Source organism: Nocardioides carbamazepini (assembly GCF_024614185.1).
In the GTDB taxonomy this organism is placed as follows: domain Bacteria; phylum Actinomycetota; class Actinomycetes; order Propionibacteriales; family Nocardioidaceae; genus Nocardioides; species Nocardioides carbamazepini.
In genome coordinates this window covers 400,488-856,821 of sequence record NZ_JAHTLF010000018.1, presented here as the reverse complement: position 1 = coordinate 856,821, position 456,334 = coordinate 400,488, and the positions used below count along the sequence as shown (strand labels likewise).

General features: G+C 71.5%; 447 protein-coding genes, 2 tRNA genes and 2 pseudogenes (2 of these 451 only partly in view). 307 read left to right on the top strand and 144 right to left on the bottom strand.

Annotated elements, in window-relative coordinates; all coding sequences use genetic code 11:
• Positions 1-552, top strand: the 3' portion of a protein-coding gene (locus KVF89_RS22905) for an ImmA/IrrE family metallo-endopeptidase (protein ID WP_257428869.1). It extends 549 nt beyond the left edge of the window; 552 of the gene's 1,101 nt are visible here — the last part of the coding sequence; the start codon falls outside the window, past its left edge; the stop codon is at positions 550-552.
• A gap of 125 nt (positions 553-677) precedes the next feature.
• On the opposite strand, the gene KVF89_RS22900 is transcribed toward KVF89_RS22905, so the two are convergent.
• Together KVF89_RS22900 and KVF89_RS22895 are read right to left on the bottom strand one after the other, a co-directional pair.
• Complete coding sequence (locus KVF89_RS22900) at positions 678-1,727, bottom strand: PDDEXK nuclease domain-containing protein (RefSeq protein WP_257428868.1); 1,050 nt, start codon at positions 1,725-1,727, stop codon at positions 678-680.
• A gap of 993 nt (positions 1,728-2,720) precedes the next feature.
• A complete protein-coding gene (locus KVF89_RS22895; protein ID WP_257428867.1) occupies positions 2,721-3,638 on the bottom strand; it encodes an HNH endonuclease in 918 nt (305 codons plus the stop codon).
• A 110-nt stretch (positions 3,639-3,748) separates the two neighbouring features.
• On the opposite strand from KVF89_RS22895, the gene KVF89_RS22890 reads away from it, so the two are divergent.
• From KVF89_RS22890 to KVF89_RS22880, 3 genes are all read left to right on the top strand, one after another.
• Positions 3,749-4,162 carry a hypothetical protein gene (locus KVF89_RS22890; protein ID WP_257428866.1) on the top strand — a complete coding sequence of 138 codons (414 nt, stop codon included), beginning with the start codon at positions 3,749-3,751 and terminating at the stop codon, positions 4,160-4,162.
• Positions 4,163-4,334: 172 nt separating this feature from the next.
• Positions 4,335-5,963, top strand: a complete 1,629-nt coding sequence (locus tag KVF89_RS22885) for an alpha/beta hydrolase (protein ID WP_257428865.1) — start codon at positions 4,335-4,337, stop codon at positions 5,961-5,963.
• Positions 5,964-6,086: 123 nt separating this feature from the next.
• The gene (locus KVF89_RS22880; protein ID WP_257428864.1) at positions 6,087-7,067 is read left to right on the top strand and encodes a hypothetical protein; all 981 of its coding nucleotides are present in this window, start codon (positions 6,087-6,089) and stop codon (positions 7,065-7,067) included.
• Here the strand turns inward: KVF89_RS22880 and KVF89_RS22875 are convergent.
• Genes KVF89_RS22875 through KVF89_RS22865 form a run of 3 tightly spaced genes read right to left on the bottom strand, consistent with a single transcriptional unit; the run spans position 7,048 to position 9,287 of the window.
• A complete protein-coding gene (locus KVF89_RS22875) occupies positions 7,048-7,824 on the bottom strand; it encodes an MBL fold metallo-hydrolase (protein ID WP_257428863.1) in 777 nt (258 codons plus the stop codon). The genes KVF89_RS22880 and KVF89_RS22875 overlap by 20 nt on opposite strands.
• A 12-nt stretch (positions 7,825-7,836) precedes the next feature.
• Positions 7,837-8,568, bottom strand: coding sequence for a sterol desaturase family protein (locus KVF89_RS22870; protein ID WP_257428862.1), 732 nt, complete (start codon positions 8,566-8,568; stop codon positions 7,837-7,839).
• Positions 8,565-9,287 carry a FadR/GntR family transcriptional regulator gene (locus tag KVF89_RS22865; RefSeq protein ID WP_257428861.1) on the bottom strand — a complete coding sequence of 241 codons (723 nt, stop codon included), beginning with the start codon at positions 9,285-9,287 and terminating at the stop codon, positions 8,565-8,567. Before KVF89_RS22865 ends, KVF89_RS22870 begins: the two co-directional genes overlap by 4 nt.
• A gap of 346 nt (positions 9,288-9,633) precedes the next feature.
• On the opposite strand from KVF89_RS22865, the gene KVF89_RS22860 reads away from it, so the two are divergent.
• The 3 genes from KVF89_RS22860 (at position 9,634) to KVF89_RS22850 (ending at position 12,021) form a co-directional block, all read left to right on the top strand.
• Complete coding sequence (locus KVF89_RS22860; protein ID WP_257428860.1) at positions 9,634-10,428, top strand: SURF1 family protein; 795 nt, start codon at positions 9,634-9,636, stop codon at positions 10,426-10,428.
• Positions 10,425-10,760 (top strand): DUF3817 domain-containing protein, encoded by a 336-nt coding sequence (locus KVF89_RS22855; protein WP_257428859.1) that lies wholly within the window; start codon positions 10,425-10,427, stop codon positions 10,758-10,760. Before KVF89_RS22860 ends, KVF89_RS22855 begins: the two co-directional genes overlap by 4 nt.
• A gap of 70 nt (positions 10,761-10,830) precedes the next feature.
• Complete coding sequence (locus KVF89_RS22850; protein WP_257428858.1) at positions 10,831-12,021, top strand: MFS transporter; 1,191 nt, start codon at positions 10,831-10,833, stop codon at positions 12,019-12,021.
• Positions 12,022-12,024: 3 nt separating this feature from the next.
• Here KVF89_RS22850 and KVF89_RS30180 read toward each other — a convergent pair whose 3' ends face one another.
• Complete coding sequence (locus KVF89_RS30180; RefSeq protein WP_273475408.1) at positions 12,025-12,354, bottom strand: hypothetical protein; 330 nt, start codon at positions 12,352-12,354, stop codon at positions 12,025-12,027.
• Positions 12,355-12,529: 175 nt separating this feature from the next.
• On the opposite strand from KVF89_RS30180, the gene KVF89_RS22840 reads away from it, so the two are divergent.
• Together KVF89_RS22840 and KVF89_RS22835 are read left to right on the top strand one after the other, a co-directional pair.
• Positions 12,530-13,039 carry a peptidylprolyl isomerase gene (locus tag KVF89_RS22840; protein WP_257428857.1) on the top strand — a complete coding sequence of 170 codons (510 nt, stop codon included), beginning with the start codon at positions 12,530-12,532 and terminating at the stop codon, positions 13,037-13,039.
• A gap of 10 nt (positions 13,040-13,049) precedes the next feature.
• Complete coding sequence (locus KVF89_RS22835; protein ID WP_257428856.1) at positions 13,050-13,970, top strand: rhomboid family intramembrane serine protease; 921 nt, start codon at positions 13,050-13,052, stop codon at positions 13,968-13,970.
• 187 nt (positions 13,971-14,157) lie between these two features.
• Here KVF89_RS22835 and KVF89_RS22830 read toward each other — a convergent pair whose 3' ends face one another.
• Positions 14,158-14,664 (bottom strand): cell division protein CrgA, encoded by a 507-nt coding sequence (locus KVF89_RS22830; protein WP_257428855.1) that lies wholly within the window; start codon positions 14,662-14,664, stop codon positions 14,158-14,160.
• A 77-nt stretch (positions 14,665-14,741) separates the two neighbouring features.
• Between KVF89_RS22830 and KVF89_RS22825 the strand changes: the two genes are divergently transcribed.
• Entirely contained in the window at positions 14,742-15,548 is an 807-nt protein-coding gene (locus tag KVF89_RS22825) for a DUF881 domain-containing protein (RefSeq protein ID WP_257428854.1), read from the top strand.
• A 182-nt stretch (positions 15,549-15,730) separates the two neighbouring features.
• On the opposite strand, the gene pknB is transcribed toward KVF89_RS22825, so the two are convergent.
• From pknB to KVF89_RS22790, 7 genes are read right to left on the bottom strand one after another with little or no spacing between them, the layout of a single operon-like run.
• The gene (pknB, locus tag KVF89_RS22820) at positions 15,731-17,647 is read right to left on the bottom strand and encodes a Stk1 family PASTA domain-containing Ser/Thr kinase (protein ID WP_257428853.1); all 1,917 of its coding nucleotides are present in this window, start codon (positions 17,645-17,647) and stop codon (positions 15,731-15,733) included.
• The gene (locus KVF89_RS22815) at positions 17,644-19,227 is read right to left on the bottom strand and encodes a serine/threonine-protein kinase (protein WP_257428852.1); all 1,584 of its coding nucleotides are present in this window, start codon (positions 19,225-19,227) and stop codon (positions 17,644-17,646) included. The genes pknB and KVF89_RS22815 overlap by 4 nt, the downstream gene beginning before the upstream one ends.
• Positions 19,228-19,234: 7 nt before the next feature.
• Positions 19,235-20,776: a peptidoglycan D,D-transpeptidase FtsI family protein gene (locus KVF89_RS22810; RefSeq protein WP_257428851.1), complete on the bottom strand. Its 1,542-nt coding sequence runs from the start codon at positions 20,774-20,776 to the stop codon at positions 19,235-19,237.
• An 8-nt stretch (positions 20,777-20,784) separates the two neighbouring features.
• Positions 20,785-22,179, bottom strand: coding sequence for an FtsW/RodA/SpoVE family cell cycle protein (locus KVF89_RS22805; RefSeq protein ID WP_257428850.1), 1,395 nt, complete (start codon positions 22,177-22,179; stop codon positions 20,785-20,787).
• A 17-nt stretch (positions 22,180-22,196) separates the two neighbouring features.
• The gene (locus KVF89_RS22800; protein WP_257428849.1) at positions 22,197-23,711 is read right to left on the bottom strand and encodes a PP2C family protein-serine/threonine phosphatase; all 1,515 of its coding nucleotides are present in this window, start codon (positions 23,709-23,711) and stop codon (positions 22,197-22,199) included.
• Entirely contained in the window at positions 23,712-24,176 is a 465-nt protein-coding gene (locus KVF89_RS22795; protein ID WP_257428848.1) for an FHA domain-containing protein FhaB/FipA, read from the bottom strand.
• Complete coding sequence (locus tag KVF89_RS22790; RefSeq protein WP_257428847.1) at positions 24,169-24,909, bottom strand: FHA domain-containing protein; 741 nt, start codon at positions 24,907-24,909, stop codon at positions 24,169-24,171. The genes KVF89_RS22795 and KVF89_RS22790 overlap by 8 nt, the downstream gene beginning before the upstream one ends.
• Before the next feature lie 191 nt (positions 24,910-25,100).
• Between KVF89_RS22790 and KVF89_RS22785 the strand changes: the two genes are divergently transcribed.
• A tRNA-Leu gene (locus KVF89_RS22785) sits at positions 25,101-25,184 on the top strand.
• Between the two features lie 137 nt (positions 25,185-25,321).
• On the top strand, positions 25,322-26,737 hold the full coding sequence (locus tag KVF89_RS22780) for a tyrosine-type recombinase/integrase (protein WP_257428846.1): 1,416 nt from the start codon (positions 25,322-25,324) through the stop codon (positions 26,735-26,737).
• Between the two features lie 31 nt (positions 26,738-26,768).
• Here KVF89_RS22780 and KVF89_RS22775 read toward each other — a convergent pair whose 3' ends face one another.
• The 4 genes from KVF89_RS22775 to KVF89_RS22760 all read right to left on the bottom strand — a co-directional run bounded on the left by KVF89_RS22775 (position 26,769) and on the right by KVF89_RS22760 (position 29,016).
• A complete protein-coding gene (locus KVF89_RS22775) occupies positions 26,769-27,443 on the bottom strand; it encodes an RES family NAD+ phosphorylase (protein ID WP_257428845.1) in 675 nt (224 codons plus the stop codon).
• Positions 27,444-27,446: 3 nt separating this feature from the next.
• Positions 27,447-27,764, bottom strand: a complete 318-nt coding sequence (locus KVF89_RS22770) for a hypothetical protein (RefSeq protein ID WP_257428844.1) — start codon at positions 27,762-27,764, stop codon at positions 27,447-27,449.
• A 288-nt stretch (positions 27,765-28,052) separates the two neighbouring features.
• Positions 28,053-28,547: a hypothetical protein gene (locus tag KVF89_RS22765; RefSeq protein WP_257428843.1), complete on the bottom strand. Its 495-nt coding sequence runs from the start codon at positions 28,545-28,547 to the stop codon at positions 28,053-28,055.
• The gene (locus KVF89_RS22760) at positions 28,453-29,016 is read right to left on the bottom strand and encodes a hypothetical protein (RefSeq protein ID WP_257428842.1); all 564 of its coding nucleotides are present in this window, start codon (positions 29,014-29,016) and stop codon (positions 28,453-28,455) included. Before KVF89_RS22760 ends, KVF89_RS22765 begins: the two co-directional genes overlap by 95 nt.
• A gap of 175 nt (positions 29,017-29,191) precedes the next feature.
• Here KVF89_RS22760 and KVF89_RS22755 point away from each other — a divergent pair, with 175 nt between their 5' ends.
• From KVF89_RS22755 to KVF89_RS22560, 40 genes are all read left to right on the top strand, one after another.
• Entirely contained in the window at positions 29,192-29,464 is a 273-nt protein-coding gene (locus tag KVF89_RS22755; protein WP_257428841.1) for a helix-turn-helix domain-containing protein, read from the top strand.
• Complete coding sequence (locus tag KVF89_RS22750) at positions 29,464-29,715, top strand: hypothetical protein (RefSeq protein WP_257428840.1); 252 nt, start codon at positions 29,464-29,466, stop codon at positions 29,713-29,715. The genes KVF89_RS22755 and KVF89_RS22750 overlap by 1 nt, the downstream gene beginning before the upstream one ends.
• On the top strand, positions 29,712-30,437 hold the full coding sequence (locus tag KVF89_RS22745; protein ID WP_257428839.1) for a hypothetical protein: 726 nt from the start codon (positions 29,712-29,714) through the stop codon (positions 30,435-30,437). Before KVF89_RS22750 ends, KVF89_RS22745 begins: the two co-directional genes overlap by 4 nt.
• Before the next feature lie 93 nt (positions 30,438-30,530).
• Positions 30,531-30,728, top strand: a complete 198-nt coding sequence (locus KVF89_RS22740; protein ID WP_257428838.1) for a hypothetical protein — start codon at positions 30,531-30,533, stop codon at positions 30,726-30,728.
• Positions 30,725-30,988 carry a hypothetical protein gene (locus KVF89_RS22735; protein ID WP_257428837.1) on the top strand — a complete coding sequence of 88 codons (264 nt, stop codon included), beginning with the start codon at positions 30,725-30,727 and terminating at the stop codon, positions 30,986-30,988. The genes KVF89_RS22740 and KVF89_RS22735 overlap by 4 nt, the downstream gene beginning before the upstream one ends.
• Positions 30,985-31,194: a hypothetical protein gene (locus tag KVF89_RS22730; RefSeq protein WP_257428836.1), complete on the top strand. Its 210-nt coding sequence runs from the start codon at positions 30,985-30,987 to the stop codon at positions 31,192-31,194. The genes KVF89_RS22735 and KVF89_RS22730 overlap by 4 nt, the downstream gene beginning before the upstream one ends.
• Entirely contained in the window at positions 31,191-31,517 is a 327-nt protein-coding gene (locus tag KVF89_RS22725) for a hypothetical protein (RefSeq protein ID WP_257428835.1), read from the top strand. Before KVF89_RS22730 ends, KVF89_RS22725 begins: the two co-directional genes overlap by 4 nt.
• Positions 31,517-31,879: a hypothetical protein gene (locus tag KVF89_RS22720; protein ID WP_257428834.1), complete on the top strand. Its 363-nt coding sequence runs from the start codon at positions 31,517-31,519 to the stop codon at positions 31,877-31,879. The genes KVF89_RS22725 and KVF89_RS22720 overlap by 1 nt, the downstream gene beginning before the upstream one ends.
• Positions 31,876-32,229, top strand: a complete 354-nt coding sequence (locus KVF89_RS22715; RefSeq protein WP_257428833.1) for a hypothetical protein — start codon at positions 31,876-31,878, stop codon at positions 32,227-32,229. The genes KVF89_RS22720 and KVF89_RS22715 overlap by 4 nt, the downstream gene beginning before the upstream one ends.
• Positions 32,222-33,643 carry a ParB/RepB/Spo0J family partition protein gene (locus tag KVF89_RS22710; protein ID WP_257428832.1) on the top strand — a complete coding sequence of 474 codons (1,422 nt, stop codon included), beginning with the start codon at positions 32,222-32,224 and terminating at the stop codon, positions 33,641-33,643. The genes KVF89_RS22715 and KVF89_RS22710 overlap by 8 nt, the downstream gene beginning before the upstream one ends.
• Entirely contained in the window at positions 33,640-33,957 is a 318-nt protein-coding gene (locus KVF89_RS22705) for a hypothetical protein (RefSeq protein ID WP_257428831.1), read from the top strand. The genes KVF89_RS22710 and KVF89_RS22705 overlap by 4 nt, the downstream gene beginning before the upstream one ends.
• A complete protein-coding gene (locus tag KVF89_RS22700) occupies positions 33,954-34,349 on the top strand; it encodes a YfdP family phage-associated protein (RefSeq protein WP_257428830.1) in 396 nt (131 codons plus the stop codon). The genes KVF89_RS22705 and KVF89_RS22700 overlap by 4 nt, the downstream gene beginning before the upstream one ends.
• A 53-nt stretch (positions 34,350-34,402) precedes the next feature.
• Entirely contained in the window at positions 34,403-35,272 is an 870-nt protein-coding gene (locus tag KVF89_RS22695) for a DUF2303 family protein (protein WP_257428829.1), read from the top strand.
• A gap of 124 nt (positions 35,273-35,396) precedes the next feature.
• Complete coding sequence (locus KVF89_RS22690) at positions 35,397-35,960, top strand: hypothetical protein (protein ID WP_257428828.1); 564 nt, start codon at positions 35,397-35,399, stop codon at positions 35,958-35,960.
• Positions 35,957-36,307 carry a hypothetical protein gene (locus KVF89_RS22685; protein WP_257428827.1) on the top strand — a complete coding sequence of 117 codons (351 nt, stop codon included), beginning with the start codon at positions 35,957-35,959 and terminating at the stop codon, positions 36,305-36,307. The genes KVF89_RS22690 and KVF89_RS22685 overlap by 4 nt, the downstream gene beginning before the upstream one ends.
• 97 nt (positions 36,308-36,404) lie before the next feature.
• Positions 36,405-36,923: a hypothetical protein gene (locus tag KVF89_RS22680; protein ID WP_257428826.1), complete on the top strand. Its 519-nt coding sequence runs from the start codon at positions 36,405-36,407 to the stop codon at positions 36,921-36,923.
• A 5-nt stretch (positions 36,924-36,928) separates the two neighbouring features.
• On the top strand, positions 36,929-38,695 hold the full coding sequence (locus KVF89_RS22675; protein ID WP_257428825.1) for a DNA cytosine methyltransferase: 1,767 nt from the start codon (positions 36,929-36,931) through the stop codon (positions 38,693-38,695).
• Positions 38,692-39,546, top strand: coding sequence for a DNA adenine methylase (locus tag KVF89_RS22670; RefSeq protein WP_273475409.1), 855 nt, complete (start codon positions 38,692-38,694; stop codon positions 39,544-39,546). The genes KVF89_RS22675 and KVF89_RS22670 overlap by 4 nt, the downstream gene beginning before the upstream one ends.
• Positions 39,543-39,974, top strand: coding sequence for an ASCH domain-containing protein (locus tag KVF89_RS22665; RefSeq protein ID WP_257428824.1), 432 nt, complete (start codon positions 39,543-39,545; stop codon positions 39,972-39,974). Before KVF89_RS22670 ends, KVF89_RS22665 begins: the two co-directional genes overlap by 4 nt.
• A complete protein-coding gene (locus KVF89_RS22660; protein ID WP_257428823.1) occupies positions 39,971-40,294 on the top strand; it encodes a hypothetical protein in 324 nt (107 codons plus the stop codon). Before KVF89_RS22665 ends, KVF89_RS22660 begins: the two co-directional genes overlap by 4 nt.
• Positions 40,294-41,076, top strand: coding sequence for a hypothetical protein (locus KVF89_RS22655; RefSeq protein ID WP_257428822.1), 783 nt, complete (start codon positions 40,294-40,296; stop codon positions 41,074-41,076). Before KVF89_RS22660 ends, KVF89_RS22655 begins: the two co-directional genes overlap by 1 nt.
• The gene (locus KVF89_RS22650; RefSeq protein WP_257428821.1) at positions 41,076-41,714 is read left to right on the top strand and encodes a hypothetical protein; all 639 of its coding nucleotides are present in this window, start codon (positions 41,076-41,078) and stop codon (positions 41,712-41,714) included. Before KVF89_RS22655 ends, KVF89_RS22650 begins: the two co-directional genes overlap by 1 nt.
• Entirely contained in the window at positions 41,711-41,914 is a 204-nt protein-coding gene (locus KVF89_RS22645; RefSeq protein ID WP_257428820.1) for a hypothetical protein, read from the top strand. Before KVF89_RS22650 ends, KVF89_RS22645 begins: the two co-directional genes overlap by 4 nt.
• Complete coding sequence (locus KVF89_RS22640; protein ID WP_257428819.1) at positions 41,914-42,417, top strand: hypothetical protein; 504 nt, start codon at positions 41,914-41,916, stop codon at positions 42,415-42,417. The genes KVF89_RS22645 and KVF89_RS22640 overlap by 1 nt, the downstream gene beginning before the upstream one ends.
• The gene (locus tag KVF89_RS22635; RefSeq protein ID WP_257428818.1) at positions 42,414-43,670 is read left to right on the top strand and encodes an AAA family ATPase; all 1,257 of its coding nucleotides are present in this window, start codon (positions 42,414-42,416) and stop codon (positions 43,668-43,670) included. The genes KVF89_RS22640 and KVF89_RS22635 overlap by 4 nt, the downstream gene beginning before the upstream one ends.
• Positions 43,667-43,912 carry a hypothetical protein gene (locus KVF89_RS22630; protein ID WP_257428817.1) on the top strand — a complete coding sequence of 82 codons (246 nt, stop codon included), beginning with the start codon at positions 43,667-43,669 and terminating at the stop codon, positions 43,910-43,912. The genes KVF89_RS22635 and KVF89_RS22630 overlap by 4 nt, the downstream gene beginning before the upstream one ends.
• Complete coding sequence (locus KVF89_RS22625; protein WP_257428816.1) at positions 43,909-44,487, top strand: hypothetical protein; 579 nt, start codon at positions 43,909-43,911, stop codon at positions 44,485-44,487. The genes KVF89_RS22630 and KVF89_RS22625 overlap by 4 nt, the downstream gene beginning before the upstream one ends.
• Positions 44,487-44,747 (top strand): hypothetical protein, encoded by a 261-nt coding sequence (locus KVF89_RS22620; protein ID WP_257428815.1) that lies wholly within the window; start codon positions 44,487-44,489, stop codon positions 44,745-44,747. Before KVF89_RS22625 ends, KVF89_RS22620 begins: the two co-directional genes overlap by 1 nt.
• Positions 44,731-45,030 carry a hypothetical protein gene (locus tag KVF89_RS22615; protein ID WP_257428814.1) on the top strand — a complete coding sequence of 100 codons (300 nt, stop codon included), beginning with the start codon at positions 44,731-44,733 and terminating at the stop codon, positions 45,028-45,030. The genes KVF89_RS22620 and KVF89_RS22615 overlap by 17 nt, the downstream gene beginning before the upstream one ends.
• Positions 45,027-45,434 carry a hypothetical protein gene (locus KVF89_RS22610; protein ID WP_257428813.1) on the top strand — a complete coding sequence of 136 codons (408 nt, stop codon included), beginning with the start codon at positions 45,027-45,029 and terminating at the stop codon, positions 45,432-45,434. The genes KVF89_RS22615 and KVF89_RS22610 overlap by 4 nt, the downstream gene beginning before the upstream one ends.
• Positions 45,431-45,877 (top strand): hypothetical protein, encoded by a 447-nt coding sequence (locus KVF89_RS22605; RefSeq protein ID WP_257428812.1) that lies wholly within the window; start codon positions 45,431-45,433, stop codon positions 45,875-45,877. Before KVF89_RS22610 ends, KVF89_RS22605 begins: the two co-directional genes overlap by 4 nt.
• Positions 45,874-46,458 (top strand): hypothetical protein, encoded by a 585-nt coding sequence (locus KVF89_RS22600; RefSeq protein WP_257428811.1) that lies wholly within the window; start codon positions 45,874-45,876, stop codon positions 46,456-46,458. Before KVF89_RS22605 ends, KVF89_RS22600 begins: the two co-directional genes overlap by 4 nt.
• Positions 46,451-46,825, top strand: coding sequence for a hypothetical protein (locus KVF89_RS22595; RefSeq protein WP_257428810.1), 375 nt, complete (start codon positions 46,451-46,453; stop codon positions 46,823-46,825). The genes KVF89_RS22600 and KVF89_RS22595 overlap by 8 nt, the downstream gene beginning before the upstream one ends.
• A complete protein-coding gene (locus KVF89_RS22590) occupies positions 46,822-47,319 on the top strand; it encodes a DUF4326 domain-containing protein (RefSeq protein ID WP_257428809.1) in 498 nt (165 codons plus the stop codon). Before KVF89_RS22595 ends, KVF89_RS22590 begins: the two co-directional genes overlap by 4 nt.
• A gap of 3 nt (positions 47,320-47,322) precedes the next feature.
• Complete coding sequence (locus tag KVF89_RS22585; RefSeq protein ID WP_257428808.1) at positions 47,323-47,667, top strand: DUF7352 domain-containing protein; 345 nt, start codon at positions 47,323-47,325, stop codon at positions 47,665-47,667.
• Positions 47,664-47,876 carry a hypothetical protein gene (locus KVF89_RS22580; RefSeq protein WP_257428807.1) on the top strand — a complete coding sequence of 71 codons (213 nt, stop codon included), beginning with the start codon at positions 47,664-47,666 and terminating at the stop codon, positions 47,874-47,876. Before KVF89_RS22585 ends, KVF89_RS22580 begins: the two co-directional genes overlap by 4 nt.
• Positions 47,869-49,080 carry a hypothetical protein gene (locus tag KVF89_RS22575; RefSeq protein WP_257428806.1) on the top strand — a complete coding sequence of 404 codons (1,212 nt, stop codon included), beginning with the start codon at positions 47,869-47,871 and terminating at the stop codon, positions 49,078-49,080. The genes KVF89_RS22580 and KVF89_RS22575 overlap by 8 nt, the downstream gene beginning before the upstream one ends.
• Positions 49,073-49,429: a hypothetical protein gene (locus KVF89_RS22570; protein WP_257428805.1), complete on the top strand. Its 357-nt coding sequence runs from the start codon at positions 49,073-49,075 to the stop codon at positions 49,427-49,429. The genes KVF89_RS22575 and KVF89_RS22570 overlap by 8 nt, the downstream gene beginning before the upstream one ends.
• On the top strand, positions 49,422-49,691 hold the full coding sequence (locus KVF89_RS22565) for a hypothetical protein (protein WP_257428804.1): 270 nt from the start codon (positions 49,422-49,424) through the stop codon (positions 49,689-49,691). The genes KVF89_RS22570 and KVF89_RS22565 overlap by 8 nt, the downstream gene beginning before the upstream one ends.
• Positions 49,691-49,993 carry a hypothetical protein gene (locus tag KVF89_RS22560; RefSeq protein ID WP_257428803.1) on the top strand — a complete coding sequence of 101 codons (303 nt, stop codon included), beginning with the start codon at positions 49,691-49,693 and terminating at the stop codon, positions 49,991-49,993. Before KVF89_RS22565 ends, KVF89_RS22560 begins: the two co-directional genes overlap by 1 nt.
• A gap of 31 nt (positions 49,994-50,024) precedes the next feature.
• Here the strand turns inward: KVF89_RS22560 and KVF89_RS22555 are convergent, their stop codons facing one another.
• Positions 50,025-50,759, bottom strand: a complete 735-nt coding sequence (locus KVF89_RS22555) for an HNH endonuclease (RefSeq protein ID WP_257428802.1) — start codon at positions 50,757-50,759, stop codon at positions 50,025-50,027.
• Between KVF89_RS22555 and KVF89_RS22550 the strand changes: the two genes are divergently transcribed.
• From KVF89_RS22550 to KVF89_RS22525, 6 genes are read left to right on the top strand one after another with little or no spacing between them, the layout of a single operon-like run.
• Positions 50,758-51,804: a DUF5131 family protein gene (locus KVF89_RS22550; RefSeq protein ID WP_257428801.1), complete on the top strand. Its 1,047-nt coding sequence runs from the start codon at positions 50,758-50,760 to the stop codon at positions 51,802-51,804. The genes KVF89_RS22555 and KVF89_RS22550 overlap by 2 nt on opposite strands.
• On the top strand, positions 51,797-52,039 hold the full coding sequence (locus KVF89_RS22545; protein WP_257428800.1) for a hypothetical protein: 243 nt from the start codon (positions 51,797-51,799) through the stop codon (positions 52,037-52,039). The genes KVF89_RS22550 and KVF89_RS22545 overlap by 8 nt, the downstream gene beginning before the upstream one ends.
• On the top strand, positions 52,032-52,268 hold the full coding sequence (locus KVF89_RS22540) for a hypothetical protein (RefSeq protein WP_257428799.1): 237 nt from the start codon (positions 52,032-52,034) through the stop codon (positions 52,266-52,268). The genes KVF89_RS22545 and KVF89_RS22540 overlap by 8 nt, the downstream gene beginning before the upstream one ends.
• Positions 52,265-52,582 carry a hypothetical protein gene (locus tag KVF89_RS22535; protein ID WP_257428798.1) on the top strand — a complete coding sequence of 106 codons (318 nt, stop codon included), beginning with the start codon at positions 52,265-52,267 and terminating at the stop codon, positions 52,580-52,582. Before KVF89_RS22540 ends, KVF89_RS22535 begins: the two co-directional genes overlap by 4 nt.
• Positions 52,579-53,841: a hypothetical protein gene (locus KVF89_RS22530; protein WP_257428797.1), complete on the top strand. Its 1,263-nt coding sequence runs from the start codon at positions 52,579-52,581 to the stop codon at positions 53,839-53,841. Before KVF89_RS22535 ends, KVF89_RS22530 begins: the two co-directional genes overlap by 4 nt.
• Positions 53,838-54,185 (top strand): DUF6221 family protein, encoded by a 348-nt coding sequence (locus KVF89_RS22525; RefSeq protein ID WP_257428796.1) that lies wholly within the window; start codon positions 53,838-53,840, stop codon positions 54,183-54,185. Before KVF89_RS22530 ends, KVF89_RS22525 begins: the two co-directional genes overlap by 4 nt.
• Here the strand turns inward: KVF89_RS22525 and KVF89_RS22520 are convergent.
• Complete coding sequence (locus KVF89_RS22520; RefSeq protein ID WP_257428795.1) at positions 54,175-55,458, bottom strand: hypothetical protein; 1,284 nt, start codon at positions 55,456-55,458, stop codon at positions 54,175-54,177. The two genes, KVF89_RS22525 and KVF89_RS22520, sit on opposite strands and share 11 nt — an antisense overlap.
• Positions 55,459-55,629: 171 nt before the next feature.
• Here KVF89_RS22520 and KVF89_RS22515 point away from each other — a divergent pair, with 171 nt between their 5' ends.
• The 18 genes from KVF89_RS22515 to KVF89_RS22430 all read left to right on the top strand — a co-directional run bounded on the left by KVF89_RS22515 (position 55,630) and on the right by KVF89_RS22430 (position 67,798).
• Complete coding sequence (locus tag KVF89_RS22515) at positions 55,630-55,995, top strand: hypothetical protein (protein WP_257428794.1); 366 nt, start codon at positions 55,630-55,632, stop codon at positions 55,993-55,995.
• Positions 55,992-56,657, top strand: coding sequence for an AAA family ATPase (locus tag KVF89_RS22510; RefSeq protein WP_257428793.1), 666 nt, complete (start codon positions 55,992-55,994; stop codon positions 56,655-56,657). The genes KVF89_RS22515 and KVF89_RS22510 overlap by 4 nt, the downstream gene beginning before the upstream one ends.
• A gap of 136 nt (positions 56,658-56,793) precedes the next feature.
• Positions 56,794-57,225 carry a hypothetical protein gene (locus KVF89_RS22505; protein ID WP_257428792.1) on the top strand — a complete coding sequence of 144 codons (432 nt, stop codon included), beginning with the start codon at positions 56,794-56,796 and terminating at the stop codon, positions 57,223-57,225.
• Positions 57,226-57,259: 34 nt separating this feature from the next.
• Positions 57,260-58,702 (top strand): terminase large subunit domain-containing protein, encoded by a 1,443-nt coding sequence (locus KVF89_RS22500; RefSeq protein WP_257428791.1) that lies wholly within the window; start codon positions 57,260-57,262, stop codon positions 58,700-58,702.
• Positions 58,703-60,181, top strand: a complete 1,479-nt coding sequence (locus KVF89_RS22495; RefSeq protein WP_257428790.1) for a phage portal protein — start codon at positions 58,703-58,705, stop codon at positions 60,179-60,181.
• Positions 60,159-61,535 carry a VG15 protein gene (locus KVF89_RS22490; protein ID WP_257428789.1) on the top strand — a complete coding sequence of 459 codons (1,377 nt, stop codon included), beginning with the start codon at positions 60,159-60,161 and terminating at the stop codon, positions 61,533-61,535. The genes KVF89_RS22495 and KVF89_RS22490 overlap by 23 nt, the downstream gene beginning before the upstream one ends.
• Before the next feature lie 155 nt (positions 61,536-61,690).
• A complete protein-coding gene (locus KVF89_RS22485; protein WP_257428788.1) occupies positions 61,691-62,368 on the top strand; it encodes a hypothetical protein in 678 nt (225 codons plus the stop codon).
• Between the two features lie 23 nt (positions 62,369-62,391).
• Positions 62,392-63,288: a phage major capsid protein gene (locus KVF89_RS22480; RefSeq protein ID WP_257428787.1), complete on the top strand. Its 897-nt coding sequence runs from the start codon at positions 62,392-62,394 to the stop codon at positions 63,286-63,288.
• Positions 63,288-63,635, top strand: a complete 348-nt coding sequence (locus KVF89_RS22475) for a hypothetical protein (RefSeq protein WP_257428786.1) — start codon at positions 63,288-63,290, stop codon at positions 63,633-63,635. The genes KVF89_RS22480 and KVF89_RS22475 overlap by 1 nt, the downstream gene beginning before the upstream one ends.
• Before the next feature lie 23 nt (positions 63,636-63,658).
• Positions 63,659-64,174, top strand: coding sequence for a hypothetical protein (locus KVF89_RS22470; protein ID WP_257428785.1), 516 nt, complete (start codon positions 63,659-63,661; stop codon positions 64,172-64,174).
• Entirely contained in the window at positions 64,171-64,617 is a 447-nt protein-coding gene (locus tag KVF89_RS22465) for a DUF6093 family protein (protein WP_257428784.1), read from the top strand. The genes KVF89_RS22470 and KVF89_RS22465 overlap by 4 nt, the downstream gene beginning before the upstream one ends.
• A 30-nt stretch (positions 64,618-64,647) precedes the next feature.
• On the top strand, positions 64,648-65,007 hold the full coding sequence (locus KVF89_RS22460; protein ID WP_257428783.1) for a hypothetical protein: 360 nt from the start codon (positions 64,648-64,650) through the stop codon (positions 65,005-65,007).
• Entirely contained in the window at positions 65,007-65,396 is a 390-nt protein-coding gene (locus KVF89_RS22455; RefSeq protein WP_257428782.1) for a hypothetical protein, read from the top strand. Before KVF89_RS22460 ends, KVF89_RS22455 begins: the two co-directional genes overlap by 1 nt.
• 80 nt (positions 65,397-65,476) lie before the next feature.
• Positions 65,477-65,923 (top strand): hypothetical protein, encoded by a 447-nt coding sequence (locus KVF89_RS22450; protein ID WP_257428781.1) that lies wholly within the window; start codon positions 65,477-65,479, stop codon positions 65,921-65,923.
• A complete protein-coding gene (locus KVF89_RS22445; protein ID WP_257428780.1) occupies positions 65,923-66,459 on the top strand; it encodes a phage tail tube protein in 537 nt (178 codons plus the stop codon). The genes KVF89_RS22450 and KVF89_RS22445 overlap by 1 nt, the downstream gene beginning before the upstream one ends.
• Before the next feature lie 106 nt (positions 66,460-66,565).
• Entirely contained in the window at positions 66,566-66,820 is a 255-nt protein-coding gene (locus tag KVF89_RS22440) for a hypothetical protein (RefSeq protein WP_257428779.1), read from the top strand.
• Positions 66,813-67,418, top strand: coding sequence for a hypothetical protein (locus KVF89_RS22435; protein ID WP_257428778.1), 606 nt, complete (start codon positions 66,813-66,815; stop codon positions 67,416-67,418). Before KVF89_RS22440 ends, KVF89_RS22435 begins: the two co-directional genes overlap by 8 nt.
• Positions 67,419-67,486: 68 nt before the next feature.
• Positions 67,487-67,798 carry a hypothetical protein gene (locus KVF89_RS22430; protein WP_257428777.1) on the top strand — a complete coding sequence of 104 codons (312 nt, stop codon included), beginning with the start codon at positions 67,487-67,489 and terminating at the stop codon, positions 67,796-67,798.
• Here the strand turns inward: KVF89_RS22430 and KVF89_RS22425 are convergent.
• The gene (locus KVF89_RS22425; RefSeq protein ID WP_257428776.1) at positions 67,795-68,256 is read right to left on the bottom strand and encodes a hypothetical protein; all 462 of its coding nucleotides are present in this window, start codon (positions 68,254-68,256) and stop codon (positions 67,795-67,797) included. The genes KVF89_RS22430 and KVF89_RS22425 overlap by 4 nt on opposite strands.
• A gap of 77 nt (positions 68,257-68,333) precedes the next feature.
• On the opposite strand from KVF89_RS22425, the gene KVF89_RS22420 reads away from it, so the two are divergent.
• The 8 genes from KVF89_RS22420 (at position 68,334) to KVF89_RS22385 (ending at position 77,175) form a co-directional block, all read left to right on the top strand.
• Positions 68,334-71,723 (top strand): hypothetical protein, encoded by a 3,390-nt coding sequence (locus tag KVF89_RS22420; RefSeq protein ID WP_257428775.1) that lies wholly within the window; start codon positions 68,334-68,336, stop codon positions 71,721-71,723.
• A gap of 1 nt (position 71,724) precedes the next feature.
• Positions 71,725-71,973: a hypothetical protein gene (locus tag KVF89_RS22415; RefSeq protein ID WP_257428774.1), complete on the top strand. Its 249-nt coding sequence runs from the start codon at positions 71,725-71,727 to the stop codon at positions 71,971-71,973.
• The gene (locus KVF89_RS22410; protein ID WP_257428773.1) at positions 71,970-73,730 is read left to right on the top strand and encodes a hypothetical protein; all 1,761 of its coding nucleotides are present in this window, start codon (positions 71,970-71,972) and stop codon (positions 73,728-73,730) included. Before KVF89_RS22415 ends, KVF89_RS22410 begins: the two co-directional genes overlap by 4 nt.
• Positions 73,727-75,235 (top strand): hypothetical protein, encoded by a 1,509-nt coding sequence (locus KVF89_RS22405; RefSeq protein WP_257428772.1) that lies wholly within the window; start codon positions 73,727-73,729, stop codon positions 75,233-75,235. Before KVF89_RS22410 ends, KVF89_RS22405 begins: the two co-directional genes overlap by 4 nt.
• A gap of 110 nt (positions 75,236-75,345) precedes the next feature.
• Entirely contained in the window at positions 75,346-75,708 is a 363-nt protein-coding gene (locus KVF89_RS22400) for a DUF2746 domain-containing protein (RefSeq protein WP_257428771.1), read from the top strand.
• Positions 75,705-76,343 carry a peptidoglycan recognition protein family protein gene (locus tag KVF89_RS22395; RefSeq protein WP_257428770.1) on the top strand — a complete coding sequence of 213 codons (639 nt, stop codon included), beginning with the start codon at positions 75,705-75,707 and terminating at the stop codon, positions 76,341-76,343. Before KVF89_RS22400 ends, KVF89_RS22395 begins: the two co-directional genes overlap by 4 nt.
• A complete protein-coding gene (locus KVF89_RS22390; protein WP_257428769.1) occupies positions 76,340-77,017 on the top strand; it encodes a hypothetical protein in 678 nt (225 codons plus the stop codon). The genes KVF89_RS22395 and KVF89_RS22390 overlap by 4 nt, the downstream gene beginning before the upstream one ends.
• Positions 77,014-77,175 carry a hypothetical protein gene (locus KVF89_RS22385; RefSeq protein ID WP_257428768.1) on the top strand — a complete coding sequence of 54 codons (162 nt, stop codon included), beginning with the start codon at positions 77,014-77,016 and terminating at the stop codon, positions 77,173-77,175. The genes KVF89_RS22390 and KVF89_RS22385 overlap by 4 nt, the downstream gene beginning before the upstream one ends.
• A 105-nt stretch (positions 77,176-77,280) precedes the next feature.
• On the opposite strand, the gene KVF89_RS22380 is transcribed toward KVF89_RS22385, so the two are convergent.
• The 5 genes from KVF89_RS22380 to KVF89_RS22360 form a co-directional block, all read right to left on the bottom strand.
• Entirely contained in the window at positions 77,281-77,892 is a 612-nt protein-coding gene (locus tag KVF89_RS22380) for a hypothetical protein (RefSeq protein ID WP_257428767.1), read from the bottom strand.
• 74 nt (positions 77,893-77,966) lie between these two features.
• Entirely contained in the window at positions 77,967-78,320 is a 354-nt protein-coding gene (locus tag KVF89_RS22375) for a hypothetical protein (RefSeq protein ID WP_257428766.1), read from the bottom strand.
• A gap of 1 nt (position 78,321) precedes the next feature.
• Positions 78,322-78,624: a hypothetical protein gene (locus KVF89_RS22370; RefSeq protein WP_257428765.1), complete on the bottom strand. Its 303-nt coding sequence runs from the start codon at positions 78,622-78,624 to the stop codon at positions 78,322-78,324.
• A gap of 160 nt (positions 78,625-78,784) precedes the next feature.
• Positions 78,785-78,985, bottom strand: a complete 201-nt coding sequence (locus KVF89_RS22365; protein ID WP_257428764.1) for a hypothetical protein — start codon at positions 78,983-78,985, stop codon at positions 78,785-78,787.
• A gap of 46 nt (positions 78,986-79,031) precedes the next feature.
• Positions 79,032-79,538 carry a hypothetical protein gene (locus tag KVF89_RS22360; RefSeq protein ID WP_257428763.1) on the bottom strand — a complete coding sequence of 169 codons (507 nt, stop codon included), beginning with the start codon at positions 79,536-79,538 and terminating at the stop codon, positions 79,032-79,034.
• A 44-nt stretch (positions 79,539-79,582) separates the two neighbouring features.
• Here KVF89_RS22360 and KVF89_RS22355 point away from each other — a divergent pair, with 44 nt between their 5' ends.
• The gene (locus tag KVF89_RS22355; RefSeq protein ID WP_257428762.1) at positions 79,583-79,750 is read left to right on the top strand and encodes a hypothetical protein; all 168 of its coding nucleotides are present in this window, start codon (positions 79,583-79,585) and stop codon (positions 79,748-79,750) included.
• Here KVF89_RS22355 and KVF89_RS22350 read toward each other — a convergent pair.
• Positions 79,747-80,013, bottom strand: a complete 267-nt coding sequence (locus KVF89_RS22350) for a DUF3263 domain-containing protein (RefSeq protein ID WP_257429177.1) — start codon at positions 80,011-80,013, stop codon at positions 79,747-79,749. The genes KVF89_RS22355 and KVF89_RS22350 overlap by 4 nt on opposite strands.
• Positions 80,013-80,456, bottom strand: a complete 444-nt coding sequence (locus KVF89_RS22345) for a hypothetical protein (RefSeq protein WP_257428761.1) — start codon at positions 80,454-80,456, stop codon at positions 80,013-80,015. The genes KVF89_RS22350 and KVF89_RS22345 overlap by 1 nt, the downstream gene beginning before the upstream one ends.
• Positions 80,457-80,833: 377 nt before the next feature.
• On the opposite strand from KVF89_RS22345, the gene KVF89_RS22340 reads away from it, so the two are divergent.
• From KVF89_RS22340 to KVF89_RS22330, 3 genes are all read left to right on the top strand, one after another.
• Entirely contained in the window at positions 80,834-81,292 is a 459-nt protein-coding gene (locus KVF89_RS22340) for a hypothetical protein (RefSeq protein WP_257428760.1), read from the top strand.
• An 86-nt stretch (positions 81,293-81,378) separates the two neighbouring features.
• A complete protein-coding gene (locus tag KVF89_RS22335) occupies positions 81,379-82,050 on the top strand; it encodes a DUF6766 family protein (RefSeq protein ID WP_257428759.1) in 672 nt (223 codons plus the stop codon).
• 7 nt (positions 82,051-82,057) lie between these two features.
• Complete coding sequence (locus KVF89_RS22330) at positions 82,058-83,542, top strand: FAD-dependent oxidoreductase (protein WP_257428758.1); 1,485 nt, start codon at positions 82,058-82,060, stop codon at positions 83,540-83,542.
• 25 nt (positions 83,543-83,567) lie between these two features.
• Here KVF89_RS22330 and nadE read toward each other — a convergent pair whose 3' ends face one another.
• Both nadE and KVF89_RS22320 read right to left on the bottom strand, forming a co-directional pair.
• On the bottom strand, positions 83,568-84,356 hold the full coding sequence (gene nadE / locus KVF89_RS22325; RefSeq protein WP_257428757.1) for an NAD(+) synthase: 789 nt from the start codon (positions 84,354-84,356) through the stop codon (positions 83,568-83,570).
• Between the two features lie 159 nt (positions 84,357-84,515).
• A complete protein-coding gene (locus KVF89_RS22320; RefSeq protein ID WP_257428756.1) occupies positions 84,516-86,366 on the bottom strand; it encodes a helix-turn-helix transcriptional regulator in 1,851 nt (616 codons plus the stop codon).
• Between the two features lie 211 nt (positions 86,367-86,577).
• Here KVF89_RS22320 and KVF89_RS22315 point away from each other — a divergent pair, with 211 nt between their 5' ends.
• Complete coding sequence (locus KVF89_RS22315; protein ID WP_257428755.1) at positions 86,578-87,915, top strand: MFS transporter; 1,338 nt, start codon at positions 86,578-86,580, stop codon at positions 87,913-87,915.
• A gap of 143 nt (positions 87,916-88,058) precedes the next feature.
• Positions 88,059-94,064: a CLIPPER-2 domain-containing protein gene (locus tag KVF89_RS22310; RefSeq protein ID WP_257428754.1), complete on the top strand. Its 6,006-nt coding sequence runs from the start codon at positions 88,059-88,061 to the stop codon at positions 94,062-94,064.
• 132 nt (positions 94,065-94,196) lie between these two features.
• Here the strand turns inward: KVF89_RS22310 and KVF89_RS22305 are convergent, their stop codons facing one another.
• The 8 genes from KVF89_RS22305 to KVF89_RS22270 form a co-directional block, all read right to left on the bottom strand.
• Positions 94,197-94,865, bottom strand: a complete 669-nt coding sequence (locus tag KVF89_RS22305) for a FadR/GntR family transcriptional regulator (RefSeq protein WP_257428753.1) — start codon at positions 94,863-94,865, stop codon at positions 94,197-94,199.
• Positions 94,866-94,950: 85 nt separating this feature from the next.
• A complete protein-coding gene (locus KVF89_RS22300) occupies positions 94,951-96,180 on the bottom strand; it encodes a PrsW family intramembrane metalloprotease (protein ID WP_257428752.1) in 1,230 nt (409 codons plus the stop codon).
• On the bottom strand, positions 96,177-96,830 hold the full coding sequence (locus tag KVF89_RS22295) for a hypothetical protein (protein ID WP_257428751.1): 654 nt from the start codon (positions 96,828-96,830) through the stop codon (positions 96,177-96,179). Before KVF89_RS22295 ends, KVF89_RS22300 begins: the two co-directional genes overlap by 4 nt.
• Positions 96,831-96,882: 52 nt before the next feature.
• Positions 96,883-97,530, bottom strand: a complete 648-nt coding sequence (locus KVF89_RS22290; RefSeq protein ID WP_257428750.1) for a PAS and ANTAR domain-containing protein — start codon at positions 97,528-97,530, stop codon at positions 96,883-96,885.
• Between the two features lie 7 nt (positions 97,531-97,537).
• The gene (locus KVF89_RS22285) at positions 97,538-98,293 is read right to left on the bottom strand and encodes an ANTAR domain-containing protein (RefSeq protein ID WP_257428749.1); all 756 of its coding nucleotides are present in this window, start codon (positions 98,291-98,293) and stop codon (positions 97,538-97,540) included.
• 13 nt (positions 98,294-98,306) lie between these two features.
• On the bottom strand, positions 98,307-99,002 hold the full coding sequence (locus tag KVF89_RS30480; RefSeq protein ID WP_257428748.1) for an ANTAR domain-containing protein: 696 nt from the start codon (positions 99,000-99,002) through the stop codon (positions 98,307-98,309).
• Positions 99,003-99,173: 171 nt separating this feature from the next.
• Positions 99,174-99,860 (bottom strand): hypothetical protein, encoded by a 687-nt coding sequence (locus KVF89_RS22275; protein ID WP_257428747.1) that lies wholly within the window; start codon positions 99,858-99,860, stop codon positions 99,174-99,176.
• A 4-nt stretch (positions 99,861-99,864) separates the two neighbouring features.
• Entirely contained in the window at positions 99,865-102,024 is a 2,160-nt protein-coding gene (locus tag KVF89_RS22270) for an MMPL family transporter (RefSeq protein ID WP_257428746.1), read from the bottom strand.
• 136 nt (positions 102,025-102,160) lie between these two features.
• Between KVF89_RS22270 and KVF89_RS22265 the strand changes: the two genes are divergently transcribed.
• Both KVF89_RS22265 and KVF89_RS22260 read left to right on the top strand, forming a co-directional pair.
• Positions 102,161-103,348 (top strand): sensor histidine kinase, encoded by a 1,188-nt coding sequence (locus KVF89_RS22265; protein WP_257428745.1) that lies wholly within the window; start codon positions 102,161-102,163, stop codon positions 103,346-103,348.
• Positions 103,303-103,953 carry a response regulator gene (locus KVF89_RS22260; protein WP_257428744.1) on the top strand — a complete coding sequence of 217 codons (651 nt, stop codon included), beginning with the start codon at positions 103,303-103,305 and terminating at the stop codon, positions 103,951-103,953. Before KVF89_RS22265 ends, KVF89_RS22260 begins: the two co-directional genes overlap by 46 nt.
• Positions 103,954-103,982: 29 nt before the next feature.
• Here KVF89_RS22260 and KVF89_RS22255 read toward each other — a convergent pair whose 3' ends face one another.
• The 6 genes from KVF89_RS22255 to KVF89_RS22230 form a co-directional block, all read right to left on the bottom strand.
• Positions 103,983-104,933 carry a 3-hydroxyacyl-CoA dehydrogenase gene (locus KVF89_RS22255; protein WP_257428743.1) on the bottom strand — a complete coding sequence of 317 codons (951 nt, stop codon included), beginning with the start codon at positions 104,931-104,933 and terminating at the stop codon, positions 103,983-103,985.
• On the bottom strand, positions 104,930-106,180 hold the full coding sequence (locus tag KVF89_RS22250; protein ID WP_257428742.1) for an iron-containing alcohol dehydrogenase: 1,251 nt from the start codon (positions 106,178-106,180) through the stop codon (positions 104,930-104,932). The genes KVF89_RS22255 and KVF89_RS22250 overlap by 4 nt, the downstream gene beginning before the upstream one ends.
• A complete protein-coding gene (locus tag KVF89_RS22245; RefSeq protein WP_257428741.1) occupies positions 106,177-107,673 on the bottom strand; it encodes an NAD-dependent succinate-semialdehyde dehydrogenase in 1,497 nt (498 codons plus the stop codon). The genes KVF89_RS22250 and KVF89_RS22245 overlap by 4 nt, the downstream gene beginning before the upstream one ends.
• Positions 107,674-107,749: 76 nt before the next feature.
• On the bottom strand, positions 107,750-108,535 hold the full coding sequence (locus KVF89_RS22240) for an SDR family NAD(P)-dependent oxidoreductase (protein ID WP_257428740.1): 786 nt from the start codon (positions 108,533-108,535) through the stop codon (positions 107,750-107,752).
• The gene (locus tag KVF89_RS22235; RefSeq protein ID WP_257428739.1) at positions 108,532-110,184 is read right to left on the bottom strand and encodes a flavin-containing monooxygenase; all 1,653 of its coding nucleotides are present in this window, start codon (positions 110,182-110,184) and stop codon (positions 108,532-108,534) included. Before KVF89_RS22235 ends, KVF89_RS22240 begins: the two co-directional genes overlap by 4 nt.
• A gap of 36 nt (positions 110,185-110,220) precedes the next feature.
• A complete protein-coding gene (locus tag KVF89_RS22230; protein ID WP_257428738.1) occupies positions 110,221-111,141 on the bottom strand; it encodes an alpha/beta hydrolase in 921 nt (306 codons plus the stop codon).
• A 246-nt stretch (positions 111,142-111,387) separates the two neighbouring features.
• On the opposite strand from KVF89_RS22230, the gene KVF89_RS22225 reads away from it, so the two are divergent.
• From KVF89_RS22225 to KVF89_RS22210, 4 genes are all read left to right on the top strand, one after another.
• Positions 111,388-112,521 carry a substrate-binding domain-containing protein gene (locus tag KVF89_RS22225; RefSeq protein WP_257428737.1) on the top strand — a complete coding sequence of 378 codons (1,134 nt, stop codon included), beginning with the start codon at positions 111,388-111,390 and terminating at the stop codon, positions 112,519-112,521.
• Positions 112,522-112,606: 85 nt separating this feature from the next.
• Positions 112,607-113,335 (top strand): SDR family NAD(P)-dependent oxidoreductase, encoded by a 729-nt coding sequence (locus KVF89_RS22220; RefSeq protein ID WP_257428736.1) that lies wholly within the window; start codon positions 112,607-112,609, stop codon positions 113,333-113,335.
• Between the two features lie 29 nt (positions 113,336-113,364).
• Entirely contained in the window at positions 113,365-115,884 is a 2,520-nt protein-coding gene (locus tag KVF89_RS22215; RefSeq protein WP_257428735.1) for an ATP-binding cassette domain-containing protein, read from the top strand.
• A 2-nt stretch (positions 115,885-115,886) separates the two neighbouring features.
• Positions 115,887-116,900, top strand: a complete 1,014-nt coding sequence (locus KVF89_RS22210; protein ID WP_257428734.1) for an ABC transporter permease — start codon at positions 115,887-115,889, stop codon at positions 116,898-116,900.
• An 11-nt stretch (positions 116,901-116,911) separates the two neighbouring features.
• Here the strand turns inward: KVF89_RS22210 and KVF89_RS30475 are convergent, their stop codons facing one another.
• Complete coding sequence (locus KVF89_RS30475) at positions 116,912-118,681, bottom strand: sigma-54-dependent Fis family transcriptional regulator (RefSeq protein WP_257428733.1); 1,770 nt, start codon at positions 118,679-118,681, stop codon at positions 116,912-116,914.
• Positions 118,682-118,839: 158 nt separating this feature from the next.
• On the opposite strand from KVF89_RS30475, the gene KVF89_RS22200 reads away from it, so the two are divergent.
• The gene (locus tag KVF89_RS22200) at positions 118,840-119,523 is read left to right on the top strand and encodes a GntR family transcriptional regulator (protein ID WP_257428732.1); all 684 of its coding nucleotides are present in this window, start codon (positions 118,840-118,842) and stop codon (positions 119,521-119,523) included.
• A gap of 12 nt (positions 119,524-119,535) precedes the next feature.
• Here the strand turns inward: KVF89_RS22200 and KVF89_RS30165 are convergent, their stop codons facing one another.
• The gene (locus KVF89_RS30165) at positions 119,536-120,198 is read right to left on the bottom strand and encodes a TetR/AcrR family transcriptional regulator (RefSeq protein WP_273475410.1); all 663 of its coding nucleotides are present in this window, start codon (positions 120,196-120,198) and stop codon (positions 119,536-119,538) included.
• Between the two features lie 130 nt (positions 120,199-120,328).
• On the opposite strand from KVF89_RS30165, the gene KVF89_RS22190 reads away from it, so the two are divergent.
• The 6 genes from KVF89_RS22190 (at position 120,329) to KVF89_RS22165 (ending at position 125,309) form a co-directional block, all read left to right on the top strand.
• On the top strand, positions 120,329-121,735 hold the full coding sequence (locus KVF89_RS22190; protein WP_257428731.1) for an APC family permease: 1,407 nt from the start codon (positions 120,329-120,331) through the stop codon (positions 121,733-121,735).
• On the top strand, positions 121,732-123,333 hold the full coding sequence (locus KVF89_RS22185; protein ID WP_257428730.1) for a N,N-dimethylformamidase beta subunit family domain-containing protein: 1,602 nt from the start codon (positions 121,732-121,734) through the stop codon (positions 123,331-123,333). The genes KVF89_RS22190 and KVF89_RS22185 overlap by 4 nt, the downstream gene beginning before the upstream one ends.
• The gene (locus tag KVF89_RS22180) at positions 123,330-123,692 is read left to right on the top strand and encodes a cupin domain-containing protein (RefSeq protein WP_257428729.1); all 363 of its coding nucleotides are present in this window, start codon (positions 123,330-123,332) and stop codon (positions 123,690-123,692) included. Before KVF89_RS22185 ends, KVF89_RS22180 begins: the two co-directional genes overlap by 4 nt.
• Before the next feature lie 19 nt (positions 123,693-123,711).
• The gene (locus KVF89_RS22175; protein WP_257428728.1) at positions 123,712-124,329 is read left to right on the top strand and encodes a nitroreductase family protein; all 618 of its coding nucleotides are present in this window, start codon (positions 123,712-123,714) and stop codon (positions 124,327-124,329) included.
• A gap of 75 nt (positions 124,330-124,404) precedes the next feature.
• Positions 124,405-124,833: a hypothetical protein gene (locus KVF89_RS22170; RefSeq protein WP_257428727.1), complete on the top strand. Its 429-nt coding sequence runs from the start codon at positions 124,405-124,407 to the stop codon at positions 124,831-124,833.
• The gene (locus tag KVF89_RS22165) at positions 124,830-125,309 is read left to right on the top strand and encodes a glutathione peroxidase (RefSeq protein ID WP_257428726.1); all 480 of its coding nucleotides are present in this window, start codon (positions 124,830-124,832) and stop codon (positions 125,307-125,309) included. Before KVF89_RS22170 ends, KVF89_RS22165 begins: the two co-directional genes overlap by 4 nt.
• A 111-nt stretch (positions 125,310-125,420) precedes the next feature.
• Here the strand turns inward: KVF89_RS22165 and KVF89_RS22160 are convergent, their stop codons facing one another.
• The 3 genes from KVF89_RS22160 to KVF89_RS22150 form a co-directional block, all read right to left on the bottom strand.
• Positions 125,421-127,715: an MMPL family transporter gene (locus tag KVF89_RS22160; protein WP_257428725.1), complete on the bottom strand. Its 2,295-nt coding sequence runs from the start codon at positions 127,713-127,715 to the stop codon at positions 125,421-125,423.
• A gap of 99 nt (positions 127,716-127,814) precedes the next feature.
• Positions 127,815-128,405 carry a TetR/AcrR family transcriptional regulator gene (locus tag KVF89_RS22155; protein WP_257428724.1) on the bottom strand — a complete coding sequence of 197 codons (591 nt, stop codon included), beginning with the start codon at positions 128,403-128,405 and terminating at the stop codon, positions 127,815-127,817.
• Between the two features lie 51 nt (positions 128,406-128,456).
• Entirely contained in the window at positions 128,457-129,176 is a 720-nt protein-coding gene (locus tag KVF89_RS22150) for an NAD(P)-dependent oxidoreductase (protein ID WP_257428723.1), read from the bottom strand.
• Positions 129,177-129,219: 43 nt separating this feature from the next.
• Between KVF89_RS22150 and KVF89_RS22145 the strand changes: the two genes are divergently transcribed.
• The 3 genes from KVF89_RS22145 to KVF89_RS22135 are packed head-to-tail and all read left to right on the top strand — an operon-like array spanning position 129,220 to position 132,025.
• Positions 129,220-129,885 (top strand): TetR/AcrR family transcriptional regulator, encoded by a 666-nt coding sequence (locus tag KVF89_RS22145; protein WP_257428721.1) that lies wholly within the window; start codon positions 129,220-129,222, stop codon positions 129,883-129,885.
• Positions 129,886-129,939: 54 nt separating this feature from the next.
• Positions 129,940-130,437, top strand: coding sequence for an NfeD C-terminal domain-containing protein (locus KVF89_RS22140; RefSeq protein WP_257428719.1), 498 nt, complete (start codon positions 129,940-129,942; stop codon positions 130,435-130,437).
• A 58-nt stretch (positions 130,438-130,495) separates the two neighbouring features.
• Positions 130,496-132,025, top strand: a complete 1,530-nt coding sequence (locus KVF89_RS22135) for a flotillin family protein (protein ID WP_257428717.1) — start codon at positions 130,496-130,498, stop codon at positions 132,023-132,025.
• A gap of 219 nt (positions 132,026-132,244) precedes the next feature.
• Here the strand turns inward: KVF89_RS22135 and KVF89_RS22130 are convergent, their stop codons facing one another.
• Together KVF89_RS22130 and KVF89_RS22125 are read right to left on the bottom strand one after the other, a co-directional pair.
• Positions 132,245-133,000 carry a response regulator transcription factor gene (locus KVF89_RS22130; RefSeq protein ID WP_257428714.1) on the bottom strand — a complete coding sequence of 252 codons (756 nt, stop codon included), beginning with the start codon at positions 132,998-133,000 and terminating at the stop codon, positions 132,245-132,247.
• The gene (locus KVF89_RS22125) at positions 132,997-134,241 is read right to left on the bottom strand and encodes a sensor histidine kinase (protein ID WP_257428713.1); all 1,245 of its coding nucleotides are present in this window, start codon (positions 134,239-134,241) and stop codon (positions 132,997-132,999) included. The genes KVF89_RS22130 and KVF89_RS22125 overlap by 4 nt, the downstream gene beginning before the upstream one ends.
• A gap of 182 nt (positions 134,242-134,423) precedes the next feature.
• Here KVF89_RS22125 and KVF89_RS22120 point away from each other — a divergent pair, with 182 nt between their 5' ends.
• The gene (locus KVF89_RS22120; RefSeq protein ID WP_257428705.1) at positions 134,424-134,756 is read left to right on the top strand and encodes a hypothetical protein; all 333 of its coding nucleotides are present in this window, start codon (positions 134,424-134,426) and stop codon (positions 134,754-134,756) included.
• On the top strand, positions 134,743-136,074 hold the full coding sequence (locus tag KVF89_RS22115) for a cytochrome P450 (protein WP_257428703.1): 1,332 nt from the start codon (positions 134,743-134,745) through the stop codon (positions 136,072-136,074). Before KVF89_RS22120 ends, KVF89_RS22115 begins: the two co-directional genes overlap by 14 nt.
• Positions 136,075-136,078: 4 nt before the next feature.
• On the opposite strand, the gene KVF89_RS22110 is transcribed toward KVF89_RS22115, so the two are convergent.
• Both KVF89_RS22110 and KVF89_RS22105 read right to left on the bottom strand, forming a co-directional pair.
• Positions 136,079-136,468 (bottom strand): type II toxin-antitoxin system VapC family toxin, encoded by a 390-nt coding sequence (locus KVF89_RS22110; RefSeq protein WP_257428701.1) that lies wholly within the window; start codon positions 136,466-136,468, stop codon positions 136,079-136,081.
• Complete coding sequence (locus tag KVF89_RS22105) at positions 136,465-136,713, bottom strand: type II toxin-antitoxin system VapB family antitoxin (RefSeq protein ID WP_257428700.1); 249 nt, start codon at positions 136,711-136,713, stop codon at positions 136,465-136,467. The genes KVF89_RS22110 and KVF89_RS22105 overlap by 4 nt, the downstream gene beginning before the upstream one ends.
• 187 nt (positions 136,714-136,900) lie before the next feature.
• Here KVF89_RS22105 and KVF89_RS30160 point away from each other — a divergent pair, with 187 nt between their 5' ends.
• From KVF89_RS30160 to KVF89_RS22065, 7 genes are all read left to right on the top strand, one after another.
• Positions 136,901-138,400, top strand: a complete 1,500-nt coding sequence (locus tag KVF89_RS30160; protein ID WP_273475411.1) for a fatty acid desaturase — start codon at positions 136,901-136,903, stop codon at positions 138,398-138,400.
• Positions 138,401-138,404: 4 nt separating this feature from the next.
• Positions 138,405-138,599 (top strand): ferredoxin, encoded by a 195-nt coding sequence (locus KVF89_RS22090; RefSeq protein WP_257428698.1) that lies wholly within the window; start codon positions 138,405-138,407, stop codon positions 138,597-138,599.
• A gap of 71 nt (positions 138,600-138,670) precedes the next feature.
• On the top strand, positions 138,671-139,234 hold the full coding sequence (locus KVF89_RS22085; protein ID WP_257428696.1) for a TetR/AcrR family transcriptional regulator: 564 nt from the start codon (positions 138,671-138,673) through the stop codon (positions 139,232-139,234).
• 61 nt (positions 139,235-139,295) lie between these two features.
• Positions 139,296-140,537 (top strand): M15 family metallopeptidase, encoded by a 1,242-nt coding sequence (locus tag KVF89_RS22080; protein ID WP_257428694.1) that lies wholly within the window; start codon positions 139,296-139,298, stop codon positions 140,535-140,537.
• 255 nt (positions 140,538-140,792) lie between these two features.
• On the top strand, positions 140,793-141,956 hold the full coding sequence (locus KVF89_RS22075) for a CaiB/BaiF CoA transferase family protein (RefSeq protein WP_257428692.1): 1,164 nt from the start codon (positions 140,793-140,795) through the stop codon (positions 141,954-141,956).
• Between the two features lie 262 nt (positions 141,957-142,218).
• A complete protein-coding gene (locus KVF89_RS22070) occupies positions 142,219-143,679 on the top strand; it encodes a DEAD/DEAH box helicase (protein ID WP_257428690.1) in 1,461 nt (486 codons plus the stop codon).
• Between the two features lie 153 nt (positions 143,680-143,832).
• Positions 143,833-144,852, top strand: a complete 1,020-nt coding sequence (locus KVF89_RS22065; RefSeq protein ID WP_257428689.1) for an alpha/beta hydrolase — start codon at positions 143,833-143,835, stop codon at positions 144,850-144,852.
• Here KVF89_RS22065 and KVF89_RS22060 read toward each other — a convergent pair.
• Positions 144,844-145,596, bottom strand: a complete 753-nt coding sequence (locus tag KVF89_RS22060) for a MerR family transcriptional regulator (protein ID WP_257428687.1) — start codon at positions 145,594-145,596, stop codon at positions 144,844-144,846. The two genes, KVF89_RS22065 and KVF89_RS22060, sit on opposite strands and share 9 nt — an antisense overlap.
• A gap of 113 nt (positions 145,597-145,709) precedes the next feature.
• On the opposite strand from KVF89_RS22060, the gene KVF89_RS22055 reads away from it, so the two are divergent.
• The 3 genes from KVF89_RS22055 (at position 145,710) to KVF89_RS22045 (ending at position 150,570) form a co-directional block, all read left to right on the top strand.
• Positions 145,710-146,921: an acetyl-CoA C-acetyltransferase gene (locus KVF89_RS22055; protein ID WP_257428685.1), complete on the top strand. Its 1,212-nt coding sequence runs from the start codon at positions 145,710-145,712 to the stop codon at positions 146,919-146,921.
• 139 nt (positions 146,922-147,060) lie between these two features.
• Positions 147,061-149,250, top strand: coding sequence for a 3-hydroxyacyl-CoA dehydrogenase NAD-binding domain-containing protein (locus KVF89_RS22050; protein ID WP_257428683.1), 2,190 nt, complete (start codon positions 147,061-147,063; stop codon positions 149,248-149,250).
• Between the two features lie 96 nt (positions 149,251-149,346).
• A complete protein-coding gene (locus KVF89_RS22045) occupies positions 149,347-150,570 on the top strand; it encodes an LCP family protein (RefSeq protein ID WP_257428681.1) in 1,224 nt (407 codons plus the stop codon).
• 27 nt (positions 150,571-150,597) lie between these two features.
• Here KVF89_RS22045 and KVF89_RS22040 read toward each other — a convergent pair whose 3' ends face one another.
• From KVF89_RS22040 to KVF89_RS22030, 3 genes are read right to left on the bottom strand one after another with little or no spacing between them, the layout of a single operon-like run.
• Positions 150,598-151,761: a M20 metallopeptidase family protein gene (locus KVF89_RS22040; RefSeq protein WP_257428679.1), complete on the bottom strand. Its 1,164-nt coding sequence runs from the start codon at positions 151,759-151,761 to the stop codon at positions 150,598-150,600.
• Entirely contained in the window at positions 151,754-152,914 is a 1,161-nt protein-coding gene (locus tag KVF89_RS22035) for an amidohydrolase family protein (RefSeq protein WP_257428677.1), read from the bottom strand. Before KVF89_RS22035 ends, KVF89_RS22040 begins: the two co-directional genes overlap by 8 nt.
• Positions 152,904-154,196, bottom strand: a complete 1,293-nt coding sequence (locus KVF89_RS22030) for a glutamine synthetase family protein (RefSeq protein ID WP_257428676.1) — start codon at positions 154,194-154,196, stop codon at positions 152,904-152,906. Before KVF89_RS22030 ends, KVF89_RS22035 begins: the two co-directional genes overlap by 11 nt.
• Before the next feature lie 249 nt (positions 154,197-154,445).
• Here KVF89_RS22030 and mftD point away from each other — a divergent pair, with 249 nt between their 5' ends.
• The 8 genes from mftD to KVF89_RS21990 all read left to right on the top strand — a co-directional run bounded on the left by mftD (position 154,446) and on the right by KVF89_RS21990 (position 163,228).
• The gene (gene mftD / locus KVF89_RS22025; protein WP_257428674.1) at positions 154,446-155,627 is read left to right on the top strand and encodes a pre-mycofactocin synthase MftD; all 1,182 of its coding nucleotides are present in this window, start codon (positions 154,446-154,448) and stop codon (positions 155,625-155,627) included.
• Positions 155,628-155,659: 32 nt separating this feature from the next.
• Complete coding sequence (locus KVF89_RS22020; RefSeq protein WP_257428672.1) at positions 155,660-157,138, top strand: GMC family oxidoreductase; 1,479 nt, start codon at positions 155,660-155,662, stop codon at positions 157,136-157,138.
• Positions 157,122-158,471 carry an aspartate aminotransferase family protein gene (locus tag KVF89_RS22015; RefSeq protein ID WP_257428670.1) on the top strand — a complete coding sequence of 450 codons (1,350 nt, stop codon included), beginning with the start codon at positions 157,122-157,124 and terminating at the stop codon, positions 158,469-158,471. The genes KVF89_RS22020 and KVF89_RS22015 overlap by 17 nt, the downstream gene beginning before the upstream one ends.
• Before the next feature lie 118 nt (positions 158,472-158,589).
• Positions 158,590-159,798, top strand: a complete 1,209-nt coding sequence (locus KVF89_RS22010) for an ABC transporter substrate-binding protein (RefSeq protein WP_257428669.1) — start codon at positions 158,590-158,592, stop codon at positions 159,796-159,798.
• Positions 159,795-160,544, top strand: coding sequence for an ABC transporter ATP-binding protein (locus tag KVF89_RS22005; protein ID WP_257428668.1), 750 nt, complete (start codon positions 159,795-159,797; stop codon positions 160,542-160,544). Before KVF89_RS22010 ends, KVF89_RS22005 begins: the two co-directional genes overlap by 4 nt.
• A 1-nt stretch (position 160,545) precedes the next feature.
• Positions 160,546-161,280 carry an ABC transporter ATP-binding protein gene (locus KVF89_RS22000; protein ID WP_257428667.1) on the top strand — a complete coding sequence of 245 codons (735 nt, stop codon included), beginning with the start codon at positions 160,546-160,548 and terminating at the stop codon, positions 161,278-161,280.
• A complete protein-coding gene (locus KVF89_RS21995; RefSeq protein ID WP_257428665.1) occupies positions 161,277-162,152 on the top strand; it encodes a branched-chain amino acid ABC transporter permease in 876 nt (291 codons plus the stop codon). Before KVF89_RS22000 ends, KVF89_RS21995 begins: the two co-directional genes overlap by 4 nt.
• The gene (locus tag KVF89_RS21990; protein WP_257428664.1) at positions 162,149-163,228 is read left to right on the top strand and encodes a branched-chain amino acid ABC transporter permease; all 1,080 of its coding nucleotides are present in this window, start codon (positions 162,149-162,151) and stop codon (positions 163,226-163,228) included. Before KVF89_RS21995 ends, KVF89_RS21990 begins: the two co-directional genes overlap by 4 nt.
• A gap of 79 nt (positions 163,229-163,307) precedes the next feature.
• Here KVF89_RS21990 and KVF89_RS21985 read toward each other — a convergent pair whose 3' ends face one another.
• Both KVF89_RS21985 and pruA read right to left on the bottom strand, forming a co-directional pair.
• The gene (locus tag KVF89_RS21985) at positions 163,308-164,159 is read right to left on the bottom strand and encodes a MurR/RpiR family transcriptional regulator (protein ID WP_257428662.1); all 852 of its coding nucleotides are present in this window, start codon (positions 164,157-164,159) and stop codon (positions 163,308-163,310) included.
• A gap of 43 nt (positions 164,160-164,202) precedes the next feature.
• Entirely contained in the window at positions 164,203-165,858 is a 1,656-nt protein-coding gene (pruA, locus tag KVF89_RS21980; protein WP_257428660.1) for an L-glutamate gamma-semialdehyde dehydrogenase, read from the bottom strand.
• 94 nt (positions 165,859-165,952) lie between these two features.
• On the opposite strand from pruA, the gene rocD reads away from it, so the two are divergent.
• From rocD to KVF89_RS21870, 22 genes are all read left to right on the top strand, one after another.
• Positions 165,953-167,224 (top strand): ornithine--oxo-acid transaminase, encoded by a 1,272-nt coding sequence (gene rocD / locus KVF89_RS21975; RefSeq protein WP_257428658.1) that lies wholly within the window; start codon positions 165,953-165,955, stop codon positions 167,222-167,224.
• Entirely contained in the window at positions 167,221-168,495 is a 1,275-nt protein-coding gene (locus tag KVF89_RS21970; protein WP_257428657.1) for a Glu/Leu/Phe/Val family dehydrogenase, read from the top strand. The genes rocD and KVF89_RS21970 overlap by 4 nt, the downstream gene beginning before the upstream one ends.
• A gap of 114 nt (positions 168,496-168,609) precedes the next feature.
• A complete protein-coding gene (locus tag KVF89_RS21965; RefSeq protein WP_257428656.1) occupies positions 168,610-169,386 on the top strand; it encodes an SDR family NAD(P)-dependent oxidoreductase in 777 nt (258 codons plus the stop codon).
• A complete protein-coding gene (locus KVF89_RS21960; RefSeq protein WP_257428655.1) occupies positions 169,383-170,453 on the top strand; it encodes a phosphotransferase family protein in 1,071 nt (356 codons plus the stop codon). Before KVF89_RS21965 ends, KVF89_RS21960 begins: the two co-directional genes overlap by 4 nt.
• Complete coding sequence (locus tag KVF89_RS21955) at positions 170,453-171,133, top strand: histidine phosphatase family protein (protein ID WP_257428653.1); 681 nt, start codon at positions 170,453-170,455, stop codon at positions 171,131-171,133. Before KVF89_RS21960 ends, KVF89_RS21955 begins: the two co-directional genes overlap by 1 nt.
• Positions 171,134-171,170: 37 nt before the next feature.
• Positions 171,171-171,467, top strand: coding sequence for a ribbon-helix-helix protein, CopG family (locus KVF89_RS21950; protein WP_257428651.1), 297 nt, complete (start codon positions 171,171-171,173; stop codon positions 171,465-171,467).
• Positions 171,464-171,844, top strand: a complete 381-nt coding sequence (locus KVF89_RS21945; protein ID WP_257428648.1) for a type II toxin-antitoxin system VapC family toxin — start codon at positions 171,464-171,466, stop codon at positions 171,842-171,844. Before KVF89_RS21950 ends, KVF89_RS21945 begins: the two co-directional genes overlap by 4 nt.
• A gap of 191 nt (positions 171,845-172,035) precedes the next feature.
• Positions 172,036-172,314 carry an AbrB/MazE/SpoVT family DNA-binding domain-containing protein gene (locus KVF89_RS21940; protein WP_257428646.1) on the top strand — a complete coding sequence of 93 codons (279 nt, stop codon included), beginning with the start codon at positions 172,036-172,038 and terminating at the stop codon, positions 172,312-172,314.
• Positions 172,298-172,699 carry a PIN domain-containing protein gene (locus KVF89_RS21935; protein WP_257428644.1) on the top strand — a complete coding sequence of 134 codons (402 nt, stop codon included), beginning with the start codon at positions 172,298-172,300 and terminating at the stop codon, positions 172,697-172,699. Before KVF89_RS21940 ends, KVF89_RS21935 begins: the two co-directional genes overlap by 17 nt.
• A gap of 40 nt (positions 172,700-172,739) precedes the next feature.
• On the top strand, positions 172,740-173,474 hold the full coding sequence (locus tag KVF89_RS21930) for a calcium-binding protein (RefSeq protein ID WP_257428642.1): 735 nt from the start codon (positions 172,740-172,742) through the stop codon (positions 173,472-173,474).
• Positions 173,475-173,616: 142 nt separating this feature from the next.
• Positions 173,617-174,222 (top strand): PadR family transcriptional regulator, encoded by a 606-nt coding sequence (locus KVF89_RS21925; protein ID WP_257428640.1) that lies wholly within the window; start codon positions 173,617-173,619, stop codon positions 174,220-174,222.
• Positions 174,219-174,347, top strand: coding sequence for a hypothetical protein (locus tag KVF89_RS21920; RefSeq protein ID WP_257428638.1), 129 nt, complete (start codon positions 174,219-174,221; stop codon positions 174,345-174,347). The genes KVF89_RS21925 and KVF89_RS21920 overlap by 4 nt, the downstream gene beginning before the upstream one ends.
• A complete protein-coding gene (locus tag KVF89_RS21915) occupies positions 174,344-175,063 on the top strand; it encodes an ABC transporter ATP-binding protein (RefSeq protein WP_257428636.1) in 720 nt (239 codons plus the stop codon). Before KVF89_RS21920 ends, KVF89_RS21915 begins: the two co-directional genes overlap by 4 nt.
• Positions 175,060-177,684: an FtsX-like permease family protein gene (locus KVF89_RS21910; RefSeq protein ID WP_257428635.1), complete on the top strand. Its 2,625-nt coding sequence runs from the start codon at positions 175,060-175,062 to the stop codon at positions 177,682-177,684. Before KVF89_RS21915 ends, KVF89_RS21910 begins: the two co-directional genes overlap by 4 nt.
• 111 nt (positions 177,685-177,795) lie before the next feature.
• On the top strand, positions 177,796-178,416 hold the full coding sequence (locus KVF89_RS21905; protein ID WP_257428634.1) for a TetR/AcrR family transcriptional regulator: 621 nt from the start codon (positions 177,796-177,798) through the stop codon (positions 178,414-178,416).
• Positions 178,413-179,225, top strand: coding sequence for a TIGR03084 family metal-binding protein (locus KVF89_RS21900; RefSeq protein ID WP_257428633.1), 813 nt, complete (start codon positions 178,413-178,415; stop codon positions 179,223-179,225). Before KVF89_RS21905 ends, KVF89_RS21900 begins: the two co-directional genes overlap by 4 nt.
• Entirely contained in the window at positions 179,222-180,952 is a 1,731-nt protein-coding gene (locus tag KVF89_RS21895) for an acyclic terpene utilization AtuA family protein (protein ID WP_257428631.1), read from the top strand. Before KVF89_RS21900 ends, KVF89_RS21895 begins: the two co-directional genes overlap by 4 nt.
• 112 nt (positions 180,953-181,064) lie before the next feature.
• Positions 181,065-182,213 (top strand): acyl-CoA dehydrogenase family protein, encoded by a 1,149-nt coding sequence (locus KVF89_RS21890; RefSeq protein ID WP_257428630.1) that lies wholly within the window; start codon positions 181,065-181,067, stop codon positions 182,211-182,213.
• Positions 182,210-182,707, top strand: a complete 498-nt coding sequence (locus tag KVF89_RS21885) for an SRPBCC family protein (RefSeq protein WP_257428629.1) — start codon at positions 182,210-182,212, stop codon at positions 182,705-182,707. The genes KVF89_RS21890 and KVF89_RS21885 overlap by 4 nt, the downstream gene beginning before the upstream one ends.
• Positions 182,704-184,317 carry an acyl-CoA carboxylase subunit beta gene (locus tag KVF89_RS21880; protein WP_257428627.1) on the top strand — a complete coding sequence of 538 codons (1,614 nt, stop codon included), beginning with the start codon at positions 182,704-182,706 and terminating at the stop codon, positions 184,315-184,317. Before KVF89_RS21885 ends, KVF89_RS21880 begins: the two co-directional genes overlap by 4 nt.
• A 130-nt stretch (positions 184,318-184,447) precedes the next feature.
• On the top strand, positions 184,448-186,451 hold the full coding sequence (locus tag KVF89_RS21875; protein ID WP_257428625.1) for an acetyl/propionyl/methylcrotonyl-CoA carboxylase subunit alpha: 2,004 nt from the start codon (positions 184,448-184,450) through the stop codon (positions 186,449-186,451).
• Positions 186,448-187,617, top strand: coding sequence for an acyl-CoA dehydrogenase family protein (locus tag KVF89_RS21870; RefSeq protein WP_257428624.1), 1,170 nt, complete (start codon positions 186,448-186,450; stop codon positions 187,615-187,617). The genes KVF89_RS21875 and KVF89_RS21870 overlap by 4 nt, the downstream gene beginning before the upstream one ends.
• An 88-nt stretch (positions 187,618-187,705) precedes the next feature.
• Here the strand turns inward: KVF89_RS21870 and KVF89_RS21865 are convergent, their stop codons facing one another.
• Both KVF89_RS21865 and KVF89_RS21860 read right to left on the bottom strand, forming a co-directional pair.
• Positions 187,706-189,226 carry a class I adenylate-forming enzyme family protein gene (locus tag KVF89_RS21865; protein WP_257428623.1) on the bottom strand — a complete coding sequence of 507 codons (1,521 nt, stop codon included), beginning with the start codon at positions 189,224-189,226 and terminating at the stop codon, positions 187,706-187,708.
• The gene (locus KVF89_RS21860) at positions 189,223-190,449 is read right to left on the bottom strand and encodes an alpha-hydroxy acid oxidase (protein ID WP_257429173.1); all 1,227 of its coding nucleotides are present in this window, start codon (positions 190,447-190,449) and stop codon (positions 189,223-189,225) included. The genes KVF89_RS21865 and KVF89_RS21860 overlap by 4 nt, the downstream gene beginning before the upstream one ends.
• A 212-nt stretch (positions 190,450-190,661) precedes the next feature.
• Between KVF89_RS21860 and KVF89_RS21855 the strand changes: the two genes are divergently transcribed.
• From KVF89_RS21855 to KVF89_RS21765, 19 genes are all read left to right on the top strand, one after another.
• Complete coding sequence (locus tag KVF89_RS21855; protein WP_257428622.1) at positions 190,662-193,454, top strand: family 78 glycoside hydrolase catalytic domain; 2,793 nt, start codon at positions 190,662-190,664, stop codon at positions 193,452-193,454.
• Positions 193,451-194,431 (top strand): ABC transporter permease, encoded by a 981-nt coding sequence (locus KVF89_RS21850; protein ID WP_257428621.1) that lies wholly within the window; start codon positions 193,451-193,453, stop codon positions 194,429-194,431. The genes KVF89_RS21855 and KVF89_RS21850 overlap by 4 nt, the downstream gene beginning before the upstream one ends.
• Positions 194,428-195,321 carry an ABC transporter permease gene (locus tag KVF89_RS21845; protein ID WP_257428619.1) on the top strand — a complete coding sequence of 298 codons (894 nt, stop codon included), beginning with the start codon at positions 194,428-194,430 and terminating at the stop codon, positions 195,319-195,321. Before KVF89_RS21850 ends, KVF89_RS21845 begins: the two co-directional genes overlap by 4 nt.
• The gene (locus tag KVF89_RS21840) at positions 195,318-196,361 is read left to right on the top strand and encodes an ABC transporter ATP-binding protein (RefSeq protein ID WP_257428617.1); all 1,044 of its coding nucleotides are present in this window, start codon (positions 195,318-195,320) and stop codon (positions 196,359-196,361) included. Before KVF89_RS21845 ends, KVF89_RS21840 begins: the two co-directional genes overlap by 4 nt.
• On the top strand, positions 196,358-197,311 hold the full coding sequence (locus KVF89_RS21835) for an ABC transporter ATP-binding protein (RefSeq protein ID WP_257428616.1): 954 nt from the start codon (positions 196,358-196,360) through the stop codon (positions 197,309-197,311). Before KVF89_RS21840 ends, KVF89_RS21835 begins: the two co-directional genes overlap by 4 nt.
• A 60-nt stretch (positions 197,312-197,371) precedes the next feature.
• The gene (locus KVF89_RS21830; RefSeq protein WP_257428614.1) at positions 197,372-198,958 is read left to right on the top strand and encodes an ABC transporter substrate-binding protein; all 1,587 of its coding nucleotides are present in this window, start codon (positions 197,372-197,374) and stop codon (positions 198,956-198,958) included.
• Between the two features lie 39 nt (positions 198,959-198,997).
• Complete coding sequence (locus KVF89_RS21825; RefSeq protein WP_257428613.1) at positions 198,998-199,810, top strand: SDR family NAD(P)-dependent oxidoreductase; 813 nt, start codon at positions 198,998-199,000, stop codon at positions 199,808-199,810.
• Positions 199,811-199,842: 32 nt separating this feature from the next.
• Positions 199,843-200,772 carry a C-terminal binding protein gene (locus KVF89_RS21820; RefSeq protein ID WP_257428608.1) on the top strand — a complete coding sequence of 310 codons (930 nt, stop codon included), beginning with the start codon at positions 199,843-199,845 and terminating at the stop codon, positions 200,770-200,772.
• On the top strand, positions 200,769-201,701 hold the full coding sequence (locus tag KVF89_RS21815) for a zinc-dependent alcohol dehydrogenase (RefSeq protein ID WP_257428606.1): 933 nt from the start codon (positions 200,769-200,771) through the stop codon (positions 201,699-201,701). Before KVF89_RS21820 ends, KVF89_RS21815 begins: the two co-directional genes overlap by 4 nt.
• A 28-nt stretch (positions 201,702-201,729) precedes the next feature.
• The gene (locus tag KVF89_RS21810) at positions 201,730-202,512 is read left to right on the top strand and encodes an MBL fold metallo-hydrolase (protein WP_257428604.1); all 783 of its coding nucleotides are present in this window, start codon (positions 201,730-201,732) and stop codon (positions 202,510-202,512) included.
• 67 nt (positions 202,513-202,579) lie between these two features.
• Complete coding sequence (locus KVF89_RS21805) at positions 202,580-203,329, top strand: IclR family transcriptional regulator (protein WP_257428603.1); 750 nt, start codon at positions 202,580-202,582, stop codon at positions 203,327-203,329.
• A gap of 90 nt (positions 203,330-203,419) precedes the next feature.
• The gene (locus KVF89_RS21800; protein WP_257428601.1) at positions 203,420-204,277 is read left to right on the top strand and encodes a fumarylacetoacetate hydrolase family protein; all 858 of its coding nucleotides are present in this window, start codon (positions 203,420-203,422) and stop codon (positions 204,275-204,277) included.
• A gap of 70 nt (positions 204,278-204,347) precedes the next feature.
• Positions 204,348-204,830, top strand: a complete 483-nt coding sequence (locus KVF89_RS21795) for a hypothetical protein (RefSeq protein WP_257428599.1) — start codon at positions 204,348-204,350, stop codon at positions 204,828-204,830.
• Positions 204,827-205,831 carry an NAD-dependent epimerase/dehydratase family protein gene (locus KVF89_RS21790; RefSeq protein ID WP_257428597.1) on the top strand — a complete coding sequence of 335 codons (1,005 nt, stop codon included), beginning with the start codon at positions 204,827-204,829 and terminating at the stop codon, positions 205,829-205,831. Before KVF89_RS21795 ends, KVF89_RS21790 begins: the two co-directional genes overlap by 4 nt.
• Before the next feature lie 37 nt (positions 205,832-205,868).
• Positions 205,869-206,789, top strand: coding sequence for an AEC family transporter (locus KVF89_RS21785; protein WP_257428596.1), 921 nt, complete (start codon positions 205,869-205,871; stop codon positions 206,787-206,789).
• A gap of 43 nt (positions 206,790-206,832) precedes the next feature.
• Positions 206,833-207,960: a YihY/virulence factor BrkB family protein gene (locus KVF89_RS21780; protein ID WP_257428595.1), complete on the top strand. Its 1,128-nt coding sequence runs from the start codon at positions 206,833-206,835 to the stop codon at positions 207,958-207,960.
• A gap of 150 nt (positions 207,961-208,110) precedes the next feature.
• Positions 208,111-209,100, top strand: a complete 990-nt coding sequence (locus KVF89_RS21775) for a type IV toxin-antitoxin system AbiEi family antitoxin domain-containing protein (protein ID WP_257428593.1) — start codon at positions 208,111-208,113, stop codon at positions 209,098-209,100.
• A 127-nt stretch (positions 209,101-209,227) separates the two neighbouring features.
• Complete coding sequence (locus KVF89_RS21770; RefSeq protein WP_257428592.1) at positions 209,228-210,343, top strand: S-(hydroxymethyl)mycothiol dehydrogenase; 1,116 nt, start codon at positions 209,228-209,230, stop codon at positions 210,341-210,343.
• A gap of 110 nt (positions 210,344-210,453) precedes the next feature.
• Positions 210,454-211,059 carry an MBL fold metallo-hydrolase gene (locus tag KVF89_RS21765; protein WP_257428590.1) on the top strand — a complete coding sequence of 202 codons (606 nt, stop codon included), beginning with the start codon at positions 210,454-210,456 and terminating at the stop codon, positions 211,057-211,059.
• A 15-nt stretch (positions 211,060-211,074) separates the two neighbouring features.
• Here the strand turns inward: KVF89_RS21765 and KVF89_RS21760 are convergent, their stop codons facing one another.
• The 9 genes from KVF89_RS21760 to KVF89_RS21720 all read right to left on the bottom strand — a co-directional run bounded on the left by KVF89_RS21760 (position 211,075) and on the right by KVF89_RS21720 (position 221,239).
• Positions 211,075-211,830: a tyrosine-protein phosphatase gene (locus KVF89_RS21760; protein WP_257428588.1), complete on the bottom strand. Its 756-nt coding sequence runs from the start codon at positions 211,828-211,830 to the stop codon at positions 211,075-211,077.
• 89 nt (positions 211,831-211,919) lie between these two features.
• Complete coding sequence (locus KVF89_RS21755) at positions 211,920-212,729, bottom strand: DUF1295 domain-containing protein (protein ID WP_257428586.1); 810 nt, start codon at positions 212,727-212,729, stop codon at positions 211,920-211,922.
• The gene (locus KVF89_RS21750; RefSeq protein WP_257428581.1) at positions 212,726-215,971 is read right to left on the bottom strand and encodes an FAD-dependent oxidoreductase; all 3,246 of its coding nucleotides are present in this window, start codon (positions 215,969-215,971) and stop codon (positions 212,726-212,728) included. Before KVF89_RS21750 ends, KVF89_RS21755 begins: the two co-directional genes overlap by 4 nt.
• On the bottom strand, positions 215,971-216,708 hold the full coding sequence (locus tag KVF89_RS21745) for an anti-sigma factor (protein WP_257428578.1): 738 nt from the start codon (positions 216,706-216,708) through the stop codon (positions 215,971-215,973). Before KVF89_RS21745 ends, KVF89_RS21750 begins: the two co-directional genes overlap by 1 nt.
• Positions 216,709-216,769: 61 nt before the next feature.
• A complete protein-coding gene (sigK, locus tag KVF89_RS21740; RefSeq protein WP_257428576.1) occupies positions 216,770-217,378 on the bottom strand; it encodes an ECF RNA polymerase sigma factor SigK in 609 nt (202 codons plus the stop codon).
• 51 nt (positions 217,379-217,429) lie between these two features.
• Positions 217,430-218,116, bottom strand: coding sequence for a fasciclin domain-containing protein (locus KVF89_RS21735; protein ID WP_257428575.1), 687 nt, complete (start codon positions 218,114-218,116; stop codon positions 217,430-217,432).
• Positions 218,117-218,196: 80 nt separating this feature from the next.
• The gene (locus tag KVF89_RS21730; protein WP_257428573.1) at positions 218,197-219,699 is read right to left on the bottom strand and encodes a molybdopterin-dependent oxidoreductase; all 1,503 of its coding nucleotides are present in this window, start codon (positions 219,697-219,699) and stop codon (positions 218,197-218,199) included.
• A 60-nt stretch (positions 219,700-219,759) separates the two neighbouring features.
• Positions 219,760-220,755, bottom strand: a complete 996-nt coding sequence (locus KVF89_RS21725) for a succinylglutamate desuccinylase/aspartoacylase family protein (RefSeq protein ID WP_257428572.1) — start codon at positions 220,753-220,755, stop codon at positions 219,760-219,762.
• A complete protein-coding gene (locus KVF89_RS21720) occupies positions 220,742-221,239 on the bottom strand; it encodes an ATP-dependent zinc protease family protein (RefSeq protein ID WP_257428571.1) in 498 nt (165 codons plus the stop codon). The genes KVF89_RS21725 and KVF89_RS21720 overlap by 14 nt, the downstream gene beginning before the upstream one ends.
• Positions 221,240-221,262: 23 nt before the next feature.
• Here KVF89_RS21720 and KVF89_RS21715 point away from each other — a divergent pair, with 23 nt between their 5' ends.
• Positions 221,263-222,453 carry a RimK family alpha-L-glutamate ligase gene (locus KVF89_RS21715; protein ID WP_257428570.1) on the top strand — a complete coding sequence of 397 codons (1,191 nt, stop codon included), beginning with the start codon at positions 221,263-221,265 and terminating at the stop codon, positions 222,451-222,453.
• A gap of 326 nt (positions 222,454-222,779) precedes the next feature.
• Positions 222,780-223,541, top strand: a complete 762-nt coding sequence (locus KVF89_RS21710) for an enoyl-CoA hydratase-related protein (RefSeq protein WP_306809807.1) — start codon at positions 222,780-222,782, stop codon at positions 223,539-223,541.
• Between the two features lie 4 nt (positions 223,542-223,545).
• On the opposite strand, the gene KVF89_RS21705 is transcribed toward KVF89_RS21710, so the two are convergent.
• Positions 223,546-224,124 (bottom strand): hypothetical protein, encoded by a 579-nt coding sequence (locus KVF89_RS21705; protein WP_257428567.1) that lies wholly within the window; start codon positions 224,122-224,124, stop codon positions 223,546-223,548.
• A gap of 152 nt (positions 224,125-224,276) precedes the next feature.
• On the opposite strand from KVF89_RS21705, the gene KVF89_RS21700 reads away from it, so the two are divergent.
• A complete protein-coding gene (locus tag KVF89_RS21700; RefSeq protein WP_257428565.1) occupies positions 224,277-224,924 on the top strand; it encodes a hypothetical protein in 648 nt (215 codons plus the stop codon).
• Positions 224,925-224,943: 19 nt separating this feature from the next.
• On the opposite strand, the gene KVF89_RS21695 is transcribed toward KVF89_RS21700, so the two are convergent.
• The 4 genes from KVF89_RS21695 to KVF89_RS21680 all read right to left on the bottom strand — a co-directional run bounded on the left by KVF89_RS21695 (position 224,944) and on the right by KVF89_RS21680 (position 230,185).
• Positions 224,944-225,594: a hypothetical protein gene (locus tag KVF89_RS21695; RefSeq protein WP_257428564.1), complete on the bottom strand. Its 651-nt coding sequence runs from the start codon at positions 225,592-225,594 to the stop codon at positions 224,944-224,946.
• Complete coding sequence (locus KVF89_RS21690) at positions 225,587-226,150, bottom strand: SigE family RNA polymerase sigma factor (protein ID WP_257428563.1); 564 nt, start codon at positions 226,148-226,150, stop codon at positions 225,587-225,589. Before KVF89_RS21690 ends, KVF89_RS21695 begins: the two co-directional genes overlap by 8 nt.
• 100 nt (positions 226,151-226,250) lie before the next feature.
• Positions 226,251-228,182: an oxidoreductase gene (locus KVF89_RS21685; protein WP_257428562.1), complete on the bottom strand. Its 1,932-nt coding sequence runs from the start codon at positions 228,180-228,182 to the stop codon at positions 226,251-226,253.
• Between the two features lie 32 nt (positions 228,183-228,214).
• Positions 228,215-230,185, bottom strand: a complete 1,971-nt coding sequence (locus KVF89_RS21680) for an RNA polymerase sigma factor (protein WP_257428561.1) — start codon at positions 230,183-230,185, stop codon at positions 228,215-228,217.
• 198 nt (positions 230,186-230,383) lie between these two features.
• Here KVF89_RS21680 and KVF89_RS21675 point away from each other — a divergent pair, with 198 nt between their 5' ends.
• Positions 230,384-232,918 (top strand): LuxR C-terminal-related transcriptional regulator, encoded by a 2,535-nt coding sequence (locus tag KVF89_RS21675; protein WP_257428559.1) that lies wholly within the window; start codon positions 230,384-230,386, stop codon positions 232,916-232,918.
• A 33-nt stretch (positions 232,919-232,951) separates the two neighbouring features.
• Complete coding sequence (locus KVF89_RS21670; protein WP_257428558.1) at positions 232,952-233,833, top strand: TIGR03619 family F420-dependent LLM class oxidoreductase; 882 nt, start codon at positions 232,952-232,954, stop codon at positions 233,831-233,833.
• Positions 233,834-233,852: 19 nt separating this feature from the next.
• Here KVF89_RS21670 and KVF89_RS21665 read toward each other — a convergent pair whose 3' ends face one another.
• The gene (locus tag KVF89_RS21665) at positions 233,853-234,482 is read right to left on the bottom strand and encodes a TetR/AcrR family transcriptional regulator (protein WP_257428556.1); all 630 of its coding nucleotides are present in this window, start codon (positions 234,480-234,482) and stop codon (positions 233,853-233,855) included.
• A gap of 173 nt (positions 234,483-234,655) precedes the next feature.
• Between KVF89_RS21665 and KVF89_RS21660 the strand changes: the two genes are divergently transcribed.
• The 3 genes from KVF89_RS21660 (at position 234,656) to KVF89_RS21645 (ending at position 238,778) form a co-directional block, all read left to right on the top strand.
• Positions 234,656-236,890, top strand: a complete 2,235-nt coding sequence (locus tag KVF89_RS21660) for a HelD family protein (RefSeq protein ID WP_257428554.1) — start codon at positions 234,656-234,658, stop codon at positions 236,888-236,890.
• Positions 236,891-237,114: 224 nt separating this feature from the next.
• The gene (locus tag KVF89_RS30155) at positions 237,115-238,578 is read left to right on the top strand and encodes a fatty acid desaturase (protein ID WP_273475575.1); all 1,464 of its coding nucleotides are present in this window, start codon (positions 237,115-237,117) and stop codon (positions 238,576-238,578) included.
• Positions 238,575-238,778 carry a ferredoxin gene (locus KVF89_RS21645; protein ID WP_257428553.1) on the top strand — a complete coding sequence of 68 codons (204 nt, stop codon included), beginning with the start codon at positions 238,575-238,577 and terminating at the stop codon, positions 238,776-238,778. Before KVF89_RS30155 ends, KVF89_RS21645 begins: the two co-directional genes overlap by 4 nt.
• A gap of 103 nt (positions 238,779-238,881) precedes the next feature.
• Here KVF89_RS21645 and KVF89_RS21640 read toward each other — a convergent pair whose 3' ends face one another.
• Entirely contained in the window at positions 238,882-240,117 is a 1,236-nt protein-coding gene (locus KVF89_RS21640; RefSeq protein ID WP_257428551.1) for a PucR family transcriptional regulator, read from the bottom strand.
• A 323-nt stretch (positions 240,118-240,440) separates the two neighbouring features.
• Between KVF89_RS21640 and KVF89_RS21635 the strand changes: the two genes are divergently transcribed.
• The 12 genes from KVF89_RS21635 (at position 240,441) to KVF89_RS21580 (ending at position 253,270) form a co-directional block, all read left to right on the top strand.
• Positions 240,441-242,198 carry a GMC family oxidoreductase gene (locus KVF89_RS21635; RefSeq protein ID WP_257428550.1) on the top strand — a complete coding sequence of 586 codons (1,758 nt, stop codon included), beginning with the start codon at positions 240,441-240,443 and terminating at the stop codon, positions 242,196-242,198.
• Positions 242,195-243,055, top strand: coding sequence for an MlaE family ABC transporter permease (locus tag KVF89_RS21630; RefSeq protein WP_257428548.1), 861 nt, complete (start codon positions 242,195-242,197; stop codon positions 243,053-243,055). Before KVF89_RS21635 ends, KVF89_RS21630 begins: the two co-directional genes overlap by 4 nt.
• 7 nt (positions 243,056-243,062) lie before the next feature.
• Complete coding sequence (locus tag KVF89_RS21625) at positions 243,063-243,905, top strand: MlaE family ABC transporter permease (protein WP_257428547.1); 843 nt, start codon at positions 243,063-243,065, stop codon at positions 243,903-243,905.
• Positions 243,906-243,913: 8 nt separating this feature from the next.
• Positions 243,914-245,173, top strand: a complete 1,260-nt coding sequence (locus tag KVF89_RS21620; RefSeq protein WP_257428546.1) for an MCE family protein — start codon at positions 243,914-243,916, stop codon at positions 245,171-245,173.
• Positions 245,170-246,234 (top strand): MCE family protein, encoded by a 1,065-nt coding sequence (locus KVF89_RS21615; RefSeq protein WP_257428545.1) that lies wholly within the window; start codon positions 245,170-245,172, stop codon positions 246,232-246,234. Before KVF89_RS21620 ends, KVF89_RS21615 begins: the two co-directional genes overlap by 4 nt.
• A gap of 70 nt (positions 246,235-246,304) precedes the next feature.
• Positions 246,305-247,297, top strand: a complete 993-nt coding sequence (locus KVF89_RS21610; protein ID WP_257428543.1) for an MCE family protein — start codon at positions 246,305-246,307, stop codon at positions 247,295-247,297.
• On the top strand, positions 247,294-248,427 hold the full coding sequence (locus tag KVF89_RS21605; RefSeq protein ID WP_257428542.1) for an MCE family protein: 1,134 nt from the start codon (positions 247,294-247,296) through the stop codon (positions 248,425-248,427). The genes KVF89_RS21610 and KVF89_RS21605 overlap by 4 nt, the downstream gene beginning before the upstream one ends.
• Positions 248,424-249,638: an MCE family protein gene (locus KVF89_RS21600; RefSeq protein WP_257428541.1), complete on the top strand. Its 1,215-nt coding sequence runs from the start codon at positions 248,424-248,426 to the stop codon at positions 249,636-249,638. The genes KVF89_RS21605 and KVF89_RS21600 overlap by 4 nt, the downstream gene beginning before the upstream one ends.
• Positions 249,638-250,993: an MCE family protein gene (locus tag KVF89_RS21595; protein WP_257428539.1), complete on the top strand. Its 1,356-nt coding sequence runs from the start codon at positions 249,638-249,640 to the stop codon at positions 250,991-250,993. Before KVF89_RS21600 ends, KVF89_RS21595 begins: the two co-directional genes overlap by 1 nt.
• Positions 250,990-251,496, top strand: a complete 507-nt coding sequence (locus KVF89_RS21590) for an Rv1363c family protein (RefSeq protein ID WP_257428538.1) — start codon at positions 250,990-250,992, stop codon at positions 251,494-251,496. The genes KVF89_RS21595 and KVF89_RS21590 overlap by 4 nt, the downstream gene beginning before the upstream one ends.
• Positions 251,493-251,999 (top strand): Rv1363c family protein, encoded by a 507-nt coding sequence (locus KVF89_RS21585; protein ID WP_257428537.1) that lies wholly within the window; start codon positions 251,493-251,495, stop codon positions 251,997-251,999. The genes KVF89_RS21590 and KVF89_RS21585 overlap by 4 nt, the downstream gene beginning before the upstream one ends.
• A gap of 17 nt (positions 252,000-252,016) precedes the next feature.
• A complete protein-coding gene (locus KVF89_RS21580; protein WP_257428535.1) occupies positions 252,017-253,270 on the top strand; it encodes a PucR family transcriptional regulator in 1,254 nt (417 codons plus the stop codon).
• On the opposite strand, the gene KVF89_RS21575 is transcribed toward KVF89_RS21580, so the two are convergent.
• A complete protein-coding gene (locus KVF89_RS21575) occupies positions 253,245-254,741 on the bottom strand; it encodes an aldehyde dehydrogenase family protein (RefSeq protein WP_257428534.1) in 1,497 nt (498 codons plus the stop codon). The genes KVF89_RS21580 and KVF89_RS21575 overlap by 26 nt on opposite strands.
• A gap of 119 nt (positions 254,742-254,860) precedes the next feature.
• Between KVF89_RS21575 and KVF89_RS21570 the strand changes: the two genes are divergently transcribed.
• The gene (locus tag KVF89_RS21570) at positions 254,861-256,852 is read left to right on the top strand and encodes a fatty acid desaturase (protein WP_257428532.1); all 1,992 of its coding nucleotides are present in this window, start codon (positions 254,861-254,863) and stop codon (positions 256,850-256,852) included.
• Here the strand turns inward: KVF89_RS21570 and KVF89_RS21565 are convergent.
• A complete protein-coding gene (locus KVF89_RS21565) occupies positions 256,797-257,420 on the bottom strand; it encodes a GNAT family N-acetyltransferase (protein ID WP_257428531.1) in 624 nt (207 codons plus the stop codon). The two genes, KVF89_RS21570 and KVF89_RS21565, sit on opposite strands and share 56 nt — an antisense overlap.
• An 81-nt stretch (positions 257,421-257,501) precedes the next feature.
• On the opposite strand from KVF89_RS21565, the gene KVF89_RS21560 reads away from it, so the two are divergent.
• Together KVF89_RS21560 and KVF89_RS21555 are read left to right on the top strand one after the other, a co-directional pair.
• On the top strand, positions 257,502-258,098 hold the full coding sequence (locus KVF89_RS21560; protein ID WP_257428530.1) for an ArsR/SmtB family transcription factor: 597 nt from the start codon (positions 257,502-257,504) through the stop codon (positions 258,096-258,098).
• A 1-nt stretch (position 258,099) separates the two neighbouring features.
• Positions 258,100-259,581, top strand: coding sequence for an MFS transporter (locus tag KVF89_RS21555; protein WP_257428529.1), 1,482 nt, complete (start codon positions 258,100-258,102; stop codon positions 259,579-259,581).
• Here the strand turns inward: KVF89_RS21555 and KVF89_RS21550 are convergent.
• From KVF89_RS21550 to KVF89_RS21540, 3 genes are read right to left on the bottom strand one after another with little or no spacing between them, the layout of a single operon-like run.
• On the bottom strand, positions 259,527-260,462 hold the full coding sequence (locus tag KVF89_RS21550) for a carbohydrate kinase family protein (protein WP_257428527.1): 936 nt from the start codon (positions 260,460-260,462) through the stop codon (positions 259,527-259,529). The two genes, KVF89_RS21555 and KVF89_RS21550, sit on opposite strands and share 55 nt — an antisense overlap.
• Positions 260,459-261,118 (bottom strand): class II aldolase/adducin family protein, encoded by a 660-nt coding sequence (locus tag KVF89_RS21545; protein WP_257428525.1) that lies wholly within the window; start codon positions 261,116-261,118, stop codon positions 260,459-260,461. Before KVF89_RS21545 ends, KVF89_RS21550 begins: the two co-directional genes overlap by 4 nt.
• Positions 261,115-261,789, bottom strand: a complete 675-nt coding sequence (locus tag KVF89_RS21540) for a TetR/AcrR family transcriptional regulator (protein ID WP_257428524.1) — start codon at positions 261,787-261,789, stop codon at positions 261,115-261,117. The genes KVF89_RS21545 and KVF89_RS21540 overlap by 4 nt, the downstream gene beginning before the upstream one ends.
• Before the next feature lie 56 nt (positions 261,790-261,845).
• On the opposite strand from KVF89_RS21540, the gene KVF89_RS21535 reads away from it, so the two are divergent.
• The gene (locus KVF89_RS21535; RefSeq protein ID WP_273475574.1) at positions 261,846-263,372 is read left to right on the top strand and encodes a flavin monoamine oxidase family protein; all 1,527 of its coding nucleotides are present in this window, start codon (positions 261,846-261,848) and stop codon (positions 263,370-263,372) included.
• A gap of 35 nt (positions 263,373-263,407) precedes the next feature.
• Here KVF89_RS21535 and KVF89_RS21530 read toward each other — a convergent pair whose 3' ends face one another.
• Positions 263,408-264,652, bottom strand: a complete 1,245-nt coding sequence (locus KVF89_RS21530; protein WP_257428523.1) for an MFS transporter — start codon at positions 264,650-264,652, stop codon at positions 263,408-263,410.
• 83 nt (positions 264,653-264,735) lie between these two features.
• Between KVF89_RS21530 and KVF89_RS21525 the strand changes: the two genes are divergently transcribed.
• Genes KVF89_RS21525 through KVF89_RS21515 form a run of 3 tightly spaced genes read left to right on the top strand, consistent with a single transcriptional unit; the run spans position 264,736 to position 266,335 of the window.
• A complete protein-coding gene (locus tag KVF89_RS21525; protein ID WP_257428521.1) occupies positions 264,736-265,236 on the top strand; it encodes a hypothetical protein in 501 nt (166 codons plus the stop codon).
• Positions 265,237-265,268: 32 nt separating this feature from the next.
• On the top strand, positions 265,269-265,790 hold the full coding sequence (locus KVF89_RS21520; RefSeq protein WP_257428519.1) for a hypothetical protein: 522 nt from the start codon (positions 265,269-265,271) through the stop codon (positions 265,788-265,790).
• A gap of 38 nt (positions 265,791-265,828) precedes the next feature.
• Positions 265,829-266,335, top strand: a complete 507-nt coding sequence (locus KVF89_RS21515) for a MarR family winged helix-turn-helix transcriptional regulator (protein WP_257428517.1) — start codon at positions 265,829-265,831, stop codon at positions 266,333-266,335.
• Positions 266,336-266,370: 35 nt separating this feature from the next.
• Here KVF89_RS21515 and KVF89_RS21510 read toward each other — a convergent pair whose 3' ends face one another.
• Together KVF89_RS21510 and KVF89_RS21505 are read right to left on the bottom strand one after the other, a co-directional pair.
• Positions 266,371-266,631, bottom strand: coding sequence for a LuxR C-terminal-related transcriptional regulator (locus KVF89_RS21510; protein ID WP_257428516.1), 261 nt, complete (start codon positions 266,629-266,631; stop codon positions 266,371-266,373).
• Between the two features lie 2 nt (positions 266,632-266,633).
• On the bottom strand, positions 266,634-267,032 hold the full coding sequence (locus KVF89_RS21505) for a hypothetical protein (protein WP_257428515.1): 399 nt from the start codon (positions 267,030-267,032) through the stop codon (positions 266,634-266,636).
• Between the two features lie 177 nt (positions 267,033-267,209).
• On the opposite strand from KVF89_RS21505, the gene KVF89_RS21500 reads away from it, so the two are divergent.
• Complete coding sequence (locus KVF89_RS21500) at positions 267,210-267,776, top strand: RNA polymerase sigma factor (RefSeq protein WP_257428514.1); 567 nt, start codon at positions 267,210-267,212, stop codon at positions 267,774-267,776.
• Positions 267,773-268,255, top strand: coding sequence for a hypothetical protein (locus KVF89_RS21495; protein WP_257428512.1), 483 nt, complete (start codon positions 267,773-267,775; stop codon positions 268,253-268,255). Before KVF89_RS21500 ends, KVF89_RS21495 begins: the two co-directional genes overlap by 4 nt.
• Positions 268,256-268,417: 162 nt before the next feature.
• On the opposite strand, the gene KVF89_RS21490 is transcribed toward KVF89_RS21495, so the two are convergent.
• Positions 268,418-269,755, bottom strand: coding sequence for an HNH endonuclease signature motif containing protein (locus tag KVF89_RS21490; RefSeq protein WP_257428511.1), 1,338 nt, complete (start codon positions 269,753-269,755; stop codon positions 268,418-268,420).
• A 234-nt stretch (positions 269,756-269,989) separates the two neighbouring features.
• Positions 269,990-271,381 carry a S8 family peptidase gene (locus KVF89_RS21485; RefSeq protein WP_257428509.1) on the bottom strand — a complete coding sequence of 464 codons (1,392 nt, stop codon included), beginning with the start codon at positions 271,379-271,381 and terminating at the stop codon, positions 269,990-269,992.
• A 98-nt stretch (positions 271,382-271,479) separates the two neighbouring features.
• Between KVF89_RS21485 and KVF89_RS21480 the strand changes: the two genes are divergently transcribed.
• The 7 genes from KVF89_RS21480 to KVF89_RS21450 all read left to right on the top strand — a co-directional run bounded on the left by KVF89_RS21480 (position 271,480) and on the right by KVF89_RS21450 (position 279,532).
• A complete protein-coding gene (locus KVF89_RS21480; protein ID WP_257428508.1) occupies positions 271,480-274,026 on the top strand; it encodes a CHAT domain-containing protein in 2,547 nt (848 codons plus the stop codon).
• Between the two features lie 145 nt (positions 274,027-274,171).
• Positions 274,172-276,097: an anthranilate synthase family protein gene (locus KVF89_RS21475; protein ID WP_257428507.1), complete on the top strand. Its 1,926-nt coding sequence runs from the start codon at positions 274,172-274,174 to the stop codon at positions 276,095-276,097.
• A gap of 123 nt (positions 276,098-276,220) precedes the next feature.
• Positions 276,221-276,463 (top strand): ribbon-helix-helix domain-containing protein, encoded by a 243-nt coding sequence (locus KVF89_RS21470; protein WP_257428505.1) that lies wholly within the window; start codon positions 276,221-276,223, stop codon positions 276,461-276,463.
• Positions 276,448-276,828 (top strand): PIN domain-containing protein, encoded by a 381-nt coding sequence (locus KVF89_RS21465; protein ID WP_257428504.1) that lies wholly within the window; start codon positions 276,448-276,450, stop codon positions 276,826-276,828. The genes KVF89_RS21470 and KVF89_RS21465 overlap by 16 nt, the downstream gene beginning before the upstream one ends.
• A complete protein-coding gene (locus KVF89_RS21460) occupies positions 276,829-277,401 on the top strand; it encodes a transglutaminase-like domain-containing protein (protein ID WP_257428502.1) in 573 nt (190 codons plus the stop codon).
• A 294-nt stretch (positions 277,402-277,695) separates the two neighbouring features.
• Entirely contained in the window at positions 277,696-278,271 is a 576-nt protein-coding gene (locus KVF89_RS21455; protein WP_257428500.1) for an anthranilate synthase component II, read from the top strand.
• Positions 278,272-278,281: 10 nt separating this feature from the next.
• Positions 278,282-279,532 (top strand): anthranilate synthase component I family protein, encoded by a 1,251-nt coding sequence (locus tag KVF89_RS21450; protein ID WP_257428498.1) that lies wholly within the window; start codon positions 278,282-278,284, stop codon positions 279,530-279,532.
• Between the two features lie 40 nt (positions 279,533-279,572).
• Here KVF89_RS21450 and KVF89_RS21445 read toward each other — a convergent pair whose 3' ends face one another.
• The 5 genes from KVF89_RS21445 to KVF89_RS21425 form a co-directional block, all read right to left on the bottom strand.
• On the bottom strand, positions 279,573-280,142 hold the full coding sequence (locus tag KVF89_RS21445; protein WP_257428497.1) for a hypothetical protein: 570 nt from the start codon (positions 280,140-280,142) through the stop codon (positions 279,573-279,575).
• Complete coding sequence (locus tag KVF89_RS21440; protein WP_257428495.1) at positions 280,135-281,577, bottom strand: sensor histidine kinase; 1,443 nt, start codon at positions 281,575-281,577, stop codon at positions 280,135-280,137. The genes KVF89_RS21445 and KVF89_RS21440 overlap by 8 nt, the downstream gene beginning before the upstream one ends.
• Positions 281,578-281,593: 16 nt before the next feature.
• Positions 281,594-282,307: a response regulator transcription factor gene (locus tag KVF89_RS21435; RefSeq protein ID WP_257428494.1), complete on the bottom strand. Its 714-nt coding sequence runs from the start codon at positions 282,305-282,307 to the stop codon at positions 281,594-281,596.
• Between the two features lie 7 nt (positions 282,308-282,314).
• Complete coding sequence (locus KVF89_RS21430) at positions 282,315-282,797, bottom strand: NUDIX hydrolase (RefSeq protein ID WP_257428492.1); 483 nt, start codon at positions 282,795-282,797, stop codon at positions 282,315-282,317.
• 65 nt (positions 282,798-282,862) lie between these two features.
• On the bottom strand, positions 282,863-283,399 hold the full coding sequence (locus KVF89_RS21425; RefSeq protein WP_257428491.1) for a hypothetical protein: 537 nt from the start codon (positions 283,397-283,399) through the stop codon (positions 282,863-282,865).
• A gap of 197 nt (positions 283,400-283,596) precedes the next feature.
• Between KVF89_RS21425 and KVF89_RS21420 the strand changes: the two genes are divergently transcribed.
• Positions 283,597-283,839, top strand: a complete 243-nt coding sequence (locus KVF89_RS21420; RefSeq protein ID WP_257428490.1) for a hypothetical protein — start codon at positions 283,597-283,599, stop codon at positions 283,837-283,839.
• Positions 283,824-285,962 (top strand): ATP-binding protein, encoded by a 2,139-nt coding sequence (locus KVF89_RS21415; protein WP_257428488.1) that lies wholly within the window; start codon positions 283,824-283,826, stop codon positions 285,960-285,962. Before KVF89_RS21420 ends, KVF89_RS21415 begins: the two co-directional genes overlap by 16 nt.
• Here the strand turns inward: KVF89_RS21415 and KVF89_RS21410 are convergent.
• Entirely contained in the window at positions 285,953-286,909 is a 957-nt protein-coding gene (locus tag KVF89_RS21410) for a fructosamine kinase family protein (RefSeq protein ID WP_257428487.1), read from the bottom strand. The two genes, KVF89_RS21415 and KVF89_RS21410, sit on opposite strands and share 10 nt — an antisense overlap.
• A 30-nt stretch (positions 286,910-286,939) precedes the next feature.
• On the bottom strand, positions 286,940-287,350 hold the full coding sequence (locus tag KVF89_RS21405; RefSeq protein ID WP_257428485.1) for a phage holin family protein: 411 nt from the start codon (positions 287,348-287,350) through the stop codon (positions 286,940-286,942).
• A 102-nt stretch (positions 287,351-287,452) separates the two neighbouring features.
• Between KVF89_RS21405 and nhaA the strand changes: the two genes are divergently transcribed.
• Positions 287,453-288,820, top strand: a complete 1,368-nt coding sequence (gene nhaA / locus KVF89_RS21400) for a Na+/H+ antiporter NhaA (protein ID WP_257428483.1) — start codon at positions 287,453-287,455, stop codon at positions 288,818-288,820.
• Between the two features lie 3 nt (positions 288,821-288,823).
• Entirely contained in the window at positions 288,824-289,243 is a 420-nt protein-coding gene (locus KVF89_RS21395; protein WP_257428482.1) for a hypothetical protein, read from the top strand.
• On the opposite strand, the gene KVF89_RS21390 is transcribed toward KVF89_RS21395, so the two are convergent.
• The 4 genes from KVF89_RS21390 to KVF89_RS21375 all read right to left on the bottom strand — a co-directional run bounded on the left by KVF89_RS21390 (position 289,194) and on the right by KVF89_RS21375 (position 294,021).
• Positions 289,194-289,613 (bottom strand): pyridoxamine 5'-phosphate oxidase family protein, encoded by a 420-nt coding sequence (locus KVF89_RS21390; RefSeq protein ID WP_257428481.1) that lies wholly within the window; start codon positions 289,611-289,613, stop codon positions 289,194-289,196. The two genes, KVF89_RS21395 and KVF89_RS21390, sit on opposite strands and share 50 nt — an antisense overlap.
• Before the next feature lie 228 nt (positions 289,614-289,841).
• Positions 289,842-291,830 (bottom strand): acetate--CoA ligase, encoded by a 1,989-nt coding sequence (gene acs, locus KVF89_RS21385; protein WP_257428480.1) that lies wholly within the window; start codon positions 291,828-291,830, stop codon positions 289,842-289,844.
• A 200-nt stretch (positions 291,831-292,030) separates the two neighbouring features.
• A complete protein-coding gene (locus KVF89_RS21380) occupies positions 292,031-293,635 on the bottom strand; it encodes a monocarboxylic acid transporter (protein WP_257428479.1) in 1,605 nt (534 codons plus the stop codon).
• Positions 293,635-294,021 carry a DUF485 domain-containing protein gene (locus tag KVF89_RS21375; RefSeq protein WP_257428477.1) on the bottom strand — a complete coding sequence of 129 codons (387 nt, stop codon included), beginning with the start codon at positions 294,019-294,021 and terminating at the stop codon, positions 293,635-293,637. Before KVF89_RS21375 ends, KVF89_RS21380 begins: the two co-directional genes overlap by 1 nt.
• Before the next feature lie 328 nt (positions 294,022-294,349).
• On the opposite strand from KVF89_RS21375, the gene KVF89_RS21370 reads away from it, so the two are divergent.
• From KVF89_RS21370 to KVF89_RS21350, 5 genes are read left to right on the top strand one after another with little or no spacing between them, the layout of a single operon-like run.
• Positions 294,350-295,816: a pyridoxal phosphate-dependent decarboxylase family protein gene (locus KVF89_RS21370; protein WP_273475502.1), complete on the top strand. Its 1,467-nt coding sequence runs from the start codon at positions 294,350-294,352 to the stop codon at positions 295,814-295,816.
• Entirely contained in the window at positions 295,813-297,108 is a 1,296-nt protein-coding gene (locus KVF89_RS21365; protein ID WP_257428475.1) for a lysine N(6)-hydroxylase/L-ornithine N(5)-oxygenase family protein, read from the top strand. Before KVF89_RS21370 ends, KVF89_RS21365 begins: the two co-directional genes overlap by 4 nt.
• A complete protein-coding gene (locus tag KVF89_RS21360; RefSeq protein WP_257428473.1) occupies positions 297,108-299,468 on the top strand; it encodes a GNAT family N-acetyltransferase in 2,361 nt (786 codons plus the stop codon). Before KVF89_RS21365 ends, KVF89_RS21360 begins: the two co-directional genes overlap by 1 nt.
• On the top strand, positions 299,465-301,456 hold the full coding sequence (locus KVF89_RS21355; RefSeq protein WP_257428471.1) for a penicillin acylase family protein: 1,992 nt from the start codon (positions 299,465-299,467) through the stop codon (positions 301,454-301,456). The genes KVF89_RS21360 and KVF89_RS21355 overlap by 4 nt, the downstream gene beginning before the upstream one ends.
• Positions 301,453-302,004 carry a GNAT family N-acetyltransferase gene (locus KVF89_RS21350; protein WP_257428469.1) on the top strand — a complete coding sequence of 184 codons (552 nt, stop codon included), beginning with the start codon at positions 301,453-301,455 and terminating at the stop codon, positions 302,002-302,004. The genes KVF89_RS21355 and KVF89_RS21350 overlap by 4 nt, the downstream gene beginning before the upstream one ends.
• Here the strand turns inward: KVF89_RS21350 and KVF89_RS21345 are convergent.
• Positions 301,993-302,541, bottom strand: coding sequence for a Uma2 family endonuclease (locus KVF89_RS21345; protein ID WP_257428467.1), 549 nt, complete (start codon positions 302,539-302,541; stop codon positions 301,993-301,995). The two genes, KVF89_RS21350 and KVF89_RS21345, sit on opposite strands and share 12 nt — an antisense overlap.
• A 262-nt stretch (positions 302,542-302,803) precedes the next feature.
• On the opposite strand from KVF89_RS21345, the gene KVF89_RS21340 reads away from it, so the two are divergent.
• Positions 302,804-304,309, top strand: a complete 1,506-nt coding sequence (locus KVF89_RS21340) for an MFS transporter (RefSeq protein ID WP_257428459.1) — start codon at positions 302,804-302,806, stop codon at positions 304,307-304,309.
• Between the two features lie 150 nt (positions 304,310-304,459).
• Here KVF89_RS21340 and gdhA read toward each other — a convergent pair whose 3' ends face one another.
• Positions 304,460-305,833 (bottom strand): NADP-specific glutamate dehydrogenase, encoded by a 1,374-nt coding sequence (gene gdhA, locus KVF89_RS21335; RefSeq protein WP_257429168.1) that lies wholly within the window; start codon positions 305,831-305,833, stop codon positions 304,460-304,462.
• Positions 305,834-306,011: 178 nt separating this feature from the next.
• On the opposite strand from gdhA, the gene KVF89_RS21330 reads away from it, so the two are divergent.
• The 3 genes from KVF89_RS21330 to KVF89_RS21320 all read left to right on the top strand — a co-directional run bounded on the left by KVF89_RS21330 (position 306,012) and on the right by KVF89_RS21320 (position 312,072).
• Positions 306,012-308,177 (top strand): molybdopterin oxidoreductase family protein, encoded by a 2,166-nt coding sequence (locus KVF89_RS21330; RefSeq protein WP_372497952.1) that lies wholly within the window; start codon positions 306,012-306,014, stop codon positions 308,175-308,177.
• 278 nt (positions 308,178-308,455) lie between these two features.
• Positions 308,456-310,189, top strand: a complete 1,734-nt coding sequence (locus KVF89_RS21325) for an ATP-binding protein (RefSeq protein WP_257428452.1) — start codon at positions 308,456-308,458, stop codon at positions 310,187-310,189.
• A 143-nt stretch (positions 310,190-310,332) separates the two neighbouring features.
• The gene (locus KVF89_RS21320; protein WP_257428450.1) at positions 310,333-312,072 is read left to right on the top strand and encodes an ELWxxDGT repeat protein; all 1,740 of its coding nucleotides are present in this window, start codon (positions 310,333-310,335) and stop codon (positions 312,070-312,072) included.
• A gap of 17 nt (positions 312,073-312,089) precedes the next feature.
• Here the strand turns inward: KVF89_RS21320 and KVF89_RS21315 are convergent, their stop codons facing one another.
• A complete protein-coding gene (locus KVF89_RS21315; RefSeq protein WP_257428448.1) occupies positions 312,090-313,418 on the bottom strand; it encodes an MFS transporter in 1,329 nt (442 codons plus the stop codon).
• Between the two features lie 339 nt (positions 313,419-313,757).
• Between KVF89_RS21315 and KVF89_RS21310 the strand changes: the two genes are divergently transcribed.
• A complete protein-coding gene (locus tag KVF89_RS21310; RefSeq protein ID WP_257428446.1) occupies positions 313,758-314,156 on the top strand; it encodes a hypothetical protein in 399 nt (132 codons plus the stop codon).
• A 244-nt stretch (positions 314,157-314,400) separates the two neighbouring features.
• Here KVF89_RS21310 and KVF89_RS21305 read toward each other — a convergent pair whose 3' ends face one another.
• A complete protein-coding gene (locus tag KVF89_RS21305) occupies positions 314,401-315,894 on the bottom strand; it encodes a hypothetical protein (RefSeq protein WP_257428444.1) in 1,494 nt (497 codons plus the stop codon).
• A 151-nt stretch (positions 315,895-316,045) separates the two neighbouring features.
• On the opposite strand from KVF89_RS21305, the gene KVF89_RS21300 reads away from it, so the two are divergent.
• Genes KVF89_RS21300 through KVF89_RS21280 form a run of 4 tightly spaced genes read left to right on the top strand, consistent with a single transcriptional unit; the run spans position 316,046 to position 322,155 of the window.
• Complete coding sequence (locus KVF89_RS21300; protein WP_257428442.1) at positions 316,046-317,533, top strand: FAD-dependent oxidoreductase; 1,488 nt, start codon at positions 316,046-316,048, stop codon at positions 317,531-317,533.
• 1 nt (position 317,534) lies between these two features.
• Positions 317,535-320,342, top strand: coding sequence for a nitrite reductase large subunit NirB (gene nirB / locus KVF89_RS21295; protein ID WP_306809805.1), 2,808 nt, complete (start codon positions 317,535-317,537; stop codon positions 320,340-320,342).
• Positions 320,339-321,463, top strand: coding sequence for a uroporphyrinogen-III synthase (locus KVF89_RS21285; protein ID WP_257428441.1), 1,125 nt, complete (start codon positions 320,339-320,341; stop codon positions 321,461-321,463). Before nirB ends, KVF89_RS21285 begins: the two co-directional genes overlap by 4 nt.
• Positions 321,460-322,155 carry a sirohydrochlorin chelatase gene (locus KVF89_RS21280; RefSeq protein WP_257428439.1) on the top strand — a complete coding sequence of 232 codons (696 nt, stop codon included), beginning with the start codon at positions 321,460-321,462 and terminating at the stop codon, positions 322,153-322,155. The genes KVF89_RS21285 and KVF89_RS21280 overlap by 4 nt, the downstream gene beginning before the upstream one ends.
• Before the next feature lie 16 nt (positions 322,156-322,171).
• On the opposite strand, the gene KVF89_RS21275 is transcribed toward KVF89_RS21280, so the two are convergent.
• Both KVF89_RS21275 and KVF89_RS21270 read right to left on the bottom strand, forming a co-directional pair.
• On the bottom strand, positions 322,172-323,986 hold the full coding sequence (locus KVF89_RS21275; RefSeq protein ID WP_257428437.1) for a DUF3352 domain-containing protein: 1,815 nt from the start codon (positions 323,984-323,986) through the stop codon (positions 322,172-322,174).
• A gap of 126 nt (positions 323,987-324,112) precedes the next feature.
• Complete coding sequence (locus KVF89_RS21270; protein ID WP_257428436.1) at positions 324,113-324,607, bottom strand: flavin reductase family protein; 495 nt, start codon at positions 324,605-324,607, stop codon at positions 324,113-324,115.
• Between the two features lie 105 nt (positions 324,608-324,712).
• Between KVF89_RS21270 and KVF89_RS21265 the strand changes: the two genes are divergently transcribed.
• A complete protein-coding gene (locus KVF89_RS21265) occupies positions 324,713-325,351 on the top strand; it encodes a TetR/AcrR family transcriptional regulator (protein WP_257428435.1) in 639 nt (212 codons plus the stop codon).
• Positions 325,352-325,358: 7 nt separating this feature from the next.
• On the opposite strand, the gene KVF89_RS21260 is transcribed toward KVF89_RS21265, so the two are convergent.
• Positions 325,359-326,162: a FadR/GntR family transcriptional regulator gene (locus tag KVF89_RS21260; RefSeq protein ID WP_257428434.1), complete on the bottom strand. Its 804-nt coding sequence runs from the start codon at positions 326,160-326,162 to the stop codon at positions 325,359-325,361.
• Positions 326,163-326,294: 132 nt separating this feature from the next.
• Here KVF89_RS21260 and KVF89_RS21255 point away from each other — a divergent pair, with 132 nt between their 5' ends.
• Genes KVF89_RS21255 through KVF89_RS21245 form a run of 3 tightly spaced genes read left to right on the top strand, consistent with a single transcriptional unit; the run spans position 326,295 to position 329,379 of the window.
• Positions 326,295-327,029, top strand: coding sequence for an enoyl-CoA hydratase/isomerase family protein (locus KVF89_RS21255; protein WP_257428427.1), 735 nt, complete (start codon positions 326,295-326,297; stop codon positions 327,027-327,029).
• Between the two features lie 9 nt (positions 327,030-327,038).
• On the top strand, positions 327,039-328,580 hold the full coding sequence (locus KVF89_RS21250; RefSeq protein WP_257428421.1) for an AMP-binding protein: 1,542 nt from the start codon (positions 327,039-327,041) through the stop codon (positions 328,578-328,580).
• Positions 328,581-328,584: 4 nt separating this feature from the next.
• On the top strand, positions 328,585-329,379 hold the full coding sequence (locus KVF89_RS21245; RefSeq protein WP_257428418.1) for an SDR family NAD(P)-dependent oxidoreductase: 795 nt from the start codon (positions 328,585-328,587) through the stop codon (positions 329,377-329,379).
• A 109-nt stretch (positions 329,380-329,488) separates the two neighbouring features.
• On the opposite strand, the gene KVF89_RS21240 is transcribed toward KVF89_RS21245, so the two are convergent.
• From KVF89_RS21240 to KVF89_RS21215, 6 genes are all read right to left on the bottom strand, one after another.
• Entirely contained in the window at positions 329,489-330,814 is a 1,326-nt protein-coding gene (locus tag KVF89_RS21240; RefSeq protein WP_257428416.1) for a type II toxin-antitoxin system HipA family toxin, read from the bottom strand.
• Positions 330,814-331,221 (bottom strand): helix-turn-helix transcriptional regulator, encoded by a 408-nt coding sequence (locus KVF89_RS21235; RefSeq protein WP_257428414.1) that lies wholly within the window; start codon positions 331,219-331,221, stop codon positions 330,814-330,816. The genes KVF89_RS21240 and KVF89_RS21235 overlap by 1 nt, the downstream gene beginning before the upstream one ends.
• 264 nt (positions 331,222-331,485) lie before the next feature.
• The gene (locus KVF89_RS21230; protein ID WP_257428412.1) at positions 331,486-332,421 is read right to left on the bottom strand and encodes an acyl-CoA dehydrogenase family protein; all 936 of its coding nucleotides are present in this window, start codon (positions 332,419-332,421) and stop codon (positions 331,486-331,488) included.
• A complete protein-coding gene (locus tag KVF89_RS21225) occupies positions 332,414-333,577 on the bottom strand; it encodes an acyl-CoA dehydrogenase family protein (protein WP_257428410.1) in 1,164 nt (387 codons plus the stop codon). Before KVF89_RS21225 ends, KVF89_RS21230 begins: the two co-directional genes overlap by 8 nt.
• A complete protein-coding gene (locus KVF89_RS21220; RefSeq protein ID WP_257428409.1) occupies positions 333,574-334,662 on the bottom strand; it encodes an acyl-CoA dehydrogenase family protein in 1,089 nt (362 codons plus the stop codon). The genes KVF89_RS21225 and KVF89_RS21220 overlap by 4 nt, the downstream gene beginning before the upstream one ends.
• A gap of 1 nt (position 334,663) precedes the next feature.
• Complete coding sequence (locus KVF89_RS21215) at positions 334,664-335,848, bottom strand: acyl-CoA dehydrogenase family protein (RefSeq protein ID WP_257428407.1); 1,185 nt, start codon at positions 335,846-335,848, stop codon at positions 334,664-334,666.
• Between the two features lie 169 nt (positions 335,849-336,017).
• On the opposite strand from KVF89_RS21215, the gene KVF89_RS21210 reads away from it, so the two are divergent.
• Positions 336,018-337,076: an LLM class flavin-dependent oxidoreductase gene (locus KVF89_RS21210; protein WP_257428404.1), complete on the top strand. Its 1,059-nt coding sequence runs from the start codon at positions 336,018-336,020 to the stop codon at positions 337,074-337,076.
• 117 nt (positions 337,077-337,193) lie between these two features.
• Here KVF89_RS21210 and KVF89_RS21205 read toward each other — a convergent pair whose 3' ends face one another.
• From KVF89_RS21205 to KVF89_RS21195, 3 genes are read right to left on the bottom strand one after another with little or no spacing between them, the layout of a single operon-like run.
• Positions 337,194-338,354 (bottom strand): CaiB/BaiF CoA transferase family protein, encoded by a 1,161-nt coding sequence (locus KVF89_RS21205; protein ID WP_257428403.1) that lies wholly within the window; start codon positions 338,352-338,354, stop codon positions 337,194-337,196.
• The gene (locus KVF89_RS21200) at positions 338,354-338,860 is read right to left on the bottom strand and encodes a MaoC family dehydratase (RefSeq protein ID WP_257428402.1); all 507 of its coding nucleotides are present in this window, start codon (positions 338,858-338,860) and stop codon (positions 338,354-338,356) included. Before KVF89_RS21200 ends, KVF89_RS21205 begins: the two co-directional genes overlap by 1 nt.
• Complete coding sequence (locus KVF89_RS21195) at positions 338,857-340,125, bottom strand: acetyl-CoA hydrolase/transferase family protein (protein ID WP_257428401.1); 1,269 nt, start codon at positions 340,123-340,125, stop codon at positions 338,857-338,859. Before KVF89_RS21195 ends, KVF89_RS21200 begins: the two co-directional genes overlap by 4 nt.
• Positions 340,126-340,171: 46 nt before the next feature.
• Here KVF89_RS21195 and KVF89_RS21190 point away from each other — a divergent pair, with 46 nt between their 5' ends.
• Together KVF89_RS21190 and KVF89_RS21185 are read left to right on the top strand one after the other, a co-directional pair.
• Complete coding sequence (locus tag KVF89_RS21190; RefSeq protein WP_257428399.1) at positions 340,172-341,338, top strand: acyl-CoA dehydrogenase family protein; 1,167 nt, start codon at positions 340,172-340,174, stop codon at positions 341,336-341,338.
• An 18-nt stretch (positions 341,339-341,356) separates the two neighbouring features.
• Positions 341,357-342,298, top strand: a complete 942-nt coding sequence (locus KVF89_RS21185; protein ID WP_257428397.1) for a hydroxymethylglutaryl-CoA lyase — start codon at positions 341,357-341,359, stop codon at positions 342,296-342,298.
• Between the two features lie 14 nt (positions 342,299-342,312).
• Here KVF89_RS21185 and KVF89_RS21180 read toward each other — a convergent pair whose 3' ends face one another.
• The 3 genes from KVF89_RS21180 to KVF89_RS21170 all read right to left on the bottom strand — a co-directional run bounded on the left by KVF89_RS21180 (position 342,313) and on the right by KVF89_RS21170 (position 346,648).
• On the bottom strand, positions 342,313-343,545 hold the full coding sequence (locus tag KVF89_RS21180) for an MFS transporter (protein WP_257428396.1): 1,233 nt from the start codon (positions 343,543-343,545) through the stop codon (positions 342,313-342,315).
• Positions 343,546-343,657: 112 nt separating this feature from the next.
• Positions 343,658-344,725, bottom strand: coding sequence for an extracellular solute-binding protein (locus KVF89_RS21175; RefSeq protein ID WP_257428394.1), 1,068 nt, complete (start codon positions 344,723-344,725; stop codon positions 343,658-343,660).
• 162 nt (positions 344,726-344,887) lie between these two features.
• Entirely contained in the window at positions 344,888-346,648 is a 1,761-nt protein-coding gene (locus tag KVF89_RS21170) for an ABC transporter permease (protein ID WP_257428392.1), read from the bottom strand.
• Positions 346,649-346,772: 124 nt separating this feature from the next.
• On the opposite strand from KVF89_RS21170, the gene KVF89_RS21165 reads away from it, so the two are divergent.
• Together KVF89_RS21165 and KVF89_RS21160 are read left to right on the top strand one after the other, a co-directional pair.
• The gene (locus KVF89_RS21165) at positions 346,773-347,588 is read left to right on the top strand and encodes an alpha/beta fold hydrolase (RefSeq protein ID WP_257428391.1); all 816 of its coding nucleotides are present in this window, start codon (positions 346,773-346,775) and stop codon (positions 347,586-347,588) included.
• Positions 347,589-347,617: 29 nt separating this feature from the next.
• Positions 347,618-348,748 (top strand): ABC transporter ATP-binding protein, encoded by a 1,131-nt coding sequence (locus KVF89_RS21160; RefSeq protein ID WP_257428389.1) that lies wholly within the window; start codon positions 347,618-347,620, stop codon positions 348,746-348,748.
• A gap of 85 nt (positions 348,749-348,833) precedes the next feature.
• Here KVF89_RS21160 and KVF89_RS21155 read toward each other — a convergent pair whose 3' ends face one another.
• The 4 genes from KVF89_RS21155 to KVF89_RS21140 form a co-directional block, all read right to left on the bottom strand.
• The gene (locus tag KVF89_RS21155; protein WP_257428388.1) at positions 348,834-349,259 is read right to left on the bottom strand and encodes a MaoC/PaaZ C-terminal domain-containing protein; all 426 of its coding nucleotides are present in this window, start codon (positions 349,257-349,259) and stop codon (positions 348,834-348,836) included.
• 12 nt (positions 349,260-349,271) lie between these two features.
• Positions 349,272-349,769 carry an FAS1-like dehydratase domain-containing protein gene (locus tag KVF89_RS21150; protein ID WP_257428384.1) on the bottom strand — a complete coding sequence of 166 codons (498 nt, stop codon included), beginning with the start codon at positions 349,767-349,769 and terminating at the stop codon, positions 349,272-349,274.
• Entirely contained in the window at positions 349,766-350,836 is a 1,071-nt protein-coding gene (locus KVF89_RS21145) for an ABC transporter substrate-binding protein (RefSeq protein ID WP_257428383.1), read from the bottom strand. Before KVF89_RS21145 ends, KVF89_RS21150 begins: the two co-directional genes overlap by 4 nt.
• Positions 350,837-350,947: 111 nt before the next feature.
• Complete coding sequence (locus tag KVF89_RS21140; RefSeq protein ID WP_257428381.1) at positions 350,948-351,769, bottom strand: enoyl-CoA hydratase/isomerase family protein; 822 nt, start codon at positions 351,767-351,769, stop codon at positions 350,948-350,950.
• Between the two features lie 69 nt (positions 351,770-351,838).
• Here KVF89_RS21140 and KVF89_RS21135 point away from each other — a divergent pair, with 69 nt between their 5' ends.
• On the top strand, positions 351,839-352,837 hold the full coding sequence (locus tag KVF89_RS21135) for an NAD(P)H-dependent flavin oxidoreductase (RefSeq protein WP_257428379.1): 999 nt from the start codon (positions 351,839-351,841) through the stop codon (positions 352,835-352,837).
• Positions 352,834-353,625 (top strand): enoyl-CoA hydratase/isomerase family protein, encoded by a 792-nt coding sequence (locus KVF89_RS21130; RefSeq protein ID WP_257428377.1) that lies wholly within the window; start codon positions 352,834-352,836, stop codon positions 353,623-353,625. Before KVF89_RS21135 ends, KVF89_RS21130 begins: the two co-directional genes overlap by 4 nt.
• Here KVF89_RS21130 and KVF89_RS21125 read toward each other — a convergent pair.
• The 5 genes from KVF89_RS21125 to KVF89_RS21105 form a co-directional block, all read right to left on the bottom strand.
• A complete protein-coding gene (locus KVF89_RS21125) occupies positions 353,528-355,030 on the bottom strand; it encodes a sodium/solute symporter (protein WP_257428376.1) in 1,503 nt (500 codons plus the stop codon). The genes KVF89_RS21130 and KVF89_RS21125 overlap by 98 nt on opposite strands.
• Positions 355,027-355,416 carry a hypothetical protein gene (locus KVF89_RS21120; protein ID WP_257428375.1) on the bottom strand — a complete coding sequence of 130 codons (390 nt, stop codon included), beginning with the start codon at positions 355,414-355,416 and terminating at the stop codon, positions 355,027-355,029. The genes KVF89_RS21125 and KVF89_RS21120 overlap by 4 nt, the downstream gene beginning before the upstream one ends.
• Positions 355,417-355,426: 10 nt before the next feature.
• Positions 355,427-356,155 carry a LytR/AlgR family response regulator transcription factor gene (locus tag KVF89_RS21115; protein ID WP_257428374.1) on the bottom strand — a complete coding sequence of 243 codons (729 nt, stop codon included), beginning with the start codon at positions 356,153-356,155 and terminating at the stop codon, positions 355,427-355,429.
• Positions 356,152-357,273, bottom strand: a complete 1,122-nt coding sequence (locus tag KVF89_RS21110; protein ID WP_257428373.1) for a sensor histidine kinase — start codon at positions 357,271-357,273, stop codon at positions 356,152-356,154. Before KVF89_RS21110 ends, KVF89_RS21115 begins: the two co-directional genes overlap by 4 nt.
• A 138-nt stretch (positions 357,274-357,411) precedes the next feature.
• Complete coding sequence (locus KVF89_RS21105; RefSeq protein ID WP_257428371.1) at positions 357,412-358,326, bottom strand: class I SAM-dependent methyltransferase; 915 nt, start codon at positions 358,324-358,326, stop codon at positions 357,412-357,414.
• Positions 358,327-358,492: 166 nt separating this feature from the next.
• Between KVF89_RS21105 and KVF89_RS21100 the strand changes: the two genes are divergently transcribed.
• Positions 358,493-359,221 (top strand): oxidoreductase, encoded by a 729-nt coding sequence (locus KVF89_RS21100; RefSeq protein WP_257428370.1) that lies wholly within the window; start codon positions 358,493-358,495, stop codon positions 359,219-359,221.
• A 383-nt stretch (positions 359,222-359,604) separates the two neighbouring features.
• Here KVF89_RS21100 and KVF89_RS21095 read toward each other — a convergent pair whose 3' ends face one another.
• Positions 359,605-360,423, bottom strand: a complete 819-nt coding sequence (locus KVF89_RS21095; RefSeq protein ID WP_372497951.1) for an HAD family hydrolase — start codon at positions 360,421-360,423, stop codon at positions 359,605-359,607.
• Between the two features lie 68 nt (positions 360,424-360,491).
• Between KVF89_RS21095 and ssd the strand changes: the two genes are divergently transcribed.
• From ssd to KVF89_RS21060, 7 genes are all read left to right on the top strand, one after another.
• Entirely contained in the window at positions 360,492-361,649 is a 1,158-nt protein-coding gene (gene ssd / locus KVF89_RS21090) for a septum site-determining protein Ssd (RefSeq protein WP_257428367.1), read from the top strand.
• Entirely contained in the window at positions 361,646-362,824 is a 1,179-nt protein-coding gene (locus KVF89_RS21085) for a TadA family conjugal transfer-associated ATPase (protein ID WP_257428366.1), read from the top strand. Before ssd ends, KVF89_RS21085 begins: the two co-directional genes overlap by 4 nt.
• Complete coding sequence (locus KVF89_RS21080) at positions 362,824-363,624, top strand: type II secretion system F family protein (RefSeq protein WP_257428365.1); 801 nt, start codon at positions 362,824-362,826, stop codon at positions 363,622-363,624. The genes KVF89_RS21085 and KVF89_RS21080 overlap by 1 nt, the downstream gene beginning before the upstream one ends.
• Positions 363,617-364,363, top strand: coding sequence for a type II secretion system F family protein (locus KVF89_RS21075; RefSeq protein WP_257428363.1), 747 nt, complete (start codon positions 363,617-363,619; stop codon positions 364,361-364,363). The genes KVF89_RS21080 and KVF89_RS21075 overlap by 8 nt, the downstream gene beginning before the upstream one ends.
• A 196-nt stretch (positions 364,364-364,559) precedes the next feature.
• Positions 364,560-364,763 carry a DUF4244 domain-containing protein gene (locus KVF89_RS21070; RefSeq protein ID WP_257428360.1) on the top strand — a complete coding sequence of 68 codons (204 nt, stop codon included), beginning with the start codon at positions 364,560-364,562 and terminating at the stop codon, positions 364,761-364,763.
• A 61-nt stretch (positions 364,764-364,824) separates the two neighbouring features.
• The gene (locus tag KVF89_RS21065) at positions 364,825-365,166 is read left to right on the top strand and encodes a TadE family type IV pilus minor pilin (protein ID WP_257428359.1); all 342 of its coding nucleotides are present in this window, start codon (positions 364,825-364,827) and stop codon (positions 365,164-365,166) included.
• Positions 365,163-365,564, top strand: coding sequence for an Rv3654c family TadE-like protein (locus tag KVF89_RS21060; RefSeq protein ID WP_257428357.1), 402 nt, complete (start codon positions 365,163-365,165; stop codon positions 365,562-365,564). The genes KVF89_RS21065 and KVF89_RS21060 overlap by 4 nt, the downstream gene beginning before the upstream one ends.
• Positions 365,565-365,582: 18 nt before the next feature.
• On the opposite strand, the gene KVF89_RS21055 is transcribed toward KVF89_RS21060, so the two are convergent.
• On the bottom strand, positions 365,583-365,900 hold the full coding sequence (locus KVF89_RS21055; RefSeq protein WP_257428353.1) for a hypothetical protein: 318 nt from the start codon (positions 365,898-365,900) through the stop codon (positions 365,583-365,585).
• Between the two features lie 10 nt (positions 365,901-365,910).
• Complete coding sequence (gene sftH / locus KVF89_RS21050) at positions 365,911-368,289, bottom strand: DEAD/DEAH box helicase (protein WP_257428351.1); 2,379 nt, start codon at positions 368,287-368,289, stop codon at positions 365,911-365,913.
• Between the two features lie 134 nt (positions 368,290-368,423).
• On the opposite strand from sftH, the gene KVF89_RS21045 reads away from it, so the two are divergent.
• The 5 genes from KVF89_RS21045 (at position 368,424) to KVF89_RS21025 (ending at position 375,208) form a co-directional block, all read left to right on the top strand.
• Positions 368,424-368,756 (top strand): STAS domain-containing protein, encoded by a 333-nt coding sequence (locus KVF89_RS21045; RefSeq protein ID WP_257428349.1) that lies wholly within the window; start codon positions 368,424-368,426, stop codon positions 368,754-368,756.
• Between the two features lie 334 nt (positions 368,757-369,090).
• The gene (locus tag KVF89_RS21040; RefSeq protein WP_257428347.1) at positions 369,091-371,391 is read left to right on the top strand and encodes a sodium-translocating pyrophosphatase; all 2,301 of its coding nucleotides are present in this window, start codon (positions 369,091-369,093) and stop codon (positions 371,389-371,391) included.
• Positions 371,392-371,393: 2 nt separating this feature from the next.
• Positions 371,394-372,158 (top strand): M14 family zinc carboxypeptidase, encoded by a 765-nt coding sequence (locus KVF89_RS21035; RefSeq protein WP_257428344.1) that lies wholly within the window; start codon positions 371,394-371,396, stop codon positions 372,156-372,158.
• A 122-nt stretch (positions 372,159-372,280) separates the two neighbouring features.
• The gene (locus tag KVF89_RS21030) at positions 372,281-373,735 is read left to right on the top strand and encodes a Vgb family protein (protein ID WP_257428342.1); all 1,455 of its coding nucleotides are present in this window, start codon (positions 372,281-372,283) and stop codon (positions 373,733-373,735) included.
• Between the two features lie 99 nt (positions 373,736-373,834).
• Entirely contained in the window at positions 373,835-375,208 is a 1,374-nt protein-coding gene (locus KVF89_RS21025) for an Ig-like domain-containing protein (RefSeq protein WP_257428341.1), read from the top strand.
• 91 nt (positions 375,209-375,299) lie between these two features.
• Here the strand turns inward: KVF89_RS21025 and KVF89_RS21020 are convergent, their stop codons facing one another.
• Both KVF89_RS21020 and KVF89_RS21015 read right to left on the bottom strand, forming a co-directional pair.
• Positions 375,300-375,995 (bottom strand): hypothetical protein, encoded by a 696-nt coding sequence (locus tag KVF89_RS21020; RefSeq protein ID WP_257428339.1) that lies wholly within the window; start codon positions 375,993-375,995, stop codon positions 375,300-375,302.
• 986 nt (positions 375,996-376,981) lie between these two features.
• Positions 376,982-377,347: a YciI family protein gene (locus KVF89_RS21015; RefSeq protein WP_257428337.1), complete on the bottom strand. Its 366-nt coding sequence runs from the start codon at positions 377,345-377,347 to the stop codon at positions 376,982-376,984.
• Positions 377,348-377,546: 199 nt separating this feature from the next.
• Between KVF89_RS21015 and KVF89_RS21010 the strand changes: the two genes are divergently transcribed.
• From KVF89_RS21010 to KVF89_RS20975, 8 genes are all read left to right on the top strand, one after another.
• On the top strand, positions 377,547-377,999 hold the full coding sequence (locus KVF89_RS21010; protein ID WP_257428336.1) for a DUF6069 family protein: 453 nt from the start codon (positions 377,547-377,549) through the stop codon (positions 377,997-377,999).
• Between the two features lie 75 nt (positions 378,000-378,074).
• Positions 378,075-379,316 (top strand): NHL repeat-containing protein, encoded by a 1,242-nt coding sequence (locus tag KVF89_RS21005; RefSeq protein ID WP_257428334.1) that lies wholly within the window; start codon positions 378,075-378,077, stop codon positions 379,314-379,316.
• A gap of 56 nt (positions 379,317-379,372) precedes the next feature.
• Positions 379,373-380,881 carry a DUF7059 domain-containing protein gene (locus KVF89_RS21000; protein ID WP_257428332.1) on the top strand — a complete coding sequence of 503 codons (1,509 nt, stop codon included), beginning with the start codon at positions 379,373-379,375 and terminating at the stop codon, positions 380,879-380,881.
• A 24-nt stretch (positions 380,882-380,905) separates the two neighbouring features.
• Positions 380,906-382,000 carry a DUF2510 domain-containing protein gene (locus KVF89_RS20995; RefSeq protein WP_257428330.1) on the top strand — a complete coding sequence of 365 codons (1,095 nt, stop codon included), beginning with the start codon at positions 380,906-380,908 and terminating at the stop codon, positions 381,998-382,000.
• A 110-nt stretch (positions 382,001-382,110) separates the two neighbouring features.
• A complete protein-coding gene (gene topA, locus KVF89_RS20990; RefSeq protein ID WP_257428328.1) occupies positions 382,111-384,855 on the top strand; it encodes a type I DNA topoisomerase in 2,745 nt (914 codons plus the stop codon).
• 37 nt (positions 384,856-384,892) lie between these two features.
• On the top strand, positions 384,893-385,567 hold the full coding sequence (tmk, locus tag KVF89_RS20985; RefSeq protein WP_257428326.1) for a dTMP kinase: 675 nt from the start codon (positions 384,893-384,895) through the stop codon (positions 385,565-385,567).
• Positions 385,564-386,715: a DNA polymerase III subunit delta' gene (locus tag KVF89_RS20980; RefSeq protein WP_257428324.1), complete on the top strand. Its 1,152-nt coding sequence runs from the start codon at positions 385,564-385,566 to the stop codon at positions 386,713-386,715. Before tmk ends, KVF89_RS20980 begins: the two co-directional genes overlap by 4 nt.
• Positions 386,716-386,754: 39 nt before the next feature.
• The gene (locus tag KVF89_RS20975; RefSeq protein WP_257428322.1) at positions 386,755-388,311 is read left to right on the top strand and encodes an alpha/beta hydrolase; all 1,557 of its coding nucleotides are present in this window, start codon (positions 386,755-386,757) and stop codon (positions 388,309-388,311) included.
• 30 nt (positions 388,312-388,341) lie between these two features.
• On the opposite strand, the gene KVF89_RS20970 is transcribed toward KVF89_RS20975, so the two are convergent.
• The gene (locus KVF89_RS20970) at positions 388,342-389,259 is read right to left on the bottom strand and encodes a LysR family transcriptional regulator (protein WP_257428320.1); all 918 of its coding nucleotides are present in this window, start codon (positions 389,257-389,259) and stop codon (positions 388,342-388,344) included.
• 140 nt (positions 389,260-389,399) lie between these two features.
• Between KVF89_RS20970 and KVF89_RS20965 the strand changes: the two genes are divergently transcribed.
• The 3 genes from KVF89_RS20965 to KVF89_RS20955 all read left to right on the top strand — a co-directional run bounded on the left by KVF89_RS20965 (position 389,400) and on the right by KVF89_RS20955 (position 391,454).
• Complete coding sequence (locus KVF89_RS20965) at positions 389,400-389,561, top strand: hypothetical protein (protein WP_257428318.1); 162 nt, start codon at positions 389,400-389,402, stop codon at positions 389,559-389,561.
• Positions 389,562-389,653: 92 nt separating this feature from the next.
• Positions 389,654-389,726 (top strand) — tRNA-Thr (locus KVF89_RS20960).
• A 732-nt stretch (positions 389,727-390,458) separates the two neighbouring features.
• A complete protein-coding gene (locus KVF89_RS20955; protein ID WP_257428317.1) occupies positions 390,459-391,454 on the top strand; it encodes a TIR domain-containing protein in 996 nt (331 codons plus the stop codon).
• On the opposite strand, the gene KVF89_RS20950 is transcribed toward KVF89_RS20955, so the two are convergent.
• Complete coding sequence (locus tag KVF89_RS20950; RefSeq protein WP_257428316.1) at positions 391,451-391,768, bottom strand: hypothetical protein; 318 nt, start codon at positions 391,766-391,768, stop codon at positions 391,451-391,453. The two genes, KVF89_RS20955 and KVF89_RS20950, sit on opposite strands and share 4 nt — an antisense overlap.
• A gap of 347 nt (positions 391,769-392,115) precedes the next feature.
• Here KVF89_RS20950 and KVF89_RS20945 point away from each other — a divergent pair, with 347 nt between their 5' ends.
• From KVF89_RS20945 to KVF89_RS20875, 15 genes and pseudogenes are all read left to right on the top strand, one after another.
• Positions 392,116-392,499, top strand: a complete 384-nt coding sequence (locus tag KVF89_RS20945; RefSeq protein WP_257428315.1) for a hypothetical protein — start codon at positions 392,116-392,118, stop codon at positions 392,497-392,499.
• Between the two features lie 801 nt (positions 392,500-393,300).
• Positions 393,301-394,521 (top strand): MFS transporter, encoded by a 1,221-nt coding sequence (locus KVF89_RS20940; RefSeq protein ID WP_257428313.1) that lies wholly within the window; start codon positions 393,301-393,303, stop codon positions 394,519-394,521.
• A 146-nt stretch (positions 394,522-394,667) separates the two neighbouring features.
• Positions 394,668-397,226: a PEP/pyruvate-binding domain-containing protein gene (locus KVF89_RS20935; protein WP_257428312.1), complete on the top strand. Its 2,559-nt coding sequence runs from the start codon at positions 394,668-394,670 to the stop codon at positions 397,224-397,226.
• On the top strand, positions 397,223-397,918 hold the full coding sequence (locus KVF89_RS20930) for a gamma-glutamyl-gamma-aminobutyrate hydrolase family protein (protein WP_257428311.1): 696 nt from the start codon (positions 397,223-397,225) through the stop codon (positions 397,916-397,918). Before KVF89_RS20935 ends, KVF89_RS20930 begins: the two co-directional genes overlap by 4 nt.
• Positions 397,906-398,673 (top strand): NTP transferase domain-containing protein, encoded by a 768-nt coding sequence (locus tag KVF89_RS20925; RefSeq protein ID WP_257428310.1) that lies wholly within the window; start codon positions 397,906-397,908, stop codon positions 398,671-398,673. Before KVF89_RS20930 ends, KVF89_RS20925 begins: the two co-directional genes overlap by 13 nt.
• The gene (locus KVF89_RS20920) at positions 398,670-400,202 is read left to right on the top strand and encodes an alpha-amylase family glycosyl hydrolase (RefSeq protein ID WP_257428308.1); all 1,533 of its coding nucleotides are present in this window, start codon (positions 398,670-398,672) and stop codon (positions 400,200-400,202) included. The genes KVF89_RS20925 and KVF89_RS20920 overlap by 4 nt, the downstream gene beginning before the upstream one ends.
• On the top strand, positions 400,199-400,942 hold the full coding sequence (locus KVF89_RS20915) for a hypothetical protein (protein ID WP_257428307.1): 744 nt from the start codon (positions 400,199-400,201) through the stop codon (positions 400,940-400,942). The genes KVF89_RS20920 and KVF89_RS20915 overlap by 4 nt, the downstream gene beginning before the upstream one ends.
• On the top strand, positions 400,939-402,147 hold the full coding sequence (locus KVF89_RS20910) for an ATP-grasp domain-containing protein (RefSeq protein WP_257428305.1): 1,209 nt from the start codon (positions 400,939-400,941) through the stop codon (positions 402,145-402,147). Before KVF89_RS20915 ends, KVF89_RS20910 begins: the two co-directional genes overlap by 4 nt.
• A 20-nt stretch (positions 402,148-402,167) precedes the next feature.
• Positions 402,168-403,703 carry a condensation domain-containing protein gene (locus tag KVF89_RS20905; protein ID WP_257428303.1) on the top strand — a complete coding sequence of 512 codons (1,536 nt, stop codon included), beginning with the start codon at positions 402,168-402,170 and terminating at the stop codon, positions 403,701-403,703.
• Positions 403,700-405,244, top strand: coding sequence for an amino acid adenylation domain-containing protein (locus KVF89_RS20900; protein ID WP_257428301.1), 1,545 nt, complete (start codon positions 403,700-403,702; stop codon positions 405,242-405,244). Before KVF89_RS20905 ends, KVF89_RS20900 begins: the two co-directional genes overlap by 4 nt.
• 656 nt (positions 405,245-405,900) lie before the next feature.
• Positions 405,901-407,175, top strand: a pseudogene (locus KVF89_RS20895) (IS3 family transposase).
• 162 nt (positions 407,176-407,337) lie between these two features.
• Positions 407,338-408,975, top strand: a complete 1,638-nt coding sequence (locus tag KVF89_RS20890) for a hypothetical protein (RefSeq protein WP_257428300.1) — start codon at positions 407,338-407,340, stop codon at positions 408,973-408,975.
• A gap of 350 nt (positions 408,976-409,325) precedes the next feature.
• Positions 409,326-409,871, top strand: a pseudogene (locus KVF89_RS20885) (ISL3 family transposase); the annotation flags it as partial.
• Positions 409,872-410,010: 139 nt separating this feature from the next.
• A complete protein-coding gene (locus KVF89_RS20880; protein ID WP_257428299.1) occupies positions 410,011-412,074 on the top strand; it encodes a metallophosphoesterase family protein in 2,064 nt (687 codons plus the stop codon).
• An 84-nt stretch (positions 412,075-412,158) separates the two neighbouring features.
• A complete protein-coding gene (locus tag KVF89_RS20875) occupies positions 412,159-413,058 on the top strand; it encodes a LysR family transcriptional regulator (RefSeq protein ID WP_257428298.1) in 900 nt (299 codons plus the stop codon).
• Positions 413,059-413,138: 80 nt separating this feature from the next.
• On the opposite strand, the gene KVF89_RS20870 is transcribed toward KVF89_RS20875, so the two are convergent.
• The gene (locus KVF89_RS20870) at positions 413,139-413,852 is read right to left on the bottom strand and encodes a GntR family transcriptional regulator (RefSeq protein ID WP_257428296.1); all 714 of its coding nucleotides are present in this window, start codon (positions 413,850-413,852) and stop codon (positions 413,139-413,141) included.
• 142 nt (positions 413,853-413,994) lie between these two features.
• On the opposite strand from KVF89_RS20870, the gene KVF89_RS20865 reads away from it, so the two are divergent.
• The 22 genes from KVF89_RS20865 (at position 413,995) to KVF89_RS20760 (ending at position 434,331) form a co-directional block, all read left to right on the top strand.
• Positions 413,995-415,278: an aromatic ring-hydroxylating oxygenase subunit alpha gene (locus tag KVF89_RS20865; protein ID WP_257428295.1), complete on the top strand. Its 1,284-nt coding sequence runs from the start codon at positions 413,995-413,997 to the stop codon at positions 415,276-415,278.
• 8 nt (positions 415,279-415,286) lie between these two features.
• Positions 415,287-415,847 carry an aromatic-ring-hydroxylating dioxygenase subunit beta gene (locus KVF89_RS20860; protein ID WP_257428293.1) on the top strand — a complete coding sequence of 187 codons (561 nt, stop codon included), beginning with the start codon at positions 415,287-415,289 and terminating at the stop codon, positions 415,845-415,847.
• 27 nt (positions 415,848-415,874) lie between these two features.
• Positions 415,875-416,735: an alpha/beta fold hydrolase gene (locus KVF89_RS20855; RefSeq protein ID WP_257428291.1), complete on the top strand. Its 861-nt coding sequence runs from the start codon at positions 415,875-415,877 to the stop codon at positions 416,733-416,735.
• Positions 416,732-417,121, top strand: a complete 390-nt coding sequence (locus KVF89_RS20850) for a bifunctional 3-phenylpropionate/cinnamic acid dioxygenase ferredoxin subunit (RefSeq protein ID WP_273475448.1) — start codon at positions 416,732-416,734, stop codon at positions 417,119-417,121. The genes KVF89_RS20855 and KVF89_RS20850 overlap by 4 nt, the downstream gene beginning before the upstream one ends.
• An 11-nt stretch (positions 417,122-417,132) precedes the next feature.
• The gene (locus KVF89_RS20845; protein ID WP_257428290.1) at positions 417,133-418,338 is read left to right on the top strand and encodes an NAD(P)/FAD-dependent oxidoreductase; all 1,206 of its coding nucleotides are present in this window, start codon (positions 417,133-417,135) and stop codon (positions 418,336-418,338) included.
• Positions 418,335-419,144, top strand: coding sequence for an SDR family NAD(P)-dependent oxidoreductase (locus KVF89_RS20840; RefSeq protein WP_257428288.1), 810 nt, complete (start codon positions 418,335-418,337; stop codon positions 419,142-419,144). The genes KVF89_RS20845 and KVF89_RS20840 overlap by 4 nt, the downstream gene beginning before the upstream one ends.
• 209 nt (positions 419,145-419,353) lie before the next feature.
• Entirely contained in the window at positions 419,354-420,343 is a 990-nt protein-coding gene (locus KVF89_RS20835; RefSeq protein ID WP_257428287.1) for an ABC transporter substrate-binding protein, read from the top strand.
• Positions 420,344-420,348: 5 nt separating this feature from the next.
• Positions 420,349-421,167, top strand: coding sequence for an ABC transporter permease (locus KVF89_RS20830; RefSeq protein ID WP_257428285.1), 819 nt, complete (start codon positions 420,349-420,351; stop codon positions 421,165-421,167).
• Between the two features lie 29 nt (positions 421,168-421,196).
• Positions 421,197-421,964: an ABC transporter permease gene (locus tag KVF89_RS20825; RefSeq protein WP_257428283.1), complete on the top strand. Its 768-nt coding sequence runs from the start codon at positions 421,197-421,199 to the stop codon at positions 421,962-421,964.
• Positions 421,965-422,015: 51 nt separating this feature from the next.
• Complete coding sequence (locus tag KVF89_RS20820) at positions 422,016-422,861, top strand: ABC transporter ATP-binding protein (protein ID WP_257428281.1); 846 nt, start codon at positions 422,016-422,018, stop codon at positions 422,859-422,861.
• 2 nt (positions 422,862-422,863) lie between these two features.
• Complete coding sequence (locus KVF89_RS20815) at positions 422,864-423,805, top strand: 3-carboxyethylcatechol 2,3-dioxygenase (protein ID WP_257428279.1); 942 nt, start codon at positions 422,864-422,866, stop codon at positions 423,803-423,805.
• Between the two features lie 74 nt (positions 423,806-423,879).
• Positions 423,880-424,185, top strand: coding sequence for a YidH family protein (locus tag KVF89_RS20810; protein WP_257428276.1), 306 nt, complete (start codon positions 423,880-423,882; stop codon positions 424,183-424,185).
• Complete coding sequence (locus KVF89_RS20805; RefSeq protein ID WP_257428275.1) at positions 424,186-424,479, top strand: DUF202 domain-containing protein; 294 nt, start codon at positions 424,186-424,188, stop codon at positions 424,477-424,479. It begins immediately after the preceding gene.
• 221 nt (positions 424,480-424,700) lie between these two features.
• Positions 424,701-426,311, top strand: coding sequence for an ABC transporter substrate-binding protein (locus KVF89_RS20800; protein ID WP_257428272.1), 1,611 nt, complete (start codon positions 424,701-424,703; stop codon positions 426,309-426,311).
• Positions 426,312-426,461: 150 nt separating this feature from the next.
• The gene (locus KVF89_RS20795) at positions 426,462-427,484 is read left to right on the top strand and encodes an ABC transporter permease (RefSeq protein WP_257428270.1); all 1,023 of its coding nucleotides are present in this window, start codon (positions 426,462-426,464) and stop codon (positions 427,482-427,484) included.
• Positions 427,481-428,326, top strand: a complete 846-nt coding sequence (locus tag KVF89_RS20790) for an ABC transporter permease (RefSeq protein WP_257428268.1) — start codon at positions 427,481-427,483, stop codon at positions 428,324-428,326. The genes KVF89_RS20795 and KVF89_RS20790 overlap by 4 nt, the downstream gene beginning before the upstream one ends.
• Entirely contained in the window at positions 428,323-429,102 is a 780-nt protein-coding gene (locus KVF89_RS20785) for an ABC transporter ATP-binding protein (RefSeq protein ID WP_257428267.1), read from the top strand. The genes KVF89_RS20790 and KVF89_RS20785 overlap by 4 nt, the downstream gene beginning before the upstream one ends.
• Positions 429,095-429,916, top strand: a complete 822-nt coding sequence (locus KVF89_RS20780; protein WP_257428266.1) for an ABC transporter ATP-binding protein — start codon at positions 429,095-429,097, stop codon at positions 429,914-429,916. The genes KVF89_RS20785 and KVF89_RS20780 overlap by 8 nt, the downstream gene beginning before the upstream one ends.
• Complete coding sequence (locus KVF89_RS20775) at positions 429,916-430,950, top strand: LLM class flavin-dependent oxidoreductase (protein ID WP_257429163.1); 1,035 nt, start codon at positions 429,916-429,918, stop codon at positions 430,948-430,950. Before KVF89_RS20780 ends, KVF89_RS20775 begins: the two co-directional genes overlap by 1 nt.
• On the top strand, positions 430,947-432,140 hold the full coding sequence (locus KVF89_RS20770) for a M24 family metallopeptidase (protein WP_257428265.1): 1,194 nt from the start codon (positions 430,947-430,949) through the stop codon (positions 432,138-432,140). Before KVF89_RS20775 ends, KVF89_RS20770 begins: the two co-directional genes overlap by 4 nt.
• On the top strand, positions 432,137-433,366 hold the full coding sequence (locus KVF89_RS20765) for a threonine synthase (RefSeq protein WP_257428264.1): 1,230 nt from the start codon (positions 432,137-432,139) through the stop codon (positions 433,364-433,366). The genes KVF89_RS20770 and KVF89_RS20765 overlap by 4 nt, the downstream gene beginning before the upstream one ends.
• Positions 433,366-434,331 carry an LLM class flavin-dependent oxidoreductase gene (locus KVF89_RS20760; RefSeq protein WP_257428263.1) on the top strand — a complete coding sequence of 322 codons (966 nt, stop codon included), beginning with the start codon at positions 433,366-433,368 and terminating at the stop codon, positions 434,329-434,331. The genes KVF89_RS20765 and KVF89_RS20760 overlap by 1 nt, the downstream gene beginning before the upstream one ends.
• A 10-nt stretch (positions 434,332-434,341) precedes the next feature.
• On the opposite strand, the gene KVF89_RS20755 is transcribed toward KVF89_RS20760, so the two are convergent.
• Both KVF89_RS20755 and KVF89_RS20750 read right to left on the bottom strand, forming a co-directional pair.
• On the bottom strand, positions 434,342-435,619 hold the full coding sequence (locus KVF89_RS20755) for a PucR family transcriptional regulator (RefSeq protein ID WP_257428261.1): 1,278 nt from the start codon (positions 435,617-435,619) through the stop codon (positions 434,342-434,344).
• Between the two features lie 40 nt (positions 435,620-435,659).
• Complete coding sequence (locus KVF89_RS20750) at positions 435,660-436,847, bottom strand: PucR family transcriptional regulator (RefSeq protein WP_257428259.1); 1,188 nt, start codon at positions 436,845-436,847, stop codon at positions 435,660-435,662.
• Positions 436,848-436,984: 137 nt separating this feature from the next.
• Between KVF89_RS20750 and KVF89_RS20745 the strand changes: the two genes are divergently transcribed.
• The 9 genes from KVF89_RS20745 (at position 436,985) to KVF89_RS20705 (ending at position 446,095) form a co-directional block, all read left to right on the top strand.
• Complete coding sequence (locus KVF89_RS20745) at positions 436,985-438,028, top strand: ABC transporter substrate-binding protein (protein WP_257428257.1); 1,044 nt, start codon at positions 436,985-436,987, stop codon at positions 438,026-438,028.
• Between the two features lie 98 nt (positions 438,029-438,126).
• The gene (locus KVF89_RS20740) at positions 438,127-438,909 is read left to right on the top strand and encodes an ABC transporter permease (RefSeq protein ID WP_257428256.1); all 783 of its coding nucleotides are present in this window, start codon (positions 438,127-438,129) and stop codon (positions 438,907-438,909) included.
• On the top strand, positions 438,906-439,679 hold the full coding sequence (locus KVF89_RS20735; RefSeq protein ID WP_257428254.1) for an ABC transporter permease: 774 nt from the start codon (positions 438,906-438,908) through the stop codon (positions 439,677-439,679). Before KVF89_RS20740 ends, KVF89_RS20735 begins: the two co-directional genes overlap by 4 nt.
• Positions 439,680-439,703: 24 nt before the next feature.
• Entirely contained in the window at positions 439,704-440,528 is an 825-nt protein-coding gene (locus tag KVF89_RS20730) for an ABC transporter ATP-binding protein (RefSeq protein WP_257428253.1), read from the top strand.
• Positions 440,529-440,633: 105 nt separating this feature from the next.
• Positions 440,634-441,974, top strand: a complete 1,341-nt coding sequence (locus KVF89_RS20725) for an amidohydrolase family protein (RefSeq protein WP_257428251.1) — start codon at positions 440,634-440,636, stop codon at positions 441,972-441,974.
• A gap of 68 nt (positions 441,975-442,042) precedes the next feature.
• The gene (locus tag KVF89_RS20720) at positions 442,043-443,671 is read left to right on the top strand and encodes a long-chain fatty acid--CoA ligase (protein ID WP_257428249.1); all 1,629 of its coding nucleotides are present in this window, start codon (positions 442,043-442,045) and stop codon (positions 443,669-443,671) included.
• A 210-nt stretch (positions 443,672-443,881) separates the two neighbouring features.
• Positions 443,882-444,004 carry a hypothetical protein gene (locus KVF89_RS20715; RefSeq protein WP_257428248.1) on the top strand — a complete coding sequence of 41 codons (123 nt, stop codon included), beginning with the start codon at positions 443,882-443,884 and terminating at the stop codon, positions 444,002-444,004.
• Positions 444,001-444,870 carry an alpha/beta hydrolase gene (locus KVF89_RS20710; RefSeq protein WP_257428247.1) on the top strand — a complete coding sequence of 290 codons (870 nt, stop codon included), beginning with the start codon at positions 444,001-444,003 and terminating at the stop codon, positions 444,868-444,870. Before KVF89_RS20715 ends, KVF89_RS20710 begins: the two co-directional genes overlap by 4 nt.
• Positions 444,863-446,095, top strand: a complete 1,233-nt coding sequence (locus KVF89_RS20705; protein ID WP_257428246.1) for a CynX/NimT family MFS transporter — start codon at positions 444,863-444,865, stop codon at positions 446,093-446,095. Before KVF89_RS20710 ends, KVF89_RS20705 begins: the two co-directional genes overlap by 8 nt.
• 109 nt (positions 446,096-446,204) lie before the next feature.
• Here KVF89_RS20705 and KVF89_RS20700 read toward each other — a convergent pair whose 3' ends face one another.
• Positions 446,205-446,420 carry a KTSC domain-containing protein gene (locus KVF89_RS20700; protein ID WP_257428244.1) on the bottom strand — a complete coding sequence of 72 codons (216 nt, stop codon included), beginning with the start codon at positions 446,418-446,420 and terminating at the stop codon, positions 446,205-446,207.
• A gap of 47 nt (positions 446,421-446,467) precedes the next feature.
• Positions 446,468-446,926, bottom strand: coding sequence for a universal stress protein (locus KVF89_RS20695; protein WP_257428242.1), 459 nt, complete (start codon positions 446,924-446,926; stop codon positions 446,468-446,470).
• 47 nt (positions 446,927-446,973) lie between these two features.
• Here KVF89_RS20695 and proC point away from each other — a divergent pair, with 47 nt between their 5' ends.
• Entirely contained in the window at positions 446,974-447,816 is an 843-nt protein-coding gene (gene proC, locus KVF89_RS20690) for a pyrroline-5-carboxylate reductase (RefSeq protein ID WP_257428240.1), read from the top strand.
• A gap of 87 nt (positions 447,817-447,903) precedes the next feature.
• Here the strand turns inward: proC and KVF89_RS20685 are convergent, their stop codons facing one another.
• Both KVF89_RS20685 and KVF89_RS20680 read right to left on the bottom strand, forming a co-directional pair.
• Positions 447,904-448,092 (bottom strand): hypothetical protein, encoded by a 189-nt coding sequence (locus KVF89_RS20685; protein ID WP_257428239.1) that lies wholly within the window; start codon positions 448,090-448,092, stop codon positions 447,904-447,906.
• A gap of 176 nt (positions 448,093-448,268) precedes the next feature.
• Positions 448,269-449,291, bottom strand: a complete 1,023-nt coding sequence (locus KVF89_RS20680; RefSeq protein WP_257428235.1) for a YeiH family protein — start codon at positions 449,289-449,291, stop codon at positions 448,269-448,271.
• A gap of 71 nt (positions 449,292-449,362) precedes the next feature.
• Here KVF89_RS20680 and KVF89_RS20675 point away from each other — a divergent pair, with 71 nt between their 5' ends.
• Positions 449,363-450,265: a LysR family transcriptional regulator gene (locus tag KVF89_RS20675; protein WP_257428233.1), complete on the top strand. Its 903-nt coding sequence runs from the start codon at positions 449,363-449,365 to the stop codon at positions 450,263-450,265.
• Positions 450,266-450,271: 6 nt separating this feature from the next.
• On the opposite strand, the gene KVF89_RS20670 is transcribed toward KVF89_RS20675, so the two are convergent.
• Positions 450,272-451,957, bottom strand: coding sequence for a SulP family inorganic anion transporter (locus KVF89_RS20670; RefSeq protein ID WP_257428232.1), 1,686 nt, complete (start codon positions 451,955-451,957; stop codon positions 450,272-450,274).
• On the bottom strand, positions 451,954-452,289 hold the full coding sequence (locus KVF89_RS20665; RefSeq protein WP_257428231.1) for an ArsR/SmtB family transcription factor: 336 nt from the start codon (positions 452,287-452,289) through the stop codon (positions 451,954-451,956). Before KVF89_RS20665 ends, KVF89_RS20670 begins: the two co-directional genes overlap by 4 nt.
• A 103-nt stretch (positions 452,290-452,392) precedes the next feature.
• On the opposite strand from KVF89_RS20665, the gene KVF89_RS20660 reads away from it, so the two are divergent.
• Entirely contained in the window at positions 452,393-452,653 is a 261-nt protein-coding gene (locus tag KVF89_RS20660; RefSeq protein WP_257428230.1) for a hypothetical protein, read from the top strand.
• A 69-nt stretch (positions 452,654-452,722) separates the two neighbouring features.
• Here the strand turns inward: KVF89_RS20660 and KVF89_RS20655 are convergent, their stop codons facing one another.
• Together KVF89_RS20655 and KVF89_RS20650 are read right to left on the bottom strand one after the other, a co-directional pair.
• Positions 452,723-453,586, bottom strand: a complete 864-nt coding sequence (locus KVF89_RS20655) for a collagen-like protein (RefSeq protein ID WP_257428228.1) — start codon at positions 453,584-453,586, stop codon at positions 452,723-452,725.
• Positions 453,587-453,684: 98 nt separating this feature from the next.
• Positions 453,685-454,314, bottom strand: coding sequence for a TetR/AcrR family transcriptional regulator (locus KVF89_RS20650; RefSeq protein ID WP_257428226.1), 630 nt, complete (start codon positions 454,312-454,314; stop codon positions 453,685-453,687).
• A 98-nt stretch (positions 454,315-454,412) separates the two neighbouring features.
• Between KVF89_RS20650 and KVF89_RS20645 the strand changes: the two genes are divergently transcribed.
• Positions 454,413-455,678 carry an MFS transporter gene (locus KVF89_RS20645; protein WP_257428224.1) on the top strand — a complete coding sequence of 422 codons (1,266 nt, stop codon included), beginning with the start codon at positions 454,413-454,415 and terminating at the stop codon, positions 455,676-455,678.
• Positions 455,675-456,334: the 5' portion of a hypothetical protein gene (locus KVF89_RS20640; protein ID WP_257428223.1), read on the top strand. The gene runs 66 nt beyond the window's last position; the window shows 660 of its 726 coding nt (coding positions 1-660); it begins with the start codon at positions 455,675-455,677; its stop codon lies off the right edge, out of view. Before KVF89_RS20645 ends, KVF89_RS20640 begins: the two co-directional genes overlap by 4 nt.

Here is a 456,334-nt window from a genome sequence, read left to right as displayed (position 1 = left end):
AAGGTCGATGCGTTCTCGACCGACGCCGGCCATCGGCCGCTGGTGTTCCTCAATCCCGGCAGCGATGACCGTGCACGCAGCCGGTTCGACGCCGCGCACGAGCTCGGACACCTCGTCCTTCATCCCGACACTGAGCCGGGGTCGAAGATCGTCGAAAACCAAGCCCACGCCTTTGCCGCCGAGTTCCTCATGCCGGCGGCCGAGATCGGCCCGCTACTGCCTCGCCGCATCGACTGGCCCACGTTCCACGAACTCAAGAGGGACTGGGGCGTAAGTCTGCGGGCCCTCGTGTTCAGGGCCCACGCCCTCGGCAAGTTGTCGCAGGCGTCCTACCGGCGCGCGAACCAACAACTGTCGATGTGGGGGCTTCCTGAGCCTGGCGAACTCGGTCGTGCCGAGTCGCCACGGCTGCTCGGGAAGGCCACTGACCTGCTCGCAGCGCACGACATCGACCTGGACAGCATCCTCACTGCGCGACGCATTGTCGCCGATGTGACCGCCGACATCCTCGCTGCAGGAACCGATGACAAACCCAGGGTCACCTTCGACTAGCGTTTGTCTCCGAACCCTTCCCGCGTCAATCTGGGTGAAAGGACGCGGCAGCTCTCTGGTGGTGTCAGCGGACGGGCTTGGCGCCGCGGCTCGATCGATCATGTCCAGGCGCAGACCTGCGGTGATCAGTCGTCGTCCGACGGTTCGAGCGATGCCGGCAGACCCCGGCGCGCGAGGCGCTCCTGCGCGTCGCGGACGATCTCGCTGAGCTTCGCCTCCAACTCGGCCTTGGGCAGAACGGTCCAGTACCCGGCGACAGCAATGCCGTCCTTGTGCATCTCCAGGAGCTCGACCTGCTCGCGGCTGACCTCCGTGCACAGGATCAGGCCGAGCGGAGCCTCTTCGCCGGCTTGACGTTCGTGACGATCGAGCCACTTGAGGTAGAGGTCCATCTGTCCCTTGTAGCTCGGCTTGAACCTCCCGATCTTCAGCTCGACGGCCATCAGGCGGCGGAGGGGCCGGCTGAAGAACAGGAGGTCCAGGTAGAAGTCATCGTCGCCGATGGTCATCCGCTTCTGGCTGGCGATGAAAGCGAAACCTTGGCCGACCTCGAGCAGGAATGCTTGGACGTCGCGGAGAATCGCGGCCTCCAGATCCTTCTCCAGGTAGCTGTCGTTGAGGCCGAGGGTGTCGAGGATCAGCGGGTCGCGGAAGGTGTCGCGTGGGACTGCCGAGCCCTCGGGGATCTGCGAGTTGGCGATCTCGCGGCGCTCGAACGCCTTGCGGCTGATCGCCGTCCTCAGCTCGCGAACGCTGAGGTGCTTGGACGCGGCCTCGTCGGCGTAGAAGGCCCGGGCCTCGTCTGAGCTGAGCGCGAGGATCTCACGGAGGTGCGACCAGCTCAATTGCTGGGCGAGGGCAGCGACCTCGTCATGGTCTGGGAACGCTCGCGCGAGCGCGACCATGCGGACGACGCTGATGCGATCGAAGCCTCGTCCGAACCGAGCCTTCAATTGGTGCGACAGTGTCGCAACAATCTGCTGGCCGTACTCGGCGCGGCTGTTGCGGAGGGTGTTGACGAGGATCGCACGCCCCACGAGCCAGTAGGTCATGGTGAGGGCGGCGTTGACCCGCATGGCCGCCGTATGCCGCCCTTCCTCGACGATCTGGACCAGATAGTCGAGCAGACCAGCCTCGTCGTCCGGTATGTCGTCTGTCGGAATGAGTTCGGTCATGACGCTCCTCCGGTCGGGCGATTGGTGCGACAGCGGGGCACCAATCTGCCTGGAGCCCCCGACACGGGGTTCACTCCGGTTGCCGTGAGTCACGCCAGGCGTCGTACGACTGGCCGATCTTCTCGGCCAGCAGCCGGTTGCGGTCCAGGGTGGCGTGCTGGTAGATCGCCATCGCCGCCTGGGACGCGTGGCCGGCGCGGCTTGGAGCTCCGCCGCGGTGGCGCCGTGCTGGCCAGCCATCGTCAGGGCCGTGTGGCGTAGGTGGTGGATCGTGAGGTCGGGGCGGCCGGTCTTCTCCCGGGCCGGGCGGTAACGGTCCATCAGGTACCGGGCGCTCATGTGGTCGGCGCGATCGCCGGGGAAGAAGAGTTGAACCCATGCGGGTTTGGGATCAGTTCATGTCAGGCAGTGGTCCGTCAGCAGCAGTCGAGTACGGCGAGTCCCTCGTCACGCTAGTCCCTTCGACGCGATCCCTCCGGCATGCCGCAGTCGACGCGACCGTTCGCCCACGGGCAATCCGTGAGCTGCGACGGATCAGGCGTGACGCATTCGGGCATCGGACTCCCCACGATGTCTTGCTGACCTGAGCATGTGTTGGTCAGGAACCAGCTGTAGCGACCATCCCCCGACTCCCACGTGACCTGTGCCAGTCCCGGCGGAAATCCGGGCGCTACGACGTCACAGTGGAACGAGCTGCCGATCTTCCCGGAGACGTGCGCGGGACAGGTGACCTGGGTACGCCTGACTCCGAGCTTCGCGTCGACCTGCGCTTCGAGGTCGGCCTCGATGAAAGAGAGGTCGACGAGCGGGGACGTGGCTGTCGCGGAGGGAGTGCTTTTGGCCGCAGGTCCGCCCGCGGGTGGCGCGCAAGCGACTAGCACCCCGCACAGGACGATAAGACTGAAGCCACGTCGGGCACCCATGCGTGCAGCATCCCCGAAGCGACCAGACTTGGCGCGAGCGTTCTGGGTCGTGGAAGGCATCGCGCCGGTCTCAACTTGCGTCGAGGAACGCCTGGTAGCGCCCGTCGAGCAGCTCCCGATCGGGACGCTCCGTACGCCGCGTGGGCAGCACCATGAGCGGCTTGCCGTGGAACTCCTGGATGCCGTGGCGGAGCATCGGGCCGTCGACCTCGTGCAGGACCTCGGCGTTGATCCGGACCTCGTAGTCGGGGGTGATGCCGAGGATCTGGCGGTCGTAGGCGGCGTGGTGCATCTTGCAGAGGGTGAGGCCGTTGGTGACGACGGGGCGTCCGCCGGCGCCGTCCTCGTGGATGTGGGCGGCGTCGAGGAGGTCGCTGTGCCGGAAGGAGCAGACGGCGCAGGAGGTGCGGTAGGCGCGCAGGACGGCGGCGCGGAACGGGCGCTGATGGAGGCGTCGTTTGGTGAGCTGCTGGCGGTACGACGGATCGAGTTCGAGCTCGACGGCTGGCCAAGTGACATCGGTCTGGGGGACGGCGTCGATGTCGACGACGAACTGCAGGTCCGCTGCCTCCTCACCGACCAGGTAGATCGGGTAGAGCGCGCTGTACCCACCGCCCTGGATGCCGAGCCACCAGATCAGCGGCAGCCGCTCAAGCATGGCCTCGCGGAGCGCGCGGTTCTCGAAGTGGTTCGGGTCGCTGCCGCGCATCTTGTAGCGGTAGAAGCCGTCGGTCCCGACAGCGTCGTCGTACGGGCGATTGCTGCCCTCCGGCCGATAGACCGTGCGAACCGAGAGCGCTGCGGTGAGCTGTCCCGGCTTCCAGATCCCCTGCTGGGTGGGCATCAGCCGGATGGTCTCCCCGGCGAGCGAGAGACCGCTGGTGTCGGCCTGAGTGAAGGTCTCCTTCCCGGCCGCCCGCTGGCGGTCGAGCCACGCGAAGGCGGCATGCCGGATCGCTAGCTCGCGCAGTCGCTGGTCCGGGGCCACGGCCGGATCATCTCAGGATCGGCGCGGAGGGGCTGCGCTTTGCCGCGGAATCCCTGTCACGGCCCACAAACCCCTCGGCGCCGACGGTGTGTAGCCAGTACCGTGCCCGGATGTTCAAGCGACGCCGACCGTCTCCACCGCGGGAAGACCCGTCGGTGGCGGTGGTGGAGCAGATCCTCACTACGGCGGCAGCACGATCCGAGAGCCGGGTGCCGACGCTCGACGGCCGGTTCCAGGCTGATCGCGCCGTGTGGCTCTGTGCCTGCGTCACGGACTTCGATGCACCGACGTGGCTGATCGTCGACGTCGATCACGGTGGCATCGGGTGGTGCAGGGTGCCGGACGGCTTCGACGTCTCGACCTTCGTGAGAGCACCGCTCGTCACCGGCGACCACCTGCATCCGGAGCAGGTGCTGCACTGGCTGGAGGACCGGGATGACCGTTTCTGGCCGGGCGACCGCACAGCCGATGATCGGGAGATCCAGGTCTTGGGACAGAAGATTCGCGGCCTCCAGGCAGGTTGATCGACCCCGCATCGGGTACGGCGGCGCACGGACTCTTGCGGCCGAGCCCGGACGTCACCGGAGAATCTCCTGCGCGTCGGGGTGGACGTGAGGCCGGAGAAGAGGCAGTGTCGGAGCGTGCTCCGGTTCTGCCGGGCACATCTCGGAAGACCCTCACTCGGAAGGTTGTGAAGTGAAGAGAGCACTGACGATCGTGGCGTCGGTAGTAACGGCAGCAGCTGTGCTGGTGCCAGGGGGGAGCAGCAGCGCCGCGCCGCAGGCTCCGCAGGTCACGCAGGCCAAGCCCGCGTCGTACACACCGCCGGCGCCTGTGTGGGGCGCCTGCACCAACCAGCGTCTGATCGACGCGGGTGCGCAGTGCGCGATGCTCGAGGTTCCCCTCGACTACGACAAGCCCAAGGGCAAGAAGATCCAGATCGCCGTCAGCCGGGTGCTGCACACCAACCCGGACTACAAGGGCATGATCGCGGGCAACCCGGGCGGTCCCGGTGGGTCCGGTCTCGGCATGGCCCGCCTCGGCGCGGCGATCCCGAACGGTGTCGGCGCCAAGTACGACTGGTACGGCTTCGACCCGCGCGGTGTCGGCAGCAGCCAGCCGTCGCTGAGCTGCAACCCGAACTACCCGGGTGCGGGCTACGACCGGCCCAACTACGTGCCGACGAAGAAGAAGGACCTCAAGTGGTGGCAGCGGGTGACCAAGAAGTACGCCAAGGCGTGCTCGAAGTCCGATGCGAAGCGCCTCCTCAAGCACACGCACACCACGGACGTCGCCCAGGACCTCGAGAGCCTGCGCAAGGCCGTCGGTGCGCCGAAGCTGAACTACTACGGGTTCTCCTACGGCACCTACCTCGGCCAGGTCTACGCGACGATGTTCCCGAAGAAGGTCGGCCGGTTCGTGTGGGACGGCGTGCTCAACGCCGACAAGGCCTTCTACGAGGCCAACGTCGACCAGAACATCCAGTTCGACAAGAACATCCGCACCTACTTCAAGTGGCTCGCCCAGAACGACGCCGTCTACGGTCTCGGCACCAGCGGCAAGGCGATCCGCAAGGGCTACTACAAGCTGCTCAAGCAGCTCGACAAGCAGCCCGCCGCGGACGGCAGGCTCGGACCCGACGAGCTCGGTGACGTGCTGCTCAGTGCCGGCTACTACGTCTACGACTGGAACACCATCGGCCTGGCGTACGCGAAGTTCGTCAAGACCGGCGACGGTGCGGACCTGATCGCGATGTACGCCGAGCCCGGCGACGACAACAGCTTCGCCGTCTACAACGCCGTGCAGTGCACCGACGCGATGTGGCCGGACTGGAAGCAGACCGAGGCCGACGCCTGGCGCGTGCACAAGAAGCACCCGTTCCTGACGTGGGGCAACACCTGGTACAACGCGCCCTGCCTCAACTGGCCGGTCAAGTCCCAGGAGGCGTTCGACGTCAGCGGCAAGAAGGTGAAGTCGCCGATCCTGATGATCGCCGAGACCAAGGACGCCGCCACGGTGTTCTCCGGTGCGGTGGCGACGCGGAAGGCGTTCCCGAGCTCGTTCCTCATCGAGGGCAAGGGCGGTACGACGCACTCCGGCTCGCTGTCCGGCATCGCCTGCACCGACGACCTGGTCGCGAGCTATCTCGACACCGGCGTGCTTCCGCAGCGCAGCAAGAAGAAGCGCAGCGACCTCAAGTGCGACCCGGTCCCGCCGCCGGCGGCGAGCGCCTCGGCTCGGGGCACCGGCCCGCTGACGGTCGACGACCGGATGCCGGCCGACCTGCGAAAGCTGCTCCTCGAGGCGCAGTCGTCGGGTCGCTGATCCACCAGGAGAGGAATCACGAGTCACCCGGGTGATCCCACCCACGAGCGGGCGTCGGCGTCATCGCCGGCGCCCGCTCCCATCTGCGGACGCCCTCGCCGGGGGCATGGCAAGATTCGGCGCGTGAGCGGCATGGGGCGTATCGGTGGGATGGTGGCTGCCGTCATCGTCCTCACCGGACTCGCCGGCTGCAGCGGCGATCCCGACCCGGTCAAGCAGCAGGTGCCGGAGCCCGAGGTCGCCGTCGCCGAGTACGACGCCTCCAAGGAGCCCTCCGCCGCGGTGCTGGCCCTCGTGCCCGCCACGGCGACGACGCTCCAGGTCACCGACTTCGACCAGCTCCGCCTCGTGCTCGGCTTCGCGACGCTCGACGGGGCCACGCCCGCCCCGGAGCGGGACCGGTTCTGGCGGCGGACCCGGCGGACCGCCGCCCTCTCCGAGGGCCTGCTGCGCCCGGCCGACCAGCGGCTGCGCAACCAGTTCGGCATCAGCCAGGACGACGTCGCCTGGGAGGCCAGCTGGTCCGGCGGGACCGATGGCGCCGACGGGGGCTGGGTCCTCGCCTTCCACGACGACATGGCGATGGCCGCGGTCCACCGCGCGGTCGAGGCCGGCGTCGGCCCGCTCGCGGGCGCGGTCGTCGACGACGCCCGCCACCTGGTCACCGCGACCGCACCTCCCGCCGCGGCGGACTCGTGGGGCGCCGACCCCGCGCTGGTCGCGCTTACCGGGAGCGAGGCCGTGTCGACGTACGTCGAGCGCGGGTGCACGCCCTTCGCCACCGTCTTCGGCGCCGGCATGGAGGAGCAGCTCGCCGCGGCCCCGGCCGCGGCGCTGCACGGCCTCGACGAGCTCGACGCCTGGTCGGTGGCGCTGGGCACCGAGCTGGTGACGGTGCAGCTCGGTGAGGCGCGCAGCGACGCGTTCGACCGGGTCCGGCTGGCCGAGGTGATGCCGCCGACCGATCCCGAGTTCGGGCTGGTGATGAGTCGCGGCGTCGCGGACCCGTCGAGCGGGCGGCTGGGCTACACCCTGGCGGACCCGCCGGCCGCGGCCCGGATGGTCCGCGAGCGGCGGCTTCCGTTCACGGTCTGCCCGAGCTGAGCTCGTCGTACTGCGCCTGGTCGTGGGCGCAGATCACGGTGACCTCGCCGCCGCGGGCCAGCTCCTGGAGCCGCTCGAGGTTGGCCACGCGCTGCCGGTTGTCGACGGCCATCAGCCGTTGGAAGGCGGCGAGCGAGGCCGGGCAGGTCGGCGGGTCCTGCAGCTGCCCGCCGTGGAAGAAGGCGTCGCCGGCGTGGAGCAGCCAGCGCCCGTCGTCCCGGCGTACGGCGACCCCGGCGTGGCCGCGGGTGTGGCCGTGCAGCGGGACGATCACGACGTCGTCGCCGAGCGCCGTGACCGAGGCGAACCCGAACCAGTCGTCACCGCCCTCCTGGTGCAGCGACCACCGCGCCTCGTGCGCCCACTGGCCCGGCACGTAGCGGGCCTTCTCGCGCAGCGACGGCCGGGTGGCCGCGGCGTGCTCGGTGGCGTGCACGTGCACCCGGGCGTTCGGGAAGTCGCCGATGCCGCCGGCGTGGTCGAGGTCGAGGTGGGTGAGCAGGATGTCGGTGACCTCGGCCGGGTCGTGGCCGCGGGCCTTGACCTGCGCCAGGGCGGTCTCGCCCGGGTCGAGGTCGGGGCGCACGGTGGTGAGGAACGGGCGGCCGAGCCGCCTGCGGTCGGCGAGGTCGCCGGTGCCGAAGCCGGTGTCGACCAGCGCGAGACCGTCCGCGCGCTCGAGGAGCAGCACGTGGGCGACCATGGTGGGAGCGAGCGGCGGCCGCATGGTCGCGCAGTTCAGGTGGTGGATCCGCACGGCGTCAGCGTGTCACAGCGCGAGGTCGTGGAGCCGCTGAACGGTCGGGGACGTCGGCACCGTGCTCGGGTCCGGGGCGGTGCCGAACAGCCGGTCCGCCGTCCCCGCGGTGGTGACGGTGAACCAGTAGTGCTCGCTCTTGTAGTGGTGCAGGCGGTGGTTGCGCCAGACCTTGCGGTACCACGCGGACCTCGGCCGGTAGTCGCTGTGCAGCAGGTAGTGGGTCCACTCGTAGCCGGACTTGATCGCGTAGATCGCCGTCAGCAGCGTGAACATCGCCGTCGTCGTGGGCGTGACCAGCCACGCCAGCAGGGTCCACGCCGGCGCGAGCCACAGCTGGGCCTGCCACGGGATGAAGACGAGCGGGATCGCGCGCGGGTCGGCGTGGTGGGCGCGGTGCTTGCGCGCCAGCAGCGGGTCGAGGGTGACCGGCCCGAGCCGACGGGGCCTCCAGTGCAGGATGAACACGTGGACGACCCACTCCACGACCGGCAGGACCGCCACCAGGCCGAGCGGGACGGCCAGCTCCCACCAGGAGCCGCGGCCGGCGAGCACGCGACCGGTGATCGCCGCGACCAGGCAGGTGCCGAGCAGCCAGGGGCTCGGGTGCCGCCAGAACTCGGCGAACACCGCGCCCATCGTGAGCTGGGTACGACGCCCGGCGGCCCGGTCGCCGACGTACTTGTCGAGGCGTGCCTCGTCGTCCGCCAGCCGGCGCTGCGCGTGCGCTTCGCGGGGGCTCACCGGTCGGCCTCCATCGCGGCGAAGGCACCGAGCAGGGTGTCGGCCGTCGGCGTGAGCACCCGCGCCGCGGCCGCCCGGGCGGTCGGCCCGTCACCCGCCCGGATCGCGGCGGTGAGCAGCCGGTAGGGCTCGACCTGGCCGACCTCGTCGGCGAGGAGGGTCGCCAGCGCGGGCAGCGCCGGCTCGTAGGCGGAGCGCAGGCTGTTGTACATCAGCCGGAACACCATCGAGTCGGCCCCGTCGACGAGCAGGTCCCAGTAGTCGAGGGCGAGCACCTGCCAGGCCGTGGCGTCGGTGGTGGTGGTCATGGCGTCTGTGACGGCGTCCAGGCCGGCGGCGAGCGCCGGCCCGCCCCGCTCGGCCGCCAGGGCGGCGATGCCGGGGCCGACCTCGGCCCGGGCCTCGATCACGCTGCGGCCGATCGCGGTGTCGAGGGCGCCCCCGCGGACGAGCAGCCGCGGCAGCAGGTCCAGCCCGGCCGCACGGCGGAAGTCGCGGACCAGGGTGGCGCCGCCGTGGCGGACCTCCACCAGCCCGGTCTGGGCGATGCGCTGCAGCGCCTCGCGCACCGCGGGCCGGGAGATGCCGAGCACCTCCGCCAGCCGGCGCTCGCTCGGCAGCGGCTCGCCGGCCGCGAGCTCGCCGTCGACGACGTCGTCGAGGAGCTGGTCGAAGACCTGGTCGGAGACGGAGCGACGGGTCACGGGACGCAGGGCCATGGGCGTCACCGTAGGCCGAGGCAGTCAACTGGTCAAGTGGTCATACCAGTCGTGCTGACAGGAGTCCTTCGCTGCCGAGCTGCCTGTGGGATGTACAGCCCGGCAGCGAAGGTGGTGCGGAGAGTCCCGCCCCCTGCAGGTCGCCCTCCCCCCAGCAGCGACCCGGACCGGCCGCCGTCGTGTTGGGGACCCGTGGCGACCGGTACACAGGAGACGCGCTCGGGCCGGCTTCCTTACGCGGTCGACCGAGGAGTTTGCCGAACCGGCGCAGAGGGCGCCCGGACAGGTACGGCGAAAGTGCCGGCCCGCGCCGGGCCGTCGAGGCGTCGCCTCGTAGGCTGCAGGTGTGGTCCGGTGGTGGAGCGTGCGGTTGTGGGGTGCCCACCTGCTCGGCCTCCTCTGCGTCGGGATCGCCGTCGGCATGGGCGGGTGGCAGTACGACGCCTACCAGGCCCGCCGCGCCGCCGAGCGGGTCGACCTCACCCAGGCCGACCCGGTGCCGATCGGCGACGTGATCGGTCCCGACGACCCGTTCCCGACCGCCGGACTCGGCCGCCCGGTCGACGTCCGCGGCACCTTCCTGCCCGAGGGCACCGTCCTGGTGTCCGGCCGCGCCAGTGCGGCCGGAGCCGACGGCGGCTGGCTGGTCACGCCGATCACGGTCGGTGACGCAGCCGCTCCCGCCGTACCGGTGGTCCGGGGGTGGGTCCCCGAGGGCACCGACCTGGCCACCCTGCCCGCACCGCCGGCCGGCGAGGTCGACCTCCGCGGCTGGCTGCAGCCGCCGGAGGGCAGCGGCCAGGTCGACGACGACCCGAGCGACGACGTCCTCCCGGAGCTGCGGATCGCCGACCTCGTGCAGCGCGTCGACCAGGATCTCTACGGCGCCTACGTCATCGCGGAGGAGCCGCTCGCCGGCGACGCGGCCGCCGGCCTCGACGGCGCGACCCTCGACCAGCTCCCGGAGGCCAGCCGGTTCACCGGGCTGCGCAACCTCCTGTACGCCATCGAGTGGTGGGTCTTCGCGGCGTTCGCGGCCTTCCTGTGGTTCCGCTACGTGCGCGACGCCACGGCCGAGCGGGCCGTCGAGGAGGCCGACGCCGAGGACGCCGAGGACGTCGTCGTACCCTCGGAGCCGTGACCAAGCTCTTCACCGTCTACCGCGCGCTCGCGCTCGTGGTCGGCGTACTCCTGCTCGTCGGCACGGTCGGCTCGGTGCTGAAGTACCTGCTCGAGGACGGCACCACGCTGCAGCAGCTCGGTGACGACCTCACCCCGATCTGGCTGATCCACGGCTGGATCTACATCATCTACGTCGTCGTCGCCTTCCTCCTCACCCAGAAGGCGCGCTGGACGATCCCCCAGCTGCTGCTGATGCTGGTGGCCGGCCTGATCCCCGGCCTGATCTTCTGGGTCGAGCGCCGGGTGGCCCAGCGGCTGCGCGAGGACAACCCGGAGCTCGCCGCTCCCTGATCGGGGTCAGCCGACGGTGAGGTCGGATTCCCGCCAGCATCCCTGATCCGGCCTTCCTACGGTCGTCGTCATGACGACCGAGACACTCGACGAGGCGGGCCCGAACGGCGGGCTCGTCGCCTTCCTCGCCCTGGCCGCGGCCCTGGGCACCTCCACCACCTACCTGCTGCAGCCGGCGGTCGCGGACGTGGCGGAGGCGCTGCGCACGGACCTCGGCACGATCGGGCTGGCCTTCGCCGGGGGACCTGTGGGCTACCTGGTCGGGCTCGTCGTCCTGGTCCCGCTCGTGGACCGGCACCCGCCGAGCCGGCTGCTCGCCGCCGCGTTCGCGGCGCTCGCGGGCACACTGCTCCTGACCGCGGTGGCGGGCGACGTGCTGCTGCTGGGCGTCGCGCTCTGCGTGACCGGAGCGTTCTCGGCCGTCGGCGCCGGACTCAGCTCCCTCGCGGGCCGGATGGCACCGGTGCGCCGCCGGGCGACCGTCCTCGGCACCGTCACCGCCGGCATCGCGGGAGGCATCCTCGCCGGCCGGATCGTCGGTGGCTGGCTCTCCGAGCAGCTCGGCTGGCGGATGATGCTCGGGCTGGTGGCCCTGACCTGCGTGCTCGTGGCGGTCTGCTGCCTGCGCCTGCTCCCGACGCGACCCGCGACGACCGAGGGCGGACTCCTCGCCGGCCTGCGTGCCCTGCCCGGGCTGTTCGTGCGGTACGGCGAGCTGCGGGTCGCCTCCGGTCGCGGTGCGCTGTGGTTCTTCGCCTTCTGCGCCCTGTGGGCCGGGCTCGCGGTCGCACTGTCCGCGCCGCCGTACTCGTACTCGGCGGAGCGGATCGGCCTCTACGCCCTCGCCGGCCTGTCCGGGCTCGCCGCCACCCGGCTCGCCGGCGTATGGACCGACCGGGTCGGTCCGCGGCGGGTGATCCTGCTCGGGCTCGCGCCGGCAGGTCTCGCCGCCGCCGCGTCCGCCGTCGCCCTGGACAGCCCGCTGCTCGTCATCGCCTGCCTGGCGACCGTCGACGTGGGGCTGTTCGCGGCCCAGGTCGCGAACCAGAGCACCGTCCTCGCCATCGACCCGGGCGCACCGGCGCGGTTCAACAGTGCCTACATGGCCGTGTACTTCGTCGGGGGGAGCCTCGGCACCGCCTGCGGTGCGCTCGTTGCGGAGTGGTACGGCTGGCCGCCGGTCGCGGCACTCGTCACCGCGGCGATCGGTCTGGCCGCGGTGCTGAGCCTTGCCGGTCGCCCGGTCCCGGCCGGGGTCTGAGCCCTACTTCTGCGGCTCCTCCGGGAGCGGGTCGGTCAGCGGGTCGGGTGTCGGGGGCGGCGGGACCTGGTCCGCCGGCGGCGCCGGCATGTCGGCGGGCTCGTCGATCGGCTCGGGCGCGTTGTCGACCAGCAGCTCGTCGGGCGCCGGCGCGGGGGGCGCGGGCGGGGCCGGGGGCTCGGGTGAGTCCGGCGGCAGCGGCGGGGTCGGCGGGTTCGGTGCGGACTGCCACAGCGAGGCCTCGTCGGCGCCACCGGCCTGCAGCCTCTTGGCCACCGCCGACACGAGCGCTCCCAGCGCCCCGAGGACCACCAGCTTCTTCAGCTTTCCCATTCCCGAGCCTCCTTCGCCGTGCGGCGATCCGTCAGCCCGGGCGGGCCGACGGGTCCATCCCACCACGTTGCCCCCGGTAGGTACACCCGCCGGGCCTGTGGTTCGTGCGCGCCTCGTCAGTAGGATCGAGTTCGTTCCGCACCACATCCCCATCAGCTGGAGACGAGGCACTTCCATGGCAGAGCCGCAGGCCGTCCTGAAGACCAACAAGGGCGACATCACGCTCAACCTGTTCCCGAACCACGCGCCGGAGACGGTCGCCAACTTCACCGGCCTCGCCACGGGCGAGAAGGCCTACGACGCCGGCAACGGTGGGACTGGCCCGTTCTACGACGGCCTCACCTTCCACCGGGTCATCCCCGGCTTCATGATCCAGGGCGGCTGCCCGCTCGGCACCGGCACCGGCGGCCCCGGCTACACCTTCAAGGACGAGCCGCACCCCGAGCTGACCTTCGACAAGCCCTACCTGCTCGCCATGGCGAACGCCGGCCCGGGCACCAACGGCTCGCAGTTCTTCATCACCGTCGGGGCGACCACGTGGCTGAACTTCAAGCACACGATCTTCGGCGAGGTCGCCGACCAGGCGGGCCGTGACGTCGTCGACGCCATCGCGGCCGTGCAGACCGGCCGCAACGACGCGCCGGCCGAGCCGGTCGTGATCGAGTCCGTCGAGATCGTCGGCTGACCCTTCCCCCATGAGCACCCCTCCGGTCGGAGTGCCGACCTGCTACCGGCACTCCGACCGTGAGACCTGGATCCGCTGCCAGCGCTGCGAGCGCCCGATCTGCCCCGACTGCATGCGCGACGCGGCCGTCGGCTTCCAGTGCCCCGACTGCATCGCCGAGGGCAACCGTTCCGTGCGGCAGGCGAAGACGGCGTACGGCGGCCGGATCACGGGCAATCCCGGCGTCGTCTCCATCGCGCTGATCGGCATCAACGTCGTCGTCTGGGTCGCGATCATGGCGTCCGGCCGCTACGGCAGCCGGCTCTACGAGCTGTTCGCGCTCGCGGCCCGGGGGGCCTGCCGCGAGAGCAACGGCGGGTGGTACCCGTTCGTGGACAAGGCGTCGTGTCAGTCCGGCACCACCGCCCACTGGGCCGCCGGCGTCAGCGACGGCGCCCCCTGGCAGCTGCTCACCTCGATGTTCACGCATGTCGGGCCGCTGCACCTCGGCTTCAACATGCTCGCCCTGTGGGTGCTGGGCCCACAGCTGGAGTCCCTCTTCGGCCGCGGCCGCTACCTGGCCCTCTACCTGCTCTCCGGCCTCGCCGGATCCGTCGCCGTCTACTGGCTCTCCGGCGAGCAGACCACCACCGTGGGCGCCTCCGGCGCCGTCTTCGGCCTGATGGGCGCGCTCGTCGTGGTCGGCCTCAAGGTCGGCGGCAACGTGCAGAGCCTGCTGATGTGGATCGGCCTCAACGTCGTCCTCACATTCTCCCTCCCGAACGTCTCCTGGCAGGGTCACTTCGGCGGCCTGGTCGGTGGGGCCGCCATCGCCGCGGTGCTCGTCTTCGCCCCCAAGGAGCGGCGTACGGCGCTCCAGGTGGCCGGCCTCACGGCGATCGGCGCCGCGCTCGTCGTCGCCACGGTGCTGCGCACCGTCGTGCTCAGCTGAGCCGGTTATCCCCAGGGTTCTCCACCGCTGTGGACGAATCACACCGGTGTGTTTTGCCGGGGCGGCCGGGTGAGTTACACCGCGGTAGTTCTCCCCAGCTGTGGACAAGCCTGGGGAAAACGAGCGCCGCGCCGGGGACCACGGTGGGTCCGCCGGCGCGGCGTCGTACGGAAGGTCTCGGTGAGGCCTACTCCCAGCGGGTGGCGAAGGCGAAGCCGACGGCCATGAACGCGATGCCGACGAAGAGGTTCTTCTGGCCCAGGTCGCTCATGATCGGGATGGTCTTGGGGTCGTCGCCGGTGAGGAAGATGTAGAAGATGCAGATCCAGATCAGGCCGATGATGAAGCAGGCCAGCATCCCGACCACGACGCCACGGCCGCGGCCGAGTGGGGTCTTGGGGTGGGCGGAGATCATCAGGCCGAGGAAGAACGCGATGAACCCGATCAGGTAGTTCTTCCCCTCGAGATCCGCGAGGAACGATGGGCCGCCGGGCTGGCGGACCTTGCCGTCGGAGCCGATGCTGCCGAAGCCGTCGGTCGGCCGGACGCCGAAGTAGTAGTACAGGATCCAGGCGATGCCGCCGAGGACGAGCACCAGGGCGAGGGCGAACCGGATGCTCATGACGGGGCCACGATCCGGGTCGCCGAAGACTTCGCGCTCCTTGCGCTTCGACAGGCGGGACGACTTCGCCACGGGTGGCTCCTCGGTCGGTTTCAGGGGTCGAGCGCGCCCGGTGGGGGCGTTCGACAGTGGTGGTGGACACTGTCAGTATGACGGGTACCCATGCCGGAGGTACGACAGGCCGCCGACCCGAGGCGGCCCGGCGCTCACTCGCCTGGCGGGTGGGCACCCCTGCCGTCGTCCTCCTCAGCGGTGCGCTGCTCGCGGTCTCGGCCACCAACAGCGAGGGTTCCGACCTCCGCCCGGGCCGCTACACCGACCTGTCCGGACTGGTCGAGGGCGAGGCCGCGGACTACCGGAAGGTGGAGGCCCGCTACCAGAACCTCTCCGACCAGGTCGACCGGCTGACCGGTGCGGTCAGTGACCGCGGGGTCCGCGACGCACGACGTGAGATCGCGAAGCTGCGCGACCCCGCGGGGATGACGCCGCGCACCGGGCCGGGACTGCAGATCACGCTGTCCGACGCGCCCGAGGAGCTGCTCGACGAGGCGGTCGAGCGCAACAAGGGCCTCGACCCCGAGCAGCGGCTCAACCTCAACCGGTTCGTGGTGCACCAGCAGGACATCCAGGCGGTCGTCAACGCGCTGTGGATGGGCGGCGCGAGCGCCGTGACCATCGCGGGCCAGCGGGTCATCTCGACCACCGGGATCCGCTGCAAGGGTCCGGTCGTCCAGCTCCAGGGCGAGCCGTTCCCCCAGCCGTACGTCATCGAGGCGGTCGGTGACCCGAGCGAGCTGTACGGCTCGGTCGCCGCCGACCCGATCGTCGCCGGCTACCGCAAGGACGCCGACAACCCGCTCATCGAGATGGGCTGGTCGCTCGACTTCGAGGACCGGATCGAGGCGCCGGCGTACGACGGTGTGGTCGACCTGCAGTACGCCCGGCCGCTGGGCTGAGGAGCGGACGCCGTGAGGCGTCGGCAAGGAAGGTCGCCCGTCACCGGAGTGAGCTGTTGGGGTTGACTCGTCACATCTGACCCGTTGAACCGTCACTTCCGTCCATCGCCGGTGGCAACTGGATCCCGAAGTGACGACTCGACCGGTCAGATCCGCCGACTCAACGGGTCAGATGTGACGACTCAACGAACCGGGCTGCTCGACGAGCTCGGACGGACCCTCCCCAGCGGGTTGAGCGGGTCGGTGCCGTTGGCGACCTCCTGGCCGTCGCTGACCCCGTCGCCGTCGGTGTCGGGGTTGGTCGGGTCGGTGCCCCGGGCGGCCTCGTCGTCGTCAGGCAGCCCGTCGCCGTCGGTGTCGGTGGGCGGCGGTGCCGGCTCGTAGACCGAGACGAAGATGACGACGTTCGAGCCCGCGGCGAGGGTGCCCTCGGCAGGGATCTGCTCGGTGACCCGGCCCTTCTTCTGGCTGGCGTCGTCCGCCGGTGCGTTGCGGACCACGGGCACGAACCCGGCCTCCTTGATCGCCCGCTCCGCGTCGGCCTGCTTCATGCCGACCACGCTCGGGACGGTCTCGGGGCCGTCGGACACGCACAGCTCGACCGTGGCTTCCTTGTCGACCATGGTGTTGCCGGGCGGGTTCTGCTCGACGACGGTGCCCTTCTCGTCGTCGGTGTCGCACTCCCGCTCGGTGATGCTGCGCCGGGTGATCCCGGCCCCGACCAGGGTGTCGATCGCCTCCTTGCGCTTGAGCTCGACGACCGACGGCAGGGAGAACTGGCCCGGGCCGAGCGAGACGACCAGGTTGACCTTCGACTCCGGGGACACGTAGTCGTCCCCGTCGGGATCCTGGTCGACGACCTCGCCGGCGGGGATCTCGTCGTCGTTGCGCACGCTGACGGTGCCGACCTCGAGGCCGGCGTCGCCGATCGCGTTGCGGGCGTCGTCCTCGCTCATCCGGATCACGCTGGGCACCCGCACCGGGGCTGGCGTGTTGTCGAAGAGCCGGGGCCACACGATGTAGGCCGTCGCGATGATCGCCGCGATGAGCAGGCCGAGCACCACCCACAGCCCGACCCGGCTGCGCCGGCCGTCGTCGCGACTCGGCGGCAGCGGCGGGCGTACGGCGGTCCCGGCGTGGTCGGCGTGCTCGGCCGGCGCCGGCGGGCGTGGGGTGACCACGGACGTCTCGCTGGTCACGGGCAGCACGGCCTGGACCGGCCGCCCGGCGAGGTAGCGCTCGATGTCCGCGCGCATCTGCGCGGCCGACTGGTAGCGGTCCTCGACCCGCTTGGCCAGCGCCTTCATCACGATGGCGTCGACCTCGGGCGTGAGGTCGTCCTCGTGCCGCGACGGGGGTACGGCGGGCTCGCGGACGTGCTGGTAGGCGACCGCCACGGGGGAGTCGCCGACGAACGGCGGCCTGCCGGTGAGCAGCTCGTAGAGCAGGCAGCCGGCGGAGTAGACGTCGGAGCGGGAGTCGACGGTCTCGCCGCGGGCCTGCTCCGGGGAGAGGTACTGGGCGGTGCCGACCACGGCCGCGGTCTGGGTCATCGACGACTGGGCGTCGCTCATCGCGCGGGCGATGCCGAAGTCCATCACCTTCACGTCGCCCGACGGCGTGAGCATGACGTTGCCGGGCTTGATGTCGCGGTGGATGATCCCGGCGCGGTGGCTGTAGTCGAGTGCCGACAGCACGCCGCTGGTGATCTCCAGGGCCCGCTCGGGCAGGATCTTGCGGCCCTGGCGCAGGATGTCGCGCAGGGTCTGCCCGGCGACGTACTCCATCACGATGTAGGGGACGACCTCGGTGCTGCCGTCGAGATGGGTGGTGCGCTCCTCGCCGGTGTCGTAGACGGCGACGATCGCCGGGTGGTTGAGCGACGCGGACGACTGGGCCTCGCGGCGGAAGCGGGCCTGGAAGGTGGTGTCGCTGGCCAGGTCGCTGCGCAGCCGCTTGACCGCGACGACCCGGCCGAGCCGGGTGTCGGTGCCCTTGCGGACCTCGGCCATGCCGCCGCGGCCGAGGAGCTCGGCGAGCTCGTAGCGCCCGCCCACGACGGGGCGGGTCGCGCCGGGATCGTGTGGAGGAGTGGTCACTGGGCACCCCCGGTGAGGTCGGTGGGAGCGGTGGGCAGGGTGATCGGGTCGGTCGGTGTCGTCGGCTCGGTCGGCTCGGTGGTCGGCTCCTCGGGCTCGGGGCCCCAGAAGTAGACGACGATCGCGTCGCCGACGTTGAGCGTGCCGTTGCGGGAGAACTTCGACACGGTCTCCTCGTCGCAGCCGTCGTTGTTGGGCCGAGGGTCCTGCTCCCAGGTGACCTTGAGGCCGTCCGCCTTCAGGTCGGCGACGGCGTCGCGGTAGTTGCTGAAGCAGGTGTACTGCTCCTGGTCGACCTCGACCGTCTCCGGCGCCTCCGTGGTGGGCTCCGTCTCTGGCTCGGTGGTCGGCTCGGTGTCCTCCGTGGACTCCGTGGTGGTCTCGGTCGTCGGTGTCGACCGGGTGGTCCCGGTCTCGACCGGGTCGTCGTCGCCGTCGCCGCCGAGCAGCAGGATCGCCGCGACCACGGCGATCGCGACGACCAGGAGGACGGCGATCGCGATCGGCCAGGGCGAGGTGCGCCCGTCGTCCCCGTCGTCCCCGTTGTCGCCGCCGTCACGGCGGCCGTCGCCGGCGTACGCCGAGGGGCTGTCCAGGCGCCGCATCGGCTCGGCGGCCGCGGTGCTGGAGGTGGCCGGGCCGGGCGTGGGGACCGGCACGGGCGGCACCACGCCGGTCAGCACCCGGGTCTGGCCGTCGTCGGCACCGTCCGGCTCGTCCGCGGCGGTGGCCGCGGCGACCTCGGGCGAGCGCAGCGCCTCGGCGAAGGCGGCGCCGTCGGCGTACCGCTCGGCGGGGTCCTTCGCGAGCGCGCGCCGGACCACCGCGGCCAGCGGCCCGGGGACGCTCGGCGGCAGCTGCGGCACCGGCTGCTGGAGGTGGGCGAGCGCGGTCGCGATCGGCGTCTCGGCCTCGAACGGGCGGCGCCCGGCCAGGCACTCGAAGGCGACGACGCCCAGGGAGTAGACGTCGGAGGCGGGGGTCGACGGGTTGCCGCGGGCCTGCTCTGGGCTGAGGTACTGCGGCGTGCCCATCACCGAGCCGGTGCGGGTGAGCGCGACCGAGTCGAGCGCCCGGGCGATGCCGAAGTCGGTGATCTTGACCGTGCGGTCGGAGGTGACGAGCAGGTTGGCGGGCTTGACGTCGCGGTGCACGATGCCGGCCCGGTGCGCGACGGCCAGGGCGTCGGCGGCCTGGGCCATCAGGTCCTGCACGACGCCGGTGTCGAGGGTGCGCCCGCTGACGCGGGCGTTGGAGAGGAGGGTGGACAGTGGCTGGCCGTCGACCAGCTCCATCACCAGGTAGGGCGGCAGGTCACCGGCGTCGTCGTGGCCGGCGCCGTAGTCGTAGACACCGGCGATCCCGGGGTGGTGCAGGGCGGCGGCGCTGCGCGCCTCGCCCTCGAAGCGGCTGCGGAACATCGGGTCGTCGGCGTACTCGGGCTTGAGGACCTTGACCGCGACGGGCCGGTTCAGCCGGGTGTCGGTCCCGCGCCACACCACCCCCATGCCGCCGGTGGCGATCATGGAGTCGAGGCGATAGCGACCGGCCCGGTCGGCGTACCTGCTCTGCTCGGTCACTTCGGCATCACTTCTTCAGCACCGCTTCCATCACTGCCTTCGCGATCGGACCACCGAGCTGGCCGCCCGCGATCTCGCTGCACGCCCGGTCGGGCGCCTCTTCGATCATGACTGCCACCGCCACCTCGGCGTCCTGGGCGGGCGCGAACGAGACGAACCAGGCGTACGGCGGCTTGCCGCCCGCGTTGCACACGGTGTCGCCGCGCTGCGCGGTGCCGGTCTTGCCGGCCACGCTCACGCCGGGGATCGCGGCGGGCGAGGCGGTGCCGTCGGTGACGGTGGAGACGAGCAGCTCGGTGAGCTCGCCGGCGGTCTCGGCCGACACGGCGCTCTCGTTGAGAACCTCCGGCTCGGTCGTGCGCAGCACGTTGAACCCGGCCGTCTGCACCTTGTCGACGAGATAGGGCCGCATCAGCTTGCCCTGGTTGGCGATCGCGGCGGTGACCATCGCCATCTGCAGCGGCGTCGACTGGACGGTGTTCTGGCCGATGCCGGTCTGCGCCGTCTCGGCGAGGCTGAGCTCGCGGGTGCCGCCGCCTCCGTCGTCTTGGTCCTCGGGGACGTCGACGCCGGTCGGGTAGACCGACTGGACCTGGCCCTGCAGGTCGAGCAGGGAGGTGCTGTTGAAGCCGAACGCCTCGGCCTGCTCGCGCATCTTCTCCGGGCCGACGTCGACCGCGAGGCGCGCGAAGGTCGTGTTGCACGACCACTCCATCGCCGTCGCGAAGGTGACCTTCGCGGGGCTGCACTGGCCGCGCCCGTCGTTGCCGATCTGGTGGGACGTGCCGGGCGGCTGGTAGCTCGCGCCGGCGGGGACGTCGTCGCCCGAGTGGTACTTCCCGGACTCGATGGCCGCTGCCGCCGTCACCAGCTTGAAGGTCGAGCCGGGGAACAGCCGGGTCCGCAGCGCCCGGTTGAGCAGCGGCTCCCGCTCGTCGGCGTCGAGTGCCTGGTAGGCCTCGGACGCCGCCGCGGAGTCGTGGGTGGCCAGCTCGTTGGGGTCGTACGACGGATAGGACGCCATCGCGAGGATCCGGCCGGTCTTCGGCTGGATGGCCACGACCGAGCCCTCGCCCTGGGGGCCGAGGGTGTCGCGCAGGCCCTCGAACGCGGCCTTCTGCGCGTCGGGGTCCACGGTGAGCACGACATTGCCGCCCTGGGCGGTGTCGCCCTTGAGCAGGTCGACGAGCCGGGTGACGAACAGCTGCGGGTCCTCACCGGTGAGCACGGCGTTCTGGCTGCGCTCGATGCCGGTCTGGCTGCCGAGCTGGAGGTAGCCGGTGATCGGCGCGAACATCCGGGCGCCGGACTCCGGGTAGACGCGGAGGTACTTGTAGCGGTCGTCGGACTTCTTGCTCTCCGCGACCGGCTTGTCGCCGACCAGGATCTGGCCGCGCTCGCGGCTGTAGGACGCCTCCGCGACGCGGGCGTTGCGCGGGTCGGTGTTGTAGTCGTCGGACTTCCAGAACTGCACGTAGGTCACGTTCGCCATCAGGGCGAGGAACAGGAACATGCAGAAGATCGAGACGGCGCGGATCGGCTTGTTCATCGCTCAGCTCACCGCCACTCCGGCATGACCTTGACGACCTGGGTGGCCTGGTCGTCGGGATCCGCGGCGTCGTCGGCCGCGAGGTCGGGCAACGGTCGCCGGGCCTGGTCGGAGATGCGCAGCAAGATGGCGATGATCACCCAGTTCGCGACGAGGGAGGAGCCACCGTAGGAGAGGAACGGTGTGGTGAGGCCGGTGAGCGGGATCAGCCGGGTGACCCCGCCGATGACGACGAAGACCTGGAGCGCGAAGACCGCGGCGAGGCCGGTCGCGACCAGCTTGCCGAAGCCGTCGCGGGAGATCAGCGCCGCGCGCAGCGCCCGCTCGACGACCAGGCCGTAGAGCAGCAGCACCGCCATCACGGCGGTCAGGCCGAGCTCCTCGCCGATCGCGGCGAGGATGAAGTCGGACTCGACGTACGGCACCCGCTGGGGCATGCCCTCGCCCAGACCGCGGCCGACCAGGCCGCCCCAGGCGAAGCCGTAGAGCGCCTGGACCAGCTGGTAGCCGCTGCTGTCGGCGTCGGCGAACGGGTCGAGCCAGATGTCCACGCGACTCTGCACGTGACTGAAGATCCGGAACGCGACCGCCGCGCCGCCGAAGAACAGCAGGGCGCCGACGACCAGCCAGCCCGGGCGCTCGGTCGCGACGTAGAGCATGACCAGGAAGAGGCCGAAGAACAGCAGGCTTGAGCCGAGGTCACGCTGCAGCACCAGGATGCCGAGGCTGACGACCCACATCATCAGGATCGGCCCGAGGTCGCGGCCGCGCGGCAGGTCGACGAACACCACCCGCCGGCCGGCCAGGGCCAGCGCGTCACGGTGCACGACGAGATAGCCGGCGAAGGTGATGACGAGCAGCATCTTCGCGATCTCGCCGGGCTGGAAGCTGAACGGGCCGAGCGAGATCCAGATCCGGGCGCCGTTGATCTGCGTCCCGAGGCCCGGGATCATCGGCAGGATCAGCAGCGCGATCGCCGTCAGTCCCGAGGTGTAGGTGAACCGGGCGAGCAGCCGGTGGTCGGGCAGCACGATCAGCGTCCCGACGAAGAGCACGACGCCCAGCGTCATCCAGGTCAGCTGCTGGCTGGCCAGGCCGGTGTCCTTGGCCAGGTCGATCCGGTGGATGATCGCCAGGCCCAGGCCGTTGAGAGCAGCCACGACCGGCAGCAGCACCGGGTCGGCGTACGGCGCGACGATGCGGACCGCGACGTGGGCCGCGACGACGAGGAGGGTCAGCCAGCCGCCGTACCCGATCAGGTTCGTGGGCACCTCGCCGTCGACGCCCAGGCCGACGGCGGCGTAGGCGCCGATGCCGACGATCAGGGCGAGGACGAGCAGGAAGAGCTCCGCGCCCCGCCGGCGGCGGTGCACGAATCCCATCAGCGCGGAGTTGGTGGCCATGGCTGGTCGTCCGCCCCTCAGGTGCCGCTCGGGGCGGTCACGGTCGGGGTGGGGGCCGTCGACGGGGCGAACGGCGAGGCGGAGTCGTCGGTGGTGGGCTCGGTGGTGGGTGCGGTGGTCGGGTCCGTCGGCGTGGTGGGCGTCGTGTCGTCCTCGGACTGGCGGCCGTTGGCGCCGATCCGGGTGATCGCGTCGCGGGCCCGCTCGACGGTGCTGTAGATCATCGCGCCGTCGCGCACCTCCTCCTGGGTGGACTCCTGGAGGTCCGCGACCGCGAGGTCGGAGACCTCGTAGACGTGGGAGAGACCGGGTACGTCGACGCCGCGGTAGATGACCACGAAGCCGTCCTGCTCGCCGACGTAGTACTTCTGCTGGCTCCACCAGTACCCCGTGCCGACCGCGATCCAGGCGATGCCGAGCACGATCGCGGCCGCCAGCAGGCGGCGGGCCCAGGCGAAGCGCGGCGGTGGCTGGGGGGCGTAGCGCAGCGCCTCGGGATCGAGGATCGGGTCCTCGGGGATGGCGTGGCCGACGCCCGCCGGGATCTCGGCGGTGACCGGCTCGAGCTCGCCCGTGTCGCCCGAGCGGTGCGCGCGGAACAGGTGGCGGGTCCGGCGCCGGCTCAGGTCGGCCGCCGCGCCCACGACCATCGGGTCGGCCGGCGTGCGCCCGGCCGGCTCGCCGACGTCGACGACATCGGCGACCACGCAGGTCACGTTGTCGGAGCTGCCGGCGTCGAGGCTCGCCCGGACCAGCTCGATCGAGGTGAACTCCGGCGTGCCGTCGACCAGCAGCGTGGTGATCCGGTCGTCCTCGAGTACGCCGCACGCGCCGTCGCTGCACAGGAACAGCCGGTCGCCGGGGGCCAGCTCCAGGGCGAACAGGTCCGGCTCGACGTCGTGCAGGCCGTCGAGCGCCTTGAGGATCAGGTTGCGGTGCGGGTGGACCCGCGCCTCGGCCGCGGTGATCCGGCCCTCGTCGATCAGGCTCTGCACGAAGGTGTGGTCGTTGGTCAGCTGCGACAGCTCGCCGTCGCGCAGGAGGTAGGCCCGCGAGTCGCCGACATGGCCCACCGCCAGCCGCTGCCCGTCGAACAGCGCGACCGTGGCCGTCGTACTGGTGCCGTTGAGAGCGGGGTCGTGGTCGACCTGGGTCCCGATCGACACGTGCGCCTGGTGGAGGCCGTCGTTGACCCGGTCGATCACGTCCGTCGGGCCCGGCGGCTCGTCGAGCCGGCGGAGCTCGCTGATCGCCGTACCGGAGGCGATGTCGCCGCGCGCCGCGCCGCCCACGCCGTCGCACACGGCGAGCAGCCAGGGGCCGGAGTAGCCGGAGTCCTGGTTGTCCTTGCGCACCCGGCCCACGTCGGAGACGGCGTACCCGTCGAGCCGCAGCTGTGGTGCCCGCAGGCGCACGTCGACCGTGTCGGGCTGGGGGTCGGGCGGGGGCTCGGCCTGCGGGTCGATCGGCGGATCGATCTGTGGGTCGATCGGGTCGGGCGGCGGCGGTGGCGTGCTGGGGGCGTCGGTCATCTACTTCCTCAGCTCCACGATCGTCTTCCCGACGCGGATCTGCGAGCCGAGGCCGACCGGCACCGGCTGGGTGAGCCGCTGGCTGCCGAGGTAGGTGCCGTTGGTGGAGCCGAGGTCCTCGACGTACCACTGCCCGCCGGACTCGACGATCCGCGCGTGCCTCGTGGAGACGTAGTCGTCGTCGAGACGGATGGCGGCGTCGTTGCCCCGGCCGATGAGGACCGGCGCCTGCGAGAGGTCGGCCACGATGCCGGTGTTGACGCCCTGGACCACCTCGACCCGGGTGGGCTGGCCGCGACGGGGACTCGACGGCTTCGGTGCGCGCGGCTGCTTGCCGGGGGCGGCCGGTGCCGGTACGCGGGCGCCGAACATGTCGGAGCGGATCACCGAGATCGCGGAGAGCACGAAGATCCACAGGATCGCGAGATAGGCGATCCGGACGAGGAACAGGGTCAGCTCAGACATCCCCCACCACCTGACTTGTCTCCTGGAGCAGTCGGAGGACGAGGGACGTGTGGCCGATCTGCACCCGGGAGCCGTCGCGCAGAGCCGCCCGCGCGACCTTCTGCCCGTCGACACGGATGCCGTTGGTCGATCCCATGTCGTGCACCTCGACGTGGACGGGACCCGCTCCCGTCGTACCGGGCTGGGTGGTGATGAGGAACTCGGCGTGCCGCCGGCTCACTCCGGGGTCGTTGATCCGCAGGTCGGCCTCGCTGCCGCGGCCCACGACCAGCCCGGGCGCCTGCAGCGGGTGCTCGGTGCCGTTGACCTCGAGCACCGCCCGCGTGCGCTGGCTGCTGCCGCGCCGGCTCTGCCCGGTCACCTCCGCCTCGGCGTGGCTGCGGACCCGGAACCGACCGGTCCCCAGGTCGTCCGCCGACTCGAACACGATCCGGATCGGGCCGGGGAAGACGTACGACTGCAGCTCCGCGTGCTCGGTCAGCTGGGTGGTCAGCTCGGTCGCCAGCGCCGTGTCGTACGGCGCCAGCCGCTCCAGGTCGCCGTCGGACAGCTCGACCACGAAGCTGTTGGGCACCAGCCGCCGCTGCCGGGACAGCACCTGCGCCTGGTTGTCGAGCTCGCGCTGCAGCGCGGCCGCGACCTCCACCGGCTGGACGGCACTGCGGAAGGTGCGCGCGAACACGCCGGAGATCGCCTGCTCGAGGCGCTGCTCGAACCGCTGCAGTCCTCCCACGTCGCTGCCCTCCTTCCGCATGCCTCACTGGCCGGACCCCTGCCCGACGATCCCCACGATCGTATCGGTGGCGCCCTGCCCCACCCGGGACCTTCGCTCCCCGCTCGCCTGCCTCCCGGCGAGGCGGCTCACCGCCGCACCCCCCGTTTTGGGCGAGCGCCGAGGGCTGGGATAACCTTGGCGGGCTTCACGCGCGAGTGGCGGAATAGGCAGACGCGCACGGTTCAGGTCCGTGTGTCCGAAAGGACGTGGGGGTTCAACTCCCCCCTCGCGCACAGTGAAGGATTCGGCCCCTGATCAGCGGAAACGCAGATCAGGGGCCGAAGCCATTTCGGCCCGTGTCCACACGTGTCCACATCTGGATCCGTCGGACCCCTGCGACACCATCCCGTGAGCAGGAAGGGACAGCACGATGCCGACACCCAGGAAGCGCACACTCAAGGGCGGGAAGACCTCCTGGCAGGTCCGGTTCTACCTCGGTACCAACCTGAAGACCGGCAAGCCGAAGCAGACCTCCGAGAGCTTCCCCACCGAGCGTGAGGCCGAGCGATTCTCGAACTGGGTCTCCGCCATCGGCCCGCAGGCCGCGCTCGACAAGCTGTACGACGGCGAGGAGGTCGTCGTCGTACCCACCCTCGACGAGATCGCCGCCGACCACATCCGCCTCCTCACCGGCATCGAGGACGGCACCAGGCTCGGCTACGAGCGACTCTGGAAGCGGTCCTTCGGCCACCTGATCGGCCAGACCCGCGCCGACCAGCTCTCCGCTGACGTCGTACGCCAGGCCGTGAACGACCTCGCCGCTGGCAAGGGCGCCACCGGCGAGCAGTACTCCACGAAGAGCCTCGAGAACCAGCGTGGTCTGCTCGCCGGCGTCGTCGACCGCTGCATCGAGCTCGGCCACCTCACCCGCAACCCGGCCAAGGGCGTCCGGCTGCCCGAGGGTCGCCGTGTGGCCGTCGACGCTGAGGACGACGAGGACGACGGCGAGATGGTCTGCTTGACCCACGAGGAGTGGGACGTCCTCTACGACAGCATCGCGGTCCACTACCAGCCGTTCCTCCGGTTCCTCGCCGGCACCGGCTGCCGGTGGGGCGAGGCCGTCGTCCTGCGTCGCCGAGACCTCGACCTCGGCGCCCGCACAGTGAAGATCCGCCGGGCCCTGAAATGGTCCAGCGACGGCAACCGTGTGATCGGCCCACCGAAGACCAAGAAGGGCAAGCGGACCATCGCGCTCCCGGCCGAGGTCGTCGAAGATCTCCGCCCCCTCCTCGACGGCAAGGCCGCCAGCGACCTCGTGTTCACGGCGCCGCGGGGCGGGATGATCGCGCACCGAACGTTCTGGTCGAAGAACTGGCGCCCGGCGATCTGGCGGGCCCAGCACTGCTCAAAGCACACCGACCCGGCCTGCCGCTGCGGAACCGGCGAGCCGCATCGCTGCAAGGTCCACGACGTCGTGCCGCCCCCGTGCGGGTGCGCCGGCACCCTCGTCCAGACGCCACGGATCCACGACGTCCGCCACACTCACGCCTCCTGGCTGCTCGCCAACGGCACGCCGATCCACGTCGTCCAGGCGCGCCTCGGCCACGAGTCCATCCAGACGACCGTCGACACCTACTCCCACCTGCTGCCCGACGCCCAGCTGCTCGCGGCCGAGGCCGCCTCGCTGGCGTTCGCGAGACAGCAGGGGAGTGGCATCTGGCTCTCCCGGGTCGAGTCGCTCCCAGACGAGGTGCTGCGGCAGCTCGCCGCAGCGCTGACGGTCGAGGCCGAGAAGCGTGGCGTCGACCTCGGCCCGCTGGCGATCCCCGCGGCAGGTGCTGCCTAGCGCACTCGGCGCGCAGCCGCTGTGCGACCCATCAGAAGATGCGAAGGTCCCACATGTTCGCGACCGACTCCAGCGCCGCATCGTTGAGCTGGAGGCCGCGCTCGTCTTTGATCTCGACCTGGGTGCCTTCGAAGATGGCCCAGCACTCCCATTGTGACGAAATCCGGCTCATGTACCGGATTCCCGAGTACGTGGACGTGCCGTCGGGCTCCGTGGCAGTGAAGGCGTAGTCGGCGATGGCACGGCTCAGGCGTCGGTCCTGGTTGCAGACGTCGCTGATGTCGATGCCAGCCTTGTAGCCGAGGGCGACCAACTCTGGCGCGAGAACATCGCTGAGGTGGGCGTGTGTGGTGGGGTGTTCAACGTCGAGGAAGGGGAGGGGGTCGACCAGCGCCAGTTCCCCCATGACCCGCTGCAGCCGCCAATCTTGAGGGACCCCGCCCACGACCATGAAGCCCGGGTCGTTCTCTTTCAGCAACTCACGGATGACGGGCGTCGGGCGGAACCGGGAGAGCGTCTCGGCGTAGCAGGCATCCGGCGACGTGCCGGCGTAGAGCACGCCGCCGCCGACCACGTCGAACCGGTTGCCGGCCCTCGGTAGTGCCGCGTCTACGGGATTGATGGTGGAGAACCGACAGAGCCCGCCCCGACGAGCGATCCTCAGGACCGTGTCGGGCGGTGTGGCGGTAGCGGGCTCTGCCGGCATAGGTCAGCCTCCTGCGAGGAAGGCGCGGGCTGCGGCCAGCGTCTCCCGGTTCAGTCCGTCACGTAGTGCCTCCGCGGGGGAGAGGTCGTCCAGTTGCGGATTGCTGCCCATGAACCAGGCGCGGATCGTCGAGTCCGCTTCCTGTCCTTCGAGCATCTGGATGACCTGGTACGTAATCCTGAGTGGCAGGAGAGCCGCCTCTCCTGCGTCTTGGCCGCTCTTCCAGCGGGAGATGGTTGAGACGTTTCTAGTCACGATGAACGCGACAAGCTTGGCGCCCAACTTGGTGGTGAGGGCCTCGACGAGGTCCGTCTGACTCACGATGATGGACTGCCGGTGAGCCGTAGTCCTTGCCTGGCCTGTCGATGCGGTGCGAGTCACATCAAAGGTCCTTCCAAATAGGTCGACCGACGCCAGATTTTGTCCTTGCTCTTGCTGCTCTTCCGAGAGATGTTGCGGTGGTGGGTGGGGCGCCGATGCGACAGGGTGTGGGTACATCACGTGCAAACCTACACGCGAATCTCGTGCATTTCACGTGAATTTGCTGTTCGTCACGTGCTAGGTGGTTCCGTTGCCCACCATGAGGCCTGACCAAACCACGGTCCCCAGCTAGCTCGCACGGGCGCTGGCCCGGCGCACGAGGTCCCGTGCGTCGGGCTCCAAGGCGCTGCCGACGTACCACCGGACGCGCGCCTCGGGTAGCTTCAGGAGCGCTGCGGCGGTGTGCCAGTTCTCGGCCAGGCCGAACGCCCAGATCAGAGTGGTGATGGGCATCGCCCGACGTGCTGCCTCACGGTCGACCCAGCGCTCCCGGCGGATGTCGGTGTGTCCGGCCTCGTCGCCGTCGTCGGCATGCACGAGCTCGTGCCAGAGGTGCCATCGCTCCTCGTCGAGATCCAGGCCGGTGCGTACGACGACCGCCCGGTCGTGGTGGTAGTAGCGGGCCGCCTCGGCGATACGGTCACGGACCAGGATGAGGTCGGCGCGGGCCGCGAGCGCGATCCAGGGGCTAGGGACCAGGCTCCTCGAGCTGCTCCACCCGCTCGGACAGTTCTCGGAGGCCAGCCTCCAGAGCTGCGAACCGGGCGTCGCTGCCAGCTGCAACCGCGTCCACGCGTTCGACGAGACTCTGCTGGCCGACGTCCACTCGCTCTGCAAGGTGACGTTGTCCGGTAACCAGCTGGTCGAGGGCGGCGGACATGGACGTGATCGCCCGCAACACCTCGGCATCCTGTTTCCCACCCTCGACCTGCTCACTGACCGACGAACTGACGTACTGCTGGTGAGCCTGCACCGAACCTCCGACGAATCCTTCTGTCGCGGTCGGATCAAGTTGCAGTGTGAGGACCTTCCACGCAGTCCCTGCGGGCCACTGGAAGCCCTTGTCGACCTTGTCGAGGGTGCTCTTTGGCCGGACGCTCGTCCAGGTGCCGTCCTCGATCGCCTTGATGATCGGCTTCGACGGCCCTCCCCGCCGAGCAACCACGTCCTGGGAGTCGCCGCTCTGGTGGCGCCAGCGCTTGAAGACGTCACAGAAGAAGCGGAAGTCGTACTGCGCGGGGGTACTGGGCATGAGGCAACGCTCCCAAAAATCTTTGGCAAACCTTGGCCCATCTTGGCAAACCACAAACATGCAAGTCACGGGCGGTTTCTAGTCACAGCTGTGTAGTTCCGCAGGTCAGAAGAAGTTTGCAGCAGATGTAGCGAAGTTGTAGCGAAAGTTTGCCGCACCTTGTACGTTCCTCTGCATGGCAACGACCTACCAGCAGCAGCGAGACCGGCGGACACCTCCCCACGTCGCCTTGGCTGACCTGCGGTTCGTGAGCGGCAAGACCCTCGACGAGGTCTGCGTCGCCGCATCCGAGGTCCTCGACAAGCCGCTGACCCGAGGAGCGCTGTCCGCGATCGAGAACGGCCTCCGCGGCCCCTCGGCCCGCGTCCTCGCGGCTCTCGAGGTGGCGTACGGCCTGAGGACCGGCGCGCTGGTCACCAACTACGAGCCACGGACACGGGTGGCGTGATGGCCGACAACTCCGCAGCTGTGACGGGCGAGATCGACGAGGTCGAGACGATCTACCAGACCGCCGCCCGGTTCCGGTGCAGCCCGCGCAAGGTCGCCGACGTCGCCAAGGCGAACAACATCGGGATGAACCTCAAGGGTCGCGCGGGCTGGCGGTTCACCGCAGCCGACCGCGCGCGCCTCCAGCTCGCGATGCGGCCGGCCCCGCCCGAGCCGGTCCAGCGGCGACGGAAGCGCAGGCGGTCGGCGTGAGCGCCCCGGCTCCCGCTCTCCGGATCCTCGCCGCGGTCGCTGGCGGCGCGATGTTGGTCGGCCGCCCCCGTGGGGTCGTGCACGTCTACTCCGGCGCGCTGACCCGCTCCGGGCGCGCTGTGCCCGCGGCTGCCCGGCCGGTGTGCGGCGTCCGTACCCGACGGCTCCGGGTGCTGGTCACCCCCGAGACCCGTGACCGGCTCGTCGGTCACGCCACGGTCACCCCGGCCGGCGACCTGGCGGGCAGGAACCGCCGGTTCTGCCGGACGTGTGTCGCCGTGCTCCCGGCCCGTCTGGGGGGCGGGTCGGGAGCACTGGTGACCCGGGACGACTGGGTGGCGGCGTACAGCGACCTCACCGTCGTCGACTTCGGTCTCGCGACGGCGTGGGCCCGGACTGTCGAGGAGACCCATCAGCTCTCGACCGTCCTGAGCCAGGTCCACGGCCCCAAGCCGGCCAGGCCGGCCAAGTACCGGACGCCCGCCGAGGAGGAGCTGGTCGCGGCGTACGACGCCGTAAACGTCCGCCGGCGGCACCTGACCGTGGCGGCGATGACCGACGACGAACGCGCCGCGGTTCAGGCCGTGCGGGACACCGAGATGTTCAACCGCCGCCTCACCGAGCGGCAGCGCCGCAAGGCGATCGCGGTCGAGAACGCCCAGGAACGCGCCCGCTCCGGCGGCTACATCACGCCCCGCGACCGGGAGCTCCTCGGCGCCTGATCCCAGACACCCCTGAACAAGCAGCGGCGTCCCCGACCCGAACGCCTGGAAGCCACCGGTCGGAGACGCCACCAACACGAAGGAGTATCCCAGATGGCACACGGAATCACCCTCAAGCTGCGGGCGATCCAGCCCGCGGCGCCGACGTCGCTGAGTACCCGGATCGTCGGTGTGCCGCCGTTCCACAGCGTCCTCGGCACCACGCTGACCGGCCCGTCCCGGGACCGGTCCCTGCCGGGCAAGGCCCGCCGCCTGGCCCGGAAGGCTGCGAACGCTGGCGGTGCTCGGTGAGCGACATCCTGATGAGTCTGCTCGCCCTCGCCTGGGCGGCGCGCTATCTGATCGCGGTCGTCGTCTTCCTCGCCCTGGTCGCCCGGTTGGTCGACCTGGCCCGCCAGCGCGACCGAGCGCGGAAGGCGGCCAACGCGCTGATCATTCGCAACGCGGAGCTCGCTGCCGAGACCACCCGGCTGCGTGCCGAGGTTCACGCCGTGCAGCGTCGCTACGAGGGCAGGGCCCCGATGCTCCGTGGGCCGGTGGTGAACCGATGAGCCGCGTCGACCAGATGACCTGCCGTCTCGCCGCTTCCCGGCTGTCGCAGGCCACCAACCCCCGCCACAGGCAGGCCGCGGTGAACGACCGGTTCGCGCGGTTCGCCGCCGAGGTCGCGCAGGAGGCCGGCGTCGACGTCCTCAACGACATCGTCAAGACGGTCCGCCAGCACGCCGACCTGACCCGAGGGCGGGCGGCGTCATGAGCGCGTTCGACCTGCTCCGCGAGGCGGAGCCGCTGCTCGCCCGGATCGAGGCGATCGCCGCGACGAGGAACATCAACGCCAGCGCGAGCGACCGGGGTCTCGGGATCCACTTCGTCGACCGGTTCGACGCGAAGCGCGTCGCCCGCCACCTCGGCGGGATGTCGTCCTCGCACTACGACAGCGCCAACGGCGACGGCTTCACCACCTACGAGGGCCCTGCCTGGCCGACCGAGGACGCCACCGGTGACCCGTTCAACGTGTGCCTCTACGGGCCGCGGGACTCCGACCGGGCCCGCGCCATGGCCGAGACGGCGGTGTCGTGATGGCCGATCCTGTCGTCACCAGCTGCATCCGAAACGTCCGGGCCGCGGCGCTCGTGCTCGACCATGCCGAGAAGGCGGGCCTGCCCGACCCGATGAGCGTCGCGGTCGGGCGGGAGTACGACAACGAGATCTCCCGCAAGTCCCCGCGGATCCGTCTGCAGTTCAAGACAGCCGACGAGCTCCAGGCATGGGCCCAGCACCTCGACGTCGAGGTCACGTCGGTGTCGACCATCGCGTCCGGCTTCACGGGGAGGATCGCGTCGGTCTGGCACCACGACGCCGTCGCGGAGTGGCTGGACGTCCCCCTCGCGCTGTCCGCGGTCACCGAGCACCCGATCCGAGCGCTGGAGGCTGTCCGGTGAGCCTCGCTGTCATCGAGTGCCCGCCGAGCGACGCGACCCGGGCGGCGATCAACGAGGGATGGACCCGCTACGAGCAGGCCACGAAGTCCGAGGGCCGCAGCGACGAGTGGGACAACCGGGTCATCCTCACCGCGATCAAGGCGTTCGTCCGCCAGGGCCGCCCGTTCTCCGCGAATGACTTCCGCGACCTGCTTCCCGAGGTCCGCAAGTGCCTGATCTCGCGGCGGCTGATCGAGGCGCAGCGCGCCGGCTGGATCCGCCGCGTCGGGTTCACCCCCTCAACCCTCAAGTCCACGAAGAACGCGCTCGTGCGCGTCTACGCCCCCATCCCTGGAGCCCTCGATGACTGAGCGTCTCGCCACCGTCCCGATCGAGAAGATCCGGATCCACCCCGACAACCCCCGCATAGGTGCCGCTGCTGACGACGAGATGGTCGAGTCGCTCCGCACCCTCGGCCTGATCGACCGGCTGCTCCTCGTCCCCGACCCCGACAACGCGGACGACCCCGAGCACGGGCTCCTGATCGACGGCCACCGTCGCCTTGACGGCTGCCAGCGCGCCGGAATGACCCAGGTCGACGTCCGGTTCCGTGACGACCTGATCACCCAGGCCCAGCAGATCGAGGTCATGGCCATCACCGGCCTGCAGAAGAAGAACCTCTCGCCGGTCGAGGAGGCCCGGGCCTACGAGCAGCTCCAGCTCATCGGGTACGACGAGGCCGCGATCGCGCAGTCCCTCGGCTTCTCCCGCGCACGGGTGAAGCAGCGGATGCGGCTCACCGGGCTGTCGCAGAAGGCCCAGCACACCGTCCACCTCGGCCAGGCCACCCTCGGCGACGTCGAAGCGTTCACCGAGTTCGCCGACGACCCCGCCGCGCTGGCCCAGCTCGAGGAGCACATCGGGACCGACGACTACCGGATGAAGGTCAACCAGCTCCGCGCCAGGCGCGAGCGGATCGCGAAGTACGCCGCGATCGTCACCGCCTTCGAGGAGCAGGGCTACAAGCCGGTCAAGTCGCTGCTCGACAACGCCAACCTCGACGCCTGGCAGTGGCGGGGCACGCCCCTCTCCATCCCCGAGGGACACGACGGCTGCCTCGGCTACGTCGACTACGGCCCGGACTCGTACGCCGAGCCCCGTCTGATGTGCGAGGACCCGGCCCGCCACCGCGAGAGCGCCGACGTCGACCCTGCCGCCGAGGCTGCCGCCCAGGCCGAGCGGGAGGCCCAGGCCGCCGCCCACGCGCAGCGCCAGGAGGCCCTCGACGCGGCCCGGGCCGCGCGCCGCGACTGGCTGTTCGACCACTACGTCTCCCTGTTCCCGGTCAAGGGCAACGACAAGCTCATCGCCGCCATCCGCGCGAGCCTGCCGAGCTCGGAGACGTCGTGGCGGCTCTCGGCCCGCGAGGTCCTCACGGCGCTGGAGGTCGATCTCCCCGAGGACGTCCCGAGCCGTGGCGAGTACGCCCTCGTGGCGCCTGCGCTGGCTGAGGCCGCGACCCGTACGCCCGCGAAGGTCCTGCGCGGCTTCGCTCGCCTCACCGCCTCGGTCACGGCCGACCAGGTCGACGAGGAGCCGTCGGAGTTCGACGAGCCCGAGGCGCTCGCCGCCCAGCTCGCCATCTGGGCCTGGCTGAGCGAGGCCGGCTACCCGATGTCCACCGTCGACACCGAACTCCGCGACACGGCCCAGCAGCTCCTCAACGCCGCCAACGAGACCGACGAGGACACCTGCGATGACGAGGCCAGCGAGGTCAAGACGTGACGGGCACGACGCTGCTGCCCCGGACCTGCAACCGCGACGACTGCGACGCCCAGATCGTGCTCGCCCGTCGCGCCGACACCGGCCGCTGGGTGCCCTACGAGGCCGAGACCCGCGACGGCGACGCCAAGGCCGGCTGCCACGTCCTCATCGGCAACCAGGCATGGAGGCCCGGCGACCTGGCCGAGCACTGGCGCGTCCGGTTCCAACTCGGCTCGCTCGAGAAGGCCCGCGCCAGCGTCAACGAGTACCCGCACCACCGTCCGCACCTCCACCTCACCACCGCCAGTAGCACCGAAGGAGACACCCACCCGTGAGCACCCCACACATGCGCCCCGCGCTCGACGTCATGGCCGAGCTGCGCGCCGGCCGCCTCCACAACGAGATGACGGAGGGCCTGCACAGGCTGATCACCGAGGCCCTCCAGTCCGGCCGCAAGGGGACTCTCGTCCTCAAGCTCACCGTCGAGCCGAAGAAGGTCGGCGACTACGAGACCCCGCGCGTCGAGATCTCCGACCAGGTCGTCGTCACACCTCCGCGGCGAGTGTCCAACCCGTCGACCTTCTACGTCACCGAGGACGGCGCCCCCGTCCGCACCGACCCGAACCAGCAGGCGTTCAAGGGCGTCCGCGCCGTGCCCGACGGCGCGGAGGCCTCCGACGCCGGCGGGCTCCGCGACGGCCGCTCCGCCGCGGCCAACGACCGCTGATCCCGATCCCGACCCCCACACCCAACCGTTCAACAAGAGGAGCACCACCACCGATGAGCATCGACACCAACCCCGCCACCGGGAACATCGACGCCGCGATCGCCGCCGGCATCTCGATCAGCAAGCCCCAGCCGCTCGACGACGACGGACGGTTCTTCGCCCAGGCCGTCCCCGCTGGCGCGAAGGTCGAGGTCCACGACCTCAACGAGCTCCGCCAGCAGCTCGCCGACCACCCGCCCCGCAAGCGCGGCACCGTCAAGGTCCACGACGCCGACGCCTTCATCCGCTACATCGCCAAGCACGGCCTCGACGCGACGGAGGTCTGGGCCAACCAGTCCGCCCGCCAGCTCATCGGCGTCATCAACGCCCACGCCGCGTCCGACACCAGCCTCGACGAGGGCATCGCCGGTCACGGCGACCACCGCGTCGAGCTCGAGTTGATCTCCTCGCCGGAGTGGAACACCTGGCTGGGCCTCGACACGAAGTACCTCAACCAGGTCGCCTTCGCCGAGCATCTGGAGGACCACGCGATCGACGTCATCCCCGCCCTCGGTGCCGATGCCGCGACCATGTTGGAGATCGCGCAGAGCTTCCACGCATCCTCGACGGGCGCGTTCGGTCGCACCGAGCGGCTCGACAACGGCTCCATCAACCTGCTCTGGGAGGAGACGGTCCAGGCCCGGGCCGGGCAGTCCGGCGAGATCACGATCCCGAGCAACTTCACGATCGCGATCCCCCCGTTCGTCGGCGCCGAGCTGGTCGAGATCACCGCGCGGTTCCGCTACCGGATCCGCGAGGGCAACCTCGCTCTGTCGTACGCGCTCCTCAACGCGGACCTGATCCAGCGCACGGCCTTCCTCGAGATGGTCGACGCCGTCACCGACGCCATCGAGCCCCCGGTGTTCCTGGGTCGGCCGGCGTGATCCTTCGCCTTCTGATCCGCTGGGTGCGCGCCGCTCTGTCGGCGCGCGCCCAGCGGCGGTGCGGCTGCCACCCCTGGTTCCACGACCTCGGCGTCCACGCGCCCGGCCGTTGCGGGGCGAACCCGTGAGCGCCGCGGCGTCGTGGCACGCCGGGTCGTGGATGCAGACCTTCACCGGCCGCCGGTTCTACCCGCTCGCCCCGGACCCGGACGAGGTTGACATCGTCGACATCGCCCACGCCCTGTCGCTGATCTGCCGCTACGGCGGCCACGCGACCCGGTTCTACTCGGTCGCCGAGCACTGTGTCCTCCTCTCCCACGCCGTCGCGCCGGAGCACGCCCTGTGGGCGCTGATGCACGACTCGGCCGAGGCGTACGTCGGGGACATGGTCCGACCGCTGAAGCAGCAGATGCCGGCGTACAAGGACATTGAGGACGCGGTCCTCTGGACCATCGCCCAGCGGTTCGACCTCCCGGCTGACCCGCTCCATGCCGACCTGATCCCGGCCACGGTCCACGCCGCTGACAACCGGATCCTGCTCGACGAGCGGGCCGCGGTCCTCGCCCCGACCGACGACCACTGGGGCGGCGTCGAGGACCTGGAACCGCTCGGCGTGCGGGTCATCGGCTGGCAGCCCTCCGCGGCCGAGGTCCTGTTCCGGGACCGTTTCGCGGAGCTCACCCAGTGAGCGCGCCACGCGCGAAGCGGCGCATCCCGGTCGCGAAGCCCGGCGAGTCGTACGCCACCCAGGTCGCGGTCGTCGCCGACCGCACCGTCGCCGCCGACGTCCAGCACGCGCGCACCGCTACCCACGACGCCCTGATCGCCGCGGTCGGCCCGGCCCGGCGTTCGGGGGTGTGGTGGAGCGAGCACCCCGCGGCCTCCGGGGTCGCGGCCTACAAGCAGATCCGCGAAGGCATGGAGCATCCCGACGACGCACAGATCTTCGAGTGGCTGAACGCCAGCCCTCGCAGCCTCCTGGTCGTCGCCTGGTGCATCGGTGCCGTCCCGCCCGGGCTGGCGATCGCGCCATGAACCTCCTCGTCCTCGCCTTCCTCGCGCTGCTCCTCATCGGCGCCGTCGGCATCGCCTACGCCATCGACCCCCACCGTTCTCGAAGGGACCACGACTCGTGACCACCGCCATCCAGCGGAACGCCTACCGGATCTGCCCGGTCTGCATCCACTACGGCCGGCGCCGCGCCGCCGCCCTCGAAGCCGCGATCGCGTTCCGTGCCCTGATCCGCGGGGTGTCTCCCGGGGTGGTCGCCCACGAGTACCTGTCCAGGGTCCACGCCCGCCACGTTGCCGGCGGGACTCTCTCGACCCGCAAGTTCACCGGCACCATCGAGCACGAGGACGGCTCGAAGACCCTCCACGTCCAGAGGCACTGCAACGGATGCGGGGAGTCCGTCGGCGACGTCACGGAGGCGGAGCTCGACGCCGCGGTCTGCGGTGCCCCGCTCCCAGACGTCCGGCTCGAATGCGGGTGCATCGACGTACCGATGGCCGCCTACCAGATGCTGCGGCCCGAGGAGATCGACAAGGGCTTCGGGCTCCCGACCGGCCGGCCCCTGAGCCCCGGTGTCCAAGCGCGCGTCGCCGCCGGCCTGACCCGCTACGCCGCCAACCTCGACAGGTCCACCGAATGACGCCGGTGATTGCGCAGTCTCCGTTCCAGACCGCCGAGTGGTCGGCGCTGGACGCCCTGTGGCTGGACTACCTCGGCATCACCCCGATCGACCCGACCATTGCGGGCTATCAGGTCACGATCCTCGACCTGTTCTGCGGCGCCGGCGGATCGAGCTCGGGCGCGCACTCCATCCCTGGGGTGAAGGTCACCATGGCGGCCAACCACTGGCCCCTGGCGGTCGAGACGCACAACACCAACCATCCCGAGACCGACCACGACTGCGCCGACCTGTCCCAGGTCGACCCGCGCCGCTACCCGAAGACCGACGGTCTGTGGGCGTCACCGGAGTGCACCAACCACTCCCCGGCCAAGGGCCGCAAGACCCACGACGAGGCATCCGAACGGTCCCGGGCAACCATGTGGGACGTGTGCCGGTTCGCCGAGCACCACGCGTACAAGTTCGTCATCGTCGAGAACGTCGTCGACGTCGTGAAGTGGGTCGGCTACCGCGGCTGGATCACCACGATGACCGACCTCGGATACGACCACAAGGTCGTCTACCTCAACTCGATGCACGCCAACCAGGCCGGCCTCCCCGCACCGCAGTCCCGCGACCGCGTGTACGTCGTGTTCTGGCGCCGCGGCGACCGGCGCCCCGACTTCGAGAAGTGGACCAGCCCCCGCGCGGTCTGCTCGATGCACGGCCGGATCCGCGCCACCCAGGACTGGAAGAAGCCGACCCCCTGGGGCCGGTACCGCGCGCAGTACGTCTACCGCTGCCCCGGCACCGAGTGCGACCACCAGGTCGTTGACCCGATGTGGCTGCCCGCGTCCTACGCCATCGACTGGTCGCTTCCAGGGACCCGCATCGGTGACCGCAAGCGGCCCCTGGCCGAGAAGACCCGCCGCCGGATCGAGGCCGGCATCCGCAAGCACTGGTCCCCCATCCATCTCGAGGCGGCGGGGAACACCTACGACGCCGCGACCCGAGGAGGGACGTACTGGCGCGCGTGGCCAGTCAGTGACCCGCTGACCACCCAGCACACCACGAACTCGAAGGGCGTTGCCTACCTGCCCGAGATGCTGGAGCCGCTGGTTATGCGCCCCTACACGCCCCGCGGGGGCGACGACTCCGGACAGATGAGCACGCCGGTCGGGGAAGAGCTCCGCACGCTGACCGCTTCGTCCACACCCGGCCTGTTGGTGCCCGCTGGCGGGACCTGGAACGACGACGCGACGCCGGTCGACCAGGTCATGCGGACCCGCACCACCCGGGAGACCGAGGCGCTGGTGATCCCGATGCGGAACCACAACACCACCAAGCCGGCCAGCGACCCGCTCGACACCGTGGCCGCCAATGGCAACCACCACGGTCTCCTGGTTCCCTACTACGGCTCGGCCAAGAGCGCGGCTCCCGCCACCGATCCGATGGGCACGCTGACGACGGTCGACCGGTACGCCATGGTCACCCGGCACAACGGCGAGGGCGGCTGGTCCTCCACGGGGGTCGACGAGGTCCTCCGCACCATCACCGCGGGCGGGCGCGGCGGGACGAACCAGTCCTTGACCGAGTGGCAGGGCGAGCTCCCCGACATCGACGACTGCCTGTTCCGGATGCTCGAGCCCCACGAGATCAAGGTCGGCATGGCCTTCTCCCGGTCCTACGTCCTCCTCGGCAAGAAGAGCGACCAGGTCAAGCTCGCCGGCAACGCAGTCACCCCGCCCGCCGCTCGTGACCTCGTCGGGATGATGGTCGAGGCGCTCACCGGAGAGCTGGTGCTCGCCGCATGAGCACCGTCTTCGCCTACTACGGCTCCAAGAACTCGATCGCCGAGCAGATCGTTGACCTGATGCCGGCGCACCGTGGCTACGTCGAGCCGTTCGCCGGCTCGCTGGCCGTGCTCCGCGCGAAGGCCCCGGCGGCGTTCGAGTGCGTCAACGATCTCGACGGCGATGTGATGACGTTCTGGCGGGTGCTGCGCGATCGGGTCGAGGATCTCGAGCGGCTCGCCGCCCTGACGCCGCACAGCCGTGCTGAGTACGGCGCGTCCTGGCCGATCGACACCGACGATGACCTCGTCCGCGCGTGGCGGGTCTGGATCAAGCTGTCCCAGGGCCGCGGGGGTCAGCTGCGGTCGACCGGCTGGCGCTACCACGAGGTCACTCGCGGGCGTGGGTCCGGGATGCCGACGACGCTGGCTGGCTACGTCGGTCGGTTCGCCGCCGCGGCGGAGCGGCTGCGGAACGTGTCCCTGGAGTGTCTGCCGGCGCTCGAGCTGATCGGCCGCTACGGCCGTGACCCCGAGACGCTGGTGTACGTCGACCCGCCCTACTTCGGCGACACCCGTTGCCGGACGGGCTACCAGTTCGAGATGCACCGCGGGGAGCAGCACCGTGAGCTCGCTGCAGCACTGAGGTCCTGCACGGCGATGGTGATGCTCTCCGGCTACGCCCACCCGCTGTACGACGACGAGCTCTACGCCGACTGGCACCGCCACGAGATCGCCGCCTACACCGGCCAGTCCAACTCCGGCGCCGGCCACCGCACCGAAGTCCTGTGGTCGAACGTCGCGCTCGGTGACCCCCACCTGTTCACCGCGCCCGCCACCACATCCACCACGACTACGGAGGGGGAAGCGTGAAGGCGATCAGCATCCGCCAGCCCTGGGCCGGCGCCATCGCGCTCGGCTGGAAGCCCATCGAGAACCGCCCGCGGATGCTCTCGCACCGCGGCCAAGTCCTGATCCACGCCGGGAAGCGGCTCGCCGACGACTACGACGGTGCCGTCGCGACCATCCGGGCCGCGGGGTACGACGTCCCTGACCTCCGTGCGCCGGGCCTGTCGGCGGCGTGGGGCATGGGCGGCATCGTGGGCGTCGCGGACCTGCACGCCGCTCACCGGGGCTGTGACGGCTCCTGCGCGCCGGGCTGGGCCCAGCGCGGGCAGATCCACCACATGGTCCGCGACGCCCGTCCCCTGGGGCGTCTGGTGCCCGCTCCGGGCCGGCTCTTCATGTGGACCCCCGACGACGACGTCCTCGACGCCGTGAGGGAGGTGTGGCCCCGATGACGACGTCCGTGCTGCCGCTCGCGAGCCCGACCGCGGCCCGCCGCGCGCGGCTGCTGCAGCTCTACGCCCTCCACCAGAAGGTCGAGGCCGAGATCCGACGCGAGGAAGCGGTCCTCGCCAAGGTCGCGCGCAAGGCGCCGCTGCTTCGGCGTTCTCGCTACGACCAGCCGCCGTGCGCGACCGAGCAGGGCTATCAGTGGCACCGGTACCGCAAGCACGACCTGACCGGCGACCCCTGCGGCTGCCAGGCCGCCCACCGGCAGCACAACCGCCGCGAGTACGCCCGCCAGAGGGACGCCGCGCTGGGAGGTGCCGCCTGATGGACTTCATCCAGGTCCAGACCAACTACTACCTCGAGGCCCAGCTCGTCGCCGCCGGCGAGAAGGCCGAGGTGCTGTTCCTGCGCGCGAAGGCGTACTGCGCGGACGTCGAGAACGACGGGTTCGTCCCGGAGGGGATGCTGCCGCGGCTGACGCCGTCGCAGCCGACCCAGCGGGCCAACGCGTTGGTGCGGGAGAACCTCTGGGCCAACGTAGAGGGCGGGCGCCGGTTCGTCGTCTGGGACCAGTTGACGAAGGCCGAGCTGGAGGAGCGGCGGTCGGGCGCTGCCGAGCGTCAACGCCGGTCCCGGGCCACCCGCCGGAAGGTCACACCCGATGTCACACGTGACACCCCCCGTGACTCACGCGCAAGTCACAGAACAGAGGTAGAGGAAGAGGTAGAACCTGCTGCTGCGGCAGCAGGGACCGAGCTGCCGCCGCCGCTCGAGATCCTCCGATCCGCCCTCGAAGCCCGCAAGCTCGTCGTCCGCTGGGACGGCCTGACCGCCGACCAGATCACCGAGATCGAGCAGCTCATCACCGAGCACGGAGACAGCCCTCTCGTCGCCCAAGCGCTCCGCGACTTCCAGCCCAACAAGCCGATCCGGTTCGCCCAGGGCTGGCTCAGCGGCTGGCGCAACCTCCGCAAGCCCGGCGACCTCGCCGCCGTACCCGACGAGCCCTGCCCGAAGCCGGGCCACGCGTACGCCGGCGGCACCACCCGCCGCTGCACCGCCTGCGTCGCCGAGGCCCACACCGACCCGAAGGAAGGACACTCCTGATGGAGACCACCACCCGCCAGCCGATCTGTGCACTCGACCTCGAGACCGACGGCCTGCATCCGGGCCGCCGCATCTGGGAGTACGCCGCCATCCGCCGCGACTACGACGAGATCGGCGGATGGACCGAGACCACCACCCACGCGTTCGTCGCACTCGACCTGCGCAACTCGGACCCCTTCGGGCTGAAGGTCGGCGCGTACTGGGACCGCCACCCGATGGGCCGTAAGATCTCGGGCGCCCCGGCGGTCCCCGGGCCCGGTGTGCAGTCCAAGCACGAGGCCGCCGGCGAGCTCATGAGGCTGACTTTCGGTGCCGCGATCGTCGGGGTGAATCCGGCCTTCGACACCAGCACTCTGTCCGGGCTGCTCCGCGCCGAGGGCTACATCGAGGCGTGGGACCACCATCTGGTTGACCTTCCACCGATGGCGGTCGGCTGGCTCAATGCCCGCCACGCTGCCGGCATCCACTGCGATCCCCGTCTGCCTGCCCGGCCGCCGTGGAAGTCCGACGGTCTCTCCTACATGTGCGGAGTCAACCCGCCGACCGACGGGCGGCACACCGCTCTCGGAGACGCCCGGTGGGCCCTCGACTGGTACGACGTCCTCGTCGACCACCCGCGCGCCGAGGCTGCCCGGTGAGCCCCGACCAGCTCCGCAAGTTCGCGGACGCCCTGGAGCAGCTCTCCGAGATCCGCCGCACCTGCGGCGTCGTCCCCGGCCAGAGCTACGACCGACCCGCCATCCACCTCGTCGACCAGGACGACTCGTGGGAACTGCTGTGGGTCGAGGCCGACGACCCGGAGGACAGCCACTACACCGCCGAGCCGGTGAGGCACTGATGTCCCTCCGCCGAACCGCCCTCGTCCGCCGTACCGAGCTGCGTCGTACGCCGCTGCAGCGGAAGACCCCGATGCGCCGCGCGGCCAAGGCCCTCCGCGCCCAGGTCGCCAAGGGCCGCAAGGACACCGGCCCCACACGGGAGCAGCGCGTCGTCGTGTTCGACAGGGCGTTGGGGTGCTGCGAGATCTGCGCCACGCCGGTGATCTGCCACGAGCTCGACCGCTGGCTGCCGATCCAGTCCTACTCGATCCACCACCGCGCTGCGCGGGGTATGGGCGGCCGCAAGGTCGAGTGGATCAACTCCCCGGCCAACCTGCTGCTGCTCTGCGGCACCGGTACGACGGGCTGTCACGGCCACGTCGAGTCCAGCAGGGCCGAGGCGTACCGCAACGGCTGGTTGGTCCGGGCCAGCGCTGACCCGGCCGAGGTCCCCGTGCTGCTCGCGGGCAGTGACCGGTACCTCCTCACCGACGACGGCGACCGGATCGAGGTCGCAGCATGAGGCCCGTACTCCTCGCCGACACGGCAAGCCCGCTGGCGAACCCCGCGTTCGGTCGCGCCGCCGCGGCGCTCGCGGTCTTCGAGGGCGCCACGAAGCTCCACGAGCGCGTCACCGGTCTGGTCAACGGCCGGCTCCTCTACACCGTCGCGGTCGAGGAGGGCGAGACGATGTACCCCGACGTCCACGCCTGGCTCCTCGGCGTCCTCCCGGCCGCGAAGCAGCGGGCCCTGATCGTCACCTCCGCCCAGCGCCGCGGCCGGAGGAGCATGGACAGCGGCGACACCGTGGACCGCGACGAGCTCCAGCTGATGTTCAACGACGAACGCACCCGCCACCTGACCATCGACGGCCACAGGGTCCGCGTCCAGCTCCAGGAGCCCGACCGCAGCAGCAACGCCAGCAGCTCCGAGGCGTCCCTGATGCGGCCGGCGAAGATCATGTTCGGCGCGTGGACCCACGCCGGCCAGCAGGCCGTGGTCGAGCACCTCCGCGGCATGCACGCCGCCCGGGTCGCCGCCCGGACACCGCGGCTGCGGATGGTCAACAACTGGGGTGGCTGGACCTCCCGTGATGACCTCCCGCCGCGGTCCCTGGCGTCGGTCGCGCTGCCGACCGAGCAGAAGGACCGGATCGTCGCCGACCTGCGCCGCTTCCTGGCCGCCGAGGGCCGGTACAACCACCTCGCCGTGCCGTGGCACCGCGGCTACATGTTCCACGGCCCGCCAGGCACCGGGAAGACGTCACTGGTCAAGGCCCTCGCGTCCGAGTTCGGCCTGGACCTCTGGTACGTCGGCCTGTCCGACCTCAAGGCCGAGTCCAGCCTCATGGGGCTGCTGGCCGAGGTCACCCCGCGATCACTGCTGCTCCTCGAGGACATCGACACCATCGAGATCAGCCACGAACGCGACACCACCCAGGGCTCGATCTCGATGTCGTCGCTCCTCAACGCCCTCGACGGCGTCGCGACCCCGCACGGCCTGGTCACGGTGATGACGACCAACCACTTCGACAAGCTCGACCCCGCCCTGACCCGGCCCGGGCGGATGGACGTCGTCGAGCAGCTCGACCCTCTCACCGGCGCCACGTTCGCCGCGCTGTTCGAGCACTACTACGGGCAGCCGCTGCCCTTCGAGGTCGAGACCGACGGGCTCACGGCCGCGGTCGTCGCGGAGGTGTTCAAGCAGCACCTCGACGACCCCGCTGCCGCTCTCGATGCTCTCGAGTCGCCGGCGCTGCGTGGGGGCGTCCGATGAAGGAGGAGATCCGCTCGTTCACGGGGGTCCGGTGCCCGGAGCCGTGCGGGAAGGTGCGCTACCTGACCCGCCGAGCTGCGAAGCTCGCTCGCCGGCGGCAGGTGACCAACGCCCGGGCCCGTGGGTCGCACCTGACGGTCTACCGGTGCCACGTCGAGCGTCAGTTCTTCCACCTCGGCACCCTGCCCCCGCAGGTGATCGCCGGCGAGCAGTCCCGTGACGTCCTCCGGAGGCGGTCGTGACCGTAACCTACCTCCCCCCGATGACCGGTGGAGGCGCGCGACCGGGTGACGCGCTGCTGATGGAGGCCGTCGCGTCCGGCCCGGCGTACGCCCGGTCCCGGGCCGCGTCGCGGTGGCACCTGGTCCGCTCCGCGATCGACCGGATCTGGCAGCACGGCGACGGGGAGCTCGTCCGATCTTTGCACTACTGGTGCGGCACATTCGTGTCCGGCCGGAAGGCTCTGACGACCGACACCCCACCCCCTGACGAGCCGGTGTGCGGGACCTGCTTCGGCCGTCGCGAGGGCGCCGACCCCGACCGGCCCGATCTGTTGTTCTCCCCGCGGATCCAGCCCCCGAAGAAGTGCCCCGGCTCCCAACGCCGCTGGTACACCGAGACCGCCTGGAACCGCGGTGTCTGCCTGGCCTGCGGTGACGCGGTGAAGCTCCGAGCGTTCGGCGGCGTCTACAACTCCAACTGGGGCGCCCAGAACCACCCGCCCGGCCCCGGCCTGGTCGCGGGCTGCGAGTTCCACGGCTGGCGCGACCTCGTCCTCCACAACGGTCGGGTCGTGTGCCGATGCGGGGCCCTGTGATGCGCCCGGCACCCGGCGCCATCCCCGGGCCGGAGACGCGCGGCGAGTGCAGCGCATGGCTCTCCCACCGCCGCGACGCCGCGATCGAGGACGTCCGATTCCTCGTCTCCACCGGCAACCCGCTCGACGTCGCCCTCGAGCGCGTCGGGGTCGGCCAGGCCGCCTGGGAGTCCTGGCAGGTCGACCTCGCCCCCATCACCGTCCACCCGATCCACCACCAGCTCACCCGAGGAAGGACCACCGATGACCACGCAGCCTGACCACGTTGACGCGACGTTCTACGCCATCATCACGCCGTCCTGGTCCCGCCACCGGCGCGACGACCGCGGCCGGCCACTGCTCGAGGGCGCGTCCGTCGACCGGATCACCAAGGGCCGTCCCAGCACGGTCCGCGGCGACGCGGTCGTCACTCGCCTCACCCTGCGGATCGACTCGACCGCGCTGCTCCCCCTGCAGCCCCAGGCCGTCGTGCACATCCACGCCGACGACGTCCAGGTCATCGAGGTCACCGCCGACGAGCCAACCGAAGGAGACCAGCCGTGACGGACATCAGCATCACAGGGACGTCGATCACTCCGCCGAACAGTGACCCGATGTGGTCCGACCTGTTTGAGCTCGTCTACCACCGGGTGTCGTACAAGCCCGGCTATCGGCTGCTGCTCAAGCCCGACCAGCAGGTCCCTCGTGGCCGCTGGTACTTCCAGGTCGAGTCCGCCCGCATCGACGCCGTCACCGGCCAGCCGGGCACCGGCCGCGGCGGGAAGGCCTACCTGAGCCCAGAGGCTTGCCTCTCCGAGCTCGTCCAGACTGCCTTCGGGCTGTTCAAGGCGTACGAGGAGCACGAGGCCAGAGAGTTCTTCCGCTACGACGGCGAGCAGGTCTTCGGCCCGCACTTCGACGTCGCCGCGCTCCGCGAGATCGCCCACCGGACCGAGGTGCGGTCATGAGCACCACCAGCGTCATCCCCGTCAACCGCACCGTCAACGTCGAGAAGTCGATCGTTGTCATCGAGTGCGCCAACTGCTCGATCGACTTCGGCATCGGCGCCGTGTTCCAGCGCCGCCGCCGCGACGACCACGAGACGTTCTACTGCCCGAACGGGCACGGCAACCACTACCCGGGCCCGTCGGACGCGGAGAAGGAACGCGAGCGCCTGGCGGGCGAGCTCGACGCCGCCCGGTCTCTCGCAGCACGTGAGTCCCGCCGCCGTGCGGACGCCGAGAACACCGCCCGTCGGAAGGACTACGAGGCCCGGGCCGCGAAGGGGCAGTTGACGAAGACGAAGAAGCGGGTCGCGGCCGGCGTCTGTCCGTGCTGCAACCGGTCGTTCCAGAACCTCGCCAAGCACATGGCCGGCCAGCACCCGTCGTACGCCGGTGGCGACCAGTGACCGCCTCGCGTGGGTACGGCTCGGTCGGCGCCGCCCGCAAGCGCGTCCACGACGTCCCCGGGCTCGTCAGTCGTGTCCGCCAGCTCGAGGAGGACCTGGCGGCGTCCGAGGCAGAGCGGGAGGACCTCGACACCGGCGCGGGGACGCTGCTCGGGGAGAACGTCGAGCTCGGCCAGCAGCTCAAGGAGGTGTCGGCCGAGCTGACCGCGGTGCTTCGGGAGGTCCGGTCGGCGGCGGTGTACATGATCGACCGTCGGACGCACTGGGCGACCCGCAGCGACGACCTGTCCGCGATCCCCCGCGCGGTCGCCTACCAGCACATCGCCGGGCATCTGATCCGGATCCTCGAAGCGCACCCGCGCGGGTACCCGCCTGCACCGGATCCGGAACCGGCCCTGGTCGCGACGACGGTGTCGTGTCCGGACTGCGCGGTCGACGCCGCGGCGGCTGTGCCAGACGAGGACTGGGCGCCGGTCCAGGTCCAGCTCGAGGCGCTGCGGCACTGCCAGACCGACAAGGGCCGCCGGGCCATCGCCGCCCGGATCCGCCGGATCGTCGGAGGGATGGTGCGCCGTGGCTGAGTTGGACGAGGTCGAGCAACTGCGGCGCTGGAAGGCCGAAGCAACGACCCTGTTCGACGGGATGCAGGACCTTGGCCGCGCGCTCGGGATCCCCCTCGGCGTGCTCATCACCGGACCGAAGGCGGTCGAGGCGGCCGGAGCCTTGCGCGCTCGCGCTGAGGCCGCCGAGTCCGCGCTCGCGGCCGTGCGGGCGCTGGCGGACCTGTGGGACCAGAAGGCCGACGAGAACGAGCGGCATCGCGAGTACACCGACCACAAGGGCGACCGACGCACCCTCAAGCGGCTCGCCCGGCACCAGCGGATGTTCGCCCACGCCCTCCGCGCCGTCCTGCCCGCTCCCACGTCCCCCGAGAGGAGCGAGCCGTGAGCGCCCCGAAGCGGATCCAGCGTCAGCGCACGAAGGGCTGGCGGATGCCCGAGGGGGCGGTGTACGTCGGCCGGGGCTCGAAGTGGGGCAATCCCTTCGCGCTCCGGTCGCCGAGCGGACTCGCTCGCGTCCCTGCCGTCGACCACCCCGGTCAGCCCTGGGAGTACGAGGGCCGGATCAGCGCCAACGGCATGCGCCACGACTACTTCCATCCCGACGGCCGGGTTATCCGCTGTGACGTCCGGTGGATGACGGCCGCGGAGTCTGTCGAGTGCTATCGCGCGCTGCTGCACGGTGACGGCCGCTGGCCGCTCGACTTCCGACACAACGGCGGCCACTACCCGCACATCGGGGATGTCCATGAGCTCGCCGGCAAGGACCTCGCCTGCTGGTGCCCGCTCGACCAGCCCTGTCACGCCGACGTGCTGCTGGAGATCGCCAACGCCCCCACGTCCCCCGGCGGCTCGGCCGCCACCACCGAGAAGGAGAACTGAGCCATGCCTGAGACCGAGACCGCGCGCCAGGTGCTGCGTTGGGAGATTCCCGTGGACGGCCAGTGGCACGTCCCGCCGTTCGTCGGATCCATCGTCCAGGTCGCCGCCCGAGAGGCCGGTGTCGTCGAGATCTGGACGTCGCCCGACGTCGGAGTCAGCCACACCAGCGACGGGACCGGACGTGTGCTGTCCGAGCGGATCACAACCCGCCCCGGGCAGCTGAATGAGCGGGAGTTCCGCGTCTTCGGAACGGGCCATCCCGTCGAGGGCCTGTACCACGGCACCGCGCTCGTAGGGCCGTTCGCGTGGCACCTGTTCAGCCGTCACGCAGAGGTGGTGTCGCGATGACCGGCCCGCACGCCGCCCCGAGCAAGAGCGTCCCGATCGACGTCACCGCCCGCGACACCGCCAACGGCGACAGCAAGACCCAGACCATCCGCGACGACTACTGCCTCGTCGCCGCCGGCACCGCCGAGGTCACCAGCATCCAGGTCTACGCGAAGGACGACGGGACCTCGACGCACGTCGTCACCGTGAAGGGGGTGCGCCGTGGGTGACCTGCACGCCGCCCTGGCCGCGCTGGTCGAGAAGTGGAAGACCGAGGCCGCGCACCCGAACGGGCAGCCGCTGCTCTGCCAGGTCTACGGCAACCTCGCCCGCGAAGCCGAGGTGTTGTTGGCCGAGCACGAGCCCACGCCGTCCGACCAGGCGCTGCGGGACCTGCGGGCGGGCGTGGAGGCGCTGGCCGACGAGTGGCAGGCCGTACACGATCGATGGTCCGGAGTCAGCGACGGACCGCGTGTCGGGATCTTCAACGTCCATGCACGGAAGGTCCGCGCCCTACTGGACTCCTCTGCCCCCGCCACGGCGAGCGAGGGCGCCGAGATCGACGCTCTGAGATTCGCTGTCGCATGGTGGGCCGCCCAGTGGAAGAAGGCCCGGGAAGCCCTCGCGAGCGTCGCCGACCGTCTCGACGAGCACACCTATGACGAGATCGCGACGGTGCTTGACGACGAGCCGAGCGACCACCTCGGCGAGGCTTACGAGGCAGCCTCCACGGCGAGCGAGGGTGTGGAAGGTGCTACGGAACTCGCCCGAAACTCCGGGGCGAGCGAGACGTTCGCGGACGAGTTGGATGACCACATCACCGAGTCCATGGCCGATCCCCAGTACCGAGCCGCGCACCTCGCATCGTGCGACGTTGAGGACTGCCGGTGGTGCCGGGACGCGACCACGGCGAGCGAGGGCGCGACGGAGGGCGAGATCTGCCTATGGGCTAACCAGATCTGCGAGCAGCCCAACCATCACGGCTGCCTCACGTACTGCCCGGTTGCCACGGACGCCGCCGGGGTCACGTCGTCGGACGGGGACCGGGGACTGAGCGAGGAGGAGCGCCACAGGGTCATCCGTCACATGCCCGCGATGACACCGGGCCACGTCCTAGTCGACCTGCTGGCCGACGTCGCGCACGTCCGGAACGCCGCAGTCGACGAGGCCGTTGCTGCTGGCCCGCAGATCGTCGGAGCCACCCGCACCCAGCCCGAGAGCACCGAGCGCGTCGAGTGGGGCGTGCGGAACTCGCTGGGCCGCGTCATCAGCAACCCCGACTGGCGGCAGCCCGCTGACGTGCACCACTGGAACGCGGAGGGCGAGTGGGTTCGTCCCGACGTCGTCCTTCGCCGCACCGTCACGACCTACGCGCCCGTCGTGGGTCCGTGGGAGCCGATCGAGGACGCGGCGGGCGGTGACGACCATGGCTGAGCAGGACGACCGGGACACGCTGGCCGAGGTGATCGCAGGCGAGGACAAGCCGTGTCGAAAGGCCCTCGCCTCCCATCCCGGCGGATGCGTCGGCGAATACGGCTGGTGCCTCTGCCGCAAAACCGCCGACGCCATCCTCACCTCCGACTGGCTCGCTCAGCACGACCGGACGGTGCGGGCCGAGGAGCTGCGGAAAGCGGCCGACGAGATGAAGGGGACCATCGCCGACCTCCGAGCCACCGGGGGCGCCGAACTGTCCTACGTCAACTGCACGCTGATCGACGTCCGGATGCTCCGTGAGCGCGCTGACCGGATCGAGAGCGAGACCAAGGAGGCCGACCGTGGCTGACCGCATGTTCCCTCGTCTCCGCCGCTGGTCGCGGCGGTCGTCCCGTCGTCGCTTCGCCTGCTCGCCCCGCCGGCAGGTTGTGATCGAGCTCGATGCCACCTCGTTCGTGGCCGGCATGTCCCGGGCCGCTCTGGCCGTGAGGGAGTTCCAGTCGGTCGCTCGCTACCGGCGGCGTATCCAGCTGGAGCGGTCGTTCGGTCTCGACTTCGTGCGCGGCGAGGCCCAGCGAGTCCGTGCCGAACTGGGGCTGGAGGATCGCTGATGGCACTCCACGGACTGATCCAGGTCAACGGCTACGAGGTCGGCCGCTGGGCTGCTCAGCGGATCGTCACCGGCCCCGACGGCATGAACACCTACCAGTGCGGCGTCGTCTGGACCCCCGAGGGCGAACAGCGGCTGTACACCGCGTCGAACAACCCGCACACCCAGCGCGCGGAGTTCACCGTCACCCACGACTACCGAGACGGCTCGGTCGCGCTGGCCGCCAAGGTCCTCGCGACCGCGCTCGAGGTGCACCCCGCCGAGGACCAGCACCGGACTGAGCAGGAGGCCGACTGTGGCTGAGTGTCCCGGCCGCGCGTGGTCTCCGGCGGTCTCAGGCCGCGCCGAGCAGATCGACGATCGCGCCGTCGTGCACCAGGACGGCGGAGACCAGATCAAGTCCGTCCGGGGTGAGGCGGTCGATCCAGGGCCACGGATCTCGATCTCGCTTCGAGCTGTTGCACGACCGGCACGCGGGTACGACGTTGCCCGGGACACTCTGGCCGCCCGAGGCGACTGGGATGACGTGATCGAGAGTTGTGGCGGCCCGGCCGCAGCCGTACGCGCACAGCCCCTGCGTGGCCTCGTACAGAAGCTCTCTGGTCTCTGTCCCCACGGGTCGAACCCCGCGCCGGCGCGCTGCACTGCGCCCCCGACGACCGCGGCCGGCGGTGGCCGCGTAGCGTTCCCGCGCTTCGGCGTTTGTGTGCTCTCGGCACAGCCCACCTTGGACTGCGTCGCTCGGCAGCCAGGCCGTGCAGCCGCGGCACCACGCAAGCCCTCGCTGCGCGGCTTTCTGGCGCTCAGGTTTGCCGGGCCTCCCGTCGTCGCGCGCGCTGTGGCGGAAGCAGGTCGACCTCAGTCCGTCACTCCGCGACCGGTCGCGGGTGAACTGGGCCTCGCGCCGCCATTCCTTGCACTTCGTGCACCACTTCTGGCCGAGCTGCCGGCGGGCGACGTACTCCGCCAGATCAACACCGATTCGCCGAGCCGCCGTGGCGGTCGCACCTGCTTTCGAGCCCACCACCGCATTGTCGCGGTCGCCCCCGACACAAGGACCGATGGACATGGCTGACCGAACGAGCATCGAGTGGACCCGCGGCGACGACGGAACCCCGGGTGCTACCTGGAATCCGATCACGGGCTGCACGGAGGTCTCGCCCGGCTGCGACCACTGCTACGCGAAGACGTTGGCCGAGCGGTTCCGTGGCACCCCGGGGCACTACTACGAGAAGGGCTTCGACGTCGTGCTGCGCCCCGACAAGCTAGACCTGCCTCTGCGGTGGCGGAAGCCGCGCCGGGTCTTCGTCAACTCCATGTCGGACCTCTTCCACGACGAGATCCCCGACGAGTACATCCACCAGGTGTTCGACGTCATGGAACAGGCGAAGCGCCACACCTTCCAGGTGCTCACCAAGCGACCCGGTCGGATGCGCTCGTTCGTCCGGGGGCGGATGGATCGGAAGCGGGCGTACGCCGACAAGTTCGCCGGCTGCCCGACCGAGGCCATGCGCACCAGCCCGGCCGCTCAGTGGGCCCGCCAGCGCGCCGAGAACCCGCCCGCGAACATCTGGCTCGGCGTCAGCGTGGAGAACCAGCGGTGGGCCGACATCCGGATCCCTGCGCTGCTCGCCACCCCGGCGGCGGTCCGGTTCCTCTCGATGGAGCCGCTGCTCGGGCCGGTCAGCCTGATCCAGTCCCGCGGGTTGCCGGTGAGCCTCGGGACCGTCCCCGCCGATCGTCTGGCCACGATCTCGGGCGGCGAGTTCTTGCGTGACCGTGGCACCGAGGCGATCCCCGTGCGAACCCTCGGCGTCGACTGGGTGATCGTGGGCGGCGAGTCGGGGCGCGGTGCCCGGCCGATGCACCCGGACTGGGTCCGCTCCCTACGCGACCAGTGCACGTCCGCCGGCGTCCCGTTCTTGCTGAAGCAGTGGGGCGAGCACGTCACTGTCGGCCAGATGACCGCGGCGGCGTACGCCGACTGGGAGATCAAGAACGGTGGCGGCTACCCGGAGGAGACCGTGGTCCGGCTCGGGAAGAAGGCGGCGGGCCGCGAGCTCGACGGCCGCACCTGGGACGAGTTCCCCGAGGTGGTGGGTTCCGGTGGCTGAGCGTCCTCCCGAGCCGTACGCCGTCTCTCAGCTCGTCGAGCAGTACGTCTCGACCGAGCTGGCCGACGCCGCGCAGTACTCCAACCGGACCCCGCTCGACGAGTCGGGCATCTGGTCCCTCCACGCGCTGGCTGCCGAGGTCTACGCACTCGGGTGGCGCGAAGGGGCGCTCGTGGCCGATGACCGCGAGTCCCGGGCGGCTCGGCGGCACAGGGAGGCGGATCTCGATGGCTGAGTGCCCTCACCCGGCGAAGCATCGGCACGTCAGCAAGGCCGCCGCACTGGCCGCGCTCACCTCGCTCGAGAAGGCCCGCGGGATCGACCTGACGATCCGCGCGTACCCGTGTGGCGATCACTGGCACCTCGGCCACCCGAGCAAGCCCAAGAAGGTCGCCCTCCGGCAGGCGCTCGCGGTCGGGTCCGCGACGTCAGCCCGTGCACGCCGACGCAGGAGACGCCGATGAGACGCCTGATGGTCGTGTTCGTCGCCGTCGTGGTCGTCACCGGGGTCTGCGTGGTCCGGGTCGGCCGCTGGCTCCTCCTCCAGGACCTCCATGACGACACCTGCGCTGGCGGCGACTGCGGCCACTGCTGGGCGGCCACGACCGAGGACGCAGGCGACTCCGTCCATGTCGTGCCGCTCCGCGACCACATCGACCACCCGCTCAGCGAGGACTGCGTTTGCGGTCCGCGACCAGAGGCCGTGTTCCGTCCCGACGGGTCGAACGGCTGGCTCTACACCCACCACTCCCTCGACGGACGAGAGGCAACCGAGTGACCACGACCGCCAAGACCAGCGACCCGATCGTGAAGGTCGCACGCGACCTCACCGAGATCGAGCACTGCCACGACGAGCTCCGTGCCCAGGCGATCGCGGCCGGCGACGACCCGAACATGCCGGGCGGCGCCGCGATGGTCGCTCTCGGCCCGGTCGCGGACATCGAGGCTTGGAACCACCTCAGCGCCGCCGCCGAGGACTACGGCCGTCCCTACGTCTCGCTCGACGACGAGGAGGACGACGAGCAGCGCTGGCCGCCGCAGCAGCTCATCGGCTACTGGGCCGGAGAGCTCCGCCGCCTCCGTGGTGAGGACTACGCCGGACTGGTCCGGACGTTCGCGTCGGACCTCAACTACGTCCGCGGCTCGCTCGCGTGGGCCGCCGAGCACGACACCGCCCGGTGGCCTCGGTTCGCCGGCGACGTACGCCGTGCCCGGCTCACGATCGAGAACATCGTCTCGGCCGGCCGCCGCGCTGACCGGTCCCGCATCGTCTGCGACCGCGACCACTGCGAGAAGACCCCGCAGCCGCGGCTGGTCCGGGTCTACAGCCCCCGCTACGTCGTCGGCTGGACCTGCGCCACCTGCTCGACCCACACGCCGGCCGAGTACCGGTGCGAGGACCGCAACCACCCCGCCCCGGCCTCGGCTCAGCCCTGCACGCGGATGGTCGGCCCCCGCAAGGACCGGCACCTCTGCGGCAGCCGCACCCGGGTCGTCACGCCTGAGCCGACCGTGTGCCTCAACGTCCGCTGCCGCTCGTTCACGGCCCCGGTCGAGGTGCTGGCCAGCGACCCGGCCCGCGACGGCTGGAAGTGCCCCTCCTGCAAGCACCGGTACACGGACACCGAGCTGCAGCGTGCACACGCGAAGATGCTGTGGCGCCCCGAGGCTGACCGGCTCGTCCGGCTCCAGGAAGCCGTCGCCACGTTGAAGTCCCAGGGCCGGGGCGAGCGGACCATCCGCCGCTGGCTCGCACCGCGGCTCGAGCTGGTCGACCGCTGCACCGAGTGCGCCGCGATCCACGACCACCGCGAGCACCCGGCCTGCCCCGTCCTCCTGCCGCCCGAGGAGGACGGCGGAGAGCCGGTCGTCTGCGGCGGAGAGCTCGCGGAGCGCTGGCACGGCGACGCCGAGGCCGTGGTCGAGGGCTGGTGCGACATCGCGACCCACACGACCTGGCTGTGGTGGCCCGACCTCTGGCGCCTCCACCTCACCACCCGCACCACCCCACGCGAGAGAGGCATGATGGCGTCATGAGCACGATGGACGAGCTGGTGGCGTTCTGCCTGGCGCGGATCAGCGAGGACGAGGAGGCCGCCCGCTCACATCGGGCGTGGGACCGGACGACCCGGGAGTGGGTGTCGGTAGACGACATCCCCGAGTGGCCCACCATCGCGGGCCGCGTCCTGGCGGAGTGCGAGACCAAGCGCGGCCTGATCGAGTGGGCCCAGGGCATCGAGGATCTCTGCGCACTCGGTGACCCCGCCGCGCCGCCGCAGCCGCACGGCGAGCAGGTGATCCGGATCCTCGCCGAGACGTGGGCCGACCACGACGACTACAACCCGACGTGGGCGAACGACGGACTGCCGCCTAGTCCGTAGTGCCTCCATCGCCTGCGAGCATCGCTGCGGCGTCGACATCGATGTGCTGCACCGGAACCTTGAGGACGCCGTCGAAGACCTCATGGACCTCAGCCACCGTAAGCCTCCACCGTGCGGTCACGCTCTCGACGGCCTCGGCAGCGGGCAGGATCACGAGTACGACCTCGTCATCTCCCGAAGTTCGCGTCTGCGCTGGCCTGAGGTCGTTGAGCGTGAGCACCAGCTGCGCCGGCGTCGCGCACTCGATCTCGGCGACACCGGTACCTGCGAGGCGCGGCATCATGCTGTCGTTCTGGCTGAACGGGTACAGCAAGTCGCCGAGCGTCTCGGTCCCCCATGCCTTGGGTCGGCCCGGGAGGAGGTCGAACGGGTCACTGGGATCCAGAGGGCTGAGCCATTCGATTGCCGTGACGGGGGCGTCGAACTCGATCTCGAGGCGGATGTCTCGAAGGAATGTCTTGGCCCGGTTGACCACGCGTATCTGGATCCCATCCAGCATGTGAGCGGCCATGGTCCTCGGCCCGGAAAGCGGGTCCTCCCACACAGCCGTGCGCCAGGCTTCAAGTTCGGCTATGAACGTCGCGCGAGACCTGCGGTCCATACTGCCGAGGATGCTCGGCGCCTTGCGAGCCATCGCGCCACCCTGCCAGTCGATAGCGTCCAAGAACGGCTGCGTCTCGATGGCGTACGACATCACCTTCCCGATGACCTCCACGCCCACATCGACCGTCGCGTGGCCCATGGTCGACCGGCTGATCATCTGGCGGATCTCGTCGCCGGTCGCACGACGGGTGTCGCCGTCGCCACGAACGTAGATGCCGCCGTCGACCAAGCCGACGGGGCCGTCGGCCAGGCAAGTCAATACCGCGCCGGTAGGTGGATCGACGATGACCACGATGACGTCACGCCCGTCGGGAAGCGGGATCCGCTCAAAGTCCCATCCGGGTCCGTCAGCGCCCGCGAACTTCCGTACCTCATTCGCAAGGTCCATGGCCTCAAACGCACCCACACCGGCGGCGTCGCCGTCACCCACCCCCAGAACCATGAGCGCGTGTCCGTCGAATCGCTTCGCCGCCTTGGCCTTGTCGCGGTTCGCAGCGCCGAGGATGAACTTCGCGACCTTCGCGCGACCCTCCTTCGTCGTCAGGTCGACGTCTGACTTCACCTCGAGGAAGTACCGTTCGACCCGGTCATCGGACGATCGAACGTAGTCGAGCAGCGCGAGCCGACCGAGCTCGCCCTTCGGCAGGCGGGACAGGTCGAAGTCAGACACCGGGTGATTCCAGCACACCTCCGTGCGAGTCGTCCGCGGGTTCGCGAACGCGCTCGCGCTATGCTTCTGGCACCAGTTCCGGCTGCTGCCGCATACCCGGACACCGATCAACCTAGACCCACTCAGCCGCTCGCTGAGGGGGTCTTCGTCGTTCCGGGGAGGCCGATCGCCGTGTCCAAGCCCCGCTCCCACCAGCTGGACATCTACGGCGTCTGGCTCCACCACGCGCGCGACGACAAGGCCTGGCAGAAGCTGCAACGCCGGATCGACAGTCTGCCCGACATCGAGGCCGGCGCGCTCGGCTTCACTAGCCGCGACATCGGAGACGACGGCTCGATCAACCTCTCGGTCTTCGTCGACCGCGAGCGGCTCAACGACAATCCCGTCGGGCTGACCGAGATCCTCGCGCACGAGGCGACCCGCGCCGCCGGCATGCTGCTCGACCACATCGGGCAGGAGTACGACGGTCTCTCGGAGGCACTGGCCTACCTCGTCGGCTTCATCGCTGCCTGGCTGCACGAGGGATGCCGAGCGTGAGCCAGCACCACCACCGACTCAGCGGCAGCACCCGACAGAAGCGCAACGCCAAGATCCTCAAGGCGTCCGACATCTGCGGGCTCTGCGGCCAGCCGGGCTCGGACGCCGTCGACCACAAGGTCCCGATCACACGTGGCGGGACCGAACACCCCAGCAACCTCCAGCCCGTGCACCACGACGTCGCCCCGTTCTGCAACCGCAGGAAGGGCGACCTGCTGCCGGCCGAGTACGACCGCAAGGTGATGCTGGTCGTCGGACCACCCGGTGCTGGGAAGACCACGCTCGCGCACACCATCGCCGATGCCGAGGGACTCGAGGTGTACGACCTCGACGACGAGCAGTGGGCCGGGTCTGATGCCCTGTTCCGTGCCGCACTCGTCCAGCTCCGTGAGCAGCCCAAGGCTCGGGCTGTGGTCATCCGCACCGGCGCCACGCTGAGGGCCAGGCAGGGCGCAGCCACAGCGTGCGGGGCGACCGAGCTGGTCGTGGTCGACACCGCGCTTGACGAGTGCATCCGCCGCATCAAGCAACGCGGACGCACCACACCACCCATCCGGATCCAGATCAACGGCGCCCGACAGTGGTGGGCCAAGTACGAGCCCGGCGAGGTCAAACTCTCCTTCGCCTCGCTGCGGCTCCAACGGTCCGGCTCGCTCGCCTAACGTCACCAGACGCATACTGGGGGGAGGTCCCCCCGCCCCCGGCCGGATCCTCCACTGGGGGCGCTACGCCCGATCTATCCCTGAGCTTTTTTTCGCGCGGCGTACAGCACCAGGCGCATATTCAAGGGAGGCGACCGTGGTCAATCGCAACCCTCCCGCACCCCGCAAGACCACCACTCGCAAGACGGCCACCCGCAAGGCCGCCGCGCGGAAGACCGCGACCACACGGAAGGCGAGCAGCCGGAAGCCGACCACCCTGCGGGCGGTGGGCAAGGACGAGGTCGTACCGGCCAACGCCACCGAGAAGGCGCGCCCGCTGACGCTCGACGAGGCGATCGAGGGCGGGATCTACATCGAGATCCTCCTCGCGCAGCGCCGCCAGATCGCGAAGGACATCCCGAACGAGAAGGGCCCGGCGAAGGCCGCGCTGCACCGGCAGCTCGCGCTGATCTCGAAGGAGATCCAGGAGCTCAAGGCGGCGGCCGAGGAGGAGGCGGCCGAGAATGGCAACGGCGGCCCCACCCCCGACGAAGAGTTCGACCCGGACGAGTTCAGCACGACTGGCTGACACCGCCCGGCACGTCATCGTCCCGACCGGGGCCGTGAGCACTGGGTGGCCCTCGGTCCGCGACAAGTGCGTCGACCTGGGCATCGAGTTCCAGGCGTGGCAGTCCGACGCCGGCAAGGTGATCCTCGCCAAGCGTGCGGATGGGAAGTACGCGGCCACGATCGGTGGGGTCGTGATCTCGATCCCGCGGCAGGTCGGGAAGACGTTCCTGATGGGCGCGATCATCTTCGCGCTGTGTCTGCTCAACCCGGGCATGACGGTCATCTGGACCGCGCACCGCTCCCGCACGGCCGAAGAGACGTTCAAGTCGATGCGGTCGATGTCGCGGCGCAAGAAGATCCGGCCGCACATGCTCAAGCCGGTCCTCGGCTCGGGCGAGGAAGAGATCCGGTTCCGCAACGGCTCCCGGATCCTGTTCGGCGCACGTGAGCGCGGGTTCGGCCTCGGCTTCGCGAAGGTCGACGTCATCGTGTTCGACGAGGCGCAGCGACTCACCGACCGCGCGATCGACGACATGATCCCGACCGCGAACCAGTCGCAGCTCTCGACCGGCGCGCTGATCTTCTACACCGGCACCCCGCCGCGACCCGAGGACGCCGGCGAGGTGTTCACCCGCAAGCGCCAAGACGCGCTGTCCGGCGAGGACGAGGACACCGTCTACATCGAGTTCTCCGCCGATGACGATGCCGATCCGAACGACTGGGAGCAGGTCTCCAAGGCCAACCCGTCGTACCCGGACTTCACGCCGCAGGAGTCGATCCTGCGGATGCGGAAGAACCTCGGCGAGGAGTCGTTCCTGCGCGAGGGACTCGGGATCTGGAACGTCCTCGGCCAGACCTCGGTCATCGACACCATCACCTGGCACGAGGACCGGGACCCAGCGTCGATGGCGATCGAGCGGCTGTCGCTGGGGATCCAGGTCTCTCCGGACCGCTCGGTCACCACCGTCGGGCTGGCCGGCCAGCGTGCCGACGGTCGGTGGCACGTCGAGGTCGACGAGCAGCGCAACGGCGTGGACTGGGCCATCGAGTGGGTGGTCGATCGGTGCGCGAAGAACAACATCCGTGCCGTCGTGGTCGATGGGCAGTCCCAAGCCGCGACCCTGGTCGACGCGCTCAAGGCCCACAAGGTCGCGGTGACCGTGATCGGCACCCGAGAGGTAGCGGCCTCGGCCGGCACGCTGGTCGACAAGGCAGTCGGCATCCCCGCTGGCGTGGACGCTGACGGCAATCCCGTCGAGGCCGAACCTCCCACGCTGCGACATCTCGACCAGCCGCTGCTGAACGCCTCGAACGGCGCGGCCGGCAAGCACAGCGTCATGGGCGGCAAGGCGTGGGTGTGGGCGGCGAAGCATCCCGGTCTCGACATCACGCCCACCCAAGCCGTCTCGCTCGCCCTGTGGGGCGCCATGAACTCCAACGTGAAGAAGCCGACGCGCAAGCGGACCGGCACGGGACGAAGGGTGGTGACCGGGTAGATGGCTCAGTCCAAGACGGTCGCGGTCCCCGACCTCGAACACGGCGAGCAGAACACGCTCGACCAGCTGGTCATGCAGTGGCGCTCCAAGCGGCAGCGGAACAACCTGCGTACCGGGTTCTACGACATGGCGAACGCCACCCGTCACCTCATGTCCTCCACCGCTCCGCCGTCGGTGAAGAAGAAGTCGTTCGTGCTCGGCTGGTCGACCATGGCGGTCGACAAGCTCGCCCGCCGCTGCAACCTCGATGGCGTCTACGACCGTGCCGGCCGCGACCTGGACTCGCTGGGCATGCACGAGATCTGGAAGACCAACCGCCTCGGGTCCGAGGTCTCCCAGGCTGGTGTCTCCGGCCTGATTCACTCGGTCTCCTGGCTGGTCACCACTCTCGGCGACATCGAGGCCGGCGAGCCGAAGGCACTCATCAACGCCCGCTCCGCCCTGACCGGGACCGGGGTCTGGGACGGCCGCCGGCGGGCCCTGTCGTCGTTCCTGTCGATCAACGAGCTCGACGACAAGGGCGAGCCGACCGACATGACGATGTACCTGCCCAACCTCAACGTGTTCATGACCAAGACCCCCACCGGGTGGACGGTCACGCGGCGCGACCACAAGTACGGCGTCCCGGTCGACCCGATGCGCTACAAGCCGCGCATCGACCGACCTTTCGGGTCCTCACGGATCACCCGGGCCGCGATGTCGTTCCAGGGACAGGCGCTCGGCGCCATGATCCGCGGCGATGTCAACGGCGAGGCCTACTCGCTGCCGCGCTATGTCCTGCTCGGTGCCGGCGAGGACGCTTTCCGCAACGCCGACGGCACGATCAAGCCGACCTGGCAGGCCGCCTGGGACGCGATCTGGGCAATCGGTGACGACGAGGAGGTCGACGACCCGAAGCTGGCACGTGCGGACGTGAAGCAGTTCCACGGCCAGTCCCCGGAGCCGCAGAACGCGCACCTGCGGATGCTCGCGCAGATGTTCTCCGGCGAGACCGGGATCCCGCTCGGTGAGCTCGGCATCCTCGGCGACTCGAACCCGACCAGCTACGACGCGCTGCTGGCCTCGCGCGACGACATCATCGCCACTGCCGAGGCAACCATGGACGACTGGGGACCTGACGTGTCGTCGGCCGTCACTCGCGCGCTGGCGATGTACAACGACGAAGACCTGCCCGCCGACCTCGACGTGCAGTGCCGGTGGCGACCGGCTCAGCACGTCTCGCGAGCGGCCGCGGCCGACGCCGGGGCAAAGATCCTCGCTCAGGTGCCGTGGCTCACCGAGTCCCAATCCGACGTCGCACTCGAGCTGCTCGGCCTGCGGCCCGACCAGATCAACCGCGCCAACAACGACCGACGCCGCGCGGCCGGGCGCGACCTGCTGAACCGCCTGCGCGAGCGCCAGCAGACCGGCACGGGCGGCGTGGGTGTCGTGGGCGGCCAGACGGGTCGGCCGGCCGATGGCAACGACAACCCCGCCTGAGGCCGTCCGGTCCGAGCTGCAGGGACTCACCGGCGAGGCGGCCGCCCTGGTCGCCGCCGCGGCTGCCGAGCAGGCCGCAGCCAGCCCCGAGGCCGTGCGTGGGGCGCTGTTCGAGGCCGCCGACGTCATCGCCGAGACCTATAGGCAGGCCGCGGCCGAGCTCGCGGCCGCCTGGTACGACGAGCTTCGCGACGCCGCCGACCTGACCGCTGATCTGGCCGGCGCGTTCATCGCCGAGCCGGTCGCCGTGGTCGACCTCGACAAGCTCCACACCTCGGTCGCGGTCGCCACGACCTCGCTGTACGAGCTGATCCAGGCCGACATCGACCGCAAGGCGGCCGAGTACGAGCAGCAGATCGCCGACTCGATCGCGGTGTCGGTGTCCAAGCTGCAGGCCGAGCTGCAGAAGGAGATCGCGGGCGGGTTCCGCGACACCATCACCGAGAACACCGTCCGTGACGATGCTGCGGTCGGCTGGCGGCGTCACACCCGCCCGAGTGACTCGTATGCCGACGGGTGTCGATGGTGCCGCCTCCTGGCCGACAAGGGCGCGATCTACTCCAAGGTCACCGCGCGGTTCGCAGCGCACAAGGAGTGCCACTGCCTCGCGTCCCCGGTCTTCGACGGGGACGACGGCCCAATGGCGTCGGTGATGCAGTACGTCGCCTCGAAGCGGAAGCGCACCAAGGACGAGAACAAGACGCTGCGCGACTACCTCGACAAGAAGTACGGGCCCGAAGAGCGCGACGACAGGCCGGCTGCCACCGAAGGTGGAGGCCGCGGCGGGCAGCCGCCCGTCAACCAACCTGCTTCGCCAGGGGCCGCCGACGGACCACCGGACCGCAGCGACCAGCAGGCGTGGGACGCCTACTGGGAGCGCCGCAAGGCCGTGCTGCCGGCGTCGTACAACGCCGCCGACATGCTCCCGCCGCTCGAGGTCGAGTTCGCCGAGCGGATGCATCGCCTGGATGAGCAGATCGAGTGGATCTCCCAGGCCAACTCCAACGACCGGCTCGACCCGGCGACGGGCAAGCTGCTGCCGGTCCACGACTTCCGTTGGCAGCGGTTCGCTACGGATGACGAGCCGGCCGGCACCGAGTGGGAGCACAAGGGCCTCGAGCCGAGCACCCCGGTCGATCCCGTGCACATAGCCCGTCAGATCACGAAGGCCACCCGGAAGGGCAAGACCCGCGTCGTCGTCGACGTCGGCGACCGAACGCTGCCGGACGGGACCGTCGAGGAGCTGCGCAGCTACAACCTGCGACCCGAGAGGCCTTCGGCGACAGCGGTGTGGGTGATGTCCCAGGGCGAGCTGCACGAGGTCGAGCTGCTCACTGCGCCGGCCGAAATGTAGAGGAGCCGAGGCAACGCTCCCCACGGCGAGCAGGGGTACGCCTCGACTCCGCTTCCACGGTAACACGCACACCACCTCAGACCACCCCATCGCGGGGGTAAGCGCCCACGGCAGCGCTCAATGCCGGGCATCACCTGACGAGGCACGGAGCACTGATGACCAACCAGCCGATCCCCAACCCGATCCGCAAGCCGATCCGTCTGTCCTTCGAGCACAGCCGTTGGCTGGCCGACACCTTCGCCCGCAACCGGGCCACCTTCGCTGGCTTCTCCATGGAGGCCGCGGGCGAGGGCGGCGACGGAGGCAGCGGTGCCGGTGTAGGCGACGGCGACGGGGGCCAGGGCGGGGACCAGGGCCAGACACTGACCCAGGCCGATGTCGACGCGGCGGTCGAGAAGATCGCCGCCAAGATTCGCGCCGAGGAGCGTCGCAAGGTGACCGAGAAGTTCGCCGACTACGACGACCTCCGCGCCAAGGCTGAGGGCGCCAAGACGCTCGAGGATCGCATCGCCGACCTCGAGTCCAAGGGCGCCCAGTCCGAGCTGCGTGCCGTGCGGGCCGAGATCGCCAGCGAGTTCGGCATCAGCACCAAGCGCGGCAAGGCGACCCAGCAGCACCCCGACGGGGAGCCGTCGGACGCCGATCTGTTCCTGACGGCCACCACCGCCGACGCCATTCGCCAGCAGGCCGAGCGCCTGGCCGGACGTGACTCGGCGCGCAAGAAGAACGGCAACCACTCGCCCCGCGAGGGCCAGCACACCACCAACAACGTCGGCGACGGCGAGATGCGCGAGTTCGCTCGCGGCCTCTTCGCCCGAGCCAACGCTGACTGAACACTCCCGAAAGGAGTCGCGACATGACGTCGCTCGCAACCGGATCCCTCTCGATCCCCAAGCAGAAGCTCGAGCCGTGGCTGGGCAAGATCCAGTACGGCTCCACCGTGGCGGCCCTGTCCGCGGTGACCCCGCAGACGTTCGGCGAGGGCGAGTTCTTCACCTTCAACATCGGCGAGGCCGAGTACGTCGGTGAGGGCGCCCAGAAGGGCGCCTCGACCGTCACCCCGACGGTCAAGACCGTCAAGCCCTTCAAGTTCCACAAGACCCTCCGGTTCAACGAGGAGGTCCTGTGGGCCGACGAGGACCGGCAGCTCGAGGTCGTCGACGAGATCCTCGACCTCATCCAGCCGTCGCTGTCCCGGGCGCTCGACTTCGGTGTGATCCACGAGATCAACCCGACCGGCGGCGCCAAGGTCACCGCGATGAACGGCGGCCTGTGCGACAGCCCCAACTCGGTGGAGTACGTCGCCACCGACAAGCCCTACGTCAGCCTCGACGCGGCCGACGCACTCGTCATGGCCGACGGGTTCGTCCCCCGCGACGTCGCCCTCGACCCGCTGTACGCCGCCAAGTTCGCGTCCGCTCGCGGCACGAACTCCGAGCAGAAGCTCTACCCCGCCCTCAAGCTCGACACCGCGGTGTCCGAGGTCGAGGGCCACCGTGCGTCGGTGTCCAACACCGTCGGCGCCGTCGGCGTCGCCGCGGTTGCGAGCAACATCCTCGGCGTCGTCGGCGACTTCTCCTCGGTCCGCTGGGGCGTGCAGAAGGCCCTCGGCCTGGAGGTCATCAAGTACGGCGACCCGGACGGCGGCGGCGACCTCAAGCGCAACAACCAGATCGCCGTCCGCGCGGAGGTCGTCTACGGCTGGGGCATCGCGGAGCTGGCGGCCTTCGCCGTCGTGCTGGACGCCGCCTGATGCCCCGTCTGCGCAGCGTGCGCACCGGCGCGGTCGTCTCCTGCTCCGAGGAGACGGCCGCCCGGCTGGGCAGCGAGTGGCAGCCGTTCGACGGGACCATCCCGGCGGACGACGACAAGGGCTACGCGGGCATGACCGCGAACGAGCTCAAGGCCGAGATCGCGACGCGGAACGCCGGCCGCGGACCCGACGCCCAGCTGGTCAACAAGGGCAACAAGGCCGCGCTGGTCGCGGTCCTCGAGCAGGACGACCACGACGCCGACGCCGGCGGCACCGCCGCCGACGACGACGAGGACCCCGACAACGAGGGCTCGCCGGGCACGGGCGCCGAGCCCGACGAGGACTGACCTCCCAGGAAGGCGGTGCGGTCATGGCCGTGACCCCAGACGACATCGCGGTCGCCCTTGGCCGCACCGCCCCCGAGGAGGGCTCGCCGGAGTACAAGCAGTGGGAGCTGTGGATCTCCAACGCCCTGCTCCTCATCACCGCGCGCCTGGTCGGCATCGGCCCCGGCCAGGTCCCCACGATCGACGACCTCGACCAGGCCAAGCTCGACTACGTCGTACGCGAGGCCGTCGTCGCGCACATCCAGCACCCCGACGACGCCACCCAGGTCACCACCGCCGTCGATGACGCGTCTGCGTCACGCACGTACCGCTCGGGCAAGGGCCGCGTCACCATCCTCGACGAGTGGTGGGCGCTGCTGGCTCCCAAGCAACGTGGCCGGGCGTTCTCGATCCGTCCCTCGAGCTGCACTGTGCAGCACGCCGAGACCTGCACCGCCAACACCTACGTCAACGGCACCGGTGACGTCGTCTACGGCGGCGCCTACTGCTCGTGCGGAGCCGACATCGCCGGCCACCCGATCTACGGAGTCACCCCGTGACCCTCGAAGACGACATCGCCCGCGCACTCCCCGGGATGCGCCGCGAGGCCGAGTCGCTCATGACGTTGACCCTCGCCGCCTACTCCCCGGCGGGGTTCACCCTCGACGCCGACGGCTACAAGGTCCCGGCGTTCACGCCCGAGGGCTCGACCTTCGGGAAGGTCCAGGGCGGCGCCCGGGCCGGCGCCGACACCGCGACCCGCTACATCAAGATCGGCGACGTCGAGCGGCCGGTGATCGAGGCCGGGCTGCACATCCCGATCAGCGCGAAGGTCCCCGTCGCTGGCGAGCAGCGCGGGCTCCTCGACGGGGCCTGGGAGTACGAGATCACCGCCGTGGGCCGGCTCGACGACCCCGCGCTCCTCGGCCGCCGCTACATGGTCGTCGCGGTGCCCGCCAAGTCCTTCGCCACCGCCCGACGTCTCGACGTTGTCCAGCTCTAGCCACACCCAGCCAGGTCAAGGGAGGTCGTCGTGCGCGTCAAGGTCCGTCACCACATCGACCGCCTCGCCCAGCGGCAGGAGTCGGCCGCGGTCGACTTCACCCCCAAGGCCAGCCGCGCCGTGCGGCAGTCCACCCAGTTCGGCCGCGACCTCGCCCGAGCACTGGCCCGCGAGAAGGCCGGCCCCCACGGTGAGCACTACTGGAAGCGCGTCAACGCCGAGATGACCGGCATCCTCGAAGGCGAGTTCGGCCCCGACGGCACCCCGAAGAGCAACTTCGTCGGCGTCGGGTTCCGCCACGGCCGCAACACCGACCTCCCCAAGGCCGCCGACAAAGTCGGCCCCGACCTGACCGCCCGGGTCCGCAAGATCCTCGCCGAGAGCCTGTGATGGCGACCCTCGCCGAGCACCAGGCCGCCATCGTCGCCCTCCTCGACACCGCGGTCGCGCCCAAGCACGCCTACGCACCCGACGACGTCCCCGCGACCCGGCCGGCCGAGTACGTCGAGGTCCTGGTCTCGGAGATCTTCACCGCCCCCGACGAGCTGCTGCTCGACGCCACCACCAGCGTGCGGCGCTACCGGGTCACCGTCTGGTGGTTCTCCCAGCACGCGGTCTCCAACGCCCAGCGGCTGCGCGAGGAGTGCTTCGAGGCGCTGCGGTTCGCGCGCCTCACCGTTGCCGGCGAGACCTACCCGCCGACCCAGTACGAGGGCGACGAGGACGAGGTCTCGCCCGTCGAGGGCTACTTCGTCGGTTCGGCGTCCTTCACCTACTGACCCAGCCACCACCACTCGCCCGCCGCCGGATCACCACGCGGCGCGGCGGCTCCGTCATCCCACCCAGCAAGGGAGCACCCATGCCCGCGTCCACGCCTGAGTACATCCGCGTCCGCCAGATCGAGACCGGCCACCAGCTGTCCGTCCCCAAGTCCCACGCTGAGGCGACCGGTGGCTACGAGGTCCTCGACAAGCCCGCCATCGACTCCGCCGGCCGCCCCCTGCCGCCGAAGTACTTCACCACCCTCGACCCTGCCGCCGACGGCAAGCCGGACGGGTACGCCGCGCAGACGGTCAAGGCCCTCAAGGCCGAGATCGCGCAGCGCAACGACAGCCGCGACGCCGAGCACCAGCTCTCCGTCACCGGCAACAAGGCCGCGCTGGTCGCCGTCCTTGAAGCCGACGACGCCGAGCAGGCCGAGGCGCTGGTCGCCGACGGCGCCACCACGACTCCCGCCGCACCCGCGGCGGACTCCCAGCCGCTCACCGACGGCCAGCAGGCCGACACCCCGAAGGAGAACGCCTGATGGCTCTCGCGATCAAGCCCGCGCTGCAGCGCAGCTTCGGCAACGACGGCTGGGGCTTCGCCGTCGCCGTCGCCAACATCCAGGTCCCCAAGCTCACCGAGCTCGACGCCCTGACCAACTTCAACCTCTCCTGCAGCCTCTTCGGAGAGCAAGGCGACCCCACCGCCAACCAGGAGAAGGTCACGCTCCCGCGGATCCTGTGCGAGACGCAGCAGTACGAGGTCAACGGCACCGTCACCTTCGCCATGCCCGACCTCATCGTGTCCTTCTCCCCGCAGGCCGCCGCAGCCTCGGACGGCAAGAAGGCGTGGGAGACCATGGTCGACCAGCTCAACGGGTTCCTGTGGCGCCGCCAGAACGTCGCTGCCCGCGATGAGCTCGATGTCGGCCAGTTCGTCGACATCATCCCCGTCCAGCTCGGCGTGAAGGTCCCCGGCAAGACCTCCACTGGTGCCGACGGCGTCTACTCCTTCACCCAGGGCGCCTCCATCACCGGTGCGCCCGCGTGGAACGTCGAGATCGTCGCCGGCCCCTGACCCGGCGCCCCTGATCGGCCCGCCGCCGTCCCTGGCTGGGAGGCGGCGGCGGGTCCACCACCCCTCCATCCCAGCCGTCCCAGCCCACCCAGCCAAGGAGAGAGTCATGACCCACGTCCAGATCCAGATCGGTGGCGGCCGAGAGCCGCGTCTGCTCGTCGACAACACCGACATCACCAAGCACGTCCTCGCGGACAGCGTCTCCGTCGATGTCGGCGATGCGACCGGTCGGCCGTCGCGAGTGCATCTGACCCTGCTCGCGAACGTCCTCGACCTCGACATCGAGGACGCCGAGGTCGACGCACAGATGGTCGAAGTCGAGCAGCCGCGGCGCCTCTGCGAGGAGCGCACCGATGGCTGACACCTACGAGCGCCCCACCGTCAGCGTCCCGCTGTTCCAGGGCGGCGACCTCCAGCGCATCGAGGAGCTGCGTGCCGAGCTCATGCAGGCAGCCTCGTCCGCGGTCGTCGGGCCCCGGCTGCTCTCGGAGACCACCCCCGAGATCTCCGGCGACCTCCAGACCAAGGCCGAGGCCCACGACGCCTTCGTCAACGAAGCCACCGAGCGCGCCCGCAAGGTCACCATCCAGGCCCTACGCCGCGGCGACAAGCGCGAGCTCCAGGACGCCCACCCACCGCGCATGATCACCAAGACCGTGACCGGCGACGACGGCACCACCCGCGACATCGAGGTCCCCCACGAGGACGACCACCACGGCTTCAACTTCGAGACCATCGCCGACGAGCTGGTCCTGGCCTCGATCCGCAGCGCCTTCGATGACGACGATGCCGCGGAGGCGTTCAGCGACGACCTGTCCGACCCGCACTTCAACGCGATCCTCGCCGCCGCGGTCCGGCTCAACTGGGAGGCCGACGCCACCATCCCAAAAGCCGAAGCGTCCTTGCTCGTCGAGCGGATTATCGCCGCGATCTCGACATCGCCCGACGACTCGGACTGACCCTCCACCAGTTCGACGCGCTCGACGACCTCGAACGCGACCTGTGGATCGCGGACTGGCTCCGCGAGATGGAGAAGTGCCCCCAGTGCCACAACCCGCGTGAGGAGTGCGCCGACCCGACGCGCGGCTGGTTCCCCCAGCGCACCGTCTGCAACGCCTCGATGGCCCTCGCCGCCGCGAACGCCCGCTACGACGAGCTCCACAAGGACGCGCCCTACCACAACGGCACGTTCAAGCACTGGGCCAAGGAACGCGGCCCGAACCACCCGTTCCACTACCGCGACGGCGTCACCACCTGGGTCACCCAGCACGACCTCACGCCCGACGACAACTGGCTCGACGACCCCGTCGAGATCAACGCCCAGACGCTCCAGCGCTAGCGCACGAGGTCCACAAGCTTCCTGGTCTCGACAATGCTGGCCTTGGCGTCAGCGAAAGGACGGTCGGCCTCAACGCATGGTCCAGCTTCGTCGGGCTGGCCGTCATCACGCAATGAGAACCACTGTCCCCTGAGTTCGCACTCGGCCAGGGCTTCGTGAAAGCTCTCCAGTTCGGTGACAACGTCGATCACACCTCGCAGCACGTCTGCCGAGCATCCGAGGTCATTCTCGATGGTCGCCGCGATCGCTTCGGCGTATCGCAGAACCTGACTCGCCTCGGTTTGCTCGGCAGCCGCCTCGGCATCATCAAGTAGCGCCGTCGTCGAAGTCCGGCAGTCGGCCGTTTCGACGTGGCTCGGCTCTGGCTTCGGCGCCTCGGCTGACTTCTCCGCGCCGCCGCAACCGCCCATCACGGCAGCAAGCAGCCCCACTGCGAGCGCGCGCACGAGGTTCACCATGCCCGCAGCGTAGGTCCTTCCGCTCCCCGCCGCGGCCACTTTGCCGCGCTCCATTCACAAGACCCTGGGAGGTGCGCGTGGGCACTCGCCGTGAGCGCGTCGTCGTCAGCCTGGATGACGACTTCTCCAGTCCGATGAGGCGGTGCGCCGGTGCGACGGCGACGCTCAACCACGAGTTGGACCGGTTGTCAGGCCAGGCGGTCATGTCGTCGCGGTTCGCGCGCACGGTCGAGCGCGATATGGACGGGGTCTCGAAGAGCACCCGTCGCGCGAGCGCGGACATCAACCAGCTCTCCGGTCGCCTCTCACTGCTCGCGCGGTTCGTGGCCGTCTTCGGGCCGGCCGCGTCCCCGATCGGTGCCGTGGCGGCCGCGGGCGTCGCCGGGCTCGTCACACAGTTCGGCCTGGCGACGGTCGGGGCGCTGTCCCTGGTTGTCGCGGCGCAGGGCGTGGGTGACGCGCTCAAGGCGGTCGAGGCGGCCCGGCTGGAGCCGACCGCCGAGAACCTGGCGAAGGCCGAGCAGGCGATGGCGAAGCTCGCCCCCGAGGCGCGCGACTTCGTTGCCCGCTTCCAGGAGCTCCGCCCCGTCCTTGGCGACCTGCAGAAGGCCGCGGCCCGCGGCTGGTTCCCCGGACTGACCGACGCCCTCGCCTCGCTCGAGAAGGCGGCGCCACGGATCGAGCGGATCCTTGAGGCCGTCTCGAAGGCCGGCGGTGACGCGGTCGCGGAAGGTGCCGCCTCGCTCGCTGGCGAGCGCTGGCGCGACTTCTTCGAGTACATCGAGACCGAAGCCCCCGAAGCTGTCACCGACCTGTCCACCGCGCTCGGCTCGCTGACCCACGGGCTCGCCGAGCTCCTCATGGTCAGCGACCCCGGCAACGACGGGCTCCGGAAGTGGCTCGTCGACACCGCCGGCGCCTTCGACGACTGGGCCACCAACCTCGACGACGCCGATGTCGAGGGCTTCTTCGACTACGTGAGTGAGACCGGCCCCAAGTTGGCAGCGGCCACCGGTGCCATCGCGAACGGCATCCTCCAGATCGCAGAGGCCGCCGCCCCGCTCGGCGGGCCAGTCCTAGACTCCATCGCAGCCCTGGCGGACGCAATCGCGGCGATCGCCGACTCCCCGCTCGGCACCCCGATCATGACCGCCGTCACCGCGGTCTCGGCCCTCTCGCTCGCTTCCCGCGGTCTCGATGCGGCCCTCAAGGGCGCGAACATCCAGTTGGCCGCCATGGGCGCGCAGAGCCCCCGGACGGCCGCCGCGCTGGGCATGGTGCACAAGGCTGCGCTCGCGCTGATCGGGATCCAGCTCGGCACCCAGATCATCGACGGCGTCCGAGAGTCGGCCAGCGACGCGGCGCCCGACGTCGAGAAGCTCGCGGGTTCGCTGGAGCGCCTGGATAGCGCAGCCCTCAAGAAGGAGCTAGGCGGCAGCCTCAAGGAACTGCTGGGGGCATCGAACCAAGGCGGCCTCAGGGGCCTGTCCGAGGATCTCGCCGGCGCGGCCGAAAATGCCTCCCTGCTCGGCGTGAACATCGGCGACGTCGCCGGCATCTTCGTGCCCCAGCTCAAGCACATGGGCGACGAGGCCGAGCGGACCAAGGAGGCCGCCGCGGCGCTGGACCAGGCACTGGTCGAGATGGTCACCACCGTTGGCGGCCAGGAGGCGAAGCGCGCGTTCGACGACATGACGAAGGCCGAGGACCTGTCCGCTTCGGCGAAGCAGGACCTGCTCAAGCTCCTACCCGGCTACACCGAGGCACTCAAGGCCACCGGCGCCGCCGCGGGTCAGGCCGCGACCTCGGCCGACACTCTGGCCGCGAGCCAGGATCTGATCCAGGCGAAGCTGCTGGCGAGCCGTGATGCGGCCCGGGAGTCGGCGAAGTCGTTCCTGGACTTCTCGGACTCGATCGCCGGTGACAAGTTCTCGCTGTCGGGCTGGCTCGACGCGTTCGAGGCACAGGTCCGCGCGCTCGCGAACTTCCGCGACAACATCCAGACCCTGCGCGATAAGGGCCTGAACGAGTCGATCATCGACGAGCTGATCGACCAGGGGCCCGCGGCCGCGCAGGCTGTCGAGGGACTGGCGAACGCCGGCGAGGGCGCGATCAAGCGCCTGAACGGGGCGTTCGGCGACGGCCGGGGCGAGATCCGCGGCATGGGCAAGGACGCCAAGAAGGCCGAGGAGGATCTGCAGAACCTCGGCAACGCGAACGCGTCCCCGAAGATCGACGCTGACCCGACCGCGTTCGACAACAAGCGCCGCGCGGTCGACGGTGATCTGGACCGGCTGGACAAGAAGAAGACCAAGCCGTCGATCGACCTTGCCGACGGCCCTTTCCAGCGCGCTCGCCAGCACGCAGCGAACCAGCTCAACGACCTCACGAAGCCGCGGACGGTCACGGTCACGGCCAAGCTCGACGCGGCCGGCGCCTTCGCCCGGTTGCGGGCGATGTTCGGCGCGGCGGCTGCCTCGGGATCGGCCAACGCGGCCGAGAAGGGCATCAACCCCGCTGACGGCGGCACTATCCCCCGGGGCGGTGGCCGGCCGGTCCGTGCCGCGGTGGGCTCGACCGTGCCCGACGACGGTGGCGGGTACCGGGACTACCTGCTGTACATGCTGGCGCCGCTGGAGGAGGTCATCTCCAACCGCCGGGGCCAGGCAGATCAGTTCCGGCCGGAGCTCAAGGACATCAACGCGGGCCTGTCGCGCGCGGAGGTCGTCGAGCGGATGCTGATGCGGGGCCTGTCGTCGCCGCGCACTGCGGCGGGTGGCGGCACGGCGGGCAAGCAGATCGTCTCGACGCTGGCCGGCTCCAGTGGCCCGCGCAAGGGCGACAACGTCCTCGGGTACTTCCCCGCGTTGGGGAAGTCGGTCAAGGAGTGGGCTTCCGAACTAGAGAAGTCGAAGTCGAAGATCGAGGACGAGATCAGTGCCCGGGAATCTCTGGCCGACTCGCTCGGTGAGGTGATCAAGGGCCGGCTCACCTCGGACCTGTTCGGGGCCACGGACCCCTGGTCGGCGGGCAGCAGCTTCGAGGACGTCATGGCAACGCTGCTCGGCGACACCGCGGCGGCGAAGGGTCAGACGGCCGACATTCAGGAACTGCGGGACAAGGGCCTCAGCGAGGACGCCCTCGCGGCCCTGCTGGCCGAGGCCGACAACGAGACCATCGCCGCCTGGTCGGACCTCAGCGCGGACCAGCTCGACCAGTACGAGCGGGCGTTCCAGGACCGCGCGCTGGCGGTGGCTGCGGCGCAGACGGCTGGCATGAACGCCGCGTTCGGCGCGCAGTTCGCAGGCACCAACGCACGTCTCGACCAGGTCAAAGCCGAGCTCGCGCAGGCCAACCGGCTACTTGCAGCAGCGCCGGACGCGACGGGCAAGTCCGCAGGTGACCAGTTCGGCAAGAAGACCAACAGGGGCGCTGGCAACGGCTCCCGCAACGGAAGGCGGGGCTGACGTGTCCGAAGCATCTCCCGAGCAGGGGCCCGTGGTCGCGCTTCTCGTGGCTCGCCGCGCGGTACTGACCGGCGGCCCGAACTCGATCGGCGTGCAGGAGGCGCGGGTCACCGAGCTGCGCGCCGGCCTGGACGAGGCGGTCGCGTTCCTCGCCGCGTGTCGCGCCGAGGTCGTCGAGATCGACGCCGCGATCGCGGTGCTGTCCCCACCCGTACCTGATCCGCCGATCGATCCGGAGGTCACACCGTGACGACTGCTGACGTTTCCTGGGGTGCGCTGGACTTCATGGACCCGGAGGCCGCGCCGCCTGCCGAGGGCTTCCTGATCCACGCGATGGCCGATGAGACCGGCCTGGGGAACCCGAAGGCGATCACCCAGGTCATCAAGTCACTGCTGACCGACGGGTCGCTGGCGGTCCTGGAGGGTTGGGACAACCGGGAGATCAAGATCCATCTGCGGTTCTCGCCGGGAACAGCTGCGGTCGCTGGTCCGGCGTTGGCTGCGGCCGAGGCTGCGCTGTTCGCACAGGTGCTGGCCGAGGCGAAGGCGCCGCTGGTGTACACGCCGCCCGCCGAGGATGCGCCGGTGTGCGTGTTCGACGTGGTGGCCGCCGAGCTGGAGCGGGACTACTCGGGTCCGTGGGACCTCGACGAGGAGATGCGGGCCTTCCGCTACTACCTGCTCACGCTGGTGTGCCTGCCGTTCGTGCGTGGCCTGGAGACGACGGTGGCTCCGGCGCTTCCGGTTCCGCCGGTGACGCCGACCACGGTCTCGATCGACGCGTGCACCTCGCTGACCGGCTGGACCGCCGGATACACCACCGACCAGCAGACGTGGCCGGGCACTCCGGTGCTCGCCGAGTCGGGCCAGGCCGTCCAGTTCCAGCACAGCTCTGCCCTGTCATTCGTCCAACGCAACGGTGCCGTGGCGATGGGCGCCACGCCCTATCTCGTGGTCGACGCGACCGGCGAGGCGAAGCTCACACCTGACTCCTGGGTGGGCGGACCGGAGTACATCAGCGTCCGGATCGACGGGGTTCCCATTCAGCCGGTCGCCACGAGCGGAACGCTCTGCTATTTCCGGCCGCCCCCGTCCTTCACCACCCTGCACGTCCGAGGCGGGATTCTCGGCGTCCTTGGGACCCGCGTGACGGTCCGGCAGATCTCGCGGACCGACACCATCCCCGGATCAGGCACCAACCGCCAGCTCTCGCGCACGGTCACGGTCGCCGGGTCGGCGCCCACGACGGCTGCGATCCGGCTCTTCGATGCCACCCCCGCCGCGTTGGGGACCGACATCCTCGTGTTCTCCTCGCGCAACCTGGCATGGAAGAACGCCCTGCGGCCCTACCGCATCACGTCGGCGGCCGTGACCGGGGACGCGACCATGGTCTCCGGGGCACGCAACACGCTGTCCACCCCGATGATCTGCCGCTTCGCCGCGTCGCTGCTCACCGAGGGCACCTACGCGCTCATGGCGAAGATGCTGGTGAGCACCGCCGGGTCGTTCGGCTGGTCGGCGCGGATGGTGTCCAGCAGCGGCGGCCTCACGGTCGGATCCTCGGTCACCGTCGCCGGGTCGGTCACCGTGCCGACCACGGGCGGAGTCTCCAGGGTCCTCAACCTCGGCGCGCTCCCGCTGCCGGTCATCCGGGCCGAAGCCGACCAGATGGTCGAGCTGACCTTGACCGGCACTCCCAACATGACCCTCGACGAGGGCTGGCTCCACGGCCTCCACGACGGTGCGCTGACCTGGCTCCAGGACTCCGACTCGATGACCTGGCTCGAGATCCGATCCCCCGAGCTCGGCGCGGCACGCCCCTCGGTCTACGGCGGCACGGGAGCCAAGGGCACCGGCGGCGTCTGCGTGGACTGGAAGTGCCAGTCCTTCGGCGCGCACCGCTTCGAGCCCGGCCCGATGGCGATCAACACCGTCACCACCAGCTCGCTCGCCTCCCAGTCCGAGATCGAGTTCTACGAGCGCGGCTTCGGCCACATGGCGGCATGACCAGGCGCACCGTCACCCGTCCCGAGGTCCGGGTCGGGGGCTTCTGGCTGTCCACGATCGTCCCCCAGGGCTGGGGCGCGCTCGAGCACAAGACCCGCACCAACGGGTCGTGGGAGGCGTCGTGGGTGATCCCGCCGAACCCGTTCGTCCGCAACTGGCGCCACCCCGCACTGGTGTACGGCGCCCTGGTGGAGATCATGCTCGGCCCGATCGTGATCTGGTCCGGCACTCTCGAGGAGCCCGACTGGGACGAGGGCCGCTTCATCGCCATCGGCGCCTCTCGTGACGCAGAGACCGCGATGTCGCTCGACGGGTCCGGCAACAGCAGCACGACACCGAACACGGTCATCGACGCGGCGATCGCCCGTGGCGTGCTGTCGTGGACGCGGGGCGTCTCCTTCGGCACCACCCCGATCGGGGACGCCGATAGCGGACTGGTCACGGTGCGGTCCGTGCTCGATGTGTGGGCACAGAAGAACAGCTCGCGGTGGCTGGTCAACGAGCAGCGTCAACTGACCATCGCGCCCACCGACGAGTCCGACCCGAAGTGGTACGTCGCCCCCGGCTCCGGCGTCCTGGGCTCCGCGTCCGAGGACCGCGTCGACCGGGTCTTCGTGCGCTTCACCAACGTCGCCACCGGCGCCCAGGACATCGCCTCCTACCCGGCCAGCACCCCGACCGGCGGCATTGAGGCCCCCAAGGATCTAGTCACCGGCCGGGCGCCCATGACCCTGGCCGCCGCACAGGCAGAGGCTGCGTCGATCTGGAACGAGCAGCAGGGCCGCTCTGGCTGGACCAACGGCCTCACCCTCACCCGCGGCCAGGTGACCACCAAGGGCGGCGGGATCGCCGACCTCGCGCTCATCAAGGCCGGGGACGCGATCCGCCTGCTCGGCGTCCCCGATGCCCGCGGCGTCGCACACAACACGACCATCGTCATCGGGGACACCGACTACGACTGGACCGACGACGAGATCCAGATCAACCCGGTCGGGCTCGCCGCACGCGATCCCGAGTCGGCGCTGGAGCGGGTCAACAACCTTGCCGTGGACGCGATGGCTGCAGCGACCTCAGGCGGTTCCAGCGAGATCGCCGGCTACGCCTCGTCCTCTCCGGTCAACGGCGGCAACATCGTCCTCGGCATCAACTCGGGCGACATCGAGATCGCGAAGTGGATGGTCCCCGCCCCGCCGGCCGGCGCAGTCCGCGCCTACATCAACGCCAGCGTCAACGCCCGCTGCCAGTACGGAAACCAGGCCGTCGGCTACAAGCTGTGGTGGTCCGGCAACGGCGGCGCGGTCTGGGTCGAGATCGCGACGTCCTACGTGCACAACCACAACGACGCCATCCAAGCCCTCGGTACCAGCCTCTCCGCCTTCGTTGACTTCCCGCCGGGCCTGACTGCGAACCAGATCCAGTTCCGGCTCCTCGCCGCGACCGGAGGCGGTGCCGGTGTCACCAACTTCGGGATGGTCAACATGAACGCCGTCTTCTTCACCCGGTAGGCGCACTCCCCACCGTCTCTGGTCGTCGCCGACCTCCCGCCGCGACAGACCTCTCCCCGCCATGCCGTCACGCCCTGGCGGCGGACGCCCACCTCACCGAGAGGCACTCGATGACCGACACCACCCAGGCCGCTCTCATCGGAGCCGGTGCCGTGTGTGGGGCCCTGCTCGCCATCCTCGGCCTCGCCGGGGCGATGTGGAAGATCGCCCTGCCCTGGCTACGCGAGCAGATCGTTAAGCCTGTCCAACAGACCCGCGAGCACGTCGCCAACAGCCACCAGACCAACCTCCGCGCCGACATCGACGCCCTCGCCGCGCAGGTCGCCGAGGTCCGCCTCACCGGCGACGACACCTCGCGTGCCGTCGCCCGCATCGGCGGCCAGCTCGACGCCCACCTCACCAGTGCCGCCACCACCGACGCGACCGTGCACGCCCGGCTCGTGGCGCTGGAGACCCGACAGGAGAAGCCATGACCGTCATCCCCTACGCCCAGTGGAGCAGTCGGCCCCGCGGCGCGACCCGAGCCAGCCACCCGATCGGCGCGACCAAGGGCGTCACCCTGCACTGGGAGGGCCCGCACATGGGCGTCTTCCCACACGGCCGATGCGTCGACAAGGTGCGGTCGATCCAGGCGTTCCACCGCGACACCCGAGGCTGGGCGGACATCGCCTACAACGCGATCGTCTGCCCCCACGGCGTCATCTACGAGGGACGCGGCCCCGGGGTGAAGTCGGCCGCCAACGGCAACACCGCGGCCAACGACGACTGGTACGCCGTGTGCTACCTCGGCGGCGAGCGAGACGGGGTCAGCGACGCCGGAAAGGGCGGCATGATCGCCGCCGTCGGCTGGCTCCGGCGCGCTGGCGGCGCTGGCCAGCTCGTCAACGGCCACCGCGACCACAAGGCGACCTCCTGCCCCGGCGAGGACATCTACGACTGGCTCACCAGCCACGACTGGAACCCCGAGCCGGCCCGGAAGAAGCAGCGGCCCAAGCGGATCCGGAAGATGATCGCCAAGGGCCGAGCCCAGCTCGCCGAGGCCGGCCCGGCGCAGGCCGAGCGGATCAAGGCCGCGCTGCGCGAGCTGCGGAAGATCAACAAGCGATGACCCTCGTCCTGTGGGCCGGGAACATCGCCGGCGAGAACATCGACCTGGCCGACGCCCTCGCCGGCGCGCACGCCGGCATCGCGACCGAGGCGTACCACCTGACCAAGAGCCCGGCCGGGTACCGCCTCGTCCGCGCCACCGACGGCCTCACCGCCAAGCAGGCACGCAAGCTCGGCGCCGAGGCGCACGACGTCGCCGCCCTGGTCCGCGACGACGTCCGCGTCCGCCGCGTGCGGGTGAAGAAGATGACGAAGCCGTGGTGGGGGCCGTTCACGAAGAAGCGCCGTCAGGCCCGCCGCTACCTGATCCTCGTCCTCGAGGTCGAGCAGGACGACGGCACGTGGGAGCGGTGGCCGGTGCTCGCGGTCCACTTCGAGCCCGGCGGACCCTCGGGCGGGATCCTCACCCGGGGCCGCAACAAGGGCGCCTGGCGCGCGTCCGCGCGCTGGTCTCGCCGCTGGCTGCGCCGGCGCCGCCGCGCCGTCCTCGCCGGCGACGTCAACGGCAACGCCGCCGCCGCCCGCAAGCACATCGCACCCAAGGGCGCCCACGTCGCCATGGCGTCCAACGTCGACGGCGTCATCACGACGGGCGCCTCGATCACCATCCGCCGCCAGCCCGCCCCGAAGGGGATGCACGGCTGGTTCACCGCCACCATCAAGGAGACCCGATGAGCACGAAGATCCTCACCCCTACCGTCCGCCGCTGGATCTACGGCATCGCCGTCGCAGCCGCCGCGGTCCTCACGTTCTACGGCGTGATCCCCATCGAGGCCGCACCACTGTGGCTGGCTCTGGTCATGGCGCTGCTCAACGTCCCCAGCGACGACTGACGTCACCACCCCCGGCGTACCGTCGGAATCGTCCTTCATGGGGGACGATCCTTCCTTTCCGGTGGAAGCAGCCCGCCCGTCTCTTCGGAGACGGGCGGGCTTTCGTCATGTCCGGAAGGCTGCGAGCCACGCGGGGTCGCGAGAGGCGCGATACCTGACCTTGACCACGGCGTGGTACGTCCGCCCCAGCATCGCGGCGGCCTGCTCGACAGTGAGATCGTCGCGGCGCGCGATCTCGACCTCGGCGCCAGTCCATCGTTGCGCGTGCCGGCGCGCAGTGCCTGCGGTGCGCTCCTGTGCCGCGGCCGTCCGCTCGGTCAGCGCAGCGTCCATGCACGCCACGCAGGTGCTGACGCGCTGCCGGTCCCGGCCGAGGACCCGGTACTCCTCACGCCAGCGCAGCTGTCCACACTCAGTGCAGGTGCGGGCGATCAGCCACTCGTCGCGCTCGGGGCGCGGGCGCATCACCAGACCGAGCTTCTCGCGTCGCCCCTGCACGCTGTCGACCGAGCGATCCAGACGCTCAGCGATCTGAGGGGCGCTCAGTCGCCGGTCGAGCACCAGCGCGTCCTCCTCGGCCGACCACGCTCGCACCCGCCGTGGATGCAGACGGTCCCTGACCTCACGCAGCGCGTCGAGGTCGTAGAGCCCGACCCGATTCCCCCCGCCGCCCTCGTACCGCACGGGATCCGGCCACTCGTCCGGCTCCCGGACCATCCACCTGTCGATCGCGGTCCGGCTGCACCCCAGCGCAACACAGGCCTCAGCGCGGGTCACAAGCCGCCGCGCGCTCACTGCTTCCCGAGTGCCTTCCGGATCGTCATCCGATTGACTCGCGTCTGCTTGACGATCGACGCTTCCGAATCGCCCTCTTGGTCGGCCATCAGGATCGCCCCTGTCAGCGCGGCCATCGCTGCTCGCTCAGCCTCCCGTGCGGTCCGCCAGGCGTCGGCAGCGTCCTCCAGCGTGAGATCCCCGAGCGCGAGGGACGTCGCGCCTGCCACGGCGGCGTCCCTTCGTTCGTCGTCCTCATCGGAGTAGCGGCAGGTGATCGCGTCGATGACCCCGGCAAGGTCGTCCTTCTGATCGCCGGTCAGGGTGTCGGCGAAGTCGCCGAGCCAGGCATCCAGCTCGTGGCGCTGCATCTCAGAACCCCGTCGCGCAGGCGAGAGTGAGCGCGGCGTCGCGCTGCTCGGTCGTGATGAGGTCACGGTGCTTGGCGACGTCGAGGAGGTTCGACGCCGAGCCGTGACGGGTGTCGATGAGGGTGGCGGCGTCGTTGATGGCCTCGACGGTGGCGATCCATGCCTCGGCGTCGGTGATCAGGCGGGCGGCGAGCTCGGGCTTGTCGTCGCGCGCCGACCACTTCTCGATGCGGGCGGTGCCCTTGGCGATCCAGGCGGCCTTGATGTCGGTGGCCCAGGTGATCTGCTTCTCGGTGCCGTTCATGTATAGAACTGTACAGATCCGTATATCCCTATACAAGACCAGGAAGGTAAAGACTACGGCCATGGACACCTTGCTCGTCGCCACCCACCTCGTCGCAGCGGCCGGCGGGCTGCTCATCGGCTGGTCGATGCGAGGACGCCGCTCGTAGGGACAGCTGCGGCTACTGGCCGTCGTCGTACGCCGACGGCCACTGCTTGCGCACCGTCACCTCGCTCACACCGGCCTGGAGCCGGCTGTGCGCTCGCGAGGCCAGGGTCTCCATCGCCCGCACGACAGCGGCGGGAGGTTCGTCCGGCTGGCCGACCAGGTAGCCGAAGAGTACGTTCACCGCGGTGGCCTCGGCCGGTGTCATTCGCGCCATCCAGGGAGCCTAGGCGCAGCTCCTCGCACCCCGCAGTGGAACGCCGTCACCGGGCTGCGGGCGGCCGGGCCGGTACGCCGGCGAGCTCGCCGCGGGTGGCCCAGAACAAGATGGCCGCCTCACCGTGCTCGACACCTGGGACGTAGGCGACCAGTGCGATCGGGGTGTACGGAGCGTCCATGGCCAGCTGGAGCACCAGCCCGGGGCAGTACGACGACAGGTGAGGGGGACGCACCCAGACGTGGCGGCTCTCGGCCGTGACGGGCAGCCCGTGGCCATTGGGCCCCGGCGGGTCGAACCGCGGAGTCCCTCGGATGTCTTCGGCCGCGACGATCTCGGTCACCGCGGCGGCCGGTACGCCGGTCGACGGCGTCGTGGCGTCGCGGAGTCGGTGCACGAGTGCCCACCAGGAGCCCTGGTCGTCGCTGAGCCAGTCGAGGAGCAGGCCGGGCGTCTCCAGGCCCGGCGTGTAGGTCGGCCGGACCCAGACATACCGCGACCGGAACCCGCCGCGGGGGCCCGGGGCGAAGCGGTAGAGGCGGCGTCCTGACACGGCATCAGATTAGAACAAGTGTTCGAACACCGTAAGGTGGCCCGGTGATCATCCACGCCGGCCGCCGCCCCCGCACGCCCCACGACCACACCGGCGACCGGGAGATCGTCGAGTGGCCCGTCGAGACCGACGACTACGAGGCGGGCATGGTCGAGGTGCGGGCAGCGGTACCCGAGGGCTGGGTGCTGCTGAGCGTGCGGGTCGATCGCTAGCCGAGCTTGAAGCCCAGGCGCCGCGCCGACCGTTGCCGCTGCCGCTGGGCCCGCAGGCGCCTGAGCCGCCGCACCAGCAGCGCGTCGGCAGCGAGCGCCTCGGGCCGGTCGATCAGCACGTTGAGCACCTGGTAGTAGCGGGTCGCGCTCATGTCGAACTGCTCCCGCACGGCGCTCTCCTTGGCACCGGCGTACTTCCACCACTGCCGCTCGAACTCGAGCATCGCCCGGTCCCGTTCCGACAGCTCGCCGGCCCCCGACATCAGGCAGCCCGCCACGGCGTGACGGCAAGCGGGCCGCCCGGCATGAATGCTCGCCCGCGGTCGTCGAGGTAGACGTGCAGGTGGACAGTGAGATGCGACAGGGGCGTGAAGTGAGGATCACCGGGCTCCGCGGTCGGGTCGACCGCCGCACACGGAAGGTAGGCGCCGAGGATCGCCCGAGCCCAGCCACTGAGGTCGTCGTCAAGCATGGTCGCCGGCTCGCCATCCACGCGCGCCAGGAACGACAGGTGGAGGCCGCTCGCATAGCTCCGACCTGGCCCCAGGTCGACGCCAGGGTCACGCGACGCGGCGATGGAGATCTCTCGCCGGTGGTCGCCAGTCAGCGACGGTGCGCCCCACCTCTTGGGCTGGTGGACGGGCTTCTCGAAGTGGGCCCGGATCTCGTTGACGATCCGGCGGGAGGGAGTCAGCGTCTGAGGCATGCCGGGACGTTAGGTCGGGGGTCCGACACGAGCATGGACGGTGTCCACATAGAGGGGCCCAGAGAGTGCATACTGGGACACGCGATAGCGAAGAACGCGCAGGTCAGAGGCGGTTTTCGCTGATCAGGCGCCGAGCCCGAAAGGGGTTCAACTCCCCCCTCGCGCACGTGTGCAAGTGTGACAGGCCCCGGATCCAAGGATCCGGGGCCTCGTCCATTTCGGTGCCTCCTCCGTCCTGATCCCCGTCGGCCGCTGCCGGTTGCGGAGCGACCAGCGGGGTACCTCGGGGCATCTCAGTTTCCGCCCGACGCGGGCCGAGCCTTCGGTCTGGCAAGCCGGACCGCTCGACCTGTCGTCCCTGAACGGACCAGGCACCGATGATCGACGCGACCCGCACCTTCGCCGGCGACCGGCGGCTCACTTGCACCGGATCGAGGCGACGACCGGCACTCACCGCAGTCCCGGCGCTCGCCCTGACGCTGCTGGCTGCCGGTTGCGGATCGACGGACAGCGCCGCAGCCGAGCGCGCGGCCCACTTCTACGACGCGCTCGCGGCAGGCGACGGCACCACGGCCTGCGCCGACCTCGCACCCGAGGCCCGCAGCTCGCTCGAGCAGCAGGACGGCGTGCCCTGTGCCCAGGCGATCCTCGACCAGGAGCTGGCGGCGCCCTCGGGCAGGGCGGTCACCCGGACGTACGGCGCGATGGCCCAGGTCGACCATCCGGGGGAGACGATGTTCCTCTCCCGCTTCAAGGAGGGCTGGCGGGTGACCGCCGTCGGATGCGCGCCGGCCCACGGCGACCGGCCCCACGAGTGCCTGGTCGAGGTGGGTTGAGATGCGCGCGATGTTCGTCTGCTATCTCGCCGTCATCGTGGTGGGCCTCGCGTACTTCCTCGTCATCGGTCTGGGGAGGTGGTGACGTGCGTCGGCTCACGCCGCACCTCCTCGGCCTGTTCTTCGGTGTGATCTTCGTGCTCGCGCTGGTCGGCCAGGCCTTCGCCGGTTGGCAGGCGCTCAACGCCGAGCAGGCCGCCGACGGTCTGGGAACGCTCTCGCTCGGTCGCTACCTGACGTCCTCGGACTTCGCCGTCGACGTCGCGGAGAACTGGCAGAGCGAGTACCTCCAGTTCCTGCTCTACATCACGGCGACCACGTGGCTGCTCCAGCGCGGGTCCCCGGAGTCCAAGGGCCTCGGCGAGGCCGGACTCGAGTCCGACGAGGAGCAGCGGGTCGGTCGCTTCGCCGGCGAGGACTCGCCGCGGTGGGCAGCGGCCGGAGGCTGGCGCACCACCGTCTTCTCGTGGTCGCTCACGCTGGTCATGGGTGCGATCTTCCTCGGGTCCTGGCTCGCGCAGTCGATCGCCGGGCAGGTGGCTCACAACGAGGACCGGCTGGCCGCGCTGCAGGATCCGCTCAGCTGGAAGGACTATGTGCTGGGCGCCGACTTCTGGTCGCGAACCCTGCAGAACTGGCAGTCCGAGTTCCTCGCCGTCGGATCCATGGCGGTCCTGGCGATCTACCTGCGTCAGCGCGGATCCCCCGAGAGCAAGCCGGTCGGGGCGTCGCACGACGCGACCGGTGTCGAGGGCTGATGCCGTGATGTCCGCAGACGAGCAGGGGTCGACCGGCTCGATGTACTGGGACGGCACCGCCGCCCCCACCCGACCCCACGTGGACGGCGGCGTCAGCGACGTCGTCGTGGTCGGCGGAGGCATCTCCGGCCTGTGCACGGCGCTGTTGCTGGCCAGGGCGGGCCGGCAGGTGGTCCTCCTCGAAGCGGCCCGGGTCGGCGCCCTCGCCTCGGGCCGCAACACCGGGAAGGTGTCGCTGCTGCAGGGCACGAAGCTGTCGAGGCTGCTGAACCACCACCCCCAGGCCGTTGCGGCTGCCTACGTCGAGGGCAACCGGGAGGGCGTCGCCTGGCTTGCCCGGTTCTGCGAGGACCACGGCGTCACGCACGAGCGTCGCGACGCCGTGACCTTCGCCGCGACCGCGGACGAGGTCGGACGGGCCGAGTCCGAGCGGCGCGCCGCTCTCGAGCTGGGGGTGCCGGTGACGTGGCGCGAGAGCCTCGACGTGCCGTTCGAGGTGCACGGTGCCGTGGTCCTGGCCGACCAGCTGCAGCTGGATCCGGCGGCGCTGGTCGCGGCTCTCGCCGCCGAGCTGGAGCGGCACGGCGGCCGCATCGCCGAGGACAGCCGGGTGGTCGATGTCTCGTGGGGTCGCGACCCGGAGGTGCGCACGGCGGACGGGCGCGCCTTCGGCAGCCGTCATCTGGTGCTGGCGACGGGCACGCCGATCCTCGACCGCGGGCTCTACTTCGCGAAGCTAGAGCCGCGCCGCTCGTACCTGCTCGCCTACCGGGGGGCCGATGAGCTGCCGGGGATGATGCTGAGCGCCGGCAGCACGACGTACTCGTTGCGGGACGCACCCGGTGGGACGCTCCTCGTGGGCGGCGCCGGGCACGTCGTCGGTCGCGGTGGCTCCGAGCTCGCGAGACTCGACGAGCTCCGGTCGTGGGCGGAGACGACCTTCCCGGGCATCGTCGAGACCCACGCCTGGTCCGCTCAGGACTACGCCTCCCACGACGGCATCCCGTACGTCGGTGGGTTCCCGCGCGGCTGCGGCCGGGTGCAGGTGGCGACCGGCTACGACAAGTGGGGGCTGTCCAACGGGGTCGGCGCCGCGCTGCGGATCGCCGGGCGCATCCTCGGCTCGCGTCCGTCCTGGGCCCGTCCGCTCGAACGGCGGATCACGCGTCCCGCGGCCGCCGCGTCCGTCGTACGCCGCAACGTGGAGACCGGTGCCGTCGCGACCGCCGCCCTGGCGCGGGCCGTCGCGCATCCCGTGTCGCCGGCCGAGGAGTCCGACCGCGGCGACGTCGGGAGGGTGGGCTGTGATCCGCGCCCGGTCGGCGTCGCCGACGGGCGTGCCGTCCGGGCCGTCTGCACGCACCTCGGCGGGACGCTGCGGTGGAACGACGTCGAGGGCTCGTGGGACTGCCCGTTGCACGGCTCCCGGTTCACCGAGGACGGCGAGGTGATCGAGGGTCCGGCCGTCAACCCGCTGTCTCCGGCGGGCTGACCTCGGCCTCGGGCGTGGCCGTGGATCAGGGTCCGGGCGGGAGCCGTCGCTTGTGGGCGGTCCTGCGGTAGGCGCTCTCGATGACGCCTCGCGCCTGCTCGCTGACCTCCCGGCCCACCAGGTAGGCGTCGATCTCGGCGTACGTCACGCCGTGCGCGACCTCGTCGGGGAGCGCCGGCCGCAGCTCCTCCAGGTCGGCGGTCGGCACCTTGTCGACCAGGTGCGACGGCGCGCCGAGTGCGCGCCCGATGTCGCGCACCCTCGACTTGGTGAGGCCGAGCAACGGACCTACGTCGAACGCGCCGTCGCCGTACTTGGTGAAGAAGCCCATCACCGCCTCCGCCGCGTGATCCGTGCCCACCACCAGGGCGCCGAGCCGCCCGGCGACGGCGTACTGCGCGACCATCCGCTGTCGGGCCTTGATGTTGCCCTTGACGAAGTCCGCGACCTCCGGGGGCGCATCGTCGGAGCCGGTCGCCCGGTGGAGCGCGTCGACGGCGGGCTTGATGTCGACCGTGATCGTCTCCGTCGGCTCGATGAACGCGAGGGCGGCCGCCGCGTCGGCCTCGTCGCCCTGGACGCCGTAGGGCAGCCGCATCGCGGTGAACGCTCGGCCGGTGCGCGCGCAGGCGACGCTTGCCAGTCGTCCGGCCACGGTGGAGTCGACGCCGCCGCTGACGCCCAGGACGAGTCCCGACGCGCCGGACTGTTCGAGGTAGCCGGCCAGGAAGCCGATCCGGCGTTCGGCGTCGGCCGACGCCTCGAACACCGCGGCGACTCCGAGCGCGGCCCGGATCGAGTCCTGGCTGGTCACTGGGTGCCTCCCACGCTCTCCACCTCTCGCCCAGGGCGGTACGACGTCGGTGGGCCCGGAGATCCGTCGACCTCCCGGACCCGGCGTCCCTCCTCCCTACCCGCGTCCGATCGCCGGATACCCGCCTCCTCCGCGACTCCGACGTGCACCCGGCCGCGCTCAGAACCTCGCTGGGGTGACCGGATCGTCGGCGAGCAGGCCGAGCAGCCGGGCCTTGAGCACGACTTCCTCGCGGGAGCGGGCGTCGAGCTTGCGGCGCAGGCTGGCCAGGTGGGTGCGGGTGGTGTTGACCGACACGAAGTTGGCCTTCGCGATGTCGGGGAGGGACAGGCCGGAGGCGAGGTCGACCAGGAGGTCCCGCTCCCGTCTCGTCACGGTGACCAGGTCCACCGACTTCGGGTAGATCTCGGTGATCCCGCGCCGGTCGAGGACGTCCAGCAGCTCGGCGAGGGCGGGTACGTCCGTGACCAGGTCGTCCAGGATCGACCGGGGGACGGTGGCCAGGGCGCGGTACGCGCCCTGCTCGAGCACCCGCGCGGCCGCCCGGCGCGCGGCGGTCACCGCGCCCGGCCGGTCGTCGTTCGCGGACCGGGCAGCCGTGATCAGCACCAGGGCCTCGGTCCTCGCGCGGGGACTGGTGCTCTCGTCCTGGACGACGGTCTCCGCGACGGTCAGCGCGGCAGCCGGATCCCGGGCGAGCAGGAGGACGCGGGCCCGGAGCACGCGGGCCGCGCCGGCGACGTCCGGTGCGCCGGTGAGCTCGGTCAGGGCCTGGTTCGCCTGTCCCATCGCGAGGTGGACCTCGGCCCGGAGCAGCGGGACCAGGGCCGCCGCCAGTCCGGTGCGGGACAGCGCCTCGCGCTGGGTCGCGAGGGTGTCGGCGAGGCAGCGCCGTGCCTGCGCGGTGTCGCCGCTGGTCAGCGCGTGGCGGACGTGGATCCAGAGGAGGATCGACCACTGCTCGCCCCGCTGGGTGGGATGGGGTGTCGCGGCGAGGTGGAGGTCGGCCTGGGGGTCGAGGCCGTCGACCGCCACGATCGCCCGCACCGCGGGGAGGTTCGACTCCACGAACCGGTCGACCCACAGGTCCGGTCGCCGACCGGCCGCCTCGGCCTCCTTCCGCCAACCCGCGCCGGCCGCGTGGTCACCGCGGAAGGCGTCCATCAGCGCGAGCTTGCCGGCGGTGCCGCGCGCGACGAACCCGTAGGGGTCGCGGGCGCGGTGGGTCCAGGCGTTGAGGAAGTAGGTGCGCGCGGTCGCCAGGTCACCGGCCAGCTGGGCGGTGATCCCGGCCTGCAGGTACCAGTAGGGCAGGATCCGGCCCTTGTCGCCGTACCAGGGGTACACACACGCCTCCGCGAGCGGGGTGGCCGCCCGGACGATCGCCATCGCGTCGTCGAAGCGCCCGAGCCGCCGTCGGGTGACCAGCGGCAGAAGGGCCTGGCGCAGCCGGACGTCGCCGTCGCGGGTGAACTCGGCCTCGGCCTCCTCTGCCGTGCGGGGCAGCCGGACCCGGGTGGTGCCGATGGGCAGGCGCCCGATGTCCTCGAACCGGAACGCCAGGCCGGGCAGGGACGAGGCGAGTTCCACAGGGAGCTCGGCCGTGACCTCGAACATCGTTGCGGCGTAAGGACCGTGGGCCAGGTCGACGCCCCACCGGTCGATGATCCGGCCCAGCCGGGTCGGGTCGCCGAGCGTCCGGGCGGCCGTGAGACCGCAGTCCAGCCGCCCCGAGTCGAGGCGGAGGTCGGACTGCCGCTCGAGCAGAGCGGTGACCCGGTCCGGCCGCTCGCGGCGTAGGACGTCTCGCATGCTCGTGCCCCGGACGGGCGAGGCGAGCGTCACGACCGAGTCGTCGGCCGCGAGCAGGAGGTGCCCGTCGTCGATGGCCCGCAGGGCCGCGGCCGTCGTGTCCGGGCCGCCGAGGTCGTCGAGCTCGGCGATCTCGGTCGGTCCGAGCACCGCGACGATCTCGATCACGTCGCGGACCGGGGGATCGGCGTCCAGCACGGGTGCTCCTTGGGTGCCGGTCCCCGTCCATTCCCGTCGTGCGGGCGACCGGGACCTGAGCCGCCCCAGACCGCGTCAAGGCTATCTCCCGGAGGTCCCCGGCGTGCCCGATTCCGGTCCGCGGGCAGTCTCTCGAACCTCGTGCGCGATGACCGATCGGGCGCTAGCGTGCGGCAGCGACCCTGTCGCGTCCGTCTGGGGCAGGAGATCCGTGGACACCGAGCAGCGCCTGAGTCGCACCACCGTCGCGGCCCTCTGCATCACCGAGTTCTGCGCCCTCGGGGCGCTCGTCATCCCGCTCGTGGTCGGGTTGAGCCTCCTGGTGCGCGGGGTCGACTCCGGGATCTCGCTCGAGGCCCGGTTGAGCTGGGTCGAGACGGCCGGAGCGCTGACGGCGATGTCGCTCAACCCGGTCTGGGGCTGGCTGAGCGACCGGACCGTGCGCCGGCGCGGCAACCGCACCCCGTGGATCGTCGGCGGCACGGTCCTCGGCTGCGCGGCGGTGGTGACGGCGACCTATATGACCACCCTGCCGGCGCTGGTCCTGGTGTGGGCATGCGCGCAGATGTCCTACAGCGCGGCCTTCGCGGCCCTCTACGGGACGCTCTCCGACGTGGTGCACCCGGCCGATCGGGCCCGGGTGTCCGGCTGGTTCGCCGCGGCCGCGACGGGTGCGATCAGCTTCGGGGGCCTCGTGGGCTACGCGCTGCTCACCGGGCACCTCGGCGTCGCCCTGAGCGAGCCGCGGGTCGCGTTCGTGCTGCTCGCCCTCGTCGCTGTCCCGGTGGCGCTCGTCGCGTGCCGGCACCTGCGGACCCTCACGCCGCGGCCGCGCCCCGTCGAGCCCGTCGAGCCCGCGTCCGCCCGGGCCACGGCCGGCACCGGGGTGCGCGGCGTGGTCCGGTCCCTGGCGGGCGCCGGGGCGCCGTACTGGTGGCTGTGGCTGCAGCGGCTGTTCGCGCAGGCCTCCTACAGCTGCCTGACCGTGTACGGCGTCTTCTTCCTCATCCGGCGTGCGGGACAGGAGGCCCACGACGCCGCGTCCATGGTCGCCCTGGTGACGGCGATCGGCGCCGCGCTCGGCATGACCATGGCGGTCGGCGGCTCCCGGGCCCTGGCCCGCCGGGTCGGCTACCGCCCGGTCATGGCCGGCGGCATCCTGCTCCTGCTCGGCGCCAACGTGCTGCTCGCCCTGTCGACCAGCACGACCGCCTTCGTGGTCGCCCTCCTGTGCGCCGGCACCGGCCTCGGGACGTACGTCGCCCTCGACCTCGCTGTGGCGCTGACCGTGCTCCCGGCGACCGCGAGCGGGCGCTTCCTCGGCTACTTCAACATCGCCCGGACCCTGCCGCAGTCGATGGTCCCGGCGCTCGGGCCGATCTTCCTGGCGCTCGGGACCGGCGACCTGCTCGGCGCCGACCGGTCACGCAACTACTTCGCGTTCTTCGCCTTCGGCAGCGCGCTCTCCCTGGTCGCGCTGGCGCTCCTCGCGCGGCTGACGGTGCCGGACCATCGCGCCGAGGACAGGGCGCGGGCGAGCGTCGCCTGACGGGGTGAGATGCGGGATGAGGTTGTCGCCTCATCCGTGTCCCGGGGCGCGCTGGGTCGATTCTCTACCTGCGACGAGCACGACCGTCTGGGGGGACGCCGGCTCGCCACGCCGTCATGCCCCCAGGTGGAAGGTCTCATGCCATGAACAGGTTGCTGCCCGGACGCGGGTCGACGGAGCGTGCCCTCGCGCGTCCCCGCGTACCGCTCGTCGTGACGATGGTGATCGCCCTCGTCACGGCAGGTCTCGGTCTCCTGTGGCCCTCGTCGGCGTCGGCCGCGGGGTCGGGCGTGCTCGACATCGTGATCACGCCGGTCGACCTCAGCAACGGCGCGACCATCACCGACATCGAGGACGGCACGCACGACAACAAGGTCACCTATCGGGTGCAGTACTCCTGCACGACCGCCGCGTGCGACGGCACCCAGGTGCAGTTCTCGACGCCGCCGGTCGACCCGCACGGGCTGCTGCCGGCGGGCCAGTTCATCTTGATGTACGGCTCCTGGGTGCAGCCCGGGGCCGGTGGCACCATCGGCGGCACCGACGCGACCGGCAAGGTCGTCGACCTCGGCAACCTGGCCGCCGGCACGTCGGGCACGTTCTCGGTGACCTACGGCTACCAGGCCTCGCGCAACCGGGAGATCCCGAACGGCTCGTTCTACCCCGAGGGCACCTCGGTGCCGATGTCCGCGACGATCAGCTCCGACTCCGCGACCGGCCCCAAGACCTCGAACAGTGCCGTCACCTGGCACATCGGCACCCCGGCCGGGCCGACCTCCGGCCTGGGCACCTCGAACCCGACCTTCGACACCGACGTCCAGGAGTCGTACCGGATCGCCGTCAACCCCGGCAACATGCGCACCAACCCCGGTGCGAACGTCGCTGGTGACGCGTCGTTGATCGCCACGGGCAACTACAAGATCGTCTACACGGTCCCGGCCGAGGCCGTGATCGACGAGGCCAGCGACGACGGTGTCATCGACAACGTCAACCACACGGTGACCTGGACCAAGGGCTCGGTGGCGAGTCCGTCGTACGGCGCCCGCGGTGGCTGGGGCCTCGCTGCGCTCAGCGGCTTCAACAGCGGCGGTGCGGCGACCAACAACGGCCTGGTCGGCCCGGCCGACGCGGCCACCTGGGGCCCGCGGACCGTCAAGGTCACCTTCCCGGGCAGCAACTTCCCCGAGGCGGACCCGACCGGCTGCAACTTCGTCAAGGACGTGACGTCGAGCCTCGCGGTGACGGTCAACTACCTCGACAGCGCCCGCACGCAGAAGACGCTCAACCGCGACCTGACCACCAAGGTCGCCTGCACCAACCCGTTCGGCGGGATCCTGACGGCCAAGACCGTCTCCAACGGCGTCACCACCAATGAGGGTGACGGCGACCTGGGCGGCGGCATCCTCGCCGTCAACACCCCCGCTCCGGGTGAGGCCGACGCCGGCAACTGCGAATGGCGGGTCTCGGCCGGCAACGTCGGCAACGTCGACGCCACCGTCGTGATCGACGAGCCGAACCTCGACCAGGACCACATCAAGGTGCAGCGGATCATCGCCTACCAGTACGCCGGCGCCCCCGCCGGCTGGGAGGCCACCGTCGACTGGGTCGACAACACCGGAGCCACCGGCACCGCCCAGCTGGGCAACGCCGCCTTCGTCGACGCGCAGCCGGGCCGCTGGTTCGTCAGCGCGCGCACCACCGCGCCGCTCCCGGCCGGCCGGATCCTGCCCAGCGACAACACCGCGACCACCATGCAGATGGGCTACCGCTTCAAGGTCGACGACGGGGCCATCCCGCTGACGGGCGAGGAGCGGACCAACACCGCGAACGTCTCGATGTCCTACCCGGCCGACGCCGACGGTGATGGCAGCCCGGACGACTACACCGACCTCCAGGGCCAGCCCCTGCCGACGCGTCAGGTCGAGCAGGCGCGCTCGCGCACGGTCCGCTACACCCAGCCGCTGGCCACGGTGACCCCGGGCTTCGTCGGCACCCCCGTCGTCGACGGCGGGGGCAACCCGATGCCGGGCACCGAGGTGACCTTCTCGATGCGCGCACTGACCTCGAACGTCTGGCCCGGTACGTCGGTCCAGCCGCAGCTGGTCTTCCTCGCTCCGGTCGGCTGGGAGGTCGTCCCCGGGAGCGCGTCGTTCACCGGTGCGGGCACCGGCGTGACCGCGACCGCCCCGGCGGGCGTCACCTACGCCTACCGCACCGTCACCATCGGCGGCGAGCAGCGCTCGGTCGCGGTCGCGACCTACCCGAGCGCGGTCGCGCTGAGCTCGGCGACCAACGACTACTGGCCGACGCTGTCGGTCAAGGCGAGGCCGACCCTGGCGGCGGTGCCCGGTGTGCAGCCGATCGGTGCGGTGTGGGCCGGCGACCAGAGCGGCACCTGGCGCGACGCGACCGGCCAGGGCTTCGTGTCCGGGCCGAACCAGTTCCGGGTGACCGCGCTGGCCGCCGACGCCGGTGACGTCGACGCGGACGGGGACACCACCGAGGAGTACGCGGCCCAGACCACCGCATTCAATCTCGCCGTCGGCGCCTCCGACGGACTGAGCGTCGTCAAGGAGCTCTGCGTCCCGGACGACAGTGCAGCCGACGGCTGCGCGTGGGTCGCCGACCCGACGCAGGTCCACGAGATCCCGGTCGCCGAGTCGAGCGTGAAGTACCGGATCACACTGCGCAACGCGGGCAACACGACGCTCCACGACGTCGTCGGGTACGACGTCCTCCCGTACGTCGGCGACACCGGCCTGCTGGCGAACCCGCCGGCCCGCGGCTCGCAGTTCGACCTGCTCGTCGACTCGGTCGAGTCGAGCTCCGCGAACCTGTTGCTCAGCTACTCGGCCTCGACCAACCCGGCGCGCCCGGAGGTCAACCCGGGTGCGGCGGGCACGGTGAACGACTGGGGTGCCGGTGCCGCGGGCAAGAAGGCGATCCGGATGGCCGTCGACGGCGACCTGGCCGCGGGGGCGACGGCCGAGGTGGTCCTGGTGGCCGCCGTGGCACCGGGCTCGCCGACCAACAAGACCGCCTGCAACACGGTCGCGGCGGACTCGAACGAGACCCTGCCCGCCGAGCCGCTCGCGGTGTGCGTCATCCGCGCGGCCGGGGAGCCGGGTCTCACGCTCGACAAGACCGCAGCCATCACGACGGACAACGGAACACCGGGCGTGGCCGACGAGGGTGACGTGATCACGTACACCTTCACGACCGACAACACGGGCAACGTCCCGCTCGCCGACGTCTCGATCGACGACCCCAAGGCCGGTCTGTCGGCGATCATGCCGGCGAGCGTGGCCACGGTGGCCCCGGGCGACGACGCCGAGTTCACCGCGACGTACACGGTGACGCAGACGGACGTCGACAACGGCACGGCGATCACGAACACCGCCACCGCCGAGGCCACCGACCCGAACGACGGGGATGTCGTGTCGCCGCCGGACTCGACGTCGACGAACGTCGCCGCGGCGACGCCGAGCCTGCTGACCGACAAGGAGGCCGAGCTCGACGACGCCAACGGCAACGGTGTCGCGGACGAGGGCGAGACCATCGCGTACACGTTCACGGTGCGCAACGACGGCAACGTGACGGTCACCGGCGTCTCGGTCGACGATCCGATGGTGTCGGGCATCGTGCCGGCGTCGGTGACGCTCGCGCCGGGTGGCTCCCAGACGTTCACCGCGGACGACTACGTGGTGACGCAGACCGACATCGACAACGGTGGCCCGATCGTGAACCGTGCCTCGGCATCGGGGACCGGTCCCGACGGTGGGGACGTGACCTCGCCGGAGGACACCACGTCGACCGACACCGTCGAGCCCGACCCGGGTCTGGCCGTGGAGAAGTCCGCGCAGCTGACGACCGACGAGGGGACGGCAGGCGCGGCGGACGAGGGCGACGTGATCACCTACTCGTTCGAGGTCACCAACACGGGCAACGTGACGATGACGAACGTCGCGATCGACGACGTCCTCCCGGGCCTCTCGCCGACCAGCCCGCTGCAGGTGGCGACGCTGGCGCCCGGTGCGGACACGACGTTCACGGCGACCTACACGGTGACGCAGGCCGACGTGGACGCCGGTACGCCGGTGCACAACTCGGCCGTCGCCGAGGGCAGGGCCCCCGACGGCGCGACGACGACCTCGGTCCCGGACACGACCGACACCGCCGTCGTGGCGGCCGACCCCGGCCTGGCGATCGACAAGACCGCCATGCTGGGCGACGCCAACGCCAACGGCACCGCCGACAAGGGCGAGGTCATCGCCTACACGTTCACGGTGACCAACTCCGGCAACGTGACGCTGAGTGGCGTGAAGGTCACCGACCTGCTGGCCGGCCTCACGGCCGTCAGCCCGGTGAGCGTCGCGACGCTCGCCCCGGGTGCGGACGCGGTGTTCACCGCGTCGTACACGACGACCCAGGCCGACGTGGACCGTGGCGGCTCGATCGACAACTCCGCCACGGCGGCGGGGAACGCCCCGAACGACGACCCGGTGACCTCGGACCCCGACACGACCGGCACCAACCTGGTGCCGGGCGCGCCCGGGATCGTGCTGGACAAGAAGTCGGTGCTCGACGACACCAACGGCAACGGCAAGGCCGACGTGGGCGAGGAGATCGCCTACACGTTCGAGGTGGAGAACACCGGGAACGTGACGGCCTCGAACGTCGTCGTGACCGACCCCGAGGTCTCCGACATCACGCCTGCCAGCGCGACCATCGCCCCGGGCGACACGGTGACGTTCGCCGCCGACCCGTACGTGGTGACGCAGGGCGACGTCGACGACGGGGTGGTGCGCAACGTGGCGTCTTCGGCGGCGACGGTGCCGGGCGGTGCGACCGTGACCAGCGAGGACGTGGACGAGGTCGACACCGTCGAGGCGCACCCGGACCTGGCGGTCGTGAAGTCGGCGGCGATCACGCTCGACGCGGCCACGGCCGGCAAGGCGGACGTGGACGACGTGGTCACCTACACCTTCACGGTGACCAACAACGGCGGCGCGACGGCGTTGGACGTGTCGGTGAGCGACGCGCTGCCGGGTCTGTCGCCGGTGTCGCCGGCGACGGTGGCGTCCATCGCGCCGGGCGCGTCGGTCGACTTCACGGCGACGTACACGGCCAAGCGGTCCGACGTCGAGCGCGGCTCGATCGAGAACACCGCGGCGGTCACCGGGCGGGGGCCGGTCCGTGGCGGGGTGACGCCTCCGGCGGTGACCCTGCCGTCCAACGAGGTCACGACCGCGACCGGTGGGCTGGGTGCGCCGAGCATCACCACGGTCGCCTCGGACAAGAAGGTCGCGATGAGTGTCGGCAAGGGTGGTGTGCCGGAGCCGGCGCGGCTGCACGACATGGTCACGATCAGTGGCCTGGTCGTCGGTGGCGACACCGTGGGCACCGCGACGTTGTACGGGCCGGTCGCGAAGGTGTCGGACGCGATGTGTGTGCCGGGCAAGGCGGTCGCGTCGGTGAGCTTCGCCCCGGTGAACGGGACCGTGCGGACGCCGTCGGTGAAGGTCTCGGAGCCGGGCTACTACACCTGGGTCGTCTCTACGTCCGCGGACCGGCGCAACGATGCGGCGTCGCATGGGTGTGGCCTGGCCTCGGAGACGACGCTGGTGCACCGGGCCGAGGTCGGCAAGGTGAAGATCGAGACCGGGTACGCCGGCACCGAGGGCGCGACGGCCCGCAAGGTCCGTCCGAGCAAGGTGTCGATCCCCGGGATCGGGATGAAGGCCAAGCTCACCACCGTGGGCGTCCGCAAGGGCTCGATGGTGATCCCGCAGGACGTCGCGCGAGGCGGCTGGCTGCAGGGCTCCGCGGCGCCGGGCGAGGTCATCGGATCCAGCGTGATCGCCGGCCACGTGTCGGACCGCGCGGACCGGCCGGGTGCGTTCGGGAAGCTGCACAAGGCGAGGAAGGGTCAGGTGATCAAGGTCCGCGCCGCGAACGGCACGGTCCACAGGTACCGGATCGCGAGTGTCCACACCCAGCTGCGCAAGAAGGGCTTCGCGGGCGCGGAGGTCTCCACGACCGGGGAGCACCAGCTGACCCTGGTGACCTGCACCGGCAAGGTGACCTATGCCAACGGTCGCTATCACTACACGAAGAACCTCGTGGTGATCGCGACGCCGATCGGCTGACCCCAGCGGCGATACCCCACCGATGGCGGTCGGCGACGGAGACGTCGCTGGCCGCCGTCGGCTGGCTTGGCGATCAGAGTCGACGCCAGGGACCGCTGGACGGGCGCGTGGAGGAGCCGGCCCGAGGCAGGGTCAGGACAGACTGAGCTTCAGGGACTTGAGGTCGTCGCGGCTGAGCGCGCGGGCCCGCTCCGGATCACGGGCGACGATCGCCTCCAGAACCTGCGCATGGGCGCCGTGGTCCTCGTCGCTGCCGAACTCGTGGTGGATGCGGAGCATCTCCACCATCGCCTGACGCTGCCGCGGAGTGAAGTCGTCGAACAGCCCGACGAGGATCTCGTTGTGCGAGGCACTGAGGATGCTGCGGTGGAACGCGAGGTCAGCGTCCACGAGCTCCTCGATCGTCGACCGGGCCCCCGCCCGATGCTCCAGGGCGCTGCGCATCCGCCGGATGTCCGACGGCGTACGTCGCTCCGCCGCCAGCGCCGCGGCCTCGCTCTCGATGGAGATCCGGGCCTCGAGCACAGTCGTGATGTCGACCCGGCGCAGCACGAGGTCCCAGTCCTCGTCGACGTCGAGCGAGACCACGAAGACGCCGGCGCCCTGGCGCGTCTGCAGCACGCCGAGGCCCGCCAGCTGCCGGATGGCCTCGCGCACGGTCGACCGGCCGACGCCGAGCTGAGGCCCCAGGGTGGTCTCGGCGGGAAGCTTGGCGCCCAGCGCCCACTCGCCCGAGCGGATGCGCTCGAGCAGGGCCTCGGCGACCTGGTCGGCCAGGGAGTGTCGGCGGACGGGTGGCACGAAGAACAACCTTACTCCTCTACTTGTCTGAGGAGTCTGAGTGTCGGGTCAGGTGTGTGTCCGGCTGACCCGCCCGCGTCCGGGCTCAGCCGCCGGGCTGGGGCTCGGCGAGGCCGCGGAGGCGGGCGACCTCGGCCCGCGACCGGTCCACCGCCTCCGCTCCCGCGCCGTCCGCGCCGTCCGGGTCGTTCGTCGCCCGCGCCAGGTCGTGGGTGAGGTCGAGGATCGCGTGGCGTAGGTGCTTGCGGGCCCGTCGGGTGTGGTGTTGAGGGCCGGCCCTGCGGTAGGCCTTGGCCGACTTCCTGTCGACCACGCTCTCCACCTCCTCGGCGGTGACCACGCCGGCGACCACCTCGGGGGCGAGGATGTCGCGGACGAACTGGTGCTCGCGGGGGGCGGCCGCGCGGAAGGCGGCCCGGAGGATCACCATCGCGAGGAGGATGGACCCGAGCATGACGCCGATCATCTGGAGCCCGTTGCCGTTGCCGAGCCCGCCGGCGTCGTCCCAGGTGAAGTGCAGGAACATCCCGGCGAGGACGAGGGCGAGCCCGCGTCCGACCCGACGCTCCTGCGCGACGGTGCCGAGCAGATAGATCGCGCCGCTGCAGACGAGGGCGCTGAAGAGCGGGTGGGACACGAAGCTGACGGCGATCCGGGTGAAGGAGATCTGGACGGCGTTGCCCACCGGGTCGGTGCCGAACGCAGTGGCCGTGCTGTTGGCGGCGTAGAGGAAGTCCTCGAACGCGGCGAACCCGAGCCCGACGAAGGCGCCGATGATCAAGCCGTCGTTGGCGGTGCGCACCAGGCGTGGCGCCAGTCCCATGATGAGGACGAAGCCGCAGAGCTTGGCCGCCTCCTCGGTGAACGGCGCCGTGAAGCCGGCGGCCCAGTCGGCGGTCCAGGCCTGCCCGAAGAGCTTGGCGTAGATGCTGAGCATGGCGGTGTTGACGGTCATGGCGAACGCGAACGTGGCAGGGACCGCACCCCAGATCAGGGCCGCGACCACGAGACCACGGGGTTGCCGCTCCCAGCGGTCGATGTGGTGGAACCACAGCGCCCAGGCGGCGCCGCACAGGCCGCACAGGACGGCGCCGGTCGCGAACGCCTCGGCGTAGAAGCCGACCTTGGGCCCGAAGAAGGACCAGACCTGGAAGACGCCGATGCCGGTCAGCGCCAGGTAGACCCAGAAGCAGAGGTTCTGCGGCTGGAAGAAGGTGAACCGCTCCCCCCAACCCGAGAGCTCCAGCGCCTCGGCCCGACGACGCTCGGCCTCGACCATCGGATCGGCCGCGGGATCGGTCGCCCGGCCGGTCATGATTCGCTCCCCTCGGAGGCGGTGCCGGAGCCGGTGCTCGGATCGACGGCATGGATGCTGGTGATCATGGCGTGGACCCGCTCCGCGGCTGCCTTCAGCTGCACCGGCGGGCCGTAGGCGGTGACCTTGATGCCGGTGCCGTCGATCACGAAGGCGGCGATCAAGCCGTCGCCGCGGACGCTGCTGTAGGACTGGAGGACGCCGACCTCGCCCGACATCGTCGAGACCGTGCTCGCCTTCCCGTCGACGCGGAAGCTCGGGTCGTCGGTCGCGCTGGTGACCTTCTGGATCTGGGCGAGCAACTCGGTGGGAGTGCCGTCGAAGGAGTCCGGCGCCACGGTGAGGACCACGCCGCCGCCGGTCAGGGCCGCCCCTCCGCTCCGGCCAGCCGGCTCACCGTGCGGCGCACGGAAGCCGCTCTGCACGTTCCAGCCGGTGGCCGGAGTGAAGACGATGCGTTCCGACAGCGCCAGCTGGTCGCCCGCCGCGACGGGGTCGTCCCAGTTGATGGCCTTGTCGATGCGCGGCACCACCACCGTCGCCACGAGGAAGATCGCGAGGACGGAGAACGCGTAGGGGAATCCCCGCCTGTCGAGCCCGAGGAAGCGGTGCTCCACCGGCACCCGGAACCTGCGTGAACCGGCCTCCATCGAGCACGACCCCTCTCGACGTGGGCCCGGATGCCCCTCGCCGCGGACCACTCTAGGCGTCGGTCGTCGTCGCGACGTCGTGAAGCAGATGGTCGACCGTCTGGCGCAGGCTGCTGTCGGTGAGCTGGCCGTTCCGGCTGACCTCGGTGATGTGCTCCGCGATCTCTCGGACCTTGACGTTCTTGTTGCGCGACCACCAGCGCAGCATCGCGAAGGCCTGGTCCGGGTCCAGGCCGTAGGCGAGCATCAGGCTGCCCTTGGCCTGCTCGATCGTCGCCCGGTGCTCCGCGGAGGCCGCGACCGCCTCCCGCGCCTCCTTGCTCGTGGCCTGGGCGAAGTCATGGGTCAGGTCGACGTAGTAGCCGTCGAGCTGCTTGACGGGTACGCCGTCCGCCCCGGCGTCGTCCTCGCACACGCCGCCCTCGCACACCAGCACCACCCGGCGCTCCACCCCGTCCGCCGCGTTCAGCCGGTAGCAGACGCTGAACGGCTTGCCCGTGAGCGTCGCCTGCAACAGCACGTTCGCGACCCGGGCCCGGTCCTCCGGGTGCTTGCACTCCAAGACGTAGTCCGTCGTGGGGGCACCGTCGTCCGGTTCGAGGCCGTGGATGCGGTAGACCTCGTCGTCCCAGGTCCATGCCTGCCTCGTCACGTCGTAGACGAACCGCCCGACCCGCGGCGTCCCCTGACTCCTGGTCACTGTCTCCTCATTCCCTCTCGGCGCTGTCGTCGCCCTCGGCACGCTTCTCGATCGCGTCCCGGGCCGGCACGCCGGCCTGGGCGGACGAGAGGATGTCGCGAGCAACCTCGGTGATCGACAGTCCGGACACGCGCTCCAGCTCCCTGAGGCGCAGGTAGGCCGCCGACATGTCCAGGTTCTCCTGCACGGCCAGGACACCCTTGGCCTGCTCGATCACAGCCCGCATCTCGAGCGCGGCCCGCACCAACCGCCGCGCGGCCGTCGGCGTGATGGGCTCGGAGTTCACGATGAACAACGCCAGCATGTCCGCGAACACCTGGGTCTCGGCCTGGACCGTGTCGACATCGTCGGGCTGCGCGGTCCAGAACAGGTTGAGGCCGCCCAAGGCGGTGCCCCGCCACCGCAGGGGCGCCGCGAGCACGTACTCGTACTCGGTGGTGGCCATCAGCATCCCGATGGTCGGCCACCGCTGTGCCACCTCGGTGCGGGTGAAGCCGAGCGGGCCCTGGCTCTCCAGGCACGCCACGCACGGCCCCTCACCCGAGAACGCCTGGTAGGTCTCGAGGGCGACGGCGGAGTGCGACGTCGCCGACAGCAGCTCGAGCTCGCCGGCGTCGGTGAGCACCAGCAGGCCGCCGGCGTCGGCGTCGGCCACGGCGACCGCCTCGCTGGTCGTCCGGACCAGCATCCCCGGCAGGTCGTAGTCCTGCAGCAGAGCCGCCGAGAACTCCGCGAGGTTGGTCAGGAAGTCGGATCCAGTCATGACAGCGCACCGATCAATGGGGGGTGAAGGTCAACCGGCGTTCGACGACGGCCGCCGCGATCTCGGACAAGGTGGCCTGCTGGCCGTAGGCATGGGCACGGAGCACCGCCAGCGCATCGTCGGGACTGATGTGCAGCTGGGCGACGACCATCCCGGTCGCTTGATGAACCTGCGCCCGCGACGCCCAAGGACCGGAGTTGAACGAGGCCGTGTCGCCGGCCTCGCCGATGAGCGCCGCACCGACCACGTTCGCGAGGAACTGGAGCTGGTCCCGGCCCAGCGTCAACCGCCGGTGGTCACTCCGGTCGTCGTACAGCGTGATCACACCGAGCACCTCGCGCTCCGGATGCATCGGCACCGCGTGGATCGTGGCGGCGTCGACGACGTCCTGGGACGCCTCGACGAAGATCGACCATCGCGACGAGCTCGAGCCGGGAACCGCGCACACCTCGATCTGACCGGACCGGGCCGCGCTGTGTCCGGGACCCTCGCCCAGCACGTCCTGGAGATCCTCCAGTCTGCGGGCCACCTCGCTCGTCGTGCACAAGGTCACCCGGTTCGCCCTCGCATAGTCGACCGTCAGGGCTGCCGCACCGGCACCGGCGAGGTCCCGGTACGCGGCACACATCCGGGCGCTCAGCGGCTGGCCCGGGTCCCGGGTGGCCACCGACTCGGTCAACCGGTGGAGCAGATCGCCGAAGTGCGCCACGCCCCGCCTCCTGCCCGACTCTGCCGTCGCCGCACGACCATCCTAGATCCGTTCGGCACGGTTGCGTCCGCCCGATGCTGGGGCGACCCGGACGGCTGTCGTGCCCGCGTCGGGCGCCGCCGGCCGGGGACGGGGGCCTGCTCTGCCGTGCCGGCCGTCGGTGATCCGGCGTCAGGGCAGTAGGGTGCGCCCCTGCCACGTCCCGTGCTCCGACAGCGGCCGGAACCGCATGAACGCCGACTCGTGGTGGAAGTCGCGTCGCCGCTGCTCGGCCATGGCCACCGTGTGCGACGGCGCCTCGACGACGTCGTCCCGGCGGCCGTGGACCATCGAGGTCATCTCCCGGACGCTGGTCCAGATCGAGAACGTCGAGAAGGTGCGGGGCGGGCGCATCGCGGCGGTGGAGAACACGGCGGCCGGGTGCCCGGCGACGAGGCGCTCGACCGGCCGTCCCCAGTGCAGGAAGCGGGGCAGCTCGGGCAGGCGGAGCCGGGCGAGCGTCACGGCGACGACCGGCTCGTCCTGGTCCCAGTCGCCCGCGCGACGGGGCAGCGGGGCGAGAGCGGCCACCTCGCCGTACCGCCGCAGGTACTGCAGTCGCACGTGCCAGCCGGCGGCGAGGCGACGCCCGAACGGGTCGGTGCCGAGGTAGCGGTCGAGGGCGGACGCGTCGTCCCAGGCCGCGAACACGGCGAGCCGCCGCAGCTGGAGCCGTTCGGGCGACACGATCGGGGACCCGAGCCGCATCATCGCCAGGCACTCGGCGTGCCGCAGCCCCGGGACGTCGTCCGGGGGCCGCAGCAGCGCACGCGCCGTCACCGTCGCGGGCAGCTCCGCGAGGTGGAAGGAGTGCAGCACCGGGTCATTGAACCAGGGCCGGCGCCGGTGCCGGGGCGGTGGCGCCCGTCGGGAGCGCGGTCCGCCGCGGCCAGGCGCGCTCGCCGAGCAGGATCAGCACGGCCGGCAGGATGACCAGCCGGATCACCGTGGCGTCGATGAGGATCGCGGCGGCGAGGCCGACGCCCATCATCTTCATCTCCATCATCGACAGGGTGGCGAAGATGGCGAACACGGAGACCATGACCGCGGCGGCGCTGGTGATCACGCCGGCGGTGTCGGCGATGCCGCGGTGGACGGCATCGCGGGCGGGCAGCCCGCGGTCGATGAGCTCGCGGATCCGGCTGAGCACGAACACGTGATAGTCCATCGACAGGCCGACCAGGACGACGAGGACGAAGATCGGGATCCACTCGATCACGAAGCCGGGACTGGTGAAGTCGAGCAGGCCCTCGCCGACGCCGTGCTGGAAGACGACTGACAGCAGGCCGAAGGCGACGCCGACCGAGGCCAGGTTGAGCACCGTCGAGACGATGCCCAGCAGGACGCTGCGGAACGCGAGCATCATCATCACCATGGTCAGCAGCAGCACGAACCCCAGCAGCAGCGGCATCCGCTCGGTGCGCAGGTCGAGGCGGTCGAGCGACTCGGCGGCACCGCCGCCGACGGCCCACGAGCTGTCGGCGCCGAGGCCGTCGAGGGCGGCGGGGGCGAGGTCGGCGCGGAGCCGTTCGATCGCCTCGGTGGCGCGGTCGTCGGACTCCTCGTAGGGCAGCGGGAGGTCCACGACCGACGTACCGCCGTCCGCGGAGGTGCGCACCTCGGCGCCCTCGGCCGCGAAGTCGTCGCCGGCACCGGCCGCGGCGGCGAGCTCCTCGAGAGCGGATCGGGCCGCGGCGGGCTCGGCGCCGGTGACGACGACCTGCGCGGCGGTGCCCTCGGCCGGGAACGCCTTCGTGATCGATCGGAGTGTCTGCACGGCCGGGATGTCGGCGGGCAGCGTCTCGATGCCGGCCTGGTGCGTCTTCATCCCGAACGCGGGTACGGCGAGCGCGATGATGCCGATCGACGAGACGACGAGCGCGACGACGGGGTGCCGGACCACAGGCCCGAGGATGCGGCCGCTGATCGTGCCGGTGCGGACCCGGCGCGTCAGGCGCCACAGCAGCGGCAGCCGCGGCCGGTCGACCCAGCGGCCGAGCTTGACCAGGAGCGCCGGCAGCACCGTGAGCGAGCCCAGCACGGCGACCGCGACGACGAGGATGGCGCCGGTGGCCAGCGAGTTGAAGGTGACGTCGGAGAGCACGAACAGGCCCGCGAGCGCGGCGATCACGGCACCACCGGACACCAGGATCGCGTGACCCGAGGTCTCCGCGGCGATGGCGACGGCGTCGAGCGTCGAGCGTCCGGCGGCTCGCTCCTGGCGTTCCCGCTTGAGGTAGAACAGCGAGTAGTCGACACCGACCGCCATGCCGATCAGCACGACCATGCTGAGCACGGTCGACTCGGCCGGCACCAGCCAGGAGATCGGCGCACTGATGCCGATCGTCGCCGCGACGCTCGTGGCGGCGAGCAGCACCGGCAGGCCGGCGGCGATCAGCGCGCCGAACGCCAGCAGCATCAGGATCAGCGTGATGGGGAGGCTGATGAACTCCGCGGAGCGCAGGTCCTCGCCGACCCGTTCGCCGATCGCCTCGTCGATGGTGACGTCACCGGCCTGGGCGATCACCAGGTCCGGGTGGGCGTCCTGGACGGCGGTGGTCACGTCGAGCAGCGGCGCGGCGTCGACGTCGTCGGCGGTCAGCTCGACGGGGACGAGCAGGGCCGTCCCGTCCGCGCTGGGGACGGCGTCGCCGACCCCGGCCACACCTGGCACCGTCCGCATCCGCTCGGCGATCTCGGCCGCCGCGGCGCTGCCCTCCGCGCCGTCGAGGGCGCCGGAGCGGGCACGCACCAGCACGCTCTCCGACGGGGGCTGATCGAGCCCGGCCTGCTCGATCAGCGCGCCGGCGCGCCCGGACTCGCCGATGCGGTAGTCGGCGTCCTCGACCTCGTTGGTGGGGATGGTCGCGGCGAGGCCGACGGCGAGGACCACGAACGCCAGCCAGGCGCCGATCGCGCGCCACGGGTGGGTGGCGCTCCAACGGGCGGCCCGGGTGGGCAGCGCGCTCAGGGAGAGGGACATGAGGGCTCCTGGGAGGTGAGAGGGAGGATGGATCCAGCCTCTCGACGCACGCGCCCACGGTCAGGGGTGGAGCGTCCCGTCCGGTTGTGGTGTCTGCACCACTGTCCGGGCAGATGCGTTCGGGGAGACTGGTGCGGTGACCAGCAGTTCCGACGACGTCCGTCCCGACGTCAGCCCCGACGGTGCGGGGCGGTCCGGTCGCTGGGCGGTGACCGGGTACGCCGCCCTCCAGGTGCTCCTGTTCGTCCCGATCGTGCTGACCTTCGTGCTGGTCGTGGTCAGCTCGGTGCTGGTCGTGGTGTGGGTCGGGATCCTGCTGCTGGCGGGCCTCCTGCCCGCGATGCGCGGACTGGCCGGACTGCACCGCTCGATGGCCGGCCGGGTCCTCGGCGCCCCCGTGCCGGCGCCGTACCTGCCCTCCACCGGCGGGCCGCTCGCGGCCCTCCGCACCCGCGCCGCCGACCCGATGACCTGGCGGGACCTGCTGTGGATGCTGTGGGCGATGACCTTCGGGTTCGTGGTCTCGCTGCTCGCGGTCGTGCTGTTCCTCGGGGTCGTGACGCTGCCGATCTGGTGGTACGGCGTCGTCCCGCTCCTCCGGGGGCGTGCCGCCGTCGACCGGGCGATCCTCACCATCGGGCGCACCGAGCGGCTGGAGCAGCGGGTCGAGGCGCTGACGGCGTCGCGGGCCGTCGTCGTCGACCACTCCGCCGCGGAGCTGCGCCGGATCGAGCGGGACCTCCACGACGGTCCGCAGGCCCGGCTGGCCGCGGTCTCCCTCAGCCTGGGCCTGGCCGACGACCTCTTCGACTCCGACCCGGAGGCGGCGCGGCGGCTGATCCACGAGGCCCGCGGCACGTCGTCCACGGCACTCGGCGAGCTGCGGGACGTGGTGCGGGGCATCCATCCCCCGGTGCTCGCCGACCGCGGCCTGGCCGGTGCGGTGTCGGCGCTGGCGCTGGACATGGCGGTCCCGGTCGAGCTCGGCCTCGACGTACCGCACCGGTTGCCGGCGCCGGTGGAGTCGGCGGTCTACTTCGCGGTCGCCGAGTGTCTGGCCAACACCGCGAAGCACGCGGGCGCCGCTCATTCCTGGATCAGCCTGCAGCACGACGGGACGGTGCTCCGGGGGCGGGTCGGGGACGACGGCCGCGGCGGCGCCGACCTGCGGAAGGGGACCGGTCTCCCCGGGATCGCCGCCCGTCTGGCAGCCTTCGACGGAAACCTGTCGGTGTCGAGCCCGCCCGGCGGGCCGACCGTCGTGACCTGGGAGGTCCCGTGCGCCCCCTCCGTGTCGTCCTCGCCGAGGACCATGCGCTCCTGAGAGCGGGACTCACCCAGCTCCTGGAGGCGAAGGGCTTCACGGTGATCGCCGCGGTCGAGAACCTCACCGAGCTCGAGCGGGCGCTCGACGACCCGACGGCCGAGGCGGCCGTGGTCGACGTACGGATGCCGCCGTCGTTCACCGACGAGGGACTGCGGGCCGCGATCTCGGTCCGCGCCCGCCGGCCCGGCTTCCCGGTCCTGGTGCTGTCGCAGTACGTCGAGCAGCTCTACGCCCGCGAGCTCCTCGCAAGCGGCGAGGGGGCGGTCGGCTACCTCCTCAAGGACCGGGTCTCCGACGTCGCCGAGTTCGTCGACGCGCTGCTCCGGGTCGCCGACGGCGGCACCGTCCTGGACCCGTCGGTCGTGGCCGCGGTCCTCGACCGACGGCGCGACACCCCGGTCGACCGGCTGACCGAACGGGAGCGTGAGGTGCTCGCGCTGATGGCCGAGGGCCGGGCCAACGCCGGCATCGCCCAGGCCCTCGTCGTCACCGAGAAGGCCGTCGCCAAGCACATCAACAGCATCTTCGCGAAGCTCGACCTGCCCACCGACACCGACGACCACCGCCGGGTCCGCGCCGTGCTGGAGTGGCTGCGCTTCTGAGCCGCCGAGCCGGGCCACCCGTCCTACGGTCAGGCGGTCGCGATCTCGTCGGCCTGCGGGCGGCGCTCGTCGGAGCGCGCTCGCTCGATGAGCTGATCGTCGCGCCAGGCCACGCGGCCGTCCCACTCCTCGAGAGGCAGCAGCGCGCGCCGCTGGGCCGCCACCGTGGCCACGAGATCCGGTGTCCACGGGTCATGCTGGCCGCGCTCGCGGCCCATCCGCTCGTAGGCCGGGCCCATCTTCTCGGCGTGGGCCGCGATCCCGCCCCGGGTGTTGAGGTCGACGGTCTCGAAGGGCCCGATCACGCTCCAGCGCCGCCCCAGTCCCAAGGTCACCACGGCATCGAGGTCGTCGACGTCCACCACGCCGTCCCGGACGAGGCAGTAGGCCTCGCGCAGCAGGGCGCCCTGCAGGCGGTTGAAGACGAAGCCGTCGACCTCGCGGTGCAGGGCGATCGGGTGCAGCCCGGCGCCGGCGTAGAGGGCAGCGGCCCGCTCGGTGATCGATCGGCGCGTCGCCGTGCTCGGCACCAGCTCGATCACCGGCAGCAGGTACGGCGGATTGGCCGGGTGGGCGACGAGGATCCGGTGCGCGGCCGGGTTGCCCTCGGCGAGCAGGCTGGCGCGCAACGCCGAGCTGGAGCTCGCGAGGGGGACGTCCGCCCCGGTGAGATCGGCGAGGCGCGCGTAGAGCGGCTGCTTCACGTCCAGGCGTTCGGGGGCGCACTCCTGGACCAGTGCGACGTCCGCGACGGCGACCTCGAGATCGCCCACGAAGGCGACCCGGGATCCGACGAGGTCGGCCTCCTCGTCGAGCAGCCCGCCCGCGTGGAGCCTGTCGAGCCGGTCGCGGAGCTCGCTCGCCGCCCGGCGACACGAGTCCGGGTAGGGATCCCAGCAGCGCACCTGGTGCCCCGCCCGGGCGAAGACGACGGCCATCGCCACCCCGATGGAGCCCGCTCCGGCGATGCCGATCGTCACGTCCACCAGCTCCGGTCGCCCGCGATGGCGTGCTCCAGGATGCGGACGACGTCGTCCCGGTCCATCTCACGGGGGTTGTTGGCGGTGAGCCGCGTGGCGAGCACGGCCTGGTCGGCGACGTGGTCGACATGCTCGGGGCGCAGGCCGAGGGCGGCGAGGTCGGACGGGCACCCGATCGTCGCGAGCAACGACTCGATCCCCTCGACGGCGGCGTGCGCGGTCGCCTCGGTGGAGGCCCCGGGCGCGGCCACGCCGATGAGGTCGGCGATCTCGGCGAGCTCCTCGGTCCGGGTCGGCAGGTTGAACCGCAGGACGTACGGGAGGAGGGCCCCGACGCCGATGCCGTGGGCCGTACGGGTCAGGGCGCCGATCGGCGACTGGATGGCGTGCGCGGCCGCCGTCCCCGCCGTGTTGATCGCCAGACCTGCCGAGAACGCCGCCAGCATGGTGTCCGAGCGGGCCGCGAGGTCGTTGGGATCCGCCGCCATCCGCGGGAACGCCTCGCCCACCAGGCGCAGGCCCTGGCGCGCCCAGGTGTCGGCGAGGAGGTTCTTCCCGACGTACAGGTGGGCCTCGATGTCGGCGCTCGTCGGGTTCTTGGCCCGCGCCGTGAACGCCTCGACGAGATGGGTCAGCGCGTCGGCGGCGGTGGCCGTCGTCAGCGACGGCGGACAGGTGAGGGTGAGCTCCGGGTCGATGATCGTCGCCGCGGCCTCGAGCCAGGGGCTCGCGATCCCCACCTTCATCCCGAGCGCGTCGTCGTAGACGACCGAGATGCAGGTCGCCTCCGCACCAGTCCCACCGGTGGTCGGCAGGGTGATGAGGGGGAGTCCGGCGGCAGGGACGACGTTCTCGCCGTAGAGCGCGGCGACCTCGCCGCCGTGCGCCAGCAGGATGGCGGCGACCTTCGCGAAGTCGAGGACGCTGCCGCCACCGACCGCGACGACGACATCGAACTCGTCGGCGTCGTGTGCGCGCGCGACCGCCTCCAGGTCCTGCCGGGGCAGGTCCGGCTCGACCCGGGCATAGGTGGTGACCTTCGTGCCCGCGTCCTCGACCCCGGCCACCAGCTCGCGGTAGACGGGGTCCGCGGCCATCCGCTCGTCGGTGCAGAAGAGCGCGCGCGAGCCGAAGGCCGGGATCAGCCGGGCCAGGTGATGGCGCTGCCCGGGGCCGAACAGGACCGTGGCCGGCTGCCGGAGCAGGCCCAGGCGCAGGTCGTTCGTGGTCCGTCGCGGGGTGCTCACCGCAGGCCGTCCTTGGCCTCGTCGACCGTGATGGCGAGGTACTTGGGCTCCAGGAACTCGTAGATGCCGTCGGGTCCGCCCTCGCGGCCCAGCCCGGACGCCTTGACCCCGCCGAACGGCGCGACCGGGTCGGCCATGATGCCGCGGTTGATGCCGACCATCCCGAACTCCAGGCGCTCAGCCACGGTCACCGCGCGGTCGAGGTCCCGGGTGAAGACATAGGCCGCCAGCCCGTAGCTCGTGTCGTTGGCGAAGTCGAGCGCCTCCTGCACGCCGCGGACCCGGTAGAGCGCGGCCAGCGGGGCGAACAGCTCCTCGGTGCACAGCTCGTGGTCGCGGCTGTCGAGTGTCATCACGGTCGGCTCGTAGAAGTACCCGTCGCCGTCGGCCGGGCGGCCCCCGGTCAGCACGTGGGCGCCGATCCCACGGAACCGTTCGACGAGATCGACGACCCGGTCGCGCTGGCGGCTGCTGATGATGGGACCGACCTCGGTGTCCTCGTCGAAGCCGTTGCCCACACGCAGGTCCCGGGCGCGCGCCACGAACTTCTCGGTGAACTCGTCGGCCACCGCGTCGTCGAGGATGATCCGGTTCGCCGCCACACAGGCCTGCCCGGCATTGCGGAACTTGCAGATCACGGCGTGCTCGACGGCCAGGTCGACGTCGGCGTCGTCGAGGACGACGAACGGGCCGTCGCCGCCCAGCTCCATCGAGGCGTTCACGACGTTGGGCGCGGCCTTCTGCAGGAGGAGGCTGCCGACGCCGGTGGAGCCCGTGAAGCTGATCTTGCGGAGCCGGCGGTCGGTGAGCGCTGTCTCCGAGACGGTCGCCGAGCGCGACGTGTGCAGCAGGTTGACGACCCCGGCGGGGAAGCCAGCGTCCACCAGGGTCTGGGTGAACAGGGCGCCGGTCAGCGGGGTCTCCTGTGCCGTCTTCATCACCACGGTGCACCCGGCGGCGAGCGCGGCGCCGGCCTTGCGGGCCGACATGAGCAGGGGGAAGTTCCACGGGGTGATCAGGAGGCAGGGCCCCACCGGCTGATGGGTCGTGACGACCCGGTAGCCGCCGTGCGAGCCGTGGGCCCAGCTGCCGTGCAGATGGGCGATCTGCTCGGCGTACCAGAGGAAGAAGCCCGCCGAGAGGTCGAACTCGGCGCGCGACTCGCTCAGCGGCTTCCCGCTCTCGGCCGTCATCACCCGGGCGAACTGCTCGCGGCGCTCGCGCAGCAGCGCGTGGGCGCGGTGGAAGAGGTCCGCCCGGACGCGCGGAGCCCAGCGACCCCACTCCTGCTGGGCACCGACGGCGGCGGCGAGCGCCGCCCGCGTCTCGGCGGCTCCGGCGTCGGACATCCGGGCGATCGGCTGGCCGGTGGCGGGGTCGACCACCTCGAACGACGGGCCCGGATCGACCCACCTGCCGTCGATGTGGAGCTCGGTCGGGATGCCGGCGGCCGCCGTCAGCCCGCCGGGAGCGACGGTCTCAGCTGTGGTCATGGTGCTTCCTTCCTGAGGCGGGATTGCCCGCTGGGTGCGTGGGGTGCGTGGGGTCCGGGGTGCGTGGGTCCGGCGGTCAGCGCGCGGTGTAGCCGCCGTCGATGGGCAGGGCGACGCCCGTGACCCACGACGCCTCGTCCGAGGCGAGGTAGAGGACGCCGTACGCGACCTCCTCCGGCCGGCCGAGCCGGCGCAGCGACTGGTGGGTCGTGTTGACGGCCTCGTAGGCGGCGATGCCCCCGGGGTAGTCGGCGGCGATGCCCTCGACCAGCGGCGTCAGCACGGTGCTGGGGTGCACGCTGTTGACCCGGATGCCGTGCCTGCCGTACGTCGCGGCGTCCTGCCGGGTCTGCATCGTCACGGCACCCTTGGCCACGTGGTAGGCCGAGAACTCGTCGTTGCCGAGCAGTCCGTAGATCGAGGAGAAGTTCACGATGCTGCCACCGCCCTGCTCGATCATGTAGGGCACCGCGTGCTTGGTCCCCCACAGGACGCCCTTGACGTCGATGGCGAAGAGCGCGTCCCACTCGGCCTCGGTGATCTCGTGGGTCGGCTTGTCGGGGCCGATGACCCCCGCGCAGTTGACCAGGATGTCGATCCGGCCGTGCTCGGCGACGACGTCGGACCAGACCGCGGCGACAGCGGCCTCGTCGCTGACATCGAGGAGGCGGAAGTCGGCCCTGCCGCCGGCGGCGCGGATCGCGTCGGCCGCCGCCGCGCCCTCCGGTGCGTCGATGTCGGTCAGGACCACGGCCGCGCCCTCGCGGGCGAGCAACTCGGCACTCGCGCGGCCCATGCCCATCGCGGCGCCGGTCACGATGGCGACCTTCCCGGCGACCCTTCCGGCCGTCAGGGTGCTCACGCCGGCACCACCGCCGGGGTCCCCGCGGCGACCCGGTCGTTGACGAAGGACGCGTAGCCGTCGAGCTCGGCCTGGCGGCAGTAGTCCTGGTAGACCTGCCCACCACCCATGTAGACCTGGAAAGCGCGGCCCTTGCCCGGCACGTTGTGACCGAGGAACCAGGCACCGGCCTTCTCGCCCTCCGAGCACATGACCGTCGCCTCGCCGGCCCGGTTGGTCTCGTCGAGCCACCACTGCTCGGAGGCCGCCGTGGCCTCGAGCCGCGGGATGTCGTTCTCCCGCGCCCACACGAGGAGCCGCTGCAGCCACTGCGCGCCGAGCTGGATCGGGACCGGCAGGTTGGAGTACGGCGTCTGCGGGCCGAGGGACATGAAGAAGTTCGGGAAGCCGTGGACCGAGATCCCCAGGTTGCTGCGCAGGCCATCCCGGTCCCACTTGTCGCGCAGCACCAGCCCGTCGCGGCCGACGATGTCGATCTTCGTCAAGGTGCCGGTCATCGCGTCGAACCCGGTCGCGAAGACGATGACATCGAGCTCGTACTCGGTCTCGCCGACCCGGATGCCGCTCTCGGTGATCGCGGAGATCGGCGTCGACTTCACGTCGACGAGGTGCACGTTCGCGCGGTTGAACGTGTCGTAGTAGTGGTGGCCGGTCGGGACGCGCTTGCCGTTGAACGAGTAGTCCTTCGGACAGAGCAGGTCGGCGACCGCGGGGTCCTTGACGATCTCGCGGATCTTGGAGCGGATGAACTCCGAGGCCAGCTCGCTGGACTCGTGGTTGGTCGCGAGGTCGTTGAAGCACTCGTTGGCGAAGTGGAACCCGCCCTCCTTCCACTTGCTCTCGAAGACCGCGCGGCGCTCCTCCGGCGTCGCCTCGAGGGCGCTCCTCTCGGCGTACTCCATCGCGACGCCGAAGGGGTGGGCGGCGGCCTGCTCGAAGATCTCGTCGTAGTGGTCGCGCACGTGCTGCATCCACTCGGCGCCGACCTTCTCGTTGTTGGTCTCCACCACGTAGTTGGGCGTGCGCTGGAAGACGTAGAACTCCTCGGCCTGCTGGGCGATCACCGGCACCGCCTGGATGCCGGACGCGCCGAGGCCGATGATGCCGACCCGCTTCCCGCGCAGGTCCACACCGTCGCGTGGCCAGGCCGCGGTGTGGTGCCTCTCGCCCGCGAAGGTGTCGATCCCCGGGATGTCGGGGTAGATCGGCTGGGAGAGCACGCCCATGCCGCTCACGAGGTAGCGCGCGCTCTGCCGGCTCCCGTCCTCGAAGTGCACGACCCACCGGTTGCCGGCCTCGTCGTACTCCGCGCGGGTCACCCGCATGCCGAGCTCGATGTCCTTGCGCAGGTCGAGACGGTCGGCCATGAAGTTGAGGTAGCCGAGCACCTCCTCGCCGCAGGGATAGCGCTCGGTCCAGGTCCACTCCTCGCGGACCTCCTTCGAGAAGGAGAACGAGTAGTAGTGGAACTCGCTGTCGGTGCGGACACCTGGGTAGTTGTTGATCCACCAGGTGCCGCCGATGCCGTCGGTCGCCTCGACGACGTGGGTCGAGAGGCCCGCCTCGCGGAGGTGGTGGAGCAGCGCGAGGCCGGAGAAGCCGGCGCCGATGACGAGGGCGTCGTGGTCGACGGGGAGATCGGTGCTCATGGGTGTGGTCCCTTCGGTTCGGGTGGTGGTCGTCGGTCAGGCAGGGAGGCCGCGGCGGTACCAGTCGGCGATCGCGGAGATCTCCTGGTCCGCGCGCTCCGTGCGGCCGGCCAGGAAGGGGAAGACGTGCTGCTGGCCCTCGCCGACGGACAGGGTCACGTCGACGTCGTGCTTGCGGGCGAGCTCGTGCAGGCGGACGCTGTCGTCCAGGAGCGACTCGACCGAGCCCGCGCAGATGTAGAGCCGGGGGAATCCGGTGAGGTCGGCGTACAGCGGGTTCGCGAACGGGTCCGTGGGGTGGCAGGCGCCCGCGATGTACCGGTCGATGTTGGCCTGCAGGCCCTCCCGGGTGATGAGGAAGTCCGTCGCGTCGTTGGTGTCCAGCGTGGCGCCCGTGTTCTCCATGTTCAGCCAGGGCGACATCGTGATCACCTGACGGGGCAGCGGCTCGCCCGCCTGCCGCAGGCGCAGGGTGGTGGCGATGGCGAGGTTGGCGCCGGCCGAGTCGCCGACGAGGGAGACGCGAGCCGGGTCGCGACCCTCGGCCCGCCACGCCGCGAGCACGGCGAGGGCGTCCTCGATGGCCGCCGGGTAGGGGTGCTCGGGCGCCAGACGGAAGTCCGCCACGAAGACCGGAGCACCGCAGGACCGGGCGAGGTGGCCGCCGAGCTTGCGATGCGAGGCGGAGGAGCCGAGAGCGAAGCCGCCGCCGTGCAGCAGGAGCATCACCTCGCCGGCGCTGCTCGCGGCGGCGGTACTCGGCTCGGCCCAGATCCCCGGGACTCCGCCCACCTCGGTGTGGCGGTAGGTGACCTCCTCCGGCTCGGCGGTGGCGCGCTGCCAGTCGTCGAACATGATCCGCAGCAGCTGCAGCGACATGTCGGGGTGGGCCTGCATCTCGTCCGCCCACTGGGCGTAGATCTCGCCGAGAAGGTCTTGCGGCACCGGTTGCGTCATCGCTGACGTCTCCTTCCGAGGGATGGCTGCCCCTCGACCGGGGCGCCCTGATGGGCGCCGGGAGGGGGTGGCGGTCGGCCACGTCCTCACCTTGAACGGCCCGATCCGGGGATGCGAGGGCTGTCGCAGATTGCGACAGTCCGGTCGCAGAGTGACGCGGCTCACTGCCCTCGCGACACCGAAGACTCCCGGTTCAAGGAGGTGCTGTGACGGACGGCACCCACAGACAGGGCGGACTGATCACAGATGCAGGTGAGCAAGAAGGGCGTTCTCGCACTGGCAGCGACGGCAGCGCTGGCGACGGCGTGCTCGAACGGGGCGCCGTCGGGCGACGCATCAGCGAAGGAGGCGGTCGACGGTCAGGAGGTCGGCATCGTCGGCACCCAGGACCAGATCCAGGACATCGACGCGTTCTGCGGCGAGGACGACGTCACGGTCGCGCTCGCCGACGGCTTCGGTGGCAACTCGTGGCGCAAGATCACCCGCGCCGTGTTCGAGGCCGAGGCCGCGAAGTGCGACAACATCACCGACGTCCTCTACACCGACGCGCAGGGCGACACGCAGAAGGCGATCGCCGACATCAACTCACTCGTCGCGCAGGGCGCCGACGTCATCGTGACCTTCGTCGACGGAGGTGAGGCGCTGCTGCCCACGATCAAGAAGGCCACGGCGGCGGGCGTCAAGGTCGTCCCCTTCGTCGGCTCGCCCGGCGGCGAGCCGGGCAAGGACTACGTCGACTTCGTCTCCGAGGACATCACCACCTACGGCGAGAACCTGGCGACGTGGACGATCGAGAAGATGGGCGGCAAGGGCAACCTCGTCATGCTCGGCGGGCTGCCGGGCAACTCCTACTCCCAGGGTGTGTACGACGGCGTCGTGCGCGCCGTCGAGGCCCACCCCGATGTCACCCTGCTCAACACCGACGGCCCGGTGAGCACCGACTGGGAGCCCGGCAAGACACAGCAGGTGGTCGCCGGCCTGCTGACCAAGTACGACTCGATCGACGGCATCGTGGCCGACTACGGCGGTGGCTCGGTCGGCGGCATCCGGGCCTTCCTCGCGGCGGGGCAGCCCTTGCCGGTGTGGTCGGCCAACGACTCCAACGAGTTCGCGTGCCTCTGGTACGAGCACGCCAAGGCCCAGCCCACCTTCCAGATCGCGACCGAGTCGTCGCGCAACTGGGTGGTCAAGGTCGCGCTCCACAAGGGCCTCGCGGCGCTGAACGGGATCCTCAACGAGGAGCCGTCGACGTACAACCTCGAGATCATCGAGGACTCGACCGACCCGGCCAAGGCGCCCACCTGCGAGGACTCCCTGCCGCCCGACGCCATCCTCTCCTCCGGCCTGACGGTCGAGGAGCTCCAGGCGCTCTTCGACTAGAGCGACCTCCCCACCCCATCCATCCACCGTCGGCCCGTCGGCAGCACCGCCCCGGGCCGGCGGGTCCAGCACCCCAGGAGCACCCATGTCCCGACTCACAGGCAAGGTCGCCATCGTCACCGGCGCAGGGCGCGGCATCGGCCGGTCCATCGCCGAGGTCTTCGCCCGCGAGGGCGCGACCGTCGTCGCCACCAGCCGCGGCAGCGACGCCGACCAGCTCGGCGGACGCCGTGGCATCGAGTACCACCAGCTCGACGTCTCGAAGGACCAGGACTGGCAGCGCGTCGTCGGTGGCGTGCTCGAGCGCCACGGCCGGGTCGACGTACTGGCCAACAACGCCGGCATCATCGCCTACCAGCCCGTGCACGAGCTCACGGTCGAGGACTGGGAGCGGGTCGTCGCCATCAACCAGACCGGCACCTGGCTGGGCATGCGCGCCGTGCTCCCGACGATGATGGGCCAGGGCAGCGGCTCGATCATCAACGTCTCCTCGATCTGGGGATCCGCGGCCGTCGCAGGGGGCCACGCGTACCACGCCACCAAGGGCGCGGTCCGCAACATGTCGAAGAACGCCGCGATCACCTACGCCAAGGACGGCATCCGGGTGAACTCGCTGCACCCCGGCTTCATCAACACGCCGCTGACCGACGCCCAGGACCCGGACGTCAACGACTACGTCGTCGGGCAGACGCCGATGGGACGCGCCGGCAAGCCCGAGGAGATCGCGCAGGGCGCGGTCTTCCTGGCCAGCGACGACTCGAGCTTCATGACGGGCGCGGAGCTCGTCATCGACGGCGGGTACCTGGCCCAGTGAGCGCGCCGAGCACGGAGGGAGGCACCGCCATGACGGTGCGTGAGGAGCCCGCCCCGAGCCCGCGGACGACGCCGGCCCCGGTGTCCCATGCCCTCGAGCTGCGCGGCATCGGCAAGCGCTTCGGCGTCGTCACCGCCCTGGCCGACGTCGACCTCACCGTCGCGTGCGGCGAGGTGCATGCGCTGGTGGGTGAGAACGGTGCGGGCAAGTCGACCCTGATGGCCATCGCCTCGGGGGCGCTGGCCGCCGACCAGGGCCGGATCGTGATCCTCGGTGAGGAGCTCGCCGACGCCTCTCCCGACCGGGCCCGCGAGCTCGGCCTGGCCATCGTCCGCCAGCATCCCGCGCTCCTGCCGGACCTGACCGTCGCCGAGAACATGGTCCTGGGAGTCGGCTTCGCCGCGTCCGGCGTCCGCGGCGCGGTGTCCTGGAGCCGGGAGCAGCTGGCGCCGTGGGGCATGGAGATCGACCCGCGGGCGCGGGTCCGGGACCTGCCGATCGAGCAGTGGTTCGTCATCGAGATCGCGAAGGCACTGGCCCTGCGGCCGAAGGTGCTGGTGCTCGACGAGCCGACCGAGCACCTCAGCCTGGACGAGGTGCGGCTGCTCTTCCGCCGGCTGCGCGAGATCGTCGCGGACGGGACCGCGGTCGTCTACATCTCCCACCGGATACCGGAGGTCAAGGAGATCGCGGACCGGATCACGGTGCTGCGCGACGGGCGTACCCGCGGCGTGTACGACGCGGCGACGGTCTCGGAGGACCAGGTCGTCGAGCTGGTCGTGGGCCGGGCCCTGGAGACGGTCTTCCCGCCGAAGGGGTCCGTCGTCGGCACGGTCGGCTCGCGCGAACAGCTCGTCGTGGAGGGGCTGTCGGGCGAGCGGTTCCACGACGTGTCCTTCTCCGTCCGGGCGGGGGAGGTCGTCGGGCTGGCGGGCGTGCAGGGCAACGGGCAGGCAGAGCTGCTGCGCGCCATCGCGGGGCTCGAGCCGAGCCGCGGAACCGTGTTCGTCGACGGGCGGCCCGTCTCCCGCGGCAGCACGGCCGTGGCCCGTCGGGCAGGGGTCGTGCACGTGCCCGCCGACCGGCACGAGGAAGGCCTCTTCCTGCCCCTGTCGGTCGCGGACAACGTGGTCGCCGCGACGCTCGGGCGGGTCAGCACAGCAGGCCTGGTGCGCGACCGCGCCGTCGACGCCCGGGCCGAGGAGCAGCGGGCGGCGCTCGGGATCAAGACCCCCTCGGTGGGCACCCCGGTCGCCTCGCTGTCCGGCGGCAACCAGCAGAAGGTCGTGATGGCGCGCACCGTCCTGGCGGACCCCGACGTGCTGCTCGCCGAGGAGCCGACGCAGGGGGTCGACGCCGGTGCCCGCGTCGACATCTACGGCATCCTCCGCTCGATCGCGGACACGGGCGCTGCCGTGGTGGTGCTCTCCTCCGACGGTGTCGAGCTCGAGGGGCTCTGCGACCGCGTGCTCATCGTGTCCCGGGGCCACGTGGTCAAGGAGCTCACCGGCGCGGAGGTCACCGAGGAGGCGATCGCGCACGCCGCGCTGACGGCCACGACGGTGCGCGCACGCGCGGAGAGCGCGCCCGACCGCCGATCGGGCTGGAGACGGCTGGCCGGGGGCGACCACGCTCCGGCGGCGGTCCTCGTCGGCGTGATGGCCCTCCTCGGCCTCGTCGTCGGCGCCCAGAACGCGTCGTACTTCTCGTCGTTCAACGTCTACAACCTGCTCTTCATGGCGGCCCCGCTCGTTCTCGTCGGAGCCGCACAGCATCTCGTGGTGCTGACGGGAGGCATCGACCTGTCGGTCGGTCCGCAGATGGGACTGCTCGTGGTCGTCGGCTCGTTCTGGGTCGTCGACGGCGGCAACCCGGCGGTCGGCCTGCTGCTCATGGCGTTGACCGGGCTCGGGATCGGGCTGGTGAACGGCGTCCTCGTGGCCGTCCTCGGCATCGACGCGGTTGTCGCGACGCTGGCCGTCTTCATGGCGCTCCAGGGCCTGTACCTGACCTTGCGGGAGGTGCCCGGCGGCATCGTCGCGGAGGGCCTCTCCACCCAGGTGATGGCGCGGATCGGGCCGTTGCCGGTGGCGATCCTCGGGGCGGCCGTCGCCGCGCTCGCCCTCGAGGTGGCACTACGGCGCACCCGGTGGGGGCTGGCTCTGCGCGCGACCGGATCGCGCCGAGAGGCAGCCGAGAACATCGGCGTCCGGACCGTGCGTGTGCAGCTCGGGGCGTACGTCCTCGCCGGTGCGCTGACCTTCGCCGCCTCGGTGCTGCTGATGGCGCAGATCGGGATCGGCGACGGGCGGCCCGGAGTGGGCTACACGCTCTCGTCGATCACCGTCGTCGTGCTGGCCGGCGCCAGCGTGTTCGGTGGTCGCGGCTCGTTCGTCGGGGTGCTCGCCGCGGGGCTGCTGGTGCAGCAGCTCCTGTCGGCCTCGCCCTTCCTGCAGCTCCCCCAGGCCTGGAGCTACCTGCTTCCCGGTCTGGTCATCCTCGCCGCGGCCGTGCTCTTCGGCCGCCTCCAGCACGCCCGAAAGGCCTGAGCATGGACACCACGACCTCGACGGTGCGGGAGCTGGGTCGCCGGCTCCTCACCGCCGGCCCGGCCACCATCGTCATCGCCACGGCGCTGCTGTTCGGGCTCTCGCCGCTCGTCGCCCCGGGCAGTCTCGGCTCGGCGCCGCTGCTCAGCATGCTGCCCTTCGCGGCGGTGCTGGCCATCGCCGCGGCCGGGCAGACGCTGGTCGTGCAGCAGCGCGGCCTCGACCTGTCCGTGCCGGGCATGCTGGCGCTCGGCGCGGTGCTGTGCACCGCCCTCCCCCAGCAGCACGGGTGGCCGCTGGCCCTTGCGGTGGTCGCAGGCGTGCTCGGCCCGGCCGCGGCGGGACTCGTCACCGGGGTCCTGGTCACCAGGTTCGGTGTGATCCCGCTGATCGCGACCCTCGGCCTCAACGCGGTGCTCCTGGGCGTGGTCTTCGCCGTCGCGGACGGTACGCCGGCCGGGGCCGCGCCCGCCCTCAACCAGTTCGCGCTCGAGCGCACGCTCGGCGTACCGAACACGGTGCTCGTCGCCGTGGTGATCGTCGGAGTCGTCGGCCTGGTCGTCGGACGCTCGACCAGCGGACGGCGACTCACGGCCGTCGGGGTGAGCCCCCGTGCCGCCGAGGTCATCGGCATCCGGGTCGGGCGCTACCAGCTGCTCGCCTACGTGAGCGCCGGAGCCTGCTACGGCGTCGCCGGGGTCCTGCTGGCCGGCTACACGAAGACCCCGCCCCTGTTCCTGGGCGACTCCTACCTGCTGCCGACCGTCGCCGCGGTCGTCCTCGGCGGGACGGCGCTGACCGGTGGCGTGGCCAGCGTGGTCGCCTCCGGCGTCGCCGCCCTGTTCCTCACCCAGCTCGGTCAGCTGCTGCGCGCGCTCGGCTGGTCGGACTCGCGCCAGCTGATCGCGCAGGCCGCCGTGCTGCTGGTCGTCGTACTGGCCCGGGTGGTCGTGCCGCTGGCCGTGGAGGTCTGGCGCCGCCGCGCGGTCGACCGCGCGGTCGCGGTGCCGGCCTGACGCCTCGCCGGTCAGCCGATCAGGCGGTAGGTCTTCATCTTGCGGTAGACCGTCGCCCGGGACACGCCGAGGATCTCGGCGGCACGGGCGCGGTTGCCGCCGGCCTCCTGCAGCGCCTGCCGGATCGCGCGGACCTCGACCTGCTCGATCAGGCTGAGGCCCGGGGTGCTCTCCCGCAGGGCGCCCGGCAGGTCGGAGATGCCGACCGGCCCGGTCTTGCCGGACCGCGCGAGCCGGGAGACCAGCAGCCGCAGCTCGGTGAGGTTGCCGCTCCACTGGTGGCCCCGGAGCAGGTTGAGCGCCTCCGGCCGGAGCACCATCCCCGCGCCGGGTGCCAGCACCCGTGCGAACGAGTTCCACAGCTCCGGCAGGTCGGCGGCACGCTCGCGCAGGGGCGGCACCCAGACGACGCGGCCGCCGCCGAGGCGCACGGCGAGGGTCTCCGCCTCGGTCTGGTCGCTGGCCGAGACCGTGACGACCACCGGCGGCGCCGCGCTCGCATGGGCCAGCAGCGAGCGCAGCCCGGCCAGGGCGGCCGGATCGAGCGTCTCGGCGCCGTGGACGACCAGCCGCCGCGAGCCGGTGAGGTGCTGTGCGACGCCGGCCAGCCAGGCCTGCACGCCGATGACGTGGCTCTCCGCCGCGTCGAGCACGACGTCCGGCGAGCCGTCCGCGGAGCCGGCCACGCTCCAGGCCCGCCCCGTCGCGATCGACATCTTGCCGGCCCCGGGTTCTCCCGCGATGACGAGCGGGCCGTCCTCCTCGCGAGCGCGGGCCACCTGCTGCAGCACGGACAGCCACTCGGGGGTCCGGCCGACCAGGCCGAGCCCGGGGAGGGGCGCCGGCGGCGTCCTGCCGGCGTTGCTGTTGCTGCCGGTGCTCGTGCTCGTCCGGGGAGCGGAGGTGAGGACCACCGCCACGTGGTTGTCCTCCGCGAGGGTGGTGAGCTCCAGCTGCAGGCTGTTCGTGGTCACCAGCGTGGGCGCGCCCTGGGGGGCACCCGCCTCGCGACAGGCCTCCTGGATCTCCTGGAGCTGGGCGGGGCTGAGCTTGCTGGCGAGGGCGTTCTGGATCACGAGGCCGTTGTGGCCGACGGCGACGACCGGCTCGGAGTAGCGACGCACGGCCTGGATGAAGCCCTCGAGCGCCTGGCGGGACGCCGGGGTCTCGACGTCCAGGATGTGCTGGCGCAGCCGGTCGACGATCGTCTGGAGCAGCGGCCGGAGCAGCGCGGTGCCGGGGCTGATCTCGGACGACAGGGTCACAGAGCCGAGCGTCGAACCGGTGATCGGGTGCAGGAGAGGAGCGCCGGTGCACACCGCGCGCTGGTAGAAGTCGGCGAAGTGCTCGGCACCACGGACCTGCACGAGGGCGCGGGTGGCGAGCGCCGTACCCACGCCGTTGGTGCCCACGGACTCCTCGGACAGAACCGACCCACGGAAGGTGCCCACCTTGTCGAAGTGCGCGCTCGCGGCCCGGTCGCCGACCCAGCGCTCGAGGATGCGGCCGTTGGCGTCGGACAGCAGCAGGCCCAGGCCGGTGCCGTCGAGAGTGTCCGCGAACCGCTGCAGCGGGCTGCGCATCATCTCGAGCAGGTGCGCGTCGAGCAGCTCCTCGCCGACGTGCGGGACGTCGCGCACGTTGGAGGGAACGCCCAGCGCGTCGCGGGAGCGCCGCCACGAGTCGACCAGGGCCGGCGCCGGAGCGGCGGTCGCCGGCGTCTCGTTGAGCACCGCGTCCTTCGCAGCCGCCAGTGCGTCGGGTGCGGACCGGTCCGGCACGACAGCCTCCTCCTCGCCATGTCCAGGCGTCCGGCCGCCCGGTCCTGAGCGGGCGGCAACGGCCCGAGATGGACAGCCGTGACGACCGTCACCATAATCGTCATACCGTCATACGATCAAGGGGCCTGCGGTTGCGGGCCGTCACAGGGGAGAAGGCGATGATCACGGTTCCGGCCGCGCCGGTACGTCAGGAGGTCGTCCGCGCCGTGCGCCAGGACATCCTCCAGCTCGAGCTCGCGCCGGGCCAGCGGCTGGCCGAGCCGATGATGTGCGAGCGCTACGGCGTCTCGCGGACCGTGGTCCGCGAGGCCCTGCGCCAGCTGGAGTCGGAGGGCCTGATCACGCTGCTGCCCAACCGCGGCGCCATCGTGACCGTCCTCAGCCGGTGCGACATCATCGCGATGTACGAGGTGCGCGCCTGCCTGGAGGGTCTGATGGGGGAGCGCTTCGCCGCCCGCGCGAGCGATGACCAGGCCGCCGGACTCGTCGCCCATCTCGAGCGGATGGAGCGCGAGTTCGTCCCGGGCGACCTCGCCACCCGCATCGCGCTCAAGGACGAGTTCTACGAGCGGATGCTCTCGGGAGCGGACAACGACGTCCTGCGCGAGAACGTCGAGCGGATCCACCTGAGGATCGGCATGTTCCGGCACTTCGCCTTCACCGACGACGAGCGAGTGTGTCTCTCGCTCGCGGAGCTGCGCCGGATCGTCGACGCCGCCGCCGTCCGCCGCGATCCGTCCGGCGCCCGGGAGGCCTGCTCGGCCCACATCACGCGCGCCGGCGAGCTGGCCGTGGCCGAGTACGAGAGGCGGAGGGCGCCCGCACGAGCCGTGGACCGCTGAGCCAGGGACGGCTCAGTCGTCGAGGGCGGCCAGCGCCTCCGGCCACGGTGTGCCGGCGGCGTCGAGCAGGCGGTCCGCCTGCCGGCGGATCGACGGGATGCGACTCGGGCGCGCGAGCACCATCCGCAGGGCGACGACCGCGACGTCGTCCGGCATGGACCGGTCCCTCTGGTCGCCGGACCAGCGCACGGCCTGGTTGATGGTCGCGTCGAGCATCTCGATGACCACCTCGACCCGGGTCGCGACGAACTCGCCGTCGGCGACACCCTTCTCGATGACGGCACGGGACCGCGCCATCGCGGCGTCGTACGCCATGCGCCACTGCCGGAACTCGGGCTCGTCGATGAGCGCGCTGAGGTAGAGCCCGCGCAGGTCGTAGGCGCTGGTCATCTCGACCAGGATCTCGCGCCGCACCGAGTGGTAGAACTCGACCGACGGAGGAGCCCCGTCGGGCAGCTCGCGCACTCCCTGGAGGCCGGGGGACCGCGCGTAGTCGTACTCGTACAGGGTGCGGGCGATGTCGTGCTTGGTCGCGAAGTGGTGGAACAGCGACGGCTGCCGCACGCCGACGGCGTCGGCGATCTCGCGTGTCGAGGTGCCGTGGAAGCCCTTGGTCGCGAACAGGCGCGCCGCCTCGCGCAGGATCTGCTCGGGCGTCACCTTGGACCGCGCCATGCCTGCCCTCCTCCGAGCTCGGGTGAGCGAAGTCTATCGATCGATAGGCAAGCCCTGTACAAGCCGCCGTAGGGAACCTACAGTGATGCCTCAGCCTATCGATCGATAGACAAAGTCCGGAGGAGAGCCGATGTCCCTGACCGAACCGCCGCCGCCGCCGCCGACGACGACGACCGGGGCGCTGCGCAGCGATGCGGTCGGTGCCCGCCATCTCGTCTTCTTCGTCGTCTCCGCGGCCGCGCCGCTGACGGTCATGGCGGGCTTCGCGCCGTTGGCCTTCCTGGTGGGCGGCCAGACGGCGCCGGTCGGCTACCTCGCGGCGGGCCTGGTGTACGCGCTCTTCGCGGTCGGCTTCTGTGCGATGTCGCGCCACGTCAGCAACGCCGGTGCGTTCTACGCCTACGTGACCCGCGGTCTGGGCGGCGCGGTCGGCGCCGGCTCGGCGCTGGTCGCGTACGTCGCCTACACCCTGGGTGAGATCGGGTTCTGCGCCGCGGCCGGGCTGTTCGCGTCCATCACCCTCGACGACCTCGCCGGCATCGACGTCTCCTGGGGTGCCTGTGCCGTCGTGCTCGGCCTCATCGTCTCGGTGGTGGCCTACTGCCGGGTCGACGTGGGCGCTCGCGTGCTGGCCGTGCTGCTTGCCGGTGAGCTCGGGCTGCTCCTCGCTCTCGCCGTCGCGGTGCTCGCAAAGGGGGCACCGGAGGGCCTGACGCTCGGTGGCTTCGACCCGTCGGGGTGGGATGCCAGCGTCCTCGGGTCGCTCTTCGTGATCACCTTCGTGGTCTACATCGGCTTCGAGCAGACCGCGGTCTATGCCGAGGAGGCGCGCGACCCACGCCGGACGGTGCCGCGAGCGACCTATGTCGCGGTCGCCCTGCTCGCCCTCACCTACACGGTCGTCTCGTGGGTCCTGCTCATGGCGATCGGCCCCAGCGCGCTGGCGACAGCGCTGGCGGGCGATCCCTCGCAGCTCGTCTTCGCGCTCAACCAGGCGTACCTGGGCGGCTTCATGACCGACGTGATGCAGGTCCTCATCGTCACCAGCTTCGTGGCCGGCGTGCTGGCGCTCCACAACGCCGGAGCGCGCTACCTCTTCGCGCTCGGCCGGGACCGGCTGCTCCCCGCCTCCCTCGGGACCACCGGTGCCAACAGCAGCCCCTCGCGGGCGGTCGTGGTCCAGTCGGTTCTCGTCGTCGTCGCACTCGTGGGCTTCGGCCTCTCCGACCTCGACCCCTATACGCAGGTCGTGATCTGGACCAACACCCCCACGCTCGTGGGCGTGCTGTTCCTGCAGATCCTCACCTCGCTCGCCGTGATCCGCTTCTTCGCCCGCAACCGCACCGAGGAGGGCGTGTGGCAGCGGTTGGTCGCCCCCGCCCTGGCGACGCTCGCCCTCGGCGTCGTGCTCTACCTCGTCTGCTCGAAGATGGGCCTCCTCACCGGCCTCGGCGGCTGGGAGAACCTCCTCATCAACCTGCCGCTGGTAGCGGCGTTCGTCGCGGGCACGGTCCGCGGAGCGGTGGCCGCCCGATGAGCGCCGCGCGCTACGCATGGTCGATTCCCGGCTTCCCGGTCGAGCGTCCCGGCGCCGACCCGACGACGCCGGAGATCTGGTGCTACGCCGACCGCTACAGCTATCAGCCCGGCGAGGAGGTCGCGCTCAGCGTCCACACCACCGCGCCGTCGTACGACGTCCGCGTGGTGCGCGACGGAGCCGAACCGGTCGAGGTGTGGTCGGCCGGCGGCCTGCCCGGCGTCGCGCATCCGACGCCCGATGACGCCTACGCCGTGGGCTGCGGCTGGCCGGTCGCCGTACGGATCCCGGTCGACCCGGACTGGCCGAGTGGCTTCTACCTCGTCGTCGTCGGCACCGAGGTGGACGGGCGCCGCCACGAGCGGGAGGGCTTCTTCGTCGTCCGCGCGCCCGAGCCGCGCGCTGCGATGGCCCTGGTGCTCACCACCGGCACGCTGACGGCCTACAACGACTGGGGCGGGGCCAACCACTACCGCGGTCTCGGCGACGACCCGTACGCCGACGTCCCCGCGCCGGTGCTGTCCACTCAGCGCCCGATCGCGCGGGGCATGCTCCGGCTGCCCGGCGGCGCTCCCCGCAACGCCAACCCGACCACGCCCGGACCCGGCTACCGACCGCGGCACCCGACGTACGAGTGGGCGATCACGCACGGCTACAGCAGGCACCACAGCGACGCGTTCTGGGCGACGTACGAGCGGCCGTTCGTGGTGTGGGCCGAGCGCAACGGCTACGAGCTCGACTACCTCACGCAGCACGACCTGCACGCCGACCCCGGTGCGCTCGACGGCTACCGCTGCGCGGTCCTCGTCGGCCACGACGAGTACTGGTCGTGGGAGATGCGCGACGTGGTCGACCGCTTCGTCGACGGCGGTGGCACGGTCGCGCGCTTCGCCGGCAACTACGTCTGGCAGATCCGCCTGGACGACGACGGCCGGCTCCAGGCCTGCTACAAGGACCCGCACCTCGACCCGATGATGGCCACCGACCCGACCCGGGTCACCACCGCCTGGGACGCGCCGTTCATCGGCCGTCCCGGCGCGGAGACGATGGGACTCACCGGTCTCGGCGGCGCCTACGCCCGCTACGGCGCGACCACGCCGCGCAGCAGCGGCGGGTACACGGTCTACCGGCCCGAACACTGGGCGCTCGCCGGCACCGACCTCTACTACGGCGACGTCTTCGGCGGTGCGCCGATCTGCGTCGCGGCGTTCGAGGTCGACGGCGTCGACTACACCTTCCGGCACGGCGTCCCCTACGCCACCGGGTCCGACGGCGCGCCCGAGGACCTGAGCATCGTCGCGATGGTGCCCGCCGTCCTCGGAGAGACCGACCGCTGGGACGGCGAGGTCCCGATCGGCGCACCTCTCGCCGAGCTGCAGGAGCTCGTCGGCGCGGTCTGGGGGGACGAGGTCCCCGAGCGCTTCGCGAGCGGGTACGGCGCCGGCATGGTCGCCACCTTCCGCCGCGGCGCGGGTGAGTTCTTCAACGCCGGCAGCACCGAGTGGGTCAGCGGGCTGATCCAGGCCGACCCCTTCACCGAGCAGATCACCCACAACGTGCTGCGCCGCTTCGGCGCGGGCCAGGAGGACCCCGCATGAGCGCCAAGACCCTCGCCGACGTCCGGACCATCGCGGTGGGATCCGGCACCCCGGTCGTCCCGGAGTGGGCGCCCGGCACCGCCTCCGCCGGGTGGCGCGAGACCGAATGGCGCTCGTTCGGCGCCGCCGACGACGCGCCGTACGGCGGTGCCTGGACCGGCGAGCCGGGCTCGCTGCTGCTCGAGGACTATCCCTACGACGAGGTCTGCGTGATGCTGACCGGCGTCGTCGCCCTGGTCGACGCCACCGGCGCCCGCCGGGAGTTCCGTGCCGGCGAGGCGTTCTTCGTCCCGAAAGGCTTCTCGGGCACCTGGGAGACGGTCGAGCCGTCGACGAAGGTGTTCGTCGCGCTTCCGTAGCACCCGCGATACTCGACCCATGAATCCGGTCGACATCGCCGAGCCGCTGCAATCCCGCTGGAGTCCCAGCGTCTTCGACGCCGAGCACGTGCTGACCGACGCCGAGGTCAGCCGGCTGCTCGAGGCGGCGCAGTGGGCGCCGAGCTCGGGCAACCGGCAGCCCTGGCGCTATGTCGTCGCTCCGCGCGGGAGCGCGCAGCACCGGGTGCTCGTGCCGCACTTGAGCAGGGGCAACTCCGGCTGGGTGCCCCGGGCCTCGGTGGTCTTCCTCTCGGTGGTCCAGCTGGGCCAGGACGGGGTCGAGCTCAGCGATGTGCTCATCCCGACCCACGATGTCGGCCAGGCCTCCGCCCATCTGACGCTGCAGGCCCAGGCGATGGGTCTCGCCGCCCACCAGTTCGGTGGCTTCGACCATGACGCCGTCGCCACCGGCCTCGGGATCCCCGGCACCGCGCGGGTCCTCGCCGGCATCGCCGTCGGCCGGCGCGGCGATCCGGCGGAGGTGCCCGAGCGCGACGCCGAGCGCGACCACCGCGAGCGCCACCGGCGACCGCTCGCCGAGACGGCGTACGCCGCTTGGGGTGTCGCCTGGCCGGGTCTCGAGGCCTCCGGACCGACGGTCGCGGAGCGACGGTGATGACCTCGGAGGTCATGGCCCTCTGACCGCTGTCGGGGCGAGGGTTCTGACATCGAACCCCACCGAGGAGGAAGCATGACCACCACCGCCCACCGCCCCGCCGCACCCACTGCCGCCCGCCCCGCGGCCCTCGCGTCCCGTCGCCTCTGGTTCGGGGCCGACGCGGTGGTCACCGGCGGCAACGCCGTCGCCTATCTCGCCGTCGCCGGACCGCTGGCCGACCTGCTCGGCGGCGGCGCCGGCACCTGGCGGGGCATCGGCGCCTTCCTGCTGGCCTACGCCGCCGGCGTCGCGCTGTACGCCCGGTCCCCGCGCTCGACCCGCACCGGTTGGGCGATCGTCGCGACCAACGCCGTCTGGGTGATCGCCTCGGTGGACGTGGCCGTCACCGGAGCGTTCGACCTCGACCCGATCGGCCGGTGCTGGGTCGTCGCCCAGGCCCTGGTCGTGGCCGCCTTCGTCCTCCTGCAGGCCCGGGTGCTGCGTGCCAGACTGCTGGCATGACGTCCCTCCACGATTTCAAGGCCACCGCGATCGACGGCCAGGAGGTCGACCTGTCGTCGTACGACGGCACGGTCGTCCTCGTCGTCAACACGGCCTCGAAGTGCGGCCTGACGCCGCAGTACCAGGGCCTGCAGGAGCTCTACGACACCTACGGCGAGCGCGGCTTCACCGTCCTCGGCTTCCCGTGCGACCAGTTCGCCCACCAGGAGCCCGGCACGGACGACGAGATCGCCACCTTCTGCGAGCGCAACTACGGCGTCTCGTTCCCGATGTTCGCGAAGGTGGACGTCAACGGCAAGGAGGCGCACCCGCTCTACCAGTGGCTGAAGAAGGAGCAGGGCGGGCTGATCGGCGGCGCCATCAAGTGGAACTTCACGAAGTTCCTCCTCGGCCGCGACGGCAGCGTGCTCGACCGCTACGCCCCCACCACGGAGCCCGCGAAGATCTCCGACGACATCGAGAAGGCGCTCGGCTGATTCCCTGGAAGCCGCAACCGCCGACTGCCGCCGCTCCCGAAAAGCCACCGACCCGGCGCGTCCAAACGCGCCGGGTCGGTGGCTCTGAGGTGTTCAGATGCGACGGGTCGGTCAGACGCCGGCCAGCTGCTTGTCCTCATCGAGGTCGCGGCCGACGTGGACCGGGGCGGAGTCGCGCTCGAGGGACTCACCCTCGATGTCGACGTTCGGCAGGATCCGGTCGAGCCAGGCGGGCAGCCACCAGGCCTTGTCGCCGAGCAGGTAGAGCACCGACGGGATCAGCACCATCCGGACGATGAAGGCGTCGAAGACGATCGATACCGCCAGCGCGAAGCCCATCGACTTGATGATGGCGTCGTCCTCGAGGATGAAGCCGGAGAACACCGCGATCATGATGGACGCCGCCGCTACCACGACCCGGGCGCTGTTGCGGAAGCCGTCGACGACGGCCTCGTGCATGGGGAGGCCGTGGACGTGTGCCTCCCGCATCCGGGTCACCAGGAACACCTGGTAGTCCATCGCCAGACCGAACACCACGCCGATCAGGAAGATCGGCATGAAGCTCACGATCGGCTGGCCCTCGAAGATCCCGAACGCGCCCTCCTGGAAGATCGCGACCGTCGCGCCCAGCGTCGCGAGCACCGAGAGCAGGAAGCCCACGGTGGCGGTCAGCGGCACCAGGATCGAGCGGAACACCAGCACCAGCAGGATGAACGCCAGGCCGATGACCACGGCGAGGTAGATCGGCAGGGCGCCGTTGAGCCGGTCCGAGACGTCGGTCGTGATCGCGGTCAGACCGGTGACGCCGACGACGGTGTCGGTCCCGTCCTCGATCGCGCCCTGGCCGTCGCGCAGCGCCTCGAGCAGGTCGAGGGTCTCGGGCTCGTCCGGGCCGGAGGACGGCACGATCTGGATCATGGCGCCGGTGCCGGTCCCCGCCGGGGCGCCGTCCTCGCCCAGCGGGGCGTTGGTGGCGACCAGGTCGGCACTTGCGACATCGTCCTGCCCCGCGGCCCACGCGACGACCTCGTCGAAGGCGGCCTGCCGGCCGTCGTCGTTCGCGATGTCGCGACCGTCGACCACCACCAGCAGCGGGCCCTCCCGGCCGGGGCCGAAGGCCTCGGTCATCAGGTCCGACGCCTGGCGCTGCGTGGTGTCGGTCGGCGCGGTGCTGTCGGTCGGGAACGCGAGGTACATCTGCGTGATCGGCGCGGCCAGCGCACCGAGCAGGACGACGACGCCCAGTACCCAGGCGACCGGCGCCTTGGCGAGCATCTGCGCCCAGCGCACGCCGTTGTTGTGGATCCGGCCGTGCTCGTCGCGCTTCGGGTTGTACTTGCGCACCCGCCCGGCGAAGGACTTCGACTTGGTCAGGCCGAGCAGCGCGGGCAGCAGGGTCAGGGCGACCAGCACCGCGATCAACACGGTCGCGGCGGCGGCGAGTCCCATCGCGGTCAGGAACGGGATCTGGACGACGGCCAGGGCGGAGAGGGCGATGAGCACCGTCAGGCCGGCGAAGACGACCGCGGAGCCCGCCGTACCGACAGCGATGCCGGCAGCATGGGCGCGGTCGTCGGTGTGGTGCAGCTCGGTTCGGTAGCGGGCGAGGATGAACAAGGTGTAGTCGATGCCGACCGCGAGGCCGATCATGGTTGCGAGCATCGGAGTGCTGGAGCCGATGTCCATCACGGCGGTCATCGCGGTGATGCCGACCATGCCGAGACCGACGCCGAAGACCGCGTTGAGCAACGGCATGCCGGCCGCCATCAGCGAGCCGAAGGTGAGCACGAGGACGATCAGCGCGATGCCGAGGCCGAGCAGCTCGGCGGTGCCGCCGGGCGGTGCCATGACCGCCATGCCGGGACCGTTGGCCTCGGCGACCAGACCGGTCTCCTCTGCCGTGTCGGTCAGCAGCTCCTCGAGCTGGTCGACCGAGGTGACCTTCAGGTCGGCGGGGGAGTCGACGTCCCACTCGAACGTCATGGTGCCGATCCGGCCGTCGTCGGAGAGCGTCGAGAACGCGGCGGGAGTGCCTTCGGGGGCCGCGGCCGGGGCGACCAGGCCGGGGTTCTCGGCGCCGGCCTGCGGCAGCGTCGGCACCTGGTCGATCAGCTGCTGGATCGCGGTCTGATAGCGCGGCTCGGACAGGATGTGCCCCTCCGGCGCGGCGACCACGATGTTGACCGAGGCGTCGTCGAAGGCGTCTCCGGACTCCGGGAACAGCTCCTGCTGGATGTCCGCCGCCTTCTCGGACGGGATGCCCGGGATGGAGAAGGCGTCGGTCATCGGCTTGGAGAAGGCGGCGGCGAGGCTGCCGACGATGACGGCGAGCAGCAGCCATCCGGCGATGAAGAACGGCCACCGCCGGTAGGCGGTCGAGCCGATGCGATAGAGCAGGCGGGCCATGTCAGGTCTCCTGGTGAGCTGGACTGCGACCGGGGTCTCCGGCGCAGGTCGGGGTGAGGGAAGGGTGCTGCTGGTGGGGCGAGGAGGTGGGGCGATGGGTCAGGCGAGGGCGCTGCGGGCGTCGGCGACCGTCGCGTCGAAGTGCTCGGAGAAGGTGCGGTCCGGATCCTCGGCGGTCCGGTCGAGGGCGTTGTCGAAGAAGGTGAGCAGCAGCTTCAGCAGCAGCCGGGACTGCAGCGACGGGAAGTCGTCCCCCTCGCGCTGGCGCACGCATTCGGCGAAACCGGTCGCGGCCTCCTCGAGGCGGGTGTGGACCAGGGCCAGCAGCCGGGGGTCGGTGACCACGGCGTCGCGGAGCAACGAGATCAGGTGCTCGTCGGTCCGGTCGCGGACCGCCTCGTGGGCGAGCTCGATCAGGTCGTCGAAGAGCCGGCCGGTCGGGCCGCCCGCGACGAAGGCGTCGACCTTCGCCTGGTCCACCTCGATGCCGGGTCCGAGGACGACATCGGCCTTGCCGTCGAAGTAGTTGAACACGGTCCGGCGCGACACGTCGGCCGCGACGGCGAGGTCGTCGATCGTCCAGCCGTCGAAGCCCTTCTCGAGAGTCAGCTGCAGCCCGCACTCCTGGAGCCGGAGCGCGGTCTGGACGCGCTTCGCCTCACGGCGGTTGGGACTGCACAAGTCGGGCATGGAGTGCATCTTTGCACTACATGCGCGCCTGGTGCAACTTTGTGACCACCGTCACGCGGCCCGGTGACGGAGTGCGGACGCCGCCCGGCAGCCGACGATCGCCGGTGCCTCGTGGACCAGCTCGTCGTCGTCGAGCGCCGTGACCATGAACAGCGCGAAGTCGGTACGACGGGTCAGGTTGCTCTCCAGCAGCGGATCGCCGACGTGCCGGGCCCACACCGGCAGGCCCTCGGACGGGCCCTCCTCCAGGTCGCTCCCGCGGACCAGGGTCCAGCGGGTCGCGCTGGCGAAGATCCGCCGGGCCGCCTCGAGCTGGTCGTCGATGTCGGCGAACCGGATCAGTCGCGCGGCGAGGGTGAGCGTGCGCACCATCGCCCGGAACCGCCGGGTGTAGTGGTCTCCGCTGTCACGAGGGACGTGCCAGCCGCAGGAGAACACCAGGCGGGCGCCCGGCTCGGCGTGGTCGAGCACCGCCTGCGCGGTGCCGCTGGCGTAGCCGTGCATGCCGAACGGCACCAGGATCGCGAGGACGCCGTCGCAGCCGGCGACGGCCCGGGCGATCACATCTCGGTCGTCGGTCGGTCCCGCGACGATCGTGATCCGGTCGGCCAGGTCGGCGAGCTTGCCGACGCTCTTCTCGCGGCAGACCGCGACGACGTCGTACCCCTGGTCGAGGCAGTGGTGGATCAGGTGGCGTCCGAGCTTGCCGGAGCCGCCGACGATGCACACGCGGCGCGGCCGGGTGCTGTCCGGAGAATCAACCTTACGCATGTAAGGAGAGTAGTGCTCGTCCTTACGGTTGTAAAGTGCCGCCATGGCCGGCGCGCGCATCCCCCTCACGCCCGAGCGCATCGTCGGGGCGGCGGTCGCGGTCGCGGACCGCAGCGGCATCGGCGCGGTGAGCATGCGCAACGTGGGCAAGGAGCTCGGCGTCGAGGCGATGTCGCTCTACCACCACATCGCCAACAAGGAGGCCCTGCTCGACGCGCTCGTCGACTGGGTCTTCGACGGCATCGACCTGCCCGAGACCGACGAGGCCTGGCGCCCGGCCCTGCGCCGTCGCTCGCTCTCGGCGCGGACCCGCCTGGCGGCCCATCCGTGGGGCGTCGGCCTGATCGAGTCCCGGCGGACGCCGGGAGCGGCCCTGCTCCGGCACCTCGACACCGTCCTCGGCGCGCTGCGCCGCGGCGGCTTCTCGGTCGCCGACGCCGCGCACGCCTTCTCGGTCGTCGACGCCTACGTCTACGGCTTCGTGATCACCGAGGTGAACCTGCCGTTCGAGACGCCGGGCGAGGTCGAGGACGTGGCCTCCGGCATCGCGGAGGCGATGCCCGACGGCGCGTACCCCCACCTCGCCGAGCTGATCACCGAGCACGCCCTGCGGCCCGACTACGACTACCGAGCGGAGTTCACCTTCGGGCTCGACCTGATCCTCGACGGCCTGGCCCGCTTGGTCGAGGGCGGCGGCTCGGCGGTTTGACGGGGGGCTCGCCGGATACGATCCGGAGTCCGTCCCCGCGTCCCCGGAGCCCACGTGACCGTCTTCCTCGTCCTCGGCATCGCCGGGCTCGTCCTGCTCGCGGTGTCCCTGCTCGCCGGGGACCTCCTCGACGGCGCGTTCGACGCGCTCGAGGCCGACTGGATCTCCTCGGCCGTGATCGGCGGCTTCGTGTCCGCCTTCGGGTTCGGCGGCGCGGCCTCCGACGGTGCCGGCCTGCCCCTCCCCGCCTCGCTCGCCATCGGCGCCGGCTGTGGCCTGGTGGTCGGCTGGTTCGCGTGGTGGCTGACCCGGGTGCTCAAGGACAGCCCCAGCGACGGCACGGTGTCGATCAGCGACAGCGTCGGCCTGGTCGCCAAGGTCGTGACCGACATCCCCGGCGAGGGGTACGGCGTCGTGCGGGTCGTCGTCGGCGGCCACCCGATGCGCCTCAACGCCTCCGCCCACCAGCCCATCGAGGCCGGCACCGAGGTCAACGTGACCGGCGTGCTCTCCCCGACCGCGGTGAGCGTCACCGAGATCTGGCAGCCGTGAGCCACGGCGCCCCCACCTCCCTCCCTCCCCACGCCCCTGAAGAACGGAAGTCATCGCTGTGAACACCGACGTCCTGGTGCCGATCGCCGGCATCGTGGTCCTGCTGGTCCTCCTCGTGCTGCTGGTCACCAGCCGCTACAAGGTGGCCGGCCCCAACCAGGCGTTCATCGTCACCGGGCGCAAGGGCAAGGCGGTGATCAACCCCGAGACCGGGGAGCTCACCACCGATCTGTCCGGCCAGAAGGTCGTGCTCGGCGGCGGCGTCTTCGTCATCCCGTTCGTCCAGAAGCTCGCCACGATGGACCTCTCCAGCCGCCGGATCTCGGTGCAGATCCGCGGTGCTGTCTCCGGTCAGGGCATCAAGCTCAACCTCGACGGCGTCGCGATCGTCAAGGTCGGCGGCAACGCCGACCAGATCCGGCTCGGCGCGCAGCGCTTCCTCAGCCAGCAGGGCGACATCGAGACCTTCACCCAGGAGGTGCTCGCCGGCGCGCTGCGCTCGATCGTCGGCGGCCTGACCGTCGAGCAGATCATCCGCGACCGGGCCGCGTTCGCGCAGCGGGTCGCCGACGAGTCGGAGTCCTCGCTGACCGGCCAGGGCCTGATCCTGGACGCCTTCCAGATCCAAGACGTCACCGACGACGGCACCTACCTCGCCGACCTCGGCCGGCCCGAGGCCGCCCGCATCCAGCAGGCCGCCGCGATCGCCGAGGCCAACGCCCGCCAGGCGGCCGAGCAGGCGCAGATCGCCGCGGAGCAGGAGATCGCCATCGCCCACCGCACGCTCGCGCTCAAGCAGGCCGAGATCAAGGCCGAGACCGACGCGGCCTCGGCCCAGGCCGCCGCGTCGGGCCCGCTGGCCCAGGCCGAGCGCGACCAGGCGATCTTCGCCGAGCAGGAGAAGGTCGCCGTCCAGCAGGCGGCGCTGACCGAGCGCCAGCTCGAGACCCAGGTCCGTAAGCCGGCCGACGCCGAGCGCTACCGCGTCGAGCAGGAGGCCGAGGCCCGGCGTACCTCGGAGATCGCGGCGGCCGACGCCCGCAAGGCCGCCACCATCGCGGCCGCGCAGGCCAAGGCGGAGGAGACCAAGCTCAGCGGTGAGGCCGAGAAGGCGCGGCGTGCCGCGCTCGCCGAGGCCGATGCGATCGAGGGTCTCAAGCGCGGTGAGGCCGAGAAGGGCCGCCGTCTGGCCGAGGCCGACGCCACCCGGGCCGAGGGTGAGGCGCAGGCCGCGGCGACCCTCGCGATCGGTCAGGCCGAGGCGGAGGCGATGGACAAGCGGGCCGAGGCGTTCGCCCACTACAACGACGCCGCGGTGCTCCAGATGCTGATCGAGGTGCTCCCGCAGATCGCGAAGGAGGTCGCCTCGCCGATCGCCGCGATCGACCAGCTCACGGTGCTCTCCACCGACGGTGCCGGCGCGCTGCCCAGGCAGGTCACCGAGAACGTCACGCAGACCCTGCAGATGCTGAAGACCTCGACCGGCCTCGACCTCGAGGCCCTGATCAAGAAGTCGGTCGGCGGGGCCGTCGGGGCCGTCGGGGCCACCGAGGTGCCGCCCGCCGTGGACGGTCCCGACACTCCCTGACCCGGCGCAGTCTGAATCTGAGATCACGCCGACCCGGCTCAGATTGAATCAGGGAGGACGCCGACCCGGCTCAGATTGAATCAGGGAGGACGCCGACCCGGCTCAGATTGAATCAGGAACTGCCCCGACCCGGCGCAGATTGAGCTCGCGAGAGTTCAATCTGCGCCGGGTCGATGTGCGTCTGCGTTCAATCTGCGCCGGGTCGGCGGGGATCTGGGCTCAGTTCGCGCCGGGGCGGTGGGGCGCGGCCAGCCCGTGCTCGTAGGCGTACACGATCGCGGCCGGCCGGTCGCGCAGGCCGAGCTTGGTGAAGATCCGGCCGACGTGGCTCTTGACCGTGAGCTCGGAGATGACCAGCTCGGCGGCGATCTCGCCGTTGCTGCGGCCCAGGGCGATCGCGCGGAGCACCTCGCGCTCGCGGGCGGTGAGCGGGTCGACGGCGCCGGGGACCGCCGCCACCGGGGCAGGGGCGAAGGTCCGGAACCGGTCGAGGACGCGGCCGGTGACCGCGGGATCGAGCCAGCTGCCGCCCTCGGCGACGGTGCGGACCGCGCGGATCAGGTCGTCAGCCGAGGAGTCCTTGAGCAGGAAGCCCGACGCGCCGGCCCGCAGGGCGCCGGACAGCATCTCGTCGTCGTCGAAGGTGGTGAGCACCAGCACCGGCGGCCCGTCCGCCTCCACCACCGCCCGGGTCGCGGTGATGCCGTCGACGGTCCGCATCCGCAGGTCCATCACGACCACGTCGACGCCGTCCTCGCCCAGGGCGTCGAGGGTGGCAGGCACCTCGCCGCCGTCGGTGCACTCGGCGACGATCTCGAAGCCGTCGCGCCTGCGCAGGATCCGGCGCAGGCCGGAGCGGACCAGGTCCTGGTCGTCGACGAGCACGACCTTCAACGCGGGCTCGCTCTGACCCGGGTCCTTGCGAAGCTGTTCGGAGGAGCGCAGCGGAGGAGTAGCACCTCGTGGGGTGGTCATGCTGTCTCCGCCTTCCACAGCGTGTGCCCGCAGGGCAGCTCGAAGCCGGACCGCGCCGGTCCGCCCAGTCGTACGTCGACCACCCAGTCGCCGCCCGTCGGGCCGGCGTCGAGCCGCGCACCGAGCTGGGCCGCCCGGGCCTGCATCCCGGCGAGGCCGGAGCCGAGCTCGTCGGGGCGGGGCCGCCCGGCGGGCAGGGGATTGGTGACCCGGAGCCGGGCGCGGGCCCCGGTCACGGAGAACCGCACCCGGACCTGCGCGTCGGCGCCGGCGTGCTTGACCACGTTGGTCAGGGACTCCTGCGCGATCCGGTAGAGGCCGAGCCCGGCGGCGGCCGGCAGGGCGGCGGGATCCCCCTGCTCGTCGTACTCGACGGCCAGCCCGGCTCCGGCCATCTGCCGCACCAGCGCGGCGATGTCGCTGCCGGTGGGCAGGGCGTGGCGCTCGGCGGTGCCGTCGGCCATCGCGCTCACCGCGCGGCGGATGTCGCCCATGGCGCGGCGGCCGACCTGCTCGGCGTCGGCGAGCGCGGCGTCGACCTCGGCGACCGCCTCCGCGGTCTCCTCCGGGCCGGACGCCTCACGTACGTCGCGCAGCGCGCGTCGGGCACCGGTGACCTGGAGCAGGGAGATGCTCAGTGAGTGCGCGACGAGGTCGTGGATCTCGCGGGCGATCCGCTCCCGCTCCGCCGTCGTCGCCCGGTCCCAGGCCTGCTCCCGGGCGCGTCGCTCCGCGATCAGGGCCCGCATCTGCCACAGCAGCATGGCGCCGATGACGAAGCCCAGCAGCAGCTCGAAGGTGTAGAGCGGCGCGCCGGCGAGGCCGGGGCCGACGGCGGCCGCGACGACCACCGCCTGCCCGATGGCAGCGACCGCGAGCCCCTCGCGCAGCCCGTCGCGCGCGGTGATCTCGGCCGTGGCCAGGGCCAGCAGCACGGGGGCGAGGTCGAGCACGCCTTCGGGGGGACGGGACAGCAGCAGCACGGCGGCGAGCACGCTGCCGGAGATGTCGACCCACCACGGCAGCCAGCGGTTGGTGGTGAACTGGACGAGCGGCGTGACCATGACCAGCGGCACGCAGATCAGCAGCGGGTCGAGCGGCCAGAGCGCGTCGCGCAGCACGAGAGCGACGAGCACGGAGGCCACCTGGCCCAGGTGGGAGGCCAGGGGGACCCACCAGGGGTAGAGGATCTGGTGCCGGTCGAGGTTGGCCTCGATCCCGGCGCGCAACCAGCGCAGCATGACAACAGCGTAGGGAGCCCGGCGTGCCCGGTCATCCCGCCGCGGGAGGTCCGCGCCCTCCTCCCCTGGTAGGACGCGCAGAGCCTGCCGTCGGCTGATGTCCGCGCCCGCCGCGCCGCCTACGGTCGACCCATCCCCTCCGAACGCCATCCATCCCGACGACAGAGAGGTCGGTGAGGACGATGACCTGGACCGAGACCCACCGCCGCTGGCAGGCCCTGCGGGCCGTCGAGCAGGAGCTCTGGGCGGCCGACCGGCCCGAGCTCCCCTGGACCGACGAGCTCGCCGACATCTTCGGCGACCGGGACGGCCTGCGCGCCGCCCTGCGCTACCGCTGGCGACTCGCCGTCAGCACCCAGCTCGACACCCATCTGCCGGAACGGGTGCTCGAGGAGCAGCGCCGCCGGCTGGCCGACCGCGGCCGCGGAGTGCTCCGGGTGCTGGACGAGGCGCCGGTCGAAGGCCTGGACAAGGGGCCCGCCGAGGGGTTGGGTACGACGCATGCGGTCGCCTGACGTCGCACGCTCCGCCGACCTGCCGCGCTCCTTCGCCGCGTGGGTCCTGGCGCACGGTCTCCAGCGCGCGCTCATCCAGCGCGGCGCCCGCAAGGGGGACCTGATCAGCCGGATGGTGATGGACCCGGCCCTGCGCGTGGACCCGTTCCCGGCGTACGAGGAGCTGCGGGCACGGGGGCCGATCGGCGCCAACGACCTGATCTCGGCGAGTGTCGACCATGCGGTGTGCAACGAGGTGCTCCGCAGCGACGCCTTCGGCACGGCCGGTGGCCAGGGCGAGCTGCCGAAGCCGCTGCGCTGGCTGCACCACAAGGTGCTCGATCCCGACACCCTGGGCCCGGTCGACCCGCCGTCGATGCTGGCGGTCGACCCGCCGCTGCACACCCGCTATCGCAAGCAGGTCGCCCGCGCCTTCACCGCCCGCAAGGTCGGGCGGATGGGCGATCGCGTCGGTGCTGTGGCCGGCGATCTGCTCGCCGAGCTGGCCGGGGCCGAGGAATTCGACCTCATCGAGCGCTACGCCTCCCAGCTGCCGGTCACCGTGATCGCCGACCTCCTCGGCGTACCGGAGCAGGACCGCGACCGGCTCCTCGCGCTCGGCAACGAGGCCGCGGTGACCCTCGACCCCGGCCTCTCCTGGCGGCAGTTCCGTCGCGCGGAGGTCGCGCTGCGCGAGATGCACACGTGGTTCCGTGGCCACGTCGAGCGGATCGCCGCCGACCCGGGCGACGACCTGATCAGCCAGCTCACCCTCCTCGACGGGGAGGACCGGCTCGACCCGGTCGAGCTGCACCAGGTCGGCCTGCTCGTGCTGGCCGCCGGCTTCGAGACCACCGTCAACCTGATCGGCAACGCGGTCGCGATGCTCGACGGGCATTCCGACCAGCTGCGCTGGCTGCAGGAGAACCCGGACGGCTGGGGCAACGCGGTCGACGAGGTGCTGCGGCACCAGTCGCCGGTGCAGCTCACCTTGCGGATCGCGCTGCGCGAGACCGAGGTCGCGGGCAAGAGGTTCGCGCCGGGACACGGGATCCTGCTCTACCTCGGCGGCGCCAACCGCGACCCCGCGGTCTTCGCCGATCCCGGCACCTTCGACGTCACCCGCACGAACGCCGACCAGCACCTCGCGTTCTCCGCCGGCGTGCACTTCTGCCTCGGTGCCAGCCTGGCCCGGCTCGAGACCGCGGTCGCGCTGCGGGCGCTCTACGAGCGCTATCCCGACCTCCACGTCGCCGGCCGGCCGGAGCGGCGCGGAACCCGGGTGCTGCGAGGGTTCGAGCGACTGCCGGTGCGCACCTCGGCGGCCGTCACGGCGTGAGGGGTCACACTGCCGCGGTGAGGTCGGTCTGCGCGAAGTCGTTGCCCTTGAAGAGCAGGGGAACGGCAAGGGTCTTGGCCAGCGCGTAGGAGAAGCAGTCGCCGAAGTTGAGCGCGGCGGGATGCCGGCCCTTCCCGAACCGCTCCCATGCGGTGTGGGCCGCCCACCCGAGCTCGGCGTCGACCGGACGAACATCGATCTCTGCCCGGGCGACCAGTTGTCGCAGGTCCTGCACCGCATCGGCACCCTGTCGCGCATGCAGTACCAGGGCAGCCTCCGTCAGCGTCGCCGCTGACACGACGACCGGACCGCGCGACAGGATCGCGCTGAACCGCTCCAACTCCGGCTCGCCCAGGACGACCGCCACGAGGGCGGAGGTGTCGACGGCGATCACACGGGGAGCCCGTGCTCGTCGTACCCCACGATCTCCTCGGCGCTGAGATCGCTCCGGTTGGCCCGCCGCCGACCTCGCTCGCCGATCGCGATCAGGTCGGCATAGACGACGTCCACACGAGGAGCCGAGCGTGCCAAGCGGTCCTTCAGTGCGGCCTTGAGCGCCTCGGTGATCGACGTGCCCATGCGAGCCGCGAGCTCGCGCGCGAGCCGGTCGGTCTCGGGATCCTTGATGTTGAGGGCCATGTAGGAAGAATATCAGGAACCTTTCTTCCTGGCAGTCTTCCCACAGGGATACCTCCTGCCCGCGGTCAGGGACGGCGCCCGTCGCTTGACCGGACGCACTTTACAAGTGCACCCCTCTTGTCAAACGGCTTTACAAGTCCTACCTTCTTGTCAAGCGGCAGTGCTGCCGAGCGCAAGGAGGCAAGAGATGACCGGATCGACCGTCGGTGCGACCGTTCCCGAGGGATCCACCGAGCAGTGGAGGGACAAGAAGCGGTACCTGTGGCTGCTCGGCCTGATGGTGCCCGGACTCGGCATCGCGGCGGTGGTCGCCTGGCTCTACACCGACTGGGTGTGGCTGCTGCTGGCCGGACCGATCCTCGTCAACGTCCTCATCCCGCTGCTCGACCTCGCCTTCGGCCTGGACCCGTCGAACCCGCCGGACGACATGATGGAGCAGCTCGAGAACGACCGGTACTACCGCTGGGTCGTCTACCTGTACATCCCGCTGCAGTTCCTCATCCTCCTCGCGGGCTTCGCGCTGATCGCCGGCACCAACCCGATCGCCTGGTTCACCGACCTGGTCGGGGCGACCAGCTGGGTCAGCGACAACCTCGGCTCCGCGCTCGTGCGCGACGTCTCGATGACCTGGTACGAGAAGGTCTTCCTCGCCGTGTCCATCGCCGGCGTCCAGGGCATCGCCATCAACACCGCCCACGAGCTCGGTCACAAGAAGGAGGAGGTCGAGCGCTGGCTGTCGAAGATCGCGCTCGCGCCGACCTTCTACGGCCACTTCTACATCGAGCACAACCGTGGCCACCACGTCCGCGTCGCCACCCCCGAGGACCCCGCGTCCAGCCGTCTCGGCGAGTCCTTCTGGGAGTTCTGGCCGCGCACGGTCAGCGGCTCGCTGAAGTCCGGCTGGGAGGTCGAGGCCAAGCGCTACCGCCGCAAGGGGACGCACCCCTTCCACATCGGCAACGACGTGCTCAACGCCTGGCTGATGTCCGCGGTCCTCTACGGCGCGATGTTCGCGCTGTACGGCTGGAGCATCGCGCCGTACGCCCTCATCACGATCGTGTTCGGCTTCTCGCTGCTGGAGATCATCAACTACCTCGAGCACTACGGCATGAAGCGCCAGAAGGTGGGCGAGAAGCAGCGCTACGAGCGGGTCCTGCCGATGCACAGCTGGAACAGCAACAACATCGTCACCAACATCTTCCTCTACCACCTGCAGCGCCACAGCGACCACCACGCCAACCCCACGCGGCGCTACCAGACGTTGCGCGACTTCAAGGAGTCCCCGGCCCTGCCGACCGGGTACGCCGGCATGCTGACGCTCGCGCTCTTCCCGCCGCTGTGGCGCAGGGTGATGGACCATCGGGTGGTCGAGCACCTCGACGGCGACGTCACCCTGGCGAACATCAAGCCGGGCAAGGAGGCGAAGTACCTGCGCAGGTTCCCGCCGCCGGCCGTGCACGACGTGCACAAGGAGGACCTGTTCGCGCAGAGGTTCGTCGGCGAGGTGCTGGCCGCGAAGTGCCCCGGCTGCTCCTATGTCTACGAGGTCGCCGTGGGCGACGAGCACGAGGGCTTCGCCGCCGGCACCGCCTGGGCCGAGATCCCCGACGAGTGGTGCTGCCCCGACTGCGGTGTCCGCGAGAAGATCGACTTCGTCCCCTTCGACCCCGAGAAGATCGGAGCCTAGTGCCGTGAAGATCTCCGTCGACATCGACAAGTGTGAGGGCCTCGGCATGTGCGAGGCCATGGCCAACGACTACTTCGAGGTGGACGAGGACGAGGACAAGGTCGCCATCCTCGACGACACCCCGCCGGAGAGCGACCGGGCCCACGTGTACGCCGCCGTGCAGGCCTGCCCGGTGCTCGCGCTCACCCTCGACGGGTGACGCGGACGCCGATGTCCCTCCTCGCGGATCGGACGCGGGCGCTGGCGGAGCGGGTGGCTACCCTGACCGGCGTGGCCACCCCGACCCTCCGCGACCGTCTGCTGGAGGCAGCCGTCGAGCTCACCACCACGTCGGGGTGGGCGAAGGTGACGATGGCGCGGCTCGCCGACGAGGTCGGCGTGAGCCGGCAGACGGTCTACAACGAGATCGGCACCAAGAACGACCTCGCCGAGGCGATGGTGCTGCGCGAGCTGGACCGCTTCCTCGCGGGCGTGACCCGCTCCTTCGACGAGAACCCCGACGACCTGATCTCGGCGATCCGCGACTCGGCGCGCCGCGTGCTCAAGTACGCCGAGGACAACGCGCTCCTGCACGCGGTGGTGTCCGCGACCCACGGCGCCGACACGGAGCTGCTGCCCCTGCTGACCACCCACGCGGAGTACCTCCTCGAGGGCGCCAAGCTGGTCGTCGCCGACCGCGTCGCGGCGTACGACGTCAAGCTGGCTCCCGAGCGCCTGGACGCGAGCATCGACATGGTGGTGCGGCTGGTGCTGAGCCACGTCATGCAGCCTTCCGCCGCGCCGGCCCGCACCGCCGACGACATCGCCTGGATCGCCGAACACGTCCTCGGCTGAACTCGACGTACTACCCTCGCCTCGGGAGGACTGCCGGGTGGACCGGCGGAGGGAAGGGACCATGGGGTTGGTGCGACGCGCCCTGGGGGCCCGGCCGACGGTCGGGCTCGCGGCCGGTGCTGCCCTCCTCGCGCTCACCGCGTGCGGCTCTCCCGAGAAGGTCGCCGAGAAGGACGACAGGGCCGACCCGAGCGAGGCCGCGGCCAGCACGTCCGGCGCCCCCACCGCCGCCGTCGCCGACCCAGAGCACGCGGTCGAGCCGCCGGGCGCCTTCGACGGCAAGCAGTACGGCGACGACCTGCTCCTCGTCGCGGAGGACACCATCGCGCCGGAGGATCTCGCCACCATCACCGGCGTCACGGTGCGGGGCAAGCCGGGCGTGGCGGCGTACACCCAGCTCTCCTACGGCCAGTTCTCCATGGAGAACAAGCTCTTCAACATCGCCGCCGTCGACCCGGGCGAGTTCCGCCGGTTCACCGGCCCCGACGCGGCCCCCTTCCAGCCGCAGTGGGACCGCGTGGCCGGCGGCGAGATCGCCGTCGCCGACCGGCTGCAGAAGGACCTGCCGATCGACGGCAACGGCTACCTCGACGTCGAGGAGCGGAAGATCCACGTCGGCTCGTGGTCGCCCGGCGGCGTCGACGGCATCGACGCGGTCGTCAACAGCAAGTGGGGTGAGGAGCTCGGGCTGCCCGAGGACAACGCGGTGCTGATCAACACCGGCCTCTCCTCGCCGCAGGTGGTGCGGGACAAGATCGAGAAGGCGTTCGGCGCGACCCGCTTCTCGATCAACGCCCTCGACATCGTGGCCCAGAGCGGCATCGATCCCGGCACCTACCAGCAGGCCATCCCGGTCGGCGCGTTCAGCGACGCCGTCGGCGTCTTCCGCTACACGCCCATCGGCGGCGGCCGGATCGCTCCTGACCCGGCCTGGGTCAGTACTCACATCGTGACCGAGGCCGTGCCGATCCTCGGGAGGGTCACCTGCAACAAGTACATGATGCCGCAGCTCAAGGCGGCCCTCGGCGAGATCCAGACGAGCGGTCTCGGCTCCAAGATCGACCCCGGGCAGTACGCCGGCTGCTACTACCCGCGCTTCATCGCCGGCTCCACGCAGCTGTCCAACCACTCCTTCGGCCTGGCGCTCGACCTCAACGTCCCCGGCAACCAGCGCGGCACGGTCGGCCAGATGGACCGCGTCGTGGTCGCGATCTTCAAGAAGTGGGGCTTCGCCTGGGGCGGCGACTGGGCCTACACCGACCCGATGCACTTCGAGCTGGCCCGCATCGTCAATCCGGGCTGAGTCGGATGGCGCGAGCGTGTCGCTCGTTCCTCGCGCCACGCTGCCGCGCGCGCAGTCGACTTCCGTAGGTGGTGCGTTCGCATGGCGGCAAGACGTCGGCGCGGCGGAAAGCGCCGGTCTCCTCGGCTCCGGTCGCTCCTTCGTCGCTCCCTGCGCCTCCTCGCCCGGCATTCCCGCCGCAGCCTCGGCATCGCTCGTACTGGACGGTAGTGACCGTGACACCACTGCTGTCACTCTCCGTGCCATGATGCGCGCATGACGTTCGCGCTGGGTCAGGGAACCGGTCCGCTCCAGGGCCTCAAGGTCGTCGAGATCGCCGGCATCGGGCCGAGCCCGCACGCCTGCATGATCCTGGCCGACCTCGGTGCCGACGTGATCCGGATCGAGCGCCCCGGCGGACAGATGCTCACCGGCGGCTCGCACGACCTGCTCAACCGCGGGCGTCCGAGCGTCGCGCTCAACCTCAAGGACCCCGAGGCGGTCGCCACCGTGCTCGACCTGGTCGAGCAGGCCGACGTACTCGTCGAGGGCATGCGGCCCGGCGTGGCCGAGCGGCTCGGCTTCGGTCCGGAGGAGTGCCACGCCCGCAACCCGCGCCTGGTCTACGGCCGGATGACCGGCTGGGGCCAGGACGGCCCGTGGTCGCAGGCGGCCGGGCACGACATGAACTACATCGCCATCACCGGGACCCTCCACGGCCTGGGCCAGGTCAAGGACAAGCCCCAGTTCCCGACCAACCTGGTCGGCGACTTCGGCGGCGGGTCGACGTACCTCGTCATCGGCATCCTCGCGGCGGTCTTCGAGGCGAAGGCGTCCGGGAAGGGCCAGGTCGTCGACGCCGCGATCGTCGACGGTACGGCGAACCTCAACGCGATGACGTCGGCCTTCCTCGCCGGCGGCGGGTTCAAGGAGGAGCGGGCGGCCAACCTGCTCGACGGCGGCGCGCCGTACTACGACATCTATGAGACCGCCGACGGCGAGCACATGTCGGTGGGTGCGCTGGAGCCGCAGTTCTACGAGCTGTTCGTCGAGCTGCTGGGCATCAAGGACACCGCGCCGGACCGCTGGGACGTCGCGAAGACCGACGAGCTGCGCGACCTGATCACCGCCACCTTCAAGCAGAAGACCCGCGACGAGTGGTGCGCGATCTTCGACGGCACCGACGCCTGCGTCGCGCCGGTCCTGCGGATGAGCGAGGCCCCGGACCACCCGCACATCAAGGGCCGCGAGATCTTCGTCGAGCACGAGGGCCTCGTCCAGCCGCAGCCCGCCCCGCGCTTCTCCCGCACGAAGGCCACGCTCTCGCACCCGCCGGCCTCCGGTGCCGGCGCGCACACCCGCGCGGCGCTCGCGGCCTGGGGCGTCAAGGACGTCGACGGCCTGGTCGAGCGCGGTGCGGCGGTGCAGCTCGAGGAGTGAGCGCGGCGGACGACGTGTCCCATCCCACGTCGCCGCCCGGCCCGTCGATTCACCCCGGAGCAGCCGCAGCCCCTAGGCTGACACCACAGGTCCGGCCAGTCTTGCCCCGGATCCCGGCGCACCGCACCGCACCATCTTCGTGGCCGCGCCCCTCACCCGAGGCACCGCTTCACCGCCCGTCACCCGACGGGCAGCATGGCGAGACGCCCACCTGAGGGGATCGCGCCGCCCTGCGCGCAGCGGTCTCCGGAGAGATACACCCGTGCCAAGTAACAGCTCCGCGACGTTCGCCGCTCTCGGCGTGCCCACCGCCCTGCTCGACGTGCTGACGGCTGACCAGATCACCGTCCCCACGCCGATCCAGGCCGCCACCCTGCCGGACTCGCTGAAGGGCCGCGACGTCCTCGGCCGCGGCCGCACCGGCTCCGGCAAGACCTACGCCTTCGGCCTGCCGCTGGTGACCCGGCTCAGCGCCGACGGTACGCCGCGGCGCCCGGCCCCCAAGCGCCCGCGCGCCCTCGTCCTGGCGCCCACCCGCGAGCTCGCCTCCCAGATCGCGGCCACGATCGCCCCGCTCGCCAAGGCCGTCGGGCTGCGCACCACCACCGTCTTCGGCGGCGTCGGCCAGGGGCCGCAGGTCAACGCGCTGCGTGACGGCGTCGACATCCTGATCGCCTGCCCCGGCCGGCTCGAGGACCTGATCGGCCAGCGCCACTGCAGCCTCGCCGACGTCCAGGTCACCGTGCTCGACGAGGCCGACCACATGGCGGACCTCGGCTTCCTGCCCGCCGTACGACGCCTCCTCGACCAGACGCCGAAGGGCGGCCAGCGGATGCTGTTCTCCGCGACGCTCGACAACGCGATCGACGTCCTGGTGAAGCGCTACCTGCGCGACCCGGCCGTGCACGAGGCCGACTCGGCCCAGTCGCCGGTCGCGAAGATGGATCACCACGTGCTCCACGTCGAGCGCGAGCAGCGGCTGCCCGTCCTGCTCGACCTGGTCAGCGCCCCCGGCCGGACCGTGGTCTTCACCCGCACCAAGCACGGCGCCAAGGCGCTGGCCCGCCAGCTCAACAAGTTCGGCGTGCCCGCCGTCGACCTGCACGGCAACCTGAGCCAGGGCGCGCGCACCCGCAACATGGACGCCTTCCACAGCGGCACGGCGACCACCCTGGTCGCGACCGACATCGCCGCCCGCGGCATCCACGTCGACGACGTCTCCCTGGTCGTCCACGCCGACCCGCCGGCCGAGCACAAGGCCTACCTGCACCGCTCCGGTCGTACGGCGCGCGCCGGTGCCGCCGGCACCGTGATCACCCTGATGACGAGCGAGCAGCGTGGCGACGTCCGTGCGCTGACCCGCGCCGCCGGCATCACGCCGACCACCACCCGGATCCAGGGCCCCGAGCACCCGGTGCTGCAGGACCTCGCCCCGGGCGAGCGGAGCCGGCCCGGCGGCATCGACCTCACTCCCGCCGCGGCCCAAGGCGGCGGCAACGGCGGTGGCGGCGGTCGTCGGCGTCCGGCGGGCAACAAGCCCGCGGCCAAGACCGGCGCCAAGAAGCCTGGTCAGGGCTCGGGCCGGCGCGGTGCGCGGTCCGGCTCGGCGAAGTCGGGCGGCGCCCCGGCCTCCGGCGGCGGCAACCGCAGCCGGTCGCGCTCGCGCGGAGCCGGCTCGGGCGGCGGCCACAGCGCGGCGGACTTCAGCTCCGGCCGACGCTGAGCCGAACGCGTGTAACTACCTGCTACTGCCGCTACCGCACTGGTCTACGGGTGCGGTAGCGGCAACAACAGATAGTTACAGCCGCCGACCCCGCCCCGGCCGAGCCCGATCTCGGGCACAATGCACCCGGGGCGCGACGGTCGAGGAGTCGGGATGCGGCGATGGCTGGCCGGCAGTGCTGCGTTCGCGGCCGTCGCGATGACCGCCCGGCGGTGCCGATCGATCCTCGCCGCGGCGCCGGGAATGCGCCCGTGGAACGCGTTCGTGCTGTTCTCCATCGGCAGCGGTCGGGAGCTGTCCTTGCTCCGCAGGCTCTACCCGACCACGGCAGAGCCGGCGCCCGGTGCCGAGGTCGAGGCGCGAGACCTCGACGGCGTGCCGGTCTTCGTCCACCGCCCGTCCCGCCTGTCCCGCCCGGCGCCTGGGCTCCGGGCCGCGCTGCTGTGGCTCCACGGCGGCGGCCTGGTGGCGGGTACGGCGATCGCGGACCATGCCCTGTGCGGGCGGCTGGCCGTGGAGCTGGACCTCGTGGTGGTCAGCGTCGACTACCGGCTGGCGCCGGAGCACCCGTTCCCGGCGGCGCTCGACGACTGTCACGCCGCCCTCCGGTTCCTGCATGCCGCGTCCGGCGAGCTGGGGGTCGATCCCGCCCGGATCGCGGTCGGCGGGGCGAGCGCGGGGGGTGGCCTGGCGGCCACGCTGGCGCAGCTGGCCGCCGATCGCGGTGAGGTGCCTGTCGCCTTCCAGCTGCTCGTGTACCCGATGCTCGACGACCGCACGACGTTGCGGCGCCCGGCGCGCGGCGTCGGGCGGCTGGGCTGGACGCCTCGTTCCAACCGGTTCGCGTGGCAGGCCTATCTCGGCCGGCCACCGCGGTCCTCCGACGCACCGGCGTACGCCGCCGCTGCCCGGCGCGAGGACCTCCGCGGCCTGCCGCCGGCCTGGATCGGTGTGGGCGCGCTCGACCTGTTCCGCGACGAGGCCGTCGCCTACGGGCGCCGGCTGGCCGAGGCCGGCGTACCGGTCGACGTCCACGTGGAGCCACGGATGTTCCACGGTGCCGACCTGGCGTTCCCGGACGAGCCGAGCATGCGGCGCTTCCGGGCGCGGCTGGACACGGCCCTGGCGGGGCAGCTGGCGGCCGGGCCGGTGGCCGACCTCGGGTCAGCGTGAGCGACGCGGCGAGCGCGCGGCGCGGGCGACCGCGGACTCGTAGGCCGTCACCAGGCCGCCGACGGACAGCGGCTTGAGTCGCTCCATGATCTCGCGGAAGTGGCCGGAGGTGGTCGCATCGTCGTACAGCGGCGCGAGCTGGTCGTTAATCACCTCGTAGAGCTCCTTGGCCATCTGCTCGCCGTGCTCCTGGTAGACCGCGGCCGCGGCGACGGCGACCTCGCGGGGGAAGCCGAGCTCGAGGAGGCGCACGCCGATCGAGAGCTGGTTGCTGGCGACGAGGTACGCCGCGCCGCGGATGCGCAGCACGCCGAGCGCCTGCAGGGTGGCGATGTCCTCGGCCGTGAGCGCTCGACCGGCCTTCCTCTCCAGCTGGGCGCGGTCCATCTCGACGGGCAGGTCGGACTGCCAGGGCGCGAGCATGGTGCGGGCGAGGGCGATGTCCTCGGGGGTGGCGTCCTCCGGGATGCCGGCGACGTACCGCTCGATGGCGGACAGCGTGAACCCGTGACTCTGCAGCTCGAGCACGAGCTCGATCCGGGCGATGTGGACCGCCGAGTAGTAGCCGGACCGGCCGCGCCGGATCGGCGGCGGGACCAGCCCGCGTGAGGTGTAGAACCGCACGGTCCGCACCGTCAGGCCGACCCGGGCGGTGAGCTCCTCGAGGGTGAGCAGATCGGGTGTGGGGTCCCCGCCGGATGCGTCGTGGGTCACACCGTCCGCCGGCCCCTCGCTCTTGACCATGACAGTAATAGTGTCACAATCGACCCAGGAACACCCTTCCGTGCGGCGCGCCCGTCGATCGCCGTACGTCCACGCCGAACCAGGCACGACACCTCACCTGAACTAGGACGGTCATGGCAGAAGCATTCGTGTACGACCACCTCCGCACGCCGCGCGGCCGGGGCAAGGCCAACGGCTCTCTCCACGAGGTGAAGCCCGTCGACCTCACCGTCGGACTGCTCGACGCGGTGCAGGAGCGCAACCCCGGTCTCGACACCCACCGCATCGACGACGTGGTCCTCGGCGTCGTCTCGCCGATCGGTGACCAGGGTGGCGACATCGCCAAGACCGCGGCCATCGCCGCCGGCCTGCCGGACACCGTCGCCGGTGTCCAGCTCAACCGCTTCTGCGCGTCGGGCCTCGAGGCCGTCAACCAGGCCGCCGGCCGGGTCCGCGGCGGTTTCGAGGACCTGATCGTCGCCGGTGGCGTCGAGTCGATGAGCCGCGTGTCGATGGGCTCCGACGGTGGCGCCTGGGCGTCCGACCCGGCCACCGCCTTCAAGGCGGGCTTCGTGCCGCAGGGCATCGGCGCCGACCTGATCGCCACCCTCGAGGGCTGGAACCGCGAGGACGTCGACGCGTACGCCGCCGAGTCGCACCACCGGGCCGCCAAGGCCCAGGCCAACGGCTACTTCGACGGGGCGATCGTCCCGGTCAAGGACATCAGCGGCCTGACCATCCTCGACCGTGACGAGACCGTCCGTCCCGACACCTCCGTCGAGGGCCTCGCCGGCCTCAGGCCGTCGTTCGCCCAGCTCGGCGCGGACGCCGGCTTCGACGACGTGGCGCTGGAGAAGTACCACTGGGTCGAGCGGATCAACCACGTCCACCACGCCGGCAACTCGTCGGGCATCGTCGACGGCGCCGCGCTGACCCTGATCGGCAACGAGCAGGTCGGCAAGGACCTCGGTCTCACCCCGCGTGCCCGGATCCTCGCGACCGCTGTCTCCGGTGCCGACCCGATCATCATGCTGACCGGCCCGGCTCCGGCCGCCCGCAAGGCGCTGGCCAAGGCCGGCCTCGAGGTCGGCGACATCGACCTGTTCGAGATCAACGAGGCGTTCGCCGCCGTGGCGATGCGGTTCATGCGCGACATGGGCATCAGCCACGACATCACCAACGTCAACGGCGGCGCGATCGCCATGGGCCACCCGCTCGGCGCCACCGGGGCGATGATCCTCGGCACCCTGATCGACGAGCTCGAGCGGCGCGACCTGCGCCGGGGTCTCGCCACGCTCTGCGTCGGCGGCGGCATGGGCATCGCCACCATCGTCGAGCGCGTCTGATCGAAGGGCCGAGCGTGTCGCAGACGGCGTTCGCCGCCCGGGACCTCGCAAGCTCGGCCCCACGGGCTTCACGCCGTGCGCCACGCTGCCGGCCTGACGCCGCCCCCGACACTCATCTCCAGAACCTCAAGGAACGACATTGAGCACCGAAACTGCCACCGCGGTTCGCTACGAGCGCGACGCCGACGGCATCGTCACCCTCACCCTCGACGACCCCAACCAGAGCGCGAACACGATGAACGAGCTCTACCGCGAGTCCATGGCGGCCGCGGTCGAGCGCCTGTACGCCGAGCAGGACGACATCACCGGCGTGGTGATCGCCTCCGCGAAGAAGACCTTCTTCGCCGGCGGCGACCTCAAGCTGATGGTCCGGACCACCAAGGAGAACGCCGGGGACGTCTTCGCGCAGTGCGAGAGCATCAAGGCGTCGCTGCGTCGCCTCGAGCTCTTCCCGAAGCCGGTCGTGGCCGCGATCAACGGCGCCGCGCTCGGCGGTGGCTACGAGATCACCCTCGCCACCCAGCACCGGATCCTCGTCAACGACTCGAAGGTCAAGGTCGGCCTGCCCGAGGCGACCCTCGGCCTGCTCCCCGGCGGCGGTGGCGTCACCCGCGCCGTGCGCAAGTGGGGCCTGCAGACGGCGCTGATGGACGTGCTGCTCCAGGGCACCCAGTTCAACCCGGAGACCGCGCTCGAGAAGGGCGTCGTCGACGAGCTCGTCGCGACCCGCGAGGAGCTGGTCCCGGCCGCGAAGGCGTGGATCAAGGCGAACCCCGAGGCCGCGCTGTCGCCGTGGGACGCCCCGGGCTACAAGATGCCCGGCGGCACGCCGAGGTCGCCCGCGCTCGCCGGCTTCCTCCCGGCCTTCCCCGCGCTGCTGCGCAAGCAGCTCAAGGGCGCCGACTACCCGGCCCCGCGTGCCATCCTCTCGGCCGCGGTCGAGGGCGCGCAGGTCGACTTCGACACCGCCTCGCGGATCGAGTCGCGCTACCTGGCCAACCTGGTGGTCAACCAGGGCTCGAAGAACATGATCCAGGCCTTCTTCTTCGACCTCCAGGCGATCAACTCCGGCTCGTTGCGCCCGCAGGGCATCGAGCCCTACAAGGCCGCCAAGGTCGGCGTCCTCGGTGCCGGCATGATGGGCGCGGGCATCGCGTACGTCTGCGCCCGCGCGGGCATGGAGGTCGTCCTCAAGGACGTCGCGATCGAGAACGCCGAGAAGGGCAAGGCCTACAGCCAGACCATCAACGAGAAGGCGATCTCGCGGGGCAGGCTGACCGAGGAGAAGTCGGCCGAGCTGCTCGCGCGGATCACGCCGACCGCCGACCCGGCGGACCTCGCCGGCTGTGACCTGGTCATCGAGGCCGTCTTCGAGGACCCGGCGCTCAAGGCCAAGGTGTTCGCCGAGATCCTGCCGCACGTCAACCCCGACGCGCTGCTGTGCTCCAACACCTCGACCCTGCCGATCACCGGCCTGGCCGAGGGCATCGAGGACGCCGCGAAGCGGCCGAGCTTCATCGGCCTGCACTTCTTCAGCCCGGTCGACAAGATGCCGCTGGTCGAGATCATCGCCGGCAAGGAGACCTCCGACGAGGCGCTCGCCAAGGCCTACGACGTCGTCCTGCAGATCCGCAAGACCCCGATCGTCGTCAACGACAGCCGCGGCTTCTACACCTCGCGGGTGATCGGCTACATGGTCAACGAGGGCATGGCGATGCTCGCGGAGGGCGTGGCGCCGTACTCCATCGAGCGGGCCACCACCTCGGCCGGCTACCCCGCGCCGGTGCTCCAGCTCTCCGACGAGCTCAACCTCGAGCTGATGGCCAAGATCGCCAAGGCGACCGCCGAGGCCAACCCCGAGCTGCCGGTCCACCCGGGCCAGGTCGTGGTGGGCAAGATGCTCGAGGCGGGGCGGGCGGGCCGCCTGCGCGGTGCCGGCTTCTACGACTACGAGGACGGCAAGCGCGGCTCCATCTGGGCCGGTCTCGCCGACCTCTTCCCGGTCGCGGAGGAGCAGCCGCCGATCGAGGACGTCCGCGACCGGATGCTCTTCGCCGAGGCGCTCGAGACCGCGAAGACCTTCGAGGAGGGCGTCATCACCTCGGCGGCCGCCGCGAACATCGGCTCGATCATGGGCATCGGCTTCCCGCCCAACACCGGTGGCGCCGCCCAGTTCATGACTGGCTACGAGAACAAGGCCACGGGCGAGGTCGGCCTGAACGCCTTCCTCGCGCGCGCCGACGAGCTGGCCGCGAAGTACGGCGACCGCTTCCAGGCCACCCCGTGGCTGCGGGAGCTCGCCGCCTCGGGCCAGGGCTTCCCTGCCTGATCGCGCCGACCCGGCGCAACTGAACGCCCTGAGCACGCCGACCCGTCGCGTTTGAACGCGACGGGTCGGCGTGGGTGTGCCTGTAGGTTTCCCGGCATGGGTGGTCGGCGACGGGTGGCGCGGCCCCGGCGGACGGTGCTCGGGGTCATCGTGGCGAGCCTGACGGCGCTGGGCCTGCTCACCGGCCTCGGCGTGGTGCTCGCCTACAACAACTGGAACGACAATCTCGAGCACCCGACGATCATCGGCAAGCACCGGCCGGACAAGAAGACCGAGGCGCTCAACATCTTGGTGATGGGCACCGACAGCCGCGATTGCGAGGGCTGCAAGATCGACGGCGAGGCCGGCGGCGGCCTGTCCGACACGACGATCCTGTTCCACCTCTCGGCGAACCGCGAGTTCGCCTACGGCATCTCGATCCCGCGCGACACGGCGGTGATGCGCCCGGCCTGCTACCGGTCCGACGAGAGCGAGATCCCTGCCGCCACGACGTACGACAAGTGGAACGTCGCCTACCAGGTCGGCGGCCCCGGCTGCACCCGCCAGCAGCTCGAGCAGCTCACCGGGATCCACGTCGACAACTTCGTCGTCGTCGACTTCAACCAGTTCAAGGACATGGTCGACGCCCTGGACGGCGTCGAGATCTGTGTCCCCGAGGAGATCGACGACACCACCGGCAACATCCACCTGGAGGCGGGGACCCGGGAGGTCGACGGCGCCGAGGCGCTGGACTACGCCCGGGTGCGCTACGGCATCAGCGGCGGCATCGACCCCTACCGGACCCGGCGCCAGCAGGCGCTCATCGGCGCGATGATCGACAAGGCGCTCACCGGCGGGATGCTGGCCCGGCCGGACCGGCTCGCGAGCTTCATCAGCGCCGCGACCACCGACCTCCAGACCAACTTCAAGAGTGTCGCCGCGATGGCCAAGGTCGCCGCCAGCGCCCAGGGCATCGACGCCGCTGACATCACGTTCATCACCACGCCGTGGACCCTCGACACCGACAAGGTCAGCGGCGGTGTCGAGTGGCTGCCCTCGGTCGAGCGGCTGTGGCAGCTGGTGATCGCCGACCAGCCGCTCACCAAGGAGTTCCTCGCCGACTCGCTCAGTGCCGGCGACGAGCCGGGCGGCACGGCAGAGCCGTCGGGCGCGGCCTCGGGCTCCCCGTCCGGATCCTCCTCCGGATCACCGTCCGGATCGCCGGCGGATCAGACGTCCGGGTCGTCGACGCCGTCCGGCTCGCCCGGCGGGACGCCGACCCCCGGCCCCTCGGGCGGCCTGTCGGACGACGACCGCGCCGCGGCCGGTCTCTGCTCCTAGGACCCACCCGAGGGGATCGCGCGGACCTCAGCTCTCCGCGAGGCCGCCGGTGACCAGGGCGGCGCCACCGAGGTAGCCGGCGAGCAGCGCCCGCGCCACGGCGCGTAGGTCGGTGTCGGTCGGCAGGAAGGTCGCCGTGTGCAGCGAGCTGTCGGTCTCGCTGCCGACGAACATCATGGTCGCCGGCATCCGCTCGGAGAAGAACGAGAAGTCGTCGGCGCCGAGTGAGCGCAGATCCGTCGAGACCGGCATCCCCTGGCCGGTCAGCTGGGCGGCGACGACCTCGACCAGGCGCGGGTCGTTCTCGAGGACGGGCTCGCCGACGGTGATCCGGACCTCGGCCTCGCAGTCGTGCGCGCGGGCGATGTTCTCGGACACCGAGATGATCCGCTCGTGCAGCAGGGCGCGGGTCTCCGAGGCGAGCGCCCGGATGGTGCCGGTCGCCCGGGCCACGTCCGGTACGACGTTCGCGGCCTGGCCGGCCTGGAACGACGAGACGCCGACGACGGCCGAGCGCATCGGGTCGACCGAGCGGCTGACCACGCTCTGCAGCGCGACCACGGTCTCGGCGAGGGCGAGCAGGGGGTCGTCGGCCAGGTGCGGGTACGCCGCGTGCCCGGACTCGCCGCGCACGACGATCTCGAACTCGTCGGATGAGGCGTTGACGCCGCCCGGCACGCACGCGACGACGCCGGCCGGCAGCGCCGGCTGGATGTGCGCGCCGATCATGATGGCGCACTCCTCGGCATCGAGGACGCCGTGCTCGGCGATGTCCTTGGCCCCGGACGGGTAGGTCTCCTCCCGCGGCTGGAGCACGACGAGCAGCGGCACCGGGGCGCCGACGTCGTGGACCGCCCGGGCGACCGCGACGAGCGCGGCCAGGTGGACGTCGTGCCCGCAGGCGTGCATGACGCCGGGGTTCTGCGAGGTCCACGCGACGCCGGTCGCCTCGGTGATCGGCAGCGCGTCCATCTCCCCGCGGACGCCGACGCACGGCCCGGGACCGCCGATCCGGACCACGGCGCCGGTCTCGGCGACCTTGACCGCGGTCGACGTGCCCGGCAGCGCCTGGAGCACGAGGTCGCGGGTGAGGGACTCGTCGCCGGAGAGGTCCGGCTGCTGGTGCAGGGCGCGGCGCAGCACGGCGGCCGCGTCGAGGTGGCCGTCGAGGACGGCCCAGATGTCAGCCACGTCGGCCTCCGTAGACGCGCTCGGCGTTGTCGCGGCCGACCAGGGTGGCGACCCGGACCGCGTCCGCGACGGACCACTCGCCGCCGGTGACCCAGCGGGAGAGCACCTCGGTCATGCCACGGCGCCAGAGCACGGCGCCGAGCAGGTGCAGCTCGGAGGGACCCCAGGCGTCGGAGGAGTAGAGCACCTTGCCGAACGGCGCGAGCTCGAGCGACTCGGCCACCACGGTGGGGGAGGCGGCGCCCGTGTAGTTCACCGCGAGACCGACGTCGAGGTAGACGTGCGGGAAGGCCTGGGCCAGGAAGCCCGCCTGGCGCTGGAACGGGTAGCAGTGCAGCAGCAGGACGTCGCTGCCCGACGACTCGACCAGCCGTAGCCAGTCGGCGAGCAGCAGCGGGTCGCAGCGGCGCAGGTCGAGGTCGGGGTCGCCGAAGCCGGCGTGGAGCTGGAGCGGCAGGCCGGTGTCGATGCCGTGCCAGAGCAGCATCCGCAGCAGCACCGGATGGTCGACCCGGGGGACGACGGACTCGTCCTCCAGCGCGGCGAGCCAGTGGGATGCCGCCTCGCGGACCTCCGCCGACGACGGGCGGACCGGGTCGAACTCGAAGCCGTGCCGGTAGGCGATCACCGACTTGAGCCCGATCGCCCCGGCCGCGACCTCGGCGAGCGCGGCCAGGAACCGCTCCTCGAGCCCGGCGGCGTCACCGTCGCGCGCCACCGACTCCAGGACCGTCTCCAGGCGCACGATCTCCTCGACCGCGGCGCCGGGGACCCGGGCACCGAAGTCGTCGAGGTCGAGGAGTGCGTCGCCGCGGAAGCCGGTGTCGATCAGCCAGCGGTCGACACCGGCCGCGCCGAGCAGTCGCCGGTCGACCTCGTCGGTGGCGAGCGCCGCGCGGGCGGCGACGTACTCCTCGATCGGGGCGTGCGGATCGAGGCCGAGCAGCGGCGCGCAGTGGCGGCGTACGGCGAACGCGACCTGGGTGTCGAAGGGCGAGGTGCCGGCGGCGGTCGGCCGGTCGGACTCGGTCAGCAGGTCGCCGAGCTCGGCCAGGCCGACGGGGCCGGCGAGCGCGGAGTGCACGTGGTGGTCGACCAGGCGCAGCGTGCCGATCGCCTCGGCGAGCGCCGTGGTGGAGGGATCAGTAGACATCGGCGAACCTCGCGCAGCGCTCGACGTCGGACAGGTCGGCCACGGCGGCGAGCTCGGCGCGCTTGACCGAGAGGTGGGTGTCGAGCAGGGCCGGGTCGAACCAGCCCGTGACGACCGGGTCGGCGGCCAGGTCGTCGAGGGCGGCCGGGAGGTCCTTGGGCAGCAGCGGGACGCCGGACAGCTCGTCCTCGGTGACCGTCTCGGGCCAGATGGTCGGGTCGGGCAGCTCGTCGGTGATCCCGGCCAGGCCGGCCCGGAGGAGCACGCCGAGGGTGAGCCAGGGGTTGGCGGTGGCGTCGGCTGCGCGGAACTCGAGGTTGTACTGGCGTGCGGGGTCGCCGCCGCCGGCGGTGCTGGTCGGGCAGATGCGCAGCAGTGCCTCGCGGTTGCGCTCGGCGAGGAAGACGCCGCCGGCGCTCCAGCGATGCGGGGTGAGCCGGAGGTAGGACACCGGGCTGGGGGCGGTGAAGGCGAGCAGCGCCTGGGCGTGGGCGAGGATGCCCGCGGCGAAGCGCCGGCCGACCTCGCTCAGCGCCGCCGGGGCGGCCGGGTCGTAGAGCGCGGGCGCGCCGTCGGCGGTCTGCAGCGAGAGGTGGACGTGGACCCCGTTGCCGCTGCCGTCGGGGTGGGTGAGTGGCGCGAAGGTGACGCTGCGGCCGTGCCGGCGCGCCAGGTCGCGGACCAGCTCCTTGACCAGCACGGCGCGGTCGGCGGCGACCAGCCCGGGCGCGGGCTCGAGGGTCACCTCGAACTGGTCGGCGCCGTACTCGGGAAGCCAGTTCTCGGGCTGCAGGCCGGTGGCGGCGAGCAGCGCGACCAGCTCGGAGCCGAAGGGCTCGATGCTGCGGTGCCGGGCGAAGGAGAAGGGCGCGGTCGCGGGCAGCCCGTCGACCATGAACTCGTGCTCGAACGAGGCCGTGACCTCGAGCCCGGTGGCGGCGCGCAGGTCGTCGAGCGCGCGGCGGGCGAACGTCCGCGGGCAGCACGCCCACGGGGACCCGTCGGACTCGGTCTGGTCGGCGAGCACCAGTGACACGGCGGGGTCGTCGCCGCGGGCGGGGATCTCGATCCGGGTGGCGGCGTCGGGCATCAGCTTGAGGTCGCCGGTCGAGCCGAAGACGTTGGGGGCGATCGCGCCGAAGGCGGTGATGGCCAGGTCCACGGGGACCCACCCGACGCCGCGCTGGAGGGCGGAGTCCGCGGCGGCCGCGGGTACCGAGCGTCCGCGCAGCTGGCCGGCGAGGTCGCTGGTCGCGACGAAGAGCGTCTGGTCGGGGGTCATCGTCCACCTTCTCGGTCGGGAGCAGGCACGTCCGCGCACCGGCTAGCACGATTGGTACACGGATTACAGGATGAGGTCAAGAGATCGATTCTGCAATACAGGTTACGGATCAGTGCTGCTCTCGATCATCTCATCCGGGCCCGGCCGGACTGGCATGGCCGTTACAGAAAGTTCTTCCAAGGGTATTGCCGTAAGAAAAGTTTCAGCCTACGGTGATCCGGGTCTCACCATCGTCGAAGGAGTTCCCCGATGAGCAAGCGCATCCGCTTCCGCAACCTGGCTGAGGCCGAGCGACTGGCCAAACGGCGCCTGCCGCGGGCGGTCTGGCTGGCCGTCAAGGCCGGCAACGAGCAGGGCTGGACGTTGGACGAGAACATCAAGGCGTTCAGCGAGCTCGGCTTCTCGCCCACCGTCTTCGACCGGCCGACGAACATCGACACCCGTACGTCGCTGCTCGGCCTCGACATCGAGTTCCCCGTCGTCATCTCCCCGGTGGGCGCCCAGGCGATCCACCCCGACGGCGAGATCGGCGTGGCCCGGGCCGCCGCCCGGGCCGGCACGGCGGTCGGGCTCAGCTCCTGGGCCTCGGACCCGGTGGCCGAGGTCGCCCGCGCCAACCACAAGACGATCTTCCAGCTCTACTGGGTCGGCACCAAGGCCGAGATCGAGGCCCGGGTCGAGGCGGCCCGTGCCGCCGGCGCGAAGGCGCTCATCGTCACCCTCGACTGGTCGCACACGCCGCGCCGCGACTGGGGCGTGCCGCCCGCGCCGCCGAGCGACATGAAGCTGCGGACGATGGCCGAGCTCGCGCCGGAGGCGCTCTCGCGCCCGCTCTGGTTCGGCAGCTACCTGCGCCGCGGCCGGATCCCCGACCTCAAGGTCCCCAACCTCTTCGAGCTCGACGGCTCGACGCCCTACTTCGGCGCCGCGTGGGCGCGCTTCGAGGAGACGCCCGCCCCGACCTGGGAGGACGTCAAGTGGCTGCGCGAGCTGTGGGGCGGCCCGTTCATGGTGAAGGGCATCAACACGGTCAAGGACGCCAAGCTCTGCGTCGACCTGGGTGCCGACGCCATCGGGATCTCCAACCACGGCGGCAACAACATCGATGGCAGCCCCTCGCCGCTGCGCTACCTGCCGAGCATCGTCGACGCGGTCGGCGACCAGGTCGAGGTCACCCTCGACGGTGGCATCCGCCGTGGCTCGGACGTCGTCAAGGCGCTCGCGCTCGGTGCCCGCGCGGTGTTCGTGGGCCGGGCCTTCCTCTACGGCCTCGCGGTCGACGGGGAGGACGGCGTCCACGAGGTCCTGCAGATCCTGCGCAGCGGGATCCGCGAGACCATGTTCGGTATCGGGCGCAGCTCGATCTCGGAGCTGAGCCGCGAGGACCTGATGGTGCTCAACCCGCACTTCTTCGTCCCGCCGGCGAGCTGACCCGCCCGGCGACCACGGAACGGAGAGAGCAGATGGCACGCATCATCATCGTCGGAGCCGGCAGCGCCGGCTGCGTCGCCGCCGCCCGGCTGAGCGAGGAGCACGAGGTCGTGCTGCTCGAGGCCGGGCCCGACTGGCAGGGCACCGCGACCGGCACCCGGCTCGCCTCCGCGAACTGGATGGACGCCATGGTCTCGCCCGAGGCCTTCGACGCCGGTCTCGTGGCCACCCGCCTCGCCGGAGACGCGCCGCGGCAGTACCACCGCGGTCGCGGCGTCGGCGGCTCCTCGGCGGTCAACGCGATGCTGGCCCTGCCCGGGCTGCCGCGCGACTACGACCGCTGGGCCGAGCACTACGGTCTCGACGACTGGTCCTGGGACGCCGTCGCGCCGACCTTCGAGCGGCTCGCCCGCGACCTGGTCGCCACCCCGGCCGAGGACCACACGCCGATGGACCGCGCGCTCGTCGACGCCGCCGGCGTGCTGGGCCTGGCCACCGGCGTCGACACGCTGACCCCCGGCGACGGCGGCGGCACGCTCTGGCGCAACGCCGACGCGCTCGGGCGCCGGTCGAGCGCCGAGGTCTACCTGCGGCCCGCGCTCGAGCGCGGCACCGTCGAGCTGCGCACCGAGGCGCGGGTCGACCGGCTGCTGCGTGAGGGGGACGCCGTCGTCGGCGTCGTCCTGCTCGACGGCACCCAGCTGCGCGCCGACCAGGTGGTGCTCGCCGCCGGGGCCATCGAGACCCCAGCGATCCTGCTCCGCAGCGGCTGCGACCGGCCCGGCGTCGGCAAGGGCCTCCAGGACCACCCGGCCGCCTCGATCCTGCTCGCACTGCGCCCGGGGGCACGTGAGGTACGCGCCGGCCAGCCGTGCATCAACGCGGTGGTCCGCACGTCGTCCAGCATCGAGACCGGCGACATCCACGTGCTGCCGATGCAGGGGGCGCTGTCGGAGTCGACGCCCGCCCACCACGCCGTGGTGATGGCCGCCGTCATGACGGTGACGTCCACCGGCGAGGTGCGGCTCGACCCCGACGACCCGACCGGGCCACCGGTCATCGCCGAGCGGATGCTCACCACCGACCGCGACCGCCGCGTCATGCGCGAGGCCGTCGATGTCGCCCTCCGGCTGCTGGAGACCGCACCCTTCCGGGAGATCGTCGAGGACGCGTTCATCGACGCCGTCGGCACCCCGCTGTCGGCGCTCGACGACCCCGCGACGTACGACGCCTGGCTCACCTCGTCGATCGGTGACTACTTCCATGCGGTCGGCACCGCCCGGATGGGCCGTGCCGACGACCCCGGCGCGGTCGTCGACCAGCGCGGCCGGGTGCACGGCCTCGACCACGTCCGGGTGCTCGACTGCTCGGTCATCCCCGAGGTCCCCGCCGCCAACACCCACCTGCCGGTGGTGATGGTGGCCGAGCGGCTCAGCGCCGCGCTGCTCGCCGACCTCGTCCCGACCCCCTCCGACTCCGAAGGAGCCCCCGACCGTGTCCACTCTGTCTGAGCCCACCAGCACCGACCAGGCCGCCGGCCAGCCGGCCGACCAGCCGGCCGACCAGGCAGCGACCTGGCGGCGCTCCGAGGCGGTCGTGCCGCGGGGTGTCTCCTCGGGCCACCGCGTCGGCTGGAAGCAGGTCTTCGTCCGCACGCAGGGCGCCTACATCTGGGACCAGGAGGGCCGGCAGTACGTCGACTACCTCAACGCCTGGGGCCCGATCGTGCTCGGCCACAGCGACCGCCGCGTCAACGAGGCCGTCCTCGCCGCGGCCAACACCTGCGACCTGACCGGCGTCGGTCCGCAGGCCGGCGAGGCCGAGCTCGCCGAGCGGATCTGCGCGGTCATGCCCTCGGCCGACAAGGTCGCCTTCTGCACCTCCGGCACCGACGCGACCATGCACGCCGTCCACGTGGCCCGGGCCGCGACTGGCCGGCTCAAGATCCTCAAGTTCCACGGCTCGTACCACGGCTGGAACGACCACGTCGCCGTCGGCAGCTCGCGCAAGGACCTCACCGACAGCTCGGCGCTCAACACCCCCAACGGTGGCGGCCTCCACCCCGCCGTGGTCGCCGACGTCGTGGTCGTCGAGTGGAACGACGTGGCCGGCCTGCGCACCGCCTTCGACCAGTACGGCGACCAGCTGGCCGCCGCGTTCACCGAGGGCTACGTGCACAGCTTCGGCTGCGTGCCGGCCGCGCCCGGCTTCCTGGAGCTGCTCCGCGAGCTCTGCACGGCGAACGGCGTCGTCATGGTGATGGACGAGGTCAAGACCGGCTTCCGCGCGGCGATCGGCGGCTACCAGTCGGTCTGCGGCGTCACTCCCGACCTCACCGCCTTCGGCAAGGCGGTGGCCAACGGCTACTCGCTCGCCGGCCTGGCCGGGATCGACGCGCTGATGGGCCACCTCGGCGCCTACAGCAAGACCGAGGCGACGATCGACGGCACCTACAACGCGTCGCCGTACGCGCTCGCCGCAGCCAACAAGACGATGCAGATCATGGAGAGCGACGACATCTTCACCACGCTCTATGCGCGCGGTGAGCAGATGCGGGCCGGCATCGCCGACGCCATCGCCGAGACGGGCGCCCCGGCGACCGTGACCGGCCTCGGCTCCGAATGGTGCGTGTACTTCCGGCCCGAGCTCCCCACCAACTTCCGCGAGGCGATGCAGTCCGACGGCGAGATGTACGGGCGCTACCACGCCGCACTGCTCGCCCAGGGCGTCCTCGAGCCGGCGTTCCCGACCGGGGACCGCCGGCTCAACGCGGCCACCACCGAGGCCGACGTCGCCACCACGGTCGAGTGCGTCCGGGTCGCACTGTCGGCCGCCGTCTCCTAGCGGCCACCCGCCCGGGCGGCGTCCCGCCCCTTCCACCACCACTCCGACCCACCTCCTCACACCCTAGGTAGGACCCATGCTTGGTTTCGCGCGCCCATTTTCAGGCCGTCAGGCCCTGGTGGCGGCTGCTGCTGTCGCCCCTCTCGTCCTCGCCACCGCCTGCTCCGGCGGCTCCGACGCCGCGGGCGACGACGACCAGCTCGTCGTCGGCTTCGCCCTCAGCCAGAGCGGCAACATGGCGCCGTTCGACGTCGAGCCCGGCAACGCCGCACTGCTCCGGATCAAGGAGATCAACGACGACGGCGGGATCGACGGCACGTCGATCAAGGTCATCAGCAAGGACGTCCGCTCCAACCCCGACACCGTCGGCACGGCGGCCACCGAGCTGATCGCCGAGGGGATCGACCTGCTCGTCACCCCCTGCGACTTCGACCTCAGCGCTCCCGGCGCCTCGGTCGCCCAGGCATCCGAGATCCCGTCGGTCTCCATCTGCGCGGGCGACCCGAAGATGGCCGACACCACGACCCTCGGCGACTACGTCTTCTCCGCCAACGCCGGCAGCGACGTCGAAGGCTCCTCGGGCGCGGCCTGGGCCTACGAGAAGGGCTGGCGCACGGCGTACGTGCTGCAGGACGAGAGCATCGAGTACACCAAGTCGGCCGGCCGCTACTTCACCGCGAAGTTCGAGGACCTCGGCGGCGAGATCGTCGGCGACGACGCCTTCCCCGGTGGCGACAACGTCAACATCAGCAGCCAGGCCAGCCGGCTCAAGGGCCTGGCCACCCAGCCCGACTTCGTCTACGTCGCCAGCTGGAACCCCGGTGGCGCCACGGCGATCCGCCAGCTCCGCGAGGCCGGCGTGACCGTCCCGATCGTCGGCCCGGCCGCGCTCGACGGCCAGGTGCTGCTCGACGTCGTCGGCGAGAAGGCCAGCGACATCTACTACACCGGGTTCGCCTGCTACGTGTACTGCACCGGCGCCGACTCCGCCGAGCTCGACGCGTTCGTCGAGGACTACCAGGCGGAGTACGACGCCGCGCCGGCCTCGAGCTACGCGCTGCTCGGCTACAACATGGTCTCCGCGCTCGCGGACGCCGCCGGCAAGGCGAAGTCCTTCTCGGGCGGTGACCTCAAGGCGGCCCTCGAGGGCGACGGCTCGGTGACGACGCCGATCGGCGACGTGGCCTACTTCTCGAAGACCTGCCACAAGATCATCGACATGCCGATGACCGTGGTCCAGGTCGCCGACGGTGCGATGACCTTCGCCGGACAGCAGCGCGTCGACTCCATCCCGGACGTCGGCGACGGCAACTCCTGCGCGTCATGACCGCCGCCGCCCAGCTCCCCCGTCGGTCATCCGTGCTGCGGATGGCCGACGGCGGGATCCACTTCGACGGCGTCAAGGCCGTCGACGGCGTCTCCATCGAGGTGCGCAGCGGTGAGGTGCTCGGCCTGATCGGGCCGAACGGCTCGGGCAAGACCAGCACGCTCAACCTGCTCAGCGGCATGCTGCGCGCGACGTCCGGGACGATCTGGCTCGACGACGTCGACCTGACCCGGCACTCGATGCGGCGACGCGCCCGCCGCGGCGTCGTACGGACCTTCCAGAGCGGGCGGGTCTTCGGTCGGCTCACGGTCCGCGAGAACGTCGAGGCAGCGGCGCTCGGCGCCGGGTTGCGGCGCCGCGAGGCGCGTGAGCTCACCGAGGAGATCCTCGACGAGCTCGCGCTCGACGGCGTCGCCGACGACCGGGCCGAGCGGCTCACCGCGGGCCGGGTCCGCACCACGGCGATCGCCCGGGCGCTCGCCGCCCGGCCGCGGTTCCTGCTCCTCGACGAGCCGGCCGCGGGCCAGAACGAGACCGAGGCGGTCGAGCTCATCACCGCGATCCGCGGGTTCGCGCAGCGGCGCGAGTGCGGCGTCCTGCTCGTCGAGCACGACATGTCGGTGGTGATGGGCACCTGCGACCGGCTGCACGTCCTCGACAGCGGCCGAACGGTCATCGAGGGCGAGCCCGCCGCCGTCCGCTCCGATCCCCAGGTCATCGAGATCTACTTCGGAAAGCGACACTGACATGGTCCTGCGCATCGAGGACGTCCACCTGCAGTACGGCTCCTCCGTCCGAGCCGTCCAAGGCTGTTCGCTGGAGGTGGGTGAGGGCGAGCTGGTCTCGCTCATCGGCCAGAACGGCGCCGGCAAGAGCACCCTGGTCAAGGCGGTCATGGGCGAGGTGCCCGTGGCGTCCGGCTCGATCACCGTCGACGGGACGTCGGTGGCGAGCAAGTCGTACTCGACGATCCGGGCCGGTGTCTCGCACGTCCCCGAGAGCCGTGGCATCTTCGCCAGCCTCACCGTGGGGGAGAACCTCCGGCTCGGCGCGGTCACCCGCAAGGACAAGGCGCAGGTCGCGGCCGACATCGAGCGCGAGCTCGAGCGGTTCCCCATCCTGCGCACCTACTGGAGCCGCGGGGCCAGCCTGCTCTCCGGCGGTGAGCAGCAGCAGCTCGCGATCGCGCGGGCACTCCTGCTCAACCCGCGCATCCTCCTGCTCGACGAGCCGACCCTGGGCCTGGCGCCCATCGTCGTCGACCTGATCTTCGACGTCGTGGTCGCGCTGCGCGAGCAGGGCATGACGATCCTGCTCGTCGAGCAGAACGCCGTCCGCTCGCTCGAGGTCTCCGACCGCTCCTACGTGCTCCAGGCTCCCGGTCGCGTCCTGGGCAGCGGCACCGCGAGCGAGCTCGGCCGCATGCCGGCCGTCGTCGAGTACCTCGGCTTCTCTCCTGCTGAAGTGGGTGATCCCCGATGATCCTCGAGTTCCTCATCAACGCGGTCGGGCTCGGCGCGCTCTACGCCCTGCTGACGATCGGCGTCGCGCTGCTGTTCGGCGTGCTCGGCCTGATGAACTTCGCCTACGGGGAGCTCATCCTCGCCGGCGCGTTCGCGATGTACCTGTTCCGCGACCAGCCCTGGCCCTTCGCCCTGCTGATGGCGATCGTCTTCGCCGTCGTGGTGGCGCTGATCAGCGAGCGACTCGCCTTCCACCCGCTGCGCAACGCCGACCCGGTGACGCTGATGATCGCGTCGTTCGCGGTCAGCCTGGCGCTGCAGAGCCTGGCCCGGATGACGGTGCTGCCGCGCACGCGCGGCGTGCCGCCCGAGCGCTTCCTGTCGCACCGGGTCACCATCCTGGGCGCCGACGTCAGCGTGCTCGACCTCGTCACCCTCGTCCTGTGCGGCGTGATGCTGCTCGTGGTCGCCTGGCTGATGGGCCGGACCAGCCTGGGCATCCAGCTGCGCGCCGCGGCCGAGGACTTCCGGATGGCCGCGAGCCTCGGCGTCAAGGCCAACCTGGTGATCCCCGCCGCCTTCGTCATCGTCGGCGTGCTCTCGGCGATCGGTGGTGCCGTGCTCGTGGCCCGGCAGGGCTCGGTCGGCGCCGACATGGGCCTGCAGCCGATGCTGATCGGCGTCGTCGGCGCGGTGCTCGGCGGGATGAGCAGCCTCAAGGGCGCCGCGCTCGGCGGCTTCCTGCTCGGCGCGGCGACCGCGCTCCTCGAGTCGCTGCTGCCGACCGACCTCATCGCGTTCCGCGACGCCTTCTTGTTCTCGGCGCTCATCGCGGTCCTCGTCGTCCGGCCCCAGGGCCTCCTCTCCGGCGCGAAGGTGCGTGTCTCATGAAGAGTCGGAACCGGATCCTCGACACGGTGCAGACGCCCGCGCTCCTCGTCGGCCTCGTCCTGCTCGTCGCGCTCGCCGGCGCCACGGGCGACGTCACGACCGCTCGGGTGGCGACGCTCGCGCTGGTCTCGGTGGTCTTCGTCGTCGGCCTGTCGGTCTTCTCCGGCAACTCCGGCGTGATGTCGTTCGGGCACGTCATGTTCATGGCGGCCGGGGCGTACACGACGGCGTACCTGACCATCCCGGTGCCGCTGAAGAAGACGCTCTTCGCGGACCTGCCCGGCTGGCTGTCGTGGCTGGCCGAGGTGCACAGCAGCTTCCCGGTCGCGCTCCTCGCCGGCGGCCTCGTCGCCGCCGTCGTGGGCCTGGTGACCGCGCCCGTCGTGGCCCGGCTCAGCGGACTGCAGTCGGGCATCGCGACGCTGGCGATGCTGCTCATCACCTACAACGTCCTCAACAGCTGGACCGAGGTCACCCGCGGCTCGTCGAGCATGATCGGCATCCCCCGCGGTACGACGACCTGGTGGGCCTTCGGCGTCGCCGCGGCCGCGGTCGTCGTGGCGTGGCTCTACCGCTGCTCGCGCGGGGGCCTGCAGCTGCGCGCCTCCCGCGAGGACTTCTGGGCCGCCCAGGCCTCCGGCATCGCCGTGGGTCGGCACCGGGCGACCGCCTGGGTGCTCAGCGCCCTCGTGTGCGGCCTGGCCGGTGCGCTCTACGCCGGCTACCTCACGTCGTTCAACGTCAACGGCTTCTTCCTGACCGCGACCTTCTCGTTCGTCGTGATGATCGTGCTCGGCGGCTACCTCTCGCTGAGCGGCGCCGTGGTCGGCGCCCTGGCGGTGAGTGCGCTGCAGGAGGTGCTGCGGCGGTTCCAGGACGGCCGGTTCACCGGCGGCAACGAGCTGCCGGCCGGCGTGGCCGACCTGATCGTGGCGGCCGTGCTGCTGGTGGTGTTGGTCAAGGCGCCCTACGGCCTGATGGGTGTGCGGGAGCTGCGGTTGCCGCGGAGGCGTCGTGGCGGCGGCGCGGAGCGCCGTTCCGAGGCGCCGGCGAAGGAGCCGGTCGGCGCCGCCTGACCCACCCCGCCGCGGCAGACGGGTCCGAGCGCCCCGGCGCTCGGACCCTTCCGTCGTGTGTTGCCGTGTGCTGCCGGGGCTACTCCGGCGACTCCTCCAGGAGCTCGAGGCGCTTCACGCCGGCCTCGCCGACCGCGGTGGCGACGGCCGCGACGATGCTCTCGGTCAGCGCCATCGAGGCGACCAGCGAGTCGAACGGCGAGGCCGACTCGACCCGCGTCGGCAGGACCACGCGGGCGGTCTTGGCGATCGGTGAGAGCCAGTTGTCCGTCATCAGGCAGACCGTCGCCCCCCGGCCGGCCATCCGCTCGGCGAAGACCAGGTTCTGCTCGGTGTAGCGGCGGTAGTCGTAGATCACGAAGACCGTGCTGGCCGAGGCGTCCGCGATCGTCGTGCGCCGGTCGAGGTCGTCGTTGCTGACGTGGTGGACACCGGAGCGCAGCAGCCGCAGGTGGGCGACGAGGTACTCCGAGACCGAGCCGCTGAACCGGCCGCCGGCGACCCGGACCTCGCGGCCGGGGTCGCACAGCAGCTTGACCAGCTTGGCGAACTCCGACTCCGGCAGCTCGTCGTACGACGCGGACAGCATCGCCGCGAACGCCTGGTGGGTCTCGGTCAGCACGCCCTCCTCGGACGGGCCGACCTTCTCCGGGTACTGCTTGAGCGGCGAGCCGAGCTCGCCGTTGAGCTCGTGGACCAGGGCCCGCTGGAAGGCGGGGAAGCCGGGGAAGCCCAACCGGGTCACGAAGCGCACCACCGTCGGGGGGCTGACCGAGGCCGCTGTCGCGAGGTCGACGACCGTCGTGAGGCCGGCGGTGGGGTACTGCGCGAGCAGCGCCCGCCCGACCTTGCGCTCGCTGTTGCTGAGCTCGTCGAGGGTCGCCATGAGCAGCTTGCGCACCGACGCGTGGCCGCCGGGGATGTCCGTCACTGTCCGAACCTATCAACGCAGCCGCCGCTGCCCGGCCGGTTCATCACCAGACCCGGTCGGTCAGGTCGACCTCGCGCGGGTCCTGCATGTGCGGGTAGACGTGGTCGACGGCGGGGACGAAGGTCTCCTTGATCGAGCGCGGGCTGGTCCAGCGCAGCAGGTTGGTCGCGGCGCCGGCCTTGTCGTTGGTGCCCGACGCGCGGCCGCCCCCGAAGGGCTGCTGGCCGACGACGGCGCCGGTGGGCTTGTCGTTGACGTAGAAGTTGCCGGCCGCGAAGCGCAGCCGCTCCGAGAGTTGGTGCACGACGGTCCGGTCGGTCGCGAACACCGCGCCCGTGAGCGCGTACGGCGACGTCGCGTCGACCTGCTCGACGATCGCGTCGAGCGCGCCGGGCAGGCTGTCGTCGTACACGTGCACGGCGAGGATCGGGCCGAAGTACTCCGTGCTGAACGCGGGGTGCTCGGGGTCGTCGACGCGCAGCACCGTGGGCCGGACGAACCAGCCCTTGGCGTCGTCGTACGTGCCGCCGGCGACGACCTCGACCTTCGGGTCGGCCTGCGCCTCGTCGAGGACCGCGCGGTGCCGGGCGAACGCGCGCTCGTCGATGACCGCGCCGAGGAAGTTGCGGTGATCGCGGACGTCGCCCATCGGCAGCGCGTCGACGGTCTCGGCCAGCTCCTCGCGGATGCGCTCCCACACGCTGGAGGGGACGTACGCGCGTGAGGCGGCCGAGCACTTCTGACCCTGGTACTCGAAGGCACCACGCACCAGCGCGGTGCGCAGCGCGACGGGCTCGGCGCAGGGGGCGGCGAGCACGAAGTCCTTGCCGCCGGTCTCGCCGACCAGCCGCGGGTACGACGCGTAGGTGTCCAGGCGCTGCGCCGTCGCGCGCCACAGGTGCCGGAAGGTCGCGGTCGAGCCGGTGAAGTGGATGCCGGCGAGGTCGGGTTGGTCGAGCACGACGTCGCTGACGGCGAGACCGTCGCCGGTGACCATGTTGATCACGCCCGGCGGGAGACCGGCCGCGCGCAGCAGCTCCATGGTGAGCGACGCGGCGAGCTGCTGGGTGGGGGACGGCTTCCAGACGACGGTGTTGCCCATCAGCGCGGGCGCGGTCGGCAGGTTGGCGGCGATGGCGGTGAAGTTGAACGGGGTGATCGCGTAGACGAAGCCCTCCAGCGGGCGGTGGTCCGTGCGGTTCCACGTGCCGGCGCTGTTGGCCACGGGCTGCTCGGCGAGGACCTCGCGACCGAAGTGGGCGTTGAACCGCCAGAAGTCGATCAGCTCGCATGCCGCGTCGATCTCGGCCTGGTACGACGTCTTCGACTGTCCGAGCATCGTGGCGGCCACCAGCCGGGCCCGCCACGGGCCGGCGAGGAGGTCGGCGGCCCGCAGGAAGACGGCGGCCCGCTCGTCGTACGGCAGGTCGCGCCAGGCCGGTGCCGCGGCGCGCGCGGCGGCGACCGCCGCCCGGGCGTCGTCCGCGGTCGCGTTGCGCAGGGTGCCGAGCCGCAGCCGGTGGTCGTGCGGTGCGCGGACGTCGGTCTCCGTGCCGGTGCCGGTCACGGGCCGGCCGCCGATCACGTGCGGCAGCGCCGCCGGCCGGTTGGCCAGCTCGGCGAGCGCGCTGTTGAGCGCTGCCCGTTCGGGACTCCCCGGCGCGTAGTCGAGCACGGGCTCGTTGACTGGTGCGGGCACGCGGGAGATCGAGTCCAAGGGGTTCCTCCTGAAAGTAACAGAGATTTCAGAATAGCCCCTTGCGAACCAAAGTGGAATGAATCATTCTAGGTGTATGACGCCGACCATCGCTGTGTCCAGCACCCCCGGGCCGACGCCGCAGGAGGGCGCCGGCCGGGGTTCCACCGAGTCCCACATCGCGCTCACCGAGGCGCACGCCGCGCACAACTACCATCCGCTCCCCGTCGTCCTCGCCTCCGGCCAGGGCGCCTGGGTGACCGACGTGGAGGGCAACCGCTACCTCGACTGCCTCGCCGGCTACTCCGCGCTCAACTTCGGCCACGGGCACCCGCGTCTCGTCGCGCGCGCCACCGAGCAGCTCCAGCGGCTCACCCTGACCAGCCGGGCGTTCTTCAACGACCAGCTCGGGCCGTTCGCGCAGGCGCTCGCCGAGCTCACCGACAAGGACATGGTGCTGCCGATGAACTCCGGGGCGGAGGCCGTCGAGACCGCGATCAAGGTCAGCCGGAAGTGGGGCTACCAGGTCAAGGGCGTCGCGCCGGGCACGGCGAAGATCATCACGATGCACGGCAACTTCCACGGCCGGACCACGACGATCGTCAGCTTCTCCGACGACGACGAGGCGACCGCGGACTACGGCCCCTTCACGCCCGGATTCGTCGGCGTCCCCTATGGCGACATCGACGCCGTCGCCGCGGCGATCGACGACTCGACCGTGGCCGTGCTCTTCGAGCCGATCCAGGGCGAGGGCGGGGTTGTCGTACCGGCGGAGGGCTTCCTGCCGGCGCTGCGCGCGCTCTGCACCGAGCGCAACGTGCTCATGGTCGCCGACGAGATCCAGTCCGGCCTCGCCCGGACCGGTCGCACGTTCGCGTGCGACCACGACGGCGTCGTCCCCGACGTCTACGTGCTCGGCAAGGCGCTCGGCGGCGGGCTCCTCCCCGTCTCCGCCATCGCCGCGGACCACGCGGTGCTCGACGTCGTCCGGCCCGGCACCCACGGCTCGACCTTCGGTGGCAACCCGCTCGCCGCGGCCGTCGGCCACGAGGTCGTCCAGCTGCTCGCGACGGGTGAGTTCCAGGAGCGCGCCCGGGTGCTCGGTGAGCGCCTCGAGGCGGGTCTGCTCGAGCTGATCGGGACCGGCCTGGTCGCCGTACGGGTGCGGGGGCTGTGGGCCGGCGTCGACGTCGACCCGAGCCTGCTCACCGGCCGCCAGGTCTGCGAGGGCCTCATGCGGCACGGCATCCTGGCCAAGGACACCCACGGCTCGACCGTCCGGTTCGCGCCCCCGCTGGTCGCCAGCGAGTCCGACATCGACCTGCTCGTCGCCACCCTGCGCACGGTGCTGGAGGAAGCGCGCCGATGACCGCCACCCTCGCGGTTCCGGTCCAGGACCGGAACCCGCTCGTCGCCGCGCGCAGCCAGCTCGCCGACGCCATCGCGCTGCTCGACTACGGCCCCGGCATGCTCGACATGCTCGGCACCCCGCGCCGCGAGATGACCGTGTCGGTCCCGTTGCGCCGCGACGACGGAAGTGTCGAGGTGCTCATCGGCCACCGCGTGCAGCACAACCTGTCCCGCGGCCCGGCGAAGGGCGGCGTCCGGTTCAGCCCCGACGTCAGCCTGGACGAGGTCCGCGCGCTCGCGATGTGGATGACCTGGAAGTGCGCCCTCGTGAACATCCCGTACGGCGGCGCTAAGGGCGGTGTCGCGTTCGACCCGCGGGCCTACTCCCGCGGCGAGATCCAGCGGGTGACCCGGCGCTACACCAGCGAGATCATGCCGATCCTGGGGCCGGTGACCGACATCCCCGCCCCCGACATCGGCACCGACGAGCAGGTGATGGCGTGGATGATGGACACCTACTCCGTCAACCGCGGCCACACTGTCCTCGGCGTCGTCACCGGCAAGCCGGTCGCCCTCGGCGGCTCCCTCGGCCGAGCGAGCGCCACCTCGCGCGGGGTCGTCCACGTCGCGCTGGCGGCGCTCGGCCACCGCGGCATCGCCGTCCGCGGCGCCCGGGCCGCGGTCCAGGGCTTCGGCAAGGTCGGCCGCGACGCGGCCCGCCTGCTCGCCGAAGCCGGCGTGCGGGTGGTCGCCGTGAGCGACCAGTACGGCGCGATCCACGACTCCGCCGGGCTCGACGTACCGGCGCTGACGGCGCACGTCGACAGCACCGGCAGCGTCGTCGGCTTCGCCGCCTCCGAGCCGATGGACGCTGGTGAGGACCTCCTCCACCTCGACGTCGACCTGCTCGTCCCGGCCGCCGTCGAGGCGGTCATCAACGCCGACAACGCCCACCGGGTGCGGGCGTCCGTCATCGCCGAGGGCGCCAACGGTCCCACCACCCCCGCGGCCGACGCCGTGCTCGCCGACGCCGGCGTGCTCGTCGTACCGGATATCCTGGCCAACGCCGGCGGCGTGATCGTGTCCTACTTCGAGTGGGTCCAGGCCAACCAGGCCTACTGGTGGAGCGAGGACGACGTGAACGCCCGCCTCGCCCAGCGGATGCAGGTCGCCTGGGACCGAGTGGTCGCGTACGCCGCGCGGCGTGACATCTCGCTGCGCCGGGCCGCGACCACGCTCGCGGTCGAGACGGTCGCGAACGCACACCTCGCCCGCGGGCTCTACCCGTGAGCGGAGCGGGTGCCGGGGCCGAAGCCGAGGAGCTCCCCCGGCCGCACCGGGCCGGCGGCCGCGGCGGGTGAGCCACGCACCGCGGTGGGTGCGCCACGCACTAATGTCGGCCGGGTGACCGACCAGCACCAGCAGACCAGGGTCCTGATCACCGGCGCCGGCTCCGGGCTCGGAGACGCCCTCGCCCGGGCCTGGGAGCAGCGGGGCGCCGACGTGCTCCGCACCGACCGCGCACCGGCCGACGGGATCCTGCCGCTCGACATCACCAGCGACGCCGACTGGGCCGCGGCCCGCGACCACGTCGAGCGGACCTGGGGTGGGCTGGACGTGCTCGTCAACAACGCCGGCATCGCCGGCGGCGGGCGGCTCGACGTGTCCGGGATCGACGAGTGGCAGCGGCTGGTCGACATCAACCTGCTCGGCGCGGTGCGCGGCACGGCGACGTTCACGCCCGTGTTCAAGCGGCAGGGGAGCGGCCGGATCGTCAACATCGCCTCGCTCGCCGGTCTCGTGCACCCCGCGGGGATGGGTGGCTACAACGCCACCAAGGCCGCGGTCGTCGCGCTCACCGAGACGACCGGACACGAGCTGGCGGCACACGGCGTGACCGCGCACGTCGTGTGCCCGTCGTACTTCCGCACCAACCTGATGGCCGCCGTCGAGGGACGCGACGCCGCGCTGCAGACGGTCATGACGAAGCTGGTCGAGGACGCGCCGCTGGGGCCCGACGAGATCGCGGCGGCGGTGCTCGACGGGATCGACGCCGGGACCGAGCTGATCGTGCCCGACGAGGCCGCGCGGGCGGCGTACCAGCTCAAGCTGGCCGACCGGGCGTCGTACGACGCCGTGATGCGCGCGCAGGCCCGCAAGCTGGACGCGGTGGCCGAGTGACCGGGGCGAGTGACGAGTCACGCCCGGTCCGCGAGGAGGACGCCTTCGACGTCGCCGCCGTCGAGACCTGGCTGGGCCGTGGCCCGATCGCCGAGGTGCGCCAGTTCCCCGGCGGGGCGTCCAACCTGACCTACCTGCTGCGCATGCAGGACGGGCCCGACCTGATCCTGCGGCGCCCGCCCGTCGGCACCAAGGCGAAGGGCGCCCACGACATGGGCCGCGAGTACCGGATCCAGGACGCCCTCGAGCCGGTCTTCCCGCAGGTGCCGGCGATGGCGGCGTACTGCACGGCGCAGGACAGCCCGATCGGCAGCGAGCTCTACGTGATGGAGCGGCTCGACGGGTTGATCCCGCGCCGCGAGTTCGGCTTCCCCGTCTCGCCGGAGCAGGCCGACGCGCTCTGCGCCGCCGCCGTCGACCTGCTGGTCGCCCTGCACGCGATCGACGTGGCCACCGTCCCGGGCCTGGCGACGCTCGACAAGGGCGCCGGGTACGTCGCGCGCCAGGTCGGCGGGTGGACCGCCCGGCTCGACAACGCCCGCACCGACGACACCGGTGACTGGTCCGACATCACCGGCTGGCTCGACGAGCACCAGCCGGTCGACGTCGGGCAGCGGATGATCCACAACGACTTCCGCTTCGACAACATGGTGCTCGACCCTGCGGACCCGACCCGGATCATCGGCCTCCTCGACTGGGAGCTCGCCACGGTCGGTGACCCGCTGATGGACCTGGGCTGCACGCTGGCCTACTGGGTCGAGGCCGACGACGACGAGTTCTTCCTCCTCTTCCGGCGCCAGCCCACGACCGCGCCGGGCATGTGGACCCGCCGCCAGGTGGTCGACGCCTACTGCGCCCGCACCGGCATCGCGCTGAGTGCCGCGCAGTGGAGCTTCTACGAGGTCTTCGGCCTGTTCCGGCTCGCGGTCATCGCCCAGCAGATCTGGTACCGCTACTTCCACGGCCAGACCAGCAACGAGGCGTACGCCTCGTTCGGTCCGGCCGTCGGCTACCTCGAGACGCGCTGCCGCCGGGTGATCGCCGCCGCGTCCGGGGGAGCGGCCTGATGGGCGTCCTGCTGCTGGTCCGCCACGGCCAGGCGTCCTTCGGCTCGGACGACTACGACGTGCTCTCCGACAATGGCTGGGAGCAGGGCCGGGTGCTCGGCCGCTGGCTCGCCAAGGAGGGTCCCGAGCCGGTCTCCGTCGTGCACGGCGGCATGCGCCGGCACCGCGAGACCTGGGAGGCGGTCGCCGAGGGCGCCGGCTGGACCGGCCTCCCGGGCTCCCCGCGGGCCGAGGTGGACGAGGACTGGGCGGAGTTCGACCACCTCGCCGTGCTCGCGCGCTTCGCCGAGGCGACCGGGGCGGCTGTCGACCACACCGCCGACCGGCGCGCCTTCCAGGAGCAGTTCGAGATCTCCACCGCCCACTGGGCCGCGGCCGGGCCCGACGGCGGCTACCCGGAGCCCTACGACGCCTTCGTCGGCCGGGCCCGCGCCGCCCTCGACGCCGCGGCCGCCCGGCCGGGCCCGACGCTCGTCGTCACGTCCGGTGGTGTCATCGCGGCGCTGGCCGCCCTGCTCGTCGTACCGGACACCGTGGCCGTCGGTCCCGTGTGGGCTCGGTTCAACACCGTCATCGCGAACACCTCGGTGACCCGGGTCATCGTGGGCGCGACCGGCGCCCGGCTGCTGACCTTCAACGAGCACCCGCACCTGCCGCGGACGCTGGTCACCTATCGCTGAGCCGATTGAGCAGGGCGGAGCGATGTAAGGTTACATCATGAGCCACCGCACGCAGATCACCCTGGAGGACGAGCAGTACGCCCGGCTCCGGAAGGAGGCGGCGCGCACCGGCCTGGGGCTCGCGGAGCTGGTCCGTCGAGCGATCGACGAGGTCTACGGCTCGAACACCGTCGCCGACCGGCTGCATCGCCTGGAGATCTCGTTCGGTGCCTGGGCACGGGTCGACCTCGCGCTCGGCGAGGCCGCGGACGACATCGGACCGCTCGACGGGCTGGACGGCGCCGACTACGTGGAGCGGTTGCGACCGGGCCTCGCGGCACGGTTGGCGCGATGACGGTCGTGCTCGACACGTCCGTCCTGATCGATCACCTGAGGGGGCGTGCGGAAGCACAGCAGGCCATGGCGGACGCCGTGCGTCGAGGTGAGGTACTCGCCGCGAGCGTCCTGTGCCGGACCGAGATCCTGGCCGGCATGAGGTCCACCGAGGAGGAGGCCACCCACGCCCTGCTGGCAGGTCTGGACTGGATCCCGGTCACGATCGACATCGCCGACCGTGCGGGGGCCTGGGCGCGACGGTTCCTGCGCTCCCATCCGGGCATCGACCCGGTGGACTACGTCATCGCGGCGACCACGGCGACCGTCGGCGGCCGGCTGTGGACGTGCAATGTCAAGCACTTCCCGATGTTCGCCGACCTCACGGCACCGTACTGATCCGACTAGGCCGTCATCGCGACCGTCCTCGGATCGGTCGGGGCGGCGGTGCTGCTCCCGGTGGCCGCGGTCGAGTGCCGCCGCGGCGAGCGGCTCGGCCGGGGACGCGGTCAGCTCTCCCTCGGGAGCGCCCGAGCGGCGCATGCCTCGCCGCGCCGGAGAGATGGCGCTGCCGATGGTATTCTCATGCCATGATCTCTGCCATCAGGACCACCATCGACGGTGCCGGGCGCATCGTCGTGCCCAAGGCGATCCGTGACGCCATGGGCCTGACCGGTGGCACCCGGGTCGACCTGTCCTTCGTCGACGGACGGATCGAGATCGAGCTGCCGCGCGCCGAGGTCGACATCGAGTTCCCTGAGGGCGGGCCGCCCCGGATCGTCTACAAGAACCTCCCCCCCGACGCGCCGCCGCTCACCGACGAGATGATCCGCGAGACCCTGGAGGCCGTGCGTGAGCGCCGCCTGTGACACCAGCCTCCTGGTCCCCACGCTCAACCCGCGCCATCCCGATCACGCCGCCGCCCTCGAGGTGTGGCCGCTCCTGACCGCCGTCCCGGCTCACGTGCTGCTCGAGACCTACAGTGTGCTGACCCGGGTCCAGGACCCCTACTGCATGTCGGGGAAGGATGTGGCCCGCGCGCTCGAGGGCGTGGGTCTGGCGGTGATCGGCCTGCCCGAGTCGCGCCAGGTCGAGTTGGTCGCCACCTTGGCCGCCGCGGACGTCGACGGCGGCGCGGTCTACGACGGTCTGGTCGGATCGACCGCCCTGCATCACGACGTCGAGCTGATCACCCGCGACCGTCGGGCCCGGTCGACGTACGACGCGCTGGGGGTGCGCTACCGGCTGATGTGAGCGTCGGTGGCATCCTGCCCTGGTGCGACGGGGTGCGGGGATGCGGAGAGCTCGGGTCGCGGCCACCGCCGTGCTGCTGGTGACCGGCGGTGGGTTGGCCGGAGCGGCGCCCTCACCGGCGCAGGCACCGGTCCCGACCTGCGCCGGCAAGCGGGCCACGATCGTCGACCCGTCCAAGGGCGACGACCGGATCGTCGGCACCCGCAAGCGGGACGTGATCGTGGCGGGGAGGGGCAAGGGCCGCGACGTGGTCCTCGGACTCGACGGCAACGACCTGATCTGCGGCGACGCGCGGACCCGGGTGATCGGCGGCAAGGGCGACGACACGATCTACGGCGCGGGGAGCGCCGACGGCGGCAAGGGCGCGGACCGGTTCCACGGCGTGGGCACCGCCCGCGGCGGCAAGGGCGCCGACCGGTACTGGGCGCCGCTGGGGGCGGGCTCGTTCGACGGCGGTCCGGGCTACGACCAGGTGACCTTCTACGAGGGGTACGTCCCCGGCACGACCTCCGGCGTCTACGTCAACCTCGCCACGGGCCAGGCCAGCGCCGAGACCGAGGTCGGGGGACTGCGGCTCCGGACCGCGCTCGCCGGCGTCGAGGAGGTCCGGGGCACGCCCGACGACGACCTGATCCTCGGCGACGCCTTCGACAACGTGCTGCGCGGCGGCGCCGGCAAGGACGTCCTCAACGGTCGAGGCGGGTACGACACCGTGATCGGCGGCCGGGGCACGGACTCGTGCACCGGGGAGATCCGCCAGGGCTGCGAGCGGTAGGGGGTCAGCCCTCCCGTCTCCCGGCCCGTCTCCCGTCTCCCTGGCTGACGCGGGCGCGGGCGCGGCCTCGGTTCGTGGGCAGGACCATACCGGGTATATAGTTCCTATACCCGGTATGTAGTCACCTCGAGGAGTCCTCCCCATGTCCGTCAAGCACGCGCTGTTGGCGCTGCTGGAGCAGCAGCCGATGTACGGCTACCAGCTGCGCGCCGAGTTCGAGCGGCGCACCGGCACCGCCTGGCCGCTGAACGTCGGGCAGGTCTACACGACCCTGACGCGCCTGGAGCGCGACGGACTCGCTGTCGCCGACGGTGAGGACGACGAGGGCCATGTTGTCTACCGGATCACCGACGGCGGCCGCGACGAGGTCGCGACCTGGTTCACCACGCCGGTCGCCCGCACCCAGCCGCCCCGCGACGAGCTCGCCATCAAGCTCGCCCTGGCGGTCACGGTCCCCGGCGTCGACGTCGGCACCGTCATCCAGCAGCAGCGCAGCGCGACGATGGCGTCGCTCCAGGACTACACCCGGCTCAAGCGCCGTGCGGCCGAGGCCGCCGACCGTGCCGAGCGGGCGGACCTCGCCTGGAGCCTGGTCCTGGACTCGCTGGTGTTCGGCGCCGAGGCCGAGATCCGGTGGCTCGACCACTGCGAGGCCCGGCTGCGGCGGGCCGCGGTCGAGCAGGGCCGCGAGGGCGCCCGCCCGGTCGAGGACGTCCCGGTTCCCCGTCCCGCGCGAGGCAGCAGATGAACGCCCGCGACGAGGACCAGGTCCGCCGCCTCGACCGCGCCGAGCGGCGGTGGCTCGCCGACGCGCGGGCCCGCCTGGAGCGCATCCGTGACGACCGACGCCTCTCCCCGAAGGAAGACCGATGAACCCCGTCCTGCAGCTCGCCGACGTCACCCGGGTGCACGGCACCGGAGCGGGAGAGGTCCACGCGCTGCGCGGGATCTCCTTCGCCGCCCACGCCGGCGAGCTGGTCGCGGTGATGGGCCCGTCCGGGTCCGGCAAGTCCACCCTGCTGACCATCGCCGGCGGCCTCGACCAGCCGACCGCCGGCGCGGTCCGGGTCGAGGGCACCGACCTGGTCGGCCTCGGCCAGCAGGAGCGCGCCCGGATGCGACGTACCTCGATCGGCTATGTCTTCCAGGGCTTCAACCTGATCCCGGCGCTGACCGCGGCCGAGAACGTCGCCCTGCCGCGCGAGCTCGACGGGGTGCCGGTCCGGACCGCCCGCGAGGAGGCGCTGCGGGCGCTGGAGGAGGTCGGCATCGCCGACCTGGCCGAGCGCTTCCCCGACGACATGTCGGGCGGCCAGCAGCAGCGGGTCGCGATCGCCCGGGCCGTGGTGGGCGAGCGGCGGCTGATCCTGGCCGACGAGCCGACCGGCGCCCTCGACACCGAGACCGGCGAGGGGATCCTCGAGCTGCTGCGGGCCCGGTGCGACGCGGGCGCCGCCGGGGTGCTGGTCACCCACGAGGCCCGCCACGCGGCGTGGGCGGACCGGGTCGTCTTCCTCCGCGACGGGGTCGTGGTTGACGAGACCGGCACCGACCGGGTCGAGGGCCTGACCGAGCGGGCCGACGCATGAGGGGTCCCACCCCCAGCGGCGCGCGTCTCGCCGGCTGGCGGATCGCGCTGCGCCTGGCCCGCCGCGAGGCGCTGCGCCGCCGCGCGCAGACCGCCCTGATGCTGGTCCTCGTCTGCCTGCCCGTCCTGGCCGTCGCCGCGGCCGCCGTCGTGTGGCGCACCGCGGACGTCTCCGGCGCCGAGGGCGTCGAGCGCCGGATGGGTACGGCGGCCGCCCTGGTCTACGGCAGCGGCACGACCGAGGTGCTGCAGTCGTTCGACCCCGACGGCGCGACCTCCTGGGTCGGCGAGGAGGAGCACGTCGCGACGGTGACCGAGGTCCGGCAGGTGCTGGGCGCCGATCGACCGCTCCTCCCGATCGCCCGGGAGTACCTCTCGTACGTCACCGACCGCGGCGTCGGTGACGTCGTCGTCACGCAGACCGACCTCGCCGCCCCCTTGGCCCGCGGCCTGTTCCGGCTCGAGGGCGGCCGGCTGCCGCGCACCACCGGCGAGGTCGTCGTCAACCCCGCCCTGGCCCGCCGCGGACCCGGACTCGGCGACACCCTCACCGCGCTGCGCCGTACCTCCGACGGCGAGACCCGCACCGAGCTGCGGATCGTGGGGATCGTCGAGAGCGCCACGACCCGCGACGAGGCCGTCGCGGGTGTGCTCCCGGGAGCGGTCGGCACCCCCGACGCCCCGCCGCAGTGGCTGGTCGGCGGCGACCCGGTGAGCTGGGACGACGTCCGCGCGCTCAACGCCGTCGGCCTGCTCGCCGCCTCCCGGCAGGTGCTCTCCGACCCGCCGCCCGCCTCGGCACTGCCGCCGGAGGTGGTGAGCGACGAGCCGGTCGACGAGACCGCGATGACCGCGCTGGTGCTGGTCGCGACCATGGTGCTGCTCGAGGTGGTGCTGCTCGCCGGGCCGGCCTTCGCCGTCCGGGCCCGGGCCCAGGCCCGCACCCTGGCCCTCGTCGCCGCCGCAGGCGGCACCCCGGCCCAGGCCCGGCGTACCGTGCTCGCCTCGGGGGTCGTGGTGGGCCTGCTCGGTGGCGCGCTCGGCACGGTGCTCGGCATCGGGGTCGGTGCGCTGCTGGTCCCGGTGGCCCAGCGCCTCCAGGGCACCTGGTTCGGGCCGTTCGAGGTGCCGTGGACGGTGCTGCTCGGGGTCGCGGGCTTCGGCCTCGCGGCCGCCGTGCTCGCCGCCGTGGTCCCGGCGTACTCCGCGTCCCGCAATGACGTCGTCGCCGTGCTCGCCGGACGGCGCGGGGAGGGCCGGACGTCGCGGCGCTCGCCCGTGCTGGGACTCGTCCTCATCGGCGCGGGCGTGGTGTCGGGCCTGGTCGGCTCCCGGGCGAGCGGTGCCTCGCCCGCGCTGGTCGGCGCGTCGGCCCTGCTGTCCGTCGTCGGCATGATCCTGCTCGTCGCGACCTCCGTGACGGCCGTGGGGAGGGCGGCCCGCCGGTTCCCGCTGGCCCTGCGCTTCGCCGCCCGCGACGCGGCCCGGCACCGCACCCGGACGGTCCCCGCCGTGGCGGCCGTCGGCGCGACCGTGGCCGGCGTGGTCGCCCTCGGCATCGCCCTCAGCAGCCAGCAGGCGGCCGACGAGCGGGACTACGACCCGCAGCTCGCCCACGGGTACGCCGCCACGCCGGTCGGCGGCGACGCCGACCCCGAGACGGTCCGCGGCGTGCTCGCCCAGCGCGTTCCGGGTGCCGAGATCGACGAGATCGCCGGTGTCCGCGGCGCCGGGGAGGGGACCTGGACGGACCTCTCGCTCGAGCTGGACGGCGAGCCGCTCGTGCTGCCGACCTTCGGCAGCCTCGGCTCCTCCTTCCTCGTCGGCACCTCCGTGCCTGCGGCCGTCGGCCTCGCGCCGGCCGAGCAGGCGGCGGCCGAGGAGGCGCTCGCCGCGGGGCGCCTGGTCGTGCTGGGCCGGTCCGCGGACCTCCCCGGCGGCCGGCTGCGTGCCGTCGTCCAGGTGACCGACGACGCCACCCAGGAGGTCCTGGACGAGCGCTTCCGTGACGTGGACGTCACCTCGGTGCGTTCGCCTGTAGCGCTCCCGGCGGCGGCCGGCATCGTGCCCCCGACGCTCGCCGACGAGCTCGGCCTGACGACCGCCACGACCGCATTGGTCGTCGCGCCGACCATCAGTGAGGCGGCCCAGGAGGATCTCGCGGAGGCGCTGGCGACCGTGGCGGGCGCGGGCGAGCTCTACGTCGAGCGCGGCTTCGTGCCCGACTCGGCGGTGCGGATCCTGCAGTGGGTGCTCGCCGTCCTCGGCGGGGTGATGATGCTCGGCGGCACGCTGACCGCCACCTTCCTCGCGCTCTCCGATGCCCGCCCCGACCTCGCCACCATGGCCGCGGTCGGTGCCCGGCCGCGGACCCGCCGCCGGGTCGCGGCGGCGTACGCCCTCGTCGTGGGGCTGGTCGGTGCCCTGCTCGGCGCGCCGATCGGGTTCGTCCCGGGCCTCGCGGTGAGCCGGCCGCTCTCCCGCGACGGCGACGGCGCGACCCTGCTCGCCGTACCGTGGCCGCTGGTCGCGGTCGTGGTGGTCGGGCTGCCGCTGCTCACCGCCGCCGCGGTCGGGCTGTGCGCACGGGGCCGGCTGCCGCTGGTGGCGCGGATCGACTGACCGCGTCGGGTGGGTGAGGGTGATCCCTGGGTCACTCTCACCTCGAGCTGCGCTCCTCCCACATTTAAAGTCAGGCTTGACTGTTTGTTTGTCCGGCGGCATGCTGGCGCCATGAGCACCCCTGCCGCCACCCGGGTCCCCCAGGAGGAGCGCACCCGGGTGATGCGGCAGCGGCTGATGGAGGCGACCGTCGAGCTGCTGGTGGAGAAGGGCTTCGGCGGGACGACGACCACGCTGGTCTCGGAGCGGGCCGGGGTGAGTCGCGGCGCGCAGCTGCACCACTTCCCGACCAAGAACGACCTCGTCGTCGCGGCGGTCGCGCACCTGACCGCGATCCGCGGCTCCGACCTGGAGGCGGCGGTGGCGAAGCTGCCCCGGGGCCAGGGCCGGACCGAGGCGGTCGTGCAGATGCTGGGCGAGCACTTCGCGTCGACGGTGTTCACCGCGGCGCTCGAGCTCTGGGTCGCCGCCCGCACCGACGACACGCTGCACCAGGCCGTCGCGCCGCTGGAGCAGCGCGTCGGTCGCGAGACGCACCGGCTCACGGTCGAGCTGCTCGGCATCGACGAGTCGCAGCCCGGTGCGCGCGAGCTGGTGCAGGCCACGCTCGACCTGGTGCGTGGCCTGGGTCTCGCCAACACGCTCGGCGACGACGCCCGTCGACGTCGCCGGATCCTCACCGAGTGGGCGCGCACGCTCGACGCCGCCCTGCACCCCAAGGAGAACCCGTGAGCCCCGTGAACCCCGTGAATAGGGTCCTCGACGACCTGCTCGTCGACCTCGCGACGGAGAGCCACCTGCTCCGCACGGCCGTCGCGACAGCCGACGCGTGGAGCCGGGCGACGCCGGCCCAGGGGTGGACGGTGGCCACGCAGGTCGCCCATCTGGTGTGGACCGACGAGGTGGCGACGATCGCCGCGGGTGCCGGGACCGAGAAGGGCAAGGCGGCGTGGGACGCCGTCGTACTGAAGGCGATCGAGAACCCGACCGGCTTCGTCGACGCCAGCGCGCACGAGCTAGCCGCCCTTCCTCCCGCCGAGCTGCTGGGCCGCTGGGACCTCGCCCGCGCGGGACTCGTCACGGCCCTGTGGGCCCAGCCCGCCGGCACCAGGATGCCGTGGTTCGGCCCCCCGATGTCGCCGACGTCGATGGCGACGGCCCGGTTCATGGAGACGTGGGCCCACGGGCTGGACGTCTACGAGACGATCGGCGCCGTGCCGGAGCCGACCGACCGGGTCCGGCACGTCGCCCACATCGGCGTCCGCACCCGCGACTTCGCCTACGCCAACAACGGCCTCGAAGCCCCCGCCGAGGAGTTCCGGGTCGAGCTGACCGGGCCCAGCGGTGCCGTCTGGACCTGGGGTCCCGAGGACGCCGCGCAGCGCGTCACGGGTGAGGCCTACGACTTCTGCCGGCTGGTCACCCAGCGCATCCACCGCGACGACACCAGCCTCAAGGCGGTCGGCGACGACGCCGAGAGGTGGCTGACCATCGCCCAGGCGTTCGCCGGTCCCGCCGGCGGCGGGAGGGACCCCCGATGACGGCACCGCTCAGGGTCGCCAACTGCAGCGGCTTCTACGGCGACCGCCTCTCCGCGCTGCGCGAGCAGCTCGAGGGCGGTGACATCGACGTCATCACCGGCGACTACCTCGCCGAGCTCACCATGCTCATCCTCGGCATGGACACCCTGCGCGACGCCGACCTCGGCTACGCGCGGACGTTCCTCAAGCAGTTGGAAGGCACCCTCGGCCTCGCGCTCGACAAGGGTGTCAAGATCGTCAGCAACGCCGGCGGGCTCAACCCCGCCGCGCTGGCCGCCAAGATCGAGGCGCTCGGCACCGGCGCCAAGGTCGCGTACGTCGAGGGCGACGACCTACGAGCGGCGAACCCCCCGATCGAAGGCATCAGTGACGGCGCCCTGACCGCCAACGCCTACCTCGGCGCGTTCGGCATCGCCTCGGCCCTCGCCAGGGGCGCCGACGTCGTCGTCACCGGCCGGGTCACCGACGCCAGCGTCGTCGTGGGCCCCGCGATCGCGCACCACGGCTGGACTCCGACCGACTACGACGCCCTGGCCGGTGCCGTCGTCGCGGGCCACGTCATCGAGTGCGGCACCCAGGCCACGGGCGGCAACTTCTCCGGGTTCCGGGAGCTGTTCCGCGCCGGGGCTCCGATGGACAAGCCGCTCGGCTTCCCGATCGCCGAGGTCGCCGCCGACGGCAGCAGCGTGATCACCAAGCACGCCGGCACCGGTGGCGCGGTCACCGTCGACACCGTCACCGCGCAGCTCCTCTACGAGATCCAGACGACGCGCTACCTCAACCCCGACGTGACCACCCGGCTCGACTCGATCCGCCTGCACCAGCAGGGCCCGGACCGTGTGGAGATCAGCGGTGTCACCGGCACCGCGCCGGCCGAGCAGCTGAAGGTCGCGGTCAACACGCTCGGCGGCTACCGCAACCAGGTCGAGTTCGTGCTCACCGGACTCGACATCGACGCCAAGGCCGAGTGGCTGCGCAGCCAGCTCGACCCGCAGCTCACCGCGGCCGACGTCACCTGGACCCAGACCCCCGCACGCACCGGCGATGCCGACACCGAGGAGGGCGCCTCGGTCATCCTGCGCTGCATCGGCAAGGACCCCGAGGCGGGCCCGCTCGGCAAGCCGTTCACCGGCCCCGCGGTCGAGCTCGCCCTGGCGTCGTACCCCGGGTTCACGATGACCAGCCCGCCCCAGAAGCCCAGCCCGTTCGGCGTCTACACGCCCGCGTACGTCGACCGCGGGACCGTCGAGCACACGGTCGTCCACCACGACGGGACCCGCGAGGTGATCGCCGACCCGACCGTGTTCGCCGACCCGGCCGAGCTCGACCCGACGCTCGGCACGCGCCCGTCGCCGTACCCCGCTCCGACGGACACGATCACCCGCCGGATGCCGCTGGGCACCTTCGTGCACGCGCGCTCCGGCGACAAGGGCGGCAACGCCAACCTCGGGCTGTGGGTGAAGCACGACGGCTCGCCGAAGTACGAGGCGCGCGTGCAGTGGCTGGCGAAGATCGTCAAGGACCGCAAGATCCGCGAGCTGGTGCCCGAGGCCAAGGACCTCGACATCGACGTCTACGTGCTGCCCAACCTCGGCGCGGTCAACGTCGTCATCCACGGCCTGCTCGGCGACGGCGTCGCCGCGTCCACCCGGTTCGACCCCCAGGCCAAGGGCCTCGGCGAGTGGGTCCGCAGCCGGATCGTCCACATCCAGGAGGACTTGGTATGAGCGACCCCTGGTGTGCCGAGAGCCTGCGGTTTGGTCCCAAACCGCAGGTTTCGGGGCCGATTTCCTGCGGTTTGGGACCAAACCGCAGCACCACCGCGCCGGAGGACAGCCGATGAGATGGAGCGAGGAGCGCCTGGCGCTCAAGGAGTCGGCGACGGAGTTCGCGCGGCGCGAGATCATGCCCAGCCTGCAGGAGTGGGAGGACGCCGGCGAGCTGCCGCGCAGCCTCACCGAGGCGGCGGCGAAGGCGGGCCTGCTCGCGGTCGGCTACCCGGAGTCCACAGGCGGCGAGGGCGGTGACCTGCTCGACGCGTGCGCGCTGCAGGAGGGGCTGATGGAGGCGGGTGCGTCCGGTGGGCTGATGGCCTCGCTGTTCACGCACGGCATCTCGGTGCCGCACATGGTGGAGAACGGCTCGCCGTACCTCATCGACCGCTACGTCCGCCCCACCCTGGCCGGCGAGAAGATCGGCAGCCTCGCCATCACCGAGCCCGGCGGCGGCTCCGACGTCGCGGGCATCACCACCCGGGCGGTGCGCGACGGCGACCACTACGTCATCAACGGCGCCAAGACGTTCATCACCTCCGCGGTCCGCGGCGACTATGTCGTCACCGCCTGCCGCACCGGCGAGTCTGCATCACCTGGGCATGCCGGCATCTCGCTGATCGTCGTCGACAAGGGGACGCCGGGCTTCACCGTCCAGCGCTCGCTGAAGAAGATGGGCTGGCACTGCTCCGACACCGCCGAGCTGTCGTACGTCGACGCGCGCGTCCCGGTGGAGAACCTGGTCGGGCAGGAGAACCAGGGCTTCTACTACATCGCCCAGCAGTTCGTGGTGGAGCGGATCTTCCTCGCGCTGATGGGCTACGGCCACGCCAAGCGCTGCCTCGACCTGGCCGCGGCCTACACCCGCGACCGCGAGACCTTCGGCAAGCCGCTCAACAAGAACCAGGTCGTGCGCGCCCAGCTGGTCGAGATGCACCGCCAGGTCGAGGTCGCGCGCACCTACACGCTCGACGTCGCTGCGCGCCACGTCGCCGGCGAGAACGTCGTCGCCGAGGCCTGCCTGGCCAAGCAGACCGCCGTCGACACCGCCGTCGCGGTCTCCGACATCGCGGTCCAGCTGCACGGCGGCGCCGGCTACATGCACGGCACCGAGGTCGAGCGGCACTACCGCGACGCCCGGCTGCTGCCGATCGGCGGCGGTGCCACCGAGGTGCTCACCGACCTCGCCGCCAAGTTGTTGGGATATGCCGGATGAGCCTGCTGAAGCCGCTGGGCGGCGAGGTCACCGTGCACATGAGGGCGCCGGTCGAGGACGTCTGGGCACTGGTCAGCGATGTGACCCGGATCGGCGAGTTCTCGCCCGAGACGTTCGAGGCCGCGTGGACCCACGGCGCCACCGGCCCCGTGGTCGGCGCGCGGTTCAAGGGACACGTCAAGCGCAACGGCGTGGGACCGACCTACTGGACGCCGTGCACGGTCACGAAGGCCGACGAGCCCGGCAGCAACGGGGAGGGCGTGTTCGAGTTCGCCGTCGGTCTCGACGGCAACGCCCTCAACACCTGGGGCTATCGGATGCAGCCCGAGAACGGCGGCACCAGCGTCACCGAGTACTTCCGGCTCACGCCGGCCTGGTTCATGCGCGGCTACTGGCTCGTGCTGGGCCGGTTGCGCGGCAAGACCAACGAGCGCGGCATGCGCACGACCCTGGAGAGGATGAAGTCGGTGCTTGAGGGAGGGAACGAGGCATGACCACGAGCCAGACCGAGACCGAGTCACCGGAGCAGACCCGGCGTACGGCGATGGAGGCCAAGCTCGCCGACCTGCATGCCGAGCAGGCCAAGGCGGTGGAGGCCGGCGGCAAGTACATCGCCCGCCACCGGGAGCGCGGCAAGCTGACCGCCCGCGAGCGGATCGACCTGCTCGTCGACGAGGGCTCGGCCTTCCTCGAGCTGATGCCGCTGGCCGGCTGGGGCAGCGACTTCGCGGTCGGCGCCTCGCTGGTCACGGGGATCGGCGTGGTCGAGGGCGTGGAGTGCATGATCGTCGCCAACGACCCGACGGTGAAGGGCGGCGCGCTCAACCCGTGGTCGTTGAAGAAGTCCTTCCGGGCCGGTGAGATCGCGGAGAAGAACCTGCTCCCGATGATCAACCTCACCGAGTCCGGCGGGGCCGATCTCCCCACGCAGAAGGAGATCTTCATCCCCGGCGGCCGCGGCTTCCGCGATCTCACCCGGGCCAGCGCCCGCAAGCAGCCGACCATCTCGGTCGTGTTCGGCAACTCGACCGCGGGCGGCGCGTACGTCCCCGGCATGAGTGACTACGTGATCATGGTCAAGGAGCAGGCCAAGGTCTTCCTGGCCGGCCCGCCGCTGGTGAAGATGGCGACCGGTGAGGAGTCCGACGACGAGACCCTCGGCGGCGCCGAGATGCACTCGCGGGTCTCCGGCTCCTCCGACTTCCTCGCCCTCGACGAGTACGACGCGATCCGGCTCGCCCGTCGTACCGTCGCCCGGCTCAACTGGCGCAAGGCCGGGGCGGTCCCGACCGCCACGTTCGCCGAGCCCGACCTCGACCCCGAGGACCTGCTCGACCTGATCCCCACCGACCTCAAGGAGCCCTTCGACCCGCGCGAGGCGATCCTGCGGATCGTCGACGGCACGGGTCCGGGCAACCCCGGTGGTGCAGCCGCTTTCGACGAGTTCAAGCCCTTGTATGGGACGGCGCTCTGTGTCGGCTGGGCCCAGCTCCACGGCCACCCGATCGGCATCCTCGCCAACGCGCGCGGCGTGCTGATGAGCGAGGAGGCGCAGAAGGCGGCCCAGTTCATCCAGCTGGCCAACCAGAAGGACACCCCGCTGCTCTTCCTGCACAACACGACCGGCTACATGGTCGGCGCGGAGTACGAGCAGGGCGGCATCATCAAGCACGGCGCGATGATGATCAACGCGGTCTCCAACTCGAAGGTGCCGCACCTGACGGTGATCATGGGCGCGTCCTACGGCGCCGGCAACTACGGCATGAACGGCCGCGCCTACGACCCGCGCTTCCTCTTCACCTGGCCCTCCGCGAAGTCGTCGGTGATGGGCCCGGCCCAGCTCGCCGGCGTGCTCGAGATCGTGGCGCGCGAGTCCGCGGAGAAGAAGGGCCAGCCCTTCGACGCCGAGGGCTTCGTCGCCGTCAAGCAGATGGTCGAGGAGCAGATCGAGGAGCAGTCGCTGCCGTACGTGCTGTCCGGGATGGTCTACGACGACGGCGTCATCGACCCGCGCGACACCCGGACGGTGCTGGGCATCTGCCTGTCAGTGATCGACAACCAGCCGATCGAGGGCGCCATGAACTTCGGCGTCTTCCGGATGTGAGGCGCTGCGCGCATGAAGGCATCGAGCGGCTTCGCCGCACACCTTGGCTGCTCCGACCAACCGGGCTCGCTTCGCTCGCGGTTGGTCGGGCAAACACTCGCAAGCTCGCGTTTGCAGAGGGGCTGAACTCATGACCATCACCCGACTCCTGGTCGCCAACCGCGGCGAGATCGCCCGCCGGGTCTTCCGCACCTGCCGTGACCTCGGCATCGAGACCGTGGCCGTGCACTCGGACGCCGACGCGGGGATGCCGTTCGTGCGCGACGCGGACGCCGCCGTACGCCTGCCGGGGAACACGCCGGCCGAGACCTATCTGCGCGGCGACCTCGTCATCGAGGCCGCGCGGAAGGCAGGCGCCGACGCGATCCACCCGGGCTACGGCTTCCTCTCCGAGAACGCCGACTTCGCCCGGCAGGTCATCGAGGCCGGACTGACCTGGGTCGGTCCGGCGCCCGAGTCGATCACCGCGATGGGCGACAAGGTCCGCTCCAAGGAGCTCATGCACGCCGCGGGCGTGCCGGTCCTCGGCCAGCTGGAGCCGGCCGCCGTCACCTCCTTCGAGCTGCCGGTCATCGTCAAGGCCTCCGCGGGTGGTGGTGGCCGCGGCATGCGGATCGTGCGCGACGTCGCCCAGATCGAGGCCGAGGTCGCCATCGCGTCGGCCGAGGCGGCATCCGCCTTCGGCGACGGCACCGTCTTCGTCGAGACGTACGTCGAGGACGGGCGCCACATCGAGGTCCAGGTGCTCGGCACCCCCGACGGCACCGTCGTGCTGGGGGAGCGGGACTGCTCGGTCCAGCGCCGGCACCAGAAGGTGATCGAGGAAGCCCCGGCGCCCGGCCTGCCGGACGCGACCCGCAAGGCCCTGCACGAGGCGGCGCGAGCCGCGGCGGAGGCGATCGACTATCGCGGCGCGGGCACGGTCGAGTTCCTCTACTCCCCGAGCTCGGACCGCTTCTACTTCCTGGAGATGAACACCCGCCTCCAGGTCGAGCACCCGGTCACCGAGGCGGTGTACGGCGTCGACCTGGTCGCGTTGCAGATCGCGGTGGCCGAGGGCCACGCACCGGTCGTCGCCGTCGGTGAGCCGAACGGCCACGCCGTCGAGGTGCGGCTGTACGCCGAGGACCCGGCGCACGACTACCAGCCGCAGAGCGGGCGGATCGCCCGGTTCGAGGTGCCGGGGGTGGTCTCCACGTTCGCCGGGCCGTCGTCGTACGGGATCCGGCTCGACTCGGGTGTCGGCTCCGGCGACGAGATCGGCACGTTCTACGACGCGATGATCGCGAAGGTGATCGTGCACGCGCCGACCCGGGAGCAGGCGCTGAGGCAGCTCGCCGGCGCGCTCGCGAGGGCGGAGCTGCACGGGCTGGTCACCAACCGCGACCTGCTGGTCAACCTGCTCCGCGACCCGGTGTTCGCGGGCGCCACGATGAGCACGACCTGGCTCGACACGGCCGACCTGGCGGCGCTCGCGGGCGCTCCGGGTGGCGAGGGCACGGTGGAGATCTCCGCCTTCGCGGCGGCGGTCGCCCTGGCCGAGGCCGCGCGGCTCGCTCGTCCCGTGCAGAGCCGGATCCCCGCCGGGTGGCGCAATGTCGTCTCGGCGCCGCAGGTGACGACCTTCCTGCGCGGCGTCTCGGGCGACGACGAGATCGCCGTGCGCTGGTACGGCGGCCGCTCGTTCCGCTCCGCCGACCTTGAGTGCGTGGTCGTCACGGATGCGAGCGCCGACCATGCGACGATCCAGGTCGACGGCGTGGCCCGCACGTTCACCGTGTTCACCGATCCCGCCGACCCCGACCGGGTGGACGTCGAGTCCGCGCTCGGCCACGTGGCGCTGCGCCGCAAGCCGCGCTTCGTCGATCCCTCCTCCCAGGTCGCGGAGGGCTCGCTGCTGGCGCCGATGCCGGGCAGCGTGATCGCGGTCCGCGCGGCGCTCGGGGACGTCGTACGGGAGGGCCAGCCCATCCTCGTGATGGAGGCCATGAAGATGCAGCACACCATCGCGGCGCCCTACACGGGCACCGTCACCGAGCTGTCGGCGAGCGCCGGTCAGCAGGTCGAGGCGGGCGCCGTGCTCGCCGTCGTGGAGCCGGCCGAGGCCGCCTCGGAGGAGGAGAGCGCAGGATGACCCAGACGATGTTCACCGAGCCGGAGGAGCGCGTCGCGCTGCGCGAGGCGGTCAAGAAGCTGGCCGGCAAGTACGGCCGCGAGTACGTCGAGAAGCAGGCCCGCGAGGGCGGCAAGATGACCGACATGTGGCTGGAGATGGGCCGCAACGGCTTCCTGGGCGTCAACATCGCCGAGCAGTACGGCGGTGGGGGCGGCGGCATGGCCGACCTGGCCGCGGTCCTCGAGGAGTCGGCCGCGGCCGGCGCGCCGCTGCTGATGATGGTGGTCTCGCCCGCGATCTGCGGCTCGATCATCACCCGTTGCGGCACCGAGGAGCAGAAGGAGCGCTGGCTCCCGAAGATCGCGGACGGCACGCACCTGATGGCCTTCGGCATCACCGAGGCCGACGCCGGGTCCAACTCCCACCAGATCACCACGACCGCCACCCGCGACGGCGACCAGTGGGTGATCTCCGGGCAGAAGACCTTCATCTCCGGCGTCGACGAGGCGCAGTCGGTGCTCATCGTCTCGCGCACCGAGGACGCCAAGACCGGCAAGCTCAAGCCGGCCCTCTTTGTCGTACCGACGGACGCTCCGGGGTTCACCAAGCAGCCGATCCCGATGTCGTGGCAGGCGCCCGAGAAGCAGTTCACCCTCTTCCTCGACGACGTGCGGGTCCCCGCGGACGCGCTGGTGGGCGACGAGGACGGCGGCCTCTGGCAGCTCTTCGCCGGCCTCAACCCCGAGCGGATCATGGGTGGCGCGTTCTCCTGCGGGATCGCGCGCTACGCGCTGGAGAAGGCGGTCGACTACGCCAAGGAGCGCTCGGTCTGGAAGGACCAGCCGATCGGCGCCCACCAGGGCATCGCCCACCCCCTGGCCAAGGTGAAGATCGAGCTGGAGCAGGCCCGCCTGCTCTGGCAGAAGGCCGCCGCGCTCTACGACGCCGGCGACGACTTCACCGCCGGCGAGTACGCCAACATGGCCAAGTACGCCGGCGGCGAGGTCGCCTGCAACGCCACCGACGTCGCCGTCCACACCCACGGTGGCAACGGCCTGACCCAGGAGTACGGCCTCGGCAACATGCTCGTCGCCGCGCGGCTGGGTCGGATCGCGCCCGTCAGCCGGGAGATGATCCTCAACTTCGTGGCGATGCACTCGTTGGGGCTGCCGAAGTCGTACTGAGTCCCCGTCGTACCGGACAAATCGGTCGTGAACCAGGCGATTTCACGACCGTTTTGTCCGGTACGACGCTCACCCAGCGATGGCAGGGTCAGGCGCGCAGGTCGTCGCGGCGGATCTTCCCCGTGGCGGTCTTGGGCAGCTCGGCGACCAGGTGCACCTCGCGCGGTGCCTTGTACGCCGCCAGCCGGGTGCGGGTGTGCGCGATCAGCTCGCGGGGGGTGGCGGTGCGGCCGGCGGCGAGGACGACGTGGGCGACCACGGCCTCGCCGCGGTAGTCGTCGGGGCGGCCGACGACGGCGGCCTCGTGGACGGCGGGGTGCTCGTAGAGGACGTCCTCGACCTCGCGCGGCCAGACCTTGTAGCCGGAGACGTTGATCTGGTCCTTGAGCCGGTCGACCAGATAGATCCAGCCGTCGGCGTCGGCGACCACGACGTCACCGGTGTGCAGCCGGCCCTCCGGCATCGTCCGTGCGGTCGCCTCGGGGTTGCGCCAGTAGCCGGGCACCACCTGGCTGCCGCTCAGCACCAGCTCTCCCGGCTCATCGGGCGCTGCCGGCGAGCCCGCGTCGGTGACCACCTCGATGCCGACGCCGGGGAGGGCGCGGCCGATCGCGACGGCGCCGGAGAGCGGGTCGACGGGGGCGGCGACGCCGAGGGGGACGGCGACGACGGCCGAGGTGGACTCGGTCATGCCGTAGACGTTGTGGATCGCGATCCCGAAGCGGTCGCGGAAGCGGTCGAGCGAGGCCTGGGGCACGGGGGCGCCGCCGGTGTAGACGGCGCGCAGCGACGCGAGGTGGCCGCGGCCGGCCCACGCCACCTGCTCGATCGCGTGGAACGCGGTGATCGAGGCGATGGTGAACGTCGCCCCCTCGGCCTCGATGGTGGTCACCGCGTCGGCCGGGTCGAAGCGTCCCGACAGGGCGAGGGTCGCGCCGCCGACCAGGGCGAGGGCGGCCGAGGCGACGGCGCCGGTGATGTGGAAGAGCGGGGCGGCGGCGTACACGACGTCGTCCGGGGTCAGCTCGATCCAGGCGCCGAACCTCTCGACGGTGGCGAGCACGTTGGCGTGGGTGTTCATCGCGCCCTTGGGCGGGCCCGTCGTACCGGACGTGTAGGTCAGCATCGCCAGGTCGTCGGGACCCACCGGGTGCTCCGGTACGACGGCGCCCGCGTGCGCCGCGACGACGTCGGTCAGCTCGGGGTCGTCGTCGGCCACACCGAGCCACCAACCCACGGCGGTGCTCGCCGCGGCCGATCGCAGTGCCTCGACGTCGGAGGCGGCCGTGATCACGCCGACCGCGCCGGAGTCGGCGAGCAGGTGGTGCAGCTCGCGGTCGCGGTACATCGGGTTGGCGAGCACGCCGACCGCCCCGAGCCGCCACAGCGCCAGTAGCGCCAACGGGAACGCCGGCACGTTCTGCAGGTGCAGCGCGACCCGGTCTCCCGGGCCCACGCCCCGCCCCGCCAGGGCGGCGGCGAGGGCGCCGGCGTCGGCGTCGAGCTCCGCGGCGCTCCAGCGCCGACCGCGGTGGCTCAGGGCCACGTGGTCCGGCGCCGCGAGCACCCGCGCCCGCCAGGCCGAGGCCAGCGAGGTCGGTGCGCTCACTGCAGGTTCCGCGGCAGCGTCACGTGCCGCGGCGAGAGCTCCGCGACCGAGCGCGCGCCGAGCAGTCGCATGGTGCGCGCCAGCTGGGTCTCCAGGATCGAGATGCTGCGCTCGACGCCCGGCAGCCCGCCGGCCATCAGGCCGTAGAGGTAGGCCCGGCCGATGAGCACGAAGTCGGCGCCGAGCGCGAGCGCGGCGGCGATGTCCTGGCCGTGCATGACGCCGGTGTCGAGGATGATCTCGGCGTCGGTGCCCAGGGCGGCGCGGGTCGCGGGCAGCAGGGTCAGGGGGACGGGCGCGCGGTCGAGCTGGCGGCCGCCGTGGTTGGAGAGGATCACGGCGTCGGCACCGGCGTCGACGGCGCGGCGCGCGTCCTCGACGGTCTGGATGCCCTTGACGACGAGCTTGCCGGGCCAGCGCTCGCGCAGCCAGGCGAGGTCGTCGAACGAGACCGACGGGTCGAACATCGCGTCGAGCAGCTCGGCGATCGTGCCCGACCAGCTGTTGAGCGAGGCGAACGTCAGCGGCGGCGTCGTCAGCAGGTCGACCCACCAGCGCGGCCGCGGGATCGCGTCCAGGACCGTGCGCGGCGTGAGGGTGGGCGGGATCGTCATGCCGTTGCGGACGTCGCGCAGCCGCGCGCCGGCGACCGGGACGTCGACGGTGACGACGAGCGTGTCGTAGCCGGCGGCCGCGGCCCGGTCGACCAGGCCGATGGAGCGCTCCCGGTCGGTCCACATGTAGAGCTGGAACCAGCGCCGGGCGCCGGGAGCGGCGGCGGCGACGTCCTCCAGCGAGGTCGTGGCCATCGTCGAGAGCGTGTAGGGGATGCCGGCCCGCTGGGCGGCGACCGCGCCGGCGATCTCGCCCTCGGTGTGCATCAGCCGGGTGAAGCCCGTGGGTGCGATGCCGAAGGGCAGCCGGCTGGTCGCGCCGAGGATCTCGACCGACGTGTCGAGCGTGCTCACGTCGCGAAGGATCTCGGGGTGGAACGTCAGCTCGCGGAAGGTGGCGCGGGCGCGCTCGAGCGAGAGCTCCGCGTCGGCGGCACCGTCGGTGTAGTCGAACGCCGCCCGGGGCGTACGCCGCCGCGCCATCGCGCGCAGCTCCTCGATGGTGTGCGCCTGGGCGAGCCGGTGGTGGCGTCCGAAGGCGGGACGGCGGAACCGGATGAGCGGGGCCAGGTCGCCCCAGCGGGGGAACCGGCGCGGCGTACGCGGCATCTCCACCTGTTCACATCCTTGAACTTTGGTTCGCATACTTGACATGTGATGGACGATACACGAGGCTGGGGCCATCCGCCGAGCACGTCCGTTGCCGGACGACGGTGGACATCGCGAGGGATCCGACGCCCGGTGCCACCGCCCCCCGGCGGGCACCGCGGCCTGCCCCGACACGCCCGTCGCGTGCCCGCCCGAGAGGAAGTGAGAGTGTCGTGAAGCAGGTCCCCGTCGAGGAGCCGACCGCCCTCGTCCCGCTGGCCGTCCCGGCCGGCGGCGTGGCCGCCGGGCTTCCCGCCCGCGACGACCACCGCCTGCGTGCCGGCTTCCGCCGGCACGCGCTCGGGCTGCCCGTGCGCGCCACCACGCTGACCTGGGAGTCCGGCGCCGCGGTGGCGCCCGGCACCGGCTTCGTGGTCGAGGCGACGCTCGGCGGTGAGCAGGTCTGGAGGACCGCGACCGACCGTCCGGTCGCGGTCCTCCCGGCCGACGTCGCCGGGACCGCCCGTCGTCTGGCGTGGCAGGTGCGCAGCGCGGACGGCGCGTGGACCAGCGAGACCGCGACCGTGGAGTTCGGGCTCGCCGACACCGCGGCGTGGCAGGCGCCGTGGATCGCCGCGCCGGCCCATCCCTTCGCCCGGGAGACCGACGACCCCGCGCCGTACCTGCGCCGCGAGGTCGAGCTCGCCGAGGTCCCCGAGACCGCGCGGCTCTACGTCACCGCGCTCGGCATCTACCGGATCTGGGTCAACGGCACCGAGGTCACCGCCGACGACCTGCTCCGCCCCGGCTGGACCGAGTACGGCGTCCGCGTGCACCACCAGACCTTCGCCGTCGAGGCGCACCTGCGCGCGGGCAGCAACGTCATCGCGGTCGCGCTCGCCAAGGGCTGGTACGCCGGTCGTCTCGGCCTGCTCCGCTACCCCGGCCTCTACGGCGAGCGCCCCGCGCTGCGCCTGCAGCTCGAGGCCACCAGCGCCACCGGCGAGCGGACCCTGCTGCTCGGCACGTCGGAGGAGTGGCGCGCCGGCACCGGCGCCGTCCGCGCCACCGACATGCTGCGCGGTGAGATCCTCGACCTGCGCCGCGAGCCGCGCGGCTGGACCGAGCCCGGGTACGACGACAGCGGCTGGACGTCCGCCGAGACCGTCGCGCCCGACCCGCTCCCCGAGATCACCCCCCAGCCGCACGACACGGTCAGCGTCCTCGAGGTCCGCACCGGCGCGATGGTGCGCGAGCACGGGCGCGGCCCCGTCGTCTTCGACTTCGGCCAGAACCTGGTCGGCTGGACCCGGATCACCTCACGGTTGCTGCCGCGCACGGAGGTCGTCGTCCGGCACGGCGAGATGCTCACGCCCGAGGACCTCGTCTACCGCGACAACCTGCGTGGGGCGTTCCAGGAGGACCGCTTCGCCGGTGACGGCGAGGACCGACAGACACTGGAGACCCGGTTCACCGTCCACGGCTTCCGCTACGCCGAGGTCTGGGGCCTGCCCAGCGACAACCCCTACGGCAACTACGAGCTGCCCGCCGACGTCGAGGTCGAGGCGGTCGCGCTCACCGCGCTGCCCGAGAAGGTCGGCCGGTTCGAGAGCGGCAACGAGCTGCTCGACTCCTTCGCCTCCGCGGTCGAGTGGACCGTGCGCGACAACTTCATCGAGGTCCCGACCGACTGCCCCCAGCGCGACGAGCGCCTCGGCTGGCTCGGCGACGCCGGCGTGATCTCCCCGACCGCGCGCTACTTCCTCGACGTGGCCGCATTCCTGGGCAAGTTCGTCCAGGACATCGCCGACACCCAGGGCCCCGACGGCGAGATCTGGTCCTACGTCCCGCCGGTGCCCCCGGGCACCCTCCGTCCGGGCGCGCCGGGCTGGGCCGACGGCTTCGTGCGGATGGCGCACGTCCTCGCCGACACCTACGGCGACCTGACCACCGTCGACCGGATCTTCCCCGCGCTGGAGCGCTTCTGCGCCCACGTCGACCGGGAGAACCCCGACGGCCTGCGGGTCAACGCCGTCGGCGCCGACTTCGCCGACTGGCTCTCGCTGCCCGAGAAGGACGGCGAGCCGCTGCACCCGGGCTACGCCTGGACCGGCGCCCGCTCGACCGCACCCCGCCCCGTGGTCGGCACCGCACACACCTACCGTTCGCTGCGCCAGCTCGCCGACCTCGCGCGCTGGACCGGCCGCGACACCGAGGCACGCCGTCTCGACGAGCGCGCCGAGGAGGTGCGCGCGGCGTACCGCAAGGCCTTCGTGGGCGACGGCCTGGAGATCGCCGACGCGACCCAGACCGTCTACGCCCAGGCCATCGGCTTCGGCATCTTCGAGGACGACGACGCCACGGTGGCCGCCGAGCGGCTCGCCGCGATGGTCCGCAGCCGCGGCTACGTCACCACCGGCATCCACGGCGTCCAGCACGTCATGCCCGCCCTGATGCGGCACGGTCACGCCGACCTCGCGTACGACGTGCTGCTGCGCGAGGAGATGCCCGGCTGGCTCTACATGGCAGCGCGCGGCGCGACCACCGTGTGGGAGAAGTGGGACGGGCTGCGTCCCGACGCCACCCTCTCGACCGCGCAGATGAACTCCTTCAACCACTGCGCCCTGGGCGCGGTCGGTGCCTCCCTCTTCGAGGAGATCGCCGGCATCGGCGTCGGCGGCGCGCTCCGCGCGGGCCGGATCGACGTGCGCCCGGTCTACTCCGAGCGGCTCGGCTGGGCCGGTGCCGTGCACGACAGCGCGCTCGGCCGGGTCGGCAGCCGCTGGGTGCACCACGGCGACCGGGTCGAGCAGGAGGTCGTGGTCCCGGCCGGCGCCACGGCCGCGTTCACGGCGCCCGACGACTGGCAGCTCGACGTACTGGACGTACGAAACTCACGCCTGGCTGCTGATACTTCGTCGGTCCAGCGTGAGATTCGCCGGTCGACCGGCGAAACTCCCGCGGCCGCCCTCACCCAGCTCACCCCCGGCACCCACCACCTCGTGCTCTCCCGGAGGCGTCAGTGAACCGCGCCCGCCTGCTCCGGATCGGCCTCAAGGTGCTGCGGCTCGCCGCGGTGCTGCTGGTCGTCTCGTCGCTCTGCTTCTTCAGTCTCTCGCTGCTCCCGGGCGACCCCGCCCGGCTGATGCTCGGCGACACCGCCACCGACGAGGCCGTCGCGACCCTGCGCTCGCAGCTCGGTCTCGACCTGCCCACGATGGAGCGCTTCGGCCACTGGCTGGGCGGCGTCCTGCAGGGCGACCTCGGTGAGTCGTACCGCACCGGTCAGTCGGTGACCCAGGTTCTCGCCGAGCGCGCCCCGGTCACCGTCGAGCTGATCGTGCTCAGCCAGGTCATCGCACTCGGCCTCGCCGTCCCGGCCGCGATCGTGGCCGCCCACCGTCGCCGCACCGGCACGGACCGGGCACTGAGCCTGTGGGTGTTCACCGCGCTGTCCACGCCGGACTTCGTCGTCGGCGTGGTGCTGATCTGGATCCTCTCGGTGCACCTGGGCTGGTTCCCGGCCAACGGCTACGCGCCGTGGTCCGACGGCGTCGGGCCGCACCTGTCGTCGCTGATCATGCCCGCGATCGCCCTCGCCGGCACGTCCTTCGCCCTCTACCAGCGGGTGCTGCGCGCCGACCTGGTCGAGACGCTGCGCCAGGACTACATCGAGGTCGCGCGGGCCAAGGGGCTCTCGCTGACCCGGATCACGTTCCGGCACGCGCTGCGCCCCAGCCTGCTGGGCCTCAGCACCCAGATCGGCGTCACGGTGGGCATGCTGATCGGCTCGACCGTCGTCGTGGAGTCGCTCTTCGGCCTGCCCGGCATCGGCGACGAGCTCGCCGGCGCCGTCACCGCCCGCGACTACGTCGAGGTGCAGGGCCTGGTGCTCGTCATCGCGACCTGCTTCGTGCTGGTCAACGCGCTGGTCGACGTCCTCTATCCCGTGATCGATCCGCGGCTGGCCTCGTCGCGCCGTGCCCGAGGAGGTGCCCGATGACCGCCACCGCACCCGTGCCGGCCCCGGTGCCGACGCCCGAGCCCCGGCCGGCCCGCCGCCGGTCCCGCCGCGGCGGCCGCTGGACGATCGCCGAGCGGCTCTCGGCCGGCTGGCTGGTCCTGCTCGTCGGCGGCATGCTCCTGCTGCCGGCACTGCGCGGGATCGACCCGCTCGACATCGGCGCCGAGAGCCGGTTCGCCAAGCCCGGCGCCGAGCACTGGCTGGGCGCCGACAACCTCGGCCGCGACCTGCTCGCCCGAGCGCTCGACGGTGCCCAGGTCTCCGTGCTGATCGGTGTCGGCTCGGTACTCATCGCCGCCCTGATCGGCGTACCACTGGGCATGTTGTCGGCCTACTACGGCGGACCGGTCGCCGCGGTGGTCTCGTTCGTGGTCGACGTGATCCTCGCCTTCCCGGGCCTGGTGCTGGCCCTGGGCCTGGCCTCCTTCCTCGGCGCGAGTGTCACCAACGTGATGATCGCGATCACCGTGCCGATGTTCCCGGTGTTCGTCCGGCTGGCCCGTGCCCAGACGCTGGCGCTGCTGGAGACGGAGTACCTCGAGGCCAGCGAGGTGATCGGTACGCCGGTCCTCTCGATCATGCGCCGCGACGTGCTGCCCAACATCGCCGAGGCGATCCTCGCGTTCGGCTTCGTCAGCATCGGCCGCGCGATCCTCATCGAGGGCAGCCTGAGCTTCCTCGGCATCGGCGTCCCGCGCACCCAGCCCACGTGGGGCGGAATGATCAACGAGGGCCGCATCTACATGACCACCGACCCGCTGCTGATCCTCGTTCCGGGCGCCTTCCTGCTGCTGACGATCCTCAGCCTCAACCTCATCTCCGACCGCTTCCTGGTCGACGGTGACCCCGTGACGGGAGCGCGCGCATGAGCGCCGCGGTGCCGACACCGGCGGTGCTCCCCGAGCCGGGCGAGCCGCTGCTCCGGGTCCGCGACCTGGTCGTCGAGTTCCGCACCGCCAACGGACCGCTCCGGGCCGTCGACGGCGTCAGCCTGGACGTGGCCCGCGGTCAGCGGGTCGGCATCGTCGGCGAGTCGGGCTCGGGCAAGTCCGTCCTGTCCCGCACGGCGATGGGTCTGCTCGGCCGCAAGGATGCCCGGATCAGCGGCGAGATCACCTTCCGTGGCCGCGACCTGCTCGCCATGAGCGACAAGCAGCGCCGCGAGCTGTGGGGCCGGGAGATCGCCATGGTCTTCCAGGACCCGCTGAGCTCGCTGCACCCGATCACGCCCATCGGCCAGCAGATCGTCGAGACCCTGCGCCGCGACCCGGCGCTGGACAAGGCCAAGGCGCGCGCCCGGGCGCTCGAGCTGCTCGACCTGGTCGGCATCCCCCAGGCCGAGCGGCGCTTCCGCTCCCGGGCGCACGAGCTCTCCGGTGGCATGAGGCAGCGGGTGATGATCGCGATCGCGGTCGCCAACAGCCCGTCGCTGCTCTTCGCGGACGAGCCGACCACCGCGCTCGACGTGACGGTCCAGGCCCGCATCCTCGAGCTCTTCGACGAGCTGTGCCGCGAGCTCTCGATCGGCCTGGTCATGGTGAGCCACGACCTGGGCGTCGTCGCCCGCCACACCGACGCCGTCTCGGTCATGTACGCCGGCCGGATCGCCGAGCAGGGCCGGGTGGACGACGTGCTGCGCTCGCCGCGGATGCGCTACACCAGCGCGCTGCTCGCGGCCATCCCGCGGATCGAGCCGGGCCGCCGGGCCCTCCCGCGGCCGATCGGCGGCCTGCCGCCCGACCTGGTGAACCCGCCGGCGGGCTGTCGGTTCGCGCCGCGCTGCGCCCACGCGGTCGCCGCCTGTACTGACCAGGTCCCCGTGCTGGAGCCCTCGGCCGACGTACCGGACCATGCCTTCGCGTGCTGGAACCCCACGGAGCACCCTGACCGGACGGAGGTCGCGCGATGACCACGACCACCTCGCCCGTGCTCGAGGTCCAAGGCGGCGGGGTCACCTTCCGCGATGCCGACCGCAACGAGTTCCGCGCGATCGACGCCGTCGACCTGCAGCTGCGCCGGGGCGAGATCCTCGGCCTGGTGGGCGAGTCGGGCTGCGGGAAGTCCACCACCGCGCGGGTCCTGATGGGCCTGCAGCGGCTGACGAGCGGTCGGGTCCTGCTCGACGGCGCCCCCGTCGCCGGCGGGCGTCGTTCGCTCGCGCCCCGGGTGCAGGCGATCTTCCAGAACCCCGCCGGCTCGTTCAACCCGCGCCGCTCGCTGCTCGACTCGGTCGCCGAGCCGCTGCGGGTGTGGAAGCAGGGCAACGCGACCGAGCGCCGCGAGCGCGCTCTCGAAGAGCTTGCCCGCGTGGGCATCTCCCCCCAGATGGCGCAGCGCCGTCCCTCGGAGGTCTCCGGCGGCCAGTGCCAGCGCGCCGCCATCGCCCGCGCCACGGTACTGCGGCCGGAGGTGCTCATCTGCGACGAGCCGGTCTCGGCGCTCGACGTGTCGATCCAGGCCCAGATCCTCGAGCTGCTCGCCGAGCTGCGTGAGGAGCAGGGGCTGGCGATGCTCTTCATCTCCCACGACCTCTCGGTGGTCGCGACGCTCTGCGACCGCACCGCTGTGATGTACGCCGGCACGGTGGTCGAGCAGGGGGACACCCCTGACGTCACCGACCGGCCGCGGCACCCGTACACCGCGATCCTCCACGACTCGGTCCCGACGCTGGCCCCGTCCGCCTCGGCGGCGACCGGCCTGCGGATGCGGCCCGCGACCGGCACGGTCGACGGCCGCGCCGAGCCCGGCTGCCGGTTCGCCGCCCTGTGCCCCCTGGTGCAGGACGACTGCCGCGCGGCCCGACCCGACCTGCAGCCAGGAGCTCACACCGCCGCCTGCCTGCACCCGCTCGGTGCCTGATCCCACCGGCACCCAGCACCCCCAACGCACGCCGACGTGCGTCGATCACAAGGAGAAGAGATGACCACATTCGGATCTGGCGGGCTCGGACGCCTCCGGACCGCGATGGCTGCCTCGGTAGCGGGCGTCCTGTTGTTCGCAGGCTGCTCCGGCGGCGGCTCGAGCTCCGACTCCGGTGACCCCCAGTCCGGCGGCACCCTCAAGGTCGGCATGAGCTCGGAGGTGACCACGCTCGATCCCGCCAAGGGCTCGGCCAACGCGATGGCGCTCACCGGCTACGCCATCTACGACACGCTGATGAAGGTGGAGAAGCTCGGCGACGAGCCGCAGCCGAACATCGCGGAGTCGATGGAGCCCAACGCCGACTTCACCGAGTGGACGATGAAGCTCCCCACCGGCCTGAAGTTCAGCGACGGCACACCGTTCGACGCGGCCGCGGTGAAGTTCAACATGGACCGCCACCTCGACCCGAAGACCGCGTCGACGGCGGCCTCGCTGCTGTCGTCGGTGGAGTCCGTCGAGGCCCCGGACGCGACCACTGTCGTGTTCCACCTCGAGCAGGCCTACGCGGGCCTGCCCTACGCCCTGTCGTACGACGGCAGCGGCACCGCCGGCTACATCGCCTCGCCGACCGCGTTGCAGGAGTTCGGCGACGACTACACCAGCCACGCCGCGGGCGTGGGCCCGTACAAGCTCGAGTCGTGGGGCCCGGGCAAGGACACGGTGCTGGTCCGCAATCCCGAGTACTGGGGCGAGGACGAGCCGTACCTGGACAAGGTGCAGATCCGCCTGATCGAGGACGAGCAGGCCCGCTTCCAGGCCCTGCAGGCCGGTGACATCGACTATGCGCCGACGATCAACCCGACGATCATGCTGCAGGCCAAGAACGATGCCTCGGTCAACTTCGTCCAGGGTGTCGGCAGCGACCAGGACTCGATCGTCCTCAACACCACCAAAGCCCCCTTCGACGACATCCGGGTCCGCCGGGCCGTCTCGATGGCGCTCGACCGCGACGAGATCGTCGAGCTGACCAAGGAGGGCATGGCCGAGCCGGCCGTCAACCTGTTCCCGGAGTCCGACCCGTTCCACGACGATCACGAGGTCCCGGGCTTCGACCTGGACGAGGCGAAGAAGCTGGTCGAGGAGTACGAGGCGGAGACCGGCAAGGACCTCTCCTTCAACTACATGTGCCGCCCGACGGTCAACACCACCGACGTCATCGAGCGCCAGCTCACCGAGGCCGGTTTCGACGTGACGGTCGACGTGCAGGAGAGCACGACCGCGGTCTCCAACTTCATCGCGGGCAAGTACGACGCCGCCTGCTGGACGATGGCGGGATTCCTGACCCCCGACCTGCTGCCGTACCGGTTCTTCCACTCCACCGGCGACCTCAACAGCGCCGGCTTCGCGAACGCCGAGTTCGACAAGCTGGCCGACGACGCGCGCCTGACGTCCGACCCGGCGGAGCGCAAGGAGCTGTGGGGCCAGGCCGACGGCATCCTCACCGAGGAGCTGCCGTGGGTGTGGACGACCAGCCAGCCGATCGGCTTCGTGTCCTCCAAGAAGGTCCACAGCGCGGACCTCGACGACCCGAGCCGCCTGCGGTACTACGTGCCGACGGTCAACAACGTCTGGCTGTCGAAGTAGCCGGCTGACCGGCAGCCGATCCGGAGGAAGGGAACGATCATGGAGAACACAGCACAGCGACCGAGGGTCGCCGTCGTGACGGGCGCCGCGTCCGGCATCGGCCGGGCCACCGCCGAGCTGTTCGCCGCCCGGGGCTTCACCGTGGCCGCGCTCGACATCGCCGAGGACCGGCTGCGCCGGGCGGCGGCCGAGGCCCCTTCCTCCGGGTCCGCGAGGATCCATCCGGTGCCGGTCGATGTCGCCGACCGGGACCGGGTGGGTGCCGCCGTCGACGAGGTGGCGGCAGCTCACGGCGGCATCGACGTCGTCGTCAACTGCGCCGCCAGCTTCCTCGCCCGCGGTCTCGACGTCACCCCGGACGAGTGGGACGCAGTCCTGCGCGTCAACGTCCGCGGCATCAGCAACGTCGTCCAGGCGGCACACCCGCACCTCGCCCGCTCCACCGGTGCGGCGATCGTCAACACGTCCAGCGTCTCCGCGCACGTCGCCCAGCCCCAGCGCTGGACCTACAACACCACCAAGAGCGCCATCGTCGGCCTCACCCGGTGCATGGCCATGGACCTGGCCGCCGACGGGATCCGGGTCAACTCGGTCTCGCCCGGGTGGATCTGGACCCCCGAGGTCGCCGCCGCGGCCGCCGACGGCGGCCGTGAGCGCTGGGAGCCCGTCTGGGGCCGCTTCCACCTGCTCCGCCGGCTCGGCGAGGCGGCCGAGGTCGCCGCCGCGATCGGCTTCCTGTGCTCGCCCGAGGCCAGCTTCATCACCGGCGTCGACCTTCCCGTCGACGGCGGCTATCTCGCCATGGGCCCCGAGGGGCTCGGCGACACCTCCAGCTTCGCCGGCTCGGCCTGAGCTTCGGCGTCCGACACGACAAGAGAGTTCCCATGCGAAGAATCGTCATCACCGACACCAACCTGGGCGACGGGTCCCACGAGCGCGCCGAGCTCGGCGACGGGTACGACGTGACGCTCGCCGGCGTGCTCACCGAGGACGAGGTGATCGCGGCCGCCCAGGACGCCGAGGGGATCCTCGTGCAGTGGGCGCCGATGACCGAGCGCGTCTTCGCCGCGCTGCCGGGGCTGCGGGCCGTGGTGCGCTACGGCATCGGCCTCGACAACATCGACCTCGACGCCGCGGCCCGCCACGGGGTCCCGGTCAGCAACGTGGACGACTACTGCATCGCCGAGGTCGCGGACCATGCGGCGGCCTCGATCTACGCCCACAGCCGCCGGCTCACCGTGGCCGCCCGCAGGGTCGCCGAGGCCGGCTGGGGCACGGCGGGCATCGCCGCGCCGCTGCCGCCGGCCCAGGATCCGGTCGGCATCGCCGGATTCGGCCGGATCGGCCGGGCGGTCGCCGACCGCGTCGCCGCGCTCGGCTTCCCGGTGCATGTGTGGGACCCGTTCGCCACCGACCTCCCGGCGTCCGTCACCCGGCACGCGACGCTCGGGGAGCTCGCCGAGGCGGTCCACCACCTGACGCTGCACATGCCGTCCACGGCGGAGACCGCCGGCTGCGTCGACGCGGCGGTGCTCGCCGCGCTCGGCGAGGGTGGGCACCTCGTCAACACCGCCCGCGGCGCGCTGGTCGACGAGGACGCCCTGCTCGCCGCGCTCGATGCGGGGACGCTCGGCTTCGCCTCGCTCGACGTGCTCTCCAGCGAGCCGCCGGCCGGGGTCGCCGCGCAGGTCGCCGCGCACCCCCGGGTGCTGGTCAACCCGCACATCGCCTACCTGTCGACCGAGTCGCTGCCCCAGCTGCGGATCCGGGCCGCGGTCAAGCTCGCCGCCCTGCTCGAGGACGCCGCGCGATGAAGGCGCTCGTGTTCACCGGTCCCGGCGTCGTGGAGCTCCAGGACGTTCCCGAGCCGGTCGCGGGCGAGGGCGAGGTGGAGATCCGGGTCGTCGCGTCCGGCATCTGCGGCAGCGAGCTGCACGGCATCGCCCACACCGAGTTCCGCAAGCCGCCGCTGGTGATGGGGCACGAGTTCTCCGGCACGACGCCGGACGGCCGCCGGGTCACGGTCAACCCGCTGCTCAGCTGCGGCACCTGCGCCGCCTGCGCCCGCGGGGACGAGCAGCTGTGCGAGACCCGCGCCATCATCGGCATCGACGTCCCCGGCGCCTTCGCCGAGCGGGTCGTCGTCCCGGCGCGCGCCGTCCGCGAGCTGCCCGACGGGCTCTCCTTCGCCGAGGCGGCCCTGGTCGAGCCGCTCGCCAACGCCGTGCACGCGGTGCGGCTGGCCGGGCTCGGCCCGGACAGCCGGGTCGCCGTCCTCGGCGCCGGCACGATCGGGCTGACCTGCCTGCTGGTCGCCCTCCAGCACACCGCCGACGTCACTGTCACCGACCTGGCACCCGACCGGCTCGCCCTCGCGGCGGCCCTCGGCGCCGCGCACACCGCCACCGCGCTGGAGGGCCACTACGACGCGATCATCGACGCCGTCGGCGCCGAGGCGACGCACCGGGCGTCGGTCGACTCCCTGCGTCCCGGCGGGACCGCGGTGTGGATCGGGCTGCTCAGCGCGAGCGCCGGCTTCGACGGCCAGGAGATCGTCCGCGCCGAGAAGCGCGTGGTCGGCTCATACTGCTACACGCCGCGCGACTTCGACGAGGCGCTCGACCTGGCGACCCGGGTTCGCCTGGACTGGGCCACGCTGTTCCCCCTCACCGAGGGAGCGGCGGTGTTCTCGAGCCTCATGTCGGGCGTCACCGAGACGACCAAAGCACTGTTGATGCCGTGATCGACGAGGCAGGGGAGAAGGAGGAGCGATGACGTTCGGAGTGCGGGTGCTTCCGCTGGGGACCGGTGAGGTGCCCGGCCCGGAGGTCTACTGGATGTCGGACTGGGACCAGTGGTACGAGCTGGCCTTCCAGGCCTTCCTCATCGAGGGGGACGGCATCCGGGCACTGGTCGGCACCGGTCCGGCGCGGGACCTGACCCCCATGAACGAGGGCTGGGCCTCGTTCCTCGGCGAGCGTGCGGCCTTCCGCCGCGAGCCCGGGCAGTGGCTGCCCGATCAGCTCGACGCGCTCGGCGTCCCGCTCGACAGCATCACCCACGTGCTGCTGACGCCGCTGCAGCTCTACACGACGGCCAACGTGCTGGCCTTCGAGCAGGCGCAGGTCTGTCTGACCCGGCGCGGCTGGACGCACTTCCACACCAGCCACCGGCATCCGCACGACGACCGGGACACCTCGCTCACGCCGGACGTCGTCGCCCAGCTCACCGGCCCGGCCTGGGAGCGGGTGCGGCTGCTGGACGACGAGGACGAGATCGCCCCGGGCCTGCGCACCTGGTGGACCGGCTCGCACCACCGGGCCTCGATGGCGGTGGAGGTCGACACACCGGCCGGCGTCGTCACCATCACCGATGCCTACTTCACCGAGCGCAACCTGCGCGATGACCACCCGATCGGCATCTGCGAGAACATCTACGAGGCGCTCGCGGCGCACGACCGGGTGCGTCGTACCGCCGACATCGCCCTCACCCTGTACGACGCCGGGCAGCTCGCGCGCTTCCCGGACCGGGTCGTCGCGCCGGTGCCGCGATGAACCACCCCGCTCGACCCTCCGCTGCCCCGCTTCGCTCGTCGACGGCCCATCGACCGGGGATCCCGGCATGAGCGCGCCGGTCAAGTCCGCGGACCGGGTGCTGCTCATCTTCGAGCTGCTCACCGAGCACCCCGACGGGCTCACCCTGGCCGAGGTGCAGCAGCGGATGGGGCTGCCCAAGAGCAGCGCACACGGTCTGCTGCACACGATGGTGATGCGCGGCTTCCTCGACCTCGACCCGGCCACGAAGCGGTTCCGGATCGGGATAAGGCTGTGGCAGGCGGGGCGCGGCTACCTCAGCGCCGCGTCGATCGAGAACCTCGCCCTTCCCTACATGGCCACGGTCCGCGACGCGCTCAACGAGACCGTGCAGCTCGCCGTCCTCGACGGCGCCGACAACGTCTACGTCGCCAAGGTCGATCCCGATCACCAGCTGCGGCTGGCATCGCACGTCGGTGCCCGGCTCCCGGCGTACGCCACCGGCATAGGGAAGGCGCTGCTGAGCACCCTGGACGACGAGGAGATCCTGCGCCGCGTCGGCGACGAGCCCTTCACCCGCTACACGAGCACCACCCTGCCCGGCCCCGAGGCGCTCATCGCCGAGATCCGCGAGATCCGCGCGCAGGGCTACGCCGAGGACCACGCCGAGTACACGCCCGGGGTCTTCTGCGTCGCCGTGCCGCTGGCCCGCACGGCCGAGCACCAGCCGGCGATCAGCGTGTCCATCCCCGACGTCCGCAAGACCGACGAGCTGATCGCGCAGGCGATCAGCTCGCTCCGGGACGCCGCCGCGGCCATCGCGGCGCGGATCGCCTGAGCAGCGCCGCCCGGCGTCTCCTCCCACGACCCCTCCACGACCCCTCCACGACCCCTCCACGACCCCTCCACGACAAGGAGCAGTTCCCCCATGGAGTTCTTCAGGTACGGCGCCCCCGGGACCGAGCAGCCGGCGGTCCGTGACGACGCCGGGACGACGTACGACCTGCGTGGCCTGACCGCCGACATCGACGGCGCCTTCCTCGCCGCCGACGGCATCGCCCGGACCCGCGCGGCCCTCACCGCCGGGGAGCTCCCTGCGCTGGCCCTCGCCGACGGCGTGCGCATCGGCGCCCCGATCGCCCGCCCCCAGGCGGTCAGCTGCATCGGCATGAACTACGCCGCCCACGCCGCGGAGTCGGGCGCGGAGCCGCCGGCCGTGCCGGTGCTGTTCTACAAGCACCCTGGCACCGTCATCGGTCCCGACGACGACGTGCTGCTGCCCGTAGGCTCGACCCGCAGCGACTGGGAGGTCGAGCTCGGCGTCGTCGTCAAGGACACCCCGCGCCACCTCTCCGACGACGCCGACCCGCTGGCGTACGTCGCCGGCTACGTCACCGCCAACGACCTGTCCGAGCGGGCCAGCCAGCTCGAGCACTCCGGCGGTCAGTGGTCGAAGGGCAAGTCGGCCGAGACCTTCTGTCCCGTCGGCCCGGTGCTGCGCCCGGCCGACGAGATCGACCCCCAGGCGCTGCGCCTGCGCTCGTGGGTCAACGGTGAGCCGCGCCAGGACTCGTCCACCGCCGACATGGTGTTCACCGTCGCCGAGATCATCCGGCACCTGAGTCGCCACGTGTACCTCGCGCCCGGCGACCTGGTCCTCACCGGCACCCCCGAGGGCGTCGCGCTGTCGGGCCGGTTCCCCTACCTCGCCGAGGGCGACGTGATGGACCTGGAGATCGAGGGACTGGGCCACCAGCGTCAGCACGTCGGCCAGACCCTGGGGTGACCCGGGCCGACCGCCGCCGCCGAGCCGCTGCTGCCCGTCTGCTCCGGGGCGCAGCGGGTACGCCCTGTGGATGGACGACGAGGTACTCCACGGCTACCTGCAGCATCACTGGGCCGGCTCCACGGCGGGGGTGTCGCTGTTCCACCGCGTCGCCCGGACCCACGGCATCCCGACCGTCGCCGCCGCGGTCGGGCAGCTGGCCGACGAGGTGGCCCAGGAGCGGGAGACGATGCGCCGGATCATGCACGACCTCGGCACCCGACCGAGCACGCTCGGGACGGTCGCGGCGAAGGTCGGCGCCGAGCTGGGGCGGCTCAAGCCCAACGGCCGGATCCTCACCCGTGCGCCCCTGACCGATCTGGTCGAGATCGAGGCGCTGCGGATCGCGGTGTTCGGCAAACGCAGCGGCTGGGAGGTGCTGCGCTCCCTCGCCGGCGACGACCCACGGCTCGACCCGGCACTCCTCGACGACCTGGTCAGCCGCTCCGAGCGCCAGCTGGAGACGCTGGCGCAGCTGCATCTGGCCACCGCCCGCCGACGGATCGTGGCATGAGGGTCGTCGTCACCGGAGCATCCGGCAACATCGGCAGCGCGACCCTCCGCGAGCTGACGGCCGGTGGCCGGCACGAGGCGGTGGCCGTCGCCCGGCGCCGACCGGAGCTGTCCGACCGGGCCGTCGCCGAGGCCTCGGTGACGTGGCGCCCCGCCGATGTCGGCACCGACGACCTCGACCCGCTGCTCGACGGCGCGGACGCGGTGATCCACCTCGCGTGGCGCTTCCAGCCGACCCACCGCCCCGAGAAGACCTGGCGGACCAACGTGGTGGGGACCCGCCGCCTCCTGGCCGCCGTACGACGACAGCGGGTCCCCGTCCTGGTGTGCGCCTCGTCCGTGGCGGCCTACTCCCCGGCAGCGCACGACGATCCCGTCGACGAGGGCTGGGAGACCGACGGATCGTCGTCGGCGGCCTACTGTCGCGAGAAGGCGTACAACGAGCGCGTGCTCGATGCGTTCGAGGCGGCCGGCGACGGCACCCGGGTCGTCCGGGTCCGGCCGGCCTTCGTGTTCCAACGCTCGGCGGCGAGCGAGCAGCGGCGGATCTTCGGCGGCCCCCTGCTGCGTCCGCGGATGCTGGACCGCCGGTTGATCCCCGCGCTGCCGGTGCCGCGCGGCCTGCGGCTGCAGGCCGTGCACGCCGAGGACGTGGCTCGGGCGCTCGTGGCGGCGGTCGAGCGTCCGGTGTCCGGGGCCTTCAACCTGGCGGCCGACGGCCTGCTGCGCCGCGCGGAGCTCGGTGAGATCGTCGGGGCCCCGACCGTCGAGGTCCCGCCGCGGCTGGTCAGCGGAGCGCTCGACCTCGGCTGGCTCGCCCACCTGGTCGGCGTCCCGGGCTCGCTCGCGGATGCGCTGCTCGCCGTACCCGTCCTCGCGGCGGACCGGGCTCGGGCCGAGCTCGACTGGCAGCCGCGGCACACGGCCGCCGACGCGGTCGACGCCTTCCTCTCGGGTGCCGCGCAGTCGGCCGGCTCCGGGATGCCACCGCTGCACCCCTGACCGCCCGCGCCCCGGCCGGGGGTGATGGGATCGACCCGTGACGGGGGTGCTGGAGGGGTTCGCGACCATCGCGATCGTCATCGCCCTCGGTGCCCTGCTGGCCGACCGGGGGATCGTCGACGCCCACGGTCAGCGCAGCCTGTCGCTGGCCTCCTTCTACCTCGCCAGCCCGGCCCTGCTGGTCACCGTGCTCGAGGACACCGACCCGTCGCGGGTGCTGTCCGGGCCGCTGGTCGCGACCGCCGCGGGGGTGGTCGTCAGCGCCGGGACCATGGCCGTGGTCGCGCGGATCCGCCGCCTCGACGCCGGGACGTCGGTGGTGGCCGCCCTGTGCTCGGCGTACGTCAACGCGGGCAACCTCGGCATCCCGATCGCGGCGTACGCGCTGGGTGACGCGGCGCTCGTCGTACCGGCGCTGCTGATGCAGCTCCTCGTGCTCCAGCCGCTGGCGCTGACGGTGCTCGACGTGGTGACCAGCCCGGAGCGGCCGTCGGTCCTCAAGATGCTGCTGCGGCCGGTCACCAACCCGCTCACGATCGCCTCCTTCGCCGGCCTGCTCCTCGCCGCGACCGATGTCGAGCTGCCGCAGACGGTGCATGCGCCGCTGGAGCTGGTCGGCGGGATGGCGGTGCCCGCGATGCTCATCGCGTACGGCGTCGCGCTGCGCCTCGGCCCGCTGCCGGGGCGCGGGGTGACGCCCCGGGCGCTCGCCACGGTGACCTCGCTGAAGATGGTGGTCCAGCCGGTGACGGCGTACGTCGTCGGGCGGTTCGGCGTCGGCCTGGAGGGGACGGAGCTGTTCGCGGTCACCCTGCTCTCGGCGCTGCCGACGGCGCAGAACGTGTTCGTCGTGGCGATGCGCTACGAGCGCGGCGTCCTGCTGGCCCGCGACGCCATCTTCGTCTCCACGATCGCCTCCGCCCCGGTGGCCGTCGTGATCTCGGCCCTGCTCGCCTGACCACCTCCCGGGAGCCGGCGGGGCGATGCCGTAGGTTCTGGCCGTGGGTGTCGTCGGCAACATCGATCGCGGGCAGCGGAAGAGATCCGTCTTCGGCTTCCCGCTCGCGGTCGTGTACAAGTTCTTCGACGACCAGGGCAACTACCTCGCGGCGATCCTGACGTTCTACGCCTTCCTCTCGATCTTCCCGCTCCTGCTGCTCGCGACCTCGATCCTCGGCTTCTTCCTCGACGGCAACCCACGGCTGCAGGAGCAGGTGCTCGACTCGGCGCTCGGCCAGTTCCCGATCATCGGCGACCAGCTCGGCCGGCCGGCCGGCATCAAGGGCTCGACCGGCGGCATCATCGTCGGCTCCCTGACCGCGCTGTACGGCGCGCTCGGGCTCGGCCTGGCGCTGCAGAACGTGCAGTCCGCGGCGTGGGCGGTGCCGCGCAACAGCCGCCCGCACCCGGTGATGACCCGGGTCAACAGCCTCTTCCTGCTCTTCGTCGCGGGCACCTTCATCTTCACGATCTCGATCGGCTCGGCCATCCTCACCGAGACCGACCTGGTCGGCTCCCTCTCGCGGCACGGCTGGTTCCACTGGATGGTGCGGCTGCTGACCGTGGCGATCCTCGGCTCGGCGATGACCGTGCTGCTGCGGGTGGCCGCCGCCCGCGCGATCCGGGACCGGGGCATCCGGGCGGCGCCGGGCGGGTTCACGGTCGCGGTGCTGTGGCAGTTCCTGCAGTACATCGGCACCGCCTACGTCACCAACGTGATCGCCAGCGCCGACCGCAACGGCATGGCCACCTTCGGGGTCGTCCTCGGCCTGATGGGCCTGCTCTACATCGGCGCGATCATGGGCGTGCTCGGCATCGAGGTCAACGTCGTCCTCGCCCGCAAGCTGTGGCCGCGCGCCCTCCTCACGCCGTTCACGGACTCCGTCGACCTCACCGAGGCGGACCGCCGCGCGTACGCCATGTATGCCCAGATGCAGCGGCACAAGGGCTTCGAGACCGTCGCCGTCCGCTTCGACGGCCGCGACGGCGACTCCCACGAGATCGTCCTCGACCCGCGCACCGAGCAGATCCTCAAGCAGCACATCCCCGGCCGCCCGCCGCGGCCGGAGGCGGCCGACGAGCCGACCCAGCCGGTGAAGCTCCGCGACTCCCTGCCGCCCTCGGTCTGAGCACTCGGACCGGGTCCGACCGGGTCGGATCGCGTCAGGCCGCCTGACGCGATCGGCACCGGTGTCGGAAGGGGCCCCTGTTCCAGGCTCCGCTCCACAGGGCGTGGATCGTCAGGTGTGAGCGCGCCGGGCTCGGGAGATGACCGGGCCATGGACGAGATCGATGAGCTGCTCGACCGCCAAGATGGCGTGATCGCCCGCCGGCAGGTGCTGGCGGCCGGCTGGACGCAGACCCGGATCGCGCGGATGCTGCGCCGTCGGGAGTGGGTCCCGGTCCACCCGGGCGTGTACGTGAGCCACACCGGACCACTGACCTGGCAGCAGCGCGCCTGGGCGGCCGTGCTCGCGTGCTGGCCCGCCGCCCTGGGCGGCTGGTCGGCCGTCCGAGCTCACGAGGGGCCGGGCCGGCGGATCCCGCCCGACGATGCGCCGATCGAGGTGGTGGTCCGCCACGGACGTCACCCCGTGCGGCTGCCGGGCGTGCGCGTACGTCGGTCCCGGCGCTTCGACGAGGCCGCACAGCTGCACGCGAGTCCACCCCGCCAGCGGTACGACGACGCCATCATCGATCTCGCGGACCGGGCTCGCGACGAGGTGCGCGCGGTCGCGGTGCTGGCGGACGCCTGCGGCGGACGGCGTACGACGGCGGACCGGTTGCTGCGTCGCGCGACGGAGATGTCCCGCCTGGCCAGGCGGGACCTGATCGTCGCGGTGCTGGCCGATGTCGCCGAGGGCACCTGCTCGGTGCTCGAGCACGCGTATCTCACCCGAGTCGAGCGTCCGCACGGACTGCCGCCAGGTCTTCGCCAGGTCGCTGACGTCGGGGCGGATGGGAGGCGGGTGCTCCGCGATGTCGTCCACGGGGGCACTCGCCCGCGCTGGCGCCAGGTGGTCGAGCTCGACGGGCGGATGTTCCACGACTCGTCGACGGCGCGGGATCGTGATCTCGAGCGGGACCTCGACGCGGCGTTGGGTGGCGCCGACACGGTGCGCCTCGGCTACGGCCAGGTCGTCGGCCGGCCGTGTGCCACGGCCGGGAAGCTGGCCCGTCTCTTCGCGCTGCGCGGCTGGCAGGGCGCGCCGCGGACCTGTCCCGACTGCGCCGCGCCTGAACGGGTCGGATCGCGTCAGGCTCCTTGACGTGATCCGACCCGCTGACCTGGCGCCCGCGTCACCCCAACGCCGGGCCAACCCGGGGCACGACATGATGAGACTGTCGTCCGCGCCGAGGCGGACCGTGGATCTCCGAGAGCAGGGAGCAGTTCAGATGACGCAGCAGGTCAAGGCCGTGGTGGCGCGGGTCAAGGGTGCGCCGGTGGAGGTCGTGACGATCAATGTGCCGGACCCGGGGCCGGGTGAGGCGGTGGTGAAGGTCCTCTCGTGCGGGGTGTGCCACACCGATCTGCACTACCGCGAGGGTGGGATCAACGACGAGTTCCCGTTCTTGTTGGGCCACGAGGCCTCCGGTGTGGTGGAGGCGGTCGGTGCGGATGTCACGTCGGTCGCGGTGGGTGATTTCGTGGTGTTGAACTGGCGGGCGGTGTGTGGTGAGTGCCGGGCCTGCCGGCGTGGTGATCTGCAGTACTGCTTCAACACCCACAACGCGAAGCAGAGGATGACCCTGGCAGAGGGGCCGGATGCGGGGACCGAGCTCTCGCCCGCGTTGGGGATCGGTGCGTTCGCGGAGAAGACCCTGGTCGCGGCCGGTCAGTGCACCAAGGTCGACGCCTCGGCCCGTCCGGCTGCGGTGGGTCTGTTGGGGTGTGGGGTGATGGCCGGCATCGGGGCCGCGATCAACACCGGTGGCATCACCCGGGGCAGGTCGATCGCGGTGATCGGGTGTGGTGGGGTCGGGGTGGCCGCGATCGCGGGTGCCGCGTTGGCGGGCGCGTCGCCGGTCATCGCGGTCGACATCGACGCGAAGAAGCTCGCCAAGGCGCGTGAGATGGGCGCGACCCACACCGTCGACTCCAGCCAGTGCGATCCGGTGGCGGAGATCAAGCGGATCTGTGGCGAGGTCTACGAGGGTGCTGAGGGTGCCGATGTGGTGGTCGAGGCGGTGGGTCGTCCCGAGACGTGGAAGCAGGCGTTCTACGCCCGTGACCTGGCCGGCACCGTGGTCCTGGTCGGTGTCCCGACCCCGGACATGAAGGTCCCGGACCTGCCGTTGATCGACGTGTTCGGACGTGGTGGTGCGTTGAAGTCCAGCTGGTACGGCGACTGCCTGCCCAGCCGGGACTTCCCGATGCTGGTCGACCTCTACCAGCAGGGGCGTCTGGACCTGGACGCGTTCGTGACCGAGGAGATCGGTATCGACGACATCGAGGCCGCGTTCGCGAAGATGCACCACGGTGACGTGCTCCGCTCGGTCGTGATCCTGTGACCGCTGGCTCACCGGCTGGATCACCGGCTGGATCACCGGCTGGGTCACCGGCTGGATCGTCGGCTGGGTCACCGGCTGGATCGTCGGCTGGATCGTCGGCTGGGTCGTCGGTGCGGGTCGATCACGCGGTCACGTCGGGCACGTTCTCGTTGGACGGGGAGACGTTCGAGGTCGACAACAACGTGTGGGTTGTCGGTGACGACACCGAGTGCGTGGTGATCGATGCGCCCCACTCGGTCGAGGACATCCTCGCGGTGGTCGCCGGGCGACGAGTGAAGGCGATCATCTGCACCCACGCCCACGACGACCACGTCCGCGTGGCGCCGCAACTGCGGGAGAAGGTCGTCGCGCCGATCCTGCTGCACCCCCACGACAAGCCGCTGTGGGAGCTCACCCACACCGACCACCTGTGGGACGTCGACCTGTCCGACGGGCAGGTCATCGAGGTCGCCGGCACCTCACTGCGGGTGATCCACACCCCGGGCCACGCCCCGGGAGCGGTGTGTCTGTACGCCCCCGAGCTGGGGTGCGTGTTCACCGGCGACACCCTGTTCCACGGCGGTCCGGGAGCGACCGGGCGCTCCTACAGCGACCGGCCCACCCTCGAGGCATCGATCCGGGCCCGGCTGTTCGACCTGCCCGCCGACACCGTGGTCCACACCGGCCACGGCGACGACACCACCATCGCCGCGGAGCGCGACCTGCTCGGCGCCTAGCTTCGCTGCCTGCCGTCAGTCGCGCAGCAGCCTGCGCAGGCGGGCCAGGGTCTCCTCGTCGAGGCCCAGCCCGTCGCGCAGGTACGCCGACCGGTCGCCGTACCGCTCCTCGACGGTCGCCCAGGCTGCGTCGAGGTACTCCACGTCGACCACGAGCGTCGGCTCGTAGGCGGCGACGGCCTCGGGCCCGGCGTGGCGGGCGATCTCCGCCTCCACCCGGGCCCGGCTCGCGGCGCTGCGTGCGTTGGTGAGCAGGTAGTCGCTCTCGATCGTCGGGTCGTCGACGCCGGCGAGGTGGAGCAGCAGGGCGGCGACCCAGCCGGTGCGGTCCTTGCCGGCCGAGCAGTGGAACAGCTGGCGTCCACCGGTGGCGAGCTGGCGGAGCACGGCGCCGAAGGCGGCCCGGGAGTGTGGCTCGGTGACGAAGGTCCGGTACACCTCGTCCATCAGCTCGACCGCCTCCTGCCTCGAGGTGAGACCGGCCATCCGTTCCAGCGGGATGCCGATCGCGTCGAAGTGCAGGCCCGCGACGCCGGGGATCTCCGGGTCCGGATGCAGCGCGATCTCCGCCGGCGAGCGCAGGTCGATGATCGCGCGCAGGCCGAGGTCGGTGAGGGCGGCCAGGTCGACCTCGGTCAGGCGCAGGTCGTTGGAGCGGTAGAACACGCCGGTACGGAGGCTGCCGCCGTCGCGCGTCGCGTACCCGGTCCCGGCGACGTCGCGGAAGTTGTCGGCCGACGCCAGCCGGAGGTACTCCTGTTCATCGGTCACGGAACGACCCTAGATGAGTGACTCCAAGGGGCCGCACGCCGCTCGCACGCCTCCTTGGAGTCACTCATCGGAGTCACTCATCCAAGGCCTCATCCGTGGCGAGGCGGCCGCGGGACGAACCGCGAGGTGCGGGCGGCGTACTCCGGGTAGCCGGGCCGCCGCATCATCGTCTGCTCCAGCAGCCGGGCGCCCGTCGCCTCGCTGAGGAACCAGGTCATCGCGGCGGGCGCGACGACCGTGGCCAGGCCCGTGACCCAGCCGGACGCGAGGCCGCCGGCGAGCCACAGGCCCCACCACACGCAGGCGTCGCCGAAGTAGTTCGGATGCCGGGTCCACGCCCACAGCCCGGTGTCGAGGACCTGGGGGCGCCGGTCGCGGGGCAGGGAGCGGTACGCCGCCAGCTGGGCGTCGCCGACCGCCTCGAAGAACAGCCCGACCGCCCACACGACCGCGCCCAGCACCACGACCGGCCACCAGCGCACCTCCCGCACGATGCCGACCGAGACCGGCAGCGCGATGACCGGGACGAGCGCGCCCTGCAGTGCGAAGACCTTGCGGACGGCCCGCGCCATCCCCACCTCGGCCAGGGTGCCGCCGAGCAGCTTCTCGTAGCGCGGGTCCTCACCACGGTGCTGGGCCGTCCGCCGCCCGATGTGCCACGCCAGGCGGCCGCCCCAGAGCACGACCAGCCCGACCAGCAGCCAGGTCCGCGGGCCCGAGCCCGCTTCCCCGACCGCCGCTCCCGCCCCACACACGAGCGCCGCTCCGGCGAATGCCGCCCCCCAGGCGACATCCACGACGGCCACACGGCCCTGCTGCCGCGCGACCAGCGCGGTCACCGCCATCACCACCGCGGCGACGACGACGGACAGCGCGATGCTGACCAGGACGTCGGTCATCGCGACTCCCGTCGGGTGAGGGTCAGCTGGTGGTCGTCGAGGTACCCGGCGGCGAACCCGGCCCGGCAGTACTCCAGGTAGAAGTGCCACATCCGCAGGAAGGTCTCGTCGAAGCCCAGCTCCGTCACCCGCGCGTGGGCCGCGGTGAACGCCTCGTCCCACAGTCGCAGCGTGGTCGCGTAGTGCGCCCCGATCGCGAGGTCGTCGCTGATCCGCAGCGTCGTGTGCTGCCGGGTCGCCTCGTCGATCGCCCGCACCGACGGCAGCGCGCCGCCCGGGAAGACGTACTTCGTGATGAAGGTGTGCGTCGAGCGCGTGGCGAGCATCCGGTCGTGCGGCAGCGTGATCGCCTGCAGCGCCACCCTCCCGCCCGGAGCGAGGACATGGTCGAGCGTGCGGAAGTACGCCGGCCAGAACTCCCGGCCGACCGCCTCGATCATCTCCACCGACACGACGGCGTCGTACGCCGCGGGCGGCTCGTCGAGCAGCGCGCGGTAGTCGCACAGGTCGACCGCGACCCGGTCGGCGTGCCCGGCGGCCGCGATCCGCTCGCGGGCGAGCTCCTGCTGCTCGACCGACAGCGTGATCGATCGGACCGTGGCGCCCCGCGCGGCGGCGCGGATCGCGAGCTCGCCCCAGCCGGTCCCGATCTCCAGCAGCCGGCTGCCCGGGCCGACACCGGCCCGGTCGAGCAGCCGGTCGATCTTGCGGTGCTGTGCCGCGACGAGGTCGTCGGGGCCCGCCGTCGCCGGGTCGGAGAAGAGCGCGCTGGAGTAGGACAGGGTCGGGTCGAGGAACGCCGCGAACAGGTCGTTCGACAGGTCGTAGTGGTGCGCGACGTTGGCCCGCGTCTGTTCGCGGGTGCCGCGCTGGCTGTGCGGGATCCGGGTCACCACGAGCGAGCGCAGCCGCTGCAGGGGCTGCGGCACGAGCGTGGTCAGCTCGCGCGCCAGCACGGTGAGGAAGTCGCCGAGCACGCCGTCGCCGGGCCGGCCCTCCTCGGCCCAGGCGCCGCTCAGGTAGGCCTCGCCGAACCCGATCAGCTGGTCCCGGCCGATCCGGGCGAACAGCTCGTCGGGCCGCCGGACGACGACCGCGGGTCCGCCGCGCCCGAGCAGCTCCTCGGACCCGTCGGGGTGGCGGAGCCGCACGGTGACGTCGAGCCGGGCGACCGCGGTCCGGAACAGCCGCTCGGCGACACGGGCGGCGATGCCGCCGGTGCGGAGGCGGTCGGTGTCGGCGGTGGGCCGGGGCTGGACCGGGAGCCGTCGCGCCCACAGCGCGACGCCGTGCGCCCGGATCAGCCCCGCGCCACGCAGTCCGGCCAGGGGCAGCCGCGGTGGCGTGCAGGGGGTGCCGGTCAGGCTCGCGTCGAACCGGGCGCCGTCGTCGGTGACCAGGCGGACCCCCAGTCGCAGCCGTCCGGTCCCGGGGTCCGGTGGGGGAGCGAGCACCTCGTAGCGACCGTCGGTGGCGTGGAAGGGCGACACGTACATCGCCTTGTCGACCACGGACCGGCCGTCCGGCGTGGTCCGCCCCGGGTCGAGGAGGTAGGCGTGCCGGTCGCCGTAGGTGTTGTGCACCTCGACGACCGTCGCGTCGGGTGCGCCCGCGCCGGTCCGGTCGGCCCAGCACCAGTGCACCGAGATCGGGTTGAAGCAGTGCCCGAACGCTCGCGGCTGGGCGGCCATCAGGGCGCGGCCGTCGCGCAGGTCGAGGCCGTGGGTGGCGAGGAAGCGGTCGAGTCCGTCCCGCACGGTCCGGGTGTCGCCGGCGAAGTGGTCGCGCCCCTCGAACCGGCCGGGGACACCGTCGACCGTGCCGTCCCCGGCGATCCGGTCGAGGTCGACGACGCTCAGGTGCGAGCGGTGGGTGAATGCGTTGCGCAGCGGCTCGCGGCGGCGGTGGGTGAGGGTGGTGGCGTACATGGTGGCGTCCGTGGTGGCTGTCGCCACGGGGGCGCCGAGCCCCAGTCGCTCGACCGCCCGCCGGCCGGAGCGGGCGCCGTCCTCGTGGAACCCCCAGCCGTGGTAGGCCCCGGCGAAGACGACGCGGTCGGTGTCGATCTCCGGCAGCCGGGCCTGGGCGGCGACCGATGCGGGTGTGTAGAGCGGATGCGCGTAGGTACGGCGCACCAGCACCGTCGCCGGGTCCACGACGTCCTCGCCGCCCAGGGTCACCAGGTAGTGGGTCGCGGTGGGCAGCCGCTGCAGGCGGGTCAGGTCGTAGGTGACCTGCACCCGCTCCCGCGCGACGCGGGGACGGCGGAAGTTCCACGACGCCCAGGCATCGCGCGAGCGCGGCAGCAGCCGGGTGTCGGTGTGCAGCAGCGCCGTGTTGGTGGAGTACCGGATCGCGTCGAGCACCTCCTTCTGCTCCCGGGTAGGGGCGGCGAGCATGCCGAGGGCCTGGTCGGGGTGCGTGGCGACCACGACGGCGTCGTACTCCTCCCGTCCGGAGGGCGTGGTCACGTCCACGCCGTCGTCGGTCTCCTCGATCGCGAGCACCGGCGTCCCCGTGTGGATCCGCCCACCGGTGGCCTCCACGGCCGCGGCGATCGCGGCCACATAGGTGGCTGAGCCGCCGGTCACCGTGCGCCACGGCGGCGAGCCGAGGACGGCGAGCATGCCGTGGTGCCGGAGGAAGGCGAAGAGGTAGGCGGCCGGGTAGTCCAGCGCCGTGTCGGGGTCGCACGACCACACGGCCGCGACGAGCGGCTCCATGAAGTGCCGGCGGAAGTACGGCGAGAAGCCGTGCCGGTCGAGGAAGGCGGCCAGCGTCGTGAGGTCGTCGCCGGTGGACCCGTCGAGCAGCCGACGCGCGGCCCGGTGGAAGCGCGGGATCTCCGTCAGCATCCGCAGGTACGCCGGGTTGCGGTGGTTGCCCGCGCCGGCCGGGAACAGCCCGCGCCGCCCGAGGGCGCCGGCCCACTCCAGGCCGGTCACCTCGTCGCACGCCGACATCGACATCTCCGACTCCTGCGTCGGGATGCGCAGCTCGTCGAGGATCCCGGTCAGCACCGGGTAGGTGCGCCGGTTGTGGACGATGAACCCGCTGTCGATCCGCAGGACCCGGCCGGTCGGGTCGGTCACGGTGTGCGTGTCGGCGTGCCCGCCCAGCCGGATGTCGGCCTCGAGCAGGGTGACCTGGGTGTCGCCGGAGCGCGCGGCGAGGTAGGCCGCGGTGAGTCCGGCGACGCCGGAGCCCACCACGGCGAGGCGCCATGGGGTGGGAGGGGTCATCACGAGTCCAGGGGGAAGAGCGCGATCGGGTCGCTGGTCGGCTGCGGTGAGCCGCCGTCGGGCTCGACGGTGATGCCGACACCGGTCGCCTCGGACGCGTCGCCGTCGAGGACGTACGTCGTGTCCGGGTCGTCGGGCATCAGCCCGGCCGGCACCATCACGCCGGCGGGCGTCTGCAGCCACAGCTCGTAGGCCTTGCCGTCGGGTGCGCTCGCCATGTCGGTCGTCCGGATCAGCGCCCTGCCCTCGCTGCGCGAGATGACGATGGTGGCGGTCGACCCGTCCGGGAACGACTTCTCGACGGTGCTGGCGTCGGCGGCGGCCAGGATCCGCTCGGCCGCGGTCAGCTGCGGCGGCGCATCGTCGCCGTCCCACGGCTGCAACCAGGCGACCCCGACACCGAGCAGGAGCACGACGGCGGCGGCGACGGCGAGCAGGAGCGGCGTACGCCGGCGCAGGGCCGCGACCGTCCCGCCGGTCGGCTGCGGCGGCAGCGGGCGGATCCGCGCGATCCCGGCGAGCACCTGGTCCCGGACGGCGGCCGGCGGCTCGACGAGGTCACCGGTGCCGAGCACGGCGGCGGCCTCGCGGAGGCTGTCGACCTCGTCGCGGCACTCGGCGCACTGGGCCAGGTGGGCCTCGAACCGCACCCGCTCGAGGTCGTCGAGCGCGTCCACGGCGTACGCACCCGAGAGCGCGTGCACGTCCCACCCGTGGGTCTGGTCGTGGTCGCTCATCGGGGCCCCCGGGAAGCTGTTCGGCGGAGCGCAGCGGGGGAGAGGAGCTTCTTGGGGTGATTCATCGTCCCACTCCGATCGTGTCGCGCAGGCGGATCAGGCCGTCGCGGATCCTGGTCTTCGCTGTCCCGACCGGCAGGTCGAGGAGGGTGGCCACCTCGGTGTGGCTGTAGCCGCCGAAGTAGGCGAGCTCGATCGCCTCGCGCTGCACGTCGGTGAGCTGGCCGAGGGCGGTCCGGACCCGGCGCGCCTCGAGCGACGCGTGGGCGGCCTCGACCGTCGTGTCGTGCTCGACCGACCGATGGGTCTGCTCGTAGGTCACGTCGCGCCGGGTCGCGGCCTCGGCGCTGCGGACCCGGTCGACCGCCTTGCGGTGGCTGATGGTCATCAGCCAGGCCAGGGCGCTGCCGCGGGCGGCGTCGTACCTGCTCGCCTGGCGCCAGACCTCGAGGAACACCTCCTGGGTGACCTCCTCGGCCTGGGCCGGGTCACGCACCACGCGCAGCACCAGGCCGTGGACCCGCGCCGCCGTGGCGTCGTACAGGGTGGCGAAGGCGGCGGTGTCTCCGCGCGCGGCCCGCTGCAGGAGCGGACCGAGGTCGGTGCCGTGACCGCCGGCCGGCGCCCCCTCGTGGGAGACGCCGGCCGAGTCGCCGGGGACCGGATCCATGATGGGTGATCCTTCCGGGTCAGGTGTGGCCTGGATAGAGCTCGGGCCGGGTCACTTGACCCCGGTCAGCACCTGGTCGATGACGTAGACGGTCGCGTTGGCGGTCGGGATGTTGCCGCACAGGACCTTGGCGGTGACGGTCCCGTCGGTGACGGTCATGCCGCTCTCGGCGTCGCCCTCGATGGTCAGCTGGTCACCCGCCAGGGTCTCCTGGTCGCCGCCCACGCTGTCGGGGCCCTCCTGGGAGCCGACCACGTGGTGGGCGAGCACCTTGTAGAGCGCGCTGTCCTGGCCCATCTCCTTGCCGTCGGCGACCATGCCGTTGAGCTGGTCCTCGGGGATGGCGGCGAAGGCGTCGTTGTACGGCGCGAACACGGTCAGTGCCGCCGCGCCGTTGAGCGTGTCGGCGAGGCCGTCGATGCTGGTGACCGCGGTGACCAGGGTGCTGAGCAGCGGGTTGTTGCTGGCGGCCGTGGCGACCGGGTCCTTGACCATGCCGTCGAAGGAGCCGGCGCCCGAGGTCGGGATGGCGGAGCAGCCGGGGCCGAAGGTCTCCGCACCCGCTCCCTCGGCCGTCGGGTCGGCGCTCTCCTCGCCGCTGTCGGTCTGCGCCGAGTCGTCGGAGCCGGTGGCGTCCTCCGCCGGGTCGTCCTCGCTGCTGCACGCGGCGAAGGTGGCGGTCATGGCGAGGACGGCGACGCCGGCGCCGGTGGCCCGGCGAAACTTCTGGAGCTTCATGGTGGTGCCTTCCGTAGGAGGGTTCGTGCAGGTGATTCGGAGCCGGGGGCGGACCGGATGGGTCCCTCCTCGGATGTGACTCAGGAGACGCGGACGAGCAGCTCGTGCAGCCCGCTCGCGCCGTTCGGGAACGGCTCCGCCCGGACGGCGGTCTGCGGCTCGCCGTTGCCCGCGACCGCGCGCACGGCGATCCGGTGCGAGCCCGGCTCCGCGAGCCAGCGGTGGAACCACTGGCGCCAGTAGTCGTCGCCACCGTCCGGGCCCAGCTGTGCGTCGACCCAGGCCCCGCCGTCGACCCGGACCTGCACCCCGGCGATGCCACCGCGCTCCTGCGCCCACGCGACACCCCCGACCACGACGTCGCCGGCGTCGAGCTCGGCCAGCGCCTTCGGGGTGTCGATCCGCGCGGAGATCTTGATCGGCGCATCGGTCGCCCAGTCGCGCTCGGTCCAGTAGGCCCGCTGGTCGTCGTACGTCGTCAGCGTGAGCCGGGTCAGCCACTTGGTGGCGCTGATGAACCCGTACAGGCCCGGGATGACCAGGCGGACGGGGAAGCCGTGCTCACGGGGAAGCGCCTCGCCGTTCATGCCCACGGCGACGAGCGCGTCCCGCCCGTCCGTGGCGAGGTCCAGCGGGGTGCTGATCGTCATCCCGGCGAAGTCGGTCGACAGGATCTGGTCGGCCCTCGTGCTCCCGATCCCGGCCAGGTCCAGCACGTCGGTGAGGGGGACGCCGAGCCAGCGCGCGCCGCCGACGTACGGGCCGCCGACGCTGTTGGACACGCAGGTCAGCGTGATGTCGCGCTCGACCATCGGCATCGCGAGCAGCTCGTCGAAGGTGAGGGTGACCTTCCGGCCCACGTCGCCGTCGATGGTCAGCGTCCAGTCGTCGGCGCTCAGCACGGGCACGTCGAGCCGGGTGTCGACCCGGTAGAAGTCGGCGTTCGGCGTGCGGAACCGGGTGATGCCCGGGACCTGGTCGTCGAGGCCGCGTGGCAGCGGGGGCGCGGGGTCGGCGGGCGCCGGCAGGGCGACGTCCTCGGGCCGGGCCCGCAGCGACGAGATGAGCCGGCCGGCGACGCCGCCGACCGCGGCCGCGGCGCCGAGGGCGGCGATCGTCAGCAGGACGGTACGACGGCGCCCGTCGGGTCCGGTGGCGTGCGCCTGCGCCCGGGCCAGGATCCGGAGCGCGACCGGTGCCGCGATCCCCGCGACGAGGGAGGGGAACAGGTCGAGCGGGCTCGCCTCGGGCCGGGTGAGCACCGCGATCGCGGCGACGCCGACCAGGGCGACCAGGGCTCCGGCGCCCAGCGTGAACCGGTGCCGGGCCACCGCGCCGGCGAGCGCGGCCAGCGCGAGCACCCCCGCCAGTACCGAGCCGACCAGGATCGCCTTGTCCGCGTTGCCGAAGGTGCGGATCGCCCACTCCTTCATGGGTGTCGGCGTCAGGTCGATGACGGTCGACCCGACCGCGAGCACGGGCGAGGCCGCCGGGTCGGTCAGCGCGGCCGCGACGTGCGCGAGCCCGATCCCCACCAGGGTCGCGAGCACGCCGTACCAGGCCCAGAGCAGTCGGATCCTCATGCGGGTGGTTCGTTGCCGACCACCTGACCGGATCGCCCTGGGTCATCGACCGGGATCCGATCAAGCAGGTTGATCGGATCCCGGTCGATCTCCGCTTCCGGCCGGCGTGGCGATGTGCACGAGCGCGTCGCCCGCGTTGACGATCGGCGCCCGGGTCAACCCGATCACGATGCCCGACCGGTCGGCGTGGACCAGCCGCACCCGGCGCCCGAAGGTGTCGGAGAGGCCGCCGAGACGGCGGCCCTCCTCGACGTACTCGCCGAGGTGGACCTCGAGGTGCAGGATCCCGGTGCCGCGGGCCCGGACCCATGCGCTGCTGCGGCACTCGACCGGGGGCGGCCGGTCCGCGGCCGCGGGCTCGGCGTCGATCATGCCCAGCGAGGCCAGGACCCGGCGTACGCCGGCGACACCGACAGCGATCGGCTCCTCCTCGAAGCGGAGCGCCTCGCCCGCCTCGTAGAGCAGCACGGCCGCGCCGTGGTCGCGTCCGGCCTGGCGCAGCGACCCGTCCCGGAGCCGGGCATGCAGCATGACCGGTGCGCCGAACGCCTCGGCGAGCGCCCGGGTGCGGGGGTCGTCCAGGTCGGCACGGATCTGCGGGAGGTTGGTACGACGGTCCGCGGCCGTGTGCAGGTCGATGCCGACGTCGCACTTGCTGACCACCTCGGCCATGAACAGGTGCGCGATCCGGCTGGCCAGGGAGCCGCGCGCCGAGCCGGGGAAGGACCGGTTCAGGTCGCGACGGTCCGGCAGGTAGCGGTCACCGGTCATGAAGCCGAGGACGTTGACCACGGGCACCGCGACGAGCGTGCCGCGGAAGGTACGGGCCGACAGGGTGGCCAGCGCCTGCCGGATCACCTCGACGCCCATCACTTCGTCACCGTGGATGGCGGCGTTGACCCAGATCGTCGGCCCGTCCTCGCGGCCGTGCACCACCCGCACGGGCAGGCTCACGTCGCCGCCGGTCACCAGCCGGGTGATCGGCAGCTCGACCTCCTTGGTCGAGCCGGCGCGCACCCGGACGTTGCCGATGGCGAACGACTCACGCAGGGCCATCGGCCCGCCCACGGTTCTTGCGCCGCACCTTCCGCGGCGGGCGGCCGCCGAGGTAGGAGCGGCCGGAGTCGACGAGGAAGCCCTGCCGCAGCGCCTCGCGTCCGACGAGCATCCGGAAGCCCATCTCGTCGCGCCGGGTCAGCGTCACCTCGGTGGTGACCGTGCGGCCGAGCAGCTCGAGCTCGGTGAGGACGACGAACCGCTCCTGGGTGTGGCCGGTCGAGCTGCGGACGATCCGGCGGTCGTGGACCGGGCACTCGACGTACACCGCGTCGTCGGCCGACCGCTGCCACGGGTGCACGGAGAACCGGACCCAGGGCACGCCGTCGCGCTCGACGTGGGTGAGGTCGAAGGCATGCAGCGCCGACGTACGGGCCCCGGTGTCCAGCTTGGCCTTGACCGGTCCCACGCCCAGCCCCGGAAGGCGCACCCACTCGCGCCAGCCGGCGACCACCGGGGGGCTGATTGAATGGGAGCCGACCACACCCCAATCCAATCAGGTCGGGTATGAAGCTCGCGATCCTCTCCCGCGCCCCGCGGTCCTACAGCACGCAGCGCCTGCGCACCGCCGCCCTCGACCGGGGGCACCAGGTGAAGGTGCTCAACACCCTGCGCTTCTCCATCGACCTGTCGGGTGACGAGCCCGATCTGCAGTTCCGCGGCAAGCAGCTGTCCGACTACGACGCCGTGCTGCCGCGGATCGGCAACTCGATCACCTACTTCGGCACGGCCGTCGTGCGGCAGTTCGAGCAGATGGACGTCTACACGCCCAACACCGCCAATGGGATCGCCAACTCGCGCGACAAGCTGCGTGCGACGCAGATCCTGTCCCGGCACAACATCGGCATGCCGGCGACGACCTTCGTCCGCGACCGGGCCGACGTGATCCCCGCGATCGAGCGGGTCGGTGGCGCGCCGGTCGTGATCAAGCTGCTCGAGGGCACGCAGGGCATCGGCGTCATCCTCGCGCCCAGCATCAAAGTCGCCGAGGCGATCATCGAGACCCTGCAGAGCACCAAGCAGCAGGTGCTCATCCAGCGCTTCGTCAAGGAGTCGCGCGGGCGGGACGTGCGGGCGCTGGTCGTCGGCGACCGGGTCGTCGCCGCCATGCGCCGGGTCGCGCAGGGCGACGAGTTCCGCTCCAACGTGCACCGCGGTGGCAGCGTCGAGCCGGTCGACCTCGACCCGGCCTACGAGCAGGTCGCCGTCCGGGCCGCGCAGATCATGGGCCTCAAGGTCGCCGGCGTCGACATGCTCGAGGCCAGGTCCGGGCCGCTCGTGATGGAGGTCAACTCCTCCCCGGGCCTGGAGGGCATCGAGACCGCCACCAAGCTCGACGTGGCCGGCGCGATCATCGACCACATCGACAACCAGGTCGCCTTCCCACAGATCGACGTGCGCGAGCGGCTGTCGGTCTCCACGGGGTACGGCGTGGCGGAGCTGGTCGTCCACGGCGATGCCGACCTCGTCGGCAAGAGCATCGGCGACTCGGGCCTGCGCGACCGCGACATCACCGTGCTCACCCTGCACCGCGGCACCCTGGTCATCCCGAACCCGTTCCCGCACCACGTGCTCGAGGCGGAGGACCGGCTGCTCTGCTTCGGCAAGCTGGAGGAGATGCGCTCGATGATCCCCGCCCGCCCCAAGCGCCGCGCCCGGGTCAAGAAGCTGCCCAAGCAGCCGATCCACTCCGACTAGCCGAGCGTGTCGCCCCATCGACGACCGCGGACGGCCGCTCGCTTCGCTCGGGCCGCCCTTGCCGACGATGCGCTGCGCGCGGGGCGCCACGCTGCCGGCCGGTTCCGACTAGCCGAGCGTGTCGCCCCATCGACGACCGCGGACGGCCGCTCGCTTCGCTCGGGCCGCCCTTGCCGCCGATGCGCTGCGCGCGGGGCGCCACGCTGCCGGCCGGTTCCGACCAGCCGAGCCGACTCCGCGGTCGCTGCCGGGCGACACCCGAGGCCGCCTGGCGACAAGACGAAGCGGTGGGTCGAGCGTGTCGCCATTGAGGCAGGATGAGCCGCATGACTGACGCACCCGCCGAGCTGGTCCACCTCGACGTCGCCGACGGCATCGCGACCATCACCCTCGACTCGCCCCACAACCGCAACGCGCTCTCGCGCCAGCTGGTCACCGAGCTGGTCGGCCACCTGGCGGCGGCGGACGCGGCGGACGACGTACGGGTGGTCGTGCTGAGGTCGTCGGGGCGGGTGTTCTGCTCGGGCGCCGACCTCTCCGAGGCCTCGACGGTCCCGATGCAGGAGGGCGCGCGGGCCATCGTCGCGCTCCAGCGCCAGATCGTCGCGCTCGCCAAGCCGGTGGTGACCGTCGTCGAGGGCGCCGCCCGGGCCGGCGGCATCGGCATCGTGGCCGCCTCCGACGTCGTCGTGGTCGCCGCCGACGCGACCTTCGCGCTCACCGAGGTCAAGCTCGGCCTCACCCCGGCGGTCATCTCGCTGACGGTCTTCCCGCGGCTGACCCCGCGCGGTCTCGCGTGGACCGCACTCGGCGGCGAGGTGTTCACCGGGGCCGAGGCCGCCGACTTCGGCCTGGCCACCTTCGCGGTCCCGGCCGCCGGCCTGGAGGCCAAGGTCGCCGAGGTCACCGGGCAGCTCGCCACCGGTGCCGCGCAGGGCCTGCGCGAGACCAAGGGCCTCCTCGCCGCCGACCTGCTCGCGCGGATCGACGCCCAGGGGGAGGAGCTGGTCGAGCTCAGCGCCCGGCTCTTCGGCTCCGACGAGGCCCGCGCGGCGATGACCGCCTTCCTCGCCCGCAAGAAGGGCTGATCGCTCAGGAGTCGAGGAACCCGGCGACGACCTCGTCGACGAGCCCGTCCGGCCCGGGCGTGCCGTAGAAGTACACCGAGCCGTAGCCCCAGAGGTACTCCGCCACGACGTCCTCGAGCTCGCCCTCGACGGGCCAGCCCTCCTCGTCGACCTGGAACAGGAACCGGTGGCCGTCGGCCTCCACCGCGGCGGCGTACGACGGCTGCTGCTGGATCAGCCGCGGCGTCTCCGCGATCCGGACGAGTCCCGGTCGCTCGTCGCCGGTGCCGAGCGGCGCGAGAGCGGCGGCTCGCAGGCCGGGCCAGCTCAGCTCGGGGCGCTCGCCGCGGGGCGAGGGCCGGTGGACCACGGCCCGCATCGCCATGGCCGGATAGCTGAGGTCGTCGTCGCCGATGTCGAAGCCGGCGCGCAGCAGGACGGACACCTCGCGGCCCGCGGACCAGGGCGCGCAGCCCGCGGGCAGGGTCAGGACGTAGCGGTGCGTCGCCAACCACGGGTGCTCCTCGATCGCCCGTGGCGGGGCGCCACCGAGCCGGCCGCCGGTCGGGGCGTCGGGCAGGGCCGGGGTGAGGAGGAGGACCACACCGTGGACCCTAGAGGCGCGGACCGGGTCGGGGCCGGAATCCGGCGGGGCCGCGCGGCTCGCGGAACCAGGCCCGAGCCGAGCCCGTCGAACGGGCCGAGGGGTTTGCGTCGGACCGATCAGGAGCATGAGGCCCACGGGAGGTAGCGGACATGGTGAAGAAGAAGATCGTCGGGGCAGTGCTGGCCGGGCTCGCCGCGGCAGCGCTGGTGCTGCCCTCGGGACCGCCCGCTCGGGCCGCGGCGGACCGGGAGGGAGCCCCGGACCAGGCCTGCATCCTGCGCGCGACGACGGGGGAGCTGCGGTGCTACCCGAGTGCCGACGCCCTGCTCGAGGCGGTGACCGGCGTGTCCTCCGACGGGCTCACGACCGCCGATCTCGCCGAGCGGACGACGGTCGCGTCGATCGAGGCGGGCCTGGTGCGGCAGGACCGCGCCGTGGCCAGGTCCGCGGTGCCGGCAGCCCGCGCCGGTCAGGCCGACCAGCCCGACCTCGCCGGCCCGACCGTGCCGCTGGCGTCGGTCGTGACGGCGATCTTCTACGACGGCACCTACGGCAGCGGCGCCGCGCTGGTGATGGAGGCGGCGAGCGGGTGCGACGACGACCCGGATGTCGAGTGGGCCTGGCCGACGTTGACCTCGGACTGGCGCAACCGGATCCGCTCGGGCACCGGCTACGCCCGCTGCGACTTCAAGGTCTGGAACAACGCGTCCTACGGCGGCGCGTCGTACGGCTATGTCGCGACCTCCGGTCACTTCGGCGCCCTCGACGCCGCGGCCAACTCGGTGAAGATGCGCTAGCCCCGACGAACCATCGAGGCTAGCCGGGCCCGGGTCTGCCGCCGGACATCACGTCCGCGGTCCTGAGCGCGACGAAGCGCAGCGGCGCCGGGTCGCTCGCGGTGGCACACGGCGGCGTCTCGGTCTCCGCGGGCAGATCCAGGGTCGTGGTTTCGCCGGTGGAGAAGGTCATCCGGACCTGAGGTGGGCCGTCCCCGCACCAGGTCGTCCAGGTGAGCTGGAGGAGCGCGTCCCGGCCGGGGCGCAGACGGACCGGCGTGATGCCGTGCGGGATCGTCGTGCTCAGGGCGTCGGCGCCGGTGCCGATCTCGATCCGCGTCCCCGGGCCGATCGGGCACCGGGCGTCCCCGCCGGTGCCGCTGCCGAGGACGAGGGCCAGGGTGGGCCCGGCCGCGCCGGCGACGGTGCTCACGCCCGCGGTGCGCAGGGTCACGCCCGCGCAGCTCGGCCCCGGCGTCGCCGGCTGGGGTGTCGAGTCGCCCCCGCGCAGCACGGTGCCGGCGATGCCCGCGGCGGCGATGAGACAGGCGGCCGCGACCACACCGGCGACCCGGCGCCGCCGGTGGCGGCGCTGGGCGCCGGCCACCCGGTCGACGAGGTCGGGGACGTCCGGGACGGGGACCTCGCCCTCGTGGAGGAACGCGCGCAGCTGGCCTTCGAGGTCACTCATGGGCCGACCTCCCCCCGGCGCGCTCGTCCTCGACGGCACTGTCCGTGGCGCCATCGACGAGCCTGCGGACCACCGGCTCGCCGTCGCCGGCCACGCCCATCAGGCGCCGCAGCGACGCCATGCCGCGGCTGGCCTGGCTCTTGACGGTGCCGGGCCGGCAGGCGAGGATCTCGGCGATCTCCTTCTCGGAGCAGTCCTCGTAGTAGCGCAGCACGAGCACGGCGCGCTGGCGCGGCGGCAGCAGCTGCAGGGCGGCCCAGAGGTCCGACGTCCAGGCGGGATCCGCGTCGCTGGTGGCCCGCTCCTCGGGCTCGGCCAGCAGGACCTCGCGCCGGTCGCGCTTGCTGCGGCTCCACCACAGCCGGGTCATCGTGCGGCGCGCGTACGCGTCCTGGTGCTCGACGTCGCGGACCACCCGCCACCGCCGACCGAGGCGCAGGAAGGTCTCCTGGGCGAGGTCGGCGGCCGTGTGCGGGTCGCCTCCGGTCAGGAGCATGGCGTAGCGCAGGAGGCCGTTCTGCTTCGCCGCGACGAACTCGGCGAAATCGGCATCCACGCGCCGTTCACCCCCTCACGCGACTCCCGAGACTTGATGTCCACGACTACCCAAGGACGTTCGTACCCCCGAGGGTTGCATCACCGCCCTGATTCGTGGGTCACAGGGTCGCGACGAGGCGGGCCGCGTCGGCGGTGGCACCCCGGATCAGGCCCAGGCCGCCGGCATCCCCGACCACCTGTACGTCGACCCCGGGCAGTGCCGCCGCGAGCCGGTCCCGCGTCGCGGGGTCGGCGACCACCTCACCCGCGAGCACGACCACGTCGGCCGGCAGGATCCGCGGACTGCCGTGGGCGGGTGTCCAGTGCACGCCGTCCGCGGTGATCGCGGCGACGGTCGCGTCGACGTGCACGGTGACGCCGAGGCGGTCGAGGCGGTCCATGTGCTCGCCACGTCGCTTGGCACCGAACTCCGGCGCGATCTCGGCGCCGGTGTGCAGCAGCGCGACCAGCCGCCCGGAGGCGGCCAGCACCTCGCACCACTCCACGGCCGCCATCCGGCCCCCGATCACGACGACCCGGAGTCCGGGAGGCGGCCGGTCGGGGTCGATGCCACCGACGACGTGCGGCAGGTCGGCGCCGGGCACCGCCGGGACCTCGACCCGGCCACCGGTGGCGACCACGACCAGATCGGGGGCGAGCGCCCGGACCGGGCCGGGCTCGGCCGCGGTGCCCAGCCGGACGTCGACGCCCGCATCCGTCACCTTGGCCAGCAGCCAGTCGAGGTAGGTCCGGTTCTCGGCGTGCACGGCGCTGGCGTCGACGAGGGCGCCGCCGAGCCGCTCCGCGACCTCGAGCAGTACGACGTCGAGCCCGGCCTCGGCCGCCCGCCACGCGGTCTCCAGGCCGGCGGGACCGCCGCCGGCGACGACCATGCGCCGCGGCGTCGCCGGCGCGGAGCGCACCAGCTCCAGCTCATGGCCGGTGAACGGGTTCACGGCGCACTCGGCGGCCAGCCTCTCCTCGAGGGTGTCGATGCAGTTCTCGCACGAGATGCACAGCCGGACCCGGGTGGGCCCGCCGAGCGCGCCCGCCAGCTTGCGCGGCAGGTCCGGGTCGGCGAGCAGCGGCCGGCCGAGCGCGACGAAGTCAGCGCGCCCGTCGGCCAGCACCCGCTCGGCCAGGGCCGGGTCGTGCAGCCGCCCGACCGCGATGACCGGGACGTCGACCACCTCCCGCACCGCCGCGGCCCCGCCCACGTTGGGCCCGTCGCCGTCGTCGGCGGCGTTCACCATGCCGGTGACCAGCCGGTCGATGACGCCGCCGCTGACGTGGAAGGCGTCGACGCCGGCCTCGACGAGCAGCGGCGCCATGGTGGCGGTGTCGTGCACCGGGCGTCCGGCGGCGACCCGCTCGTAGCCGGAGATCCGCAGCGTGACCGGGAAGTCCGCACCGACCTCGGCGCGGACGGCGGCGAGCGCCTCGAGCACCACCCGGATCCGGCCCTCGACGGAGCTGCCGCGGTACCTGTCACCGCGCCGGTTGCGCTGGGGCGCGAGGAAGGAGCCCAGGAACATGTAGCCGTGCGCGGCGTGCAGCTCGATGCCGTCGTACCCGGCCTCCCGGACCCGGCCCGCCGCCGCCCGGAACTGGTCGAGGATCGCCGCGATCTGCTCCTTCGTGGCCTCCGCGGAGGGCCGCCCGGTGAGGTACGACGGGATCACCGACGGCCCGAGCGAGGTCACGCCGAACAGCTCCGGGCCCAGCCCGTCCGGGCCGGCATGCACGAGCTGCGGCTGGATCCGGGCACCGTGCGCGTGCACCGCCTCGACCAGGCGCCGGTGCGCCGCGACGGCCGCGTCGTCACCGAGCTGCAGGCCGCCGGGGGTCTCCGGGTGTCGCGGGTCGATGCCGGTCGCGCCGACGGTGACGAGACCGACGCCGCCGGCCGCGCGGGTCGCGAAGTGCGCCACCGTGCGGTCGGAGGGATGACCCTCCGGGGTGCCGTACATCGTCTCCATCGGAGACATCACGATCCGGTTGCGCAGCTCCATGGAGCCGATCCGGCCGGGAGCCAGCAGGTACGGAAACATGGAACATGTTCTACCGGGGTTCCCGGCCCGCGTCAGTAGGTCGCGCTGTCCTGCTGGGTGCCCTCGGCCGTGAGCGCGACGTCTCCGGCCGGCGGCGGGCCGACGGTCGTCGGGAACATGGTGACCGTCAGGTCCGGAGGCGCGACTCCGGTGTAGTCGAACCGGCAGCTCATCGCGAAGCCGGCGGGCAGCATGTACTCGGTGTCCGCGCCGATCTGGGGGTCGCCCGGATTGGGGCCCCAGCAGGTCCAGCCGGCACCGCTCACGGCGCCGGCCGGTACGACCGTCTCGGAGCCCACGGTCACGGCGGCGGTCAGCTGATAGCTCACCGGTCCGGAGGCGGTGACGGGCACGGTGAGTCTCCAGTCGCCTCCGCCGAGGTCGGTGACGGTGAGCGTGCCGAGCGTCGGGCACGCGTAGTAGGCGCCGAGATCCCCGCTGAACCGCTGCGGGGCACCCGCGGCGAGGACGTGCCCGCTGCGTGGCTTGCCGGTCACCTCCCAGGCACCCTGCGTGCCGTCACCCTGGGTGAGCACGTAGTCGACGCCCGCGGTCTGCGGCATCGTGAGCGAGCCGACGCTGCCGCAACGGCTGATCGCGGTGGCGGTCGGAGCCGTCGGGCGTACGGCGACCGGTGCCGCCGCGCGGGTGGCGCCGAGCTTCCCGGGCCCGGCCGCTGCCGCTCCCCCCGCCTTCCCGGGCGCGGTCGTCGCGGGCGTCCCGGGCTCCTCGCTGCCGGGAGTGGGCACCCGAGGACCGGTGACCGGGGTGGTGCCGTCGGCCGGGTCGGCCGGGTCGGCCGGGTCGGTCGGTCCGTCGGCGGGATCGTCGGTCGCGGTGGCGTCCGGGCTCGCGCCGTCGGTCGTCGCCGGGCCGGAGGTCGCGTCCGTGGCCGGGTGGTCGGCGCTCGCGGGGTCGTCGGCGTCGTCGGGGCTCGCGGCCACCCACCAGGTCACGGCGACCACGGCCAGCACCAGCGCCGCCGCCGACAGGGCGACGAGGGTGATCACCCCCGCGCCGGCCCCGGCGCCGGCCGCGGACGTGCCGGAGCCGGTGAGCAGCCGGACCAGCCGTCCCGGTCCGGATGACCCTGGTACGCCGCGCCGGCCCAGGCCCCGGGCCGCCCCGGCCGCGCCCGCGGCGCCCGCGGCACCGGTCGAGGAGGCGGCACCGGCCGACGACGCCGTGGTGCTGCCCGGCTCGCCGGGTGCGCCGCCGGAGGCGCCGACCAGGTCGAGCAGACCGGCTCCCGAACCGCCCACCAGGAGGACGGGCAGGAGCAGGCCGGCGAGCTTCCGGTTCACGTGCTGCAGGTCGGCGGCGGCCGCCGAGCAGGCGGCGCAGGTCGTCAGGTGGGCGTCGAGCCGGGCGCCGGCCCGCGGACTGAGGCCGCCGCGGACATAGCTGCCGAGCCGCTGCCGGACCCAGCCGCACGGCTTGGTGCCGGCGGCCGTGGGGAGGTGGTGGTCGAGGTAGGCGACCTTGAGACCCTCGCGGGCGCGGTAGGCCAGCGACGACACCGCGGCCGGCGACATGCTGAGCATCGTCGCGACCTCGGGCACCTGGTGGCCCTCCACCTCCAGGTGCCACAGCACCCGCTGCCAGCGGTCGGGCAGGCTGCCGAGCGCCGCGACCGCAGCGCCCTCGTCCAGCTCCTGGACCTGCTCCTCCACCGACTCCGTCGGGCTCTCCAGGAGCCACGGCTCGTCGGAGACGGGCGCCTCGCGGCCGGCGCGGCGCATGAGGTCGCGGTGGCGGTTGCGGATCGTCGCGAACAGGTAGCCCCGGAAGTTCCTGACCGGGCCCTGGCCGATCCGGATCTGCGCGAGCACCCGCGCGAACGCGTCGGCCACCAGGTCCTCGGCGGCCGACGGGCCCGCGAGGATCAGGGCCAGCCGACGCGCGGAGCCCACGTTGTCGGCGTACAACGCCTCCAGCGCCGTGGCGTCACCGTCGTGGGCGCGGCGCAGGAGGTCGTTCTCGTCGGGCAGTTCCGTCGGCATCTTCCGGCAGTCGATCTCGTCGTCGGGGGGTGCCAGGAGGCTACCCCCGGACGACGCCGAGAGCGGTGCGGACGCCGCTGTGCGAAATCTCCCGTGAAAACGCGTCATCGGCGCGAGCGCTCCTGCGTCCTGGTTCCTCGACCGCAGCAGCGCGAACCGGGGGGACCGCGTGCACCGCACCGACGACAGGGCCTACCGATGGCGCATTCCCACGGCGCGACCAGCACCCCCTCCCGACCGTTCGCGACCCTCCGGCGCGAGCGTCTCCTCGACCTCCTGGACTCCGCGGCGCCGGTGACGGTGCTGCAGGCGCCGTCGGGCTTCGGCAAGACGACGCTGGTCCGGCAGTGGCTGCGGGCCGGTACGGCGGGCGCCGCGTCCCGGTGCGTGCCGGTGTCCCCCGATCTCCGCGAGCTGCCCGACACGCCGGTGCTCGTCCTCGACGGCTACGAGCGTCTCGGTGCCGCCACCACTGCCGTCGACGCGCTGGTCCGGGAGCGGGTCGCGACCCGGCCCGGGACGCGGATCGTCGTGACGACCCGGGTCGCGACCCGGCTCGCCCACCCGGAGCGCCCGGAGCGCCCGGAGCGCCCGGAGCGCCCGGAGCGCCCGGAGCGCCCGGACTCCCCGGCGGCCGCGACCACGGTCATCGGCGTGGACGACCTCGCGTTCACCGCGGAGGAGACCGTGCGCTTCCTCACCCAGGCCGGCGCGCGCGACCTCGGCGTGGAGGCCGCCGCGATCCACGACGACACCCGCGGCTTCCCGCTGGCCGTGCGGGCGGCCAGCCTGTCGCTGGCGGCGCGGCGCGGCCTCCCGGCGCGAAGCACCGGGAGCTGGTGGACCATCGTGGCCCAGGACCTGGCCGCCCAGCTCGACGGACCGGACGCCTGGCGGTTCGTGCGCGACATCTGCGCGGCGCCGTACCTCGATCCCGAGCTCGCCGGCACGCTGAGCGAGTGGGCGCCGGCTGACGCGGCGATCCTGCTGGCCGGGCTCGAGGCCGACGGCAACGGGCGCTGGGAGACCGATGCCGCGGGGCGCCGGGTCTTCCGTGTGGTCGACTCGCTGCGCGCCGCGGCGCGCGCGGAGCTGCTCGCGACCGACACCGACCGGTACCGCTGGGGGGCCGGCGCCGCCGCGACCTGGTTGCACGGCCGCGGCGACCACCTGCCGGGCTTCGAGCTCGCCGTGGCCGCCGGCCGGTACGAGCTCGCGGGCCGGATCGTGTGCGCCGCGCTGTCCTCCGTGCCCGAGAGCGACGTGGCCCAGCGCCTCGAGCACCAGCTGAGCCGGATCCCGCGGGCGGTGGTCATCCAGAACCCGCGACTCGCCTTCGCCCGCGGGCTGGTGCTGAGCGGCAACCCGACGACCCGCCAGGCCGCGCAGGAGTACTTCACCCGGGTCGTCGAGCAGTCCGAGGACCGTGCGGGCCGACGGGACGGCCGGTTCCTCCAGCAGGTCGCCCGGTCGGTCGCGCTGCGCCACGTCGGCAGGTACGTCGACGCCGGTGAGACCGCCCGGACGGCGCTCGCCCTCGAGGACGGGCTCGAGCACCTCGACGCGCGTCTCGCCGACGTGCGGGCCGGTGCATGGCGGCACCTGGCCTACGCGCTCTTCCAGGCCGGCGACGTGGACCGGGCGCACGGCCTGGTCGGGCGTGCCCGCGGGACGGCCCGGCAGCCGTGGTCGCGCGCCGACACGACGGCGTACGCCTTCGGCCTCGCGGCGATCGACGGCCGGTCACGGACCGCCGCGCGCATGCTGGCGACGGCAGCGGGGCCGGAGCAGACGCACGGCCTCGCTGCGGTCGGCCATGCGCTGCTGTGCCTGGACCGCTTCGAGCTCGCCGAGGCGCTCGCCGAGCACGACGGGGCGTCGTACGACGGCGTCGGGGAGCTGTGGCCCTTCCTCGCCTGGACCCGGCTGCAGGCCCACCTCGGCCTCGGCGACGTCGGCGCCGAGCTGGAGCGGATCTCGGCGGCGCTCCGGTCCCGTCCGGTGCCGCCCGGCGTCGGCGAGAACCTCGGGACGACCGCGCTGCACGGCCTCGTGGCCGTCGCGCTCATCACGCAGGGCCGGGCGCGCAACGCCGATCCGCTGCTGCGCGGCACGACCCGCTGGGCCGGTCAGCTGGCGCCGGCCCTGCTGCTCGACCGGCTCGCCGCCGGAGATGCGGAGGGCGCGCTCGACCTGGTGTCCCGCCTGCAGGTCCAGGCCGGGCACACCGTCCGCTCCCGTGCCGCCGTCGCCACCCTCGGCGCTGCGGCGGCGCTGCGCTCGGGATGTGCGGAGGCGGCAGGGGCGCTGCTCGACCAGGCGTCGGCCCTGTACGCCGAGCACGGGGTCCGGGCGCACCTGCTGCACGTGCCGGCCGACGACCTCGCCGCGCTGCGGGACCTGGCGCTGCGGCACGGTGCCGTCGCGGCGGCGTACCTCGACGGCGAGGTCGTCGACATGGTCCGCGTCCGCGACCGTGCGGGTCCCCTGGACACCGGCGCCGACGCGGTGCCGCTCACCGGCCAGGAGATCGCCGTGCTGCGCGCCTCGCTCGACCACCCGCGGCGCAGCCAGGTCGCGGCGGCGCTGCACCTGTCCCCGGAGACGGTGAAGTCGCACATGCGCAGCATCTATCGCAAGTGGGGCGTGAACTCGCGGGAGGCGGCCATCGAGCGCGGGATCCAGCTCTGCGTGCTCGGGGGGTCGACGTCCTCGGCCGCGCGGTTGCTCTAGAACATGTTCTAGTTCTTCGCCTAGGGTGCAGGCGTGGACTTCGCGATGGTCACCGCCTACCACCCGATCGACCAGCTGGTGCCGCTGGCGCGCGCCGCGGAGGAGGCCGGGTTCACGGCGCTCAGCCTCGCCGACCACGTCGTCGACCTCGAGACGATCGCGACGCCGTACCCCTACACCCGCGACGGCGACCGCCGCTGGCGGCCCGACGTCGACTGGCCCGACCCGTGGGTCACCATCGGCGCGCTCTCCCAGGTGACCACCGAGCTGCGGTTCTTCACCTCGATCTACGTCGCCGCCATGCGCAACCCGTTCGTGGTCGCCAAGGCGATCGGCACGGCGGCCGCGCTGTCCGGCGGCCGGGTGGCCCTCGGCGTGGGGGTCGGCTGGTGCCGCGAGGAGTTCGAGCTGCTGGAGGAGGACTTCGCCACCCGCGGGCGGCGTACCGACGAGGGGCTCGACCTGATGCGCGAGCTGTGGCGGCCGGGCTGGACCGAGTTCGCCGGCGAGTTCTACAGCTGCGAGCGGCTCGTCATGCTGCCCGAACCGCCCGGCCCGATCCCGGTGTGGGTCGGCGGCCTCTCGGACGTGGCGTTCCGCCGGGCCGCGCGCAACGACGGCTGGATCGGCGACCTGGCGAGCATCGACGACGCCATCGCCATCGTCGAGCGGCTGCGCGGCCTGCGTCAGGAGGCGGGCCGGGACCTCGACCAGCCGTTCGCCGTCGTACCTGCGCTGACCGATGCGGTCGTCCCCGAGGACTTCGCCCGGGCGTCGCGCGGCGGCGTGACGATGTGCATGACCATGCCCTGGATGTACTACTACCCGCAGGACGCACCGCTGGAGCAGAAGCTCGACGGCATCGCCCGGTTCGGGGCCGACATCGTCGCGCCGACCCGGGCCCTGCTCGCCTGAGCCCCTGCGGGCCCTGGTCTCAGCCCTCGAGGTAGGACGTCAGCATCGTCACGATCGTGCGGTGCGCGCGGTCGAGGTCGATGTCCGCGCCCAGCAGCGCCTCGTTGCGCATGCTGCGCAGCATCGCCGGCAGCACCTCGGACATGGCGGCCGACCGCTCCTCGTCGAGCCCGGCTCCGTCGATCCCCTCGAAGAAGCGGATGAACGCGCGGGCGGTCATCTCGTCGAGCCGCCGGATCGAGGCCGCCGTGTGCGGATGGGTCTCCTGGAGCACGTCGAGGGGGCGGGGCAGGGCCCAGCGCATGGTCTCGATGGTGACCGCCTGCGGTGAGTCGAGCAGCGCGCGGTAGAGGTCGGCGACCTCGGCCACCCGCCCGGCGACCGTCGTACTCGTCGGCTCGGCCCACAGGTCCGGCGCGGCCTCGATGACCTGGTCGACGACGGTTGACCAGAACCCGTCGGAGTCGCCGAAGAGGTTCTGCACCGAGCCCCAGCTGAGCCCGGCCTCCTTGGCCACCATGTTGATCGACACCGTCTCGGGACGACCGGTGCCGAGCATCTCGATCGCCGTGGACAGCAGTCTCTCGCGAGCGGCGACGCCGCGGCGGTTCGGCTTGCGGGGCGAGGTCGCCCTGGGTGTCGTGCTCATCGTGCTACCCCCCTTGGACACGCGATGCGTCAGACCATCTCGACAACAGTAGTGCCTTTGGTGGGAGTTCGCCGTCCCCTCCGGCCGCGGACTCTCGGCGCCTGTAGAGTTGGTGGCTTGCCGCCAACGTCGCGGCAGCCAGGAACGAGTGCGGACGGCAGGGGTCACGAGCGGTGGCAGACGAGCTGGTGGAGCGCGAGGTCACGGGGGAGCAGACCTTCGTCGACCGGGTCTATCAGCAGCTGGAGCAGGCCGGGAAGGCCGCCCAGCAGCTGGCGAAGGAAGGACACTCCCGAGGGCGACTGGGCCACGAGGGTGGTCTGGTGGAGCGCGACGCGATGGTCTTCCAGGCCGCCAAGCGGATCGCGCAGCTCGACGCCGCTCACGAGGGCCTGGTGTTCGGGCGCCTCGACCTCGACGCGACCATCGACGCGGCCCCGCGCTACGTCGGCCGGATCGGCCTGCGCGACGACGACCACGAGTCGCTGCTGATCGACTGGCGCGCGCCCGCCGCCGCGGTGTTCTACCAGGCCACGGCGGCCGAGCCGCACGGCGTGCTGCGCCGCCGGGTGCTGCGCAGCGCCGGCCGCAGCGTCGTGGGCGTCGAGGACGAGCTCCTCGACGCCGCCGGCCTCGAGGCGGCGGAGGCAGCGGGCCGATCGCTGCCCATCATCGGCGAGGGTGCGCTGATGGCCCAGCTCTCCCGAGCCCGGGACCGGTCGATGCACTCCATCGTCGCGACCATCCAGGCCGAGCAGGACAAGGCGATCCGGGCGCCCTCCCGAGGTGTCGTCAGCATCTCCGGCGGTCCCGGCACCGGCAAGACGGTCGTCGCGCTGCACCGCGCGGCGTACCTCCTCTACTCCGACCGTCAGCGCTACGAGCGCGGCGGCGTACTCGTCGTCGGTCCGTCCGGCGTGTTCATGCGCTACATCGAGCGGGTGCTGCCGTCCCTCGGCGAGACGGCCGTGGCGCTGCGCAGCCTCGGCGAGGTCGTCGACGAGGTCCGCGCGACCCGTCACGACGAGCCGGCTGTCGCCGACATCAAGGGCTCGGCGCGGATGGTCGAGCTGATGCGGCGTACGGCGCGCCAGCAGGCGCCCGGCAGCCCGCGTGAGTACCGCGTCTTCTGGCGCGACGACCGGCTGGTCCTCGATCGCGGCAAGCTCGGCCAGATCCGCCGGCAGCTGATGTCGCAGGGGCTGCGCAACAAGCAGCTCCCGCGGGTCTCCCACGCCCTGCTCGACGCGCTGTGGCGCCAGGTCCGTGGCGAGCGCGGTCGCGAGCAGGGGCGGGAGAGGTTCAACGACGAGATCCTGTCGCGCGACGACTTCCTCGACTTCGCGCTCGCCTGGTGGCCGCCGCTCGACGCCGCCACCGTGCTGTGCTGGCTGCGGGAGCCGGAGTTCCTGGCCCGGGTCGGCGAAGGCCTGCTGTCGGGCGAGGAGCAGCGACTGCTGACGAAGACCTGGGCCCACCTCGACCCGGCCCGCGCGATCAGCCCGCAGATCGCCATCGAGGACGTGCCGCTGCTCGACGAGCTGCGCTACGCGCTCGGTGACGTGCCCCAGAAGGCCGACGACGAGCGCGACGACCCGCTCGCCCTCATCCAGGGTGCCGTCGACATCCAGGAGCTGATGACCGCGTCGGACCGTGAGTTCGCGCCCTCCGGCCGGCCGTGGCGCCCGCCGGTCAGCAGCATCGAGGACGACGGCTACGCCCACGTCCTCATCGACGAGGCACAGGATCTGACGCCCATGCAGTGGCGGATGGTCGGTCGCCGCGGCCGCACCGCGTCGTGGACCATCGTCGGCGACCCCGCCCAGTCGTCGTGGCCCGCGCCCGCCGAGGCGGACGCCGCGCGCGCCGCCGCCTTGGAGCGCAAGCAGCTGCACTCCTTCCACCTGTCGACCAACTACCGCAACTCCGCCGAGATCTACGCCCACGCCGCGGCGTACGCCTCGCGGGTGGGGCTGGACGCCGACCTCCCCGACGCCGTCCGCCGCACCGGCGAGGAGCCCGTGGTCGTCGACCTCCCGTCCGGTGCGGGTGCCGCCGACCTCGAGGCCGCGACCCGGGCCGCCGTCCTCGACGTCGCGGGCCGGGTCTCCGGGACGGTGGGCATCGTCGTCCCGGTCGCCCGGCGCTCCGAGGTCAACGCCTGGCTCGCGTCCTGGCCCGAGCTGGCCGCCGACGCGGCCGGTGCCCGGGCGGCGATCGACTCCTCGGTCGCGCCCTCCGGCGACGACCGGGTCGTGGTCCTCACCGGTCTCGACACCAAGGGCCTGGAGTTCGACGGCATCGTCGTCGTCCGCCCGCAGGAGATCGAGGACGAGTCCGCCACCGGCCGGGCCACGCTCTATGTCGTCCTCACCCGCGCCACCCAGCTGCTCACCACCGTCGGCTGAGACCTCCACCTCGGCGGCTCATCGACAGCGATCCGATCAACCCAGTTGACCGGATCGCTGTCGATCATCTCTTCCCGGCGTGGTCCACGTTGTGCAGGCCGCCAACGCCTCCGGCCCAAGTTGTGCGCCTCGCCCGAGAGTCCGATCCGTGCGCGCTGCCACCGTTGAGGCCTACCCCGGCGACCGTGACCACATGGCCGTCGCCACGTCCGAGGAGGCATCCGATGGCCAAGTACGCAACCCGAGGAGCAGACGGCACGACCGTCCCGTGGCGCGACAAGAAGCGCTATCTGTGGGTCCTCGGGCTGGTCGTCCCGCTGACCCCGATCGTGGGGATCGCGCTCTTCGAGGCGAGCGGCAGCGCCCTCTTCTTCTGGCTGACACCGGTCGTGTTCTTCGGGCTCATCCCCCTCCTCGACCTGATCGCCGGGTACGACAGCACCAACCCGCCGGACGACGTGATCGACGCGCTCGAGAACGACAAGTACTACCGCTGGGTGACCTACCTCTACCTCCCGGTCCAGTACGGCGGCTTCGTGGCGGCGATCTGGTACCTCGCCACGACGGACATGTCCGTGCTGGCCAAGGTGGGACTGGCGATCTCGGTGGGCGTCGTCGGCGGCGTCGCGATCAACACCGCGCACGAGCTGGGCCACAAGCGCGAGTCGGTGGAGCGCTGGGCGTCGAAGATCGCGCTGGCGCAGACCTTCTACGGCCACTTCTACATCGAGCACAACCGCGGCCACCATGTCCGCGTCGCGACCCCCGAGGACCCGGCCAGCGCCCGCATGGGCGAGAGCGTCTACCGGTTCTGGCCGCGCACCGTCGCCGGCTCGCTGAAGAGCTCGTGGGAGCTCGAGGCCAAGCGCTACCAGCGCAAGGGCACGCACCCGTTCCACCTCGGCAACGACGTGCTCAACGCCTGGCTGATGACGGTCGCCCTGTGGGGTGGCCTGATGCTCTGGCTCGGCCTCGCGTACGACGTCAACCCGCTGACGCTGCTGCCGTACCTGGTCCTCCAGGCGGTCGTCGGCTTCTCCCTCCTCGAGGTCGTCAACTACATGGAGCACTACGGCATGGTGCGGCAGAAGGTCGGCACCCCGGGCAAGATGCGCTACGAGCGGGTCACGCCCGCGCACTCGTGGAACTCCAACAACATCGCCACGAACGTGCTGCTCTACCACCTGCAGCGCCACAGCGACCACCACGCCAACCCGACCCGGCGCTACCAGACGCTGCGCGACTTCAAGGACGCGCCGGTGCTGCCGACCGGCTACACCGGCATGATCGTGGTCGCCATGTTCCCGCCGGCCTTCCGGGCCCTCATGGACAAGCGGGTCCTCGCCCACTACGACGGCGACCTGCGCCTCGCCAACCTCCAGCCGGCCAAGCGGGAGAAGCTGCTGAGGAAGCACCCGGTCCCCGCCGAGCTGCTGGCCCGCGAGGCAGAGCTGGCGGCCGACACCAGCGCGCACGGCTTCGCCGACGAGGTGCTCGCCGCGCAGTGCCCCGGCTGCCAGTACACCTACGAGGTCGCCGAGGGCAACGAGCTGGAGGGCTTCGCCGCCGGCACTGCCTGGAAGGACGTCCCGGACGACTGGTGCTGTCCCGACTGCGGTGTCCGCGAGAAGGTCGACTTCAAGGCCGTCGAGCCCCGCAGCCACGACATCAGCAAGGTCGGAGCATGAGTGCGATGCACATCGTCGCGGACCTGAAGAAGTGCGAGGGCCTGGGGATGTGCGAGTCCATGGCCAACGACTACTTCGAGGTCGACGAGGACGAGGAACTGGTCACCGTCCTCGACGAGAGCCCGCCCGAGTCCGACCGGGCCCACGTGTACGCCGCCGTCCAGGCCTGTCCCGTGCTGGCCCTGACCCTGGAGGGCTGAGCGACACCTCGGTGCTGTCGTCCGGCCGGCCCGGCGCGTTCAAAAGGCGCCGGGTCGGTGAGTTCTGGGCGTAAAGATGCGCCGGGTCGGCGGGATTGCAGCCTTAGTCTGCGCCGGGCCGGTGGAACAGGTCGTGGTGGCGCAGCGCGACGGCGAGCTGCGGGCTGATCCGGGTGATCGGCCTGCCGAGCATCTCCTCGGCCTGGCCGAGTCGGTACCGGATCGTGTTGCGGTGCACCACGAGCGCGCGGGCGGCCTCCTCCGCACTGCCGCCGCTGTCGAGGTACGCCGTCAGCGTCTCCCGGATCCGCTGGACGCCCTCCTCCTGACCCGCCAGCGGCCCGAGCTGGCGGGTCATGAACCGGTCGACCTCGGGAGAGCAGCCCAGCAGCACCGGGAGCTCGACGTCGGAGTAGACGGCGAGCCAGTCCTCGGTGTCGGCGGCGGTGACCCGCAGGGTGCCCTGGGCCTCGCGGTGGGAGGCCACGAACCCGGCGATGCCCGGCGTCGCGGAGCCGACGCCGACGACCACGCTCTCGTGGCGCAGGTCGGTCGCGGCCGCCGCGAGACCGGAGAGGTCGGGCTGGTCGCGGGTGCCGAGCCACATCCACAGCTGGCGGCCGCCCGGCTTGACGATGAGCGGGTTCGCGGCGCCGATCCGCCGGGCCAGCTCGGCCGCGAGCGACTCCAGGGTCCCGGCCTGCTCGGCGTCCCCGACCGACAGCACGACCGCGGTGTGGTGGACCGAGATCGGGTAGCCGCCGAGGGCGGCCGACGCCTCGCGCGGGTCGGTCAGCTCGGCGGCGAGGATCGCCCGCACGGACTCGTAGCGCTGGGCCGCCGCCCCGGCCAGGACGCGTGAGCGGGCGGCCTCGTACGTCGCGACCGACTCGGTGATCGACTGGTCGAGCCAGACCCCGGCCCGGTTCCAGAAGTACATGAGGAGATCGGCCCGGTCGAAGTCGCCCGGCGGCAGTGCCCTGATCAGCTCGCTGACGTAGTCCCAGACCTCCTGCTGGGCCACCCGGTAGAACCGGATGAGCATCTCCAGCGGCAGCTGCCGGTCGGCCAGCTCGACCGAGAGCCGGCGGGCGGCCTCGACGAGGTGGAAGTGCTGCTCGGGCTGCGCGAAGTCACCGAGGAACGCGACCCAGTGCTCGCGCACGGTGATCCGCACCTGCTCGGGCAGTCCCTCGACGGTGCCGACCTCGGGCATCTCGGTGAGGATCGAGTTGGTCACCCGGTCGACCCAGCTCTCGACCTCGTCGGGCTGGGCCTGCTCGGCGACGTACGCCAGGAGCCAGGGCGCCAGGTCCGGCGGCATCGACTCGCTGCTCACGGCCTCACCTTAGGGAACCACTGATCAATGCCGCCTACTGCGCGCCGCGACACGCGCACGCTGGCGGCGTTGCAGACGCTCGACGTGCGCCCAGCATGCCTTCGCGCCTGCGCCTTGCCATCGCACGCGTCTCGCGACGCTCGCGACGGCGCCGTTGATCAGTGCTTCCCTAGGACGTGCACCGCGTCTTTGTGCACCGGGACAAAGGCCCCGGCCATCTTTGGACCGCCGCCACGAGAGCGTGACGGCCGTCACCGGGTGGACTGTGCCCTCACAGGCCAGCCCGGCACAGGGGCCGGCCGCTCTCCTGGGGGTGCTGCCGCATGCGCACTGAGCCAACAGACGTCGAGTACGACGTCGTCGTGGTCGGCTCCGGCTTCGGCGGCTCGGTCACCGCCCTCCGCCTCGCCGAGAAGGGCTACCGGGTGCTCGTTCTCGAGGCCGGCCGCCGCTTCGAGGACGAGGAGTTCGCGAAGACGTCGTGGGACGTGCGCAAGTTCCTCTTCGCGCCCCGGCTCGGCTGCTTCGGGATCCAGCGGATCCGGCTGCTGCGCGACGTGGTCGTCCTGGCCGGAGCGGGCGTGGGCGGCGGCTCGCTGGTCTACGCCAACACGCTCTACCGGCCCAAGTCGAACGCGTTCTACGACGATCCGCAGTGGGCGCGCATCACCGACTGGAAGGCCGAGCTGGCGCCGTACTACGACCAGGCGAGCCGGATGCTCGGGGTCGTCGAGAACCCGACGGTCACGCCGAGCGACGTGATCATGAAGGAGGTCGCCGACGAGATGGGCGTGGGCGACACCTACCGGGCCACGCCCGTCGGCGTCTGCTTCGGACCCGGCGACACCAAGCGGCCGGGCGAGGCGATCGCGGACCCGTACTTCGGCGGCGCCGGTCCCGAGCGCCGCGGCTGCCTGGAGTGCGGCGAGTGCATGACGGGCTGTCGCCACAACGCCAAGAACACGCTGCTCAAGAACTACCTCTACCTCGCCGAGAAGATCGGCGCCGAGGTCCGCGAGCGCACCACCGTGGCGGCGATCCGGCCCCGCGACGGCGGCGGGTACGACGTGGTCACGCACCGCTCCGGTCGCTCCGCCCGCCGGACGACGACCCTCACCGCCCGCCAGGTCGTGCTGGCCGCCGGCACCTGGGGCACCCAGGAGCTGCTGCACGGGATGCGCCGCAGCGGCGACCTGCCCGAGCTCTCCGACCGGCTCGGCCACCTGACCCGCACCAACTCCGAGGCGCTGTGCGCGTCGAGCACGAAGCTGCGCAACAAGGGCGAGTACGACTTCCACCACGGCGTCGCGATCACGTCCTCGATCCACCCCGACGAGGTGACCCACGTCGAGCCGGTCCGCTACGGCAAGGGCTCGGGCCTGATGGGGCTGCTGCTCACCCTGATGACCGACGGTGGCGGCCGGGTGCCGCGCTGGCTGCGCTGGGTCGGGCAGGCGTTCCGCCACCCGTTGCTGCTCCTGTCCGTGTACGGCGGCCTCGGCAGCTGGCCCGAGCGCACCATCATCGCGCTGGTCATGCAGACCAGTGACAACTCGATCACGGTCTTCCCGAAGAGGTGCCGGCTGCGCCACAAGGACAAGGTGCGGCTCACCTCGCGGCAGGGGCACGGTGAGCCGAACCCGACCTGGATCCCCGCGGCCAACGAGGTCGTGCGCCGGATCAGCGACAAGATCGACGGTGGCTCCTACAGCACGGCCGGCGAGATCCTCAACATCCCCATGACCGCGCACTTCCTGGGCGGCTGCCCCATCGGCGACTCCCCGGAGAGCGGCGTGATCGATGCCTACCACCGCGTCTACGGGCACCCCGGCCTGCACGTCGTCGACGGCGCCGCGATCTCCGCGAACCTGGGCGTGAACCCCAGCCTCACCATCACCGCGCAGGCGGAGCGCGCCATGGCCGTGTGGCCCAACCGGGGCGAGTTCGATCGCCGCCCCGACCTCGGAGCCGGCTACGAGCGGCTCTCCCCGATCGCGCCGGTGCGGCCGGCTGTGCCCCCGACCGCACCGGCTGCGCTGCGCCTGCCCCTGTACGTCGTGCAGGGCGAGGCGACCGCATGACCGTGGCGCCCGCGCGGCCGACCCCCGCCGAGCAGGCGGGACCCGCCGGCATGACGCCGGAGACCCGCCGGATGGCCCGCGACGCCGTGCGGGGGACGCTGCCCTTCAAGGCCCTGTCGACCTTCGGCGACTTCTACGGCTTCGTCGGCAAGGTGTTCGCCCAGATGTTCACCCGGCGCTTCCAGTTCCGCGAGTTCGTCTCCCAGGCGTGGTTCATCACGACCGTGTCCTTCGGCCCGGCGCTGCTGGTGTCGATCCCCTTCTGCGTCGTGATCATCTTCCAGGTCAACCAGCTGCTCATCCAGATCGGCGCGGTCGACCTCGCCGGAGCCGGTGCCGCGGTCGCGGTGGTCCGCGAGATCGGCCCGATCGTGAGCGTGCTCGTCGTCGCCGGTGCCGGGGCCACGGCCATCTGCGCCGACCTCGGGTCGCGCAAGATCCGCGAGGAGATCGACGCGATGGTCACCCTCGGCATCGACCCGATCGAGCGGCTCGTCGTACCCCGGGTGGTGGCCTCGACCCTGGTCGGCGTCGCGCTCAACGGCATGGTGACGGTGGTCGGCCTGGTCGGCGGCTACTTCTTCTCCGTCGTGCTGCAGGGTGCCACCCCCGGCCTCTACCTCTCCGACCTCACGCTGCTGGTCGGGCTGCCGGACTTCCTGGCCTCCGAGGCCAAGGCGGCGGTCTTCGGCCTGCTGGCCGGCCTGACCGCCTGCTACCTCGGCCTCAACGCCAAGGGCGGACCCAAGGGCGTCGGCGAAGCGGTGAACCAGACCGTGGTGTTCGCGTTCATGCTGCTCTTCGCGGCCAACAGCGTGATCAGCGCGCTCTTCCTCCAGATCAAGCTGGGAGCGTGATCGGCCGATGAGCACGATCTCGCCGGGCGAGTTCCTCGCCCGCCACATCGGCAAGCCGATGTCGTCGCTGCGTCGCCTCGGCGACCAGCTGAGCTTCCACGGCAGCGCCTACTCCCACATGCCGCGGGTGCTCAAGCACTACCCGAAGGAGGTCGTCCGCCTGCTGGCCGAGGTCTCCCTCGGCTCCGGCGCGCTCGCCCTGATCGGCGGCACCGTGCTCGTCATCGGCTTCCTCACCGCGGCCGCCGGCATCGAGGTCGGTCTGCAGGCCTACACGTCCTTCGACAACATCGGGGTGTCCACGCTGTCGGGGTTCTTCTCCGCCTACTTCAACACCCGCGAGGTCGCGCCGATCATCGCGGGCATCGCGCTGACGGCGACCGTCGGCGCCGGCTTCACCGCGCAGATCGGGGCGATGCGGGTCAGCGAGGAGATCGACGCGCTCGAGGTGATGGCGGTCCCGCCCGTGCCCTACCTGGTGACCACGCGGATCATCGCGGGCCTGATCGCCGTCGTACCGCTCTTCGCCATCGCGCTGATGATGTGCTGGCTGGCGACCTACCTCGTCGTCACCGTCGGCTACGACCAGGCGCCGGGCACCTACCAGCACTACTTCGACACCTTCCTCATCCCGAGCGACCTGTTCCTCGCGATGGTGAAGGTTGCGCTGATGGCGCTGGTGATCGTGTCGATCTGCTGCTACCACGGCTTCCGGGCGTCCGGCGGCCCCGCGGGCGTGGGCAAGGCGGTCGGCAAGGCCGTGCGCTCCGCCCTCATCTGCACCATGTTCATCGACCTGATCTTCGCGATCGCCGTCTGGGGCGGTCCGTCGGTCCACATCGCGGGGTGAGCCGGACCATGACCGCACGGAGCAGGCGAGCCACCCGGGAGAAGCATGCCCACCACGTCGACCGGCAGGTCGTCTACGGGTTCCTCTTCGTCGCCCTCATCGGCCTGCTGATCGTGGGCACGATCGCCAAGTACCGCGGTGCCTTCGAGGACAACGTCGTGGTGACGGTCCGGTCGGACCGGGCCGGTCTCACGCTCGCGTCCGGCGCCCCGATCAAGCTGCGCGGCGTCGAGATCGGCCGGGTCGGCCGGATCGACAGCGACCTCGGTGCCGGAGACGGCGGCGGCCAGGTGAGCATCGAGCTGGAGATCGACGCCGACAAGGTCGACCGCGTGCCGGCGGACGTGACCGCGCAGATCGTGCCGCCGACGGCGTTCGGCGCCAAGTACGTCCAGCTCACGCCCCCGGCCGATGGCGATGATGCCGGTGCCGGCGGTGGCGGTGGCGGCGGCGGCGAGAGGATCCGCGCCGGTGCGGTGATCCCGGCCGACCGGGTGACCGTCGAGGTCGACGAGGCCTTCGAGAACCTGACCAAGGTGCTCGACGTCGCCCGCCCGGCGGAGGTGAACTCCGCACTGACGGCGGTCGCCGGCGCCGTGGAGGAGCGCGGCGAGCTGATCGGGGACCTGATCACCCAGACCGACACCTATCTGCGCTCCTTCAACCCGTCCCTGCGGACGCTGGCGGCCGACCTCCGGGTCGCCGACGACGTCGCCGACGTGTACGACGTCGCCCGGCCCGATCTCGTGGGCGCCCTCACCCAGACCGGCGAGGTCTCCGCGACCCTGGTCCGCCAGCAGGCCTCGATCCGCGCGTTGGAGCGCAGTCTCACCGGGTTCAGCGACCAGGCGGACATCCTGCTGCGCAGCTCCCAGCACGGCCTGGTCACCTCGCTCGGCCTGCTGCGCCCGGTGACCGACGTGCTCGAGCGGTACTCGCCGGAGCTGCCGTGCCTGGTCCTCGGCCTGGCCTCGGCCAACAAGCTCGCCGAGGCCGCGGTCGGCGGGACGCATCCCGGGGTCACCACGCTCACCCGGGTCATCCCGGGGCGGGATCCCTACACCTACGAGGAGAACCTGCCCGATCTCGGCGCCGACAACGGCCCGAGCTGCTACGGCCTGCCGTACGTCGACGCCCAGGAGGGCAGGGCGACGCCACCGTCCTTCCGGACCGGTGCCAACCCGCACGTCGGCCCGCAGCCGACTCCGAGCCAGGCGGTTCTCGACACCCTGCTCGGCCTGGTCAAGGGAGGGGCGAACCTGCCATGAGTGCCCGCAGCAACCGGCTCAGCCCGGAGAAGCGGCGCCAGCGTGCCGACCTGGTCAAGTTCACCGCCTTCCTCGCGATGGCCGCTGCGTTCACCGTGTGGGTCGCTGCCGTCACCGGTGAGTACCGGCCCGGCGACCGTGAGGACTACCGCGCCGTGTTCGACGACGTGTCGGGCCTGGCGGTCGGTGACGAGGTCCGGGTCGCCGGTGTCGACGTCGGCAAGGTGACCGGCATCGACGTGCAGCGGGACAACACCGTCCTGGTCAGGTTCGACGTCCGCGAAGACCAGCGGCTGACGAAGGGCACGCGCGCGACGATCCAGTACCGCAACCTGATCGGCGACCGGGTGGTCCAGCTGACCCGCGGCTCCGACGACGAGGCGGGTGGTGGAGCGGAGCTTCCGGTCGGCGGCACCCTCCCCGTCGCGCAGACGGCGTCGGCGCTCGACCTCGACACCCTGCTCAACGGGTTCAAGCCGCTCTTCGCCGGCCTCAGCCCGACCCAGGTCAACGAGCTGTCCGGCCAGCTGGTGCAGGTGCTCCAGGGCCAGCAGGCCGCCGTCGCCACGCTGGTGCGGCGGGTGGCCTCCTTCAGCACGACGATCGGCAGCCGGGAGGAGCTGATCGGGCAGGTGATCCGCAACCTCAACAGCGTGCTCGGCACCTTCGACGAGCGCAAGGACACCGTCGGGCTGCTGCTGGACCGCCTCGACGACCTGCTGACCGGGCTGGACGCGCAGGACACCCAGGTCCTCGACGCGGCGGCGCGGATCGACGAGTTCGCGACGACCACCTCCGACCTGGTCACGAAGGCCCGGGGTGACCTGCGAGCCGACCTCCAGGGCCTCGCCGTCTCCGCCCGTGGCATCAACGAGAACGCGGACACGCTCGCCACGGTCCTGCAGAACCTGCCCGGGCACTACCGCGCGGTCCAGAACTCGGCCTCCTACGGCAACTTCTTCAACTTCTTCCTCTGCGGCGTGCGCGTCCAGACCGGGCTCGCCGGTGCCGACGTCACCACGCCGTGGATCTACTCCGACGCCCCGAGGTGCAAGAAGTGACTTCACCCCATCGAGCTCTGCACCTCCCCCGCTGCGCTCCTCCGGCGCACAACTCGTCGGGGATCCCGAAATGACGCGTGTGGTCAGTCCCGACCGGCTGGCCGTGCGCGGCCTCCTCGGCACCGTCGTGCTGGCGCTGGTCGTGGTCGCCGCCCTCAACATCAACCGGCTGCCGCTGATCGGCAACAGCGACGTCGTGCACGTCCGGTTCGCCGAGGCCGGCGGGCTCAAGGGCGGCGACGCGGTGATGGTCTCCGGGGCCCAGGTCGGCAGGGTCCGCGAGGTCCGGCTCGACAGGTCGCACGTGGTCGCCGACATCGTGCTCATCGACAGCGGGATCGTGCTCGGGGACCGCACCGAGGCGCGGATCATCACGATGACCCTGCTCGGCCGCGCCGCCGTCGAGCTCGTGCCCCGTGGCCGCGGGGAGATCGGGGCGGGGGAGTCGATCCCGCTCGCGCGCACCTCGTCGCCCTACAACCTGACGAGCACGCTCAACGAGCTCACCGAGACCACGGCCGAGATCGACAAGGAGCAGCTCGCGGCCGCGCTGGACCAGGCGTCGCAGACGCTCGGCTCGGCCAGCCCCGACCTGCGACCCGCGCTCGACGGGATCACCGCCCTGTCCCGGGCGGTCTCCGCCAATGACGACGAGCTGCGCTCGCTGGTCGCCCGCGCCGACAGCGTCACCGGGGTACTGGCGAGCCGGGACCAGCAGATCGCGTCCCTGCTCGGGTCCGGTCGCTCGCTGCTCGGTGAGCTCGACGCGCGCCAGGACGTCGTCGTCGGACTGCTGAAGAGCGCCCGTGAGCTCGCCGCCCAGCTGCGGCTGCTGCTGAAGGACACCGACGACGTGCTCGGCCCGGCCCTCGACGAGCTCGACGGCGTGGTCGGGGTGCTCAACGAGAACAGGGAGGACCTGCAGGCGAGCATCGTCGGCCTGCGTGGCTATGCCACCGCCTTCGGCGAGGCGATCTCCAGCGGGCCCTGGTTCGACGCCTACATCCAGAACCTCACCTCGCCCGGGACCCTCGTCCCCGTCCTCTCCGGAGTGATCCCATGACGTCGCTCATCACAGGACGTCGCGTCCTGGCCGTGCTCCTGGTCGCCGCCGTGGTCGTCGGTGCGCTCGCGTGGAACCGCGACACGAGCAGCACCACGGTGCGGGCCTACTTCTCCAGTGCGGAGGGCCTCAACGTCAAGGACGACGTGAGGGTGCTCGGCGTCAAGGTCGGCACGATCACGGGCATCGAGAACGAGGCCGAGGGCGTGCTGGTCACCCTGAAGGTCGACGCCGGGCAGCCGATCCCGGCCGACGCGCGAGCGGCGATCGTGTCGCCGAGCCTGGTCAGCGGGCGGTTCGTCCAGCTCGAGCCCGTCTACGACGGCGGCCCGCGGCTCGAGGACGGCGCCACCATCGCGCGGGAGCGGACGGCGGTGCCGGTCACCTTCGACGACGTGAAGCAGCAGCTGACCGACCTGGCCACCACGCTGGGACCGGACGCCGGGAAGCAGGACGGTCCACTCGCGGTGGCGATCAGGTCGATCGACCGGAGTCTCGCCGAAGGCAACTCCGACCAGCTGCGGACCTCGATCGCCGAGCTGCGCAGCGCGGCGACGGCGCTGTCCGACGGCCGCTCGGACCTGTTCTCCACGATCGAGAACCTCGACAAGTTCACCCGCAACCTGGCGCTCAACGACGCCGCCGTGCGCGGGTTCACCACCGAGCTCGACGACGTGAGCACCTACCTCGCCGCGAACCGCACCGACCTGACCGGAGCCGTCGCCGACCTCGCCGAGGTGCTGTCCGTGACGGAGAGGTACTTCAAGAAGCACCGCAAGAGCATCCGTACGTCGACCACCGACCTGAACCTGCTGGCGGCGACCCTCGCGGACCGCTCCAACGAGCTCGCCGGGGTCCTGCACGTCGCGCCGCACGCGATCGTCGACCTCAGCAACACCATCCAGGACCAGGCCATCACCGGCCGGGCCACGCTCTCGGCGCTCGACAACGTGCCGCAGCTGCTGTGCGGCGCGGTCCTCGGTGTCGGCGGCACCGCCGAGCAGTGCGCGAAGGTGCTGCAACCCCTGATCGACCTGCTCGGGCTGAACCCGACCGGGGACACCAGCAAGCTGCCGCTGCCCGGCGGCCCGGGTGCGGCGACTGGTGCCGAGAAGGGAGACGACCGGTGAGCCGCCGTACGCTGGCGCGACGGCTGGCGCCCGTCGTCGCGGCCGCCGCGCTCGTCGGCTCCGGCTGCGCGATCCAGCCCAACGACAACACGCTGCCCGGCCAGACCGCCGTCGGGGACGACGGCTACACGGTCGAGGTGCACTTCGACCAGATCGAGAACCTGGTCCCCAACTCGACGGTCCAGAAGGACAACGTCGTGATCGGCACCGTCGGCAAGATCCGCACCGAGGGCTGGGAGGCGGTCGTCGACCTCCACCTGCTCGAGGACGTCGAGCTGCCGGCCGACGCCGTGTTCTCGATCGGGCAGAAGACCCTGCTCGGCGCCCAGTACGTCGAGGTGTCGGCCCCGTCGGACACCGCCGGTGGCCGCCTCGCCGAGGGCGCGGTGGTCCCCGTCGCGCAGACGGGAACCTATCCCGCCACCGAGCAGGTCCTCGGCGCCGTCGCGCTGCTGCTCAACAACGGCGGCCTCTCGCAGATCAGCACGATCACCGGCGAGCTGTCGACCGCGCTGCGCGACCGGGTGCCCGACACCCGCGGCCTGATCCGGCACACCAACGACCTGCTCGCCGTCCTCGACGAGAACAAGCTCGAGATCGTCGCCGCCCTGGAGTCGCTCGACAGCCTCAGCGCCGGGCTGCGCGAGGACCAGGAGCAGATCGCCACGGCCATCGACCGGATCACCCCCGGCCTGAAGGTGCTCGACCAGGAGCGCAACCGGCTGGTCAAGGCGGTCACGAAGACCAGCCGCACCGGCCACCGCGCGGTCCAGGTGATCCACGCCAGCGAGACCGCGCTGCTCGCCAACCTCGAGTCGCTCGGACCGATCCTCACCCACCTCGGCGAGGCCAGCGCGTCGCTGCCCGAGGCGCTGAAGCTCGGCCTGACCATCCCGTTCCCGGTGATGACGGCCCGCAACGCGATACGTGGCGACTACGCCAACCTGTTCGCCACGCTCGACCTGCGCGACAGCAGCCTGCTGTCGGCCTGGCTCGGTGGGGTGCTGCCGCCGGCCCTCCAGGCCGGCGACCCGGTCGAGGACCCGCTCGCGCCCCCGGCCGCGACCCCGGACCCGGGGACGCCGGCGCCGGAGGTGCCGGCCCCCACCGCGGAGGCCCCTGGCGACCAGCCCGCCGAGCCGGCCCCGGCCACGCCGTCCGAGCAGCCCACGAGCTGCGGGCTGCTCACCAAGCTCCTGGGAGGCTGCTGATGCTGCTGACGCCCCTGATCAAGCGCCAGCTGCGGATCTTCACGGTCCTCGCGCTCGTGGCCCTCGGCCTCGCCTTCTTCCAGTACGCCAAGGTCCCGGCCATGGTCGGCCTCGGGGTCTACGACGTCACCGTCGACTTCGCCGACGCGAGCGGCCTCTACCCCAAGGCGGCGGTGACCTACCGCGGCGTCGGGGTCGGCGAGGTCTCGAAGCTCGAGGTCACCGACAGCGGCGCGGTCGCCACCCTGCGCCTGGAGGACGACGCGCGGATCCCCGCCGGGGCCTCCGCCGAGCTGCACAGCACCTCAGCGGTGGGCGAGCAGTACGTCGACCTGGTCGATCCGCGCTCCGAGCCGGAGCCGGGCGGCGACCTGCTCGCGAACGGAGCGCGGATCCCGCGGGAGCGGGCGGTGGGGATGCCCCAGATCACCCCGGTCCTCGACTCGGTCAACCGGCTGCTGGAGTCGGTGCCGAAGGCGGAGACGAAGCGGGTGCTCGACCAGGTCGACGAGGGCCTCGGCGGTGCCGGGCCGGATCTCAACGAGCTGGTCGACGCGGCCGGGGGCCTGCTGACCGAGGCGCAGGCACAGATCGACGCGACGACCTCCCTGATCGCGGCGGTGCAGCCGGTGCTGGAGACGCAGCGTGACCTGGGGCCGCGGACGCAGTCCTACGCGACCGCCCTCGACGAGCTGACCGGCGCCCTCGCGGCAGACGACACCGCCGCCGTGCGGGCGCTGCTGAAGAAGGCACCCGGCGGCCTGGACGCGGCGACCCGGACGGTCACCGACCTGCAGCCGGTGCTGCCGGTGCTGCTGGCCAACCTGACGACCAACGCGCAGGTCCTCAACACCTATCTGCCGCAGCTGCACCAGACGCTGGTGGTCTACCCGTCCCTCGTCGCGCGGCTCCAGTCGGCGATCAACCCGCGCGCGAAGCACGGCGACGTGAAGCTCGACCTGCGGGCGGCGCTCAACAACCCGCCGACCTGCCTGGCCGGCTACCTGCCGCCGACGGAGCGCCGGAACCCCCGTGCCACCGAGGTCCGCGACGTCGACACCCTGGCGCACTGCAAGCTCGCGCCCGACAACCCGACGGCGATCCGCGGTGCCCGCAACCTGCCCTGCCCGCAGGGCGACGGCCGGGGCAACATCCCGGCCGCCTGCGACCTCACGTTCGGCGCCGGCGTGTGGCCGGACTCGAGCGGCACCGTCGCCTACGACCTCGCCGTGGGCCGGGGCGACGACGCTGCGGCACCAGCACCGGTCGCCGGACCCGGCGGCGACACCGACACCGACACCGGAGGAGACGAGCTGTGGAAGATCCTCGTACTGGCACCGCTGGGGGTCCGGTGAGGACCACGATCGGCAGCCTGGCCGAGCGCCTCACCTGGCGCAGCGGCGCCGTCGTACTCGTGGCGGTGGCGCTGCTCCTCGTCACCGGCCAGCGCGCGCTGGCCTGGCAGGACGAGCGGGGCCGGGTCGCGTCGGCGCGGGACGCCGTCGCCGCGGCCACGGCCGAGGTCGAGGGGCTGATCGACATCAGCGCGGCGACCTCCGCCGACGACATGGCGGCGCTGCTCGACGGCGCCACCGCCTCCTTCCGCTCGGAGCTGGAGTCGCAGGCCGACAGGCTGCGGCAGGCGTTGACCGACAACGCCGTCGAGGCGAGCGGCGACGTCGTCTCGGCCGGCGTCGTGAAGCTCGACGGCGACCGTGCCACCGTGGTCGTCGCCGCCGTGGGCACGGTGCGGAACAAGCAGACGGACGCCGCCGAGCCACGCAACTACCGGCTCGCAGTGGACCTGCAGCGGACGAAGGGCGCCTGGCTGGTGTCGGGACTGGAGTTCGTCGCATGACCCGTCCCACGAGGCTCCGCCCCACCGGGATCGCCGCCGGGGTCCTGGTCCTCCTCCTGCTGGCGGCCGCGGTCCTCAGCGCGTTCCAGGCGCACCGCGCCGCCGGCCTCACCGATGCCCGCGCCGACGCGCTCGCCGCGGCGAAGGAGCGCGTCCCGACCCTGCTGGGGTACGACGCCGCCACGCTCGACGCCGACCTCGCCGCGGCCGCCGACCAGACGACCGGGGACTTCCGGACCGACTACGGCAGGATCCTCGAGGAGGTCGTGCGTCCCACGGCCACCGAGCGCGGGATCTCCACCACCGCGGCCGTCAACGCCGCAGGGGTGGTGCGCGGGAACAGCGACCAGGTCGTGGTCCTCCTCTTCCTCACCCAGACCACCAACGCCACCCGGGGCGAGAACGGCGGCAAGGGCGGGACGTCCGTCTCCGGAAGCAGGGTCGAGGTGACCATGGCGCGTGACGGCGACCGCTGGCGCATCGCCGGCCTGAAGCCGGTGTGACCACCAGGGGAGGGCCGGTGTCGTTCGACAACGATCTCAAGCGCTGGATCGGCGACTTCGTCGGCTCCGCGTCCGACAACACCGCGGTCGACGCCTGGGTCGCGCACGTGCTCGGCCGGATCGTCGCCGTGGTCCCCGAGGCCGGTCGTGACGCCGCGCTGCAGAGCGTGGTGCGTGACGCCTGCGCCGCGCACTGGCGCTCGTTCCTGGCGAACCTCGGCCAGCCCGAGCAGACCTTCCACCTGGTGCAGGAGGCCAAGGAGGTGCCGGTGGTGGTCGCCCAACACGGCTATGCGCTGCCCGTCCTCTTCCAGATCTACACCGCGGGGGAGCAGGCGGTGTGGGAGTTCATCACCACGGCGGTCAAGGACGGTCCGCCGTCGGGCGTGAGCGAGGCCGCTGCGCTGGTGCACTTCTGGACCCGTTCGAGCATGTGGTTCGACCGCTCCGTCGAGCTGTCCGTCGCGCTCTTCCAGGAGGAGGTCGAACGGATCCGTCAGGGCGACGCCGCGCGGAGGCTGGAGGTGGTGCGCGCGGTCCTGGCCGGCACGCTCGTCGATCCGCGGGAGGTCTCCGCGGGACTCGGGGGGCATCCGGTGTCGGCCGTCCAGACCGCCCTGGTGCTGCACACCGACGACGACGCTCGGATCGCCGACCTGCCCCATGCGGCGCTGACCCTGACCACGTCGCTCGGCCTGCGCCAGCCGCTCGTGGTCCACCCCGGTGGCCGTGACCTCTGGGCCTGGATCAGCTCCGGTGAGGCTCTCGACCTGGCGCCGTTGGCGACCTGTGCCGACTGGCTGCGGGAGCGCAGCATGGTGGCCACCGTCGGAGCGCCCGCCCCCGGCGTCGACGGGTTCCGCTCCTCCCACAGCGAGGCCCTGGCGACCCAGCGGCTGTCCCTGCGGGCCGAGCGCCAGGCGCCGATCACCTACTTCACCGACGTGGAGCTGATGACGCTCGTCGGCGACAACGAGGCGACCCGGCGCTACGTCCACCGCACCCTGGGACGGCTCGCCTCGACCGACGAGCAGGCCACCCGCCTGCGGGCGACCTTGCGGACCCTGCTCTCGACCGGCAACGTGGATGCGGCCGCGCGGCACCTCTCGGTGCACAAGAACACCGTGCGCTACCGCGTCGAGCGTGCCGAGGAGCTGATGGGCCGGCGGGTCATCGACGACTCCACGGAGATCGACGTCGCCCTGCGGTGTCACGAGATGTTCATCGCGACCTCGGGCGCACCGCTCAGGCCGTCCGCCGCCCGCGATTGAGCACGGCCAGGACCCGCGCGAGCAGCCGGCTCCGTCCGGGGCGGTACGGATAGGTGTGGACGTCGTGGCGCAGGTGCCAGCGGGAGATGAGCAGCGACTGCTGCCGGCAGTACTTCGTGATGCCCTCCCGGCCGTGCCGCCGGCCGACCCCTGACGCGGGCTTGGCCCCACCCATCGGCAGCTCGAGCGCCGTGTAGTTCACGACGGCGTCGTTCACCGCGACGGCCCCGGCGTCGATCCGGCGCGCGACCTGCTCGGCGCGCTCGAGGTCGCCGCCGAACACCGAGGCGCACAGTCCGTAGTCGGAGTCGTTGGCCAGCCGGACCGCCTCGTCGGCGTCGGGCACCTTCATGATGGGGAGCGTCGGGCCGAAGGTCTCCTCGCGCATGATGGCCATGTCGTGGTCCACGTCGACGAGGACCGTGGGCGGATACCAGTGACCGCGGCGCTCCGGACGCTGACCGCCCACCAGCGCCCGCGCTCCCGCGGCCAGTGCCTCGCTCACGTGGCGGTCGACGACATCGACCTGCGGCGGGAAGGTGAGTGAACCGACGTCCACGCTGCCCGGGCCCGCCGGAACGCCCTGGCGCAGGGCGGCGACCTTGGCCGTGACCAGCTCGACGAACCTGTCGTAGACGGGTGCCTCCACGTAGCAGCGCTCGATGGAGATGCAGGTCTGGCCGCAGTTGAGCATCGAGTAGTACGCCGCGTGCGTGGACGCGCGCTCGAGATCGGCGTCGGCGAGCACGATCATCGGGTCCTTGCCGCCGAGCTCCAGGGAGGCGGGGATCAGGCGCTCCGCCGCGCGCGCCGCGACCAGCCGGCCCGTCGAGGTGGAGCCGGTGAACATCACCATGTCCACCTCGTCCACGAGCGCGGCACCGGTCGCGCCGCGACCGGTCACCACCTCGAACACCCCGTCCGGAAGCCCGCACTCGCGCAGTCCCTCAGCCAGCAGCAGGGACGTCAGCGGGGTGATCTCCGAGGGCTTGAGCAGCACGGCGTTCCCGGCCGCGAGCGCGGGGATGCAGTCACCGAACGAGTTGGTCAGCGGGTAGTTCCACGGACCGATGACGCCGACCAGGCCCATCGGCCGGTAGCGGTGGACCAGCCGCTTGCCGGCCACCAGCGGCTGTGCCGAGCGCACCCGGACGTCGGCGAGGTAGCGCGGCGCCTGCCTGGCCCAGAAGCCGAAGGCCGCGGCGCCGTAGCTCACCTCGGCCAGCAGGGCGTCCTCGTAGGCCTTGCCCGTCTCGGAGCAGATCGTCGCGATCACCTCGTCGGTGTGCCGGACGATCCAGCGTTGCATCCGGCGCAGCACGACCGCCCGGCCGTCGTACCCCAGGTCCGCCCAGGCCGACTGTGCGTCCCGAGCCCGGCGAGCCGCGGCGGCGACGTCGTCGGCGGTCAGGTCGGGCACGGTGCCGATCACCGCTCCGGTGGCAGGGTTCTCGACCGCGATCGTCGTCATGGCGGCAAGTCTCGGGATCGCGCAATCCCGCAGGTACGGGCCCGCGGACAAATGCCGGGGCCAATTTGGGACTGGCGTCCAAGGCCCTGAGGGGGCCCGGGCTCCTACGTTCACCTCCCATGCAGAGCCAATCGACCACGACCGCCGCGGCGGCGCCCCGTGCTCAGCTCCCCCAGTCCGTCTCGGGGCTGCCGGACCCCGGTGAGCGGGTTCCGACGATGGCCTGGCCGACCGCCGCGCTGTACGTCGGCACCCTGGCGCTCTTCGCCGTCGAGATGGCCGGGCTGCTGGCGTGGGACCTCTCGCGGTGGCTCACCGTGCCGATGGGCGCGGCGGTCACCTTCTTGATGTTCAGCGTGCTGCACGAGTCGACGCACCACGCGATCAGCACGAACAGACGGGTCAACAACGCCTTCGGTCACCTGTCGGTGCTGCTCGTGGTCCCGTGGGCGACCTACGCGTTGGTGAAGTTCATCCACATCGAGCACCACCGGAACACCAACGAGCCCAAGTCGATCGACCCCGATGCCTGGTGCGAGGAGGGCCCCGCCTGGCAGCTGCCGCTGCGGTGGGCGACGATCGACCTCTGGTACGTCGTGTTCTACCTCCGACGGCTGCCGGACCGGCCGAGGCGCGAGGTCGCGGCGACCCTCGTCGTCGCCACCGCCGTGATCGGCGGCTTCGTGGCCGTCGCGGCCGCCGGCTTCGGCAGCGAGCTGCTCTGGGGCTTCCTGGTGCCGCAGCGGTTCGGCATGCTGGTGCTGGGCTGGTGGTTCGACTACCTGCCGCACCACGGCCTGACCGTGACCCAGCGCGAGGACAGGTACCGCGCGACCCGCGTGCGGGTCGGCGGCGAGGGCCTGCTCACGCCGCTGTTCGTCTACCAGAACTACCACCTGGTGCACCACCTGCACCCGAGCATCCCGTTCTACCGCTACGTGCGGGCGTGGAAGCGCAACGAGGAGGCCTACCTCGACCGCAACGCCGCGATCTCCACATGGTTCGGCCGATCCCTGACCGCCAGCGAGTACCGCACCTGGCGCCGGCTCACCGACGAGATCACCCGCCGCCCGACCTTTCACCCGCTGCGGGTGCGCGCGGTCGATCCGGTGAGCAGCGATGCCGTCGCCATCACGTTCGACGTGCCGGACGACCTCGTGGCGTCGTACCGGTACGTGCAGGGGCAGCACCTCACGCTGCGTGCGGTGATCGACGGCGAGGAGGTGCGGCGCAGCTACTCCCTCGTCGCGCCGGTGGCGTCGGACGGACCCGGCACCCTGCGGGTCGCGGTCAAGCACGTGCCGGGCGGGCAGTTCTCGTCGTACGTCAACGAGCGGCTGGTCGCCGGGGACCTGCTCGACGTGATGACGCCGGCCGGTGCCTTCCACGTGCGCCTCGACCCGGCCGCCGTACGGCACCACGTGGGGGTCGTCGCCGGCTCGGGCGTCACCCCCCTGATGTCGACCATCGCGACCACCCTCGACGCCGAGCCGGGCAGCCGGTTCACGCTCGTCTACGGCAACCGGGCGGCGGCGTCGACCATGTTCGCCGGCGAGCTCGCCGCCTGGCAGGACCGGTACGGCGAGCGCCTCGTCGTGCACCACGTGCGCTCCCGCGAATCGGCGCCCGGCGTCGTCAGCGGCCGGATCACGCCCGCCCTGGTCGCCGAGCTCGTCCCGGATGCGGTCGGCGTCGCCGCCTGGTACCTGTGCGGCCCGCAGGAGATGGTCGACGACGTCCGTGACGCGCTCGGCCGGGTGCCCGGCACCGGGCAGGTGCTGACCGAGGTCTTCCACGTCACCGCCGGTGCGGTCCGCGAGCTGCCCGAGATCACCAGCCAGGTCACGGTCGCCCTCGACGGCACCGAGACGACCTTCCTGCTCACCTCGACGGGCGACTCCGTGCTCGACGCCGCCCTGCAGCGGGGGATCGATCCGCCGTACTCCTGTGCGGGTGGGGCGTGCGGCACCTGCCGCGCGAAGGTCGTGCTCGGCCAGGCGGTGATGGACCAGAACCACGCGCTCGACGAGCAGGAGGTCGCCGAGGGCTACGTCCTCACCTGCCAGGCGCACCCTGCCACCGAGGAGCTGCGGGTCGACTACGACGTGTGAGCACCCCTTCGACCTGCGCCAGCAGCGGGTCACGCAGGCCGGTCGCGTCGTGCTCCCACCACACCTCGCGGTAGACGACGCGGCCGGTCATCCACTCCTCGTGTCCCTCCAGCAGCACCACCTGGAAGGCCGGCCCCGGGACCCGCGCCGACGGCGCCTCGATCCCGTGCTCCGCGCCCGGCACCCACCCGCGCCGCGAGTAGTAGCCCGGATCGCCCTCCAGCACCACCATCGGCGCTCCCAGCCGCTCGGCCTCTACGACCGCGGCTGCCAGCAGCGCCGTACCGATCCCCGCGGCCTGGCGGTCGGGCGCGACGCCCAACGGGCTCAGCACCAGCACGTCGACCAGCGCCCGCCGCGCGTCCAGCCACCCGTGGCTGAGCCCGACGTGCCCCACCACGAGGTCGTCGTTCCCGACCGCCACCAGCTGGGCCCGGTCCAGGCCGCGCGCGACGACGGCGGCCCACACGTCGACGACCTTCGTGCCCTCCGCGCCGAACGCGGCGCAGATCACGCGCATCGCGGCATCGGCCTCGTCGGCGTGCTGGGGGCGGATCTCCACCGTCATCGGGCCATTGTGGCGGGATCCGGACGCGACGTCTGCAAAGAACTGTTTGCAAATGACTCTTTGCAGTCGTACCGTCGAGGCATGACGGACCAGCCCTCGACCGTGGTCACCCCGAACCTCGCCGGCCTGCGGGCCCTGTCCCACCCGACCCGGCTGCGGATCCTCAGCCACCTGCGGATCGAGGGGCCGGCGACGGCCACCACGCTCGCGGCCCGCTTCGGGCTCAACAGCGGCGCGACGTCGTACCACCTGCGTCAGCTCGCCGAGCACGGCTTCGTGGTCGAGGACGCGGAGCGCGGCAACGCCCGCGACCGGTGGTGGCAGGCGGCCCACCAGGAGACGCACAGCCGCGCGGCCGACGCGCGCACGCAGGAGGAGCGGGATGTCGCCGATGCCTTCCTGCACGCGGCGACAGTGATGTACGCCCAGAACCTGCAGGCCGCGATGGAGGAGCGGCCGCTCCTCCCGGACGAGTGGCGGGCCGCCTCGACGGTGAGCGACTGGGTGCACACCGTCCCCGCGGCCAAGGCCGCCGGCCTCGTCGCGCGGATCAAGGAGCTGATCGCCTCCTGTGAGGACGAGCCGGGCGACGACGCGGTCCCGTTCGCCTTCCAGATCCAGGCGTTCCCCGTGCCGGGGCACGTCGATCCGGTGCGCACCGAGCCTCGGGGCGAGTGACATGCGGGCGGGCTCAGCCGCCCCAGGGCGCGTCGGCAAGCTCCTCGCCTGCTGCGCGACGCTTCGCATCCGATCTGGCGGCGTTGGCGTCGCTCGAAGGGCGAGCCAGCACGTCGTCGCTCCGCCGCCTTGCCAGATCGGCGCGAACCGTCGCTCGCGACGGCGCCGAGCTTCCCGACCCGCCCTGGCCGGCTACCTCGCCGCCGACGCGGTCTCACTCGCCGGCACCCGCCTGTCGCAGATCGCCGTGCCGTGGCTGGTGCTGACCACGACCGGGTCGGCAGCCAAGACCGGCCTGGTCGCCTTCGCCGGGCTGCTGCCGCTCGTGCTGGCCCAGGCCCTGTGCGGTCCGTGGATCGACCGCGCCGGCCCGCGGCGGGTCGCGATCGGCTTCGACCTCGCCTCCGGCGTGGCCGTCGCGACGATCCCGCTGGCGTACGCCGCCGGCTGGCTGCACTTCCCGGTGCTGCTGGCGCTCGTGGCCGTGACCGGCCTGCTGCGCGGGCCGTCGGAGGCGGCCCGGCACGCGATGGTGCCGGCCCTCGTGCGCCACGTCGCGCTGCCGACCGAGCGGGTGACCGGTCTGGTCGGCACCACCGACCGGCTGTCGGCGCTGGTCGGCGCGGCCGTCGGCGGTGGCCTGGTCGCCCTGCTCGGGCCGGTCACCGCACTGCTGGTGGACGCGGGGTCGTTCGTCGCCTGCGCCGTCGTGCTGGCCGTGTCCACCCGCCGAGTCGGAGGTGCGGCGCCGGGCCGGTCCGAGCCGGGCCGGTCCGAGACGGTCCGGCCGGCGCGCGGGGAGCGAGCCACGTCGTACCTCGCCGAGCTCCGGGGCGGCTGGCTCGCCCTGCGCCGCGACCCCGTCCTGCTCGGGATGATGGTGATGGTGGCGGTCACCAACCTGCTCGACCAGGGGTACTCGTCGGTGATGCTCCCGGTCTGGGCCGAGGGCTCGGGCGGTGGCCCGGCGGCGATCGGCCTCCTCGGGGCCTGCATGGGCGGGGCGGCGCTCGTCGGATCGGTGCTGGCGACGTGGCGGGCCGAGCGACTGCCCCGGTTCCGGACGTACGTGGTCGGCTACCTGCTCGCCGGCGCCCCGCGCTGGGTCGTGCTCGCGCTCGGGTGCCCGCTGTGGCTGGTGGCGCTGGTCCACGTGATCGCCGGGTTCGGCGCCGGCTTCATCAACCCGGTGCTCGGCGCGGTGCAGTTCGAGCGGATCCCGGAGGACCTGATGGGCCGGGTCAGCTCGCTGTCCCTGGCCGCCTCCTGGTCGCTGATGCCGCTGGGCGGCCTGCTCGCCGGTCTCGCGGTCGGCGGCACCGGCCTGGCGGCCGGACTGCTGCTGTTCGGCGCCGCCTACCTCGTCACCACGATGGCGCCGGTCCTGTCGCCGTCGTGGCGCGACATCGACCGCCGGCCGTTGCCGGATCAGCCGAGCGGCGCGGCCGAGGCGGCGAACGCCTCGACCGCCGCGAGGTCGTAGCTCCCCGCGTCGGTGCCGAGCCCCTGGGCGACCTGGGCGGCGGTGGCGCAGCCGAGCGCGGCCGCCTCGGCCGGTGCCCGGCCCCGTGCCAGCCCGCGCAGGTAGCCAGCGGAGAAGGCGTCGCCGCAGCCGGTCGTGTCGACGACCCCGACGGCGTACGCCGGCACCTCGGTCAGGTCGTCCGCGGTCGCGACGAGGGCCCCTCGGGCGCCCTGGGTCACCGCGACACAGCCGGCGCCGGCCGCCACGAGTGCCCGGGCGCCCTCGGCGAGGGTGGCGGCCCCGGTGAGGCCGAGGACCTGCTCGTCGTTGGGCAGCAGGTGGTCGGTGTGGGGGAGCGCGGCGACGATCCAGGCCAGCAGGTCCGGGTCGCCCGGAGCCAGGAGGTCGACCGAGGTGGTGATCCCCGCCGCCCGCGCGCGGGCGAGCAGCTCGGCCGCGGCGTCGCCGCCGAGGAACTCGGGGCCGCCGAGGTGGAGGTGCGTCAGGCCGTCGAGGACGTCGGGTGGCAGGTCGTCGAGCGTGAACGCACCGTTGGCGCCGATGCAGTGCCAGGCCGGCCGGTCGCCGTCGGGGCGCACGGGCAGCACCGACGCCGAGGTCTGCGCAGTGTCCTTGCGGACCAGGCCGGCGACGTCGACGCCCTCCCGGCGGAGCAGCGCGAGCAGGGTGTCGCCGACGGCGTCGGTGCCGACGGCGCCGTGGGACCGCACCGTGGCGCCCAGCCGGCTCAGCACGACGGCGGTGCCGCCCGCCGTGCCGGCCGGCGACATCCGGATCGTCTCGACCAACGCGCCGTCCGAGCCGGACGGGATCGACTCGACACCGAGCACGTGGGTGTCGAGGACGTGCACGCCGAGGGCGGCGACGGTCATGGTCATGCGGGAAGGCTCTTCGGGGTGCCGTAGCCGCGTTCGATCGCGGCCCGGACGACATCGGACTGCTGCGCCTCGGTGAGGGCCCGCGGTGTGCCCAGGGTGCTGGCCCGGTGGTGGAGCTGGCAGAGCCACTCGAGCAGCAGGGCGTTCTCCACCGCGGCGTCGAGCGTGCCGCCGACGGTGACCGAGCCGTGGTTGGCGAGCAGCGCGGCGCTGCGTCCGTCCAGCGCCGCGCGCACGTGGGCGGCGAGCTCGCCCGTCCCGAAGGTCGCGTACGGCGCCACCCGGATCTCGCCGCCGAGGGCGAGCTGTTGGTAGTGGAGCACGGGCAGGGCGTCGAGCACACAGGCGAGCGCCGTCGCGAAGGGTGCGTGGGTGTGGACGACCGCGGCGGCCGGGCTGTCGGCGTACACGCCGAGGTGGAGGCCCAGCTCGCTGGTCGGCTCCAGTGTCCCGTCGATCACCTCGCCGTCGAGGGACACGACGGTGACGTCGTCGGCCGTGCAGGCGCCGAGCGCGATCCCGGTCGCGGTGATCGCCACCCGGTCGCCGGCGCGGGCGGAGACATTGCCGGCGGTGCCGACGAGCAGCCCGGCGGCGGCGAGCCGGCGGGCGGCCGCGGCGACCTCCTGGCGTCGGCCGGCCGGGCCGTCGCTCACCGGTCGCTCGTGATGCGCTCGAGGTAGCCGGAGACGAGCGCGATCGCCTGGCCGATCAGGAACTCGTCGCCGCGCGGGTCGTGCTCGAAGGCCAGCTGGAAGGCGCTGTCACCGACCTCGACGGCGAGCTCGGCGATGGCGGTCATCTCGTCGTCGTCGTAGCGATCGGTGCCGAGCAGGCCCGCGCCGAGGCCGAAGGCGAGCAGGTTGGCGGCGATCCGACGGTTGTGGTGACGCCCGTAGTCGTAGATCGCGGGGTTGGCCCGCCCGCGCATCCAGATCTGCATGAACGCGGGGCGGCGGTGATAGACGGTGACGAAGGCACGCATCGCCGTCTCGACCATGCTGGCGATGGTCAGCTCCGCCGGGTTGGCCGGGTCCGCCAGGGTGGCGAGGTCGGTGGCGACGCGCTCGTCCATCTCGGCCATGTCGCGCTCGCAGAGGGCGAGCAGGACGGCCTCCTTGTCGGCGAAGTACTGGTAGAGCGAGGCGACCGGCAGCTCGGCGGCCTCCGCGATCGAGCGTGTCGTCAGGCCGTCGACGCCGTTGATCAGCACGAGGCGCGCGGCCGCGTCGAGGATCCGCTCGACCCGCTCCCGGGAGCGGGCCTGGGCGGGGAGCCGGCGACGGCTGGGCCCGACGGGGGCGTCCGGGACGCTGGCGGAGGACATGGCCGCAGTGTAGCCTCCGAACCCGAACCTGACACATATTCACCTTCGGAGGCGACGTGGACACCACCCATCCCGGACGTCACGCCCTGGGCCGCCGGGGACTGCTGGCCGGCGGGGCTGCCGGGGCGGCCGGGGCTGCCGGGGCCGCCGCCGGCGTGCTCGCCCTCGACGCCCTGGAGGCGGAGGTCGTCGCCGGCACCCGCACCGGCCGGCTGCCGCGCGCGGTGGACGTCGTGGTCGTCGGCGCCGGCCTCGCGGGGCTGGTCGCGGCCCGCAAGGTCGCCCGCGCCGGGCACTCCGTGCTCGTCGTCGAGGCCCGAGACCGCGTCGGCGGGCGGGTGCTCAACCACGAGCTGCCCACCGGCGGCACCCTCGAGGCCGGGGGCGCGTTCGTCGGACCCACCCAGGACCACATCAAGCGGCTCGCGAGCCGGCTCGGTGTCGCCACCTTCGACGAGTACGTCACCGGCAAGAACGTCTACCTCTCCTCCCTACTGGGGCGGATGGAGTTCAAGGGCACCGTCCCGCCGGACCCGACGATCCTGCTGGACGCCGCCCTGGCGCTCAAGCGCCTCAACGGCTTCGCCCGGCAGCTCCGGGTCGACGCCCCGTGGGCCCATCCCCGCGCCGCCGAGTGGGACGCCCTCAGCCTCGGCGACTGGCTGCGCCGCAACACCCTCAACAGCCGGGGGATCGAGAAGCTGATCCAGTCCTGGACCCAGCCCGGCTTCGGTGCCGATCCGGACCAGGTCTCGCTGCTCTTCGTGCTCCACTACATCTCCTGCTCGGGCAACGAGTCCACGCCCGGCACGTTCGAGCGCAACTCCGACACCGTCGGCGGCGCCCAGGAGAGCCGGTTCGTCGGCGGCTCCCAGCGGGTGCCGCTGGAGCTCGCGAAGCGGCTCGGCAGGCGGGTCGCGCTCGACGCGCCCGTGACCAGGATCGTGCACCTGGACCACGGCGTCCGGGTGCACACCCCGCGCGGCAGGGTGCGGGCCCGCCGGGTCATCGTCTCCGCGCCGCCGAAGCAGGTCCTCGGCATCGGGTTCTCGCCCGCTCTCCCCGCCGGGCGCCGAGCGCTGCTCGAGCAGGTCCAGATGGGCCGGCTGATGAAGTGCGATGCCGTCTACGAGCGGCCGTTCTGGCGCGACCAGGGCCTCACCGGCTTCGGCATCGCCGAGTCGGGTGCCGTCCGGGTCGCGTTCGACAACCACGTCTCGGACACCGGCCACGGCATCCTGCTGGCCTTCGTCGGCGGGTCCGCGTGGCAGCAGTTCGGCACCCGATCGGTCGAGGAGCGCCGCGCCGCCGTCCTCGAGGGCTTCGCGAAGCTGTTCGGCGAGGAGGCGCTGCACCCCATCGACTACACCGAGCACGACTGGACCCGGGAGCAGTGGACCGGCGGCGGTCCCACCGCGATCTACCCGCCGGGCGTCCTGTCCGTCCACGGCCGGCACATCCGCACCCCGCACGGCCGGGTCCACTGGGCGGGCACCGAGACCTCGACGTACTGGACCGGCTACATGGACGGCGCCGTCCGCTCCGGCGAGCGTGCCGCCCGCGAGGTGCTGGCGGCGCTGTAACCCGCTGTCCAGGGCGTGACCCGTCGTACGGCGGGCTACGGCACCGTGGCCTCGACCCCCGCCGACTCCGCCGACTCCGCCGTACGACGGGTCAGCCGTCGCGCCGACGGAGCGCCGAGCGCGGCGAGGGAGCTGAGCCCGATCACGGCGGCGACCACGAGGAGCCAGGTGTCGGTCCCGACCAGCGCGGCGACCGGACCGGTGAGCGCGAGGCCGACCGGGCGAGCGGCGAAGGAGCCGACCAGGTCGAAGGAGTAGACCCGCGCGAGCATGTCCTCGGCGATGTTCTCCTGGATCGCCAGGTCCCAGTTGACGCTGAACAGCTGCAGCCCGACGCCGTGCACGAACGCGCCGGCGAGGACGAGGCGGAGGTCGTCGGCGGTGGCCATCGCGAGCGGGAACGCCGCGGTCAGCGACAGCAGCACCAGGCCCCAGCGCAGGAGGTGGCGCGGCCGCCAGCGCAGCGCGACCAGGCCGCCGGCGACGAAGCCCACCATGAGTGCCGACAGTGCCCAGCCCCAGGCCTCCTCGCCCCAGGTGTCCCCGACCACGATCGGCCCGAGCACGCCCTGGGCGCCGTTGTAGAACAGGTGGTAGAGCAGCGCCTGTCCGATCAACAGCCACAGCCAGCTGTGCCGGAACACCTCCCGGGCGCCGTCGGCGAGCTCCGCGAGGAGCCGCTCGCGCGGGCCGGCCGTCGTCCCTGCCGTCCGGATCATGGCGAAGAGCACCGCCGCGACGGCGTACGTCGCCGCGTCGGCGGCGATCGCCCAGCCCGGTCCCGCGACGGCGACGATCACACCGGCCAGGGCGAAGCCCACCGCGAAGGCGGTCTGGCCGGCCAGGCTGCGCAGCACGACCGCGCGGGGCAGCTGCGCCTCGGTGACGGTCGAGCGGGTCATCGCGTTGGACGCGGGCTGGGCGATGGCGCCGAGGCAGCCGTTGACCACCCCGATGGCGGTGAGGAACCAGATGGAGCCGTGCCCGCTGATCAGCACCACCGCCACGGTTGCCTGGCTGACGGCGGTCGCCGCCGACGAGCCCTGCATGAGCAGGGGGCGGGGCAGCCGGTCGCCGAGCACCCCGCCGTACAGGATGGTGACGACCTCGGCCCCCGCGAAGGCGGCGACGACGAGGCCGAGCTGGGTGGCCGAGCCGCCGAGGTCGAGGACCGCGAACGCCAGTGCCACGGGAGTCATCGCCGAGCCCAGCCCGCTCACGGCGACGCCTCCGACGAGCAGGCGGAAGTCGCGCGAGCGCAAGGGGGACGAGAGGGTCACGCCGGCAGGGTACTTCGCTGACGAAGTATTCGGCAACGAAGTACTTGTTTCGGCGCGGTGCGGACGGGGGCAGGATCGGATCCATGACCGCGTCCGGTGCCCCCTTCGCCCCGCCTCCGCCGCCCGGACAGGGCCCGCCCAGCCCCTTCGCGCAGCCGGCCCGGCCGCTGCGGGAGTCGATGGTGCTGCGGCACGTCGTCGGCGTGGTCGTCGCGCTCGGCCTGACCCCTGTCGGCATCCTGGTGTTCGACTACGGGGCGGGGAGGTACGCGCGGGAGCGGATGGTCACCCTCGAAGACTCCGGCGCGACCGGCGAGCTCGTGCTCATGTTCGTGGGGGCGCTGATCCTGGCCGCCGTGGCCGCCTCCGCCCGCGTCTCCGGGCTGGGACCGGTCGTCGCCGGTCTCCTGTGGGGCGGCGTCCCGTTCGTCTGGTTCCTGGCCGACCTGCCCAGCTTCTTCGACTTCGCCCAGGACCTGCCGTCGAACCACTACTGGTTCGCGGTCCCGACCTACCTGTTCCCCCTCGTCGCCGCGCTGCTCGTCGGCAGCGGTCTCGCGGGACGCTGGCGGGCGCGGAGTTAGGGTGGGCGACTCCACCTTCTCGAGGAGCTGACATGGTCAACCCGCACCTGCCCGCGCGCCGGCGGCCGAGGTCGGTCGCCGCACTGGTCACCGTTCTGGTCACCGCTGTGGCCGGCCTGGTCATCGCCGGCCCCTCCGCGTCCCCCGCCCGGGCCGCGGCCCCGGTCGCCTCCGGCAAGTACGCCGGCACGATCGTCGAGGACGGCGCGCCCAGCGCCGAGGAGTGGGTGCGGTTCCGGGTCAAGAAGGGGAAGCGGATCGTCGGCTTCAACACCCGGGTGTGGCTGCAGTGCTACACCTACCCCAACACCTACACGCAGCTGCCCGCCGTCGTGGAGATGCCGAAGGCGCCGATCTCGCGACGCAAGGTCGACCACGCCTGGACGCAGCAGTTCACGGTCGACGGCGAGGTCGAGACCCTCGAGGGTCGGCTCCAGCTCCGCTTCGGCAAGGGCGGCAAGGTGACCGGCCAGCTCTCCGTCGACGTCGCCAACTGCGCGACCCGCCTCGGCGAGGCGCCGTACTGGGTCCCGCTCAGCGCTCGCCGGAAGTGAGTCGGCGGGTCCCCGGCGCGGCGCAGTAGCGTTCGCCCATGGCCGAGGACTGGACGGACCGCCACGTCGCGCGGTGGAAGGACCACTGGCTCGACCTGGCGTTCGACGAGGTCGTGGAGGGCGTGTTCGTCCGGGTCAACCGGATCGACCGGTACCTGCGCTCCGCCAAGCAGCGCGCCGTTGCGGAGGTCGGCCTCACCGACTTCGAGTACGACACCCTGCACGTGCTGATGATCCGGGACACCCCCGGTTCGGCGTCGCCCACCGAGCTGGCCACCGAGCTGGGCGTCTCCGGTGCCGGGATGACCGGGCGGCTCGACGGCCTGGAGAAGGCCGGCTGGATCCGCCGGATCCCGTCGGTCGACGACCGGCGCCGCGTGATCGTCGAGGTCACCAGGTCCGGCATGGGCATCTGGCGCCGGGCGATGGGCATCCGGGGGGAGGCCGAGAACGACCTCGCCGGTGCGCTGACCGAGCGGGAGCTGGCGACGCTCAACCGGCTCCTCAAGAAGGTGACGGTGCGCTCCGAGGAGCGGGAGGCCTGAGCTGCCCGGACCCGGCATCGGGGCCCAGAGGGGCACTAGTGCGCCTGTCCGAGCGTCAGGATCGCGAGCAGCCGGCGGTCGAGGTGGAGCGACGGCGTGAGACCGAGCGTGCGGAACACCTCGGCGCACAGGGTGGCGACGGTCTCCGGCCGCAGGACGAGCTGGGCCGCGATGGCCGCCTCGGACTGACCCAGCGCGACGAGCTCGAGCACCTGGCGCTGCCGGTGGCTGAGCCGGTCGAGCCGGTCGGCGGCGACGCTGGTGAGCTCGATGGTGGTCGCCTCTGTCGGGTGCACGGCTAGTCCAGGACCGGGTCGCGGAGGATCGCCCGGGACCGGCGGCGGGGCCGGCGGGGCCGGGGGAACCGCGGCAGGAGGGTGGCCGGGCGCGGGTCCGCCAGGTCGAGGAGTGCGGGTGCGGCCGGGTCGCCCGCGTCGTACCGGCGCAGGATCTCGCGGACCGCGATGTCGGTACGGCGCAGCCGGACGTCGACCTCGCGGACCTCGTCGATCTCCGACTCCGCCGGTGCCGGCGAGCGGTGCTGCCAGTGGGAGCGGAGCGCGGCGACCAGCGCGACCGGCCCGTCGAAGTGCGTGCGCCATTCCTCCCGCCACGGCAGGGCGCCGCTCATGTCGACGGCGGCGACCGCCTCGACCACGCGGATGATGCGGAGGCGTTCGTGGAGGTTCCAGGTCATGGGGAGTCCTTCCGAGGAGTCGAGTGGGCCGTCGGGAGCGGGTAGGAGAAGGAGGGGCCCGGCGGTGCCGGTGATACACGCGAAGTCGACGTATCAGCGGTACTGGCTCGCGGGTCCGATGTGCGGGACGATGCATCCGCAAGCTCTCGCGCGACGCGAAGGGGGTCGGGTGTGGACGTGGACTCACCGCTGCCGGCGCTCGTCTCCGCGGCACGGGAAGGAGAGCAGCATGCGTGGGACGCGATCGTGGACCGGTTCCTCCCGCTGGTGGACGCGATCATCCGCGGCCACCGCCTCAGCGGGGCCGACGGCGACGACGTCAGCCAGACCGTCTGGCTGCGCCTCGTCGAGCACCTCGGCGACCTGCGCGAGCCGGCGGCACTGCCCGGTTGGCTCCGGACGACGACCCGCAACGAGTGCCTGCGGCTGCTGGCCGCCCGCGGCCGGATCCGGCCGGTCGATCCCCAGGACGCGACCGGCCTCGACGCCGTCGTCGACGACAGTGCCGGCACCGGCCTGCTCGCGGCCGAGAGTCGTCAGCTGCTCCGGGAGGCGCTCGCCGAGCTGCCCGAGGCACGTCGTGCGCTGCTGCTGCTCCTCCTGGCCGACCCGCCGATCGGCTACGAGGAGATCAGCCGGCGCCTCGGCATCCCGATCGGCAGCATCGGCCCGACCCGCGCGCGGGCCCTCGACCAGCTGCGTCGTACCCCGGCCCTGCGTCGACTGGTGGAGGTGACCCCGTGAACGACGCCGTGAACAACCCCATGAACGACGACGAGCTGATGGCCCTGCTCGGCGAGGCCGTGGCGGAGGAGGCCGTCGTCAGCGACCGCCGCCGTACGGCGGCCCGCGCCGCCTTCACCTGGCGCTCGGTCGACGCCGAGCTGGCCGAGCTGCTGCACGACTCGGCGCTCGCCGCCGGCGCCGCGGTGCGCTCGGACGGCGACGAGTCCCGGACCCTCTCCTTCGGCCACAGCGGCCTGACCCTCGAGATCGAGGTCGAAGGCGAGGTGCTTCTCGGTCAGGTGATCGGCACCACCGGCGGCGCCTCGGCCGCGACCGAGCCGGCCTCGGTGCTGTTGGAGCGGCCCGACGCCGACGCGCAGTCGGCCGTCGCCGACGCGTCCGGCTTCTTCCGGCTCGAGGGCGTGCGCCCGGGCGCGGTCCGCTTCGTCGTCGAGCAGGGTGGGTGGTCGCTCACCACGCCCTGGGTGACCCTCTGACCGCCGATCCGCTCAGAGCCGTGCGGCGGCTTCCCGCGTTGTCCGCTCGATCGGGTGCGATGTGCCTGCCGGGAGCCGTGTCGCACCGGCCACCGGGGTGCGTCGATCAGCCCACCTGCAACACCGTTGTTTGCAGGAGGAGCAGCAGGAATCGCGGCGTTCTCAGTTGCGTCGGTGGAAGCGGATGTCGCCGTCGGGCAGGCGTTGGTGGGTGTAGGTGTGGTCGTGGATGCGTTGGTGGTGGTGGGCGCAGAGGGTGATGGCCTGGTCGAGGTCGGTGGCACCGCCTCGGGACCAGGGGGCGTGGTGGTGCAGGTGGCACCAGCGGGCGGGGATGGTGCAGCCCTCGGCGCGGCAGTGGTGGTCGCGGAGCCGGATCGCGGTCCGTTGGGCGGGTTGGAACAGGCGGGCGGAGCGGCCGAGGTCGAGGACGCGGCCGTGGCCGTCCAGGACCACCGGGAGGATCTTCGCCTGGCAGGCCAGCCGGCGGGCCTGGGTCGCGGAGATGGGCTCCTCGCCCTCGGGGGTGAGCATTCCGGCGGCCGCGAGGTCGGTACGGAGTTGGTCGATGCCGATGGTGACCACGACGGTGGTGGCATCCCCGCCGTGGACGGGGAGCCGGTCGGGGTCGATCAGTTCCAGCAGGTCCATGAAGGCCCAGGCCCGGCGGCGGTGGAACGGGGTCCGCGCGAGATCGGGATTCGCGTCCGCCACGTCCGCGTTGTCGGCCACGTCCGCGTTGTGGGCCACGTCCGCGGTGTCGGCCACGCCGACTGGGCCCGTGGCGTCGATGTCGTCGGCAGTACGCCGGGTGGGGTTGGTGTGGGCGTCGAGGTAGGTCTTGAGGCGTTCGATGGCAGTGGTGGGCAGGGTCCCGGTCATCCGTGAGCTGCCGTCGCCGAGGTCGCGGAACTTCAACGACGCGTTGTCCCGGGCTGCTGCTTCTTCGGCTTCCAGACGCTTCGCCTCTTCGGCTTCGGCGATCTCGGGGGCCACCACGTCGAGGATCCGGCGTCCCAAACGACGCAGGTCGGCGGGAGCGAACTCCTTCGCATAGCCGATCAGCAGGGCCTCGGCCTCCGCATGCAGCTCGGGGCCGAGTCGTTCGGGCAGTGCCTCGAGTGCTGTCGTGATCGCCCGGGCCTGGGCGGTGTTGACCGTCCCGGCCCGCAATGCGCCAGCCAGGTGTGCCCGCTGTGCGAGGGTGTGGGCGAGGTGGAGGTCGGCGCGGGCGGGTGCCGGGTCGAGCCGGGTGGCGTGGGCCAGCCAGGCGGCCGCGTCGCGGGCACCGTGTGCTTCGGCGACATCACCTGCCTCGGCCAGGGTCCGCAACCGCAGCTCCTCGACCTGTGCCGCCAGCCTGGCCGACTCCACCAGCAGCTGCTCCTTCTCTGCGGCCGAGAGGTACAGCGGCTGGAAGTCGCCCACCTGGGCCAACACCGCACGGCACGTCTCCACCGCTGCCAGCAACGGCTGCTGGGCAACTGGTGCGACGGTCATCGTGCTCGCCTTTCCCGAGTGGTCGACGTACGTCGATCTTATCAGATCCATCGAACAGATGTTCGATCCGATGTGCCCCTGTGGACAGCTGTCAGCAAGGGCGCCGAGTCCGCCGATGAGAGCGGCCGTACGGGTTCTTCCCTGGGGCGTGCCGGGGCAGTGTCAGGTCGGTCCGGGGGCGTGGCAGCCCGCGCCGCCCGCTCGATCCGCGCGGCCACAGGCCGCCGGTCGGGCTCAGGTCAGCGGGCCGACGATCCTGATCGCGCCGCCGCGCGGGTCCGTCGTGGCGGTCGCGCCGGCGAGGACGTCGCTCCACGCGTCCCGCGCGGACTGCCCGGTCTCCCGCATCCGGGCCGCGATCAGCCCGGTGACGATCGGTGTCGAGAAGGACGTGCCGCTCCACTGGGCGAGGCCGTCGAACGTACGGACCTCTCCGACGTTCGGCGGCTCGTAGCAGGTGTAGGTGCCCTTCGGGAACGCGTTGACCAGGTCGCGACCGCGGGCGTACACGTCGACCCACCGACCGACGTTGGAGAAGTCGGAGACGCAGGTGTCCGGGTCCACCGACCCCACGGAGACGACCCACGGGAAGGCCGCCGGCCAGAACGGCTTGTCGCTGGCGTCGTTGCCCGCCGCGGCGACGATCAGCACGTCGGCCCGCTCCGTCAGCTTGTTGGACTCGCCGAGCAGCTGGAACCCGAGCGGGGCGAAGTCGCCACGGGTGTGGGTGCCGGCCGAGATGCTGATGACCTGGGGGCGGTCGTCGTCGTCGATCGCCTCCTGGAGCTGCGCGACGATGTCGGACTCGTAGACCGCGCCGCCGTGGACCAGCACCCCCTCCACCTCGACCCGGGTGTCCGGCGCCAGGCAGCTGATGACGCCCGCGACGAAGGTGCCGTGGCCGGCGTACGGGTGGATGGCGTCGGGGTCGACCGCTTCGATGTCGCTCGGGTCGGCCAGCACGTCGCCGGCCTCCAGCCAGGGTGTCGCGGTGCTGCCGACGGCGTCGGTCCACAGGCCGGTGTCGACGACGGCGACCCGGATCCGGTCCCTGTCCGCCAGCTTGCCGGGTGAGGTCTGCGCCGCGGGCCAGGGCTTGGTGTGACGGTGGGGCATCTCGGGTTCGGTGGCGGGGCACATGAAGCCGCGCGGAGTCACGTAGACGACGTGGTCGGGGGCCACGGCACCGCGTTCGACGACCTGGGAGCGCTCCAGCTCGTCGAGCGTCGCGAGGACGTCGTCCTGACGGTCGACGCGGGCCGGGAGGACGGCCAGCAGCAACTCGGGGACCCGGGTCTCCCGGGCATCCAGCCTGCCGGTGAACCGCTTCCGGTTCTCGTCCGTGCCGAAGTAGTCCTCCAGTCGGCTGAGGTCCTGGCGACGCACCAGGGCGTGCCCGGGCCGGTAGAGGTAGTGGACGTCGGCGTCGTCGCTGGTCGGCCGTGATCCCTTCTCCGGCGCGCCCGAGACGCCGGACTCCTTCATCGCGTTCCGGATCACCCGGACCTGGGCGCGCAGCCGCTCGGCCCCGACGTCGCGCGGCGGGCGGGGACGGGTGAGGCGCAGCCTCCGCAGCAGCTCGCGCAGCAGGTGGACCGGGAGGCTGGGTCGGACGGGGTCGCTCATGGCCGCTCCTGGGGCGAGATGACGAACACGCCGTAGGCCCGCCGTCGGCGCTAACGTAGTGCCGCCGCGCGGGTCCCGTAAAGGAGTACAGGCCGCCGATGGAGGAACTGCTCGACCTCGCGCTCGAGGATCCCGACGAAGGTCGTGCCCGGGCAGAGCTGCTGCTGAACGGGCCGGCCGACGCACTCGCGCGTTCCTACGCGCACCAGTGCCTCGGCATCGTGCACCGCGACAGGGGCGACCACGACGCGGCGCTGCGGGAGCTCCGGGCCGCGCTGCGCGCCGCACGGCAGTCGTCCGTGGCCGACCGCGAGCGGGACGTACGCGCCACGCTGGGAGCGACGCTGGTCTTCGCCGGCCGGACCCGGGCCGGCCTCGACGAGCTGGCCCGTGCCGCGGACGGAGCCACCGGCGCCCTGGCGGCGCGCATCGGCATGCGTCGAGCGGGGGTCCTGGTGCTCCTCGGTCGCGATGAGGAGGCGGTGCCCGTCCTCCGGGCCTCGCGGGACGCGCTCGTCGCGACGGGCGACGAGGTGTGGGAGGCCCGCACCAGGATCTGGCTCGGCGACCTGGAGCTGCGGCACGGCCGCCTCGACCTCGCCGAAGCCGAGGCGCGTCGTGCCGAACGACTCCTCGAGAAGGCGGGCGCCCAGCTCGAGCGGGTGACGGCCATCGAGAACCGTGCCGACATCGCGATCGCGCGCGGCGACCTGGCCGGCGGCCTGCGGCTCTACGCCGAAGCGGCGGTTCGCTACCGAGCCCTGGGACAGCCGGTCCGCTACGCCGGCACCGCGATGCATGCCCGCGCCTACCTCTCCGCCGGTCTCGCCCGCGAGGCGGTCGCCCTGCTCGCGCGCTTCCTGGAGCGGGGTGGGATCCCTGCCGTCGACCAGGCGGAGCTCCACCTTCTCCACGCCACAGCCCTATTGGCCATCGGGGAGGAGACCTTCGCACTGGACCAGGCGCGGACGGCGCACGCGATGTTCCGGCGCCAGCACCGCGACTGGCACCGGGCGCGCGCGGAGCTCGTCGAGCGCCGCGCCCGCGATGCCACCCGCGATGCCCCCCGGGCCCGTCCCAGCCGGAGTCGCGCCGCCGCACTGGCCGAGTCCCTCCACGCCGAGCGGGCGCACGAGGCTCCGGTCGCGCTGACGCTCGCCGGACGCCTCGGCCGTGGCGAGGAGCGGATCGAGCTGTGGGAGCGGGCGGCGTCATACCGCGCCCACCCCAACGCCCTGGTCCGGGCCGGTGCCTGGCATGCCCAGGCCCTGGCCCGCGAGGAGGCCGAGAACCACGGGGGCGTTCTGCGCGCAGCAGCCGCCGGCTTGGACGCGATCGACGAGCACCGGCGGTTGATCGGCTCGTCCGAGCTGCGGGCGCTGGCGACCACGCACGGTCGGGAGCTGGCGGCGATCGCTCTGCGGCACGCGGCGAGCGACGCGCGCAGCCTGCTGCGCTGGAGCGAGCGCACGCGGGCGACGGCGCTGGCGCAGCCCCCGGCGACCTCGGACGCCGCGACCATCCCGGCAGCGCTGGCCGCGCTGCGCGACAACGGACGGCGACTGGCCGAGGCGCGGCAGGAGGGGGCGGCCACCGAGGACCTCGAGCGGGAGCGACGTCGGCTGGAGCGGGCGGTGCGGGCCGAGAGCCACACGCTGTCGGCGACGACCACGGCGCAGCAGCGACCGGCCGGGGTCGCGGAGATCGTCGCCGCGACCGGCGACACCTGCTTGGTCGAGCTGGTCGACGTCGACGGAGTACTGCACGTCGTGGTCGCCCACGCCGGCACGGTACGCCGCCGGGTGGCCGGCAGCACCGAGGAGGTCGCCGCCCTGCTCGGCCCGGCGGCGATGCTGCTGCGCCGCGCGGCCCGCGGCCGGCCGGCCGACACGGCCGGGCTGGGGAGGGCCCTCCAGGAGGCGGTGCTGGGCGACGCGGTCCGGCTGCTGCCGGATGCTCCGGTGGTCCTCGCCCCGACGGCGCGCCTGCACGGCCTGGCCTGGTCGCTGCTGCCCGCCCTGCACGACCGGCCGTTCGCCGTGGTCCCGTCGGCGGGACAGTGGCTGCGCGCCCGCGCCACGGCAGCGCCCGATCCGGCGAGCACCGTCCTCGTCGCCGGACCGGCGCTCGCGAGCGGTGGCGCGGAGGTCCCCGTCCTCGCCCGCCGTCATCCCGACGCGGTGCTCCTCGACGGGTCGCGCGCCACCCTCGACGCGGTCCTCGCCCACCTCGACGGCGCCGGACTGGTCCACCTGGCCGCGCACGGCCGGTTCCGGGCCGACAGCCCGCTGTTCTCGGCGCTCGACCTCGCCGACGGGCCGCTGACGGTGCACGACCTGGAGCGGGTCCGGCGGGCGCCGTACCGGGTGGTGCTGTCAGCCTGCGAGTCCGGCGTCCTCGCGCCGGTCGGTGCCGAGGAGCTGCTCGGGCTGGCGGCGGCGCTGTTCTCACTCGGGTCCGCGGGCCTGGTCTGCAGCGTCGGCGAGGTCAACGACGCCGCGACCGCGGCGCTGATGGTCGATCTGCACGCCGCGCTCGCCGTCGGCAGCGACCCGGCCGCGGCCCTGCTCGACGTCCGTCTCCGGGCAGCCGACGACGCCGTGGCCGCCGGTACGGCGGCGGCGTTCCTCGCCCTGGGGGTGTGATCCGGGGGTCCGGCACACGGAAGGTGCGGTGCTCGCCGGCCCTGCCGGTCGTCGGTGAGCTGATCACCGGACTGCTCCGAGCCGGCTCCGATCCTGGTCTGAGACTGCCTCTGTCCGGACCTCGGCGCCCGCATAGGCTTCGGTCATGCCTGAACAGCCCAGCACCACCCTCACCGCCCGGGAAGCCATCACGGCCGTCCAGGGGCACGAGGCCTGGGCGATCATCCGGCGCTCCACCCGTGCGGGCGACCGCGACACCGTCGGCGTGCTCGGCGGCACGCGCAGCGTCGTCGAGTCGATCATGGACATCCCTCTCGAGACGGGGGTGCCCGAGCCCGGGCACATCTGCGACCGACTCGTCGCCGTACCCTTCCGCCAGGTGCGTGAGCGGGGCTTCGAGGCCCACGACGACGGCACGCCGCTGGTCGTGGTCGACGTGCGGACCGAGCACGAGTTCTCCGTCGCCGACGTGGTGGACGCGATCGACCCGGTGCCGGTCGAGTTCACCGACCGCGGCGGCTTCGAGACCGATGACGACGAGTACGCCAAGATCGTCGCCGCGATCATCGACGGCGAGATCGGTCAGGGCGAGGGGGCCAACCTGGTCGTCGGCCGCAACTACCGGGCGGTCGTCGCCGACTTCGACGCGAGCGTCGCGCTGACCGTCTTCCGCCGCCTGCTCGAGCGCGAGCGCGGTGCGTACTGGACCTTCGTCTTCTTCACCGGCGACCGCTTCCTCATCGGCGCCTCGCCCGAGCGGCACGTGTCCGTGCACGGCGGCGACGTCCGGATGAACCCGATCTCCGGCACGTTCCACCTGCGACCGCCGGCGGGCGAGACGCGCAGCACCGAGGCGCGCCTCCGCGAGTTCCTCGAGGACGAGAAGGAGATCTACGAGCTCTTCATGGTCGTCGACGAGGAGCTCAAGATGATGTGCGACATCTGCACGGAGGGCGGCCAGGTGCTCGGGCCGTTCCTCAAGCCGATGACCCACCTCATCCACACCGAGTACCTCCTCGCCGGCCGCACCTCGCGCGACGTCCGCGAGGTCCTGCGCGACACCATGTACGCCGCCACGGTCACCGGTTCGCCCGTCGAGAACGCGTGCCGCCTGATCCGGCAGTACGAGCCCGAGGGCCGCGGCTACTACGCCTCCGCGCTCGCGCTCTTCGGCCGCGACGAGGCCGGTGAGCCGGTGCTCGACAGCCCGATCGTGCTGCGGACGGCGGACGTCTCGGCGTCCGGCGAGCTGAAGGTGACCGCGGGAGCCACCCTGGTGCGCGACTCGGTGCCGGCGTACGAGGTCGCGGAGACCCATGCCAAGGCCGGCGGCATCCTCTCCGCCTTCGGGCTCGTGCCCCCCGCCCCGGTCCCCACCACGGACATCGCCACCCTCGTCGCCGACGAGGAGGTGCTGATCGCGCTCAACTCCCGCAACAACCGGCTCTCCGGCTTCTGGCTCGCCGACCAGGCCGGCACGCCCACCGACCCGCGTCTTGCCGGCAGGTCCGCGGTCATCCTCGACGGCGAGGACGACTTCGTGAACATGCTGCGCCACATGCTCGCCCGGATGGGCATGAGCTCGTCCGTCGTACGCCACGAGGAGTACGCCGACGGCGTACTCGACGGGTACGACCTGGTCATCGTCGGCCCCGGCCCCGGTGACCCGCGCGACGACACCGACCCGAAGATGGCCCAGCTCCGCGCCGCCGTCGCCTGGCTGCTCGCCCACGAGAAGCCGTTCCTCGCGGTGTGCCTGGGCCACCAGGCGCTGTGCCACCAGCTCGGCATCCCGCTCGCCTACAAGGACATCGTCTTCCAGGGCACCCAGGCCACCGTGCTGCTCGACGGGAGTCCGCAGCGGGTCGGCTTCTACAACACCTTCGTGGGCCGGGTCTCCGGCGACGCGGTGCTGCCGGAGGGCGTCCGGGTGGACGCCGACCCGGCGACCGGTGACGTCGACGCGCTGGCCGGGCCGCACTACCGGGGCGTCCAGTTCCATGCCGAGTCGATCCTCACCGAGCGGGGCTTCGACATCGTGCACGACCTGGTCGCCGGCGTCCTGCTCTGACGATCGCTCCGGACGCTGTCCACAGGCCGCGGACCGGCGGTGGCGCCGAGGCCGGGACGGCGTCAGGCTGGTGGCATGGCGACCCGGACCCTCCAGGAGCCGGGCACGCGGTATGATGCCGGTATGACCACCAAGATCGCCGTCAGTCTGCCCGACGACCTGGTCGAGCAGGCACGTGCGGCGGTCACCGAGGGGCGGGCGGCCTCCGTGTCGGCCTACGTCGCCGAGGCGCTCCGGGAGAAGGGCGAGCGGGAGCCGCTCGGAGACTTCTTCGAGGAGTTCGACAAGGAGTTCGGGGCGCCGACGGCCGAGGAGAGGGCGCGGGTCGACGACATCCTGCGGAGGCTCGGATGGAAGACGGACTGACGTTGGACGCCGGCGCGTTGATCGCGGTGGAGCGAGGCGACCGGGTGGTCGCCGAGACGATCCGCCAGGCTCTGCTGGCCGATCGGCCGGTCCACGTGGTTCCCGGCGCGCTCGCTCAGGCGTGGCGCGATGGACGTCGGCAGGTCCGGCTGGCTCGGTTGCTGAAGGAGGAGGGCGTTGTCGTGGTCGGTTTCGCCGAGTCGACCGCCAGGCTGGTGGGGGAGCTCGCGGGCATCACGGGTCATCCCGACGTCACGGACGTCCACGTCGCCCTGCACGCGCGCCAGCACCGTCATGCCGTGGTCACGTCCGACCCCGACGACATCCGTGCGGTGGACCCGTCCCTGCCCGTCATCGAGGTCTGAGTGTCCTTCGAGCTGACGGCGGCCGTTCCGGGCGACTACCTCGGCGCGGATGAGGTGGTGCAGTCGACGGCGCCGGAGGTGATGGCGCTGGCGGACCGGCTGGGCGCAGGCCGTGGGGACGCACGGGTGTTCGCCCGTGCGGCCTTCGCCTGGGTGCGCGACGAGATCGCCCACGCCGGCGACGCGGGGGACCCGCGGTTCGCGGTGAGCGCGACCGAGGTGCTGGCCGACGGCGTCGGCTGGTGCTACGCCAAGGCCCATCTGCTGGCGGCGGTGCTGCGGGCGGGCGGAGTACCGACCGGGCTCTGCTACCAGCGGCTGGCCGACGACGCGACGCCCGGCGGGTACGTCGTGCACGGGCTGGTCGCCGTCCACCTCGACGACCGCTGGCACCGGCAGGACCCGCGTGGCAACAAGCCGGGCGTGGCGGCGGAGTTCTCGCTCGGCGAGGAGCGGCTGGCCTGGCCGGTCGATCCGGCCGCCGGCGAGGTGGACCTCCCGGAGGTGCGCGTGGCCCCCGCGCCCGGGGTCGTCGCGGCGTTGCGCCGCGGCGAGCTGGCGACCGAGCTGTGAGCGGTTCTCCACAGGTCCGCGTCCCGCGGTGGCATCTGTCGGCGCCGACGGGCACGATCGACCCATCGCTCCGCTTCACCGGAAGGTCCGGTGGAGAGGAAGGGCGCGATGGTTCTCGTCGTGTCAACCCTGCTGGCACTGCCCGGAGCGGTGTGGGCGATCATCCAGGTGATCGACCGCTTCCCTCGGTTGCCGTAGGCAGGGGCGGGACGGCTCAGCGTCCACCTGTGCCGTCCCGCTTCCTTCCTTCGACCATACGCCGCGAGGAGACGTGATGCCCAGGACGGAGTGGCCGTGACCCCCGACGTGGTCGTCGTCGACCACCACGACTCCTACACCTGGAACCTGGTCCACCTCGTGGCCGGCGTCACCGGCGTGCTGCCGACCGTGGTCCAGCACGACGAGGTGACGGCCGAGGAGGTGCTGGCGCACGCGTACGTCGTGCTCTCGCCCGGGCCGGGGCATCCCGCGGAGGAGCGCGACTTCGCCGTCGGCCGCGCGGTGCTGCGGGCCGAGGCCCGCCCGGTCCTCGGCGTCTGTCTCGGCATGCAGGGCATCGTGACGTCGTACGGCGGACGGGTCGAGCGGGTCGCGCCCGGGCACGGGATCCTCGCGGAGGTCGCGCACGACGGGACCGGGCTGTTCGCCGGCGTACCTACGCCGTTCGACGCGGTCCGCTACCACTCACTGGCGGCCGTCGAGCTGCCCGACGAGCTGCGCGCGACGGCGGTCGACGCGCGGAGCGGGTTGACCATGGCGGTGGAACACGTGACGCTGCCGGTCATGGGCGTGCAGTTCCATCCCGAGTCGGTGCTCACCGACCACGGTGCCCGGCTCGTCGCGAACTTCCTCGACGCCGGTCGCGGCTGATGGAGACCCCATGGTGACGCAGGGCGACCCCGCGGAGGCGTTCGCGCGGATCCAGGCCCGCCACGCGCGGTGCGTGTGGCTCGACGGGGGCGGCGCCCGCGACTGGTCCCGGCGCCGCTCGATCCTCGGCTGGCTCGACGACGACGACGTCTCGATCTCCTACGACGCGGGCCGGCGCGAGGTGACCCGGCACGCCGGTGGCCGGGCCGTCGTCGTCGGCGACGACCCCTTCGCCGTCCTCGAGGCGGAGCTGGCGGCGGGGCGGCCCAGCGACCAGTGGTTCGGCTACTTCGGGTACGCCGCCCGTGCCGACCTGCCCGCCGCGCCCGACCCGGACCTCCCCGACGCGGTCTGGCTGCGACCCTCGCACCTGCGTGAGTACGAGCACCCCGTCACCGCGCCCGCGACCAGCCTGGGGGTGACCGTCGGCCTGCCGGCGCCCGTGCCCGCGTCGTACGCCGCCGCCTTCGCCACCGTCCAGGAGCACCTGCAGGCGGGCAACTCCTACGAGGTCAACCTGACCCACCGGCTCCGCGCGTCGAGTCCGCTCACCCCCGCTGCGGCGTACCTCCGGCTCCGCGCGCTCAACCCCGCGCCGTACGCCGGGTTCCTCCAGCACGACGTGGCGGAGTCTCGAGCCTGGCTGCTGAGCTCCTCACCCGAGCGGTATGCCCTGGTGACCGCGGACCGCACACTCGAGACCAAGCCGATCAAGGGCACCACCCCGCGCGGAGGCACCCCGCCCGAGGACGCCGAGGCGCGGGACCGGCTGGCGAGCGACCCGAAGTACCGCTCCGAGAACCTGATGATCGTCGACCTGCTCCGCAACGACCTCGCCACCGTCTGCGAGGTCGGCAGCGTGGAGGTGCCGGCGCTGATGGAGGTCGAGTCGTACGCGTCCGTGCACCAGCTGGTCTCGACGGTCCGCGGCCGGCTCCGCGGCGACGTCACGACGGTCGGCGCGCTCCGAGCCCTGTTCCCCGCGGGCTCGATGACCGGAGCGCCCAAGCTGCGCACGATGGAGATCATCGACGAGGTCGAGGCGACCCCGCGCGGGGCCTACGCCGGCGCGTTCGGCTGGGTGGCGGGCGACGGCCGGGCCGACCTCGGCGTGATCATCCGCACGCTGCTGACGGCCGGCGGCTGCGACGAGTACGTGCTCGGGACCGGCGGCGGCATCACCGTCGCGAGCGACGTCGCCGAGGAGTGGGCCGAGACGGAGTGGAAGGCGGCCCGGCTGCTGCAGGCGGTCAACCCCTGACCGGTCCGCAACGTGGCCGGCACGCCCGACCCGCCCGGGCTCAGTCCGGCTCGGTGCCCGCGCCCGTCTCCGCCGCGCGCCCGGACAACAGGCTGAGCGTGGCCGTGACGCCGCGCACGACCCGCTTCTCGTCGTACGGCGCGGGATCGACGACATCGACCTGCTGGATCAGGTCGCCGTTCTGCACGAAGCCGGTGACGTAGAGCTGCTCCTCGGCGGCGTTGACCACGACCCGGGCGTCGTCGGCCCGTTCGACGGAGGGCGTGCGGACGTCGGCGTCGGCCTGCTGGCCCATCGTCTTCCAGGCCTCCTCGAGGGTGCCGGGGAAGAGCACGTAGTTGGAGGTCACGACGGCGTCGCCGCTGCCCTCCGCCGGGGTGAACCGGCACTCCGGCTTCGTGGGGGTGCCCGCGTGCTCGGTGGTCTCGATGCCGAACTCCGCCTGGACGAACGCCGCGTCGAGCACGTCGCACGGGTTCCACAGCGCGGGCGGCTCGCTGGGCAGGTCGGGCTTCGCGCCCACCTCCTCGCCGCCACAGGCGGCGAGGACGAGGGGCAGGGCGAGGGCGGTCGCGGCGAGGGCGGTACGACGGCGACGGATGTCAGGCATAGGGGTTCTTCTCCCGTCCGGGCAGCCGGAGGACGAGGCGGGCGCCACCGCTGGCGTTGGCGGTGGCCTGGACCGAGCCGGAGTGTCGTTGGGCGACCTGGCGCACGATCGCCAGGCCGAGGCCCGAGCCGGGCATCGTACGGGCGTCGGGCGAGCGCCAGAACCGGTCGAAGATCTGGGCCCGGTCGGACTCCGCGATCCCGGGTCCCTGGTCGTCGACGGTCAGCACCCCGTCGCTGAGTCGGACGGTCACCTGGCCTCCTTCGGGGCTCCACTTGGCGGCGTTGTCGAGCAGGTTCGTCACCGCGCGCTCCAGCTCGGCGTCCTCGCCGATCACCCACCACGGCCGGGTGAACACCTCGAACTCGAGACCGGGGGCGCGGCGGCGTACCCGCTGCACGGCGTGGTCGACGACGTCGGCGAGGTCGACCGGCTCCACCTGCACGGGGATCGGCTCGTCGCGGGCCAGCTCGGTGAGGTCGCCGATGAGGGTGGTGAGCTCCTCGATCTGGGCACGGACGTCGTCGAGCAGCTCGTCGCGGGCGTCGGGGGGCAGGCCGCCGAAGCCGTCGGGGCTGCGGGCGGTCATGGTGAGCAGGTCGATGTTGGTGCGCAGCGCGGTCAGCGGCGTGCGCAGCTCGTGGCTCGCGTCGGCGACCAGCTGCCGCTGCCGGACCCGGCTCGCGTCCAGCGCCACGAGCAGGTGGTTGAACGCCGTCGCCAGCCGCGCCATCTCGTCGTCGCCCTCGACCGGCAGCGGCGTGAAGTCCTCGGTGCGCGCGATCTCCTCGACCGAGCCGCTCAGCCGGCGCACCGGTCGCAGGCCGTTGCTCGCGACAGCCCACCCGGCCAGGGCGGCGACGATGACGCCGAAGACGCCGAAGGCCACGGTGACCCAGCCGAGGCGGCGCAGCGTGCGGTCCTGGTCCTCCAGCGGCTGGGCGATGACCAGTGCGACCCCGCTCTGCTGGGTCGGTACGGCGACCACCCGGTAGCGCTCGCCCGCCAGCACGATCGTGCGCAGGCTGCGGTCCTGCTTGCCCTGCGCGACGTCGAGCTCGGGCCGGCCCAGCTCGAGGGTGGGGCCACGGTCGAGGATCCGCAGCGTGCCGTTGTTGAAGTCGAGGATCGCGATCCGTACGTCGCCCGCGCCCAGCGCCCACGACGGGATGCCCTGTGAGCCCGCCTGCAGCAGGCTGTCGGAGTCGGCCGCCCTCTCGGCGCGGTCGACGAGCGCGTTGTCGAGGGTGTCCTGCATCTGGACACGGGCCGTGATGTAGGCGCCGACCGCGACCAGGGCCACGGACATGCCGACCGCGATCGTGGTCAGCCAGATCACCCGGCTGGCCAACGAGCGGCGGTAGTGCCAGCGCCCGTCGGGACCCTGCCCGACCCCGAGACCCTGGCCGACTCCCAGGCCCCAGGGAACGGTCACCCTCGCGTCCAGGACACTAGGACTCCGTGGCGCGCAGGACGTACCCGATGCCGCGGACGGTGTGGATCAGCCGTGGTTCGCCCTCGGCCTCGGTCTTGCGACGCAGGTAGCCGACGTACACCTCGAGCGAGTTGGCGGTCGTGGGGAAGTCGTAGCCCCAGACCTCCTCCAGGATGAAGCTGCGATCGAGGACCCGGCGCGGCCGGCGCAGGAACATCTCCAGCAGGGTGAACTCGGTGCGGGTCAGCTCGATCGGCCGGCTGCCGCGGCGCACCTCACGGGTCGTGACGTTCATGGTGAGGTCGGCGAACGAGAGGACCTCCTCCTCGGCGCCCTCCTCGATCGGCGCCACCCGGCGCAGCAGCGCCCGCAGCCGCGCGAGCAGCTCCTCCAGCGCGAACGGCTTCGTCAGGTAGTCGTCCGCGCCGGCGTCCAGCCCCTCGACCCGGTCGCCGACGGCGTCGCGCGCGGTCAGCACCAGGATCGGTACGTCGTTGCCGGCCGCCCGCAGCGCGCGGGTCGCCTCCAGCCCGTCGAGCTTGGGCATCATCACGTCCATCACGACGACATCGGGAGCGACCGCGCCGATGCCGGCGAGCGCCTCCGCGCCGTCGCCGGCCAGGTGGACGTCGTACCCGTTGAAGGCGAGGGAGCGCCGCAGCGACTCCCGCACGGCGCGGTCGTCGTCGACGACGAGGATGCGGTGCGGAGTGGTGGCGCGGGCAGACACGCCCCCATCATGGCCGATCGGCCTGAGCGATGGCTGAGAGGCGGTCGAGGGCCGGCAGGACGTGCTCGGCCAGCAGCGGGGCGAGGTCGGCGGGCAGTGGTCGGGTGCCCGCCGGCAGCCAGCGCAGCTCGGCGATCTCGGCGGAGCGGACGACGGCCACCTGCGCCGGATGCTCGAAGACCGTCGCCGCGACCTCGAACCCGGCCTCGTTGGCCGCGGCGGCGCGGAAGGTGCCGAGGAGTCGCAGGTCGGCCGGGTCGAGCGCGGCGCCCAGCTCCTCGTGGCACTCGCGCACGCCGGTCTGCAGCGGCGTCTCGCCCGGCTCCGGCTTCCCGCCGGGGAGCATGAACCGGTCGGTGCCGCGCTTGCGGACCGTCAGCACCGCGCCCGTCCCGTCGCGGATGACGACGGCGCTGACGGTGATGAGCTGGGTGTCGAGCTGGGTGTCGAGTTGGGTGTCGAGTTGGGTGTCGAGTTGGGGATCCGGCACGGGCGTCAGGCTACGGGGCCGCTACAGGTGGCGCTGCGCGCCCCGGGCCGCGCGGGGTGCCGTGCTCACGACCAGAAGCCCGCGTTGGCGCCGGCCGGGTCGACCCACAGGTCGTAGTCGGCGAAGGAGTCGTCGACGAAGGTGATCCGGGTGCGCACCCGGTCCCGGGACTCCTTGCCGACCCGGGCGATGCTCGCGATCCGGTCGCGGCCGACGGTGAACGCGATCTCCGGCTCCTCGGCGAAGGTGGCGAACCCGAAGTCGAGCAGCACGTAGCGGCGGTCCGTCAGCAGGTGGTACGGGTTCATCTTGTTGATCGGGATCCGGCGGGCGTCGCTGCCCTGCTCGCCCCCGGTGTGGAGCTTGCGGTCGCGGGCGTTCATCGCCTTGCGGGTGAGGGTCGACAGCTTGAGGTCACCGGTCAGGGCGACGTCCGAGACGACCGTGCCGTCGACGATGCCGCTGTTGTCGGAGCCGTCGCCGGCGCAGTGCGCGCCCACGGTCCAGGCGACCATCGTCTCGCCTTCTGCCAGGACGGCCGTGATCAGCGCCTGCATGTCCGGCCCGCCGGCGAGCCGCTTCTGGATGAGCTTCTTGAACATCGAGGTCACTCCGCCGGGGGCTCGTCGGCCAGCTCGAGCGGGATCGTGAGTCGGGTGGGCAGCAACGTGGTCTCCTCAGGGGTGGGGGCGCGCCGGTGGACGCCGGAGACCCATTCCACGAAGGGCCGGGACGGGGGACCAGGAATCCGGACGAATCCGGCCGGTTCATGCCGCCGCGGGTGCCTATGCTGACCGACGTGGCGTCTCCCCCTGCCCCGCCCGTCGACGCCGACGGACTCGACGGGGTCACCGCGCGGCTGGTCGAGCTGCGGGAGTGGGCGGGCCAGCCGTCGTACCGGACGTTGGTGGTGCGGGTCCGCGAGCTCCGGGCCGATCGGGGCGTGCCGGCGTCCGAGGCGAGCCCGGGACGGGTGACGATCTACGACTGCTTCCGCCCGGACGGCTCCGTCTCGACGTCGAGCTCGTGGCGGACCTGGTGACGGTGCTCGGCGGCACCGACGTGCCGGCCTGGCGCGCCGCGACCGCGGCCGCACGCAGCGGCCGGTGGGTGGCGAGTGTCCGCACGGAGCTGCCCGGGCCGGAGCCGGTCCCCGGGCGGGAGGACGACCTCGCGGCGTTGGTCCACGCCCGGGGCGTGACCGCGGTCAACGGGATGGCGGGAATCGGCAAGACCGCGCTCGCCACCGCCGTCGCCCATGCGTTGCTCGCCGAGCAGGCGTGGGACGACGTGGTGTTCGTCGACCTCGGCGGGCGCACGGCACGGCTCCGCGACGCCGACCCCGGGCAGGCGCTGGCCGACCTCGTCCGTGCCGTCGCCGGTCCCGGCCAGCGCCCCGGGGCGGATGAGGCGTCGCTCCGGGCGCGCTGGCAGGAGCTTCTCGCCACCCGCCGGATGCTCGTCGTCCTCGACAATGCGGCGGACGCCGCGCAGGCCCGGCCGCTGGTCCCGGCCGGCCCGGGCCCGGTATCCAGCCGGGTGCTGGTGACGAGCCGTCGTCCACTCGACCTGCCGGCGGCTGACCAGCTGACCCTCGCGCCGCTGGACGACGACGTGGCGGCGACGCTGCTGGCCGAGCGGATCCCGGACGCTCCTCCCGGGACCGTGCGGCGCATCGTGGGTTGGGCCGGCGGACTCCCGCTGGCGCTGCAGATCGCCCGGGCCGCCGTACGCCGTGACGCGGACTGGCCGCTGGACGATGTCGTGCACAAGCTCACCCGGGCCGGCGGCCACCGGGACGTCGACGCCGCGCTCGCGCTGTCCTACGACGCATTGGAGCCGGCCGACCAGGACGCCTTCCGGCTGCTGGCACTACACCCCGGCGCTGTGCTGCGACCGGTGAGTGTCGCCGCGCTGTGGGACCGTACGCCGTCCGAGGCGAGTGCCGTCCTCGACCGGCTGGCTCGTGAGCAGCTCGTCATCGGCGACGACGAGAAGCGCGTGCACGACCTGGTCCGCGCGTTCGCCGCCGGCCTGCTGGCCGAGCGGACTCCGCGGTCCGCACAGGACGCCGGGCTCGCCCGTCTGGTCGATCGGGCTCGTGCCCAGCTCGGCGACGCGGGTCCTGTCGACGAGGTGGAGGTCGCCGAGATGATCGCGCTGGCGCTGTCGGGGGCCGGACCTGCCGGCGCCGGCTTCGCGGTCGAGGTCGGCTGGCTCCTGGAGGCACGAGGCCGGTACGACGACGCCGAGAGCCTGTTGTCGGGGGCGGCTAACCACCCCGACCTGGCGGTGCGGCGGCGGGCGCGCCAGGGGCTGGCGCGCCTGGCCGAGCACGCCGGTCGCTTCCGCGACCAGCTCTACTGGCTCGACGAGGCGCTGCGGGACGATCCGGCTGCCGAGGACGTCCTGCTGGCGGGCAATGCGGCGTACCGGCAGGGCGAGCTCGACCTGGCCGCCGAGCGGTACGCCGCCGCTCGCGACCTCGCGTCCGAGCGTGGGGAGAGCCGGGTGCTCGGCCGCGCGCTGTCGAACCTCGGGAACCTCGCACGCTTCCGTCGCGACTTCGCCGCGGCGCACTCCTACTTCGACGACGCCGAGCGCGTGCTGCGCGAGGCCGGCGAGGAGGCCACGCTGCTCATGGCGCTCGGGAACCGGGCGGTCGCGTGGAAGGACCAGGAGCTGCCGGAGCGGGCGGTGGCCCCGTTGGACGAGGCGATCGCGATCGCCGAGCGGCACGGGCTGCAGGCCGAGCGGGCGCACCTGGGCATCACGCGCGCCTCCGTTGCGCGCCAGCAGGGCGACCTCGGCCGCGCCCGGGCGGAGCTGCACGTCTCGCTCGACCGGGCCCGGCAGCTGGACGCGGCGATCGTCGCGACCGAGGCGCTGCTGGCGCTGGGCGACGTCGAGCGCGAGGCGGGCCGACCGGACCTCGCCGTCGAGCACTTCGCGGAGGTCCGCGAGACGGCCGTCGACGCGGGCCTGACGATCCTGATCATGGAGGCGCTGGAGCGGCTCGGTGCGATCGCCGCCGAGCGGGGCGAGGCGACGGCGGACGCGTTGCTCGACGAGGTCGCCGAGCTGGCCCGGCGCGGTGGTGACACGGCGCGGCTTGAGCGGCTTGAGCGGATCGAACGGATCGAGCGGCTCGAGCCTCAGAGGTAGCGCTGCGCGACCCGGGCCGCGCGGGCGCCGTACTGGCCCCCGAAGAGGCAGGCGTGGACCAGCAGCGGGAACAGCTGGTGGTAGCCCAGCCGCTCCTCCCAGCCGTCGGCCAGCGGCGTCGCCTCGTGGTAGGCAGCCATCACGTGCGGCAGCTGGGGGAGCCCGAACAGCGCCAGCATCGCCAGGTCCACCTCGCGGTGCCCGCCGTACGCCGCGGGGTCGATGACGACCACGCGGTCGCCGGCGGCCCACAGCACGTTGCCGTTCCACAGGTCGCCGTGCAGGCGGGCCGGCGGCTCGACGGGGACGATCGACGGGCCGCGCGCGGCGGCGGTCTCGATCGTCGCGGCGTCCTCGGCGCTGACGATGTCCTTGTCGCGCAGCACCTTGAGGTACGGCGCGATCCGGCGCTCGGCGTGGAACTCCGCCCAGCTCGGCAGCGGCCGGTTGGGCAGCGGAAGCCGACCGATGTACCCATCCACACGGGGGGCTCCGCCCCCCGCGGACCCCCCGCTCTTCTTTCTTTCCACACGGGGGGCTCCGCCCCCCGCGGACCCCCCGGGCCCGTCGACCTCCAGCCCGAAGCAGGGCGCGCCGTACGCATGCGTGGCGGCCAGCGCACGGCCGAAGGTCGCAGCGGCCTCGGCGTTGGGCCGGGCGGTCTCGACCCAGTCGAGGATGAGGCAGTCGGTGTCGACGGCGAGCACCTCGGCGGCGGCCACGCCGCCACCGGGCGTCGCCTCGGCCAGCCAGCGCAGGCCGGCGGCCTCACGCGCGAAGAACTGTGGCGGCGCGGGGCTCAGCGTCTTCAGGAACGCCGTGCGTCCGCTGGAGAGACGCAGCTTGACCGCGGTCGCGATGTCGCCGCCCGCCACCGGTGCCGTGGCGACCACGGCGGAGCCGAGCAGCTGCTCGGCTCGCCCTGCGACGACCGGCTGCCGCGCCATCGGCGTCCTCCTCGTGCCCTGCGCTGCGACTCAGGCCTGGCCCTTGAGGGCGCGCGGGATCTCGCGCCCCTGCCCGATGGCGCGTTCGGGTGCCTTGACCTTCTTGAAGCTGCGGATCGCGAGGAACACCAGCAGCGCGGCCAGCAGGACGTAGAAGCCGAAGACGATCAGGAACGCCCAGTGCAGGTCGAGGCCCGATCCGTTCCAGTGGATGAGGTAGGCGATCGCCACCGACAGCATGATGACGGCCAGCACCAGGAGGAACAGGGCGGCCGCGATCAGGCCGGCCCCGACGCCACCCGCGGTGACGCTGACCTTCAGCTCGGACTTGGCGAGCTGGATCTCCTTGCGCATGATCGTGGAGAAGTCGGTCTGGGCGTCCTTGATGAGACGCCCGATGGTCGGCTCTTCCCCAGTGAGGGTCCGCGGTTCGGTGGCCATGCGACCGACCTTACCGACATCGATAAGATCGGTGCAGGTGAGCCGGGAAGTCTGGTCGGCATGTGAACTCGCCGCGCCCGCCTGACGTCAGGAGCCCGCCCCATGTCCGACCCCGCCCGCACCCCGGACGACCTGTGGCGCCGCGGCCCTGTGTGGACCGCGAGCGAGCGCCCGCTGGCGCGCTACGTCGCCCGCCCGCTGCGCGAGTTCCTCCACGTCGAGGCGGCGGGATCGGCGCTGCTGCTCGCGGCCACCGTCATCGCGCTGCTCTGGGTGAATCTCCCGTTCGACGGCTGGGCGTCGGCGTACGACCACTTCTGGCACACGCCCATCGCCCTCGAGGTGGGGGACTGGCGGATCGAGGAGTCGCTCCAGCACTGGGTCAACGACGGGCTGATGACCGTCTTCTTCTTCGTGGTCGGCCTCGAGATCAAGTACGAGCTGGTCCACGGCGACCTCCGCGACCCGCGCACCGCGGCGCTGCCGATCGTCGCCGCCGTCGGCGGCATGGTCGTGCCGGCGCTGGTCTATGTCGCGATCGTCGGTGGCGGTGAGGGCTCGGGCGGCTGGGGGATCCCGATGGCGACCGACATCGCCTTCGCCGTCGGCGTGCTCGGCCTGCTCGGCTCGCGGATCCCGTCCGCCGCGCGGCTGTTCCTGCTGACGCTCGCGATCGTCGACGACATCGGCGCGATCCTGGTGATCGCGGTGTTCTACACCGCCGACCTGTCCTTCGGCTGGCTCGCCCTCGCCCTCGGCCTGCTGGTGCTGATGGCCGCGCTCCGCGCCGCGCGGGTGTGGGCGATTCCGGTGTACGCCGTCCTCGGCGTGACGGTGTGGTTCGCGCTGCTCCAGTCCGGGGTGCACGCCACGCTCGCCGGCGTCGCGATCGGCCTGCTCACCCCGGCGGTCGCCCTGCTGCGTCCCGAGGCTGCGACCGACTACGCCGTCGAGGGCCTGCGCGACAACGAGCTGGACGCCGAGGAGCTGCACCGGCTGCGCTTCCTCATCGGTGAGTCGGTCCCCGTCGTCGAACGACTGCAGTCGAAGCTGCACCCGCTGTCGTCGTACGTCGTGCTGCCGGTGTTCGCCCTCGCCAACGCCGGCGTCGCCCTGGGCGACGGCGTCCTCGGCGAGGCGCTGCGCTCGCCCGTCGCGCTCGGCATCGCCGCCGGTCTGGTCCTCGGCAAGCCGCTCGGCATCACGCTCGCCTGCTTCGTCGCGATCCGGCTCGGCGTCGGCCGGATGCCGGAGGGCACGTCCTGGCCGCAGATCGTCGGTGTCGGTGCGGTCGCCGGCATCGGCTTCACCGTCTCGCTGTTCATCGCCGGCCTGTCCTTCCCGGGCTCCGACCTGCTCACCGCCGAGGCGAAGGTCGGCATCCTGGTCGCGTCGGTGGTCGCGGCCGCGGTCGGCGTACTGCTTCTGCTGTTGTCGGGACGCGACCGCGCGCGCGGTGACAGCATCTGACCCGTGGAAGGTCGTGCTCTGGATCGCGTCGCCCGGCAGGGGTGGGCGTGGATGCTGCCGGGGTTCGGCCTGGGATTCGGCGTCGCCGGCCAGGAGTTCCTCGACGCCGACCGGGTCCCGTTCGCCGTCGCCGGGCTGGTGCTGGGCGCGGCCTGGCAGGTGCTCTATCGCCGTGACCTGGTGGACCGGCTGATCGTGCCGACCGTCGCGTTGTGCGTCGGCGTCGGGCTCACGCTCGTCTCCGGCCAGGAGTTCGTCTTTGACGACGAGACCGGCTCGGCCGAGAGCGTGCTGCTCTACGTGGGCGGTGTTCTCGCGGGACTCGTCCTCGGCGAGCAGCTCCTGCGGTGGCAGGACCGTCGGGCGGAGGAGCTCAGGCTTCGGGCAGCACCTGGACCGAGCCCAGGATCCGCGCCACGGTGACCCGGATCGCCACCCGCTCGGGGTTCGGGGTCGGCGGGCGGTAGCGGGCGGCGTACAGCTCACAGGCGCGGGTCACGGACTCCTCGTCCTCCCGCACCTCACCGGTCCCGACCAGTGACGCCCAGCGGCCGCGGTCGACCTGGGTGATCGTGAGGCGCGGGTCGCGGCCGAGGTTGCGCACCTTCTGCGAGCCGCGCCGGGTGATGATCCAGGCGCACTGCCGGTCGAGGTCGAGGGTCGCGCCGACGGGGACGGCATGGGGGGCGCCGTGCCGGTCGAGCGTGCTCAGCGTGCAGAGGTGGTACTCCGTCCAGAACGCGATGAGCTCGGCGGGCAGGGCGGTCCAGGCGACGGGTTCGAGTGCGGGCACGGCCCACAAGGTACGCCGACCCGGCTCAGACTGAAGCTCTGGGAGCCCCGACCCGGCGCAAGCTGAACCCGGACACGCGCCGACCCGGCGGAGACTGAACCCGGACGCGCGCCGACCCGGCGCAGACTGAACCCGGACACGCGCCGACCCGGCGCAGAGTGAACTTTCTCGAGTTCAATCTGAGCCGGGTCGGCGTCGGTGTTCGTTCAATCTGCGACGGGTCGGGGATCAGTCCTCGGTGGAGGTGGCCTGGCCGGCGGAGATCAGGTCCATGATCGAGGCGTCGGCGAGGGTCTGGGTGTCGCCGACGGCGCGGCCCTCGGCGACGTCGCGCAGCAGGCGGCGCATGATCTTGCCCGAGCGGGTCTTGGGGAGCTCGGGGACGATCATGATCTGGCGGGGCTTGGCGATCGGGCCGATCTCCTTGCGGACGTGGTCGGAGAGCTCCTTGATGATGTCCGGCCCGCCGTCACCGGCCTCGTTGCGCAAGATGACGTAGGCGACGACCGCCTGCCCGGTGTCGGGGTCCGAGGCGCCGACGACGGCGGACTCGGCGACCTTGGGGTGCGACACCAGGGCGGACTCGATCTCGGTGGTGGAGAGACGGTGGCCGGAGACGTTCATGACGTCGTCGACGCGGCCGAGCACCCAGATGTCGCCGTCGTCGTCCTTCTTCGCGCCGTCGCCGGCGAAGTAGTAGCCCTGTCGCTTGAAGCGGGACCAGTACGTGTCGACGTACCGGTCGTCGTCGCCCCAGATGGTGCGCAGCATCGAGGGCCACGGCGAGGTGACGACGAGGTAGCCGCCCGAGCCGTTGGGGACCGGGTTGCCGTCGTCGTCCACGACGTCGGCCTCGATGCCGGGGATCGCGGTCATCGCCGAGCCGGGCTTGCCCGCGGTCACGCCGGGCAGCGGGGAGATCATCACCGAGCCGGTCTCGGTCTGCCACCAGGTGTCGACGACCGGAGTGCGGTCGCCGCCGATGACGTGGCGGTACCAGACGTAGGCCTCCGGGTTGATCGGCTCACCCACGCTGCCGAGGATCCGCAGCGACGACATGTCGAACTGGTCGGGGATCTCGTGGCCCTGCTTCATGAACGACCGGATCGCGGTCGGGGCGGTGTAGAAGAGCGTGACCTTGTAGTCCTGGATGATCTTCCACCAGCGGCCCGGCTCCGGGGCGTCGGGCGTGCCCTCGTAGAGGACCTGGGTGACACCGTTGGCGAGCGGGCCGTAGACGATGTACGAGTGGCCGGTGACCCAGCCGATGTCGGCGGTGCACCAGTAGACGTCGGTGTCCGGCTTGAGGTCGAAGACCGCGTGATGGGTGTACGCCGCCCCGGTCAGGTAGCCGCCCGTGGTGTGCAGGATGCCCTTCGGCTTGCCCGTCGTGCCGGAGGTGTACATGACGTAGAGCGGGTGCTCGGCGTCGAACGCCTCGGGCGCGTGCTCGGTCGACGCGCCGCCGACGGCGTCGTGCCACCACACGTCGACAGCGTCGTCCCACGCCACGTCCTGGCCGGTACGCCGGACCACGAGCACCTTCTCGATCTTGTCGGTCTTGGTGCGGGCCTCGTCGACGGCCGGCTTGAGCGCGGAGGCGGTGCCGCGGCGGTAGCCGCCGTCCGACGTGACGACGACCTTGGCCTGGCAGTCGTCGATCCGCGAGGCGAGCGCGTCGGCGGAGAAGCCGCCGAACACCACGGTGTGGGGAGCCCCGATCCGGGCGCAGGCGAGCATCGTGACGATCGCCTCGGGGATCATCGGCAGGTAGATGGCGACCCGGTCGCCCTTGCCGACACCGAGCGCGGTGAGCGCGTTGGCGGCCTGGGAGACCTCGTCCTTGAGCTGGCCGTAGGTGAGGTCGCGGGTGTCGTCCTCAGGCTCGCCGACCCAGTGGATGGCGACCTTGTCCCCGCGACCGGCCTCGACATGCCGGTCGACGCAGTTGTACGCCGCGTTGAGCTTCCCGCCGACGTACCACTTGGCGAAGGGCGGGTTGTCCCAGTCGAGGACCCGGTCCCACTTCGTGTCCCACGAAAGCCGCTCGGCCTGCTCGGCCCAGAAGCCCTCGCGGTCCTCCCTCGCCCGGTCGTACGCGTCGGCCTTGACGTTGGCCCCCGCCGCGAGCTCGACGGGCGGCTCGAAGCGGCGGTCCTCCTTCAGCAGGTTGGCCAGGGTCTGGTCCGTCGAGGATGGGGCTGTCTGGTCGCTCACGGTCGTCTCCTGATCGAGTGGGGTGCCTCAGGTCACATTAGGACCCACGGGAAGTCTGTCGACAAGGGGTTGCATGCGGGTTGCCGGTCCGGGCGCCGGTGAGGCGGCCTTCTGCTGTAACTATCTGTTCTTGCCACTACCGCACCGGTCTACCGGTGCGGTAGTGGCGGTAGCAGGTAGTTACAAGGACGGGCCCCGGGCTAGTGCTGGACCGCCTGCTCGGCGCCCGCGCCCGTGAGGGCACGGACTTCGAGCTCGGTGAACCGTTCCTCGGCCTCCGGCTCGTGGGAGGTGACGGTGCCGAGCCAGCCGAAGGAGAAGCCGAGCGGGATCGAGATGATGCCCGGGTTGCTCAGCGGGAACCAGGACCAGTCCGCGCCGGTGACCAGAGCGGTCTCCGAGCCCGACACGACGGGGGAGAAGAACACCAGGCCGACCGACGACAGCAGGCCGCCGTAGATGCCCCAGGTGGCGCCACGGGTGTTGAAGCGCTTCCAGAACATGTTGTAGACGATCGCCGGCAGGTTGGCCGAGGCCGCCACCGCGAACGCGAGCGCCACCAGGAAGGCGATGTTCAGCTTCTGCGCCGGGATCGCGAGCGCGATGGAGATGACGCCGATGGCCGCCGCGGCGATCCGGGTCACCTTGATCTCGTCGTGCTCGCTCGCCTTCCCGCCCTTCACGACGCTGTTGTAGATGTCGTGCGCCACGGAGGTCGAGGAGGTGAGGGTCAGGCCCGCCACCACCGCGAGGATCGTCGCGAAGGCGACTGCCGCGATGAACGCCAACAGGATCGCGCCGCCCGTGGACCCGGCGCCGCCACCGACCTCCTCGGCGAGCAGCGGCGACGCCAGGTTGCCGCCGGACGCCGCCACGTCGGTGGCCTTGTCGCCCTTGAGCATCGCGGCCGCGCCGAAGCCGAGCACCAGCGTGAACAGGTAGAACACGCCGATCAGGCCGATCGCCCAGAGCACCGACTTGCGGGCGTCCTGGGCCGTCGGGACGGTGTAGAAGCGGATCAGGATGTGCGGCAGCCCCGCGGTACCGAGCACCAGCGCCAGGCCGAGGCTGAGGAAGTCGATCTTGCTGGTGGTGTCGATGCCGTACTTCAGCCCGGGCTCGAGGAATGCCTGGCCCTTGCCGGTGTTGGACGCGGCGGTGCCGAGCAGCTCGGACAGGTTGAAGTGGAAGTGCGCGAGCACCAGGACGACGATCAGCGCCGAGCCCACCATCAGCAGGATCGCCTTGACGATCTGCACCCAGGTGGTGCCCTTCATGCCGCCGATGGTGACGTAGAAGATCATCAGGGCGCCGACGCCGACGATGGTGAGGTTCTTCAGCGCCTGGCTGTCCGCGCCGAGCAGGAGCGCGACGAGCGCACCCGCGCCCACCATCTGGGCCAGCAGGTAGAAGATCGACACCACGACCGTCGACGTGGCCGCGGCCATCCGGACCGGGCGCTGCTTCATGCGGTACGCCAGCTGGTCGGCCATCGTGTAGCGGCCGGAGTTGCGCAGCATCTCCGCGACGAGCAGGAGCGCGACGAGCCAGGCGACGAGGAAGCCGATCGAGTACAGGAAGCCGTCGTACCCGGACAGCGCGATCGCGCCGGAGATGCCGAGGAAGGACGCCGCCGACATGTAGTCGCCGCCGATCGCGAAGCCGTTCTGGATGCCCGAGAAGCTGCGGCCACCGGCATAGAAGTCGGCCGTGCCGGACGTCTGGCGGCTCGCCCAGATGGTGATGCCGAGGGTCAGGGCGACGACGGCGAGGAACAGCAGGGTGGTGAGGAGCTGGTCGTCCATCAGTGGTCGCCCCTTCCGCGGGAGGACTTGCCCTCGAGGGCGACGAAGCGCTCGTCGAGCTGGCGCGCCAGCGGGTCGAGGCGGGCGCTGGAGTAGCGGGCGTAGAGCCACGCGAGGAGGAAGGTCGTCACGAACTGCAGCAGCCCGAAGACCAGGGCCACGTTGATGTTGCCGACCACCTGCGTGCCCATGAAGCCGCCGGCCCAGTTGGAGAGAACGACGTAGAGCAGGTACCAGCTCAGGAAGGCGATCGTCGCCGGGAACACGAAGCCCCGGTAGCGGCGCTTGAGCTCGGCGAACTCCGGCATCGCCCGGAGCTCGTCGTACACGGGATCATGGCGCGCTGCGGCGTCATGAGGGTCATGGGGCGAGATGTCGGACGTCACGACGGGCCTCCTCGGATCGGTGCATGTGACCGGGGTCACGGACGTTCCGACGCTAGGAGCGGCGGCGCTCGCGCCGGGAGGGGTGCGGGCCGGCTGCGCGCCGAGTGGGGCCGGGTTGTCGACCAGCGGTCGGTACGACGCGACGAGCGGTCGGCCAGGCCACTTCCTGGCGGGCATTGACCGGGATCCGATCAAGCTGGTTCATCGGATCGCTGTCGATCACGTCGGAAGCGGGCGTGATGCGCCGCACCTGAGACAGGGGGTGCCACAGCCCGGTCCGATCTGCTTAGGTAAGGCTTACCTGATCTCGGACCGAAGTGAGCCTGTCGTGCCTCAGCTCCCCTTGCACCACGTGTTCCATCCTGCCCATGCCGACCACTACGCCGCCACTCTCGGCGAGGGTCTCGATCACCTGCTGCGCCAGCTCAAGGGGGTGAGCGGACCGGCGACCGGTATGCCACCGCACCGGGCGGCCGCCCAGGTGGCGGAGGTCGATCTCGACCAGCCGCTGGCCGATGCCACCCAGGTCCTCGACGAGATGTCGCGGCTGTGGCTCGACGACGCGGTCTGGTTCCACGAGCCGTCGTACGCCGCCCACCTCAACTGCCCGGTCGTCGTACCGGCCCTGCTGGCCGAGCTGTTCGTGGCCTCGGTCAACAGCTCGCTGGACACCTTCGACCAGAGCGTCGGAGGGACGTTCATCGAGCGGCGCCTGATCGCGTGGACGGCGGAGCGGATCGGCTACGACGAGGGCGGTGACCCGGACGGGGTGTTCACCAGCGGCGGCAGCCAGTCCAACCTGCAGGCCCTGCTGCTCGCCCGCGGCCGGCACGAGCAGGTCCCCGCCGAGCGGCTGCGCATCCTCGCCTCGGCGGAGAGCCACTTCTCGGTGCAGAAGTCCGCGCGGCTGCTCGGCCTCGGCGACGAGTCTGTGGTCAGCGTGCCGACCGACGAGCGGCACCGGATGGACCCGGTCGCGCTGGAGCGCTCGCTCGCGGCCTGCGTCGATCTCGGCCTGCGGCCGATGGCGATCGTCGCGACGGCAGGGACCACGGACTTCGGCGCGATCGACCCGCTCGACGAGATCGCCGACCTCGCCGTCGCGTACGACGCCTGGCTCCACGTCGACGCGGCGTACGGCGGCGGGCTCCTCGTCTCCCCGACCCGCCGCGACCGGCTCCGGGGGATCGAGCGCGCGGACTCGGTGACCGTCGACTTCCACAAGACCTTCTTCCAGCCGGTGTCGTCGAGCGCGATCGTCGTGCGCGACCGTGCCACGCTGCGCCCGGCGACCTGGCACGCCGACTACCTCAACCCGCGCGAGGCCACCAACCCCAACCAGGTCGACAAGAGCCTGCAGACCACCCGCCGCTTCGACGCACTCAAGCTGTGGGTGACGCTGCGGACGATGGGACCCGACCTCGTCGGCCGGTACGTCGACGCGGTCATCGACCTCGCGACGGAGGTGTACGCCGCCCACCGGGACGAGGTCGACCTCGCCTTCGCCGCCGCACCCGAGCTGAGCACCCTCGTCTTCCGCTACGTCCCGCCCGGGCCCGCGCTCGACGAGAGGGCGAGCGCCGCCCTCGCCAACGCGATCCGGGAGGAGCTCTACGCGTCGGGCCGGGCGATGATCGCGGCGACCAAGGTCGACGGCGTGCAGCACCTCAAGCTCACCCTGCTCAACCCGATGGCGACGGTCGAGGACATCACGGGGGTCCTCGGCCTCGTCCGGGCCGCCGGCGCCCGGCTGGCGCCCGCGCACCAGCGGCAGACGCTGGAGGTCGCCCGGTGATCACCCACGACTTCGTCGGCATCGGCCTCGGTCCGTTCAACCTCGGCCTGGCCTGCCTGACCGACCCGCTGCGGGCGAGCGACGACCTCGACGGTGTCTTCCTGGAGGCCCGCGACGGCTTCGACTGGCACCCCGGGATGCTGCTCGACGACGCGAGCCTGCAGGTCCCGTTCCTCGCCGACCTCGTCACGATGGCCGACCCGACCTCGCGCTGGTCGTTCCTCAGCTACCTCAAGCAGACCGGCCACCTCTACCCGTTCTACATCCGCGAGAGCTTCTACCCGCTGCGCAAGGAGTACGACGACTACTGCCGCTGGGCCGCCGAGAGCCTGCCCTCCGTGCGCTTCGGGCAGCGGGTCACCGAGGTGACGCACGACGGGACGGCGTACGTCGTGCGCAGCGCCGCCGGCGAGACCTGGCGGACCCGTCGGCTGGTCCTCGGTATCGGCACGTCCCCGCGCGTCCCGGACCCGCTCCGCCCGCTGGTCGACCACGGCATCGCGACGCACTCGGCTGACTACCTCTCCCGCAAGGCCGAGCTGCAGCAGCAGGAGCGGATCACCATCGTCGGCAGCGGCCAGAGCGCGGCCGAGATCTACCAGGACCTGCTGGCCGAGGCGCCGGACCGCGGCTACGAGCTGGTGTGGCTGACCCGCAGCCCGCGGTTCTTCCCGATGGAGTACACCAAGCTCACGCTGGAGATGACCTCGCCGGAGTACGGCGCCTACCACCGTGCGCTCCCCATCGACACCCGCGACCGGCTGGCCCGCGAGCAGCGTCACCTGTTCAAGGGGATCAGCGGCGACCTGGTCGACGCGATCTTCGACCTGCACTACCAGCAGCGGGTCACCGGCGTCGGCCCGCGCACGACGCTGCTCACCAACACCGAGGTCCGCGGCGCCCGCCCGGTCACGGGCGGCAGCGAGCTGGACCTGCTGCACGTCGAGACCGGTGAGTCGTTCGGCCTCGCCACCGGGGGCCTGGTGCTCGCCACCGGCTACGCGCCCACCCGGCCAGCGTTCCTCGACGGCGTCCGGGACCGGATCCGGTACGACGCCCGCGGTCGCTACGACGTCGCCGCCGACTACTCCGTCGACGTACGCGGCGGCGAGATCTTCGTGCAGAACGCCGAGGAGCACACCCACTCCCTGCTGGCCCCGGACCTCGGCATGGGCCCGTACCGCAACTCGGTCATCGTCGCCGCGATGCTCGGCCGCGAGGTGTACCCCGTCGAGAAGCAGGTCGCCGTGCAGACGTTCGGCGTCCCCGACCACCTGAAGCAGGCGATCTGATGCGGACCGTCACCCTCGAGCCGGTCGACGTCGAGCGCGACCTCGATCTGCTCCACGCATGGGTCACCCACCCGCGCTCGGCGTACTGGATGATGCAGGACGCCAGTCGCGACGACGTCGGCCGGGAGTACGCCGGGATCCTCGCGAACCCGCACCATGACGCCTGGCTGGGCCGGGTCGACGGGCGACCGGTCTTCCTGGCCGAGACCTACGACCCGGCGCACTCCCCGCTGGCCGGCCTGCCGGAGGTGGGCGACGGCGACCTCGGCATGCACCTGCTCGTCGCGCCGCCCGCCGGCTCCCCGGTCCGCGGCCTCACCACGACCGTCTTCGACGCGGTCATGGCGCACTGCTTCGCCGATCCGGCCGTGCGCCGGGTGGTCGTCGATCCGGACGCCCGCAACGAGAGGATCCGTGCCAAGAACGTCGCCGCCGGCTTCGTCGAGGTCCGCGAGGTCGCGCTGCCCGGCAAGACCGCGGTGCTGTCGGTCTGCTCCCGAGACGACTGGAACGCGCCGGACCTGGTCCGCGCACCTACCGAATGCGCTGTCCGGACCGCCGAGACGCAGCAGTTCCGGTTGGTGCGTGACCACGCCGACCCCGCGGACCACCTCACCCCCGAGCTGATGGACCGCGCCCAGCGGCACCTGGTGGCCAAGGCGCTGGGTGAGTTCGCCCACGAGCGGCTCCTGGCCCCCACCCCGGTCCCCGGCGAGGAGCGGTGGCGGGTCGTGGCCGGCCCGTCGTCGTACACCTTCACGGCGACGCGGCACCTCCTCGACCACTGGGTCGTCGACCCCGTCTCGATCGAGCGCACCCGCGACGGTGGCACGACCGCCCCTGACGCCCAGGAGCTGATCGCGGAGCTGGCGCCGACGCTGGGCATCCCGGACCAGCTGCTGCCGACCTACCTCGAGGAGATCGCCGCCACGCTGGCGGCCGGTGCGTGGAAGCTGCGCCACCGCGCCGTCCCGGTGGCCGACCTGGTCGATGCGGGCTACCAGGAGATCGAGTCGGCGATGACGGAGGGACATCCCGCGTTCGTCGCCAACAACGGGCGGATCGGCTTCGGCCTCGACGACTATCGCGCCTACGCGCCCGAGACCGGCCGACCGGTCCGGCTGCACTGGCTCGCCGCGCGCCGCGCCCTCACGCACCTGTCGCTGGCCGCCGACGCCACCGAGGCGGAGCTGTACGACGGCGAGCTGGTGCCGGGCGTCCGGGACCGCTTCGCCGGCCGGCTGCGCGCCCTCGGTCTCGACCCGGCCGACTACCTGTTCGTCCCCGTGCACCCGTGGCAGTGGCAGCACAAGCTGGCGATCACCTTCGCGCCGGACGTCGCGCGCCGCGACCTCGTCCACCTCGGCGCCGGCGACGACGACCACCGCCCGCAGCAGTCGATCCGCACCTTCTTCAACGCCAGCAGGCCGGAGCGGCACTACGTGAAGACCGCGCTCGCCATCCAGAACATGGGCTTCGTGCGCGGGCTCTCGCCCGCCTACATGGCGGCGACCCCGGCGATCAACGACTGGGTGGCCTCGGTCGTCGAGGCCGACGACGAGCTGAGGGCGTGCGGGTTCGAGGTGCTCCGCGAGCGGGCGGCCATCGGCTACACGGGCGATGCCTTCCACCGCGTGGCCGGCCCGTCGCCGTACCGGAAGATGATCGCGGCGCTGTGGCGCGAGAGCCCGGTGCCCCGCACCCCCGCGGGCGAGCAGCTGACCACCATGGCCGCGCTGCTGCACCGCGACGCCGACGGCGACGCGCTCGTCACCGCGTGGATCAAGGCGTCGCCGGTCGACGCGGCGACCTGGGTGCGCGGCTACCTGCGGGCCTACCTCCGTCCGCTCGTGCACTGCCTGCACGCCTACGACCTCGCCTTCATGCCGCACGGCGAGAACCTGCTGCTGCGGCTGCGCGACCACATCCCGGTCGGCGCGTTCATGAAGGACATCGGCGAGGAGGTCGTCGTGATGGCCCCTCCCGGTGGGCTGAGTCTGCCGCTGCCGGCCGAGGTCGAGCGGATCCGCGGCAGCTTCCCCGACGACGTCAAGGCGCTCGCCGTCCACACCGACATCCTTGACGGCGTGCTGCGCTTCGTCGCGGCGATCCTGGACGACGACGGGATGCTGCCCGCCGCGGAGTTCTGGGCGATCGCGCGCGAGACCATCGAGCAGCACGCGGCCGACCATCCCGAGCTGGTCGAGGCCGCGCGGCGCTACGACCTGCTGCGACCGGAGTTCCGGCACAGCTGCCTCAACCGGCTGCAGCTCCGCAACACCCTGCAGATGGTCGACCTGACCGACCAGGCCGAGTCGCTCATCTTCGCCGGCACGTTGCGCAACCCGGTGGCGCCGTGACCATCACCCGCGACGAGCACGGAATCCCCCATGTGGTGGGCGACTCCGTGCTCGCGGTCGCGCGCGCCCAGGGCCGCGCGACCGCGCAGGACCGGGCCTGGCAGCTCGAGGTCGAGCGCCGCCGCGCCGAGGGGACCTGTGCCGAGGTCTTCGGCGCGACCGCCGTCGAGTGGGACGTCCTGGCTCGCCGCGCGCTGCTCGTCGACGTCGCCCGACGGGCGTACGCCGCCCTCTCGACCCAGAGTCGCGCCTTCGTGGATGCCTACGTCGAGGGCGTCAACGAGGTCGTCGAACGCCGGTGGCAGCCGTGGACGCCGCTCGCCGTGTTCGCCGTCCAGCACCTGCTGTTCTCCGGCTTCCCCAGCCAGCTCTGGCGGCGCCACCTCGCGGCGACGACCGGCGACGAGTGGCTCCCGCTCTTCCGCACCGAGGGCCTGCCCGGGGGCAGCAACGCGCTCGTCGTCGACGGGTCCCTGACCGCCAGCGGGCTGCCGATCCTCGCCGGCGACCCGCACCGGGTGATCGAGGCGCCCGGCTGCTACGCCCAGGTGCGGCTGGTCTGCACCGACCCGCACGACCCCTTCGACGTCGCCGGCCTCACCTTCGTCGGCGTCCCTGGTGTCCAGCACTTCGGCCACGCCGGCGATGTCGCGTGGGGGATCACCAACGCGGTGGCCGACGACGAGGACGTGTACGTCGAGGAGCTGGTCCGTCATCGGGACGCGGTCATCGCTCGGGGCGCGTCGGGGTGGGAGCCGGTCGCCGGCCGGGTCGAGCAGGTGCGGGTCCGCACCGGCGCCGACAGCTACGACGTGCACGAGGTCGAGGTGCTCGTCACCGAGCGCGGCCCCGTGGTGGTCGGTGGACCGGACGAACCGGAGACGTTCAGCCTGCGCACGCCCGCCTACGTCCTGGGCGACCTCGGGCTCGACGCGATCCTCCCGCTGCTGCGCTCCCGGCGCGCCAGGGACGTGACCGCCGCCTTCGCCGGCTGGGTGGGCCCGGTCGACAACCTCGTGGTCGGCGACCGGTACGGCCGCACCGAGCACCGCGTGGTCGGGCGGATCCCCGAACGCGACGGCGATCGCCGGTGGACGGGCGGCTGGGTCGCGGACCTGCCGCGCCGGACCGGCCCGGTGCTCGTCACCGCCAACGACCGTGCCACGCCGGACTTCGAGCGGGTCGGCTCCGACTTCGCCCCGCCGCACCGGGCCCACCGGATCCGGGAGCTCCTCGACGACCGGGCGGCGGCCGGACCCCTGACGCCCGGCGCCGTCGGCGCCGTGCTCGGCGACGACCGGCAGACCGCCGGCGCCGCGCTGCTCGACACGATCGCGTCCCTGGTCGATCTCACCGACTTGTCCGCGGCGCTCCGCGACCGGCTGCTCGCCTGGGACCGCCGGATGGCCGCCGGCAGCGTCGACGCCGCTCTCTTCGCGCAGGTCCGGGCCGCCGTCGTCGATGGCCTGTCCGACGCCCCCGCGCTGCGCGGCGTCGACGGCTCCCCGCACGGCGAGCTGTTCGCGCCGTGGTTCGACCTGCGCGGCCGGATCCGGCTGTGCCTGCCCGCGATCCTGGCCGCCGGCAAGCCGTTCGGCGTCGATGTGCTGCAGCTCGTGGCGGCCGCGCTGGAGCAGGTGGCGACACAGCCCGCGCCCGCCGCGTGGGGGACCGGTCACGTCGCCGTACCCCTCACGCCGCATCAGCAGCTCGGCCTCGATGCCCCGGACGGCTCCGCGCCTCCGTACCTCGCGCTGTCCGGCGACGACGACTGCGTCCTCGCCACCCGCGCCCTCGGCGGCACCGGTGCCTGTCTGCACGGGCCGGTCGCCCGCTGGGTCTGGGACCTGGCCGGTGACAGCCGCTGGGTCGTGCCCCTCGGCGCGAGCGGCGACCCGGCCTCGCCGCACCACCACGACCAGCAGGCGGTCTGGGCGGCCGGGGGCACGATCCCGATCACCCGACCCGTCACCGAGGAGTCCGCATGACCGTCGCGATCCGCCCTGTCGTCCCCGAGCGGGACGCTGCCCTGCTGCACACCTGGGTCAGCACCCCGCGCGCGGAGTTCTGGGGGATGACCGACCACTCGGTGGCGGACGTCGCGCTGGTCTACACCTATATCGTCGAGCAGGCCCATCTGGCGGCGTACCTCATCGAGGTCGACGAGGCCCCCGTCGGCCTGCTGCAGACCTACGACCCGGAGGTCGACGAGATCGGCCGGTGGTACGACCGCCTCCCGGGCGACGTCGGGATCCACCTCCTCCTCGCCGACGACCGGCGCCGCGCCGGCCGGACCGCGGAGGTCATCGCTGCGGGGCTCGACTTCGTGGCCCACCTGCCCGGCTGCCGGCGCCTGGTCTTCGAGCCGGACGCGCGCAACACCGCCTCCGTCGCCATGATGGAGCGGGTCGGCTGCGAGCGTGGGCCGCTCGTCGACCTCCGCACGAGCATCGCCGAGAAGCCGGCGCAGTTCTTCTTCCTCGACCGGGAGCGCGCGCTGGAGATCGCGCGAGGCTTCGCGCTGTCAGGCCAGTAGCGCCGTCAGGTCGAGCTCGACGCCGCCGAGGTCGGCGACCTCGATCGAGCCCGTCGGACTGTCGTCCGTGAGGCTGAGGCCGATGTCCCAGTGCTCGCCCGCATTGACCAGGACGGCGAGGGTCCGGGCCGCGCGGTCGACGATCCAGTACTGCTGGATCCCTGATCTGCGGTAGTCGTCGGTCTTTCGGAAGAGATCCTCACTGCGCGTCGAGCGGGAGAGGATCTCGACGACCAGCACCGGCAGGTTCGGCGACCACGCCTCGTCGTCACGAACGATCTGCACCGCGACATCAGGAATCCGCAGGGTTCCGGTCGGCAGCTCGACGCCGCGGTCGTAGCGGACGATGGCGTCGGGGAACGCCTGCCGGAGAACGATCGCGAGCTCGAGGCCCACCCCGTTGTGATCGCCGCGCGCGGGCGGCGTCACGAGAGCGACGCCGTCGACGTACTCCGCCCGAACCTTCTCCGGCAGCTGATCGAACTCGGCCCGGGACATGGGGATCCGCTCGAAGCGTTCGGCGTAGGCGACATCCATGGCTGAAATCCTGACGAATCGACACATCGGTCTCCTCCAGTGTGCACGCATCTCCCGAGACGGAGAAGCGAGATCGACCGTGACGGAAGGGGCCGACACGACCCGCCCTGACCCCACGCGCTCTCCACAGACGTGAGCCCGTGAGGCGCGTGAGCCCGTGAGACGGAGTTGACGAGACGAGATCTCGGGGCGCCTCGCGTCGTTACCGCGGCAGCACAGGCTGAGGCACGACAACCGGATCTCTGCCTGCCAGGAGCCTGCGATGACCCTGACCAGCCCCGGTGGCGACCTTGCCACCCGCGCACCCGAACCGTCCCGCCGCCGCGGCCGGTGGATCGAGGACTGGCGCCCGGAGGACCCGGACTTCTGGGAGACCACCGGCGCCCCGATCGCCCGCCGCAACCTGGTCTGGTCGATCTTCGCCGAGCACCTCGGCTTCTCCGTGTGGCTGATCTGGAGCGTCAGCTCGGCCTTTCTGGTGGCGCAGGGCTTCGCGTTCTCGCCCCAGCAGCTCTTCCTCCTGATCGCGATCCCCAACCTGGTGGGCGCCCTGATCCGTGTCCCCTACACCCTGGCGGTGGGGCGCTTCGGCGGTCGCAACTGGACCATGGTCAGCGCCGGGTTGCTGCTCGTGCCGACGCTCGGCTTCGCGTACGCCGTCACCCAGCCGGGCACGCCGTACGCCGTGTTCTGCGTGATCGCCGCGACGGCGGGCTTCGGCGGCGGCAACTTCGCCAGCTCGATGGCGAACATCAACTTCTTCTATCCCGCCCGGCTCAAGGGCGCCGCGCTCGGACTCAACGCGGCCGGCGGCAACCTGGGTGTCGCGCTCATCCAGCTGTTCCTGCCGGTGCTCGTCGGCGGGGCCGGTGTCTTCGGCCTCGTGCAGGCCGGCGCGGGCGGCATCCACCTCGAGCGTGCCGCCTGGGTGTACGCCGGACTGGCGGTGGTCGCCGTCCTGGCCGCCTGCTTCCGGATGGACAACCTGGCCAACGCCCGCACCGACACCCGCCAGCAGCTGAGCATCCTCAAGCACCGGCACACCTGGGTGATGGCCTTCCTCTACATCGGCACCTTCGGCTCCTTCATCGGCTACTCCGCCGCGCTGCCGCTGCTGATCAAGCTCAACTTCTGGCACCAGACCGGTCCGGGCTCGGGGTCCGGCATCGAGTTCGCCTACTACGCCTTCCTCGGCGCGCTGGTCGGGTCGGTCACCCGCCCGCTCGGCGGCCACCTCGCCGACCGGTACGGCGGAGCGCGGGTCACGCTGCTCGCCTTCGGCGGGCTGGTACTCGGCACGCTCGGGATCCTCGGCACGCTCGCGATGCTGACCCCGATCCCGGCTGCCGGCGGCGCCGCGCAGAGCGCCGCCGTCGACACCAACACGGAGGTCTTCCCGCTCTTCCTCGGCGTCTTCCTGCTGGTGTTCGCCTGCACGGGCATCGGCAACGGGTCGACGTACAAGATGATCCCGGCCATCCACCGCGCCGACGCCATCCAGGCGACCGTCGAGGACAGCCCCGAGCGCGAGCTCGCGCTGCTCGACGGCACGCGCCGGTCGTCGGCCGCGGTCGGCATCATCGGCGCCGTCGGCGCGCTCGGCGGCTTCCTCATCCCGATCACGTTCAACAGCCCGTGGGTGAGCGAGCCGCTGGCCGCGACCCGCAGTGCCTTCGCGGTCTTCGCTGCCTTCTACGTCGCGTGTCTCGTCGTCACCTGGGCGGTCTACTGCCGCCGGGGGCGGACATACGCCGATGCCGGGATCTGAGGCGGGGATCGCGGGGGCGCGGTCTCATCACGGTATGCAGCCGAACTCGCACCTCCCGCGCCGAGTTCCACTACGGAAGTGGCGGTTGGCCTACATACCGTGATGAACCAACCCCCACCCCGGACCTGCCGGGAGCGCCCCGACCCGACCTCAGATCACGCCGAGGGCCAGCATCGCGTCCGCGACCCGGGTGAACCCGGCGATATTGGCGCCGGCGACGTAGTTGCCGGGCACGCCGTAGGTCTCGGCCGTCTCCAGGCAGCGGGCGTGGATGCCGACCATGATCTGCTCGAGCCGCTCCTCGGTGTGCGCGAAGCTCCACGAGTCGCGAGACGCGTTCTGCTGCATCTCGAGCGCACTGGTCGCCACGCCGCCGGCGTTGGCCGCCTTGCCGGGGGCGAACGCGATGCCCGCCTCGGCGAAGACCCTCACTGCGGCCGGGGTGCACGGCATGTTGGCGCCCTCGGCGACGACCGTGCAGCCGTTGCGGGCCAGGGTCAGCGCGTGGTCGCCGTCCAGCTCGTTCTGGGTGGCGCAGGGGAGGGCGATGTCGCAGGGGACGTCCCACACCGAACTGCCGGAGCTGCCGGAGCTGCCGGAGCTGTCGGGGCCACCCGCGACGAAGCGGGCCGACTCGCGCGCCTCGGCGTACGCCGACAGCCGCTCGCGGCGCACCTCCTTGACCTCCTTCAGCAGGTCGAGGTCGAGGCCCTTCTCGTCGACGACGTACCCGCTCGAGTCGGAGCAGGCGACCACGATCGCGCCGAGCTCGGTGGCCTTCTCGGCGGCGTAGATCGCGACATTCCCCGAACCCGAGACGACGACCGTCTGACCCTCGAAGGAGCTCTTGCGGGCCTTGAGGATCTCGTTGGCGAAGAACACGGTGCCGTAGCCGGTGGCCTCGGTGCGGACCAGCGAGCCGCCCCAGCCGATGCCCTTGCCGGTGAGGACGCCGGACTCGTAGCGGTTGGTGATCCGCTTGTACTGCCCGAACAGGTAGCCGATCTCGCGGCCGCCGACACCGATGTCGCCGGCGGGGACGTCGGTGTACTCGCCGATGTGGCGGTAGAGCTCGGTCATGAACGACTGGCAGAAGCGCATCACCTCGGCGTCGCTGCGACCCTTCGGGTCGAAGTCCGAGCCGCCCTTGCCGCCGCCGATGGGCATGCCGGTGAGTGCGTTCTTGAAGATCTGCTCGAAGCCGAGGAACTTGACGATGCCGAGGTAGACCGACGGGTGGAAGCGCAGGCCGCCCTTGTAGGGCCCGAGCGCGGAGTTGAACTCCACCCGGAAGCCGCGGTTGAGCTGGACCTGGCCCGCGTCGTCGACCCACGGCACCCGGAAGATGATCTGGCGCTCCGGCTCGCACACGCGTCGGAGGATCGCGGCGTCGGCGTACTCCGGGTGGCGGGCGACGACCGGACCGAGGCTGTCCAGCAGTTCGCGCGTCGCCTGGTGGAACTCGGACTCGCCGGGATTCCGGGCCAGGATCTCGTCGAAGATCGGCTGCAAGGTCGGGTTCAGGTCGTTCACGATGCTCCTTCGTACGCACGAGGACGCCGCCCACAGCGCTGTGGTGGTGTCTCTCGGAAGTTCCTAGCGTCTCATCTCGGTGACCACCCTGTGGACAGCGGGTCGTCGGTGAGACCGTGAGGACTCGTTGACACGGGGTGGGTCCGGTGATGTCCGGAGCGAAACGCGGGTGTCGTGGAATCGGATCGTGCCCCCCGCCCCGACGCAGACCCACTGTCCCTACTGCAGCCTCCAGTGCGGCATGACGATCACCCGAGGCGCGGCCGGCCCGGGTGGCTCGACCGGCAGGAGGCCGGGTCTCGAGATCGGCGCCTGGGTGGACTTCCCGGTCAACGAGGGAGCGTTGTGCCGCAAGGGCTGGGCGGCGGGCGGGCTGCGCGGCAGCAGGGAGCGGCTCACGACGCCGCTGGTGCGCGACCCGGGGACCGGCGAGCTGCGGGCGGCGGGCTGGGACGAGGCGCTCGACCTGGTCGCCGGCCGGATCCGCGTGCTGCAGGAGGCGCACGGCAAGGACGTCGTCGCGGTCTTCGGCGGCGGTGGCCTGACCAACGAGAAGGCCTACCAGCTCGGGAAGTTCGCGCGCGTGGCCCTGGGCACCAGCCAGATCGACTACAACGGCCGCTGGTGCATGAGCTCGGCGGCCAGCGCGGGCAACCAGGTCTTCGGCATCGACCGCGGCCTGCCGTTCCCGCTGGCCGACGTCGAGCACGCCGACGTGGTCGTCCTCGTGGGCTCCAACCTCGCCGAGACCATGCCGCCCGCGGCCCGCCACCTCGACCGGCTCCGGGAGCGCGGTGGCCGGGTCGTCGTCATCGACCCGCGGCTCACCCCGACCGGCGAGCGCGCCGACCTCTTCCTCCAGCCCGTGCCGGGCACCGACCTCGCCCTCGCCCTCGGGGTGCTGCACCTGCTCGACGCCCGGGGCGCGGTCGACGAGGCCTATGTCGCGGCGCGGACGACCGGCTTCGACGACGTACGCCGGGCGGCCGCCGCCTGGTGGCCGGAGCGGGTCGAGCGCACCACCGGTGTCGCCGCCGACGAGCTGCGCGCCCTCGTGACGCTGCTGGCCGGCGCCGCGGCGTCAGCCGGCGGGGAGCGGAGCGACCGACGCCCGCGGGTCATGGTGCTGACCGCCCGCGGCGCCGAGCAGCACGCCCAGGGCACCGCCACCGTGCTGGCCTGGATCGACGTGGCGCTGGCGCTCGGCATGCCGGGGAAGCCGTACGCCGGGTACGGCTGCCTCACCGGCCAGGGCAACGGGCAGGGCGGGCGTGAGCACGGTCAGAAGGCCGACCAGCTGCCCGGCTACCGGATGATCGACGACCCGGCGGCGCGGGCCCACGTCGCGGGGGTGTGGGGCGTGCCGCCGGAGAGCCTGCCCGGCAAGGGCCGGTCGGCCTACGAGCTGCTGGACTCGCTCGGGCAGCACGACGGCGGGAAGGCACTGCTGGTCCTCGGCTCCAATATCGTGGTCTCGGCGCCCAACGCCACGCGGATCACGCGGCGTCTGGAGTCCCTCGACCTGCTCGTCGTCTGCGACCTCGTCCTGTCCGAGACCGCCGCGCTCGCCGACGTCGTCCTGCCCGTCACCCAGTGGGCCGAGGAGACCGGCACGATGACCAACCTCGAGGGCCGGGTCGTCCTGCGGCGGCAGGCGCTCAGCCCGCCCGACGGCGTGCGCAGCGACCTCGACGTCCTCGCGGGCCTGGCGGAGCGGCTGGACGCACCCATCGCCTTCTCGACGGACCCGGAGGAGATCTTCGCCGAGCTGGGCCGGGCCTCCGCGGGGGGCCGGGCCGACTACTCCGGCATCAGCTACGCCCGGATCGCGGACGAGAAGGGTGTCTTCTGGCCGTGCCCCTCCGCCCCCGAAGGTCAGGCGCAGCATCCCGGCACCCCGCGGCTGTTCGCGGACTCCTTCGCCACGCCCGACGGCCGCGCCCGCTTCGTCGCGCCGGAGTACGCCGGTCCGGCCGAGCAGCCCGACCCGTCGTACCCCGTGCACCTGACGACCGGCCGGGTGCTGGCGCAGTACCAGTCCGGCGCCCAGACCCGGCGGATCCGCGACCTTGCCGACGACGGCGCGTTCGTCGAACTGCACCCGCTGCTCGCCGACCGGATCGGCGCGACCGATGGCCGGCCGGTGGTGGTACGCACGCGCCGGGGCGAGATGCGGGCGCCCGCCCGGGTGGTCACCACCATCCGTCCGGACACCGTCTTCGTGCCCTTCCACTGGGTGGGCGCCAACCGGCTCACCAACGACGCCCTCGACCCGGTCAGCCGGATGCCGGAGTTCAAGGTGTGCGCGGCCCAGGTGCTGGTGCCTGCGTCCTGACGGCGGCCTCGTGGAGATGCTGCGATCTCACATCGTGAAGTACCTGCCCGAGCATCCGCGGCCGGACCTGGCTGCTCACCGTTGGCGACGGCCACCTGTGGCCGAAGTGGATCGATCGGACGCTGGCGGCAGCAGCTGACCTGATGACGCAAGCCATGACTCCGACACTCTGACTGCCACTCGATCGCAAGCTCTCTCCCAACAAGGCTGGCCCTGATAGAGTTAGATAGAGTCTGAGAGAGTTGGGGAAGAGAGTGTCAGAGTCGAACGTGGATGCCATGGTCGAGCGACTCCGCCGCCTTGGGCTGGAGCCGACGGAGATCGAGGTCAAAGCTGCGGCCAAGGGGCTGCCGAAGACCGTCGGGGAAACGCTGAGTGCCTTCGCCAACGGCGACGGTGGAACCCTTCTGCTCGGACTCGATGAAGATGGCTTTCGGCCGGCCACTGGCTTCGACGCATCCAGGATCCGGGACGCTCTGGCCGACGTGTGTCATCAGAAGATGTCACCGCCGATCCGCACGGCAATCGAGGTCATCGACTTCGAGGGCGCTCAGGTCGTCCGCCTCGACATCGAGGAGCTCGACCCGGTCGACAAACCGTGCTTCATCACCGACCGCGGTGAATACAACGGCTCCTTCATCCGTGGCGGCGACGGTGATCGGAGACTGAGCCGCTACGAGGTCACCCAACTCCTGTCGAACCGCGAGCAACCGACCCACGACCAGGAGATCGTCGCGGAGGCAACCATCGATGATCTCGACCCCCGCCTTGTCGAGCAGGTGCTCCGCCATGCGGCCGATCGATCGCCTCGTGCCTTCGACGGCGTCGAGCCGGTCACGGCGCTCAAGAGACTCGGCGCAGTCCGGGAACTCGACGGGGTGCCACGACTGACACTGGCGGGTCTGCTGAGCCTCGGTGTCTATCCGCAGCAGTTCTTCCCGCAGCTGTTCGCATCAGTGGTCGTTCTACCCACGACCCGGATGGGCGAACTGGGCCCCGAAGGCGAGCGATTCCTCGAGAACGTGACCGTCGACGGCCCGCTCCCCGTGATCCTGCACGAGGTGACTGCGGTTCTCCGTCGCAACATGAGCCGGGCAGCCATCGTCCGCGGTCTCGGTCGCGAGGATCGCTACGACTACCCCACCGAGGTGATCCGCGAGCTGATCACCAACGCTCTCATGCACCGCGACTACAGCCCAGAGAGCCGAGGCACGCAGGTGCAGATCGAGCTGTACCCAGATCGGTTGGTCGTCAAGAGCACCGGTGGCCTCTTCGGTGGCGTGACCGTCGATCAGTTGGGTGCGGCCCGAATCGAGTCCAAGTCGCGGAACGCGACGCTGGCGAAGCTGCTTGCCGATGTCCCGCTCCCAGACCGACCGGCCGAGACCATCGCCGAGAACCGAGGGTCAGGCCTGGTCACGGCGGTCGCGGCGCTCCGCAAGGCTGGAATGTCGCCTCCCGAGTTCGACGCGGAGCCGGGGCGGCTGATGGTCACCGTGCCCCGCACCGCGCTGCTCGCGCCCCAGACCATCGAGTGGATTGCGAGCCTCGGGCTGCCGGGGCTCACGGATGCGCAGCACCTTGCTCTCGCCATCATGCGAAGCTCCGGTCGCGTCAGCGTCGGAATGCTGCGCGCCTGGGGCGTGAGCGACACCGACGCTCGCCGCGCGGTCAGGGACCTCGTCACACGTGGCGTCGCCGTTCGGACCGGCGGCAAGCGCTACGCCAGCTACCGCTTGATCGAGGAGGTCGACCAGATCTCGCTTCCGGGACTCGAGGGCTCCGCCGACCCATCCGATGCGGCGGAGCGCGAAGGAATTGAGGCCGAACTCGACGTCATCGTCCAAACGATCCAGGCGGGTCACGCCACATCGCGTGGCATGGCCGCCCACCTCGGGATGGGGTACCAGACCGTCCTTCGCCGGCTTCGCGAACTGGAGGAGCGGGGGATCGTCGCTCCAACGCGCCCCAGGCGGAGCAGCAAGCAGAGCTACCGACTCGTCGGCGAGTAGGATCGCCTGCGCCATCCGGCGAACGACATCAGGAGGCAACGCCTCCTTGTGAGGCTGGACCTCTGAGTCCGGCCGCCGGGCCCACGGGCTCACACCGTCGTCGATCCGGCCCGAACAGACCTCGCGCGAGCTAGCCTCGACCCATGAAATTTGGTGTGGCCTCGTTGCGTGCGGGTGTCGGGATCCTCGTCGCCTGTGTGCTGGTGTCGGGATGGAGCGCTCCTGCGGCGCCGAGCACCACCGTGGCGAAGCCCGAGGTCACGCTGCTGAAAGCGGGCCTCTGGATGGGGGGCGGTGAGTTCAATCGACCCGTGACCGTCGGTGGCTGGACCTATTTCGCGGGGAGCGACGGCGTCCATGGTCAGGAGTTGTGGAAGACGGACGGCACGACGGCCGGGACAGTGATGGTCAAAGACATCGGACCGAACGTCAGCCGACCGCGCAATCGTCTGAAGTCCCTCCGTGCCCTGGGGGAGGGCGTGGTCTTCACCATCGACGACGGCGTTCACGGCCGTGAGGTGTGGAGGTCAGACGGGACCGAGGCCGGGACAGTGCTGGTCAAGGACATCAACCCGGACGGCGCCGGAGTTCCGGAGGGCAACGACGTCGCGGTGTTCAGTGGGGAGTACTACTTCCTCGCCTACCAGCCCCAGAGTATCCGCTACGACTTGTGGAAGACCGACGGGACCGAAGAGGGGACTGTCCTGGTGCACTCGCACGGCGCAAACTTCCTCTTCCCGACCCGGCACGCGTTGTTTTACGGCGGAGCCCAGCCGGACGGCTCGGGCCACGAGCTCTGGCGTACCGATGGAACGCCGGAGGGCACGGTGATGGTCAAGGACATCAACCCAGGCTCCGACTCGGGCGCGCCAACAGTGACTGCCTGTGTTGGTGACGTGGTCTACCTGGCGGCGGATGACGGGATCCACGGTCGTGAGCTGTGGAGGAGTGACGGCACGCCGGAGGGCACGGTGATGGTCAAGGACATCAATCCCGTCGGCTCTGCCTTGGCGAACGGCGCCTCCATGGCCGTGGTCGGCGATGTCCTCTACGTCACCGCGGACGACGGAACCCACGGCGAGGAACTGTGGAAGAGCGATGGCACGGCGACGGGTACGACCATAGTCAAGGACATCCAGGCCCAGCCGGGGTACGGCCCGAAGCCCGTCGTCAGTCAGCAGGCCGTAGTCGGTGATCAGCTGCTCTTCACCCTGTCGATGAGAGGTGAACTGTGGAGGACCGACGGAACCCGCGCTGGGACCGTCAGGATCATCCCGCACGGACAGGAGGAGTCCGCCGTGCGCTACAGGTTGAGCGACTCGGTGGTGCTCGGAAGCCACCTCTACCTCGCGAGCTCCGAGGAGATGGTGCACGGCGCCGAGCTGTGGCGCACCGATGGCACGAGCGCAGGAACCGAGCTCGTCGTTGACAGCGTTCCAGGTCCTGGCAGCTCCTACCCGTACACCTTGACCGTCGCCGGAGACTCCCTACTCTTCGCCGATGTCGGTGGGTTGGAGAAGTTGACATACACCTACCTCGAGCCGACGGCTCCGCCGAACCGGTTCGTGCCGCCATCGCGAGGCGAGAAAAACAAGCGGAAGGGCAGCCTGGCTCTCAGCGTCACCCTGCCCGCGGCCGGACGGCTGGAGATCGCTGCCGGGCGCTTCACCAAGCCGGTCACACTCGATCTCGCCGCGCCTGGCGCCGCTTCGGTCCTGATCGAGCCGAACCGGGCGGGCAAACGGAAGCTGAGGGTGAAGCTCGTCAAGGCCCGTCGACAGGGGGGCGCCGCGAGGCTGAAGGTGACGGTCACGATGACGTTCACTCCGCTCGACGGCGAGCCCTACGCCATCACCGCCACTTATCGGCTCCGCCGGGGCTGAGCGGCCCGCTGGTCGGCTCACACTGGGCGCACGCAGGTGCACTGGGCGGCGGCGAGGGTGCCCTCGGCCGCCTCGGTCTCCGCCCGCGCCCGGCCGGCGCCGACCAGGGCCGGCTCCCGCGGCGCGACCTCGCCCGGCACCCCTTCGGGTACGACGACTGCGCGGGGCCACAGGAGCCGCGCGGCGACGGCGCCGCCGACAGCCAGCACCAGCAGGATCGACCAGGCGGCGGTCAGGCCGACGCCGGTGCCGACCCAGCCGGCGACCGGGTAGGTGACCAGCCAGGCCAGGTGCGAGAGCGAGAACTGGGCGGCGAAGAGCTTGGGCAGCGCGTCCGGGGCCGCCGAGCGGCGCAGTACCCGGCCGGTCGGGGTGACGACCAGCGCCATGCCGCCGCCGACCGCGATCCAGATCGCGCCGGTGACCCACCACGTGGTCAGCTCCGCCGCCGTCATCGCCAGCGCCGCCACTACGGCGGCGACGAGGACGGCCGAGCCGGTCATCATCACGGCGCGGTCCGCGACCCGGTCCAGGATCCGCGGCAGGGCCACGGCGACGAGGAGGGTGCCACCGCCCGAGGCGGCCAGCATCCAGGCCACGTCGGCCTGGCCGCCGCCCAGCACGTCGCGTACGTAGTTGACGGTGTTGACCACCACGATCGCGCCGGCGGAGGCCACGACGAGGTTCAGCGCCATGACCCCGCGCAGCTGGGGCGTGCGGACGAAGGCCTGGATGCCCGAGGCGACCCGCTCCCAGGCGTTCGCGGTGTCCGTCGGCCGTGCGTTCGGGATCGTGGTCGACACGACGAGCACGGCGGAGACGGCGAAGCCCAGGGAGGTGCCGACGAACAGCCGGTCGAAGGACATGAAGGTCAGCGCCACCGCCGCCAGCACCGGGCTCAGCAGGCTCTCCATCGTGTAGGCGACCTGCGAGGCGGAGAGCGCCCGCGTGTACTGCGACTCCTCGGTGACGATGTCGGGGATGACCGCCTGGAAGGTCGGGGTGAACGCCGCGGACGCCGACTGCAGGAGCGCGATCAGCACGTAGATGTGCCAGATCTCGCTGACGAAGGGCAGGGCCAGCACCACGCCGGCGCGCACCAGGTCGAGGAGCGCGAGGAAGAGGCGCCGGGGGAGCCGGTCGACGAACGCCGCCGCGAGCGGCGCGATGACGACGTAGAGCACCATCTTGATGGTGAGCGCGGTGCCCAGCACCGCCCCGGCGTCCCGTCCGGCGAGGTCGTAGGCGAGGAGGCCGAGGGCGACGGTCGCCAGCCCGGTGCCGAAGAGCGCGATGATCTGGGCGGCGAACAGGCGGCGAAAGTCGCGGATCGCGAAGAGGCTCACCACGGTCTCCCTTCTGGCGGTACGAGTCTCGGACTATACCCCTATGGGGTATCGAGATGGCGCAACGGCGCTGCCCCGGCGGGTATTCCTCGCCCTCAGCCCGATGTGACCGACGCGACCCACGGAGAACCGCTCAGCGCCGCTTCGAGAAGAAGTTCGGGATCAGGTCGCCCAACGGCACGGTCGAGGATCGGTACGTCGTCGTGCTATTGGGGAAGACTGGAGTAAGGATCATGACCAGCTTTCCGCGGAAGACGGCGTACTGCCAAGGCAACGTCTTGTTGTTCAACCCGTGACGCGTTCCCTGCTGGAAGGCACCGCCGAGCACAGGAGACACTCGTGGAGGACCTGACTGTTCGACAGTTGTGGGACCGGCTGAACGTCTACCTCGCTCAACTCGGCGAGGTCCATGAGACGCCCCTGGGGCTGAAGATTGTGGCGAAGGGCGGATCGGAAGGACCACCCGCGACAACGGAGATCGTGGTCACGCCGGAGGAGTGGGACGACTATGTGAGCACGATCTACGGAACGGGTGACCCGTCCGCCACCCCGATTCGAGGCCGGGTGCTCGACGCGCTAGGACATAAGCCGTACCTCATCTATGACGGGACCTACGACTGGGCGGCGGGTGATGAACCTGAGCTACCCGCTGACGTCGAGCCAGACGTTCAGGGCGGACGCTGGTTCGTCGTGGACGGAGACGGTCGGAAGCACTATTTCTCGGACGACTCCGGCTGACGTCTGACCTCGTGCGGCGCAACGTGACCAGCAGGAAGAAGCGTTCTTGATCGTTGCCTGAGCCGTCCATGCCGGAGTCGCCTCCCGGTAGACGACCCGGACTTCGAACCACCGTCCGGCCGCGGACGGGTTCGATCCGGCCTGCAGCTATCCGCCGATCGCTGTCGTCGCCTGTCCGGCGTCTTCGCGCGGGCCCATGTGGTCCGAGGACCTGGCTCCGCCGTGACCGTCGGACGCCGGGCGTTCATCGCCTCCGCCAGATGTGGAAGTCGTCGTACGCCGCCTGCTCGCGGTAGTGCCGGACGAAGTAGTCCTCGATCCCGCTCGCATCGACGCCCCAGGTGGCGAGGCTCTTGCCGGACACCACGACCCAGCGGGGTGCGTCCGGGCCGGTCAGCACCGCGCGCAGTTCGGTCAGCTCGGGGTCGAGGACCCGGACGGGCAGGCTCCACAGGTGGGGGTACGGGCTGGTCAGCCCGCTGCCCACCACGATGTCGGGGCGGCCGAAGGCGACCACGACGCCGTCGCCGGGGGTGGCGTGGTCGCGCAGGTAGTGCGCGATCCGGGCGTCCGTCGCGATGGCGGGATTGGCGGGGTTGACCAGCTGCTCGGTCCAGGCCGCGGCGGTCGCGACCAGGGTCAGGCCGAGACAGGCGGCCAGCGCCTGGCGGACCGGGGCGGTGGGACGGACCAGGCAGGCCAGCACCACGATGCCCGGGACGAGGCCGGTCAGGTAGTGCAGCCAGTAGCTGCCGCCGGCCACCACGCCGACCAGCTCCCACCCGGCCAGGGCGAGCCCCGCCACCGCGAGCGGAGTGCCGCGCGGTCCGTCCCGCAGCGTGTCGCGGACCGCGATGACCACCGTCGTGCCGAGGAGCGTGGCCGCGCCGCTGGCGACGAAGGCGAGCCCGAGCAGGAGCATCCGCTCCGAGGTGGCGTCGCTCGCCGACGTGTCGATCACCTCCCCGGCCCGGAGCCGGAAGACCACGACGGCCTCCCAGAGGGCAGTGGGGGAGGTGCCGCGCTCGGCGGCGGAGGCGAGGGCCGCGGCCAGGACGACGATCGAGCCGGCCGCGAAGGCCGCCGTGAGCCGGACGAGGCCGGCCACCCGACCATGGCACAGGACGATCAGCACGAGCGCGAACACGAAGGCGTCCACGACGTTCTGCTTGACGAGCGCGGCTGCCATCGCCGCCGCGCCGGCACCCGCCGCCAGCAGGAGCTGACGACGCCCGGCGGGTGCCCGCAGGGCCGCGACGAGGCCGACGACGCCGAGCATGACGAACGGCGCCGCGAGCAGCTCGCCGTTGGTCTCCGGCATGCCGAGGAGCGGGCTCGACAGCAGCGCCGCGGCGAGGATCGGGACGGCGCGGGTCGTCCAGTGCGCGCCGGGTGCCGCGAGCCGCGCGGCGAGCAGTCCCGCGAGCAGGACGACCGCCGCGCTCGCCACCCCGCCGAGCACCATCACCGCCGGCGCGGACACGCCGTCGGCGCCGAGCCCGATCGGGCCGAGCCGGGCGGTCACGCGGAAGATCCAGATCAGCAGGGGCGGCCGGTCGACCCAGTGGTCGCCGTACAGCGAGCTCCCGTCGTCCCACTGCTGCCCGACGGCGAGGAACCCGGCCGCGTCGGACGCCAGCGGCGTGCGGAGGAACGGCAGCCAGGCAGCGAACGCCACCAGCGCGGCGACGTACGTGGCCCGCGACACACGCACGTCACGTGGGGCGGGCCTCAGCATGGCCCCGACGCTAGCGGTCATACCCAGACGTTCGTCGAGCCGTCTGACGGGACCGAGACGGAGTCCCCGCGGTGAGGCCGTGAGGACTCGTTGACCTCGGCGTGCGACCCGAGCGCCCCGGCGCGAAACCTCGGTGACCTTCCATGGCTCCATGACCAGCCGACCGCACGCAGATGAGCCGCGCCGGCGGCTCGTCGTCGTCGGCTCCGGCATGGCCGCGACCCGGCTGGTCGAGGAGCTGGTCGCCCGGCGGGCACCCGCGCGGATGGACGTCACGGTCCTCGGCGACGAGGAGGTCGCGCCGTACAACCGGATCCTGCTCTCCGCCGTCCTCGAAGGCTCCCACCGGACGGAGGCACTGACACTGCGCTCGCCGGAGTGGTACGCCGCCCACGGCGTCGATCTCCGGCTCGGCGCCCGCGTCCTCGGCATCGACCGCCAGCGCAAGGACGTCATGCTCGTCGACGGCACCCTCGTGGAGTACGACGTCCTGGTGCTCGCCACGGGGAGCATCCCGTCGCTCCCGCCGATCCGCGGCCTGGTCCGGATGAACGGGTCGCTGCACGAGGCCGTGCACGCCTTCCGGTCCCTCGCCGACTGCGAGCGCCTGGTGTCCGCGCTGCCGTACAGCCGGCGTGCCGTCGTCGTCGGCGGTGGCCTGCTCGGGCTGCAGGTCGCGCGGGCGCTCGGTGCGCGCGGCATCGCGACCGAGGTCGTGGAGGGCGCCGACCACCTGCTCCACCAGCAGCTCAGCGCCCCCGCCGCCCGGATCCTGGCCCGGGACCTGAAGAGGCTCGGCGTCGCCGTCTACACCGGCGCCCGGGCCGTCCGGCTGGTCGACGGCCCCAACGGCACCGCGCTCCGCCTCGACAACGGCTACGCACTCGACACCGACCTCGTCGTGCTCACCGCAGGCGGTCGTCCCTCGACGGCGCTGGCCCGCGGCGCCGGGCTCGAGGTCCGCCGCGGCATCGTCGTCGACGACCGGCTCGCCAGCGTCACCGATCCGTCCGTCCACGCGCTCGGCGACTGCGCCGAGACCGTGGCTGCCGACGGGCGTGGCCGCACGACCGGCTTCGTGCCTCCCGCCTGGGAGCAGGCCGGCATCCTCGCGGGGGTCCTCTGCGACGAGGACGTGACGTACGACGGCAGCCGGATCGTCGCTCGGCTGCGCGCCACCGATCTCGACGTCGCCGTGCTCGGCGACGCCGCCGCCGAGGTGGCCGCCGGCGGCGAGGTGGTCGAGGTCGCGAACCCGGTCTCGGGGTCGCACCGGCGCCTCGTCGTCCGCGACGGCCGGATCGTCGCGGCCACCCTGGTCGGCGACCTGTCCCGGGTCGGCCTGATCACCCAGCACTTCGACCGGCGGACCGTCCTGGGGTCGCACGAGCCCGGACGGCTGCTGATGCCGGAGCGAACGGGAGGGGACACCGACAGGGCCGTCGGGGCCGCCGGCCCCCTTCCCGACGACACCGAGGTGTGCGCCTGCGCGGGCGTCACCGCCGGCCGGATCCGCGCCTGCTCCTCGCTGGAGCAGGTCCGCGACACCACCCGCGCGACCACCGGCTGCGGTGGCTGCGCCAGCACCGTCCGGCAGCTGCTGAGCAGCCGCCCGGCTCTCGCCACGAAAGGCTCCTGAGATGAACCAGCGCAAGCAACTGGTGGTCGTCGGCCACGGCATGGTGGGCCACCGCTTCGTGCAGGCGGCGATCGAGCGTGGGCTCACCGAGACGCACGACATCACGGTCCTCGGCGAGGAGCCGCGCCCGGCGTACGACCGGGTCGCCCTCACCTCGTTCTTCGAGCGCGGCGCCGAGGCGCTCTCCTTCCTCCCCGGCGGCGCGTACGACGACCCGCGGGTCACGCTGCGCCTGCGCGCCGAGGTCGTGGCGATCTCCCCGCGCCAGCGGGTGATCACGCTCGCGAGCGGGGAGGACCTGCACTACGACGAGCTGGTGCTCGCGACCGGTGCGTTCCCGTTCGTGCCGCCGGTGCCGGGCAAGGACCTCCGAGGCGTCTTCGTCTACCGCACCATCGAGGACCTCGAGGCGATACGCGCGGCGTCGAAGAAGGCCAAGGTCGGCGCGGTCATCGGCGGCGGCCTGCTCGGCCTGGAGGCGGCCAACGCGCTGCACCAGCTCGGCCTGGAGACCCACGTCGTCGAGCTGGCGCCGCGGCTGATGGCGGTGCAGATCGACGACGGCGCCGGCTCGACGCTCAACCGGCACATCGAGACGCTCGGCCTCACCGTGCACACCGGCGCGATGACCGAGGCCGTGCTGGGCAAGGACCGGGTCACCGGCCTCGCGCTCAAGGACCGCAACCCGCTCGACGTCGACCTCGTCGTCTTCTCCGCCGGCATCCGTCCGCGCGACGCGCTCGGCCGTGCCGCCGACCTCGACATCGCCGAGCGCGGCGGCCTCCTGGTCGACGAGCACTGCCGCACCAGCGACGAGCACATCTGGGCGATCGGCGAGTGCGCGGCCCCGGGTGGGCGGATGTACGGCCTGGTCGCGCCCGGCTACGCGATGGCCGAGGTCGTCGTGGACGCCCTGCTCGGCGGCCGGGCGGGCGCCTTCACCGGCGCCGACATGTCGACCAAGCTCAAGCTGCTCGGCGTCGACGTCGCGTCCTTCGGCGACGCCTTCGCCGCCGACGAGGACGCTCTCGAGGTCGTGTACGCCGACGCGGTGGCCGGCGTCTACAAGAAGCTCGTCGTCAAGGAGCTCGCGAGCGGCGGCTACGAGCTGCTGGGCGGCATCCTGGTCGGCGACGCGTCGTCGTACGGCGTGCTGCGGCCGCTCGTGGGCTCCGGCATCGAGCTGCCGGACAACCCGGAGGAGCTGATCCTCCCGGCCTCCCGGGGCGGGGGGCTCGAGCTCGGGCTCCCAGACGACGCGCAGGTGTGCTCGTGCAACAACGTGACGAAGGCCGAGATCGTCGCGGCCGTCTCCGACGACGCGACGCTCAACGACGGCGGCCCGTGCACCGACGCGGGCTGCGTCACCGCGCATACCTTGGCGGGCTCCACCTGTGGCTCCTGCAAGACCGTGGTCAAGAAGATCGTCGAGGACCACTTCGCCGCGTCCGGCAAGGTCGTCGACAGGTCCCTGTGCGAGCACTTCGCGATGACTCGGCAGGAGCTCTTCGAGGTCGTCGCCGTGCACGGCTACAACCGCTTCGACGACATCGTCGAGGGCCATGGCCGCGGTCGGGGCTGCGACATCTGCAAGCCCGCCGTCGCCTCGATCCTGGCCAGCCTGCTCAACCACCACGTCCTCGACGGCGCCAACGCGACGCTGCAGGACACCAATGACGCCTATCTCGCCAACCTGCAGAAGAACGGCACCTACTCGGTCGTGCCGCGTATCCCCGGCGGCGAGATCACGCCCGACCGGCTGATCGTGATCGGCGAGGTGGCCCGCGACTTCGGCCTCTACACGAAGATCACCGGCGGCCAGCGGATCGACCTCTTCGGCGCCCGGAAGGAGGACCTGCCGGCGATCTGGAAGCGGCTGGTCGACGCCGGCATGGAGTCCGGCCACGCCTACGGCAAGTCGCTGCGGACGGTGAAGTCGTGCGTCGGCTCGACCTGGTGCCGGTACGGCGTGCAGGACTCGGTCGGCATGGCGATCGAGCTGGAGCTGCGCTACCGCGGGCTGCGCTCGCCCCACAAGCTCAAGGGCGGCGTCTCCGGCTGCGCCCGCGAGTGCGCGGAGGCGCGTGGCAAGGACTTCGGCGTGATCGCGACCGAGAAGGGCTGGAACCTCTACGTGGGCGGCAACGGCGGCGCCGTGCCCGCCCATGCCCAGCTGCTCGCCGGCGACCTGTCGCGCGAGGAGCTGATCCGCTACCTCGACCGCTTCCTCATGTACTACATCCGCACCGCCGACCGGCTGCAGCGCACCTCCACCTGGCTCGACGAGGTCGGCGGCCTGGACCGGGTCCGCGAGGTCGTCGTCGACGACAGCCTGGGCCTCGGCGACGAGCTGGAGGCGGCGATGGCCAAGCACGTCGACTCGTACTTCGACGAGTGGCAGGCGACCATCGACGACCCGGTGAAGCTCGCCCGGTTCGTCTCGTTCGTCAACGCCCCCGACCAGCCCGAGATCTGCCGGCTCGACCAGATCGCCCGGGAGTCCGGGGTCTCGGCCCTGATCGGCGGGGAGGCGGTCGCCGTCTTCCGCACCTACGACGACGAGCTGTTCGCGCTCTCGGACGTCGACCCCCGCGGTGGCGCCGCCGTGCTCTCCCGGGGCATCGTCGGGACGCGGACGGTCGTCGGCGAGGAGGTCCCCTTCGTGGCGAGCCCGCTGTTCAAGGACCACTTCGACCTGCGGACCGGCCGCTGCCTGGACGACACCGGCGTCGCGGTGGCGACGTACGACGTCCGCGTGGTCGACGGCGTTGTGGTCGTGGGCGCGCGGCGCGAGACAATCGCGTCGTGAGCGAGCTGCCCCTGTCCGGCTTCATGATCGGCGTGACGGCGGCGCGCCGGGCCGAGGAGCAGATCGCGCTGCTGGAGCGGCGCGGCGCCTCCGTGGTCCACGCGCCGGCGCTGTCGGTCGACCCCAACCGGATCGACGAGCCCGCCCTGCGTGCCGCGACCGAGGAGGTGCTCGACCAGCCGGTGGACATCTTCGTCGCCACCACCGGCATCGGCCTGAAGTCCTGGTTCACCGCGGCCGAGCGCTGGGGGCTGCTGGACGACCTCACCGCCCACCTCGGTGGCGCGGAGATCCTGGCCCGGGGTCCCAAGAGCGTCGGTGCGCTGCGCAGGTTCGGGCTGCGCGAGCTGTGGGCGCCGGAGTCGGAGGAGTTCGAGGACGTCCTCGCGCACCTGCGCGGACGCGACCTGCGGGGGCGGCGGATCGTCGTCCAGGAGCACGGCCAGTCGCTCTCGCTCGCGGCCCACGCGCTGCGCCGGCTGGGCGCCGAGGTCACCACGGTCGCCGTCTACCGGGTGGAGGGCGCGGCCGACCCCGAGCCGATGTTCGGGCTGATCGAGGCCGTCGCCGAGCGCCGGGTGCACGCGGTCACCTTCACGGCCGCGCCCGCGATCGCCGCGATGATGGAGGCCGCCGGCACCACCGGCCACCGCGACGAGGTCGTCGGTGCCTTCCAGGCCGACGTGGTCGCCTCCTGCGTGGGACCGGTCACCGCCGCCGCGTTCGAGATGTGGGGCGTTCCGTCCATCCACCCCGAGCGATCCCGTCTCGCCGCCATGGTCAAGCAGCTCGAGGTCGAGCTGCCGTCCCGGGCCGCCGGCACCACCCTCGAGGTCGCCGGCCACACCCTCCTGCTGCACGGCGACCTGGGCGATCGCGGCGTGCTCCTCGACGGCGTCGAGGTGCGGCTCTCACCCGCCCCGTACGCCGTCCTCCAGGCGCTCCTCGTCAACCCCGGCACCGTCGTCTCCCGCCGCGACCTGCTCGCCGCCCTGCCCTCCGGCACCGCCGGCTCCGAGCACGCCGTCGAGATGGCGGTGGCCCGTCTCCGCGCCGCCCTCGGCACCCGCTGCATCCAGACCGTGGTGAAGCGCGGCTACCGGCTGGCCGTCGCCCCGTGAGGCCCGCACCCCACCTCGTCACCGTCGCCCACGGCACGCGCACCGCGCCGGGCAACGAGGTCGCCCGGCTGTTGACCGCGGCCGCCGCGCGACGCCTCGGCTGGGACGCCACGACGACCTACGTCGAGCTGTGCGCGCCGCTGTTCGCCGACGTCGTCACGGAGGTCAGCGCCCCGGCGGTGGCGGTCCCGCTGCTGTTGTCGACCGGCTACCACCTGCGTCACGACCTGCCGGCCGCCGTCGCGGCCGCCGCCCGCGGCGATGCCGTCCGCCTAGGTCGGGCGCTGGGCCCCGACGCCCTGCTCGCCACCGCCCAGGTCGACCGGTTGCGCGCGGCCGGCGCCACCCCGGGCCAGCCGGTCGTCATGGTCGCCGCCGGCTCCACCGACCCTGCCGCCACGGCCGACCTCGACGCCGCCGCGCACCTGCTCGCCCAGGCCTGGGGTGCCCCCGTCCGCCTGGCCACCCTGGCCGGTCGGGGGCCGCGCCCCGCGCAGGTCGTGCGGCGCGGCGATGCCGTGGCGCCGTACCTCCTCGCCACGGGCCACTTCCACCGCAAGGCCCGGCACGACGCGTACGCCGCGGGGGCGACCGTCGTGGCCGACGTCCTCGGCCCGCACCCGCGCCTGGTCGACCTGGTCGTCGAGCGGGCGCTCGCGCTGATGCCCGTCGCGGCCCGGGTCCCGGCCTGACGGTCGGTCCTGAGGTTCAGTCGTCGAAGGCGACCCGGATGACGACGCGCTGTCGCTCGCCCTCGGCGGCCGTCACCGTGATGCCCGCGGTGTCGAGCGGCGCCAGGTCGGCGGGGCTGACGTCGCCGTCGGTGAGCTGGGAGACCCAGTCGCCCTCGTCGAAGTCGACGTAGGTGATCGTCAGGGCGCGGTCGGCGTCGGGCACCGCCTTCGCGAAGCGGTCCGAGTCACCGAGTGTCGTCCCCGATGCCTTCGCGACCTGTTCGACGAATGCGCGGTCGGCGCCCACCACCACGGCGTCGCCCGCGCGGGCCGACGGCAGGACGTCCTTGCCGCCGAGCGCGGCGCGCACCTTCTCCAACGCGGCCTCGACCTTCGTGGCGTCACCGGTGATCCGCGCCGCGATGGGTGCGTCGCCCGCGTCGTCCTCGAAGCTGAGCGCCTTCTCGAAGCCGGGACCCGCCACGAACGCGATGGTGTCCCCGCCGAGGTCCTCCAGGTCGTCGGGCGTGAGGCCCGTGGCCTTCTCGAAGTCGGCCAGCAGCTCGTCCGGCTCCTGGCCGAAGGACAGTGGGCCGTCGGTGATCGTCCGCTTCGCCCAGTCGTCCCCGAAGCCGCCGCCGAAGGCGAGGGCCGCATCGTCGGGGAGCGGGGAGAGCGCTGTCAGCGCGTCGGTGCCGTCGTACCTGCTCGTGTTGCCCGTGAGCAGCGGGTCGGCGACGACCTCGATCTCCAGCGCGCCGTCGTCGAAGCGTGCCACCCCGCCGAGCCCGGCGAAGTCCTCGAGCTGGCGCCGGACGTCGTCCGGCACGGGGACGGCGAAGTCCTCCATGATCTCCTCCTCGGAGATCTCCGGGAGCTCGTCGTCGGGCAGCAGGTCCGCGTCCTCGGGCATCTGCTTCTCGTAGAACTCGGCCATCTCCTCCGTGAGCTGGTCCTGCTCGGCGGGGGAGAGCTCGTCGTAGTTCTCCATCCGCTTCCAGAACCGCTTCTCCTCCGGAGACAGCTCGGCCTCCACCTCCGCCACGGCCCGCGTGCCGATGGAGGCGAAGCTCGAGAATGCCATCAGCGCGTCGACCGGGTCTGTCGACAGACCGAACGGTGTGCTGACGAAGAGCGACAGGAACGGATGCTCCTCGACGGCGTCCAGCAGGGCCCGCCCGGCCTCGGGGGCGGCGTACAGGGTGAGCACGCCCGCGTCCCCGGCCGCCGAGGTGAGCTCCTGGAAGTCGGCATCGTCCCCGAGGTGTGCGCGACCGCCGTCTGCGACGACCTGACGGGCGACCTCCTCGGTGCGGGCGAGTACGGCCCAACCGTCGCCGAGGGCATAGCCCACCTCGTCCCCGCAGGTCGCGACGGCCTTGTCCAGGCCGGTGCGCGCCTTCGCCGGGTCGTCGACCTGGAGCACGGCCACGGGCTCCGGATCGTCCTGCGGTACGACCGCCAGCGCTGCCCGGTCGCCCGCCCAGTCGGCGAGGTCGTCGTACCCGAGGTCGCAGCCGCTCTCCGCGGTCACCTGGTCGAGCAGCGAGCGACGCAGGTCGTCCTGGCTCTTGAGGCCGAGGTGCTTCGCGAGGCTCGGGAACCGCTTCAGGGTCTGGTAGGCCTCGATCTTCTGCCCGCCCGGCGGATCGAGGTCGATCCCGACGTAGGCGAGGGTGTCGCCCGGCAGCACCTCCGAGGCCTGCGGGCCCTGGGCGAGCCAGCCCTGCCAGGCCCAGCCGCCGGCACCGATCACCGCGACCACGCCGACCGTGCCGGCGACGGCGGCCACCCGACGCCTCCTGCCGGCGGAGGGGGTGGTCGGAGCGGACGGCGCGAACTCGGTCATGGGAAGACGGTAGGGGGCCTTCCGTCGTTCCGGGGAAGGTTCCCCGAATCCGAGACCCTCACCTCTACCGGCCAGGGGACCCGGCGAGCAAGAGGTGCCGGCCGCGGCGGTGGCCCGAGCGACGGGTCAGGAGGCCAGTCGGCGGTAGGTGCTGCCGTGGAACACCAGGGGCGCCACGGTCGTGTCGGACTGCAGGTCGTGGATGCGCAGCACCACGATGCTGTGGTCACCGGCGGCGATCTCGCTCTCGATGGCGCAGCTCAGCCGCAGCGGCGCGCCGTCGAGGAGGACGGCGCCGCCGGCGTCGGACGACCAGTCCAGCCCCGCGAACCGATCGGCGCCCTTGCGGGCCAGCTGGCGGCACTGGTCCTGCTGGTGCTCGCCGAGCACGCTGATGCCGAGCCGCCGCGCCGCGCGCAGCTGCGGCCAGGTCGAGGAGGTGTTCTGGGCGCAGACCGAGACCAGCGGCGGGTCGAGGGAGACGGTGGTGAACGAGCTCGCAGCCAGGCCCACCGGCTCGCCGTCCACGACGGCGCACACGGCCGTGACGCCCGACGGGAAGCAGGCGAAGGCGTCGCGCAGGGCCCGGGTGTCGGAGAGCTTCGAAGGCACGGTGGTCATCGTGGGGCCTTTCTCGGCGGGGAGGTCGAGGACAGGCCGAGCGTAGGAGCGCCCGGCAGCAATTGCAAGTGATTACTTACTTACATCTTTGCTAAGGTCGGCGACATGGATCAGCAGCCGCGCCGGCGGATGGGCGCCGAGGAGCGCCGCGCGAGCATCCTGCAGGCGGCCGCCCGGGTCTTCGAGCGCACCGGCGACCTGGGCTCGACGACGACGAAGATGATCGCGGAGGAGGCCGGAGTCAACGAGGCGATCCTCTACCGCCACTTCGCCAGCAAGGAGGAGATCTTCTACGACGCCGTGGTCGAGCCGCTGCGCGTGCCGATCCAGGAGTTCGTCGCGCATGCCGGGACCTCGGTCATGGAGCGGAGCCGCGCCGAGCGGGTCGCCTTCTTCGGCGACATCCTGCACGGCATGGTCGTCAAGCTGGCCGCGGAGCTGCCCGCGCTCGGGCTGGTGCTCTTCGGCGGCCCCGACGTGGCGCGCGGCTTCTACGCCAGTGCCTGGGAGCCCGCGCTACGCCGGCTGGCCGAGGACTGGCGGGCGATCTTCGAGTCGGTCGGCCATCGCGACTACAACGACCCGATGCTGTCCGCCGAGATCGTCGTCGGCACCTGCCTGAGCCTGGCTCTCGCCAAGCGCCACGGCGGACCTCAGGGTGCGGAGGAGCTTGCCCGCGAGAAGGCTCGCTGTGGCGAGATCGCCCGGATGATGTACGACGGTGTCTTCAAGTTCGCCGACTGAGCGTCGGTCAGCGGGTGCGCGGGCCGAGCAGGATCCGGCGGTTCGCGTTGTTGTCGAGCACGTGCTGGGGGTAGGCCCGAGCGTGACCGCGCGCCAGCGTCATCGCCCGCTTGCGGTCGCCCTTCTCGATGGCCGCGGTGATCTGCTCGTGCACCTTGAGCACCTCGGCGCGCTGGGCGAGCTCGGGGTAGTGCTCGGTGGAGACCGCCGTGTCGGCCCAGGCCCGCTCCTGGGTGCTCCACAAGGTGACCAGGGCGCCGACGCTGAGCCGGATGGTGGCGTTGCCACAGGCGTTGATCAGTGCCTCGTGGAAGTCGCGGCTGGTCGAGGTGAAGGCGGCGCCGTCGTCGAGCGACTCGCGCTGCTGGTTGATCAGGGGGCGGAGCAGCTCGGCCACGATCTCCTGGCGGTCCTCGCGCTCGGCCGCGAGCCCGACGCACAGCGGCTCGAGCTCGACCAGGGCGTCGGCGAGGTCCTTGAGCGGAGCGCGCTCGAACTGCAGCAGCAATGCCAGGGCGTTGGTCACGCCGCTGCGATCGGGGGCGCGGACCTCGGCGCCGCCGACGTTGCCGCGTCGTACGACGATGAGGCCCTCGGCCTCGAGGATCCGCAGCGCCTCCCGCATCGGCGGACGGCTGACGTTGAACTCGCGCATCAGGTCCTCCTGACGCGGCAGCAGCGTGCCCTCGGGGATGGCGCCACTGATGATCCGCTCACGCAGGAGGTCCGCGACGCGCTCGCCGATCGAGGGCTGGGACATCTGCTTGAGCCCGATGCTGCCGGTGAGCGACCCGGGGATGGACTCCGTCATCTGCGAAAGAAACCTCGATGTGTGGGTGGCGTCTGGTGTGACCGCATTGATTGTAAACATAGCGCAACCTGGGCCGGGGCTTTCGCCACGCGGATCTTGACGTATCTGTATAAAAGATGCACTCTTAGTGCCGTGAGCACCGAGAACGTGACGACCACCGTCGAATCCGGGATCCTGACCATCCGGATCCACCGTCCCGAGGCGCGCAACGCGCTCACCAAGGCGATGTACGCCGCGATCCGGGACGCGACCCGCGACGCGTACGTCGACGATGCCGTCGATCTCGTCCTGATCCGTGGCTCCGAGGGCGCGTTCGCGGTCGGGGGCGATCTCAAGGAGATGCTCGGCGACCTCGAGGCCGGTGGCCGCGGCCTGTTCGCCTACGACGAGTGCCTGCCGTTCGAGGCCGTGCGCTCGCTGCCGAAGCCGACGGTCGCCGTGGTCGACGGCCTGTGCATCGGCGGGGGGTTGACCCTGGCGTCGGTGTGCGACGTCGTGGTCGCCACGAGCCGTTCGAAGTTCGCGATGCCCGAGGCCCGGGTCGGCGTCGTCGACGCCCAGATGCCGCGGCTGTTCCGCAGCCATGTCCCGCCCGCCCTGCTGCGCTACTGGCTCTACAGCGGTGCCAGCTTCGGCACCGACGAGGCCTTCGCGGCCGGCCTGCTCACCAAGGTCGTGGCGCCCGAGGAGCTCGAGGCCACGGTCGACGAGGTCGTCGCGAACCTGCGCAAGGGTGCGCCGGGCGCGATCCGGATGTACAAGAAGATCCTCAACGAGACCCGGCACGTCTCCTCCATGGAGGACGCCCTGACGACCTTGTTCGGCCCCGAGGCGCAGGAGCGCATCGCGGCCTTCGGCCAGCACTGAGCCCGATCGATGTCGAAGATCTGGACCTTCCTGCAGGACCGCGCCCCTCTCTACGACGACGAGCGGGAGGCGCTCCGCGTCGACGGCCGGGGCCGTACCTACGGCCGGCTGCTCGACGACGTGGCGTCGCTCGCCGCCGGCCTGACCGAGATCGGCGTCGGCCCCGGCACCCGGTTCGCCTCGGTGGTCGACTCCTCCCCGGCGGCGGTCGACGCCTGGCTGGCCACGGCGTCGATCGGCGTCATCGAGGCGCCGCTCAATGTCAACTACCGGGGCCGGCTGCTCGCCAACCTGCTCCAGGACTGCGACGCCGAGTTCGTGCTCTGCGACGAGCGCCATCTGCCCGCCGTACGCGACGCCCTGGCGCTCACCGAGCTGGCGCCCCGCCTCATCGTCAACGGCACGGCTCCGGCCGGCGCTCTCGCGCTGGCCGACCTCTACCGGGACGGCTCACAGTGGTCGCCGACGGAGATGGACGCCGACGAGGGCCGGGTCATCCTCTACACGTCCGGCACCACCGGGCCGTCGAAGGGCGTGGTGCACAACCAGGCCGGCTGCCTGGCGCTCGCGTCGTACGTCGCCGAGGTCTGCGGCTACGGCACCGATGACCGGCTGCTCAATGTGTTCCCGCTCTACCACCAGAACGCCCGCTACACCGGTCTGCTCACCGCCCTGGCGGCCGGTGCGTCCTTCGACCTCGAGTCGCGGTTCAGCGCGTCGCGGTTCTGGGCGTTGTGTCGCGAGCGTGGGATCACCGCGTTCAACTACCTCGGCTCGGTGCTCACGATCATCGCGGCGACGTCGGTGTCCGCGCCGCCGCCGGCGGACCACGGCGTCAGGGTCGGCTGGGGCGCCGGCGCGACCGAGGTCAACCGCGTCCAGTTCCAGGAGCTCTTCGGCATCGACCTGATCGAGGTCTACGGCCTCTCCGAGGCGCCGATGGCCACCGTCAACCTGCCCGGCTCGGGCTGCGCGCCCGGCTCCGCCGGCCGTTCGGGCCGGTTCTTCGAGATCCGCGTCGTCGACGCCGAGGGCCGCGACCGGCCCGCGGGCGAGCCGGGCGAGATCGTGCTGCGGCCGAAGGTCCCCGACGTCTTCACCCGCGGCTACTTCCGCAACGACGCGGCGACCGTCGCGGCCACCGCCGACCTCTGGTTCCGCAGCGGCGACCAGGGCTACCTCAACGAGTCCGGCGACCTGTTCTTCGTCGACCGGGTCAAGGACGCGCTGCGCCGTAAGGGCGAGAACATCTCCGCCTTCGAGGTGGAGAGCGTCATCGCGGCGCACCCCGACGTCCAGGACGTCGCCGTGTACGGCGTCGCCGCGGGCTCCGGTGAGGACGAGGTGGTCGCGGCGCTGGTGCTCACCCGCGCCGTCGCCGACCCGACCGCGATCATCCGCGACGTCGCGTCCGACCTGCCCCGCTATGCCGTACCGCAGTACATCCGGGTCCTCGACGACCTGCCGCGTACCCCGACCCTCAAGGTGCAGAAGGCGGTGCTGCGCTCGCAGGGCCTGTCCGCCGACCACATCACGATCAAGGAGAGCTGACCCGATGGACCTTGGACTGCGCGACCGCGTCGTCATCATCACCGGCGCCAGCGCGGGCATCGGCGCGGCGACCGCCCGCCTGGCCGGCGCCGAGGGAGCGCGGCTCGTGCTCTGCTCGCGCGGCGCCGGGCGTCTCGACGAGCTCGCCGAGAAGCTGCGGGCCGACGGGGTCGAGGTCGCCACGCTCGCCGCCGACGTCGCCGACCCCGCGTCGAGCGAGCAGCTGCGCGACCTCGCGGTGGAGCGGTTCGGCACGATCGACGCGATCGTGCACGGGGCCGGTGGCTCGAGCGGCGAGCACCTCAAGGGGTTCACCGACGAGTCCTGGATCCGGATGATCACCCTCAACACGCTCAGCGCCGTGCGTCTCACGGTGGCCTGCGCACCGGTCATGCAGGCCAAGGGGTACGGCCGCGTGGTGACCATCGCCTCGACCATGGCCCGTGACCCCGACCCGCGGTTCGCGAGCTACGGCGCCTCGAAGGCGGCGCTCACGCACGCCACCAAGGCGATGTCGCGGGCCTACGCGAAGTACGGCATCACGGTCAACAGCGTGCTTCCGGGCCTGACCCGCAGCGAGTCGGTGCTCTCCGGATACGCGAGCGCGGCCGAGCACATGGGCACCGACGTCGAGACCGTCGAGGCCCGGATGATGCAGCTCCAGCCGATCGCCATGGGGCGTACCGGCGAGCCCGACGAGGTCGCCGGCGCCGTGCTCTACCTGATCTCCGAGGGTGCCGGCTGGACCACGGGTACGTCGATCGCCGTCGACGGCGGCACCATCCGCGACACCCCCTGACCACCGGCTCGCCGACGGACGGGGCCTCCGCGATGACAGGGTCTCGGCCGAACGGGCCTTCGCCGCTGTCGGCCGAGCCGGCAGGAACAGCGACCCCGTGCCTACGACGTCATTCAACATCGAGCCGAATGGCGTAGTCCGGATCTCGCAACAGGCTGGGCCGCCAGGTTCCGTTGACGTGCTCGACGATTCGTTCTGCCATTCGTTCGGCCTCGCCCTGTGCGGTCTCCGGAAGTGAGCCAACTGCTTGTGCGAACGCTTCGGGGAGATTGGTCCGCAGCTCGTCGACCCAGGCTTCGGCCTGCTCCGGATGAGCGCCGAGCCGTCGACCGACCTTGATCCAGTCGTCCTTCGTGACGTCGAGCATCTTGCTGGTCCTTCCGATCGTCATCGCGGAGGTGAGGCGCTCGTGCTGGTCGTACGGGGCTGCGGACGCGACGTCGTAGAGCGGAGCGACCTGGGCGCGCGATCCGATGAGGATCAGCGAGTAGTTCTTGGCATGTGCGTCGGTGCCGCCGATGAGGACGTTGAATGCCAGACCTTTGAAGAACCGTTCGGTGTTGATGGTTCGATCTGTGATCGGCAATCCGGCGAGCAGATCTGCGATCTGCCCGATCCCAGGCCCGCCGTCGTTCTGGTACTTCAGTGCCGGATGGACTGACAACGCCTGGCACATGTCTTCCTGATGGACTCGAAACCAGCGCCCGTTCACTTCGCGGCGGTCGTAGCGATGCGAGATCACTGCCTGAACGTCCGCCACGTCGACCAAGTCGACACGCGCGGCAAGCAGGCCCGCGAAGTCCGCGGCGCGGAGACAGAGCGCTTCGTTGATGTGGTGCTGGGCGAACCCCTCGATGGCGGGCTTGATGATCGCGTTCGTCGGAGTCGAATCGCGAGGGATCCCCCATCGGCCGCTGGCGGGATCACGGAACAAGGCGATCTTCGGCTGCGCGCCGGCAAGACTCCACCGACCGCCGAAACGCCCCGGGTCCCAGTCGCGCCCATGTGCGGCAATCTCGTGTGCCATGCGGGAGAACGACTCGTCGCTGAGCCACTCGATGTCACCGGTCCGCTTCGCCGCATCGCTCGGGTCGACGTCCGGCGGGAGGATCTGAACCGCTCCGGCGGCGTCGCGTCCAACGTGAGCCAGCAAGGCGAAAGGGTTGTTGGGTGTGACGTTGTACTGCTGGCCCCATCGCTGCCGAGTTCCTTCGCTGTCCGGCAGGAGCCCGTCCAGGTAGGCGCGAACGGCCTTGTCCTTGTGCGCAGGTGCATGGATCGGAAGTGACAGTGAAAGCGGTGTCTGATCGCGCTTCTTCAGGTAGTCGTGGTCGTAGGTGAAGCTCAACGCACCTTGGGCCGACTGTGCGATGGTCCCGATCGGTACCCCGTCGAGATAGGCGTTGAGTGTGCGTCGCGCCGTGTGTCCAGCCATCAGTGCCGCCGACCGAACAGCGTCTCGAACGGGTCGGAGGCGTCGGCGGGATCAGGTTCGCCGGCAACGCTTGCCGTCTGAGCTGGCCTGGCTGCCCTCGCGGCCTGATCGCGGCTGCGCTCCTTCGCGGTTCGCTGTGCCTTGGTCGCTTGCTTCGCCTCGGCGCCCGCGCGGGTCGCCGGCTTCTTCGCGGCGGTGCGGCTAGCTTCGACTTCGAGGGTGAGCCCCAGGACGACGAGCGCGTCGAGAACCTTCTGTACTTCGAGGCGAGGGTGACCCTTCTCGAGGCGTACGACCCAGTCCCGGCCAACTCCGACCGCGGCCGCCAGGTCGGCCTGGGTCAGGCCTTGAGCAGTGCGCGCGGAACGTACCCGTGCGCCGAGATCGCGTACCGTGGTCACGGACATCGCGTCCTCCTGTGTCGTCGCTCGGCTACTTTTGTGATTGTAGCCGTTCTACGACTTTAGTGAAAGTGGCCGAACGACGACAACGGCCAGTTCAGAGGGTGTGTAGGCCGATCATCCGGCATGCATGACGGGAGGGGTGCCGGCCAGCGACCGGTGGACCTCGGCACAGCTCGAGGAGATGCGGCGCGCTTGGAACCTGACGGGCCATCGGAGCCACGGTCCACGGCACCTACCCCAGTGGCGGCGTCTGGCGTGCGCGCCCACTCAGGCGCTGAACGGCCCGACCACGGCGTGGGTCGTGGAGACCTCGAGCAGCCGCTGCTCGGTCCGGGTGATGCCCCACGGGGCGTGCCGCAGCGCCCGGCTGTGTCGGGAGAGCCAGGACAGGTCCGTCTCGTCGCAGAGCCCGATGGCGCCGTACGCCTGGTGGCAGCGCGTGAAGGTGATGTCGGCGGCCTCGAGGACGGCGATCCGGTAGGCGAGGGCGTCGGCGAGGGCGTCGGCGCGGCGCTCGGTGAAGGACCACAGGGCGTAGCGGCCCAGCTCGTGGGCGCCCTGGAGCGCGGTCGCGACATCGGTGAGGGCGAAGCGCAGGCCCTGGAAGGAGCCGATCGGGGAGCCGAACTGGCGCCGGGTGCCGACATAGGCGTAGGTATCGCCCGCGGCGGTGTCGCAGGTGCCGAGGAGCAGCGTGCTGGTCAGCAGCAGCGCCAGCGTCTCCCGGTCGGCGTCGTGTCGATCCACGACGGGGTCGCCGAGCCGCGCACTCGCGGCGAAGGGCGCGATCCGGGCCGGCGCGTCCGGCGCCGGCAGCTCGGTGAGGCCGCGCAGCACCCCGTCGGCCAGGCCCGCCCAGCGCAGGTCGAGCCCCGCGTGGGCCACCACCGGCGCGGCCGCGTCGACCACGGCTACAGCGTCGACCCCGTCGAGGCGCGCCGCGGCGAGGCGCTCGGCCACGGGGAACGGCAGGTTGAAGGTGCCGGCCCGGTGGCACAGCACGCTCGCGAACAGGGCCTCGTCGGATCCCGCGAACGGGTCGATGTCCCATACGCCGAAGCCGTCGAGCGCGCTCGCGAGGGTGGTGCGCGCGGCGGGGTCGGCCTCGGCCTCCCGGGACAGGTCCACGCCGCCGCGCGCGGTGATCATGGCGTCGAAGGCGCCGGCGAGGTCGGCGGCCTCCTGGGCGTCGTACTCAAGCATTGCTGTCTCCGAGGATGGTGCGGGCCAGGAGCACGCGCTGGATCTCCAGCGTGCCTGAGGCGATGGTCGAGGCCTGGGCATAGCGGACGTGGTTCTCGACCGAGCGGACGAAGTCGTCGCCGGGGGAGGTGACGACCAGGCCGGCGGCGTCGAGGATCTCCATCAGCACCTCGGCGGCCTCCTGGTCGAGCAGCGTCACGGCGATCCGGTACGCCGCCGCGCCGGCCGGGTCGCCCCGGTGCTCGCGCTGCCTCGAGATCACCCGGTAGGCGAGCAGCCGCGCCCGCCGGCAGTGGACGAGGGCGCGCAGCCAGCGATGACGCAGCGCGGCGGGCAGGGCGCTCCAGCGCTCCGGGCCGAGCTCGTCGGGCGCCATCCGGAGCAGCCGCTCGCACCGGGCGTAGCGCGCGATGCCGACCCGCTCGAAGGCGAGTGCCTCGTTGATCAGGGCCCAGCCGCCGTCCACCTCGCCGAGCACGTCGGAGGGGTAGACCTGCAGGCCGTCGATGAAGACCTCGTTGAGGTGGTGCGGCCCGAGCATGGAGCGGATCGGGCGGACTTCGACGCCGGGCCGGTCCAGCGGCACCAGGAACACCGTCAGTCCGCGACCACGGGACGCCTGCGGGTCGGTGCGCGCCAGCAGGAACATCCAGCCGGCCATGCTGGCGTAGGACGTCCACACCTTCTGCCCGTCCACGACCCAGCCGTCCTCGTTGGGGACCGCGCGGGTGCGCAGCGAGGCGAGGTCGGAGCCCGACTCCGGCTCGGAGAAGCCCTGGCACCACACGCTCTCACCGGAGGCGATCCGGGGCAGGTGGTAGCGCTGCTGCTCCTCGCTCCCGAACCGCTTGATCGCCGGGCCGACCCAGTTGACCCCCATGTACTGCGCGCCACGGGGCTCGTCGTGGGCCCACATCTCCTCGCGGAGGATGGTCAGGTCCCACTCGTCGGCGTCCGAGCCGCCGTCCTCGCGGGGCCAGGAGATGGCGAGCAGGCCCTCGGAGCCGAGCGTCTTGCAGAACTGCTGGCTGACCGCGAAGTCGTCGGGGTCGTCGGTGAACGCCCCGTGGAAGTGCTCGGGGAGGTGCTCGGCCATCAGTCCGCGCAGCCGGGAGCGCAGACCGGCCCGCTCCTCCATGTGTCCGTAGGGAATCACGACGCGGTCTCCAGGTCCGCCGGGGCGAGGGCGTCGAGCACGACCCGGCGCCGGTCCCGTGCGGACGTCACGAGCGCCTCGTTGAGCTTGGCGCGCTTGAGCAGGATGTGGGCGTCGTGCTCCCACGTGTAGCCGATGCCGCCGTGCAGCTGGATGGCTCGGCCGGCCACCCAGGACGCGCCCGCACAGGCGACCTCACGCGCCATGGCTATCGTCGCGTCGGCCTGCGTGGCGCCGTCGAGGAGCTCGGCGAGCGCGGCGTCGCAGACCGCCTGGGCCAGCTCGGTGCGCACCGCCATGTCGGCGGCCTGGTGCTGGACGGCCTGGAACGAGCCGACGGGCCGGCCGAACTGCTCCCGGGTCGACACATAGGCGACGGTCAGGGCGAGGGCGCGCCGGGCGACGCCGAGGCTGTCGAAGGCGAGCGCGAGCTCGAGCGCGCGTCGTACGGCGGTGCGGGCCCGGGCCGCGTCGGCGCCGGCGGCGAGCAGGTCGTCGTCGGTGACGGGCGTGGCCGGCAGCCACACGGCGCCCAGCAGCCGGGTGCGGTCGATCGGCGCCAGGTCGGTGCGCTCGGCCCGGGAGGCGTCGACGGCCCACAGCCGCGGACCGTCGTCGCCCTCGGACCAGATCAGGAGCAGGTCGGCGTCCGCGTCGGGTACGACGGCCTCGGCTCCCTCGACGGCCCGGCTCGCGCCGTCGGCGCGGTGCCGGAACCCGCCGGTCGTCCCCAGCACCGCACCGGTGGCGCCGCCGGCGACCCGGTCGAGCACCCGGGTGCGGGTCGGTGAGTCGGGAACGGCGGCGAGCGCGGTGCCGAGACCGACGGCGTGGCCCAGCAGCCGGGTCGTCGCGGTCGCGGCGCCGGCCTCGACCACGATCCGCGCGAGGTGCGCCAGGTCGCCGTCCTCGCCCGGCAGCAGCACCGAGTAGAAGCCCAGGCCGGTCAGCTGCCGCTCCAACGCGGCGTCCCGGCCGGGGCCGGTGTCGATGACCCGGTGGACGTCCTCGCTGGAGGAGAGGTCCGCGAAGACCTCGCGCGCCGCGGTCTGGAGGTCGTCCAGCTCCTGATGGTCGGCGGCCATGTCAGGACGCTCCTTCGCGGGGCAGGCCGAGTCCGCGCTCGGCGATGATGGTGCGCTGGATCTCGCTCGTGCCGCCGGGGATGGTCCATTCCCAGGAGCCGATGAAGTCGAGCAGCCAGGCCCCGGACTCCCAGCCGCTGTGGGCGCTGAGCGGGCTGTCGAGGTGGACGGCGAGCGGGCTCACGTCGGTCGCGAAACCGGTCAGGTCCTGCAGCAGCTCGCTGTAGGCGAGCTTGGTCATCGAGGCCAGGATCCCGGCCTGGGCGTCGGTGATGGTCGGCGAGAGGCTGCGCAGGACCAGCTCGCGCAGGGCGCGCAGCTCGGCGGCGAAGCGGGTGACGCGGACCGCGGCGTGGGAGTCCGGGTCGTCGAGGAGGCCGGCCGCGCGGAGCTGGTCGGTCAGCCAGCCGAGTCCGGTGCGCAGCCGCTCGACGAGCTCGACCATGGTCGCGCCGCGCTCGGTGTTCAAGGTGGCCTGCGCGACCCGCCAGCCGTCGTTCTCGGCGCCGATCAGGTTGGTGCGAGGGATCCGGACATCGGTCAGGAAGATCTCGCAGAAGTGCGCGTCGCCCCGCGCGTTGCGGATCGGCCGGATCTCCACGCCGTCCGAGCGCAGGTCCAGCAGCAGGTAGGAGATGCCCTTGCGCTTGGGCGCCTCGGGCGCCGTGCGGACCAGCAGCAGGCACCAGCGCGCCTGGGCGGCCGCGCTGGACCAGGTCTTCTGGCCGTTGACGACGAAGTGGTCGCCCTCCGGTCGGCCGACCGCCTGGAGGGCGGCGAGGTCCGAGCCGGCGTTGGGCTCGGAGAAGCCCTGGCACCACAGCTCCCCGTCGAGGATCGCGGGCAGGTGGCGCTCGCGCTGCGCGGGCGTGCCGGCATGGATCAGCGTCGCCGCGGCGTGGTGCAGCGAGACGAAGTGCAGCGAGAGCCGCGGGGCGTCGGCGCGGGCGAGCTCCTCGTAGATGACCGCCTGCTCGGGGAGGGAGCGGCCACCGCCGTACGCCGCGGGCCAGTGGGGCACCGCCCAGCCGCCGGCCGCGAGGGTCGTGAGCCAGGCCCGCTGGAAGGCGACGTCGGCGGCGGGGTCCGCCCCGGCGGTCGTGGTCCTCCAGTCCCGTGGCACGTTCGCGGCGCACCAGGTGCGCACGCGGTGCCGGAGGTCCTCCAGCTCGGGTGAAGCGGGCACGACCCCTCCTGTCGTCGTCGGGCGATGATGCTGTAATCTTTATACACATATCGAGGGAGCGCAAGCGGTCCGGTGCGGACACCTTGCCTAACTTATCAATGTATGTAAAGTAAGTGTCACGAGGGCCGGGACCGTCCCGGCTCCGCCCGCCGTCGTTGGAGGACCTGCGATGAAGTTCGGCCTTTTCCAGACCCCGTTCACGCGGCCCGAGCGATCGCCGCACGCCGGCTTCGCCTGGGCGGTCGACCAGGCCGTCGCGGCCGAGCAGGCCGGGCTCGACGAGTTCTGGGTCGGCCAGCACTTCACCATCGGCTGGGAGCCGATCCCGAACCCCGAGCTGGTGATCGCGGCTGCGGCCCGCGAGACCGAGCGGATCATCCTCGCGCCGGGCGCGCACATCCTGCCCTACTACCACCCCGCGGCGCTGGCCTCGCAGACCGCGTGGATGAGTCACATCACCGGTGGCCGCTACATCCTCGGCATCGCGACCGGCGTCAACCCCGGCGACGCCTCCTTCCACGGCTTCCGCACCCGCGACGAGAACCTGGCGATGACCATCGAGGGCCTGGACCTGATGGACAAGGTGTGGAGCGGAGAGCCCTACGAGCACGACGGCCGGTACTGGCGCTCGGTCCTGCCCGAGATGAACGGCGTCCTGCCCGTGCGTGACATGCGCCCGTACGGCGGCTCGATGCCCATCGCGCTGGCGGGGGCCAGCCCGAACTCCACGTCGATCGTCGTGGCCGGCGAGCGGGGCGCGATGCCGATGAGCTTCGGCGCCACTCCGGCCCTGATCGCCAACCACTGGCAGACCTACTGCGACGCCGCCGAGGCCGCCGGCCGGCAGCGGCCCACCGACCGCGGTGTCCACCACGTCACGCTGGACATCTTCGTGGCCGACACCGACAAGGAGGCGGTGGACATCGTGACCAACGGTCCGATCGCCCACGCCTGGCGCGAGCACCTGATCCCCAACGAGGAGGCGCGGGCCGCCCGCGCCGGCACCGAGCCGGTCTGGAGTCGGCAGATGGACTTCGCCGACATCGTGCGCAGGTCGATGGTCGTCGGCAGCGTCGAGACCGTGACCGAGCGGCTCCAGGAGCTCATCGACGCCTCCGGCGGCTGGGGCGTCTCGCTGCTCTTCGGCCACGACTTCTCCGAGGACCCGAAGCCGTGGAGTCACAGCATGGAGCTGCTCGCCCACGAGGTCGCTCCGCGACTGGCCTAGGCGCGCCGGACAAGAAGCCACACCCCAGGGCTGACGCCCGGCGGGCGACGAGAGGGGCGGACCCGGCCGGGTCCGCCCCTCCCGCCGTTCGCGGCGAGCCCGGCCGGCTCGGCTGGATCAGCCGGGTGGCACGGGGAGCCCGGCCTCGACCCGGTCCCGATCCTGGTCGAGCCGCGGCGCGGGACCGCCGGCGACCGTGCCGCTGCGCGAGAACCGCACCGGCGGCGCCGCGTGCCGCAGCCGGCCGAGGTCGGGATGCTCGGTCGCCTGGAAGTAGCCGGTCGCGGTGAGGTGCGGATCCGTGAACAGGTCCTCCATCGAGTTCACCCGCATGGCCGGCACCCGGCGCTCCAGGAAGCCCGCCAGCAGTGCATCCGTCGCGCGGATCGCTAGCTCGGCGGCGAGCCACGCGTAGAGCTCGTCGATGTGCTCGCTGCGCGCCTCGACGGTCGCGAAGCGCGGGTCGGTGGCCAGCTCACCGGCGTCGAGGACGTCGAAGACGCCGTGCCACTGGGCGTCGGTGCTCGGCAGCAGGCCGATCAGCCCGTCGGCGGTGCGCATCGGGCGGCGGTACGGCGACAGCGAGCGCGGGTAGCCGATCGGACCCCGCGGCGGGTCGAAGACATAGCCGCACTGCTGCTCGATCATCAGGAACTGCACGATGGTCTCGAGCATCGGCACCTCGACGTACTGCCCCACGCCGGACTCCCGGCGCTCGTAGAGCGCGGCCGCGATGGCGCTCGCGGCCATCAGGGCGGTGATCTTGTCGGTCACCGGTGAGCGCACGTACTGCGGCTCGGAGCCCCAGGACTGGGCGGCGGCGAGCCCGCTGATCGCCTGCATCGCGTCGTCGTACGCCGGCAGCGGCCCGTAGGGCCCGGTGGAGCCGTAGCCGTGCATGCCGCACACGATGATCCGCGGGTTCGTCGCCGACAGGGTCGCGTAGTCCAGGCCGAGGCGGACGTCGGAGCCCGGTGGCCGGTTGTGCGCGACCACGTCGGCCGTGGCGACCATCCGGTCGAACAGTGCCCGGTCGGCGGCGTCGCGCAGGTCCAGGGCCACCGACTCCTTGCCCCGGTTGGCGTTGAGGTGGATCGGGCCGGCCTGCTGCCCGGTGACGTCGTTGATCCGGCGCGCGATGTCGCCGTCGAGGGGCTCGACCTTGACCACCCGTGCGCCGAACTGCGCCAGCACCAGGGTGGCGTAGGGACCCATCAGCATGTTGGTCGTGTCGAGGATGGTCACCCCGCGCAGGGGGCCGCCGGTCGCCGTGGTCATCACGCGTCCTGGCCGGTGGGCCGGCGCCGCATCAGGGCGGCCCGCGCTGCCGAGCAGACCAGCACCCCGTCCTGGTTGAAGCCGTCGTGGCGCACGTGCACCACCCCGGCGTCGGGGCGTGAGGTCGACGCCCGTGCGGCCGTCACTTCGCTGACGGCGTGCAGGGTGTCGCCGTGGAACACCGGGTGGGGGAAGGTGATCCGGTCGAAGCCCAGGTTGGCGACGGTCGTGCCGTGGGTCAGCTCGAGCACGGTGATCCCGACGACGGTGCCGAGGGTGAACAGGGAGTTGACCAGCGGTCGCCCGAACTCGGTCTCGGCCGCGAAGTGCGCGTCGACGTGCAGCGGCTGGGGGTTGAGCGTCATCGTGCTGAACAGCAGGTTGTCGGCCTCGCTGACGGTGCGGGTCAGCGCGTGCTCGACGCGGGTGCCGACGGGAAGATCCTCGAACCACCGGCCCAGCGCTCGGGTCGGCCGCGGCGTGCGGGGCATGCGGGGCGTGCTCATCGTGGTGCTCCTTCGGTTCGGGCCGCGACCGGATCCGCGGCGGAGAGGTGATCGCGGTGCTCGGGCGCCGCGATCGCGGCGAGCGCTTCGCGGCGCTCCTCCACGGTCCGGCCGCGCAGCCAGGCGACGCCGTGCTCCGTGACGACGACGTCGACGCTGTGGTGGGCGATGCTGACGGAGTCGGCCGGGTCGTGGGCGGCGACCAGGGTGGGGGCGCCGTCCTTCGTCGTCGACCGCAGCGCGATGACCCGCAGGCCGCCGGGGGAGAGGTGGGCGCCTTCCGCGAAGTCGTTGCTGCCGCCGACGCCTGCGATCACCCGGCCCCGCACCGACTCCGCCACGACCTGACCGCGCAGGTCAACGGCGACCGCCGAGTTGATGGACACCAGCTGCGGGATCCGGGCGAGCGCGACCGGGTGGTGCAGGTGGCGGGAGGTGCGCATCTCCAGCGCGGGGTTGAGCCGGGCCCAGTCCATGAACGCCGCGGTGCCCATCAGCTCGAGCGCCTCGACCGGTGCACGCCGCCGCGCGATCGCCTCCACGAGCTGCGTCATCGGCTCGCTGACCAGGCCCAGCAGGCCGAGATCCAGCTCCGCGACGTGCTCGGCGAGGGTGCGGGCCACCGCCTCGGGGACCGCGCCGATCCCGAGCTGGACGGTGGCTCCGCGAGGAAGCAGCTCCACGATCCGGTCGGCGATCCGGTCGGCGACGGGGTCCACCGGAGCCGGCGCGTACGACGGCTGGTCGGCGTCCGACTCGACCAGGGCCGAGAGCCGGTCGAGCGGGATCCGCGACATCCCGTGCGTCGGGGGCACGGCGTCGCTGATCTCCGCGATGACCGTGGCGCCGCTCTCCAGGGCGCTGTCGAGGTAGGTCGTGGACGGGCCCGCGTTGACGTAGCCGTGCCGGTCCGGGGGCGTGGTGCGCAGGAGCACGACGTCGACGCGGGGCAGCACGGTGACCGGGAGGTCCAGCAGTCGCCCGGGGAGATAGGAGACCAGGCCGTCGGCGAGCAGGCGGCGCTGCTCGCCCGCGATGTGCCAGCTGGTCAGGCGCAGGTCGCCGCGCCGCAGCGCGGGTCCGAAGGCCGGCGGGTCGACGAGGAGGCCCGAGACCAGGTGGCGGCCGGGCGTCTCGGCGCTGGACCGGACCAGCTCGGCCAGCAGCGTCACCGGCGTCCCGCAGGCGTTGCCGGGCAGCACGACGGCGTCGGGCGCCACCTCGCGCAGCGCCGCTGCTGCCGTCAGACGCCTGGTTATCAGCATAATGTATGTATACTATGAAATTGAACAAGTGCGAAGAGGAGGAGCCGTGGACTTCGAGGAGCCGCAGGACCATCGGGACCTGCGTGAGGCGGTGCGCGGGGTGTGCTCCGGGTTCGCGCTCGACTACTGGCGCGACCACGACGCCCGGCACGCCTTCCCCTGGGAGTTCTACGACGCGATGGCGGCGGCCGGCTGGATCGGCGTCGCGATCCCGGAGGAGTACGGCGGTGGCGGTGGTGGCCTGCTCGAGGCGTCCCTCGTGCTCGAGGAGGTGGCCGCGTCCGGCGCGGCGATGAACGGCGCGAGCGCGCTGCACACCTCCATCTTCGGCATGTCGCCGGTCGTCAAGCACGGCAGCGAGGAGCTGCGCCGCCGCTATCTGCCCGAGGTCGCGGCCGGGCGGCTGCACGTCGCCTTCGGGATCACCGAGCCGGACGCCGGCACCGACACCCCGTCGATCACCACCCGCGCGGTCCGCGACGGCGAGCGCTATGTCGTCAACGGCCAGAAGGTGTGGACCACCAAGGCGCATGTCTCCGACAAGGTGCTGCTCCTGGTCCGGACCACGCCGCTGGACCAGGTCGCCCGTCGTACCGACGGGATGACCCTGCTGCTCGCGGACCTGAAGGTCCCACAGGTCCAGATCGCGGAGATCCCGAAGATCGGCCGCAACGCGGTCGGATCCTGCGAGACCAGGTACGACGACCTCCTGGTCGATGTCGCCGACCGGGTCGGCGACGAGGGCCGCGGCTTCTCCTACCTGCTCGACGGGCTGAACCCCGAGCGGATCCTGGTCGCCTCCGAGGCGATCGGGATCGGCCGGGTCGCGCTGGCGCGGGCCTGTGAGTACGCCCGCGAGCGGACCGTGTTCGGCCGGCCGATCGGCCAGAACCAGGGCATCTCCTTCCCGTTGGCCGAGGCCCACATGCGGCTGCGGGCCGCCGAGCTGGTCGTCCGGGAGGCGGCCTGGCGCTTCGACCGGGGGCTGTCCTGCGGCGAGCAGGCCAACGCCGCGAAGTTCCTCGCCTCCGACGCCGCCTTCTTCGCTGCCGACACCGCGATGCAGACGCTCGGCGGCTACGCCTACGCCACCGAGTACGACGTGGGCCGCTACTGGGTCGAGTCCCGGCTGATGAAGAGCGCGCCGGTGCCGCAGCAGATGGTCCTGAACTTCATCGCCGAGCACGTCCTGCGCCTGCCGCGCTCCTACTGATCCCCGAGAGGTGCTGCCGTGCCCGACCTGCCCGCCGTCTCCGTCCGTCCCGGCCTGCCGAGCGAGGTGCGGATCTTCGAGGTCGGCCCGCGTGACGGCCTCCAGAACGAGTCCGCGGTGCTCCCGGCCGAGGTCAAGGTGGCGTTCGTCGAGAGGCTGGCGGGCGCCGGCCTGCGCACGATCGAGGCCACGTCCCTCGTCCGGCCGGACCGGATCCCCCAGCTCGCCGACGCCGAGCAGGTGCTGACCGCGCTGGCGTCGCGGCAGCTGGGCGAGGTCGACCTGCCGGTCCTGGTCCCGAACCTGCGCGGGCTGGAGCGGGCGGTCGCTCTCGGCGTCGAGCACATCGCGATCTTCGGCAGTGCCACCGACACCTTCGCCCGGCGCAACCTGAACCGCGGGCTCGAGGAGCAGTTCGCGATGTTCGCGCCGACCGTGGCCCGGGCGCGGGAGGCGGGGCTGCGGGTGCGCGCGTACGTGTCGATGTGCTTCGGCGACCCCTGGGAGGGCCGGGTGCCGGTCGAGAAGGTCGTCGCTGTCGGGAACCGGCTCTTCGACCTGGGCGCCGACGAGCTGTCGATCGGCGACACCATCGGCGTCGCGACCCCGGGGCACGTCCACGAGCTCGTCGGGGCCTTCGTCGACGCGGGCCTCCCGGTCGACCGGCTGGCCCTGCACCTCCACGACACGTACGGCCAGGGCCTCGCCAACGCGTACGCCGCTCTGGAGGCCGGCATCACGACACTCGACGCCTCGGCCGGCGGTCTCGGCGGCTGTCCGTTCGCGCGCGGCGCGACCGGCAACCTGGCGACCGAGGACCTGGTCTGGATGCTCGACGGTCTCGGGATCGCGACCGGCGTCGACCTCGACGCCCTGATCGCCACGAGCCGGTGGCTCGAGGGCCACCTCGGACGTCCGAGCGTCTCGCGCGTCGTCCGGGCCCGCGCCGCCGCGGGCTGAGGCCCGGCTCGCGATCAGCGGCGGGCGCCGAGCACCAGGCTGCCGGCGGTCAGTGCGGCGATCAGCCCGGCGTAGATCACGACCGCGCTCTCCAGCCCGACCAGCGGCGCGAACACGCTCGCGGCCAGCGACGGGACACCGAACGCGACGTAGCTGACGAGGTAGAGGGCGGCCAGCACACCCGCGCGGTGCTCGCCGGGCGCAGCCGCCACGACGGTGCGCAGGCCGGCCTGGAAGGCGCAGCCGAAGCCGAAGCCGCCGATGGTGCTCGCGGTGAAGTAGAGCGTCACGTCCCGGGAGGTGACCGCGACGACCACCAGCGCGGACGCCACGAGGAGGAGGCCGCAGCCCAGGGTCATCGCCCGTCGGGCCGCGAGGCGCACCGTGAGGACGCTGGCGACGCCACCCGTCCCGGAGGCGGAGGCGACCGCGAGCGCGCCGGCGAGTGGTGTGTCGATCCCGAAGACGGTCGTGGTGACCAGCGGACCGAGCCCGAGGTAGAGCCCCACGAGCGACCACGACGCGGCCACGCCCGCGCCCGCCCGGACGAAGGTGTGGCGGATCGCGGCCGGCAGCACCAGCCCCGGGCGCAGGGAGCGCAGGGCGCCGGGGCGGCGGGGATGGCACTCGCGCAGGGCGAGGGTCGCGGCCAGGGCGACGGCGATGCCGGCACCCTGCACGACGTACGACGCCGCCACGCTCCGCGAGCCCACCAGCACCAGCGCGGAGACCACCGCGCCGAGGCCGGTGGCGATCGGCAGCAGCGCGCTGTTGGCCATGGCGAACGCCGGCCGGCGGGCCGGGGGCGCGTGGTCGATGAGCGCGGCCCCGAAGGCCGCCATCCCGAGCCCCGCGGCCAGGCCCTGCAGCACCCGGCCGGCGACCAGGGCGGCGAAGCCGCCCGCGAGGGCGAGCACCGCCATCGCGGCGAGCGCCGCGGTCAGCGCCGCCAGCCCGACCGGCCGTCGGCCGACGTGGTCGGACAGGCCGCCGAGGCACAGCAGCGCCACGGCCAGGCCGATCACATAGGCCGCGAACACGGCGCTGATCGCCAGCGGCTCGAGCGCCCACCGCTCGGCGTACCGCGCATAGAGCGGCGTCGGCGTCGCGGTCTGGGCGGCGAGCATCGCCAGCCCGAGCACGGCGATCGCGGCCTGCGCCCACCACGACGTCCACGACGTCCACGGTGCCCGCAGTGCGCGTCCGGGAGCGGCCGGGCGCCGGGGGCCGGCGGCGGAGGTGGTCACAGGTGCGTGCCTCTCGGTGTGGACCGACGTCCGGGGCCGCGACGATCGCGTCGCGGCCCCGGACGGTTGGCGAGGAGGCGGCCCGGACCGCGTCCTGTCGGTGCTCAGCGGGTCACTCGCCGAACAGGGACTTCCAGTCGGCGAGGTAGCCGGCGTACCAGTCGGCGTCGAGGACCCGGTCGACATCGGTCATCACGACCTCGGACCCGCCGCCGAGGGTCTCGCCGGAGACCTCCGCGACCGGGCTGTAGCCGCTCTTCGCGGCCGCCAGCTGGCCGGTGGGCGAGGCGAAGAAGTCCATGAAGACCTGCGCCGCCGCGGAGTGCGTGGCCGACTCGGGGATGAAGAAGAGGTTCTGGGCGGACCAGGCCTTCTCGGGGACGACGTAGTCGACCGGCGCGCCCTTGGCCTTGAGGTCCTCCATGTCCGTGGCGGAGACGAAGGTGCCGACGGCGACCTCCCCCGCGGCGAGCGCCTCCTGGAGCGCGAACGCGCTCGGGTAGAGGGCCGGCTTCTGGTCGGCGAGCTTGCTCGCGAAGTCGGGGTCGTAGTTCTCCTCCATGAACGCCCACCAGTCGGCGTGGATCGCCGGCTCGGGGCGCACGGCGCCGATCGCGCCGTCACCGAGGTCGGGGTTGGTGAGGTCCTCGTAGGACTCCAGGCCGTCGGGGAAGAGCTGGGTGTTCCAGCCCAGCACGAGCAGGCCGAGCGGCGCGGAGACGATCTGGTCGTCGTCGAGGAACTCGGTGCCTGCCCAGCCGCTCGCGATCGAGGGGCCCTCCAGGTCGACGTACCAACCGTCGGCCTGGCGCTGGTAGACGGTGCCGAAGTTGACCGAGGTGACCACGTCGGCGCCCTCGGCGCCGGTGCTGCGCTCGGCCTCGAGCGCGGCGTCCATCTCGGCGGAGCCCATCTTGCGGGCCTCGACCTCGATGTCGGGGAACTCGGTCTCGAAGGCCTCGACCAGCGCGTCGACCGAGGCCTGGGGGGCGACGGTGTACCAGGTGACCTTGCCCTCGTCGTCGGCCTGGTCGAGGGTGGCCTGCCACTCGGAGCTGATCTCGGGCCGGTAGTCGGGCCGGTCGGCGGCCTCGTCGGAGCCGTCGTCGCCGCAGGCGCTGAGCACGAGCGCGACGGTCAGGGCAGAGCTGGCGAGTCCCAGCAGACGGGGTGACCTCATAGTTCCTCTCCTTGCGGATAGCTCACTCGATCCGCGCCGTCCGGGCGGAGGCGAGGGTGTGGCGTGCGTCTCAATCTAGGCTATCTGTTTAAAGAATGGCAAGTTTTAATACAAAGAGGGCCGCCCCGTGACGGGACGGCCCCCGGCCGGACGGCGGGTGGGTCAGAAGCGGTCGAGGGTGTTGCCCCGCCCGCCGATCGCCAGAGCCAGCAGCAGGCCCGCGGCGGTCACCGCGGACATCACGATGCTGACCGCGGCGACCATCGGGTACGACCCGTGCGTCCACTCGGTGTGCAGCAGGGTGCCGAGCACCTGGGTCTGGGTGGAGCGGACGAACATCGACGCGGCGAACTCGTGGGTGAGGATCACGAACATCAGCACGCACGAGCCGGCGATGGCGCCGCGCATCATCGGCACCATGATCGTCAGGTGGGTCTGCAGCAGCGAGGCGCCCGAGGCGCGGGCGGCGTCCTCGTACGCCGTCCCCACGCTGATCCGCGCGGCCAGCAGCATCCGCAGCGAGAACGGCAGCACGATGATCACGTACGTGATGACGATCAGGAACCGGGTGCCGTACAGCGTGAACGGGTGGCCGAGGTAGACGTAGAGCAGGCCGATGCCGAACACCACCGCGGGCACGCCGAGGGGCATCTGGACGAGGAAGTCGATGACTGCGCGGGTCCAGCCGGCACCGCGGCGGCGGTAGAGGATGTCGGCCAGCAGGTAGGCCAGGGGCAGTGCGACCAGCATCGCCACGACGGAGATCACGATCGAGTTCTGCAGTGCCGAGGTGATCCGCGGCTCCGAGAACACCGCCCGGAAGTTGTCGAGGGTCATCGTGTCGAGCTTGAGGTCGCCGCTCCAGAACCGGCTGAACGCGACCAGGAACAGGGCGAGCAGCGGCAGCACCAGGGTGAGCAGGCCGAACGTGCCGATGATCGGCGCCGCGAGTCGAGACGTGGTCAGTGGGCGGTTGGCGCCCTTCGTGCCTGTGGTGGAGAAACGGAAGTCCTGGCGCAGCAGGAAGCGCTGGACGGCGATGAAGACGACGCCCGCGACGAGCAGGGGTGAGGCGACGGCGGCGGCCAGGGCGTAGTCGGCGGGTGACTCCCCGCCGAAGCGGTAGACCTCGGTCGCGAGCACCCGGATGCCTTCGCGGGACCCGAGGAACTGGGGTGCGGTGAGCTGGCCCAGCCCGAGCAGCATGCCGAATGCGCCGGCGTAGATCAGCGAGGGCCGCAGCATCGGCAGGACGATGCCGAAGAACGCCCGGAGCTCGTGGGCGCCGGACGCCATCGCCGCCTCGATCGCCTCGAAGTTGATCTGGCTCAGGCCGGACTTCACGAACAGGAAGACGAGCGGGGTCAGCTGCAGTCCGGTGATCACGATGATGGCCGGCACGCTGTAGACGTCGAAGGGACCGCTGGGCAGGCCCACCTTGGGCGTCTCGACGTCCAGGAAGGGGAGGGAGTCGAGGAAGGGCAGCTTGCGCAGCCAGACGTTGACGAAGCCGACCTGGGGCGAGAACAGGAAGGCCCAGCCCACGACGACGGCCACGGCCGGCAGCACGATGGGCAGCACCGGCACCGAGCCCAGCCAGCGCCAGCGGCTCGGGAGCCGCAGCGCGAACCAGGCCAGGGTGGTACCCAGGGTGAGCGAGATGACCAGCGAGCCGAGGCCGAGGGCGGCCGTGGTGCCGAGCGTCTTGCCGAGGCCGTCGAGGGACCATGCGTCCTGGTAGGCGCGGCCGCCGTCGGACAGCGCCAGGATCTGCAGCCGGACGAGCGGGAACAGGATCAGGTAGCCGAGGACGAGCGCCAGCCCGACGGGCGTCCCGTGCCTGCGGACCAGGCGGCCGACGGCGGCGGCGCGCGGGGTCGGCGTCCTGGTCTGCCGGAGTTCGGCGGGGGTGGCGAGCGTCATCACGGGGTCCAATCGTTCCGGGCGGCCGCCCGAGGGTGTGGCGTACGCCACGAGCCTATGTGTACAATCTTTGGAAAATCAACCCCAGTGCGATCCCTGTCGACCGCCGTCCCCGGAGGTACCTGTGCACGAGCAGAGCCAGCGTTTCGACCTGACCCACACCAGCACCGAGGTGCGGGCGCGCGGCGAGGGCCCGACCGTCCTGATGATTCAGGGGCTCGGCACCGACCAGCGGGCGTGGGAGCCGGTCACCGCTGTGATGGCGGGCTCGGTGCGCTGCCTCACCTTCGACAACCGCGGGGTCGGGACGGCCGGCACCGCCCACCACGACCTGACCTTCGACGCCCTCGCCGAGGACGTGGCCGAGCTGATCGAGGCGATCGGCGAGGGCCCGCTGCACATCGCCGGCGTCTCGATGGGCGGTGGCATCGCGATGCGCGTCGCCGCGCGCCACCCCGACCTCGTGCGGACCGTCTCCCTGCATTCGACCACCGCGCGCCCCGACGCCCGGCTGCTCAGCGTGCTCGACTTCCGGGAGGCCGTCGTCGCGTCGGGCCAGGCCGCCACTCTGCTGCGCCCGCTGGTCGGCCTGTTCGCCTGGGGCCCCGCCCACCAGGACGTCGGCATGCCCACCGGCGTCACCGAGGTCGGCTCGATCGACATCGAGCAGTACCGCGCCCACCTCAACGCCGCCCGCACCCAGTGGATGACCGACGAGGAGCTCGCGACGATCACCGCGCCCACGCTGATCACCGTCGGCGACGAGGACATCCTCACCACGCCCGGCATGTCCCGCGAGCTCGCGAAGGCCATCCCCGGCAGCAAGCTGGTGATCGTGGGCGGTGGAGGCCACGGCTACTACCTCGAGGAGTCCGCGCTCCTCGGTGCCCTCCAGATGGGCTGGATCCTCCAGCACGAGCACGCGGCCCTCGTGCACTGACGACTGTGGAGACGATTGTGAAGACGACTGTGAAGACGACTGTGGACGGCGATTTCGAGATCACCGGACTGGTGAAGAAGTACGGATCGAACCTCGTGGTGGACGGCCTCGACATCACCATCAGGCGCGGGGAGATCCTCGTCCTGCTGGGGTCCAGTGGCTGCGGCAAGACCACGACGCTGCGCTGCCTGGCGGGCCTGGAGACTCCGGACGGCGGCGTGATCGCGGCGCCCGACCGGCCGCTGTTCGACAAGGCGGGCGGGGTCGACGTACCGACCCACAAGCGGAATATCGGCATGGTCTTCCAGTCCTATGCCCTGTGGCCGCACATGACGGTGCGCAAGAACATCGAGTACCCGCTCCGGGTCCGCCGCAACAAGGCCGGGCTGGCCGAGGACTGGGCGCTGCGGGCCGCCGAGATGGTGAGCTGCGAGGGCCTGCTCGACCGCTATCCGGCCCAGCTCAGCGGCGGTCAGCAGCAGCGCGTCGCCCTGGCCCGCGGCCTGGTCTCCCGGCCGGACCTGGTGCTCTTCGACGAGCCGCTGAGCAACCTCGACGCCAAGCTCCGTGCCGATGTGCGCAGCCAGATCCGCGAGCTCCACCAGGACCTCGGGTTCACCGGCGTCCTGGTCACCCATGACCAGGAGGAGGCCTTCGCTCTCGCCGATCGGGTGGCGGTGATGCGCAACGGCCGGATCGAGCAGTGCGCCGCGCCGGCCGAGATCTTCCGCGCCCCGGCGAGCGAGTACGTCGCCGCGTTCATCGGCATGGCGAACCGGCTCCGGTTCGTCCCCGCCGGCGGCGCCTGGACCAGCCCCGAGGCCCAGCTCTCGGTGCCGACGCTGCCGGCCACCGTGGGGGAGGTGCCCACCGCGCTGCTCTTCGGCCCGGGCGACGTCCGGCTCTTCGCCGGCGACCCCGGCGCGCTGCCCGGGACGCTGGCGTTCCCGGTGGCCGTGAGCACCGTCGAGTTCGGCGGCAAGACGCTCAGCGTCGGCCTCCGGACGGGCGAGGTGCGCCTGCATGCGCGGGTCGAGCTGAGCCCGGAGACCACCTGGATGCTCGACCTGCAGCCGGGTAAGCAGGTCTGGGCCGGGGTCCCGCACCACGCCGTGCACGCCTTCGCCGCCGAGGAGGGCGCGGTCGGCGAGGCCGCCTGAGACAGCCTGAATCCGCGGCACGCAAAGGGGCCACCGGAGACCATGAGGTCGCCGGTGGCCCCCTTTCGTCGTCGGGGAGGCGCGGTCAGCCGTCGAGGCGGATCACCGCCGTCCCCGTGCACAGCTCGGTGCCCGCGCCGTCGACGCTGCGCAGGTCCAGGCGCACCGTCGTGGCCGGCCCGTCGTCGGACACCTCGGTGACCGACGCGGTCGCCACGACGCTGCCGGGCAGGCTGGGGCTGCGGAAGCCGACCGAGAGTCGCTCCACGCGGCCGGTCCGTCGTCCGTCGGTGCTCTCCCGGATCCAGTCGTCCAGGAGGGCGTTGAAGTAGGCGACCTGGAGGTTGCCCATGCCGAAGGCGGCCGGCATGCCGGCCGCACGGGCCGCCTCGTGGTCCATGTGGACGGGGTAGAACTCGTCGTTGACCGCGGCGTAGCGGTTCCAGGTGCCGAGCTCGGCCGGCCAGGTGCGGGTGAGGGTGGCCCCCGGGGCCGGGGTGGAGGTCGTCATGCGGGTCCTTTGCTAGTGGCGGATCAGGGTCATCGACGCGCGCTTCACGACCGCGCCGGCCTGGTTGGTCCAGGTGTCGGCCAGGGTCGTGATCAGCATCGGTCCGAGCCGGCCGGTGCGCTCCTTGTAGCCGGCCAACGTGGTCCGGCTGGTGATGACGTCGCCGGGGCGGACCGGGGCGAGGTACTCGTCCTCGACGGCACCGTTGAGCTGGTGGCTGACCGCGGGCGGCTCGACGTCGAGCACCTTCTCGATCCAGCCCGGGTCGCCGATGTTGAGGCCGCGGGCGGCCAGGGTGTCCTCGGGCGCGGCCCAGGCGAAGGGGTTGAAGTCGCCGGGCGCGACCAGGGCGGCCGGATCGGCGTCGAGGTAGTACGCCGGTGGCGCAGCGGGCCAGGACACGGCGACCGCCCAGCGCCGGATCTCGGTCGCGCCGACGGGATAGCTCGTGCGCCGGCGCACCTCGCCGCCCACGACCGCCTCGAGCGCCGGGGTCAGCAGGGCGCTCACTCGCCGAACGCCTTCTTCCAGGCCGGCAGCCACCCCGGGTACCACCCGGGGTCGCGCATCCGCTCGACATCGGTCAGCACGATCTCCGAGGAGCCGCCGCGGGTCTGCGCGGTGACCTCGGGGACCGGGCTGTAGCCGTTGCGGGCCGCGGCGAGCTGGCCGGTGGGGGAGGCGAAGAAGTCCACGAAGACCTGGGCCGCGTTGCTGTGCTCGGCCGACTCCGGGATGAAGAACAGGTTCTGGGCCGTCCACGCCGCGTCCGGGACCCAGTAGTCGACCGGCGCGCCCTGCTCCTTGAGGGTCTCCATGTCGGTCGCGGTGGTGAAGGTGCCGATCGCGATCTCGCCGGCGACCAGCGCCTCCTGGGTGGTGACCGCGTTGGGGAACAGGGCCGGGTCCTGGGCCGCGATCTCGGTGACGAAGTCGGGGTCGTGGTGCTCCTCGACGAAGGACCACCAGTCCGCGAAGACGGGGAAGTCCGGGCGGACGACCCCGATCGCGCCGTCGCCGAGATCCGGGTTGTAGAGGTCCTCGTAGGAGTCGATGCCCTCCGGGAACAGCTGGGTGTTCCAGCCGACGACCACCAGGCCCAGCGGTGCCGAGAGGATCTGGCCGTCGCTGATGTACTCCGTGCCGGACCAGCCGCTCTCGACGGACGGTCCCTCCAGGTCGACGTACCAGCCGTCGGCCTGCCGGTCGTAGGCGGTGGCGTAGCTGACCGAGGTGACCACGTCGGCGCCGGCGGTCTGGCTGGTGCGCTCGGCCTCGAGGGCGGCATCCATCTCGGCCGGGCCCATCTTGCGCGCCTCGACCTCGATGTCGGGGAACTCCTTCTCGAAGGCGGCGAGCAGCCCGTCGATCGAGGCCTGGGGGGCGACGGTGTACCAGACGACCTTGCCCTCCTCCTCGGCGGCCGCGACCGTCTCCTTCCACGCGGCGGACTGCTCCGGCGCGTAGGCGGGGCCGGAGTCCGGCCCGTCCTCGGCGTCCTCGCCGCCGCAGGCGGTCAGTGTGGCGGTGAGCGCGAGTGCCGCCGCCACCAGGCCGGGCAGGGTGCGTGTCCTCATCGAGAGTCCTCTCGTCGGCCACGGCGCGGGTGTGCGCATGGCAGGTTCCCTCGCAAGTTACATTCAGTTATCAATCTATGACAAGTATGTACAAATAACCTTTGCCGTACGTCAGTCGGTCGCCCAGTGGGGGCTGCGGCGCTCCAGGAAGGCTCGCGGGCCCTCGGTCGCGTCGGGGTGGGCGCGGTGGCGCCGGATCAGCTCCCAGCCCAGGTCGAGGTGGGTCTCGAGCAGGCGGTCCTCGAAGGTGCGCAGCGCGCGACGGGTGAGCCGCACCGCCTCGGGCGAGGCCTGGCTGATCGCCGTGGCGAGCTCGAGGCCGCGGGCGAGGAGGTCGGCGGGCGCGACGACCTCGGAGACCAGGCCGACCTGCTCGGCGCGCTCGGCGTCGAGGCGCTCGGCCCGGCCGAGCAGCGCCAGTCGGGTGAGCGCGTCCGAGCGCATCCGCAGCCGGAGCAGCAGCGGCTCGAGAGCGGAGACCTGGCCGACGCTGACGTGCGGGTCGGTGAACCAGGCGGCTGTCGACGCGATGCAGATGTCGGCGTCGGCGACGAAGTGCAGGCCGCCGCCGGCGCAGGCGCCGTTGACGAGCGTGATCACCGGTACGCCGACCCGGGTGCCCGCGACGAACCTCATCTCGGCCGCCGCGGTGTCGCCGAGCACGGTGCGCTCGGCGGACAGCATGCTGGCGTCGGCCCCCGAGCAGAAGGCCTTGCCGGCGCCGGTGATCACGATGCAGCGCAGCTCTCGGCACGCGGCCGCCCGGGTCCACAGGTCCGCGAGCACCGCCATCGTCTCGTCGTCGAGCGCGTTGGCGACCTCGGGTCGGTGCAGGGTGACCAGCGCGATGGCGTCGTCCGGTCCGTGCAGCTCGACCCGGACGGGCCCGTGGTCGTGGCGGAGGTCGTCGAGGGCGATGCCGGGAGTGGTCACGCGGGCTCCTTGGGTGGGTGGCCGCCGGGCGGCCGTGACATATTGACAATCATTATACAGTTGGATGTCATGAGCGACGAACCCCGTCTTCTCGCCGGCGGCTCGCTGCGCGACCGGCTCCGTGCCCAGGTGCTGGTGCCGGTCGTGGCAGCCCCCATGTTCCTGTGCACCGGCCCCGACCTCGCGGTCGCGGCCTGCGCCGGAGGGGTCGTCGGGACCCTGACCCTGAACCATTGTCGCGATGTCGCCGAGCTCGACGGCCAGCTGCGAAGGGTCCGCACCGCACTCGACCGGGTCCGCGAGGCGGAGCCCGACCGCGTCATCGGCCCGCTCGCGGTCAACACCTCGCTCGGCCTGGACCGCGTTGCTGTCCGCGCGCTGCTCGACGCCTGCCGGCGCCGCGGTGTCGAGGTGGTGATCACCGCCAACGGCGACCCGGCCGAGTTCGTCCCGGCGGCGCACGACGCCGGGGTGGCCGTGCTCCACGACGTGACCTCGATGAGGTTCGCGACGAAGGCGATGGCGGCCGGTGTCGACGGCCTGGTCGCCATCGGTGCGGGCGGCGGCGGGCACTCGGGCCCGCTGAGCCCGCTCACCTTCGTGCCGATGCTGCGGGCGGCGTACGACGGCCTGATCGTGCTCGCCGGCACGGTCACCACCGGCGCCATGGTGCGGGCCGCGGAGGTCCTCGGCGCGGATCTGGCCTATGTCGGCACGCGGTTCATCGCCACCCACGAGTCGCTCGCGCCTGCGGCCTACAAGGAGATGCTCGTCGCCTCGCGCGCCGAGGACCTGCGCTACACGTCGGCGGTCAACGGCGTCGCGGCGAACTGGCTGGAGCCGGCCCTGCGGCGGGTCGGCGTCGACGTCGACGCACTGCCCGCGACGCCCGCCCGCGGCCACGCCCACCTGCCCGAGGGGGTCCGGCCGTGGCGCGACGTCTGGAGCGCCGGTCAGGGTGTCTCCCTCATCGACGAGGTGCTGCCCGCCGCGGAGGTGGTGGCCCGGCTGCGCCGGGAGTACGTCGCGGCGTGCGCCACCCCGGACCTCGCCGGGCCGGCGGCGTGAGCGGCCCGCGGGTCCGGCGCGACGAGGCCGGTGGGGTGGTCACCCTCACCCTCGACCGCCCCGACAAGCTCAACGCTCTCGACGCGGCGGCCTTCGCCGAGCTGGACGCCCGGGTGGCCGAGCTCGAGGCTGCCCCACCCGGCGCGGTGCGATGTGTCCTGCTCCGCGGGGCCGGCCGGTCGTTCTGCGCGGGCGCGGACCTGGGCTCGCTCGAGGTCGCCACCCCGGAGACGGCTCTGGCCAAGTCCAGGGTGCTGCGCCGCTTCGAGCTGCTGCCGATGCCGACCGTCGCGGTCGTCCAGGGGCACTGCATCGCCGGCGGCATCGAGCTGATGCTGTGCGCGGACCTCGTGGTCGCCGCGGAGGACGCCGTCCTCGCCGATGCCCACGGGCGCCACGGCCTGGTCCCCGCCTGGGGCCTCACCGCCCGCCTGCCCCGGCGGATCGGATACGCCGGCGCCCGGCTGCTCATGTTCACCGGCCGCGCCGTCAGTGGGACCGAGGCGCATGCGCTCGGACTGGTCGACCTGGTGGCGCCACCCGGCGACCTGGACGCCGTCTCCGGTGCCCTCGCGGCCGACATCGCGGCGGGCTCCTGGGTCACCGCCACCGAGGTCAAGCGGCTGCTGCGGGAGGGCGAGGCCCTCGACCGACCGGGTGCGCTGGCCGCCGAGCACGCCCGGCAGGAACTCAGCGGCTCATCGACTCCGGCGTGTGCAGCTGGACCAGGAACCGGCGGGCATGCGCCGGCTCCCGGTCCGCCGTCGCGAGCGAGACCAGGACCATGACCGCGGCCGCGAGCGGCACGGTCCAGGCGGCGGGCTGGCCGAGCAGGGCGCCGGCCCAGCCGCCGGGGGCGTAGCCGGCGAGGGTGGCGATCGCGGCGCCGCCCGCACCCAGCCCGCCGGCCGCGAGACCGGCGAGCGCGCCGACGGCGGTGAGCCGGCGCCACCAGATGCCGAGCACGAGCAGCGGGCAGAACGTCGACGCGGCCACGGCGAACGCCAGCCCGACCGACTGCGCGACCCCGACATCGCGCACCAGGAGGGCCGCCGCGACGGGGATCACGACGGCGACGACCGCCGCGAGCCGGAAGGCGGCGACCCCGCCGCGCTGCTCGCCGACCAGCCGCGTGGTCACGTCCTGGGTGAGCACGCCGGAGACGGCGATCGCGAGTCCCGACGACGTGGACAGGAACGCGGCGAACGCGCCGGCGGTGACCAGCCCGGTGAGGAGGTCGCCGCCGAGCCCGTCGAGCATCAGCCGCGGCAGCTCCAGCACGAGGACGTCGGAGCGGTCCTCGGCGACCAGCCGCCCGGCGTACACGCGACCGAGGGCGGCGTACACCGGCGGCCAGAGGTAGAAGAGTCCCAGCAGCGCGAGCACCACGACCGTGGTCCGGCGGGCCGCGCGACCGTCGGGGTTGGTGTAGAAGCGGACCACGACGTGCGGCAGTCCCATCGTGCCGAGGAAGAGGCCCCCGATGAGGGAGTACGTCGTGTAGAGGCCGATGCCCCCGTCGCCCGCGACGGGGAACGACCACCCGTCGGCGCCGGCTGTGCCGTGCGGCCGGCCGTCGCCCCACCACACCACCAGCAGCACCGCGACCGGGACGAGGATCGCGGTCAGCTTGAGCCAGTACTGGAACGCCTGGACGAAGGTCACCGACCGCATCCCGCCCGACGTCACGTTGGCCAGCACGACGCCGCCGACCACGACCGGACCGGCCCACTCGGGCGCGCCGATCGCGGTCCGCAGGGTCAGACCGGCGCCCTCGAACTGGGGGATCAGGTAGAGCCACCCGATGCCGACCACGAGCAGCGAGCAGGCCGCCCGGACCGCGCGCGAGCCGAGCCGGGCCTCGGCGAAGTCCGGGAGCGTGTAGGCGCCCGAGCGCCGCAGCGGTGCCGCGACCAGGACGAGCAGCACGAGGTAGCCGGCGGTCCACCCGACCGGGTACCAGAGCATGTCCGCGCCGCCGACGAGCAGCAGGCCCGCGATGCCGAGGAAGGACGCCGCGGAGAGGTACTCGCCGCCGATCGCCGACGCGTTGAGTCCGGGCCGCACCGTGCGCGAGGCGACGAAGAAGTCGCTCGTCGTGCGCGAGAACCGCAGTCCCCACGTGCCGATCGCCAGGGTCACCAGGGTGACCAGCACCACCGCGACCAGGCCGGGTACGGCGGCCGCGCTCACGGCGCCTCGCTCCCGGGGCCGGGGCGATCGTTGCCCACGAGGTCGGCGAAGGCGCGCTCGATGCGCTCGGCCCGGCGGACGTACCGCCAGGCGAGCAGCAGCAGGAGCGGGTGTGCCAGCACGCCGAGCAGCAGCCACGGCAGCGGGATCCCGAGCGGGTCCGCGTCCGCCAGTCCCGGCGCGAGATGGAAGACGAGGGGCAGCGTGCCGAGCGTCACCGCGAGCGCGCCCAGCACCCGGACGGCGAGGCCGAGCTGCTCGCGCAGCAGCGAACGGAGGTAGACGTCGCCCAGCGCGGTCTGCTCGTGGACGTCGCCGAGCCGGCTCGCCGGACGGCCCGCGGCGGTGTGCCGCGGTGGCCCGGTGACCCGTACCCGTTCGGTCATCTGTGTCTCTCTATCGGCCGGCGCGCGCCCGCCGCACCAGGACGTCGCGGAGCCCGCGGGTGTGCCGCCGGCTCACCGGCAGCTCCGTCGCGCCGATCCGCACCGACGTGCGCCCGGCCTCGGTGCGGACCTCGGTGACGTGGGCGAGCGCGACCAGCAACGAGCGGTGGATCCGGTGGAAGCCGGCCTCCGCCCACTCCTCCTCCAGCGTCGTCAGGGGGACCCGCACCAGGTACGCCTCGCCGCCCGCCGTGTGCAGCCGTGCGTAGTCGCCCTGTGCCTCGACGTGCGTGATGTCGCCGCGGTCGACGAACCGGGTCACGCCGCCGCGCTCCACCGCGACCTGGGTGTCGGTCGCGACCTGCGGTGGCGAGGCGTCGCCGAGCACACGTCGTACGGCCTCGGCGAGGCGCTCGGGACGGACCGGCTTGAGGACGTAGTCGACGGCTCGCAGGTCGAAGGCGTCCACCGCGTGCTGCTCGTGCGCGGTCACGAACACCACCGGCGGCGGCTGCTTGAACCGGCCGAGCACCTCGGCCAGCTCCAGGCCGCTCAGGCCCGGCATCTGGACGTCGAGGAAGACGCAGTCGACCTCGCGCTCGCGCAGGATCCGCAGCCCGTCGGTCGCCGACTGGCAGGCGACCACCTCGGCGACCCTGTCGTCGGCCTGCAGGAGGTAGGCCAGCTCGTCGAGCGCCGGCCGCTCGTCGTCGATGGCCAGCACGCGCAGGCCGCTCACACGGTCACCCCCGGCGCGAACTTCGGGACGCGCACGATCACCTTGGTCCCGGCGCCCGGTGCGGTCTCCACGACGAGACCGTAGTCGTCGCCGAAGGTCGCGCGCAGCCGGGCGTCCACGTTGCCCAGGCCGACCGAGTCGAGCGCGACGTCGCCGGCGAGCGCACGTCGTACCTTCTCGGGGTCCTCGCCGACGCCGTTGTCCTCCACCTCCAAGACGGCCTCGTGACCGCGGTCGTGGGCGACGATCGTCAGCTGGCCGGTGTGCTCCACGCTCTCCAGGCCGTGCCGGACGGCGTTCTCCACGAGCGGCTGGATGCACAGGAAGGGGACGACGACCGGCAACACCTCCGGCGCGATGTTGAGCGTCACCTGGAGCCGGTCGCCGAACCGGGCCTGCTCCAGCAGGAGGTAGCGCTCGATCGAGCGCAGCTCCTCCGCGAGCGTGGTGAACTCGCCGTGCCGGCGGAAGGAGTACCGCGTGAAGTCCGCGAACTCCAGCAGCAGCTCGCGGGCCCGATCGGGGTCGGTCCGGACGAAGCTGGCGATCGCGTTGAGCGAGTTGTAGACGAAGTGGGGGCTGATCTGCGCCCGCAGCGCCCGGACCTCGGCCTCGATCATCCGGTTGCGGTGGGCGTCGAGCTCGGCGAGCTCGAGCTGCCCCGACACCCACGCGGCGACCTCCTCCGTCGCCCGGACCAGCCCGGCCGTCGGGGACGGGGCGAACGCCTGGACCGTCCCCAGCACCCGGCCGTCCACGACCAGCGGGCTCACCACGCCGGTCCGGATGGGACAGCCGTTGGTCGTGCACCCGAGCTGGCCGCGGTCGACCGTGCGCGTCGTCCCCTTCTCGATCGCGAGCAGCCCCACCACCGCCGCCTGGTCGAGATGGTGGCTGCCCGATCCGTCCCACGCGAGCACCGCCTCGGTGTCGGTGATCGCCACCGCGGGCGTGCCGAGCAGGTTCCGCAGGTGCCGGACCGCGCGCTCCGCGCTCTCCGTCGTCAGCCCCTCGCGCAGCGGCGGTGCGGCGAGGGAGGCCTGGTGCAGCGCCCGGAACGCCGCCCGGTCCGCCTCACTCCCCAGCCGTCCTCGGCGCCACAGCCGGTCCGTCCGCATGGGCTCATCATGCCCGCACGGACGGGGAATCGCGGCGACCGTCGCCTCCGCGTCCGCTGCCGCCAGACCGCCCGCTCGGCGATCGGCCGGTACCCGCCGCGGATCAGGTCGCCGGTCCGCTTCCTCGCCGGGCCGCGGTCAGCGGAAGTCGATGAGCAGCATGCCGGAGTCGTCGTCGGCCGGCGGCTCGACGGCGGGCGCGAGCGCGACCGGGACGGTGTCCTCACCGACGAGACGCGGGTCCGGGTCGCCGGCGGCGGACTCGGTGCTCGGCGTACCCGTGGTGACCGGCTCCTGACGGATCGTCTTCGGTTGGATGCCCACGACCGCACGGAAGCACTCGGCCACCCAGGGCAGCTGCATGCCGTCCATGCCACGACCGAAGTCGTCGTAGAACGCCAGCACCTCGCGGACCTTCGACTCCTGACCGGTGCGGTCCAGGCCGGCGACGTCGGGCAGCGAGCGCGCGAGGTCCTGCACCGACGCGCGGTCGATGACCTGCCACTGCTTGAAGGTGGCCTCGTCGGCCGGGCCGAAGTAGGGCGAGGAGTCGATCGCGTCGCCGATGCCCTGGCCGATGGCATGGTGGCCGATCAGGTTGCCGAGCCGCCTGACCCACGGGATCCGCTCGTCGCGGACGTTGCGCACGACCGCGAAGGTGCCGCCGCGCTTGAGGACGCGCGCGATCTCCGACAGCGCCTTGTCGGCGTCGAACCACATGTCGGCGTCGGCCACGACCACGAGGTCGTACGTCGCGTCGGCGGCAGGGATCTCCTCGGCCGCGGTCTGCGAGACCCGTAGCTCCGGCAGCCGGGTGCCGAGCCGGTCGAGCATCCGCGGGTCCGGGTCGGTGGCGTGCACGTCGTGGCCGAGCGCGACGAGGTGCTCGGTGAGCTTGCCGGTGCCGGCCCCCAGCTCCAGCACGGCCAGCGGCTCCGCGCCGGTCAGCCACGCCACGGCCTCGCGCGGGTAGCCGGGGCGGCCGCGGTCGTAGGCCTCGGCCACACTGCCGAAGCAGAGGCCCGGTGCGTCGGGGGTGGAGTCGGTAGCCATCGGAGCCGAGCGTACGACCGTTGCGGCCCGTGGTGGCGGAGGCACGCTGCGGCCGGCTCGGGTCAGCGGGCGTGGGCCTCGGTGACGGGCTCGATGGTGATGCCGAGGTCCCGCACCAGGTCGGCCTCGCAGCGGATCCGGTCGTCGCCGGTTCTACGCTTCCTCTGTGACCACCGACCCGCACGCCTGGCTGATCGACCTCGAGGGCGTCCCGTCCGGCTTCGCGGGGGCCCGTGACGGCATCGACGTGGTGCTGCGCGACCGCGGTCTGCGCCGGACCAGTCCCGAGCTGACCGCCGAGTCGCTGCTGCGCGGCGCGCATGCCAGTGCGGTGCTCGAGGGATCCGGGTCGACGCTTCCCGAGGTGCGGACCGGTGCGGGCGACGAGATCGCCGCGGACGCCGTCCGCCTCGCCACCGAGCTGCTCGGGCTCGTCCCCGTCCTGCGCCGCCAGCCGCTCCAGGCCTTCGCCCGGATGCACACGCTCGCCGCCCGCGGGACCCTGCCCGACGAGCTGCTCGGCCGGCCGCGCGACGGCGAGTCCGCCTCCCGGCTGCGCGGGATCGCCGAGCTGGTCACGGCGCCGACCGAGGCACCCGCCCTCGCCGTCGCCGCGGTCGTCCACGCCGAGCTCGTCACAGCCGCCCCGTTCGGCTCCCACAACGGGATCGTGGCCCGCGCGGCCGAGCGGCTCGTCGCCGCAGCCCGTGGCGTCGACGAGAAGTCGCTCGTCGTACCCGAGGCGGCGCACCTCGCGCTGCGTCCGCAGTACGAGTCCAACCTGCGGGGCTGGGCGAGCGGCAGCCCGGCGGGCATGCACTCCTGGCTGTTGTACGCCGTCGAGGCGTGGTCGGCCGCCGCCGAGGCGAGTCCGCTGGTCCGCGAGGCTGACTAGAGCTGTAACTACCTGTCGTTGCCACTACCTGACCCGTAGACCGGTGCGCCAGCGACATGAACAGGTAGTTACAGCAGCCCGAGTAGCTACCCACCCTCGGCCCCACATGCAGGTGGCACCCGAGCCGTAGTCGTCTCGGGTGCCACCGCTGACACGTGAACCTTGGCTACCAGGCGTGCACCATCAACAACTGCTCCGGAAGTGTTCCGGATGCAAGCGCCCAATTCAGAAGGGTAGATCGCCGCGTGGGTACCGGGATCACGTGTTGCTCTTGAGTTCTGTGTCCTTTGTACGCCCCCTGGGGGCCACCTTCAAGGGTTGTCTTTTCCGTGGTGGCGGGGAACGCTGGCCGGTTGGGGGCGGACTTCTCCCACCGGGACCGGTCAGGCGCTGATCGAGCGGCGCCGGGTGCCGATCCACACCGCCGCTCCGACGGCGACGACCCCGCCGACGGCGAGCGCCGCCAGGGTCGGCTTCGGCGGCGGCAGGTGCAGTCGCGACTGCAGTGCGACCGGCCGGGTGAACACCAGGACCGGCCAGCCGTTGCTCGCCGCGACCTTGCGCAGCTCCTTGTCCGGGTTGACGGCATGCGGGTGGCCGACCGCCTCGAGCATCGGGACGTCGGTCACGGAGTCGGAGTAGCCGTAGGACCCCGCGAGGTCGTAGCCCTCCGTCTCGGCCAGCGCCCGGATCGCGTTCGCCTTCTCCTCGGCGTAGGCGTAGTACTCGATCTCCCCGGTGTAGCGCCCGTCCTCCACCTTGAGCCGCGTCGCGATCACCCGGTCGGCGCCGAGGAGCGCGCCGATCGGCTCGACCACCTCGCTGCCGGACGTGGAGACGATGACCACGTCCCGGCCGGCGGCATGGTGCTCGTCGATGAGCCGGACGGCCTCGTCGTAGACGAGGGGGTCGACGATGTTGTGCAGGGTGTCGGCGACGATCTCGCGGACCGTCGCGACGTCCCAACCGGCGGTCAGCTGCGACATGAACTGCCGCATCTTCTCGACCTGGTCATGGTCGGCGCCGCCGACCATGAAGACGAACTGGGCGTACGCCGAGCGCAGCACCGCCCGCCGCGAGATCAGGCCGCCTGCCTGGAAGGGCTTGCTGAAGGCCAGCACGCTCGACTTGGCGATGATCGTCTTGTCGAGGTCGAAGAACGCGGCAGTGGGCGGCGTACCCGCGGGGGCCATGCCGTCCATCGTAGGTGACCTCGCCCGCCCCATCCGTCCCGCCCGGCGCCGGGCGTTCCCCACAGCCGGGCGTTCCGGTGGTCGTATCCACAGGCCGCGCCCGGCGCGGCATGACGACGTCGGCCGGTGGCGACAACCTCGTCATGAACCGCAACCGACCTTCCCGTTCCCCGCACGCCCGGTCCACGGACGTGCCTCCCCTGGTGGTGACCGCCGATGACGACCTGCTGGCCGAGCTGTTGCCGCTCGCCGCCGCGGCCGACGTGGCCCCGACGATCGCGCGTGACCCGCGGACCGCCCTGGTCACGTGGACCCGCGCCCCGGTCGTCCTCGTCGGCGCCGACCTCGCCGCCGTGATGGCGCGGGTGTCGCCCGAGCCCCGACCTCGCAGCTATGTCGTCGGCGGACCGCGCCCGCCCGACGAGCTGTTCCGCACGGCCCTCGACCTCGGTGCCGAGAACGTCATCGAGGTGCCCGGCTCGGCCGACTGGCTGGTCGAGCTGCTCGCCGACCTCACCGAGCACCGTCCCGACCGCGCCCGGGTGATCGGGGTGATCGGTGGGACCGGAGGGGCCGGCGCGACCACCGTGGCCTGCGCCCTCGGTCAGTGGGCGGCCCGGTCCGGCGACGCCGTCGTCGTCGACTGCGACCCGCAGGGCCCCGGTCTGGACCGGATGCTCGGGCTCGAGCGCTGCGAAGGCTTCCGCTGGGACGCGCTGTGCCAGACCACCGGCCGGCTCTCGGCCCGTTCGCTGCGCGAGGCACTGCCGCGGCGGGGGCGCCTGGGCGTGCTGTCCTGGTACGTCGACGGGCGCACCCAGAGCCTGCAGGCGTTCGCGGTGCGCGAGGCCTTGTCCGCGGCCCGTCGTGGTCATCGGGTGGTGGTCGTCGACCTGCCGCGCTCGCCGGACCCGTTGGTCGACGAGGTCGCCGCGCGCTGCGACCAGCTGTTGGTGGTGACCGTCGGCAGCGTCGTCGGCGTCGCGGGTGCGGCCCGGATGCGCGCCCGGTTCGCCGACCACGCCGATCCCGGCGTCGTCCTGCGTGGCGAGTCCTTCGCCGCCGCGGAGGTGGCGCGGGCGGTCGGGCTTCCGGTCCGGGCGCAGATGCGCGACCAGCGTGGGTTGGCGGAGGCCGTCGACCTCGGATTCGGGCCGTTGCGCTCGCTGCGCGGTCCGCTCGCCCGGGCCGTGGCCCGCGTGCTCGACGACCCGGCCGCGGAGGCGGCGGCATGACGCCCGACGACCTGACCGACAACGTCCCCGGCCTGGTGGAGGAGGTCCGGGCCCGGCTGGCCCGGGAGCCCGGCGACCTCAGCCCGCACCGGGTGGCCCAGGCGCTGCGGGCGACGGGCAGGCCGGTGGGCGACGCGACCGTGCTCGCCGTCTACGAGGCGCTGCGGCGCGACGTGATCGGCGCAGGCCCCCTGGAGCCGCTGCTCGGCCTGCCCGGCGTGACCGATGTCCTCGTCAACGGCCCGGGCCCGGTCCGGATCGACCGTGGCGACGGCGTGGAGACGACGGAGGTCGTGCTGCCCTCGGAGGAGTCCTGTCGTCGCCTCGCGCAGCGACTGGTGGCGAGCGGGGGCCGCCGGCTCGACGACGCCGCGCCGTGGGCCGACGTGCGGCTGCCCGACGGCACCCGCTGCCATGCGCTGCTCGCCCCGCTCGCCCAGCCCGGGACCGCGATCTCGCTGCGGATCCCGCGCCGCGGTGGGTTCAGCCTCGCCGAGCTGCACGCTGCCGGTGCGCTCACCGACCCCGGCCTCGAGGTGGTGCGGCGCGTGGTCGCCGCGCGCCTCGCGTTCCTCGTCACGGGCGGCACCGGCGGCGGCAAGACGACGCTGCTCTCCGCGCTCCTGGGCGCCGTCGACCCCCGCGAGCGGATCGTCGTCGTCGAGGACGCCGCCGAGCTCCGGCCCGACCACCCGCAGGTCGTCGCGCTCGAGGCCAGGCCGGCAAACCTGGAGGGGGCGGGCGCGGTCGTCCTGCGCGACCTCGTGCGCCAGGCCCTGCGGATGCGTCCCGACCGGCTGGTGGTCGGCGAGGTCCGCGATGCCGCGGTCGTCGACCTCCTCGCCGCGATGAACACCGGTCACGAGGGCGGCTGCGGGACCCTGCACGCCAACTCGGCGGCCGACGTACCCGCCCGCGTCGAGGCGCTCGCTCTCGGCGCGGGCCTTCCTCGCGAGGCCGCCCACAGTCAGCTCGTGGCCGGTCTCGACGCGGTCCTCCACGTCCGGCGCGACCGGGGCTCCGGCCGACGACGTCTGGGCGAGGTGGCCGTGGTGGTCCGCGGACCCGACGGACTCGCCCGGACCGAGGTCGCCGTCTCCTTCGACGCCGCGGGCGCGTCGACGGGCGGGCCGGGCTCGCGGCGGCTGCTGGACCTGCTGGACGGGAGGAGGTGATGGCGCCGCTCGTCATGGCGCTCGTCGCCGCCGGCGTCGTACTGCTCCTGCCCATCCCGGCACAGCTCGCCGCCTCCGCCACCTCCACGCCCATGGACGGCGGCGACCGAGGTCGTCGCCGCCTCCTTGTGGCCGTCGTGGTGGCTGCCGCCGGCGCCGCGATCCTGCTCGCGGGCTCGCCGCAGAGCCTGCTGCTCCCGCTCCTCGCGCTTGCCGCGGGGTCCGCGGTCGTGCGTGCGCTCGCCGCGCGTCGCCGCGACCGCGCCGCCACCGAGGTGCGCCGTCGGGTGGTCGATCTCTGCGATGCGCTGCGTGCCGAGCTCGCGGCCGGACAGACGGCCGCCGGCGCCCTCGACCGGGCTGCGACCGAATGGCCGCTGGTCGCGCCCGCGGCCCGGGCCGCGCTCACCGGTGGCGACGTGGTGACCGCGCTGCGCTCGCTGGCCGCGACGCCGGGCGGCGACTCCCTGCGCGTGGTCGCCGCGGCCTGGCAGATCGCCCACCGCACCGGACACGGCCTGGCGGACACCCTCGGCCGGGTCGCCGCGGACCTCCGGGCCGGCGAGCGGACCCGCCGGGTCGTCGGCGGCGAGCTCGCCTCGGCGCGCGCGACCGCCCGGCTGCTGGCGGCGCTGCCCGTCCTCGCGCTCGTCATGGGCTCCGGGGCCGGTGGCGACCCGCTTCGGTTCCTGTTCGGCCACCCGGTCGGGCTGGCCTGCCTCGCCGGCGGGCTGGCGTCCGGGTACGCCGGGCTCGCCTGGATCGAGGCGCTCGCCCGAGACGTCGACCGCCATGGCTGAGGCGCCTCTCGTCGCCCTCCTGGTGACCGCGGCCGTGCTGCTCGGCCCGGCGCCGTGCGGCCGGCGTGGACCCGCCCGGGCCGGATCCGGCCGAGGTGGCGGTCCGCGGGGGCCCGCGCCCGGGGAGAGCGACGGGCTGCTGCGTCGCGGCCGTCTCCTGTGGGCGCTGCTCGCCGGCACCGGATCCGCCGCGCTGGTCGGTGGCCCCCTGGCCGTACCTGCCGGCGTCGCGGTCGCGGTCGTCGTCGGTACGACGGCCGGACGCCTGGAGCCGCGTGCGGTCCGGCAGCGGCGCGAGGAGGTCCGCCGAGACCTGCCGCACGTCGTCACCCTCCTCGCCGCGGCCCTGCGGGCCGGTCAGGCGCCACCCGAGGCCGTCGAGCTGGTCTGTCGGGCGCTGCCCGGTGCGGCGTCCGCGCGGTTGTCCGGTGCTGCCGCTCGGCTCCGGCTCGGTGGCGACGCGGTCGCGACCTGGGCGCGGCTGGCGGACGACCCGGAGCTCGGCCCGCTCGGCCGGGCACTGGCCCGAGCCCACCGCACCGGGGCGCCGGTCGTGGCCGCCGTTGAGAGGCTCGCCGACGAGCTGGGGTCCCGCGCTCGGGCGGAGGTGGAGGACCGGGCCCGCGCGGTGGGGGTCCGCGCCGCCGTACCCCTGGGCGTGTGCCTGCTGCCGTCGTTCCTGCTGCTGGGGATCGTCCCGCTGGCGGTCTCGCTCGCGGGCAGCATCGTGGGTGGCTGACCGGCCAGCAGTTGCCGGTCCTCCTGCCGATCAGCAGCCCCTCGCGTCACGGGCGGAGCCGCCGATCGTCCCCAGGCCGCAGCGAGGCCGGGCACCGTCCACAGGCTCGGCGGCGTCGGGCCCCCGGGATCGGCCGCGCCGCGCACGATCGGGACCGACAGCCGCATCGGGCGGCTGCAGACGAACGGAGAGAACCTTGGCACCGTCCACCTTCGGCCCCGCCGCCTCTCGTCCCCGCGCGGACGACCAGCGGGGCGTCACGACCGCGGAGTACGCCGTCGCGACCGCCGCCGGCGCCGGCTTCGCGGGCCTGCTCTACAAGCTGCTCAGCGGGGGTTTCGGCGACAAGCTGATCAAGACGCTGTTCGACCATGTCCTGGGCCTGCTCGGGCTGGGGTGATCGCCCGCCCCGCCCTCGGCGGCGCCCCGAGCCCGAGCAGGGCACTGGTGAGCGGGGTGCGGTGACGGCCGAGCTGGCGCTCGCGCTGCCGATCCTTCTCGCCCTGACGGCCGGCCTGGTGTGGCTGCTCGCGGTCGCGGTCGCGCAGGTCCGCACCGTCGACGCGGCCCGCGAGGCCGCCCGTGCGATGGCCCGCGGCGACGACGCGGGAGCGGCGCTGGCGCTCGGCGAGCGGGTCGCGCCCGACGGCGTCCGGCTGTCCGTGCGGCATGTGGGGGACCGGGTCGTCGTCCGGGCGCGCGGCCGGTTCAGTGGTCCCGGCGGGCTGTTCGGCGCGATCCCCGGCGCGACCCTGGAGGCCGAGGCCGTCGCGCTCGCCGAGGAGGAAGGAGGAGGCTCGTGACCGCACGTGACGAGCGCGGCGCGGCGACCGTCCTCACCCTCGCGATGGCGGGCGTGCTGCTGCTCGTGGGCGCGGCGTCAGGGGTGGTCGGAGCGATCGTGGTGGCGCATCGCCGCGCGCAGGCGGCGGCCGACCTGGCCGCGCTCGCAGCCGCGACCTCACTGGCCGGGCAGGCGGGCCAGGCGGGACAGGCGGGACAGGTCGGTGGCCGGGCACGCGACCCGTGCTCGACCGCCGCGAAGGTCGCCGGCGACAACGGCGCCGAGCTGGACGCGTGCCGGGTGGAGGGCCGCGACGTGGTCGTGGAGGTCCGGGTCGACGGTCCGCGCTGGCTCGGTCAGGACCAGGACCTGGTCGCGGCCGCACGAGCAGGACCGGCGACGGCTCCGGTGCCGTGACCGGCTCGCGCGGTCAGCTCATTCGTCGTCGGAGAGCTCGCTGCGCCGACGGTCGAGCTCGACCTGGTCGAGCTTCTCGGAGAGCTCCGTGAGGCGCTTCTGCTCCTTGCGGCGCTTCCAGCCCTGCTTGGCGCCGGCCTTCATGAGCCACAGGCCCGCGAGGATCAGCAGGCCGGAGGCGACCCCGAGCAGGAAGAGCACCTCGGGGTCGACGTTGATGCCGATGATCTCGGTGGTGCGACGGTCCTTCCCGTCGACGTCGTAGTCGCTGCCGAAGACGCCCGAGAGGATCCCGAGGACGCCGATGATGAGGAGGAGCAGCCCGATGATCACCATGGGCGGCAGGCTACCCCGGGTCGGTGGCCGGGGGAGGCGCCTCGCGGAGCAGGACGTCGAGCAGGGCGACGGCTCCGGCCTTGTCGAGGGGGTCGTTGCCGTTGCCGCACTTGGGCGACTGGATGCACGAAGGGCAGCCGGTCGCGCACTCGCAGGCGGCGATGGTGGCGCGGGTGGCGCGCAGCCAGGCGGCCGCGGTGTGGAACCCACGCTCGGCGAAGCCGGCGCCGCCGGGGTGGCCGTCGTGGACGAACACGGTGAGGACGCCGGTGTCGGGGTGTCGGGCGGTGGAGACGCCGCCGATGTCCCAGCGGTCGCAGGTCGCGAAGAGGGGGAGGAGACCGATGGAGCAGTGCTCGGCGGCATGCGCGGCGCCGGGCAGGTCGGCGGGAGCGAGCCCGGCCGAGGTCAGCAGGCCGGCGACGACGTCGTCGGGCACGGTCCACCAGACCGCGGCGGTGGCGAGCGTCCGCGGCGGCAGGTCGAGGGGTTTCTCGTCGATCACCTCGCCGGTGCGGGTCCGGCGCCGCAGGTAGGAGGTCACCTGGCTGGTGACCTCGACCGCGCCGAAGGAGACGCGGCACGGTCCCCAGTCGAGCTGCTCGCGCTCCTCGACGATCTCGATGTCCGTGACCTCGCGGGCGGTCGTGGTGTGATCGACCTCGGTGCGGTGCAGGGTCGCGACGTGCTCGTCGAGGTCGAGCGACTCGACCAGCCACGTCTCGCCACGGTGCAGGTAGACCGCGCCCTCGTGGGCCGTGCTGTGCGCCCGGCCGCCGTCGACGGTGCCGACCACCCGGCCGGTCCCGGCCTCGACCAGCTGCACCAGGGCGCCGCCGGTGGAGCGGATGTCGGCGAGGTCGGCGGCGCGGGCCCGGTCGGTCCAGTACCAGCCGGCCGCCCGGCGCCGCAGCAGCCCGCGCTCGACCAGCGAGCCGAGCACCTCCCGCATCCGGGGTCCGAAGAGCTCGGTGTCGGCGACTGTCACGGGCAGCTCCTGGGCGGCGGCGCACAGGTGGGGCCCGAGGACGTAGGGGTTGTCGGTGTCGAACACCGTGCCCTCGACCGGCCGGCCCAGCAGGGCGTCGGGATGGTGCACGAGGTAGGTGTCCAGCGGGTCGTCGCGGGCGACGAACAGCCCGAGGGCGCCGCCGCCGTCGCGCCCCGCTCGCCCGACCTGCTGCCAGAACGCTGCCCGGGTGCCGGGGTAGCCGGTGACCACGACCGCGTCGAGCCCGCTGATGTCGATGCCGAGCTCGAGTGCGTTGGTGGCCGCCATGCCCAGCAGCCGCCCGCTGCGCAGGTCCTGCTCCAGGCCCCGACGCTCCTCGGGCAGGTAGCCGCCGCGGTAGGAGTCGATCCGGCCGGCCAGGGACGGGTCGACCTCCTCGACCAGCTCGCCGGCCCGTCGGGCCACGGTCTCGACGCCGTGTCGCGAGCGCACGAAGGCCAGGGTCCGCACCTCCTCGATGACGAGGTCGGCCAGCAGGTCGGCGGTCTCGGCGGTCGCCGGCCGGCGGACGGGCGCGCCGTTCTCGCCCTGGTACGACGTCAGCGGCGGCTCCCACAGCCCGAGCTCGAGCGCACCGCGGGGTGAGCCGTCCTCGGTCACGGCGCTTACCTCGAGTCCGGTCATCCGACGGGCGGTCACGTCGGGGTCGGCGACCGTGGCCGACGCCAGCACGAAGGTCGGCGACGCGCCGTGGGCCGCGCAGACCCGGCGCAGGCGGCGCAGGATCTGGGCGACGTGGGCGCCGAAGACGCCCCGGTAGTGGTGGCACTCGTCGACCACGACGTAGCGCAGGGACCGGAAGAAGGAGGTCCACCGCTCGTGGCCGGGCAGCAGGGAGCGGTGGAGCATGTCGGGATTGGAGAGCACGTACTCCGCGTGGTCGCGGGTCCACTCCCGCTCCTCGGCCGTGCTGTCGCCGTCGTGGGTCGCCACCCGGACGTCCAGCCCGAGGTCGCCGATGGCGGCCCACTGGTCGTGGGCGAGCGCCTTGGTGGGCGCGAGGTAGAGCACCGTGGCGCCGCGCCGGCCCCGGGGACCGCGGCTGGCGCGGATGGTGGAGAGCGCGGGCAGCAGGTAGGCGAGCGACTTGCCGGACGCCGTGCCGGCGGCGACGACGACGTGCTCGCCGCGGTGCGCCGCCTCCGCCGCGGCGACCTGGTGCTGCCAGGGCAGCTCGACCCCGCGCGCGGCGTAGGCGGCCACGACCTCGGGGTCGGCCCATCCGGGCCACGATCCGCAGGCCGCGGCCCGGGCCGGGACCCGCTCCCGATGGGTCAGCCGGTCCGCGCGGGAGGGCAGTGCGATCAGCCGGTCCAGGAGCGCGCCCGGGTCGCGGCGCCCGGCCGGGGCGACGTCGAGATCGGGCTGTGCGGTCATGCTCCTGATTCTCCCCCGGACCCCCGACACGTGCGGTAGGCATACCGCCGGCATGTCCACGCCTTGCGCGTGCGGGTGGTGGGCATGGTTTGATAAGTGCCACCAGACGTAGGTGAGCTATCCGGGGTGAAGTCGTGAATCTGACACTGTCGACGCGCGAGGTCGGTGCGCGCACCGTCGTTGCCGTGGGTGGAGAGATCGACGTCTACACCGCCCCGAAGCTGCGCGACACCATCACCGAGCTCGTCGCCGCCGGCACCTACGACATCGTCGTCGACATGCAGGCCGTCGAGTTCCTCGACTCCACCGGCCTCGGCGTCCTCGTCGGCGGGCTGAAGAAGGTGCGTGCCCACGACGGCTCCCTCGAGCTCGTCTGCAACGCCGACCGCCTGCTCAAGATCTTCAAGATCACCGGCCTGGCCAAGGTCTTCGTCATCCACGACTCGGCCGACGCCGCCCTGACCTGATGGCGCGAGCGCCTCGCTCGTTCCTCGCGCCGCGCTTCCGCGCACGCGGTCGAGTCCGGTAGGTGGTGGCGTTCGCGTGGCGGCAAGACTGTCGGCACGCGTGACAACGCCTCCCTCCGCCTCCGGTCGCTCGTTCCTCGCTCCCTGCCGCTCCGGGCCGGCAACGTCCCGCGTCGGCCGACACGCGGGCTCTGGGCGGGTGCGGAACCATGACGCTCATGTGACTCCGGTCACAACCTCCATGTGTTCTACGACACACTCTGCGTAGACTCCGGGCACGATCTCAGACCTGGCCCCCGTGGCCGACCCTGAAACCCCCGCAGGAGGCAGTCGTATGCCCCGTCCGTTCGTCGTCGATGTCGAAGTCACCGGGGGCGATCTCGCCCTGGTGGCGATCGTGGCCGTGATCGCTCTCGGCTCCCTGGCCATGGCCGCGCTGTTCAGATCGGAGGTGCTGCGCGCAGGCGAGGGCACTCCCAACATGCAGCGCATCGCCCAGGCCGTGCAGGAGGGGGCGAACGCCTACCTCACCCGGCAGTTCAGGACCCTGACGATCTTCGCGGCCATCGCGTTCGTCGTCCTCCTGGCCCTGCCGGCGCACACCGCGGACGACGCGGGCGGTCTGCAGTCGGAGTGGGCGGTCCGGATCTTCCGGTCGGTCTTCTTCCTGGTGGGTGCCGGCTTCTCCGGGGCGGTCGGCTACCTCGGCATGTCACTCGCGGTCCGCGCCAACCTGCGCGTGGCGGCCGCGGCCAACGAGCAGGGCCGTGACCCCGCCATGAACATCGGCTTCCGGACCGGTGCGTTCGTCGGCATGCTCACCGTCGGCCTCGGACTGCTCGGCGCCAGTGTCGTCGTGATCATCTTCCAGAGCGCCGCGCCCAACGTGCTGGAGGGCTTCGGCTTCGGCGCCGCGCTCCTCGCGATGTTCATGCGGGTCGGCGGCGGCATCTTCACCAAGGCCGCCGACGTCGGCGCCGACCTGGTCGGCAAGGTCGAGCAGAACATCCCCGAGGACGACCCGCGCAACGCGGCGACGATCGCCGACAACGTGGGCGACAACGTCGGCGACTGCGCCGGCATGGCGGCCGACCTGTTCGAGTCGTACGCCGTCACGCTGGTCGCCGCGCTGATCCTCGGCTCGCAGGCGTTCGGCGACAAGGGCCTGGTCTTCCCGCTCATCGTCCCCGCGATCGGTGCCCTGTCGGCGATCGCCGGCGTCTACCTCACCAGGCCGCGCGCCGGTGAGAGTGGCCTGAAGACGATCAACCGGGCGTTCTACATGTCGGCCGCGGTCGGTGCGGTCGCCAGCGCGATCGCCGCGTTCATCTACCTCCCCGGCGAGTGGAGCGAGCTCGGCTCCGGCGCCACCGCGGAGCTGTCACCGCCGGTGTTCGCCGCCGGGGCGGTCGTGATCGGCATCGTGCTCGCGGCCGCGATCCTGGCCCTGACCGGCTACTTCACCGGCACCGAGCACCGCCCGGTCAAGGACGTCGCCAAGACCTCGCTGACCGGTCACGCGACCGTCATCCTGTCCGGGCTCTCAGTCGGCTTCGAGTCCGCGGTCTACACCGCGATGGTGATCGGCGCCGCGGTGTTCGGCGCGGCGCTCCTGGCGGGCGGCTCGACCGGTCTCGCTCTGTTCGCCGTCGCGCTGGCGGGGTGCGGCCTGCTCACGACGGTCGGCGTCATCGTCGCGATGGACACCTTCGGCCCGGTCTCCGACAACGCCCAGGGCATCGCGGAGATGTCCGGCGACGTCAGCGAGGAGGGGGCGAAGATCCTCACCGAGCTCGACGCCGTCGGCAACACGACCAAGGCGATCACCAAGGGCATCGCGATCGCGACCGCCGTCCTGGCGGCGAGTGCCCTGTTCGCGTCGTACACCCAGAGCGCGTATGCCGAGGTCGGCGACGTCCTGGACCAGGACTTCCTGGTCTACGACGCCAAGCTGATCGTCGGCGCCCTCCTCGGCGCCTGTGCGGTGTTCCTCTTCTCGGGCCTGGCCATCAACGCGGTCGGCCGGGCGGCCGGCGCGGTCGTGATGGAGGTGCGGCGTCAGTTCCGCGACATCCCCGGGATCATGGAGGGAACCGCCCGTCCCGAGTACGGCCGGGTCGTCGACATCGTGACCCGCGACTCGCTGCGCGAGCTCGCGACACCCGGCATCCTCGCGATTCTCGCCCCGGTGGCCGTCGGCTTCGGGCTCGGCGTCGGGCCGCTGGCCGGCTTCCTGGTCGGCGCGATCGCCACCGGCACGCTGATGGCGGTGTTCCTCGCCAACGCCGGCGGCGCCTGGGACAACGCGAAGAAGCTGGTCGAGGACGGACACCACGGCGGCAAGGGCTCGGAGGCGCACGCCGCCACGGTCACCGGAGACACGGTGGGCGACCCGTTCAAGGACACCGCCGGCCCGTCGATCAACCCGCTGCTCAAGGTGATGAACCTGGTGTCGCTGCTGATCGTCGGCGCCGTGGTCAGCCTCTCCTACGGGGAGAACGAGAACGACGTCATCCGGATCCTGATCGCCGTCGCGGCGGCGGCCGGGATCTTCGCCGCGGTCTACATCTCCAAGCAGCGTGTCTCCACGATCGGTGACGACGCCCCGCAGCCCACATCGGTCGACTCCGCCTGAGGATGCGCCGACTCCTGGCCGCGTCGGCGGCGACCCTCGTGGTCGTCGCCGGCGCGGCCGCCGCCGTTCCCGCCCCGACCGTGGCGGCGACCGCGGCGTCGTACGTCGAGATGTCGCTCGTGATCGGGACCTCGGCGCGCGGTCGCCCGATCCGCGCGTTCTACCGGGGCGAGGAGGGGGCGCCGCACGTCCTGCTCGTTCTCGGCCAGATGCACGGCGACGAGAAGGCCGGGATCGCCACGGCCCGCTGGATCCGCGACCACGTCGAGCCGCGGCCCGGGACCGGCGTCTGGGTGGTGCCGACGATGAACCCCGATGGCAACGCACGCGGGACCCGCATCAACGGCCGCGGCGTCGATCTCAACCGCAACTGGCCGACCAGCGGCTGGTCGGGTGCGGACCGCGGCACCCGCTACTGGGGCGGCCCACGTCCGGCGAGCGAGCCGGAGACCCGCGCGATGATGGACTTCCTGGCCCAGGCGCAACCCGACTACGTCGCCTCGATCCACCAGCCGCTGCGGGCGATCGGCCGGGGCGGGCACGGCCGCTGGGAGAGGCGGCTGGCCCGCCACCTGGACCTGCCGCGGCGCCATCTCGGCGTCGGCAACCCGTCCGGCACGGACTCGCCGACGCTTACCGCCTGGTACGACACCACGCTCGGCGAGCACGGTGCCGCCACCACCATCGAGTACGCCGCCCGCACCACCCACCGCTACCGGACCGTGATCGCCGGCAGGGGCATCGCACGCGCGGCCCGCATCCGCTGACCGGCCCAGGTGCGCCGGAGCGCTGGAGCGTCGAAGGTTTGGTGATACCCCGGCCGGGTAGATGGGCGCCCCGACCTGTCTCTGGGGCGCGCCGCGGGTCGTGCCCTCCCTGAAGGAGCGCGATGACGATGCGAGCTGCCCGGGTGCGCCGGGCGATGGCGATGGCGGCGGGGATCCTCGTCCTGCCGGCCCTCTCGATCACTGGTCTCGGCGTGCCGGGAGCCGTCGCCGAGACGGACCCGTCGGCGGACGCGCTCGGTCCGGGCCAGCGGGTCGAGCTGACCGTGGAGCACACGCCGGCGCCGGCGCGGCGGGCCGCCAAGGCCGGCAGTTTCCAGGTCTTCCCCGTGCCGACCAGTTCGGCCGGGCTGCGCCGGATCACGACCGCGCCGAACGGTGACATGTGGTTCATCGAGACCGAGAAGAACAAGCTCGGCCGGATCACCACGTCCGGCGCCATCGACGAGTTCAACCTGCCCTACGTCACGGCGGGCTACACGGCGAACGACCTCGATGTCGACGCCTCTGGGGCCGTCTGGGTGGCCTACGACTACGGCACGAAGGTGCTGCGCTACCACCCGCTTGACGCCGGACCGGCGACCGCGTGGGCCGTGCCGACGAGCCTGAGTATCCGTAGCGGTCCGGACGCGGTGTGGCTGGCCGGGTCGACAGCGGCTCCGGGGATCCGGCGCATCGTCGGGAGTCCCGTGCCCGAGGACCCGAACTCCCCTGATTGCGACGGCGCCCTCGGCCGTGGCCGCGACGGACTGATGTGGTGTGGCCAGTTCGATCGGCTGGTCCAGATCAACGCTACGGGGAGTGGAGGTGTCGCGTATCCCCTGCCCGCCGACGCCACCTACCCGTACTCGGTGGCAGCCGGACCGAACGGGAGGATCTGGTTCGGCCGCGACGACGGCGGTTCATGGTTCACCTCGCCCGCCAGGGGCAGCGTCGGCTGGGTCGGCGACAACAACCAGGTCGGCACGATCCGCACCGGTGACCGTACGGCGCCGCGCAGCCTGGTGACCGGACCTGACGGCAACGTCTGGTTCACCAGCGTCGGCGCCGCGAAGGGCATCGGTCACGTCAACGCGGCTGGTGTCGGCGCGGTGGTGCAGGTCGGCAACTACGAGCCGACCTCGCTGACCTACGGCGCGGACGGCGCGATCTGGTTCACCGACGAGGCCAACAACTCGATCGTGCGGGTGGGGCGCGAGAACCTGTGGGTGACCAACGTCAACGTCGGCGCGAACTCGCAGCTCGCCCCGCACGCGCAGCCTCCGGTCAGCGCCAAGAAGAAGCTCAAGGCCGACAAGAAGCGCAAGAAGGCGAAGCTCACGGTCAGCTGCGGCAGCGGGCTGATGGCGTGCTCGGGCACTGTCGTGGTCAAGGCCGGCAAGAAGAAGCTGGCGAGCGGCGCCTACGCCGTTGCCGTCAACAGCGGCGGCAAGGTGAGCCTCAAGCTGACGAAGGCCGCCCGCAAGGTTCTTCAGCGCAGTCGGTCGGTGAAGGTCACCGTCGTGCTCACCGCGGCGACCGGAGCGACGACCACGAGGAAGGCCACGCTGACCCGCTGATCCGCGTCGGGTCAGGGGCGGGTCAGGGGCGGGTCAGGCCCCCAACATTGGGGTCCGACCCTGACGCGACACCCCGATCGGCGATGGCCGAATGACAGGGTGACCAGAACCCTGCGCTACCTCGCCGTCCTCGTCGCCCTCCTCCTCGGGACCGGCGTCCTCCGTCCGGCGCCCGCTGCCGCCGACGAGCCGGGCGGCTGGTACGACGGCGGCATCGGCTACACCCAGGTGGTCAACTGCTTCGGACTGATCCAGGGAACGCCGTACACGGAGGCGGGGATCGGCGCCTACGCCGGCTACTGGGCCGACCCGGACAGCGGCGTACCGGCCGTGGGCCAGACGTTCTGGATCCACTACGCGGTCTACGGCATGGGCAATCCGTGCGCGGGCGGCACCTACTTCCACCCGACGATCTCGTTGCCGGCAGGCGTCACGTTCGACACCTCACAGCAGATCCGGTGCGGGTACGACGGCAGCGGCGGTGCCGCTCCCCAGGGCAACTGCCCGGGCTGGGGGAACATGCAGGGCGGCGCCTACTACAACGACCGCGACGCAGGCCTGTGGGGCGTGGCGCAGGGCCATCACTGGGAGTTCCAGTTCCCGGTGAAGGCGAGCCAGCCGCTGTCGGGTGCCAACCTGACGATCGGCGTGAAGACGATCGACGGCAACAACGACGCGACGGTGGGCCTGCAGGCACCGGTCTACGTGTTCGGGGCCGGCGGCAGCGGCCAGCCAGGGTCACCGCACCAGGTCCTCTACGACACCCCGTCCTCCGTCAACACCGCGACCGACCCCGACGGCGGCGCGACCCGGTACGGCTTCGTCTCCTACTTCCAGGCGATCACCAACAACCTCGGTGGCTCGATCGGGGTCGACCTGAGCACCAACAGCGCGGCGCCGCAGTGGTCGAAGTCGCTGCCGTACGGCGGCGGCGACCCCGCGGTCTACCTGTGGACCGACTGGAACGAGCCGGAGTTCCCGACGCTGAGTCCCGGCACCACCTACTACTGGCGCGGCAAGTTCACCCCGACGGGCGGCGCGACGACGTACGGCGCCTGGCAGTCCTTCACGACGGCCGCCGCGGGCTCGGGCGGGGGCGCGGCCACCGGCACGGGTCCGCTCGGCAGCACCGGTGGTGGCCTGCCCGGCGGACTGTCCGGCAACAGCTCCCTCGGTGGCTCCCTGGCCGCGATCAAGCTGCCGGCGACGGTGCAGGCGAAGGCCAAGGGGACGCTGCGGCCCACCAAGAGGGGCAAGCTGAAGGTCACCGTCTCCGCGGCCAAGCCGCCGTCCGGCGCCGTCACCGTCACCGCGAAGGGCAAGGTCGTCGGCACCGGCGTGCTCGCCGGCGGCACGGTCATCGTGAAGCTCAAGAAGCTCAAGGCCGGCAAGCACAAGCTCGTGGTGAGCTACGCCGGGGACGCCGCCGTCAACGGCGCCAGCGCTCAGGTCAAGGTGAAGGTGCGCCGGTAGCTGGCCCTCGGGCCGAGCTGGCGATCCTTCATGAAGATCGCCGGCTCGGCCCACCCGCACAGCTCGTGTGCGACCACGCTCCTCGGTTTCCTCAATCCGTGGCTGCAGCGACCAGTTCGTTGAAGGTGTAGTCGGCCCAGGCATCGAGCGGTTCGGTTCCCTGGTCGAACACCACGGTCTGCGGATGGAAGCCGTCGAGGAGCAGTGCCTCGCCCGGCACGATGCGAGGATCCTTCTCGACCCTCGTCGACGGGTTGCTGAGGGCGAGGCCGGGATCCATGGCCCCTGCCATCACCAGAACTTTGAGACCGTTCGGAAGCGAACGCCGAAGTTCCTCGATGGAGGGATGGGGATCGCTCCCCATGATCTTGCCGTCGGTCGTCACCGCGTTGACGCCACGCGGCATCGACACATAGATCATGCCGTCCGCACTGGCACCCTGCAGCTCTCGGAGTTCCCGGGTCACTCTGACGGTGATGACGACAGAGTTGTCTCGTGTCCAGCCGCCGTCTGTCTTGGACAGGAGCGTCCGTCCTTCGCGTATCTCGTGCACCTCGCCCACGTAAGCAGCTCCTCGCTCTTCGACGAGCTTGTCGGGGGAGGGGTAGACGACGTAGTTGAGTCCCTCGCGAAGTCTGCTCAGAACGCTCGATGCGCCTTCTGTAAGGGCCGTAGGTGCTCCCTGTGGTCCAGGCGCGGATCGCTTCTCAGCCGCAGGCGTGAAGCCGCATCCCGCAGTCGTAGCCAGGAGCACGACCGTCGTCACGGCAATCATCTTCTTTCGCATCTTCGTACCTCCTAGCTGAACCATGCATTGATATGAGCGATGTGGTGAGGTCCGTATGACCGTGTCCACAAGGAACCGTCATCGGCCAGACCGCTGATCATGCAGCTGTTCGTCGCCCACGTTCCGTCAGGGTTCACCAGCCAGCTCTCGTAGTGGGATGCCCCGAGGGTGTGGCCCACCTCATGACAGAGAGTGTGGCGCGCTTCCCGCTTCGGGTGCGCGGACAGTCGTTCGATCTCAGCCCAGTAGACACGCACATCGCGAATGTCACAGTCCGTGCTACCCACGACTCGTGCGGCGCATGGCGCGTATCCGATCACGCCGGGCGAAATGGGGCGTTGCTGGAATCGAACGTCGGTGCGTGCTCGACAGGGTGTGTGCTGCACGGTCGTGACGGCGGTCTGGGCGTCCACGTTCGCCATCGTCGACAGCGCGCGGGTGTGTACGTCGGTGTTCATGGGGTGGGCGCCGTCAAAGCAGTAGCTGTGTTGCCCGCGATCCGGTCCCCCGTCGACCGGGTAGGGGTCGGCGAGTGCTGGTGTCGAACCCAGCGAAGCCCATGCGACACCGGTTGCGAGGATCGCGAGGACGGCGGTTCGGACGCGCCTTTCTCGTGGTAGGCGGCCTTTCATCAGAAACAAGGTGAATTCACTCCTCATCGGTTTTGGTGAAGATTGCGAACTCCTATCGTCGTCAACGGTGAAGAGGACTTGGTGGCTGTGACCTGTGCAGAGAATTCCGCCACACAGGTTTGTCATAGGCGTGACAAGTCGTGATTGTTGACCTGCATCGTGGCGCGGGCCAGTGGCGCATGACGAGGTGAAGGCGTCCAGTTGGTCACTGCTTCGGTCCTTCCAACTGCAGATGTCGTAGTCGGTGGCGAGTCAACGAACTCAGACCCGGTGCGCCCATCTCGTCGTGAGCTACACCGGCGACGCCGCGGTGCAGGCGGCGAACGCGAAGGTCCTCGTATGCCGGTAGCCGGGTCAGGCGAGACCGTCGAACGGGCGGATCTCGACCTTGCCCCGGCACGCGCGCGACGCGTCGGCCGCCAGTCGCAGCGCGACGTCGAGGTCGGGCACCTCGATCACCCAGAAGCCGCCGATGGCCTCCTTGGTCTCGAGGTAGGGACCGTCGGTGATCACGGGCGACTCACCCTGCCCGTCGATCACGGTCGCGGTCGTGGCGGGCGCCAGGCCGCCGGCGAAGACCCAGTAGCCGTCCGCCTTCAGCTGCTCGTTGAAGGCGCCGGTGTCGGCGAAGGACTGCTCCATCTCCTCCTTCGACCCGTAGCCGTAGAACTCGTCGGTCACCTCGGTGGGACCGTGCACGGACATCAGGTAGGTCGTCATGTCGTCTCCTCGACTCCGGGCGGTCCCGATGACCGCCTCCTGCCCTCTCCACGAACGGCACCACGCCGATACGACAGCCCGCCAGTGCCGGCGTCCGACCAGTTTTCCTCCGGCAAGGCGTCGTATCAGGTGGAAGGCGTTCGTGGAGAACGCAGCGGGCAGGCCACCGGGCAGGCCCACCGACAACCAGGAGCAGCTCATGTCCACCACCACCGATCTCCCCGTTCCGACCACCGCCGCCGCGTCCGCCGTGTCCGACCGCCCGACCGTCTGGAGGCACGGACTCGCTGCGGCTGCGGGCGCCTCGGTCGTCACCACCACGCTGGCCGCGATCGCCTCGGCGGCCGGCGTCTCGTTCGCCGACGGCACGGGCGTCAGCCTCCCGGTCCTGGCCTTCACGCAGCTGACGTTCGTGTTCTCGATGATCGGCGTCGGCCTGGCCGCGGTCCTCGCCCGCAGGGCCCGCCGCCCGCGCTCGACGTTCGTCCGCACCACGCTCGCCCTCGCCGGGCTGTCGGTCGTGCCGGACGCGACGTTCGGCTTCGACGTCGCCTCGGCCCTCACCCTGATGGCGCTGCACGCCGTCGCCGCCGCGATCGTGATCCCGGTCCTGGCGCGCCGGCTCGCCCGCCGCGCCTCGGTCCCTGCCTGACCGGAACGTTTGGCCGCCCGCGAGGTGGGCACGGTGCCGCGACAAACCGGTGTCTTCTGGCGTGAGGTGGGTTCGATGATGGTGCGGTCCTTGTCGGTCGGGGTGTCGGCGACTCACTCCCGCGGGCGGCCGTCGCGGCGACTGGCCACGCTCGCCGCGGCCCTGGGCGCGGCTGCAGCGCTCGTCGTCGGATCGCTCGCCGCGGCACCGCCTGCTACGGCCGGCCCCGCGGGCTACGTCCTCGCGGCCACCTGGGACGCCGTCGCTGACGACGACGTGGCGACCGCCCCCGACGGCACGGTGTGGTCCGTCGACGGCTACTCGACGGTCAACCACTTCTCCTCCACCGGAGTCCTGCTCGGCGCGTTCACGCCGGCCGGCCTCGCCCACGTGGCCGGCATCGCGGTCGGCCCCGACGGAACGCTGTACCTCACCGACTCCGACGTCGGGAGCCCCTCGGTGGTGGCCTACACCGCCGCCGGAAGCCCGACCGGCCGCAGCTACACGCTGTCCGACGAGGCCGTCGCGCTCGGGGTCGCCATCGCCCCGACCGGGGAGGTGCTGGTCACCAATGCCAGCACCGACCGGGTCGAGGTGTTCTCGGCCACCGGCACCTGGCTGCGCAATATCGGCTCCTCGGGCGCGGGTCCGGGCCAGCTGGACCGGCCCGACGACGTGGTCGTGGGTGCCGACGGGACCGTCTTCGTCTCCGACTACTGGAACCATCGCGTCCAGCGGTTCAACCTGGCCACCGGCGCCTACCTCGGCGGCTTCGGCCAGCTGGGTCGCAACCCGGGGCAGCTCGACACGCCGTACGCCGTCGACCTCACGCCGGCGGGCAATGTCGTGGTGTTCGACGAGTATGCGATCTCGGAGTTCACGCCGACCGGAGCCCTGGTCTCGCGCACCGACCACGGTCTGACCCTGCTCCACGACTACCAGGGCATGTCCATCGATGCAGCGGGCGCGGTCTACACCACCCGTCTGAGCGGCCTGGCCAGGTTCGTCCCCGCCGGCGGGACCGCGTCCGGCACCGCGAAGGTCACGGCACCGAAGAAGGGCGTGAAGGTCGTCAAGAAGAAGGTGCGGCTCACCGTCGCCTGCGTCAGCGCCACCCCCTGCTCGGGCACCCTGACCCTGACGGTGAAGGGCAAGCAGATCGCCAAGCCCAAGGCCTACGCGGTGGCGGCCGGCGGCAAGGCGAAGGTCAAGGTCAAGCTGACCAAGAAGGGGCTCAAGGTCGTCAGCAAGAAGGCCGTGACCAAGGCGGTCGCGAGCGTGACGGGCGGCGCCAAGAAGGTCAGGATCCGGCGCTGACGCCACCTGGGGCCGGCCGAGTGCGGGGTCGGCGCGCGGACCTCTACCGTTGGTCCGTGCTGCCGATCTCCCTCGCCGCCCCGCTGCGCGATGCCCTGCTCGCCGCCGACTTCACCTACGACGCGGTCAGCGACCTGCTCGGTCCGGAGGCGCACGCGGCGCTGTCCCGCAACGAGACGACACCGGGTCGCCGGCGTACGACGGACGCCGGTACGACGGACAGGGGCGAGCTGGCGACGCTGATCCGGCTCTTCCTGCTGCAGACGGCCGTCCCGGTGACCGACGCCGAGCGGGCCCTGCCGGGCCTGGTCGACAGGCTGGCCAACGCGGGAGCGCTGGCGCAGAGCGTGGGAGAGGTCGCGGCGCGGCTTGACGTACGCCCCTATGGCTCGGAGGAGGGCGACCTCTGGGTGGTCAGCGACCTGACGCCGGGCCTCGACGGCATCGCGACGGCGGTGACCGGCGACTACGTGCTGGGGATCAGCCCGGCGTCGTCCAGCCTGGCCCAGCTGACCCTGCGCCACGACGTCGGCACCGCGCTCGACCTCGGCACCGGCTGCGGCGTCCAGGCACTGCACCTGGCGACCCACAGCGACCGCGTGGTCGCCACCGACGTCAACCAGCGGGCGCTGGCGATCGCCCGGTTCAACGCGGCGCTCAACGACGTCGACGACAAGATCGACGTGCGGGACGGATCGTTCTTCGCGCCGGTCGCGGGGGAGCGGTTCGACCTGATCGCCACCAACCCGCCGTTCGTCATCTCCCCGGCCACGGGCGAGCGGCTCGTCTACCGCGACTCCGGACTGCCCGGCGACCAGGTCGTCGAGCACATCGTCCGCACCGCCCCCGACCACCTCACCGACGGCGGCTGGTGCCAGGTCCTCGCCAACTGGGTGATCGACCGCGACCGGCCGTGGGACGAGCGGCTCGCGACCTGGCTGCCCGATGAGTGCGACGCCCTCGTCGTCCAGCGCGAGGTGCTCGACCCGGCGTCGTACGTCGAGCTGTGGCTCAAGGACTCCGGCCACCACCCCGCGACCGGCGGTGACCCGGCGGCCTACGCGCAGCGCTACGACACCTGGCTGTCGTGGCTGGAGCAGCAGGGCGTCGGTGGGATCGGCTTCGGCTGGATCAACCTGCGCCGCCGCGAGGGCGCGGCCGCCGGGTCGCTGACCCGCGACCTGCTCGAGTGGCCCTACGACGTCGAGCAGCCGATCGCGCCGGCGATCGCCGCCTGGGCGGACTCCGCACAGGCCGCGCGAGCCCTGGACGCCGACACCCGGCTGGTGATCCGCGAGGACGTCGTCCAGGAGACCAACGGCCCCGTCGGCGCCGAGGACCCGGCGACCATCGTGCTGCGCCAGCAGCGCGGCTTCCGTCGGGCGCGCCAGGTCGACACGGTCGTCGCGGCGGTCGCCGGGGCCTGCGACGGCGACCTGCCCGTCGGCCCGCTCGTCGACGCGGTCGGGCAGCTGCTCGACCGGGACCCGGCCAGCCTGCGCGAGGTCTACCTCCCCGAGCTCGGTGAGCTGGTCGCCGAGGGCTTCCTCGGGCCCGCGGACTGACGGCGGCGCTCTAGGCTGGTCCCCGTGACGAACGCAGGCTGGTACCCCGACCCCGCGGGCGCGCCCGACACCTACCGCTACTGGGACGGTCAGGCGTGGAGCCAGATGACGACCACGCAGCCGTCCGGAGGCGCACGCCCGGACGGTTCCGCCGCGACTCCGCCGCCGGCCGAGCCCACGGCGGCTCCGCCACCGGCCCAGCCGACGGCGTACGGCGCCGTGCCGGTCAGCCCGCCGCCACCGCCGCCTGCCGGCCCCTATGCCGGGCAGGGCGGCCAGGGTGGCTACGGCGGCGGGTACGGCCAGCAGTGGGGTCCCACCCCGGCCCCGGGCGGTGGGGGCGGCAACAAGACGGTGGTGGTCGTGATCGCCGCGGTCGTCGCCCTGGTGCTGCTCGGTGTCGGCGGCTTCTTCGGCATCCGTGCCATCGTCGGGGACGACGAGGACACGAAGGCCGGCGACGACAGCTCGCAGAGTGACGAGTCCGACCCGACGGACGACACCGACGGAGAGGACGGCACCGACGGCACCGACGAGCCGACCGACGGCTCGTCGAGCACGGTCAAGCCCACCGGGATCCAGTGCACCGGCGGCTCGCCGGCGCCGTCGGCGGAGCTCGACCCCGCCGCGGAGCAGCTCACCGGGGGCGGGCTGACGATCCCTCGCCAGCCGGACCACGCCCTCGTCGGCGGCGACCAGGTGGAGCTCACCTTCGGCGACGGGCTGGTGCTGCAGTACGCGAACGTCGACGAGAGCTGGGTCACCCTCACCGGGGTCGGCGGGCTCGCGAAGGCCAATGGCTTCGACGACGTCGCCACCGCGGCGGAGGTCGTCATGCAGTGCCTGACCGGGAACGACAAGGTCTATCGAGGCTTCACGGGACGCACGGACCTCACGAACGAGGAGATCACCGTCGACGGCAAGCCGGCGTACCGGATCACCGCCGAGATCCGGGTCAGCGACCCCGACGTCACCGTCGAGGGCGACGTCACCGACGTGATCGTCGTGGACACCGGCGACCCCGGTGCGTACGGCCTCTACATCGGCATGGCCGCGATCGGCGACGACGCCCTGATCAGCGCCAACGAAGCGGTCATCGGCCAGATCAAGGTCGGCTGATCGACCGGCCCGCGGGGCCCATCGTGGACGCCGGGAGAAGGGTCACTGGACACCACGCGCTACCGTGAACCGCCGAATCAGGCAGCGAACGAGTAGTGGAGAAGGTCCCTGTGTCCCACAAGCTGGTGATCGTCGAGTCGCCCGCCAAGGCCCGCACCATCGGCGGGTACCTCGGCGACGGCTATGTCGTCGAGTCCTCGATCGGCCACATCCGTGACCTCCCCAACAACGCGGCCGACACCCCGGCGAAGATCAAGGACAAGCCGTGGGGACGGCTCGCGATCGATGTCGACAACGGGTTCGAGCCCTACTACGTCGTCCCCCGCGACAAGAAGAGCCACATCTCGAAGCTGAAGAGCCTGCTCAAGGACGCCGACGAGCTCTACCTCGCCACCGATGAGGACCGCGAGGGCGAGGCGATCGCCTGGCACCTCCTCGACGAGCTGAAGCCGAAGAACATCCCCGTCAAGCGGATGGTCTTCCACGAGATCACCAAGGCCGCCATCCAGGAGGCCGCCGCCAACCCGCGCGAGCTCGACATGGACCTCGTCGAGGCGCAGGAGACCCGCCGGCTCCTCGACCGCCTCTACGGCTACGAGGTCTCGCCGGTGCTGTGGCGCAAGGTCATGTCCGGCCTGTCCGCCGGCCGGGTGCAGTCGGTCGCGACCCGGCTCGTGGTCGACCGCGAGAAGGAGCGGATGGCCTTCAAGGTCGCCTCCTACTGGGACCTCGAGGGCACCTTCGACGCGATGCCCTTCGGGGGGGCTCCGGGGGGGAACCCCCTGGATGTGCGGATGTTCCCGGCCAAGCTGCACTCGATCGACGGGACTCGGGTCGCGAGCGGCGGCAACTTCGGACCCGACGGCCAGCTCAAGGCCCGTGCCGACGTCGTGCACCTCGACCAGCGCCGCGCCCAGGACCTGGTCACGGCACTCGCCGACACGACGTACGACGTCCGGTCGGTCGAGGCGAAGCCGTACCGGCGCTCGCCGTACGCGCCGTTCCGCACCACCACGCTCCAGCAGGAGGCCAGCCGCAAGCTCGGCATGAGCGCCTCGGTGACGATGAGCGTCGCCCAGCGGCTCTACGAGAACGGGTTCATCACCTACATGCGTACCGACAGCACCACGCTGTCGGGCAGCGCCATCGGCGCGGCACGGGCGCAGGTGCAGGAGCTGTACGGCGCCGAGTACGTACCCGACGCGCCGCGGACCTACGCCAGCAAGGTCAAGAACGCCCAGGAGGCGCACGAGGCGATCCGCCCGGCCGGCGACTCCTTCCGGACCCCGGCCCAGACCGGTCTCACCGGCGACCAGTTCCGGGTCTACGAGCTGATCTGGATGCGCACCGTCGCGTCCCAGATGAAGGACGCCGTCGGCCAGTCCGTGACGATCCGGCTCGGCGGCACGGCGAACCACGCGGATCGGGCCGGCGAGGATGTCGTGTTCTCCGCGTCGGGTCGCGTGATCACCTTCCACGGCTTCCTCAAGGCCTACGTCGAGGGCACCGACGACAACGCCGCGAAGGACGACCAGGAGACCCGCCTGCCCAACCTGGCCGAGGGCGACCCGGTCTCCGCCGCGTCGCTGTCCGCCAACGGGCACGAGACGAAGGCGCCGGCCCGCTACACCGAGGCCACGCTGATCAAGGAGCTCGAGGACCGGCAGATCGGCCGCCCCTCGACGTACGCCTCGATCATCGGGACGATCCTCAACCGCGGCTACGTCTACAAGAAGGGCACGGCGCTGGTGCCGGCCTGGATCGCGTTCTCCGTGGTGCGGCTGCTGACCGAGCACTTCACCCGGCTCATCGACTACCAGTTCACCGCCAGCATGGAGGACGTCCTCGACGACATCGCCCGCGGTGACAAGAGCCGGGTCGCGGAGCTGACCGAGTTCTACTACGGCTCCGACACGCTGGCCGGCCTGAAGCGGCTCGTCGACGACCTCGGCGACATCGACGCCAAGGCGCTGGCGACCTTCCCGGTGGGTGACCCGGAGGACGGGATCGATCTGCGGGTCGGCAAGTACGGCCCCTATCTGGAGGGCCCCGGCGACGACGGCGCCCCGGCGGGCAAGCGGGCCAACGTGCCCGACGACCTGCCGCCCGACGAGCTGACGCTCGAGAAGGCCAAGGAGCTGCTGGCCAACCCGTCCGGCGAGGAGATCGACCTCGGGATCCACCCGGAGTCCGGTCTGCAGGTCGTGGCGAAGAACGGCCGGTATGGCCCCTATGTCACCGAGGTGCTGCCCGAGGACGCGCCCAAGAAGGACAAGCCGCGGACCGGCTCGCTGTTCAAGTCGATGTCGCTGGACACGGTCACGCTCGATGACGCCGTCAAGCTGCTGGCGCTGCCGCGCGTCGTCGGCGTCGGTGAGGACGGCGAGGAGATCACCGCCCAGAACGGCCGCTACGGGCCGTACCTCAAGAAGGGCACCGACTCCCGCTCGCTCACCAGCGAGGACCAGATCTTCGGCATCTCGCTGGACGAGGCGCTCAAGATCTACAGCCAGCCCAAGCAGCGCGGTCGCGCCGCCGCGGCGCCGCCGCTCAAGGAGCTGGGCAACGACCCGGTCTCGGGGCAGCCGGTGGTCGTGAAGGCCGGTCGGTTCGGGGAGTACGTCACCGACGGCGAGTACAACGCCACCCTGCGCAAGGACGACTCGGTCGAGTCGATCACCCTCGCGCGGGCGGCCGAGCTGCTCGCCGAGCGGCGTGAGCGGGGCCCGGCCAAGAAGACCGCCAAGCGCGGGGCGAAGAAGACCACCGCCAAGAAGACGCCGGCCAAGAAGACCACCGCGAAGAAGACGGCTGCGAAGAAGACCACCGCGAAGAAGGCGGCGAAGAAGTCCTGACCGGGACCGTGTCGGGTCGGTCGTCTAGGTTGCTCCCGTGACAACCTCCCCGAACCCGCGATGGTCCGGCGAGTACGCCGACACCGGCGTCTTCGTCTGCTTCGAGGGCGGCGAGGGGGGCGGCAAGTCCACGCAGTCGCGGATCCTGCACGACCGGCTGACCGAGCGTGGGTACGCCGTGCGGCTCACCCACGAGCCCGGCGACACCCCGGTCGGCAAGGACCTGCGCCGGATCGTGCTCAGCCCGGAGACGGGCGAGCTCGCCCACAAGACCGAGTTCCTGCTCTACCTCGCCGACAAGGCCGAGCACGTCGAGACCCTGGTCCGCCCGGCGCTCGCCCGCGGCGAGGTCGTGATCACCGACCGCTACGTCGACTCGACCCTCGCCTACCAGGGAGCCGGCCGGGCGCTCGACCGCGACGAGCTCGAGGACGTGTCTCGCTGGGCGACCGGTGACCTGCGGCCGCACCTGACCGTCGTGCTCGACCTGGAGCCGGAGGCCGGCCTGGGCCGCTTCGAGGGCCGCGACCGGATCGAGGGGGAGGGCCTGGAGTTCCACCAGCGGGTCCGCCGGTCCTTCCTGGACCTCGCCCACCGCAACCCCGACCACTACGCGGTCATCGACGCCCGGGCGCCGATCGAGGAGATCGCCGCGCAGATCGCGGCCCGGATCGAGCCGCTGCTGGGGCAGGCCGCGAGGAGCGCGCCGTGACCGTCTGGGACACCCTCGTGGGCCAGAGCACGGTCGTCACCGCCCTGGAGAAGGCGGTCGCCGGGCAGGGCATGACCCACGCCTGGCTCTTCACGGGCCCGCCCGGCTCCGGTCGCTCCAACGCCGCGATCGCCTTCGCCGCGGCACTCCAGTGCACGCAGGGCGGCGCGGGGCCCGACTGCCCCGACGGCTGCCATGCCTGCCACACGGTGCTCGCCGGCTCCCACGCCGACGTCTCGGTGGTGCGCACCGAGAAGCTCTCCATCGGCGTCGACGAGGTCCGCGACCTGGTCCGCCGCGCGTCGCTGAGCCCGATGGGCGATCGCTGGCAGATCCTCATCGTCGAGGACGCCGACCGGCTCACCGAGCAGGCCTGCAACGCGCTGCTCAAGGCGATCGAGGAGCCCAACGGCCGCACGATCTGGATGCTCTGCGCGCCGACCGTCGAGGACGTGCTCCCCACCATCCGGTCCCGCTGCCGGCTGGTCACCCTCTCCACGCCCACGGCCGAGGAGGTCGCCGGCTTCCTGGTCGCGCGCGGCGTCGAGGAGCCGCTGGCGTCGTACGCCGCCCGGGCCAGCCAGGGCCACATCGGCCGCGCCCGGGCCCTCGCGTTCGACGAGGCCGTGCGCACCCGGCGCCAGGAGGTCGTGTCGATGCCGGCGCGGCTGACCACGCTCGGGCGCTGCATGGACGCCGCGACCCGGCTCGCGTCGACCGCGAAGGACGAGGCGGACGCCATCACCGCCGAGCTCGACGCCCGCGAGAAGGTCGACCTCGACGCGGCGTACGGCGTGGTCGAGCGGGGCCGCCGCCCGCGGGAGTACGCTCCCGCGCTGGCCGCGCTCGAGAAGGGCCAGCGGACCCGCGCCAAGCGGCGCCATCTCGACGTCGTCGACCGCGGCCTGACCGACCTGATGTCGGTCTACCGCGACGCCATCGCCCTCGCCAGCCACGCGCCCGGAGCGTTGGTCAACGAGGAGATCCGCGACCAGGTGGAGGCCATCGTGGAGACCTCCACCCCCGAGCTCAACCTGCGCCGGATCGGCTGGATCTTCGGTGCGCGGGAGCAGATGCTGGAGTTCAACGTGCCGGTCGCTTTGGCCCTGGAGTCGATGATGGTGGCGTTGAAGGCGCCGCAGCGGTGACCCTGGACGCCATGACCCCCACATCATGAGGAGCAGTGCGTGAGCAAGCGGACCCTGATCGTCGCAGTCGTCACCGTGTGGGCGTTGGTGCTGGCCGGGGCGGTGGGTGTCGGCGTCGTCCTGCTCAACGGTGACGACTCCGACGGCGACAGGGGCGGGGGTGACGGGGCTCGCGACGCCCTCACCACGAAGGGCCCGGACGGCCGCACCCTGGAGGACTTCTACGACCAGGAGATCGTCTGGAGCCGGTGCGACCAGAACGAGTGCGGCACCCTCGAGGTCCCCGTCGACTACCAGAACCCGGGCGACGGCTCGCTCAAGCTCGCGCTGGAGCGCACCACGGCCACCGGTGACCGGGTCGGCTCGCTGGTCGTCAACCCGGGCGGCCCCGGTGCCCCGGGCACCGCCACCGTCACCGACGCGGAGCTCTACTTCGCCGACGAGCTGCGGGCGTCGTACGACATCGTCGGGTTCGACCCGCGCGGCACCGGCGACTCCGCCCCCGTCGACTGCCTGACCGACGAGGCCCTCGACGCCTACCTCGCCGCCGACCCCGACCCGGACACCCCGGAGGGCATCAAGGAGGTGGAGGAGAACTCCGAGCGGTTCTGGACCGGCTGTGCGGCCCGCTCCGGCGCGGTCGCCGGCCACGTGAGCACCGTCGAGGCGGCGCGCGACATGGATGTGCTGCGCGTCGCGCTCGGCGAGGAGCAGCTCGACTACTTCGGCTTCTCCTACGGCACCCGCCTCGGCGCGACGTACGCCGAGCTGTTCCCCGACAAGGTCGGCCGGATGGCGCTCGACGGCGCCGTCGACCCGTCGCTGTCGGCCCGCGACGGCGCGCTGAGCCAGGCGAAGGGCTTCGAGACCGCGCTGCGCTCCTACCTGCAGAACTGCGTCGACGACGGCGGCTGCTTCCTCGGCGACAGCGTCGACGCCGGCCTGAAGACGATCAAGGACCTGCTCGCCAGCATCGACGAGGAGCCGCTGCCGACCAATGACGGCGAGGACCGCGAGCTCACCGTCGGACTCGCGTTCTACGGCCTGATCCTGCCGCTCTACAGCGAGGACAACTGGAGCTTCCTCGACCAGGGCCTGCAGCAGGCGCTCGACGGCGACGGCTCGACCCTGCTGGTGCTCGCCGACTTCTACGGCTCGCGCGAGAAGGGCACCTACACCGACAACAGCCTCGAGGCGATCTCCGTCATCAACTGCCTCGACGACCCCTGGTCGATCACGACCGACGAGGTGCCCGCCAACTTCCCCGACTTCGAGAAGGCGTCGCCCACCTTCGGCGAGGTCTTCGCGTGGGGCCTCACGGCGTGCAACGGGATCCCGTTCGCCTCCACCGACGAGCCGGACCTGAAGATCGACGGCTCGGGCGCCGCGCCGATCGTGGTCCTTGGTACGACCCGCGACCCCGCGACGCCGTACGAGGAGGCGGTGGCGATGGCCGACCAGCTTGAGTCGGGCGTCCTCGTGAGCCGCGACGGCGACGGGCACACGGCGTACAACAAGGGGAACGCGTGCATCGACGACGCGGTGCACGCGTACCTGATCGAGGGCACCGTCCCCGAGGACGGGCTCACCTGCTGACGTCGGCTGCTCGGCTGCTCGGCTGCCCGGTCAGACCGGCTCGATGATCGCCTGGATCCGCTGGGTGGCGAGCTCGATCATCAGCCGGGCGGCCGGCGAGAGGGTCGCGCCGGCGCGGTGCACGATGGCCAGCGTGTCGTAGAGCCGCGGGCGCAGCGACACCCAGCCGGCGTCCGGAGCCAGCCGGGGGAGCAGCTGCACCGCGGCGCCCTTGTTGGTGATGGTGTCGGCCAGGCCGCGGCCGACCAGCTCGACCGCGGTCTCGACGTCCTCGACCTCGATCCGGGTGCCGGGGTTGTAGCCCGCCTCGTGGAGCATCCGCCGCAGCACGATCCGCGCCGAGTCGGTGTCGCGGTAGGTGCTCTCCGCCATGACCAGGGGTGCCTCGGCGATCCGCTTCGCCGTCACCGGCGACGCCAGGCGGGCGGGATCGGCGGAGACGTAGACGAGCTCGTCGCGGGCGATCGGCGTGATCGCCATCCCCTCGCTGGACAGTCCGGCGACCGCGATCATCGCCGCCTCCAGGTGCCCGCGCCGCAGGTTCTCCTGCACGTCCATCGAGTGCCGGCCGACCAGCTCGACACGGACGCCGGGATAGCGCTCGAGTACGTCGGCGACCAGCCCCGCTCCGCCGTACAGACGGGCGACGCCGAACATCCCGAACCGGATCGTCCCCGTCTCGAAGGACCGGATGCTCGCGACCGCGCTCTGCGCCTCGTCGGCCGCGGCGAGCACCTTCTCCGCGTGCGGCCGGAAGGTGTCCGCCGCCGTCGTTGGCACCACCCCGCGCCCGACGCGGCGGAACAGTGGTACGCCGAGGTGCTTCTCGAGGGTGCGCACCTGCTCCGACACCGACGGCTGCGCGTAGCCCAGCTCCTCGGCGGCCCGGGTCAGGGACCGGTGCTCGTAGGTGGCCAGGAAGCAGGTCAGCTGGTGCAGCGACAGCATCGGCGCGTCCCCTTGCTCTGGCTCGGGAACCCTAGGGAATCCCTAGAGGAGCATCAGGAAAGAGAGCCTACCCCTTGTCCTCGTGGCGCCGGAGAATAGAAGGGTCACCGATGTTCCCGGATGCTCGAAGGAGGCCTCCCATGTTCACCCACCACTGCACGTCCTGTGCCCGGCGCGAGCTGATCTTCCCCGACCAGCTCACCGGCCTCGACAACGTCGCGGACGGCTTCCAGATCCACTTCACCTGCTGGTGCGGCGCCCCCCAGAGCCACTTCACCGCCCGCGAGGTCGCCGCCGCCTGAGACTCGGCATCGTGGTCCGGTCGTCTGGCCGGGTCGATTCGCCCTCGCCTCGGTCGCGTCGGTATGCTTCCGCGGTCGCCCACGGGCGGCAGGCCGCCTTAGCTCAGTCGGTAGAGCGAGTCACTCGTAATGACTAGGTCGTCGGTTCGATTCCGACAGGCGGCTCCGACGACAGTGGCTCTGACCAGCAGAAATGCCGGTCAGAGCCACTGTACGTTTTGGGTCCGCTTCAGCTGATTGACATGTTTGCGACACGTTTCCGGAGGCCCTGCTGAGACAGGCCCTTCGCGTGGGGCGATCGGGGCCTGACCTGCGGCACCGACTCGCCGGCCAGCAGCCGGATCGGGACCGTTGACCTCGCGTGGGTCGAAGCAACTGGAACCTCGGTTGCCGTACGCGCCGAGGTCCTTGTTGCGAGCGCTGTGTGCAACGTCTGCCCGAGCGCCACTGCTCCTCGCGTCGAGCTCCCGATCGCAGCGTCCTGCGCAGCGCTCCAAGGACCCCCGCGCGGTCGCGGACCTGATGGGTCACTCCTCGGTGGCCACCACCCTCGACCTCTACCCCGAGGCGGCCGCCGGTGCCGGCCGCGCCATCGCGGGCGCCGTCGCCAACGACGACTTCGACGCCGGACCAGTCCAGGCCGAGTGGGGGAGCGATGGACACCAACTCACGACCATGACGCCCGAGCGTGCTGCGGCCATCGGCCCGACCGGCGTACGACGCCTCCAGGTCGACCACGAGACCGCGCTCGACCTCGCGCGAAGCCGAGACCCACCTCCAACTGCTCCGCCCCTGCGCCGTCTCACGACGGACCGGCACTGTTCAAGCGTTGGAGCTAATCTCCGAACCGTCGCGTTCCGGGGACGCGCTGAGCTGGCTCTGCGTAGGGTCCCGCACGTGAAGATCTTCATCAGTTGGTCCGGCGAGCAGTCGAACGCGATCGCAGATGCGATTCGTCGTTGGCTGCCCGAGTTGTTTGATCACCTCGAACTGTTCATGTCGTCGACCGACATCCGACTCGGACAACGCGCTCTGGAGAAGATCGAAGAGAGCCTCGGCGAGTCGCGGATTGGGCTGATCATGGTCACCCCCACCAACGCCGGCGCGCCTTGGATCAACTTCGAGGCTGGAGCGCTCAGCAAGGTCATCGACCAGCCGCAGAGTGTGATCAGCCTCCTCGTTGGCTACAAGAAGAAGACCGACCTGGCCGGCCCACTGGCGCAGTTCCAGCTCGCGATTCTCGATCAAGAGGGCATGCGCGAGGTGGTCAAGGTCATCGCGTCGCGGCTGGAGATCGACGAGGAGAAGGCTGGACGTCGCTTCGACCGTTACTGGCCAGAGTTGAAGAAGGCTCTCGACGCGATCCCCGCGGACGAGCCCTCCGCAGGAGTCGACGAGGAAGAACACCTCTCCGAAGAGGGCGGCCGGGGCGTCGAGGACAAGGTCGACGAGGCTTTGCAACTGCTCCGGGACATGAGCCGAGACCGGGGGAGGGACACCGCCCTCGGTACGCGCAGGCACATGGCTGAAGGGTCTGCAGGCGCTCCGAGGGAGATCGGCGACATCGTGGCTGAGCTCGCCGACATCCTCGACACATGGCCTGAGATGATCCGGCACGGGCCCCGCAACCGACTGATCCTCAAGTTCGACGAATCAACCGTCAGCGGCGGCAGGGCGCGTCACTTCGGCACGAAACTCCAGCAACTCGTTGGATGGGAATATGAGGTTGTTGTCCAGAGCGGCCAGAAGCAATGGCGGGCGCCTCGAGTAGCCAGCGGTGGCGACGCGGAGAACCCCCGGCCTGCGGATGACGCCACCAACGCCGGGATCAGCAAGGCGGCGCAAGCCGACTTGCATTGGGACATGTCGGACCGCGAGGCAGAGCGCTACTAGTGTATTGCGCCTGAGATTCGCGACAGGTGTTTTGCGAGGCTGTCGAAGATTTCGTCGGCGGTCTTGGCCCAGGTGAAGGGCCTGGGGTTCTCGTTCCAGTTGTCGCTCCAGGAGCGGATGTCGTCTTCGAGGTCGGTCACGGTGGGGTGGATGCCGCGGCGGATGAGTTTGGCGGTGATGAGTCCGAACCAGCGTTCGATCTGGTTGACCCAGGACGATCCGGTGGGGGGTGGGGGGAAGCGGATGCGGAATCGGGGGTGGCGGCCAGCCAGTTGTTGATGTCGTCGGTCTTGGGGGTGGCGTAGTTGTCGCACGCGAGGTGGATGTCGAGTTCGTCGGGGACGTTTTGCCGATCGTGACCAGGAACTTCTTGAACTCGATCGCGCGGTGTCGCCGGTGCAGGTCGGCGATCACTTCCCGGTGGGGATGTTGAAGGCGGCGACCAGTTGCCGACGGCGGGTTGCGGGAAGAAGGTCACCTCCGGAGGGCTGAGGGCAACTTCCCACGCAAATGCCGCCGTGGTCGCGGTGACGGCGTAGGTGGCAGCCGCGGCGAGAGCGGCGGCGATCGTGAAGCTCCGTGGTTTGCGGGCCATGTTGGCGAGAGCATGCCGCGATATGACTCGCGTCACACGCTGCCCAGAGGCGCATTCTCGCTGTCGTTGGAGGTGCCGGTGTTCAAGTCTCGTCGCGTCAAGATTGCGGGCGTTGTGGCGTTCGGTGTCGCCATGCTCGGGGTCGGCACTGGTGCAGCCGTGGCCACGCTGACCTCGAACGACGACGCACCAGAGCCGCTGGCCCTTCCCCGCCAGGACTCTCAGCCCCTGGTCAAGTGCATCCTTCCCCCAGACGCGCCGCAGGGTGTCTTGCCGGACGGGCGCACCTACGGGGCGGCGCCCGTTCCCGCGGAGGTGCCGTCCCGGGGCGGTGTGGCCGATCAGGAGCAGTTCAGTGCGCTGCTTCCTGATCTCGTGCTCGTGCTCGGAGACGGCGGCAACGAGGGTACGCCGATGCTGACGTCGTCTTCGGTGACGACGAGAACCTGAGCCTCGACGAAATCGCGAAGCGCCAGGCGGAGTGGGAGAAGAACGGGTCGCCCACGACACCCGTGTACGACGTCAACGGCAACCAGATCGACACGCTCAGTCTCGACTGACTCGCTCGCACCAGACACTGCCTCGTCTAGGCGCAGCCGCTCGCGTACGGTGAAGGGGCCCTATGTGCTGACACCCACGGCCTCTAGGTCCAGGGCATGCGAGGGTCTCCGATCAGTGATCACAGAAGGTCCTGAACCGAGGGATCCAAGCCGTTCAGCGGCGCAGAGCACGGTGCTCTGCGCGCACGCTCCGGCGCGCAGGCATCTCTGCCCACGGGCACTTCGCCGGGCGCCAAGACTTCGCGAGTAGCGACGGGGTGGCCCGTTCCAGTACTGGCCCTCTCGAACACGCGGGTACTTCAGCCGAAAGCTCTTTGTCACGCCCCTGACAAAGAACCAGGCGCAGACCGAACTTCCCCGGTCACGTGCCTAACACGCAGCTGATGACGGGAGAGACTCGGCACATCGTCATCGAGCGGTCACCAACAGCGGCGCCGAGGAAGCGATCCGACATGCGTGCATCAAGAACAGCAAACTCGCGGGCACGACACCCAACGCAAGATCCGACAAGGCGTCGTCGATTTTCCTCGTTGCTGGGCATGTGGTTCTCGGCAGGATCGGCAGGGTGATCAGTCGCGATGTGCCAGCGAATATGTTGACCGATCCTACGAAGGCGATCGATGCCGAATGGACCTCGATGGAGCACGTGGGGTAAACGCCAGGCAAACAACGGGTGGGAGGCTCGGTCCACGTGGTGCTCGAGATGAGGCGTCCGGTCAGTACGGCCGGGCGACGGTCGCGTCTCGGCTTCTGGGCGGCTTATGCCGCTTCATCTGTCGGCACCGGCCTGGCCCTCCCATTCCTCGGCCACTACTTCCATAACGTTCAGGGTCGATCATCGCTGGGGACCGCGTTGCTGCTCGGCGCACTTGCAGCAGCGAATGTTGTTTGCGCTTTGGGGATGGGGCACAAGATCGACAAGCTTGGCCCCAGGCCCATCGTCGTCGTCGCCACCGTCCTCCAACTCAGCGGGTACCTCGTGCTCGCCACTACCGCCGGCCTGCACCCAGTTGTGGGGGTGGTTCTAATCGGGGCGGGCAACGGGCTGTTTAACGCCGGGCTACCAGCGCTCATGCGGGGCCTCGGCAACGAGGATGAGCACGGGCATCTGTTTTCGGTGAACTACGTCCTCATCAATCTAGGGCTCGGAGCAGGCGCTCTGCTCGGAAGTGTCCTCACCAGCGACCAGGCCCCGGACAGCTATCGAATTGCGTTCGCCCTCAACGCGGCGTCCTATGTCCTTCTCACGATCGCGGTTGCCATGGTGCCGGCTGCGAGAGCGACCGCGACGACAGGGCCCGGGCTCAAAATGAGGGTGCTCGGCGACCGCCGCCTCATGCTACTTGTCGCGACCGCGAGCTTGGCGATGATCCTTGGATTCGCTCAACTGGAGACCGCGGCACCTCTCTTGTTGCAGGGAATACTTGAGGCACCGTCCTGGACTGTGGGGGTGTTCGTAGCCTTGAACTCGACCGCTGTGGTCATCCTGCAGATCCCACTTTCGCGACTCGCGTCTCGCACCGTGTCGCCGGAATCACTTCCATTGATCATGGCAGTCGTTTGGATCGTCGCCGCCGCGGTTGTACTGATCCTCGTTCAAGTAGGCCACCCAGTGGCTGGAATGTTCGCCTTCGCGGTGCTTTTCGGGCTCGGCGAATGCCTCTTCAGCCCCAGCTTTCCCGTCTTGCTTCTGCGAATTAGCCCTCCAGACCGCCTTGGGTCGTACGGCGCGTTCTACAGCGCCGGCTTCACTGGCAGCACCACCATCGGCAGCGTCGTCGCCGTTCTTGCGATTGGCTACTTCTCTTTCGTCGGCTACTGGATCGCGATGCTCGCAGGCGCGGCTTTGCTGGCTGTGCTCGCGGTTCGGCTCCGCACCGCAATGGCAACCTCGGCGACGGCAGTCATCTGATGCCAGCACCGACCAGGAATGCCGCGCTCGTTCGTGCGGGCTGGGCCGACAGTCTCGTGCCCACAGCAGTCGATCCCTCGCGGCGGAGGGCCCTTCTCGCGCACGCGGCACAGGAGCTGGCCGCGCTCCACATCCCAGGAATCCGCGTGACCTTGCACCGGCACGCCTACTTCCGGCTCAAGACAGCCGGCACGACGACACGAGATGTCCCTGGCCGCATCGTCATCTACGGCGAGCGCAGCCTCCTCGCCATCGTGGAGTGTCCGGACCGGAGCGGTCCCGAGCTGGTTGTCGAAGCCGCAGATTGGGCCGACGATTCAGACACGGATGCGCGAGCACGGTTTCTACTCGGAACCAAGGCGCAGACTCTCGCGCGACTGCACGGAAGGCTGCATTCCGCACGCACACTCGAACAGCTGACAGTCACCCGGGACGCCTGGAGCGATGGTCCGGACCAGGTGTTGGACGAGGTGGCGGCCATGTTCGCGACCGAGAAGATCATCGTGCGCAGCTCCGCGGCCAGCGAGGACTCCTGGCATGCGTCGCAGGCCGGGCGCTACAAGTCCATCTACGGGATCGTGCCGACTGACCGGGATCGACTGCTCGCCGCATTCGACGAAGTGTGGGAGTCCTATGGCGAGCCCCACCCAGCCGACGAAGTCCTCGTTCAGCCTGCGCTCGAGGACGTCGAGGCGGCGGGCGTTGTCACCACGAGAGAGATGCGGACGAAAGCGCCCTACTACGTCGTCGTCGGCGACGACAGCACTGGGCGAACAGACACCGTCACAGCTGGAGTCGGCGTGGACCGCATGTTCTACGTTGCGCGAGACGCCCCGGCGGCACTGACAGATGCCCGTCTGCCCGTATGGGTTCGGGCAGCGATCGCGTTGGCTCATGAACTTGAGGACGTGATTGGCTCGACGGAGCTCGACATCGAGTTCGCGATGACACGAGACGGGGAACTGGTACTCCTCCAAGTGCGCCGCCTGACCGGCGACGCCGACGCGCGAGAGGCCGACCACGCCTACGCAGTTGGCGTCCATGCCGTCAAGAGCGAGTTTCGCGTTCTTGCCGGCACCCGAAGGCTGGGCGAGGGCATCCATTTGAGTGGCATGTCCGATTGGAACCCCGCCGAAATGATCGGCCTGCGACCTCGGCCACTTGCGCGATCGCTCTACGAATATCTCATCACCGATGAAGTGTGGTCTCAGAGCAGAGCTCGGCTCGGCTACCGCGATGTCGGCTCAGTGCCACTAATGCGCAACGTTGGTGGGTATGCCTTCATCGATGTTCGTGCTTCGTTCTCCTCGTTCGTCCCGGCCAGCGTCTCGGACGGCACCGCGCAGGCGCTGGTTTCCCACTACCTAGCTAAGCTCGACAGATCGCCGCATCTACACGACAAGATCGAGTTCGATATCGCAACAACGTGTCTGGACTTCGGATGGCCGACGGCGGCCAGCGAGTTCTCGGCTGCGGGGCTGACAGCGTCGCAAGCGGCTGAACTCGAGGCTGGGCTGCGGCAGGTGACGCTGGCGGCTTTGAACGTGCCCCAGCGCGCATCCGAGTACTTCGCACGATCTCGTCAACTCCATGTCGGCACGAGCCCGCTGGACGACGCCACCGCCCGCCTCGGGTTCATTCGCGCAGAAGGCACACCCGCATTCGCCGATGCTGCCCGAGCAGGGTTCGTCGCGGCATCGTTCGTTCGCAGTTTGCAAGCAACCGGTCTTACAACAGCCGAACACGTTGAGGCCTTCATGACTTCCCTGAGCACCGTCTCGGACGAGCTGATCTTCGACGGCCAGCGGGTTCAGCGAGGGACGATGTCGTGGAAGGACTTCGTCGCCACGTACCAGCATCTTCGGCCGGGCACGTACGACATAGAATCGCCCGTCTACGGGGACGACCCTGAACTCTTCCTCGGCCCCTTCGTCAAATGGAGCGGCGAACCGGCTGACGATCGTATCGAGCAGCGCTCTCCCGCCGAAAAACGCTGGCCCCCCAGGCGCCCATGGCCACTCGAGAACGACAGGGCAGTGGCGCGTGCGCTGTCACGGGCGAAGCTTCCGGTCGACACTCAGCAACTCGCCACCTTCATCCGCGAGGCTGCGGAGCTGAGAGAGAAGGTGAAGTTCGACTTCACCCGCCACCTTTCCGCGGCGCTCGAGTCGATAGCCAACCACTACGCCCAGACGTCCGGCCTGCCTCGCCCAGTGTTGTCCTACCTAAGACTGGGTGACCTCTGGCACGGGGGCTACGAGTGGGCTACTGACGCGGCTCATCTCCGAAATCTGTCCGACCGCCGAGCTGCCCATTTCGGGCTGATGTCCGCCGTCCGGCTGCCCGAGTACCTCAGCGCGCCTTCGCAGCTGGAATGGTTTGAGGCTTCGAGTGCGGTGCCGAACTTCATCGGGAGCGGACGGGTCAAGGCTCCAGTGCGCGTCGTGGCGCGGGGCGAGATGTCGGACTTGAGCGGCAAGATCGTCGCGATCGAGGCAGCCGACCCCGGGTTTGACTGGATCTTCGGATATCCGATCGCGGGCATGATCACCCGCTACGGGGGAGCGAACTCGCATATGGCCATCCGAGCAGCTGAACTGGCGATCCCCGCCGCCATCGGCGTAGGGACGCAGCTTTTCGAGCTGCTGACCAAAGCGTCCATTGCCGACTTGGACTGTGGGGCGCGGAGGCTGATGCCCGGATGAGCACGACAACATGGCCTTTGGTTCTCATTACCCAGCGTGCCCTCAGAACAGGCCCCGACAACGTTCTTCACGACGCCCTCGACAGACGCTGGTACGACTTCGCACGCGCGTGGGGCATCACTCTAGGTCCGATTCCGAACGAGCCACCGCGGACGGAGAGCGGTCGGCAAGCGGCCGGACTGATCTTGTCGGGTGGCGGGGATCTGGCGGTGGCACCGGGCGCGGGCGCCGTCGATGCGGAGCGGGAGGACACAGAGGCCAGGCTCATAGCGGAAGCGCGATCTCTCGGCCGGCCGATCCTTGGAGTGTGCCGCGGCGCCCAGCGGCTTTGGGCGGATGCTGGAGGGCGGCTAGCCCTCACCAGCGGCCACGGATCGGGGATGCACGACATCGTGCCCACGGCCGCCGGCTCCGCGATCGGGATGGTGCGCACCCAGGTGAACAGCTTTCACGCCTACCGCTTGGCAGGCCACGCTGCTGGCACGCAGGTGCTGGCGACCGCGCGGACGGGGACAGGACTATCAGCCGTGGTCGAGGCCTTCTTGTCATCCGGTCGCCTGGAGTGGGGCGTCATGTGGCATCCGGAGCGGCCGCTGAACGGGCCGGAAGCAACGAGGGGGCCTGTCGAGCAGTTTGTCGCAGCAGTCCGAAACCGGTCGAACGACACGACGGAGTCATCATGTACACCTTGATCCTGGCGGCCGGCTCGGGAACCCGGCTAGGTGCCAGAGCCCAGGGAGCACTCAAGTGCCTGGTCCTCCTAGAAGGCCGAAGTCTGTTGGACCGCTCACTTGAAGTCTTGGCGACCCGTGGTGACCTCGACGTACACCTCGTCGGGGGCAAGCTAGCCGACCAACTGGAGCCATTCGGGTATCCCGTCATCCGCAACGCGGAGGCTGCACGGACGAATATCGTCGGAACCCTGGCGCGCGGGCTGGCCGCCGCGGACTGGCCATCACAGGCTCTCGTACTCTATGGGGACATTGTCTACGAGCCGAAGGTCCTGGCCGCGGCGTTGGCATCCAGCACTGCCGATGTGGTGCTCCCTGTCAATACAGATTGGCGACGACTCTGGGCACTTCGGATGGCGGACCCGCTAAAAGACGCCGAGACCCTCATCATGTCCGATGACGGCTCAGCCGTTCTCGAGATCGGTGGCCGACCTGCCGACTACAGCCAGGTACAGGCGCAGTTCATGGGCATTTTCCGTCTCGGCCGCGGTGCAATCGACCATCTGAGACAACTAGACCCGCAGTTGCGTGATGGGCTCGACGTCACCTCCTGGGTAGGGATGCTCATCGAGGCGGGCTTGATCGTGCAGCCCGTCGCTGTGTTCGGCGGATGGCTAGAAGTAGACTGCGCCTCCGATCTGGACACCTACGAAGCCCTCTCTCGGACCGGCACTATCGGAGAGATCTGCGAGCTCCTGCCAAGGACCGCGCGATGAGCGGGCTACAGGCCCCGTCGGTAGTCCTGCAGGCATATCCCGACCACGTGATGCCTCCCAACTCTTCGGCGCCTGCTCTCTGGGGGCTGAGGTGGCTGCTGCAGCGTCTGCCGGAGGGCGCGTTCGACGCGCTGCACCTGCTGCCCCCATACCTCAGCGATGCTGACTTCGGCTTCGCCGTGGTCGACTACGGCAAGGTCGACCCGATGTTCGGGTCCTGGGAAGACGTTCGCGCCCTCGCCCAAGAGACCAGACTCGTTCTGGACTTCGTGGTCAACCACGTCTCGGCCCGCCATCCTTGGTTCCTGGGCTGCCTGTCGGGCGACCGCACGTATCAGAATCGGTTCATCACGGTCGACCCTGAATGGGACCTCGCTGGGATCGCTCGACCGCGGTCGGGGGAACCAGTGTCGACATACCGAGACGCCGCGGGGCATTCGGTTCAGTACTGGACCACCTACGGTCGCGACCAGGTGGACCTGAACTACAAAAACCCAGGGACGCTACGGGCGGTTCGCCGGCAGTTGGCCGACCTCCTCGCCACGTCCGGAGCAGCCGGGATCCGGTTGGACTCCCTTGCCTTCGCTTGGAAAGAGCCACCGGGCCTAAGCATCCATGCCGATGACACTTACCGTGTCGCGGCGGACCTGGTTCAAGCCGTGCACGAGTCCCGAGCTTTCGCCATAGCCGAGGTAGACGACGATCTCCCCATCGGCAAGGACTATCGCGAGAGATCAATGGCGGACGCCGTCTACCGGTATGCGTTGCCGCCACTCATCGCTCAGGCGCTCGTGAGCGGGACTAGCCGTCATCTCGTGGCCTGGCTCCACCGGCTGCCGGCGAGCCGGATGGCCACCGGGATCAACATAACGGCGACCCATGACGGGCTGTACCTTCGACCGCATCAGCCAGCGCTGCCGGCCGATGCGTTAGACGAACTCGTGCGGCACGCGCAGGATCGAGGCTTGCCCGTCCGCTACGATCACGGGGCGCCGTACGAGATCAATGGGACCTTTGCCGATCTCCTCGCCAGTGCCGACCGCAACGATACTGAGGTGGCCCGGCACGTGGCTGCGCAAGCGATTGCGCTGCTCCTGCCGGGCATCGCGCAGCTCTATCTGCCGTCGCTCGTTGGCTGCTTCTATGACCCGGCACTTACCGCCAACCACGGCGATGCCCGAGCGGGCAACCGGCGAAAGCGCCTACCGCTCGCGGAATCCTTCCAGAAGGACGACAGCTGGGAGGCCCGGGTCTTCTCGAGCATGAGTTCCCTTCTACGAGTTCGCCACGAGCACCGGAAGGCGTTCGCGCCCTCGTCGCCCTTCGAGCTCCAACCGTCTAGTGATCAAGTCTTGGCATTCTCGCGAAGCGTCAATCCGGTGATCACTGTGCTGGTGAACCTGACTGATCGCCTTCAGCGTGACCACAGGTCCAAGCGGCGCCGCGACCTACTGTCCAACGGGCCTGCTTCGGAACGACTGGGCCCCTATCAGGTGCAACTTCTCGTTGATCAGGAAGCAGGATCGTGAACGAAACGGATCAGTTCCTCAGTCCCTTGCTCGATCCGCTGGCCGCTCTGCGAGCCCAGAACGCGGAGTTTCCTTGGGAGCGGCACGGCGCACTTGAGTTCGACGAGCGCTACCGCACTCGGCAGTTGCCGCTGCTGCGCGATGAGGAGCGGCCCCCAATCGGCCCTACAGACATCGCCCCAGGCGAGTTCTGGCCGCCGGTTCGATCTGTCGTTCTTCCGCTGCCTGCGGACCTCCTCCAACACTCCCACATCCGCGTGTTTCTCGATGACCTCAAGCGTGCCGACGTCGCTCCCTTGATCTGGTTCCAAGGCCTTCGCCTCCGCGCTGAGCGAATGCATGCCACCCTGGTGCCCGGGATCGGTGACGGCCATCTTGCAGACTTGCCGCCCGCACCGGCCGAGGGCGTCGGGATCGTAGTAAGAGGTCCATGGGTGGGGCGTTACAACCGGGGACGGATCTACTTCCCTGTGCAGGCCGCCGACACGACCTCGGCGCTGTGGCTGGCCACACTCGGAAGACGTTGGGGTGTCGAGATCGGACCGCTCCTGTCTGGCATTCTGCAGCTTCGCGGTGCTGTGTGCGGCGCCGCCTATGACCAGCTGCGCGAGATCGTTCGGGCGCACCAAGCGCGGGTCGCGGTGCCAGTGAGAGTCACAGAGTACCGAGTCGTGGACACCATGGACGACTTGGTGCTGCGATCGCAGGTGGTTGACCGGATCGAGGTGACGGCGGGATGACCGCGGTGCTGCCGAGCCTTGGCGTCGTGGTGGGTCCTGGGGCGGCCACGGTCTTCGATGTTATGAAGAACGCGGAGGGCCTCGCAAACCCGGTCTTCCTCTTCGATGAAGCAGACACAGACCTATTTGCCCTGCGCGATCAACTCGCCGAGATGAGCTCGTGCCGCACCGTCAGACATGGCCGAGTCGAACGAGGCGAGGATCTCGATGGCATCGTCACCTTCTCTGAAAGCAAGGTGACTCTGACTGCCGAGGTCGCGGCGCATCACGAACTGGCCTATCACAGCCCGGAAACTGCTCACCGTGTGCGAGACAAGGGAGCCCAACGGGCCGCGCTCGCAGCGGCCCAGATCGAGGTGCGATGTGGGATCGCCCGGGACCCCGGCGAGGTCATCCCGATCATTGATCGCCTTGGCGGCCCGTGCATCATCAAGCCCCTCGATGGCCTCGGCAGTCGGCACACCTACTCGTGTGCACCCGACATAGCCCTTCCAGATCTGCCGGCCGATGCGTTTCCCATGATCGTCGAAGAACTCCTCCCGACGGGGGCTCATCCCGAACACGACGATCTTGCTGACTACGTGTCCGTGGAGACGATCTTCCACGAGGGCGAACCTCACCACCTGGCCATCACGGACAAGTTGCCCTTGGCCTCCCCGTTCAGAGAGACGGGATACGTGTTTCCATCAACGTTGCCGACCGCCGTGCAGGGGGACCTCTTCGCGATGACTGAACGGGCCCTGGATGCGCTAGGAATCACTCACGGCATGACGCATACGGAGCTGAAGCTGACCCGTGGCGGGAAGTTGGCGGTGATCGAGGTCAATGCACGTCTCGGCGGATTCATCGGGCGCCTGGCCGAGATCGCCACGGGCACCTCGGCTGTCCGCCATGCACTGGCAGCCGCCCTTGGGCAAGCCCGGCCGCCATGGCCGAAGGTGGTCCAGACGGCAGCTCACTGGATGATTCCTCCGCCCCAGGACGCGACGGAACTTGCGAGTTCCGTTCCGGTGCGTGAACTGAAGGAGATTCCTGGTGTGCTCTCCGTCGAGGTCCATAGGAGGGCGGGTTCACCGGTCGACTATCGGCAGGGAACCCTCGCTCGGGTCGCCACCGTGTGGTACGCGGGTGCGACTTATCCACAGGTCGCCGAGACCTATCGTGCGGCACGTCATCTGATCGAGGAGCGGCTGCAATGGAAGTGACAAACACAAGCCTATACACCGTGCCCGTTGCGGAGATCTGGGCTGATCTCCTTGGCTATGAGGAGATTCACGCCGATGACAACTTCTTCGAGTTGGGCGGTTTCTCTATCCTCGCCATGGAGATGGTCGCTGCCATCGGCTCGAAACTCGGTGTCGCCATCAACCTGAAGTACGTCATGGAGCACCCGGTCTTCGTCCACTTCGTTGCCGAGCTGCCTAGGCCAGACGGGCAGGTCGCCATCGACACTCGCGCCACCTCGAGCGAGGGCCGGCATCCTGTGTCTCTTCAACAGGAGTCGATGCTGCGATTGCTCGAAGGTGCCGGCAAGGGCCTAAACTATGACCTTGAATGGGTCTTCGACCTCAGCGAGCGGATAGAAGCGAATCGGCTCGCCGCCGCGCTGGAGACGGCCGCGGAACTGCAGCCGGCACTTCGCACCCGTCTCGGACACGACCAACAGGTGGGCTACTTTCAAGAAGTACTCGCGGCCCATGAAGCCGGCTTTGGGCGCACAGCAGCGAGCGCCGGAGTTCTGTGCCAAGACCTGTTCGGGATCCATCTGCGTGATCACGCCGGGCCGGTGTCTCAACGACTGGTGATTCGGGTAAGCCACGTCATCTTCGACGGCTGGTCTTTGGATGTCCTGCTTCGGTGTCTGGAGGAGGCGTATGCACGTCAAATCGATGACGGGCGCCCCGCAGCCGAAGGCGTCGGGGGTGCGCGCCTGCTTTACAGCGACTATGCGCGCTGGCAGCGATCGCTCGCCGACGCGGATGAAACACAGGCAGGTTGGCAATGGTGGCTCAGCGAACTGGCCGGCTACGTCGGCCCGTCCGAGTGGGTCGCACCGCTACGTGCACCCCGGCGAGAAGCCCCATCTTATGCCGCGGCGTTCGTGCGCAAGGAGATCGACGAGAGAGTGGTTGAGTCGGTGGCGCTGTGTGCCCGTCGGCTGGGAGTGACCCCGTTTGCTATCTACTTGGCAGCTTTCGCCGTCACACTTCAAGCTGCCAAAGTCTCTGACGATGTCGTGATCGGAACGTCCACGGCAAGTCGCTATCTCCCCGAGCTTGCGAACACCGTGGGATACGTGGCCAACGGTCGCCTCACCCGCGTGCGGGGGCTCATGGCGAGTCCGCGCGAGCTGATCGAGTATTGCGCTGACTGGTGGACACGCTCGGCTTCCCACGCGGAGATCCACATGGAGCAATTGGTCGACCGATCGGGTAACCCCGACTATCTGGATGTAAAGTTCTCGCTGCAGGATGCTCCGGGGCTCGCAAGGCCTATGACGCGGCTCGGGGAGGTGACCGCAACACTGGCTGAGGTGGCGTCCGACACCACCGTCAGACGTCCACTCGATGTGGCGTTGACGCCCATGCCGTCGGGAGCCGGAGACCTTCTGGCTAGCTACCGCCCCGACACCCTCACGGAGCCCGGCGTCGAGTCATGGCTCGGTCAGTACTGCGATGCACTCGTCGAATTCGCGACGAGCCCTGACGCAAGTCTAGTGGAGCTCTATCGCCGCATCCGGCAGGAACTGGTGGGCCGATGAGCGGCCAGAGCCCGGAGACCCTCGTCGGCCTTTTCGACCGCACTGCAGCCCGGTGGCCGAATCGCGTCGCCATCTCAGCCCCCGACGGTGACCTGACCTATAGACAGCTTCAGGTCGCATCAGCGCGACTAGCGGTGGAACTGCGTGAGGCCGGGGTCCGTTCGGGCGATCTGGTCGGCCTCATTACCGATCGAACCCGGCGCGCCGTGGTCGGTCTGTTGGCGATACTGCGGGCGGGGGCCGGCTACGTGCCCATCGACCAGGGATATCCGCCTCATCGTGTGCGGTTCATTCTCGATGACTCCGCAACGACGGTGCTCGTCGGGGACCCCGCGCTGTTGGCGGCCGAGTGCGTGCGAGTGATTGCGCCGACCGTGGATGAGGAGCCGGATTCCCACGACTCCAACACCACCGCGCCGCTGGCGGACCACAGCGCTCCCGAGGCCGTTGCGTACGTGATCTACACGTCGGGGTCGACCGGGACCCCGAAGGGTTGTCTGGTCACCCATCGGAACGTAGTAGCGCTGCTCTCATCAGCTCTGCCGCATCTCGAATGTGACTTCACCGATGTCTGGAGCGTCTTCCATTCGATGAGCTTCGACTTCTCCGTGTGGGAGCTGTGGGGCGCCTGGGCCACGGGGGCTCGAGCCGCCCTGGTTGCAGGAGAGGTTGCCACTTCACCAGATGCCTGGTTGGCCTACTGCGTCGAGCAACAGGTCACGGTTCTCAGCCAGGTTCCATCAGTCTTTCGCTTCTTCGTGCAGGCCCACGGGCGCAGTGCCGTTGACCTACAGGTGCGCTACGTCGTCCTGGGCGGAGAGAGTGTCCACTTGCCCATCGTCGCGCGCTGGCTACGACAGCATCGGCCACCGGGAGACCTTCCGAGCATCGTCATCAACATGTACGGCATCACCGAGACGACCGTGCATGCCACGGCGAAGATCATCGATGAAGAAGCCCTGTCAGCGTCCGGCAGTTCGCCGATCGGCCGGCCACTGGCGCATCTGGCCATCGACCTTCGAAACGAGCACGGCGCTCGCGTAGGGGACGGACAACCTGGCGAGATGTGGATCAGTGGCACCGGAGTCAGCAGCGGATACCTCAATCGCCCTGGGCTTACTGCAGAGCGCTTTGTCACGGAGACCGACGAGGGAGGGAACGAGGTCCGGTACTACCGTTCCGGCGACCTCGCGAAGATGGCGGAAGGCGAACTCGAGTACCTGGGACGGATCGATGACCAGGTGCAGATTCGCGGTTACCGAGTAGAACTAGGTGAGATCGAGAAGCACCTCGCCACGGTTCCTGGCGTGCTTGCTGCGGCTGCCATCGCCAAGGCCACGCGCACTGGAACCTCTGTCTTGGCATCCGTCATCGTTACCGAGAGCTCAGGGGAGTCGGTGACGGTGGAGTCGATCCGCCGACATCTCGCCACCCGTTTGCCCGGGTACATGATTCCGGACATCCTGCACAACGTTGACGAACTGCCGCTGACGCCATCGGGAAAGCTCGATCGCCGAGAACTCATCGCTTCGATCGACTGACCGCAGGACCTGCGGCGTGATCGCGCACAGCCACGGCCGTGACGTTGTGCTCGTCGACGCACCCTGCTTCGACCGGCCCGTGAAGTTGGTGTGGCGCAAGCGGAACTGGCGCTGCGAAGCGACGGTCTGCCCGACGAAGGTGGGACTGCTGCACGAACGGGTGGCAGGTCAAGATGTCACCTATTCGTGCAGCAGACCCCACGCCCGCTCCGCCCCAGGAGATGGAAGCGGTCTGCGCACACGCGCGTGAGGGTTCGCCCCCCTTGCCCTCCGCTCAACCCGGTCAACACATCCACGAGCGTCCGGTGCGTGGTCCAGGTCAGGGATGGGACGGGCGCGTGGCAGCTCGCCACGCGGCCCGAGGCCGCGCCGGACCCGCCTGGCTCGCGGCGTTGCCCGAGCGGATCGGTGGACGTAGTTAGCGGACTCTCCGCCACTTGAAGGCACGATCGATCGCACCTTGAAGATCCTCGGCCCAGCGGTCGATGTGTGGTTGCCGCGAGTCGATGTATCGCCCGTCGCGCGGGTCAAACGGAACGGAGTTGCGCGTCACGAGAAGCCGGTCTTTGCCACGCAGCAGACGGGGGCCTGACCCCGGTTCTTGGACACGCTGAATCCAGCATCTGCTGCTGGGGAAGCGAGATGATCCGAGAACCATGGCCAGGAAGAACTACTCCGTGGTGTTCCGTCGTCAGGCCGTCGACTTGTACGAGTCCACGCCGGGGGCCACGGTCCGCGGTATCGCTGAGGACCTGGGCATCGTGCGGGGCACGCTGCGGCACTGGCTCGAGGCGTACGGGACTGGCAAGAAGACCGCTGCTGACGGGATGTTGACCTCCAGCCTGCTGCAGTCCAAGACCACCAAGTCGATCGCGCCAGAGCTAGGCAACGAGACCCCTGAGCAGAAGGTTGCCCGGCTCGAAGCCCGAGTGCGTGAACTGGAGGTCGAGACGACGAAGCTGACCACCGAGCGGGAGATTCTCCAGCGGGCGGCCAAGTATTTCGCCGGGGAGACGCGCTGGTGAGTCGCTTCCAGTTCGTCGCCGACAACTCCACCACCTACGCCGATCGCGGCGGGGTGAAGCGACTGTGCGAGCTCGTCGAGGTCGAGCGTTCCTCCTACTACGCGTGGAAGGCCGGCGCGCCGGCCCGTGACGCGCGGGCGGCAGCCGAGGCCGAGGTCGCTGGGCGGATCCGAGCCGTGCACGACGAGGACAAGACCTGTGGCGCGCCGCGGATCACTGCCGAGCTCAACGACGGTGTCGACCCCGGGGAGCGGGTCAACCACAAGCGGGTTGCACGGGTGATGCGGGAGAACTCGATCGCCGGCTACATGAAGAAGCGGCGCGTGCGCACCACGATCCCCGAGCCCTCAGAACAGGTCGTGCCCGACCTGCTGAAGCGGGACTTCACCGCCCCAGCGCCTGGACAGCGCTATGTCGGGGACATCACCTAGCTGCAGTTCGCGGACGGAACGAACCTCTACCTGGCCACGGTCATCGACTGCTACAGCCGAAGGCGCGCGGGCTGGGCGGTCGCCGACCACATGCGCACCAGCCTCGTCGAGGACGCGCTGAAGGCTGCGGCTGCGACCCGCCGGCCCCCTGACCGGGGCGATCTTCCACAGTGACCACGGGGCGGTCTATACCTCGAAGGACTACGCCAAGCTCTGCAAGCAGCTCGGCGTCACCCAGTCCATGGGTGCCGTCGGATCCTCGGCCGACAGCGCGCTCGCGGAGTCGTTCAACGCCACACTGAAACGCGAGGTCCTCCAAGACGCCGCCTGCTGGGCTGACGAACTGACCTGTCGCCGGCAGGTCTTCAGGTGGCTCGTCCGCTACAACACCCGCCGTCGACACTCCTGGTGCGGCTACCTGTCCCCGTCCACCTACGAGGCCCGTTGGGCCGCTACGTTGCCGACCGCCGCGTAATCACACCCCGTGTCCAAGTTCCGGGGGTAGGGCCCATCCTCGTGAGGTCGCGTGCATAACACTTGGGCCACCAACGCTTCCTAGTCGGCGCGGCCGAATCCGTGGCAGTGCGCCAGCTGGAACCGCGTGGCGGTTGGTATACCTAGGGCTCGGGAGGCCGAATTGAACAGTGCTAGCGACATCTTCCGGATGCTGCCGTCGGACTGGGGAGATGCGGCGTCTGTCGCGCTGTTGACTGACCTGACCAACAAGATCGAATCGTTTGGAGGCCAGCCGTCGGAGGACGGCATGCGTACCGCTCAGGAGATTGCCAGCAAGAGTGTTTTCCTGGTGGGCCCGTTGGCTGATGCCGCGGCCCGCTACGCCGAACGGGCCACCGACGCACTGACCGAGATCGACCCCCGAACCGTCGTGAACTTCGCGCACATCGAGGGCGCCCTTCGCCGTGTTCTCGGCAATCAGGTGATGGCCGAGCAGGGCTGGCGCCGGGAGATCTGGACGCTGTGCGTAGGGGCTTCAGGCCGCAAGCGCGGCGGACTCCAGTTGCGACACTTCATGCAGGCTACGCTGGACTACAGGATTGTTGCCCTCATTCGGGGCTGGCTCGGACACAACGGCCCGGTGTCCGCACAAGACCACGACTACCTGATCCCGCTTCGGGCCCGGTTCGCATGGGCCTCTCTGGACATAGCGCACCTTCTCGTTGCCGGCTCCGGGCTGCCCGTCGACCTAAACAACGCCCTTGAAGACCTGCATCGATACACACATGAAGCATGCAATGGTCAGGCTTGGATGGTCGGACGCCTGGGAACGATACCGCTGTCCTCGATCGGACGGGAACTCGCTTCCAATCTCTCCACTCCTCCCGGAGCTTTAGCAGGCACGTCGTACGAGCAGTTGTTGACAACCAGGCGTAGCGAGACCCACCCGTTCTCCGTCGTCGACGGCATCGTCGTACCTGCTCGACCGGAGGCCGCCCAGATGCGCATCGAGTCGGCAATCTTCGCTTACATTCGGAGGGAGACCAATCAGAACACTGCGGCCCTGGCGATGGAGTATGCGACACGAGTCGTGCTGTCTGAGGTGCCAGGAATGGATGTCCACCAGGGCCCGGTGCATATCCGTGTTGATGGGAACAATCCGGGTGAAACCGATCTGTTCGCATCGGGGCCTAGCGGCGATGTCCTTCTTGGCGAGGTCAAGTCGCATGTCACCATCGAGGGCGAGGCGACCACTGACGAAAGTTACCAGCGAGGAATCGGCCACATGGTCGCGCAACTGGAGAAGCGTCGGATCGCCTACGAGCGAGGCGAAGAGATTCACCTGATGGACGGCACGGTGCTGGAGCGCCGATTCCGGGAGCGCCCTGCGATTCTTGGTGTCACCTTGCACGAGTACTCGGGTGCGCTCTGGCGTGCCGCTGCGGCGAGTGGAACCGTGCAGGCCGCACCGCTCCTGACCCCGGTTCTTGCCGTCGTCGACCTCCAGATCGTCGTTGCCGCCATGACCGATGCCCGTGACTTCTTCACCTACCTCGACCTTAGGCGCCGGTTGTTTCGCCAGGGAATGGCGCATGCCTGCGATGAGCTGGACATACTGTGTTGGTATCTTCGGGGCGGGGCAATCGCATGCTCGGAGGACCTCGATCGCGCCGAGGGTCGCCATGCGATCCTTATGTCCGCGAAGGACGTCCCGATTCCTGAGCAGGTCGGACCAGCGCCAGACAGTTCAGTCGAGTGGCGGGCAAGACTCCTCGCGCTCCCTCATGTCGACGGCTGGCCGCACGGCGCAGGTGCGTAAAAGCCCTGGGACTAGGCGCAATACCGTTCAGTTAGCGATGCTGGACATGGGTGGTTGTGGTGTTGCCGGGTTGGGGCCAGGTGGCGTGAGCGGCGCGTTTGACGTGCCACTTGGTGTACTCCCTCTTCACGACCCGCGGCGCTGCGCGTCGTCGTCGCACTGGGTTGAGTCGTCGCAGCGGCCGGCGCAGGAAGTCCAGCCAGCCGGGACTGTCCCGGTCGTGCTGGTCAGGGGGAAAGTGGCTCTTCGCAGTTTAGGGTGTAGCGAGCGCTGGCGTGGCGGTCCCGGGATAGAGGTCGAGGTCTCCCGAGGATGGAAGTTCTGACGCTCACCATCCGGAAGACCTCGACGTGCCCGACGCCACCGTCGGCGGACGCCCGAGCGCGTTCGCCCACCCCGATCTGGCCTCGTTCTGCCGTCTCGACGAGCTTGGCCTCGTTGTCACTGGCCAGCGCCTCGAACCCGACCGCGCGGTCCTTGCCTGCCGCGTCGTTGACGCCGATGCCTCGGACCGTTGGTGCCGCCGGTGTGGTTGCGAGGGGGTCCCGCGCGACACCGTCACCCGCCAGTTGGCCCACGAGCCGTTCGGGTGGCGACCCACCACGCTGGTGCTCTCGATCCGCCGCTACCGCTGCGATGAGTGCGGGCACGTGTGGCGTCAAGACACCAGCCGTGCCGCCGAGCCTCGGGCGAAGCTCTCGCGTCGGGGGCTGCGGTGGGCCCTCGAGGCCATCGTGGTGCAGCATCTCACCGTCGCCCGCGTCGCCGAGGCCCTCGGGGTCGGGTGGAGCACCGCCAACGACGCCGTCCTGGCCGAAGGGAAGCGGGTCCTGATCGATGACCCGAACCGCTTCGACGGCGTCGTGGTAGTCGGGGTCGACGAGCGGCCGGGCAGGCCATGCGATCTCCTAATGACGGCCAATAGGAGATCGCTGTTGTGCGCCGCCGTTGGCCGGCTGAACAATGAGTTTCGCGGGTCTGCCGGCTCGGACGCGTGCACGCTGCACACGGCATCAATGATTATGGAGGCGAAGAATGCCAATTTCTGAAGACGACCGAACCGCCGGGGCGCGCGTCGACCCCGACGAACTGTGGACTTTCGCTGTCGTGGCCGATACTCACATCAACGCGAGCGGTCGGGCCACGAACTCTCCTTGGAAGGCGAATGCGCAGGCCAATGGCCGCGCGCGTGCGGTGCTTGCCGAGATTGAAAGGTCGAAGCCGGACTTCGTCCTTCACTTGGGCGACATCGTGCATCCGGTGCCGTCACATGCTGACTACGACGCTGCTGTCACGACATTTCAGACCATGGTCGATTCGATGAGCATGCCGGTTCACTTGGTGCCCGGCAACCACGACGTCGGCGACAAGCCGATGGCGTGGACGCCGGCCGAGATCGTGAATCCCGAGAATGTGGAGCGCTACGAGCAGAAGCTGGGACCCAGCTACTATCATTTCGACCACCGGGGGTGCCGCTTCGTCGCAGTGAACGCGCAGCTCTTCAACTCCGGATTTGATATCGAGCACGATCAATGGCTGTGGCTCGACCGCGTCCTCGCCGAGGCCAAGGAAATGCGCCGGTTCGTGTTCCTCCACTATCCGCCGTTTATCCTCCACGCGGACGAGCCCGGCAACTACGACAATCTTGACGAGCCCGGCCGGTCGCGGTTCCTCGACCTCGTCGTCCACCACGACGTCGAGGCCATCTTCGCGGGTCACGTGCACAACTTCTTCTTCACCCGCTACGAGAACACCGACATCTATTGCGCTCCGGCCACGTCGTTCGTTCGCAACGACTACCACGAGTTCGGCCGGGCGTCGCTGCCGATCGAGACCGAGTCCGGCCGCAACGACGTTGCCAAGCTGGGCCACTTCGTGATCGAGATGGGTCCCGAGGGTCACGTCCCTCTCATCCACCGCAGCTACGGACAGGTCGACGCGGAGCTCCTGGCGATCGACGTCGGTGCCAGCGGTCCGTCGTGGCGGCTCAACGCGCCTTGCGCCGTCGACCTGCGCCACGCCTGGGCGGAGGAGATCGAGATCCCGTACACCGGCGGTGTGGACGAGTTCGCCCGCAAGCGCGCGCGCAATGACTACCCGCTGCTCGCTCTGTGGGAGTTGGGCATCGGCGTATGTCGCCTGCCACTCCACGACTTGACCGACGAGCGGACTCGCGCCCGTCTCGAGGTGCTGCACTCCAAGGGATACCGCTTCGTGCCCTTCGTGCTCGGAGCGCCCACGCGGAAGCAGACGACTCAACTGGTCCAACTCGCCCCCCTCGTCGAGGCGCTCGAAGTGGTCCTGCCCGGAGCCGAGGATCCGGCGACGGTGACGTTGCCCGAGGAACTGGCTGCCGCCGGGATCGAGATCGCCTTCTCCCGCATGCTGGGGCACGGCGACGTCGCGACGGGCACCGGCGTCTACAGCCATGCGATCAACCACGGATACCTCGTCGATGACCTCACCGAGAAGAGCGTGGAGGAACTCGCCGAGGCGGGGGTCCGCCGTCTGGTCGTCCGGCTGGGCAAGGCACAGGACCCGCTCACCACGATCGCGAGGCTGGAGGCACTCCTGGCCCCTCACGGCATCCGGGCGCACGTGCAGGTCCGTATGGCCGGCGAGGTGCCGACGGGCGACGAGATCGATCCGGATGCCGCGCAGGTGCGGGTGATCCGGGCGTTGCTCGCCGGGATGGCCTATCCGGAGCACCTCGTCGTGTTGGACAACCTCGCGCAGCACGATCGGGGCTATTTCCGCCGTCCAGGGATGCTCGACCGGAACAACAACCCCACCGATCTCGGCAATATCGTGCGGTCCCTCTCCCGGGTCTTCGCCGACGAGCAGGACGTCCGCATCGAGGAGGGCGAGGCATCGACCCTCGTGGTGTCGCAGAGTTCGCGATACCGCGTGGTGTACCCGTCGGCGCCCCTTTCGTTCGATGACGTCCTGCGTTCCCACCCCGATACCGACGGCGCCGTGGCGCGGGCAGTCGTCCACTTGGCGGCCGGACAGTATCTGCTCGACGACGACCCGTCGCTCGACCGGACGGCACGTCTGACGGACGGACCTGTCCTGCTGGTCTATCCCGTCAACGCGTGAACGCTTCCTGAGCATCGACGCGTGCGTTGGTAGTCTGCTTCAGCGCTGGAGAATGTCGGTCTCCGGCGCTGAAGCGGAAGGCTCATGGACAGACGCCACCTGGAGTACCTGATCTCTGTCGTCGAGCACGGTAGCTTCACAGCGGGGGCGGCCGCCCTCCATGTCACTCAGGGCGCGTTGTCCCAGGCGATCGCCCAGCTCGAGCGAGAGCTCGAGGTTCCCTTGTTCTCGCGCGGTGCCGGACGCACGTCACTCACCCCGGCCGGCGAGGCGGTGCTGGCGCCGGCCCGGCTGGCTCTGCGCGGCTTCGATGCCGTCCGTGCCGCTGCGTCGGCCACGTCGGGCCCCACGGTCGGCCAGGTCGACCTCGCGACGCTGCCCACTTTGGCCGACTGGCCGGCGAGCCAGTGGGTTGCGGCATTCCGACAGCGATTCCCCCACGCATCCGTCCGTCTCCGGGGTCCCGCCGTTCTGCGGACGGCCGAGCTCGGCGAGATGGTCTACCGCGGCGTGTGTGAGATCGGGCTGACCGAGGCGGGGGTCTCGACGTCAGGCTTGATCGAAGAGCATCTGGTGAGCCACGACTACGTCGCCCTTCTGCCGCCCGAGCACGAGGACTGGCACGGACTGACGATTCCGACCGACAAGCTGCTGGATATCGGGCTGATCGTTGGACGATGGTGGGAAACCTCTCGGCCGTACCTCGCACTCCGTGAGGCACGACCGGGACAGGTCGACCAGTCCGTCGCGGTGCGGACCGACCACCACTCCGCCTACCTGCCCCTCGTCGTCGCCGGCGCCGGGGCCGCCGTGCTGCCTCGGTACGCCGCGGCGCTGGCTCGCGCTGCGGGAGTGGCCATCGGCGAGCTCGAGATGGACACCCGACGGGACCTGGCGATCATCCGCAGGCACGAGGCGCTCTCACCCATCGCCCAGCACTTCTATGACTGTGCCTACGACCTGTTCCCTGGTCTGCGCGGGTGAGTGCGGCGGTAGGAGGAGGTCGTCAGCCCGCCGACGCGGCGGCCGACCTGGCGCGGTGCGACAGGTGACGACGAACGCGTTCAGCGGGTGGAGGCGGCCTCGCCTGATGCGGCACCGACCGCGGCCCGCGAGCTGATCTGCTCACGCAACGTCTTCCGCATCCGGGCGATGTGATGGCGAGCAGCCGCCTCGGCGGCCTCAGCGTCCCCGGCGACGATCGCTGCCGCGATCTTCTCGTGCTCGGAGAGTGGGAGGTGACCGGGTCCGGTCCGAAGACTCAACGTGCGGATGGCGAGCTGCACGATTCCCCTGATGCTGTCGAGCACCTCGCAGAGCAGCTGGTTGCCGGCCACCTCGCGGAGCAGCTCGTGGAACGCCACGTCCAGAGCGACGTGTCGCTCCAGGTCGCCGACCTCGACGGCCTCACGGTGGTCGGCCATCAGCGCTTTCAGCCGCTCGAGGAAGGCCGGATCGCGTACTTCGGCAGCACGGCGTGCCGCGAGCCCTTCCAGCACCTCGCGGACGTCATAGATGGGGATGAGGTCGTCCGCATCGAGCTCGACGACGTAACAGCCGCGGCGTGGCTGCTCATAGGCGAGACGTTCGGCCGTGAGGCGTTGCACGGCTTCGCGGACCGGGCTTCGACTCACGTTGAGCTCCTGGGCGAGCACGGGGACGGAGAGCTTGGCGCCGGGCGGGAGGTCTCCGTTGAGGATGGCGCTCCTGAGCTTGTGAAAGACGGAGTCCGTGATTCGTTCCTGGTGCGCAAGCGGGGTCAGGGGGGTCGGCGTCATCGTTGGCTCCTGCTCAGCAACTCATCGCGGCCGGTTCGTGGTGCCGGACACTTTACATGCAGCGCTGCTAGAGTGCATATTACATGTAGCGGTCGTGGCCGAGCAGCGGCGCCGACCCCGCATCCGAGACTGTAGGAGCTTGATGACGATGTTGACGTCTGAACGCCTCGCTGCCTTGGCGGACCCCGATACCGGAGACGTCTCCGCGGCCATCTACACCGATGAAGAGGTCTACCGGCGTGAGTTGGACGCCATCTTCCGCACGTCATGGTTGTTCCTCGGGCACGAGTCGCAACTGCGCAAGGCGGGGGACTTCTTCACCTCTTACATGGCCGAGGATTCGGTCGTGGTCACCCGCAATCGGACGGGCGGGATCTCCGCCTTCCTGAACGTTTGCCGGCACCGTGGCATGAAGATCTGCAGGGCCGAACTCGGCAACGCACGCGCCTTCCAGTGCACCTACCACGGCTGGAGTTACGGACTGGAAGGCGACTTGAAGGCGGTCCCGAACCAGGAGGCGTACGGTCCGGACTTCGCACTTGAAGACTGGGCGGCGATCCCTGTTCCCCGGGTCGAATCCTATAAAGGGATGATCTTCGCAACGTGGAACACGGACGCCGTCGACCTCATCGACTATCTCGGTGAGTCGGCGTACTACCTCGACGGCGTCATCGATCGATTGCCCGGTGGCAGCGAGGTGTTCGGTGGAATCCACAAGTGGGTCATCGATTGCAACTGGAAGATGCCTGCTGAGCAGTTCGCGAGCGACATGTACCACGCCGCCACGAGCCACGTCTCTGCGATCGCGGTCAACTTGCCCGAGGATTTCGATCCGCTCAAGCATGGCCTGGACCAGCGCGACGGGGTGCAGTACTGGAGCGATGAGGGCCACGGCGGTGGGTACTTTCTCGCCGACAAGCCCAATCCCGCGATCTGGCTGCATCCGCGGGCGAAAGAGTGGCTCATCTCGACGTACGAGGAGGCCGAAGCCCGACTGGGTGCTCATCGGGCTGCACACGTCAGCGGCCACAACACCATCTTCCCCAACTTCTCCTGGCTGGCAGGCACGAACACGATCCGGGTCTGGCACCCTCGTGGCGCAGGCAAGATCGAGGTGTGGGCGTGGACCATCGTGGACAGCGGTGCCCCCGCAGATGTGAAGAACGCATTCCGTAAAGGCTCGCTTCGAGCCTTCGGCCCCTCGGGCCTGTTGGAGCAGGACGACGGTGAGAACTGGGTGGAGATCCAGAAGACTATGCAGGGCAGCGTCTCCCGGGACACGACGCTCTGCTACCGGATGGCACTCGACGCGCCCATTCGTCGCTCCGAGCATTCCGGGGCACATGAAGGTCCTCTCTTCTCCGACACGGCGGCGCGCAACTTCTACCGACGATGGTCCGCACTCATGGGCTCGGGGTTGGCATGAGTACCCCGGTGGAGAACCCCGACGAGGCCTTCGTCGCGGATCCTGTCGCATGGCCGCTGCTGGATCCCAGCGCGCACGCTCGCCTGCAGCAGTTCTATGCGCTGGAGGCCCACCTGCTCGACGAAAGGCGATTTCGCGACTGGCTGCGGCTCTTCGCCGATGACCTCCACTATTGGATGCCGATTCGTCGCGTCCTTCCGCCACGACAGCGAGAACTGGAGTTCACCGGACCCGATGAGCTCGCCCAGTTCGACGAGAACCTGGCGGAGTTGACCCAACGCGTCGAGAAGATCGAGACGGGCAAGGCGTGGGCGGAAGAGCCACCGTCGCGGACACGCCACCTGGTCACCAACGTGATGGCGCGCGAGGAGTCGGAGGGTTGGTCGGTGCGCACGGCCTTCATCGCCTACCAGAGCCGCTCCGAGCGCGACTCCCACGCGTTCGTCGGTGAGCGGCGGGACCAGCTGATCCGCGCCGAGGGCGCACCCTGCGGTCTGCTCGTCCGTCGCCGGGAGATCCGCCTCGATCACGCGACCCTCGTCGCCCCCAGCCTCAGCATCTTCTTCTAGCCAGCCCGCACACGGACGGAGTCCCGCATGACCAACACGCTCGAAGAACTGACGTTCGAGTCGACCTCGCGCACGGTGATCGTCGATGGGCACCGGATGCACTACAACGAGGCAGGGATCGGGACGCCGATCGTGCTTCTGCACGGCGGCGGACCCGGCGCGTCCGGCTGGAGCAACTTCCACCAGAACCTGTCACGACTGGCGAAGACGTACCGGGTGCTGCTGGTCGACCAGCCGGGCTACGGCAACAGCACGAAGACACCGCCGGTCGATGAATGTCGCTCGGAGATGGCGATGCGCCTGCTGGTCGGACTGCTCGACGAGCTGAACATCGATCGCACCCACCTCCTCGGCAACTCGTTCGGGGGCCGCACGGCCATCCAGACGGCGCTGCGCCACCCGGACCGCGTCGACAACCTGGTCCTCATGGGTCCGGCCGGCGGCAGTCTCAACATCTTCGCTCCCGAGCCGACGGAGGGAATGAAGCACCTCCACGGCTTCTTCGCCGAGCCGGGGCCCTCGATGGAGAAGATGCAGTCGCTGGTGGACACGTTCCTCTACGACAGGTCACTGAGTACGCCTGAGCTCGTGCGATCCCGCTACGAAGCCGCGGTGCATCCTGATACCCGTGCCTTCTACACCAAGTTCCTGTCCACTCCGGACGCTCGTGAGCCGGAGCTGTGGCGCGACCTCGGCCGCATCCCGCACCGCACGCTTCTGATGTGGGGGCGCGATGACCGGACCAATCCCTACGAGGGTGGGCTGTTCATGCTCAAGCGGATGCCCAACGCCCAGCTGCACGTCTTCCCTCAGTGCGGACATTGGGTCCAGTTCGAGCAAGCGCAGGAGTTCGAGCGGGTGCTCGGCGCCTTCTTGGAGACGACGTGAGCAGCGGGCAGGCGGAGCAGACCGTGACGGTTCGACAGGACGATGAGCAGCACGAGTCGCTGACCTGGGTCGTCGCTTGCGCTGTGGCAGACCTCCCGGACGGCGAGATGACCGCGATCAACACCGAACCCCCGGTGGCGGTCTACAACGTCGACGGTGAGTTCTTCTCGACCGCCGACACGTGCACGCACATGAAGTCGAGTCTCACCGAGGGCTACCTCGACGGCGACCAGGTCGAGTGTGCGTTGCACATGGCGACCTTCTGCGTTCGCGACGGCCGGGCTACGGCGCTGCCGGCGACCGTGCCTCTCCGGACGTTCGAGGTCAAGATCGAGGACAACACACTGAAAGTGCGCCTGCCGGCCTCCTGGGTCGAGTTGGCATGAGTGGCGCCAGCGTGGCCATCGTCGGTGCCAGCACCGCCGGTGCTGCGGCGGCCTATGCCTTGCGCGCAGAGGGGCACGAAGGACCGGTGGTGCTGATCGGCGCCGAGCAGACCGCGCCCTACGAGCGTCCGCCTCTGTCCAAGGACGTCCTCACGAGCGCCGATGATCCGCAACCCCTCTGGCTGTTGACCCCCGACACCTACGTCAGCACGAACATCGAGCTGCGACTGGGGGCGGCGGTCACGTCGCTCGAGACCGACGGCAGTCGGTTCCGTCTCGCCTTGGCCGATGGCGCGAGGCTCTCGGCCGACACCGTGGTGCTCGCGACCGGAGGGCGGGCGCGACGTCTCGACGTCCTGCCGGCGGATCCGCGGATCCACGTGCTGCGGACCTGGGCCGACGCTCAGGCACTCCGCACCCAGCTACGCGCGGCGGATCGCGCGCTGGTGCTGGGCTCGGGGCTGATCGGTGCAGAGTGCGCTGCCTCGGCGTCGTCGCAGGGGGTGGAGGTCGAGGTGATCGAAGCCCAGCATGTGCCCTTCCCGTCGCTGCCCTCCCACGAGGTGCGCGGGGCCCTGCTCCGAACCTTCGCCCAGCATGGTGTCACGTTTCGGACCGGGGTGACGGTGACCGGATGCCAGGCGGGGAGCGACGGGCTGATCGTCAGTCTCTCTGACGGGAACGTGATCGAGACGGACCTGATCGTCATCGGTATCGGTGTGGAGCCAATGACCGGACTGGCGGATCAGCTGGGCGCCGAGACGCAGCGAGGGGTCCTTGTCGACGACCGGATGCGTACTTCCGTGCCCGGCTTGTTCGCCGCGGGTGACGTCGCCACCCGCCGCATCGGCGACAGGTTGGTGAGGCACGAGCACTTTGCTTCCGCGCAGGCGCAGGGCGCGGCCGTCGCCCGTTCCGTCGTCGGGCTCGACCCGGTGGCGCCACCTGCTGCGTGGGCCTGGTCCGACCAGTTCACCCACCGGCTCGACGTGGTGGGCGACCCTCAGGGGGGCACGGAGCGCCGGCTGCGTCGCGGCGACGACGGTTCCCTGGTCGAGTTCTCGTTGGCGGGGTCCCGTCTGGTGGGTGTCACGGCGTTGGACGCGCACCGGACGGTGCGTGACGCCAGGCGGCTGATCGGCGGCGTGCTGCGCGCGCCGGCCGAGGGTCTCGAAGGAAATGACGTGCCGTTGAAGCAATTGGTGAGCACCCCATGAGCAGCGTCCTCATCACGGGAGGCGCGTCCGGCCTGGGTGCCGCGTTGGTCCACCGATTCGTCCGCGAGGGCTGGTCGGTCGGCGTTCTCGACCGGCGACCCGAGCTCCCCGATGATCTGGCGCGACTCGAGCGTCGAGGTGTGCTCGCCTTCGAGAGTGGCGATGCTGCCGATCATTCCGCCTATGACCGCTTGGTGTCCGAGATGTCGGCCAGATTCGGGTCGATCGACGCATTGATCGCGAACGCGGCGGTATGGGACTACTCCCGTGCCCTGCTCGACATGACTCCCGAGGAGCTCGACGCCGGTTTCGACCAGCTCTTCGCCGTCAACGTGAAGGGCTACCTCGTCGCCGCGCACGCCCTCGCCCCGGCGCTGGCGGAGTCCGGGGGCGCGATGGTGCTCACCCTCTCCAACGCTGCGCTCTATCCGGGCGGTGGGGGACCGCTGTACGTCGCCTCCAAGCACGCCGGCGTGGGCATCGTGCGCCAGCTGGCGTACGAACTGGCTCCCCAGGTGCGGGTGAACGCCGTGGCACCCGCCGGGATGGCCACCGCTCTGAGCGGGCCGCCCGGACTGGGGCAGGGGGAGCAACGATTCGACGAGGTCTGGGATGGGGCCGCCTTCGCTGCCCGGGTCCCGCTCGGGTTCGTGCCCGAGGTCGCCGACTACGTCGAGGCGTTCATCTACCTCGCCGACCGTGAGAAGTCCCGCGCCGTCACTGGAATCGTGCTTCCCGTCGAGCTCGGCCTGGGCGTTCGCGGCATCCGCAACGTCGCCGGTGGCGTCAGGCGCGACCGCAACTGAAAGGCCGCGCGCCCTGGGCTGCTCGCCGTCGGAGGGGGCCGCCTGCGGCCGCCGGTGGGGTCCGGGACCGGACCCACGGTGGTCCCGTGGCGGTGAGGAGCGCCCGGGGTCATGCCGCCGGCACGACCCCCTTGTCAGGACAGTTTACATGTAGCATGATCCATGCTGGACTGTTGTTGAAGTCACACCACTGACCCTGAGGAGTCGCAGTGACGATCAAGTTCATGCAGGGTGAGCGCATCCGTCGGGCGCTCGCGGCCGCCGCCGGCGCCGCACTCGTGACCACGCTGGCCGCTTGCGGTGGTGCCAGCGACGAGCCGGGCGCGGAGGGCGTCGAAGAGATCAGCGTGACCGTGCAGCCGGCGTCCTTCAGCGCCCCCGTCTTTCTCGCGATCCAGAAGGGTTGGTTCGAGGAAGCAGGCCTCTCGGTGGAGGTCAAGACCCTGCCCAACGCCGGCGCCCAGATGCCGCTGATCGCTTCCGGCGATGCCCAGTTCGCCGTCGCGGCCATCGTGCCCATTGTGGTCGCGGCCTCGCAGGGCCTCCCCGTCAAGATGGTCGCACCCGCAAGCCTCTACGGGAGCAGTCAGGAGACGGCCGCCGTGGCCATCATCGTCCCCGGCGACAGTGACGCGGACAGTGCTGCCGACCTCGAGGGCGAGAACGTCGCCGTCATCGGTCTCAAGGCCGCACCTGAGCAACTGCTGCGCAATGCCGTGGAAGAGGACGGAGGTGACCCTGACGGCGTCAAGATGGTGCAGATGGATTACCCGACCGGCTTCAGCGCGCTGGCGAAGGGGGATGTCGCCGGGATGATCATCACTGAGCCGTTCGTCGCGCAAGCGGAGGCTCAGGGCTACAAGGTCATCTCCTACCCCGAACTGGACACGTCGCCTGGCGGACTGTTCGCGGCGTGGTTCTCGAACGCCAAATTCCTGAGCGAGAGCCCGGACGCCGCACGACGGTTCATCGAGATCATCAATAGGGCGAACGAGTACGCGACTCAGAACCCTGATGAGGTCAACGACATCGTCGCCGAGCAGATGAAGATCGATGACCAGGCCAAGGCTGCGCTTCCCGACACCACTTTCGCTACCGAGTTCGACGAAGGCTCACTCAGCGCAACGGTCGGCGATGTCGAGAAGTTCGGCTGGGCACGTGGCACGCCGTCAGTGGACGACCTGGTGTGGACTGAATGATGTCCGTGACCGTCCAGGCTCTGCGGGGCGTACGCACCCGAACCGCAGGGGCAGGGAGGTGCAGCAACCTCGCCCCGCAGCTCGCGCTCGTCGTGCTTCTGCTCGCGTCCTGGGACCTGCTCGTGCGCACCGGTGTCTTGCCCGCCTCGGGCGCCGTGAGGCTGAGTGGAATCGCCGGCGCGCTGGGTGACGTCGTCTTCACCGCGGCCTTGTGGACGGCCGTCGGGGATTCGCTGACCAGTTGGTTGGTCGGGCTGGCGGTCTGCGTCCTGGTCGGGGTGCCCCTCGGCGCCCTGCTCGGCTGGCGGGACGGCGTCTACCGTTCGGTCCGGCTGGTTCTGGAGTTCGTACGCGCGACACCGCCGGTGGTGTTGATCCCCTTCGTTCTTCTCTTCTTCGGTCCGTCGCAGGAGATGAAGATCTTCCTCGTCGTACTCGGAGGGGTGTGGCCCATCCTCATCCAGTCCATGTACGGCGTGCACGATCTCGAGGGAACGCTGGTCCACACAGCACGTGCGTACCGGATCCGTGGTCCCCGGTTCTTCGCGTCCGTGCTGATGCCGACCGTCTTGCCCTACCTACTGACCGGCGCGCGGGTGTCGGCCGTCCTGGGTCTGTTGCTGACCATCGGTTCGGAAATGGTGACCTCGGCACCGGGGCTGGGCCGCGCCATCTTCGACGCCCAGACCAGCAACGACCTGGCCGGCATGTATGCCCTCGTGGTCGTCGCGGGAGTGATCGGCCTGCTGGTCAACACCGTGTTCACCGTCATCGAGAGGAAGGTCTTGTCGTGGCACCCCTCGCAGCGCCCGGTCACGTCCTGACATGGCGAGCCTTCGGCCGATTGCCTCGCTTGGCCCTGACCGTCGCCCGCGAACTGTGGTTCGCGGTGGTGGTGCTGGCGCTGTGGTGGGTCCTCTCGAGCGGTAGCACGTCGTTCTACTTTCCTCCGCTATCGGAGATCTGGGCGCGATTCCAAGAGCTCTGGCTGTTCGATCGAGTGCCGACGGACGTATGGCCGAGCCTGCGGAACTTCGGGCTGGCCATCGTGCTCTCGTGCGCTGTCGGAATCCCGCTGGGTGTCGTGCTCGGCTCGCTGAGACGGGTCCGGGAGATCGTGTCCCCGGTTCTCGGCTTTGGCTGGGCCCTGCCGAAGCTGGCGTTGCTGCCCGCGTTCATCGCCGTCGCGGGCATCGGAGACGGGATGAGGGTGTCCTTCATCCTGGCGGGGGCGGTGTGGCCGATCTTGCTCGGAGCTCAGGACGGGGTGCGCGCTGTCGACCCGGGCCTTCGCGACATGGCTCGTTCCTACCGGTTCGGTCGTGGCACCCTGCTCTTCCGGGTGCTTCTGCCCGCCGCGGCACCGCAGATCTTCGCCGGCATCCGCACCTCCTTGGCCATCGGCTTGGTACTGATGATCGTTGGGGAGATGCTGGTGGCATCGAGTGGACTCGGATTCTTCGTGCTCCAGTCGCAACAGAGCTACGCACTCGTCGACATGTGGGCGGGCGCCTTGCTGATCGGGATGCTCGGCTATCTCATCACCCTGCTCTTCACCGTGCTCGAGCGTTTCGTGCTGCGTTGGCACTTCGCGCGTCGGGCGATGCACGCCGCGGGCTGACCCGATGAAGAACGCCTCCCTCCCGACCCCGACAACCCACAGGTGGCCTCAATGACCAGCATCAAGGGCGACGCCGTCGCCGGGGCGACGCGCCCCAGCCTCGACACGGTGATGGCAGCGGATCACGTTGCCTTCTCCTACTCCTCCGCGGCCGGTGCGCATCCGGTGCTGGGTGACATCTCCTTCACGATCGCCCGCGGCGAGTTCGTCTCCCTGGTCGGGCCGTCGGGGATCGGCAAGACCACCTTGCTGCGGGTGCTGAGCGGGCTGATGCAGCCCACCGCCGGGGAGGTGCGTCTCGACGGTGAACGGGTCACCGAGCCTCCTCGACAACTGGCCCTCGTGCTTCAGGACTACAGCCGCAGCCTCCTGCCGTGGATGTCCATCGAGCGGAACGTGGCGCTGCCCCTGAGGTCGGCCAAGGTCGCTCGGACCGAGGTGCGGAGCCGGACCGCGGCCGCTCTGGACGCGGTTGGTCTGGCTGGGGACAGCGAGAAGTACCCGTGGCAGCTGTCCGGCGGCATGCAGCAGCGGGTGGCGATAGCCCGGGCGCTCGCCTATCAACCTGAAGTCCTCGTGATGGACGAGCCGTTCGCCTCGGTCGACGCCCAGACCCGCTTCGACCTTGAGGATCTCGTGCTGCGCCTGCGTCGCGAGTTCGGCATGACGGTGCTGCTCGTCACCCACGACATCGATGAAGCCGTCTACCTGTCTGACCGCATCGTCGTGCTGGCAGGGAAGCCGGCCCAGGTCGCTGATTGTCTCGATGTGCCGCTGGGGCCGATACGCGATCAGATCGCCACCAAGGCGCTCCCCGAGTACGCCGCTCTGCGCGGCAGAGTGCTGTCCGAGATCCGAGCGGCGTCGGCCGCCAGGACCGACAAGAAGGTGGGCTGACCGTGTCCGTCGCTCTTTGCTGCATGTCGCACAGTCCGCTGCTGGAGTTCGCCTCCTTGCCTGAGGGTGTCGAGGAGGCAGTGCACGAGTCCTTCGCGCGTGCCAGAGCGTTCGTCGAGGACGTCGACCCGGACCTGGTGGTGCTGTTCGCGCCGGACCACTACAACGGGTTCTTCTACAAGCTGATGCCGCCCTTCGCGATCGGCTTGGCGGCCTCCTCAGTGGGCGACTTCGGCTCGACGTCCGGGGATCTGGACGTGCCGGCCGACCTGGCAAGGGACCTGGCGCAGTCGGTGCTCGACGATGGAATCGACCTCTCGACGTCGCTGCGCATGGAGGTTGACCACGGCGCGGTGCAGCCCCTGGAGGTGCTGTGGGGCGGGATCGCGGCCCGCCCGGTCATTCCCTTCTTCATCAACTCCGTTGCCCCGCCCTTCACGCCGATGAGCCGGGTCAGGCTGCTCGGTGAGGCGGTGGGACGCTGGGCGAGCCGTCTCGACAAGCGGGTCCTCCTGCTGGGCTCGGGCGGGCTCTCGCACGATCCGCCGGCACCCCAGCTCGGCGCCGCCGCGGACGCGGTCCGGGAGCGGATGATCGCCGGCGGTGCGCGCCCAGCCGAGGGTGAGCGGGCCCGGGGCGAGTGGCTGGCGCAGGTGGGCAGGGAGTTCGCCGACGGCACCGCCACGGCGATGCAGCCGCTCAATGCCGCGTGGGACAACCGGTTCCTCGATCACCTCGAGCGAGGGGAGACCGCTGCCATCGACAGCTGGTCTCCCGACGACATCACCGCTCAGGGGGGTCATTCGGCGCACGAGGTACGCACCTGGTTGTCGGCGTACGCAGCACTGTCCGCCGCCGGCCCGTATGAGATGCAGTACCGGTTCTACCGGGAGATCCCCGAACTGATCGCCGGGTTCTCCGTCACCACCGCTCGTCCTCGGTGATGGCGGCGCCATCGCTCCAGCGTCTGACAGGCAGATTCAGCACCTGGGTGTACGAGGGCACCGAGGAACCCGACGTGCGATTCACGTTGGCGAACGAGCGCACCTTCTTGGCGTGGATCCGCACTGCTCTCGGCTGTCTGGCGCTAGCGGTGGCCGCCGACGCGTTGGAGTTCGGTGACCATCCCGCGTTCCGGGGCGCGGTCGCCGCCGCACTGGCACTGCTCGCCGCGGCTGTGTGTGTGCACGGTTGGTGGAGCTGGGTCCGCACGGAGCGTGCGATCAGGCTCGGCGAGCCCCTGCCCCGGCACCGAGCTCCGGTCACGATCCTGCTCGGTGTGTCGGGGCTCGCGCTCGTCGTCGCGCTCACGGCGCTGTTGTAGATGCACCCCGACGCCGGGTTGCAGCCCGAACGAACCCGGCTCTCCTGGACCCGCACCCGGCTCGCCATCGCGGCGGCCGCCCTGGTCGTAGGCCGACACCTCCTGGTGGGCGGCGGTCTCACTGTCGCCGCCGTCGTGGTGCTGGGTGGCCTCGCCCTGGTCGCCCTCGCCAGCGGTCGGGAGCGGCGTGGGTTGACGGGTTCCCGCACCGCGCTGGGGCGCATCACCGTCTGCGCAGCCGCTGTGGTGGCAGTCTGCTGTGCCGAGGTGCTGTGGGTCGTCACCGCCGGATGATGGCGAGGACGTGAGCCCCGGGAGGGTGACGGCCAGGTTACGAAACATGTCCCTGACCCGCCCCCCACGCCTGGACGAGCCCAGCCTTGTGACCGGTCACAAAGGAACGGTCCAGATCTTTGGCACCCCGGCCGTGGTCCCCACCACGACCGGCTTGGCAGAGTGGCGCCGCGCTCGCCCCCCACTGCGGGCGCAGACCCCTTCCATCTAGGAGGCCTGTGGTGAAAGCGCACTCCCGTCGATCGCGGCTGATGGTGTCGGTGACGGCCCTGACGGTCGCCGGTGCCCTCGTTCTGTCTGCCTGCGGCTCCGACTCCAACAGCGAGTCGTCCGGCAAGAAGCCGTTGGTGATCAGCCTGGACAGCTCGGTCGACGTCATCGACCCGCAGCAGTGGCGGACGCCGGCGTCGATGGTGACCTCGGGCTCCGTGGTGGAGCAGGTCATCGAGCAGACGTACAGCGAGAGCGGGCCGGCGCGGATCGGCGGCGGTGAGTTCACCAATGCGCTGTCGGAGAAGCACGAGTACTCCGCGGACGGCAAGACGCTGACGATCACGCTGCGCGACGGGCTGAAGTTCGCCGACGGCACGCCGCTGACGGCGGACGACGTGGTCTGGTCCTACCAGCGCGGACTCGAGATGTCCGCGGCCTACACCAAGGTGCTCTACCCGATGGTCGGCCTGACGGCGGACAGCTTCACCGCACCCGACGCGCGGACCGTGCAGGTCACCGCCGAGTTCGGTACGCCGCTGCTCGACAAGATGCTTGCGATGCAGCCGTTCGGCGTCTACTCCAAGGCGACGGGCGAGGAGCACGCGACGCCGGACGACCCGTGGGCGGCTGCCTGGTTCCGGGAGAACAGCAACTCGTCGGGCCCCTACAAGGTCGCGGCCTACGACAAGACGACGAGCATTCAGCTCGCTCCGAACACCGAGTACTACGACCAGGACCGCATCGCCAACGGCGGCGTGACCATCCAGTTCGTCTCCGACCCCGCCCAGCGCGCGCTGCTGCTGCGCAACGGCGAGATCGACCTCGCCGGCGGCCTGCCGCTGGACCAGGTGGCGGAGCTGGCGAAGACCGACGGGCTGTCCGTGGTGTCCGAGGCGTCCAACCGCCTCGAGTACCTCGGCCTCAACACGACCAAGGCGCCGTTCGACGACAAGCGGGTCCGCCAGGCGATCGCCCTCGCGATGCCGTACCAGACCTTCGTCGACGAGGTCCTCTACGGGTACGGCGACGCGTCGTCCGGCATCGTCTCGAGCAACATGGAGACGCACGCCGACAGCGTGACGGAGGCGTTCAAGACCGACCTGGCCGCCGCCAAGCAGCTGCTCAGCGAGGCCGGGGTCAGCGACCTCAGCACGACCCTGTCGTTCAAGCAGTCCTCCACCGTCGAGGCGCGGGCCGCGGTCTACATCCAGTCGGCGCTGAAGGAGATCGGGATCGACGTGCAGATCAAGCCGCTGCCCGACGCCGAGTTCACCCAGCGCACCAACGCCCGTGACCTGGAGATGTACCTCAACAACTTCCTCGCCTGGGGCGCCGACCCGTTCTACCAGATGGCCTCCCTGGCCGGCAGCGGCGCGGGCACCAACTTCAACAACTACGCCAACCCGGCGCTGGACGAGCTGCTGCAGCAGGGCTTCCGCAGCCAGGACCAGGCCGACCGGGATGCCGTGTCCGCCCAGGCGCAGGAGCTCCTCGTCGACGAGATGCCGCTGGTGCCGCTCTGGAACCCGAAGTGGACGTACGTCGTGCGCGACGGCGTGCACGGGCTCACCAAGGACAACACCGAGCAGCTTCGCCTGCAGTACCTGACCAAGGACTGACCAGCAAACGGCCCCGGGCGGGGTGGTCGGCGACCACCCCGCCCGGATGGCGTCGATCAACCCTCGATCGCCCCCGGATCGCCCCCGGATCGCCCCCGGATCGCCCCCGATCGCCCCCCGATCGACCGACTCGACCAAGGAGGTGGAGTGATGCTCCGCTACGTCTTGCGGCGACTGGCGATCTCCGCCGTCACCGTGGCGGGACTGGTGCTCGTCACCTTCATCGTGGTCCGCATCCTGCCGGGCGACGCGGCCGCGGCGCGGCTCGGGCCCGAGGCCAGCCAGGCCGACATCGACGCCCTGCGGGCCCAGCTCCGTCTCGACGACTCGCTGCCCAAGCAGCTCCTCGACTACACGACCGGCCTGCTCAAGGGAGACCTCGGCCCGGCGGTCTCGACCGGGCGCCCGGTCAGCGACGAGCTGTTCGACCGGCTTCCCGCCACCATCGAGCTCGCGTTCGCCGGCCTCGTCATCGCGCTCCTGATCGGCTTCCCCTGGGGCCTGCTCGCGGCCGCCCGGCCCGGACGGGTCGGTGACGTCTCGGGCCGCCTGTTCGCCGTGCTCGGCTCGTCGATGGCCCCCATCTGGCTCGGCCTGCTGCTGATCTTCGGCTTCTACTCGACCTGGCACCTCTTCCCCGGACCGGTCGGCCGGCTGGCCATCGGCACGCTGCCGCCACCCGAGGTCACCGGGACCTACGTGTTCGACAGCCTGCTGGCCGGCGACTTCGGCCTGGCCTGGCAGTCGATCCAGTACCTCGCGCTCCCGGCGCTCACCCTGGGCCTCGGCGCCTCCGCCGCGGTGTTCAAGATGGTCCGCTCCGCCGTGCTCCACACCGCCGACTCCGGCTTCGTCCGCACCGCCCGCGCGTACGGCGTACCCGGGCGGGAGGTGCTGCTGCGCGACCAGCTGCGCAACGCGATGCTCCAGGTGCTGACCGCCATCGGACTGGTCTTCGGCTTCCTGCTCGGCGGCAACATCATCGTCGAGCGGCTCTTCAACTGGCCCGGCATGGGCCGCGTCGCGTACGACGCCCTCGGCAGCAACGACCTCGGCCTGCTGCAGGGCTACGCGCTGATCATCGGCACCATCTACATCCTGCTCAACCTCGTGGTCGACCTCGTCTACGGCGTCATCGACCCCCGCGTCCGTCTGGGAGGGAGCAACTCATGAGCACCATCGACGCCGGCGCCACCGCCGGCACCCGTGCCTGGCCCGGCACCCTGCTGCGCCGCCCCTTCCTCCTCGTCGGCCTGACCATCGTCGGCATCCTGCTCGTGCTCGGGCTGGTCGGGCCGTTCCTCGTGGACGACCCGAGCGCCCGGGTCGCGGAGCCCTTCCTCGCACCGTCCGGCTCACACTGGTTCGGCACCGACAGCTTCGGGCGAGACATCTTCGCCCGCTGCGTCAACGCGATCTGGCTGGACCTCGCGATCGGCGTCAGCGTGGCCGTGCTCGCCATGATCATCGGCTCCGCGATCGGCGTCATCGCCGGCTACCTCGGCGGCCTCGTCGATGACGTGATCATGCGCTGCGTCGACATCCTGATGGCCTTCCCCGGCTTCGTGCTGGCGATGATCCTGCTGGTCTCGATCGGCGAGTCGCTGCCCAAGCTGGCGATCGCACTCGCCATCGCCCAGGTCGCCCCGTTCGTGCGACTGGTCCGGGCCAAGGTGCTGAGCGAGCGCGAGCTCGACTACGTGGCGGCCGCCCGGGTCTCCGGCGCGCGCTGGCCGCGGGTCGCCTTCCGGCACCTGCTGCCCAACTCCATCCGCCCCGCCGCGGTGCAGCTCACCCTGGTCTGCGGCTACTCCATCCTCAACGTCTCGGGTCTCGCCTACCTCGGCGTCGGCATCCACCCGCCGACCGCGGAGTGGGGAGTGATGGTCTCCGAGGGCGCGGCGAACATGCTGACCGGCCAGTGGTGGACCGCGTTCTTCCCCGGCCTGCTCATCGCGATCACGGTGATGGCCCTGCACTTCATCGGCGACGACCTCGGCGGTGATCGAGCATGAGCCGCCTGGTGGTCGAGAACCTCGGCATCGCCACGGCCGCGGGCACGCAGATCCTGGAGGACGTCTCCTTCGACATCGCGCCCGGCGAGATCGTCGGACTGGTGGGCGAGTCCGGCTCCGGCAAGTCGATGACGTCGTACGCCGTGATGGGCATCCTGCCGCGGGGCGTGCACCAGACGTCGGGCCGGATCCTCGTCGACGGAGAGGACGTCACCGATGTCGAGCGCCGCTCGGTCGCCTGTCACTTCGCGATGATCTTCCAGAACCCCCGCGACTCGCTCAACCCGCTGATGCGGGTCGGCGAGCAGGTGGCCCGGATGGTCGCGCTGCACCAGGGGGTCAGCCGTCGCGACGCCCGGGTCCAGGCCGTCGAGCTCCTCGAGCAGGTGCGGATCGCCCAGCCCGCGGAGGCGGCGCGGAAGTACCCGCACCAGCTCTCCGGCGGCATGTGCCAGCGGATCATGATCGCGATGGCGCTCGCCTGCCGGCCCCGGCTGCTGCTGGCCGACGAGCCGACCACCGCGCTCGACGTCACCGTGCAGTCGCAGATCCTCGACCTGATGGTCGAGCTCACCGAGCAGATCCAGTGCGGTGTGCTCCTGGTGACCCACGACCTGGGCGTGGTCGCCGAGACCTGCGACCGGGTCAACGTGCTCCATCAGGGCAACCTCGTCGAGCACGGGCCGGCGATGGACCTGCTGCACAACCCGCAGCACGAGTACACCCGCTACCTCCTCGACTCCGCCCGCGAGCTGGAGGTGGACGGCCGTGCTTGAGATCACCGAGCTCCGCAAGGAGTACCGCACCGGCTCGGGCGTCCTCGCCGCCCTGGACGGCGTGAGCGCCAGCCTCGAGAAGGGCCGCACCCTGGCCGTCGTCGGCGAGTCGGGCTCCGGCAAGTCGACGCTCGGCGCGATCGTCACCGGCCTCGAGACGGCGACCTCGGGGAGCGTCGTCATCGACGGTACGACGATCGACCGGCGTGCCTTCCGCGGACCGCTGCGGCGCCGGGTGCAGACGGTCTTCCAGAGCCCGCTGCAGTCGCTCAACGCCAAGTACAAGGTGGAGACCACGCTGACCGAGCCGCTGCGGCTGCTGCTCGGTCTCAGCAAGAGCGAGGCGTCCGCCCGCGTCGACGAGCTGCTCGACGCCGTCCACCTCCCGCGCGAGCTGCGGCACCGCCGGCCCACGGAGCTCTCCGGCGGCCAGCAGCAGCGCGTCGCGATCGCCCGCGCGCTGGCACCCGAGCCCGACCTCGTCGTACTCGACGAGCCCACCAGCGGACTCGACCAGTCCATCCGTGGGCGGATCGTGACCCTGCTGCGCGAGCTGCAGGCCGAGCGCGACCTCAGCTACGTCTTCATCACCCACGACATCGACGTGGCCCAGGCCATCGCGCACGACGTGATCGTCATGCAGCAGGGCCGGATCGTCGAGCGGGGTGGTCGTGAGGTGTTGCGCGCGCCCCAGCACGACTACACCCGGCGGCTCCTCGCCGCCGTCCCCAGTCTCGACCCCGCGCGGCGCCGACGTGCCGCGCATGCGATCAGCCCCACCCCCCTTCCCCATGATGAGGAGACAGCACCGTGATGCGTTTCGGACTCGGCGTTCCCACCGGAACCGAAGGCCTGATGTACCCCGTTCCCTACGCGAGCCCCGAGCAGGCCGTCCAGCTCGCGGTGGAGGCCGAGCGGCTCGGCTTCGACGGTGTCTGGGGCAACGACCACGTCACGACGCAGCGGTACGTGCGCGAGGAGTTCCCGGAGCCGCCGCGCTACTACGACCCCTACCTCTACCTCGCGTACGTCGCCGCCGAGACGACCACGCTGCACCTGTGCACCGCGATCACCGTGCTCTCGTTCCGCAACCCGGCCGTGCTGGCCAAGCAGGCGGCCACCCTCGACCAGCTCTCCGGCGGCCGGTTCAAGATGGGCGTGGGCATCGGCGCCTACCGCGAGGAGGCCGAAGCCATCTGGCCCGGTGCCAAGCTGCACCGTGGTCGTCAGGCCGACGAGTACCTCCAGGCGCTGGAGGTCATCTTCCGCGACCGCAGCGCCACCTTCGAGGGCGAGTTCGTCAACTTCCGCGACGTGGAGAGCTTCCCGCGTCCCCGCCAGGACGTGCTGCCGATCCTCTCCGGCGGCAACTCCGACGGCTCCCGCGAGCGGGCCGCCCGCTGGTGCCAGGGCTGGATCCCCGCGGTCCTGACGCCGGCCGAGGTCGCCGAGGGCATCGCCGAGATCCGCCGGATCGCCGAGAGCCACGGCCGTGAGCTGCCCGCCGACTTCGACGTCGCGCCGCAGCTGTCGGTCTCGCCCGGCAAGGACACCAAGGACGCGATCACCCGCTTCGAGGGCTCGCAGCTCTATGCCCACATGCAGTCGCTGTCGAAGAGCACCCTGAAGGACCAGGACACCTCCGACTTCGTGCGGCGCAACCTGATCGGCAACGCCCAGCAGATGATCGAGCAGGTCCACGCGTACGCCGAGGCGGGCGTCACGACGCTCTCTGCGCTCCTCTTCGCCTGCAACACGGTCGAGGAGACCCTGGACAGCATGGCGTGGTTCTCGGAGAACGTGATCCACCCGTACCGGCGTGAGGCCGGCTCCGGAGAGCTTCGATGAGCGCTCGCGCCATCGACCCCTCCCTCGTCGCCGCTCGGCGCGACCGGCTGCGTCAGCAGCTGCCCGGCGCGGGCGTCGACGCGGTGCTCGCACTCAGCGCCGCCAACTTCGACTACGCCACCGGCTACCGGAGCGTGTCGGCGGTCGTGCACGGGATCTCGCCGCTGGCGGCGGTGCTGAGCGCCGATGCGCTCAAGGTCGCCGGACCGGTCTCCGACAGTGCCCCCGGCTTCGACGCGGGCCTGGTCGAGGACGACTACTCCGCGTACGGACGGTTCTTCTACGAGTCCGAGGGCGGTACGGCGCGGCCGACGCAGCTGGTCGAGCAGCATGCGGACTACGCGACCGCGATCGCGGCCGCCGTGCGTGCCGCGGGCGTCGCCTCGGGTCGCCTCGGGATCGACGAGCGGGCCTGCCCCGAGCCGCTGCGCCGGCAGCTGGAGGAGCTGCTCCCCGGTGTCGAGCTCCTCGCCGCCAGCACCTGGTTCTCCCAGGTGCGCGGGGTGAAGCTGCCCGGCGAGGTCGAGCTGCTCGAGCGCTCCGCACGCGTGGTCGAGTCCGCCATCCTCGCCGGCATCGACGCGGCCGGCGTCGGCGTCTCCGAGGCCGAGATCGCCCGCGTGGTCAACGGCGAGCTCGTCGCCGACGACCTCGAGCCGCGCTTCGTCGTGGTCACCTCCGGACCTCGCTCGGCGCTGAGCGACGCGTCGCCCACCCATCGGAGGCTGGAGCCGGGGGACTTGCTCCGGTTCGACGTCGGCGGCATGCGGGAGGGCTACTGGGCCGACCTGGGCAGGACGGCGGTCGTCGGTGAGCCGAGCGACCGGCAGGCCCGGTTCTACGACGCGATCCTGGCCGGCGAGGACGCCCTGTTCGCCATGGCCCGCCCCGGGGTCAGCGCCAAGGCGCTGTTCGAGCACGCCCTCGAGGTGGTCGAGTCCACCGGCGGGCCGCGGCCCTACCGGCGCCAGCACGTCGGTCACGGCATCGGCCTCGAGGTCTACGAGCCCCCGATCGTGGCGCCGTCGCACGACGTCGCGTTGCAGGCGGGCATGACGTTCTGCTTCGAGACGCCCTACTACGAGCTCGGCTGGGGCGGGATGATGGTGGAGGACGCGCTGGTGATCACCGACGACGGCGTCCGGTTGCTGAGCGACCGGCGCCGGGAGCTGCAGGTCGTGCCGGTATGAGCAGCTATCTCGGGCACCTGATCCACCCCCTCACGGGTGCCACCGTCAGCGAGGCCGACGCCTACCTCCCCGCGGAGGTGGACGGCGGCCACGTGTACGCCGTGCCGGCGCACGACCTGAGCCGGCTGCGCGGTCTGGAGACCACCGACGACCCCGGCATGTTCCGCTACCGGCCGCTGCTGCCGCTCGGCGACGGCCCGGTGGTCAGCCTCGGCGAGGGCGACACCCCGCTGGTCGAGGTGACGAACCTGGCCGGCGACCTCGGTCTCGACCACCTCTACGTCAAGGACGAGTCGCGCAACCCCACCTGGTCCTACAAGGACCGGCTGGCCGCGGTGGCCGTGACCAAGGCGGTCCAGCAGGGACGCGACACCGTGGTGGTCTCCAGCACGGGCAACCACGGCGCCGCGGTCGCTGCCTACGCCGCCCGGGCCGGCATCCGCTGTGTCGTGCTCACCCTGGCCTCCGTGCCGCTGGCGATGAAGACGATGATGCAGGCCTATGGCGCCGAGACCGTCGCCGTCGAGAACCCGACGGACCGGTGGGTGATCATGCGGCAGGCGGTGGAGGAGCGCGGCTGGGTGCCGATGTCGGGCTTCGTCGGCCCGCCGTCCGGCTCCAACCCGTTCGGCTGCGAGGGCTACAAGACCATCGCCTACGAGCTGCACGCCCAGCTCGGCGACGTACCCGACGTGGTCGTCATGCCCGTGGCGTACGGCGACGCGCTGGCCGGCCTGGCCCGTGGCTTCCAGGACCTGGTGGACCTGGGGCTCAGCACGTCCGTGCCGCGCCTGGTCGCCACCGAGCCGTTCGGGCCCTACGGCGCGGCACTGGAGCAGGGCTACCGGGCCGGCGCGACGGTGCCGGCGGGGTCGTCGGTGTCGTTCTCCATCGCGACGCCGACGGCGACCTGGCAGGGCTGGGACGCGCTGGTGCGCACCGGCGGCGCGGCGGCGACGGTGGACGACGCGACCACCCTGGCCGCGCAGCGCCGGCTGGCCAGCAGCGACGGGCTCTTCCTCGAGGCGTCCTCGGCCACGACCGTCGGCGCGCTGCCCTCCCTGATCGAGCGTGGGGTCGTCAGCGCCGCCGACCGGGTGGTCCTGCTCGGCACCTCGACCGGCCTCAAGGACATCCCGACGACGGCCGCGGCCCTCCCGGCCGTCCCGGTCATCGAGCCGAGCCTCGCCGCACTGGACGCGGCGCTCGGGGAGCTGGCGCGCTGATGAGGCTCGGAGTCGCCCCCTCGGGGCGTCGTACGGCGGCCGACGCGGTGCGGCTCGCCCAGCGCGCCGAGGCGGCCGGGTTGCACGAGGTCTGGGTCAGCGAGGACTACCTCGAGCGCGGCGCGTTCGCCGTCGCCGGGGCCATCGCGGCCGTGACCGAGACGGTCCGTGTCGGCCTCGGGGTGGTGAACCCCTGGACCCGTCACGTCGCGCTGATGGCGATGGAGGCGCACGCGCTGGACGAGGTGGCCGGCGGCCGCAGCGTGCTGGGACTCGGCGCCTCCAACGCGCGCTGGATGCAGGAGCAGCTGGGAATCGAGTTCGAGCGGCCGATCGGTGTGCTCGCCGAGTACGCCGCGGCGTTGCGGACCCTGCTGCGCGGCGAGCGCCTGCGGCAGACCCTGCTCGGCAACGAGATCGACTGCGCGCTGGACGCCGCCCCGGCCCGGGACGTCCCGATCGTGTGGGGTGTGAAGGGCCCGCGGGCACTGGCCTCCGGCGCCGAGAGCGCCGACGGTCTGATGCTCTCCGTACTCTCCTCGGCCGGGTACGCGCGCTGGGTCCGGGAGACCTACCGGCCGCGCGAGATCACGGCGTACGCGTCGTTCGCGATCGCCCCGACCACGGCCGAGGCGCGCGAGCAGCTGCGGGCGCACACCGCCCGCTATCTCGGCATGCACGGCGCCTCGGCGATCACGGAGCACGCCGGGATCGACCAGGAGCTCGCCGCGGAGCTGCAGCGCCGGCTGCGGTCCGGTCAGCCGGCCGCCGACCTGGTCGACGACGACTGCGTCGGCGCGGTGACCATCTCGGGCACCGTCGAGGACGCCGCCCGCGGCCTGCTCGCCATGCGCGACGCCGGAGTCGACTCGCTGGTCGTGATCGACGACGGCACCGCGGCTCCCGAGCTGCTGGTCGACTCGCTCGTCGCCGCGGCCCGGGAGGCGGGCCTGCTCGCCCGCTGACGGTCCAGGCTCAGGTACGCGGCTCGGGCTTGGCCAGCGCATCCCGGTGCGCGACGCCCGCCGCCTTGGCGGTCTGGTCGGCCTCGATCGCCAGGACGAGGATCGCCAGGTCGCGGGTGTTGCGCAGGGTGAGACCGGTCAGCTCCTCGATCCGTCGCAGTCGATAGACCACGGTGTTCTTGTGGACGTGCAGGGCCTCGGCGGTCGCGCGCACCGACAGGTTGTGGTCGAGGTGGGTCGTCAGCGTGAGCAGCAGCTCGCTGCCCTGCAGCCGGGTGAGGTACCGCTGGACGAGCTGGCGGGCCATCACGCCGTCGCGATGGACCAGCACCTCGAGCAGTGAGTCGCGGAAGAGGAGCACCGGGGCCGATGTCTCCCGGCCGCTGCGCGACTCGAGGGTGACGACCGCCTGGCGGCACGACGTACCGAGGCCGGAGAGACCGGAGAACGGCTCGCCCACCGATGCCCGCAGGTCCGGGGCGGCGTCCTGCTTGAGCGCGGTCGCGACCCGCTGCGCCAGGAGGTCCAGCTCCGCCTCCCAGGGCATGGCCAGCACGGCCAGCCAGCCGTCCGAGCCGGACCGCACCGTGCCGGACAGGACCGGTACGGCGAGGAGGCTGCGCAACCGCCCGACCACGTGGTGCCGGTGCTGCTCCATGGCGGCCCGGTCGGCGGGCGCGGAGGTGCCGAGCGCGACGGTCACGAAGCTCGCGTGCTCGGGATCGTCGATGCCCATCGTGACGGCCAGCCGCTCCACGTCCGCCCGGTCGACGTCGCCACCCGCGGCGAGGCTTCGGAAGAGGGCCGGCTCGCTCAGCCGCTGACCTTCCTCGATCTGGCGCTGGATCTCCAGGTGCGAGGTGAGCATGGCGTGCTCGAGCTGGTCGAGGCTGGAGATGAGGGTGGCCCGTCCCCTCCTGATGTTGGCCTGCTGGACCTGCATGCGGGAGCACCAGTCGAAGTACTCGTCGTTGAGTGCCCGCTCCGCCGTACGGAAGGACTGGATCACCGACGACGGCGAGACCCCCTGGAGCGCCCGCCGCTCCCCGGTCAGCGAGGCGCGGGCCAGCTCCGCGGGCGTGGGTTCACGGCCCTCGAGCAGGCAGACGATGACGGTGTGGACGTTCTCCCGGATCCGCTCCCGGAGCTCGCCCTGCTTGAAGACGAGCTCGGCGTAGGCGGGCACCGAGGTCCAGACCTCGTCGACGATGCGGGCCATCAGGTCGTCGAACTCCTTGAGCATCGCGCGAGCGAGGCGTTGGAGATCGGGTGGTACGCGTTCAGTCAACTGCGGGAGTCTTCCCCGGACGGTCGCCATCGGTCCACGGTCAGGCCCGGAGCACGTCGAGGTCGTCGTAGAGCTGGCGGGCGCGCAGGGCCATCAGGATGTCCACGCGCGCGAGCTCCGCGGAGCTCGCGACGCCCAGCAGTTCGCAGATGCGGCGGATCCGGTAGGTCACCGTGTTCTCGTGGACCTGCAGCTCGCCCGCCGTTGCACGGGTCGAGAGTCCGCAGCGCAGGAAGGTGCGCAGCGTCTCCAGGAGGTCCCCCTTGTCGATCGGCCCCAGGACCGAGGCGGACATCTGGGCCGCCATGCTGCGGTTCTCGACGATGAGCACCTCGGGGACGACCTGCTCGAACCGGGTGAGCCGCTCGCCGAGCCGACGGCCCACCTCGAGGGCGGCGACCGCCTCGCGCAGGGACCCTGCGGCCTCGTTGAACCGCGCCCGACGCGTGCCCAGCCCGACGGCGGCGCTGGCGGGGACTCCGGCGTCCCCCAGCGCGCGCTCGAGGACCTCGTCGATCCGGTCGACGTCAGCCACGACGAGGATCGTGCAGCCCTGATGGCCACCCAGCAGGATCGGACCGTCGACGTGGGACCGGAGACGACCGACGAGCGCCTGCCGGGCGCGGCCGACCTGCGGCCCGTCCTGCGGGCCGACGGACAGAGCGATCACCCGGTGCGGCTGGTGCACGCGGACGCCCGCCGTGCTCGCCAGCCGATCCAGGTGGGCAGGATCGAGGGCCTGGGCCCCGGCGAGGCGAGAGACGAGATCGACGCTGACGTGGCTGAACGGCGGGTGCAGCTCACCGGCGACGCCGCGATAGGCGGTGGTGGCGGCGCCGAGCATCGCGTCGACCACGACCCCGACGCGTCGGACGACCTCTTGGATGTCGACGGTGGTCGGCGGCGTGGGGCTGATCAGCAGCCGGGAGAGCATGGTCCGCTCGGCGTTGCGCCAGGAACTGATCATGGTCTCGATCGGCACGCCCTGGACGGCTCGTCGCTCAGCGATGCGGCGTACGGGCTCCAGCTCGGACTCGTTCGGCCGCCGGTCCTCGGCGACCGCGAGCAGCAGGGACCGGGTGCATGCGGCGATGGCGCTGGCCACCTCGGTGCGGTCGAGGATGCCGAGCTCCGCGCCGCCGAGCCGCTCCCACGCCGCGTCGGTCAGGCGCTCCGCGATCTGGAGGTCCTGGGTCAGCAGCTCCTGCGCACCTTGTGTGATATCCACAAGCCCCCTCCCGACATCTTCCCCACGATCCACGTATCGCGTCTCGATGCTACCGCCCATCATTGACGTCACGGCGCCCGGCCGTCGAGGAGCTCGTGCCCTCCGGTACCTCAGCCAGTCTCTCAAGGAGAACGTCAATGTCCAGAGGCTCGTCCGCCCTCTATATCGCTCTTGCCGCTGCCTCGGCATGCCTGCTCGCTGGATGTTCGGGGGCTTCGAACGAAGGCCCGCGCATCGCAGATTCCGATTTCGACTGCGCCAATCCGTCGGCTCAGGCCAAAACGACATCGGTTGCCATCCAAGCTCTTCCCCTCGTCAGCAACGGTGCCATTCACGTGGCCAAGGAGCAGGGTTTCTTCGACGACTATGGCCTCGACGTGGATATTCAACCGGCGGGCGGGTTGGACAAGGCTCTTGCGGCCGTGCAGGGCGGCGCAGCCGAATTTGCGTTCAGCACGACCACGTCGGTCGTCCAGGCCGTCGAGAAGTCGGTGCCGATCTCGATTGTCGCACCGCTCGGCGGTCTCGCGCCGGGCGAGTACGAAGAGTTGATGGCGGACCCGGAAGCGACAGGTATCACCGCCCTGGTGGCCTCGGAGGGAATCGCGGACCTCGCCGGACTTGACGGAAAGACGGTCGCGTTGGCCGATGTTCGGGGACAGTCGGAGCTGACCACCAGGTGGGTCCTGAAAGAGGCGGGAGTTGACGCCGAGGACGTCGAATTCACCGTGATGGCTCTGCCGGACGGGCTGAACGCATTCAAGGCGGGCAAGGTCGACGCGATCTATACCGCCGAGCCATTTCTTGGTCAGGCGCTCGCCGCCGGAGGCCACGTGATCAGCTGGCCGTCGGAGGAGACCTTCCAGCATGGCGTCGCTTCCGTTGTCGTCGCCTCGAACAGCTACGTGTCGGAGAATACAGACACGGTCTTGCGGATGAATTGTGCGCTCCGTCGGGCGGCCGAATACAGCAACAGCAATCCGGATGAAGTGCGTGCGGCGACCGCCAAGGCGGTGGGTGTGCCGGTTGCATCGTTGGCAACGGCCGTACCGCCCTACTTCGCGCAGGCCGCCGAGCGCGCTGATATCGAGCGCACCGTCGACATCATGGTGGACCTCGGCTTCATCCAGAAGAAGGTGGATGTAGAGAAGTTCGCTATTCCCCAGATCTTCGAGGATTAGAGAGCCCGCCGCACCTTCAATCAGCGAAGTCGTCCGCGCGCGTCGAAACCGTCGGACAAACGAGAATCGAACGGCCCGTGGAATGCTAGGATTCGAAGATGAGTAGAGCGATGCGAAAATCCATATTGGGAGTCGCGGGGGTCGTACTTTCGCTCGTCCTCTGGCAGTATTTGACCGTCGGTGGTCCTTTGGCGCAGACACCAGGACTTCCGACCGCTTCGGGGACCTTCGAGCGAGCGGTCAAGCAGGCGGGCGATCCCGAGCTCTGGTCGGCGCTGGCGACAACCTTGGTCGTCACGTTGGCGGCGCTGCTGATCGCCTCCCTCTTGGGGATCGGTGTGGGTCTTCTGATGGGCTACTCGAAGATCTTCAGCACCGCTTTGGATCCTCTCGTGCAGTTCTTGCGACCGGTTCCGCCCGTGGCGCTGCTCCCGGTTGCTCTTCTCGTGATGGGGCCCACCTCGAACCTCGCGATCCTGATGGCCGTCGTCACGGCAATGTGGCCGGCCCTGGTGCAGACCCTGGTGGGGGTCCGGGGTGTCGACAACGTCACCCTGGACGCAGCTCGAGCCATGGTGCTGCCCCCGTTGCTCATCCAGACGCGGATCGTCCTGCTGAGTGCCCTCCCCCACATCGCGACCGGAATTCGCATCGCCGCCAGCTATGCACTCCTGATGGCGATCGCGACCGGGATCCTGACCGGTGCTCCGGGTCTCGGCCGGTCCATCCTGTTCGCCCAGCAGGCGGGCGACAGCGCCCTGGTCTTCGCGTTGGCGGTCTACGCGGGGATTCTCGGGCTGGCCATCAGCCAGGCCTTCTCTCGCATCGAGGGCCGGCTCACGCGCGACTACGGCCCGACGGCCGAGGCGGCTGCCTCATGAGCCGCCTGGGCCGGGTCCTCCTCGGATCGCTGATCCCGATCGTCGTCCTTGTCATCTATGCGTTTGCCACCCGGAGCGGTCTGGATCCGTACTACCCGTCGATGGCGAGCATCTCGAGCAGGTTCTCCGAGCTGTGGCTGTTCGAACGGGTGGGGTCGGACGTGTGGCCGAGCATGCGGAATCTCGCGTTCGGCTACCTTGTCGCGATCGCGGTGGGTGTTCCGGTCGGCTTGCTGCTGGGTATGGTCGTCTGGCTTCATGATCTGTTGGCGCCGCTCATCGACTTCGCTCGAAGCGTCCCCGCCATCATCTTCATTCCGCCGCTCATCCTCGTGCTGGGGATCGGGGACGTCAGCAAGGTCCTCATCATCGCGCTCGGCGCCGGCTTCCCCCTCCTGATCACCACGATCGACGGGGTGCGAAAGACCGATCGCGCGCTGCTGGACGTGGCCCGAGCGATTCGACTGAGCAGGCGACGGACGATCTGGAATATCGTCCTGCCCGGCGCAGCTCCCTCGATCATGGGCGGTGCCCAGACGGGACTGCAGGTCGGCTTCTTCCTGCTGATCGCCAGCGAGATGGTGGGCGCCAGCAGCGGGATCGGCTATCTCATGATGCGAGCCCAGGCGAGCTTCGACTCCCCCACTCTCTGGGCCGGGATCGTGCTGCTCTCCCTCATGGGATTCGTCCTCAACCTGCTCTTCCTGGCGGTCCGGAACCGGATCATCCATTGGCACCTCGCCATGCGTGCCGTCTCCGGATCCCGCTGAACTATGACACTCAATGGAGCCACTATGAACGACCTCCGACAGCCCCGTCTGGTCATGGAGGCAGGAAGCAAGACCTACTACTCCAGGAATGCGTCCAAAGAGGTCCTGGCAGGAATAGACCTGACCGTGCACGCGAGTGAGTTCCTGAGCATCGTGGGTCCCTCGGGCGCGGGCAAGACCACGTTGCTTCGCTGTCTCAGCGGGCTGATGCCGCTCAGCTCCGGACGCATCATCCTGGACGGCGAGGTGCTGACGGAGCCAAGCCCCGTGGTCTCGGTCGTCTTCCAGGAGTACTCGCGGTCCTTGATGCCATGGATGACCGTGGCGGACAACGTGGCGCTTCCGCTGCGGGGCAGGAAGGTGCCACGAGCCAGCGTGAAGGCCCGTGTCGGTGAGGTCCTTGAAAGCGTGGGGCTGTCCGGCACTGAACGCCAGCATCCGTGGCAGCTCTCGGGCGGGATGCAGCAACGAGTTGCCATTGCGAGGGCGCTGGTCACACAGCCCGAAGTCCTGTTCATGGATGAGCCGTTCGCTTCGGTTGACGCACAGACACGACTCGATCTCGAGGATCTGACGAGGCGCCTGCAGCAGGAACGGCAGATGTCGGTGGTCTTGATCACCCACGACATCGATGAAGCGATCTATCTCTCCGATCGCGTGGTCGTGCTGTCCAAGGAGCCGGCCACGGTCCGCGAGATCATCGAGAACGACCTCGGCGCGGTTCGCGACCAGATCTCGACTCGCGAGCTTCCGGCCTTCATGGAGCGCCGGTCCCACGTCCTGGGACTGATCCGCGAGATCCAGCATGCGAAGGCCGTCCCTGCCGAGCTCTCCACGTCGTCGTCCTGACGCCTGACCGGAGACGACGACCGACTCACCTGCTGCCCCCGCTCGCCCCGCTCTCGGTCGAGCGCTCTCTTCAGCGCGCCCTCAGCACGCCATCGATCGAATCCAATGAAGGGCTTCACCATGTCATTGCAACGAAATGCCGTCACCGTACTGCGAGCGCCTCGGCTGCTCACGGGTGTCGATTCACTGATCTCCGGAAACGTCCAGGTGACGATCCAAGGGAATCGGATCGTCGATGTCAGTGAGGGGAGCTACCCGGCGCCGCCTCCTGGTGCAGAGGTCATCGAACTGGACGACTGCACCCTGATGCCGGGGCTGATCGACTGCCACGTGCACACGGGGGCGTTCAACAGTCTCCTGTTCGAGGACTACCGCCATGCGATGTTCGAGGTCACTCCTCAGTTGCAGCAGATGTCCGCGCTCTTCAGCGCTCAGCGGTGTCTCGCGGCGGGAGTGACCACGATCCGCGATCAAGGTTGGATCACACCGACGGGCGGCCACTTCACGCGTGAGCTGGTCGCCGTGCGTGAAGCGATCGAGCGGCGCATCGTTCCCGGACCGCGCCTTCTCGTCGGAGGCTTGGCGGCATGCACGAACTCGCACATCGACGTGGTCATTCCCACAGCATCGATCCGGCAGCCCGGCGTCACCGCAGACGGCCCTGACGAGATGCGCAAGCTGGTCCGTTCGCACCTGAGGGATGGAGTCGACCACATCAAGACGTGCACCTCGGGTGGCGGCGGCACTCCGTCGCAGCATTCCGCGGTCGACAACATGTCGGAAGGCGAGTTGCGTGCGGTGGTCGAGGAAGCCCACTACGACCGACGGAGTGTCGCCTGTCACGCGTGGACCGCGGAATCGCAGAAGCGGGCCCTCGCAGCCGGTGTCGACTCCTTGGAGCATTCGGTGTGGACCGATGACGAGGCGATCGAGATGATGGTCAGCAGGGGTGTCCCGCTGGTGCCGACCTTGATCCACCGAACCGACCGTTCGCTCGACCGCTGGGAGAAGCTCGGCGCTGATGCTGCGGTGATCCAGAACTTCCGCAACATTCAGAAGGACTGTTTCCAGACCTTCGATCGGGCCCATCGGGCAGGAGTCAAGATCGCCATGGGAACGGATACCGTCATGTCCCCCGAGATGGGGGAGAACGGCGGGGAGCTGCAGGTCTACGTGGATCTCGGCATGACTCCGCTCGAGGCCATTCGAACCGCAACCGTCAACGCGGCGGAAGTGGTGGGTCTGGGTGATCAGATCGGAAGTGTCGAGGTCGGCAAGCGCGCGGACGTCATCGCGGTGGCCGGCGATCCATCGGTGGATATCTCCCTCCTGGCCGGGCCCAGCAAGATTGCGCTGGTCATGAAGGACGGTGACATCTTCGTCGATCGGGGTGATCGACGTAGGGAGATCGGCGCCTTCAGCTCGATGCCCACCAGGTACGTGTGATCGACGCTCGTGATGCTCGCCGTTCGTCGCGAACGTATCGGCCCTGATTCCACCTGAAAGGACCACCCATGCAGAGCACGATGATGGACTCCCAGCTGACCACGACCGCTGTCATGCGCCACGGCGCGACGGTGCACGGAGCTTCTCGCGTGCGCACACTGCTGCCCGACGGCTCGGTCCGGGTCAGCACCTACGCCGAGGTCGCGGCCCGCGCCGCCCAGTTGGCCCATGCGCTGCGTGGTGTCGGGGTCACCGGCGACCAGCGCGTCGGCACCTTCCTGTGGAACAACCAGGAGCACGTCGAGGCCTACTGCGCGGTCCCGTCGATGGGCGCGGTGCTCCACACCCTCAACCTGCGACTGGCCGCCGAGCAGCTCGTCTACATCGCCGACCACGCCGAGGACCAGGTCGTCATCATCGACGGCTCGCTCGTGCCGTTGTTCGCGCCGGTACTGCCCCAGCTCTCGACGGTGCACACCGTCGTCGTCACCGGAGGCGTCGACCGCAGCCCGCTCGAGGGACACGGCAAGACCGTCCTCGACTACGAGGAGTTCCTCAGCGGGCACCCGACCACCTTCGACTGGCCGGAGCTGGACGAGCGGGCGGCCGCGTTCATGTGCTACACCTCCGGCACGACCGGCAACCCGAAGGGCGTCGTCTACAGCCACCGGTCGACGTACCTGCACTCGATGGCCGTGCTCGCCAAGGGAGCGCTCGGCATCGACGCGGACGACTCGGTGCTGGCGATCGTGCCGCAGTTCCACGCCAACGCGTGGGGGCTGATCTACGCCGCTCTCATGGCCGGTGCCGATCTGGTGATGCCCGATCGTTTCCTCCAGGCAGAGCCGCTGGTGAAGTTCATCGACCAGGAGAAGCCCACCATGGCCGGCGCGGTGCCGACGATCTGGAACGACGTGCTCCAGTTCCTCGAGGCCAACCCGAGCTACGACATCTCCTCGCTCAAGATGGTCGCCTGCGGTGGCTCCGCCGTTCCGCGGCATCTGATGGAGGTCTTGGAGCAGCGGCACGGCGTTCGCATCATCCAGGCCTGGGGGATGACCGAGACCTCGCCGGTGGCGGCCGTCGCGCGGCCGCCTGCGTCGGCGACGGACGAGGAGCACTGGACGCTGCGCGCCACGGCCGGACGTCCGGTCTGCGGCGTCGAGGCCCGCATCGTCGACGACGAGGGCGGCGTGCTGCCCAACGACGGCGACTCGGTCGGTGAGCTGCAGGTGCGCGGCCCGTGGATCACCGCCGCCTACTACCGCGACAACGACCCTGGGAAGTTCGAGGACGGTTGGCTGCGCACCGGGGACGTCGGCAAGATGGACGCCCGACACTTCATCACCCTGACCGACCGGGCGAAGGACGTCATCAAGTCCGGCGGCGAGTGGATCTCCTCGGTCGACCTCGAGCTGCTGATCGCCAGTCACCCCGACGTGCTCGAGGCAGCTGTGATCGGCGTACCGGACGAGAGGTGGCAGGAGCGACCGTTGGCGGCCGTCGTGGTGAAGGAGGGGCACGAGGTCACTCCCGCGCAGCTGCGGGACTTCCTGGCCGACAAGGTCGCCAAGTGGTGGCTGCCGGAGCGCTGGACCTTCATCGACCAGGTGCCGCGCACGTCGGTCGGGAAGTTCGACAAGAAGGTGCTGCGGGCCCAGCACAGCGATGGCGGGCTCGACGTCGTCGAGAGCTGAACGTGCGAGGCGGGCGGCTGAGAGCGACCTCTTGACCACTCTCAGCCACCCAACTCCCGACCCAGGTCAGGCCAGCGTCGCCAGTCCCGCGGCCCGGATCGTCGAGTCCCAGGGATGTCGGCGGGCGTCGACGTCGTCGAGATCTGGTCCTCCGCGTGGTTCACCGAGGACGATGCTGCGGGATACCGAACTGACTGACATGGAGACATAGTGGGCAATGCGAAGAGGATCCGGCCGGACCGGTCCGCCGCGCTCGGCGCCCTGCGCCACGGCACCACGGCGATTCGCACCCGCGTAGCCGCGGACATGCAGACCACCGAGGTGGCGTGGTGACGCCGGGCGACGGGGCCTGGCGTGCGCTGTCACCGGAGGATCTGGCGCGGGAGTACTCGCCGAGCTCGATGGTCGACTCCATGGACGCCGAGCTCGACGTCTACGCTGCGGCCAGCACTGCCGCCCGGTCGCGGCACCCGCACGCCGAGCACGCCTACGGCCCGGGCGCGCGGCAGCGCCTCGACGTGTTCCATCCCGGTGGCGACTCGCTGCCGGGACCGGTGCCGGTGCTCGTCTTCGTCCACGGCGGCTACTGGCAGGCGGAGTCCAAGGAGCGCGCCTGCGGTGCGGCGCCGGACGTCCTGGCCGCGGGTGCGGCGTACGTCGCGGTCGAGTACACCCTCGCCCCGGTCGCGTCCGTGGCGGAGATCGTCGCCGAGTGCGGTGCGGCGCTCGGCTGGTTGGTCGCGCACGCCGCGGAACTGGGTATCGACCCGGCGCGGATCCATCTGGCCGGCAGCTCCGCGGGCGCCCATCTGGCGGCGCTGCTGACCCTCGGCGACGACGCCTTGCCCGGAGCCACGATCCGGAGCGCGACCCTGCTCAGCGGCGTCTACGACCTGCGTCCGCTGGTCCCCACCTACGTCAACGACCCGCTCGGGCTCGACGAGCCGACCGCGTGGCACCTCAGCCCGCTGAGCCGGATCCGGGCCTCGGACGCCGCGCTGGTCGTGAGCTGGGCCGAGTGCGAGACCGCGGAGTTCCGGCGGCAGAGTCGGGCGCTGACCACGGCCTGGCGCGCGCTCGGCAACCGGGTCGACGTCGTACCCGACGTGCCGGGACGCAACCACTTCGACCTGCCCCTCGACCTGGCCGATCCCGCGACCGCGCTGGGACGGGCGGTCCGCAGGCTGCTGCATGGTTGAGCTCCGCCCCGCGGCCCCCGCCGCGCGCCGGGAGAGCCGATGGGACCGGGGTGCGCTGCTGGTCGTCGTCGGCGTCGCGGTCATCGCGTTCAACCTGCGCCCGGCCCTGGTCGCGGTCGGGCCGCTGACCGGCCAGCTGCGCGACGACACCGGTCTCAGCACCACCGCCATCAGCATGGTGACGACGCTTCCGCTGCTGTGCTTCGCCGTGCTGTCGCCCGTCGCCCCCGCGATCGCCCGCCGGATCGGACTGGAACGCGCGCTGGTCGCGGCGTCGCTGGTGCTGCTCGCCGGATGCGCGATCCGGATGCTGCCGTCGATTCCCGCTCTCTACCTGGGATCCGCGGTGATCGGCGTCGGCATCGCGATCGCCAACGTGCTGGTCCCCGTGGTGATCAAGCGCGACCTCGCCGCCCACCTCGGTGCCGCGATGGCGCTGTACTCCGTGATGCTCAGTCTCGGCGCGGCCGGCGCGGCCGGAGCCGCCGTGCCGATGGGGCACGCCCTGGGGCTCGACTGGCGGGCGGCCCTCGGCCTGTGGGGGCTGCCGGTGCTCGTCGCGTGCGGGCTGTGGTGGACGCTCCAGCGGCGGCGGCGGGGCGTCGCGATGGACGTCGCGCCGGTCGTCGGACCGCCGTCGGCGCTACGGGTCTGGCGGGCGCCCATCGCCTGGGCGGTCGCGGCCTACTTCGGGCTGCAGTCGGCGGCGTTCTATACGTTGGCGGCCTGGCTGCCCGCGCTGCTGCGCGATGCCGGACTGAGCGAGACGGCGGCCGGCGTGATGACCGGGCTGTACAGCGCCAGCGCCATCGCCGGCGCTCTCGTCCTCCCGCTGCTCGCCGTCCGCGCGCGGTCCCAGCGGCTGGCCGCAGCGCTCTGCGCCGCGACCGTCGGAGCCGGTATCGCCGGCCTGGCCCTCGCTCCGGCGGCCGGCGTGGTGGCGTGGACGGTGCTCCTCGGCGTCGGATGCGGTGGCGCAGTCGGGCTCGCGCTGACCTTCTTCTCCCTCCGCGCCCGCCGGCCCGCCGGGGCCGCCGCACTCTCCGGCATGGCGCAGTCGGTGGGCTTCACCCTGGCGGCGATCGGGCCGCTCCTGGTCGGCGTACTCCACGACCGGACCGGCGGCTGGGGCGCGCCACTGGCCGCGCTCGGGGTGACGTCGGTCCTGCTGGCCGGGGCCGGACTGCTCGCGGGCGCGGACCGGTACGTCGACGAGCCGGCCTGACGCCGGACCGGTCCCACCGTCGTACCCGGCAGATCGGTCGTGATCCACGGCGACTCGCGACTGAGATGTCCGGTACGGCGAGGTTCACCCGGGTCACCCGTCGTGCGGCTCAGTCCTCGACTCGTTCGACGTCGTGCTCGAGGATCCGCTCGCGCCACTCCGTCCAGGGATGGGCCGACGCGCACAGTCCCTCGTACACCTCCGGCTCGACGTCGAGGTAGTCGTAGGTCCCGCCGTGCCGGAACCGGACCCGCAGCCGGGTGGCAGCGGCGTCGTACCCGACCGCCTCGAGGGCGCGGGACCTGCGCATCCGCGTCATCTCCATGCCTCCGTCCTACCTCGCGACGAGCGGTGCGTCCAGGGCGAAGGCGGTCAGGGGACGACCAGCACCGGCCAGCGGCGCAGTCGCATCAGCTGCACGGGAAGCGGACCGCCCGGCCGGAGGTAGGCGTGCTGGCGGGACGAGCCCAGTACGATGAGGCCGGCGGAGAGCTCCTCGGCGACGGTGGCGAGGACGTGGGCGGGCGGACCGAGGCGGACGAAGAGCTCGACGTCGACCGGCCAGACCGTGCTGGCGATCGCGTCCCGCAGCTCCTGCTCGACCTGCTCCTGGCCCTCCAGCGCGGCCCGGACGGCGCCCTCGTTGCCGAGCGCCGCCTCGGCGCTGACGTCGCGGGCGAGCACCAGGGCCAGTCGACTGCTCTGGCGGCGGGCCAGGCCGGCGGCGTACGAGCCGGCGCGGGTCGACGTGACGCTTCCGTCGACGCCGGCCACGATCCACGCGGCGCCGTCGCGTCCCAGCTCGAAGGCCGCGTCCTGCTCACCTGCCACAGGGGCAGGCTACGCGGCGTCGGCGCCGGGCTTGGCAGGATGCGGGGGTGAACACGTCGATCGCCTTCCTCGGCTGCGGAGCCATGAACGAGGCCATCATGGCGGGGCTCCTGGATTCGGGGGTTCCCGCGGACCGGGTCGTCGCGACCGTCCGGACGCCGGAGCGCGCCGGCCTGCTGACGGACCGGTACGGCGTCCGGGTCGCCTCGACGACGAGCGCCGATGCCGATGCCGTGACCGCCAACGCACGGGCCGCGGCGGGGGCGCGGGTGGTCGTGCTGGGCGTGAAGCCGGCCCAGGTGGCCGAGCTGGCCGCGGAGATCTCCGCGGTGCTGGCACCCGACGCCGTCGTGGTGAGCGTCGCCGGAGCCGTCCCGCTGAGGAGCATCGAGCAGGCCCTGCGGCCCGGACAGCCGGTCGTGCGGGCGATGCCGAACACGCCGACCCGCGTCGGCCACGGGGTCACCGCGATCGCCCCGGGAGCCCACGCGGCTCCGGAGCACCTGCGGGCGGCGCGCGATCTGTTCGCCACCGTGGGCTCGGTCGTCGAGGTGACCGAGGACCAGATCGACGCCGTGGGCGCCGTGAGCGGATCGGGTCCCGCCTACGTCTTCTACCTGACCGAGGCGATGGCGGAGGCGGGGGAGCGGCTCGGCCTGCCCGCCGACCTCGCCCGCATGCTCGCGGCCCGGACGGTCGCGGGCGCCGGCCGGATGCTCGACGACGAGGCCGCCGACCCGGCCGCACTGCGGCGTGCGGTGACCAGCCCGCACGGCTCGACCGAGCGCGCGATCCTCCTCTTCGAGGAGCGCGGCCTGCGCGATGTCGTCGCCGCCGGCACCGCCGCCGCGCAGGCGCGCACGAGGGAGATCACCCGCGGACTGGAGTAGACCGGCGGGTCCCGCAGGTCGGGTCGACCGGCATGCCGCCCGATCGGAGCAGCGAGACGCTGACCCTGCCCCTGGTGGCCGCGACCACTAGCGGCATCCGGCGTGCGGCCCCCGCCGGTGACCGCCGAGATAGCCGGCGACAGCAGCGGCGAGAGCCGCGGCGACCTGCAGGGCCATCGGGCGCACCACCCCCCTGCGCCGGTGCTCGTGTGCGCGGACCGCCGCGATCGCGTCCGACCAGTACTCGACCGCCGGGTCACCGAGGTCTGTGGTCATCGCGCCCTGCTGACCGCCCCTGCGCCGCCGGCTCAGGGCGGGGATGGGCCGAGCACGATCAGGTCGACCCCGAGTCCGAACGCCGGACGCCATCGTCGTGGGAGCTGGCGAGGTGTTCATGCCCGGCCGGTACCCGGTGGCGGGCGGGCGCAGACGCCGGCACCCGATCAGGACCGTCAGGCGATCGTCACGACGCCGACCAGCGACACCGTCGCGACGACGAGGGTCGAGACCAGGCCCAGCGCCAGGGACCGGCCGCCGCTGTGCAGCAGCCTCCCGAGATGGACGCCGGTCCCCAACGCGAACAGTGCGGCGGCCAGGGTCGCCGTCTGCAGCGTGTCGGCGACCTCGAGCGCGGGCGCGGGCACCAGCCCGGCGGTCCGGAGCAGCACGCAGCCGAGGAAGCCGAGCACGAACAGCGGAACCAGGGGCGGCCGGGCCGCCGCCTCCTGGCCCCGGCGGGCGCGGCGGGCCGTGCTCACGATCGCCACGACCGGGGCGAGCAGCAGGACACGGGTCAGCTTGACCACGACGGCGACGGCGACCGCGGCCGTCCCCGCGGGTCCGGCGGCCGCGACGACCTGGCCGACCTCGTGGACACTCGCTCCGGCCCAGATGCCGAGCTGGCGCTCGGAGAGGCCGAGCGGTGCCTGCAGCAGGGGGAGGGCGATCATGGCGACGGTGCCGTAGAGCGTGACCATGGTGATCGCCGTCGCGACATCGTCCTCGTCGGCGTCAGCGGTACGTTCCATGCCCGCGATCGCCGAGGCGCCGCAGATCGCGAACCCGGTCGCGATCAGCAGGCTGCGGGCCGGCCCGACCTGCAGCCGCAGACCGAGCCACCAGGTGAGCGCCAGCGTGCTGACCAGGGTCAGCACCACCAGGCCGATGATCGGTACGCCGAGGGCGGCGATCGCGGTCAGCGAGAGGGAGAGCCCCAGCAGGACGACGCCGATCCGCAGTAGCCGCTGGACGGCGAGCCGCAGGCCGGGGCGCGCGGCGATGGGCACCAGGTCGAGGTTGGCGACCACGGCGCCGAGCAGCACCGCCCAGGTCAGCACGCCGACCGACGGCAGGAGGCGGTGGGCCACGACGGAGAGGGCGACGCCCGCGGCGGTCAGGGCGAGGCCGGGCAGCGCGGACGGCTCCGTGTCGTCCGGATGCCTCGTCGTGCGGTCGGTCATGGTGCTGATGGCCATGTGCTCCAGACTGGGTCCGTCCCACGGCGCTCGGTAGTGAGTGCCTGCACATCACGTCATACGGAGAACGCATGAGCACCCGACGACCGGACCTCGATGACCTCGAGGTGCTCGCCCTCGTGGCCCGGACGGGAAGCATCGGCCAGGCCGCGCAGGTGCTGCGACTCTCCCAGCCGAGCGTCTCCCGACGCATGCTCGCGCTGGAGCGGCGGCTCGGCGTCACCGTGCTGCACCGCACCACCCAGGGGACGACGCTGACGGCCCACGGGCGTCTCGTCGTCGACTGGGCCGGCGACCTGCTCGGCGCCGCCGACCGCTTCGCGCGCTCGGTCGCGACGCTGCGCGCGGAGGGGGACCTCGCCGTCCGGGCCGCGGTGTCGATGACGATCGCGGAGCACTATGCCCCTGCCTGGCTCGCCCGGCTGCACGCTTCCGCGCCGGAGCTGGAGGTGTCGCTGGTCGTCGCCAACTCGGCCGAGGTCGAGCGGCTGGTCCGCACCGGTGCGGCCGAGCTCGGCTTCGTCGAGGTGCCCTCCGTGCCGGACGGCCTCTGCCGGCAGCGTGTCGGCGAGGACCGGCTCGTCGTCGCCGTGGCGCCCGGCCACCCCTGGGCCACCCGCACCACGCCGGTCTCCGCCGCGGAGCTCGCCGCCGGCGGGGTCCTGGTGCGGGAGGCCGGGTCGGGCACCCGGGTGACGCTCGAGGAGGCGCTCGGCAGCGAGGGCCACGAGCTGCAGCCCGGTCTGGTCATGGCGTCGAACAGCGGTCTGACCCACGCCGCGATGGCCGGGATGGGACCGGTGGCGCTGTCGGAGCGTGCATTGGAGGCCCACCTGCGGCTCGACGAGCTGCGCGCCGTACCGCTCGACCATCTCGCTCTGGTCCGCCCGCTGACCGCCGTCTGGCTGAGCGACTCCCCTCTCCCGGATGCCGCCGCCCGGCTGCTCGCGGCGGCCGGTGCCGGCGTCAGGTGAGGGCGGTCAGCCGGCCGGCGTCGAGGTGCCCGCGTCGTGGGCCACGCGGGCGGCGTGCAGCCGGGCGTGCGCGATCGCCTCGGGGGTGGTCGCGAAGACATGGCGCTCGTGGGCGAGCCGGTGCCGGACGCCCAGTCGCTCCAGCACCGCGAGATGGGCGGGGCGGGTGCCGGAGAGCAGCACGGTGACACCGCGCCGCTCGAGCCGCTCGATGGTGTCGGCCAGGACGTGCGCGCCGGTGGCGTCGACAGTGGTGAGGCGGGACATGCGCAGCACGACGACGCGGACCTGCTTGACCTGGGTGAGCTCGAGCAGGAAGTCGTGCGCGGCGGCGAAGAACAGCGGTCCGTCGAGGCGGTAGGCGACGATGTGCTCGTCGAGGAGGCGCCGCTCCTCGTCGTGATGGTCACTCTCGTCGAGCGGCACCTCCTCCAACCGCGCGGTCGTGGCGGTCTCGCGCAGGGCGAAGAACCCTGCTGCCACCAAGCCGATGATCACCGCGAGGACCAGGTCGAGGGCGACGGTGGCGACGGCGGTGATGAGCAGCGTGGCAGCGTCGCCGCGGGTCGCGCGGAGGAGGGGGCCGAGGCTGGAGATGCGGACCATCTGCACGGCCGTCGCGATCAGGACGCCGGCCAGCGCGGCGAGGGGGATATGGCCCACCCACTGTGCGGCCACGAGGACGACGATCAGCAGCAGGACCGCGTGGCTGAGAGCGGCCAGTCGGGAGTGGGCGCCGGAGCGGACGTTCACCGCTGTCCGGGCGATGGCGGCGGTGGCGGGGATGCCGCCGAAGAGCGGGCTGGCGACGTTGGCGAGACCCTGCCCGAGCAGCTCGCGGTCCGGGTCGTGGCGCTGCCCCACGCTCATCGCGTCGGCCACCGTCGCCGACAGGAGGCTCTCCAGGGCGCCGAGCGTGGCGACCGCCACCGCGGCGAGCACCAGGGTGTCGAGATCGCCCCAGGGCACCGACGGCAGCCGGGGAGCCGGCAGACCGGAGGGGATCGTGCCGATGGTGTCCAAGGGGCGCTCGCCGTCGCGGCCGAGGAGGGCGTTCGCGCCGGTCGCCAGGGCGACCAGGACCAGAGCTGCCGGGAAGCCGGCGCGGAGCCGGGCGAACGCGACGATGACCGCCGCGACCAGCACGGCCGTCGCGGGCGCGGTGAGGTCCGGCTCGGCGACCCAGGCCCGCACCGCGTCACCGGCGAGCACCAGGATCCGCTCCGCGTGCACGTCGACACCCAGGGCGGCGGGCAGCTGCTGGAGCGCGATGATCACGGCGATGCCGGCCGTGAAGCCCTCGATGACGGTGACGGGCACGTAGCGGATCGCGCGGCCCGCGCCGGTCACGGCCAGCACGAGCAGCATCAGTCCGGCGAGGAGGCCGACGACCAGGACACCGTCGACGCCGTGCGCGGCGACGATGGGGATGAGGACGACGGTCATCGCCCCGGTGGGCCCGCTGACCTGGACGTGGCTGCCTCCGAAGACCGCCGCTACGGCGCCGGCGACGACCGCCGTCACGATGCCCGCGCCCGCGCCGACACCGGAGCTCACGCCGAAGCCGAGCGCGAGGGGCAGCGCGACCAGGGCGACCATGACGCCGGCCGTCAGGTCGCGGCGAGGACGGGCCTGGGTCCAGTCCTCCCGCCGAGGCGCGAGCTGACGGACCCGCGCCGTCAGGGCGCTCATCGGCGGTCGGGGACCATGAGCTCGTCCTCGAACTCGGAGCGCGTCTCGGCGAGCCCGACCAGGATCCGGCGGGCCGAGAGGAGGAGGTCGCGGACCTCGGGGACGCTGATGGAGTAGACGACCGCCGTGCCTTCGCGGCGCGAGACCACCAGCGACGTACGGCGGAGCACGGCGAGCTGCTGTGAGAGGTTGCTGGGCTCGATGGCGATCTGCTCGAGCAGCTCGTGGACCGCGTGGTCGCGCTCGGCGAGCAGCTCGAGGATCCGGATCCGGGCGGGGTGGCCCAGGGTCCGGAAGAACTCGGCCTTCGTCTGGTAGAGCGGAACACCCATCGCGGCGACCTCCCTCTCGTATCCGCACCGGCGGTCGCTAGACTACATGACTTGAAGAAGTCTTCATATAGTGATTCTCTCGCGAAGGAGATGGGCAGGGCCTATGGACGAGGGCACCACCGAGACCGTCGCCGCGGCCCTGCTCGGGCCCGGCGACATCGTGACGCTGCCCGGCACCGCCGGCCGCAGCCGGATCCAGGTCGCGCGCGCCGCCGTCCCCGGCGTGGTGTGGCTCTACGTCGTCGACGCGGCCACCGGCGTACGACGCCGGGGCCCTGTCGCACTCCCGCTCCACCGCACGGTCATCCGGCATGCGGCCGGTCCGGTCCCCCGCGGGGCCGCGCAGGGGCCCGAGGACGCCTGAGGGTGCCGAGCCGGCGTCGGCCGGCCGGCACCCTGGATCAGGTGCGCACGGGGCGGGACCTCGCCGGTCTCAGCCGACCAGCTCCACGTCGACCTGCTGGCTGGTGCGGACGGCCCCGAGGAGACTCGACTGCACGAAGACGGTGACGGTGTCGCCCGCCGCGACCTCCACCAGGAAGTCCTGGCTGACGCGCTCGCTGGCGAGGACCGCGTTGCTCAGCGTCCGGCTGGTCTTGCTGCCGGGCACCACCGGGTCGGTCGGCTGGCCGGTGCCCTTGGTGGCGAAGGTGGTGATGGCGACGGACGCGAGGGGCACCTGGACATCGATGCCGTAGCTGATCCGGTAGGTGCCCGCGCGGGTGAACGCGAGTCCGACGGGCCCGAGGAAGGCGGGCCCGGCGCCGAGCTTGGTGAAGGCCATGCCACTGACGTTCTGCGGGCTGTTCACCAGCAGGATCGGGATCGCGATGCTGTTGGGCTCGCTGTAGTCGTAGAGCGTGTAGGCCCCGTTCTCGCCGGGTTCGCCCTGTGCTCCGGCGGGCCCCTGCGGCCCGGCCGGCCCCTGCGGCCCGATCGGTCCGGCCGGCCCCTGCGGCCCGGCCGCACCCGGCGAGCCGGCCTCGCCCGTCGCGCCGTTCGCCCCGGCGGCGCCCGCCCCGCCGGACGGGAGCTCTCCGGCGCGGAAGTCGTGTGCGCGCAGGCTGCCGTCGCGCACCTTGCCGGAGCCGACCGCACCCTGGTCGATCTTCGCGCGGGTGACGGCCTGCCTGTCGATCTTGGAGGTGGTGACGGCGTGGTCGCGCAGCGCGGCGGTGTCGACCGAGTTCCTGCTGGCCACCACCGCGGCGTAGGAGGTGCCGGACACGGCGACGAGGAGCGCGAGGAGTGCGATCACGAGTGCGGCCGGACCGCTGCCCTTGGTGGGGATGCGCATGGGGGATGTCCTCTCGGGGGCGGGGGTAGGGAGGCCATGGGTGGGCCGACGGTCACGTTAGTGGTGACGGTTCGCCGGAGCCGGCGGTTCGTCCAAGATCACCCGTCCGGTCGCCCGGCTCGGGCGGGCGTCGCCGCGACCAGGGGCAGGAAGACGGTGTCGACGATCTCGCGGATGTCCGCGTCCGACAGTGGCGCGAGGTTCATCAGCACGTCGTGACGCAGCAGGTCGAACGGCAGGCTGAGGATGCGCGGGGTCAGCAGCGTGCTGTCGATCTCGCCGCGCTCGGCTCCGCGCCGGATGACCGACTCGATCAGCGTCCACCGGTCGCCCAACAGGCTCTTGCGGAGATCCGCGGGCGTCGTACCGGTCTCCTCGAAGAACGCCGCGAGCTGCGCGGTCATGGCTGCCGCGAACCCGACGAAGGCTGAGTTGAGCTGGCGGAGCAGGTCGATGACGTCGTCGCGGACCGACCCGGTCGCTGGATCGGTGAGCACGAAGCGGCTGCTCGCGCGAGCGATCGCATCGCGGGCGAGGGCGTCCTTGGTGGTCCAGCGGCGGTTGACGACCGGCCGGGAGGTCCGGGCGCGCCGGGCGACCCCGTCGAAGGTCAGGGCGGCGTAGCCGTGCTCGTTGAGCTCGTCCCAAGCGGCGTCGAGGAGGGCTGCCTCGAGCTCCGACCCGCGGCGCCGTCGGTTCGGAGAGGCCTCAGGCCGAGCAAGACTCATGAGCGCATCTTATTCCTTGACAAGATGCGATGCTGCATCTTAATTTCACTGACAGCTCGGGCCCGCAGGTCAGCGATGAGATTTCAGGACGGCTCCCCATGAACGGACGTACCGAGACTTCCTCCGGAGCAGGGCGCCTGCGTCGGGCCCGGACAGCGACCTACGCCCTCTTCGTCAGCCAGGGCTTCGTGTCGATGAGCTGGCTGCCGCACACGCCGAACATCGCCGACCGGGCCGGTCTGACCGACGCCCAGGTGGGTCTCGGCTTCAGCGCGGTCGGTCTGGGGTCGGTGCTCACGATCGCGATCCTGGGCCCGGTGGTCTCGCGGTGGGGCGTGCGCGCCACCTCCGTCCCGGCGGTCGTCCTGCTCGGTGCCGCGGTCGCCGGGATCGGTGCCGCGAGCACCTTCGCCGGCTTCGTCGCCGCTGTCTTCCTCGCCGGCTGCGCGTCAGCTGCGGTCGAGGTCGCGGCCGCCACCTCGGCCAGCTCCTTCGAGCGTGCCGAGGGCCGGCCGCTGATGCCGTCGTTCATCGGCTCGCTCACGGTCGGCATGCTCGTCGGCGGCGTCAGCGGGGGTGTCTCGATCGGTCTCGGCGTACCGACCCTGCCCTATCTCGTCGGGGTGGGAGTCGCCGTCTGGCTGGTCGGTCTGGCCGCGGGTGCACTCCTGCTCGACCTCCGGGCCGAACGTGGCGGTGAGCCGCGAAGGCTGACGGCCATCGCCGTCCCGGTGCTGTCGCGGCGCCTGCTCGGCATCGTCGCGGTGATCTTCCTGATCACCTCGGTCGAGCTCAGCGTCGCCAGCTTCGGGACCCTCCTCATGACCCGCGACCTCGGCACCTCCGACGGTGTCGCCGCCTTCTCGGTCGTGGCCCTCCTGGTCGGCCTCGGGGCCGTGCAGCTGGTCGGCGATCGGCTACGACAGGCCTACAGCGCCGCCGCGCTGGTCCGCACCGGGATCGTCGCCGGCGCGGCCGCCTTCTCGCTGGCCCTGGCGACCCACGAGCCGTGGGCGGTGCTGGTGGGACTCGGCGTGCTCGGCGCCGGTGTGGCGCTCCTCTACCCCTGCGGCATCAGTGCGGCCGCGGCGACCCAGTCGGCTCCCGCCCTCGGGGTGGCGACGGCCCAGACCGCTCGCTACGGCGCTGCCTTCGCCGCACCGCCGGTGGTCGGGCTGGTCTCCGGTCAGATCGGGCTGACCAGCGCGTTCCTGGTCCTCGTCCTGGTCGTCGCGGTGGCGGGCGGGCTGCTGGCCGGAGCCCTGGGCCGGCAACCGGGGCTCGAGCCTCCGCTGGAGACGACCGCTGTGCCCCGGGGCACCCCCGATCTCAAGATCGCAACCAAGGAGAGGACCACACCATGAGCAACGCCGCAGAGCCAGGACGTGCACGACCCGTCACCATCGAGGTGCGGACCATGGGCCGCACGCTCGACGACACGGATGTCGACCGCTGGGAGCTGAAGGCCGCCCGGCGGGCGCTGCGGAACCTGCGGACCATCGCCGCCGGCCAGCCCCTGATGGACCTGCTGGCCGACCAGATCAGCGAGGGGGATCGCTACCACAAGGCGCTCATCGGGGCGTCCGACGGCACCTATCGCGAGTCCAAGGCCGAGATGACGGTCCGCGGGATCACGGGGACCGAGCTCGCGGAGTGGTTCCGCAGCAGGTTCACGACGGGGACCCTTGCCGACAAGATGGCGATGCTGTTCGCCCATCCCGAGCACTACGTGCAGCCGCCCGACTTCGCGAACGGCGGCAATGTGGAGCCGATCGGAGGGCACCTGGCTCGGTTCAAGGCCGACATGGGGCCCGAGCTGCCCGAGGCGGTCGCCGCGTTCCTCGACCCGTCGTACCCGGTCACGCTCGCGAGCGCCGTGCTGATGCTCGCCGACGACACCCCCTTCGCCTACTGCCTGCACCAGGCGCGCGACACGGAGTACGGCTCGGAGGTGGTGGTCCGGGTGCTGTACTCGTCCGCGGCCCCCGACGCGATGATCGAGGGGCACTGCGAGCACCTC

Coding starts and splice junctions, on each gene's coding strand:
- KVF89_RS22900 (WP_257428868.1), bottom strand. CDS start 1,727: ATGACCGAACTCATTCCGACAGACGACATACCGGACGACGAGGCTGGT.
- KVF89_RS22890 (WP_257428866.1), top strand. CDS start 3,749: ATGTTCAAGCGACGCCGACCGTCTCCACCGCGGGAAGACCCGTCGGTG.
- KVF89_RS22865 (WP_257428861.1), bottom strand. CDS start 9,287: ATGGCCCTGCGTCCCGTGACCCGTCGCTCCGTCTCCGACCAGGTCTTC.
- KVF89_RS22850 (WP_257428858.1), top strand. CDS start 10,831: ATGACGACCGAGACACTCGACGAGGCGGGCCCGAACGGCGGGCTCGTC.
- KVF89_RS30180 (WP_273475408.1), bottom strand. CDS start 12,354: ATGGGAAAGCTGAAGAAGCTGGTGGTCCTCGGGGCGCTGGGAGCGCTC.
- KVF89_RS22840 (WP_257428857.1), top strand. CDS start 12,530: ATGGCAGAGCCGCAGGCCGTCCTGAAGACCAACAAGGGCGACATCACG.
- KVF89_RS22835 (WP_257428856.1), top strand. CDS start 13,050: ATGAGCACCCCTCCGGTCGGAGTGCCGACCTGCTACCGGCACTCCGAC.
- KVF89_RS22825 (WP_257428854.1), top strand. CDS start 14,742: ATGACGGGTACCCATGCCGGAGGTACGACAGGCCGCCGACCCGAGGCG.
- KVF89_RS22810 (WP_257428851.1), bottom strand. CDS start 20,776: ATGAACAAGCCGATCCGCGCCGTCTCGATCTTCTGCATGTTCCTGTTC.
- KVF89_RS22805 (WP_257428850.1), bottom strand. CDS start 22,179: ATGGCCACCAACTCCGCGCTGATGGGATTCGTGCACCGCCGCCGGCGG.
- KVF89_RS22800 (WP_257428849.1), bottom strand. CDS start 23,711: ATGACCGACGCCCCCAGCACGCCACCGCCGCCGCCCGACCCGATCGAC.
- KVF89_RS22795 (WP_257428848.1), bottom strand. CDS start 24,176: ATGTCTGAGCTGACCCTGTTCCTCGTCCGGATCGCCTATCTCGCGATC.
- KVF89_RS22780 (WP_257428846.1), top strand. CDS start 25,322: ATGCCGACACCCAGGAAGCGCACACTCAAGGGCGGGAAGACCTCCTGG.
- KVF89_RS22775 (WP_257428845.1), bottom strand. CDS start 27,443: ATGCCGGCAGAGCCCGCTACCGCCACACCGCCCGACACGGTCCTGAGG.
- KVF89_RS22760 (WP_257428842.1), bottom strand. CDS start 29,016: ATGCCCAGTACCCCCGCGCAGTACGACTTCCGCTTCTTCTGTGACGTC.
- KVF89_RS22755 (WP_257428841.1), top strand. CDS start 29,192: ATGGCAACGACCTACCAGCAGCAGCGAGACCGGCGGACACCTCCCCAC.
- KVF89_RS22750 (WP_257428840.1), top strand. CDS start 29,464: ATGGCCGACAACTCCGCAGCTGTGACGGGCGAGATCGACGAGGTCGAG.
- KVF89_RS22740 (WP_257428838.1), top strand. CDS start 30,531: ATGGCACACGGAATCACCCTCAAGCTGCGGGCGATCCAGCCCGCGGCG.
- KVF89_RS22730 (WP_257428836.1), top strand. CDS start 30,985: ATGAGCCGCGTCGACCAGATGACCTGCCGTCTCGCCGCTTCCCGGCTG.
- KVF89_RS22725 (WP_257428835.1), top strand. CDS start 31,191: ATGAGCGCGTTCGACCTGCTCCGCGAGGCGGAGCCGCTGCTCGCCCGG.
- KVF89_RS22720 (WP_257428834.1), top strand. CDS start 31,517: ATGGCCGATCCTGTCGTCACCAGCTGCATCCGAAACGTCCGGGCCGCG.
- KVF89_RS22710 (WP_257428832.1), top strand. CDS start 32,222: ATGACTGAGCGTCTCGCCACCGTCCCGATCGAGAAGATCCGGATCCAC.
- KVF89_RS22695 (WP_257428829.1), top strand. CDS start 34,403: ATGAGCATCGACACCAACCCCGCCACCGGGAACATCGACGCCGCGATC.
- KVF89_RS22670 (WP_273475409.1), top strand. CDS start 38,692: ATGAGCACCGTCTTCGCCTACTACGGCTCCAAGAACTCGATCGCCGAG.
- KVF89_RS22660 (WP_257428823.1), top strand. CDS start 39,971: ATGACGACGTCCGTGCTGCCGCTCGCGAGCCCGACCGCGGCCCGCCGC.
- KVF89_RS22655 (WP_257428822.1), top strand. CDS start 40,294: ATGGACTTCATCCAGGTCCAGACCAACTACTACCTCGAGGCCCAGCTC.
- KVF89_RS22650 (WP_257428821.1), top strand. CDS start 41,076: ATGGAGACCACCACCCGCCAGCCGATCTGTGCACTCGACCTCGAGACC.
- KVF89_RS22640 (WP_257428819.1), top strand. CDS start 41,914: ATGTCCCTCCGCCGAACCGCCCTCGTCCGCCGTACCGAGCTGCGTCGT.
- KVF89_RS22635 (WP_257428818.1), top strand. CDS start 42,414: ATGAGGCCCGTACTCCTCGCCGACACGGCAAGCCCGCTGGCGAACCCC.
- KVF89_RS22630 (WP_257428817.1), top strand. CDS start 43,667: ATGAAGGAGGAGATCCGCTCGTTCACGGGGGTCCGGTGCCCGGAGCCG.
- KVF89_RS22620 (WP_257428815.1), top strand. CDS start 44,487: ATGCGCCCGGCACCCGGCGCCATCCCCGGGCCGGAGACGCGCGGCGAG.
- KVF89_RS22615 (WP_257428814.1), top strand. CDS start 44,731: ATGACCACGCAGCCTGACCACGTTGACGCGACGTTCTACGCCATCATC.
- KVF89_RS22605 (WP_257428812.1), top strand. CDS start 45,431: ATGAGCACCACCAGCGTCATCCCCGTCAACCGCACCGTCAACGTCGAG.
- KVF89_RS22585 (WP_257428808.1), top strand. CDS start 47,323: ATGCCTGAGACCGAGACCGCGCGCCAGGTGCTGCGTTGGGAGATTCCC.
- KVF89_RS22580 (WP_257428807.1), top strand. CDS start 47,664: ATGACCGGCCCGCACGCCGCCCCGAGCAAGAGCGTCCCGATCGACGTC.
- KVF89_RS22570 (WP_257428805.1), top strand. CDS start 49,073: ATGGCTGAGCAGGACGACCGGGACACGCTGGCCGAGGTGATCGCAGGC.
- KVF89_RS22560 (WP_257428803.1), top strand. CDS start 49,691: ATGGCACTCCACGGACTGATCCAGGTCAACGGCTACGAGGTCGGCCGC.
- KVF89_RS22550 (WP_257428801.1), top strand. CDS start 50,758: ATGGCTGACCGAACGAGCATCGAGTGGACCCGCGGCGACGACGGAACC.
- KVF89_RS22555 (WP_257428802.1), bottom strand. CDS start 50,759: ATGTCCATCGGTCCTTGTGTCGGGGGCGACCGCGACAATGCGGTGGTG.
- KVF89_RS22540 (WP_257428799.1), top strand. CDS start 52,032: ATGGCTGAGTGCCCTCACCCGGCGAAGCATCGGCACGTCAGCAAGGCC.
- KVF89_RS22535 (WP_257428798.1), top strand. CDS start 52,265: ATGAGACGCCTGATGGTCGTGTTCGTCGCCGTCGTGGTCGTCACCGGG.
- KVF89_RS22525 (WP_257428796.1), top strand. CDS start 53,838: ATGAGCACGATGGACGAGCTGGTGGCGTTCTGCCTGGCGCGGATCAGC.
- KVF89_RS22495 (WP_257428790.1), top strand. CDS start 58,703: ATGGCTCAGTCCAAGACGGTCGCGGTCCCCGACCTCGAACACGGCGAG.
- KVF89_RS22490 (WP_257428789.1), top strand. CDS start 60,159: ATGGCAACGACAACCCCGCCTGAGGCCGTCCGGTCCGAGCTGCAGGGA.
- KVF89_RS22485 (WP_257428788.1), top strand. CDS start 61,691: ATGACCAACCAGCCGATCCCCAACCCGATCCGCAAGCCGATCCGTCTG.
- KVF89_RS22480 (WP_257428787.1), top strand. CDS start 62,392: ATGACGTCGCTCGCAACCGGATCCCTCTCGATCCCCAAGCAGAAGCTC.
- KVF89_RS22475 (WP_257428786.1), top strand. CDS start 63,288: ATGCCCCGTCTGCGCAGCGTGCGCACCGGCGCGGTCGTCTCCTGCTCC.
- KVF89_RS22470 (WP_257428785.1), top strand. CDS start 63,659: ATGGCCGTGACCCCAGACGACATCGCGGTCGCCCTTGGCCGCACCGCC.
- KVF89_RS22455 (WP_257428782.1), top strand. CDS start 65,007: ATGGCGACCCTCGCCGAGCACCAGGCCGCCATCGTCGCCCTCCTCGAC.
- KVF89_RS22450 (WP_257428781.1), top strand. CDS start 65,477: ATGCCCGCGTCCACGCCTGAGTACATCCGCGTCCGCCAGATCGAGACC.
- KVF89_RS22445 (WP_257428780.1), top strand. CDS start 65,923: ATGGCTCTCGCGATCAAGCCCGCGCTGCAGCGCAGCTTCGGCAACGAC.
- KVF89_RS22440 (WP_257428779.1), top strand. CDS start 66,566: ATGACCCACGTCCAGATCCAGATCGGTGGCGGCCGAGAGCCGCGTCTG.
- KVF89_RS22435 (WP_257428778.1), top strand. CDS start 66,813: ATGGCTGACACCTACGAGCGCCCCACCGTCAGCGTCCCGCTGTTCCAG.
- KVF89_RS22430 (WP_257428777.1), top strand. CDS start 67,487: ATGGAGAAGTGCCCCCAGTGCCACAACCCGCGTGAGGAGTGCGCCGAC.
- KVF89_RS22425 (WP_257428776.1), bottom strand. CDS start 68,256: ATGGTGAACCTCGTGCGCGCGCTCGCAGTGGGGCTGCTTGCTGCCGTG.
- KVF89_RS22405 (WP_257428772.1), top strand. CDS start 73,727: ATGACCAGGCGCACCGTCACCCGTCCCGAGGTCCGGGTCGGGGGCTTC.
- KVF89_RS22400 (WP_257428771.1), top strand. CDS start 75,346: ATGACCGACACCACCCAGGCCGCTCTCATCGGAGCCGGTGCCGTGTGT.
- KVF89_RS22395 (WP_257428770.1), top strand. CDS start 75,705: ATGACCGTCATCCCCTACGCCCAGTGGAGCAGTCGGCCCCGCGGCGCG.
- KVF89_RS22390 (WP_257428769.1), top strand. CDS start 76,340: ATGACCCTCGTCCTGTGGGCCGGGAACATCGCCGGCGAGAACATCGAC.
- KVF89_RS22385 (WP_257428768.1), top strand. CDS start 77,014: ATGAGCACGAAGATCCTCACCCCTACCGTCCGCCGCTGGATCTACGGC.
- KVF89_RS22380 (WP_257428767.1), bottom strand. CDS start 77,892: ATGGTCCGGGAGCCGGACGAGTGGCCGGATCCCGTGCGGTACGAGGGC.
- KVF89_RS22375 (WP_257428766.1), bottom strand. CDS start 78,320: ATGCAGCGCCACGAGCTGGATGCCTGGCTCGGCGACTTCGCCGACACC.
- KVF89_RS22370 (WP_257428765.1), bottom strand. CDS start 78,624: ATGAACGGCACCGAGAAGCAGATCACCTGGGCCACCGACATCAAGGCC.
- KVF89_RS22365 (WP_257428764.1), bottom strand. CDS start 78,985: ATGGCGCGAATGACACCGGCCGAGGCCACCGCGGTGAACGTACTCTTC.
- KVF89_RS22350 (WP_257429177.1), bottom strand. CDS start 80,013: ATGTCGGGGGCCGGCGAGCTGTCGGAACGGGACCGGGCGATGCTCGAG.
- KVF89_RS22345 (WP_257428761.1), bottom strand. CDS start 80,456: ATGCCTCAGACGCTGACTCCCTCCCGCCGGATCGTCAACGAGATCCGG.
- KVF89_RS22340 (WP_257428760.1), top strand. CDS start 80,834: ATGATCGACGCGACCCGCACCTTCGCCGGCGACCGGCGGCTCACTTGC.
- KVF89_RS22330 (WP_257428758.1), top strand. CDS start 82,058: ATGTCCGCAGACGAGCAGGGGTCGACCGGCTCGATGTACTGGGACGGC.
- KVF89_RS22310 (WP_257428754.1), top strand. CDS start 88,059: ATGAACAGGTTGCTGCCCGGACGCGGGTCGACGGAGCGTGCCCTCGCG.
- KVF89_RS22300 (WP_257428752.1), bottom strand. CDS start 96,180: ATGACCGGCCGGGCGACCGATCCCGCGGCCGATCCGATGGTCGAGGCC.
- KVF89_RS22295 (WP_257428751.1), bottom strand. CDS start 96,830: ATGGAGGCCGGTTCACGCAGGTTCCGGGTGCCGGTGGAGCACCGCTTC.
- KVF89_RS22285 (WP_257428749.1), bottom strand. CDS start 98,293: ATGACTGGATCCGACTTCCTGACCAACCTCGCGGAGTTCTCGGCGGCT.
- KVF89_RS22270 (WP_257428746.1), bottom strand. CDS start 102,024: ATGTCCCTCTCCCTGAGCGCGCTGCCCACCCGGGCCGCCCGTTGGAGC.
- KVF89_RS22245 (WP_257428741.1), bottom strand. CDS start 107,673: ATGACCACAGCTGAGACCGTCGCTCCCGGCGGGCTGACGGCGGCCGCC.
- KVF89_RS22235 (WP_257428739.1), bottom strand. CDS start 110,184: ATGAGCACCGATCTCCCCGTCGACCACGACGCCCTCGTCATCGGCGCC.
- KVF89_RS22230 (WP_257428738.1), bottom strand. CDS start 111,141: ATGACGCAACCGGTGCCGCAAGACCTTCTCGGCGAGATCTACGCCCAG.
- KVF89_RS22225 (WP_257428737.1), top strand. CDS start 111,388: ATGCAGGTGAGCAAGAAGGGCGTTCTCGCACTGGCAGCGACGGCAGCG.
- KVF89_RS22220 (WP_257428736.1), top strand. CDS start 112,607: ATGTCCCGACTCACAGGCAAGGTCGCCATCGTCACCGGCGCAGGGCGC.
- KVF89_RS22215 (WP_257428735.1), top strand. CDS start 113,365: ATGACGGTGCGTGAGGAGCCCGCCCCGAGCCCGCGGACGACGCCGGCC.
- KVF89_RS22210 (WP_257428734.1), top strand. CDS start 115,887: ATGGACACCACGACCTCGACGGTGCGGGAGCTGGGTCGCCGGCTCCTC.
- KVF89_RS22200 (WP_257428732.1), top strand. CDS start 118,840: ATGATCACGGTTCCGGCCGCGCCGGTACGTCAGGAGGTCGTCCGCGCC.
- KVF89_RS30165 (WP_273475410.1), bottom strand. CDS start 120,198: ATGGCGCGGTCCAAGGTGACGCCCGAGCAGATCCTGCGCGAGGCGGCG.
- KVF89_RS22190 (WP_257428731.1), top strand. CDS start 120,329: ATGTCCCTGACCGAACCGCCGCCGCCGCCGCCGACGACGACGACCGGG.
- KVF89_RS22185 (WP_257428730.1), top strand. CDS start 121,732: ATGAGCGCCGCGCGCTACGCATGGTCGATTCCCGGCTTCCCGGTCGAG.
- KVF89_RS22180 (WP_257428729.1), top strand. CDS start 123,330: ATGAGCGCCAAGACCCTCGCCGACGTCCGGACCATCGCGGTGGGATCC.
- KVF89_RS22175 (WP_257428728.1), top strand. CDS start 123,712: ATGAATCCGGTCGACATCGCCGAGCCGCTGCAATCCCGCTGGAGTCCC.
- KVF89_RS22170 (WP_257428727.1), top strand. CDS start 124,405: ATGACCACCACCGCCCACCGCCCCGCCGCACCCACTGCCGCCCGCCCC.
- KVF89_RS22165 (WP_257428726.1), top strand. CDS start 124,830: ATGACGTCCCTCCACGATTTCAAGGCCACCGCGATCGACGGCCAGGAG.
- KVF89_RS22160 (WP_257428725.1), bottom strand. CDS start 127,715: ATGGCCCGCCTGCTCTATCGCATCGGCTCGACCGCCTACCGGCGGTGG.
- KVF89_RS22155 (WP_257428724.1), bottom strand. CDS start 128,405: ATGCCCGACTTGTGCAGTCCCAACCGCCGTGAGGCGAAGCGCGTCCAG.
- KVF89_RS22150 (WP_257428723.1), bottom strand. CDS start 129,176: ATGCGTAAGGTTGATTCTCCGGACAGCACCCGGCCGCGCCGCGTGTGC.
- KVF89_RS22145 (WP_257428721.1), top strand. CDS start 129,220: ATGGCCGGCGCGCGCATCCCCCTCACGCCCGAGCGCATCGTCGGGGCG.
- KVF89_RS22130 (WP_257428714.1), bottom strand. CDS start 133,000: ATGACCACCCCACGAGGTGCTACTCCTCCGCTGCGCTCCTCCGAACAG.
- KVF89_RS22125 (WP_257428713.1), bottom strand. CDS start 134,241: ATGCTGCGCTGGTTGCGCGCCGGGATCGAGGCCAACCTCGACCGGCAC.
- KVF89_RS22120 (WP_257428705.1), top strand. CDS start 134,424: ATGACCTGGACCGAGACCCACCGCCGCTGGCAGGCCCTGCGGGCCGTC.
- KVF89_RS22115 (WP_257428703.1), top strand. CDS start 134,743: ATGCGGTCGCCTGACGTCGCACGCTCCGCCGACCTGCCGCGCTCCTTC.
- KVF89_RS22105 (WP_257428700.1), bottom strand. CDS start 136,713: ATGGCCCTCAACATCAAGGATCCCGAGACCGACCGGCTCGCGCGCGAG.
- KVF89_RS30160 (WP_273475411.1), top strand. CDS start 136,901: ATGACCGGATCGACCGTCGGTGCGACCGTTCCCGAGGGATCCACCGAG.
- KVF89_RS22080 (WP_257428694.1), top strand. CDS start 139,296: ATGGGGTTGGTGCGACGCGCCCTGGGGGCCCGGCCGACGGTCGGGCTC.
- KVF89_RS22075 (WP_257428692.1), top strand. CDS start 140,793: ATGACGTTCGCGCTGGGTCAGGGAACCGGTCCGCTCCAGGGCCTCAAG.
- KVF89_RS22065 (WP_257428689.1), top strand. CDS start 143,833: ATGCGGCGATGGCTGGCCGGCAGTGCTGCGTTCGCGGCCGTCGCGATG.
- KVF89_RS22060 (WP_257428687.1), bottom strand. CDS start 145,596: ATGGTCAAGAGCGAGGGGCCGGCGGACGGTGTGACCCACGACGCATCC.
- KVF89_RS22055 (WP_257428685.1), top strand. CDS start 145,710: ATGGCAGAAGCATTCGTGTACGACCACCTCCGCACGCCGCGCGGCCGG.
- KVF89_RS22045 (WP_257428681.1), top strand. CDS start 149,347: ATGGGTGGTCGGCGACGGGTGGCGCGGCCCCGGCGGACGGTGCTCGGG.
- KVF89_RS22035 (WP_257428677.1), bottom strand. CDS start 152,914: ATGTCTACTGATCCCTCCACCACGGCGCTCGCCGAGGCGATCGGCACG.
- KVF89_RS22030 (WP_257428676.1), bottom strand. CDS start 154,196: ATGACCCCCGACCAGACGCTCTTCGTCGCGACCAGCGACCTCGCCGGC.
- mftD (WP_257428674.1), top strand. CDS start 154,446: ATGAGCAAGCGCATCCGCTTCCGCAACCTGGCTGAGGCCGAGCGACTG.
- KVF89_RS22020 (WP_257428672.1), top strand. CDS start 155,660: ATGGCACGCATCATCATCGTCGGAGCCGGCAGCGCCGGCTGCGTCGCC.
- KVF89_RS22005 (WP_257428668.1), top strand. CDS start 159,795: ATGACCGCCGCCGCCCAGCTCCCCCGTCGGTCATCCGTGCTGCGGATG.
- KVF89_RS22000 (WP_257428667.1), top strand. CDS start 160,546: ATGGTCCTGCGCATCGAGGACGTCCACCTGCAGTACGGCTCCTCCGTC.
- KVF89_RS21995 (WP_257428665.1), top strand. CDS start 161,277: ATGATCCTCGAGTTCCTCATCAACGCGGTCGGGCTCGGCGCGCTCTAC.
- KVF89_RS21990 (WP_257428664.1), top strand. CDS start 162,149: ATGAAGAGTCGGAACCGGATCCTCGACACGGTGCAGACGCCCGCGCTC.
- rocD (WP_257428658.1), top strand. CDS start 165,953: ATGACGCCGACCATCGCTGTGTCCAGCACCCCCGGGCCGACGCCGCAG.
- KVF89_RS21970 (WP_257428657.1), top strand. CDS start 167,221: ATGACCGCCACCCTCGCGGTTCCGGTCCAGGACCGGAACCCGCTCGTC.
- KVF89_RS21955 (WP_257428653.1), top strand. CDS start 170,453: ATGGGCGTCCTGCTGCTGGTCCGCCACGGCCAGGCGTCCTTCGGCTCG.
- KVF89_RS21950 (WP_257428651.1), top strand. CDS start 171,171: ATGAGCCACCGCACGCAGATCACCCTGGAGGACGAGCAGTACGCCCGG.
- KVF89_RS21945 (WP_257428648.1), top strand. CDS start 171,464: ATGACGGTCGTGCTCGACACGTCCGTCCTGATCGATCACCTGAGGGGG.
- KVF89_RS21940 (WP_257428646.1), top strand. CDS start 172,036: ATGATCTCTGCCATCAGGACCACCATCGACGGTGCCGGGCGCATCGTC.
- KVF89_RS21930 (WP_257428642.1), top strand. CDS start 172,740: ATGCGGAGAGCTCGGGTCGCGGCCACCGCCGTGCTGCTGGTGACCGGC.
- KVF89_RS21925 (WP_257428640.1), top strand. CDS start 173,617: ATGTCCGTCAAGCACGCGCTGTTGGCGCTGCTGGAGCAGCAGCCGATG.
- KVF89_RS21920 (WP_257428638.1), top strand. CDS start 174,219: ATGAACGCCCGCGACGAGGACCAGGTCCGCCGCCTCGACCGCGCCGAG.
- KVF89_RS21915 (WP_257428636.1), top strand. CDS start 174,344: ATGAACCCCGTCCTGCAGCTCGCCGACGTCACCCGGGTGCACGGCACC.
- KVF89_RS21910 (WP_257428635.1), top strand. CDS start 175,060: ATGAGGGGTCCCACCCCCAGCGGCGCGCGTCTCGCCGGCTGGCGGATC.
- KVF89_RS21905 (WP_257428634.1), top strand. CDS start 177,796: ATGAGCACCCCTGCCGCCACCCGGGTCCCCCAGGAGGAGCGCACCCGG.
- KVF89_RS21895 (WP_257428631.1), top strand. CDS start 179,222: ATGACGGCACCGCTCAGGGTCGCCAACTGCAGCGGCTTCTACGGCGAC.
- KVF89_RS21890 (WP_257428630.1), top strand. CDS start 181,065: ATGAGATGGAGCGAGGAGCGCCTGGCGCTCAAGGAGTCGGCGACGGAG.
- KVF89_RS21885 (WP_257428629.1), top strand. CDS start 182,210: ATGAGCCTGCTGAAGCCGCTGGGCGGCGAGGTCACCGTGCACATGAGG.
- KVF89_RS21880 (WP_257428627.1), top strand. CDS start 182,704: ATGACCACGAGCCAGACCGAGACCGAGTCACCGGAGCAGACCCGGCGT.
- KVF89_RS21875 (WP_257428625.1), top strand. CDS start 184,448: ATGACCATCACCCGACTCCTGGTCGCCAACCGCGGCGAGATCGCCCGC.
- KVF89_RS21870 (WP_257428624.1), top strand. CDS start 186,448: ATGACCCAGACGATGTTCACCGAGCCGGAGGAGCGCGTCGCGCTGCGC.
- KVF89_RS21860 (WP_257429173.1), bottom strand. CDS start 190,449: ATGCCGCGTACGCCGCGCCGGTTCCCCCGCTGGGGCGACCTGGCCCCG.
- KVF89_RS21845 (WP_257428619.1), top strand. CDS start 194,428: ATGACCGCCACCGCACCCGTGCCGGCCCCGGTGCCGACGCCCGAGCCC.
- KVF89_RS21840 (WP_257428617.1), top strand. CDS start 195,318: ATGAGCGCCGCGGTGCCGACACCGGCGGTGCTCCCCGAGCCGGGCGAG.
- KVF89_RS21835 (WP_257428616.1), top strand. CDS start 196,358: ATGACCACGACCACCTCGCCCGTGCTCGAGGTCCAAGGCGGCGGGGTC.
- KVF89_RS21830 (WP_257428614.1), top strand. CDS start 197,372: ATGACCACATTCGGATCTGGCGGGCTCGGACGCCTCCGGACCGCGATG.
- KVF89_RS21825 (WP_257428613.1), top strand. CDS start 198,998: ATGGAGAACACAGCACAGCGACCGAGGGTCGCCGTCGTGACGGGCGCC.
- KVF89_RS21820 (WP_257428608.1), top strand. CDS start 199,843: ATGCGAAGAATCGTCATCACCGACACCAACCTGGGCGACGGGTCCCAC.
- KVF89_RS21815 (WP_257428606.1), top strand. CDS start 200,769: ATGAAGGCGCTCGTGTTCACCGGTCCCGGCGTCGTGGAGCTCCAGGAC.
- KVF89_RS21810 (WP_257428604.1), top strand. CDS start 201,730: ATGACGTTCGGAGTGCGGGTGCTTCCGCTGGGGACCGGTGAGGTGCCC.
- KVF89_RS21805 (WP_257428603.1), top strand. CDS start 202,580: ATGAGCGCGCCGGTCAAGTCCGCGGACCGGGTGCTGCTCATCTTCGAG.
- KVF89_RS21800 (WP_257428601.1), top strand. CDS start 203,420: ATGGAGTTCTTCAGGTACGGCGCCCCCGGGACCGAGCAGCCGGCGGTC.
- KVF89_RS21795 (WP_257428599.1), top strand. CDS start 204,348: ATGGACGACGAGGTACTCCACGGCTACCTGCAGCATCACTGGGCCGGC.
- KVF89_RS21790 (WP_257428597.1), top strand. CDS start 204,827: ATGAGGGTCGTCGTCACCGGAGCATCCGGCAACATCGGCAGCGCGACC.
- KVF89_RS21775 (WP_257428593.1), top strand. CDS start 208,111: ATGGACGAGATCGATGAGCTGCTCGACCGCCAAGATGGCGTGATCGCC.
- KVF89_RS21770 (WP_257428592.1), top strand. CDS start 209,228: ATGACGCAGCAGGTCAAGGCCGTGGTGGCGCGGGTCAAGGGTGCGCCG.
- KVF89_RS21755 (WP_257428586.1), bottom strand. CDS start 212,729: ATGACCGACGTCCTGGTCAGCATCGCGCTGTCCGTCGTCGTCGCCGCG.
- KVF89_RS21750 (WP_257428581.1), bottom strand. CDS start 215,971: ATGACCCCTCCCACCCCATGGCGCCTCGCCGTGGTGGGCTCCGGCGTC.
- KVF89_RS21745 (WP_257428578.1), bottom strand. CDS start 216,708: ATGAGCGACCACGACCAGACCCACGGGTGGGACGTGCACGCGCTCTCG.
- sigK (WP_257428576.1), bottom strand. CDS start 217,378: ATGGATCCGGTCCCCGGCGACTCGGCCGGCGTCTCCCACGAGGGGGCG.
- KVF89_RS21735 (WP_257428575.1), bottom strand. CDS start 218,116: ATGAAGCTCCAGAAGTTTCGCCGGGCCACCGGCGCCGGCGTCGCCGTC.
- KVF89_RS21730 (WP_257428573.1), bottom strand. CDS start 219,699: ATGAGGATCCGACTGCTCTGGGCCTGGTACGGCGTGCTCGCGACCCTG.
- KVF89_RS21725 (WP_257428572.1), bottom strand. CDS start 220,755: ATGGCCCTGCGTGAGTCGTTCGCCATCGGCAACGTCCGGGTGCGCGCC.
- KVF89_RS21715 (WP_257428570.1), top strand. CDS start 221,263: ATGAAGCTCGCGATCCTCTCCCGCGCCCCGCGGTCCTACAGCACGCAG.
- KVF89_RS21710 (WP_306809807.1), top strand. CDS start 222,780: ATGACTGACGCACCCGCCGAGCTGGTCCACCTCGACGTCGCCGACGGC.
- KVF89_RS21700 (WP_257428565.1), top strand. CDS start 224,277: ATGGTGAAGAAGAAGATCGTCGGGGCAGTGCTGGCCGGGCTCGCCGCG.
- KVF89_RS21695 (WP_257428564.1), bottom strand. CDS start 225,594: ATGAGTGACCTCGAAGGCCAGCTGCGCGCGTTCCTCCACGAGGGCGAG.
- KVF89_RS21685 (WP_257428562.1), bottom strand. CDS start 228,182: ATGTTTCCGTACCTGCTGGCTCCCGGCCGGATCGGCTCCATGGAGCTG.
- KVF89_RS21680 (WP_257428561.1), bottom strand. CDS start 230,185: ATGCCGACGGAACTGCCCGACGAGAACGACCTCCTGCGCCGCGCCCAC.
- KVF89_RS21675 (WP_257428559.1), top strand. CDS start 230,384: ATGGCGCATTCCCACGGCGCGACCAGCACCCCCTCCCGACCGTTCGCG.
- KVF89_RS21665 (WP_257428556.1), bottom strand. CDS start 234,482: ATGAGCACGACACCCAGGGCGACCTCGCCCCGCAAGCCGAACCGCCGC.
- KVF89_RS30155 (WP_273475575.1), top strand. CDS start 237,115: ATGGCCAAGTACGCAACCCGAGGAGCAGACGGCACGACCGTCCCGTGG.
- KVF89_RS21645 (WP_257428553.1), top strand. CDS start 238,575: ATGAGTGCGATGCACATCGTCGCGGACCTGAAGAAGTGCGAGGGCCTG.
- KVF89_RS21635 (WP_257428550.1), top strand. CDS start 240,441: ATGCGCACTGAGCCAACAGACGTCGAGTACGACGTCGTCGTGGTCGGC.
- KVF89_RS21630 (WP_257428548.1), top strand. CDS start 242,195: ATGACCGTGGCGCCCGCGCGGCCGACCCCCGCCGAGCAGGCGGGACCC.
- KVF89_RS21625 (WP_257428547.1), top strand. CDS start 243,063: ATGAGCACGATCTCGCCGGGCGAGTTCCTCGCCCGCCACATCGGCAAG.
- KVF89_RS21620 (WP_257428546.1), top strand. CDS start 243,914: ATGACCGCACGGAGCAGGCGAGCCACCCGGGAGAAGCATGCCCACCAC.
- KVF89_RS21615 (WP_257428545.1), top strand. CDS start 245,170: ATGAGTGCCCGCAGCAACCGGCTCAGCCCGGAGAAGCGGCGCCAGCGT.
- KVF89_RS21610 (WP_257428543.1), top strand. CDS start 246,305: ATGACGCGTGTGGTCAGTCCCGACCGGCTGGCCGTGCGCGGCCTCCTC.
- KVF89_RS21605 (WP_257428542.1), top strand. CDS start 247,294: ATGACGTCGCTCATCACAGGACGTCGCGTCCTGGCCGTGCTCCTGGTC.
- KVF89_RS21595 (WP_257428539.1), top strand. CDS start 249,638: ATGCTGCTGACGCCCCTGATCAAGCGCCAGCTGCGGATCTTCACGGTC.
- KVF89_RS21585 (WP_257428537.1), top strand. CDS start 251,493: ATGACCCGTCCCACGAGGCTCCGCCCCACCGGGATCGCCGCCGGGGTC.
- KVF89_RS21575 (WP_257428534.1), bottom strand. CDS start 254,741: ATGACGACGATCGCGGTCGAGAACCCTGCCACCGGAGCGGTGATCGGC.
- KVF89_RS21570 (WP_257428532.1), top strand. CDS start 254,861: ATGCAGAGCCAATCGACCACGACCGCCGCGGCGGCGCCCCGTGCTCAG.
- KVF89_RS21565 (WP_257428531.1), bottom strand. CDS start 257,420: ATGACGGTGGAGATCCGCCCCCAGCACGCCGACGAGGCCGATGCCGCG.
- KVF89_RS21560 (WP_257428530.1), top strand. CDS start 257,502: ATGACGGACCAGCCCTCGACCGTGGTCACCCCGAACCTCGCCGGCCTG.
- KVF89_RS21555 (WP_257428529.1), top strand. CDS start 258,100: ATGCGGGCGGGCTCAGCCGCCCCAGGGCGCGTCGGCAAGCTCCTCGCC.
- KVF89_RS21550 (WP_257428527.1), bottom strand. CDS start 260,462: ATGACCATGACCGTCGCCGCCCTCGGCGTGCACGTCCTCGACACCCAC.
- KVF89_RS21540 (WP_257428524.1), bottom strand. CDS start 261,789: ATGTCCTCCGCCAGCGTCCCGGACGCCCCCGTCGGGCCCAGCCGTCGC.
- KVF89_RS21525 (WP_257428521.1), top strand. CDS start 264,736: ATGACCGCGTCCGGTGCCCCCTTCGCCCCGCCTCCGCCGCCCGGACAG.
- KVF89_RS21520 (WP_257428519.1), top strand. CDS start 265,269: ATGGTCAACCCGCACCTGCCCGCGCGCCGGCGGCCGAGGTCGGTCGCC.
- KVF89_RS21515 (WP_257428517.1), top strand. CDS start 265,829: ATGGCCGAGGACTGGACGGACCGCCACGTCGCGCGGTGGAAGGACCAC.
- KVF89_RS21505 (WP_257428515.1), bottom strand. CDS start 267,032: ATGACCTGGAACCTCCACGAACGCCTCCGCATCATCCGCGTGGTCGAG.
- KVF89_RS21490 (WP_257428511.1), bottom strand. CDS start 269,755: ATGACCGTCGCACCAGTTGCCCAGCAGCCGTTGCTGGCAGCGGTGGAG.
- KVF89_RS21485 (WP_257428509.1), bottom strand. CDS start 271,381: ATGAGCGACCCCGTCCGACCCAGCCTCCCGGTCCACCTGCTGCGCGAG.
- KVF89_RS21480 (WP_257428508.1), top strand. CDS start 271,480: ATGGAGGAACTGCTCGACCTCGCGCTCGAGGATCCCGACGAAGGTCGT.
- KVF89_RS21475 (WP_257428507.1), top strand. CDS start 274,172: ATGCCTGAACAGCCCAGCACCACCCTCACCGCCCGGGAAGCCATCACG.
- KVF89_RS21470 (WP_257428505.1), top strand. CDS start 276,221: ATGACCACCAAGATCGCCGTCAGTCTGCCCGACGACCTGGTCGAGCAG.
- KVF89_RS21465 (WP_257428504.1), top strand. CDS start 276,448: ATGGAAGACGGACTGACGTTGGACGCCGGCGCGTTGATCGCGGTGGAG.
- KVF89_RS21450 (WP_257428498.1), top strand. CDS start 278,282: ATGGTGACGCAGGGCGACCCCGCGGAGGCGTTCGCGCGGATCCAGGCC.
- KVF89_RS21445 (WP_257428497.1), bottom strand. CDS start 280,142: ATGCCTGACATCCGTCGCCGTCGTACCGCCCTCGCCGCGACCGCCCTC.
- KVF89_RS21425 (WP_257428491.1), bottom strand. CDS start 283,399: ATGTTCAAGAAGCTCATCCAGAAGCGGCTCGCCGGCGGGCCGGACATG.
- KVF89_RS21410 (WP_257428487.1), bottom strand. CDS start 286,909: ATGGCGCGGCAGCCGGTCGTCGCAGGGCGAGCCGAGCAGCTGCTCGGC.
- KVF89_RS21405 (WP_257428485.1), bottom strand. CDS start 287,350: ATGGCCACCGAACCGCGGACCCTCACTGGGGAAGAGCCGACCATCGGG.
- nhaA (WP_257428483.1), top strand. CDS start 287,453: ATGTCCGACCCCGCCCGCACCCCGGACGACCTGTGGCGCCGCGGCCCT.
- KVF89_RS21380 (WP_257428479.1), bottom strand. CDS start 293,635: ATGGACGACCAGCTCCTCACCACCCTGCTGTTCCTCGCCGTCGTCGCC.
- KVF89_RS21360 (WP_257428473.1), top strand. CDS start 297,108: ATGCGGACCGTCACCCTCGAGCCGGTCGACGTCGAGCGCGACCTCGAT.
- KVF89_RS21350 (WP_257428469.1), top strand. CDS start 301,453: ATGACCGTCGCGATCCGCCCTGTCGTCCCCGAGCGGGACGCTGCCCTG.
- KVF89_RS21345 (WP_257428467.1), bottom strand. CDS start 302,541: ATGGATGTCGCCTACGCCGAACGCTTCGAGCGGATCCCCATGTCCCGG.
- KVF89_RS21340 (WP_257428459.1), top strand. CDS start 302,804: ATGACCCTGACCAGCCCCGGTGGCGACCTTGCCACCCGCGCACCCGAA.
- KVF89_RS21325 (WP_257428452.1), top strand. CDS start 308,456: ATGGTCGAGCGACTCCGCCGCCTTGGGCTGGAGCCGACGGAGATCGAG.
- KVF89_RS21320 (WP_257428450.1), top strand. CDS start 310,333: ATGAAATTTGGTGTGGCCTCGTTGCGTGCGGGTGTCGGGATCCTCGTC.
- KVF89_RS21305 (WP_257428444.1), bottom strand. CDS start 315,894: ATGCTGAGGCCCGCCCCACGTGACGTGCGTGTGTCGCGGGCCACGTAC.
- KVF89_RS21300 (WP_257428442.1), top strand. CDS start 316,046: ATGACCAGCCGACCGCACGCAGATGAGCCGCGCCGGCGGCTCGTCGTC.
- nirB (WP_306809805.1), top strand. CDS start 317,535: ATGAACCAGCGCAAGCAACTGGTGGTCGTCGGCCACGGCATGGTGGGC.
- KVF89_RS21275 (WP_257428437.1), bottom strand. CDS start 323,986: ATGACCGAGTTCGCGCCGTCCGCTCCGACCACCCCCTCCGCCGGCAGG.
- KVF89_RS21270 (WP_257428436.1), bottom strand. CDS start 324,607: ATGACCACCGTGCCTTCGAAGCTCTCCGACACCCGGGCCCTGCGCGAC.
- KVF89_RS21265 (WP_257428435.1), top strand. CDS start 324,713: ATGGATCAGCAGCCGCGCCGGCGGATGGGCGCCGAGGAGCGCCGCGCG.
- KVF89_RS21260 (WP_257428434.1), bottom strand. CDS start 326,162: ATGACGGAGTCCATCCCCGGGTCGCTCACCGGCAGCATCGGGCTCAAG.
- KVF89_RS21250 (WP_257428421.1), top strand. CDS start 327,039: ATGTCGAAGATCTGGACCTTCCTGCAGGACCGCGCCCCTCTCTACGAC.
- KVF89_RS21245 (WP_257428418.1), top strand. CDS start 328,585: ATGGACCTTGGACTGCGCGACCGCGTCGTCATCATCACCGGCGCCAGC.
- KVF89_RS21240 (WP_257428416.1), bottom strand. CDS start 330,814: ATGGCTGGACACACGGCGCGACGCACACTCAACGCCTATCTCGACGGG.
- KVF89_RS21235 (WP_257428414.1), bottom strand. CDS start 331,221: ATGTCCGTGACCACGGTACGCGATCTCGGCGCACGGGTACGTTCCGCG.
- KVF89_RS21230 (WP_257428412.1), bottom strand. CDS start 332,421: ATGCTTGAGTACGACGCCCAGGAGGCCGCCGACCTCGCCGGCGCCTTC.
- KVF89_RS21220 (WP_257428409.1), bottom strand. CDS start 334,662: ATGGCCGCCGACCATCAGGAGCTGGACGACCTCCAGACCGCGGCGCGC.
- KVF89_RS21210 (WP_257428404.1), top strand. CDS start 336,018: ATGAAGTTCGGCCTTTTCCAGACCCCGTTCACGCGGCCCGAGCGATCG.
- KVF89_RS21205 (WP_257428403.1), bottom strand. CDS start 338,354: ATGACCACGGCGACCGGCGGCCCCCTGCGCGGGGTGACCATCCTCGAC.
- KVF89_RS21200 (WP_257428402.1), bottom strand. CDS start 338,860: ATGAGCACGCCCCGCATGCCCCGCACGCCGCGGCCGACCCGAGCGCTG.
- KVF89_RS21195 (WP_257428401.1), bottom strand. CDS start 340,125: ATGCTGATAACCAGGCGTCTGACGGCAGCAGCGGCGCTGCGCGAGGTG.
- KVF89_RS21175 (WP_257428394.1), bottom strand. CDS start 344,725: ATGAGGTCACCCCGTCTGCTGGGACTCGCCAGCTCTGCCCTGACCGTC.
- KVF89_RS21170 (WP_257428392.1), bottom strand. CDS start 346,648: ATGACGCTCGCCACCCCCGCCGAACTCCGGCAGACCAGGACGCCGACC.
- KVF89_RS21155 (WP_257428388.1), bottom strand. CDS start 349,259: ATGACGACCTCCACCCCGGCCCCGGGGGCCACCCTCACCCGCACCTGG.
- KVF89_RS21145 (WP_257428383.1), bottom strand. CDS start 350,836: ATGAGGACACGCACCCTGCCCGGCCTGGTGGCGGCGGCACTCGCGCTC.
- KVF89_RS21135 (WP_257428379.1), top strand. CDS start 351,839: ATGAGCGACGAACCCCGTCTTCTCGCCGGCGGCTCGCTGCGCGACCGG.
- KVF89_RS21120 (WP_257428375.1), bottom strand. CDS start 355,416: ATGACCGAACGGGTACGGGTCACCGGGCCACCGCGGCACACCGCCGCG.
- KVF89_RS21110 (WP_257428373.1), bottom strand. CDS start 357,273: ATGCGGACGGACCGGCTGTGGCGCCGAGGACGGCTGGGGAGTGAGGCG.
- KVF89_RS21105 (WP_257428371.1), bottom strand. CDS start 358,326: ATGGCTACCGACTCCACCCCCGACGCACCGGGCCTCTGCTTCGGCAGT.
- KVF89_RS21095 (WP_372497951.1), bottom strand. CDS start 360,423: ATGGACGGCATGGCCCCCGCGGGTACGCCGCCCACTGCCGCGTTCTTC.
- KVF89_RS21085 (WP_257428366.1), top strand. CDS start 361,646: ATGACGCCCGACGACCTGACCGACAACGTCCCCGGCCTGGTGGAGGAG.
- KVF89_RS21080 (WP_257428365.1), top strand. CDS start 362,824: ATGGCGCCGCTCGTCATGGCGCTCGTCGCCGCCGGCGTCGTACTGCTC.
- KVF89_RS21075 (WP_257428363.1), top strand. CDS start 363,617: ATGGCTGAGGCGCCTCTCGTCGCCCTCCTGGTGACCGCGGCCGTGCTG.
- KVF89_RS21055 (WP_257428353.1), bottom strand. CDS start 365,900: ATGGTGATCATCGGGCTGCTCCTCCTCATCATCGGCGTCCTCGGGATC.
- sftH (WP_257428351.1), bottom strand. CDS start 368,289: ATGACCGCACAGCCCGATCTCGACGTCGCCCCGGCCGGGCGCCGCGAC.
- KVF89_RS21040 (WP_257428347.1), top strand. CDS start 369,091: ATGCCCCGTCCGTTCGTCGTCGATGTCGAAGTCACCGGGGGCGATCTC.
- KVF89_RS21035 (WP_257428344.1), top strand. CDS start 371,394: ATGCGCCGACTCCTGGCCGCGTCGGCGGCGACCCTCGTGGTCGTCGCC.
- KVF89_RS21030 (WP_257428342.1), top strand. CDS start 372,281: ATGACGATGCGAGCTGCCCGGGTGCGCCGGGCGATGGCGATGGCGGCG.
- KVF89_RS21020 (WP_257428339.1), bottom strand. CDS start 375,995: ATGCGAAAGAAGATGATTGCCGTGACGACGGTCGTGCTCCTGGCTACG.
- KVF89_RS21015 (WP_257428337.1), bottom strand. CDS start 377,347: ATGACGACCTACCTGATGTCCGTGCACGGTCCCACCGAGGTGACCGAC.
- KVF89_RS21010 (WP_257428336.1), top strand. CDS start 377,547: ATGTCCACCACCACCGATCTCCCCGTTCCGACCACCGCCGCCGCGTCC.
- KVF89_RS21005 (WP_257428334.1), top strand. CDS start 378,075: ATGATGGTGCGGTCCTTGTCGGTCGGGGTGTCGGCGACTCACTCCCGC.
- KVF89_RS20970 (WP_257428320.1), bottom strand. CDS start 389,259: ATGCTGTCGCTGCACCAGCTGACCTGCTTCCTGGCCACCTACGAGCAC.
- KVF89_RS20965 (WP_257428318.1), top strand. CDS start 389,400: ATGTTCACCCACCACTGCACGTCCTGTGCCCGGCGCGAGCTGATCTTC.
- KVF89_RS20930 (WP_257428311.1), top strand. CDS start 397,223: ATGAGCACGACAACATGGCCTTTGGTTCTCATTACCCAGCGTGCCCTC.
- KVF89_RS20925 (WP_257428310.1), top strand. CDS start 397,906: ATGTACACCTTGATCCTGGCGGCCGGCTCGGGAACCCGGCTAGGTGCC.
- KVF89_RS20920 (WP_257428308.1), top strand. CDS start 398,670: ATGAGCGGGCTACAGGCCCCGTCGGTAGTCCTGCAGGCATATCCCGAC.
- KVF89_RS20910 (WP_257428305.1), top strand. CDS start 400,939: ATGACCGCGGTGCTGCCGAGCCTTGGCGTCGTGGTGGGTCCTGGGGCG.
- KVF89_RS20900 (WP_257428301.1), top strand. CDS start 403,700: ATGAGCGGCCAGAGCCCGGAGACCCTCGTCGGCCTTTTCGACCGCACT.
- KVF89_RS20880 (WP_257428299.1), top strand. CDS start 410,011: ATGCCAATTTCTGAAGACGACCGAACCGCCGGGGCGCGCGTCGACCCC.
- KVF89_RS20875 (WP_257428298.1), top strand. CDS start 412,159: ATGGACAGACGCCACCTGGAGTACCTGATCTCTGTCGTCGAGCACGGT.
- KVF89_RS20870 (WP_257428296.1), bottom strand. CDS start 413,852: ATGACGCCGACCCCCCTGACCCCGCTTGCGCACCAGGAACGAATCACG.
- KVF89_RS20865 (WP_257428295.1), top strand. CDS start 413,995: ATGACGATGTTGACGTCTGAACGCCTCGCTGCCTTGGCGGACCCCGAT.
- KVF89_RS20855 (WP_257428291.1), top strand. CDS start 415,875: ATGACCAACACGCTCGAAGAACTGACGTTCGAGTCGACCTCGCGCACG.
- KVF89_RS20840 (WP_257428288.1), top strand. CDS start 418,335: ATGAGCAGCGTCCTCATCACGGGAGGCGCGTCCGGCCTGGGTGCCGCG.
- KVF89_RS20820 (WP_257428281.1), top strand. CDS start 422,016: ATGACCAGCATCAAGGGCGACGCCGTCGCCGGGGCGACGCGCCCCAGC.
- KVF89_RS20805 (WP_257428275.1), top strand. CDS start 424,186: ATGCACCCCGACGCCGGGTTGCAGCCCGAACGAACCCGGCTCTCCTGG.
- KVF89_RS20795 (WP_257428270.1), top strand. CDS start 426,462: ATGCTCCGCTACGTCTTGCGGCGACTGGCGATCTCCGCCGTCACCGTG.
- KVF89_RS20790 (WP_257428268.1), top strand. CDS start 427,481: ATGAGCACCATCGACGCCGGCGCCACCGCCGGCACCCGTGCCTGGCCC.
- KVF89_RS20785 (WP_257428267.1), top strand. CDS start 428,323: ATGAGCCGCCTGGTGGTCGAGAACCTCGGCATCGCCACGGCCGCGGGC.
- KVF89_RS20775 (WP_257429163.1), top strand. CDS start 429,916: ATGCGTTTCGGACTCGGCGTTCCCACCGGAACCGAAGGCCTGATGTAC.
- KVF89_RS20770 (WP_257428265.1), top strand. CDS start 430,947: ATGAGCGCTCGCGCCATCGACCCCTCCCTCGTCGCCGCTCGGCGCGAC.
- KVF89_RS20765 (WP_257428264.1), top strand. CDS start 432,137: ATGAGCAGCTATCTCGGGCACCTGATCCACCCCCTCACGGGTGCCACC.
- KVF89_RS20760 (WP_257428263.1), top strand. CDS start 433,366: ATGAGGCTCGGAGTCGCCCCCTCGGGGCGTCGTACGGCGGCCGACGCG.
- KVF89_RS20745 (WP_257428257.1), top strand. CDS start 436,985: ATGTCCAGAGGCTCGTCCGCCCTCTATATCGCTCTTGCCGCTGCCTCG.
- KVF89_RS20740 (WP_257428256.1), top strand. CDS start 438,127: ATGAGTAGAGCGATGCGAAAATCCATATTGGGAGTCGCGGGGGTCGTA.
- KVF89_RS20735 (WP_257428254.1), top strand. CDS start 438,906: ATGAGCCGCCTGGGCCGGGTCCTCCTCGGATCGCTGATCCCGATCGTC.
- KVF89_RS20730 (WP_257428253.1), top strand. CDS start 439,704: ATGAACGACCTCCGACAGCCCCGTCTGGTCATGGAGGCAGGAAGCAAG.
- KVF89_RS20725 (WP_257428251.1), top strand. CDS start 440,634: ATGAAGGGCTTCACCATGTCATTGCAACGAAATGCCGTCACCGTACTG.
- KVF89_RS20720 (WP_257428249.1), top strand. CDS start 442,043: ATGCAGAGCACGATGATGGACTCCCAGCTGACCACGACCGCTGTCATG.
- KVF89_RS20705 (WP_257428246.1), top strand. CDS start 444,863: ATGGTTGAGCTCCGCCCCGCGGCCCCCGCCGCGCGCCGGGAGAGCCGA.
- KVF89_RS20700 (WP_257428244.1), bottom strand. CDS start 446,420: ATGGAGATGACGCGGATGCGCAGGTCCCGCGCCCTCGAGGCGGTCGGG.
- KVF89_RS20685 (WP_257428239.1), bottom strand. CDS start 448,092: ATGACCACAGACCTCGGTGACCCGGCGGTCGAGTACTGGTCGGACGCG.
- KVF89_RS20680 (WP_257428235.1), bottom strand. CDS start 449,291: ATGGCCATCAGCACCATGACCGACCGCACGACGAGGCATCCGGACGAC.
- KVF89_RS20675 (WP_257428233.1), top strand. CDS start 449,363: ATGAGCACCCGACGACCGGACCTCGATGACCTCGAGGTGCTCGCCCTC.
- KVF89_RS20670 (WP_257428232.1), bottom strand. CDS start 451,957: ATGAGCGCCCTGACGGCGCGGGTCCGTCAGCTCGCGCCTCGGCGGGAG.
- KVF89_RS20665 (WP_257428231.1), bottom strand. CDS start 452,289: ATGGGTGTTCCGCTCTACCAGACGAAGGCCGAGTTCTTCCGGACCCTG.
- KVF89_RS20660 (WP_257428230.1), top strand. CDS start 452,393: ATGGACGAGGGCACCACCGAGACCGTCGCCGCGGCCCTGCTCGGGCCC.
- KVF89_RS20655 (WP_257428228.1), bottom strand. CDS start 453,586: ATGCGCATCCCCACCAAGGGCAGCGGTCCGGCCGCACTCGTGATCGCA.
- KVF89_RS20650 (WP_257428226.1), bottom strand. CDS start 454,314: ATGAGTCTTGCTCGGCCTGAGGCCTCTCCGAACCGACGGCGCCGCGGG.
- KVF89_RS20645 (WP_257428224.1), top strand. CDS start 454,413: ATGAACGGACGTACCGAGACTTCCTCCGGAGCAGGGCGCCTGCGTCGG.